The sequence below is a fragment of the Bradyrhizobium sp. WBOS07 genome, from assembly GCF_024585165.1.
Lineage (GTDB): Bacteria > Pseudomonadota > Alphaproteobacteria > Rhizobiales > Xanthobacteraceae > Bradyrhizobium > Bradyrhizobium japonicum_B.
The window spans coordinates 6,019,316-6,480,688 of record NZ_CP029008.1 but is presented as its reverse complement, the minus strand read 5'-3'; the positions used below and the strand labels follow the sequence as shown (position 1 = coordinate 6,480,688).

At 65.6% G+C, this 461,373-nt stretch carries 395 protein-coding genes, 2 pseudogenes and 3 riboswitches (1 of these 400 running past the window's edge); of the genes and pseudogenes, 152 read left to right on the top strand and 245 right to left on the bottom strand.

The window, feature by feature from the left end; all coding sequences use genetic code 11:
* Positions 1-9 precede the first annotated feature (9 nt).
* The 4 genes from DCM79_RS30595 (at position 10) to DCM79_RS30580 (ending at position 2,912) form a co-directional block, all read left to right on the top strand.
* Positions 10-357, top strand: coding sequence for a hypothetical protein (locus DCM79_RS30595; protein WP_257177753.1), 348 nt, complete (start codon positions 10-12; stop codon positions 355-357).
* A gap of 227 nt (positions 358-584) precedes the next feature.
* Positions 585-1,412 (top strand): class II glutamine amidotransferase, encoded by an 828-nt coding sequence (locus DCM79_RS30590; protein WP_257177752.1) that lies wholly within the window; start codon positions 585-587, stop codon positions 1,410-1,412.
* A 21-nt stretch (positions 1,413-1,433) separates the two neighbouring features.
* Positions 1,434-2,663 carry a carboxylate-amine ligase gene (locus DCM79_RS30585; protein ID WP_257177751.1) on the top strand — a complete coding sequence of 410 codons (1,230 nt, stop codon included), beginning with the start codon at positions 1,434-1,436 and terminating at the stop codon, positions 2,661-2,663.
* 63 nt (positions 2,664-2,726) lie between these two features.
* On the top strand, positions 2,727-2,912 hold the full coding sequence (locus tag DCM79_RS30580; RefSeq protein ID WP_257177750.1) for a hypothetical protein: 186 nt from the start codon (positions 2,727-2,729) through the stop codon (positions 2,910-2,912).
* Between the two features lie 13 nt (positions 2,913-2,925).
* Here the strand turns inward: DCM79_RS30580 and DCM79_RS30575 are convergent, their stop codons facing one another.
* A complete protein-coding gene (locus DCM79_RS30575) occupies positions 2,926-3,234 on the bottom strand; it encodes a hypothetical protein (protein ID WP_257177749.1) in 309 nt (102 codons plus the stop codon).
* 390 nt (positions 3,235-3,624) lie between these two features.
* Between DCM79_RS30575 and DCM79_RS30570 the strand changes: the two genes are divergently transcribed.
* Positions 3,625-4,764 (top strand): glucuronate isomerase, encoded by a 1,140-nt coding sequence (locus tag DCM79_RS30570; protein ID WP_257177748.1) that lies wholly within the window; start codon positions 3,625-3,627, stop codon positions 4,762-4,764.
* Between the two features lie 10 nt (positions 4,765-4,774).
* Here the strand turns inward: DCM79_RS30570 and gor are convergent, their stop codons facing one another.
* The 3 genes from gor to rpiA form a co-directional block, all read right to left on the bottom strand.
* A complete protein-coding gene (gor, locus tag DCM79_RS30565) occupies positions 4,775-6,163 on the bottom strand; it encodes a glutathione-disulfide reductase (RefSeq protein ID WP_257177747.1) in 1,389 nt (462 codons plus the stop codon).
* Positions 6,164-6,309: 146 nt separating this feature from the next.
* On the bottom strand, positions 6,310-6,849 hold the full coding sequence (locus DCM79_RS30560; RefSeq protein WP_257177746.1) for a DUF2059 domain-containing protein: 540 nt from the start codon (positions 6,847-6,849) through the stop codon (positions 6,310-6,312).
* A 2-nt stretch (positions 6,850-6,851) separates the two neighbouring features.
* A complete protein-coding gene (rpiA, locus tag DCM79_RS30555; RefSeq protein WP_257177745.1) occupies positions 6,852-7,565 on the bottom strand; it encodes a ribose-5-phosphate isomerase RpiA in 714 nt (237 codons plus the stop codon).
* A gap of 151 nt (positions 7,566-7,716) precedes the next feature.
* On the opposite strand from rpiA, the gene DCM79_RS30550 reads away from it, so the two are divergent.
* The 5 genes from DCM79_RS30550 to DCM79_RS30530 all read left to right on the top strand — a co-directional run bounded on the left by DCM79_RS30550 (position 7,717) and on the right by DCM79_RS30530 (position 12,629).
* A complete protein-coding gene (locus tag DCM79_RS30550; RefSeq protein WP_257177744.1) occupies positions 7,717-8,406 on the top strand; it encodes an HAD family hydrolase in 690 nt (229 codons plus the stop codon).
* Between the two features lie 155 nt (positions 8,407-8,561).
* Complete coding sequence (locus DCM79_RS30545) at positions 8,562-9,053, top strand: hypothetical protein (protein ID WP_257177743.1); 492 nt, start codon at positions 8,562-8,564, stop codon at positions 9,051-9,053.
* Between the two features lie 122 nt (positions 9,054-9,175).
* Entirely contained in the window at positions 9,176-10,195 is a 1,020-nt protein-coding gene (gene moaA, locus DCM79_RS30540; protein ID WP_257177742.1) for a GTP 3',8-cyclase MoaA, read from the top strand.
* Positions 10,196-10,364: 169 nt separating this feature from the next.
* The gene (locus DCM79_RS30535) at positions 10,365-10,946 is read left to right on the top strand and encodes a TRAP transporter small permease subunit (protein WP_257177741.1); all 582 of its coding nucleotides are present in this window, start codon (positions 10,365-10,367) and stop codon (positions 10,944-10,946) included.
* A 27-nt stretch (positions 10,947-10,973) separates the two neighbouring features.
* Positions 10,974-12,629, top strand: a complete 1,656-nt coding sequence (locus tag DCM79_RS30530) for a TRAP transporter large permease subunit (RefSeq protein ID WP_257177740.1) — start codon at positions 10,974-10,976, stop codon at positions 12,627-12,629.
* A 124-nt stretch (positions 12,630-12,753) separates the two neighbouring features.
* Here DCM79_RS30530 and DCM79_RS30525 read toward each other — a convergent pair whose 3' ends face one another.
* Entirely contained in the window at positions 12,754-14,220 is a 1,467-nt protein-coding gene (locus tag DCM79_RS30525; protein ID WP_373568068.1) for a sensor histidine kinase, read from the bottom strand.
* A 1-nt stretch (position 14,221) separates the two neighbouring features.
* Complete coding sequence (locus DCM79_RS30520; protein ID WP_257177739.1) at positions 14,222-14,896, bottom strand: response regulator transcription factor; 675 nt, start codon at positions 14,894-14,896, stop codon at positions 14,222-14,224.
* Positions 14,897-15,256: 360 nt separating this feature from the next.
* On the opposite strand from DCM79_RS30520, the gene DCM79_RS30515 reads away from it, so the two are divergent.
* Positions 15,257-16,786: an FAD-dependent monooxygenase gene (locus tag DCM79_RS30515; protein ID WP_257177738.1), complete on the top strand. Its 1,530-nt coding sequence runs from the start codon at positions 15,257-15,259 to the stop codon at positions 16,784-16,786.
* A gap of 36 nt (positions 16,787-16,822) precedes the next feature.
* On the opposite strand, the gene DCM79_RS30510 is transcribed toward DCM79_RS30515, so the two are convergent.
* From DCM79_RS30510 to DCM79_RS30490, 5 genes are all read right to left on the bottom strand, one after another.
* A complete protein-coding gene (locus DCM79_RS30510) occupies positions 16,823-17,173 on the bottom strand; it encodes a hypothetical protein (protein ID WP_257180899.1) in 351 nt (116 codons plus the stop codon).
* A 172-nt stretch (positions 17,174-17,345) separates the two neighbouring features.
* On the bottom strand, positions 17,346-18,434 hold the full coding sequence (locus tag DCM79_RS30505; protein WP_257177737.1) for a TRAP transporter substrate-binding protein: 1,089 nt from the start codon (positions 18,432-18,434) through the stop codon (positions 17,346-17,348).
* A 167-nt stretch (positions 18,435-18,601) separates the two neighbouring features.
* The gene (locus DCM79_RS30500; protein WP_028135634.1) at positions 18,602-19,690 is read right to left on the bottom strand and encodes a TRAP transporter substrate-binding protein; all 1,089 of its coding nucleotides are present in this window, start codon (positions 19,688-19,690) and stop codon (positions 18,602-18,604) included.
* 216 nt (positions 19,691-19,906) lie between these two features.
* Positions 19,907-21,043: an Mrp/NBP35 family ATP-binding protein gene (locus tag DCM79_RS30495; RefSeq protein ID WP_257177736.1), complete on the bottom strand. Its 1,137-nt coding sequence runs from the start codon at positions 21,041-21,043 to the stop codon at positions 19,907-19,909.
* A gap of 129 nt (positions 21,044-21,172) precedes the next feature.
* The gene (locus tag DCM79_RS30490; protein ID WP_257177735.1) at positions 21,173-21,622 is read right to left on the bottom strand and encodes a VOC family protein; all 450 of its coding nucleotides are present in this window, start codon (positions 21,620-21,622) and stop codon (positions 21,173-21,175) included.
* 197 nt (positions 21,623-21,819) lie between these two features.
* Between DCM79_RS30490 and DCM79_RS30485 the strand changes: the two genes are divergently transcribed.
* The 5 genes from DCM79_RS30485 to DCM79_RS30465 all read left to right on the top strand — a co-directional run bounded on the left by DCM79_RS30485 (position 21,820) and on the right by DCM79_RS30465 (position 26,825).
* On the top strand, positions 21,820-22,692 hold the full coding sequence (locus tag DCM79_RS30485) for an NAD(P)-dependent oxidoreductase (protein WP_257177734.1): 873 nt from the start codon (positions 21,820-21,822) through the stop codon (positions 22,690-22,692).
* 124 nt (positions 22,693-22,816) lie between these two features.
* A complete protein-coding gene (locus DCM79_RS30480) occupies positions 22,817-24,238 on the top strand; it encodes a sodium:proton antiporter (protein ID WP_373568067.1) in 1,422 nt (473 codons plus the stop codon).
* 160 nt (positions 24,239-24,398) lie between these two features.
* Complete coding sequence (locus DCM79_RS30475; RefSeq protein ID WP_257177733.1) at positions 24,399-25,994, top strand: HAMP domain-containing sensor histidine kinase; 1,596 nt, start codon at positions 24,399-24,401, stop codon at positions 25,992-25,994.
* A gap of 44 nt (positions 25,995-26,038) precedes the next feature.
* Positions 26,039-26,242, top strand: coding sequence for a DUF1289 domain-containing protein (locus tag DCM79_RS30470; RefSeq protein ID WP_257177732.1), 204 nt, complete (start codon positions 26,039-26,041; stop codon positions 26,240-26,242).
* A 28-nt stretch (positions 26,243-26,270) separates the two neighbouring features.
* Entirely contained in the window at positions 26,271-26,825 is a 555-nt protein-coding gene (locus tag DCM79_RS30465; protein ID WP_257177731.1) for a TIGR02281 family clan AA aspartic protease, read from the top strand.
* A gap of 32 nt (positions 26,826-26,857) precedes the next feature.
* Here the strand turns inward: DCM79_RS30465 and DCM79_RS30460 are convergent, their stop codons facing one another.
* Together DCM79_RS30460 and DCM79_RS30455 are read right to left on the bottom strand one after the other, a co-directional pair.
* Positions 26,858-27,697: a bifunctional allantoicase/(S)-ureidoglycine aminohydrolase gene (locus DCM79_RS30460; protein WP_257180897.1), complete on the bottom strand. Its 840-nt coding sequence runs from the start codon at positions 27,695-27,697 to the stop codon at positions 26,858-26,860.
* A gap of 35 nt (positions 27,698-27,732) precedes the next feature.
* Positions 27,733-28,233: an ureidoglycolate lyase gene (locus DCM79_RS30455; protein WP_257177730.1), complete on the bottom strand. Its 501-nt coding sequence runs from the start codon at positions 28,231-28,233 to the stop codon at positions 27,733-27,735.
* Between the two features lie 138 nt (positions 28,234-28,371).
* On the opposite strand from DCM79_RS30455, the gene DCM79_RS30450 reads away from it, so the two are divergent.
* Complete coding sequence (locus DCM79_RS30450; RefSeq protein ID WP_257177729.1) at positions 28,372-29,268, top strand: LysR substrate-binding domain-containing protein; 897 nt, start codon at positions 28,372-28,374, stop codon at positions 29,266-29,268.
* A gap of 1,054 nt (positions 29,269-30,322) precedes the next feature.
* Here DCM79_RS30450 and DCM79_RS30445 read toward each other — a convergent pair.
* The 25 genes from DCM79_RS30445 to DCM79_RS30325 all read right to left on the bottom strand — a co-directional run bounded on the left by DCM79_RS30445 (position 30,323) and on the right by DCM79_RS30325 (position 58,754).
* Positions 30,323-31,690 (bottom strand): sensor histidine kinase, encoded by a 1,368-nt coding sequence (locus tag DCM79_RS30445; protein WP_257177728.1) that lies wholly within the window; start codon positions 31,688-31,690, stop codon positions 30,323-30,325.
* The gene (locus tag DCM79_RS30440) at positions 31,683-33,119 is read right to left on the bottom strand and encodes a sigma-54 dependent transcriptional regulator (protein ID WP_257177727.1); all 1,437 of its coding nucleotides are present in this window, start codon (positions 33,117-33,119) and stop codon (positions 31,683-31,685) included. The genes DCM79_RS30445 and DCM79_RS30440 overlap by 8 nt, the downstream gene beginning before the upstream one ends.
* Positions 33,116-34,816: a hydrogenase maturation protein gene (locus tag DCM79_RS30435; protein ID WP_257177726.1), complete on the bottom strand. Its 1,701-nt coding sequence runs from the start codon at positions 34,814-34,816 to the stop codon at positions 33,116-33,118. Before DCM79_RS30435 ends, DCM79_RS30440 begins: the two co-directional genes overlap by 4 nt.
* A gap of 9 nt (positions 34,817-34,825) precedes the next feature.
* The gene (hypE, locus tag DCM79_RS30430; protein WP_257177725.1) at positions 34,826-35,866 is read right to left on the bottom strand and encodes a hydrogenase expression/formation protein HypE; all 1,041 of its coding nucleotides are present in this window, start codon (positions 35,864-35,866) and stop codon (positions 34,826-34,828) included.
* Positions 35,863-37,005 carry a hydrogenase formation protein HypD gene (gene hypD / locus DCM79_RS30425; protein WP_257177724.1) on the bottom strand — a complete coding sequence of 381 codons (1,143 nt, stop codon included), beginning with the start codon at positions 37,003-37,005 and terminating at the stop codon, positions 35,863-35,865. The genes hypE and hypD overlap by 4 nt, the downstream gene beginning before the upstream one ends.
* The gene (locus tag DCM79_RS30420) at positions 37,002-37,238 is read right to left on the bottom strand and encodes a HypC/HybG/HupF family hydrogenase formation chaperone (RefSeq protein ID WP_257177723.1); all 237 of its coding nucleotides are present in this window, start codon (positions 37,236-37,238) and stop codon (positions 37,002-37,004) included. Before DCM79_RS30420 ends, hypD begins: the two co-directional genes overlap by 4 nt.
* Positions 37,238-39,499 (bottom strand): carbamoyltransferase HypF, encoded by a 2,262-nt coding sequence (gene hypF / locus DCM79_RS30415; protein WP_257177722.1) that lies wholly within the window; start codon positions 39,497-39,499, stop codon positions 37,238-37,240. The genes DCM79_RS30420 and hypF overlap by 1 nt, the downstream gene beginning before the upstream one ends.
* Positions 39,496-40,416 carry a hydrogenase nickel incorporation protein HypB gene (gene hypB / locus DCM79_RS30410; protein ID WP_257177721.1) on the bottom strand — a complete coding sequence of 307 codons (921 nt, stop codon included), beginning with the start codon at positions 40,414-40,416 and terminating at the stop codon, positions 39,496-39,498. The genes hypF and hypB overlap by 4 nt, the downstream gene beginning before the upstream one ends.
* Entirely contained in the window at positions 40,416-40,757 is a 342-nt protein-coding gene (gene hypA, locus DCM79_RS30405) for a hydrogenase maturation nickel metallochaperone HypA (protein WP_257177720.1), read from the bottom strand. Before hypA ends, hypB begins: the two co-directional genes overlap by 1 nt.
* Positions 40,750-41,838 (bottom strand): hypothetical protein, encoded by a 1,089-nt coding sequence (locus tag DCM79_RS30400; protein ID WP_257177719.1) that lies wholly within the window; start codon positions 41,836-41,838, stop codon positions 40,750-40,752. Before DCM79_RS30400 ends, hypA begins: the two co-directional genes overlap by 8 nt.
* Positions 41,835-42,344, bottom strand: coding sequence for a [NiFe]-hydrogenase assembly chaperone HybE (gene hybE, locus DCM79_RS30395; protein WP_257177718.1), 510 nt, complete (start codon positions 42,342-42,344; stop codon positions 41,835-41,837). Before hybE ends, DCM79_RS30400 begins: the two co-directional genes overlap by 4 nt.
* Positions 42,341-42,550, bottom strand: a complete 210-nt coding sequence (locus DCM79_RS30390) for a rubredoxin (protein WP_257177717.1) — start codon at positions 42,548-42,550, stop codon at positions 42,341-42,343. Before DCM79_RS30390 ends, hybE begins: the two co-directional genes overlap by 4 nt.
* On the bottom strand, positions 42,547-43,410 hold the full coding sequence (locus DCM79_RS30385; protein WP_257177716.1) for a hydrogenase expression/formation protein: 864 nt from the start codon (positions 43,408-43,410) through the stop codon (positions 42,547-42,549). Before DCM79_RS30385 ends, DCM79_RS30390 begins: the two co-directional genes overlap by 4 nt.
* On the bottom strand, positions 43,407-43,853 hold the full coding sequence (locus DCM79_RS30380; RefSeq protein ID WP_257177715.1) for a hydrogenase accessory protein: 447 nt from the start codon (positions 43,851-43,853) through the stop codon (positions 43,407-43,409). The genes DCM79_RS30385 and DCM79_RS30380 overlap by 4 nt, the downstream gene beginning before the upstream one ends.
* A gap of 271 nt (positions 43,854-44,124) precedes the next feature.
* Positions 44,125-44,421 (bottom strand): HypC/HybG/HupF family hydrogenase formation chaperone, encoded by a 297-nt coding sequence (locus DCM79_RS30375; protein WP_126255921.1) that lies wholly within the window; start codon positions 44,419-44,421, stop codon positions 44,125-44,127.
* A gap of 26 nt (positions 44,422-44,447) precedes the next feature.
* Entirely contained in the window at positions 44,448-45,026 is a 579-nt protein-coding gene (locus tag DCM79_RS30370) for a HyaD/HybD family hydrogenase maturation endopeptidase (RefSeq protein ID WP_257177714.1), read from the bottom strand.
* A gap of 17 nt (positions 45,027-45,043) precedes the next feature.
* Entirely contained in the window at positions 45,044-45,787 is a 744-nt protein-coding gene (gene cybH / locus DCM79_RS30365; RefSeq protein ID WP_257177713.1) for a Ni/Fe-hydrogenase, b-type cytochrome subunit, read from the bottom strand.
* Between the two features lie 9 nt (positions 45,788-45,796).
* Positions 45,797-47,587, bottom strand: coding sequence for a nickel-dependent hydrogenase large subunit (locus tag DCM79_RS30360; RefSeq protein WP_257177712.1), 1,791 nt, complete (start codon positions 47,585-47,587; stop codon positions 45,797-45,799).
* 29 nt (positions 47,588-47,616) lie between these two features.
* The gene (locus tag DCM79_RS30355; RefSeq protein WP_257177711.1) at positions 47,617-48,708 is read right to left on the bottom strand and encodes a hydrogenase small subunit; all 1,092 of its coding nucleotides are present in this window, start codon (positions 48,706-48,708) and stop codon (positions 47,617-47,619) included.
* Positions 48,709-48,905: 197 nt separating this feature from the next.
* Entirely contained in the window at positions 48,906-50,345 is a 1,440-nt protein-coding gene (locus tag DCM79_RS30350; RefSeq protein ID WP_257177710.1) for a nickel-dependent hydrogenase large subunit, read from the bottom strand.
* Positions 50,342-51,358, bottom strand: coding sequence for a HupU protein (locus DCM79_RS30345; protein WP_257177709.1), 1,017 nt, complete (start codon positions 51,356-51,358; stop codon positions 50,342-50,344). Before DCM79_RS30345 ends, DCM79_RS30350 begins: the two co-directional genes overlap by 4 nt.
* 66 nt (positions 51,359-51,424) lie before the next feature.
* Complete coding sequence (locus DCM79_RS30340) at positions 51,425-52,744, bottom strand: DUF3422 domain-containing protein (RefSeq protein WP_257177708.1); 1,320 nt, start codon at positions 52,742-52,744, stop codon at positions 51,425-51,427.
* 107 nt (positions 52,745-52,851) lie between these two features.
* A complete protein-coding gene (locus DCM79_RS30335) occupies positions 52,852-55,161 on the bottom strand; it encodes a TonB-dependent receptor (protein WP_257177707.1) in 2,310 nt (769 codons plus the stop codon).
* On the bottom strand, positions 55,142-56,221 hold the full coding sequence (locus DCM79_RS30330) for a HoxN/HupN/NixA family nickel/cobalt transporter (protein WP_257177706.1): 1,080 nt from the start codon (positions 56,219-56,221) through the stop codon (positions 55,142-55,144). Before DCM79_RS30330 ends, DCM79_RS30335 begins: the two co-directional genes overlap by 20 nt.
* A 274-nt stretch (positions 56,222-56,495) precedes the next feature.
* Positions 56,496-58,754, bottom strand: coding sequence for a TonB-dependent receptor (locus tag DCM79_RS30325; RefSeq protein ID WP_373568130.1), 2,259 nt, complete (start codon positions 58,752-58,754; stop codon positions 56,496-56,498).
* Between the two features lie 484 nt (positions 58,755-59,238).
* Between DCM79_RS30325 and DCM79_RS30320 the strand changes: the two genes are divergently transcribed.
* Positions 59,239-59,442, top strand: a complete 204-nt coding sequence (locus DCM79_RS30320; RefSeq protein ID WP_257177705.1) for a hypothetical protein — start codon at positions 59,239-59,241, stop codon at positions 59,440-59,442.
* 28 nt (positions 59,443-59,470) lie between these two features.
* Here DCM79_RS30320 and DCM79_RS30315 read toward each other — a convergent pair whose 3' ends face one another.
* From DCM79_RS30315 to DCM79_RS30270, 10 genes are all read right to left on the bottom strand, one after another.
* Positions 59,471-60,472, bottom strand: coding sequence for a formate dehydrogenase subunit gamma (locus tag DCM79_RS30315; protein ID WP_257177704.1), 1,002 nt, complete (start codon positions 60,470-60,472; stop codon positions 59,471-59,473).
* Positions 60,473-60,527: 55 nt separating this feature from the next.
* Positions 60,528-61,124, bottom strand: coding sequence for a formate dehydrogenase FDH3 subunit beta (gene fdh3B / locus DCM79_RS30310; RefSeq protein WP_027571966.1), 597 nt, complete (start codon positions 61,122-61,124; stop codon positions 60,528-60,530).
* 13 nt (positions 61,125-61,137) lie between these two features.
* Positions 61,138-64,080 (bottom strand): formate dehydrogenase subunit alpha, encoded by a 2,943-nt coding sequence (locus DCM79_RS30305; protein ID WP_257177703.1) that lies wholly within the window; start codon positions 64,078-64,080, stop codon positions 61,138-61,140.
* Between the two features lie 14 nt (positions 64,081-64,094).
* On the bottom strand, positions 64,095-64,304 hold the full coding sequence (locus tag DCM79_RS30300) for a twin-arginine translocation signal domain-containing protein (protein WP_008553089.1): 210 nt from the start codon (positions 64,302-64,304) through the stop codon (positions 64,095-64,097).
* A gap of 29 nt (positions 64,305-64,333) precedes the next feature.
* The gene (locus tag DCM79_RS30295; RefSeq protein WP_257180895.1) at positions 64,334-65,113 is read right to left on the bottom strand and encodes a molecular chaperone TorD family protein; all 780 of its coding nucleotides are present in this window, start codon (positions 65,111-65,113) and stop codon (positions 64,334-64,336) included.
* Positions 65,114-65,245: 132 nt separating this feature from the next.
* On the bottom strand, positions 65,246-65,857 hold the full coding sequence (locus DCM79_RS30290) for a DUF3306 domain-containing protein (protein WP_257177702.1): 612 nt from the start codon (positions 65,855-65,857) through the stop codon (positions 65,246-65,248).
* Positions 65,854-66,369 (bottom strand): DUF3305 domain-containing protein, encoded by a 516-nt coding sequence (locus DCM79_RS30285; RefSeq protein ID WP_257177701.1) that lies wholly within the window; start codon positions 66,367-66,369, stop codon positions 65,854-65,856. The genes DCM79_RS30290 and DCM79_RS30285 overlap by 4 nt, the downstream gene beginning before the upstream one ends.
* Positions 66,366-67,373: a DUF6352 family protein gene (locus DCM79_RS30280; protein ID WP_257177700.1), complete on the bottom strand. Its 1,008-nt coding sequence runs from the start codon at positions 67,371-67,373 to the stop codon at positions 66,366-66,368. Before DCM79_RS30280 ends, DCM79_RS30285 begins: the two co-directional genes overlap by 4 nt.
* Positions 67,370-67,909: a DUF6505 family protein gene (locus DCM79_RS30275; RefSeq protein ID WP_257177699.1), complete on the bottom strand. Its 540-nt coding sequence runs from the start codon at positions 67,907-67,909 to the stop codon at positions 67,370-67,372. Before DCM79_RS30275 ends, DCM79_RS30280 begins: the two co-directional genes overlap by 4 nt.
* Positions 67,906-68,592, bottom strand: a complete 687-nt coding sequence (locus DCM79_RS30270) for a biotin/lipoate--protein ligase family protein (RefSeq protein ID WP_306556722.1) — start codon at positions 68,590-68,592, stop codon at positions 67,906-67,908. The genes DCM79_RS30275 and DCM79_RS30270 overlap by 4 nt, the downstream gene beginning before the upstream one ends.
* Positions 68,593-68,810: 218 nt before the next feature.
* On the opposite strand from DCM79_RS30270, the gene DCM79_RS30265 reads away from it, so the two are divergent.
* Both DCM79_RS30265 and DCM79_RS30260 read left to right on the top strand, forming a co-directional pair.
* Entirely contained in the window at positions 68,811-70,778 is a 1,968-nt protein-coding gene (locus DCM79_RS30265; RefSeq protein ID WP_257177697.1) for a 4Fe-4S binding protein, read from the top strand.
* A gap of 81 nt (positions 70,779-70,859) precedes the next feature.
* The gene (locus DCM79_RS30260; protein ID WP_257177696.1) at positions 70,860-71,126 is read left to right on the top strand and encodes a hypothetical protein; all 267 of its coding nucleotides are present in this window, start codon (positions 70,860-70,862) and stop codon (positions 71,124-71,126) included.
* Between the two features lie 58 nt (positions 71,127-71,184).
* On the opposite strand, the gene DCM79_RS30255 is transcribed toward DCM79_RS30260, so the two are convergent.
* Entirely contained in the window at positions 71,185-72,474 is a 1,290-nt protein-coding gene (locus DCM79_RS30255; protein ID WP_257177695.1) for a c-type cytochrome, read from the bottom strand.
* A gap of 502 nt (positions 72,475-72,976) precedes the next feature.
* Between DCM79_RS30255 and DCM79_RS30250 the strand changes: the two genes are divergently transcribed.
* Both DCM79_RS30250 and DCM79_RS30245 read left to right on the top strand, forming a co-directional pair.
* A complete protein-coding gene (locus DCM79_RS30250) occupies positions 72,977-73,099 on the top strand; it encodes a hypothetical protein (RefSeq protein WP_257177694.1) in 123 nt (40 codons plus the stop codon).
* A gap of 355 nt (positions 73,100-73,454) precedes the next feature.
* Positions 73,455-74,591 carry a GNAT family N-acetyltransferase gene (locus DCM79_RS30245; RefSeq protein WP_257177693.1) on the top strand — a complete coding sequence of 379 codons (1,137 nt, stop codon included), beginning with the start codon at positions 73,455-73,457 and terminating at the stop codon, positions 74,589-74,591.
* A gap of 28 nt (positions 74,592-74,619) precedes the next feature.
* Here the strand turns inward: DCM79_RS30245 and DCM79_RS30240 are convergent, their stop codons facing one another.
* Positions 74,620-75,843 (bottom strand): NAD(P)/FAD-dependent oxidoreductase, encoded by a 1,224-nt coding sequence (locus DCM79_RS30240; protein WP_257177692.1) that lies wholly within the window; start codon positions 75,841-75,843, stop codon positions 74,620-74,622.
* Between the two features lie 450 nt (positions 75,844-76,293).
* Here DCM79_RS30240 and DCM79_RS30235 point away from each other — a divergent pair, with 450 nt between their 5' ends.
* The 3 genes from DCM79_RS30235 (at position 76,294) to DCM79_RS30225 (ending at position 80,592) form a co-directional block, all read left to right on the top strand.
* Positions 76,294-77,640 (top strand): lipopolysaccharide biosynthesis protein, encoded by a 1,347-nt coding sequence (locus tag DCM79_RS30235; RefSeq protein WP_257177691.1) that lies wholly within the window; start codon positions 76,294-76,296, stop codon positions 77,638-77,640.
* Between the two features lie 212 nt (positions 77,641-77,852).
* Positions 77,853-79,028, top strand: a complete 1,176-nt coding sequence (locus DCM79_RS30230) for a glycosyltransferase family 4 protein (protein ID WP_257180894.1) — start codon at positions 77,853-77,855, stop codon at positions 79,026-79,028.
* A 28-nt stretch (positions 79,029-79,056) separates the two neighbouring features.
* Positions 79,057-80,592, top strand: coding sequence for a hypothetical protein (locus DCM79_RS30225; protein ID WP_257177690.1), 1,536 nt, complete (start codon positions 79,057-79,059; stop codon positions 80,590-80,592).
* A 95-nt stretch (positions 80,593-80,687) separates the two neighbouring features.
* On the opposite strand, the gene DCM79_RS30220 is transcribed toward DCM79_RS30225, so the two are convergent.
* From DCM79_RS30220 to DCM79_RS30170, 11 genes are all read right to left on the bottom strand, one after another.
* Positions 80,688-81,635, bottom strand: a complete 948-nt coding sequence (locus DCM79_RS30220) for an ABC transporter substrate-binding protein (RefSeq protein ID WP_028135580.1) — start codon at positions 81,633-81,635, stop codon at positions 80,688-80,690.
* A 103-nt stretch (positions 81,636-81,738) separates the two neighbouring features.
* Positions 81,739-82,779 (bottom strand): ribose ABC transporter permease, encoded by a 1,041-nt coding sequence (locus DCM79_RS30215; RefSeq protein ID WP_257177689.1) that lies wholly within the window; start codon positions 82,777-82,779, stop codon positions 81,739-81,741.
* Positions 82,772-84,295 carry a sugar ABC transporter ATP-binding protein gene (locus DCM79_RS30210; protein WP_257177688.1) on the bottom strand — a complete coding sequence of 508 codons (1,524 nt, stop codon included), beginning with the start codon at positions 84,293-84,295 and terminating at the stop codon, positions 82,772-82,774. The genes DCM79_RS30215 and DCM79_RS30210 overlap by 8 nt, the downstream gene beginning before the upstream one ends.
* A gap of 120 nt (positions 84,296-84,415) precedes the next feature.
* Complete coding sequence (gene xylB / locus DCM79_RS30205; RefSeq protein WP_257177687.1) at positions 84,416-85,861, bottom strand: xylulokinase; 1,446 nt, start codon at positions 85,859-85,861, stop codon at positions 84,416-84,418.
* A gap of 220 nt (positions 85,862-86,081) precedes the next feature.
* On the bottom strand, positions 86,082-87,080 hold the full coding sequence (locus DCM79_RS30200; protein WP_257177686.1) for an ABC transporter ATP-binding protein: 999 nt from the start codon (positions 87,078-87,080) through the stop codon (positions 86,082-86,084).
* The gene (locus tag DCM79_RS30195; RefSeq protein WP_257177685.1) at positions 87,077-88,066 is read right to left on the bottom strand and encodes an ABC transporter ATP-binding protein; all 990 of its coding nucleotides are present in this window, start codon (positions 88,064-88,066) and stop codon (positions 87,077-87,079) included. The genes DCM79_RS30200 and DCM79_RS30195 overlap by 4 nt, the downstream gene beginning before the upstream one ends.
* 19 nt (positions 88,067-88,085) lie before the next feature.
* The gene (locus DCM79_RS30190) at positions 88,086-89,009 is read right to left on the bottom strand and encodes an ABC transporter permease (protein WP_257177684.1); all 924 of its coding nucleotides are present in this window, start codon (positions 89,007-89,009) and stop codon (positions 88,086-88,088) included.
* Positions 89,006-89,947 carry an ABC transporter permease gene (locus DCM79_RS30185; RefSeq protein WP_257177683.1) on the bottom strand — a complete coding sequence of 314 codons (942 nt, stop codon included), beginning with the start codon at positions 89,945-89,947 and terminating at the stop codon, positions 89,006-89,008. Before DCM79_RS30185 ends, DCM79_RS30190 begins: the two co-directional genes overlap by 4 nt.
* A gap of 17 nt (positions 89,948-89,964) precedes the next feature.
* Complete coding sequence (locus tag DCM79_RS30180) at positions 89,965-91,566, bottom strand: ABC transporter substrate-binding protein (protein WP_257177682.1); 1,602 nt, start codon at positions 91,564-91,566, stop codon at positions 89,965-89,967.
* Between the two features lie 178 nt (positions 91,567-91,744).
* Positions 91,745-93,169: a PepSY domain-containing protein gene (locus DCM79_RS30175; RefSeq protein ID WP_257177681.1), complete on the bottom strand. Its 1,425-nt coding sequence runs from the start codon at positions 93,167-93,169 to the stop codon at positions 91,745-91,747.
* 12 nt (positions 93,170-93,181) lie between these two features.
* Positions 93,182-95,539, bottom strand: coding sequence for a TonB-dependent siderophore receptor (locus DCM79_RS30170; protein ID WP_257177680.1), 2,358 nt, complete (start codon positions 95,537-95,539; stop codon positions 93,182-93,184).
* A gap of 114 nt (positions 95,540-95,653) precedes the next feature.
* Positions 95,654-95,856, bottom strand: a riboswitch (cobalamin riboswitch).
* A gap of 74 nt (positions 95,857-95,930) precedes the next feature.
* Between DCM79_RS30170 and DCM79_RS30165 the strand changes: the two genes are divergently transcribed.
* Complete coding sequence (locus DCM79_RS30165; RefSeq protein WP_257177679.1) at positions 95,931-96,503, top strand: histidine phosphatase family protein; 573 nt, start codon at positions 95,931-95,933, stop codon at positions 96,501-96,503.
* Here DCM79_RS30165 and cobT read toward each other — a convergent pair.
* The 8 genes from cobT to cbiE form a co-directional block, all read right to left on the bottom strand.
* Positions 96,496-97,548, bottom strand: a complete 1,053-nt coding sequence (cobT, locus tag DCM79_RS30160; protein WP_257177678.1) for a nicotinate-nucleotide--dimethylbenzimidazole phosphoribosyltransferase — start codon at positions 97,546-97,548, stop codon at positions 96,496-96,498. The two genes, DCM79_RS30165 and cobT, sit on opposite strands and share 8 nt — an antisense overlap.
* A 10-nt stretch (positions 97,549-97,558) precedes the next feature.
* Positions 97,559-98,308, bottom strand: coding sequence for a precorrin-6A synthase (deacetylating) (gene cobF, locus DCM79_RS30155; RefSeq protein ID WP_257180893.1), 750 nt, complete (start codon positions 98,306-98,308; stop codon positions 97,559-97,561).
* A 45-nt stretch (positions 98,309-98,353) separates the two neighbouring features.
* Positions 98,354-99,031, bottom strand: coding sequence for an energy-coupling factor ABC transporter permease (locus DCM79_RS30150; protein WP_257177677.1), 678 nt, complete (start codon positions 99,029-99,031; stop codon positions 98,354-98,356).
* Between the two features lie 36 nt (positions 99,032-99,067).
* Positions 99,068-99,287: riboswitch (cobalamin riboswitch) on the bottom strand.
* 45 nt (positions 99,288-99,332) lie between these two features.
* Positions 99,333-100,064: a uroporphyrinogen-III C-methyltransferase gene (gene cobA, locus DCM79_RS30145; RefSeq protein WP_257177676.1), complete on the bottom strand. Its 732-nt coding sequence runs from the start codon at positions 100,062-100,064 to the stop codon at positions 99,333-99,335.
* The gene (locus tag DCM79_RS30140) at positions 100,061-101,371 is read right to left on the bottom strand and encodes a cobyrinate a,c-diamide synthase (RefSeq protein WP_257177675.1); all 1,311 of its coding nucleotides are present in this window, start codon (positions 101,369-101,371) and stop codon (positions 100,061-100,063) included. The genes cobA and DCM79_RS30140 overlap by 4 nt, the downstream gene beginning before the upstream one ends.
* A complete protein-coding gene (gene cobM, locus DCM79_RS30135) occupies positions 101,371-102,153 on the bottom strand; it encodes a precorrin-4 C(11)-methyltransferase (RefSeq protein WP_257177674.1) in 783 nt (260 codons plus the stop codon). The genes DCM79_RS30140 and cobM overlap by 1 nt, the downstream gene beginning before the upstream one ends.
* The gene (locus DCM79_RS30130; protein WP_257177673.1) at positions 102,150-102,518 is read right to left on the bottom strand and encodes a cobalamin biosynthesis protein; all 369 of its coding nucleotides are present in this window, start codon (positions 102,516-102,518) and stop codon (positions 102,150-102,152) included. The genes cobM and DCM79_RS30130 overlap by 4 nt, the downstream gene beginning before the upstream one ends.
* Positions 102,515-103,696, bottom strand: coding sequence for a precorrin-6y C5,15-methyltransferase (decarboxylating) subunit CbiE (gene cbiE / locus DCM79_RS30125; RefSeq protein WP_257180892.1), 1,182 nt, complete (start codon positions 103,694-103,696; stop codon positions 102,515-102,517). Before cbiE ends, DCM79_RS30130 begins: the two co-directional genes overlap by 4 nt.
* A gap of 1 nt (position 103,697) precedes the next feature.
* Here cbiE and DCM79_RS30120 point away from each other — a divergent pair, with 1 nt between their 5' ends.
* Positions 103,698-104,441, top strand: a complete 744-nt coding sequence (locus DCM79_RS30120; protein WP_257177672.1) for a cobalt-precorrin-6A reductase — start codon at positions 103,698-103,700, stop codon at positions 104,439-104,441.
* Here the strand turns inward: DCM79_RS30120 and cobJ are convergent.
* From cobJ to DCM79_RS30085, 7 genes are read right to left on the bottom strand one after another with little or no spacing between them, the layout of a single operon-like run.
* Positions 104,417-105,151, bottom strand: coding sequence for a precorrin-3B C(17)-methyltransferase (cobJ, locus tag DCM79_RS30115; protein WP_257177671.1), 735 nt, complete (start codon positions 105,149-105,151; stop codon positions 104,417-104,419). The two genes, DCM79_RS30120 and cobJ, sit on opposite strands and share 25 nt — an antisense overlap.
* Positions 105,148-105,879: a precorrin-2 C(20)-methyltransferase gene (locus DCM79_RS30110; protein WP_257177670.1), complete on the bottom strand. Its 732-nt coding sequence runs from the start codon at positions 105,877-105,879 to the stop codon at positions 105,148-105,150. Before DCM79_RS30110 ends, cobJ begins: the two co-directional genes overlap by 4 nt.
* 2 nt (positions 105,880-105,881) lie before the next feature.
* The gene (locus DCM79_RS30105) at positions 105,882-106,511 is read right to left on the bottom strand and encodes a precorrin-8X methylmutase (RefSeq protein WP_257177669.1); all 630 of its coding nucleotides are present in this window, start codon (positions 106,509-106,511) and stop codon (positions 105,882-105,884) included.
* Positions 106,511-107,674, bottom strand: coding sequence for a precorrin-3B synthase (cobG, locus tag DCM79_RS30100; RefSeq protein WP_257177668.1), 1,164 nt, complete (start codon positions 107,672-107,674; stop codon positions 106,511-106,513). Before cobG ends, DCM79_RS30105 begins: the two co-directional genes overlap by 1 nt.
* Positions 107,671-110,919 (bottom strand): cobaltochelatase subunit CobN, encoded by a 3,249-nt coding sequence (gene cobN, locus DCM79_RS30095; protein WP_257177667.1) that lies wholly within the window; start codon positions 110,917-110,919, stop codon positions 107,671-107,673. Before cobN ends, cobG begins: the two co-directional genes overlap by 4 nt.
* Positions 110,919-111,953 carry a cobalamin biosynthesis protein CobW gene (cobW, locus tag DCM79_RS30090; RefSeq protein ID WP_257177666.1) on the bottom strand — a complete coding sequence of 345 codons (1,035 nt, stop codon included), beginning with the start codon at positions 111,951-111,953 and terminating at the stop codon, positions 110,919-110,921. The genes cobN and cobW overlap by 1 nt, the downstream gene beginning before the upstream one ends.
* Positions 111,950-112,324, bottom strand: a complete 375-nt coding sequence (locus DCM79_RS30085; RefSeq protein ID WP_257177665.1) for a DUF1636 domain-containing protein — start codon at positions 112,322-112,324, stop codon at positions 111,950-111,952. Before DCM79_RS30085 ends, cobW begins: the two co-directional genes overlap by 4 nt.
* Before the next feature lie 93 nt (positions 112,325-112,417).
* Positions 112,418-112,638: riboswitch (cobalamin riboswitch) on the bottom strand.
* 40 nt (positions 112,639-112,678) lie between these two features.
* Between DCM79_RS30085 and cobO the strand changes: the two genes are divergently transcribed.
* Both cobO and DCM79_RS30075 read left to right on the top strand, forming a co-directional pair.
* On the top strand, positions 112,679-113,314 hold the full coding sequence (cobO, locus tag DCM79_RS30080; protein ID WP_257177664.1) for a cob(I)yrinic acid a,c-diamide adenosyltransferase: 636 nt from the start codon (positions 112,679-112,681) through the stop codon (positions 113,312-113,314).
* Positions 113,315-113,319: 5 nt separating this feature from the next.
* Positions 113,320-114,768 (top strand): cobyric acid synthase, encoded by a 1,449-nt coding sequence (locus DCM79_RS30075; protein WP_257180891.1) that lies wholly within the window; start codon positions 113,320-113,322, stop codon positions 114,766-114,768.
* Here the strand turns inward: DCM79_RS30075 and cobD are convergent.
* Positions 114,757-115,722 (bottom strand): threonine-phosphate decarboxylase CobD, encoded by a 966-nt coding sequence (gene cobD, locus DCM79_RS30070; RefSeq protein WP_257177663.1) that lies wholly within the window; start codon positions 115,720-115,722, stop codon positions 114,757-114,759. The two genes, DCM79_RS30075 and cobD, sit on opposite strands and share 12 nt — an antisense overlap.
* An 11-nt stretch (positions 115,723-115,733) precedes the next feature.
* On the bottom strand, positions 115,734-116,675 hold the full coding sequence (gene cbiB / locus DCM79_RS30065) for an adenosylcobinamide-phosphate synthase CbiB (RefSeq protein WP_257177662.1): 942 nt from the start codon (positions 116,673-116,675) through the stop codon (positions 115,734-115,736).
* A 120-nt stretch (positions 116,676-116,795) separates the two neighbouring features.
* On the opposite strand from cbiB, the gene cobU reads away from it, so the two are divergent.
* From cobU to bluB, 3 genes are read left to right on the top strand one after another with little or no spacing between them, the layout of a single operon-like run.
* Positions 116,796-117,299: a bifunctional adenosylcobinamide kinase/adenosylcobinamide-phosphate guanylyltransferase gene (gene cobU, locus DCM79_RS30060; protein ID WP_257177661.1), complete on the top strand. Its 504-nt coding sequence runs from the start codon at positions 116,796-116,798 to the stop codon at positions 117,297-117,299.
* Positions 117,296-118,078: an adenosylcobinamide-GDP ribazoletransferase gene (cobS, locus tag DCM79_RS30055; RefSeq protein ID WP_257177660.1), complete on the top strand. Its 783-nt coding sequence runs from the start codon at positions 117,296-117,298 to the stop codon at positions 118,076-118,078. The genes cobU and cobS overlap by 4 nt, the downstream gene beginning before the upstream one ends.
* A 3-nt stretch (positions 118,079-118,081) precedes the next feature.
* Positions 118,082-118,714, top strand: a complete 633-nt coding sequence (gene bluB / locus DCM79_RS30050; RefSeq protein ID WP_257177659.1) for a 5,6-dimethylbenzimidazole synthase — start codon at positions 118,082-118,084, stop codon at positions 118,712-118,714.
* A 330-nt stretch (positions 118,715-119,044) separates the two neighbouring features.
* Here the strand turns inward: bluB and DCM79_RS30045 are convergent, their stop codons facing one another.
* The 3 genes from DCM79_RS30045 to DCM79_RS30035 form a co-directional block, all read right to left on the bottom strand.
* The gene (locus tag DCM79_RS30045; protein WP_257177658.1) at positions 119,045-120,727 is read right to left on the bottom strand and encodes a ShlB/FhaC/HecB family hemolysin secretion/activation protein; all 1,683 of its coding nucleotides are present in this window, start codon (positions 120,725-120,727) and stop codon (positions 119,045-119,047) included.
* Positions 120,728-120,731: 4 nt separating this feature from the next.
* A complete protein-coding gene (locus tag DCM79_RS30040) occupies positions 120,732-137,378 on the bottom strand; it encodes a leukotoxin LktA family filamentous adhesin (protein WP_257177657.1) in 16,647 nt (5,548 codons plus the stop codon).
* Positions 137,379-137,448: 70 nt separating this feature from the next.
* Complete coding sequence (locus DCM79_RS30035) at positions 137,449-138,195, bottom strand: hypothetical protein (protein WP_257177656.1); 747 nt, start codon at positions 138,193-138,195, stop codon at positions 137,449-137,451.
* A gap of 297 nt (positions 138,196-138,492) precedes the next feature.
* On the opposite strand from DCM79_RS30035, the gene DCM79_RS30030 reads away from it, so the two are divergent.
* Positions 138,493-139,524: an ABC transporter substrate-binding protein gene (locus DCM79_RS30030; RefSeq protein WP_257177655.1), complete on the top strand. Its 1,032-nt coding sequence runs from the start codon at positions 138,493-138,495 to the stop codon at positions 139,522-139,524.
* Entirely contained in the window at positions 139,521-142,214 is a 2,694-nt protein-coding gene (locus tag DCM79_RS30025) for a hybrid sensor histidine kinase/response regulator (protein ID WP_257177654.1), read from the top strand. Before DCM79_RS30030 ends, DCM79_RS30025 begins: the two co-directional genes overlap by 4 nt.
* Here DCM79_RS30025 and DCM79_RS30020 read toward each other — a convergent pair.
* The 6 genes from DCM79_RS30020 to DCM79_RS29995 form a co-directional block, all read right to left on the bottom strand.
* Positions 142,207-143,196: a LysR family transcriptional regulator gene (locus DCM79_RS30020; RefSeq protein ID WP_257177653.1), complete on the bottom strand. Its 990-nt coding sequence runs from the start codon at positions 143,194-143,196 to the stop codon at positions 142,207-142,209. The two genes, DCM79_RS30025 and DCM79_RS30020, sit on opposite strands and share 8 nt — an antisense overlap.
* A 44-nt stretch (positions 143,197-143,240) precedes the next feature.
* Positions 143,241-144,914, bottom strand: a complete 1,674-nt coding sequence (locus tag DCM79_RS30015) for a carbon-nitrogen hydrolase family protein (RefSeq protein WP_257177652.1) — start codon at positions 144,912-144,914, stop codon at positions 143,241-143,243.
* Between the two features lie 35 nt (positions 144,915-144,949).
* The gene (locus tag DCM79_RS30010; protein ID WP_257177651.1) at positions 144,950-145,786 is read right to left on the bottom strand and encodes an ABC transporter ATP-binding protein; all 837 of its coding nucleotides are present in this window, start codon (positions 145,784-145,786) and stop codon (positions 144,950-144,952) included.
* 12 nt (positions 145,787-145,798) lie between these two features.
* Positions 145,799-146,794, bottom strand: coding sequence for an ABC transporter substrate-binding protein (locus DCM79_RS30005; RefSeq protein WP_257177650.1), 996 nt, complete (start codon positions 146,792-146,794; stop codon positions 145,799-145,801).
* Between the two features lie 29 nt (positions 146,795-146,823).
* Entirely contained in the window at positions 146,824-147,609 is a 786-nt protein-coding gene (locus tag DCM79_RS30000; protein ID WP_257177649.1) for an ABC transporter permease, read from the bottom strand.
* Between the two features lie 296 nt (positions 147,610-147,905).
* On the bottom strand, positions 147,906-148,814 hold the full coding sequence (locus DCM79_RS29995) for a LysR family transcriptional regulator (RefSeq protein WP_257177648.1): 909 nt from the start codon (positions 148,812-148,814) through the stop codon (positions 147,906-147,908).
* Between the two features lie 128 nt (positions 148,815-148,942).
* On the opposite strand from DCM79_RS29995, the gene DCM79_RS29990 reads away from it, so the two are divergent.
* Together DCM79_RS29990 and DCM79_RS29985 are read left to right on the top strand one after the other, a co-directional pair.
* Positions 148,943-149,881 carry a ring-cleaving dioxygenase gene (locus DCM79_RS29990; protein WP_257177647.1) on the top strand — a complete coding sequence of 313 codons (939 nt, stop codon included), beginning with the start codon at positions 148,943-148,945 and terminating at the stop codon, positions 149,879-149,881.
* Positions 149,878-150,504 carry an alpha/beta hydrolase gene (locus DCM79_RS29985; RefSeq protein WP_257177646.1) on the top strand — a complete coding sequence of 209 codons (627 nt, stop codon included), beginning with the start codon at positions 149,878-149,880 and terminating at the stop codon, positions 150,502-150,504. Before DCM79_RS29990 ends, DCM79_RS29985 begins: the two co-directional genes overlap by 4 nt.
* A 62-nt stretch (positions 150,505-150,566) precedes the next feature.
* Here the strand turns inward: DCM79_RS29985 and DCM79_RS29980 are convergent, their stop codons facing one another.
* From DCM79_RS29980 to DCM79_RS29950, 7 genes are all read right to left on the bottom strand, one after another.
* Complete coding sequence (locus DCM79_RS29980) at positions 150,567-151,439, bottom strand: L,D-transpeptidase (RefSeq protein WP_257180890.1); 873 nt, start codon at positions 151,437-151,439, stop codon at positions 150,567-150,569.
* Between the two features lie 358 nt (positions 151,440-151,797).
* Positions 151,798-153,291 carry an ABC transporter substrate-binding protein gene (locus DCM79_RS29975; protein ID WP_257177645.1) on the bottom strand — a complete coding sequence of 498 codons (1,494 nt, stop codon included), beginning with the start codon at positions 153,289-153,291 and terminating at the stop codon, positions 151,798-151,800.
* 55 nt (positions 153,292-153,346) lie between these two features.
* Positions 153,347-154,351, bottom strand: coding sequence for an ABC transporter ATP-binding protein (locus tag DCM79_RS29970; protein ID WP_257177644.1), 1,005 nt, complete (start codon positions 154,349-154,351; stop codon positions 153,347-153,349).
* On the bottom strand, positions 154,348-155,361 hold the full coding sequence (locus tag DCM79_RS29965) for an ABC transporter ATP-binding protein (RefSeq protein WP_257177643.1): 1,014 nt from the start codon (positions 155,359-155,361) through the stop codon (positions 154,348-154,350). Before DCM79_RS29965 ends, DCM79_RS29970 begins: the two co-directional genes overlap by 4 nt.
* Positions 155,362-155,363: 2 nt before the next feature.
* Positions 155,364-156,251, bottom strand: a complete 888-nt coding sequence (locus DCM79_RS29960; RefSeq protein WP_257177642.1) for an ABC transporter permease — start codon at positions 156,249-156,251, stop codon at positions 155,364-155,366.
* On the bottom strand, positions 156,248-157,198 hold the full coding sequence (locus DCM79_RS29955; RefSeq protein WP_257177641.1) for an ABC transporter permease: 951 nt from the start codon (positions 157,196-157,198) through the stop codon (positions 156,248-156,250). Before DCM79_RS29955 ends, DCM79_RS29960 begins: the two co-directional genes overlap by 4 nt.
* Before the next feature lie 84 nt (positions 157,199-157,282).
* Positions 157,283-158,704 carry an amidase gene (locus DCM79_RS29950; RefSeq protein WP_257180889.1) on the bottom strand — a complete coding sequence of 474 codons (1,422 nt, stop codon included), beginning with the start codon at positions 158,702-158,704 and terminating at the stop codon, positions 157,283-157,285.
* Between the two features lie 135 nt (positions 158,705-158,839).
* Between DCM79_RS29950 and DCM79_RS29945 the strand changes: the two genes are divergently transcribed.
* The gene (locus tag DCM79_RS29945; RefSeq protein WP_257177640.1) at positions 158,840-159,727 is read left to right on the top strand and encodes a LysR family transcriptional regulator; all 888 of its coding nucleotides are present in this window, start codon (positions 158,840-158,842) and stop codon (positions 159,725-159,727) included.
* A gap of 6 nt (positions 159,728-159,733) precedes the next feature.
* On the opposite strand, the gene DCM79_RS29940 is transcribed toward DCM79_RS29945, so the two are convergent.
* The 15 genes from DCM79_RS29940 to DCM79_RS29870 form a co-directional block, all read right to left on the bottom strand.
* Entirely contained in the window at positions 159,734-160,669 is a 936-nt protein-coding gene (locus DCM79_RS29940; protein WP_257177639.1) for a carbohydrate kinase, read from the bottom strand.
* A gap of 5 nt (positions 160,670-160,674) precedes the next feature.
* Positions 160,675-162,321: an FGGY-family carbohydrate kinase gene (locus DCM79_RS29935; protein WP_257177638.1), complete on the bottom strand. Its 1,647-nt coding sequence runs from the start codon at positions 162,319-162,321 to the stop codon at positions 160,675-160,677.
* Positions 162,322-162,361: 40 nt separating this feature from the next.
* On the bottom strand, positions 162,362-163,135 hold the full coding sequence (locus DCM79_RS29930) for an SDR family NAD(P)-dependent oxidoreductase (protein WP_257177637.1): 774 nt from the start codon (positions 163,133-163,135) through the stop codon (positions 162,362-162,364).
* Between the two features lie 31 nt (positions 163,136-163,166).
* Positions 163,167-164,174, bottom strand: a complete 1,008-nt coding sequence (locus DCM79_RS29925; protein WP_257177636.1) for an ABC transporter ATP-binding protein — start codon at positions 164,172-164,174, stop codon at positions 163,167-163,169.
* Positions 164,175-164,191: 17 nt separating this feature from the next.
* Entirely contained in the window at positions 164,192-165,022 is an 831-nt protein-coding gene (locus tag DCM79_RS29920) for a carbohydrate ABC transporter permease (RefSeq protein WP_257177635.1), read from the bottom strand.
* A gap of 3 nt (positions 165,023-165,025) precedes the next feature.
* A complete protein-coding gene (locus tag DCM79_RS29915) occupies positions 165,026-165,898 on the bottom strand; it encodes a carbohydrate ABC transporter permease (RefSeq protein WP_257177634.1) in 873 nt (290 codons plus the stop codon).
* 150 nt (positions 165,899-166,048) lie between these two features.
* A complete protein-coding gene (locus tag DCM79_RS29910) occupies positions 166,049-167,362 on the bottom strand; it encodes a sugar ABC transporter substrate-binding protein (protein ID WP_257177633.1) in 1,314 nt (437 codons plus the stop codon).
* A 280-nt stretch (positions 167,363-167,642) separates the two neighbouring features.
* Positions 167,643-168,593 (bottom strand): sugar-binding transcriptional regulator, encoded by a 951-nt coding sequence (locus DCM79_RS29905; protein ID WP_257177632.1) that lies wholly within the window; start codon positions 168,591-168,593, stop codon positions 167,643-167,645.
* 7 nt (positions 168,594-168,600) lie between these two features.
* Positions 168,601-169,263 (bottom strand): HAD family hydrolase, encoded by a 663-nt coding sequence (locus DCM79_RS29900; protein WP_257177631.1) that lies wholly within the window; start codon positions 169,261-169,263, stop codon positions 168,601-168,603.
* 70 nt (positions 169,264-169,333) lie between these two features.
* The gene (locus tag DCM79_RS29895; protein ID WP_257177630.1) at positions 169,334-171,253 is read right to left on the bottom strand and encodes a VWA domain-containing protein; all 1,920 of its coding nucleotides are present in this window, start codon (positions 171,251-171,253) and stop codon (positions 169,334-169,336) included.
* A gap of 10 nt (positions 171,254-171,263) precedes the next feature.
* Positions 171,264-172,076, bottom strand: a complete 813-nt coding sequence (locus DCM79_RS29890; protein ID WP_257177629.1) for a CbbQ/NirQ/NorQ/GpvN family protein — start codon at positions 172,074-172,076, stop codon at positions 171,264-171,266.
* Positions 172,077-172,138: 62 nt separating this feature from the next.
* A complete protein-coding gene (locus tag DCM79_RS29885) occupies positions 172,139-173,485 on the bottom strand; it encodes a cbb3-type cytochrome c oxidase subunit I (protein WP_257177628.1) in 1,347 nt (448 codons plus the stop codon).
* 34 nt (positions 173,486-173,519) lie between these two features.
* On the bottom strand, positions 173,520-173,972 hold the full coding sequence (locus tag DCM79_RS29880; protein ID WP_028135519.1) for a cytochrome c: 453 nt from the start codon (positions 173,970-173,972) through the stop codon (positions 173,520-173,522).
* Positions 173,973-174,084: 112 nt separating this feature from the next.
* Complete coding sequence (locus DCM79_RS29875; protein WP_028135518.1) at positions 174,085-174,345, bottom strand: cytochrome C oxidase subunit IV family protein; 261 nt, start codon at positions 174,343-174,345, stop codon at positions 174,085-174,087.
* The gene (locus tag DCM79_RS29870) at positions 174,345-174,923 is read right to left on the bottom strand and encodes a cytochrome c oxidase subunit 3 family protein (RefSeq protein WP_257177627.1); all 579 of its coding nucleotides are present in this window, start codon (positions 174,921-174,923) and stop codon (positions 174,345-174,347) included. The genes DCM79_RS29875 and DCM79_RS29870 overlap by 1 nt, the downstream gene beginning before the upstream one ends.
* Positions 174,924-175,096: 173 nt before the next feature.
* Between DCM79_RS29870 and DCM79_RS29865 the strand changes: the two genes are divergently transcribed.
* Entirely contained in the window at positions 175,097-175,264 is a 168-nt protein-coding gene (locus DCM79_RS29865; protein ID WP_257177626.1) for a hypothetical protein, read from the top strand.
* A 107-nt stretch (positions 175,265-175,371) separates the two neighbouring features.
* Here the strand turns inward: DCM79_RS29865 and mmsB are convergent, their stop codons facing one another.
* From mmsB to DCM79_RS29800, 13 genes and pseudogenes are all read right to left on the bottom strand, one after another.
* Positions 175,372-176,562 carry a multiple monosaccharide ABC transporter permease gene (gene mmsB, locus DCM79_RS29860; protein WP_257177625.1) on the bottom strand — a complete coding sequence of 397 codons (1,191 nt, stop codon included), beginning with the start codon at positions 176,560-176,562 and terminating at the stop codon, positions 175,372-175,374.
* Positions 176,559-178,136, bottom strand: a complete 1,578-nt coding sequence (mmsA, locus tag DCM79_RS29855; protein ID WP_257177624.1) for a multiple monosaccharide ABC transporter ATP-binding protein — start codon at positions 178,134-178,136, stop codon at positions 176,559-176,561. Before mmsA ends, mmsB begins: the two co-directional genes overlap by 4 nt.
* 186 nt (positions 178,137-178,322) lie before the next feature.
* Positions 178,323-179,396: a multiple monosaccharide ABC transporter substrate-binding protein gene (gene chvE / locus DCM79_RS29850; RefSeq protein ID WP_257177623.1), complete on the bottom strand. Its 1,074-nt coding sequence runs from the start codon at positions 179,394-179,396 to the stop codon at positions 178,323-178,325.
* A gap of 71 nt (positions 179,397-179,467) precedes the next feature.
* Entirely contained in the window at positions 179,468-180,346 is an 879-nt protein-coding gene (locus tag DCM79_RS29845; protein WP_257180888.1) for an SMP-30/gluconolactonase/LRE family protein, read from the bottom strand.
* Positions 180,346-181,422 (bottom strand): aldose epimerase family protein, encoded by a 1,077-nt coding sequence (locus DCM79_RS29840; protein WP_257177622.1) that lies wholly within the window; start codon positions 181,420-181,422, stop codon positions 180,346-180,348. Before DCM79_RS29840 ends, DCM79_RS29845 begins: the two co-directional genes overlap by 1 nt.
* A 2-nt stretch (positions 181,423-181,424) precedes the next feature.
* A complete protein-coding gene (locus DCM79_RS29835; RefSeq protein WP_257177621.1) occupies positions 181,425-182,351 on the bottom strand; it encodes a Gfo/Idh/MocA family protein in 927 nt (308 codons plus the stop codon).
* Positions 182,348-183,124 carry a FadR/GntR family transcriptional regulator gene (locus DCM79_RS29830; protein WP_257177620.1) on the bottom strand — a complete coding sequence of 259 codons (777 nt, stop codon included), beginning with the start codon at positions 183,122-183,124 and terminating at the stop codon, positions 182,348-182,350. The genes DCM79_RS29835 and DCM79_RS29830 overlap by 4 nt, the downstream gene beginning before the upstream one ends.
* Positions 183,125-183,174: 50 nt before the next feature.
* Positions 183,175-183,318, bottom strand: a pseudogene (locus DCM79_RS29825) (sugar ABC transporter permease YjfF); the annotation flags it as partial.
* Between the two features lie 486 nt (positions 183,319-183,804).
* Positions 183,805-184,977 carry a fumarylacetoacetate hydrolase family protein gene (locus tag DCM79_RS29820; protein ID WP_257177619.1) on the bottom strand — a complete coding sequence of 391 codons (1,173 nt, stop codon included), beginning with the start codon at positions 184,975-184,977 and terminating at the stop codon, positions 183,805-183,807.
* Positions 184,978-185,079: 102 nt separating this feature from the next.
* A complete protein-coding gene (locus DCM79_RS29815) occupies positions 185,080-186,057 on the bottom strand; it encodes a HEAT repeat domain-containing protein (RefSeq protein WP_257177618.1) in 978 nt (325 codons plus the stop codon).
* Positions 186,058-186,059: 2 nt separating this feature from the next.
* Positions 186,060-186,293, bottom strand: coding sequence for a ferredoxin family protein (locus DCM79_RS29810; protein WP_007593252.1), 234 nt, complete (start codon positions 186,291-186,293; stop codon positions 186,060-186,062).
* A gap of 31 nt (positions 186,294-186,324) precedes the next feature.
* Positions 186,325-188,067, bottom strand: a complete 1,743-nt coding sequence (locus tag DCM79_RS29805; RefSeq protein WP_257177617.1) for a fumarate reductase/succinate dehydrogenase flavoprotein subunit — start codon at positions 188,065-188,067, stop codon at positions 186,325-186,327.
* Positions 188,068-188,169: 102 nt separating this feature from the next.
* Entirely contained in the window at positions 188,170-188,943 is a 774-nt protein-coding gene (locus DCM79_RS29800; RefSeq protein WP_257177616.1) for a ferredoxin--NADP reductase, read from the bottom strand.
* Between the two features lie 194 nt (positions 188,944-189,137).
* Here DCM79_RS29800 and DCM79_RS29795 point away from each other — a divergent pair, with 194 nt between their 5' ends.
* The 5 genes from DCM79_RS29795 (at position 189,138) to DCM79_RS29775 (ending at position 193,779) form a co-directional block, all read left to right on the top strand.
* Positions 189,138-189,443 carry a DUF971 domain-containing protein gene (locus DCM79_RS29795; protein WP_257177615.1) on the top strand — a complete coding sequence of 102 codons (306 nt, stop codon included), beginning with the start codon at positions 189,138-189,140 and terminating at the stop codon, positions 189,441-189,443.
* A gap of 182 nt (positions 189,444-189,625) precedes the next feature.
* Positions 189,626-190,399 (top strand): Crp/Fnr family transcriptional regulator, encoded by a 774-nt coding sequence (locus DCM79_RS29790; RefSeq protein WP_257177614.1) that lies wholly within the window; start codon positions 189,626-189,628, stop codon positions 190,397-190,399.
* A gap of 181 nt (positions 190,400-190,580) precedes the next feature.
* Positions 190,581-192,002: an ABC transporter substrate-binding protein gene (locus DCM79_RS29785; protein WP_257177613.1), complete on the top strand. Its 1,422-nt coding sequence runs from the start codon at positions 190,581-190,583 to the stop codon at positions 192,000-192,002.
* Positions 191,999-192,910 carry an ABC transporter permease gene (locus DCM79_RS29780; protein ID WP_373568066.1) on the top strand — a complete coding sequence of 304 codons (912 nt, stop codon included), beginning with the start codon at positions 191,999-192,001 and terminating at the stop codon, positions 192,908-192,910. The genes DCM79_RS29785 and DCM79_RS29780 overlap by 4 nt, the downstream gene beginning before the upstream one ends.
* Positions 192,895-193,779 carry an ABC transporter ATP-binding protein gene (locus DCM79_RS29775; protein WP_373568065.1) on the top strand — a complete coding sequence of 295 codons (885 nt, stop codon included), beginning with the start codon at positions 192,895-192,897 and terminating at the stop codon, positions 193,777-193,779. Before DCM79_RS29780 ends, DCM79_RS29775 begins: the two co-directional genes overlap by 16 nt.
* Positions 193,780-193,950: 171 nt before the next feature.
* Here DCM79_RS29775 and DCM79_RS29770 read toward each other — a convergent pair whose 3' ends face one another.
* From DCM79_RS29770 to DCM79_RS29740, 7 genes are all read right to left on the bottom strand, one after another.
* Positions 193,951-195,009, bottom strand: coding sequence for a YeiH family protein (locus tag DCM79_RS29770; protein WP_257177610.1), 1,059 nt, complete (start codon positions 195,007-195,009; stop codon positions 193,951-193,953).
* Between the two features lie 111 nt (positions 195,010-195,120).
* Positions 195,121-195,339 carry a hypothetical protein gene (locus tag DCM79_RS29765; protein WP_028135498.1) on the bottom strand — a complete coding sequence of 73 codons (219 nt, stop codon included), beginning with the start codon at positions 195,337-195,339 and terminating at the stop codon, positions 195,121-195,123.
* Between the two features lie 161 nt (positions 195,340-195,500).
* The gene (locus DCM79_RS29760) at positions 195,501-196,214 is read right to left on the bottom strand and encodes an ABC transporter ATP-binding protein (protein ID WP_257177609.1); all 714 of its coding nucleotides are present in this window, start codon (positions 196,212-196,214) and stop codon (positions 195,501-195,503) included.
* Positions 196,211-196,966 (bottom strand): ABC transporter ATP-binding protein, encoded by a 756-nt coding sequence (locus tag DCM79_RS29755; RefSeq protein ID WP_257177608.1) that lies wholly within the window; start codon positions 196,964-196,966, stop codon positions 196,211-196,213. The genes DCM79_RS29760 and DCM79_RS29755 overlap by 4 nt, the downstream gene beginning before the upstream one ends.
* A 2-nt stretch (positions 196,967-196,968) precedes the next feature.
* Entirely contained in the window at positions 196,969-197,988 is a 1,020-nt protein-coding gene (locus DCM79_RS29750) for a branched-chain amino acid ABC transporter permease (protein ID WP_257177607.1), read from the bottom strand.
* Positions 197,985-198,887 (bottom strand): branched-chain amino acid ABC transporter permease, encoded by a 903-nt coding sequence (locus DCM79_RS29745; protein ID WP_257177606.1) that lies wholly within the window; start codon positions 198,885-198,887, stop codon positions 197,985-197,987. Before DCM79_RS29745 ends, DCM79_RS29750 begins: the two co-directional genes overlap by 4 nt.
* A gap of 90 nt (positions 198,888-198,977) precedes the next feature.
* Positions 198,978-200,237, bottom strand: a complete 1,260-nt coding sequence (locus DCM79_RS29740) for an ABC transporter substrate-binding protein (RefSeq protein ID WP_257177605.1) — start codon at positions 200,235-200,237, stop codon at positions 198,978-198,980.
* A 172-nt stretch (positions 200,238-200,409) separates the two neighbouring features.
* Here DCM79_RS29740 and DCM79_RS29735 point away from each other — a divergent pair, with 172 nt between their 5' ends.
* From DCM79_RS29735 to DCM79_RS29725, 3 genes are read left to right on the top strand one after another with little or no spacing between them, the layout of a single operon-like run.
* Positions 200,410-201,903 carry an AMP-binding protein gene (locus tag DCM79_RS29735; RefSeq protein WP_257177604.1) on the top strand — a complete coding sequence of 498 codons (1,494 nt, stop codon included), beginning with the start codon at positions 200,410-200,412 and terminating at the stop codon, positions 201,901-201,903.
* The gene (locus tag DCM79_RS29730; RefSeq protein ID WP_257177603.1) at positions 201,900-202,541 is read left to right on the top strand and encodes a TetR/AcrR family transcriptional regulator; all 642 of its coding nucleotides are present in this window, start codon (positions 201,900-201,902) and stop codon (positions 202,539-202,541) included. The genes DCM79_RS29735 and DCM79_RS29730 overlap by 4 nt, the downstream gene beginning before the upstream one ends.
* The gene (locus DCM79_RS29725; protein WP_257177602.1) at positions 202,538-204,445 is read left to right on the top strand and encodes an NAD(P)/FAD-dependent oxidoreductase; all 1,908 of its coding nucleotides are present in this window, start codon (positions 202,538-202,540) and stop codon (positions 204,443-204,445) included. Before DCM79_RS29730 ends, DCM79_RS29725 begins: the two co-directional genes overlap by 4 nt.
* 148 nt (positions 204,446-204,593) lie before the next feature.
* On the opposite strand, the gene ald is transcribed toward DCM79_RS29725, so the two are convergent.
* Positions 204,594-205,709 carry an alanine dehydrogenase gene (ald, locus tag DCM79_RS29720; protein ID WP_257177601.1) on the bottom strand — a complete coding sequence of 372 codons (1,116 nt, stop codon included), beginning with the start codon at positions 205,707-205,709 and terminating at the stop codon, positions 204,594-204,596.
* A 143-nt stretch (positions 205,710-205,852) separates the two neighbouring features.
* On the opposite strand from ald, the gene DCM79_RS29715 reads away from it, so the two are divergent.
* The 3 genes from DCM79_RS29715 to DCM79_RS29705 all read left to right on the top strand — a co-directional run bounded on the left by DCM79_RS29715 (position 205,853) and on the right by DCM79_RS29705 (position 209,360).
* Positions 205,853-206,332, top strand: a complete 480-nt coding sequence (locus tag DCM79_RS29715) for an Lrp/AsnC family transcriptional regulator (protein WP_257177600.1) — start codon at positions 205,853-205,855, stop codon at positions 206,330-206,332.
* An 82-nt stretch (positions 206,333-206,414) separates the two neighbouring features.
* Entirely contained in the window at positions 206,415-208,772 is a 2,358-nt protein-coding gene (locus DCM79_RS29710; RefSeq protein ID WP_257177599.1) for an Orn/Lys/Arg decarboxylase N-terminal domain-containing protein, read from the top strand.
* Positions 208,773-208,778: 6 nt separating this feature from the next.
* Entirely contained in the window at positions 208,779-209,360 is a 582-nt protein-coding gene (locus DCM79_RS29705; protein ID WP_257177598.1) for a GNAT family N-acetyltransferase, read from the top strand.
* Positions 209,361-209,455: 95 nt separating this feature from the next.
* Here the strand turns inward: DCM79_RS29705 and DCM79_RS29700 are convergent, their stop codons facing one another.
* Positions 209,456-209,668 (bottom strand): hypothetical protein, encoded by a 213-nt coding sequence (locus DCM79_RS29700; protein WP_257177597.1) that lies wholly within the window; start codon positions 209,666-209,668, stop codon positions 209,456-209,458.
* 135 nt (positions 209,669-209,803) lie between these two features.
* Positions 209,804-210,853 (bottom strand): hydroxyacid dehydrogenase, encoded by a 1,050-nt coding sequence (locus DCM79_RS29695; protein WP_257177596.1) that lies wholly within the window; start codon positions 210,851-210,853, stop codon positions 209,804-209,806.
* Positions 210,854-211,112: 259 nt separating this feature from the next.
* Here DCM79_RS29695 and DCM79_RS29690 point away from each other — a divergent pair, with 259 nt between their 5' ends.
* The 3 genes from DCM79_RS29690 (at position 211,113) to DCM79_RS29680 (ending at position 212,741) form a co-directional block, all read left to right on the top strand.
* Complete coding sequence (locus DCM79_RS29690; protein ID WP_257177595.1) at positions 211,113-211,682, top strand: thiamine pyrophosphate-binding protein; 570 nt, start codon at positions 211,113-211,115, stop codon at positions 211,680-211,682.
* An 8-nt stretch (positions 211,683-211,690) separates the two neighbouring features.
* Positions 211,691-212,287: a thiamine pyrophosphate-dependent enzyme gene (locus DCM79_RS29685; protein WP_257177594.1), complete on the top strand. Its 597-nt coding sequence runs from the start codon at positions 211,691-211,693 to the stop codon at positions 212,285-212,287.
* 76 nt (positions 212,288-212,363) lie between these two features.
* Positions 212,364-212,741, top strand: a complete 378-nt coding sequence (locus DCM79_RS29680) for a VanZ family protein (protein ID WP_257177593.1) — start codon at positions 212,364-212,366, stop codon at positions 212,739-212,741.
* Positions 212,742-212,785: 44 nt separating this feature from the next.
* Here the strand turns inward: DCM79_RS29680 and DCM79_RS29675 are convergent, their stop codons facing one another.
* From DCM79_RS29675 to DCM79_RS29655, 5 genes are all read right to left on the bottom strand, one after another.
* A complete protein-coding gene (locus tag DCM79_RS29675) occupies positions 212,786-213,169 on the bottom strand; it encodes a DUF1236 domain-containing protein (RefSeq protein WP_257177592.1) in 384 nt (127 codons plus the stop codon).
* Between the two features lie 113 nt (positions 213,170-213,282).
* Positions 213,283-214,170 carry a 2-hydroxy-3-oxopropionate reductase gene (locus tag DCM79_RS29670; RefSeq protein WP_257177591.1) on the bottom strand — a complete coding sequence of 296 codons (888 nt, stop codon included), beginning with the start codon at positions 214,168-214,170 and terminating at the stop codon, positions 213,283-213,285.
* Positions 214,171-214,380: 210 nt separating this feature from the next.
* On the bottom strand, positions 214,381-215,166 hold the full coding sequence (hyi, locus tag DCM79_RS29665; protein WP_257177590.1) for a hydroxypyruvate isomerase: 786 nt from the start codon (positions 215,164-215,166) through the stop codon (positions 214,381-214,383).
* 10 nt (positions 215,167-215,176) lie between these two features.
* Positions 215,177-216,967 carry a glyoxylate carboligase gene (gene gcl, locus DCM79_RS29660; RefSeq protein ID WP_257177589.1) on the bottom strand — a complete coding sequence of 597 codons (1,791 nt, stop codon included), beginning with the start codon at positions 216,965-216,967 and terminating at the stop codon, positions 215,177-215,179.
* Between the two features lie 151 nt (positions 216,968-217,118).
* On the bottom strand, positions 217,119-218,921 hold the full coding sequence (locus DCM79_RS29655) for an adenine deaminase C-terminal domain-containing protein (protein WP_257177588.1): 1,803 nt from the start codon (positions 218,919-218,921) through the stop codon (positions 217,119-217,121).
* 196 nt (positions 218,922-219,117) lie between these two features.
* Between DCM79_RS29655 and DCM79_RS29650 the strand changes: the two genes are divergently transcribed.
* Entirely contained in the window at positions 219,118-220,314 is a 1,197-nt protein-coding gene (locus DCM79_RS29650) for a tetratricopeptide repeat protein (protein ID WP_257177587.1), read from the top strand.
* A gap of 58 nt (positions 220,315-220,372) precedes the next feature.
* On the opposite strand, the gene DCM79_RS29645 is transcribed toward DCM79_RS29650, so the two are convergent.
* The 6 genes from DCM79_RS29645 to DCM79_RS29620 form a co-directional block, all read right to left on the bottom strand.
* The gene (locus DCM79_RS29645) at positions 220,373-221,143 is read right to left on the bottom strand and encodes an NYN domain-containing protein (RefSeq protein WP_257177586.1); all 771 of its coding nucleotides are present in this window, start codon (positions 221,141-221,143) and stop codon (positions 220,373-220,375) included.
* 53 nt (positions 221,144-221,196) lie between these two features.
* Positions 221,197-222,696: a tripartite tricarboxylate transporter permease gene (locus DCM79_RS29640; protein ID WP_257180887.1), complete on the bottom strand. Its 1,500-nt coding sequence runs from the start codon at positions 222,694-222,696 to the stop codon at positions 221,197-221,199.
* Positions 222,696-223,181: a tripartite tricarboxylate transporter TctB family protein gene (locus tag DCM79_RS29635; RefSeq protein WP_257177585.1), complete on the bottom strand. Its 486-nt coding sequence runs from the start codon at positions 223,179-223,181 to the stop codon at positions 222,696-222,698. Before DCM79_RS29635 ends, DCM79_RS29640 begins: the two co-directional genes overlap by 1 nt.
* Positions 223,178-224,146, bottom strand: a complete 969-nt coding sequence (locus DCM79_RS29630) for a tripartite tricarboxylate transporter substrate binding protein (protein WP_257177584.1) — start codon at positions 224,144-224,146, stop codon at positions 223,178-223,180. Before DCM79_RS29630 ends, DCM79_RS29635 begins: the two co-directional genes overlap by 4 nt.
* Before the next feature lie 108 nt (positions 224,147-224,254).
* A complete protein-coding gene (locus DCM79_RS29625) occupies positions 224,255-225,097 on the bottom strand; it encodes an IclR family transcriptional regulator (protein WP_257180886.1) in 843 nt (280 codons plus the stop codon).
* 191 nt (positions 225,098-225,288) lie between these two features.
* On the bottom strand, positions 225,289-227,418 hold the full coding sequence (locus DCM79_RS29620; RefSeq protein ID WP_257177583.1) for an acetate--CoA ligase family protein: 2,130 nt from the start codon (positions 227,416-227,418) through the stop codon (positions 225,289-225,291).
* A gap of 351 nt (positions 227,419-227,769) precedes the next feature.
* Here DCM79_RS29620 and DCM79_RS29615 point away from each other — a divergent pair, with 351 nt between their 5' ends.
* The 6 genes from DCM79_RS29615 to DCM79_RS29590 all read left to right on the top strand — a co-directional run bounded on the left by DCM79_RS29615 (position 227,770) and on the right by DCM79_RS29590 (position 233,940).
* Complete coding sequence (locus DCM79_RS29615) at positions 227,770-228,465, top strand: GntR family transcriptional regulator (protein WP_167380903.1); 696 nt, start codon at positions 227,770-227,772, stop codon at positions 228,463-228,465.
* A gap of 60 nt (positions 228,466-228,525) precedes the next feature.
* Positions 228,526-230,259, top strand: a complete 1,734-nt coding sequence (oxc, locus tag DCM79_RS29610) for an oxalyl-CoA decarboxylase (RefSeq protein ID WP_257177582.1) — start codon at positions 228,526-228,528, stop codon at positions 230,257-230,259.
* Between the two features lie 65 nt (positions 230,260-230,324).
* Positions 230,325-231,602: a formyl-CoA transferase gene (gene frc, locus DCM79_RS29605; protein ID WP_257177581.1), complete on the top strand. Its 1,278-nt coding sequence runs from the start codon at positions 230,325-230,327 to the stop codon at positions 231,600-231,602.
* A 355-nt stretch (positions 231,603-231,957) separates the two neighbouring features.
* Positions 231,958-232,647, top strand: coding sequence for a hypothetical protein (locus tag DCM79_RS29600; protein WP_257177580.1), 690 nt, complete (start codon positions 231,958-231,960; stop codon positions 232,645-232,647).
* Between the two features lie 130 nt (positions 232,648-232,777).
* A complete protein-coding gene (locus DCM79_RS29595; protein WP_257177579.1) occupies positions 232,778-233,221 on the top strand; it encodes an SRPBCC family protein in 444 nt (147 codons plus the stop codon).
* A gap of 293 nt (positions 233,222-233,514) precedes the next feature.
* Complete coding sequence (locus DCM79_RS29590) at positions 233,515-233,940, top strand: cytochrome c (RefSeq protein ID WP_257177578.1); 426 nt, start codon at positions 233,515-233,517, stop codon at positions 233,938-233,940.
* Between the two features lie 39 nt (positions 233,941-233,979).
* On the opposite strand, the gene DCM79_RS29585 is transcribed toward DCM79_RS29590, so the two are convergent.
* Positions 233,980-235,305 (bottom strand): Hsp70 family protein, encoded by a 1,326-nt coding sequence (locus DCM79_RS29585; RefSeq protein ID WP_257177577.1) that lies wholly within the window; start codon positions 235,303-235,305, stop codon positions 233,980-233,982.
* A gap of 306 nt (positions 235,306-235,611) precedes the next feature.
* On the opposite strand from DCM79_RS29585, the gene DCM79_RS29580 reads away from it, so the two are divergent.
* The 16 genes from DCM79_RS29580 (at position 235,612) to DCM79_RS29505 (ending at position 254,728) form a co-directional block, all read left to right on the top strand.
* Positions 235,612-235,749: a hypothetical protein gene (locus tag DCM79_RS29580; protein WP_194388353.1), complete on the top strand. Its 138-nt coding sequence runs from the start codon at positions 235,612-235,614 to the stop codon at positions 235,747-235,749.
* Positions 235,750-236,208: 459 nt separating this feature from the next.
* The gene (locus DCM79_RS29575; protein WP_373568064.1) at positions 236,209-237,216 is read left to right on the top strand and encodes a Bug family tripartite tricarboxylate transporter substrate binding protein; all 1,008 of its coding nucleotides are present in this window, start codon (positions 236,209-236,211) and stop codon (positions 237,214-237,216) included.
* 86 nt (positions 237,217-237,302) lie between these two features.
* Positions 237,303-237,800 (top strand): tripartite tricarboxylate transporter TctB family protein, encoded by a 498-nt coding sequence (locus DCM79_RS29570; RefSeq protein WP_257177576.1) that lies wholly within the window; start codon positions 237,303-237,305, stop codon positions 237,798-237,800.
* Between the two features lie 43 nt (positions 237,801-237,843).
* On the top strand, positions 237,844-239,343 hold the full coding sequence (locus DCM79_RS29565; protein WP_257177575.1) for a tripartite tricarboxylate transporter permease: 1,500 nt from the start codon (positions 237,844-237,846) through the stop codon (positions 239,341-239,343).
* A 410-nt stretch (positions 239,344-239,753) separates the two neighbouring features.
* Positions 239,754-241,046 carry an oxalate/formate MFS antiporter gene (gene oxlT, locus DCM79_RS29560; RefSeq protein ID WP_257177574.1) on the top strand — a complete coding sequence of 431 codons (1,293 nt, stop codon included), beginning with the start codon at positions 239,754-239,756 and terminating at the stop codon, positions 241,044-241,046.
* Between the two features lie 252 nt (positions 241,047-241,298).
* The gene (gene oxlT / locus DCM79_RS29555) at positions 241,299-242,621 is read left to right on the top strand and encodes an oxalate/formate MFS antiporter (RefSeq protein ID WP_257177573.1); all 1,323 of its coding nucleotides are present in this window, start codon (positions 241,299-241,301) and stop codon (positions 242,619-242,621) included.
* Between the two features lie 179 nt (positions 242,622-242,800).
* Positions 242,801-243,229: a CBS domain-containing protein gene (locus DCM79_RS29550; protein WP_257177572.1), complete on the top strand. Its 429-nt coding sequence runs from the start codon at positions 242,801-242,803 to the stop codon at positions 243,227-243,229.
* Positions 243,230-243,451: 222 nt separating this feature from the next.
* The gene (locus tag DCM79_RS29545) at positions 243,452-244,471 is read left to right on the top strand and encodes a 2-dehydropantoate 2-reductase (RefSeq protein WP_257177571.1); all 1,020 of its coding nucleotides are present in this window, start codon (positions 243,452-243,454) and stop codon (positions 244,469-244,471) included.
* Positions 244,471-245,256, top strand: coding sequence for a fumarylacetoacetate hydrolase family protein (locus tag DCM79_RS29540; RefSeq protein ID WP_257177570.1), 786 nt, complete (start codon positions 244,471-244,473; stop codon positions 245,254-245,256). The genes DCM79_RS29545 and DCM79_RS29540 overlap by 1 nt, the downstream gene beginning before the upstream one ends.
* A gap of 482 nt (positions 245,257-245,738) precedes the next feature.
* Entirely contained in the window at positions 245,739-247,145 is a 1,407-nt protein-coding gene (locus DCM79_RS29535) for a hypothetical protein (RefSeq protein ID WP_257177569.1), read from the top strand.
* A gap of 183 nt (positions 247,146-247,328) precedes the next feature.
* Entirely contained in the window at positions 247,329-247,529 is a 201-nt protein-coding gene (locus tag DCM79_RS29530; RefSeq protein ID WP_049820038.1) for a hypothetical protein, read from the top strand.
* Positions 247,530-247,587: 58 nt separating this feature from the next.
* Entirely contained in the window at positions 247,588-248,238 is a 651-nt protein-coding gene (locus DCM79_RS29525) for a hypothetical protein (protein WP_257177568.1), read from the top strand.
* A 328-nt stretch (positions 248,239-248,566) separates the two neighbouring features.
* On the top strand, positions 248,567-249,562 hold the full coding sequence (locus DCM79_RS29520; protein WP_257177567.1) for a nitronate monooxygenase family protein: 996 nt from the start codon (positions 248,567-248,569) through the stop codon (positions 249,560-249,562).
* Between the two features lie 25 nt (positions 249,563-249,587).
* Complete coding sequence (locus DCM79_RS29515) at positions 249,588-250,559, top strand: zinc-binding dehydrogenase (protein ID WP_257177566.1); 972 nt, start codon at positions 249,588-249,590, stop codon at positions 250,557-250,559.
* A gap of 210 nt (positions 250,560-250,769) precedes the next feature.
* Positions 250,770-252,158 (top strand): cation-efflux pump, encoded by a 1,389-nt coding sequence (locus tag DCM79_RS29510; RefSeq protein WP_257177565.1) that lies wholly within the window; start codon positions 250,770-250,772, stop codon positions 252,156-252,158.
* A 239-nt stretch (positions 252,159-252,397) separates the two neighbouring features.
* Positions 252,398-254,728 carry a PAS domain-containing sensor histidine kinase gene (locus DCM79_RS29505; protein WP_257177564.1) on the top strand — a complete coding sequence of 777 codons (2,331 nt, stop codon included), beginning with the start codon at positions 252,398-252,400 and terminating at the stop codon, positions 254,726-254,728.
* A 172-nt stretch (positions 254,729-254,900) separates the two neighbouring features.
* Here the strand turns inward: DCM79_RS29505 and DCM79_RS29500 are convergent, their stop codons facing one another.
* Positions 254,901-255,794, bottom strand: coding sequence for a LysR family transcriptional regulator (locus DCM79_RS29500; RefSeq protein WP_028135446.1), 894 nt, complete (start codon positions 255,792-255,794; stop codon positions 254,901-254,903).
* A 223-nt stretch (positions 255,795-256,017) separates the two neighbouring features.
* On the opposite strand from DCM79_RS29500, the gene DCM79_RS29495 reads away from it, so the two are divergent.
* Genes DCM79_RS29495 through DCM79_RS29475 form a run of 5 tightly spaced genes read left to right on the top strand, consistent with a single transcriptional unit; the run spans position 256,018 to position 261,984 of the window.
* Positions 256,018-256,494 (top strand): formate dehydrogenase subunit gamma, encoded by a 477-nt coding sequence (locus DCM79_RS29495; RefSeq protein WP_257177563.1) that lies wholly within the window; start codon positions 256,018-256,020, stop codon positions 256,492-256,494.
* Positions 256,491-258,047: an NADH-quinone oxidoreductase subunit NuoF gene (locus DCM79_RS29490; RefSeq protein ID WP_257177562.1), complete on the top strand. Its 1,557-nt coding sequence runs from the start codon at positions 256,491-256,493 to the stop codon at positions 258,045-258,047. Before DCM79_RS29495 ends, DCM79_RS29490 begins: the two co-directional genes overlap by 4 nt.
* 10 nt (positions 258,048-258,057) lie before the next feature.
* Positions 258,058-260,931 carry a formate dehydrogenase subunit alpha gene (gene fdhF, locus DCM79_RS29485; protein WP_257180882.1) on the top strand — a complete coding sequence of 958 codons (2,874 nt, stop codon included), beginning with the start codon at positions 258,058-258,060 and terminating at the stop codon, positions 260,929-260,931.
* A gap of 5 nt (positions 260,932-260,936) precedes the next feature.
* Entirely contained in the window at positions 260,937-261,764 is an 828-nt protein-coding gene (fdhD, locus tag DCM79_RS29480) for a formate dehydrogenase accessory sulfurtransferase FdhD (protein WP_257177561.1), read from the top strand.
* A complete protein-coding gene (locus tag DCM79_RS29475; protein WP_257177560.1) occupies positions 261,754-261,984 on the top strand; it encodes a formate dehydrogenase subunit delta in 231 nt (76 codons plus the stop codon). The genes fdhD and DCM79_RS29475 overlap by 11 nt, the downstream gene beginning before the upstream one ends.
* Here DCM79_RS29475 and DCM79_RS29470 read toward each other — a convergent pair.
* The 20 genes from DCM79_RS29470 to DCM79_RS29375 form a co-directional block, all read right to left on the bottom strand.
* Complete coding sequence (locus DCM79_RS29470; RefSeq protein ID WP_257177559.1) at positions 261,944-264,928, bottom strand: bifunctional [glutamine synthetase] adenylyltransferase/[glutamine synthetase]-adenylyl-L-tyrosine phosphorylase; 2,985 nt, start codon at positions 264,926-264,928, stop codon at positions 261,944-261,946. The genes DCM79_RS29475 and DCM79_RS29470 overlap by 41 nt on opposite strands.
* Positions 264,925-266,385 carry a HAMP domain-containing sensor histidine kinase gene (locus DCM79_RS29465; RefSeq protein ID WP_257177558.1) on the bottom strand — a complete coding sequence of 487 codons (1,461 nt, stop codon included), beginning with the start codon at positions 266,383-266,385 and terminating at the stop codon, positions 264,925-264,927. The genes DCM79_RS29470 and DCM79_RS29465 overlap by 4 nt, the downstream gene beginning before the upstream one ends.
* 406 nt (positions 266,386-266,791) lie before the next feature.
* Positions 266,792-267,487 (bottom strand): ABC transporter ATP-binding protein, encoded by a 696-nt coding sequence (locus DCM79_RS29460; protein ID WP_028135443.1) that lies wholly within the window; start codon positions 267,485-267,487, stop codon positions 266,792-266,794.
* The gene (locus DCM79_RS29455) at positions 267,487-268,236 is read right to left on the bottom strand and encodes an ABC transporter ATP-binding protein (RefSeq protein ID WP_028135442.1); all 750 of its coding nucleotides are present in this window, start codon (positions 268,234-268,236) and stop codon (positions 267,487-267,489) included. The genes DCM79_RS29460 and DCM79_RS29455 overlap by 1 nt, the downstream gene beginning before the upstream one ends.
* On the bottom strand, positions 268,233-269,531 hold the full coding sequence (locus tag DCM79_RS29450; RefSeq protein ID WP_257180880.1) for a branched-chain amino acid ABC transporter permease: 1,299 nt from the start codon (positions 269,529-269,531) through the stop codon (positions 268,233-268,235). Before DCM79_RS29450 ends, DCM79_RS29455 begins: the two co-directional genes overlap by 4 nt.
* 8 nt (positions 269,532-269,539) lie before the next feature.
* Positions 269,540-270,487 (bottom strand): branched-chain amino acid ABC transporter permease, encoded by a 948-nt coding sequence (locus tag DCM79_RS29445; protein WP_036005767.1) that lies wholly within the window; start codon positions 270,485-270,487, stop codon positions 269,540-269,542.
* Positions 270,488-270,601: 114 nt separating this feature from the next.
* Entirely contained in the window at positions 270,602-271,834 is a 1,233-nt protein-coding gene (locus DCM79_RS29440) for a branched-chain amino acid ABC transporter substrate-binding protein (protein WP_257177557.1), read from the bottom strand.
* Between the two features lie 204 nt (positions 271,835-272,038).
* On the bottom strand, positions 272,039-273,289 hold the full coding sequence (locus DCM79_RS29435; protein WP_257177556.1) for a TetR/AcrR family transcriptional regulator: 1,251 nt from the start codon (positions 273,287-273,289) through the stop codon (positions 272,039-272,041).
* A gap of 202 nt (positions 273,290-273,491) precedes the next feature.
* A complete protein-coding gene (locus DCM79_RS29430; protein WP_049820256.1) occupies positions 273,492-274,172 on the bottom strand; it encodes a response regulator transcription factor in 681 nt (226 codons plus the stop codon).
* Positions 274,173-274,447: 275 nt separating this feature from the next.
* Positions 274,448-276,028 (bottom strand): Do family serine endopeptidase, encoded by a 1,581-nt coding sequence (locus DCM79_RS29425; protein WP_257177555.1) that lies wholly within the window; start codon positions 276,026-276,028, stop codon positions 274,448-274,450.
* Positions 276,029-276,250: 222 nt separating this feature from the next.
* Positions 276,251-277,594, bottom strand: a complete 1,344-nt coding sequence (locus DCM79_RS29420; RefSeq protein WP_257177554.1) for a methyl-accepting chemotaxis protein — start codon at positions 277,592-277,594, stop codon at positions 276,251-276,253.
* Positions 277,595-277,723: 129 nt separating this feature from the next.
* Positions 277,724-278,206 (bottom strand): cytochrome c-type biogenesis protein, encoded by a 483-nt coding sequence (locus DCM79_RS29415; protein ID WP_257177553.1) that lies wholly within the window; start codon positions 278,204-278,206, stop codon positions 277,724-277,726.
* Positions 278,207-278,210: 4 nt separating this feature from the next.
* Positions 278,211-280,193, bottom strand: a complete 1,983-nt coding sequence (locus tag DCM79_RS29410) for a heme lyase CcmF/NrfE family subunit (RefSeq protein ID WP_257177552.1) — start codon at positions 280,191-280,193, stop codon at positions 278,211-278,213.
* Positions 280,190-280,714, bottom strand: coding sequence for a cytochrome c maturation protein CcmE (gene ccmE / locus DCM79_RS29405; RefSeq protein ID WP_257177551.1), 525 nt, complete (start codon positions 280,712-280,714; stop codon positions 280,190-280,192). Before ccmE ends, DCM79_RS29410 begins: the two co-directional genes overlap by 4 nt.
* A gap of 37 nt (positions 280,715-280,751) precedes the next feature.
* Positions 280,752-281,858 (bottom strand): c-type cytochrome biogenesis protein CcmI, encoded by a 1,107-nt coding sequence (gene ccmI / locus DCM79_RS29400; RefSeq protein WP_257177550.1) that lies wholly within the window; start codon positions 281,856-281,858, stop codon positions 280,752-280,754.
* 131 nt (positions 281,859-281,989) lie between these two features.
* Positions 281,990-282,259, bottom strand: a complete 270-nt coding sequence (locus DCM79_RS29395; protein WP_257177549.1) for a hypothetical protein — start codon at positions 282,257-282,259, stop codon at positions 281,990-281,992.
* A gap of 99 nt (positions 282,260-282,358) precedes the next feature.
* Positions 282,359-283,759, bottom strand: a complete 1,401-nt coding sequence (locus DCM79_RS29390; RefSeq protein ID WP_257177548.1) for a hypothetical protein — start codon at positions 283,757-283,759, stop codon at positions 282,359-282,361.
* 159 nt (positions 283,760-283,918) lie between these two features.
* Positions 283,919-285,295 carry a sensor histidine kinase gene (locus DCM79_RS29385; RefSeq protein ID WP_028135428.1) on the bottom strand — a complete coding sequence of 459 codons (1,377 nt, stop codon included), beginning with the start codon at positions 285,293-285,295 and terminating at the stop codon, positions 283,919-283,921.
* A 94-nt stretch (positions 285,296-285,389) separates the two neighbouring features.
* The gene (locus DCM79_RS29380) at positions 285,390-286,055 is read right to left on the bottom strand and encodes a response regulator transcription factor (protein ID WP_018315821.1); all 666 of its coding nucleotides are present in this window, start codon (positions 286,053-286,055) and stop codon (positions 285,390-285,392) included.
* 224 nt (positions 286,056-286,279) lie between these two features.
* Positions 286,280-286,435 carry a hypothetical protein gene (locus DCM79_RS29375; RefSeq protein WP_187435894.1) on the bottom strand — a complete coding sequence of 52 codons (156 nt, stop codon included), beginning with the start codon at positions 286,433-286,435 and terminating at the stop codon, positions 286,280-286,282.
* 233 nt (positions 286,436-286,668) lie between these two features.
* On the opposite strand from DCM79_RS29375, the gene DCM79_RS29370 reads away from it, so the two are divergent.
* The 8 genes and pseudogenes from DCM79_RS29370 to DCM79_RS29335 all read left to right on the top strand — a co-directional run bounded on the left by DCM79_RS29370 (position 286,669) and on the right by DCM79_RS29335 (position 297,237).
* Positions 286,669-287,646: a Ku protein gene (locus DCM79_RS29370; RefSeq protein ID WP_257177547.1), complete on the top strand. Its 978-nt coding sequence runs from the start codon at positions 286,669-286,671 to the stop codon at positions 287,644-287,646.
* A gap of 59 nt (positions 287,647-287,705) precedes the next feature.
* Entirely contained in the window at positions 287,706-287,942 is a 237-nt protein-coding gene (locus DCM79_RS29365; protein ID WP_257177546.1) for a hypothetical protein, read from the top strand.
* Between the two features lie 249 nt (positions 287,943-288,191).
* The gene (locus tag DCM79_RS29360; protein ID WP_126256157.1) at positions 288,192-288,356 is read left to right on the top strand and encodes a Flp family type IVb pilin; all 165 of its coding nucleotides are present in this window, start codon (positions 288,192-288,194) and stop codon (positions 288,354-288,356) included.
* Positions 288,357-288,447: 91 nt separating this feature from the next.
* Positions 288,448-289,989 (top strand): thymidine phosphorylase family protein, encoded by a 1,542-nt coding sequence (locus DCM79_RS29355; protein ID WP_257177545.1) that lies wholly within the window; start codon positions 288,448-288,450, stop codon positions 289,987-289,989.
* Complete coding sequence (locus DCM79_RS29350; RefSeq protein ID WP_257177544.1) at positions 289,986-290,906, top strand: ribose-phosphate diphosphokinase; 921 nt, start codon at positions 289,986-289,988, stop codon at positions 290,904-290,906. Before DCM79_RS29355 ends, DCM79_RS29350 begins: the two co-directional genes overlap by 4 nt.
* Complete coding sequence (locus DCM79_RS29345) at positions 290,903-292,498, top strand: MBL fold metallo-hydrolase (protein ID WP_257177543.1); 1,596 nt, start codon at positions 290,903-290,905, stop codon at positions 292,496-292,498. The genes DCM79_RS29350 and DCM79_RS29345 overlap by 4 nt, the downstream gene beginning before the upstream one ends.
* Positions 292,499-293,487: 989 nt before the next feature.
* Positions 293,488-295,131 (top strand): annotated as a pseudogene (locus DCM79_RS29340) (thiamine pyrophosphate-requiring protein); the annotation flags it as partial.
* A gap of 147 nt (positions 295,132-295,278) precedes the next feature.
* A complete protein-coding gene (locus DCM79_RS29335) occupies positions 295,279-297,237 on the top strand; it encodes a GAF domain-containing protein (protein ID WP_257177542.1) in 1,959 nt (652 codons plus the stop codon).
* Positions 297,238-297,240: 3 nt separating this feature from the next.
* Here DCM79_RS29335 and DCM79_RS29330 read toward each other — a convergent pair whose 3' ends face one another.
* Both DCM79_RS29330 and DCM79_RS29325 read right to left on the bottom strand, forming a co-directional pair.
* Complete coding sequence (locus DCM79_RS29330) at positions 297,241-298,824, bottom strand: MDR family MFS transporter (RefSeq protein WP_257177541.1); 1,584 nt, start codon at positions 298,822-298,824, stop codon at positions 297,241-297,243.
* Between the two features lie 156 nt (positions 298,825-298,980).
* Positions 298,981-299,496, bottom strand: coding sequence for a YcgN family cysteine cluster protein (locus DCM79_RS29325; RefSeq protein WP_257177540.1), 516 nt, complete (start codon positions 299,494-299,496; stop codon positions 298,981-298,983).
* Positions 299,497-299,787: 291 nt separating this feature from the next.
* Here DCM79_RS29325 and DCM79_RS29320 point away from each other — a divergent pair, with 291 nt between their 5' ends.
* Genes DCM79_RS29320 through DCM79_RS29310 form a run of 3 tightly spaced genes read left to right on the top strand, consistent with a single transcriptional unit; the run spans position 299,788 to position 303,236 of the window.
* Positions 299,788-302,067 (top strand): transglycosylase domain-containing protein, encoded by a 2,280-nt coding sequence (locus DCM79_RS29320; protein WP_257177539.1) that lies wholly within the window; start codon positions 299,788-299,790, stop codon positions 302,065-302,067.
* 9 nt (positions 302,068-302,076) lie between these two features.
* Positions 302,077-302,655, top strand: a complete 579-nt coding sequence (locus DCM79_RS29315) for a DUF1214 domain-containing protein (RefSeq protein ID WP_028135416.1) — start codon at positions 302,077-302,079, stop codon at positions 302,653-302,655.
* Positions 302,652-303,236 (top strand): DUF1254 domain-containing protein, encoded by a 585-nt coding sequence (locus DCM79_RS29310; RefSeq protein WP_257177538.1) that lies wholly within the window; start codon positions 302,652-302,654, stop codon positions 303,234-303,236. The genes DCM79_RS29315 and DCM79_RS29310 overlap by 4 nt, the downstream gene beginning before the upstream one ends.
* Positions 303,237-303,274: 38 nt before the next feature.
* Here the strand turns inward: DCM79_RS29310 and DCM79_RS29305 are convergent, their stop codons facing one another.
* From DCM79_RS29305 to DCM79_RS29295, 3 genes are read right to left on the bottom strand one after another with little or no spacing between them, the layout of a single operon-like run.
* Entirely contained in the window at positions 303,275-303,484 is a 210-nt protein-coding gene (locus DCM79_RS29305) for a ferredoxin (RefSeq protein WP_257177537.1), read from the bottom strand.
* Positions 303,485-303,503: 19 nt separating this feature from the next.
* On the bottom strand, positions 303,504-303,968 hold the full coding sequence (locus DCM79_RS29300) for an SRPBCC family protein (protein ID WP_257177536.1): 465 nt from the start codon (positions 303,966-303,968) through the stop codon (positions 303,504-303,506).
* Positions 303,969-304,002: 34 nt separating this feature from the next.
* Entirely contained in the window at positions 304,003-305,190 is a 1,188-nt protein-coding gene (locus DCM79_RS29295; RefSeq protein ID WP_257177535.1) for a cytochrome P450, read from the bottom strand.
* A gap of 73 nt (positions 305,191-305,263) precedes the next feature.
* Between DCM79_RS29295 and DCM79_RS29290 the strand changes: the two genes are divergently transcribed.
* Complete coding sequence (locus DCM79_RS29290) at positions 305,264-305,959, top strand: GntR family transcriptional regulator (protein ID WP_257177534.1); 696 nt, start codon at positions 305,264-305,266, stop codon at positions 305,957-305,959.
* 38 nt (positions 305,960-305,997) lie between these two features.
* Here DCM79_RS29290 and DCM79_RS29285 read toward each other — a convergent pair whose 3' ends face one another.
* From DCM79_RS29285 to DCM79_RS29275, 3 genes are all read right to left on the bottom strand, one after another.
* Entirely contained in the window at positions 305,998-307,161 is a 1,164-nt protein-coding gene (locus tag DCM79_RS29285; protein WP_257177533.1) for an MFS transporter, read from the bottom strand.
* Between the two features lie 64 nt (positions 307,162-307,225).
* The gene (locus DCM79_RS29280; RefSeq protein ID WP_257180878.1) at positions 307,226-308,587 is read right to left on the bottom strand and encodes an NAD(P)-binding domain-containing protein; all 1,362 of its coding nucleotides are present in this window, start codon (positions 308,585-308,587) and stop codon (positions 307,226-307,228) included.
* A 61-nt stretch (positions 308,588-308,648) separates the two neighbouring features.
* Positions 308,649-308,966: a helix-turn-helix transcriptional regulator gene (locus DCM79_RS29275; RefSeq protein ID WP_257180877.1), complete on the bottom strand. Its 318-nt coding sequence runs from the start codon at positions 308,964-308,966 to the stop codon at positions 308,649-308,651.
* A gap of 124 nt (positions 308,967-309,090) precedes the next feature.
* On the opposite strand from DCM79_RS29275, the gene DCM79_RS29270 reads away from it, so the two are divergent.
* The 4 genes from DCM79_RS29270 (at position 309,091) to DCM79_RS29255 (ending at position 311,602) form a co-directional block, all read left to right on the top strand.
* A complete protein-coding gene (locus DCM79_RS29270; RefSeq protein ID WP_257177532.1) occupies positions 309,091-309,453 on the top strand; it encodes a helix-turn-helix transcriptional regulator in 363 nt (120 codons plus the stop codon).
* On the top strand, positions 309,446-309,973 hold the full coding sequence (locus DCM79_RS29265) for an arsenate reductase ArsC (protein WP_257177531.1): 528 nt from the start codon (positions 309,446-309,448) through the stop codon (positions 309,971-309,973). The genes DCM79_RS29270 and DCM79_RS29265 overlap by 8 nt, the downstream gene beginning before the upstream one ends.
* A 2-nt stretch (positions 309,974-309,975) precedes the next feature.
* Positions 309,976-311,031: an ACR3 family arsenite efflux transporter gene (arsB, locus tag DCM79_RS29260; protein ID WP_257180876.1), complete on the top strand. Its 1,056-nt coding sequence runs from the start codon at positions 309,976-309,978 to the stop codon at positions 311,029-311,031.
* Positions 311,032-311,194: 163 nt separating this feature from the next.
* On the top strand, positions 311,195-311,602 hold the full coding sequence (locus DCM79_RS29255) for a GFA family protein (protein WP_257177530.1): 408 nt from the start codon (positions 311,195-311,197) through the stop codon (positions 311,600-311,602).
* Between the two features lie 170 nt (positions 311,603-311,772).
* Here DCM79_RS29255 and DCM79_RS29250 read toward each other — a convergent pair whose 3' ends face one another.
* The 12 genes from DCM79_RS29250 to DCM79_RS29195 all read right to left on the bottom strand — a co-directional run bounded on the left by DCM79_RS29250 (position 311,773) and on the right by DCM79_RS29195 (position 324,755).
* Positions 311,773-312,252 carry a DUF411 domain-containing protein gene (locus DCM79_RS29250; RefSeq protein WP_257177529.1) on the bottom strand — a complete coding sequence of 160 codons (480 nt, stop codon included), beginning with the start codon at positions 312,250-312,252 and terminating at the stop codon, positions 311,773-311,775.
* A 73-nt stretch (positions 312,253-312,325) separates the two neighbouring features.
* Positions 312,326-312,937, bottom strand: coding sequence for a class I SAM-dependent methyltransferase (locus DCM79_RS29245; RefSeq protein ID WP_257180874.1), 612 nt, complete (start codon positions 312,935-312,937; stop codon positions 312,326-312,328).
* A 108-nt stretch (positions 312,938-313,045) separates the two neighbouring features.
* Complete coding sequence (locus tag DCM79_RS29240; protein WP_257177528.1) at positions 313,046-316,231, bottom strand: efflux RND transporter permease subunit; 3,186 nt, start codon at positions 316,229-316,231, stop codon at positions 313,046-313,048.
* Positions 316,228-317,649 (bottom strand): efflux RND transporter periplasmic adaptor subunit, encoded by a 1,422-nt coding sequence (locus DCM79_RS29235; protein ID WP_257177527.1) that lies wholly within the window; start codon positions 317,647-317,649, stop codon positions 316,228-316,230. Before DCM79_RS29235 ends, DCM79_RS29240 begins: the two co-directional genes overlap by 4 nt.
* A 79-nt stretch (positions 317,650-317,728) precedes the next feature.
* A complete protein-coding gene (locus DCM79_RS29230) occupies positions 317,729-318,121 on the bottom strand; it encodes a FixH family protein (RefSeq protein WP_257177526.1) in 393 nt (130 codons plus the stop codon).
* Positions 318,122-318,223: 102 nt separating this feature from the next.
* Entirely contained in the window at positions 318,224-318,586 is a 363-nt protein-coding gene (locus DCM79_RS29225) for a hypothetical protein (protein WP_257177525.1), read from the bottom strand.
* A gap of 142 nt (positions 318,587-318,728) precedes the next feature.
* Positions 318,729-319,493: a hypothetical protein gene (locus DCM79_RS29220; RefSeq protein WP_257177524.1), complete on the bottom strand. Its 765-nt coding sequence runs from the start codon at positions 319,491-319,493 to the stop codon at positions 318,729-318,731.
* 2 nt (positions 319,494-319,495) lie between these two features.
* A complete protein-coding gene (locus DCM79_RS29215; protein WP_257177523.1) occupies positions 319,496-319,693 on the bottom strand; it encodes a hypothetical protein in 198 nt (65 codons plus the stop codon).
* Complete coding sequence (locus DCM79_RS29210) at positions 319,690-320,106, bottom strand: hypothetical protein (RefSeq protein WP_306556656.1); 417 nt, start codon at positions 320,104-320,106, stop codon at positions 319,690-319,692. Before DCM79_RS29210 ends, DCM79_RS29215 begins: the two co-directional genes overlap by 4 nt.
* A 57-nt stretch (positions 320,107-320,163) precedes the next feature.
* Positions 320,164-323,430, bottom strand: coding sequence for a CHAT domain-containing protein (locus DCM79_RS29205; protein WP_257177521.1), 3,267 nt, complete (start codon positions 323,428-323,430; stop codon positions 320,164-320,166).
* 358 nt (positions 323,431-323,788) lie between these two features.
* The gene (locus DCM79_RS29200) at positions 323,789-324,550 is read right to left on the bottom strand and encodes a hypothetical protein (protein ID WP_257177520.1); all 762 of its coding nucleotides are present in this window, start codon (positions 324,548-324,550) and stop codon (positions 323,789-323,791) included.
* A 16-nt stretch (positions 324,551-324,566) separates the two neighbouring features.
* Positions 324,567-324,755 (bottom strand): hypothetical protein, encoded by a 189-nt coding sequence (locus tag DCM79_RS29195; RefSeq protein ID WP_028135396.1) that lies wholly within the window; start codon positions 324,753-324,755, stop codon positions 324,567-324,569.
* A gap of 254 nt (positions 324,756-325,009) precedes the next feature.
* Here DCM79_RS29195 and DCM79_RS29190 point away from each other — a divergent pair, with 254 nt between their 5' ends.
* The gene (locus DCM79_RS29190; protein WP_257177519.1) at positions 325,010-325,987 is read left to right on the top strand and encodes a DUF2336 domain-containing protein; all 978 of its coding nucleotides are present in this window, start codon (positions 325,010-325,012) and stop codon (positions 325,985-325,987) included.
* A 152-nt stretch (positions 325,988-326,139) separates the two neighbouring features.
* On the opposite strand, the gene DCM79_RS29185 is transcribed toward DCM79_RS29190, so the two are convergent.
* The 4 genes from DCM79_RS29185 to DCM79_RS29170 form a co-directional block, all read right to left on the bottom strand.
* The gene (locus DCM79_RS29185; RefSeq protein WP_257177518.1) at positions 326,140-326,484 is read right to left on the bottom strand and encodes a DUF1491 family protein; all 345 of its coding nucleotides are present in this window, start codon (positions 326,482-326,484) and stop codon (positions 326,140-326,142) included.
* Positions 326,485-326,537: 53 nt separating this feature from the next.
* Positions 326,538-326,753 (bottom strand): hypothetical protein, encoded by a 216-nt coding sequence (locus DCM79_RS29180; protein WP_257177517.1) that lies wholly within the window; start codon positions 326,751-326,753, stop codon positions 326,538-326,540.
* Positions 326,754-326,899: 146 nt separating this feature from the next.
* The gene (locus DCM79_RS29175; protein WP_257177516.1) at positions 326,900-327,604 is read right to left on the bottom strand and encodes a peptidoglycan-binding domain-containing protein; all 705 of its coding nucleotides are present in this window, start codon (positions 327,602-327,604) and stop codon (positions 326,900-326,902) included.
* The gene (locus tag DCM79_RS29170; RefSeq protein WP_257177515.1) at positions 327,597-329,507 is read right to left on the bottom strand and encodes a PAS domain-containing sensor histidine kinase; all 1,911 of its coding nucleotides are present in this window, start codon (positions 329,505-329,507) and stop codon (positions 327,597-327,599) included. Before DCM79_RS29170 ends, DCM79_RS29175 begins: the two co-directional genes overlap by 8 nt.
* Before the next feature lie 410 nt (positions 329,508-329,917).
* Here DCM79_RS29170 and DCM79_RS29165 point away from each other — a divergent pair, with 410 nt between their 5' ends.
* Together DCM79_RS29165 and DCM79_RS29160 are read left to right on the top strand one after the other, a co-directional pair.
* Positions 329,918-330,361, top strand: coding sequence for a DUF5330 domain-containing protein (locus DCM79_RS29165; protein ID WP_257177514.1), 444 nt, complete (start codon positions 329,918-329,920; stop codon positions 330,359-330,361).
* A gap of 67 nt (positions 330,362-330,428) precedes the next feature.
* A complete protein-coding gene (locus DCM79_RS29160) occupies positions 330,429-330,857 on the top strand; it encodes a SufE family protein (RefSeq protein ID WP_028135389.1) in 429 nt (142 codons plus the stop codon).
* 111 nt (positions 330,858-330,968) lie between these two features.
* On the opposite strand, the gene DCM79_RS29155 is transcribed toward DCM79_RS29160, so the two are convergent.
* Both DCM79_RS29155 and DCM79_RS29150 read right to left on the bottom strand, forming a co-directional pair.
* On the bottom strand, positions 330,969-331,388 hold the full coding sequence (locus DCM79_RS29155; protein ID WP_257177513.1) for a MucR family transcriptional regulator: 420 nt from the start codon (positions 331,386-331,388) through the stop codon (positions 330,969-330,971).
* Positions 331,389-331,516: 128 nt separating this feature from the next.
* On the bottom strand, positions 331,517-332,380 hold the full coding sequence (locus DCM79_RS29150) for a DUF308 domain-containing protein (protein WP_257177512.1): 864 nt from the start codon (positions 332,378-332,380) through the stop codon (positions 331,517-331,519).
* 310 nt (positions 332,381-332,690) lie between these two features.
* Here DCM79_RS29150 and DCM79_RS29145 point away from each other — a divergent pair, with 310 nt between their 5' ends.
* Complete coding sequence (locus DCM79_RS29145) at positions 332,691-334,340, top strand: glycosyltransferase family 39 protein (protein ID WP_257177511.1); 1,650 nt, start codon at positions 332,691-332,693, stop codon at positions 334,338-334,340.
* 159 nt (positions 334,341-334,499) lie between these two features.
* Complete coding sequence (locus DCM79_RS29140; protein WP_257177510.1) at positions 334,500-335,279, top strand: class II aldolase/adducin family protein; 780 nt, start codon at positions 334,500-334,502, stop codon at positions 335,277-335,279.
* 344 nt (positions 335,280-335,623) lie between these two features.
* Here DCM79_RS29140 and DCM79_RS29135 read toward each other — a convergent pair whose 3' ends face one another.
* Both DCM79_RS29135 and DCM79_RS29130 read right to left on the bottom strand, forming a co-directional pair.
* Positions 335,624-337,018 (bottom strand): M20/M25/M40 family metallo-hydrolase, encoded by a 1,395-nt coding sequence (locus tag DCM79_RS29135; protein WP_028135384.1) that lies wholly within the window; start codon positions 337,016-337,018, stop codon positions 335,624-335,626.
* 117 nt (positions 337,019-337,135) lie between these two features.
* Positions 337,136-338,755 (bottom strand): DUF853 domain-containing protein, encoded by a 1,620-nt coding sequence (locus tag DCM79_RS29130; RefSeq protein ID WP_257177509.1) that lies wholly within the window; start codon positions 338,753-338,755, stop codon positions 337,136-337,138.
* A 350-nt stretch (positions 338,756-339,105) separates the two neighbouring features.
* On the opposite strand from DCM79_RS29130, the gene DCM79_RS29125 reads away from it, so the two are divergent.
* The 9 genes from DCM79_RS29125 (at position 339,106) to DCM79_RS29085 (ending at position 347,270) form a co-directional block, all read left to right on the top strand.
* Positions 339,106-339,471 carry a DUF2267 domain-containing protein gene (locus DCM79_RS29125; protein ID WP_257177508.1) on the top strand — a complete coding sequence of 122 codons (366 nt, stop codon included), beginning with the start codon at positions 339,106-339,108 and terminating at the stop codon, positions 339,469-339,471.
* 26 nt (positions 339,472-339,497) lie between these two features.
* The gene (locus DCM79_RS29120) at positions 339,498-339,905 is read left to right on the top strand and encodes a DUF4332 domain-containing protein (protein ID WP_028135381.1); all 408 of its coding nucleotides are present in this window, start codon (positions 339,498-339,500) and stop codon (positions 339,903-339,905) included.
* Positions 339,906-340,139: 234 nt separating this feature from the next.
* Complete coding sequence (gene folP, locus DCM79_RS29115) at positions 340,140-341,000, top strand: dihydropteroate synthase (RefSeq protein ID WP_257177507.1); 861 nt, start codon at positions 340,140-340,142, stop codon at positions 340,998-341,000.
* Positions 340,997-341,365: a dihydroneopterin aldolase gene (folB, locus tag DCM79_RS29110; protein ID WP_257177506.1), complete on the top strand. Its 369-nt coding sequence runs from the start codon at positions 340,997-340,999 to the stop codon at positions 341,363-341,365. The genes folP and folB overlap by 4 nt, the downstream gene beginning before the upstream one ends.
* Position 341,366: 1 nt before the next feature.
* Complete coding sequence (gene folK / locus DCM79_RS29105; RefSeq protein WP_257177505.1) at positions 341,367-341,858, top strand: 2-amino-4-hydroxy-6-hydroxymethyldihydropteridine diphosphokinase; 492 nt, start codon at positions 341,367-341,369, stop codon at positions 341,856-341,858.
* Between the two features lie 81 nt (positions 341,859-341,939).
* Positions 341,940-343,811, top strand: coding sequence for a methylmalonyl-CoA mutase subunit beta (locus DCM79_RS29100; RefSeq protein WP_257177504.1), 1,872 nt, complete (start codon positions 341,940-341,942; stop codon positions 343,809-343,811).
* A complete protein-coding gene (locus DCM79_RS29095; RefSeq protein WP_257177503.1) occupies positions 343,808-344,272 on the top strand; it encodes a GFA family protein in 465 nt (154 codons plus the stop codon). Before DCM79_RS29100 ends, DCM79_RS29095 begins: the two co-directional genes overlap by 4 nt.
* Positions 344,273-344,287: 15 nt before the next feature.
* The gene (gene scpA / locus DCM79_RS29090; protein WP_257177502.1) at positions 344,288-346,444 is read left to right on the top strand and encodes a methylmalonyl-CoA mutase; all 2,157 of its coding nucleotides are present in this window, start codon (positions 344,288-344,290) and stop codon (positions 346,442-346,444) included.
* 52 nt (positions 346,445-346,496) lie between these two features.
* Positions 346,497-347,270, top strand: coding sequence for a DUF3298 domain-containing protein (locus DCM79_RS29085; RefSeq protein WP_373568129.1), 774 nt, complete (start codon positions 346,497-346,499; stop codon positions 347,268-347,270).
* 7 nt (positions 347,271-347,277) lie between these two features.
* Here DCM79_RS29085 and DCM79_RS29080 read toward each other — a convergent pair whose 3' ends face one another.
* Positions 347,278-347,934 carry an SRPBCC family protein gene (locus tag DCM79_RS29080; protein ID WP_257177500.1) on the bottom strand — a complete coding sequence of 219 codons (657 nt, stop codon included), beginning with the start codon at positions 347,932-347,934 and terminating at the stop codon, positions 347,278-347,280.
* Positions 347,935-347,972: 38 nt separating this feature from the next.
* Here DCM79_RS29080 and DCM79_RS29075 point away from each other — a divergent pair, with 38 nt between their 5' ends.
* The 8 genes from DCM79_RS29075 (at position 347,973) to DCM79_RS29040 (ending at position 355,152) form a co-directional block, all read left to right on the top strand.
* On the top strand, positions 347,973-348,965 hold the full coding sequence (locus DCM79_RS29075; RefSeq protein ID WP_257177499.1) for a tripartite tricarboxylate transporter substrate binding protein: 993 nt from the start codon (positions 347,973-347,975) through the stop codon (positions 348,963-348,965).
* A 203-nt stretch (positions 348,966-349,168) separates the two neighbouring features.
* Positions 349,169-349,660 carry a tripartite tricarboxylate transporter TctB family protein gene (locus DCM79_RS29070; RefSeq protein WP_257177498.1) on the top strand — a complete coding sequence of 164 codons (492 nt, stop codon included), beginning with the start codon at positions 349,169-349,171 and terminating at the stop codon, positions 349,658-349,660.
* A 4-nt stretch (positions 349,661-349,664) separates the two neighbouring features.
* Positions 349,665-351,176, top strand: a complete 1,512-nt coding sequence (locus tag DCM79_RS29065; RefSeq protein ID WP_257177497.1) for a tripartite tricarboxylate transporter permease — start codon at positions 349,665-349,667, stop codon at positions 351,174-351,176.
* Positions 351,177-351,263: 87 nt separating this feature from the next.
* Positions 351,264-351,578 carry a nucleotidyltransferase family protein gene (locus tag DCM79_RS29060; protein ID WP_257177496.1) on the top strand — a complete coding sequence of 105 codons (315 nt, stop codon included), beginning with the start codon at positions 351,264-351,266 and terminating at the stop codon, positions 351,576-351,578.
* On the top strand, positions 351,579-351,923 hold the full coding sequence (locus tag DCM79_RS29055; RefSeq protein ID WP_257177495.1) for a DUF86 domain-containing protein: 345 nt from the start codon (positions 351,579-351,581) through the stop codon (positions 351,921-351,923).
* A gap of 21 nt (positions 351,924-351,944) precedes the next feature.
* Positions 351,945-352,931 carry a methylmalonyl Co-A mutase-associated GTPase MeaB gene (meaB, locus tag DCM79_RS29050; RefSeq protein WP_257177494.1) on the top strand — a complete coding sequence of 329 codons (987 nt, stop codon included), beginning with the start codon at positions 351,945-351,947 and terminating at the stop codon, positions 352,929-352,931.
* The gene (locus DCM79_RS29045) at positions 352,928-353,584 is read left to right on the top strand and encodes a pyroglutamyl-peptidase I (RefSeq protein ID WP_257177493.1); all 657 of its coding nucleotides are present in this window, start codon (positions 352,928-352,930) and stop codon (positions 353,582-353,584) included. The genes meaB and DCM79_RS29045 overlap by 4 nt, the downstream gene beginning before the upstream one ends.
* A 197-nt stretch (positions 353,585-353,781) precedes the next feature.
* The gene (locus DCM79_RS29040; RefSeq protein ID WP_257177492.1) at positions 353,782-355,152 is read left to right on the top strand and encodes a TIGR03808 family TAT-translocated repetitive protein; all 1,371 of its coding nucleotides are present in this window, start codon (positions 353,782-353,784) and stop codon (positions 355,150-355,152) included.
* A gap of 126 nt (positions 355,153-355,278) precedes the next feature.
* Here the strand turns inward: DCM79_RS29040 and DCM79_RS29035 are convergent, their stop codons facing one another.
* The 4 genes from DCM79_RS29035 to DCM79_RS29020 all read right to left on the bottom strand — a co-directional run bounded on the left by DCM79_RS29035 (position 355,279) and on the right by DCM79_RS29020 (position 359,587).
* Positions 355,279-355,992 carry a TIGR03809 family protein gene (locus tag DCM79_RS29035; protein WP_257180873.1) on the bottom strand — a complete coding sequence of 238 codons (714 nt, stop codon included), beginning with the start codon at positions 355,990-355,992 and terminating at the stop codon, positions 355,279-355,281.
* A gap of 605 nt (positions 355,993-356,597) precedes the next feature.
* Positions 356,598-358,283: a S8 family serine peptidase gene (locus tag DCM79_RS29030; protein ID WP_257177491.1), complete on the bottom strand. Its 1,686-nt coding sequence runs from the start codon at positions 358,281-358,283 to the stop codon at positions 356,598-356,600.
* Positions 358,284-358,325: 42 nt separating this feature from the next.
* Complete coding sequence (locus tag DCM79_RS29025) at positions 358,326-359,021, bottom strand: hypothetical protein (protein WP_257177490.1); 696 nt, start codon at positions 359,019-359,021, stop codon at positions 358,326-358,328.
* Positions 359,018-359,587, bottom strand: coding sequence for a sigma-70 family RNA polymerase sigma factor (locus DCM79_RS29020; protein ID WP_028135360.1), 570 nt, complete (start codon positions 359,585-359,587; stop codon positions 359,018-359,020). The genes DCM79_RS29025 and DCM79_RS29020 overlap by 4 nt, the downstream gene beginning before the upstream one ends.
* 440 nt (positions 359,588-360,027) lie before the next feature.
* Here DCM79_RS29020 and DCM79_RS29015 point away from each other — a divergent pair, with 440 nt between their 5' ends.
* Both DCM79_RS29015 and DCM79_RS29010 read left to right on the top strand, forming a co-directional pair.
* Complete coding sequence (locus tag DCM79_RS29015) at positions 360,028-361,185, top strand: GGDEF domain-containing protein (protein WP_257177489.1); 1,158 nt, start codon at positions 360,028-360,030, stop codon at positions 361,183-361,185.
* 60 nt (positions 361,186-361,245) lie between these two features.
* Entirely contained in the window at positions 361,246-362,349 is a 1,104-nt protein-coding gene (locus DCM79_RS29010) for a DUF2336 domain-containing protein (protein WP_257177488.1), read from the top strand.
* A gap of 10 nt (positions 362,350-362,359) precedes the next feature.
* Here the strand turns inward: DCM79_RS29010 and DCM79_RS29005 are convergent, their stop codons facing one another.
* Complete coding sequence (locus tag DCM79_RS29005) at positions 362,360-362,998, bottom strand: DUF1109 domain-containing protein (protein WP_257177487.1); 639 nt, start codon at positions 362,996-362,998, stop codon at positions 362,360-362,362.
* 2 nt (positions 362,999-363,000) lie between these two features.
* The gene (locus DCM79_RS29000; protein ID WP_257177486.1) at positions 363,001-363,546 is read right to left on the bottom strand and encodes a sigma-70 family RNA polymerase sigma factor; all 546 of its coding nucleotides are present in this window, start codon (positions 363,544-363,546) and stop codon (positions 363,001-363,003) included.
* Between the two features lie 290 nt (positions 363,547-363,836).
* On the opposite strand from DCM79_RS29000, the gene DCM79_RS28995 reads away from it, so the two are divergent.
* The 5 genes from DCM79_RS28995 (at position 363,837) to DCM79_RS28975 (ending at position 368,651) form a co-directional block, all read left to right on the top strand.
* Positions 363,837-364,544: a hypothetical protein gene (locus tag DCM79_RS28995; RefSeq protein WP_257177485.1), complete on the top strand. Its 708-nt coding sequence runs from the start codon at positions 363,837-363,839 to the stop codon at positions 364,542-364,544.
* A 111-nt stretch (positions 364,545-364,655) separates the two neighbouring features.
* Positions 364,656-365,435: an enoyl-CoA hydratase gene (locus DCM79_RS28990; protein WP_028135354.1), complete on the top strand. Its 780-nt coding sequence runs from the start codon at positions 364,656-364,658 to the stop codon at positions 365,433-365,435.
* Between the two features lie 186 nt (positions 365,436-365,621).
* The gene (locus DCM79_RS28985) at positions 365,622-367,052 is read left to right on the top strand and encodes a TolC family outer membrane protein (RefSeq protein WP_257177484.1); all 1,431 of its coding nucleotides are present in this window, start codon (positions 365,622-365,624) and stop codon (positions 367,050-367,052) included.
* Positions 367,053-367,076: 24 nt separating this feature from the next.
* The gene (locus tag DCM79_RS28980; RefSeq protein ID WP_257177483.1) at positions 367,077-367,637 is read left to right on the top strand and encodes a hypothetical protein; all 561 of its coding nucleotides are present in this window, start codon (positions 367,077-367,079) and stop codon (positions 367,635-367,637) included.
* A 51-nt stretch (positions 367,638-367,688) separates the two neighbouring features.
* Entirely contained in the window at positions 367,689-368,651 is a 963-nt protein-coding gene (locus DCM79_RS28975) for an amidohydrolase family protein (RefSeq protein ID WP_257177482.1), read from the top strand.
* A 3-nt stretch (positions 368,652-368,654) separates the two neighbouring features.
* Here the strand turns inward: DCM79_RS28975 and DCM79_RS28970 are convergent, their stop codons facing one another.
* The 3 genes from DCM79_RS28970 to DCM79_RS28960 all read right to left on the bottom strand — a co-directional run bounded on the left by DCM79_RS28970 (position 368,655) and on the right by DCM79_RS28960 (position 374,586).
* The gene (locus DCM79_RS28970; protein ID WP_257177481.1) at positions 368,655-371,771 is read right to left on the bottom strand and encodes an efflux RND transporter permease subunit; all 3,117 of its coding nucleotides are present in this window, start codon (positions 371,769-371,771) and stop codon (positions 368,655-368,657) included.
* Between the two features lie 27 nt (positions 371,772-371,798).
* A complete protein-coding gene (locus DCM79_RS28965; protein ID WP_257177480.1) occupies positions 371,799-373,040 on the bottom strand; it encodes an efflux RND transporter periplasmic adaptor subunit in 1,242 nt (413 codons plus the stop codon).
* A 145-nt stretch (positions 373,041-373,185) separates the two neighbouring features.
* Positions 373,186-374,586 carry a CoA transferase gene (locus DCM79_RS28960; RefSeq protein ID WP_257177479.1) on the bottom strand — a complete coding sequence of 467 codons (1,401 nt, stop codon included), beginning with the start codon at positions 374,584-374,586 and terminating at the stop codon, positions 373,186-373,188.
* A gap of 109 nt (positions 374,587-374,695) precedes the next feature.
* Between DCM79_RS28960 and DCM79_RS28955 the strand changes: the two genes are divergently transcribed.
* Positions 374,696-374,983, top strand: a complete 288-nt coding sequence (locus DCM79_RS28955) for a hypothetical protein (protein ID WP_257177478.1) — start codon at positions 374,696-374,698, stop codon at positions 374,981-374,983.
* 177 nt (positions 374,984-375,160) lie between these two features.
* Positions 375,161-375,931, top strand: coding sequence for an SDR family NAD(P)-dependent oxidoreductase (locus DCM79_RS28950; protein WP_257177477.1), 771 nt, complete (start codon positions 375,161-375,163; stop codon positions 375,929-375,931).
* A gap of 156 nt (positions 375,932-376,087) precedes the next feature.
* On the opposite strand, the gene DCM79_RS28945 is transcribed toward DCM79_RS28950, so the two are convergent.
* Genes DCM79_RS28945 through DCM79_RS28935 form a run of 3 tightly spaced genes read right to left on the bottom strand, consistent with a single transcriptional unit; the run spans position 376,088 to position 381,823 of the window.
* Positions 376,088-379,549, bottom strand: a complete 3,462-nt coding sequence (locus DCM79_RS28945; protein WP_257177476.1) for an error-prone DNA polymerase — start codon at positions 379,547-379,549, stop codon at positions 376,088-376,090.
* Positions 379,546-381,138 (bottom strand): DNA polymerase Y family protein, encoded by a 1,593-nt coding sequence (locus tag DCM79_RS28940; RefSeq protein WP_257177475.1) that lies wholly within the window; start codon positions 381,136-381,138, stop codon positions 379,546-379,548. Before DCM79_RS28940 ends, DCM79_RS28945 begins: the two co-directional genes overlap by 4 nt.
* Positions 381,035-381,823, bottom strand: a complete 789-nt coding sequence (locus DCM79_RS28935) for an ImuA family protein (protein WP_257177474.1) — start codon at positions 381,821-381,823, stop codon at positions 381,035-381,037. The genes DCM79_RS28940 and DCM79_RS28935 overlap by 104 nt, the downstream gene beginning before the upstream one ends.
* A 162-nt stretch (positions 381,824-381,985) precedes the next feature.
* Here DCM79_RS28935 and DCM79_RS28930 point away from each other — a divergent pair, with 162 nt between their 5' ends.
* A complete protein-coding gene (locus tag DCM79_RS28930; RefSeq protein ID WP_257177473.1) occupies positions 381,986-383,221 on the top strand; it encodes a putative DNA modification/repair radical SAM protein in 1,236 nt (411 codons plus the stop codon).
* Positions 383,221-384,663 carry a UdgX family uracil-DNA binding protein gene (locus tag DCM79_RS28925; protein WP_257177472.1) on the top strand — a complete coding sequence of 481 codons (1,443 nt, stop codon included), beginning with the start codon at positions 383,221-383,223 and terminating at the stop codon, positions 384,661-384,663. Before DCM79_RS28930 ends, DCM79_RS28925 begins: the two co-directional genes overlap by 1 nt.
* Before the next feature lies 1 nt (position 384,664).
* Here the strand turns inward: DCM79_RS28925 and DCM79_RS28920 are convergent, their stop codons facing one another.
* A complete protein-coding gene (locus tag DCM79_RS28920; protein ID WP_257177471.1) occupies positions 384,665-385,837 on the bottom strand; it encodes a M20 aminoacylase family protein in 1,173 nt (390 codons plus the stop codon).
* A gap of 242 nt (positions 385,838-386,079) precedes the next feature.
* Between DCM79_RS28920 and DCM79_RS28915 the strand changes: the two genes are divergently transcribed.
* The 3 genes from DCM79_RS28915 (at position 386,080) to DCM79_RS28905 (ending at position 389,281) form a co-directional block, all read left to right on the top strand.
* Positions 386,080-387,699, top strand: coding sequence for a GMC family oxidoreductase (locus DCM79_RS28915; RefSeq protein WP_257177470.1), 1,620 nt, complete (start codon positions 386,080-386,082; stop codon positions 387,697-387,699).
* Positions 387,700-387,711: 12 nt separating this feature from the next.
* Positions 387,712-388,593 (top strand): alpha/beta fold hydrolase, encoded by an 882-nt coding sequence (locus DCM79_RS28910; protein ID WP_257177469.1) that lies wholly within the window; start codon positions 387,712-387,714, stop codon positions 388,591-388,593.
* 88 nt (positions 388,594-388,681) lie between these two features.
* Positions 388,682-389,281, top strand: a complete 600-nt coding sequence (locus tag DCM79_RS28905) for a hypothetical protein (protein ID WP_257177468.1) — start codon at positions 388,682-388,684, stop codon at positions 389,279-389,281.
* A 27-nt stretch (positions 389,282-389,308) separates the two neighbouring features.
* Here the strand turns inward: DCM79_RS28905 and hpnO are convergent, their stop codons facing one another.
* On the bottom strand, positions 389,309-390,700 hold the full coding sequence (hpnO, locus tag DCM79_RS28900; protein WP_257177467.1) for an aminobacteriohopanetriol synthase HpnO: 1,392 nt from the start codon (positions 390,698-390,700) through the stop codon (positions 389,309-389,311).
* Positions 390,701-390,841: 141 nt separating this feature from the next.
* Between hpnO and DCM79_RS28895 the strand changes: the two genes are divergently transcribed.
* A complete protein-coding gene (locus DCM79_RS28895) occupies positions 390,842-391,468 on the top strand; it encodes a DUF2147 domain-containing protein (RefSeq protein ID WP_257177466.1) in 627 nt (208 codons plus the stop codon).
* Here DCM79_RS28895 and DCM79_RS28890 read toward each other — a convergent pair.
* A complete protein-coding gene (locus tag DCM79_RS28890) occupies positions 391,436-394,024 on the bottom strand; it encodes an MMPL family transporter (RefSeq protein ID WP_257177465.1) in 2,589 nt (862 codons plus the stop codon). The two genes, DCM79_RS28895 and DCM79_RS28890, sit on opposite strands and share 33 nt — an antisense overlap.
* A gap of 463 nt (positions 394,025-394,487) precedes the next feature.
* Between DCM79_RS28890 and ispH the strand changes: the two genes are divergently transcribed.
* Together ispH and hpnH are read left to right on the top strand one after the other, a co-directional pair.
* Positions 394,488-395,414, top strand: coding sequence for a 4-hydroxy-3-methylbut-2-enyl diphosphate reductase (gene ispH, locus DCM79_RS28885; RefSeq protein ID WP_257177464.1), 927 nt, complete (start codon positions 394,488-394,490; stop codon positions 395,412-395,414).
* A 36-nt stretch (positions 395,415-395,450) separates the two neighbouring features.
* Entirely contained in the window at positions 395,451-396,611 is a 1,161-nt protein-coding gene (hpnH, locus tag DCM79_RS28880; protein ID WP_028135332.1) for an adenosyl-hopene transferase HpnH, read from the top strand.
* Between the two features lie 1,273 nt (positions 396,612-397,884).
* Here the strand turns inward: hpnH and DCM79_RS28875 are convergent.
* The 7 genes from DCM79_RS28875 to DCM79_RS28845 all read right to left on the bottom strand — a co-directional run bounded on the left by DCM79_RS28875 (position 397,885) and on the right by DCM79_RS28845 (position 404,358).
* Positions 397,885-398,094, bottom strand: a complete 210-nt coding sequence (locus tag DCM79_RS28875; protein WP_257177463.1) for a hypothetical protein — start codon at positions 398,092-398,094, stop codon at positions 397,885-397,887.
* A gap of 77 nt (positions 398,095-398,171) precedes the next feature.
* On the bottom strand, positions 398,172-398,984 hold the full coding sequence (locus DCM79_RS28870) for a phosphorylase (RefSeq protein WP_257177462.1): 813 nt from the start codon (positions 398,982-398,984) through the stop codon (positions 398,172-398,174).
* Positions 398,918-400,900: a squalene--hopene cyclase gene (gene shc / locus DCM79_RS28865; RefSeq protein ID WP_257177461.1), complete on the bottom strand. Its 1,983-nt coding sequence runs from the start codon at positions 400,898-400,900 to the stop codon at positions 398,918-398,920. The genes DCM79_RS28870 and shc overlap by 67 nt, the downstream gene beginning before the upstream one ends.
* Before the next feature lie 64 nt (positions 400,901-400,964).
* On the bottom strand, positions 400,965-402,221 hold the full coding sequence (gene hpnE / locus DCM79_RS28860; RefSeq protein WP_257177460.1) for a hydroxysqualene dehydroxylase HpnE: 1,257 nt from the start codon (positions 402,219-402,221) through the stop codon (positions 400,965-400,967).
* Positions 402,221-403,060, bottom strand: a complete 840-nt coding sequence (hpnD, locus tag DCM79_RS28855; RefSeq protein ID WP_028135325.1) for a presqualene diphosphate synthase HpnD — start codon at positions 403,058-403,060, stop codon at positions 402,221-402,223. The genes hpnE and hpnD overlap by 1 nt, the downstream gene beginning before the upstream one ends.
* Complete coding sequence (gene hpnC / locus DCM79_RS28850; protein WP_257177459.1) at positions 403,050-403,934, bottom strand: squalene synthase HpnC; 885 nt, start codon at positions 403,932-403,934, stop codon at positions 403,050-403,052. Before hpnC ends, hpnD begins: the two co-directional genes overlap by 11 nt.
* A 190-nt stretch (positions 403,935-404,124) precedes the next feature.
* The gene (locus DCM79_RS28845) at positions 404,125-404,358 is read right to left on the bottom strand and encodes a hypothetical protein (RefSeq protein ID WP_028135323.1); all 234 of its coding nucleotides are present in this window, start codon (positions 404,356-404,358) and stop codon (positions 404,125-404,127) included.
* Between the two features lie 461 nt (positions 404,359-404,819).
* On the opposite strand from DCM79_RS28845, the gene DCM79_RS28840 reads away from it, so the two are divergent.
* Together DCM79_RS28840 and DCM79_RS28835 are read left to right on the top strand one after the other, a co-directional pair.
* Complete coding sequence (locus DCM79_RS28840; RefSeq protein ID WP_028135322.1) at positions 404,820-405,317, top strand: hypothetical protein; 498 nt, start codon at positions 404,820-404,822, stop codon at positions 405,315-405,317.
* A 74-nt stretch (positions 405,318-405,391) separates the two neighbouring features.
* Complete coding sequence (locus DCM79_RS28835; RefSeq protein ID WP_257177458.1) at positions 405,392-406,237, top strand: hypothetical protein; 846 nt, start codon at positions 405,392-405,394, stop codon at positions 406,235-406,237.
* A gap of 30 nt (positions 406,238-406,267) precedes the next feature.
* On the opposite strand, the gene DCM79_RS28830 is transcribed toward DCM79_RS28835, so the two are convergent.
* The 4 genes from DCM79_RS28830 to DCM79_RS28815 all read right to left on the bottom strand — a co-directional run bounded on the left by DCM79_RS28830 (position 406,268) and on the right by DCM79_RS28815 (position 412,761).
* Positions 406,268-408,634, bottom strand: a complete 2,367-nt coding sequence (locus DCM79_RS28830; protein ID WP_257177457.1) for an RND family transporter — start codon at positions 408,632-408,634, stop codon at positions 406,268-406,270.
* A gap of 208 nt (positions 408,635-408,842) precedes the next feature.
* Entirely contained in the window at positions 408,843-409,643 is an 801-nt protein-coding gene (gene eutC, locus DCM79_RS28825; protein ID WP_257177456.1) for an ethanolamine ammonia-lyase subunit EutC, read from the bottom strand.
* Positions 409,640-411,226 (bottom strand): B12-binding domain-containing radical SAM protein, encoded by a 1,587-nt coding sequence (locus DCM79_RS28820; protein ID WP_257177455.1) that lies wholly within the window; start codon positions 411,224-411,226, stop codon positions 409,640-409,642. The genes eutC and DCM79_RS28820 overlap by 4 nt, the downstream gene beginning before the upstream one ends.
* Positions 411,227-411,378: 152 nt before the next feature.
* On the bottom strand, positions 411,379-412,761 hold the full coding sequence (locus DCM79_RS28815) for an ethanolamine ammonia-lyase subunit EutB (protein ID WP_257177454.1): 1,383 nt from the start codon (positions 412,759-412,761) through the stop codon (positions 411,379-411,381).
* Positions 412,762-412,985: 224 nt separating this feature from the next.
* Here DCM79_RS28815 and DCM79_RS28810 point away from each other — a divergent pair, with 224 nt between their 5' ends.
* The 3 genes from DCM79_RS28810 to DCM79_RS28800 all read left to right on the top strand — a co-directional run bounded on the left by DCM79_RS28810 (position 412,986) and on the right by DCM79_RS28800 (position 416,565).
* On the top strand, positions 412,986-414,725 hold the full coding sequence (locus tag DCM79_RS28810; RefSeq protein WP_257177453.1) for a methyl-accepting chemotaxis protein: 1,740 nt from the start codon (positions 412,986-412,988) through the stop codon (positions 414,723-414,725).
* A 126-nt stretch (positions 414,726-414,851) separates the two neighbouring features.
* Entirely contained in the window at positions 414,852-416,297 is a 1,446-nt protein-coding gene (locus DCM79_RS28805) for a permease (RefSeq protein ID WP_257177452.1), read from the top strand.
* Between the two features lie 31 nt (positions 416,298-416,328).
* Positions 416,329-416,565 carry a thioredoxin family protein gene (locus DCM79_RS28800; RefSeq protein ID WP_257177451.1) on the top strand — a complete coding sequence of 79 codons (237 nt, stop codon included), beginning with the start codon at positions 416,329-416,331 and terminating at the stop codon, positions 416,563-416,565.
* A 176-nt stretch (positions 416,566-416,741) separates the two neighbouring features.
* On the opposite strand, the gene DCM79_RS28795 is transcribed toward DCM79_RS28800, so the two are convergent.
* The 8 genes from DCM79_RS28795 to DCM79_RS28760 form a co-directional block, all read right to left on the bottom strand.
* A complete protein-coding gene (locus DCM79_RS28795) occupies positions 416,742-417,956 on the bottom strand; it encodes an acyl-CoA dehydrogenase family protein (RefSeq protein WP_257177450.1) in 1,215 nt (404 codons plus the stop codon).
* 211 nt (positions 417,957-418,167) lie between these two features.
* Complete coding sequence (locus tag DCM79_RS28790; RefSeq protein WP_257177449.1) at positions 418,168-419,379, bottom strand: ABC transporter substrate-binding protein; 1,212 nt, start codon at positions 419,377-419,379, stop codon at positions 418,168-418,170.
* Positions 419,380-419,521: 142 nt separating this feature from the next.
* Positions 419,522-420,097, bottom strand: coding sequence for an HdeD family acid-resistance protein (locus DCM79_RS28785; protein WP_257177448.1), 576 nt, complete (start codon positions 420,095-420,097; stop codon positions 419,522-419,524).
* 126 nt (positions 420,098-420,223) lie between these two features.
* Entirely contained in the window at positions 420,224-421,747 is a 1,524-nt protein-coding gene (locus DCM79_RS28780) for an FAD-dependent oxidoreductase (protein ID WP_257177447.1), read from the bottom strand.
* Between the two features lie 28 nt (positions 421,748-421,775).
* Positions 421,776-422,402 carry a GTP cyclohydrolase I FolE gene (gene folE / locus DCM79_RS28775; protein ID WP_257177446.1) on the bottom strand — a complete coding sequence of 209 codons (627 nt, stop codon included), beginning with the start codon at positions 422,400-422,402 and terminating at the stop codon, positions 421,776-421,778.
* Positions 422,403-422,642: 240 nt separating this feature from the next.
* Entirely contained in the window at positions 422,643-423,548 is a 906-nt protein-coding gene (locus DCM79_RS28770; RefSeq protein ID WP_257177445.1) for an alpha/beta fold hydrolase, read from the bottom strand.
* A gap of 37 nt (positions 423,549-423,585) precedes the next feature.
* A complete protein-coding gene (locus DCM79_RS28765; RefSeq protein WP_028135309.1) occupies positions 423,586-424,413 on the bottom strand; it encodes a metal-dependent phosphohydrolase in 828 nt (275 codons plus the stop codon).
* A gap of 223 nt (positions 424,414-424,636) precedes the next feature.
* The gene (locus tag DCM79_RS28760; RefSeq protein WP_049820255.1) at positions 424,637-425,536 is read right to left on the bottom strand and encodes a LysR family transcriptional regulator; all 900 of its coding nucleotides are present in this window, start codon (positions 425,534-425,536) and stop codon (positions 424,637-424,639) included.
* 151 nt (positions 425,537-425,687) lie between these two features.
* Between DCM79_RS28760 and DCM79_RS28755 the strand changes: the two genes are divergently transcribed.
* From DCM79_RS28755 to DCM79_RS28735, 5 genes are all read left to right on the top strand, one after another.
* Complete coding sequence (locus tag DCM79_RS28755; RefSeq protein WP_257177444.1) at positions 425,688-426,839, top strand: ABC transporter ATP-binding protein; 1,152 nt, start codon at positions 425,688-425,690, stop codon at positions 426,837-426,839.
* Positions 426,832-427,779: a carbohydrate ABC transporter permease gene (locus tag DCM79_RS28750; protein ID WP_257177443.1), complete on the top strand. Its 948-nt coding sequence runs from the start codon at positions 426,832-426,834 to the stop codon at positions 427,777-427,779. Before DCM79_RS28755 ends, DCM79_RS28750 begins: the two co-directional genes overlap by 8 nt.
* A 317-nt stretch (positions 427,780-428,096) precedes the next feature.
* A complete protein-coding gene (locus tag DCM79_RS28745; RefSeq protein ID WP_257180872.1) occupies positions 428,097-428,861 on the top strand; it encodes a carbohydrate ABC transporter permease in 765 nt (254 codons plus the stop codon).
* Between the two features lie 28 nt (positions 428,862-428,889).
* Positions 428,890-430,170, top strand: coding sequence for an ABC transporter substrate-binding protein (locus DCM79_RS28740; RefSeq protein WP_257177442.1), 1,281 nt, complete (start codon positions 428,890-428,892; stop codon positions 430,168-430,170).
* 281 nt (positions 430,171-430,451) lie between these two features.
* Positions 430,452-431,276: a phosphodiesterase gene (locus DCM79_RS28735; protein ID WP_257177441.1), complete on the top strand. Its 825-nt coding sequence runs from the start codon at positions 430,452-430,454 to the stop codon at positions 431,274-431,276.
* A 27-nt stretch (positions 431,277-431,303) separates the two neighbouring features.
* On the opposite strand, the gene DCM79_RS28730 is transcribed toward DCM79_RS28735, so the two are convergent.
* The 8 genes from DCM79_RS28730 to hpaR all read right to left on the bottom strand — a co-directional run bounded on the left by DCM79_RS28730 (position 431,304) and on the right by hpaR (position 443,375).
* Complete coding sequence (locus tag DCM79_RS28730; protein WP_257177440.1) at positions 431,304-432,182, bottom strand: transglutaminase family protein; 879 nt, start codon at positions 432,180-432,182, stop codon at positions 431,304-431,306.
* Positions 432,179-434,716 carry a circularly permuted type 2 ATP-grasp protein gene (locus DCM79_RS28725; protein ID WP_257177439.1) on the bottom strand — a complete coding sequence of 846 codons (2,538 nt, stop codon included), beginning with the start codon at positions 434,714-434,716 and terminating at the stop codon, positions 432,179-432,181. Before DCM79_RS28725 ends, DCM79_RS28730 begins: the two co-directional genes overlap by 4 nt.
* 27 nt (positions 434,717-434,743) lie before the next feature.
* Complete coding sequence (locus DCM79_RS28720) at positions 434,744-438,013, bottom strand: DUF2126 domain-containing protein (protein ID WP_257177438.1); 3,270 nt, start codon at positions 438,011-438,013, stop codon at positions 434,744-434,746.
* 265 nt (positions 438,014-438,278) lie between these two features.
* Entirely contained in the window at positions 438,279-439,583 is a 1,305-nt protein-coding gene (locus DCM79_RS28715) for a methyl-accepting chemotaxis protein (protein WP_257177437.1), read from the bottom strand.
* A complete protein-coding gene (locus DCM79_RS28710; RefSeq protein WP_257177436.1) occupies positions 439,561-440,079 on the bottom strand; it encodes a PAS domain-containing protein in 519 nt (172 codons plus the stop codon). The genes DCM79_RS28715 and DCM79_RS28710 overlap by 23 nt, the downstream gene beginning before the upstream one ends.
* 218 nt (positions 440,080-440,297) lie before the next feature.
* Entirely contained in the window at positions 440,298-441,821 is a 1,524-nt protein-coding gene (locus DCM79_RS28705; RefSeq protein ID WP_257177435.1) for a UxaA family hydrolase, read from the bottom strand.
* Between the two features lie 153 nt (positions 441,822-441,974).
* Positions 441,975-442,751 (bottom strand): HpcH/HpaI aldolase/citrate lyase family protein, encoded by a 777-nt coding sequence (locus DCM79_RS28700; protein WP_257177434.1) that lies wholly within the window; start codon positions 442,749-442,751, stop codon positions 441,975-441,977.
* A gap of 105 nt (positions 442,752-442,856) precedes the next feature.
* Complete coding sequence (gene hpaR, locus DCM79_RS28695) at positions 442,857-443,375, bottom strand: homoprotocatechuate degradation operon regulator HpaR (RefSeq protein ID WP_257177433.1); 519 nt, start codon at positions 443,373-443,375, stop codon at positions 442,857-442,859.
* A gap of 111 nt (positions 443,376-443,486) precedes the next feature.
* On the opposite strand from hpaR, the gene hpaH reads away from it, so the two are divergent.
* The 3 genes from hpaH (at position 443,487) to DCM79_RS28680 (ending at position 446,424) form a co-directional block, all read left to right on the top strand.
* A complete protein-coding gene (gene hpaH / locus DCM79_RS28690; RefSeq protein WP_257177432.1) occupies positions 443,487-444,293 on the top strand; it encodes a 2-oxo-hept-4-ene-1,7-dioate hydratase in 807 nt (268 codons plus the stop codon).
* Positions 444,294-444,315: 22 nt separating this feature from the next.
* Positions 444,316-444,714 (top strand): 5-carboxymethyl-2-hydroxymuconate Delta-isomerase, encoded by a 399-nt coding sequence (locus DCM79_RS28685; protein WP_257177431.1) that lies wholly within the window; start codon positions 444,316-444,318, stop codon positions 444,712-444,714.
* 81 nt (positions 444,715-444,795) lie between these two features.
* Positions 444,796-446,424, top strand: a complete 1,629-nt coding sequence (locus DCM79_RS28680) for a thiamine pyrophosphate-dependent enzyme (RefSeq protein WP_257177430.1) — start codon at positions 444,796-444,798, stop codon at positions 446,422-446,424.
* Here DCM79_RS28680 and DCM79_RS28675 read toward each other — a convergent pair.
* The 5 genes from DCM79_RS28675 to DCM79_RS28655 all read right to left on the bottom strand — a co-directional run bounded on the left by DCM79_RS28675 (position 446,402) and on the right by DCM79_RS28655 (position 451,505).
* Positions 446,402-447,646, bottom strand: coding sequence for an MFS transporter (locus tag DCM79_RS28675; RefSeq protein WP_257177429.1), 1,245 nt, complete (start codon positions 447,644-447,646; stop codon positions 446,402-446,404). The two genes, DCM79_RS28680 and DCM79_RS28675, sit on opposite strands and share 23 nt — an antisense overlap.
* 54 nt (positions 447,647-447,700) lie before the next feature.
* Positions 447,701-448,354, bottom strand: a complete 654-nt coding sequence (alkB, locus tag DCM79_RS28670) for a DNA oxidative demethylase AlkB (RefSeq protein ID WP_257177428.1) — start codon at positions 448,352-448,354, stop codon at positions 447,701-447,703.
* A 9-nt stretch (positions 448,355-448,363) separates the two neighbouring features.
* Positions 448,364-449,107, bottom strand: coding sequence for a 2OG-Fe(II) oxygenase (locus DCM79_RS28665; protein ID WP_257177427.1), 744 nt, complete (start codon positions 449,105-449,107; stop codon positions 448,364-448,366).
* A 369-nt stretch (positions 449,108-449,476) separates the two neighbouring features.
* Positions 449,477-450,163 carry a DUF2848 domain-containing protein gene (locus tag DCM79_RS28660; RefSeq protein ID WP_257177426.1) on the bottom strand — a complete coding sequence of 229 codons (687 nt, stop codon included), beginning with the start codon at positions 450,161-450,163 and terminating at the stop codon, positions 449,477-449,479.
* Positions 450,156-451,505, bottom strand: coding sequence for an amidase (locus DCM79_RS28655; RefSeq protein ID WP_257177425.1), 1,350 nt, complete (start codon positions 451,503-451,505; stop codon positions 450,156-450,158). The genes DCM79_RS28660 and DCM79_RS28655 overlap by 8 nt, the downstream gene beginning before the upstream one ends.
* 174 nt (positions 451,506-451,679) lie before the next feature.
* On the opposite strand from DCM79_RS28655, the gene DCM79_RS28650 reads away from it, so the two are divergent.
* The 4 genes from DCM79_RS28650 (at position 451,680) to DCM79_RS28635 (ending at position 455,529) form a co-directional block, all read left to right on the top strand.
* Positions 451,680-452,093: a Zn-ribbon domain-containing OB-fold protein gene (locus DCM79_RS28650; protein ID WP_100178942.1), complete on the top strand. Its 414-nt coding sequence runs from the start codon at positions 451,680-451,682 to the stop codon at positions 452,091-452,093.
* 3 nt (positions 452,094-452,096) lie between these two features.
* Positions 452,097-453,236, top strand: a complete 1,140-nt coding sequence (locus DCM79_RS28645) for a thiolase (protein ID WP_257177424.1) — start codon at positions 452,097-452,099, stop codon at positions 453,234-453,236.
* Positions 453,237-453,372: 136 nt separating this feature from the next.
* Positions 453,373-454,287 carry an SDR family NAD(P)-dependent oxidoreductase gene (locus DCM79_RS28640; protein ID WP_257177423.1) on the top strand — a complete coding sequence of 305 codons (915 nt, stop codon included), beginning with the start codon at positions 453,373-453,375 and terminating at the stop codon, positions 454,285-454,287.
* 129 nt (positions 454,288-454,416) lie between these two features.
* On the top strand, positions 454,417-455,529 hold the full coding sequence (locus DCM79_RS28635) for an SMP-30/gluconolactonase/LRE family protein (protein ID WP_257177422.1): 1,113 nt from the start codon (positions 454,417-454,419) through the stop codon (positions 455,527-455,529).
* A gap of 130 nt (positions 455,530-455,659) precedes the next feature.
* Here DCM79_RS28635 and ppc read toward each other — a convergent pair whose 3' ends face one another.
* From ppc to DCM79_RS28615, 4 genes are all read right to left on the bottom strand, one after another.
* Positions 455,660-458,452, bottom strand: coding sequence for a phosphoenolpyruvate carboxylase (ppc, locus tag DCM79_RS28630; protein ID WP_257177421.1), 2,793 nt, complete (start codon positions 458,450-458,452; stop codon positions 455,660-455,662).
* Between the two features lie 1,207 nt (positions 458,453-459,659).
* Positions 459,660-460,064, bottom strand: a complete 405-nt coding sequence (locus DCM79_RS28625) for a YccF domain-containing protein (protein ID WP_028135280.1) — start codon at positions 460,062-460,064, stop codon at positions 459,660-459,662.
* 78 nt (positions 460,065-460,142) lie between these two features.
* Positions 460,143-460,937: an enoyl-CoA hydratase/isomerase family protein gene (locus tag DCM79_RS28620; protein ID WP_257177420.1), complete on the bottom strand. Its 795-nt coding sequence runs from the start codon at positions 460,935-460,937 to the stop codon at positions 460,143-460,145.
* A gap of 121 nt (positions 460,938-461,058) precedes the next feature.
* A protein-coding gene (locus DCM79_RS28615; protein ID WP_257177419.1) for an acyl-CoA synthetase crosses the window boundary here: on the bottom strand, positions 461,059-461,373 show its 3' portion. The gene runs 1,230 nt beyond the window's last position; the window shows 315 of its 1,545 coding nt (coding positions 1,231-1,545); its start codon lies off the right edge, out of view — the gene reads right to left on this strand; the stop codon is at positions 461,059-461,061.

Below are 461,373 nucleotides of genomic sequence, written 5' to 3'. Positions count from 1 at the left end.
CTGATTGTGATGTCGGTCACGCCATCCGCGCTGATCTCGAACCCATCCGATTTGCGTAGCCACCAACGGATGTCTGAACTCAAACTCCAAAAGGACAAAACCATGATTACCAAGACGCTGTTCGTCGGCCTTCTTGCTGCCGGTTTTCTCTCCGCATCTTTCGCGGTTGATGCACAAGCAGACCCACGTCATTCCCAGCAGGTGAAGAACGGGGGAATCAGCCAGCTCGGCACGCCCCAGAATGGTGCCCGGGCGGGCTCCATGGATAGCTGGCCGCAGACCATGGACGAACTGACCAACGCCTACAATTGTGGTCCGTATGCGGACAAAGAGGCGGCCAAGAAGTGCAAGAAGTGAGCGCTTTCTTGTGAACCGTTGCAGTGCTGCAGAAGGGTCAGCTACACGCTGGCCCTTTCTCTTTGGCAATAACTCCGTGGCTACCACACACTTGTCAGCGACCGCGACGCTCGTCCTGCGGCCGTATGCACTAGCAGAACTTGGCGGGCAGCTCGCCAGCGGTCAGGAACTATCATGCAGGCCAATGAGTTACCGCACATCACGGCATCTCCCGACAGGATACACCTATGTGCCGCTGGATCGCATACCGGGGCGAGACGACGTCGTTCGAGCCTTATGTCACCGAACCCGAACATTCCCTGGTCGCGCAGAGCATCCGCTCGCTGCAATCGACGGCGGGCTCGAACGGCGACGGCTTTGGTCTCGGCTGGTACGGCGAGCATCCTGAGCCGGGCCTTTATCGCGAGACGCGCCCGGCGTGGTCCGACGAGAATTTGCGCTACCTCTGCCGGCACCTGCGCTCGCATTTGTTCTTTGCTCATGTGCGCGCCGCCACCGGCACGGCGGTGACGCGGCAGAATTGCCATCCGTTTGCCTGCGGGCACTGGATGTTCATGCACAACGGATTCGTCGGAAGCTGGAATCGGCTGCGGCGCAAGGTCGAGGCGCTCATTCCTAACGACTATTACCCGTCGCGGCTGGGCACGACCGACTCCGAAGCCGTGTTCCTGGCGATGATGGGGGCCGGCCTCGACAGCGATCCGCTTGAGGCGACGCGGCGCGTGCTGCAAGCGCTCGTCGGTCTCGTCAATGAAGGCCAGCTTCGCGAACGGCTCCGCTTCACCAGTGCGATCGCCAACGGCAGGGATCTCTACGCCTTCCGCGTCGCGGTCAACGACGCCGCGAACACGCTCTATTTTCGCGAGGACGCCGGCGAGGTCATCGTCGTCTCCGAGCCGTTCGACAAGGAATCGGATTGGATCGAGGTGCCTCCCAATCACGCGTTGATCGCGCGTGCATCCGAGAGCGCAAAGATTGTTCCGTTCGAGCTTGCAATTTCCGGTGAGAGCGATGCGGAACCGGTTCCGGTCAAAAGGATTATCGCCCGCAGATAGTTCCTTTGCCGGGTGGGACCAATGTCAATCGCTTCCGACGTTTTGAAACTGCTGCGTCTCGATTCTTCCGACGACAAGCAGCACGTCGTCATCCGTTCCGCCGGCGGACGCGGCAAGGCCACCGACTATTCCTTCGGCATCGAGGAAGAGTATTTCCTGGCCGACCGCCGCAGCCTCGAGGTCGCGATCCAGACTCCCAACGAGCTGTTCGAATCGGCGAACTGGTCGACCGGGGGCCAGGCCATGCGCGAGATGCTGCAATCCCAGCTCGAGGTCGCCACCAACGTTCACGTCGACGTCAACGACGCCCGCGAAGAGCTGCGCTTCCTGCGGCGCGAAGTCGCGAATGTCGCCGCGCAATATGGCTTCGTGATCATGGCCTGCGGCACCCACCCGACGGCGGTCTGGCGCATGTCGCAGCCGAGCCCGAAACCGCGCTATGAGGAGATGATCGAGGATCTGCGCAGCATCGGCCATCGCAACATGATGTGCGGTATGCATGTGCATGTTCAGTTGCCGGATCCCGAGAAGCGCATGGCGGTGATGCGGGCAATGCTGCCGCACCTGCCGCTGTTCATCGCGCTGTCGGCATCCTCGCCGTTCTGGGCTTCGCACAAGACCGGGCTGAAGGGCTACCGCCTCGCGGCCTATTCCGAGCTGCCTCGCACCGGCCTGCCCGAACTGTTCGAGAGCCGTCGGGACTACGACGAATATGTCGGCGCCTTGCAGCGCTCCGGCGTCATCCCTGACGAGAGCCACATCTGGTGGGCGATGCGTCCTTCGATGCGGCACCCGACACTCGAGCTGCGAGCGCCCGACACCTGCACCTTCGTCGACGATGCCGTTGCCATCGCCTCGCTCTATCGCTGCCTGACGCGTCACCTCTATCTGCGGCCTCATTTGTCGAAGGAGGTCACGGCGGTCGACCGCGCCATCGCGGTGGAGAACAAATGGCGCGCCCAGCGCTACGGGACCGATTGCATCTTCGCCTCCCGGGAAGGAGCGGTCACGATTTCGGAGATGCTCTCCCGGATCATCGACGCCACCGCCGAGGACGCCGACCTGCTGGGGTGTACCGCCGAGATCGAGCATTGCCGCGTCATCGTCGACCGCGGCAGCTCGGCCGAATTCCAGCTTCGCGCCTATCGCGACAACGGCGACGACATCACAGCCGTGTCACGATGGATCGCTACATCTACCCTGTCCGGAACGAGCGCGCCTGTCCAACGCAGCGCTCCTGCGCCGTCGTAGCGGCCGCGCAAGCTTTGCGAACGAGAACGTCATTTCTGAATTTGGTAGGCCGTGGGGGAATGCATGACTGACATCGCCTGGTGCACCGGTTGCGGCCACAGCCTGGTTCCGATCCTGTCCGAGAAGGACCGCGCGCGGCCAGGCTGCTTGTGGTGCGAGGGCGTCGATGCGCGGACGATGGAGATGGCAAAGTGGGCGGACAGCCCGGCCGGCAAGCCGGATCGGGCCGCGCCCCGCGCCTTCGATTGAGGCGCCCTCCGCCTCAGGCCCGCGCCACCTGGCGCGGACGGAACACGGATTCGGCGGCGGGTGAAAGCGCCGCGACCGGCTTTCGCGCCGGCCGGCGCCGCGGGATGAAGAAATTGTTCACGAGGATCGGCTCGTGATCGCCGAGCGCGATCCGCTCCTTCGCGAGCAAGCTCATGACCGCGCGCATCTTGATGACTTCCTGCGCCACGAAGCTGCAATCCTCATCGCGGTTGATCTGCTCGTGCATGATCGCCTCGGCTTCGCGCATGCTGACGCGAAGCGCCCTGATTGTTCTCCGAATTTCGCTGATACGGTGGTCCATGGCTGCCTCCATCTCGGAGACAGCATAAGAACAAAACATGAACAATCTGTCAATCGCCGCGAGGCCTAGACCCGGCGTTTTCGCTCATCCCAAGACCCGCATCCCAAGACCCGCATCGCACTCGCTTTTCCCCGACGCGCTGCACGCATTGGCGAAGCTTGCTGACAAATTAGACAGCTGCCGTCGCGCCCCGGAAGCACGCCCCCCTCGCACCGGCGCCTGACGATCAGACCCAGCCATCGATCTAACGTCCCGTGCAACCATCGAATTTGCTTCTGCCCAGGCACGCCTGCATCGCCGCGCCGGGCTCGCTTGACGCTTCGTCAACCGACTGGCCCGAAATTCGCAATGAAGTTGCGAGCGAAGCAACGGCGCAGAGCGGAGAACGTCATGAACGTGCATGCTGCGGGCGATCTCAAGACGATCGGCCTGACTCATCCGAATGGCGTGCCGCTTCGCCTCAACATCCAGGACTTCGTCGCAATCGATCGCGACCGGAATGCGAAGTTCGAGGCGACGTATCGTCCGCAAGCGCTCTACAATCGCGCCAACGAAGGCTTTCACGCCAACAACGAAACCTTCCTGCTGCACGAAGTCGCGACCAATCTGCCGATCTACCGTCCCGACACCGGTCCCACCGATTTCCATCTGCATCTTCCGCCCGGCGGCTTTCAGCTCGTGCTGGTCACCTCAGGCGCGTTCACCTTCGACTATGACGGGCGCTTCTATAATGTCGGCCCTGGCGCGGTGATGCTGCAAAGCGCGATCGTGCATCGCCAGCTGTTCTATACCTGGTCGGGCCTGTCGACCGAAGAGAACCTGAAGACGCCCCAGACAGTGGTGCCCGACCCGATCTCGATGGGCTATTCGGGCAAATTCCTCGAAGCCTTCATCACCGATCCCACCACCTTTCCGAATCCGACCATCGTGGGTCCGGACCAGATCAACGAGGCCGAGACGCCGCGCGTGGCCTGGAGCCACAAGCTTCACAACCGGCCGGCCGATGCCGGCTTCTGGCTGCAGGATCCGCTGGCGCTGGATGCGCTGTTCAAGCCGCTCACCGATGGCTCCGTCAAATCGGCCATGCCGGTTTATCTGCGCGATATCGGCATCGAAGGCCCGAGCGGCCATCTCGTCACCGGCCACATCATCGCAACCGATCCGCGCGGCCAGTCGCTGCTGCCGAAGAGCACGTCGATCGCCGCCGATGCGACCTGCTTGGCGAAGGGCGAGGTCGTGATCTACCGGGTCATTCGCGGCTCAGCCGAATTCAGGAAGAGAGCTGGCGAGACCTTCGAGCTCGCCGCCGGCGACGTCGTGACGGCGGGTAAGGATTCGATCAGGCTCGTCGGCCTCGGCGAAAATACCCAGTTGCTCCGCCTCGGCCTGCTCAAGGGCATGAACGAGCTGCGCAGCTGGACGCCTGCGCAGCGTGACGAGATCGACGGCCTTGCCGGTCAGATCATCACCCACAGTGATGTCCGTCCGCTGCGGACCGAAGGCAAGCCGGTCGGGTATCTGTACGGCTGAGCGGCCGAGCCTACTCCGCCGCCTGGCGCACGTGCCGCGCGGTCGGCGTGCGCATGGTGACGAGCTCCTCGGCCGCGGTCGGATGCAGCGCGATCGTGGCGTCGAAATCGGCCTTGGTCGCCTTCATCTTCACGGCGATCGCGACGGCTTGCGTGATCTCGGCGGCGGCATCGCCGACGATATGGCAGCCGAGCACGCGACCGGTCGCGCCGTCGACCACGAGCTTCATCAGCACGCGGGTGTCGCGGCCCGACATCGTCGCCTTGATCGGGCGGAACGTGGTCTTGTAGATGTCGACATGGCTGAATTGCGCGCGCGCCTCGGTTTCGGTCAGTCCCACCGTGCCGACCTCCGGCTGCGAAAACACGGCGGTCGGGATATTGGCGTGATCGACCCTCACCTCGCGCTTGCCGAACACGGTGTCGGCGAAGGCATGGCCCTCGCGGATCGCGACCGGCGTCAGGTTGAAGCGATGGGTGACGTCGCCGATCGCATAGATGCTGTCGACCGAGCTCTTCGAGAATGGATCGACCGCGATGCCGCCATTGGCGGGATTGATGGCGACACCGGCCTTCTCCAGCCCGAGATTGGCCACCGCTGGATGGCGGCCGATCGCGAACATCACCTGGTCGGAGGCGAGGCTCGATCCGTTCGACAGATGCGTGGTGAACTCCTCGCCGTGGCGATCCACCTTCGCCACCGTGCAGCCGGTGAGGATGGTGATGCCCTGCTTCTCCATCTCGGCCCGGACATGGGCGCGGACGTCCTCGTCGAAGCCGCGAAGGATGTTGTCGCCGCGATAGACCACGGTGACGTCGGAGCCGAAGCCGGCGAAGATGCCGGCGAATTCCAGCGCGATATAGCCGCCGCCCTGGATCACGATCCGCTTCGGCAGCTTCTTCAGATGGAACGCCTCGTTGGAGGAGATCACGTGCTCGATGCCGGGGATCGCGGCCCCGTGGTTGGGCGCACCGCCGGTGGCGATCAGGATGTATCTTGCGGTGATCTTGCGGTCGTTCTCGAGCAGACGGACGGTGTGCTTGTCCTCGATCACCGCGCGGCTCTTGACGATCTGCGCGCCGGATTTCTCGACATTGGCCGTGTAGGCAGCCTCCAGCCGCGCGATCTCCTTGTCCTTGTTGGCGATCAGCGTCGCCCAGTCAAAGCTGGCGGGCGGAACGGTCCAGCCGAAACCGGCGGCATCTTCCAGATCCTGCCGGAAGTGCGAGCCGATCACGAACAGCTTCTTCGGCACGCAGCCGCGGATCACGCAGGTCCCGCCCATGCGGTACTCCTCCGCGATCGTCACGCGCGCGCCGTGACCGGCCGCGATGCGGGCGGCACGCACGCCGCCCGAGCCACCGCCGATGACGAAGAGGTCGACGTCGAATTCAGCCATTGTCCACTCCGACCTCTAATTCATGGTCCGATCCCGGAGGGCCGCGCCAGCGCAAAGCGTGCAGCGGTCTTCCGAGAGGACCATGCTCAAACAACAACCTGAAGCGCGATGACGCGCTTGAGGAATTCCCTGTCAGATAGGGTCTGTCAGATTTCCTTGCCACGCTTGCGCATCTCGGCGCGGAAGGCCCCCATCACGGTCTCGGAGAAGGTCTGGGCCCAGGAATTGATGAAGTTCATGCTGAGCCCGATGGCGCGCGGCTCGGCGTCGAGCAGCTTCTTGCCCAGCGGCGACTTGTAGAAGACGACGAGGTCCTTCAGCTCCTGCTCGGTGAACTCGCTGGCATAGATCTGCGCCATGCCGTCGCCGATCTCGTTCTGGCGCCCGTTGAGCTGCTGGGCCACGATCGGGGCGATCTCGTTGAGGTCCTTCTGGTAGTTGAGGTTCTGCTGGATCAGCGCATTCTTGGTCTTCTCGACGAGGCCGGGCACGGCGCCCGCATACATCCCGCTGGCGTTCTTGATCTGCAGGATCTCCTTGGCGGCCGCAATCGCCCCGGGCGAAGCCTTCGACTGGGCCGGCGCCGCGGGCGCCTTCTGGGCCTGCTGCGCCACGGCCGGGACGGCCGCGAGGGCCAAGCCCGCAGCGAGCGTCGCGGCCGGCAAAAATTTCAAAAAGCTCTTCATTCCTAGTCTCCTTTCGGCTTGCGCCGTTCAATCACGCGGATTCCCTCGCCACCCGCCAGAACGGCAGAGCTGGCCAAGCCGATGAACAATCCATGCTCGACGACGCCGGGGATCGCGCTCAGCGCCTTGGCGAGGCTGGCAGGATCCTCGATCCGTCCAAGCTGGGCATCGATGATCCAGTGGCCGCCGTCGGTGACGAAAACGTGGCCGTCCTTGCCGTTGCGGACCGCCATTTGCCCGGAAACGCCGCATTCGGCAAATGCCTTCTCGATCGCGCGGCGCGTCGCACCGAGGCCGAACGGGATGACCTCGACCGGCAGCGGAAACTTCCCGAGGGTCGGCACCCATTTGCTGTCGTCGGCGATCACGATCATGCGATCCGAGGCCGCCGCCACAATCTTCTCGCGCAACAGCGCGCCGCCGCCGCCCTTGATCAGGTTGAGCGCGGGATCGATCTCGTCGGCGCCGTCGACCGTGATGTCGAGATGGTCGATCTCGTCGAGCGTGGTCAGCGGCACGCCGCAGCGCGTCGCGTCGAGGCGCGTCGCCTCGGAGGTCGGCACGCCGATCACCTTCAGCCCGGCGGCGACGCGCTCGCCGAGCAGCTCGACGAAATGCTTGGCGGTCGAGCCGGTGCCGAGCCCGAGCTGCATGCCGTCCCGCACCTCCTCGAGCGCGCGGGCGGCAGCCTGTCGCTTCAACTGGTCCATGTTCACGTTTGCGCCCGCCTCTGAATTCGTGAGCCGCCGACAGCGACCGTTTTCGGCGGCCTATGTAGCCTCGTTTTCCGCGCGGGAACAGGCCTATAAGGTGATCTTATGGGCCCGCCCCTTGCGTGGACGCGACCGGGCCGGTAGCGCTTGGATCATGACCTCCTTCAAAGGGACCTCCCCTCACACCATCGTCTTCGATCTCGACGGCACGCTCGTGGATACGGCGCCCGACCTGATCACCGCGCTGAACTACGTGCTCGACCGCGAAGGGCTGCCGCCGGTGCCGATGGCCTCGGCCCGCAACATGATCGGCGCCGGCGCCCGCAAGCTGATCGAGCGCGGGCTGGAGGCGGAGGGCCGCACCGTCACCCCCGCTGACATGGACCGGATGACCGCGGATTTCATCGCCTATTACGCCGATCATATCGCGGTTGAATCCCGCCCCTTCGACGGGCTCGAAGCCGCGCTCGACCAGTTTGCGGCCCAAGGCCACCGCCTCGCGGTCTGCACCAACAAGCTGGAATGGCTCTCCAAGCGGCTGCTGGACCAGCTCGACCTCAGCCGCCGCTTCGCGGCGATCTGCGGCGCCGACACTTTTGGCGTCCAGAAGCCCGATCCGACCATCTTCCGGGAAACGGTGGCGCGGGCCGGCGGCGCGGTCAAAGCCAGCATCATGGTCGGCGATGCCGGAACCGATGTCGGGGTGGCCCGGCGGGCCGGGGTGCCGGTGATCGGGGTCAGCTTCGGCTACACGGACGTGCCGATTGCCGAGCTGAAGCCTGACCGGCTCATCCATCACATGCGCGACCTGCCGGCTGCCGCCAGCAGCCTGATGACCGCATAGCCCGTCAACCTATTGAAATAACTTGTTATTTTGATCGACCCCGCATTAACCATTCATTGACTATGCGCCGCCCGCCAGTTGCCTGCCTCAAACGACACTCCTAAGGTCGGTGCGGGGCTTGTGTGGCGGTTCGTCGCAGTTGAAGTGGATGGGTCATGCGTCGTGTCATCGCGGCTGCGTTAGCGGGAGCGGGCCTGTTGGGAGCGGCCAGCCTTGGCGGCTGCTCCTCGATGTCGGACGTGTTCAAATCGACCCCGCCGCCGGTCCAGGTCCGGCTCGAATCCAATCCTCCGGGTGCGGACGCCACGACGTCGCTCGGTCCGGGCTGCAAGACCCCCTGCTCCGTCTCGGTTCCAGCTCCCGACGTCCCCTTCACGGTCGCGTTCGCGCTGCCGAAGTACCTGCCAGCAAGCGTCCCGGTGAACCTGATCAAGAATCCTGGGGATTTCACCACCCCGGCCTCGGTGACCACGGACCCGAATCCAGTGTTTGCGGAACTGCAGCCCGCAACGCCGCCCAAACCGGTCCGCAAGCCGCACCGGCCGAGGAAACCGAAACCAGCCGCAGCGGCGCCTACTGCGGCACCGGCTCAGGCTGCTCCGGCTGCAGCCTCGCCGTTCCCCGATCCGAACGCCGGCCGGCGTTGAGCTAAGTATACCACCCGATTGTCCTCGCCGCGTCCGATGCTTAGATTGCGTCCCGAGCACCGCTTGAAGCCACCGCTTGAAGCCGAGGTGCGCCCGTCGCCATCAGTGACAAGGCCTCTCGCATGAACGGATCCGCCGCGCTGTCGACCCCGATGACCGATCCGTTCGGGCGGACCATCAGCTATTTGCGCGTGTCCGTGACCGACCGCTGCGACCTGCGCTGCTTCTACTGCATGTCGGAAGACATGACGTTCCTGCCCAAGGCGAACCTGTTGACGCTGGAAGAGCTCGACCGGCTCTGCTCGGCCTTCATCGCCAAGGGTGTCAAAAAGCTGCGCCTCACCGGAGGCGAGCCGCTGGTCCGGCGCAACGTGATGACGCTGGTGCGCTCGCTGTCGCGGCATCTGTCGAGCGGCGCCCTGAACGAGCTGACGCTGACCACCAACGGCACCCAGCTGGCGAAACACGCGCGCGAGCTCGCCGATTGCGGCGTCCGCCGCATCAACGTCTCGCTCGACACGCTCGACCCCAAGAAGTTTCGCGAGATCACGCGCTGGGGCGAGATCGACAAGGTGCTGGAAGGCATCGAGGCCGCGCGCGCCGCGGGACTTGCCGTGAAGATCAACGCGGTGGCGCTGAAGAACCTCAACGAGGACGAGCTTCCCGAGCTGATGCGCTGGGCTCACGGCAAGGGCATGGGCCTGACGCTGATCGAGGTCATGCCGATGGGCGAGATCGGCTCGGGCCGCATCGACCAATATCTGCCGCTGTCGCTGGTGCGTGCGCGCCTTGCCCAGCAATTCACGCTGACCGACCTCGCCGAGAGCACCGGAGGTCCGGCCCGCTATGTCAGCGTCGCCGAGACCGGCGGCAAGCTCGGCTTCATCACGCCGATGACGCATAATTTCTGCGAATCCTGCAACCGGGTTCGCATCACCTGCACCGGAACGCTGCACACCTGTCTCGGCCACGAGGATGCCTCGGATCTGCGCAAACCTCTGCGTGCATCCGATGACGACATGCTGCTTGCGGATGCGATCGACCGCGCCATCGGCCTGAAGCCCAAGGGCCACGATTTCATCATCGACCGCCGCCACGACCGTCCGAGCGTCAGCAGGCACATGAGTGTCACCGGCGGCTGACACCGGCGGACTACGGGCTTATTCCCCTTAACTATCAACAAACTTCCGATTGACTGGCGGCACGCCCGCTGGTTTGGTGCGGCTGCCTCATGCCTGCGCGGCGAGACAAGCCACGCGCCATCTCGGCGCAGTCAAGACGGCCGGGGCACAATCGGGGGAGGACCTATCGTTGCAAGCGCTCCTTAAGCTGAGCAGCAGGATCGACGCGTTCACGCGCTGGACGGGCAAGCGTGTAGCTTGGCTGATTTTGCTCGCCGTGATCATCTCGTCAGTCAACGCGATCATCCGCAAGACGTTCGACACCTCCTCGAATTCGTGGCTCGAGCTGCAATGGGTGCTGTTCAGCATCGTCTTCCTGCTCTGTGCGCCCTGGACCCTGCTCGACAATGAGCACATCCGCATCGACATCGTGAACAACACGCTGCCGAAGAAGGCCCGCAACATCATCGACGTCGTCGGCCACGTATTCTTCCTGTTTCCGATCTGCATCGTCATGATCGTCACCGGGGTGCCGTTCTTCTTGCGCTCCTTCCAGATCAACGAGCAATCCGGCAACGCCGGCGGACTGCCGCAATGGCCTGCCAAATCCCTGATCATGATCGCATTCGCGTTCCTGCTCGTTCAAGGCATCTCCGAGCTGATCAAGCGGATTGCGGTGATGCGCGGATTGATCCCGGACCCGCATGAATCCCAGGTGTCGGCGCTGGAGGCGGAAGTCGAGCATCTCGTCGAAGCGATCGAGAAGAAATAGCCGTTGGCGACGGTGTAGGGGGAATTCATGACCGCATTCATCATCGCCAATATGGCGCCCATCATGTTCGTGTCGCTGGTCGTCATGCTGCTGCTTGGCTATCCCGCGGCATTCTCGCTCGGCGCCGTCGGCCTGTTCTATGCCGTGATCGGCGTCGAACTCGGCCAATTCCACCCCGACTTCCTCCAGGCCCTGCCGGAGCGCGTCTACGGCGTGATGAACAACGACACGCTGCTCGCCATTCCGTTCTTCACCTTCATGGGACTGGTGCTGGAGCGGTCGGGCATGGCCGAGGACCTGCTCGACACCATCGGCCAATTGTTCGGCACCATCCGCGGCGGCCTCGCCTATGCGGTGATCTTCGTCGGCGCGCTGCTCGCCGCGACCACGGGCGTGGTGGCGGCTTCCGTGATCTCGATGGGTCTGATCTCGCTGCCGATCATGCTGCGCTATGGCTATGACCGCCGCGTGGCAGCCGGCGTCATCGCTGCCTCCGGCACGCTCGCCCAGATCATTCCGCCCTCGCTCGTTCTGATCGTGATGGCCGACCAGCTCGGCAAGTCCGTCGGCGACATGTACGAGGGCGCCTTCATCCCCGGCCTCGTGCTCGCGGCCCTCTATGCCGGCTACGCCTTCCTCGTCAGCATGATCTTCCCGGCGGCAGCACCCGGCCTGCCGAAGGACGCTATCGGTTTCCGCGAAGACAATGGCGACCGCGGCCTGGTCTCGCTCGGCATGCTGTTCCTGGCGAGCTGCGTGTTCGGATGGTTCATGATGCGCAATTCGAGCACGCATGGCGCCGATTACGTCGTGCTCAGCATGTTCTACGGCATCGTCTTCGCGTTCGCGGTCGCCGTGGTGAACTGGGTCGTCGACAGGCTGACCGGCTTCCGTTTCCTGTCCAAGATGGCGCAGCAGACCACCTTCGTCATGGTGCCGCCGCTGTTCCTGATCTTCCTCGTGCTGGGCACCATCTTCATCGGTATCGCAACCCCGACCGAAGGCGGCGCGATGGGCGCGGCCGGTGCCCTCATCCTGGGCGCCGTGAAGCGCCGGCTCAGCTGGGACCTCATCCGCCAAGCCACGGAATCCACCGCCAAGCTGTCGGCTTTCGTCGTGTTCATCCTGGTCGGTGCCCGCATCTTCTCGCTGACCTTCTATGGCGTCAACGGGCACGTCTGGGTCGAGCACCTGCTCACCTCGTTGCCCGGAGGGCAGGTCGGCTTCCTGATCTTCGTCAACGCCCTCGTGTTCGTGCTGGCCTTCTTCCTCGACTTCTTCGAGCTGGCCTTCATCGTGATCCCGCTGCTCGGGCCTGCCGCCGAGCATCTCGGCATCGACCTGATCTGGTTCGGCGTCATTCTCGGCGTCAACATGCAGACCTCGTTCATGCATCCGCCGTTTGGCTTCGCGCTGTTCTATCTCCGCTCGGTCGCACCGAAGGATCGCTACACCGATCGCATCACCGGCAAGCGGATGGAACCCGTCACCACGGGCCAGATCTATTGGGGCGCGGTGCCTTTCGTGATCATCCAGCTGATCATGGTCGGTCTGGTCATCGCCTTCCCGGCGATGGTGATGCACTACAAGGGTGTGCAGACGAACATCGATCCCAACACCATCAAGATCGAGGTGCCGCAGATCGAGCTGCCGCCGCTGGATCTCGGTCCGCCGCAGAAGTAGCGGGACGAGCCTTCTTCCTTCTCCCCTTGCGGGAGAAGGTGGCGCGAAGCGCCGGATGAGGGGGTCTCTCCACGCGTCAATTGAGAGTGGGACTCGCGGAGAGACCCCCTCACCCGTCTCGCCGCTAACGCGGCGCGCCACCCTCTCCCACAGGGGGAGAGGGTGCAACGTCACTGCCGCGCCAGTTGTTCTCAACAGCCCTTGCCGCATCCGCCAGCCGAAACCGTAGCGTGAACTCGGCTCCGCCGCCGGGAAGATTCTCCACCGCAACCGTAGCGGCGTGATCGTCCGCCACCGCGCGCACGATCGAGAGTCCGAGGCCCGCGCCGTCGCTGCGGCGGCGGTCGGCGCGCCAGAAGCGCTGGAAGATCAGCTCGCGCTCGGCCTCCGCGATCCCCGGACCGGAATCGCGCACGCGCACCGAACCGTCCTCGCCCACCTCGATTTCGACGGTGCTGTCCTTTGCCGTGAACTTGATGGCGTTTTCGGCGAGGTTGAAGATCGCGCGCTGCAGCATCTCCGCATTACCGTGGATCGGCACCGGCGCATCGGTGCCCTTCAGCGCGATGTCCTTGTGCTGCGCGATCGCGAACGGGGCGATCGCGGCGACCACCTCGGCGGCGACGGCGCGCAAATCCGCGGTCTCGCCGGGATCCAGCACCAGGGTGTCGAGCTCGGCGATCTCCAGCAGCTGGGCAACGAGGCGGCTCATGGTTTCGATGTCGGCATGCAGCGCCTGCCGCGCCGTGCGATCGTCGAGCGTCTCGATCCGCGTGCGCAGGATCGCGAGCGGCGTGCGCAATTGATGCGCGGCGTCCGCCGTGAACTGCCGCTGCACCCGAAAGCCGCCTTCGAGCCGGTCGAGCGCCTGGTTGACGGCGGTGACGAGCGGCAGGATCTCGCGCGGGATCTGCTCCGTCGGCAGGCGGATGTCGGTGCGCGCCGGTCCGATATTGGCGGCCTTCTCGGAGGCCCTCCACAGCGGCGCGATCGCACGGCGGAAGATGATGATGTCGGTGGCGAGCAGGACCAGGAGGATCGGAATCGTGATCCAACCGACGCGCCGGAAGAAATTCGAGACGATGTCGTCGATGATGACGTCGCGGTGCGCAAGATCCTCGGCGACCTGGACCCGCACTGTCTTGCCGTCGATCTCCCGGGTGACCGACGCGCCGGAAATGCTCTCCGACGCGCGCGGTGCGGCGGCGGCGGCGCGCCGGTGCGAGGAGAAAAGCAAATGGCCGTCGGCATCGCGAATGTCGTACTGATAGCGGCCATACGCTTCCGAATAGAGGCCCTTGAGACTGTCGGGCAGATTGAACGTCAACAGGCCGCCCGGCTGCGCGACGATGCGCTCCGCCAGCACTTCGGCCTGCGCGCGCATGGCATCGCGATGCAACTGGCCGATCTCGGAATTGAGCAGCCAGAACAGCACCAGCGGCAGGAAGATCGCGGCCACCGCGACCGCCAGGATGTGCAGGAACACGATGCGCCAGATCAGCGATTTGAACGTCGGCAAGCCGCCATAGGACGCATGGGACCTGGCGTGGGACCTGGCATGGGACTTGGCCTCGGACCCTGCCTGGGCCACGCTATTTCTCCGCGTCCATGAGATAGCCGACGCCGCGGATGGTGTGGATCACGACCTTGGCGCCGTGTTCAGCGAGCTGCTTGCGCAGCCGCGAGACATAAACCTCGACGGCGTTGGAGGCGACCTCGCCGTCCAGCCCGAAGATATGGTCCTCGACGTTCTTCTTCGGCACCACCCGCCCCTGCCGGCGCAGCAGGATCTCGAGCACCGAGGTCTCGCGCGCGGAGATGATCCGCGGCTGGTCGTCGACGAAGATCTGGCGGCTCTCGGTGTCGTAGACCAGGTTGGCGAGACTGAGCGAACGGCCAAGCAGCTGGCCGGGCCGGCGCAGGATCGCCTCCAGCCGCGCCACCAGCTCCTCCATCGCGAACGGTTTTGCGAGATAATCGTCGGCGCCGCTGCGCAGGCCGCCGACGCGGTCCTGCAAGCCGCCGCGTGCGGTCAGCACCAGCACGGGGAGCGGCTCCATCCTGGCGCGCAGCTCGCGCAACACCGACAGGCCGTCGCCGTCGGGCAGCCCGAGGTCGAGGATCATCGCGGCATAGCTGACGCTGCTCACCGCCTCGCGCGCCTCGGCCGCGCTGCCCACGATGTCGCTCTGGTAGCCGGCCGCCGCCAGCCCGCCCGCGACCAGCCGCGACAGCTCGGCATTGTCCTCGACGATCAGAAGGCGCATCGCATGTCCGCCGAAAACTCAAGTCACCGCACGGCTCGCGCGGCATCTTCGCTCTCTTCCACCATTCCGGCCGCCTCGGCCAGCGAAAAAGCACGGCGCCGGTCGCCCTTCCCTGTCAAGTTCATGCCGGCTGTTGCTCCATTGACGAGGCCGCGACCAAACGGCTAAATTCGTCATGTCGGAAAAGGCAGACTTGGCTTGGTAAGCCCAAGTCCTTTCGGTAACGAAAGCTCTGGTCTTTGGCCCCGTGCCTGAGATCCCCACGACGAACCCGATCGCTGTTCAGGCGGTCAGACGTTCGTCCGTGAGGTCCTCAGGTCTGGGAAACGCTCCGGTCGAACATCGACAACGGAGCAGTTTATGCAGATCCCCGACACTCCCCCCTACGACGTCATCATCGCGGGCGCTGGTCCCGTCGGCCTTTTTCTGGCTTGTGAATTGCGGATCGCCGGCTGTTCGGTGCTGGTCCTGGAAAAGGCGCGACACCCGCACTCGCCGCTCAAGAGCCAGCCGTTTGGCTTGCGTGGTCTCTCGGTGCCGACGATCGAGAGCTTCGACCGGCGCGGCTTGCTGGAGTGTCTGAAAGCTGGCGCGGCGAGCCGGGAGACGCCAGCGGGTGCGCACTGGATGCAGCAGCAGCGTCGCCCCGCCGGTCATTTCGCCGGCATCCAGTTCTTTCACGATCAGATCGATGCAACGCAATGGCCACACCGCCTGCCCGGCCCGATCGGGAGCATGGCGGTCGAAATGGCGAGCATCGAGCCCGTCCTTGCGGTCCGCGCCGAGGCGCTGGGTGCAGAGATCCGGCGCGGCTGCGGCGTCGAGGCTCTGAGACAATCCATGGACGGCGTGACCGTCGACACGGCCAGCGAAACCGTTCATGGCCGCTGGCTCGTTGGTTGCGACGGCGGCCGCAGCACCGTGCGAAAGGCGGCCGGTATCGGCTTCACCGGCACCGATCCGGAATTCACCGGCTATTCCGTGCAGGTCGAACTGGTCGATCCGGGCTCGCTCGAGCCCGGTCGCCATTACACACCTACTGGGATGTACACCTATGCGGCGCCAGGGACGATCGCGATGGTCGATTTCGACGGCGGCGCCGCACATCGAAGCGAGCTGGAGCGCGACCATGTCGAGGCGGTGTTGCGCAAGGTTTCGGGCGTCGACCTGACGATAACTGCCCTGCTGCTCGCCACCACCTGGACCGACCGCGCCTATCAGGCAACCGATTATCGCGCCGGCCGCGTATTGCTGGCCGGCGATGCCGCGCACATCCATTCGCCGCTGGGCGGCCAAGGCCTGAACCTCGGCCTCGGCGATGCCATGAACCTCGGGTGGAAGCTCGCCGCGACCATTCGCGGCGATGCGCCCGCCGGGCTGCTCGACAGCTATTCGACTGAACGATATCCGGTGGGAGCACAGATCCTCGACTGGTCGCGCGCCCAGGTCGGGCTGATGCGCCCCACCAGGAGTTCGCGCGCGCTCGAAGCCGTTGTCCGTGACCTCGTCAACACGCGCGACGGCGCGACCTACTTCGCCGAGCGCGTGTGGGGTGTTTCCCTCCGCTATGATCTCGGCGGGAGCCATCCGCTGGTGGGGCGGATTGCGCCCGACTTTGAACTGGGCGATGGGACAAGACTGAGCGAGCTCCTGAGAACAGGGAAAGGATTGCTGCTTGATTTCGGCGCGCGGCCATCGCTTCAAGCGCTTGCGCGCCGCTGGATTGGCCGGATCAGCTATGTTGCAAGCGAGGCAAAGGACGAATTGGGCTTGACCGCTTTGCTCGTGCGCCCCGACGGCGTCGTGGCCTGGGCCTGCGAACTGACTCCCGACAACGAGGAAGCGTCTCGGGCCGCGGCGCGATGGTTCGGTGATCCCAATGCCAGCTAAAGCCGTTCGTCTCGTCGGCCGTAGCGTTACTTCGCTTCAGCCTGACTTCGTGCTGTGCAGCCGGAAAGCGGTCCTGAGCTCAGCCACTTCGCGCGCCGTCGCCCCTCGCTCTGCGTCGGCGCGGCTTGCCGCCAAGTCCACATAAGCGATCGGCTGATCGAACTGGCTTGCCGTGAAGTCGTACCTCTCACCTTCGATCCGGTTGTAAAAATGGTCGCCGGCCGGCAGCGGCGTCTTCAGGAGGTCGCCGCCGAACAGCTCATGAACGAGCAGCGCCGTGACGTTGCATTGTCCCGCCGCCGGATTGCTCGCGGTCCATTGCCTCGCCGTCGCCAGCGACCATGCCCTGCACAGCGTTCTCTGAACGTCGTCTGGATCGAAGCTCAGCACCGTTCCGCCTCGGCGAAGACCGCTTGGATCGCCAATTTTTTCCGATGACTTATCAATCCCTTGGCTACTGTGCATGGGGTTGTTTTTCAGTTTTCAAGTCTGGGCCCTCCAAACATGGCAGCGCCCCGGAGCTTTCACACCGGGGCGCTGCCTGCGAGAGATGACGCAATCAGCTCTGCGAGCGGCGCGCCATGAAGATGTCGTAGCCGACCTCGGCGACCTGGAACCAGGAGTAGCTGTCGCTCGTGAACTTGGCGAGCGAGTCGTGCACCTTCTTGAAGTTCGGGTTGCTTGCGGCGACTTCGGCGTGCAGCTCCTTGGCAGCCTTGTGGCAGGCGTCCATGATCGACGGCGAGAACGGGTGCAGCTTGGTGCCGCCGGCGAGCAGCTTCTTCAGCGCCAGCGGATTGGCATTGTCGTAGCGCGCCATCATGTAGTTGTTGGCGTAGTGGCCGGCCTGCTCCAGCACGCTCTGGTAATATTTCGGCAGCGCGTTCCACTTGTCGAGGTTGACGAAGGCCAGCAGCATCGGCCCGCCTTCCCACCAGCCGGGATAGTAGTAGTGCGGTGCGATCTTGTAGAAGCCGAGCTTCTCGTCGTCATAGGGGCCGACCCATTCGGCGGCGTCGATCGTGCCCTTCTCCAGCGCCGGATAAATGTCGCCGCCGGCGAGCTGCTGCGGCACCACGCCGAGCTTCTGGAGCACGCGGCCGGCGAAGCCGCCGACGCGGAATTTCATGCCCTTGAGGTCGTCGGGCGTATTGACCTCTTTCCTGAACCAGCCGCCCATCTGGCAACCGGTGTTGCCCGCGAGCAGCGAGACGACGTTGTAGCTCTTGTAGAATTCGTTGAGCACGTCGCGGCCGCCGCCCAGCATATACCAGGCCTGGTTGATGCGCATGTTGGGGCCGAACGGCACGGCCGAACCGAAGGTGAAGGTCGGATCCTTGCCGAAATAATAGTAGGACGCGGTGTGACCGATTTCGCAGGTGCCGTTCTGCACGGCGTCGAGCACCTGGAGGCCCGGGACGATCTCGCCGGCCGCGAAGATCTGGATCTGGAATTTGTTGTCGGTCGCCTCAGCGACCATCTTGCACATCATCTCGGCTCCGCCAAACAGCGTGTCGAGCGACTTCGGCCAGCTCGTCGGCATGCGCCATTTGATTTCCGGCATCGATTGCGCGATCGCGGGAGCCGCGAGCGTGGCGGCGCCGGCCGCGCCAAGTCCGGTGACCTTGATGAAGTCTCTTCTCTTCATGATTTCCTGCCCTGATGGTTTGCGATTGTGGGCCTTCTTGCCGAGGCTTGGGGCCAGCATGACGCAAGCCGGGACGCAATGCCATCCCCCGATCGCACCGGGGGAAAGAAAAAGCCCGGCCTCCAGGAGGCCGGGCTCTGCGGTCTTGCGACTTTGGGTCTAGGCGATCAGCCGCGCGTGCGCGAGCGGATCATGAAGCTGTCGTAAGTATATTCGGCAACCTGCCACCACAGATATTCGTCGGAGCGGTAGGCCTGCATGGCATCAATCACCTTCTTGAAGTCGGCGTTCTTGGCCGAGACCTCGGCCCAGAGCTCGTTGGTCGCCTTGAGGCAGGCTTCCAGCACCTCGTTGGTGAAGGGACGAAGCTGGGTGCCGCCGGCAACCAGGCGCTTCAGCGCCGCCGGATTCTGCATGTCGTAGCGTGCCGCCATCCAGGTATTGGCATGGGTGGTCGCGTTGGCGAGGATGGCCTGGTAGTTCTTCGGCAGCGCGTTGAACTTCTCCAGGTTGGCGAAGGCGTGGACGGTGGGACCGCCCTCCCAGAAGCCCGGATAGTAGTAGTACTTGGCGACCTTGGCGAAGCCGAGCTTCTCGTCATCGTAGGGGCCGACCCACTCGGCGGCGTCGATGGTGCCTTTCTCCAGCGCCGGATAGATGTCGCCGCCGGCGAGCTGCTGCGGCACCACGCCGACCTTCTGGAGCACCTGGCCGGCGATGCCGCCGATGCGCATCTTGAGGCCGGAGAGGTCTGCGACGGTCTTGATCTCCTTGCGGAACCAGCCGCCCATCTGGGTGCCGGTGTTGCCGCAGGGGAATCCGATCACGTTCGACTTCTTGAAGAACTCGTTGGCGAGCTCGTTGCCGCCGCCCTGGAACAGCCAGGAATTCTGCTGGCGCGCATTGAGGCCGAACGGCACCGAGGCGAAGATCGCGAAGGTCGGGTCCTTGCCGACGTAGTAGTAGGACACCGTGTGGCACATATCGACCGTGCCGTTCGTGGTCGCATCGAGCGCCTGCAGGCCGGGAACGAGCTCACCGGCGGCGAACACCTGGATCTGGAATTTGTTGTCGGTCATCTCGGCAACGTACTTCGCCACCTGCTCGGCACCGCCATAGATGGTATCGAGTGACTTCGGGAAGCTCGAAGTCAGGCGCCACTTCACCTCGGGCGAGGACTGCGCGATCGCCGGCGAGGCCACTGCGGTCGCCGCCGCGCCTGCTGCCGACACTTTCAGAAAATCACGACGCTTCATCTTCAGGTCTCTCCTTGCTGGGGCGTTTCCCCTTGAACTTCTCTTGTGCCGCCGCTGATTCCGGCGACGCGACAGGGCCGCGTCGAACCGAAGGGGCTTGACTGCGGTGGGCCTTTAACACGGAAGGCGCGTTTGCGGAACGCGACAATGGCATGACGGGGCTCTACGAAAGTCGCATGTCTCCCAAGGGGACGAGGCGGCGCGCCGGCGGCCGCTTCAAGCCGCCGCGATGACGCCCTTGAGCTGGTCCCGGACCTGCCCTGCTATGGCGCGGTAGATCGCCGCATGGGGACCATCCGGCTCGCTGTCGACGACGGGGTTGCCGGCATCCGAGGTCGCGCGAATCGCCATGTGCAGCGGGATCTCGCCGAGGAACGGCACCTCGAGCTTCTCGGCCTCGTGGCGCGCGCCGCCATGGCCGAAAATGTCCGACCGCGTGCCGCAATGCGGGCACTGGAAATAGCTCATGTTCTCGACGATGCCGAGCACGGGCACGTTGACCTTCTTGAACATGGCAAGTCCCCGCCGCGCGTCGATCAGGGACAGGTCCTGCGGGGTCGAGACGATCACCGCACCCTTGAGCGGCACGTTCTGCGCCAGGGTGAGCTGGGCATCGCCGGTGCCCGGCGGCATGTCGACCACGAGAACGTCGAGCTTGCCCCATTCGACGTCGCGCAGCATCTGCGTCACCGCCGACATCACCATGGGACCGCGCCAGATCATCGCGGTCTCTTCCTCGACCAGGAAACCGATCGACATGATCGCGAGGCCGAAGCGCCGAAGCGGAATCATCTTGCGCTCGTCGTTCAGCTCCGGCTTGGCGCGCAGGCCCGTCAGGCGCGGCACCGAGGGGCCGTAGATGTCGGCATCGAGCAGCCCGACCTTGAGCCCGAGATCGCGCAGGCCGAGCGCCAGGTTCAGCGCGGTGGTCGACTTGCCGACGCCGCCCTTGCCGGAGGCGACCGCGATCACGGCGGCGACGCCGGGGATCTCCGACTGCCGCGCCATGGGCGAGCCGCCTCCCTGCGGCGGCTTGTGGGCATGGGCCGGCTGCACGCCCGGCGCGCCGCGACTGGGCTGCGGAGGCGGCGGCGGTGCGGAGCCCGGCTTGCGCTCGGCGGTCAGTGCCACCATGACGGTGGTGACGCCGGGGATGCTGCGCACGGCGGCCTCGGCCTCGGCCCGGATGGATTCCCAGGCCCTGGCCTCGGCGGCATCGACATTGATCGAGAAGAACACCTTGCCGTCGGACGCGCTGATCGCGCTCAGCACATTGGCATTGGTGAGCGCGACCCCGCGGGGGGACTTGATCCTGGCGAGGCTGTCGAGAACCTGTTGCTGCGTCACGCTCAAAGTGCATCTCCTGGACGGAGCCTGATCCGGACCCGGAGGGCCGCACCAGCGTGAAGCGGGAAGCGGCTTTCCGGCAGGGCCAGGCACGAGACTTTAGGATGCCCCATTAGAGCGGAAACGCCCAAAAGGCTACTGCCTGCCGATATCGTCAGCCATCTCGGCGGGCGCCGCCCCCTGCTCCTTGGCGGCCTCGTAATTCAGCTCGATCATGACCCCGTTGGGATCGTGAACGAAGATCTGCCAGAGGTCGCCGCCGGGCACCTGGCGGGCGTCGAACTTCATCCCCTTGGAGGCCAGCCGCTGCTTCATGCCGTCGAAACCGCGGCTGATGAAGGCGACATGATGGACGACGCCGGAATCCGGCTTCTGCGGCTCCGCCGTCGCGGAAATATCGACCAGGTGCACCACCGCCCGGCCCTCGCTGTACATCCAGGCGCCCGGGAAGGCGAAATTCGGACGGGCGCCTTTTTCCAGCCCCAGCACGTCCTCGTAGAAGCGGACGGTCTCGGCCAGATTCCGGGTCCGGATGTTGAAATGATCGAGGACGCCAACGCTCACACCGCCCAAGCCCGATGCCATGTCTCGCTCCCTTTTTCGAAGTCCTTAGGTCCTGCCATCCTAGCACAGGGGGCCGCCAAACGAAGCCGTTGCCCTCCCGGCTTAACGGTTTATGGTGCGCCTCCGATCCGCCCTCGCAGCGGAACTTCGAGGGTGCCGCCCGGCGCCCTCGCCCTGCTATAACCGTAAAGCTCAAATCTACGGACAAGGTACCACACATGGCTAAAGTCGCTTTCCTCGGTCTCGGCGTCATGGGCTTCCCGATGGCCGGACACCTCGTGAAAAAAGGGGGCCATGAGGTCACCGTCTACAACCGCACCGCGGCCAAGGCGAAGGAATGGGCGGACAGGTTCGGCGGCAAGACCGCGGCGACCCCGAAGGCGGCCGCCGAAGGTCAGGATTTCGTGATGTGCTGCGTCGGCAACGACAACGATCTGCGCGCGGTCACGATCGGGGCCGACGGCGCCTTCGCCGGGATGAAGAAGGGGGCGACCTTCGTCGATCACACCACCGCCTCCGCCGAGGTCGCGCGCGAGCTGGACGCAGCCGCCGGCAAGGCCGGCTTCAAATTCGTCGACGCGCCGGTCTCCGGCGGCCAGGCCGGCGCCGAGAACGGCGTGCTGACGGTGATGTGCGGCGGCGCGCAGGATGCCTATGCCGGCGCCGAGCCGATCATCACGGGCGCCTATGCGCGGATGTGCAAACTGCTCGGGCCCGCCGGCAGCGGCCAGCTGACCAAGATGGTCAACCAGATCTGCATCGCCGGTCTGGTGCAGGGTCTCTCCGAGGGCATCCATTTCGCCAAGAAAAGCGGCCTCGACGTAGCCGCGGTGATCGAGACCATCTCGAAAGGGGCTGCGCAGTCCTGGCAGATGGAAAATCGCTATAAGACCATGAACGAGGACAAGTACGATTTCGGCTTTGCGGTCGAATGGATGCGCAAGGACCTCTCGATCGCGATCGCCGAAGCCCGCCGCAACGGCGCCAACCTGCCTGTCACAGCGCTGGTCGATCAGTTCTATTCCGAGGTCGAGAAGATGGGCGGCAAGCGCTGGGATACGTCGAGCCTGCTCGCGCGCCTGCAGCGCTGAGGAGCTGTTGCGGCGCCGTTCGGGGGCGTGCAGCATCCGAGGGTCGCGACCTCGGCCGCGACGAAGCTTCGGCCAAGCGGTCGAACGGAAAGAAAAATAGCCTTCGGGGGGAGCCTTGCCTAGCGTGATCGCCGCCATCCTTGTTGTTGTGCGCCTGCTCCCGGTCGCGCTCCTGATCCTGGCTGCATCACCTTCGCAGGCGCTCGCCGCATCGCTCGATGGCGCCAGCATCGGCCCGCAATGGGCGCTTCCCTTCGCCGGCATGCTGCTGTCGATTGCGATCTTTCCGCTCGCAGCGCCTCACTTCTGGGAGCACCACCAGGGCAAGATTGCCGCGATGTGGGGTGCCCTGATCGTGCTGCCGCTTGTCATCTGGCACGGCCCGCTGCCGACCATCCAGGCTCTCGTTCATACCGCGCTGCTCGAATACATCCCCTTCATTCTGCTGCTCCTTGCGTTGTTCACGGTGGCCGGCGGAATCGTGGTGCGCGGCAATCTTCACGGCTCGCCGGTGCTGAACACCCTGCTGCTCGCGCTAGGCACCCTGATCGCGAGCGTCATCGGCACGACCGGCGCTTCGATGGTCATGATCCGGCCGGTGATCCGCGCCAATGACGACCGGCGGCACAACGCGCACGTCGTCATCTTCTTCATCTTCCTGGTGTCGAACATCGGCGGCTCGCTTTCGCCCCTGGGAGATCCGCCGCTGTTTCTGGGATTCCTGCGCGGCGTGGACTTCTTCTGGACGACGACGCACCTGTTCCCCCCGACGACGTTCGCCGCCTGGATTCTGCTCGTCCTGTTCTTTTGCATCGACGCTTATCTGTATCGCAAGGAAGGCCGCGTCAAACCGGACCCGACGCCGGACAATCCCTTGCGGGTCAGCGGAGGCCTCAACTTCGCTCTGATGGGCGTCATCATCGCTGCGATCCTCTTGAGTGCCAAGCTCGATCTCGGCGGATTCGAGGTTCTCGGCACGCACCTTCAGCTGCAGAATCTCTTGCGCGATGCCGTGATGATCGGCGTCGTGTTCGCATCGCTCGCCGTCACCTCGAAGGAGGACCACGACGCGAACGGCTTTTCGTGGGGGCCCATGATCGAAGTGGCAAAGCTGTTCGCCGCCATCTTCATCACCATCATTCCCGTGCTTGCGATCCTCAACGCCGGCAAGTCCGGCGCATTTGCCGCCGTCGTGAACATGGTCACCAATGCCGACGGCACGCCGAACAATGCCGCCTATTTCTGGCTGACCGGCTTGCTCTCGTCCTTTCTCGACAATGCGCCGACCTATCTCGTCTTCTTCGAGCTCGCTGGAGGCGACGCCAAGCATCTGATGACGAATGGCGCGGTGACCCTTGCCGCGGTCTCGGCAGGTGCGGTGTTCATGGGCGCGAACTCCTACATCGGCAACGCGCCCAACTTCATGGTGTACGCGATCGCGCGAGGAAGCGGCGTCGCCATGCCGGGCTTCTTCGGGTACATGGCTTGGACCTCCGTCCTGCTGCTGCCGGTGTTCGCGTTGGTCACGCTCGTTTTCTTCAGGTGAAGGCCTGTGGGTTCCGCGAGCGGAGGTCGAACCGGGCCTTGGATTAACGCAACGTTAACGTAATTCTTTAGCTCCTTAAGTCACCTCTTAAGGATTTCTTGCCAGAGATAGACAATGCAGAAGGCCCGCGTCCGGCGTGGGCAGGAATCGTTGTTGCTTGATGAGTAACCCCGCTGAAAAGCCCGAGGTTGTGCAGCTTCCGGCCGAGCCGGTGAGCGCTCCATCGGCGAGCAGCCGACGGGCTGCGGCGCAGCGGGTGCGCGAGGCGCGCGACAAGTTAACGTCGACCAGCGGAACCCGGCCGGCCTTCGACGCCGAGATGCTGCGGCAATACGCCCAGACCCGGCTGTCGGCCTCCTATGTCGTGATGCTGCTGGTGGTGGCGACCGGGTTGCTGTTCGGGCTGTGGATGCAGCCGATCCCCGCCGCCGCCTGGACCGTCGGCATGCTCTGCATTCACGCGGCGATGATCCGCAGCTGCCGGCGCTTCCTGACCGAGCCCGCCTCGCCCGCGGCGACGCGCGCATGGCGTACGCGCTTCGTCGTGCTCGACCTGCTCTATGGCCTGTGCTGGATGGCGATCCTGATCCATCCCGTGCTCGACATGGTCACGGAAACGCTGATGATGTTCCTGATGCTGCTGGTGATCGCGGTATCGAGCATGGTCGCCGCGAATCTGCCGATCGCAGCCCTTGCCGCCACCGCGCCGGTCGCGGTCGCCATGGCGCTGAGCTTTGCGTTCACCGGCTCGCTGGACAATTACATCCTGGCCGCGCTCTCGCTCGCGGCCGAGGGCTATTTCGTGCTGCTGGCGCATCGCCTGCACTCCTCGACCTTCGCGGCGCTGGAGGCGCGCGCCGAGAAAGACGCGCTGATCGGCGAGCTCGAACAGGCCAAGGCGATCTCGGACGAAGCGCGCCACCGCGCCGAATCCGCCAACGTCGCCAAGTCGCGCTTCCTGGCGCAGATGAGCCACGAGCTGCGCACGCCGCTGAACGCCATCCTCGGTTTCTCCGAGGTGATGAAGAGCGAGATCTTCGGCGCCCATGCGGTGCCGGTCTACAAGGAATATTCGGCCGACATCCATAATTCCGGCGTCCATCTGCTCAACCTCATCAACGAGATCCTCGATTTGTCGCGGATCGAGGCCGGCCGCTACGAGCTCAACGAGGAGGCGGTGTCGCTGGTCGGCATCGTCGCCGACTGCCACCATCTGATGAAGCTGCGCGCCTCGAGCCGGGGCATCACCATCCACGAGGTGTTCGAACAGTCCATGCCACGGCTCTGGGCCGACGAGCGCGCGATCCGCCAGGTCGTGCTCAACCTGATCTCCAACTCGATCAAGTTCACGCCGCAGGGCGGCGAGATCTGGCTCAAGGCCGGCTGGACCGCTTCGGGCGGACAGTATCTCTCGGTGAGGGATACCGGCTCCGGCATCCCCGAGGACGAGATCCCGGTCGTGCTCGCCTCGTTCGGCCAGGGCTCCAACTCGATCAAATCGGCCGAACAGGGCGCCGGCCTCGGCCTGCCGATCGCCAAGAATCTGATCGACCTGCACGGTGGCACGTTCACGCTGAAATCGAAGCTGCGCATCGGCACCGAGGTGATCGTCACCTTCCCGCCGGAGCGGGTGATGAGCGCGCTTGCGCCGCTGTCGGACGATTCTCCACCGCTCCAGCCGGAGGGTTCCGCACTGCCCGACGAGAAGCGCCGGCCGCGCCACAAGCCGATCATGAGCGCCGGCACAGGCTCCTAACCAGATGCTTGCAGACATGCCCGACAATCCCCCACTATGTCCGAATGAGCCAAGAAACGCCGTGCATCGCCGTCTGCATGATCGATCCCAGGACCAAGCTGTGCTTCGGCTGCGGCCGGACCTTGCCCGAGATCGCGCGCTGGCACGCCATGGACAGCGCGGAACGGCGCGCCGTCATGGCCCTGTTGCCGGAACGCATGACGGAAGCCGGGCTTGCGCCGATCGCGGCATCGCCGAAGCGGGCCTGACTGGCCTGCGCGCCCGCGGAGGCGCGCGATGATCCGCTTCCTGCTCGTCCTCGTCATGCTCGCCGGCACGGCCGGCGCGGTTGTCGCCTATGGCGATCCGAAGCAGATCGCGCGCGCCGGTCACAAGGTCTCGCACATCTTTCGCGCGCAGACGGTGGCGCCCGCCCCCGCCGTGCAGATCCCGCGCGGCCAGGGCGGCGAATTTGCGCTGCGTGCGAAGATCAACGGTGTCGCAGCGCCGATGGTGATCGATACCGGTGCGACCTCGGTGGTGCTGACCTGGGAAACCGCGAAAGCCATCGGGCTGCCGCTCGAGATGCTCGAATACGATGTCGAACTCGAGACCGCGAACGGTCACACCAAGGCGGCCCGGCTCACGCTCGACCGTCTCTCCGTCGGCCATCTCGTCGAGAAGTCGGTGCCGGCCCTCGTCGTCCAGCGCGGGCAGATGAAGACCAACCTGCTCGGCATGAGCTTCCTCGACCGCCTGGAGAGCTGGGGCGTCCGCGCCGACAAGCTGATGCTGACCGGCTATCCCGAGCTTCAGAGCAGCTCCCGCCGCTCGCGCACCGCGATCGACTAGATCGCAGCGGCGCGCGCGGACCACCGCCGGGGCTAGAGCAGCGGCGGGCCCTGCCGCAGATTCATGTGCCGGTTGACGTCCTTGTAGAGCAGATAGCGAAACCGGCCCGGGCCTCCGGCGTAGCACGCCTGCGGGCAGAAGGCGCGCAGCCACATGTAGTCGCCGGCCTCGACCTCCACCCAGTCCTGATTGAGACGGTAGACCGCCTTGCCCTCGAGCACGTACAGCCCGTGCTCCATGACATGCGTCTCGGCAAAGGGGATCGTCGCCCCCGGCTCGAACGTCACGATGTTGATGTGCATGTCATGGCGCATATCGGCCGGATCGATGAAGCGGGTGGTGGCCCACCTTCCCTCCGTGCCCGGCATCGCGACCGGTTCGATGGACTCTTCGTTGGTCACGATTGCCTCGGGCTCGGCCAAGCCCGGCACGCGCTGGTACAGCTTGCGGATCCAGTGCACCTGTGCAGGGCTGGGACCGCGGTTGCGAACGCTCCAGGCGCAGCCGGGCGGCAGATAGGCGAAGCTGCCAGGCCTCAGCTCACGTTCACCTTCTGCCAAGTTGAGCATCAACGTCCCGCCTGCGACGAACAGCGCCCCTTCGGCATCCTTGTCCGGCTCGGGCATGTCGCTTCCGCCGGCCGGCGCGATCTCCATGAGGTAATGGGAGAACGTCTCGGCGAAGCCGGACAGCGGTCGCGCCAACACCCAGAGCCGCGTGTTGTCCCAGTGCGGCAGATGGCTGACGACGATATCGCGTTGCACGCCGCTGGGGATGACGGCGTATGCGTTCGTGAAGACCGCGCGGCCGCTCAGCAGGTCCGTCTGGGACGGAAGGCCGCCCTGCGGTACGTGATAGGTGCGCGATGACATCATCAAGCCTCGTGAAGGTTACCGATTGGAATGTATCAGCTTGCAGCCGACTGGACGCCGAGCTGTAGCGGCTCGCTCAGCCAATGTTCTTCGAGATTGGCGCCATCTCCCTTGCGGTCGACAACGAGGAACGCGCTTGCGTCCTCGAGAACCAGGAGCGGGTGGTGCCAGCAGTTCCTAGCATAATTCACGCCCTGGTGGCCCCTTGCCGCGAACGCCCGGTAGCTGGACGAGACGCTGGGGTCCGTGCAAACGACGACAAGCCAATCCGCGCCGTTTAGGGGCATGAATAGCTGGCTCCCGAGCGGATGGCGCTCCATCAGGCGGATCGCGATCGGCGCGGGCCGCACCGAGGCGACGAACCAGCTGATGTTGACTTCTCCGCCTTCCGCGGCAACGTCGATATCGGCAAGCCCGTTGAAGCGCTGAGCGTAACCCTGGTTGATCGATAGCGGGGTCCTGCCTTCCGTTTCGACGACGTCTCCGAATGGAGCGAACGCCTGCTTCGTCAAAGGCTCGATCGAGAGCGTCACCATGGCCAACCTCAAGCACTCCGCAATTCAAAGGGTCTGCAGGCCCGCGACGGGACACTCAGAAGGCTCCACCGGTCATTCGTTGACCGGGTGCGACGTCAAGTCCAATATATAGAATGACACGATTGATAGGTTTTCGCTATGGATCTCCGCCAGCTCCGGTACTTCATCGCGGTTGCCGAGGAGCGCAGCTTCACCCGCGCCGCCCGGCGGCTGAACCTCTCGCAGCCGCCGCTCAGCCAGCACATCCAGGCCCTCGAGGCAGAGCTCGCGACCCCGCTGCTCTACAGGACCAGCCGCAGGGTCGAGTTGACGCAGGCGGGTGAGGCCATGCTGGTGCGGGGGCGCACCATCCTGCAACAGGTCAAAGCCGCGGAAGACGAGGCGCGGTCGATCGGAGCCGGTCTGATCGGAACGCTGGATGTCGGAGCGACCGGCTCGATCCTGCGCGGCCGTCTCGCGGAGCTGCTCGCGGCCTACCGCAAGGTCGCTCCGCAGGTCAGGATGACGCTGCATGAGCAGGCGCCGGCACTGCAGATCGCGGCGCTGCTCAGCCGCACCACCAACATCTGTCTCATTCGCGGCATTCCCGCTGAGCGCGACCTCTCCAGCAAGCTGGCGTGGCGGGAGGAGGTCGTCATCGCAATGCCCCGCACCCATCGGCTGGCGCGCCGCAAGCGCATCGCGCTCGGTGAGCTCGCGTCCGAGCATCATGTCGTCCTCGATCCCGATAGCTCCGATTTCGCACGGTACGTGCAGACCTGCTGTGTCGATGCCGGCTTCCTGCCAAAGGTGTCGCAGCAGGTCGTCGACGCCCAGTCGATCCCGAGCCTGATCGCCGCGGATTTCGGCGTCGCGCTCGTGCCGCAGTCGATTGCGCGCTTCACCACCGCCGACATCGTCTTCCGTCCGATCCGGCCCTCGCCGCCCACGGCCGATGTGTTTCTGGTCTTCAGAGCGGACGAAACATCGATGGTGGTGCACAACTTCATCAAGCTCGCGCTTCGATACCTGAATCATCGCAAGGGTGTGGGTTGATGCTCGCGGCGTCGACGCCGCCTCCTCTCCGCGTCATTGCAAAACCACCGTGTCCCGGACAAGCGCGCAACGCGCGAGCGTTGCGGCGCAGAGCCGGGACCCAGGGCGACACGGTCCAATGCCACGACATGGGCCCCGGCTCTGCAGCGCACCGCACCGGACGATGCTTCGCATCGCCGGGGAAGCGCTGCGCTGCGTCCGGGGCACGAGTGCCGAGTGGCGCACGGTTTCCTAACGACGTCATTGCGAGGCCGTAGGGTGGGCAAAGGCGCCCTTGCGCCGTGCCCACGATCTGTCCGATGCGGCGGTAGACGCGTGGGCACGCTGCGCTTTGCCCACCCAACGAAATCGAGTTTGTCGCAAGCACTTTTGACTCACAGACACGCCTTCTCACTCTCGCGGCGCAATTCGCCCGAGTTTTGCTTCGTCGCTCCGCCCTCAAATCCAGGAGGGCACAGGGAAGGCCGGGTGCTGACAACGCACCCGCGGTCCGCTGCGCAAAATGCACACGCAGAAGAACCGCACAGCAGCATACAGGTGGTGCCGATCACTCGGCCTTCCCTGCGCGATGGTCGGACGGCTTATGCCGTGCTCTCCCGGGAGCCGAACTTTCCTTCTGGCCTCCCTCGCCCCGCGGATTGGATAATGCAGTCTGCCCGGTTGGGCTCGCTCGCACCTCCGCGATAGGCTTGACCGTAGCAACGACGGCCAGGACCACACGGTTTTGCCGTACGCGCATTCGTGAGCGCCACAGGGTCGACAGCATCGTGCACTTAGCCATCGAATGTCGGCGCGACGAACTGAACAGCGCCGCTCGTCTGCACGTGGGTGTCGGGCTCACAGGGACTACCCGCCCTGCCCGTCCCCATCTCGTACCGACGCTGCCGCGTCCACCGCAAGCCCGGCTCGCGATCAAGACGACCTCGAGATCGCCCCTCCTGGTTGAGCCGGGATGGCAGACACATACGCCAAAACCGAATTTCGGTAAAGTGGGATATTTTTGGCGGCACAGGTTGACAGCGGGGCGACACAGGCGCGATCCCGTAGCTCGCGCCTAGGCCGCCGGCAGGGCGAACGAGAAGGTCGCGCCGCCTTCCGGCCCGTAGCCTGCGACCAGCTCGCCGCCGTGCTCGCGCACGATGCCGTAGCTAATCCAGAGGCCGAGTCCGGTGCCCTCGCCGACCCGCTTGGTCGTGAAGAACGGCTCGAAGATGTGGCTGATGTGATCCTTGTCGATTCCCGGTCCGTTGTCGGAGATCCGGATCAGGATCTCGTTGCCCTTGCGCACCGCCGAGACCACCAGCCGCGGCGCGTCCGTGCCGCGCATGGCGTCGATCGCATTCTCCACGAGATTGACGATCACCTGGTGCAATTGCCCCTCGTTGCCGCAGACCCAGAGCTCCGGCTCGATCTCCAACTGCAAGTCGATGCGCACCTGCTTGGTGCGCACGGCCCACAGCACCGCGGTGTTGATGAGCCGCTCGATGTTGACGCGCTCGACCTCGCCGAGCTTGCTGAAGGACAGCCGGCGCAGATTCTTCACGATTTCGCTGATGCGGACCGCGCCTTCGAGCGTGCCCTCGATCAGCGGACCGAAATCCTCCAGGATCTCGTCGATGCGCAGGCTGCGCCGCCTGGCCGCGAGGTCATCCTCACCGGCCTCGCCGTGGACCGCATCGAGATAGGCGGCGATGGCGGTGCGATAGCGCATCAGGGTATGGACGTTGCCATAGACGAAGCTGATGGGATTGTTCAGCTCGTGCGCGACGCCCGCAACGAGACGGCCGAGGCTGGCCATCTTCTCCTGCTCGACCAATTGCCGCTGGGCACGCTGCAACTCGTGATGGGCCTTGTGCAGCTCCTCATAGGCGCGGCGAAGCTCCCCGATCGGGCGGCCGGTCAGCACCACGCCGATGAAACGTCCGCGATGATCGTGGCGGGGCGAGGCGTTGATGGCGAACAGATCCGAGCTGCCGCCCTCGCCCGAAAACCGCAGCTCGCCGTCGACGACATCGGAGGCGCTGCGCGGCTTCAACAGCGGGATCAGCTTGTCTTTGTCCTGGATATCGATCACATCGGCGATGTTCCTGCCGACGATATCCGCGACGTTGCAGCCGAGCGTGTGCTGGAAGGCGGAATTGACCTGCTGCACCAGCCCTTTCGCATCGCAGACGATGAGGATGTCGGAGACGGATTCAATGACGTTGGTGACGAAGGCCTGCGCCTCCTCCAGCTCCGCATTCTTGTGCTCGAGGTCGACCTCGTAGCGGAGGAGGTCGGAATAGACCTCGTCCATCTTGCGGATGACCTCGATCCAGGCACCCTCACGCTCCTGATCGAGCTCCATCGCGCCACGCTTGGCGATCAGCTTGAGCAGCGTTTCGGGCTCGCCGGCTTCGGGAGGATGCGTCACCTCAGGCATTCTTCCTCAAATCATACCGGGACAGCTTGTTCCTGAGTCCGACGCGCGACAACCCGAGCTCGTTGGCGACCCGGCTGATATTGCCTTCGTACCGCTCCAGGGTGCTGATGATAACCGCCTTCTCCAGATCTTCCACCTTGTCCTTGAGGGTCGCCGAGCCGTTCAATTTGCCCTGGACCGCCGCCGCCGGCGGCTTGCCGTTGCGCCGGCCGAGCAGCGGCGGGGCCTGCAATTCATCCGCGTCCGCCAGCACTACCATGCGCTGGATCTCGTTCTGCAGCTCGCGGACATTGCCGGGCCAATGGTACCTGGCGAACGCCTCGAGCGCGGAGGCGGCAAAGCGCAGGCCCGGCCGGTTGAAGGAGGTCTTTACCGACGACAACACCCCTTCGGCGATCAACGAGACATCCATCGGGCGCTCGCGCAAGGCCGGCATGTGGACGGGAAACGCCGCCAGGCGATAATAGAGATCGCGCCGGAAGCGGCCTGCCTCGACCTCGGCCTCGAGATCCCGGTTGGTCGCCGCCACGACACGGACGTCGACCTTGCGCACCCGCTGCGCGCCGAGCGGCCTGATCTCGCTCTCCTGCAGGACGCGCAACAGCTTGACCTGGAATGCCGGCGAAGTCTCGCCGATCTCGTCGAGGAAGATGGTGCCGCCGTCGGCGACCTCGAACAGGCCGATCCGGTCCTGATAGGCGCCGGTGAAGGCGCCCTTCTTGCAGCCGAACAACTCGCTTTCGAGCAGCTCGTCCGGTAAGGCGCCGCAATTCTCGACCACGAACGCCTTGTTGGCGCGCGCCGAGCCATAGTGAATCGCGCGCGCAAGCAGCTCCTTGCCGGTCCCGGACTCGCCGGTGATCAGCACGGAGATGTCGTAATCTGCGGCGCGCCTGCCGAGCTCGATCACCTTGTGCATGGGACTTTCCGGCGAATGCACGATGCGGTCGAAATCATAGAGCTGCTTGGCAACCCCGCGCTTGACCGAGACGACCTTCTTGATATGCCCCGGCGTCGCCTTGACGTCGACACCGGCGGTTTCCGTCTCCTTCTGCAGGCGATAGAGCTGCACCGCCTCCTTGACGATGTCGACCAGCCGCTCCGGCTGCCAGGGCTTGGTGATGTATTGATAGATGCCGGCCTCGTTGAGGCCGGCAATGATATCTTCCGAATCGGAATAGCCGGAGATGATCATCCGCACCGGATCGGGCCACAGCTCGCGCACGCGCTTCAGGAAGCTCACGCCCGATTCATGCGGCATGCGCTGGTCGCAGAGGATGGCGTGGACGATCTCGCCTTCCAGCAGCTTCTCCGCATCGGCGGCATTGCCGGCGCACAGCACCTCGAAATCCTCCCTGAGAACGCGGCGCAGCGCTTCCTGCGAACGGACTTCGTCGTCGACGACGAGAATGGTTCCCAGAACGCTCATGAGGGCACCGCCACGGGTCTCTGCCGCTCGGTCGTACGCCGCGCCCGGTGATGGGCGATGGTCAGCGGCGTGCGCGACTTCGGCACCTTGTGGATGAAGTTGTAGCGCGCGACGTGGTAGCTCGGATCGAAGCCGTAGAAATTGAGCCTCATCCGCCGCAGCTCCTCGTCACGATAGGCCTGCAGCGGCTTTTCGGCCTCGTCCGTCGCGCGGCGCCTTTGCTTCTCGGCGAGGCGCGCAGCCAAGCCTGGATCCGCGCCTGTAGCAGCTGCCAGCTTGATGAGGCTTTCGCGTGCCAGCTCGTCGCGTGCTAGCACACGGTCGACGATCCCGAGGCGCTGCGCCTCGGCGACGCCCATCGGCAGCCGGCACTGCGTAATCCGGGTCGCATTCCCGGCGCCCGCGCGGCGCGGCAACAGATAGGTCCAGTATTCGGAGCCGAACAGATTGCCCATGTCCTTGTAATGCGGATTGAGCACGATCTGGTCGCTGGCCCAGACCTCGTCGGCCGCCAGGCTCAGGAACACGCCTCCCGCGCCCGCATTGCCGCGAATAACCGAAATCACCAGCCGGTCCGTGGTCTCGATGATCGCGCGCGCCAGATCGTCGATGGCGTTGATGTTGCGCCACGATTCATCTGCGGCGCTGTCGGCGGCCTCGATCTCGGCCAGATGAATGCCGTTCGACCAATAGTCGAAACCGCCGGTCAGGAGCAGCACCCTGGTCGGACGCGCCAGCGCGGCGCGATAGGCATCGCGCAGCGCGGCACAATCATCCGTCGACATCGCGCCGTTGTAGAAGGCGAACTGCAACTCGCCGACCTCACCGTGCTCGCGATACTGAATCGGAGCATAGCCGCAATCCGGCCGCCGCGGCAGGCAGGCTGCCTGCGCGGCAAAAACCTTTGCCGCGGACCGCTTCAGGCTCTTCGGCGCAAGCTGCCGCACATGGCCGATCCAGACTGCCCCGTCAACCGTCGCACGGGCCAAGGCGCCGTCGCATTGCGCCACGACCGTGCCGGGAATGCCGGAGATATCCCGCGCTTCATGGACGTCGAACAGCCGCACGTCCTGGAAGAATAGGCTGTCGACCAGGCCGGGCATGCCGTCGGCGCTGTTGATCTTGCGCAGCACGGTCTCGGTCGTGTCGTGCTGCCAGTCGATCGCCCGGTCCGAGTGACGGCAGGGACCGCGCACGCGAATGCGCGCGTCGTTGGCAGCCATCGGCTGCGGCGTCGGCCGGCCCGCTGCGATCGCGTCGAGCGCCTCCAGCACCGCTTCGACCGCGCATTGGGTCACCTCGTTGCGGTAGATGCTGGATTTCGCGGCGCGCCGCATTGGGAACGTGCGGAACGCCCAGACCGGACCGGCATCGAACTCGCCGTCCGCCTGCAGCACGGTGACGCCCCACGCGGTCGCGCCTTCGAGAATGGCCCAGTCGAGCGCGGCCGGACCGCGGTCGCCGGGCGGGCCGGGATGCACGATCAGGCAACGCACGCTGCGCCAGACATCTTCGGGAATCGCCCGCTTGAGGAACGGCGCGATCACCAGGTCCGGCTGGTACAGCGCCACGCTTTCCCGGGTGACGTCGGCGTGGATGTCGAGCTCGACCGAGACCTCATGGCCGCGCTCGCGCAGCTCGACATGCAGACGCTGCGTCAGGCTGTTGAAAGAATGCGACAGCAGCAGGATACGCATCGGGATCCCTCAACAAATCCGTGGCAATTGCTCGCCCGACAACCAGTCGACGATCCGCCCGCCGCCGAAGCTCGTCGCCATCTGCACGAAATGATGGTCGTCGGCGACGGCCTCGCCGATGTCGGCGGCGTCGCGGCCGAGCGGATGTTCCCGCATGGCGACGAGCACCGCACCGGCGGTTTCGGGCGCGACGATCGCGACCAGCTTGCCCTCGTTGGCGACATGGAGCGGATCGAGCCCGAGCAATTCGCAGGCCGCCGCCACGCCCGGCTTGACCGGGATCTCCTCCTCGACCAGGTGAAAGCCGAGCCGCGATTGCTGGGCGATCTCGTTCAGCGTCGCGGCCAGCCCGCCGCGGGTGGGATCCCGCATCAGGCGGATGCCGGCGCCGCCGGCTTCGACCATCCTGGCGACGAGATCGTTCAGCGCCGCCGAGTCCGACACGATCTCGGTCTCGAAGGCGAGGTTCTGCCGCTTCGACATGATCGCCACGCCGTGATCGCCCAGGGTGCCCGAGATCAGGACGCGGTCGCCGACGCGCGCGTTCTCGGCCGACAGATCGAGCCCGTCGGGGACGATCCCGACTGCCGATGTCGAAATGAACAGGCCGTCGGCCTTGCCGCGCTCGACCACCTTGGTATCGCCGGTAATGATGTGAACGCCGGCCGTGCGCGCCGCCTCACCCATCGAGTCCGCGATCGTCTTGAGGTCGGCGAAACGAAATCCCTCCTCAATGATGAAGCTCGCGGACAGATAAAGCGGCTTTGCGCCGGCCATGGCGATGTCGTTGACCGTGCCGTGAACCGCGAGCGAGCCGATATTGCCGCCGGGAAAGAACAATGGCGACACCACGTAGCCGTCGGTGGTCATCACCATGCGCCCGGCGCCGACGTCGAAAGCCGACTGGTCGTTGCCGCGCGCCAGCCATTCATTGCCGAAGGCCTCATGGAACAGCCCCGAGATCAGCTGCGCCATGGCCCGGCCGCCCGAGCCGTGGGACAGGTCGACGCAGCCGTTCCTGATATCGAGCTTGCGCTGATAGGCCTTCATGACGCCCGCCTCTGCTGATGGTCGCGGAAGCGTCCGTAGGTCCAATGCGCAGCACAGGCGCCTTCCGAGGAGACCATGCAGGATCCCATCGGGGTCTCCGGCGTGCAGACGGTGCCGAACAGCTTGCAGTCGACCGGCTTCTTCACGCCGCGCAGGATGGCACCGCATTCGCACGCCGGGTTGTCGTCGACGCAAAGCTCGTTCATGCCGAAACGGACCTCGGCGTCGTATCTGGCGTAGGCGCGCTTCAGCTTCAGCCCGCTATAGGGAACCGGCCCGAGCCCGCGCCATTCGAACTGGTCGCGCAGCTCGAAGATGTCGGAGACCTCCTCCTTGGCGCGCAGATTGCCGTCGCGCGTGACCGCGCGGCTGTACTGGTTCTCGACCTCGTGCCTGTTCTCGTTGACCTGGCGCACCAGCATCAGGATCGCCTGCATCATGTCGAGCGGCTCGAAGCCCGAGATCACCACGGGCTTGCCGAACTCTTCCGCGAAGAATTCGTAAGGCGCCGTGCCGATGATGGTCGAGACATGCGCCGGTCCGACGAAGCCGTCGATCTCGACGCGGCCGATGTTGCGGATGTCGGGGCTCTCCAGGATGTTCTGCATGGCGGGCGGGGTCAGCACGTGATTGCAGAACACGCTGAAGTTCGAAAGCTGCTTCTTCTCGGCCAGCCGGATCATCACCGCGGTCGGCGGCGTCGTCGTTTCGAAGCCGATCGCGAAGAACACGATCTCGCGCTCCGGATTGTCCTCAGCGATCCTGATCGCGTCGATCGTGGAATAGACCATGCGGATATCGGCGCCCCGCGCCTTGGCCTTCAGGAGCGAGGCTCCTTGCGAGCCGGGGACGCGCATCAGATCGCCGTAGACGCACAGGATGATCTCGCTGCGCTCGGCAAGCCGGATCGCCATGTCGATGCGCCCGGCCGGCAGCACGCAGACCGGGCAGCCGGGTCCGTGGATCATCCGCACATTGTCCGGCAGCATGTCTTCGAGGCCGTAGCGCGAGATCGCATGGGTGTGGCCGCCGCAGAACTCCATGAAACGATACGGCCGCCCCGGATCGGTCTCCGCGCGAATCGTCTTCGCGAGCCCCAGCGCGATCTCCTTGTCGCGAAACTCGTCGGCATATTTCATGGCGCCACTCCCTGTCCCTCGAGGCTGAGCTCGCGCAACAATTCGAGCGTCCGCCGCGCCTCTTCCGGATCGATCCTGGTCAGGGCATAGCCGACATGGATGATCACGTAGTCCCCCACCGCAAGGTTCTCGATCAGGGCGACCGAGATCTCCTTGCTGACGCCGTCGATCGAGACGATGGCCATCTCGTCGGGCAGGAGTTTCGTGACCTCCGCGGGTATCGCGAGACACATCAGGCGGTTCCTTCCAGATCTTGCTGTTCGAGCAGTGTTAGCGCGGCAATCCAGGCCTGGCCCAGGCTGAGGCCGCCGTCGTTGGGCGGCACCTGGCGCGGCAGCAGCGGCGCGAGGCCGGCCGCGATGCAGCCGCGCGCGATCTCGTGCGACAGGATCGCGTTAAGGAAGCATCCGCCGCCCAGGGCCACATGGGTGATGCCGGTTGCGCGCGCCGTCCGGCCGATCCAGTCGACGCAGGCCGCGGCGAGCGTGCCGTGGAACAGCTCGGCGGCTTCGACCGGATCGATGGTGCCGGTTGCCATGAGCTCGAACAGCGGCGCCAGGGACAGCACGCCGCGCTCGATCACCCAGCCCTCTTGCGCGATGCGGGGGTTGCGCACCAGCGCCTCCAGCTTCATCGGGGCTTCGCCCTCGTAGCTCTGCACCGGGCAGAGGCCGAGCAGCCCCGCGGCCGCATCGAACAACCGGCCGGCGCTGGTCGTCGTCGGCACGCCGGGCTGGTTCAGCATGGCGCCAAGGCGCAAGGCCTGCGGCTGCGTATGGAAGCGCGTTGCGATCGCATCGCCGCGCCCGAGGCCATGCAGCATGCTCGCGCCCATCCGCCACGGTTCGCGCGCGGCGCGGTCGCCGCCCGGCATCTTCATCGGCGCCAGATGCCCGAGCCGCCGGAAGGCAGCGCCGTCGCATGCGAGCAGCTCGCCGCCCCAATTGCCGCCATCGCTGCCGTGGCCGAAGCCGTCGAGCACCAGCGCCAGCGCCGGTCCTGCGATGCCATGTTCGGCCATCACCGAGGCCGCATGGGCGTGGTGATGCTGGACCGCGATCAGCCGCTTGCCGCTGGCTTCGGCGAAGACCGTCGAGGCCATGTTCGGATGCAGGTCATGCGCGACGACGACCGGCTCGACGTCGAGCGTCGCAAGCAAATGATCCACCGTCTCCTCGAAGAAGCGGACGCCTTCGGCAGTGTCGAGGTCGCCGATGTGCTGGGACACGAACGCCTCGTTGCCGCGCGTGACCGTCACCGTCGCTTTCAAGGCCCCGCCAACGCTAAGGATCGGCGGCACCGACCGCGCGAGGCGGACCGGCTCGGGCACGTAACCGCGGGCGCAGCGGATGAATTGCACCCGGCCCGCGACGATTGCCGCGACGGAATCGTCGGCACGTGTGACGATGTCGCGGTCGTGCGTGACGACGAGATCGGCAATGCCGGCAAGGCGTCGCTCGGCTTGCCGATTGTCGATCAGGAGCGGCTCGCCGCCGGGATTGGCACTGGTGACGACGATCGCCCAGCTGTCGCCGACCCGCGCGTGCGCCGCATTCAGTGCATCGAAGATCAGGTGATGCAGCGGGGCGACCGGTAGCATGACGCCGAGACGCGACAGCTGCGGCGCGATGGCCGGCGCGAGCCGATCGCGCGACCTCAGCAGCACGATCGGTCGTGGCGTGCTCTCCAGCAACGCAAGCTCGGCGGTCTCGGCCTCGGCGATATCGGCGACCGCGTCCACCGAAGCGACCATGACGGCAAACGGCTTCTGGTCGCGCTGCTTGCGCTGCCGCAGCCGCCGCACCACCTCATCGTCGCGCGCATCGCAGAGCAGCTGATAGCCGCCGAGCCCCTTGATCGCGACGATCCTGCCGCCGGCGATCGCGGCGGCGATGTCCGCGATCTCGTGGCTGAGCCTTGGGCCGCAATCCGGGCAGGCGATCGCCTCGGCATGGAAGCGGCGGCTGCCGGGGTCGGCATAGTCGGCCGCGCAGGCTTTGCACATCGCAAAGCCCTTCATGGCCGTGGCCGCGCGATCGTAGGGCAGCCGCTCGGCAATGGTGTAGCGCGGGCCGCAATGGGTGCAGTTGACGAAGGCGTAGCGATGAAAGCGGCTGCTCGGGTCGAACAGCTCGCGCAGGCATTCCTTGCAGGTCGCAGCGTCGGCGACGATGCGGGTCGACACCCTGCCCTGCTCGCTGGCGCGGATGCAGAACCCCTCGCCCGCCACCGTCCCGACCGGATGCACCGAGATGTCGTCGATGCGGGCAAGCGGCGGCTTTTCCAGCGGCAGCGCCGTGATGAAGTCGGCGGCGCGCTCGCCCTCGACCTCGATGACGACCCCGTCGGGATCGTTGGCGACGAAGCCGCCGAGACGGTAGCGCGTGGCGAGGCCGTAGACATAGGGGCGAAAGCCGACGCCCTGCACCGCGCCGCGTACGTGCAGGCGCAGTCTCCTCACCTCGGGCGCGCGCGTCCCACCGTCCATCGTCATCCCTGCATCGCCATCGCGGCCTGCTTCGCCTTCGCCCGGCGCTTGCGTATCCAGGCATAGAAGGCCGAAAAACCCTCGCCCGTCCGCGCCGACACGGTCATCACCTCGATGCCAGGGTTGACCCTGCGGGCATATTCGACGGTCCTGGCGAGGTCGAAATCAAGCACCGGCGCGAGATCGATCTTGTTGATCAGCATCAAGGACGACGCCGCGAACATGTCGGGGTATTTCAGCGGCTTGTCCTCGCCCTCGGTGGTCGAGAACACCACGATCTTGCAGGCCTCGCCGAGATCGAACGCGGCCGGGCAAACGAGGTTGCCGACGTTCTCGATGAAGAGGATGCCGCCGTTCAGCCAGGGCAGCCGGTCATAGGCCTGGCCGACCATGGCGGCATCGAGGTGGCAGCCTTTTCCGGTGTTGACCTGGATCGCCGCCACGCCAGTGGCGCGGATACGTTCGGCGTCGTTGGAGGTCTGCTGGTCGCCCTCGATCACGCCGATCGGGAAGCTGTCCTTCAATTCCGAGACCGCGCGAACCAGCAGCGAGGTCTTTCCGGCGCCCGGGCTCGACACCAGGTTGAAGGCAAGCACCTCATCGGCATGGAAGCGCGCACGATTGTCGGCGGCGAGCCGGTCGTTCTTGCCGAGAATGTCGCGCTCGACCTGGATGATGCGCTCGCTGCTCATGCCGGCGATCTCTTGACCGGCCGGATTGGCGCCGCAATCGAGCACCCCCGCCTCGTCATTGGCGTGGTCATGGTGGTGAGGGTGACCATGGCCGTGGCCGTGCCCATGACCGTGATGATGATCGTGCGCATGCCCGTGATGATGATGCCCGCCGTGATCATGGTCATGGTGATGATCATGCGCGTGTTCGATAGACGCCTTGCCGTCGCCGCAGCCGCAGACCGTACACATCAGTCGACCTCCAGTTCCCTTACGCGCATCTCTTCCCCGCCCGTCACCTGCAATTGATAGCCGCCGCAGGAAGGGCACGGCTCGTAACGCTGCTTGATCTCGACGCTCTCCGAGCAGGCCATGCACCAGGCCGTTCCCGGGGTCTCCACGATCTCGAGCCTTGCGCCGCGCGCGATGGTCTGTGCCGCGACGGCCTCGAAGCAGAATTTCATCGCCTCCGGCGCGACGTGACTGAGCGCGCCGATCTCGAGGCAAACGACATTCACCTTGGCAAAGGAACGCTTGCGCGCCTCCTCCTCGACGATGCCGATGATGCCTTCGCAGAGCGCCATCTCATGCATGGCCCACCTCGCGAAAGCTGAGATTGAAACCGACGCAGGGGTCGAACGCGCCGACCAGCGCGCGCACCGCGTCCTGGCCGCGCCGGCCGGCGGTCAGCACCGCTCCCTTGAGGCTCCGGACCAGCGGACCTCGGGCGTGAAAATTCCACTCGGTCGGCGCCAGGAACTCGAAACTGACGATGCGGTCCGCCTCGTCGAGCACGACGGCATGATAGAGCCGGCCCCGTGCACATTCGACCGCGGCGGCCCCCTTGCCCACACCGAGCCGATAGCTCGCGACGACGCCATCGTCGAAATCGCCGTCGCCGCGCTCGAGCCAGGCGCAGAGCCGCGCGACCTCGGCGATGCGCGCCTGGAGTCGCGCGGCCGAGCCCGCCGCAGGCAAGACCGGTTCGCGCCGCGCCCGCCGGGCCCAGACGCCGGTTTCCGGAATCTTGCCGCAAAGCTCCGGCGCGTCGGAATAGGCAGCCCCGCCCGCAAGCAGAGATGTAACGACGTCGAGATCGTCAGCCGCCGTCAGGAAGGATTGCTCGACCGGCGGGGCCGACAAGTCCTCATCCCCGCAGCGTTCGAGATGGACAGCGAGCGCGCTGCCCGGCGCAAGAGCCTGGCCTTCGCCGGCAATCCCCAAGCCGGCGAGCGCGGCCTTGATCCGGGCCACGGCCTCACGCAGCAGTGTCTCCGACACGCCTTCGCTGGCGCCGCCGAGGACCGTGCTCGCCTGCATCATGGCGCGCACGGCGGCAGCGCTGGCGCCGTCGAGCGCGAGCCGGCCAACGAACAGGCTGCGCAGCAATTCGGTCAGCCGCTCGGCGATAACAGCCGTGACGCGGCTGCGCGCCGCAGCTTGCGTCGCCTGCTGCCCTTGCGCGGCCTCGACCGCCGACAGGAACGCGACTTGATGCGCGACCGAGCAGAGCGAGAACAGCCGCGGCAGCACGGTAAGCAGGGACGCTGCTGGCTTTCGCGCGAACAGACGCGTCAGCGGCGGCCGGCTGCGCGGCTGGATCGCGACGTCGGCGATGGTGCCGCCGGCAAGCCACACCGTGATGTCGATCTCGTTGCGGAAAGCCAGGTTCATCCGCGCCGCTCCGCCAAGGTGCCGCGCAGGAAGCTACGCCGATCGATCGGGGTTGTCGCGGGCTCGCGGCGGCGAACCGCCTCCTCGCTGTCATCAGGCAGCATCAGCTCGGCAAGCGCGGCTTCGGCCGTCGCCCGCGCGGCAGCCATGTCGGCGAACTCGAACATCGGGGAGAACAGCGAGCAGCTCGCGATCTGCCCGATCTGCCCAACCTCGCTGAGGGCGAACTCGATGTCGCCTGCGGGAAGACGAACTCGCAAGGTCGTGCCCGACGTCTCCCGCATGGCGCCCGCCGGCATCACGACGTTCATGAACCAGGGCGTGACCATGATGCCGATGATCGTGCCGTTGAAGCGGCGAAAGCCGACCGCCTCGACCCCGAGCGCATCGTTGTAGATCGGCAGATCGCGCATCGCGCGATCGCCGATCTCCCGGTAGCTTGCGGCCAGACGCTCGCCCCACGCGACGGCGTCCGCGGCATCGGGACCTGGCGCGGCCCCCGTCATGCTTCGATCGCCATGAACTTGGATTTCGGAGCGTCGCAGTTCGGGCAGCGCCATTCGTCCGGCAGCGCCGCGAATGGCGTGCCAGGCTCGATCTGGGCCACCTCGTCGCCGTCGACGGGATCGTAGACGGTCCAGCAGATGCCGCATTCCAGCCGCGTGGCCTCGGTGACGTCCTGGCGCACGCCAAAATTCTCGAAGGCGCTCATTTGAAATAGGCCTCGATGATTTCCTGCAGCCGCTCGGCGGAATCCTCGAAATCCTCGTCCGCCGCCAGCGCGACGGTCGGCACGCCGCCGACCTCGAGCGTATCGAGAATGATGGTGTCCATGGCGTTGAAAAACTGCACCGACCAGACATTGCGGATGCCGGTCGACAGCACCCGGCAGGTGCCATAGCCGCGCGACACCAGCTGGATCGGCCCGTTGCGGATCGTGTCCTGCAGGAAGCTCATGTCCACCGGGCTCATCGGCAACAGGGTGAAGTTGATGATCTGCGAGCGCATGCCGGGCCGCCATGCCAGCGCGCGCTCGCGGATTTCGGCGAGCACCGGCAGCACGTTCATGGCGCCTTCCGGCACCTCGCCGATCTCGAAATCGGCGGACGTCAGGTCGGCGGCCGCCCGCTTGACGATCTCCGGGATGGCGCCGATCTCGAGATATTCGGAGGCAGCGTCGGTCTCCAGCCGCACGCGCCAGATGCCCGCCAGAACCGATTCCTGGATCTGGGCCAGCGATCCGTCCGGCAATGCGACGACCCCGGCGACCTCGCCTTCGCCGAGCACGTCGGCGATGAGCTTGCTCTCGAGCTCGTTGAGGTTGGCGAGCCGGAACAATTGGGTGGGAGCATCGGCCTTCTGGCCCGCGATGGCCTGCGCGATCTTCCCGAGCAGCGCGACCGCGTTCGGGCAGCGCTCGGCAAGCTCCACGCTGTCGAGCGTGGCAAGCTTTGCCAGCGCTCCGGCCGCCGTCAGGCTGCCTTTCGATGCATTGAGACTTTCCTCGCCGATCGGAAACACGCTGACGGGTTGCTCGGCGCCTTCGGGCGCGTCCCAGAATCCGACCTTCATAGCTCGACACCTTGCGCGCGATGCTGGGGAACGATGGTGACGGCGACCGCGGCGGCTTGGCCGCGCGGTCGGTCGATCAGCTTGGTGATGCGATCGATGTAGACCGACCAGTCCTGGATCTTGGCGATCAGGCCCAGGGTCTCGCCCTTGGCGACCAGGATCAGCGTCGGCTGCACCCGCACGCCGAAGCGCTGGCCGAGCGCGCTTTCGTCGCCGCGGGCAATGATCGCGCCGCGCAGCCGGCCATTGAACGCGGTGATCAGCTCCGGCAACACCACGGCGACGTCGATCGCCTCGGGGAAACGGTTGGGATCGCCCGCCGACAGCAGCACCGCGACCGCGCCGGCCTCATCGGCCGCGCCAAGAAAACGATCGACCGTCGCGGCACTGACCTCGGTCAGGCCGTGCCGCGTCAGATCCTGCTTCGCCACCTGGAATTCCATCAGACCTCCCTGACAAGCTTATGATTTTGCTCGGAGCAGGATTAGCAAGGCACATGCCAGGACATTCCAGCAGCTCTTCAGAGCTATCTCATTGATTTAGATCATTGATTTTTAATCGTTCGGAACAGCACATCCATCGATGATAAGATACTTTCCAATCCTGATGGAATCTATCTTTGCAGATGGAAAGGCGACTTCCAGCCAGCACCTCGACCCCGCGGGGCCGATGCGGCGGCGAGCGCGGCAGTCACAGCGGTTGCAGCAGGTTCGCCTATTCCGACCGGAGATGAGCGGGCAGTTGCGGCTCGCGGTCGATCAGATCGGCAAAGAAGCGGTCGCAATCCTCGCCATCGAGCGCGGCACCAAGCCCGTCGATCGCAGCGCCAATCAGGCGCGCCTCTTCCTCGTCCAGAAGCCGGATCGCGGTATCGATATAGACCAGCACATGTGCGCCGACCGGCGGATTGGAGAGCAGCAGCATGGAGACGCGCCGCTGCCCGCCACGAAATTCGCACAGCGCCGAGGTTCCGTCGGTCTCGACGATCGTCATCGGCAGGCCGAGGCACATCGCGTTTGCTCCCAAAGGCCAGCCGGTCAGGCCGGCCGCATCTCGTAATTGGCGTGGTCGATGTCATTGGCGAGCAACCGCTCGGTGTCCGCCAACGGCGCGCTGCGGCGGCTCGCCGTGACGCCCCACTCGGCCAATATCCGGCAGGCGAGATCAATCGCGGGCGCGATCTGGTCGCGCACCGGTGGCGTCAGCGGCCCGCCCCAGTCTTCGAGATCGAGCGGCTGGCAGCCGATCAGCACGAGATGCTTCGGGCATCTGCCGAGCAGGTCGGCCGCACTGATCACTTCCTGGAAACCGGTCTGATGCAGGCTCATTTTCTTGGCGCCGGTGAAACGCGGCACCTCGTCGTCGCGCACCAGCTTCAATTCGCCGGGCTCGAGGCCATAGTCGATGGCATCGAACACGATCAGGCGGTCGGCCTCTTCCAGATAGTTCACGAGGTAGAGGCCCTGGGTACCGCCGTCGAGGATGGTGACGTTGTCTGGCACGGCGTAGCGGCGGTGAAACTCCTCCACCGTGCGCACGCCGAAGCCTTCGTCGGCCCACAGGATGTTGCCGATGCCGAGCACCAGGATGCGGTCGCGTTGCGAAGATGTCGGCATCGATCGGGCTCCCATTCTCAATCGCGGAATTGCCGCTCGCCGGAGACCATCGAGGAGATGATGCTCTGGCGCGACATGATGTCTTCGCGGACCGCCGCGTAGATGTGCACCATCACGAACACGACCAGCGCCCACATGCCCAGATGGTGCCAGGTGTGAACATCCTGGCTGTTCGGCCAGATCGCAAACACCCAGCCGAACAGCTTGTGCTGCCAGCTGTCGATCCCCGCGCCTTCCGAATAGAGCGCAAAACCGGTGACGATCATGAAGGCCACGAACAGCGTGAAGCCCGTGAACATCGCGGTTTGCGCCAGCGGATTGTGGCCGACATACATCTTCGGCTCCCGCTCGAGAAACGCGTACCAGCGGATCTCATGCAGCACTTCCTTCCAGAACTGCTTGCGGTGAACCGGAATGTAGAAGATCTGCCGGGAATGGTGATTGCCGACGAAGGCCCACAGGATACGCGTGAGGAAGAAGACCGCGAGCACTTGTCCGGCGGCGAAATGTGCGAAGCGAATGTAGCCCATCACGAAGTTGTCGGAGGCTTCGCCCGCGACCGTCGGCAACGGTGATCCGATGAAATAGCCGGTCACCATCAGCACGAGAATCGAGAACGCGTTGACCCAGTGGCAGATCCGCACCGGCGCCTCGTAGACATAGACGGTGGGTCGACCCACCGCCCGTTCTCCGGAAGCATCGGCAGCGAGCGCCGCGAGATCCGGCCGCGAGTCCGAGCCGGGAGCAATGGCGTCCATCATGGCTTCCTCCTACCTGACCTTGACCTTGGCGAGCTCCTGGCCGTCCGGGCTCATGACGTGAGTCGAGCAGGCAAGGCACGGATCGAAGGAGTGGATCGTGCGCAGGATCTCCAGCGGCTGCTCAGGATTGACCATCGGCGTGTTCATCAGCGACGCTTCGAACGCGCCGATATTGCCCTTGGGATCCCTAGGCGAGCCGTTCCAGGTGGTCGGCACCACGCACTGGTAATTGTCGATCTTGGTGTCCTTGATCTTGATCCAGTGCGCGAGCGCGCCGCGCGGCGCCTCGGTGAACCCGACGCCCTTGGCCTCCTTGGGCCAGCTCTCCGGCTTCCATTTGTCGACATTGGCGGTCGAGGAGTCGCCGGCCTTGATGTTGGCGATGAGCTTGTCCTGGAAGTAGCGCATCTGGCGCCCGGCCCAGACCGATTCGAGCGCGCGCGCCGCGGTGCGGCCGAGCGTCGAGAACAGTGCCGAGGTCGGCAGGTTCAGATCCTTCAGGAACTTGTCGACGGGATCCTTGAACTCGGCCTTGTTCTGCGCGTAGCCGACGATCCAGCGCGCCAGAGGCCCGACCTCCATGGCGTGCCCCTTCCAGCGCGGCGCCTTGATCCAGGAATATTTACCGCCCTCGTCGAGCTCCTCGATCGCGGTCTTGGTGCCTTTGGCCTTCGGGCCCAGCACGTAGTTCGGCTCGGTGACGCCGTCCCAGGGATGCAGGCCCTTGGTCTCATCGGGGTATTTGTACCAGGAGTGCACCACGAACTCCTGGATCTCGTCGGGGTTGGCGAGATCGACCGGAAACACCTCCGACAGATTACCGTTGATGATGGCGCCGCGCGGCAGCTTCAGGCTCTTGTCCGAATAGTCGTTGGCATGCTCGGGCACGTCGCCATAGGCAAGCACGCTCTTGCCGGAGAGGCCGCCGCCATAGAGCCAGTCCTTGTAGAACGAGCCGATCGCCGCGACGTCCGGCAGATAGACCTGCTCGTTGAACTGGATCAGCTGGTCGATGATCGAGGAGATCAGGTTCAACCGCTCCATGTTGATGGCGCCGACGGCGCCGGTGCCGTCGACGTTGATCGGACAGGGCACGCCCCCGACGAGCCAGTTCGGGTGCGGATTCTTGCCGCCGAAAATGGTGTGGATCTTGACGATCTCCTTCTGGAAATCGAGCGCCTCCAGGTAATGCGCCACCGCCATCAGGTTGGCCTCGGGCGGCAGCCTGTAAGCCTTGCTACCCCAATAGCCGTTCTTGAACGGTCCCAATTGCCCGGACTCGACGAACTTCTTCAACCGGGTCTGCAGATCCTTGAAGTAGCCGGGCGAGGACAGCGGCCAGCTCGAGATGGACTGCGCCAACGTCGAGGTCGCGCGCGGGTCGGCCGAGAGCGCGGAGACGACATCGACCCAGTCCAGCGCGTGAAGGTGATAGAAATGAACGATGTGGTCGTGCACCTGCAGGGCGAGCTGCATCAGGTTGCGGATCGAATTGGCATTCTCCGGAATGGTGATTCCCAGCGCGTTCTCCACCGCGCGCACCGATGTCAGCGCGTGCGTGCCGGTGCAGACGCCGCAGATCCGCTCGGTGAACGCCCAGGCGTCGCGCGGGTCGCGGTTTTTCAGGATCACCTCGATGCCGCGCCACATCGTGCCGGTGGAGACCGCGTTGCGGATGACGTTGTCGGCGTCGACGTTGACCTCGACCCGCATGTGACCTTCGATACGGGTCACGGGATCGACGACGATGCGCTTGCCGGAATTGTCGAGATTGAAGCCGTTGGGAGTCTGGATGCCCATAATTGCCCTACCCTGATCTGTCGCTTTGCTCAGCTGTTGTGATCGACGTCTTCGCGCTTCGATGCGAGCCGCTTCACCGCCGTCACTGCCGCATGCGCGGCCACCGCGGCACCGACGGCGCCGGCTGCCACCATGCCGATCTGATCGGCGTTCTTCTCGATGCCGAACTGCTTGATGGTGGTGAGACGGTCGTAGAACGAGCCCTTGTCCCAGAAGCCGTCCTCCGAGCAGCCGATGCAGCCGTGACCGGACTGGATCGGGAACGAGACGCCGCCGTTCCAGCGCACGGTCGAGCAGGCGTTGTAGGTGGTCGGACCCTTGCAGCCCATCTTGTAGAGGCAGTAGCCCTTGCGCGCGGCTTCGTCGTCCCATTCCTCGACGAACTGGCCGGCATCGAAATGCGGGCGGCGGTAGCATTTGTCGTGGATGCGCTGCGAGTAGAACATCTTCGGCCGGCCCTGACGGTCGAGCTCGGGCAACTTGCCGAAGGTGGTGATGAAGGTGACGACGCCGGTCATCACCTCGGCGATCGGCGGGCATCCCGGCACCTTGATGATCGGCTTGTTGGTGATCACCTTGTCGATCGGCGTCGCTTGCGTGGGATTCGGCTTTGCCGCCTGCACGCAGCCCCAAGACGCGCAGGCGCCCCAGGCGATGATCGCCATCGCGTCCTCGGCCATCATCTTCAGCTTCTCGACGAACGGCTTGCCGCCGTCGATGCAGAACATGCCGCCTTCGTTCAGCGGCGGATTGCCTTCCACCGCGAGGATGTACTGGCCTTTGTGCTTGGCGCGCGTCTCGTCGAGAATGGCTTCCGCCTGGTGGCCCGCCGCCGCCATGATGGTATCGTCGTAGTCGAGCGAGATCATCGACAGCACCGCATCCTTCACCAGCGGGTGAGCGGACCGGATGAAGCTCTCCGAACAGCAGGTGCATTCGAGCCCGTGCATCCAGATGACGGGTACGCGCGGCTTGGTCTCGAGCGCGTTCGCGATACGGCTCGCCGCGAGCGGGCCGAGCCCGAGGCTCGTCGCCGTCAGGCTGCAGAACTTGTGAAAGCTCCGACGCGTGATGCCTTGCCGTCTGATCACGCTGTAAAACGTTTCCGTCGCCGTGCCCATGAATCCTCCCGCCTTCGGCTTTGACTTTTCGATGACGCCAAAGACAGCAAGAAGCAGGCCAACAGCCTGGAGCGATTCAAATGTAGAGAGATTCCAAAACGTTACCTATTTGAATTGCTCTCATGAAGGAAGGGAGAGCACGACAAAGGCCGAGAAGCGGAAACAACTCGATTTGCAGCCGGCAACGAAGTTTCCGGTCAGTGCGCAGTGCACACCATGCAGGGATCGAACGAACGCACGATGTGCTGGATCGCAACCGCGCGCGCGCCGGCATCGCCGACATCGGTGCCGACCAGCGCCTGTTCCAGCGGCCCGCCCACGTCGAAGGAATCGCGGGGCGAGAAATTCCAGGTCGTCGGTGCGATGATCTGGTAGCGTTCGATCCTGCCGTCCCGTACCGCCATCCAATGACCAAGACTGCCGCGCGCGGCCTCGACCAGTCCGACATAGCTTCCGTTGGGGATGTCGCGCGAATTGTGGCAGAACGGCTCCGACAGACGCAGCGCGCGCGTCCACTGCTCCATGGCAAGCGCGATGCGCGCGGTTTCGATCAGCCGCGCGATCACGCGGTTGCGCACGTTGGTCCCGCTGGCCGATACGAGATCCGCAATCAACGCCTGCCCTGCCACGGTCTGGCGCGCGATGGCGCCGACCTCGATCGGCTGACCGGACAGCCGCGGGGCCTTGCACCAGCTATAGGCGGCCGGCTTGTCGGGATCCGGGACCGTGCTGCTATGGGCGGGATCGACGGAGGAATCCCGCATCCAGGCATGCGAGACGTCCTCCGTGATCTGCGTCAACGGCAGCGGCTCGATCGCGGAGCGCGGGCCGAACAGGCCGCGCGGAAACAGCTCACCGTCGGTGCCATGATAGGCGCCGTAGCTCATCATCAGGCCCGTGCCCCTGCCGAGCGCGCTGAGCGCGAGACTGTCCGCAAGCCGAAGGAAATGGGCGAAGTCGCCGCCATGGCCGTCACGCCAGCGATCGAGCTCGTCGGCACTGGCAATCGCCAGCACGTTCTCCAGCGAATCCGCAAAGACGACACGCTCGAGAAAGCTCCGGAACGCCGTCGCGATCGACAGCAGCCGGACGCGCTCGCCGAGATCGATCGCGCGTGTGGTGCCGCCGGGCTGGAACGCGAGGCTGTGCGGCCATTTCCCGGCGATGATGCCCATGGTCTCGAGCAGCCGCGCCCGCGCCGGCAGGGCGTCGCGGGCCGCGCTGCCGCGGGTCGCGGCAAAGCGCTCGCGCGTGGCCTCGTGCCAGTCGTGCCCGGCATAGGCCTCGCGGGCAAAGTCCGGCATGAAGAAGATGTAGAAATGGGTGAGGTGGTCGGCCGCGTTCTCGGCGGCATGCGCGATGTTGGTTGCGAGCAGGCCATTGGGCGCAGCCTCGACGGCCATGGCCTCGCGCAGGGCCGCGGCGGCCGCAACCGACTGCGACACCGAGCAGATGCCGCAGATCCGCGGCGCCAGCGCCAGCGCGTCGAGCGGGGGACGGCCCTCCAGGATCTGCTCGAACCCGCGGTAGAGCGGCGCCGTCACTTCGGCACGCATGACGCGGCCGCTCTCGACGTCGAGACGCACTTCGAGATCGCCCTCAACGCGGTTGAACGGCCCAATCGTGATCCGGGTCATGGCTTGGTCTTGGTCGTCGCGCGGCCCGGCGGCACGACGACATGATCGGCAGTTGCGTTCAGCCGCACGCGGCGCGGCGTCGCAGATTTCGACAGCGCGGCGAGCGCAACGAACCAGGCCTTCGGCATGTCGGTCGGCAGGCCGACCGGAATGCCGGCAAGCTTCGCGGTCGCCAGGAAGTTCTGGGCACCCTCGAATCCCGGCGACGTGCAGGCGATGCAGGCATAGCCGCCCTTGGTGCAGGAGCCGCCGCCGTTCCAGGAGCGCTGGTTGCAGTCGCCCACCGCCTGCGTCGCCTTGCAACCGAGATGCTCCATCAGGCAGCCGCGCTCCGACATGGTCTCGGCACTTGCCTTGAACTCGTAAAACTCGTTGCGAGAGCAGCCATGATGGGCCAGATGATTGGCGACGAATTTCGGCCGTCCGTATCCGTCGAGATCACTCGCCGCAATATCCCTGGCGGTCAGCGCCAAGATGGTTTCCATCATCCAGCCCGGATGCGGCGCACAGCCCGCGACATTGATGACGGGAAGGCCGAGCCGCGAGCGGAACGCCGCCCCCAGCGCGCCGCCGCTATCGGTTCCCTCGAACTGCAGGCCGACGGCATCGGTCGGGTTCGATCCTGCGGCCGGCACGCCGCCATAGGCCGCGCAGCTTCCGACCGCGATCACATAGCCGGCGTGCGGCGCGAGATCCAACATCCAGCGGTAGATTGAACGGTTGGTTCCCGCGAGCATGTTGAAGCGGCCGGTGTCGTTCGGTCCACGGGCGACGGATCCTTCCAGCAAGAGAAGGTCGAGCCGCACCTTGCCCTCGAGCACGGATTGCAGGATGTCGACCGCCTCCTCGCCGGTCTCCTCGCTGACGGACGGATGCCACAGCAGATTGACGCCGAACTGCCGGAGCTCGTCGAACCAGCCCGAGGCGCCGCTTTCGAGGATCGACATGGTGCAGCCGCCGCAACTGGCGCCCTGCAGCCAGAGCACGTTGGTCATTGCATCGGATCGGCTCATCTGACGTCTCCTGCTCGCCCCAGCTTCAACCGCTCGCCTTCGAAGCGCAAGAGGCTCGTTTGCGCCTCAATCGTGAGCGCCGGATATTTCGTCATGCTTCAAGTGCCGCCTGCGGATATTGCGGGTGACGATCCAGATCACCGCCACGGCGATCGGCACGAAGATCGCGGTTGCCAGCGAAGGCTCGACATGAAGGCCGCCGTCATGGGCGCCCTTGGCGAGATAGCCGAACAGGCTGACGACGTAATAGCCGATGGCCGCCACCGACAAGCCTTCGACCGTGCTCTGCAGCCTCAATTGCAACCGGGTGCGGTCGTTCATCGAGCGCAGCAGATCGCGGTTCTGCTCCTCGAGCTCGACGTCGACGCGCGTCCGCAACAAATCGGCCGCGCGCGCGAGCTTGATCGACAGGTCGGCCTGCCGGTCCTCCATCGTCGCACAGGTGCGCATGGCCGGTGCCATGCGGCGGGCGAGGAAGGAGGACCAGGTCGGATAGCCCGCGATCTCGCCGCCTTCGATCACCGCGAGGCGAGCCTGCACGATCTCGTTGTAGGCCCGGCTGGCGCCGAACCGAAACAGGCTGCCGGCCGCGCCCCGTTCGAGCGAAGCCGCCAATGCGGTCAGTTCCGTCAAGAGATGATTGTTGAGCTTGAGGTCTTCGGCGCCTTGCATCTCCTCGAGCACTTCGACGAGACGCCGGCCGATATGATCGACGGAGGGCGCAAGCTCGAGCGCAGCGGGCAGACCGAGCAGCGCCAGCGTGCGATAGGTCTCGATCTCCAGCACGCGCTGCACCAGGGCGCCGAGCCGGCCCGGCGACAAGCCGTCGTTGCAGACGAGGATACGAACGAAGCCCTGATCGTCGGCGCGAAAGTCGGACGCGACGACCGCGGGCCCGCTGCGGACCGCCGCGATGGCGAGGCTGCCTCTTTCGAACAGCTGCTGCGCGCGCTCCAGGGCCGCCGAGGTCTGCTCGACCTCGAGCTTGACCGCGACCAGCAATTGCCCTGATTGCCGCAGCGACCGGATCAGCGCGGCGGACTCGGCGCCGATCTCGCCGAACCTGCGAGCCGACGTCCCGGAGCCGCCCAGGATCCAGGTGAAGGTGCTGAACTCCGAATGCTGCTCCCAGCGCAGCTGGGTGGTGCCGATCGTCACCTGGTGATGCTTGGTCCCGTCCTCCGGCGGCGCCTGCCCGTGCGAGGTGCAGAACGCCACGAACTCTCGCCGGTCTGCCGCCGCGACCTCGCCCTGACCCAGAAAAGCAAAGCGGAGCACCGTGACCGGCGCCGTCAGCCGGGTGAATGGGCGAGCATGCACCTCGGCCAGCACCGCGCTGCGCTGCGGATGCAGTTCAAACTCGGCGAGATCGAGGTCACGGTTCATCGGCGGTCCCCTGCTGCGCTTTCAGGCCGCGACGTGCCGCCATCTGGCCGTTCACTACCACAACCCACCCATGGTCCAGCAATCCCGGATCCGCGACCCGCGCAAACCTAGAACGCCCCGGCGATGGTAACCCGGAACGTCAACGGCTCCACGGGATGCAGCACGTAGTCCATCACGCCGTTCTGACAGACCGAAGCCGGCGCGGTGCCCGATGTGCAGAGGTTGTAGAGCGTATCGGTCTTGAGCAGCGAGCCATAGGCATAGGTGATCTGGTTCGCCCTGGTGTCGAAGAGGTTGAGCACGTCGAGCTGGAGGCGCCAGCCGTTGTCCATGCGATAGCCGAGACGGCCGTTGAAGATGCTGATCGCGGAGGAGCGGAACGCGTTGTCCTCCGTCAGCGGGCTCGACTCCAGGTAGCGCCAGCGCAAGGTTCCGAACCAGCCGGTCCTCTCGCCCAGCGTGACGCCGGCCGACGCCACCATCGCCGGCGCGTTCGGAATGTAGTTGCCGGGTGCGTTGCCGACCTGCGCCTCGGGATAACCGGCGAGCGAGGCATAGACCTCGGCCTGCTCGCTGTCATAGCCGCGGAAGCGGGCATGGGTCATGGCGAGATCGGCATCGATGTCGATCCACGATCTCGGCCGATAATGGTTGGTCCACTCAAAGCCGTAGCGGCGGCTGGCGCGGGTCGCCGACGTGTCGCCGGCATCGCCCGCGAAAAGGATCTCGGAATCCTGATCCAGGATGAAGACGCTGAGCGAGGTGTCGAGGCCCGGCACGATCCTGCTGCGCACGCCGACCTCCGCGCCTTTGGTCCGCACCAGGAGCGGCGACGGCGTGAGCCTCGTCGCGGGATCGCTGGGGTCCTCGGTCGTGGTCGCGCCGCGGGCATCGTTGGAGTGCATGCCGTAGCCGGCGCCGAGGAAGAACTCGGTCTGGCGGAACGGACCGAGCACCATCCTGAATTTCGGGCTGCCGAGCGCGGCGTCGGCGCGGCCGGAATTGCCGGCATTGAACCGTGAGGTGACGTCGGCGGCATAATAATCGCCGCGCCAGCCCACCGTCGTTCTGAGCCAGTCGGTCCAGCGCACCGTGTTCTCGGCGTAGAGACCGACGCTGCCCTCGCCGACCTTGTCGCTGCGGACGTTGGAGAGGAAGCCGCGCTGGAAGGTGTTGGTGAGCGCGAGGTCGATCGCATCATAGCGCGATTGCAGGCCGAGGGTGGTCTGCATCGGCAGGCCGGCAAATGAGCCGTCCAGCGTGCGCGAGACATTGGCGCCCGCCATCAGGCGATCGTCGCGCTGGCGAAACTGATCGCCGAGCACGGGATCGCTGAGGTAGTAGGTGAAGTTGTTGAAGAGATCGAGCTGGCTCTTCACCACATAGGCGTTCGCTCGCCAGGAGCCGAGTTCGTCGGTCTGCGCAATGCGGCCTGACAATGCAAACCGGTTGGCGTTGCCGCCGTCGGTCGGATCCTCCGAGCCGAACCGATCGAGCAAGCCGCCGGTGATCGCGCGCTGCGGCACCTGATCGGTCGAATTCCAGGCGTTGGTGTAGGCCATGCCGGTGACGGACACGCCATCGGTCGCGGTGCCCTGGCTGTAGCGCACGAGACCGTTGAGCTTTCGCACATTGTCCGGATTGTCCCACGGACCGTTGTAGGTGCCGATCTCGCCGGCCACGAGCAACGTGCCGTCGCCGAGCTTTGCGGAATCCATGCCGAGCATGCGGCGATAGCCGAAGCTGCCGACGGTGACCTGCGCCAGTGTCCTGGTGCGGTCGATCAGGCCGACATGGACGCTGCCGACCGAGGCGAAATCGCCTTCGTCGGCGAAGTAAGGACCCTTGCGCACGTCCACCGCCGCGATGGTTTCCGGGATCAGCCAGTTGAGATCGGCATAGCCCTGGCCGTGCCCATGGGTGCGCATGTTGACGGGGACGCCGTCGACGCTGATGGCAAGGTCGGTCCCGTGATCGAGATTGTAGCCGCGCAAAAAATACTGGTTGGCTTTGCCCTCGCCGGAATGCTGCGTCACGATGAGACCCGGCACCGCTTCGAGCGCTTCGCCCGGCCGCGTGAAAGGGCGGGCGTTGACCTCCTCGCCCGAGACGGTGATCTCGCTGGCCATGCCGGGCTGGCGCTTCGCACCCGAGGCAACGCTGCGGACATCCGCGCCCTGCGCCGCCGCTGGATACACAAGGATGCGTTGGCCGGCCGCGGGCGGCTTGCCGGTGCGGCGCGCTGCAGCCGGCTTCTTTCGCGCCGACGTTTCGCCGCCAGCGATCTCGATTGGCGGCAGCTCGCCCGAGGTCGGACTGCTCTGCGCCAGGGCGCGGCCGTCGTCGGCGAGCAACAGCAGGGCCGAGAGTGCCGTCAGCGCGCCGCCACGACCGGGCTCACGCCGCTTCGGTCGCATCGGCGCATTCCAGAGCTTCCGCGGTGGCCAGGGGCCGGCCGCTCCCGAAGATGCGACGATAGAGCACGACCGAGACCAGCCAGGCGATCGCAAACAGCGCGACCACGGCGAAGCCGACATTGGCGAGCGACTCGTTGAGGCCCTCGACCAGTGTCCACATCGTCCCCGACAGGCCGAGCCGGTCGGCGGCCAGGCCGAGCGCCTCGATGCCGCCGATCAGCAGCGCGACCGCCACGGAGGCGCCGGTGATCGTGAGGTTGTACCAGAGCTTGCGCAGGGGATCGACGAACGCCCAGCGATAGGCGCTCACCATCAGCGCGGAATCGGCAGTGTCGACCAGCGCCATGCCGGCCGCGAACAGCGCAGGGAAGACCAGGATGTTCGCGAGCGAAGCGCCGCGCGCGGCTTCGGTGGCGGAGATGCTGAGCAGGCCGATCTCGGTCGCCGTGTCGAAGCCCAGTCCGAACAGGAATCCGAGCGGATACATGTGCCAGGGTTTCGTGACCAGGCGGAACAGCGGCCCGAGCAGTCGGGCGAGAACGCCGCGACTGGCGAGCAGCCTCTCCAGCCCTTCAGCGTCGTGAACCCCCTGCTCCCGTGCGGCGCGAAACGTCCGCCACAGGCCGACGAAGATGACGAGATTGATGGCCGCGATCACGAGCAGGAACAGCGCCGACACCGACGTGCCGATCAGGCCGCCGATCTCCCGGAGCAGGCTGTCGCCGCCAAGGCTCACCACGCCGAACGCAAGCAACAAGGTCGCGACCACGACGACTGTGGAATGGCCGAGCGCAAAATAGAGGCCGACGCTCTGCGGCGCGCCACCTGTCTGCATCAGCTTGCGCACGACGTTGTCGATGGCGGCGATGTGATCGGCATCGACGGCGTGGCGCAGACCGAACACCCAGGCCAGCAGCGCCGTCGCCAGCAACGTCGGCCGGTCGCCGAACAGGGCGAAGGCCCAGGTCCATGCCGCGATGTTGGCGGCGACGAGCCCGCCGAACAGCACCAGCGTGCCGGTTTCGATCGCCCGCAAACTCCGCCTCACCGCTTGCTCCATTCGCCCCATCCCACAGTATGACGTTTATCAAGAACCCTCATACTGGCAAGAGCAAGAGCCGCGCCACTTTCGACCTGACGGCCGGAAGGCGCACGGATGGGACGGCTACCTCATTGATTCAACAGACGATTTAGATTCCGGCGCGACGCGGCGCCGGCGCGGGATGAGCTGCGCCGTTGGCAAGCAAGTATCCACTTGGCCGACCAAGTTGACCGCTCCGCGGGCGCGTCGCCGACGACTCCTGCGATCGCCGTCACGCGCGGCCGGAGCCGCTTCACATATCCACGGTCATCGACAGCAGATAGGTGCGTGGTGCTCCCAGGAAGAACGTTCCGAACGAGGCCACGCTGGACCAGTAACTCTCGCCGGTCACGTTCTGGATGTTGGCGCGGAAGACCGTCTTCCTGCCGTTGATCGCGGTGGTGTAGCGGGCGCCGAGATCGAGCCGCGTCCACTCCGGGATCGGCTGCTTGTTGGCGGTGTCGATGAACTGCCTGCCGGTGTAGATGACGGCTCCGTTCAACGTGAGCTCTCTCATCCACGGCAGATCCCATTCCATGCCGATATTGGCCTGAATGTTCGGAACGCCGATCGGCGTGTGACCCACATTGGCCGCGACGGCAGTCTTCGTCAGCGTGCCATCGAGCAGCGAAACGCCTCCGAGCACGCGCACATCCGGCATGAGCTCGCCGTAGACGTTGAGCTCGAGCCCGCGTACCTGCTGTTCGGCGGTCGCCGCGAAGCGCCCGGCGGACAGCTCGCCGCTCGCCTTCGAGATCTGGAAGGCGCTGAAGGTCGTTGCGATCCGGCCGAAGTCCACCTTGACACCAGCTTCGTACTGCTTGGCGACGTAGGGCTGCAGTACCTCGCCGAAATTGGATGCGTTCTGGGGAGCCACGTCGCCTCGCGCGAGGCCTTCGACATAGTTCGCGTACAGGGAGACATTCTCCACGGGACGGACGACGAGGCCGACCACCGGGGTGACCGCGCTCTTGTCGTAGGACGACGTCAGCGTCCCGACATTGGAGAGGTAGTTGTGGGCCTCGATGCCCTGGCGCCGGACACCCAGGGTCAGCAGCACACGCTCGTCGAGCACGGATAGGGTGTCGGCAATGGAGAGCCCGGTGAGCTCGCTGTCCGAGAGACGCGGGCGGTCGCTGATCTCGTTGGCGAACTGTGTCGGCGCGACGGTCGGATTGTAGATGTTCGACGTGACCGGGCTGCCATTGGTCAGTCGCCGGTGCAGCGCGTCGTGGTAAACCGAAGCCTGGAAGGCCACGGCGTGATGGACGAAGCCGGTATCGAAGCGGGCGCGAACACCGCCATCATAGGTGCTTCGATCGATGCTAAGTCCGAAGAATTGGGGGGTGGAGGTCGTGTTGCCGTTGGCGTTGACGATCGTCGGAAGGCCGAAGAACCGCTCGACATTGGTGCGGGATCCGCCGACATCCGCAAACAGCGTGACCTGGTCGCTGACATCGTACTCGGTCTTCAGCAAGGCGGATTGGTCGGTGATGTGCGACCATTCCCAGGGCTGGGTCACGTTCAGCCGGCCGTCCGGCGCCTTTGGCACCTGCAGGCCGGGAGCCATCAGGAAGGGACGTGACGGCGCATCGAACCGATCGGTCTGCGTGATCAGATAGAGCCAGGACCTGAACCGTTCGCCCCGATAGTCCAGAGCCAGCGATCCGACACCTGTCGCCTCGGATTGGCGATCGATCGGCGTGTCGCCGCCGCGGACGCTCCCGCTGGCGCGCACGCCCCATTCCTTGCTGTCGCCGTAGCGCCGCGCAACATCCCAGTGCCCGCCAAAACGTGCAGTCGAGCCGTAGCTGGCGGTCAGGCGCGTCAGGTCCTCTTCCGCGCGCTTGGGCACGATGTTGATGACCCCGCCCACGCCGCCATTGGGCGCCATGCCGGAGAGCGCGGCCGAGGGACCTTTGAGCACCTCGATGCGCTCGACGTAGTCAGTGAAGATGCGATATGACGGCGCGATTCCGTAAAGGCCCTCGAAGGCGAATTCACCGTTGTTGCCTTCGTTGATCGGAAATCCACGAATGTTGAAGGAATCCACCACGCCGCCCGTCGGATGCGAGCTTCGCACGGACGGATCCAGGATCAAGGCATCCGCACCCGTTGCCGCCTGCTGATCCCGGATGAACTTGTCCGTGTAGCTCGTCGCGTTGAATGGCGACTTCATCGTGCTGGTATTTCCGAGCAGTCCGAGCCGCGCGCCTTGCGCGACCTGGCCGCCGGCGAATTCAGGCACGACACTCGGTTGCGATTGCACCGCGACGGCTGGGGCCTGCGGCGCGCGCCGCGGCGTCGATCGGACGCGGGCGTCGCTTCGCCTTATTGGCGCACGGCGAGCCGCTTGCTGCGCCGGCGCATCGACGGTGACGGGTGGAAGCGTGCTGCCGCCTTGCGCTGTTTGGGACCGAGCGGGCGATTCGAACCACGCCAGCAACGCCACGCCACCCAGCAGCGCCGCAGCAAAGCGAGCTACCGTACCGACCCCACCCGTACGCCGCATCAAAAAGTCCTTCATCAATAGCACGCGGCCCACCGTGAGGCGGCCGCTCGGCGCGCGGGACGATGACGGATCATCGCTCTTCGCGTCGAACCGCAGCCGGCACGTGTGACCTTCAACCAAATCGTCCGCAGCCTCACGCTTCGCGTTGACGGCCTTCGCCTGCAACATCGATGGTCAGCAATCTGCATCGCCTCTTTAGAAACACGCTCTCGTGACGGCAACGCAAATGCGTGCACGGCGATTTAGAATGTCTCGATCATGCGATGTGGTCGCGTTGCGATCTGGAAAGATTCCAAAGTTCTTCTTTGAAAGATTCCAAATCAGCGCTGCTGAAATTCGGCAGAGAGAATCAAGAGCGCAATCGTGCGGAGCGCGTTGGCCGCCTCAACGAAAATGGAACCGATCGCCGTGAAGTGGCTCACATCCAACGGGACGATCCGGAGGTATTGATCATGTCGGGTGGAGATGGCCGACGGAGATGCGCATGAACCGCGTCATGCTCTCGCTCATTGCAGCCCTCGCTCTGGCCGGTGCGGCCAGCACCATGCTCAAATCGCAAGCCCTGTTCGGCTCCGGTCAAAACGGCATGGCGTCCATTCAGGACATGCAGACAGGCCAAACGGCCCGGCTCCACGAACAGGACATCCAGGACCGTTCCGTCTTGTTTGGGAAGGAGCCGGCCCCATAGCCGGCTGCCCGCGTTCGGGCTGCGCGCTCTACTCCGCCGGCGCGGTCGCGGGCTGCGGCTGTCCGTCGTTCGGTCCGGTTCGCGCGTTCTGCTGCTCGAGCCAGAGCCTGTGGTGCTCGCGCGCCCAGTTGACGTCGACCTCGCCCGAGCCCATGGCCTCGAACGCACCTTCCATCCCGATGGTGCCGATATAGATGTGCGCGATCATCGCCGCGACGAACAGGACCGCCACGATCGAGTGGACGATCTGGGCCATTTGCATGCCCTCGATACCCGTCCCGTAGAACGGGAACATCAGCGCATAGCCGCTCGTCGCGACGAGAGCGCCGCCGACCACGACGATCCAGTAGATCATCTTCTGGCCGCCGTTGAAGCGATAGGCCGGCGGATGGTCATGCCCGATCAAGCCGCCGCCGCGCTTGGCCCATTCGATATCCACCTTGTTGGGGATGTTGCCGCCGATCCACATCAGGAAGATCAGGATGACACCGAGAGTGAACGGGAAGCTCAGGTAATTGTGGGCGAACTTCGCCCATTGCGACCATTCCGAGAAAGCCTCGAAGCCGATCAGCGGCAGCAGCAGAGGCCGGCCGAACGTGATGTTCAGCCCCGAGATCGCCAGGACGATGAAGCAGGTTGCCGTCAGCCAGTGCACGAACCGCTCGAACGCGTTGAAGCGCACGATGGTACGGCCCGACCGTCCGGCCTCGAGGCGCACCATGCCGACGGTGAGATAGAAGATCACGATGACCGCGATCATGCCGAGGATGGCAATGCCGCCGATCCAGCGCAGTGTCACATTGCGGAACTCGCGCCACTCCCGTCCCTGCGGCTGCTCGAGAACGCCGGAATTCCGATCGGGGATGCTGACACGCCCCTGAATCCGGTTGAGCTCCTGCAGAAGCTGCTCCTCCTTGACCGCGCTAGCGGTCGGATTGACCTGTTGTGCGCCGGCGGGCACCGCCGTGACCAGGAGAAGCAGCGCGAAGGCGCCCAGCGCCAGACGAACGAACCTTCCAAACGACGCCATGACGTCCTCCCCGGTATTGCGCGCTCGTCGACCATCCGTGTTGCGACTGCCCATGTCAGGACTCGATCGTCTCGCGATAAGCGGTCTTCCAGCCCCAGGCGCCCGAGCCATAGCCGCGCTTCATGACGCGCTCCTTGTAGATCTGCGCAATGATCTCGCCGTCCCCTGCGAGCAACGACTTGGTCGAGCACATTTCGGCACAGAGCGGCAGCTTGCCTTCGGCCAGCCGGTTCGCGCCGTATTTCTCGTATTCCTCCTTGCTGCCGTCGGCCTCGGGGCCGCCGGCGCAATAGGTGCATTTATCCATCTTGCCGCGCGAGCCGAAGTTGCCGACCTTCGGGTATTGCGGCGCGCCGAACGGGCAGGCGTAGAAGCAATAGCCGCAGCCGATGCAGAGATCCTTGGAGTGCAGCACCACGGCATCGGCGGTGGTGTAGAAGCAGTTCACCGGGCACACGGCGGCGCAGGGCGCATCCGTGCAGTGCATGCAGGCCATCGAGATCGATCGCTCGCCCGGCTTGCCGTCGTTGATGGTGACGACGCGGCGCCGGTTGATGCCCCACGGCACCTCGTGCTCGTTCTTGCAGGCGGTGACGCAGGCGTTGCACTCGATGCAGCGATCAGCGTCGCAGAGAAATTTCATCCGAGCCATGTGCGTGCTCCTCTCAGGCTGCGACGATCTGACAAAGCGTAACCTTCGGCTCCTGCATGCCCGTTGCAGGATCGTAACCGTAGCTGGTGATCGTGTTGGCGCTCTCGCCCAGCACGATCGGATCGGTGCCGGCGGGATAGTTCTTGCGCAGGTCGACGCCGCCGAGCCAGCCGCCGAAATGGAACGGCATCCAGGCGACGCCCTTGCCGACGCGTTCGGTCACCAGCGCCTTCATCCTGGCGCGCGAATTGTTCTCGGCGCCGCTCACCCAGACCCAACCGCCGTCCTTGATGCCCCGATCGGCGGCATCGGCCGGGCTGATCTCGATGAACATGTCCTGCTGCAATTCGGCGAGCCATGGATTGGTGCGGGTCTCCTCGCCGCCGCCTTCGTATTCGACCAGACGTCCGGAGGAGAGGATCAGCGGGAATTGCTTTGCGATGCCCTTCTCCACCGCCGCCTTCTGCACCGAGAAGCCGATATTGGGCAGGCGGAACTGCCTGGCATCGGGCAATGTCGGATATTTCTCGACGAGATCGACGCGCGGCGTGTAGATCGGCTCGCGATGGACCGGGATCGGGTCCGGCAAGCCGAACGCATTCATGCGCGCCTTGCCGTTGCCGAACGGCACGCAGCCGTGCTTCAGCGCGACGCGCTGGATGCCGCCGGAAAGGTCGAGCGCCCAGGACACCGCATCCGGATTGGCCGGGTTGACCCGCTGGATCGTCGCCATTTCGGCTTCGGTCAGATCCGTGTCCCAACCGAGCTTCTTCAGGCTCGCCAGCGTGAACTCGGGATAGCCGTCCTGGATATCCGAGCCCTTGGAGAAGGATTTGTCGGCGAGCAGGCTCACCTTGCGTGTCGTGCCGTCCGGCAGCTTTTCCTCGCGCTCGATACCGAAGCGTGGGCGGAAGGCGCCGCCGCCATCCATGACATGAAGGTTGTTGTTGTAGAGCAGCGGCGAGCCGGGATGCCTCACCTCGGGTGAGCCCCAACACGGCCAAGGCAGGCCGTAATAGTCGCCGCCGACCTCCGGATCGTCCTTCGGCGCGCGCATCGTCACCAGGTCGAACTTGTGCTGGTTCTTCATGTGCGCCTTGATGCGCTCGGGCGACTGGCCGCAATAGCCGGTCGACCAGCTTCCGCGGTTGATCTCGCGCAGCACGTCCTCGGCTACGGGGAGGTTGCTCTCGACCTTGATGTTCTTGAACATCTTGTCGGCGAAGCCGAGCTTCTTCGCCATCAGGTAGATGATCTCGAGATCGTCCTTGGATTCGAAGATCGGCTTGACGATCTGCTCGCCCCACTGCATCGAGCGGTTGGAGGCGACGCGCGATCCCGCGCACTCGAACTGCGTTGCCACCGGCAGGATATAGACGCCGTCCTTGCGCCCGGCCTCGACCGCCAGAGAGGCCCACGTCGTCGGGTGCGGATCGGCGATCACCAGCAGCTCCAGCGCCTTCAGGCCCTTCATCGACTCCGGAATGCGGGTGATGCTGTTGCTGGCGTGGCCTTGCACGAAGACGGCCTTGACGTTGTCCTTCTGCGCGACGTCGGCCTTGGGCAACAGCGCGGCATCGAACCAACGCGTCAGCGGGATGCCTGGGGTCTCCATCTGCTTCTTCTCGTCGAAGCGGGAGACCAGGTACTCGTAATCGACCTCCCAGACCCGCGACCAGTGCTTCCAGGCACCTTCCGCCAGGCCGTAATAGAACGGCAGGGTCACGATATCGAGGCCGACGTCGGTCGCGCCTTGCACGTTGTCATGGCCGCGCAGGATGTTGGCGCCGGCCCCGGCCTTGCCGATGTTGCCGGTCATCAGCAACGCGATGCAGCTCGCGCGCACATTGGCCGTGCCGACGGTGTGCTGCGTCTGCCCCATGCACCAGATGATGGTCGCCGGCTTCACCGTCGCGAACATCTTGGCGACGCGCTCGAGCTGCGCGCCGGGCACGCCGGTGACGCGCTCGACCTCCTGCGGATTCCACTTCTCGACCTCCTTGCGCAGGTCGTCGAAACCGTAGACGCGCTGGGCGATGAACTCCTTGTCCTCCCAGCCGTTCTTCAGGATGTGCCACATCATGCCGTAGAGGACGGGAATGTCGGTGCCGGGACGGATCCGGACATACTCGGTGGCATGCGCCGCGGTGCGGGTCAGGCGCGGATCGAAGACGATGAAGTTCGCCTTGTTGAGCTCTTTGCCTTCGAGCAGGTGCTGCATGCTGACGGGATGCGCTTCCGCCGCGTTGCTGCCGATGAACAGCATCGTCTTGGAGTTGCGCATGTCGTTGATGCTGTTCGTCATCGCGCCGTAGCCCCAGGTATTGGCGACGCCGGTGACGGTGGTGGAGTGACAGATTCGCGCCTGATGGTCGGTGTTGTTGGTGCCCCAGAACGCGCCGAGCTTGCGGAACAGGTAGGAGCCCTCGTTGGTCATCTTGGCCGAGCCGAGCCAGTAGACCGAATCGCTGCCCGACTTCTCCCGGACCTGAAGCAGCTTGTCGCCGATCTCGTTCACCGCCGTGTCCCACGACACGCGCGTCCACTGCCCGTTCACGAGCTTCATCGGATAGCGCAGCCGGCGATCGCTGTGCACGAGCTCGCGCACCGAGGCGCCCTTGGCGCAATGCGAGCCGCGGTTGATCGGCGAATCCCAGCTCGGCTCCTGCCCGATCCAGACTCCATTGAGCACTTCCGCCGTCACGGTGCAGCCCACCGCGCAGTGCGTGCAGATGCTCTTCTTGACCACGGCGCCGGCCGCGAGCGGACCGGCAGCGGCCGCCTCCGCCTTGCGCACGCTGCCGACCGGCATGGTACCGAGCGCAGCAAGGGCGCCGCCGGCAAGGCCGGACCTGCGCAGGAACGTACGGCGGTCAAGTCCGCCGCCCTGGCTTGCGAGGGTTTCGGCGACGGAGCCGCGGCGATCGGACCGCTGGTGTGTTCGCTTGATAAGCACGGGCAGCCTCCCTGTCAGGCCGGATAACGGTTGACGCGGTAGAACGTCTTGACGTGATCGGATTCCTTGTAGCGCGCCTTGCGCTTTTCATCGTTGTTCTCGCTGTCCGCCTGCGCGGACCCGACCAACGGCGTCGCAAGCGTCGCGCCGGCGCCGACCGTGCCGATGCCGACCTTGCGAAGGAAGTCACGGCGTCCGACCTTTGCTTTCGTCTCGTCACTCATCGCATCTCTCCCGGACCGACCCGCGTCGATCAGTTGGCGAATGTGAATGCTTCCGTCTCGATCTCGATGAAGGTGCGCCCGAGCGCGCCGACCGCCCGATAGAAGCGGACGCTGCCGGCACTCTCCATGTCGGCGAACAGCCGCCCCATCCAAGGCGACACGTGCTTTTCGAAGAATGCGCGCTGCACCTCGGGCGAAGCCTCGAAGCTGCCGTCGGCAAGTCCCGACATGATCTCGCACAGGATGGCGGCGTGATCCTCGGGTTCGGAATTGTTGGCGATCCGCTCGATGCCGAGCGCCGTCAGATCGGCGCGCAGGCGCGACAACGGCCGTTCGTTCAGGAAACCCGTCAGGTAATAGGACGCGTAGGGCAACAATTCGCCACGGCCCAGGCCGACGAACAGATCGAAATACTCGCGCTCGACTTGCGCTGCGACCGCGCTCGCGGCCGCGTCGGCCAGCGCCGCATGTGCGCGCCCGAGCGGCGTTGCATCACCCGCCAGCGCAGCGAGTCGATCGAGCAGACGTTTCGACGGAGGCGAAGACAGCAGCGTCGCCAGCAGCGCGTATTCCTGCGCACGCGCGGCATCGACGGGATCGACCGGCTCAGTGGATTTTGCTTGCTCGCAGTAAAGATCGGGCCGCAGGTCGTTTCGGGAAACACCGGTCGCGGTTTCGACGGCGATCACCCGCTGTGCGGGCACGCGAGTCCAGGTCGAGACTGAGGGCTGGCTGATCCCGATTTTGCGCGCAAGCTGAGCGATGCCGCCTGCGGCATCAATCGCGCGATCAAGCCCGTCATCACGCACGTGGACCTCCCATCCAAGTCCCGTCTGCTTGATTATCGCTTTTGTTACAAAGCTGTAGGCAAGCGTAATCCGGGTTCCGCGGACGGTCAATCGTTCCCCATAGGCAAAGCCTATAGCCTTTGGTCGCGTTGCTCAGCGCGGCAGCGCGCCACCATGGGTGCGAGTCCTGATCGGCTCGGCATGGTCGATCGATCGGTCAACCGCCGCCGGTTGCATTGCAACAGGGATTGCCAATGGATCTGTCGCCTCCGGCGGCTCGGCGACATCGGCGGTCGCTACGGCATCGGCCTGAGGCAATTGCGGCGAAGAATCCGCTGCTTCGATCAGGGCATCCGGAGCAGATTGGAGTGCCTCGCGGACTCCGCCGACGACGCGATCGACAAGCGCGGCCAATTCCTCCGAGGAGCAATCCAGTGGCCCAAAGCCCGGCATCGCAGTCGGGTCGTTGAAGTCCCATGCGTTCTCCGCAAGCCCGACGAAGTCGCGAATGGCGGGATCGGTCGCCCAGGCGCGGCGAAGGGCCGCACGGCTCAACTCCTGTGGAACATGCTTGCTCAGGAAGGCGGTGATGTCGGTCGCCGCATTGATCTCGTCGATCGACGGCAGGGTGGAGAGATCAAACTCGCGCTCGGCGTTCTCCGTCTCGGCCGGCGGCGCGGGCTGCGCCTCGGCAGGCTTCGCCGGCTCCGCTCGCGATTTGCGCTTGCGGCGGGACCACCGCGAAAGGAACTCCTCCTCGCTCATTCCTGTCCGCCTTCCGGTTCGCGCCGCGCCAGCGCCTCCGGGTCGGCGCGCCGCCGCTTGCGCTTGACGAACTCTCGCTCGACATGATGCTCGGCGACGAACTTTTCAATTGCCTCAAGCAGCGCCTCCGGCATCGGCACCGCCTCGACGAGATTGTCGGCGGCTTCGGTGAAGCCCTCGCCCTCGGCGGGATCGGCGGTCACCGCCGCAACCGCATAGGGAAAGACGCCTTCCGATGGCGACAGCACGGTCCACAGGCTTGGATTGCCTGAAGCCAGATTGTCGCGATAGCGCGCCGTCTCGGACGGATAGAGCTCGATGGCGGCGCTGCCGGCATAGAACAAGGTCGTGTCGTCCTGCTCGCGAAGCACGGTCCAGGGCCTTGTGGTCGGCTCGTCCGGCAGCACGGCGATCCCGCGCCAGACGAAATCGACCCAGGGCGAGGCGGCCTTGCGCCGCTCGACCACGACGCCGACAGGAATCGAGAGAGTCGGCAGCGCCGCAGGGCTCATGTCGCCATCTCCAGGCGTTTCACCGGCAGCCCGGTCAGCAGATTCTGCGGCTTCAGCCGGAGCTTCTGATCGGGCGTCATCGACAGGAGCAGGTAGACCGGCTCAGCCCCGACATCGTCGAGTGCCTGGGTGGAATCCGCAAAGGTCAGCCGGAACAGCGCGAGCACGCGGTCGGCGCTGCGCTCGTCGAGCTCTTCGCCGCGCCAAAGACGATCGCCAAGCCTGGTGGCGTCGGCGTCGAGCCCGACATACCAAGTCAGCCTGGCGTCCTGCAGCGCCCGCAGCGGCTCGATCGTCACGTCGATGCCGAGCAGATGGGATACCCAGCGCGTCATCGTCAAGGCCAGCGCCGCAGGTCCCCGCCCATCGGGCGTGAGGTCGAGCGCCATGTCGAACTGGTCGCTGCGCTGCCAATAGGCCTGCGCATTGTCCTCGCTCAAGACCTCGACCGTCGCATCAATGGTTGCCCCCAGCATCGACATCAGGGAGAGCACCGGCGTCGGGCTCCGGCCGCCGACGATCTCCTCGTCGCCGAGCAGCAGGGCCTGCTCATGCGGCAGGATGCGCTGGATCCGGAAGAACAGCTCGGCCGCGCGCAGCACGAAGGGATCGTCGCAGCCGTCGAGCGCATTGCGCAGGATGACGTGCACGAGCTGGTTGACGAATAGCGGCGGCAGGTCGTTCGCGCCGGACCGGACGAATGCAAGATAGGCGGCTTCGAGCGTCGGATGCCGCACCAGCAGATCGCGAAACGCCAGCACGAAGCGCCAGTTCTCCCGGGCATCAGCATCGACGATCGCGGCGATCTCGTCAGCGCTGACGATGCGCCGCGGCTGGGCGAGCAATTCGCGGTGCAGCCGGCGTTCGACCTCGCACGCGTCCTCCGGCGGCATCAGCTCCGGACGGGCAAAATAGGCCTTGAGGAACTCATCGGTGACGCGAAGCCCACCGCCCTCGTCGCGATCGAGCAGGTGATGGCCGCATGCGATCCAGAAATCGTTCATCTGATGATCGGCTCCCGGCCCAGATCCGCAAGCTTGAGATCGCCATCGGGCTGGACGTCGTCCTGCATTTCCATGAACGAGAACGCCTTGCTGTGCCCCTGCCCTTCGCGGAGCTGCAGCCGGCGGAAGGATTCGCGCACCTCGCCAGCGCTCGAGCTGCGGTGCACTGCAATAAGCGAACTGATCGGATGGCTGCAGAGCGATTGCGCGAATGCGACCTCCTCTTCCGCGGCAGCCCTCGCAACAGCCATGTCCGGCGCGCCGAAACGATCGACGAGCTGCCTCGCCAGGAGATCGACCAGGCTGCGGTAGTCGTCTTCCGTCGCCGGAACGACCTGCGCCAGCGTCGACCAGCCCCAGGACTGCACCCCGAGGAAGCCGCCGCGAAACGCCGCACGCGGCTTGCCTTCCAGCTTCGATCCGTCGCAGTCCCAGAAGCGGAAAGCGCCGGAGACGGCCCATTCGCCCGGCTCCGCCGCCAAATCGAATATGAAGGTGTCGGAGGGATCGAGTGCGATGGTGCGCAGGAGCTTCATAGGCGTGGCCCTCCGAGAGCCGGATCGAGCCAGGATGGCGTCGCGAGCGCCTGCACGAGATCGTTCCTTTCGGTCTTGTCCATGCCGAGGCGGCGCGTGAGCAGATCGCCGCGATCATCAATGCGCTGAATGGTCTGCCTTTCACGCGGCATCCGCGTGAGATAGTCGCGCGCGAGGCTGTCAAAGCCATCGACGCGCCAGCCGTCAAGCGCCAGCATCAGGTGGCGGGCGAAGCTCTCCGTGATCTGCGCCGCGCCGGCCTCGCCAAAGCCTTCCTGATCCAGGGCCGAGGCCAGCGGGTGAGCGCCCGGTTCGTCATCATTCATGGCAACGGTCCGGATCATGGCTGCGAATACCAGCCAGGGCGGCGGCGTATCCTCGTCGGCATCGGACGGCCACCCCATCCGGCCGCCGCCGACCAGCCCGCCATCGATCCTGACGGCATCCGGCCAGCCGATCGTGATAGGCTTGCTCGGCGGCGCATAGGCGCGAAGTGCATCGGTGAGCGCGACCATGCCGGCGTAGAATGCGCGCCGCGCGCTGCGCAAGGGCTCGGCCGGCTCGAGCACGACGGCGAACTCTGCGAGGTCGAAGCGGCCGACATAGACGAGCGTGCCGGCGCCGCTTTCCGGTGCAATGCGGCATGCGTGGGCAAAGGCGTCGCCGCTCTCACGCAGCCGCACCAACGTGAACGGCGGCGGTAGGTGAATCGGTTCCGCTAGGGAAACATGGCTCACTGGGGTCGACGGCAGGCCGTCCTCCGCTTTCCTTTTCTTCCCGATGGATAATGTCTATACGAGACGAGAGGCCGGCGCGAGTCCGCCGCCGGCGTCCGAATGGCGGAGGGATTGACCTGGAGCAGCCAGCGAAGACCGTCCTGATCTGCTCGTGCGAAGGCACGATGCGCCTCGACGCGGCCGCGATACGGCGCGGATGTCCGGGCAGCGAGATCAAGAGCTTCAGCCATCTCTGCGGTGCGGAGCTCGATCATTTCCGCAAGATCGCGGCGGCAGAAGGCGCCTTGACCGTCGCCTGCACGCAGCAGGCGGCGCAATTCTCGGACGAGGCCGGCAACCGGGGGGATGCGATCAGTTTCGTCAATATCCGCGAAACCGCCGGCTGGTCGCGCGACGGTGCGCGCGCCGGCGCGAAAATGGCGGCCCAGCTCGCGTCTGCTTCCGTCCAGGCACCGGACTATCCGCTTCTCACCTTGTCGAGCGAGGGCGTGGTCCTGATCTACGGACGCGATGAGGCCGCGATCGAGGCCGGCCGCCTGCTTGCCGATCATCTCGACGTCACCGTGATGCTGAAGCAGCTCGACGATACGGTGCCGCCCGCGACGGTCTTCCCGATCGTGAAGGGGACGATCCGCTCCGCGAAGGGGCATTTCGGCGCCTTCGAGCTTGCGATCGACGATTATGCGCGTCCCCGCCCCTCCTCGCGCGATCGCCTCGTGCTGGATGCGGCGCGAAGCGGTGTCACCTCGCGCTGCGACATCGTGCTCGATCTTTCCGGCGATATGCCGCTGTTTCCCGCTCACGATTTGCGCGACGGCTATCTTCGCGCCGACACCAAGGATCCCGCTGCGGTGCTGCGCGCCGTGCTGACAGCCCGCGATCTCGTCGGCAGCTTCGACAAGCCGAAATATGTCGATGTCACGCCCGCTATTTGCGCCCATTCGCGCTCGAAGCGCACAGGCTGTCATCGCTGCCTCGATCTCTGCCCGACCGGGGCGATCACGCCCGTCGGCGATCATGTCGCGATCGACCCGAATATCTGCGCGGGCTGCGGCCAATGCGCCGCCGCCTGCCCGACCGGCGCTGCATCTTACACGCTGCCGCCCGCCGACACGCAGCTGCAGCGAATTCGCGCCATGTTGCTCGCCTACCGCGAGGCGGGCGGCGCGAACGCGGTGCTGCTGTTTCACGACGGCCCGCACGGCACGCCGCTGATCGATGCCCTGGCACGTCACGGCGACGGCTTGCCGGCGAACGTGCTTCCCTTTGCCGTCAACGAGCTCACGCAGCTCGGGCTCGAGGCGATCGTCGGCGCCTTCGCCTACGGCGTATCCGCCGTACGCTATCTGCTGCGCGCCAAGCCGCGCCACGATGTGAGCGGATTGGTGCAGACGATCGGCATGGCCGAGGCGATCCTCAGCGGTCTCGGATTTTCCGGCCGCCGTCTCGCCACCATCGAAACGGACGATCCCGACGCGCTTAGCGAGCATTTGACCGGCATCGGCCCCCTCGCCGCCGTCGCAACGCCCGCAACCTTCAAGACCGTAGGAAAGCGGCGCGACCTCTTGCGCTTCGGGCTGAGCGAGCTGCATCGTCTGGCGCCGCAGCCGGTCGACGTGATCGCGCTGCCGCAGGGCGCGCCGATCGGCGCGATCCGCGTCGACGCCAGCGGCTGCACGCTGTGCCTTTCCTGCGTCTCGGCCTGCCCGACCGGCGCGCTGCGGGACGATCCCGATCGGCCCATGCTGAAGTTCATCGAGGATGCCTGCGTGCAATGCGGGCTGTGCCAAAGCACCTGTCCCGAAAAGGTCATCAGCCTGGAGCCGCAGATCGATTTTCGCGCGGCCCGCGCGCCCGCCGCCGTTCTCAAGGAGGAGGAGCCCGCGCTCTGCATCCGTTGCAGCACGCCGTTCGGCGTGAAGAGCACGATCGACCGCATCGCAGCCAAGCTCGAGGGCCGCCATTGGATGTATCCGGCCGGCGACAAGCTGGTCGAGACGCTCAGGATGTGCGCGGACTGCCGCGTCATCGTCACGAGCGAGCAGCAATTCGATCCATTCAAGGGCGTTCCGCAACGAACACCGCCGCGGACGACGGACGACTATCTACGCCAGCGCGAGGGCAAGGACTAGACAAGACCGCCAGACATCAGGGGCAGGAAACCAGGGGGAAGCATCACCATGTCTCGTTTGATCACAGCTCTGTCGACGTGCATGATTTCCATCGCTCTCGCCGGCGGCGCGGCCGAAGCTGCCGCTCCGCCGCTGACCAAGGCACAGAAGGTCGCCCTGAAGCAGGCGATCGTCGGCTGCAAGGCCGAAGCCAAGGGCAAGAAGGTCGCGTGGCTGTCGCGCCGCAAATACGTCAACCATTGCGTCGCGGAAGCGCTCAAGGAGCATCCCGGCATCGACGTCATTCAGATCCTCAAGCAACATCCGGAGATGAAGGATCTTCCGATGGACAATTGGGATTCGATCTGAGGCCGCGGTTGCTCATGATCTCTCCGGAAAACCGCTGCGCACTTTTCCGGCGCATGCTCTAGCGCGACGTCACCCGGCCGAGGAAATCGGTGAGCGCGCGGCGATCCTCGGCCGAGCCGATGCGCTGCTCCGGCATCTTGGTGCCGGGGGTATAGGCGTTCGGCCCGATTTCGAACAGCTTCGCAACCGTCTCCGGCGTCCAGATGATGTCCATCGTTTTCAGGGCATCGGAGAAGCGGTAGCCCGGCAGCGACGCGATCTTGCGGCCATACAATCCGGCAAGCGTCGGACCTGCGCGCTGCACCTCCTTCTCCGACAGCGTATGACAGGCAACGCACGCCCGGAACACATCGGCACCATGATCGCCGGCATAGGCGGCGAGCGGATCGGGCGGCGATCCTGCCAGGATCGAGCCGATGGGCTCGCCGGTGCGCGCATTCCAGCGTCTGATCTTGCCGTCCGCGCCACCCGTCAGCAGCGTCTCGCCATCCGGCATGAAGGCCACCGACCATACCGGCAGTCCAGGTCCGATCAATGTTCGCAGCAGGCTGCGCGACCTGCGATCGATGATCGCCACTGTGCCGCCGATGCCGGCCGCGGCAATCAAGGCGCCGTCCGCCGATAGTGCCAAAGCCACCACGGGCGTGGGACCGGCCGCGACCTCGCCGCTGACTTTGCCCTCCCCGGTCAACATGCGCAGCTTGCCATCGACCGCAGCCGTGACGATCTCACCATCCGGCGCCACGGCCACGGCGTTCAGCGGCGCCGGCAAGGTCACGATCTCGGACTGACCTTCCGGCAAACGCCAGATGCGCAGCGCAAGATCGTAGCCGACGCTGACAAGCCTGCCGTCCGGCGTGAAGGCGACGGCGTTGACGTTCTGCGAATGCCCTTCGAGCACACGCGACGTGCCGTCCGATAGCGACCAGAGCCACACCGTCCGATCCCACGATGCCGAGGCGAGCAGCGATCCATCGGGCGAGACGGCAAGCGCCACGATCGGCGCGGCATGCCCCTCCAGCACGCGGTCCGGCTGCGGCCGGCCCGCCGTCCACAGCGCAATCCGTGCGTCCGCGCCGGCCGTGATCATGCGGCGGTCCTTCAGCAGGGCGACCGCATTGACGCCATCCGCATGATACCGAAGAACATGCACTGCGCTGTCCGTCCTGAGCGACCAATGGATCGCGGACGTGTCGAAGCTGCCGGACAGAAGCTCGTCGCCGTCGGCGGAAACGGCAAGCGCCCGTATCGGGCCACCGTGTCCCGCCATGTCGGCGTGCGCGGATGCGACGGCAAAGACGGCCCACAGTGCGGCGGCCAACTTCGCGCACAAAGGTGATCTGGTCATTCCTGGCCGGCCCTGGTCACATCCACGCTCCCAAGATTGCCAGAAGAGCCGGCCAAGATGAATATCGGAACCGGCCTACTTGGCCGGCGCCGTCGTGGTTTTCGACGACCCCTCCGGTGCAGCCTGCATTCCAGGCGGGCTCTGACCTTGCGGACTTTCGGCGGGCGCGCCACCCGATCCCGTATTGATCGGACCGGTCCAGCCTTGCGGCTGGAGCTGGCCCTTGTCCTCGGGCGGGGTTTGCGCAGCCGATGAGCCGGATTGGGCGGGCTGCGCCCAGACGCTTCCGGAAAGGCAAAGGGCTGCGAGGCACAAAGACGTTGTCAGCAATTTCACGCGGAATCCTCCCATGTCCGTACTGAAATGGGCCAAGCCGCCTTCCGTTCCGAAGCGTGCACCGCAATAACCGACTTTTGGCAGCGCCCGGACGCTGGTTTCCGGCTGGTCACACCAAGGATGTATCGTATAGATGGCTTGATGTTCCGATCGAGAGAGTCTGAAGATGAAGGCTTTTCTGCTTGGCTGTGTCGCGGCCGTCCTGATCGCGATTGCGGGGATGATGATCTTGAACAGAGTCCAGGAGCCCGCCGCCCAAGCGTTTGCGACGACCAGCGTGCGCCTCTGAGATCGCGCCAATAGCTGGATCGATTCCTCGCGACACGCTTTTCGGGCTCATGCCGACATTGTGACGCCGCGCAACCGCCGATCGCTCGTCACGGCGATCAGCCGCAACTTGCTCGCATGGCGCAATTGCAGGATCGTGCCGCTGCAATCCTCGCGGTCGAGGTCGATGAACCGGCGGGATCGGGACGCGATACCCAAACGGATCCGAGATTTAAGAGTTTGGTAACGATACCAACATGGTTGAACGCATTGATGCAAATCGCACAGGGCTGGTGTCTCGCCCGTAACGAGCCTGCTATATAGCGCAGCGACGGTTCGATCGATCTTCGCGAATTGCCCGGTGTCCTTGATTGCGCATGAACAAGCCTAGCAACACGTTCGACATCGTCATCGAGCAATCGTTCGACTTTCTGTCACCGGAATATGCCGAGCTGTTCGATCGCTCGGCCGCGACCGCGTTCCAGCATCCGGTCTGGCTGCACAGCCTCTACACCAAGCTCGCCTCGGATGCCGGCGCGACAGCGCTGGTCGTCGTGGTCCGCACGCGCGCGACGGGGGCGCTTGCGATGGTGCTGCCACTGCTGCGGATCCGGCGCGGGCCGATCCGAACGGTCGAGTTTGCCGATTTGCGCGTCTCCGATTATCTGGCACCGGTTTGCAGCCCGGAGGTGTTCTCGCAACTGCTCGACGACGCGGAGGCATGCGCGGAGATTCGGCGCCTGGTTCGCCCTTTCGATCTGCTGCGCATGACCAAGCTGCCCGACGCGCGGCTTCCGATCGAAAAACTCCTGGCTGCGTCGCGCCGCGTGTCGATGGACACCAATGCCTACGCGACGGTTCTCGTCGCACCGTTCGAGCAATGGCGGGCCAGCGCGATTGATCGCTCCTATCAGAAGGAGCTTGCAAAGAAATATCGCCAGCTTCAGAAGAAAGGCGCGCTGAGCTTCTCATGCTGCACCGACGGCGCCTCCGTGCTCGAGGCACTGGAGGTGATGAAGAAGTTTCGCGGTCCGCGCTTTCAGGCACAAGGCGACGGCGACCTGCTTCAGCGCCCCGAATATTTCGGCTTCTATTCCGACGTCGCTCTTCGTAGCCTCGGCAGCTTCGTGCGCCTCTACGCCATGAAGATGGACGGCGAAGTGATTGCTGCTGTGCTCGGACTGTGCCATCGGGGCAGCTTCCTCGTCATCATGAGCGCCTTCGACATTGCCGGGTACAAGAGCCAGTCGATCGGCGCACAGATGTTCGAGCAGGTGGCGCGGGATTGTATCGAGCGCGGCGACCAGATGCTCGATTTCACCATTGGTGACGAGCCATACAAGAAATTGTTCGGCGGACAGCCGTCGCCGATGTGGGCGGTCACGCAGGCCGGCAGCCCGGCAGGCGCCATCGCCCTGTTCGCGCTGAAGCAGGCGCCATGGCTCAAGCTGGCGGCGAAGCGGCTAGCGGACTTGCGGCTCCTGCCCGCCCGCACGCCGACGCCCACGCGCTGATCCGTCGGCAGACAAAGGGCCACAAGACTCAGGCGCGCAGCGCGCCGCGAACGCGCCCGAGCCAGCCCGGATGCATCTGATCGACACGATGTGCAAGGCTGCGGCGCAGGAAGTGCAACCGGCGCCGGACATCCCAGCCGATATCGTCGCGGGACGTCAGGGCCTGGCGGAAGCGCGCCATCTTCAGCGACTGCTGGTCCGCCGCGATCTTGTCGCGATCGGAATAGAACTGCGAAATCTTCTCCTGGCCCATGCCTGATGTCATGAGCCATCGCGGCGCATATTCGGTGCACAGACGATCGACGTCCACCAGCAGGCGCGCGACGCCGGTGCCGGCGGCAGGACAATTGGTCTGGAATGCATCGCCGATGAGCACGACGCCAGGCTGCAGGTGTCCCTCGACGACGGTCAGATCCATCACCCAGTTCTGGACCCGGCCGATGACGCGGAAATCGCCGAGATAGGGCCGCAATCCCGGCAGCAGGCGCAAGACCGTCGCCTCCGGCTCGCGACGCAGCTCGCGCATGATCGGATCGGTCGGGTCGCGGAACATGAAGAGATTGGCCCGCATGCCGGCGCGGACGGGAAACAGGCTGAGATAGTCGATGCCGTCCGCCGTGCGCTCGCCGTAGCAGGTCAGCGCCTCGAAATCGAACGGGCGACCGTCCTGGCGGACGATCGTGAAGCCGAACGACACCGAATGGCGCTCGGCCAGCACGCGCCGTCTGATCCCGAGCTTGTAAGCGACAGCTTCCGACATGCCTGTGGCGAGAACGACGAGGCGCGCGGTCACGCGCCGTCCGGAGGCCAGTTCGAGATGCTGGACGTCGTCGCTGCAACTGATCGCAGTAACCTCGTCGACGATCAGGCCGGACGGATCGGGCATCTGGCTGCGCGCCATGGCCACGAGATCAGCATAGGGAAAGCCGTAGGCCTGACCGACGCTGACATCGACCACCTTGCCTTCCCGGATATTGAGCACCTGATCATATCGACAGGCAACATTCTCAAGCGCGTCGAGGAAGCCCAGCTTGCGGAGCATCGCCAATTGATGCCCGCCGATCTTCTCGACCCGGAATTCGTCCGGATAGATCGCGCGCTTGTCGATCAGGGCAATGCGGTGCCCTGCCCGCGCCAGCACGGCCGCCGCAAGCGATCCCGCAAGGCCGCCGCCGACGATCGCGATGTCGGCATCGATCCTCGAAGTGCCGGCTTTGGCGATCGGCTCGGTCCCGGTTCTGTCCGCCGTCATGATCCAAGGCTCCCACGGTCAACTAAAGTCGCACGTGCAATTCTCCGGCCTGATGTCGCATCGCAGGACCAAACGCGATCATTTCTCGCTATCGAGGTTAACGGAGCTGCGAGCCGGCTGTCGCGACGATGGCCGGCACGCCTCTTGCTCGGGATTCCCGTAACTTCGGGCGTCGGGAAACGCGGGCGGGCCAACCCGCATTCGAACGACCGATCTCGCCGTTATCGGCCGTCGATAAGGCGCTACGCCTTCATTCGGTCCGGTCAGGCCTGCTCTATTTGAGACAACGAGGACGGCGATGTTTCACAGTGAAGCAATTGGAACCAAGAGGTTGATGTCGCCGGCAAGATCCCGCTTGCCACCCATTAACACTCGCGGTTTTTCCGCATGCTAGATTGCCGTCGGCGTCCGAACACGTCCTCTCAGGAGAGAGCAGCTCCTTAAACTTCCATGATCGAATCCATCCTTCAATTGTTGCGGCGTGACGTCACGCGCGGTGTGGTCGGAACCATCCTCCTGAAGGTTGGCAGCGGCGCACTTGCGTTTGCGCTGTTCTCGCTGGCGGCACGAACGATGTCGCCCGATGGCTTCGGCATTTTCGCGACCTGGCTTTCGGTGGCCCAGATCGCCGCGGTAGTGGGACTGGTCGGCCAGGAATCGCTGCTGGTGCGCTTTCTGAACGAGTACCAGGTCGGCGGCAGGCTGGATCTCACCAAAGGCGTCCTGCTGTCGAGCTTCAAGATCACCTCGATCGCCATGCTGATCGTGATCGCCGGCATTGCCATTGCAGCGCACATGAGGGGCGATTGGTGGGTGCTCATCCTGGCGGTGTCGGCCTATACGGCCGTGAATGCCGGCATAATGCTCGGCAGCCAGGTCGCACGCTCGCTGGTCAGCATTCTCATGGGCGAAGGAAATCGCGAGTTCTTCTGGCGGGCCATCGTCGTGGCCTTCCTGCTCGCCGTGCTGCTCGCACACCGGCAACTCGATCCCGCCGAGTTGTTCGCTGTGATGACCATTGCCATGTCGGTCAGCCTGGCGTCGCAGATCATTTCGGTCGTCCGTGTGCTGCCGGATCTGCGCGGCACGCCGGCACGCTCGGAAACGTCGCGCTGGAGGTCCAGCGCCCTGCACTTCTGGATCGCATCCATCCTCGAGGTCGCCAACCAGTATTTCGACGTCATCTTGGTTTACTGGATGCTGGATTCCACGACGGCCGGCATCTACTTTGCCGCCTCGCGCCTCGCCAACATCTTCGCCATGGTCTCCGCGGCGCTGTACACGTTCGGCGCGCGTCGGCTGCCCTCGCTGTACTTCAGCAAGAATCATCGGGAGTTCGAGCGGACCCTGCGGTTGATGGCGGAGGTGACCGCGCTGTGCGTGGCCGCCGGACTCGCCACGGTCTGGATCGGCGGCACCCATCTCCTCAATTTGTTCGGCCCCCATTTCACCGAACAGCATTCCGTCTTGATCGTGCTTGCGATCGGAACCGCCATCCAGGCCGCGGGCGGCCCCGCCGCTGCGATCCTGCAGCTGACAGGCCACGAACGAATCTATGTTCCCGTCGTGGCCGCGAACGTCGCACTGCGGCTCGTGGGATTTCTCGTCCTCATTCCCTGGCTCGGCCTGCTTGGCGCGGCGATTTCCGCCACGGTGTCGCTGACGCTCGCGACCATTGCCCTGAACGTGATCTGCCGTCGGCGCTCAGGGGTCGATCCCTCAATTCTGGTGCTGTTGCGATTCAGCGCCATCAAACGCGGCAACTATGCCGTTCGCGGCGCCGACTCCGGCGACTAGCTCGCGTTCACGCATCGGCGCCGCGCAAGATCGATTGGTTAACGCGCTTGCGGCGCAGCGTCCGGGAACCAGCGAAATAACTGCGTGATCGATGTCGGCGGTCGCGCCTCGCATTAACTCCGTTTGCGGCTAGCCGGTGTTCGCGCGATGCCCGCATGATAGGTACGGAGTTAAGAAGGTGAAGATTTCGTTTCTTGAGCGGATCGGGAGCCGTGCTGCACTATCAGCCGAACAAGGACTTGGGCGAGCCGACTGCGACCGCACCCGCGCGGTCGAACCATGTCGGACCAAAGCCGCACGTGCTGCTCGCGCAAACCCAGGCCGAGAACGCCGGCGCGCAGGAGATCTCCAGGCTGCTCGGCGCCGGACTGACCGCGCGCGGCTACCGCGTCACCAACCTGTTCTTCTTCCGTAAATCCGATTCGTTCGACGAGCCGCCCGACACGCTCTATTGCGCGCCGAGCCGGCCGGGCAATCCGGTCGCGCTGCTCCGGATGCTGTGGACGCTCGGCCGTCACATCAGGACCATCAGGCCCGACGCCGTCCTGACGTTCCAGCATTTCGGCAACGTCATCGGCGCCGGCATGACGCGCCTCGTCAGCCGCGCCCCTGTCGTCGCCAATCAGGTTTCATCCGCGCTGGCCATGAGCCGGCCGGTCCGCACCGCCGACATCGTCATGGGCAGCCTCGGCTTCTTCGACCGCATCACGCTCAATTCGAAGGACATGGAGCGCGAATATTCGCGTTACCCCGCAGCCTACCGATCGCGCATGGTGCACGTGCCGCACGGCTTCGACGACAAGGCCCTCACCCTGTCGAAGGACGCTGCACGGCAGACATTCAATCTGCCGGGTGATCGCGTCCTGCTCGGCTGCGCCGCGAGGCTGCATCCGCACAAGCGGCTCGACCTGGCGATACGTCTGTTGCCGGATCAGCCGTCCTGGCATCTCGCCCTCGCCGGCCAGGGCGCCGACGAGGCCCGGCTGAAGCTGCTGGCGGATGAACTGAAGGTCTCCGACAGGCTGCATCTGCTCGGCGAGATTCCCCCCAGCCGGATGGCGGACTTCCTCGCCTGTCTCGACGTGTTCGTGTTCCCGACACAGGCCGAAACCTTCGGCTTGGCCGCGGTCGAGGCTGCCAACGCCGGTGTTCCCTCCGTCGTGACCGATCTTCCCGTCCTGCGCGAAGTGCTGTCCTACGAAGGCAAGCCGACTGCGCTCTTCGTCGATGCCTCCGAGCACACAAAGCTCGCGGCGGCCGTCTCCAGTCTGCTGACGGACCAAGATTTGCGCGAGGCGCTGCGACAAAACGCCAAAGGCCTGAGGCTGCGCTATTCGGTAGATGCCATGGTGGAGGAATACGTTCGTATTCTCGACGAGGTCATTTGACCTGAAACCTTGGATAGATCGGCTCGACATGATCATCGAGTTTCGCTGTGAACGGGACTACGCGCGGCAGTGGATGAGCCGCGAGACGCTGTCGATCGACGGCCGCGATGTTCCGGTTCAAATCGCGTGGACGGCAAATGCCGAGCCGCGGCCCGCAGGCCTCGACACCCTTTTCGAGCTCGAACGCGTGGTGTTGCACAGAGGTAAGCCCAGCGGCGCCAACAGGCTCGACGTCATTCCGCAGCCGACGCAGGCTCATACCGAGACCGCCGACGTGATCGTCGATTTCACCGGCGGCGCGCGCGATCCCGGCAGCGCCGCCCGGCTGTATCTCCGTCCGCTGTTCAACGGAGTTGCAGGCGAGAATGCCGCGCTCGCCGCCATTCTGGCCGGCGACCTGCCGGTGATCGAGATCATCAACGAGGTCGACGGCTCGGTCGTCGATCGCGGCCATCCATCCGGCGAAATTGCCGCGGGCCTCAGCGGCGCGCTCGAAACCGTCATGGCGCGAACCCTGACCATGGTGGCGGCGATCCTGTCGGGACGGCCGCGCATCGTGCCGCAACTGGCGCGCCCCGCCGGAGCAGGCGTCGGCCGGCAGCCGACGGCCTATGTCGTGCGCGGCCTCGCCGTATCGATCGCCAAGGAGATCTATCGTCTCTGCTGCTATGCCCCGCATTGGCATGTCGGATGGCGCTTCAACGACGGCGCGGGGGTCTGGCAGACCGGAGATCTCTCAGGTCCGGGCTGGAACGTTCTCAAGGATCCCGGAAACCACTTCTACGCCGATCCCTTTCCGATCACATGGCAGGGACGAACATTCGTCTTCTTCGAGGACCTCGATCACCGCGTCGGAAAAGGCATCATTTCGGCGGTCGAGTTCGATGACAACGGACCGGTCGGCGAGGCCGTGCCGGTGCTGGAGGAGCCCTGGCATCTCTCCTATCCGTTTCTGATCGAACACGACGGCGCCTTGTGGATGATCCCGGAGAGCTCGACCCACGGCGACGTCGCCCTCTACAAATGCGTGCGCTTCCCAGACAAATGGGAGCGGCACGCGACGCTGCTGTCCGGTCTCGAGCTGGCCGACGCGACGATCACGCAGCACAACGGCCTGCATTATCTGTTCGGCGCCTGGCGCGACGGCACCGGCGGCTACTCGGATTCGCTGGCGATCTATTACGCGGAGCACCTCCTGGGCCCCTGGCTGCCGCATGCCAGCAATCCGGTCCTGATCGACCGCGCGAGCACGCGGCCGGCAGGGAATTTCGTCACCATCAACGACAAATTGTGGCGCCCGGTCCAGAACTGCGCCGACGGATACGGCGCGGCGCTCGCGCTGGCGGAAGTGGTCGAACTGTCGCCGACGGCCTTCAGGCAGACCGTGCGCCATTCCCTGAAGCCCGGACCGGCGTGGCCCGGCAGGAAGCTTCACACCCTGAACCGCTGCGGCCGGCTCGAGGTGATCGACGGCTCGCGCGTCCAACCCAAGACCCGCGCTCTTGCGAGCAAGTCTCCGTCGACCGCGTTGCCCGCGCGAGCCAATCCGTCCGCCGCGCGCTGACGCGGATCAGCGCGTGTCAGCTATCACGATACGGGCGGCGTGCATCAAGCACACCGCCCGCTGTCTCGTCGTCTGCACGTCAACAGGGGCGGCGCTTACTGCGAACGATCCGAGGTCCAGCCCTTGTACTGAGCGACGTTGTCCCTGGTCACGAGCTTGGACGGCAAGAGCTCGACGGTGGAGGCCGGCTTCTGGCCATTGAGGATACCGACGCCGACCTGCACGGCCCGCCGCGCCATGAAGAACGGGTCCTGCGAAGCCGAGGCCTGGATCTGCGGCGACTGCGGATCCTTCAGCGCGGCCTCGATATCGGGCGCGCCGTCGACCGCGGTGATGATGATGCCGCTGCGGTTTTGCTGGCGCGCCGCAAGGTCGGTGCCGATCGCCTGCGGGTCGTTGATGGCGAAGATGGCGTCGATCTTGGGGAAGCGGGTCAGATAGCCCTGCGCGACGGTGAGGCCGCCTTCGCGCGAGCCTTTGCCGTCCTGGTCGCTGGACAGCACCTTGATGCCCGGATTCTTCGACAAGACGTTCTTGCAGCCGACGACGCGGTCGATCACGGCGGAGACCTGCGGCCCGTTCTCGATGATGACGTCGCCCTTGCCGCCGAGCTTGTCGACGATGTACTGGCAGGAGATCTCGCCGGCCTGCACGTTGTTCGTGGTCACGGTGGCATCGGCGCCTTCGGCCGCGGTATCGACCGCAACGACGACGATGCCCGCGGCTTGCGCCTTCTTGATCGCCGGCCCGATCGCCTTGGGATCGCCGGGATTGAGCAGGATCAGATCGACGCCGGCGGCGATGAAATTGTCGATCTGGGTGACCTGCTTGCCGAGATCGTATTCGAAGCCGACCGTGGTGATCTTCACGTTGGGATTGGTCTTCTTTGCCTCGAACTCGGCGCCCTTCGACAACGCCACAAAGAACGGGTTACCCATCGACCCTAGCGAGACGCCGATCGACTTAAGCTCCTTGGCCGAGGACGGCGCGGTGCTGAGAACAAGCGCCGTCGCGGCGCCGGCGAGCATGATCGTCTTCAACATGGACTTCCTCCCTGGTCTGTCTTTTTTCCCGGCACGGCAGACCAGTTGCCGCGACGGGAGCTTTCAGGTTCTGGCGGAGCCTTTCAAGTTCTGGCGGAGCCATTTAAGTTCTGGCGGAGCCTTGCAGCCGATAACGATCGAGCGCCACGGCGCCGATGATCACGAGGCCCTTGATGACATATTGCCAGATGTCGGAGACACCGACGAGGATGAGGCCGTTGGACAGCACCGCGATGATCAGCGCGCCCACCAGCGTCCCCCAGATCGAGCCGATGCCGCCGACGAACGAGGTGCCGCCCAGGATCACGGCGGTGATCGCATCGAGCTCGTAGGACTGGCCGAGCTGCAGGCCGTTGGCGGCGTAGAGCCGCGCCGCCTGCATGGCGCCGCCGAGCCCGGCGAACAGTCCGGAGATGCCATAGACGAAGATCAGCACGGCCCAGACCTTGATGCCCGCGAGCCGCGCCGCGCTCTCGTTGCCGCCCACCGCGTAGATGTGCACGCCGAGCACGGTCCGGCGCAGCACCAGCCACGAGACCAGGATGACGAGCAAGGCGATCACCGAGAGCCACGGGATCGACGCGACGCCGGGAACGAGCGTCAGCGAGCCGTTGCCGATGAAGGCGTAGGGAATGGACGGATTGAACACGGTGGTATCGGCCCCGAGCAGTCGCGCGAGGCCGCGCACCGCCGTGAGGGAGCCGAGCGTGACGATGAAAGGCGGCAGGCGGAGCAGCGCGATCAGCGCGCCGTTGACGACACCGAAGATAAGGCCGGTGAGCAGCGCGGCCGGCAGCCACAGCACGCCAAGCTCCGGCAGCTTGGACAAGGTCAATCCGGCCATCGCGGAGGCCGCCAGGATCGAGCCGACCGAGAGATCGATGCCGCCGGTGAGGATGACGAAGGTCATGCCTGCGGCGAGCACGGTGTTCACTGCGGCCTGCTGCAGCACGATGCCGAGATTCTGTCCGGTGAAGAAGCGTCCCTCGGACAGGAAATGGAAGCCAATGCAGAGGATCAACAGCACCGGCAGCATGCCGAGCGCGCTGATCAGCACCCTCACCCGCTGGCGCTTTGTCTCGGCGGCACCACCGTTAATCGCCGTCGGGGCGGACTGGACCTCCGCAGCATCGTTGTCAGGCATCGAGATGCTCCATCCCCGTGGCAAGCGCCATGATGTCCTCTTGTGTCAGCGGCGAATTGGGTCCGCGCCTCACCTCGCCGGCGATGTGGCCGGCCCGCATGACGACGACGCGGTCGCAGATGCCGATGATCTCGGGCAGATCGGACGAGATGACGAGGATGGCGGTGCCGGCCTTGGCCAGATTGTCGATGATCGAATAGATCTCGGATTTGGCGCCGACGTCGACACCACGGGTCGGCTCGTCGAGGATCAGGACCTTCGGTGCGATGGCGAGAAGCCGCGACAACAGCAGCTTCTGCTGATTGCCGCCGGACAGGCCACCGGCGGGGACGCCGACATTGGCGGCGCGGATGCTGAGGCCTGCGAAGGCCCTGTCGGCGCGCTCGCGCGCCTTGTCGCGATCCAGGAACCAGCCGAGCTTGGCGTCGCGGCCGAGCACCGCGAGGTTGATGTTGTCCAGACACGACATATCCAGGAACAGGCCGAGCGCCTTGCGGTCCTCGGTCAGATAGGCGATGCCCGCCTCGAGGGCCGCGCCGGGGGTACGGATCTCGACCGGACGTCCCTCCAGCTCGAGCCGGCCGGAAGTCTTTGGCAGCGCGCCGATGATGAGATGGGCAAGCTCGGTGCGGCCGGCGCCGATCAGGCCGGCGAGCCCGACCACCTCGCCTGCATGCACGGTGAGCGAGCAGCCCTTGACGCGCCGGCCGTCGGCCATGTCGATCGCAGCAAGCACGGGATGTCCGCGCCCCGCGTCGGGATCATGATCCTTCTTGTAGAACGACGAGACGTCGCGCCCGACCATCAGCCGCACGATGGTGTCGGCACGGATCTCGGGCTTGTCGAGCGATCCGACCAGCCGGCCGTCGCGCAGCACGGTGACGCGGTCGCCGAGCGCGTAGACCTCGTCCATGCGATGCGAGATGTAGATGATGGCAAGCCCCTCCGCCCGAAGCTGACGGATCAGCGCGAACAGCCGCGCAGTCTCGCCGGCCGACAACGCGGTGGTCGGCTCGTCCATGATCAGAATTTTCGATCTGGCGTGCAGCGCACGCGCGATCTCGACCAGTTGCCGCTGGCCCATGGACAGATGCGCCACCAGCGTCGACGGCAGGAAGTCTGCGCCCAGCCGCTTCAAAATCGGACCGACGCCCTCGCGCATCTCCCCGCGCGCCAGCAGTCCTGAACGCGAGATTTCCCGTCCGAGATAGATATTCTCCGCGACGCTGAGATTGGGCGCCAGCGACAGCTCCTGATAGATGATGGAGATGCCCGCCGCGCGGCCGCCGAGCGGACCTTCGATCCGGACCGGTTGTCCTTCGATGCGTATCTCGCCGCCGGGATCAGGCTTGTAGGCGCCGGACAGGATCTTCATCAGCGTCGACTTGCCGGCGCCGTTCTCGCCCATCAAGGCGTGAATCTCGCCGGCGTAGACGGTGAGATCGACGCTACGCAGTGCTTTGATGCCAAAGAAAGATTTTGACACCCCGCGCATCTCGAGGATCGGATCGTTCATCGTGCCTCCCGCGCACAATGCGTTGTCTTAGTCGTTCTTGTCAGCGCGGTTCACGCATTAAACAAAAGGCCGCGACGCAGGGCAAGGCTGAACACGAGCGAACGCAACATCGCGGCGGCGTTAGTGGCGCGGCCGATACAGTTCGCGCCAGGCGGGAAGCCGCTCGGCGTAGGCATCCGTCAGCCCGGCGTCAGGTTCGAACGTCTCGATGCGTTGCGGCCGCGTGCACACGGCGGCGATTGCCTCACCCGTGACAGCAAGCCGCCCCAATCTCGCCGCACCGAACGCCGCGCCGGTCTCGCCGCCGGCAAAGCGATGGATCGGAACATTCAGCACGTTCGCGAGCACCGAGAGCCAGAATGGCGAGCGCGATCCGCCGCCGATGGCGTCGGCTTCCGCAATCACGATGCCGGCATCCGCGAGCGCGTCGCGGCAATCGGCCAGCGCGAAGGCAACGCCTTCGAGCACCGCCTGCACGATCGCGGTGCGATCGGTGCCATGGCTCAAGCCATCGAGCATGCCGCGCACGGCGGGATCGTCGTGCGGCGTCCGCTCGCCCGCAAGATACGGCAGGAAGCTCACCGGCGACGGCGCCTGCGGGCGCGATCCCAGCGGAGCCAGCAACTCGGCCTCGGTGACGCCGAACAGGCGCGCGGCCCAGGCGAGGCAAGAGGCAGCCGACAGGATCGCGCCGGCCTGAATCCACATGCCGGGAATGGCGTGGCAGAACGTATGCACCGCGCGGTCCGGATTGGCGGCGATCGTGGCGGTCGGCGCCAGCAACGCACCCGATGTTCCCAAAGTCACGAACGCGGTTCCCGGCTCGACCGCACCGATGCCGACGGCGCCCGCCGGATTGTCGCCGGCACCGCCCGCGATCACGGGCTGCCTCAACATGCCCCAGCGCCGCGCGAGCTCGGCGCGCAGCCTTGCGGCGGGCGTGCAGCCCTCGACCAGACGCGGCATGTGCTCGCGCGTCAGCCCGGTCGCAGCCAATGCGGCGTCCGACCAGTCCCGGCGCGCGGCATCGAGCCATAGCGATCCCGATGCATCCGAGACGTCCTCGACGGCCTCGCCCGACAGCACCAGGCGCAAATACGCCTTTGGCAGCAGCACGATCTTCGTCGCCGCAAAGATCTCGGGCTCATGGGTCGCGATCCAGAGCAGCTTTGGCGCGGTGAACCCGGGCATCGCCTTGTTGCCCGTCACCGCACGCAAGGCGGGCCAGCGTTGCTCCAGGATACGGCACTCCGCCGCGGCGCGTCCGTCGTTCCAGAGGATGCAAGGCCGCAAGGGACGTAAGCTCGCATCGAGCAGCACAGCGCCGTGCATCTGGCCGGACAGCCCGATGCCTTCGACCGCCGCCAGTGCGCCGGCATGGCTCGCCTTCAGCGCATCCAGCGTGGCGAAGGTCGCCTCGATCCATTGCGCGGGATCCTGCTCGGAATGACCCGGCCGTGGTGAGGCGATCGTCAGCGGCCGGCTCGCGCTTGCAATCACGCGCTGGGCGTCGTCGACGAGAACGGTCTTGACTGCGGAGGTGCCGAGATCGATGCCGAGATACATGGATGCTTCCGCTCACTTCGCCGCGTCGATCCAGATCCCCGGCTCCGCGGTGCAACTGGCCAATGCAGCCGACGATGATGGCAGCATCGGCGCGAGGTAGATCACAGCGGCTGCCGAGTTCAGCCTCCGGCGCCCGCTCACACCACATCAAAAGTGCGAAAACAACCCCATGCACAGTAGAACGGGGTTTGTTTTTACTGACGAATTTCCAGCGCCAAACTCACCCTTCCGGGCTTGCCGCCGGCGCGGCCTCTTCGAGATGGCAGGCCACCCATTGCTCGGCTCCGGCCGCGCGAAGCACCGGCTCCTCGGCCCGGCAACGATCGAACACGAGGGGGCAGCGGGTGTGGAAGCGGCACCCCTTCGGCGGATTGATCGGGCTCGGCACGTCGCCCTTGAGGATGATCGGGTTACGCTGGGCACCCGGCTCGGGCAGCGGTACCGCGGAGAGCAGCGCCTTGGTATAGGGATGTCTGGGCGCGGCGAAGATCTCGCGGCGCGGCGCCACCTCCACGATCTTGCCGAGATACATCACCGCGACGCGGTGGGTCATGTGCTCGACGATCGCGAGGTCGTGGCTGATGAACAAAAGCGCGAGGCCGAACTCGCTCTGGAGATCCTGCAGCAGATTGACGATCTGCGCCTTGACCGAGACGTCGAGCGCGGACACCGCCTCGTCGCACACGATCAGTTCGGGCTCGGCCGCCAGCGCTCGGGCGATGCCGATGCGCTGACGCTGGCCACCGGAGAATTCGTGCGGCCTGCGATTGAGCGCCTCGCGCGGCAATCGCACGGTGTCCATCAGCGCCGTGAGGCGAACTTCGAGATCCTCGGCGGATTTGGCGAGGCCGAAATTGCGGATCGGCTCGGCCAGGATATCACGCACCCGCATGCGCGGGTTGAGGCTCGAGAACGGATCCTGGAACACCACCTGCACGCGCCGGCGCATCTGGCGCATCGTGCTCGGCGCGGCATCGTCGATGCGCTGACCGTCGAGGATCACCTGCCCCGCGGTGATGTCGAACAGGCGCAGGATGGCGCGGCCGACCGTCGACTTGCCGCAGCCGGACTCGCCGACCAGCGACAGCGTCTCGCCGCGCGCGATCTCGAAGGACACGCCGTCGACCGCATAGACGAATTCGGACTTGCGGCTGAACAGCCCGGCCTTGACTGGAAAATGCTTCTTGAGGTCGTTGACCTGGAGCAGCGGAGGGCTCATGCCGCGACGGCTCCCTTGGCCGCGTAATGACAGGCGGCGATGTGGCGCGGGCCCTTCTCTTCGAGCCCGGGCGCATACTGCCGGCACAGATCGGTCGCGAGCGCGCAGCGGCCGGCGAAGACGCAGCCGGCGATCGGCTTGCGCAGATCGGGCACCTGCCCGGGAATCTCGGCCAGCCGCCTCGCGGTGTCCGTCAGCGAGGAGCCGAGCCGCGGCACCGCACCCAACAGGCCTTGGGTGTAGGGATGACGCGGGGAGCGGAACAGCTCGGCCACCGGCGCCTCCTCGACCTTGCGGCCGGCATACATCACCATGACGCGCTCGGCGATCTCGGCGACGACGCCGAGATCGTGGGTGATCAGGATGATGGCGGCGCCGACCCGGCGCTTGAGGTCCAGCATCAGCTTGAGGATCTGGGCCTGGATCGTCACGTCGAGCGCGGTGGTGGGCTCGTCCGCGATCAGAAGCTTCGGATTGCAGGCGAGCGCGATGGCGATCATCACACGCTGGCGCATGCCGCCGGAGAGCTGGTGCGGATATTCGCGCACCCGCCGCTTCGGCTCGGGGATGCCGACCAATGTCAGCATCTCGATCGCGTGCGCCTCGGCCGCCTGCTTGTCGAGGCCTTGATGGATCATCAAGGTCTCGCGGATCTGGCGGCCGACGGTGAGCACCGGGTTCAGGCTCGTCATCGGCTCCTGAAAGATCATCGAGATGTCGTTGCCGCGGATGGCGCGCATCTCGCGATCGGACAGCTCGAGGAGGTCCCTGCCCGCAAAGCGGATGCTGCCTGCGATCCGGCCCGGCGGCTCCGGGATCAGCCGCATCAGGGACATCGAGGTCACCGACTTGCCGCAGCCGGACTCACCGACGATGGCCAGCGTCTCGCCTTCATTGACATGGAAGGATACGCCGTCGACCGCGCGATTGATGCCGCCGGGGGTGCGGAAATGGGTCTGGAGGTTGTCGACTTCGAGCAGGGCCATTGCGATCAGCCTCGATCCATCACAGGCTTTTGGCCATGCGCGGGTCGAGCGCATCGCGAAGGCCGTCGCCGAGCAAATTCACGGCGAGCACGGTGACCGAGAGAAACGCTGCCGGGAAGAACACGATGTAGGGCTTGACCTGCCACAGCGCGCGGCCCTCGGCCATGATGTTGCCCCAGGACGGGATGGTTGGCGGCGTGCCGGCGCCGATGAAAGACAGGATCGCCTCGGTGATCATGGCACTGGCGCAGATATAGGTTGCCTGCACCAGCATGGGCGCCACCGTGTTGGGCAGGATGTGGCGCAGGATGATCATCGGCGTGCGCGTGCCGCAGGCGACCGCGGCATCCACATAGGGCTGCTCGCGCAGCGACAGCACGACGCTGCGGACGAGGCGCGAGACGCGTGGAATCTCGGCCACGGTGATGGCCAGGATGACGTTGCCGACGCTGCCTCGCGTCAGCGCCATCAGCGCGATCGCGAGCAGGATCGGCGGGATCGACATCAGCCCGTCCATGACGCGCATGAGAATGCCATCGGCCCAGCGGATGAAGCCGGAGACCATGCCGATGGCAAGGCCGGCAGCGGACGCAAAGATCGCCACCGACAGCCCGACCGTGAGCGAAACCCGCGCGCCGTAGAGCACGCGCGAATAGATATCGCGGCCGAGCACGTCGGTGCCGAACCAGAAATCGGCCGACGGTGCCCGCGTGCGTTTGGCCGGCGCGAGCGCGGTCGGATCGACCGAGCCGAGATAGGGCGCAAAGACCGCGATCAGCACCAGCGTCAGCAGCAATGCGCCGCCGATCGCAACGGTGGGATGGCCGCGCAGGAATCCCAGGAAGCCGCGCCGGATCGTGACCGGCCGCAGAATTTCGGGCAGCTGTGGTGCAAGCACGAATCCGGCTGGAAGCGATTGCGGATTGACGGTCGTGTCGGTCAATAGCGGATCCTCGGGTCAACGAGCGTGTAAATGACGTCGATCATCAGATTGACGAGGACGTAGACGAAGCTGAACAGCAGCACGATGCCCTGAATGACGGGATAGTCGCGCCGCAGGATCGCATCGATCGTGAGCCGGCCAAGGCCCGGAATCGCGAACACGCTCTCGGTCACGACCGCGCCGCCGATCAGCAACGCGATGCCGATCCCGATCACCGTCACGATCGGCACCGCCGCATTCTTCAGCGCGTGAATGAACAGGATGCCGCCTTGCCCGAGTCCCTTGGCCTTTGCGGTGCGGATGTAGTCCTGCTGCAGCACTTCGAGCATGGCCGCGCGGGTGATCCGCGCGACCAGGGCGATGTAGACGCAGCCGAGCGCGATCGCCGGCAGGATCAGGTTTTCCAGCCACGGCCAGAAGCCTGAGCTGAGCGGCGTGTAGCCTTGCACCGGCAGCCATTCGAGCTCGAGCGCGAAGATGTAGGCGAGCATGTAGCCGACCACGAAGACGGGCAGCGAGAAGCCGAACACGGCAAAGCCCATGATGACGCGGTCGATCAGGCTGCCCGCCTTCCACGCCGCCACCACGCCGAGCGGCACCGCCACCGCGATCGTGAGCAGCAGCGTGACGATCATCAGCGACAGCGTCGGCCCGAGGCGCTGCCCGATCATCGCCGACACCGGCAGATTGGTGAAGATCGAGGTGCCGAGGTCGCCGTGCAGGATGCGCCAGACCCAGCTTCCGAACTGGACCAGGAACGGCCGGTCCAGACCGAGGCTCTGGCGGATGCGCTCCACATCCTCCGGACTTGCCTGGTCGCCCGCGATCACCACGGCGGGGTCACCCGGCGCGATGTAGAGCAGGCTGAACACGAACAGCGCGACGATCGCCATGACCGGCAGGGTCGCGACGATGCGACGGAGGATGTAGGAGAGCATCTGGCTTCAGCGCGGCGTCATGCGGATTTCGACACGCCCCAGAAGAACGGCAGCGGTCCCTTGGTGATGCCGGAGACGTTCTTGCGCCATGCCGTATAGGTCAGGAAGAAGCCGGTCGGCGCGTAGACGACATCCTCGAGTGCCGCCTTGTTGACCTTGCCGATCGCGGCCTTTTCCTCCTCGACATTCTTGGCCTCGAACCAGCCCGTGATCTCCTTCTCGGTGTTCGGGCTGTTGGGCCAGCCGAACCAGGCCTTGTCGCCGTTGGCGCGGATGGCCGTGTAGGCGGCGGGCGTGATGCAGTCGGCGCCTGCGTGCCAGCTGTGGAACATGTTCCAGCCGCCCTGCCCCGGCGGCGTCTTCGCCGCACGGCGGGAGCCCACCGTGCCCCAATCGGTTGCGACGAAGTCGACATTCATGCCGAGCTTCTTGAGGAGGTCGGCCGTGACGTCGCCTTGCGCCTTCGTGATCGGCTGGTCCTGCGCGACCAGGCACGTCACCGGCTGGCCGGAATAGCCGCTCTCGGCGAGCAGCTTCTTGGCGGCGTCGAGATCCCGCTTGCCCTTGAGGATCTCGCCGCCCAGCTCGTTGTAAACAGGCGTGTCAGGCGTGAAGAAGCCGGGCAGCGGCTTCCACAGCGCGTTATCGTCGCCGACGATCGCGCGCATGTAGTCTTCCTGGTTCATCGCCATCAGCACAGCGCGCCGCGCGCGCACATCGTTGAACGGCGCGAACAGATGGTTCATGCGAAACGAACCGATATTGCCGAGGGGATCGCCGATATCGACGCTGATGTTCTTGTTCTTCTTCAGCACCGGCACGAGATCGGCGATCGGGTTCTCCCACCAGTCGACCTCGCCGTTCTGCAGGGCGGCCGCGGCGGTGGCCGGATCCGGCATCACGATCCATTCCACGCGATCGACCATCATCTGCTTGCCGCCGGCGAGCCAGGATGCCTTCTCCTGGCGCGGCACGTAATCGGCGAACTTCTCGAACACCGCCTTGGCACCCGGCACCCATTCGCCCTTGGCGAACTTCATCGGACCCGAGCCGACATATTCTGTGATCTGCTTGAAGGGGTCGGTCTTGGCAATGCGCTCGGGCATGATGAAGGAGCACGGCGCATTGTTCTTGGCTAGCGCATAGAGCATTTTCGGGAAGGGCTGCTTCAGGACCCATTTGAAGGTGCGGTCGTCGACGGCCGTCAGCTCCTGCTGGATTGCGATGATCATCAGGCCCATCGGATCGCGCGCCGCCCAGCGCGACAGGCTCGCGACCACGTCCTTGGCCAGCACCGGCTCGCCGTCATGGAACTTGAGACCGGGGCGCAAGCGGAACGTCCAGATCCTGCCGTCGTCGGAGGTCTCCTCGGACTCGACCATCTGGCGCTGCGGCTGGAGCGAGGAATCGATGCCGTAAAGCGTGTCCCAGACCAGCGCGGCGGCGTTACGCACGACATATTGCGTGCCCCAGATCGGATCGAAATTGGCGAGATTGGCCTGGGGCACGAAGCGCAGCGTACGGGCCGATGCGCCTTGCGCGATGGCCGGGGCCGAGAGGCCGGTCAATGCCAGACCGCCCGCGCCAGCCAGTCCCTTCAATACGGTCCTGCGATCCATGAAGTCCTCCCAATAGTGCCGTGATTGCCGGCCATCGTTGGCCAAAGGCAGGTGAAACCAGAGCTCATTGGCAAGCAAATGGTATGCCACTAACTGGCCCTTCGCCAGCAGGATCTCATTGCGATCTGGGCCACCCCGGCATGCGCAGCACGTCGAGATCGCGGCTGGTTCGCGTGGGTCAGGTCATCAGAGAGAGCCGCAATCGACGCCAGCCGATCACGACGCCGGTCAGGGAGAACACCAAACCCAGCGCACAGAGCCCGACGATGAGAACATCGCGCAGAAGCGGCCGCGCCATGAGTACGGGGAAGTCGAGCGTGTGCAGCGCGCTGTAGAACCAGCGATAGGCGCGCCGCGAGGCATCCAGCCGTTGCAGCACCTGGCCGCCGGCACCGTCGATGTCGAACCAGAGATCGCCGCAGCGCACGCGATAGACGGGAGCTCCGGCGACGACCGATCGTGCGGAATAATCGTCGTTTCCGGCAAGAACGGACGGGGTACCGCATCCGGCGGCGAGCCGCGCCGCGAGCCCTTCGATCTCGCGCGCAGTCAGGAAGTCCGCGCGGGAAGCATCCCCTGCCATGGCCAAGGTCTGGACGCCGAGAGCGGAGCGATCGCGGCGATAAAGTTGACCGCCAATGGCGAACCATTCAACCTCGCGGACCGGCGACGCTGTCGGCTCTCGATCGAATGACGGAGCCGCCGTCCAGTCCGGTACCGCGTTCATCACGCCGGCCTCGGTGGGGCTCAGCTCCCCACGCGAGAACAGCCGGCCGTGATCCATCGACAGCCAGCCGCTGAAAATCCAGGTCAACACGAAGACCGTTGCTGCAAGGCCGATGAGGTGATGCAGCGCGTGCCAGCCGCGATAGGGCGTCGAGATCATGCAACCTCGCATCCTGATCCGTACCATCCCGAGCACCGCGCCCAGCGCAGCCGCGAGCAAGGCCAGCAGCGACAGCGTCCAGACGACGCGGTCCCATAGCGACCAATTACTCCGCAGAACCGTGGGATAGATCCAGTGCAGCACAGCGCCGGCCCAATTCCAGCCGCGCTCGCCTCGCGTCGTATCGAGGACGACCTCGCCGGTGCGCGACGAGACATAGACCTCCGTTCTCGCGGCATCGCCGAGCGCGATGTGAAACAAGGGTCGATGGCGGTCGAGGCCGTTCGGCACGCTCCACTGATCGTAATCCGCCAGCGCCACGATCCCGGCCCGCGCGGCATCGAGCCCGCGGCGGCCGGCGTGATCCTGCGCGATGGCGAGCGCGAGATCGGCGGACATCAAAGCTGCATCCTGCCCGTCGGCGGCACGGACCGCGCGGACGCGCGATGGGCCCGACACGATATAGACCGATCCGCCGCGCCGCTCGACCAAACGCACGCGCTTGGCATCGCTGATCCCGCTCGCGGCGACGGCGCCGGCGACCGAGATCCTCGTCTCCGCATGCTGAACCGGCGCGAGGCCCGCAAAGCGCTCCGCTTCCGTCAGCGACGGAAAGGGAACGAAGTGCATCACGATGCCGGTCGAAAACCACATCGCGAACAGCAGGCAGAACGCGATTCCGAGCCAGCGATGCAACAGCACGACCGCGCCCATCATGCGGTCAGCGCCCTACCATTTGAACGCCGCCGAGAGCTCGTAGGTGCGCGGCGCGCCGAGCAGGATCTGGTCGGGATAGAACGGATCGCCCCAGATCGCATAGCGCTTGTCGGTGATGTTGCGGACGCGGAAGGTCAGGCGGGCATGGTCGACCGCGCCAAATACCGTCTTGGGGATGTCGACGAAGGCATAGACGTCGGCGACGGTGTAGGCCTTCATCGTCACGACATTGGCATCGGTGTTGTAGCGGTCGCCGACATGGCGGCCGGTGATGCCGAGCTCCACCGGCCAGGGCGTGAAGAAGCGCCAGGACGCGCCGGCATTGGCGACGATGCGCGGCACGTTCGGCGGCGTGTTGCCGGAGAACGAGCCGCCGGCGAAATTGTAGTCGGCATAGCGCGCATCGACATAGGCGATGTTGCCCCAGAGCCGTAGCGGCTCGATCGGACGCACCGAGGCGGCAAGCTCGACGCCCTTGGACTCCTGCCGCCCGGCGATGTTGAGCGCCTGCCCGCCGGCCGCGGCATAGACGTTCTTGCGCACGATGTCGTAGGCCGAGAACGACCACTCCGCCCTGTTGTCCCAGAACAGATGCTTGACGCCGGTCTCATAGGTGCGCGCGGTGGTGAGGTCCAATGGCTGGGTCGGCGAGAGCAGGAAGATGTTGTTGGCCGACACGTCGGCGCCGGTGGCGTACTGGCTGAAGAATGTCAGTCCGGGCACGGCCTCCCAGGTGTAGCCGACGCGTCCTGTCACAGGCGCCCAGTCCTTGGTGTACGGGAAGCCCGCTTTCACGACCCCGGCGGAGTCGGTCGAGTTGCGATCGAGCCCGATATGCTCGACGCGGATGCCGCCGATCAGCGCGAAGGTCCGCGTCAGCTTCAGCCGGTCCTCGAATGAGAGGGCTTCGTTGTCGATCCGCGCGGTCTGTTGCTGCGTCGTGAGCAGGCCGTAGAAGCCTCTGACGGGATCGACCAGCGAAACGGAATCGCCGGGGAAGTTTGCCGCGCCCGGCCTGACGAAATCGAGATAACTCGACGATACCGTCGTGACCAGCCGATTGTCGAACCCCGCGATGTCAGTGTCCCAGACCAGGTCGGTGATGTTGCCGACGAGAGGCTGGCTGTGTGCGACGTAGAAGCGCTCGCGATCGACCAGGTTCGTTGCGGAATTGAACGCTTCGACCTCGTTGTTGAACCAGCTGCGTTCCGCTCCATAGCCGTAGGCCTGGCTTTTCAGCGTGAGATCGGGCGCGAGCTTCAGCTCGAAGCCGCCGCGCAACCAGACTTCCTGCGCGACATTGCGATTGTCGAGAACGTTGTAGTTGGTGTTGAAGGTGCGATCGTCGATGGTGACCGCGCCGAGATTGGTCTTGTTGTAGTTCGAGACGTAATTGCCCGAAACGATCCCGCTCGTCGCATGCGAGCCGCTATAAGCGATCGGTACCAGCGGCGCGCCCCAATAGGCCTTGCCACGATCCTCGCGATACTCGATCGCCCCCCAGACCTTGAGGCTGTCGGAGATGCGGTAATTGAGCTGGCCGGACACATCCAGCATCTTGGTGTTGGTGTCGTCGGCAAAGCCGTTGAGCGCGGCGCGGCTGACGTCGAAGCGGTAGTCGAGGCCCTGCACGTTGGTGCTACCGCCCGAGCCATAATGCGCGCGGAACGAGTTCAGGGAATCCCAGGAGAAGTCGGCTTCGTTCCGGATCGGTCCGGTATGCGGCTGCCTGGTGACGAAATTGATCGCGCCGCCGGCTGCGCCCTCGCCCGAGATCAGCGAGGCCGGGCCCTTCAGGAATTCCACGGCCTCCAGATTGGCGGTGTCCATGATCCGCGAGGTCATGTTCTGCGGGCCGATCTTGATGCCGTTGTAGAGCGTGTTGATCTGGCTGTTGGTGAAGCCGCGCATCGAGAAGGCGGAAGGCTCGGCGGGATTGTCGCCGGAGGTGACGCCGACGGCGCCCTGGGCGACATCGGAGACGGTGCGGTAACCCTGCTCGCGCATGGTCTCGGCCGAGATCACCTCGACGGTCGCGGGCGTCTCGCGCACCGTCAATCCGAGCCGCGAGGCGCTTTCGGCCACCGCATTGGTGTTGAGCGGCGTCGGCGCCGTCGCAGCCGGGGCGACCGGCTTGGGCGCTGTGGATGCAGCGGCGGGCCTGCGCGCCGCCGCGCGGCGCGGGCTTTGCGCCTCCCGGCCGGTTGACCTAGCCGGTTTGCGGGATTGGGCCGGCGACACCTCGACCGGCGGCAGCGGTTCGCGAACCTGCTGCGCCAGCGCGGCGGGCAGATCGAGCGCTGCTAAGGATGTGAGGGCGGCGGAGGCAAGCAGGACGCGGCGTGGTCGTAAGATGCAAACAGGAGACACGGCACAAAACCTCGGTATGACGTCAGTGGCACGTCACAGCGAACGAGGTCTCACCTTTGGCCTTGCAGCCGTCCGATGAAGCCGAATGTCTGTACTCCCCGACCGACATCTTCGCGTGTGACCACGGCTGACGGCAGGTCTCCTGGCTCGCGGGTCATCACCACTTCGTCGCCTTCCCGGGACCGAGGACCCAGTGGCTTCTGACGAAGGATTATCCGCTCACAGTTGCGGGGGCAGCCACGGCATGGGGGACAACGTCCCCGCACCGCATTCCCTTTTCATCCCCTCTCGGGGAAACCGTCGCGAGCATCTAGGATTACCGTCACAACGGAGTCAATGTGCCAGTTGCGGCGTTATTGCCACAGCGAACAACTTCCTCGGAGATGAGAGCATGGAAGGCGAGACCTTCCTCTGGCTGGTACGGCATGCGCCGGTCGATGGCGTCAAAGGGACGATCCATGCCGCCGATGCGCCGGCCGATCTCCGCGATCGCGCGCAACTGGAGGCGCTGCGCCAGCGCCTGCCACCGGACGCTGCGAGCTACGCCAGCCCGTCGCGGCGCACGGTCGAGACCGCGCACGCGCTCGGGCTCGAGCCGGAGCAGGTCAGCGAATTCCGCGAGCAGGATTTCGGCGACTGGACGGGCCATCGGCACGACGAGCTCGCTGCCGCCGGCGGCGCGGCCTATGCGCAGTTCTGGGACGATCCGGCCGGTGGACGGCCGCCGGGCGGCGAAAGCTTTGCGGATCAGGTCGCGCGCGTGCGGCTCGGTCTGTCGCGGATCGCAGCGGGACCAGCCACGCTGGTCGTGCATTCCGGCACCATCCGCGCAGCGCTATGCATCGCGCTCGATCTCACGCCGCAGGCCGCCTTGCGCTTCGTGATCGAGCCGCTGTCGCTGACCCGGATCGATCGCCTCGCGGCCGGATGGCGCGTCGTCTCGGTCAATCAGCGGATCAGCTAGGCTTGTCAGGCACATTGGCCTGCGCAAAAGTCGCCATGCCGTTGTGGAGCGCGCAGGCTAAGCGCACCAGCGGCAGCGCGATGGCGGCACCCGATCCTTCCCCGAGCCTGAGATCGAGGCTGATCAGCGGCTGCACGTTCAGGGCGCGCAACACTAGGCGATGGCCCTGCTCGGCCGATTGATGCGACGGCAACAGATAGGGATGACAGGACGGGTTCAGCCGCACCGCTGCAAGCGCTGCAACCGACACGATGAAGCCATCGATCAGCACCGGGATGCGGCGCTGCGCGGCGGCGATGATCGCGCCCGAGATCGCGGCGATCTCAAGCCCGCCGACGGCACACAGGATCTTCTCTGGCGCCGCGCCCGCAACGCCGTGACGTGCAATCGCCGCATCGATCACGCGCGCCTTGTGCGCCCGGCCGGCCGCATCGACGCCGGTGCCGCTGCCCGCGATCTCCTCGGCGCTGACGCCGAGCAGGCTCGCTGCGATCGCCGCCGACGTCGTGGTGTTGCCGATGCCCATCTCTCCGAAGATCAACAGATCGGGCTGGTTGGCCTCCGCCCGCGCAACCGCGCGCCGGCCGGCCTCGAAGGCAAACGCCAGCTCGGCCGTTGTGAGCGCGGCCTCCACGCTGAAATCGCGGGTGCCGTGGCGCGGCTTGTCGGCGACGATGCCCGACATCGCCTCCTGCGCCAGCGTGCCGGCATCGACCACCTCCAGGCGCGAGCCAAGCTCGCGCGCCAGCACCGAGATCGCAGCACCGCCGGAGGCGAAATTCGCCATCATCGCGATGGTCACTTGTTGCGGATAGGCCGAGATGCCCTGCGCGACAATGCCGTGGTCGCCGGCGAAGACAATGATCGGCACGCGCGCCGCGCGCGGCTGCTCGGTCGCTTGCAGACCTGCGAGCTCGATCGCGAGCTGCTCGAGCCTGCCGAGCGCGCCGGTCGGCTTCGTCAGCTGCGCCTGCCGCGCGATCGCCGCCTCGCGATGAAGCGCGGAGATCGCGGGGCAGTTCCGGGTGACCCATTCGGGGAGCATGCTGCCTCGCTTAACGCCTACGCTTGAGAATGTAGCTGTCCATGATCCAGCCATGCCGCGCGCGCGCGTCCTGCCGTGCCGCGACGATGCGCGGGCCGGTTTCGGCGAGAGCGCCAGACATGATGATCTGATCGGGCATACCGAGATAGGCGCCCCAATAGATGTGAATCCCTGCCGGATCCAACGATTCGAATGCCGTGCCGCCGTCGAGCATCACCACCACGGTGTCGACGCCTTGCGGCCAGCCGCCTTCGCGCAGGCGTCGCCCGGTCGTGACCAGAAACGGCTCGCCGATATCGTTCAGCGGCAGCGCATGGGCCGCGCACAGCGCCTGGATCGATGTGATGCCGGGCACGACCTCGATCTTGGGCAAGGGAGCGAGCCGCCGCGCGATGCGCAGCGAGGAATCATACAGCGAAGGATCGCCCCAGATCAGGAGCGCGACCTTGCCCTCGCTTCCGAGCTGATTTGCGATCGCCTGCGACCAGGTCGCGGCGACCGCATCGTGCCAGTCGTCCACGCCCTTGCGGTAATCCGCCTCGGCAGCATCGCGCACGGGAAGATCGAACTCGGCGATGACGGTCTTGCCGTTGGTCAGCACATTCGCGCAGATCGTCCGCCTGAGATCGGCGAGATCGGACTTCGCCGCTCCCTTGCGCGGGATCAGGATGAGATCGGCGGCGTTGATGGCGTCAACGGCGGCGCGCGTCAGCTGCGCGGGATCGCCGCAACCGATGCCGATCAGGGAGAGCGTGAGCATCGCGAGCGCGATGGGCGGCCGCACCGGCCGCCCATCGCCGATCTCTTACGCGGCGTTGTGCAGGCGCGGGGTGACGAGGCCGGGCGCGGTGACGCCGCGCAGCGACTTCGCCAGCGCCAGCACGGCGAGATCGGCCAGCGGCTCGATCACGATCACCAGCGCGTAGGACGCCGCAAACGTCGCGATGCTGGCGAGGTTGCTCATCGCAAAGCCGGAGCCATAAAGCGCCCAGAATGCCACCCAGGCAATCACGCCGGCCTGATAGGTGGTCGACAGCGCCAGCGCCTGACCGTACTTCAGATCGACATAGGCCGTGTTGCGCGGAATGATCCGCGAGGCGATCGCCTGGATCGCGAACAGCGGCACCAGCAGCGTCGTGACGTTCATGCCGTATTGCGGCAAGTCGACCGGCTCGAGCAGCATGCCCTGAAGCAGCAGGCCGAACGCCAGACCGAAGGCTGCGGGCGCAGCACCGAACAGCAGGAACAAGGTCGAGCCGAGGATGAAGTGCACCTCCGATACCCCGACCGGGAAGTGCGGCAGGATCTCGAAGAAGATGAAGACGAGGATCGTGGTGGCGAGCGTCCGGCCTGCGAACGAGCCGATGCCCTGCTCGCGCACGGTTTCGGCTGCGAGCTTCAAGGCAACGCCGCCTGCGGCGATGCCGGTTGCGTAACTCAGCACGAGCTTGGCGCCCGTCACTAGACCGGGTTCGATATGCATGGCTCAGATCCTTCCTGCCGTCACACCCGACGGCCTTGGCCTCAAAACGTGCAGGGCCGGTCTCCTGGCTCGCGGTTCACTGGGTTCTCCGGCCTTCCCGAACCTTGCGGCCCAGTGGCTGATCGCAGTCCCTCACCGCTTACAGTCGCGGGGGCGGCTGGGGTTTTGGGCGCCGCAACTTGGTCCGCCCATCCCCATTCCCGATTATGCTCCGGCGCTTTGCGCCGCGTCGAGCACCTTGCTTCTCCTGTGTGCCCCTTTCGCCGAGCCGGCGTCAAGGGGCGAGGCGCAGCTGGGGCGATCACGACGGATAATCCCCGGCCAGCGCACCGAACAGGATCACGGCGGCGGTCGAAGGAGCACCGCCGCGGGCAAGCTGCTCGGCCAGCTCGGCAATCGTGGTGCGGACCAGCCGCTCGTCGGGGCGGCCGAGGGATTCGGCGACCAGCGCCGGGGTCTCCGCGGCGAGGCCGTGCGCGATCAATTTTGCGGCAAGCGCCGGAAAGGTGCGCCGGCCCATATAGACCACGGTCGTCGCCTCGGGATCGGCCAGCGCCGCCCAATTCAGATTCGGCGGCAGCTCGCCGGTGACATCGGCGCCGGTGATGAACTGCACCCGGCGCGAGGTGTGGCGCCGGGTCAGGGGAATGCCGGCTTGCGCGGCGGCGACGCAGGCCGAGGTGACGCCGGGAACGATCTCATAGCCGATGCCGGCCTCGCGCAGCGTCTCGATCTCCTCCTCGAGCCGGCCGAAAATGCCGGCATCGCCGGACTTCAGCCGCACCACGCGCGCCCCTGTTGCGGCATAGTCGACCAGCAGACGGTTGACGTGATGCTGCTTGGTCGAGGGCCGCCCTGCGCGCTTGCCGACCGCGACGAGATTGACGCCCGGCCGGGCGAGATCGAGGATCGCACCCGAGGCGAGATCGTCATAGAGCACGACGTCGGCCTCGCGCAGCCGCGCCGCGCCCTTGAGCGTGAGCAACTCGGGATCGCCGGGTCCGGCGGAGACGAAGGAAACGAACCCGCTCACCGGTCCTCCGCGATCAGATGAAAGAAGGTGCCGCTGACGTGGCCGCGCTGCGAGCCGGTCTCGGCGATGACGGCGCCGGTTGCATCATGCACGACCGCCAGCGGCGTGTCAGGCTGGACGAGAATGGTCGAATAGTGGAACTCGTGGCCGCGCAAACGCGCACTGGCGCGATATCCCGGCATCGGCGCGGCGAGCGCCGCGAGCCGATAGCCCAGATGCATGCGGCGTTTGGCAAAGCTGGTTTCGAGGCCAAGCAGGCCCGTCATCTCATGGCGGACACCTTCCGCGTCGGTCAACCCGGTCCCCAGCACCATGTAGCCCCCGCATTCGCCATGCACGGGCCGCGTCTCGGCGAAGGCACGAAGGCCGTCGCGAAAGCGTACATTGGACGCGATCCTGCCGGCATGAAGCTCGGGATAGCCGCCGGGCAGCCAGCACACATCGGCGCTCGCGTCCGGTGCCTCGTCGGCCAGCGGCGAGAACGGCACGATCTCGGCGCCCGCCGCGCGCCAGGCTTCCAGCATATGCGGATAAACGAAGGAGAACGCGGCATCGCGTGCCAGCGCAATGCGCTGACCGGGCGGCGTCACGTTCAGGCCGCCCGCCGCCGGTTGCGGCGACCAACCGGCCGCGGATCGCAGCACCGCATCGAGATCGACGTGCCCGGCGACGAAGCGCGCGGCCTCGTCGATCAGCTTGCCGATCTCGGCCTGCTCCTCCGCCTGCACCAGGCCGAGATGCCGCTTCGGCAGGCTGATCTCGGCATGGCGCGGCAGCGCGCCGAACACGGCAATGCCTGAATCGTTCAGCGCCCGCCGCACCAGATCCTCGTGGCGCGGGCTGGCGACGCGGTTGAGCACGACGCCCGCGAGCCTCACGCCGGGCCGATAATCGCGCAGGCCCGCGGCGATTGCGGCGGCGGTCTGCGCCTGGCCCGAGGGATCGATCACCAGCAGCACGGGCCAGCCCAGCATCTCCGCGACGTCGGCGGTGGCGCCGGTGCCGCAGGCGCCGCGCGCGGCGACGCCGTCGAACAGGCCCATCGAGCCCTCGGCGAGCACGATGTCGGCATCCGTACCGCGGCCAACCAGATGCAAGATCGTCCCGCGGTCCATCGCCCAGCTGTCGACGTTGACGGAGGCGCGTCCCGTGGCGGCGGCGTGAAAGGCGGGATCGATGTAATCCGGCCCGCTCTTGAAGCACTGCACGTTCAGGCCGCGATGGCGCCAGGCCCGCGCGAGCGCCAGCGTCAGCGTGGTCTTGCCGACGCCGGAGGCCGGTGCGGAGATGACGAGTCCGGCCGGCATCACGGCGTCTCCGGAAAGCGCGGCTCGGCGCCGACGGGCCGATAGCGGCGGTCGTAATCGGCCGCATAGAGACGGCTCTCGTCGAAATCCGCAGCGCCAAGCGTCCTGCCGACCAGGATCAGCGCAGTGCGCTCCATCTCCGTGCCGATTGCGGCATCGAGCGTCGCCAGCGTCGCGCGCACGATCCGCTGATCCGGCCAGCTCGCGCGCCAGACAATCGCGACCGGGCAATCCGCGCCATAATGCGGCGTGAGCTCGGCGACGACCTTGTCGACCATGTGGATCGACAGATGGATCGCGAGCACCGCGCCGGTCGCGGCGAACGCGGCCAGCTTCTCGCCGTCAGGCATCGCACTGGCGCGGCCCGGCGTGCGCGTCAGCACCACTGTCTGGGCAAGGCCCGGCAGCGTCAGCTCGGCCTCCAGCGCTGCCGCAGCGGCGGAAAAGGACGGCACACCGGGAGTGACCGTATAGGGAATGCCGAGCGCGCGCAGACGGCGGAGCTGCTCGCCCATCGCCGACCAGATCGAGAGATCGCCGGAATGCAGCCGCGCGACATCCTTGCCCTCCGCATGCGCCGCGGCGATCTCCGCGATGATGTCGTCGAGCGACAGCGGCGCGGTGTTGACGATGCGCGCGGCGGGCGGGCAATGCGCCAGCACGCCTTGAGGGATCAGTGAGCCGGCATAAAGGCAGACCGGGCAGGCCGCGATCAGGTCACGGCCGCGCAAGGTCAGCAAATCAGGTGCGCCCGGCCCGGCGCCGATGAAATGCACCGTCATGCGCCGTCTCCTTCCGCGATCGCGGCGGTTGCGGTGCGATCCTGCGAAATCACGCGCGTCGCAATCAAGCGAGCTCGAGGACCGGCCGCCGCGAGCGCCGCAGCTTCTGCGACCGACCCGGTACCGAATTTTTCCACGACGAGCTTTGATTGCGTCGGCGTGTCGACGATCGCAAGCAAATCCGCCGGTACACTCTTAATCGGCAGGCCACATTCTCTCGCGAGCTGCTGCAGCGCCTCCGCATCGGCCTTGTCGCTGACAGTTGCCAGCGCGTCGAGCCCTTCGAGGCCGCCCGCCGCCACAAGCGCCTCCCGCAGCGAGGCCAGCGTCACATTACTCTTAAATCCGAGTCCGGCGACTTTCATCGGGCCGTACTCCATTGCACCACGGGACGTGCCGTCTCCCAGGAGCGGTAGCGGCCAAGCGGCGCGGCATGCGCGACCTCGACTCGCATCAGCTCGCCGCCATGGCGCCGGTGCAGCTCGCCGAACAGCGCTTCGGTTTCCAGCGTGACGGAATGTGCGACCAGCCGCGCCCCCGCTGCAAGCCGCGACCAGATGGCGTCGAACATCGCCTCATTGAGCCCGCCACCGATAAACACGGAATCCGGCGCTTTCAGCCCAGCGAGAGCCTCGGGCGCCCTCCCCGTGATGACAGTGATCTTGTGAGCCAGCCCAAACGCTTCCGCATTGCTGCGGATGTTGGCCGCGCGGTCCTCACGCGCCTCGACGGCGATCGCCGTCCCGCCACAAAGCGCCCATTCAACTGAAATCGAGCCCGAGCCGGCGCCGATGTCCCACAACGTGCAGCCTGCGAAGGGCCACAGCGCCGAGAGCGCCAGCGCGCGCACAGGACGCTTGGTGATCTGGCCGTCGTGAGCGAAGAGAGCGTCCGGCAGGCCCGAGCTGCGAGACAGGCCGCCGGCCCCCCTCGCCTCCAGCGCGACAGCAACGAGCTTTCCCGGGACAACCGTTGGACAGCTCTCAGCGCGATGCTCGCGAATACTTTCATGCGGTCCGCCGAGCGCAGCAAGGGTCCAGAATGCGGAGGCGCCCCATCCGCGCTCCGTCAACCATCTCGCGAGATCACTTGCCGCGTTCTCATCGCGCACCAGGCAGATAATGCGTGCGCCTCGCGCCAGATGCGGCACAAGACGCTCGAACGGCGCCGCATGGAGACCGAGGCAAACAGTCGTTTCCAGGCGCCAGCCCAGCCGCGCCGCAGCAAGCGAGAACGTCGACGGCGCCGAATGCGCGATCCACTCACCCGCCTCAAGTCTCTCCGCAAGGCTTGCGCCGGCGCCATACCAGAAAGGATCGCCGGAGGCGAGCACCACAGTCGGCCGGCCGCGGCATCCCAGCACGATTTCTGCATCAAATGGCACCGGCCAAAGGCGGCCACGCGCCGTCACACCCGCAAGCGCAAGGTGCCGCTCACCGCCGAACACGGTCTCCGCGTTCGCAAGCGCCTTTCGGCTTGCCTCGGACAGCCCGGCAAGGCCATCTTCGCCGATACCGATGATGGTCAGCCAGGGATCAGACACGATGCGCGCCCTCATACTGGGCGGAACGGCCGATGCGAGCCTGCTCGCTGCGGAGCTCGCGCGCGCCGGGCTTGATGCCGTGTATTCCTATGGCGGCCGCACCCGCACGCCTGCCGATCAGCCGCTGCCGACCCGCATCGGCGGCTTCGGCGGCGTGAGCGGACTTGCCGACTACATCCGTCGTGAGGGAATCACCCACGTGATCGACGCGACGCATCCGTTCGCTGCCGAGATGAGCCGTCATGCGGTCGAAGCGTGCGCGCAAACCGCCACGCCGCTGATCGCGCTGGAGCGCGCGCCCTGGACCAGGGCCTCCGGCGACAATTGGACCGAGGTTGCAGATGTCACTGCCGCCGTTGCAGCGCTGCCCGAGGCGCCCGCAAACGTGTTCCTCGCCATCGGCCGCCAGCATATCGCGCCGTTTGCGACAAAACCGCAGCACAGCTACACGCTGCGCTTCGTCGATCCGCCCGAAGCGCCCCTGCCCTTCACGGCCGACGTGATCGTATCGCGCGGACCGTTCACGCTTGATAGCGAGCTCGAGACGATGCGCAAGTGCGGCATCGCCTGGATCGTCGCCCGCAATTCCGGCGGCGACGGCGCGTGCGCCAAGATCGACGCGGCCCGCAGGCTCGGCCTTCCCGTGGTCATGATCGCGCGACCAAAGCTGCCCGAGCGGCGGCGGGTCGCGAGCGTCACTGAGGTGATGCAATGGCTCGGTCATTCTGCCCGCCTCGGCGCATAGACCCAGCGGCCGACGCGGCGTGTCTGCGAATTGCCGACGATCACCAGCGTGCGCATGTCAGCCATTTCCGGCGTCGCTTCGTTCAGCGTCACGACCTCGATCTTCTCATCAGCCGCGCTGATCGCGCGCGCGAAAATCACGAGGCGCTCGCCGCAGCCCGCGCCCTTCAGCACCGCAAGCGTGCGGCCAAAGCCCTCCGGCCGGCTCGCCGATCGCGGATTGTACATCGCAATCGCAAAATCGGCCTCGGCCGCGAGACGCAGGCGCTTCTCGATCACGGCCCAGGGCTTGAGATTGTCGGAGAGGTTGATCGCGCAGAAATCATGGCCGAGCGGGGCCCCGGCGCGGGCGGCGGCCGCCAGCATCGCGGTGATGCCGGGCAGCACGCGGATCGGAAGCGCCTGATATTGCGGCGCCTGTTCGAGCGCCTCGAACACGGCGGAGGCCATCGCGAACACGCCGGGATCGCCGGAGGACACGATGACGACCTGCCCGCCTTCGGACGCAAGCCGCAAGGCCTCGCTCGCGCGCTGCAGCTCTTCGCGATTGTCGGACGGACGAAGGGTAAGCCCGGCTCGCCGCGGCACGCGCGCGACGTAGGGTGCGTAGCCCAGAATGTCGGTCGCTGATGCAAGCGCGGCGGTGACCTCGGGCGTCACAAGCGCATCGCTGCCCGGCCCGAGGCCCGCGATGGTTAGGGAGCCCGTCATTCGGCGGCGCCCAGATGCCGGCCCTTGCCGTGAACCAGCACGATCGCGAAATAGGGACAGTCGGCGGCGTCGATCTCGGCCAGCCGCACCACGCGCTCGCCCGGCATGGTGCCGCGCTCGACCAGCCAGGCATCACCCAGCCGGCCGGCCGAGCTGAGTGCACGGCGCACCTTTGCAAGATTGCGTCCGGTTTTCATGACGACGAGCGCATCGGAATCGCGCATGTGCCGCTCCAGCTCGTCTTCGGGAAGCGTGCCCATCAGCACGGTCGTCACGTCGTCGCCGAGCGCGATCGGCTGTCCGACGCCGTTCCAGCAGCCGACCATGCCGGGAATGCCCGCGATCACCTCGATCTCGACACGGCCCTGCAGGCGCGAATGCAGATGCATGAACGAGCCGTAGAAGTAAGGATCGCCCTCGCAGAGCACGACGACATCGACCGCGCGCGAAAGCCGCGCCAGGCGCTCGGCCCATTCATCGTAGAAACCGGCGAGCAAGTGGATGTATTCCGGACTGTCGAAGGCGATCTCCGTCGTGACCGGATATTCCATCGGATATTCGGTGACGCCGGCCGCCAGCATGCCCTCGACGATACGCCGGGCCTGGCCCGGCCGGCCCTTCTTGCGGAAGTAAGCGACGTGGCTGGCGCCGCGCACGGTGCGATCGGCGCGCACGCTCATCAAATCAGGGGCGCCGGGGCCGAGACCGCAGCAGATGATGCGTCCCATCGCTATTCGCTCCGGCTCGCCAGCGCGTTGACGGCGGCAACGGTGATCGCGGAGCCGCCGAGGCGCCCCGCGACCGTCAGCGCCGGCGCCGGCGGATCGGCCATCAGCGCCGCCTTGGATTCGGCCGCACCGACGAAGCCGACCGGGCACCCGATGATCGCCGCCGGACGCGGGCAGCTTTTGTCTTCCAGCATGTTGAGCAGATGAAACAGCGCCGTCGGCGCATTGCCGATTGCAACGATCGCACCGGCAAGATGCGGCCGCCACAGCTCGAGCGCCGCGGCCGAACGGGTGTTGCGCATCGATTGCGCAAGTGCGGGCACGGTCTCGTTCCCAAGCGTGCAGATGACGGCGTTGGCCGCAGGCAGCCTCGCGCGCGTGATCCCTTCCGAGACCATGCGCGCGTCGCACAGGATCGGTGCGCCTCTTTGCAAGGCGGCGCGCGCAGCTCCCGCCATGCCTGGCGTGAAACGGATATGCGACTCCAGCCCGACCATGCCGGCGGCGTGGATCATGCGCACCACCACGGGCTCCTCGTCCGGCGTGAAGCGGGCAAGATCGGCCTCGGCCCGGATGGTCGCGAAGGATTGCCGGTAGATCGCCGCACCATCGGTCTCGTAGCTATGCGGCATCAATTCCCTCCCACCAGGATGGAGGGATCGCTGACGATGTCGGCGCCGCTCAGGCCGCGCTGGACCGGCTCATCGCGCGTCGAGCCGCCGCGGACGAGATCGAAGCCGGCGCGCGTCGCGACCAGCGTGACCGCGGCCCTGCCGGAATGGGCGCAGCCCTTGCCGCAGCCGGAGACGTGCAGGCGCGCATCGGCGGCGATGCGCGGCGCGAGCGCCGCGGCCAGCGCGCGCGTATCGGCATGGGCTTCGCGGCAGCGCGGCGCGCCGCTGCAGGCGATGACGCGCAGCGCAGGATCGAACGGCTCGGTGACGAGGCCCGGCGCGCTCGGCATCTCGCGCCTGCCTTCGCTCAGCAGCATCCGCCAGGGCGTCATGCGCAGCGCATGTCCGCTACCGGCGAGGTGGTGCAGCGTCGTGTGCAGCATCTGTCCGAACGCGACGCCGACCATTGCGCCTTGCGGATAGTGCCCGGGCCGCGAGGCGGCCATCACCGGCGCAGGCTCGGTCTCGCCGCGCAGCGATTGGGGCAATATCGCCCCGGACGCGATATGCGCCGCCATCCGCCCTCGCCCACCCCTGGCGCCACCGGAAACCAGGAACCAGCTTGCGAGCGCCAGCGCCATGCTCACGGCCTCGCCGCGCGCGACGGAGCGGCCGAGCCTCGCACCGTCGGCCCGCACCAGCAGATGGCCCGAGCGATCGCGCTCGATGCGGATGTCCGCGGAATCGCCGGCAAGCACCCGCGACCTGCCGTCATCGATGGCGAACCCGAACTTGGTCGGAAGCGCGAGGCCGCACTCGGCGAGCGCCTCCTCCAGCTCGGCAGCGAGCGACTGCGTTTCGTCGCCGCCGCCCCAGAACGGCGTCACCAGAATGTTGCGCCGGGCTTCGATCTCGGTGTCGGGATCGAGCAGCCGCAGTTGCGCAAGGCCGTCGAGCAGCGGGCGATGGCTCTCTTCGCTCACGCCCCGGATCTGGAGATTGGCGCGGCTCGTGACGTCGATCAGGCCATTGCCGTGTTGCCCGGCGAGTTCGGCAAGCCCGGTGATCTGTGGGGCTTCGAGGCGCCCGCCGAACGGGCGCACCCGCACAACGAACCCATCGCCCGACAGCATCGGGCGCAACGCGCCGGGACACCAGCCTTTAATTGCGGAAGCGCTCATGAGGCCTCCCGCAGCGCCGCCGCGATCGAGTTGCGGCGCGTCTGCCACAGCGCCGCATCGTGCAGGCGTGCAAAACAGGTCTCCATCGCGGCAAGCGCCGACGGATTTTCACGGGTCATGAAGGCGCGGACGTCGTCATTCCCAAGCGTCGCATCATAGGAGAGATCGAACAAATGCGGAGGCACGGCGCCGGCAAGATGAGCGAACGCGGCCATGTGCTCCAGCGTCGCGGTGATCTCGGCGGCCCCGCGGAAACCATGGCGCATCATGCCGGCGATCCAGGCCGGATTGGCGGCGCGCGCCCGGACGACGCGGGAAATCTCCTCGGTCAGCGTGCGCGCATGCGGCTGCTCGGGGCGTGTCGTGTCGAGATGATAGAGCGCCGGTCCTGCCGCACCGAGATGCGCTGCGGCGGCCGCCACGCCGGCTTCATGCGCGGCATAGTCGGCGGCAAGCAGCAGGTCGGTTTCCGGCAAATCCTGGACGTGGACGAAGGCATCGGCAGAGGCGAGCCGCGCCTCGATCCCGGCGCGATCGTGCTGCATCTCGCCATCGGCCGAGAACGCCCAGGACGAGGCCGACAACCACGCTTCGCCGGCGGCATCCCGCGTCTCCGGCGTGAAGACATCGGGGATCGCCGACAGGCCGACGCCATGCTGGCCGGGACGCGGCGCGAACACACGGGAGGCGCGGTGGCGATACGGATTCTCCTCGCCCTCGTCCTCGCGCGCGGCGAGCGCCTCGGAGGCGGCCTCGAACAATTGCGCAAGGCCGGAGAAGACGTCGCGAAACAGGCCCGAGACCCGCAGCGTGACGTCGATGCGGGGGCGGCCGAGCTCGGCCGGGGCGATGATGTCGTAGCCGGTGACGCGGCCGGAGGCGTGATCCCAGCGCGGCGCGAGGCCGGCCAGATGCAGCGCCATCGCGAATTCCTCGCCCGCGGTGCGCATCGTCGCCGAGCCCCAGAGATCGACCACAAGGCCCTTCGGCCAGTCGCCATGATCCTGCAGGTGACGGCGCAGCAGCTCCTCGGCGAGCTTTATCCCCTGCGCATGTGCCGACGGCGTCGGCACCGCGCGCGGGTCGACGGCAAAGAGATTGCGCCCGGTCGGCAGCACGTCCTGGCGACCACGATAGGGCGAGCCCGACGGTCCCGGCGCGACGCGCTTGCCGCCAAGCGCAGCAAGCAGCGCACCGCGCTCGGCGTCACCGCAGGCGCCGCGGCCGAATACATGAAGGCCGTCGCCGAACTGGCTCTCCTTGAGATCGCAGACGAAGCGATCGATCCGCGGAATCGCCTCGGCCGGCGCGGCAGAAGCATCGAGGCCGAGATCGTCTTCGAGACCGGCCGCACGCGCTTCGTCGCGGATCGCCGCGATCAGGCGCTGGCGACGTGCGGGATCGAGACCATCGGCGGTCGAATATTCGTCGAGCAGACGTTCGAGCCGCCGCAAGCCGTCCGGCACCGCGGATGTTTCCAGCGGCGGCGGCAGATGGCCGAGGGTAACCGCACCAATGCGGCGCTTGGCCTGCGCAGCTTCACCGGGATCGTTGACGATGAAGGGATAGATGACGGGAAAATCACCAATCAAAGCTTCCGGCCAGCAGCTTGACGACAGCGCGACGGACTTTCCGGGCAGCCATTCCAGCGTGCCATGGGCGCCCATGTGCACGACGGCATCGATCCCCTGGGCGCGGAGCCAGAGATAGAACGCGACATAAGCATGGCGCGGCGTGCGGGCGAGATCGTGATAATCGGCATCGCGCGTAGTCGCATCGCCGCGCTCAGGCTGAACCGCGATGACGGATTTGCCGCACGCGATCGCGGCGAAGTGAAAAGCGCCTTCGCGGCAAGCCGGATCACTCTCCGGCACGCCCCAGGCTTGCGCGAGATCATCCTGTAGGGATTGCGGCAGGCGCGAAAGCGCCGCGCGATAATCGGCAACGCTCCAGCTCAGACTCTGCTTCAGCAGCGTCTCGCCGAGCGCATCAACCCGCGCGACATCGAAACTAGCCTCGGCGAGATCCGACGTCAGGACCTCGACCGAAGCCAGCGCGTCGAGCCCAACCGCATGGGCGATCTGGTGCGGCCGCCCCGGATAGTTCGAGAGCACGATCGCGACCAGTTTCTCGCCGGCGGGCTTCTGTGCAAGGCGATGCCAGGCCGCAACGCGCGCGGCGACGGCCTTGACGCGCTCCGCGTCGGGCCCGTGCGCCAGATGGGCGAATTGCAGATCGGGATCGCGCATGCCTGCCGACTTGAAGCTCACAACGCCCGCGAACAGGCGGCCGTCGACCTCGGGCAGCACCACATGCATGGCGAGATCGCCGGGCGAGAGACCGCGCAGCGACTCCGCCCAGTCCTCGCGACGCGCCGTTGAGAGCGCGACCTGGAACACCGGGCAAGGCGCGGCATCGAACGGCGTCGTGCCGTCGTCGCCGACGGCCGAGAATGCCGTCGCGTTGACGATCGCGGCCGGAGGATGTTGCGCGAGATGCGCGCGCAGCCAATCGGCGACGCCGGGCGCTTTCAACGAGGTGACGAACACGCCGTAGGAGTCAAAGCCCTCCTCGCGCAGCGCGGCAATCAGGGCATCGACCGGGCCCGTATCCGCGGCCGTGAGATACGAGCGATAGAAAGTCACCAGCGCGAGCGGCCTGCCCGCACTTGAGGCCGGCGCAGCAATGACGCCGCGCGAGGGATCGTAGAAGCCCATCTCCGGCACGGCCAGCTCGCCGGTGACCGGTCCGGCATAAAGTCCCGAGGCCAGCGCGAGCTGCGCGATCGCCGCCTGCGCGGCGACCGGGCCGCCGGTGTCGCAGAGCACCTTGAGCCGGCGCAGCGTCGACAGGGGCAAGGTCGAGTAGGCATCGAGCCGCGTGTCGTCGCGGCCGTCCGCCGGCAGCACGGCGAGCACGATGTTGCGATCTTTCGCGAGCTGTTGGAGCGCCGCGAGCCCGTACGGCCAATAGGATTCCCCGCCGATCAGCCGCACCAGAATGCCGCGCGCCTGCGACAGCGTCTTCTCGATATAGGTGTCGACCGAGAGCGGATGGCACAGCTCCGCGAGATTGGCGAGCCGCAGCGACGGCAGGCTATGGCGGCCACGCCGCCAGCCGGCTGCGAAGGCGGCAAGGTCGGAATCCGAATACGAGAGCACCACGAGATCGGCCGAGTCCTGGCCGATGTCCCTGGGCGTCGCGGTCTCCTCCAGACCGCGGCTCTCGCGGAAGACGACGTGCATCAGATACCAAGTCCTGACCTGATCGCGGCCTCATCGATATCGCCGTGCTCACCGATCACGACGAGCTTGGACTGCCTGAGACCTGCGCCCCAGGGCTTGTCGAACTGGTGACGCACGCGCTCGCCCACAGCCTGAAGCAAGAGACGCATCGGCTTGCCCGCGACGGCGATATAGCCTTTGGCGCGCAGCACGTTCTGCTCGCGCGCCAGGCGCTGCACGGAGGCAACGAGTGCATCGACGTCGGCAACTTCCGGAAGGTCGATCACGACGGAAGCGAAATCGTCGTGCTCGTGCTCCTCCTCGCCGTCATGATGCGAGGGACGCGCGGCGAGATCGTTCTCGGCGGCGGCGCCGAGGCCGAGGATGAGGCGGGCGTCGATCGCGCCGTCGGTCACCGGGAGCATCGGCACACGTCGCGGCATCTCGGCAATGATCGCAGCCTTGGCGGCTTCGATGCCGGCGGCGCCCGCGAGATCGGCCTTGGTCAGCAGCACGATGTCGGCGCAGGCGATCTGGTCCTCGAACACTTCCGACAGCGGTGTCTCGTGGTCGAGATTGATGTCCGCCGCGCGCTGCGCCTCGACGGCGTCAGGATCGGGCGCGAAGCGGCCGGCCGCCACGGCCTCTGCATCGGCGAGCGCGATCACGCCGTCGACCGTGATGCGCGAGCGGATCTCAGGCCAATCGAATGCCTTCAGCAGCGGCTTCGGCAGCGCCAGGCCCGAGGTCTCGATCAGGATGTGATCGGGCCGCACCGGGCGCGCCAGCAATTGCTCCATGGTCGGAATGAAATCGTCCGCGACGGTGCAGCAGATGCAGCCATTGGCGAGCTCGACGATGTTCTCTTCCGGGCAGTTCGCATCGGCGCAGGACTTCAATATCTCGCCATCGACGCCCTCGCTGCCGAACTCGTTGACGAGCACGGCGAGCTTCCTGCCGTCAGGGTTTGCGAGCAGATGCTGGATCAGCGTCGTCTTGCCGGAGCCGAGGAAACCGGTGACCACCGTGACCGGAACTTTTGCGAGCGAGCTCATTCGGCGGCCTCCGGGGCGATTGCAATGGGGGGAATGCGGGCAAGCGACTGCTTGCGGAAGATTTCGGGGCGGCTGCGCCAGGGCACCAGCCCGTCCGGCGCGGCCGCATAGGCCGCAGCGCCCGCGACCACGTCCTGCGCGTTCGCATCCGACAGGCGGCCATAGACATAGGACCAGCGGCCGGGCGCGCTCAGCGCGACGGAACAGCCTTGGCTGCACGCCGACAGGCATTCGACGGGAACCACGTTGACGCCCTCGGGCACGCCGGCCTTGAGGATCGCACCGTGCAGGCGCTTGCCGGGCGTCGTCTCGCCCTCGCCAAGCGTCTGGCCGGCACGGCAGGTGATGCAGACGTGAAGTGTGACGGTCATCGCCTCTTCCAGATAACAGCGGGAGGCGATGAGGCACACGGACCGTTCGCCAGAAGGTCCGTTTCCCCGTCGCGGAACACCCCGTCCGCCGGTCCAAAACTCGTCCGCGCTGGCAGGTCTCCCGGCTTGCGGAGCAGGGTTTTGCCCTTCGATCCCCGCCTTCCCGATTTCCGTGGAAATCAGTGGCTTTGGGCATCTCTCCGGTCACGGTCGCGGGGGCGGCTGCATTTTGGACCCCAATCTTGCCGATTCGGACCCTATCGCATTCCCTCTTCGCCTGTCATAGGACAGGAACCAACGCCGGGCCACCATTTGCCGGTGGCCGCCTCTTGTCAAGCCGAAGGACCGGATCCAATGACGCCTGAACCGGACACCCAAACAGCTGAGGAAACCGACGCCCGGCACGCCGCAAAAATGGCGAAGAAGAAAGCCGCCCGCGACAAGATCATGGCGAGCAAGAGCGGCGAGAAGGGCCTCATCATCGTCCATACCGGCGCCGGCAAGGGCAAGTCGTCCTCGGCCTTCGGCATGATCGTGCGCTGCGTCGCCCATGGCTTCCCCTGCGCGGTGGTGCAATTCATCAAGGGCGCCTGGGACACCGGCGAGCGCCGCCTGCTCACCGGCCATTTCGGCGAGCTCTGCCAGTTCCACGCCATGGGCGAAGGCTTCACCTGGGAGACGCAGGACCGCGCCCGCGACATTGCCGCCGCGCGCGCCGGCTGGGAGAAGGCCAAGAAGCTGATCCTCGACGAGAGCTTGCGCATGGTCGTGCTCGACGAGATCAACATCGCGCTGCGCTACGACTATCTGGACATCGCCGAGGTCGTCGACTTCCTGACCACCTCGAAGCCGCCGCTGACCCACGTCGTGCTCACCGGGCGCAACGCCAAGGACGAACTGATCGAGATCGCCGATCTCGTCACCGAGATGACGCTGGTCAAGCATCCCTTCCGCTCCGGCATCAAGGCGCAGGCCGGCGTCGAGTTCTGATGCCGATGGCACGCGCGCTGATGATCCAGGGGGCCGGCTCGGACGTGGGCAAATCGCTCATCGTCGCCGGCCTTGCGCGCGCGTTCACGCGGCGGGACCTGCGCGTGCTGCCGTTCAAGCCGCAGAACATGTCGAACAACGCCGCCGTCACCGTCGATGGCGGCGAGATCGGCCGTGCCCAGGCGCTCCAGGCTCTCGCCGCCGGCGTGGAGCCGCACACCGACATGAACCCGGTGCTGCTGAAGCCCGAGACCGATGTCGGCGCGCAGGTCATTGTTCACGGCAAGCGCATCGCCACCGCACGCGCGCGCGACTATGCAGCAATGAAGCCCTCGCTGATGAGCGCGGTGCTGGAGAGTTTCGAACGCTTAAAGGCGCGCGCCGACCTCGTGCTGGTCGAAGGCGCCGGCAGCCCGGCCGAAGTGAACCTGCGCAAGTCCGACATCGCCAACATGGGTTTTGCCCGCAAGGCCGACGTACCGGTCGTGCTGGTCGGCGACATCGACCGCGGCGGCGTCATCGCGCAGCTCGTCGGCATCAAGACGGTGATCGACCCCGAGGATGCCGCGATGATCCAGGGCTTCGTCATCAACAAGTTTCGCGGCGATCCCACGCTGTTCGACGACGGCTACCGGCTGATCGAACACAAGACCGCCTGGCGCGGCTTCGGCGTGCTGCCCTGGTTCACGCGCGCCGGCGAGTTGCCGGCCGAGGACGCGCTGGGCCTGAGCGACGCGCGCAAGCCCGGCCAATGCAAGATCGCTTGCCTGGCGCTGTCGCGCATCGCCAATTTCGACGACCTCGATCCGCTGAAGCTGGAGCCCGGCATCGATCTCGTGATGGTGCGACCGGGTGAAGCGATTCCAGGGGACGTCCGCCTCGTCATCATCCCCGGCTCGAAATCCACCCGCGGCGATCTCGCCTTCCTGCGCGCGCAGGGTTGGGACATCGACCTGCTCGCGCACCATCGCCGCGGCGGCCACGTGCTCGGCCTCTGCGGCGGCTATCAGATGCTGGGTCGCAGCGTTGCCGACCCAGATGGCATCGAGGGCCCCGCGGGCGATACGCCCGGACTTGGGCTGCTGGATGTCGAGACGGTGATGAGCCCGCAGAAGACGCTGACGCGTGTCGCGGCCGTGCATGCCGCCACGAAGCAGGCGATCCAGGCTTACGAAATCCACATCGGGCGCACCGACGGACCGGATCGCATCCGCCCCTTCGCGACGCTGAACGGTGAGTCCGAGGGCGCGATCTCGCGCGACGGCCGCGTGCAGGGCAGCTATCTGCACGGCCTGTTCACATCGGATGATTTCCGCAAGGCGTACCTGGCAAAGCTCGACATTCCCGCCGGCAACGAGCCCTATATGGGCCGGGTCGAAAGCGCGCTCGAGGCGCTGGCCGATCACATCGAGCAGCATCTCGACGTCGCAGGCCTGCTCGCGCTAGCGCGCTAGCACTTCGGCAAGGCGTGTCCATTCGGCTTCGCTGCCGGGAAGCCCGAGGCGCAGCCATGTCGGCTCTCGCGCAAACACGCGCGACCAGATATGGCCATGAGCCAGCTTCTCCTGCGCAGCCAGCGCGTCAGGCGTCTGGTAGAGACGAAACAGCGGCGTGCCGCCGACCAGCGTCCAGCCTTGCGCGCGCGCCATCTCGTCGAGGCGGACGCAGTCCCGCGCAAGCCGCGCGGATGTGGCCTCGGCCCAGGCATCGTCGCGCAAGGCGCGGCAGCCGATCGCGATTGCTGCGCCCGAGACCGGCCACGGACCCGAGAGTTCAGCGAGTCCGGCGATGTCGGCGGCATTGCCGACGGCGAAGCCCAGCCGCAAGCCGGCAAGCCCGTAGAATTTTCCGAACGAACGCAGGACCAGCAGCCCCGGCCGATCCGCTTCGGATGCAAGCGACAGCAGCGGAACGGCGTCGACAAAGCTCTCGTCGATCACGAGGCGGCCGACGCGCGGCGGCAGCGCCAGCAAATCCTTCGGCGCATGATTCCGGCCGTCGGGATTGTTGGGATTGACGACAATGGCGAGATCCGCGCCGGCCAGCGCGTCGAGTTCGCCAGCCTCCCGCACATCCCAGCCCGCGGCCGACAGCACGCCGGCATATTCATTATAGGTCGGCGCGAGGATGCGCGCGCGGCCTGGCGGCGCGAGCTGCGGCAGCAATTGAATGACGGCCTGCGCGCCGCCAAGCGCGACGATCGGCGCGCTGGTGCGATAGGCGTGCTGCGCGGCCCGATGCAGCGCCTCGATCTCGGCACGCGAGGGCAGCGCGCTCCACGCACGCGCGCTCAGTTCGCCCACGGGATAAGGCGACCGGTTGATGCCGGTCGACAGATCGATCCAGTCCTCGGCGCGTCCGCCAAAACGCTCCTGGGCTTGATCGAGATTTCCGCCGTGCTCGCGCATGCCCCGTTCTTTCACGCGAAGGCCAGGATCGCAAGCACGCCGGCGAGCAGCAGCATAGCGCGGCGATAGACCGCCAGTCCCTCGCCGATATCCGCGGCAAGCGGATCACGCGCGCCCCCGTTGAGCCAAGGTTCGTTCGTAATGCTGCCGTGATAGATGCGCGGACCGCTGAGGCGCACGCCGAGTGCGCCAGCCATCGCCGCTTCGGGCCAGCCGGCGTTCGGCGAGCGGTGACGGCGCGCATCGCGCGTCATGCATGACAGCGCCTCGGACCGCCTCGGCGCCAGCAGCACGAACAGGAATCCGGTCAGCCGCGCCGGGATGAAATTGGCGACATCGTCGATGCGCGCCGCGGCCCAGCCAAAGGCTTCGTGCCGTTCGCTGCGATGGCCGATCATGGAGTCCAGCGTATTGATGGCCTTGTAGCCCAGAATGCCGGGAAGACCGAACAGCGCGCCCCAGAACACCGGGGCGACGATACCGTCGGAGGTGTTCTCGGCAAGACTCTCGATCGCCGCACGCGCGATGCCGGCCTCGTCGAGCGCCGTGGGATCGCGACCGACGATGCGCGAGACCGCCGCGCGGGCGCTGGCGATATCGCCGGCCAGCAACGGGGTCGCGACTGCAGCGACGTGATCATGCAGCGAACGCAGCGCGACCAGCGGCCAGGCCAGGATGCCGATCAGTACACTCTCGATCCAACCTTTTGGAAGCAAGGACTGAATCATCCAGCCGAGCACAGTGGAGACTGCAATCACCAGGAGCGCTCCGGCGATGCCCGCCGCACGGCGCAGCGCCGGAGCATCGGAGGCGCGATTCCAGCCGCGATCGATGGCCGCAATCACCTGCCCCAGCCAGGTCACGGGATGGCCGATCCGCGCGAACAGCCATGTCGGCCAGCCCAGGAAGGCATCCACCGCCATCGCCACCACCATCGCGCCCGCAAAGCTCAATCCCGCCTCCTGTCCGCCCCTGTTGCGCAAAGCAGGGCGCGAGCGCAAGCCCCTTCGCGCTTGATTTCGGCTTTGTCTTTGACCGCGTTTGATGATTAGTCAGGCCCAAAGGAGACCTTGATGGCCGTCATCTTGATCACCGGCGGAGCGCGATCCGGCAAGAGCAAGCGCGCGGAAATGCGCACGCGCGCCTTTCCCGGGCAGCCCGTCTATGTCGCAACGGCCGAGGCGCTCGACACCGAGATGGAAGCGCGTATCGCAAAGCATCGCGCGAGGCGCGGAACCGACTGGATCGAGCGCGAGGTGCCGCTCGATCTCGTGTCCGCGCTGGTCGCGAGCGATGGCGGCGGCGCGCGGCTTGTCGACTGCCTGACGCTGTGGCTCTCCAATTTGATGCATGCGACACGCGACTGGGAACGCGACGTGACCGAGCTCGCCAGCGCCCTGCCCCGTCTGAAGAGCCCCGTCGTCCTCGTCACCAACGAGGTCGGCCTCGGCATCGTGCCCGACAACGCGCTGGCGCGCAGTTTTCGCGATGCCGCGGGGATCATGAACCAGATGATTGCGGCCGCCGCCGACGAAGTCGAATTCGTCGTCGCCGGCCTTCCCATGAAACTGAAATGATGCCGCGCGCCGAGCTTCTCAAAGACATCGTCGCCGATCTCAGGGTGGCGGCATCGTTCGTGACGATCCTTCCCGTGGCATCGTCGAAGCCGGCACCTGACGGCGCAATCGCGCGCGCGACCTGGGCGCTTCCCGTCGCGGGAGTGCTGGTCGGCCTCGCCGGCGCTTTCGCCTACAAGGTTGCCATGTGGTTCGGGCTGACGCCGAACCTTGCTGCCCTGCTCACCCTGGTTACGACCGCCCTCATCACCGGCGCGCTGCACGAAGACGGTCTTGCAGATACCGCCGACGGGCTCGGCGGCGGCCGCACACGCGAGCGCAAGCTGGAGATCATGCGCGACAGCCGGATCGGCACTTACGGCGTCTGCGCGCTGATCCTCTCATTCGGCCTGCGCTGGAGCGCGCTCGCGACCATCGCCGATCCGGTTGCCGTCGCACTCGCGCTTTGCGCCGCGCATGCTGCTGCCCGCGCCGGCGTCCCGGCCTTCATGGCCATGGTCCCGCACGCTCGGCCGGACGGGCTGTCGGCAAGCGCCGGCGCGCCGCCGGGCCGGAGCATCGCCCTCGCCTTTGCCGTCGGGATGCTCGCGCTCGTCCTGGCTTTGGGGCCGGGCAAGGCGCTGGTCGGCCTCATCCTGCTGTCGCTCGCCGGATTGATGCTGGCGCGGCTTGCGATCCGTCAGATCGGGGGGCAGACCGGCGACATCCTCGGCGCGTTCGAGCAGCTGGGCGAGAGCATCATCCTGCTGGTCGCCGCTTCCTTCCAGATCGGAGGCTGATTCATGGTCGAATTCGACGACAGCTTCCGCCGGCAATTGCGCGAGCTGTTCGTATGGCGCCGCGACGTGCGCCGCTTTCGCAGCGATCGTCTGCCGGACGGCGCCATGGACCGCCTGATCGAGACCGCCTGCCTCTCGCCCTCGGTCGGCCTCAGCCAGCCCTGGCGCTTCGTTATCGTCGACGATGCCGTGCGCCGCCGCGCCGTGATCGACGATTTCAGGGCGTGCAACGCCGATGCGCTGAGCCGCTATTCCGGCGAGCGCGCAGCGCGCTATGCCACGCTGAAACTGTCGGGCCTCGAGCAGGCGCCCGGCCATCTCGCCGTGTTCGCCGACAAGACCGTCGACATCGGCCACGGTCTCGGCCGCGCCACCATGCCGGAGACCACGGAATATTCCGTGGTCGCCGCCATCACCGCGATGTGGCTCGCCGCGCGCGCCGAAGGCATCGGACTCGGCTGGGTGTCGATCCTCAATCCGGATCGGATGCACGCCATCCTCGACGTGCCAGCCAGCTGGAAATTCATCGCCTATCTCTGCATCGGCTATCCCGAAGCCGAATGCGACCGGCCCGAGCTCGAGCAGGTAAAATGGGAGCATCGGCGCGGGGCGGACGAGTTTACGTTAAGGCGTTAGAGGCCGGCCCAACTCCATCCTCCGTCATTGCGAGCGCAGCGAAGCAATCCAGATATCTTTCCGCGGAGGGATTCTGGATTGCTTCGTCGCAAGGGCTCCTCGCAATGACGGGATGAGAGAGCGATGCGTCGACTCACTCTCGTGCCCCGGACGCAGCGCAGCGTCTCTTCGACGATGCGCTGCTGAGCCGGGGCCCATGCATCAGCGAGCCACAGGGGCTGCTGGGTCCCGGCTCTGCGCCGCAACGCTTGCGCGTTGCAGCGCGTCCGGGACACGCGATTCATGCATTGCCGCCCCCACGCACACCGTCATTGCGAGCGCAACCTCCCGCTACGACTTGCTCCCGCTAGCCGCCACCGGCGCAGCACTTTCCTGCTTCTGAAACATCAATAGCGGCCGGAAGATGACGCGGCCATAGGCCTCGTAGCGGTTCTGAGTGGACACCGACACCTTCAGCGGTGTCGCATAATTCGCTTCGAACGTCATGAACGGCGCATAGGTCCAGGAAAATCCCACGCCGACTGAAGACATTTCGGTGACGCCGGGGAAGGTCGAATACACCGCACCCCAATCGGTGAAGATATAGGTGTCGAAGCCCCTGAGCCATTGCGACCAATTGTAGTGCAGCTCCGCGTTGAAATAATAGCCGCTGTCGCCGGACGCCGCGTTGGAGGGATAGCCGCGCACCGTCGTGGGGCCGCCGATCGAGAAGATCTGGTCGCCCGGCAGCAGCGTCTCCGGCGTGTATTGCCAGCTCGCCAGCACATTGGCGCTGAAGTTCGCCGGCCCCGCGGCGCTGGTTGCGATCAGCGAGCCGGTATAGGTGTTGAACGCGCGGTTGTTGCCGAGCACGTAATCATGCCACGCGATGTAGTTCACCGCCGGCGAGACCGTGATGGAATAGGTATTGCCGGACCTGGTCACCGAGATGCCCGCCGTGGTCTTGTCGTAGTGATTGTCGGTGACGGCAACCGTACCGAAGCGGCTGACCGTCTTGCCCTCGGTCAAGGCGGCGTTGACCAGCACCAGCCAATCCTGCGTCACCCAGACCGGCTGACTGAAATTGACCGCGGCCTGGCTCGAGCGACCGGTGACGTCGAGCGCGACGAAGGGACCCTGGATGATCTTGATCTTGCCTTCGGTATAGCTGACGCCGGCGCGGCCGCCCCAGGGATTGACCGGGATGCTGTAGGCGACATTGCCGTTGAGATTGCCGTCGGAGCGGACGCCGTAGAAGGTCAGGCGGTCGTCGACGCCGAACAGGCCGTGGCGCTTGTAGAAGCCCCCGCCCTCCCAGCGCCCGGTATTCTCTGGACCCTGGTTGTCGACGAACAGCTGCAAGGTGTCGGTCGGCGGCTCGATCACCGCGAACTGGAGGTCGGTGAGGCCGAAGCTCGTGCCGGGCTGCAGCAGCGCCTTGATCTGCACGTCGTTGGTCCGGTTGAACCAGATCACGTCGCGGTTGAGCTTGGGGACGTCGAGCACCTCGCCTTCTGGCTCCTTCACGCGCTGAAGGATGTAGTCGGCGCGGGTCTGCTTGTTGCCCTCCACGGTCGTCTTCTGCAGCCGGCCTTCGGTCAGCTTGATGCGAACGACGCCGCCCTTGGCGTCCTGCTCCGGCAGCGTCGCAATGCCGGTGACGATGCCGCGCGCGGCATAGACGGCGTTGATGTCGGCGACGAGCTGCAGCAACGCGGCGATGTCGACGTCCTTGCCGACATATTTCTTCGCGATCTCGTCCAGCTCGGCCGGGGTGATGAACTTGGACTCGTCGAACGTGACTTTGCGCAGGCGGAACTTCGGCCCGCCCGGCTTGAGAAGCTGGGACTTCTCCCGCTCGCCGCCGATCACCGCCGGCCCGGTGAGCTTGGGCGGCGCGCTCTGCTGCTCGAGCTGCCGCCGTTGGCGGTCGACGTCGTTCTGGATTACGCCGGGATTGATCGACTGGGCGCGCGCGGATGCGAGGCAGGACGCTGCAAGCCCGATCGCCAAAGCTGCCCGCAGAACCCACATTCCCTTACCACGCCTCCGCGAGACGGCTCACGGCCGGTTTCACCGTCTGGACCGCAGCGTCCTTCCAGCCCGCGCGATCCACGCGCTGCCCCTTCTGGCGCAGCTTGCGCTCCTCGCTGAGCCCCTCGATGTTCACGGCGGGGCCGTTGCCCACGGCATCGACCGGCCGCGGCATCAGCAGCGCGTCGAGCCGCGCTTGGCCGGAGAGGCCGAGCAGGTAGAACGTCCCGACATCTTTCTTCGCAAGCCAGGTCTCGATGCTCTCGTTGCCCGCGCCGTCGACCGAGATGTTGCGCACCATGCTGGCGCCGGTGAAGTCGTAGCAGCAGGTGTGGCTCGGCCCGTAATTGGTCACCGTCGCCGAGATGTTGCCGGTGTAGAACACCACATAGGCATTGCTGACATTGGCGTTGCCAGCCTGGCTCATCGTGAACACGCCGCCCGGCTGGTAGAGCTGGAGCGCGGGCCAATTGGACGGTGCGGGCGTGCGGTTGTTGAGCAACACCTGCGCGTTCGCCGTGGTCAGCATCAGCTGACCCGGAACGTAGCCGTTGATGATCGAGACGGCGGGCGCGTCGGTCCAGAAGGTCGCATCCACCACCCTGAACTGGTTGATGATGATGAGTTCTGGGTCGATCGCGACGTCGGCGGACTTCGCGACGCCGCCATTGTAGCCGGTGATGTTCATGACCAACGGAATTGCCGGCGTCGAGCGGATCTGCTCGCCCTTGACGTTGATCGTGTCGGCCGCGAGGTCGAGCTGTTTCACGACGCTGACCCAGCCGATGGTCAGCTCACCCGGCGAGGTCATCTTGATGGTGTTGCCCCGGATGCGGTCGAGCGAGACCGGGCCGGCCGAGACGAAATGCGTGTCGCCGTTGGCGGAGATCGATCCGCCGCGGATCGCACCCGTATCGGAGCGCAGGTCGACGTCGCCAATATCGCCCGGGATGCCCGTCGTGGTGAGCTGGCTGAAAACGATGTCGTTCACGGCATGCAAGGTCTGCGTGCCGCCGCTGACGGCCGTTCCGAGATTGATCGCGCCCGTCGTCGCGGTGACGCCGAGCGAGCCGCCGGCATCGAGATTGTCCCACTGAACGACCGTGCCGCTAAGGACCGCGTTGCCGGTCGAGGCCGTGAGGTTATGACCGGTGTTGGTGCCCGCCGCGATCAGCCTGGCCGAGCCGTTGGCCGAGACCGACCCGAGCGTCGGCACGCCGCCTGAGGTCGCCATCTGCGCCAGGATGAAGCCATTGTCGGCCGTGACGTTGATGCTGCCGGCATCGCCGTTGATGCCCGTCGCCGTCAACGCATTGAAGATGACGTTGTCGCGGGCGTGGACGGTCTGCGTGCCGCCGCTCCGCGCGGTCTGGAACGTGATGCCGCCCTGCTCCGCGGTCGCGCCGAGCGTGGTTCCGACGTTAAGCGTGTTCCAGTTGATCGGGCCGCCGGCGGTCAGCAGACCTGAACCGGTGGCGGCGGCGAGGGTGTTGCCGGTGATGGTCGTGGCAGCCAGCAGGCTCGCCGAGCCGTGGGCCGAGACCGAGCCCAGCGTGGTCACCCCACCCGAGGTCGCTGTTTGCGCCAGGATGAAGCCGGTGTCGGCCGTGACGTTGATGTTGCCGACATCGCCGCTATGGCCGGTGGTCGCGAGCAACTTGAACGTCACGTTCTCGGTCGCATGGACCGTCTGCGAGCCGCTGCTGTCGGCTGTGCCGATGACGATGCTGCCATTGCTCGCCACGGCGCGGAAAGACCCGCTCGCGCCGGTCGCGGTGCCCGCCAGCACCTGGTCGAGCGTCAGCCCACCGCTGCCGATGATGTCGACGCTGCCCTTCGCCGCGGACAGCAGGCTGGCCTCGGTGTCGGTGAGAGCCTCGACATAGATGTCGCCGGCACTCGTGCTCGCCGACAGCCGCGCAGCGCTGAGGACGAACCGGCTCGTCGCATTGCCGATGCCGTTCGACGCGGTCAACGACAGTCCCGCGCCCGCGCCCGAAGCGGCGAACTTGGTCTGCCCATCGCCGTTGTCGACGATGGCTCCCAGCGAGGCGACGCCGCCGGCGGTGACGATGATCGAGGGTGAATTCGACGCCGCCGCATAGGACAGCGACGAGTTCAGCTGGCCGATCGTCGCATCGCCCGTGGTGGTCAACGAGATCAGTCCGGCCGCGTTGATGGCCGAATAGGCGCCCATCGACAGCGTCGCTGCGACCAGCGTGACACCATCGGAGCTGCTGGTCGCAACCACCGGCGCCACGCCGGTGCCGGCGGCAAAGATCATGCCGCGATTGGCGAGCAGCTGCATCAGGCCGCCGCTGGCGATGCCGGCATTGACGGTGAGCGCGCCGCGCGCAACGTTCAACGTCAGCGCACCACCGGCCGTCAGCATCCCGAAGGTGCCGCTGCTGCCGACCACGAGGTCGCCGGTGACGGCGAGGATGCTGAGGTCGCCGACTGCCGAGCCGGTCACCGTGCCGGAGATGTTCACCTGCAGCGGTTGGAAGGCCCCGCCGTTGAAGCCGATATGGCCGCCGGCGCGCAGATCGAGGTCGGTGCCGAGAATGTGGATCGCGTCGCGGTCCGTGAAGCCGGCCTCGGCGTAGATGCTGCCGGTCGCGGCGAGCTGGATCGCATTGCCGGCAGAAATGTTGCCGAGAATGAGATCGCCGGTGGTCTGCTTCACATAGATGCCCTGGGCCGACGAGACCTGGTCCAGCTGGTCGTTGCCGGGATCGGCGAAGGCGATCTGGAGAGCGTTCGCGCTCGCGCCGACATTGCCGCGTTCCGCGATCAGGGTCAGGTTGGCGATGTCGCCCGAAATCACGGCCCCACCCGCATTGGCGGAGATGCCAGTGACCGCGTCGAGCTTGACGTCGCCGCGGCCGGTCACCTCGATGCCGTTGGCCTGCGCGGCGGCGATCGGGCCGTAGCTCACGGTGACGCCGCCGAGCGCGAGGTTGTTCTTGCTGCCGAGATAGACATTCGTCAGCGCTTTCGCCGAGATCGCGATCGGATTGTCGACGACGACGAGGTTCTGCTGCGACAGGCTGACCGTATAGGTCGTGACATGGGTTGTCGGGTCGATGACCGCGCCGACGGTGAGCTGGCCGGGGCCGGCCGTGGCGAGCAGGCCCCTCTGCTCCGGCGTCAGCGACGACGAATCGACGCTGGTGAAGGTGAAGGTCTGGGGCGCGGCCGAATTGCCGACCGAGCCGCGCAGCGCGTAGAGCATGATCTGGTTGGCGCTGACATTCGCGATCACGTTGTCGTCGATCGGCGGCGGAGCCGCACCGACGGCCGACGACGACACCGTGTAGGCGAGCTGGCTCTGCGTCCACTGGGAGCCCGCGGTGATAATGCCGTAGACCCGCTCGGTCGATGCAAGGGTGTAGGAGTAGCTCGCATTGTAGGCGTTCAGCGCCGTTTGCAGCGCCGTATTGCTCGGCAGGCGCTGATTGGCCGTCGAAACGCCGTCGAACAGCTTCGTGAACAGGGTCGACGACAACGAGCTGCCGAACAGCGTCCCCAGCGGATCTGCAGGTGCGCTGCCGAGCAAGGTGGTCAGCGAGCTCTTGAGCTGGTCGGTACTGATCTGACCCAGCAGGAACTGATCCCTCAGGAACCGCGTCGTGGCCTCGGTCTTCATTTGCGTCGCCGTGACGTCGGCGGGATCGATGCCGAGCTTGGCAGCCACCTGCGCCCGCAGCACGGTCAGCCCTACCGAAGTCGGAGCGTAGGTGCTGCCGTTCGGGAAGGCGATGTTCCTGAGCTGGAAGTAGTCGTTATAGGCCGACGTCACCATCGACTGGTAGCTGTTGACGGCATTCGTCGCGGCGTTACCGCTGAGCAGGTCGAGGCTGGCCCAGACGTCCTGGAGATGCTGGCTCTGCGCCGGGGTCAGACCGACCGCCGGCCGGCCGTTCAGGATGCTGGCATGGTTGCCGTCGGAGCCGGCCGCTTCCAGGAACACAGGGCCGCCGGTGGACTGCACCGTGCCGAGGCGCAGATCGCCCTTGGACTGAACGATGTAGGTGCCGGTGGCAGAGGCGCTGTCGAGAATACCGCCGTCGACCGTGCCGTCCGGCTGCGTGGTCCCCGTCGCCTGGATCACCAGAGGATTGATGTTGGTCAGGGTGGACGCGCCGTTGACGACGGCGCTCGTCGCGCCGATCGCACCGGCGCTGGAGTTGATCTCGACGTTCTTGCCGATCACGACTGGGCTGGCGACGTTGTAAGCAGCCGCCGAGTTGATGTCGCCGGTCGCCGAGATGAAGACGCTGCCCTGCGGCGCACGGCCAGAGACACCCGAATTGACGGCGACCTGGTTGATCGAGAGCGCGCCGACCGCCGCGATCGCAATGTCGCGATCGATCGAGGTGGCGGTCAGATTGCCGCCGTAGACCTGCACCTCGACCGGCCTCCCATTGGCGCCGAGCGAACCGATACCACCATCGGCCAGCAGCGTCACGTTCTTGCCCGAGATCATCGGGTTGGTCGCATTCGGGGCGGAGGTGATCGCCGAATTGGCACCTGTCGCGATCATCGTCGTCGACCCCGAAAGGTTGTTGATCGGCCCGTTGATGACGATTCCGGAGTTGGAACTGACATTGACCGTGCTCGCACCGCCGCCGCTGAACTGGATGTTGATCGGGTTCGAGGCCTTCACCGTATTGGTCAGCGTCAAGGTCAGATGATCGTAGATCTGCTGGTACCAGTTGTACTGGCCGTCCGCGCCGCAGCACTTCTCGGGATGCGTGTTGCCGCCGGCATTGTGATACGAGCCGGTCGCGGTGATGACTTCCTGGAAGTTGGCGGTCTGCAATTGGCCGGTGTTGCCGCCCCCGCCCGTGGCCTGCATCACGTTCTCGACCAGGCTGACGGTGCGGGTCCAGTTCTCCCCGGTCGCCGCATTCGGCGTATAGTGCCAGCCATAATCGAACTGCGTGCTGGTCGTCGGGCGATCGAGCGTCGCCGTGTCGACCCATTGGTAGTACATGTTGGGCTTCACCGCGTACTGGATGCCCGCCGTTCCGCTCATCCCGGTCAGCATGGCGCCAGTGTATGCGCTCGCATTGACGCCGGCCGTCCTGTACGTCGACACCTGCTGGGCGCCCGCAGCGGAGGGATTGTAGACGTACCACGTGGTCTGCTGCTGAAGCTGATCGACGATCTGGATCACGCTGGGCGCGCTCACGCCGGTGTTGATGGTGTTGGTGACAAGCTGAAGCCCGGTCGTGTTGTTGACCGTGATCGATCCGGCACCACCCTTGACCGCGATGGTGCCTTGCGAGACGCCGTTCTCGGTCGAGGTCGAGATGATCTTGCCGTTCAGATAGACGTAGCCGCCCGAGCCCTGCACCACGCCGTTGACGAGGATCTGGTCGGTGAGCGCGTTGTATCTCACCCCGATCTTGAGATCGCTGGCGACCTGCGTCGTCGCGGCGGCCGTGATGTCGTAATAGCTGCCGTTGCGCGCGTTGGCCTGGGCCTGCGCGAAGGCCGCGCTGTCGTTCTTGAGGCTGTTGATCGCGGACAGCGCGCCGCCGCCGATGTCGACCGAGTAATTGCTGCTCGTGCCGCTCTGGATGAGGCCGTTGACGTTGATGACGCCCGCCGAAATGATGATCGCCTGTCCCAGGATGAAGGGCGCGTCCGCCGGGTTCTGGTATCCCGAGGGCGTGGTCGAGCTCCAGTTCGACTGCGCGTTCGTGTTGGCAGTCCTCGGCGTGATCACGTCGTTCTGGATATTGACGACCTGGAAGTAGGCCGCGCATCCCGAGCAATTGAACGGCGAATAGAAGGTCGACGTGTGGTTGGTGGTGACGGTGTTGCCTTGGGCATCCGTCGAGGTCGTGGTGTAGTCGTAGGTCGTGTTGCTGAAGACGCCCTGGCCCGTATAGGTATTCCGCTCCCACGGCGCCGTCGAGATGGTCTGAACCGTCGGTCCTTCCATCGCCGCCAGGGTGGCGACGCTGCCCACGCTGCCGGCGTTGGGATTGCCGTTCCCCGGTGCGCCGGATCCCATCGGCAGGAAGATCGCCGAATAGAGCGACAGTCCGTCGTAATAGGTCATCAGCATGCGCGCCGTGAAGATCGTGCTGTTGGCAGCCGTTTGCTGAACGCCGGAATTGCCGTCGACGCAGCAATAGTAGAAATAAGGGTGATTGCCGCCTGCGCCGATATGCGGGCTGTACTCGTAGGCGCCGTAGGCGCCGAGGAAGGTTGCCGCCGCCATCACCGCCGTCAGCGTGTCGTTGTTGGCCGGCTTGTACTGGACACCGGCCCATTGCGCGGTGACGTCGTGGTTGGAGTTATAGAAACTACCGACCCCGCCGAGGAACACGAACGAGCCGTTGGGCGCCACCATCTGGATGGTCGCGGCATTGAGTGACTGCGACGCGACGATGCTGCCCAGATTGTTGGTGATCTTGAGCAGACCACCCTCATTGGTGACGATGCCGTCGAAATAGATGTCCGGCTTGCGCGTCAGCTGGTTGCCGTTGCCGTCGACGCCGAGCCCGCTGTCGGGATCGACGCGGTTGTAGGTCGCCGAGATGTCGATGATCGGCGTTGCGCTGGGCGTGGCGGTGAAGGTCACGTTGGAATGCGAATCCGGGTCGACATGGTCGATCTGCCGGTAGGTGATGTTGCCGCCGGTCACGTTGGTGACCGTGAGGTTCGCGAAGTCCATGAAGTCGAGGCCGCGGTTCTCGACCTTGATCATCGGCGAGCCGCGGGCGATGACCGCTGGCGCCGAATGTCCGGCGAGGCTGTTTCCGGTCAGCTTCTGCGCCAGGATCGAGACGTTGCCTGCGGACACCAGCATGTCGCCGAACGCGAAGGCGCTGCCGGGGGCGTCGGACGTATATGGCGCCTGTTGGATCAACGCGTTGATCTGGCGCTGGATGTCGCCGGTCGGATCGGCGCCGGACGGCGCCATCGTCGGCGTCGGCGTCCGGATCGCGAGGGCGGACCGGACTTGCGTCTCGGTCAGGCCGGTCAAACCGACGAGCTGGTTGACGACGTTCTGGTAGGGATTGAAGCCGCCGACAACGGTGTATTGCACCGTCTGGTGATTCCAGCTCTTCACCGGGCTGAAATGATCGACGTCGGAGACGTATTCCAGGTTGGGTGACAACGAGGAATAGGGGCTCGTCGTGCTCAAGGTCGGCGCGCTTGCACCGAGATCGATCGTGATGAGCACGTCGTTGTTGATGCCCGCCACCACCAGGCCGTTCAGCGCGACGTCGCCGGTTCCGCTGGTGTGGCTGTGGTTGTCGCTGTTCTTGGCGCTGAAGATGTCCAGATACGGATTGTAGTTGCTGCCATTGCCGGACGCGGTCACCTGCCCCTGGGTTGCACCCAGGTAGATGTCGCGGACACCGAGCACCCGCGAGCCGTCGGCCAGCGTCACGGTGCTGTCGCCGCCGGCATTGGCCGTGCCGCGATAAAGCGTCGAGATCGGAATGGCCGTATTGTTGTAGACGACCGTCGTCGCAGTCGCCTGGATGCTGCTGAAGGTGATGGTGTCGCCCGACATGCCGGCGAAGATGTTGATGTCGCGCCAGGCCTGGATGATCGTGCCGCTGCCGACATTGACGGCCTGGTTGGCATGGACCCAGCTGTTGGTGCTGGCGCCGACGCCCGCGATGGCGCCGTAGAGGCTGGCGTTGGCATTGTTGGAGGCCGCCATCTTCGCAGCCGTGCCGACGAAGATCTTGCCGACGCTGAACAGCTCGCGGGCGTTGATGTTGACCGTGAGCGTGGCGTTCGCCGTCATGTTGGATTCGGCGCCGCCGCCGGCGAAGAAGCTGGCCGTGGCGAGGCTCGCCGTGTCCCGGGTGTTCAGCGTGTTGTAGGCCTCGATGTCGATCACGCCCGTCGAGGTGCGCGGATCACCGTTGAGACTGAGGATCGTCCCCGCGCCTATGTTGGTGGTGACGGTCTGGGTGACATGGGAATCGCTCAGCGCAGCCGCCCCCGAGAACGAACCGCCGGACCCGGACCGCGCACCGCCACCGGCCTGGTTGACGATGTCGTTGGAGGTGACGACCATGTCGCCGCCCGCCGAATTGATGATCAGATGAGTTCCGATCTCGGCCGTCGTGGTCGACACGACGTCGTTCTGCGCCTTGCCGGCGGAGACGCCGGCCGTCGATGCCTGGTAGGCATCACCGCTCGCGGCATAATTGGTGGTGTGCTCTGCCGCTATCTTGAGGCCGCCGAAATAGAGCGTGTCGTCGGTCGTGCCGCCGTCGAAGCGCGCGTTGGTGACCGCTGTGGTATTGGTCGTGGCGACGGCCGCCGCGCCGGCATAGGTGCCGCCTGCGCCGACGGTCGCATTGGAGACATTGGCATCCGTGCCGGTCGCCGTGATCTCGAGGATGCCCGTATAGCCGGCGTGATTGAGATCATCCATGTCCGCGGGCGCGCCCAGATAGGCGTAGGTGTGCGCATTCGACGAGGTCTCGGCGACGGTCGCCCCCAGTGCCAGGAAGCCGGTCGAGAGGCCGGTCGCCTCGGCATATTGAGCACTGTCGTTCTGGGCCGCGATGACCACGTCTGCGTTCGGAAGCTCGATCCCCGTTCCGCCATACGCGCTGACGGTCGCGTTCTGGGAGGCCTTGGCGTAGCTGCCCTGCGCGCCGATCAGCGAGCCGCCGCCGCCGGCGAGCGCCTTGGCCCAGGTCGTCGTGCCGCCGCTCGGAACCAGCGCCATGGCGGTCACCGCGAGCGCACCGCCCGAGAAGACGACGTCGTTGCCGACATCCGCCGTGACCGTGGCGCCGACCGTGGATTTCGCGATGGCGACACCGACCGCGCCGCCGCCGACCGAAACGCCGATCGCTTCGCTGGACAGGTTGGGCATGATCGAGGCCGTCACCAGCGTGCCGACACCGGCCGCGGACGTCGTGATCGAGGAGCCTGCGCCGATCTCGGCAGTCACGCTCGAATTCTCGTGAGCCTCCGCGTCCGCACCGACGCCGGCGAGGATGCCGCCGCCCAGCGCCGTCGCCGTCGTCGACAATCTGCCGGCACCGGATGCGCCGACCGCCAGCGTTGAGACATTGACCGTGGCATCGTCCAGGACCTTCGCCGCGACCGAGCTCGATCGACCGGCCGTCGCGACCGAAGCGCCGACCGCCGCGGCGCCGCCGGTGACGCCGCCCGTGAAGACGACCTGGGTCGAGGCATCCTGCGCCATGACGGCAACGCCGGTGCCGCCCGTGCCGGTGACCTGGCCGCCGAGCTGGGCCGTCACGGTGTTCGCGACATTGCCGAAGGCCACGGCCGCCTGGGCCCCGAAGTAAAGCGCCGCGCCGCCCGCGATCGCCTCGGTGTCGATGGTCTTGCCGGCATAAGGTCCGGTGCTGGCGTCCTTGACGACCGCTGCAACGGTGACGGAGGGCGCGGACACGATCGCGCTCAGATTGGCCAGCACGCTGCTGTTGACGCTGGTGTAGCCGATGCCGGCGCCGATGCCGGCGTTCTTCGCAAAGCCGGCGCCGAGCAGATACATCTTGGCCGCGTTGGCGCTGGTGGCGCCGACATTGACCTGCGTGCCGGTGACGGTGCCGCCCGCGATCTGCGCGGTGACGCTGTCATTGCCGCCGGTGAGCACGCTGCTGACGTTGTAGGTCGACGTCACATTTGCATTGCCGGGGTTGCCGGCCGTCCCGCTCGCGACCGCGTCGCTGCCCTGTGTGGTGTTGGTCCTCGCGTTTACCGCCGCGATCGTGCCGTTGCCGCCCTGATTGAGCTGGCCGGTCTGCTGTCCCTGCGTATCCGGATCGGCGGTGTTGGTGCCGATCATGATGACACCGACGGTCGCGCCGATGCCGACGCTGCCGCCGATGCCCGCCGTCACCGCGTAGGACAGCACTTCCTTGGTGCTGAGCGCATTGACGTTGATCGCGCCGGAGGAATTGAGATTGCTGTTGCGGCTTTCCGCGACGGTGCGGCTCTTGAACGCGACGATGTTGGCCGCGGCGCCGACGCCGACCCCTGCCCCGCTGGCGCCGACCGCGAGCGCACCGGCGATCTCCTTGATCGCAACGTCCTCGGTGGCGTTGATGGTGACCGCGCCGGCCGCGCCGCCGGTCACCGATTGCAGCGTGGTGTCGTAGACACCGGCGATGGTGGTGTTGTTGGCGATCTCGATATTGGCCATGCCGGCGATCGCCGCCGTGCCGGTCGAGAGCGCGCCGCCGACCGCATAGGCCTCGAAGCGGTTCTTGGTGTTGGCGCGAACGTCGAGCGCACCGCTCAAATTCAGTGCGGTGGTGTGCGGCGCACTGCCGCCCTCGTAGTGGTACTCGTCGCCGACATAGGCCAGGGTCCGGTTCGAGGAGACCTGGACCAGGAATGCCGCGCCGATCGCGGCCTGGCTGCCGTAAGCGCCGGAGCCGTTCGCGGAGAAGATGCCGGTGGTGTTGTTGGCGTTCACCGTCAGCGACGAGGCCGTCAGCGCGCCGCCGTCGACATAGGCTTCCGTCGTCGCCTGGAAGACGTTCAGCCCGACCGAGCCGGTGTTGAAGCCGACCGCGATCGAGGACGCATCCTGCTCCGCATTGGCCTTTACGGTAACGGCGCCGACCGTCGCGCTCGACGACTGGACGCCGCCGACCGTGGCGTTGGTGATATAGGCGAAGGTCTGGCGCGACATGGTGGTGCTGATGACGGTGGCGCCACCGCCGCCATTGCCGGTGGGCGGAACGATGCCTGCACCGAACGCGCCGGAATAGGAGAAGCTCGAGGCGGCGACCTCTATCTGCGGCGCCAGCGCCGACGAGGTCAGGCGCGTGTCGATGGCGGCGCTGTCGATATAGGCCCTGGTCGCCCCGCTCATCACGTTGGTGATCGGATTGATCATGATCGCGATGCCGCTGCTCGCGGCGAGCGAGGCAACGTTGGTCACGACCGCCTGGTGCGAGCTCGCGACCACGGCAAGACCGCGCACGTTGTCCTGGTTCTCCGAGAGATCCGGCGTATCGTCGGTCGGCGCGTGGGCGGCGCCGAGGTCGAAGGCATGGACGAGCGTGCCGTTGTTGACCGACAGCGTATCCGTGGTGCTGGTGCCGAGCGCGTCGACCTTGGTATTCGCGCCGCTGATGAAGGCCGCCGTGGTCCCGGTGATCTGGTTGGTCACCAGCGAGCCCGCACCGCCGGCCGCGCCCTTGCTGATCGACACGGCCCCGGCGAACACCGCCGCCTTGTCGTTGTTGCCGGCGATCACGCCGACATTGTTGGTGGCGGTGACGTCGGCGCCGTTGACGCCGTTGGTGCCGGCGGCGGTGATGCTGGCGGTGACGTTGGTCCCCATCAGATTCGTGGCGACCGACCCTGCAAGTCCCACCTGCGAGGACATGGCGACGCCGACGGCCACGGTCGAGATGCTCGCGTTCGAGCTTGCGCCGATTGCGACGTTGGCGGAGGCGATCAGCTTGGAGCCGGTGACGCCGGCGCTGACATTATTGGCGATGCTGCTGTTGACAAGCGCCAGGCCGGCGGCGCTGCCTTGCGTCGAAGCTCCGGCCACGGCGGCGGTGCCGGTGATGCTGGAACTGTCGGTCGCGGTGACGGAAATGTTGCGGGCCGTAACCGACGATTGCGTCGCGCTCGACAGATTATTGCCGATGGAAGCCGAGACGGTATTGGCGATGCTGCTGATCGTGGTGCCGCCGACCCCGGCAAACTGCCCGGTTGCAAGTCCGAAGCCGATCGTGACCGCCTGGATCTTCGACGAATCGACCGCGCTCACGCTGACATTGCCGTTACTGCCCGCCGACATCAGGACGTTGGCGATAGAGGCCGAATGGGTGGTCGCGATGGTGTTATAGACGATCGAGGCGCCGACATTGTTCTTGCCGGCCTGGATCAGGCCGGCGACGGAGATGATGCTGGCCCCAGGCCCGTTGCCCGTGCCGTCGTTGAGCGCAGCCGCGCCGAAGTCGATGCAGTTCTGCCCGCCCGTGCCGCCGGCAACCGTGCAGGTGTCCGAGGCGAGAAGATTGTTGTTCGACTTCTTGACGAGGTTTCCGAGCGCCGTATCCAGCGCCGACACTGCACCGCTGTCCGCCAGCACCGTCACGCGGCCGACGTTGATGCTCACCGTTGCGCCGCTGCTGATATAGGCCGTCGTGGTCGGCGAGATCTCGCTGACGACGATCGCGCCGGCGAGTCCGTTCGACCCCGCCCCGCCCGAGGCCGCGCCGGCCGCAATCACGCTGGCGCTGGCGGCCATCACCAGCAGTGTGTCGTAGTTCGAGATCGAGCTGCTGCGGATATGCGCGTCCGTCGCGTTTGCGCCCGTTGGATCGGCAATCGACGCATAGGTCAGCCCGATGCCGACGCCGGCCTGGCCGCCCGAGATGTACAGCGAGCCGCCGCCAATCGCGACGTTCGTGGTCTGGTAGGCGTCGACCTCGAGCGCGCGGTTGACGCCCGTGGACTGGCCCGTGATCGTCGAGCTCTCGATATAGGCATTGGCGCTGTCGGTGATGATGCCGACCGAGGCCGACAGCGACGCCGCGTTGGATTTCGATCCCGCGACGCCGATGGCAACGACCATTTCCGAGCCGCCATTGAGCGCCTGCACCGTCACCGAACTCTGATTGTTCATGGTGGTGCCGTAGATGTAAGCGAGCGTTGCATTGCTCGACATCGCCGCGGCGATCGCACCGCCGATCGCGGCTCCTTGCGCGGAGGCGCCGGCCAGATTGAGCGCCGCCGAGCCGGAACCATTGTTGAGCATGGTGTCGTTGAGCGCCTGGACGATCGTGTTGGTCACCACGGCGCCGGTCGCGGTGTACTTGTTGACCGTCGTGTTCCTGATATAGGCGCTGGTGCCGAGCGAGACGTCGCTGATCGACGAGCTGCCGGCGAGATCGATGCTGAAACCTTCGGTGCTCGATCCCGAGGTCGAGCCGATCTTGCTCGCGGCCGTCGTAACGCCTCCGGCCCCTCCGGTCGCACCAGCGCCGGCCGCACCCGCCTTGTCGGAGAAGCTGGATGCCTGCGGCTCGGAGATCGAGGCGGCGACGGCAGCTGCGGTGATGCGCCCCGAGGTGGTCGCACTGAGCGTCAGATTGTCGACGTTGACGGCTCCGCTGCCGCCGCCCGTGCCGGCAAACGGGTCGTCGGCGCTGAACGGACCTGGGCGAATGTCGGAATGATTGTCGCCGATATAGGCCGAAGTGTCGGCATTTGCGCCGAGATAGGCGACCGCCAAACCGACCGCCGAGCCTCCGCTGGTGTTCCTGCTCATGGCACCGGCCAGCGTCACCACCGACAGATCCTGCTGTGCCAGGATCCCGACCGTCGGCGCATAGACGGTGGCCTGGCTCGAGATCGACGCATGCGTCGTGTTGTTCAGGAAGCCGAGCGAGGTGATGCCGTTCAGCGCCAGCGCCCCGGCGGCCTTGCCGGACGTCGGGGCCACCGCGACGAACCGGTCGGAGGTGATCGCGTTGACGGCGATGTCGTCCGCCGCGCGCACCGTCGCCCGATCCGAAATGCCGGCGATGGTCTTGGTGTTGAACTGGACGAAGTTGAGCGCGCCGCCGACCGAGGAGCCGCCGGACGTGTTGCCCGTCAGAAAGCCGAGCGTGCCGACATTGCCGGCTGCGTCGATCGACGCCGTGGTCGTGGTCGCCGCGATCTGGATGCTGGCGTCGTAGCTGTGGAGATCGCCATTGTCCATGCCGGCCGACCAGCTGCTGCCGCAGGCCGCGGTCGTGCAGGTCGCGGTCAGGCTCGCGCTGCCCGCGACCCAGGCCGTCGTGTTGTTGTTCACGACGAAATGGTTCAGCGAACCGGCGATCCCGATCGTGTCGCCGGCATCCGCGGTGGCGTTGGCGTAACTGGTCAGGATGTTGCCGCCGACGCCGAGGTTGCCGTTGAGGTGGCTCAGCACCGCACCCAGCCCGTCCCACTTCAGCCATGTATTGGTGATGGGCAGTTCGGTGGTGGCGTCGACGGCGATGTTCGCCGCGTTGATCAAGACTCCGTTGCCGACATAGGCATTCGAATTGTGGGTGAAATTGCCCCAGGCGACGGCCGCGCTGATGGCCGTGCTCTCGCCGGACACCACGTCCTTGGTGATTGCGCTGGCCGTCGCATTGCTGCGAACGCCGCGGTCGATGACGTTGCTGGCGACGGCCACATTGCCGCTGGCATAGATGCTCGGCGCACCACCGCTGGGATTCTGCGCGATCGCAGCCGTCGCGCTCTGGGTGCTGTTGGCCAGGGAAAGTGCGGCCGCAGCCTTGAAATTGAAGTTCAGCGGCATCAGCGAGGACATGTGGTCCTGGATGATCGACGTCGGTGCGGTGACGGCGCGCAGCCCCCGTTCGATCGCCGCGATCAGCGCCGGCAGCCCGGCGATGGACGAAGCCATGGTGGAGTTGCTGGTGGTGTCGGACGTCGCCTCGACCAGAACGGAGGCGTTCATCCGGTTGGCCGCATCGGTTCCGAGCGATGCGCCGAGGGTCGCAGTCACGGACGTCGTGATGTCACTGATGGCGAACGCTCCGCCGACGCCGCCGCTCGCCCCCAGTCCGGGTGCGGCAACCGACGTTGCGCTGGTCGAGAACGAGTTGTTATTGATCGCGCGCACCTTCAAGGTGCTGCCGCTCGTGTTCACGGTCCCGGCAGCGATGTGCGCGCCGCTCTCGACATTTGCGATCGTCGTCACCGATCCCTTGGAATAGGCCACGGTCGGGACGATCTGCGCGCTGGTCGACGCCGCGAGCGCGGAGACGGCGATGGTGGCGTCGTTGAGCGCCTTGATCTCGAGGTTGCCGCCCGCATTGACCGTCGCGCCGGAGGCCACGTTGGTCGTGGCGACGCCGTCGATCTTGCCGACCACCACGCCGGCCGCGACCGGCGTGAGGCTGCCGAGCAGGGTGGACGCGATCGCCGGATCCGAGGCGGTCTCCGATGCATGCGCGGAAATGGTGACATCGCCGCGGCCGTTGATGTCGGCATGGCTGTTGATGTTGATGGTCGCCGTGGCGCTGGCCGCAACATAGCCGCCGTTGAGGCCCAGCAGCGAGCCGGCCAGCGCCGAGCCGACGAGCGCCAGCGCCCCGACCGGCGAACCGTCGAGGAAACTCGACACGGCGGTCGAGGTCGCGGTGATCGAGACGGTGCCGCCGGTGATCTTGCCGTCGACCGTGATCGCGGTGGACGCCGTGGCCTGACCGGACAGCTTGATGTCGCTCGCCGTCGCCCGCAGCGTCACATTGCCGTCGGCGTAGGGGGTCCCGCCGAAATTGACCGACTGGGCCAGGATCTGTGCGCCATTCATGATCTCGATGTTCGGCGCGTCGATGATGACATTGTTGGCGTTGCCGGTCGAATGGCCGGAGCCGTCGAGACGGCGGGCGTCGATCATCGCGTGCGCGGCGAGCGTGATGGAATGATCGGCCTGGATCAGGTAGTCGGCACCGGCGCTGAGCCCGGCGAGCGCATTCGCGATCGAGCTGTTGGAGAGCGTCACGCCGGTGTCGCCCTGGCTGGCATCGCCGACCACCAGGTCGATCGGATCGAACAGCAGCGTGCCGGCCTTGCCGTTCGGCGCGGCAACGTTGACCGCAACGCCGCGGCCGACATCGATGATTCCGTTGGCGCTGAAGTCGACCAGGCCGCCATTACCGGTCTTCGAACTGGCGTTGAACCTGGCTCCACCCGCCACGGTCAAGTTCTGCGCCGCCTTCAGGCGGATCTCGCCGGCATTGCCCGTCCTGCTCGCGATGTCGAGCCTGGCGTTGCCGCCGATACCGATATTGTTGCCGGCCTGGACGGTGATGTTGCTCGGCGTCGCGGTCTTGCTGTGCGCGGCGAGGCGTCCGTTGACGCGAGCGTTGTTGACGGCGCCGATATGGATCGATCCGTTGCTGACGGTGATCGCGCCGGCGCTGCGCAGGCCCTTCGAGTTGACCGAGGCTGCGAACTTCGTGGCATGGTCGAGATTGGCGATGTCGCGCTGGCTGGCGCCGGCGACATAGACGTTCTGCCCGGTCAGGCGCACGCCGTCCTGGGCGTTGACCCGGCCGTAGATGCGGATGTTGCCGTCGGGCGAGACCGGGAACGAGCCGGCCATGAGGTTGCCGACGGCCGAGTGGTTGATCTGCCCGTTCGTGCCGATCACGCTGTCGGTGAACTCGCGCGTCGGCGTCGAGACGTTGAGGCTGCCGACATTGACCACGCCGCTGCGGCCGACCACGAATCCCTTGGGATCGGCGAAGTAGACGTTGCCGCCGATCGCACCGTTCATATAGGAGTTCAGCGTGCCGTTGACGTAGACGGGGGCGTCGCGAACGATGTTGACGAGATTCTGCGTGCCCGTCGGCAGTTGCAGATTGACCGTGTTGCCCTGCCCGACGCTGAACTGCGAGAACGAGTTGAAGGCGTTGTTGCCGGAGACCGTCGAGGTCGTGACATTGGTGACGCTGCCGGAGGTCTGCAAGGACGTCCCGGTGCGCCCATCCGGCACGATGACGTTCGCCGTCTGCGCCTGACCGCGGACGCTGTACACCGGCAGGAAGATCATCTGCATCGCGCAGAGCAGAGACATCGAGCGGAACTGCGCAAGTCCGCGCAGGCCCCGTTCGTCAGCGTCTCGCGTCGCAGATGGTCCGCGCATTTCAGATCCTCTTCATCGGCATTGGCGCCGATCCACGATGGGGTGGGAGAATGTTGCGATCGCCAGACCTTTAGAACTGGCCGGGCGGAAGCTTGAAGATGTCGGGGCTCTTGGCGTCGGCGACGTAGAACAGCAGCAGGCTGGTCGGCGTCAGCACGCGGTTGTTGTCCTTGGTCTCGAACGTGCCCTGGAGCAGCAGGATGACCGAGCGATCCCTGGCGTCGCTGCCGCGGAACATGACGATGCCGCCGGCGACGGGCATGTTGACCGCGATGGAGTCGGGCTTGAAGCCTTCGCCCATGAAATGGGCGCGCAGGATGTTGGCGTTGGAGAACAGCTTCTCGGGCGTCATCGCCGCGTCGGTCCCCTTCGACCAGACCGCCCCGACCTGGATCAGCGACTTCGACTTGTAGCCGAACACGTAGGAGAGCTCGGCGGTGCCGCCGTTCGGCAGCAGCTCGGGAACGGGGAGCAGCAGGCTGCGCGTCAGCTCGGACGCGTTGTCCTGGACCTTGATCGCATCGGGCTTCGGGGCGAAGTCCTTTGCCATCGCCGCGCGCACATCGGCCTCGTTCATGCCGAACTTGGCCGAGCGGAAGCCGTCGATCGCCTTGACCTTGTCCTCCGCTCCCGGCGCCTCCGCCGAGTTCGTCCCGGCGGCGACCGGCGTGCCGGCTGCGGAGGGAGCGCCGGCCGCCGCAGCTCTCGGTGCAGGTGCGGCCTTCTGCTTCGGCACGGCGCCCTGGGCCGCGAGCGGTCCGGCGGCAACGGAGGTGAGCAGGCCGACGACGGCCGGAATGAGATAGAGTTTGCGCATCGGAAACCTTCGAAACAACTTGAAAGAACGCTTTCCAAAAATCGGCAGCTGCGAAATCGACTTCCCCAACCCGTCACCGCAACAGAGGCGGAGAATGTTGCAACGCCGAAAGACGTTACAAGACGCCGTCGAGGGGACTAAGATCGAAACAACGACTCTCGGCCCGCGTACGAATACGGTATCGGGCTGCCAAACGCTGCGAATGAACATTCACAAGGGCATTTTTTGATCAATTGTGAACGCCGGCCGTTCGCGCTAAGCATCCGGACTGGGGCGAGCCAGCATGCAAAGAACTCCATGACCGAACGGCCTTCCGCGCTCGCGGTCGATCGCCGCGGCTTCATTCGTCTTGCGGGAGCAACCGCCGCGGGATGGATCGCGCTCGGCGCAACGTCGGACCGCATGCGGATCGTCGCATCGTTGACCGCATTGCCGCTCGACGACGAGCTGACGAGGCGGAGCATGATCGACAGCGCGACCTCTCGCCTCGGCAATCTCGTCGTCGGCCTGAGACAGCGCGGCTGGGTCGAAGGCGTCAACTTCCGCCTCGAGCTGCGCTCGAGCTTCGGCGCACCGGACAGGCTGAAGGCGGCCGTTCAGGAACTGCTCGAGCTCAAGCCGGACGTGATCCTGACGGGATCGACCGTCGAAACCGCAGCGGTCCTTGCCGCCACCAAGACCGTTCCGGTCGTCTTTGCGACCGCCAACGATCCGGTCGGCAATGGCTTCGTCCAAAGCCTTGCCCATCCCGGCGGCAACGCGACCGGCTTCACCAACAGCACCGCCGAGATGGGCGGCAAATGGCTGCAACTGATCCGGGAGACGGTGCCCGACCTTGGGCGTGTCGGCGTTCTGTTCAATCCGGCGACCACGCCTCGGGCGGGACGCTTCTTCCTCGAGTCGATCGAGCAACAGGCGGCCGAGTCCGGCGTGTCGGTCCTCCCCGTCCCCGTCAATGTGCCGGCGGACATCGACGAATCCGTCAGCCGCTTCTCCGGACCGCCCAAGGCGGCGATGATCGCGCTGGTCGACAGCTTCCTCGTCGTCAACCGGCAGGCGGTCGTCGCGGCAGCGGCCAAGTATCGCGTGCCCACCATCTATCCGTTCCATTACTTCATGGATGCCGGCGGGCTGATGAGCTACGGGCCGACGCTGGAGGTGCGCTCGGCCGACTACGTCGATCTCATCCTGCGCGGCACCAAGGCAGGCGATCTTCCGGTACAGTCGCCGCGAAAGTACGAGCTCCTGATCAACCGCACGGTTGCCCGCTCGCTGGGATTGACGATTCCGTTCACGCTGCTCGCGCGCGCCGACGAGATCCGCGAGTGAACCGGACGGCCGACCAGGGAGACTTGCGGACACCTCCCGGACGGCTGTTCCGCAAATATCTCTACTCGATCCTCGCCCTCGCCTTTGCCGCGCTCGCCATCAACACCGGCTTCGACGTCTGGTTCTCCTATCGCGAGCAGAAGCAGCTGCTGGCGGCAACCCAGCGCGAGCAGGCAGCGTCCGCCGCGATCCAGATCGGCCAGTTCGTCGGCCAGATCGAGAGCCAGATCAGATGGCTCTCGCGGCTGCCGCCGGAGCTGTCGACCAACGAGGACGAGCGCCTCAACGCCATCCGTCTCCTGCGCCTCTCGCCGGCGATCGCCGAAATCGCCGAGCTCGACTCGCAAGGGCTGGAGCAGGTGCGCGTGTCCCGCCGTGTCGCCGACCGGATCGGCAGCAAGGCCGATCTGTCCGCCTCGCCCGCCTTCCGCGGCGCCAACGAAAGCCGCGCCTATTACGGGCCGGTCTATTTCTTCGCCGACACCGAGCCGTTCATGACGCTCGCCACGCGCGGCACCGGCCGCAATCCGAACGTGATCGTCGCCGAGGTCAATCTGCGTTTCATCTGGGACCTCGTCACCGGCATCAGGGTCGGCAACACCGGCAAGGCCTATGTGGTCGACCGCATGGGAGTCTTGATCGCGCATCCCGATCTGTGGCGGGCCCTGCAGCGCAGCGATCTGTCCGGCCATGCGGACGTACGCGCCGCGCTCGACGGCGTCGGGCCGCCCTCGGGCGGGTTGGTCAAGGAGGATCTGACCGGCCAGCGCGTGCTGTCGACCTATGCGACGGTGCCCTCGCTCGGCTGGCTGGTGTTCGTCGAGCTGCCGCTCAGCGAAGCCTATGCGCCGATCTATGCATCGATCGGCCGTTCGACCTTTCTCCTCGCCGTCCTGCTGGTCGGTGCGGTGCTGGTCTCGTTCTTCCTCAGCCGGCGCATGACGGGGCCGATCCAGCTGCTGACGCAGGGCGCGCGGCGGATCGGCAGCGGCGACCTCGGTCTGCGGCTCGCGATCAGAACCGGCGACGAGCTGGAGGCGCTCGGCGACCAGTTCAACCGGATGGCGGCGCACTTGCGCGAGTCCTACGCGACGCTCGAGCGCAAGGTGATCGAGCGCACCTCCGAGCTGGAGAAGGCTCGCGATCACGCCCTCGCCGAGCACGATTCCGCCGAGCGCGCGCGTAGCGCGGCGGTGACGGCCAACGAGACCAAGTCGCGCTTCCTCGCCGTCGTCAGCCACGAGCTGCGCACGCCGCTGAACGGCGTCATGGGCGTGCTGCAACTGCTCGACGACGGCAGCCTCGGTGAGGCGCAGCGGCGCCACCTTGCGACCGCGGCCGCGTCGGGCGAGACGCTGATCGCGCTGGTCGACACCATCCTCGAATATGCGCGCCTGGAGGCCAGTGCGGAGACGCTGGAGCCTCGCAATTTCCGCCTCGACCAGCTGATCGAGACCGCCGCCGAATTGATGCGTCCGCAGGCCCTCGGCAAGGGACTGACCTTCGATCTCGCCTGCGATGCGCAGGTCCACGTCTCAGTACATGGCGATCCCGTCAGGCTCAATCGCATCCTGCTCAACCTGATCGGCAACGCCGTCAAGTTCACGCCGTCGGGCGGGATCGCCGTGGTCGCAGCCGCCGAGCGGCACGACGATCATGTCCTGCTGCGAATTGCCGTTCGCGACACCGGCATCGGCATCGCACCCGACATGCACGAGCGGATCTTCGAGGATTTCGTCCAGGCCGACGACAGCATAGCGCGGCGGTTCGGCGGCACGGGCCTCGGCCTTGCGATCGCGCGGCGCCTCGCCCACCTGATGCGCGGCCAGTTGACGGTTGTGAGCACGCCGGGCGCGGGCAGCACGTTCAGCTTCGAGGTGCCGCTGGGCCTGGCCGCAAGCGGCATCGCGCCAGGCGTGCTGCCGCGGCCGTCGCGGTCGCGCCGCGTGCTGCTGGTCGACGACGATCCGGTCAATTGCGAGGTCGGGGAAGCGATCCTGAAGCGGCTCGGCCATCACCCCACGATCGCCAGGAACGGCGCATCGGCCGTCGCGCTCGCTCGCGATCGTCCGTTCGACGTCATCCTGATGGATCTGCACATGCCCGACATGGATGGCATCGAAGCTGCGACCCGGATCGGCGCGCTCGGTCTGCCAGACATCCCGCGCATCATCGCGGTGACGGCGGACGTATCGTCCGGCGCGCGCGAGCGGCTCGCGGACGCCGGCATCGTCCGGATCATCGGCAAGCCGATCCTGATCGGCGCGTTGCGCGAGGCGATCGAGGACGATCCGGAGGCCGAGCCGGCCGCCGCGCAGCTCGCCGCGGGCGCCTTGATCCACCGGCATTTTCTCGACGACCAGCGCGAGCTGCTGGGCCCGACCAAGATCGCAAAGCTGCACCATCTGCTGCAGGCAACCAGCGACAGGCTGATCGCCGACATCGTCAGCGCCGCGGCAGCCGGCGATCACAAGCAGCTGGCGCGTTCCGCGCACCAGCTCGGCAGCGCCGCCAGCGCGCTCGGCCTCGTCCGCCTGTCCGAACGCTGCCGCGAGGTCGAGCTGGCGGCGCCCTCGTTGTCTCCTGCCGAATGCGAAGATGCCGCGCACGAGCTCGCGGCGCTTCAGGTGGCCTCGATGAAGGCATTGGACGAATTGCTGCGGCCAGCCGAGCAGCTCTCGGTCAGGTAAGATGCGCCCTCATCGACGCGGGATGCGTCGCCGACATCAAATGATCGACATCGGCGGCGACGCGTTTCTCCAGGAAGCCCATCACCGCCTTGATGCGGGCGATGTGCAGCAGATCCTCGTGAACCGAGAGCCAGATGTCGCGGACGGAAAAATAATTGGGCAGGATCGGGCGCAGGTCCTTGTTGTGGGCCGCCACGTAGGACGGCAGCATGGCGATGCCGAGCCCGTTCGATGCCGCGACATACTGCGACACCAGGCTGGTGCTGCGAAATACGACATGGGCCGGCCGCAGAATGTCGGACAGCCAGCGGTTCTCCTTGATATGGATGTGCTCGTCGATGAAATCGATGAAGTCGTGGTTGTCGAGGTCCTTCAGATCGGCCGGGGCTCCCGCGCGCTGCAGATAGGCATTGGAGGCGTAGAGAAAGATCCTGAACTCGCCGATCTTCTTGACCGACAGCCGCCTTCCCTTCGGCCTGAAAAAGCTGATGAAGATGTCGGCCTCGCGGCGCGTCATGTCGAGCAGGCGCGTATCGGTGATCAGCTCGACCTGGATCGAGGGCCAGGCCTTGCTGAAGGCGGCCATGCAGCCCGTCAGGTACATGCTGCCGATGCCTTCCATGGCGGCAATTCGCACCGCTCCGGCCGCGTCCGCCTTCTCGGAGCCGACCACCGTCTCGATGATGGCGTTGGCGTTGTTCTCCATGCCTTCGGCGAACTGGAGCAGCCGCAGCCCCGCCTCGGTCAAGGCGAAACCTGATTTGCTGCGCTTGAACAGCGTGGTGTTGAGGCTGCGTTCGAGCTCCCTCACCCGCCGGCTGACGGTTGTGTGGTCCACCTTCAGCTTCTGGCCGGCGCGAACGAGGTTACGGGTGCGCGCGACCTCCAGGAAGAAGATCACGTCGTCCCAATTGTAGCGCAGCGTTCGCGCAGCCTTCGCCATCTCGGCCGTCCTGATATGCCCGTTCGCGAGCTTCGGCATCTAACCCTCGCTAGTTTCGGGCATATCGGCAGGCACGGCAATCGTCAGGCGGCAATGATCGGGGCGTAGGTCTCGACCAGCCGGTTGGCGAACATATCGACCTTCGGGATCATCAGCTTCTGCCGGCAGACCGCGAGATCGATGTGCTTGGGCATCACGGCGCCAAGCTTGAACACGCGCGGCGCGACGACGTTGATGTCCCAGAGCGGAAAGCCGGTCGGGGGGATCACAAGGCTGCCGCCCGGATAGGGCGAATCGACGCGGTTCGCCAGCACCACCGCGACCCGGTTGTCCTCGGCCCTCGGGATCGCCAGCAGCTCCCGTTCGAACGGCTCGCGCAGCGAGGCCGGCCACAAGATGATGTCCGCGGCCGCGATGCCGAGGCAGCGCGAGACCTCGGGAAATACGGCGTCATAGCCGGACATGACACCGATGCGGCCGAACGGGGTCTCGAACACCGGATAGTGATCGCCCGCCCTCGCCCATTTGCGCTCCTCGGCCGTCAGGTGGGCCTTGCGATATTTCCCGACCTCCTTGCCGTCGGGCCCGATCAGGAATGTCGTGACGTAAAGGCCCGCTGCGGCCCGCTCCACCGTGGGCAGCGCGATCAGGCACTGGTAGCGGGAGGCGATTGCAGCGGTCTTGGCCAGCAGCGACGTCGTCTGGTCGGCCAGGGCCACGGCCTCCGCCGCGTTCGGGATCGCGGACGGGCAGAAGGCATATTCCGGCAAGGTGAGAACCTTGATGCCGAGCTTGGCCGCGTGATCGACCATGTCGAACACGTCCTCGGCCGTGCCGTCCCTGGTCACGTGCATCTGCACGGCCGCGACCTTGGCGACGGACTTCGCGGGGATCAGCGGCTGCTCCGCGATCCGGTACACCGGCGTCTTCTCGTACGGCAGCGCCATCAGGCCGTAGGTTTCCGGACGGCGGTCGGCGATCTTGTCGTTCGCCGAATAGATCGACTTGTCGTGCGCGGCGTCGAGATCGACGTCGGCAATCGCCATGCCGTGGGTATCGTACGGCACCTTCGACAGCACGCGTCCCTTGGGATCGACGATCATGCTGCCGCCGGGATAGTAGATCGACCGCTCATAGCCGGCCTTGGTCGCCGCCACCAGCCACAAGCCGTTCTCGTAAGCGCGCGCCGGGCCCCACATGTCCGCCTGGTCCATCGCGAAGAAGTTCGCCATGTCGACGATCACCTCCGCGCCCTGCATCGCCATCGCGCGGAAGATCTCCGGGATTCGGCCGTCGAAGCAGATCAGCAGGCCGATCTTGCCGAGGTCGGTGTCCACCACCGGACAGCCGCGCTCGCCGAACGCAAACCAGTTCTGATCGTGGGTGGCGAGGAACTGCTTGTGATAATGGCAGACGGTCTCGCCGTTCCGGCCGAACATGATGCCGGTGTTGAAGATCTTCTCCTTGTCCGGATCCCACTCGGTGACGCCGCTGGCGATATAGATGCGGTGCTTCCTGGCGAGCGCCGACAACGCCGTCACGAACGGGCCGTCCGACATCGTCTCGGCGAGCTCGCGGCAGTGCTCGGCGGAATCGAACAGGTAGCCGGTGTCCATGCACTCGGGGAACACCACCAGCTCGGCCCCCTGCCTCACCGCATCCTCGACGTATTGCGTGGCCAGCGCGATGTTGTGGTCAAAGTCGCCCAAACGGGCAAGCGTCTGGACGGCGGCAGCGCGGAAACGGCGCTTCGTCATGTTGGTCTCCATCTATCTTTCGAAGGTTGATCGAATTAGTCTCGCTTGACCTCGCGCCAGAAGCGGTCGAGGCAGTGGCGTTTCAGGGTGATGAAGCCCTCGCCGGTGGTGACGTCGAGGTCGCGCGGCCAGGGCAGATCCACCGGAACGATCTCCGCCACCCGCGTCGGCCGGCGCGTCAGCAGCACGACCTGGTCGGCGAGCTGGATGGCCTCTTCGAGATCGTGCGACACCAGCAGCATCGTGGTCTTGAGCTTCATGAAGATGTGCTGAAGCCGCTCGCGCATGAACAGCGTCATCTCGTAGTCCAGCGCGGAGAAGGGCTCGTCCAGGAACAGCACCTCGGGCTCGGTCACGAGCGCGCGCAAGATCGAAACCGTCTGCTGCTGGCCTCCCGACAGGGTGTAGGGATAGGCGTTGAGGTCGAACGGAACGTCGAAATCCGCGAGCAGCTTTTCGACGCGCCGCCGCCGCTCCTTGCGGTCCACCCCGATCACCTTCAGCGGATAGTGGATGTTGTCGATCGCGCGCATCCAGGGAAACAGCGCTTCCCTGTAATTCTGGAAGACGTACGATATCCTGGTGTCCCGGATGGTCTGGCCGTCGTAGAGCACCTCACCCGCATCCATCGGCATCAGGCCGGAGATCATGTTGATGAAGGTGCTCTTGCCGCAACCGTTCGGCCCGAACACCGAAATGAACTTCCCCATCGGCAGGTCGATCGAGAAGTCGTCGTAGATCGTCGTGCCCTGGAACTTCTTACTCAGGCCACGCACGGTGACGTAGGCCTGCCGCGGCCTGGGCGGCGGAACAGGTGACGGGCTCTCGGCGGCTGGCCGGTCCACGCTACGGATCGCAGTCACGTTCCCCATCGGATGATCCAATCAGTTGCCGAGATCGGACTTGGCGAGGAGCTTGTCCTTGACGTTGATCGGACCTGCGACCACGCCCTCCTTGATGAAGACGTCGACCAGCGCCTGATACGACTTCAGGTCGGTGTCGTTGAGGTCCTTGAAGCCGCGCAGATAAGGCTGCGCCAGAAGCTCGAGCTGATCCTCCTTGATCGGCGTGTACTTGGTGAGGATCGGCTTGTACTTCTTGAAGTCGGCGTTCACGAGGTCGGTCGCCTCGTCGATCGCGGCAACCACCTTGCGCGCAACCTCGGGCCGCTCCTTCAGGAACTTCGTGGTCATCAGCGAGGCTCCGGAATAGAAGGGATCGGCAATCACGCGCGCGACCGGATTGGTCATGGCGCGGGCCGCCTTGCCCGAGGCGACGGCGATCGATCCGACCGGCTCGAGCGACAGCGTCGCGTCCACCGTGCCCCCGACCACGGCCGGGACCTGCATCGCGACCGCAAGGTCGACCAGCTTGACGTCGGTATCGGGATCGAGCCCCGCCGAGCGGACCATGTGGCGGGAGATGGTGCGCCACTGAATGCCCGGGACGTGGCCGAGCGACTTGCCCTTGAGGTCGGCAAAGCTCTTGATCGGGCTGTCCGGCTTGACGATCAGGCCGTCATTGATGCGGTCGACGGCAATGCCTCCGCCCTGAAGGCCGAACACCTTCAGCTTGCCCGGAAATTTGGCCTCCGCGATCATCGCGATGCCGGCCGCCGCGCCCGGAGGACCGAAGTCGGCACGCTCCGCGATCAAGGCATCGATGATCTGGTTGGGCGCTTCCATCTTGGTGGAAACGATCTCGATGCAGGCCTTTTCGAACAGCTTCTCTTCCAGAGCGACGTAATAGGCCGTGGTCTGCATGATCGGCAGCCAGACTGCCGTCACCTTCTCGGTCTTGTCGCAGGCCGCATCCGCGCCGGTCGCACCAAACAGGAACGTGGACGTCGCGAGCGCCGCAAGAAATCTCTTCGTCTGCATGTTGGCCTCTTCGTGTTTAGATTGGCTGACTATCTGCCGGACCAGTGAATGAACGAGCGTTCGATCATCAGGAGCATGAGGTTGAGCCCGTATCCCATCGCGCCCGCGATCAGGATGGAGCCGTACATGTCGGTGAGCGAGTACGAGATCTGCGCATCGATGATGCGGTGGCCGATGCCGTCGGTGGCGCCGATGAACATCTCGGCGACGATGATTACGACGAGGGCGAGCGACACCGCGGTGCGCAGGCCGACGAAGGTCTGCGGCAGGGTCTCGTAGAAGATGACGTCCTTGAAGATGCGGAGCGACGAGGCGCCCATCGAGCGGGCCGCGAGGATCCGGGTCTGGCGGGCATTCATCACGCCGTAGGCGACGTTGAAGACGATGACGAGCCAGGCGGCGAAGGCGGCGACGGCGATCTTGGCGAAATCGCCGAGGCCGAACAGCAGCAGGAAGAGCGGAAACAGTGCGGTTGCCGGCGTGGAGCGGAAGAAATCGACCAGGAATTCGACCGAGCGATAGATCGCGGCCTTGGCGCCGAGCACGATGCCGATGGGAACGCCCGCGACCACGGCGATCAGGGTCGAATAGCCGACGCGTGCGATGGTGTGGAGGAAATCGCCGGTCATCTTGCCGGCTGCGATGCTGGCCGCGGTATCGCGCAGCGTGTCGACCGGCGACGGCAGCAGATCCTTGTTGACCAGCTGTCCCTTGAACGCGATCCACCACAGCGCGAACAGCAGCAGCGGACCTATCGCGAGCTCGATGGCGCGCTTCACTCTTGGATTCGAGATCGCCTGACTGAGTTGTTGCATCGGCATCCTCGTGAACTCTGCGGCTTGCTTCGCACTCTCCGCCGCGAGCACGAGAAGTGTTGGCTGCAGCGACGCGAAAGAAAATGGCGAGATGTGCAATCGATCGTGCAGGAATGCATATTGAAATCAATCTTCCGGATGATTGATTTGCAGGCTTGCAGTGCCTGTTGCTTAGGCAAACCGCGCCTTTTCGCCCAGCAGAACAGCAGGGCGATGGCGGATGGCAATTGCCTACCGTCGGCCAATTTGCGGTCGGAGACCTTACCGGCGGCTCACGCGATGCCGTCGTGGGATCCTCAGCGCGTTCGCACGCCCTCGTCCTCGCGGCCGAAACGCTCGACGAGGAAGTCGATGAACAGCCGCACCTTCACCGACAGATGCCGCGTCGGCGGGTACACCGCATAGAGCGCGAGCGGCGGCGCGGCATAGTCGTCCAGCACGGTTCGCAGCTCGCCCCTCTTCAACGCATCGGCGGCGATGAACTCCGGCAGCAGCGCCAGCCCCCTGCCCTTGATCGCGACGTCGCGCAGCACCTCGGCATTGTTGACGCAGAGCGACCAGGCCGGCTGGATCCAGTGGTCGCCGTCGCTGCCTGTGAGCTTCCACTGATTGCCGGTCAGCAGGAAGCCATAGGTCAGCGAATTGTGCTCGCGCAGATCCTGCGGATGTTTTGGCGTGCCGTGCCGCGAGAGATAGTCCGGCGAAGCGCAGATCATGCGCGATACCGGCATGATCTTTCGCGCGATCAGGCTCGAGGATTCCAGTTCCGCGATCCGCAGCGTCACGTCAAAACCGTCCTGGACGGGATCGAGCAGGTCGTCGCTGAGCACGATCTGCAGCTGCAGCTCCGGGTATCGCGCCATGAAATCGGCGAGCACCGGACCGAGCCGCATGGTGCCGAACGACATCGGCGCGTTGACGCGCAGCAGCCCGCGCGGCGCCGATTGCGCCTGCGTCACCGCCTGGTCGGCCGCCTCGACCTCCGAAAGGATGACGAGCGCGCGCTCGAAATAGCGCTTGCCGTTCTCGGTCGGGCTGGCGTGCCGCGTGGTCCGGATCAGCAACTGGACGCCGAGGCTCTCCTCGAGGTCGGCGATGTACTTGCTGATCGCCGAGCGCGACAGCCGCAGCTGCCGGCCAGCTTCCGCGAAGCTGCCGCTTTCCACCACCTTCACGAAGGCGCGGAGGCTGCCGAGCTTATCCAAGGGCCGCCTTCGCCGATTGTTTCCAAATCGTAGACATAGCCGTCATATTTGCATGGATTGTCTCCAATCCAAAGCGGAACAATATTTCTGCCAGAGCAAGACGCTCCCCCGAACTCAGGAGGACGACCATGTCTGGACTGCACCATGTCACCGCGATCGCCGGCGACCCCATCCGCAATTTCGGCTTCTACACCCGGGATCTGGGCCTGCGCTTCGTCAAGAAAACGGTCAATTTCGACGATCCCGGCACCTATCACTTCTATTATGGCGATGAGACCGGCCGCCCCGGCACCATCCTGACCTTCTTCCCATGGGCCGGCGTGTCGCCCGGACGCCGCGGCGTCGGCGAGACTCATCAGACCGCCTTCCGCGTGCCGCAGCGCTCGCTCGGCTATTGGACTCAGCGCTTCACCGAGAAGGGCATTGCCTATGAGGCGCTGGAGAAGCGCTTCGGCGAGTCCGTGCTGCCGTTCACCGACCCTGACGGCATGGCGCTCGCGCTGGTCGGCATTCCCGGCGCCGAAGCCGAGCCCGGATGGAGCAATGGCGACGTGCCGGCCGAGCATGCGATCCGCGGCTTCCACGGCGTGACCCTGCTGCTCGACAGCGCGGCGAAGACCGCCGCCGTTCTCACCGACGTGTTCGGCTTCAAGGAGACCGGCCGCGAGGGCTCGGTGATCCGCTTCAAGGCCGCGGGCGATGCGCAAGGCAGCATCGTCGACATCTACGAGGCCAAGGGATTCTTGCGCGGGCATCAGGGCGGCGGATCGGTGCATCACATCGCGTTCCGCGCGGCTGACGATGCCGAGCAAGGCCGGATGGCGCAAAAGCTCGTGAGCAATCACGGCCTGCATCCGACCGAGCAGAGGGACCGCAACTACTTCCGTTCGATCTATTTCCGCGAGCCCGGTGGCGTGCTGTTCGAGATCGCAACCGACATCCCCGGCTTCGCCGTCGACGAGCCCGTCGCGACGCTGGGACGCGACCTCAAGCTGCCTGCATTCCTCGAGCAGCACCGCAAGCAGATCGAGGACGTGCTGCCGAGCCTGGAAGAGACCGTGTCATGACCGAGAGCACCTTCATCCATCGCTTCGAGCCCGCGACCCGCGCGGGCTCCCCTCCGCTGCTGCTGTTGCACGGCACCGGCGGCGACGAAAACGACCTGCTCGGGCTCGGCAAGATGATCTCGCCCGGCTCCGCCCTGCTCGCGCCGCGTGGACGCGTGCTCGAGCACGGCATGCCCCGCTTCTTCCGCCGTCTCGCGGAAGGCGTATTCGACGAGGAAGACGTGCGTCGCCGCGCGCAAGAGCTCGGCGACTTCGTGAGCGAGGCGCGGCAGCGTTACGGCATTGCCGCGCCCGTTGCGGTCGGCTTCTCCAACGGCGCCAACATCGCCGCCGCGCTGTTGTTGCTGGAGCCTGACGTGCTTGCCGGCGCGATCCTGCTGCGCGCGATGGTGCCGCTGTCTGATCCGCCAACGGCCGGTCTCGCCGGAAAGCCGATCTTGCTGCTGTCCGGTCAGGGCGACCCGATCGTGCCGGCCGACAATTCGGCCAGGCTTGCGGCCCTGCTCTCGCAAACTGGCGCGAGCGTGACCCACAGGATCCTGCCCGCGGGCCATCAATTGTCGCAAGCCGACGTGACGCTTGCGCGCGACTGGATCGGCAATGTCGAGGCGAAAGCCGCATGAGAGAGGCGGCGCATCGTTTTCCGAACGATGCGCCGCCGCCTTCACTCAGATGGAGAATCGAGTTACCGGGCTTCGGCGATGTCCGGTCCAGACGAGGGCATCTTCGCGTTGGCTGCCAGGGACCGGTTCGACGGCGATGCCGGGTCCGGCAACCGGAAAGCGGCGTCGGACGGCACGCCCTGGGATGGTCGACGCGCAGCACTCGTCGGAAGCACGATCACTTTCGCGCCGATCTTCACCCGCTCATAGAGATCGACGACATCCTCATTGGTGAGCCGGATACAGCCGGACGAAACCCGCTTGCCGATCGTATCGGGCTTGTTGGTGCCGTGAATTCTATATTCGGTGTCGCCCAGATACATCGCCCGGGCGCCGAGCGGGTTGCCGGGGCCACCTGCCATGAACCGCGGCAGATAAGGCTGACGGGTGACCATCTCCGCGGGCGGATGCCAATCCGGCCATTCTGCCTTGCGGGCCACGGTCTGCTCACCGGACCATGTGAAACCTTCGCGGCCGACACCGATGCCGTAGCGCATCGCTTGCGTGTCGTTCAGGACGAAATAGAGAAACGTGTTCTTGGTATCGATGATCACGGTGCCCGGCGCCTGGCGGCTCGCATAGTCAACCACCTGCCGGACAAAAGCGCCGGGACCGTCAGCAGCTTTTGGTGGCTCGACGAGAGGCGCGGGGGCCGGAGCTGGAGCTGAAGCTGAAGCTGGAGCCGGCGCTGATGCATGAACTGGAGGCGCCACGTAAATCGGAGTTGACGATGCCTGGGCCTGGGGCGCGGACGGCTTCCGCACCGGTTGCACGCCCGCCGGGCGAGACAGCAAGCCGTAGCCCAATGCGGCGACGGCCACGGCGCCAATCGCGACTCTGGCGGCCATCGGTATTGCGAGCGTCTCCGCCTTCCTGCGTTTGGCCCGCTTGCTCATATGCTTCCCCAGGTCACCATGCCCAACAGAGGTAACCCGGCAAAATTTAAGAAACTTCGAAACGATGGCGTTCGAATTGAAACCGTCGGCGATGGTTAACACGGACTCCTGTTCCGCAACGTAGGAACTGCGAATATCGCTGTTTTGCCCGACGGCACAACGGTCCCCGCGCGTCCCCTCGACTATTGAACGCGCAACGCGCAAGCCATTGAAATGACTACGCCCGGCTACTGTGCATGGGGTTGTTTTTCAAATTTTGATCTGGACCTGCCAAACGATCGGCCTCCCCCCGACGGAGAGAGGCCAAGATTGAAAGAGGCCAAGATTGAACCGACGCGCTCGCCTTGGTCGCGCGTTCCTACTCCCAGGCCCAGGCCGAGAAATCGTTCTCGAACTGCGGGACTTCCTTCCAGACGCCCTTCAGCTTCTTGTTGATGACGGTGGGCCATTGCGGCTGGAACAGGTAGGCGGAGACGGCGTCGGTGGCGAGCATGCGCTGGGCATCGCCAAGCAGCTTGGCGCGGGCGTCTTGCTCAGGCGTCGACACGATCTGCTTGTAGAGCGCGTTGAACTTCTCGTTGTTGTAGCCGAGATAGTAGTCGGGCTCGGTGATCTTGACGAGGTCGAACGGCTCGACGTGGCTGACGATGGTGAGGTCGAAATTGTGCGGGCCATTGCCGGCGAACACCTGCGACAGCCACTGCGCCCACTCGACGTTCTCGATCTTGGCGACGATGCCGACCTTGGCGAGCTGGGCCGCGACGATCTCGCCGCCCTGCCGCGCATAGGGCGGCGGCGGCAGCTTCAGCGACAGCTCGAGCGGCGTGGTGACGCCGGCCTCTGCAAGCAGCTTCTTGGCCTTCTCGGGGTCGTAGGGATTGACGCCGGTAGTGTCGACATAGCCGAGCGATCCCGGCGTGTAGAAGCTGCCGATCGGCGTGCCGAACCCCTCGACGGCGCCGTCGATCAACGCCTTGCGGTCGATCGCAGCGAGAATGGCGCGGCGAACGCGGACGTCGTCGAGCGGCTTCTTGCGGTGATTGATCGCGACGATGGTCTTGGCCCTGGATCCGCCGATCAACACCGTGAAGCGCGGGTCGCTCTTGAACTGGGCAACGACGCGGGTGGCAATGCGCGGAAACGCGTCGACGTCGTTCGAGAGCAGCGCCGCGGCCTGGGCGGCCGGATCGGAGATGAAGCGAATAGTCACCTTCGAGAGCTTGATTGCGGAGGCGTTGCGATAGGCCGCCCATTTGTTGAGCGTGATCGAGGAGCCCTTGGCCCAGGCGCCCAGCTGATAGGGGCCGGTCCCGACCGGCTGGGTGACGTTGGTCGCCGCGCTCTTGGGCTCGACGATCGAGCCGCTCGCCTGTCCCAGCAGGAACGGCAGGTTCGGCTCGGAATATTTCAGGGTGATCACGATCGTGTCGGCGTCGGGCGCGTCGACCTTCTCGAACGCCTGGAACAGGCTCTTGTCCTTGTTGGTGCTGGTCGGCGCGGCGTTGCGCTCGAACGAGAACTTCACCGTCGCGGAATCGAACGGCTCGCCATTGTGGAATTTGACGCCCTTGCGCAGCTTGAAGGTGTAGGTCTTCAGATCGGGCGAAGCGGTCCAGCTCTCGGCCAGCAGCGGCGAGACCGAGCCGTCCTCGTTGATCTTGGTCAGCGTCTCGTAGATGTTGTAGAGCGTGACCTCGGCGATCGCCGCGGCGGCGGCATTAGTGGGATCGAGCCCCGGCGGCTCCAGCGTCATCCCCATGACGACGCTGTCCTTCTTGCTCTGCGCCAGCACGGGCAAAGGCGCCGCGACGAGCGCGGCCGCTACGGCGACAATCGACAATTTCCTCAACATGCGTAACTCCCCGGCCTGTTCCGTTCTTCAGCCTACGCCAATCCGGCTCCGGACACTAACCTTCCATCGCGACCTGCGGCAACGCCATCACGGCCTCCGCCCTGTGGCAGGCGGCAAGGTGTCCCTCGCCGACCTTGCGTAACGCAGGCAGGGCCTCGCGGCAATGCTGCTCGGCAAGCGGGCAACGCGCGACATAGGGACATCCGGCCGTCGCCGCCGATTGCGAGGCGATGGCCTGGCCGCCGCGCCGCCGCCGACCTCCGCCGGCGCGCGCGCGCGGCACGGCCTCCAGCAGCGCCCGCGTATAGGGATGGGCACAATGCTCGAACAGGTCCTCGGGCCGTCCCTGCTCGACGATGCGGCCGAGATACATCACCGCGACCTCGTCGCAGAGATAGTCGACGACGGCGAGGTCGTGGCTGATCAGGATATAGCTGAGGCCGAACTGCTCCTGGAGATCCTGCATCAGGTTCAGCACCTGAGCCTGCACGGAGACGTCGAGCGCGGAGACCGGCTCGTCGGCGACGATCAGCTTGGGCTGGGTGATCAGCGCGCGCGCGATGGCGATGCGCTGGCGCTGGCCGCCCGAGAACTCGTGGGGATATTTCTCCATGTCGGCATCGCGCAAGCCGACCTGCCGCAGCGCGGCGGCGACGCGGTCGCGGAACGTGGAGCGGTCGGCTCCCTCCAGCACGGTCAGCGGCTCGGCCACGATGCGCGCGATGGTCTGGCGCGGATCGAGCGAGCCGTAGGGGTCCTGGAACACCATCTGGAAGTCGCGGCGGGCGCGGCGCAATTCGTCCGCGGGGATGCGGTTGAGATCGCGGCCGAGCAGCACGACCTGTCCCGACGTCGGCCGCTCCAGCGCCATCACCAGCCGCGCGAAGGTCGACTTGCCCGAGCCGGATTCGCCGACGACGCCGAGGCTCTTGCCCGCGGCCACCTGCACGCTGACACCATTGAGCGCACGCACCTGCCCCGGCGCACGAAACAGGCTTTCCCGCGGCAGCGCATAGCGCTGTTCGAGATCCTTCACGTCGAGAAGCGGCGCGGCGGTCATGCGGTCAGCGCTCCGACACGTTCTGCCATCGACACGTCGGTCCTGATGCAGCGCACGCCATGGCGCGGTCCGACCTCCACCATCGGCGGCAGGGCGGCGCGACACGCATCGATCACCAGCGGACACCGGTCGGAGAAGGTGCACCCCGCCGGGAGATCGGCCAGCTCCGGCACCGTGCCCGAGATCGTCTGCAGCCGCGTCCCCTTGCGCGCGCCGAGCTTCGGCCGGGCGCGGAACAGGCCCTGCGTATAGGGATGGCCCATGCGGCGGAAGACCTCGCCGGTCGGTCCGCTCTCGACGACGGCGCCGCCATACATCACCATCATGCGCTGCACGTTCTCGGCGATGACGCCAAGATCGTGCGAGATCAGGATCATCGACATGCCGCGCTCCTCGACGAGATCGGCAATGAGGTCGAGGATCTGGCCCTGGATGGTGACGTCGAGCGCGGTGGTCGGCTCGTCCGCGATCAAGAGGTCCGGCTCGCAGGCGAGCGCCATCGCGATGGTGATGCGCTGGCGCTGGCCGCCGGAAAACTGGTGCGGATAGGCATCGACGCGCCGCGCCGGGTCGGGCAGTCCGACGCGGTCGAGCAAGGCGATCGTCTCTCTGCGCGCCTGCGCCGCCGAGTATGTCTTGTGCCGTCGTAGCGGCTCGGCGACCTGATCGCCGATCGTGTGCATCGGGTTGAGCGCGGTCATCGGCTCCTGGAAGATCATGCTGATGCGGTTGCCGCGCAGGCGGCAATAATCCGCATCCGGCAATCCCACGAGCTCGTGGCCGTCGAGCTTGATGCTGCCCGAGACCACGGCGCTATCCGGCAGCAGTCCCATCAGCGACATCGCGGTGACCGACTTGCCGCAACCGGACTCGCCGACGAGCCCGAGCGTCTCGCCGCGCTTCAGGGAGAAGCTGAGGCCGCGTACGGCCTGCGCCGGCCCGCGGCTGGTGTTGAGGCGGACGCCGAGATTTTCGACTTCGATCAGAGGCATGTCGGAGCGCTCGGCCATGATCATCGCTCGCGCGCCAATCTGGGATCGAGCAGGTCGCGCAAGCCGTCGCCGAGCAGATTGAGGCCCAGCACCGCGATCGCGATCGCCGCGCCCGGATAGACCGCGAGCATCGGCGATTGGAACAGCAAGGTCTGCGCATCGTTCAACATCCGTCCCCAGGACGGCTGCGGCGGCTGCGTGCCGAGACCGAGATAGGACAGCGCCGCTTCGGCGAGAATGGCGAGCGCGAACTGGATGGTGACCTGCACGATCAGGATCGACAGGATGTTGGGCAGCACGTGCTCGATGGTGATGCGGAAGCGCCCCTTGCCCGCGGCGCGCGCGGCCAGCACGAATTCGCGGGCCCAAATCGCGTTGGCCGAGCCCCGCGTCAACCGCGTCAGCGTCGGGATCTGGAAGATGCCGATCGCGACGATCGAGGTGACCATGCCCGGCCCCGCCACCGCGGCGAGCATGATCGCGGACAGCACCGCCGGAAAGGCGAAGGTGAAGTCGGAGAAGCGCATGATGATCTCTTCGGTCCAGCCGCGCCGCGCCGAGGCGATCAGGCCGAGCGTAACGCCGAAGGTGAGACCGATGCTGACGGCGATGATTCCGACCATGATGGTGGAGCGGGCGCCGGCGAGCAGCAGCGAGACGATGTCGCGGCCGAAGGAATCGGTGCCGAGCCAATGCGTCGCCGACGGCGGCCGCAGCTTCGAGGCGATGTCGATCTCGTAAGGCGACCACGGCGTCCACACCAGCGACAGGAGTGCCGAGGCGAGCACCAGAAGGCTCAACGCGCCGCCGAGGACGAAGCTGCGGTGGCGCAGCGCGCGGCGCCAGAAGGTCCGGGCCGGCAACGGCCGCGTTGCGAGCGGCGCGTCGATGGTCATGGGCGCGCTCACAGGTCGTGGACCTTGATGCGGGGATCGATCAAGGCGTAGAGCACGTCGACCACGAAATTGACGATGACGACCATGGTCGCAAGCAGCATCACGCAATTGCGCACCACGATCAGGTCGCGGTTGGCGATCGACTGGAAGATCAGGCGGCCGAGCCCCGGCAGGTAGAACACGTTCTCGATCACGATGGTGCCGGCCAGCAGATTGGCGAATTGCAGCCCCATCACCGTCATCACGGGAATCATGGCATTGCGCAGCACATGGCTCCACAGCACCTCGCGCTTGCCGAGCCCTTTGGCGCGCGCGGTGCGGACGAAATCTTCGCGCAGCACTTCCAGCACGGCGGAGCGCGTGACGCGCGCCAGGATCGCGGCCTGCACCACCGCGAGCGAGATCGCCGGCAGCAGCAGCGACTTGAAGCCGAGCCAGATGCCGTCCTCCCAGCCGGCAAAGCCGCCCGCCGAGAGCCATTGCAGCCTCACGGAGAACAACAGCACCAGCAGGATCGCAAACCAGAAATTGGGCAGCGCGATGCCGATCTGCGTCAGCGACATCACGCCGACATCGCCGAGCTTGTTGTGGTTGGCAGCAGTATAGATGCCGGCCGAGAGCGCCAGCGTCACCGTGATCGCCATGGCCATGATTGCGAGCGGCACGGTGAGCAGCAGCCGCTCCCCGATCAGGCTGGCGACCGGCGTGCCGTAGACATAGGAATTGCCGAGATCGCCGGACAGAAGTCCCTTGATCCATTGCAGATAGCGAACCGCCAGGGGCTGGTCGAGCCCGAGCTTGATGGTGAGCGCGCGCACCGCGTCCGGCGAGGCATCGGCGCCCATCAACATCTGCGCGGCATTGCCGGGAAGCGCGTCGAGCACGAGGAAGATGATCATCGATGCGCCGACCAGCGTCGCCAGCAAGGTCACCAGACGTCGGAGGACAAATACGCTCATGCGCGCTCGGTTTCAGGGCTCAGCTGCGGCACGATCAACATGTCCGGACGACAGAGGCAAGCCTTTTGCTGCGGGGGCATGTCGTCATTCCGGCCAGCGGGACAGAAGGCCTGCGGAGGCCTCGAACAAGGCGCAGACGCGCAGCAGCTCCGCATCCGCGCGGAAGCGGCCGACCAGCTGCAAGCCGATCGGCAAGCCGTCACGGCCGAAGCCGGAGTGCAGGCTGATGGCGGGATGGCCGGTCATGTTGAACGGCATGGTCCAGGGGAACCAGTGCGGACGAACGCTGTCGAAATGTCGACCGTCGATCTCGATGGTGCCGAACAGGTCCTGGCCGATCGGCAGCGCGGTCCGCGTCAGGGTCGGCATCGCCAGCAGGTGCCCGCGCGCAAGCAGCGATTGCACCCGGCGGAACAGCGCGGTGCGCGCGAACATCGCCTCCTGGTAGTCGACGCCGCTGACCTCGGTGGCGAGCGCGAGCTGCTTGAGGAAAGCCTCGCTCAGCACGTCCTTGTGCTCGGCGGCGAGCTTGGCAAAGCGCGTGCGCCAGACCGTGTGATTGATGGCGCGCCAGATCGGCTCGATGTCGAAACCGTCGCCCGAGAATTCCTCCAGCTCGGCCCCCAACCCTGCCAGCCGGTCGAGGCTCGCCTTGAAATTGGCGGCGACCTCCGCGGACACCGGACGGCCCGGCGGCGTCAGGCAGTACAGGATCCGGAGCCCGCGTAGATCGCCGTGCGCGGCGGCGGTGCCGATGAAGTCTGGCACGGGCACGCCGATCGACCAGGGATCACAGGCGTCTGCGCCCGCCATCGCCTGCATCATCAACGCGGTGTCGGCGACGGTGCGCGTGGTCGGCGTGACATAGGTCTGGTTGCCGAACACATCCAGCGCCTGGCTGTGCGGGATGATGCCGTTGCTTTGCTTCAGGCCGACCACGCCGTTGCAGGCGGCGGGAATCCGCGTCGAGCCGCCGCCATCGGTCGCAATCGCAAGCGGCGCGATGCCGCTGGCGACCGCAACCGCCGCGCCGCCGCTGGAGCCGCCGGAGGAGCGGCACGCGTCCCATGCGTTGCGGGTCCGGCCGAACAGCGGAGAATCCGTCAGGCACTTGCTGCCGAATTCCGGCGTCGTGGTCTTGCCGATCAGGATCGCGCCTTCGCTGCGCAGCCGCGCCACCGCGACGGCGTCCTCATTCGGCACGTTGTCCTTGTAGGGAACGGCACCGAAGGTGGTCCTGACGCCCCTGGTGTTGACGATGTCCTTGACGGTGACCGGGATGCCGTGCAGCAGACCGAGCGGCTCACCGGCCATCAGCTTGCGCTCGGCCGCGCGCGCCTGCGCCATCGCCTCCTCGCCACAGAGCGTGATGAAGCAGTTCAATTCGGGTTGGAGCGCCTCGGCGCGCGCGAGCACGGCACGGACGATCTCGACCGGCGAAATCTTCTTTGCGGCAATGAGGCTGCGCAGCTCGGTTGCGGACAAGAGACAGGGGTCGCCGTTGATCGCCACATCACGCTCCGAAGCGGGCCGCAATTGGCCCCAGGACATCGACAAGACATTGACAGCGAGAATGACAGTTTTGTTAACTCGCCGTCCAATACGATTTTGATCGCCAACCCATACGTTTTCGGTATGCCAATGGATCTTCGCCGGCTGCGCTATTTCGTCGCCGTTGCCGAGGCGCGGAGCATCGGCAAGGCCGCCGAGCGGCTGCGGATGGCGCAGCCTCCGCTGTCGGTGCAGATCCGCAAGCTCGAGGCCGAGATCGGCGCGCCGCTGTTCCGCCGCGGCACCCGAGGCATGGACCTAACCGAGGCCGGCCAGGCGCTGCTGGCCCGCGCGAGCGAGGCGCTGGCGCTGGCCGTCGACGGCGCCGAAGCCGCGCGCGCGGTCGCCGCCGGCAAGCGCGGGCGGCTCTCGGTCGGCTACATGTTCGTGCTGGCGAATGCCGTGCTGCCGTCTCTGATCCCCGAGCTGCGGCGATCCATTCCCGGCGTCGACCTCGACTTCGCCGAGCTCAGCGCATCGACGCGCGAGGCCCGGCTGCTCGATCGCAGCGTCACGGTCGCGCTGTGCATGCCGGCCATCAACCATCCCGAGATCCAGGTGGCTCGGATCGGGGCGCAGCCATTCATGCTGGCAATGCCGATCCGCTCGCCGCTCGCACGGCTCGGTGCGGTGCCGATGGAGCGGTTGCACGGCCGCCCGCTGATCGCGTTGCCGCCGCCGGAGCAGGATCCGGCCTCCTCCGCAGTCGCGGCCCTGCTGCGCCGGCATCAGATCGTGATGCCGATTGCGAGCCGGGTCGAGACGGTGCATTCGGCGATGAGCCTGGTTCTCGCCGGCGAAGGTTTTGCAATCGTGCCGGCCTGCGCCAAGCTCGGCGCGCCGCGCGGCATCGTGTTTCGGCCACTGCGCGATGCCCCCGACTCCCTCGATATCGCCGTCTGCTGGCGGCGGGATTCCCAGAGCCCGCTGATCTCCAGATTTCTCAAATGCGCCGAGAAGGCCGTCGCGCGGATGTGAGGCGCGCTACCAGCTCCAAGTGATCTCCTTGCTCCAGGGCGGATCGGCGCCCGGACGCGTACAGGTGAGGCCGGCGCAATTGGCGGCAAAGGACAGCGCGCGGCGGAGCTCGTCGGCACCGATGTCCTGCAATGCTTCCCGAGCAATGCGTCCCTGCTTGTGCAGGGCAAACAGCAGCGCCGCCTGAAAGCTGTCGCCCGCGCCGATCGTGTCGACAACGTCGACCTTGGGTGCTTCGACCTCGATCTGGCCTGCCCCCGCGTGCCAGGCGATCGCGCCATGATTGCCGCGGGTGATGACGACGAGGCTGGTGCCTTGCCCGAGCAGCACGCGCGCGCGCTGCGGATAAGACTCCGCGCCGAAGAGATAGTCGAAGTCGACGTCCGACATCTTGATCAGATCGGCCTGGTTCGCGAACTCCGCCATGCGCGCGAGATAGGCCGACTTGTCCTTGACCAGATTGGGCCGGCAATTCGGATCGAAGGAAATCGTCGAGGTCGCCCGCGCGTCCGCGATCAAGGCCCTGGTCTCGGCCGCGCCGTGGTCGTTGACCAGGGTGGTCGAGCCGACATGGACGGCCTCGACCGTGTCGAAGCGAATGGACCCGCGCCGGTAGGTCCAGTTCCGCGTCGCGGTCTCGGCATCGTAGAAGGCGTAGTGCGACTCGCCGGCGACGATGCGGACGAAGGCCAGCGTGGTCTGGTGATCGCTGCGGGTCGCGAGATCGAGATCGACGTGAGAGGCCGCGGCATGATCTGCGATCATCCGCCCGAACAGATCGGTCGAGATGCCGCCGACGAAGCCGGTCGGCGCGCCCAGCCGCGCCATGCCGATCGCGACATTGAGGCAGGAGCCGCCGACGGCCGGCATCACCGCCTCGCGCCCCTCGGCGGTTCGCGTCGGCACGAAATCGATCAGCGCATCGCCGCAGGCAATCAGCATGTCCTTCAACCTCTCGCGATGCCGCTCATCGCGGCGCGGCTGCCGCGGTCGAGCTCGCGCAGCAGCTTGTAGACCTCGCGCTTGCGGGTGTGAAACGCCGCCATGTCAGGCGCTGTCGGCTCGCTCTTCCGTCCCAGCGCCGACATCCTGGCCATGGTCTCGCCGATCGACGCATAGGCGCCGCCGGCCACCGCCCCCAGCATCGCGGCACCGAGCAGCACCGGTTCCTTCGTCTGCGGCAGCGCGACGGTGAGCCCCGTCGTGTCGGCCATGATCTGCCGTACCAGCGGACTGCGGCTGGCGCCGCCGCCCATGATCATCATGCTGGAGCGCACGCCATGCGCGGCAAAGGCCTCGATCACCTCGGCGAGCCCATAGGCGAGCCCGCACAGGCCGGCGACGAACAACCGCTCCATCGAGGCGATGTCGGTGTCGAGATCGAGGCCCGCGATCACCGCGCGCGTATCCGGATCGGCGTGGGGCGAGCGGTTGCCGATGAACTCGGGAAGGACATGGATGTCGCGGGCGAGCAGCGCGGCGCGGCTGGCATCGCCGGCACGCGCGATGATCCGGCGCTCGAGGAAGTCGATGAGGTCGAGCCCCGCGCCGCGCGCCGCCCCGCTGGCCTCGGCATGGGCCGGATGCGACTTGAGGAGATGGTCGATCGCCGCGCCCGCGGCAGACTGACCGCCCTCGTTGAGCCAGAAGTCCGGGACCATGCCGGAGTAATAGGGTCCCCACACCCCCGGCACGAAACACGGCTCCTTGGTCGTCGCCATGATGCAGGCCGACGTCCCCATGATGTAGGCGAGCCGGTCGCAGACATCGCTGTCCCCGCCCGAGCCGTCGCGGCCGCCGATCGCGCCGATGCCGCCGGCATGGGCGTCGATCAACGAGGCACCGACCGGTATGCCCGGCGACAGGCCGAGCTCGGCCGCGGCCGTGCGGGTGAGACCGCTGCCGAGCCGCGTGCCGGGAGCGACGATCTCGGTGCCGATGCGGGCGTATGTCTCGTTCACGAAGTCCGACAGGCCGATGCGCTTGAAGAATTGCGCACTCCAGCCGCCACCGTCATGGGCCAGATAATTCCACTTGCAGGTGACGGTGCAGGTCGAGCGCTGCAGTGAGCCGGTCGCGCGCCAGGTCAGATAATCCGCCAGATCGAAGAAGTGGCCGGCGGCGTCGAAGCTGCTACGAAGGTGCCGCTTCAGCCACAGCAGCTTCGGCATCTCCATCTCCGGCGAGATCGAGCCGCCGACATAGCGCAGCACGGCATCCTCGGTCTCGTTGATCAGCCGTGCCTCGGCAATGGCACGATGATCCATCCAGACGATGACATTGCGCTGAGGCTCGCCGGAGGCGCTGACGGTGAGCGGCTCGCCTTGCCTGTCGAGGACAACCAGCGAACACGTGGCGTCAAAGCCGATGCCGCCGATGCTGTCGGGCGCAATACTCGCTTGCGCGATCGCCGCTCGCACCGACGTCGTGCAGGCCTCCCAGATGTCCTGAGACGACTGCTCGACGATGTCGCCGGCCTCGTGCCAGATGCGGATCGGATGCCGCGCGGTCGCAAGCAGGTTTCCGGCTTCGTCAAACACCCCCGCCCGCGTGCTGGTGGTTCCTACGTCGACGCCGATATACGCTCGCGGCATTGTCGCTCCCGGTCGCTTTCCGTCGGTTTTGACGGTGAGCCTACCAGCAAGTATAGCCGCCATCCACCAGCACGATGCTGCCAGTCATCAGGCTCGCGGCCTCCGAGGAGAGGAACAGCACGACGGAGGCGATCTCCTCGACCTGTCCCATCCGCGCCATCGGAGTTCCACCGATCCAGGCGTCGTACATCTTGGCATTGCTCTTCACGAAGGCATTGAGCGGCGTCTCGATATAGGTCGGCGCCACCGCGTTGACGCGGATGCCGCGCGCGCCCCATTCGGCGGCCAGCGATTTGGTCAGGTGATGCACGGCAGCCTTGGAGGCGTTGTAGAAGCACTGCTCCTGCGGCTTGTTGACGATGAATCCGGACATCGAGCCGACGTTGACGATGGCGCCGCTTTTCGCCTTCAGCATGTGCTTGCCGAACTCGCGGCAGCACCAGAACGTGCCGTTGAGATTGACGTCGATGACGTTGAGCCAGTGCTCGTCGGTGACGGTTTCGGCCGGGGTTTCGCTGCGGGCGATGCCGGCATTGTTGACGAGAATGTCGACCTTGCCGTGGCGGGTGACGAGGTCGTTCGCGACCTCCGCCACCCGCCTGGTATCGGTCACGTCCATGATTGCGGTCTCGATATCGAAGCCCTTTGCCTTCAGGCTGGCCTTGGCGCTGTCGGCGACCTTGCCGTCGCGGTCGCCGATGATCACCCTGGCGCCGGCTTCAGCCAGCGCTTCCGCGCAGCCAAGGCCGATGCCCTGCCCGCCGCCGGTGATGAACGCGGTCTTGCCGTTCAGCTTGAATTTTTCCAGGTACATGGCAGTGTTTCCGTTGTCTTGACATTTCTTTTCAGCCTCGAAGCGCGTTGCCGGCCTCGTCGAAGCGGTGGATGCGCGCAGGGTCCGGCAACAGCGAGACGCGGTCGCCGGCGTGCAGGCTCAATTCCCCGACATAGCGCGCCGTCAGCATGCCGAGCGCACCGGCATCGACATAAAGAAAGGTGTCGCTGCCGAGATGCTCGGCGATCGCGATCGTGCCCAGCCAGCCGCCGGCGCCGTCGCGATCGATCTTGAGGTGCTCCGGCCGTACGCCGATCGTGGTCGCGCCCTGCTGCGCAGCGTGCTCGCCGGTGACGAAATTCATCCTGGGCGAGCCGATGAAGCCGGCGACGAAGAGATTGGCCGGCCGCTCGTAGAGCTCCAGCGGCGAGCCATGTTGCTCGATCTTGCCGCCGCTGAGCACGACGATCTTGTCGGCCATGGTCATGGCCTCAACCTGGTCGTGGGTGACGTAGATCGCGGTGGTGCCAAGCTGCTTCTGCAGCCTGGTCACCTCGATGCGCATCTGCACGCGCAGCGCCGCATCGAGATTGGAGAGCGGTTCGTCGAACAGGAAGGCCTTGGGTTCGCGCACGATGGCGCGGCCGATGGCGACACGCTGGCGCTGGCCGCCGGACAGCTCGCGCGGCTTGCGGTCGAGATAGGGCGTGAGGTTCAGCGTGGCGGCGGCGGCCTCGACCTTGCGGTTGATCTCGTCCTTCGGCAGCCCCGCCATCTTCAGGCCGAAGCCGATATTGCCGCGCACGCTCATATGTGGATAGAGCGCGTAGGATTGAAACACCATCGACAGTCCGCGCTTGGCGGGCGGCGTGTCGACGACGTTCTTGCCGTCGATCAGGATCCTGCCGCCGGAGACGTCTTCGAGCCCGGCAATCAGCCGCAGCAAGGTCGTCTTGCCGCAGCCGGACGGACCGACGAAGACCACGAAGGAGCCGTCGGCGATGTCGAGGTCGGCGCCCTTGATGATGTGCACGGGGCCGAACGATTTCTGCACGCCTTGAAGTGTGATCTGACCCATGATCCGGCAGCCCCCCTCTACTTCACCGCGCCGAAGGTGAGCCCGCGCACGAGCTGCTTCTGGCTGAACCAACCGAGGACGAGAATGGGCGCGATCGCCATCGTCGAGGCCGCCGACAGCTTTGCCCAGAACAGCCCTTCCGGGCTCGAATAGGAGGCGATGAACGTGGTCAGGGGCGCCGCGTTCGAGGTCGACAAATTGAGCGTCCAGAACGCCTCATTCCAGGCGAGGATCAGGTTCAGCAGCATCGTGGATGCCAGCCCCGGGATCGCCATCGGCGTCAGCACGTAGACCAGCTCGCGGCCGATGGTGGCGCCGTCCATGCGTGCGGCTTCGAGAATGTCGCGCGGGATTTCCTTGAAGTAGGTGAAGAGCATCCAGATGACGATCGGCAGGTTGCCGAGGCACAGGATGAAGACGAGACCGATGCGGGAATCCAGCAGACCGAAGGACTTGTAGATCAGGTAGATCGGCACCAAGACCCCGACCGGCGGCATCATCTTGGTCGAGAGCATCCAGAGCAGGATGTCCTTGGTGCGCTTGGTCGGCGAGAACGCCATCGACCAGGCCGCGGGAATGGCGATCAAGAGAGCGATAAGCGTCGAGCCGCCGGCGATGACGACCGAGTTCATCGCGTGGTGGAAATAGTCGCTGCGCTCCTGGACGGTGGCATAGTTCTCCGTGGTCCAGTGGAAGAGCAGGAAGGACGGCGGTATGGCAAAGGCCTCGAGCTCGGTCTTGAAGCTCGTGAGCATCATCCACAGGATCGGGAAAAAGATCAGGAAGCCGAAGAACCACGCTCCGATCGTCGAGACCACCACCCGTCGCGTCGTCGCCATCCGCGCCATGCTTCAAGCCTCCAGATTTCGGCCGACGATGCGAACGAGGAAGAAGGCGACGACGTTGGCGATCACCACGGCGACGAGGCCGCCTGCCGAGGCGGTGCCGACGTCGAACTGGATCAGCGCCTGCGAATAGATCAGGAAGGCGATGTTGGTGGTTTGCAGGCCGGGCCCTCCCCCCGTGGTGACGAAGATCTCGGCAAACACCGTCAGAAGGAAGATGGTCTCGATCAGGATCACCACCGTGATGGGACGCGCCAGATGCGGCAGCGTGATGTAGATGAACGTCGATACCGCGCGGGCGCCGTCCATCTCGGCGGCCTCCTTCTGCTCTTCGTCGAGCGATTGCAGCGCGGTGAGCAGGATCAGCGTCGCGAACGGCAGCCATTGCCAGGTCACGATCAGGATCACGGCAAAGAGCGGCACGTCGTTGAACCAGTCGATCGGCGTCAGGCCGAACAACGAGGCGAGCCAGGCGAACAGGCCGGACACCGGATGCATTAACAGGTTCTTCCAGACCAGCGCGCTGACCGTCGGCATCACGAAGAATGGCGCGATCACCATCAGCCGCACGACATTGCGCCCGATCACCGGCTGGTCCATCAACAGCGCGAGCGGAATGCCGAGCAGGATCGTCAGCGCGAGCACGGAGCCGACCAGCACCAGCGTGTTCCGAAGCGAGGCCAGGAAGGCGGGATCGGTGAGGAAGTAGCGGAAGTTCTCCAGGCCCACGAACGACTCGGAGCCGGGATCGAGCAGGCTGTAATGCAGGGTCGAGAAGTAGATCGTCAGCGCGAGCGGAACGATCATCCAGATGAAGAGCAGCCCGACCGCAGGCGTCAGGAGCGAGCGCGCAAGGAACTGCGTCTGCCGGGTTGCCATGCCTGACTTCTCCTTCAGAGCGTTTTCGAGCGAAGCGGACCGGTTCGCGGGAAGAAAACGCGTCGGAATGAAACCTCGGAAAGAAGGCGGCCATCCATCGGGGGATCGGCGGATGGCCGCAAGTCTGAGCTCAGGAGGTCGAGCTCGGGTTCACTTGATGTAGCCGGCGCGCTTCATCTCGCGCTCGGTCGCCGATTGCGCCGCAGCCAGCGCGGCATCGACCGTCATCGAGCCCGCAAGCGCGGCCGAGAATTGCTGGCCGACCTGGGTGCCGATGCCCTGGAATTCGGGAATCGCGGCGTATTGCACCCCGACATAGGGCACCGGCTTCACCGTCGGCTTGTTCGGATCGGCCGCGTCGATCGAGGCCAGCGTCAGCTTGGCGAACGGGGCGACCTTCAGATAGTCGGGGTTCTGGTAGAGCGACGTGCGCGTGCCCGGCGGCACGTTGGCCCAGCCGTCCTTCGAGGCGACGAGCTTGGTGTAGTCCTTGCTGGTCGCCCAGGCGATGAACTTCTCGGCAGCATCCGTCTTCTTGGAGCCGGCGGGGATCGCGAGATTCCAGGCCCACAGCCAGTTGGCGTTCTTGCCGAGTCCGGTGTTGGGCGCCAGCGCGAAACCGACCTTGTCGGCGACCTTGGAGTCCTTCGGGTTGGTGACGAAGGATGCGGCGACCGTGGCGTCGATCCACATCGCGCACTTGCCGGCGTTGAACAGCGCCAGATTCTCGTTGAAGCCGTTGGAGCTCGCGCCGGGCGGGCCGGCGTCCTTCATGAGGTTGACGTAGGTCGTCAGCGTCGTCTTCCATTCCGGCGTGTTGAACTGCGGCTGCCAATTCTCGTCGAACCAGCGCGCACCGTAGGAATTGGCCATGGCCGAGAGGAACGCCATGTTCTCGCCCCAGCCGGCCTTGCCGCGGAGGCAGATGCCGTAGGTGCCTGCACCCTTGTCGGTGAGCTTCTTGGCGGCATCGACCACGAAATCCCAGGTCGGCTTTTCCGGCATCTTCAGGCCGGCCTTCTCGAACAGATCGGTGCGATACATCACCATCGAGCTCTCGCCATAGAACGGCGCGGCGTAGAGCTTGCCGTCGACGGAGACCGCGTCCTTGATCTTGGGCAGGAGGTCGGCGACGTCGTAATCGGCGCCGAGATTGGCGAGCGGCACCAGCCAGCCCTTCTTGGCCCAGATCGGCACCTCGTAGGTGCCGATGGTGAGCACGTCGAATTGACCGCCCTTGGTGGCGATGTCGGTGGTGACGCGCTGGCGCAGCACGTTCTCCTCCAGCGTCACCCATTTCACCGTGATGTCGGGGTTCTTCTTGGTGAACTCGCTCGTCAGCCCCTGCATGCGGATCATGTCACCGTTGTTGACAGTGGCGATCGTCAGGGTCGTTTCGGCCATCGCGGGAATGGCCAGCAAAAGTGCAGATGCGCCGCAGACGGCGCCCAGGATGAGCTTCAAGGTGACCTCCCCTCAATCGCGTTTGAGCATATGCCCACGCGTTGGGCGTATGTTCAACTCATAGGAGGAGCCTTGTCAAGCAGGCGCGCGGGCGTTCCCGCAACTTATGAGTGCTGCGATGCGGGAGCGGCCGGCCCAAACCTCGGTGTCATGCCCCGCGAAGGCGGGGCATCCAGTACTCCGTGTCGTAAGTTGGTTTGCCCTAAGAGAGAGGCCGCGCCGTACTGGATCGTCCGCCTCCGCGGACGATGACAGCGGCGCGAGAAGCTAGCCCGCCGGCCTATCGCTCCAGAATAGCACGTGCCGTCGTCTCGTCGGTGATCAGGCCGTTGATCAGCCCGCCGTTCAGGGCGGCCGCGATGGCTGCGACCTTGGCTGCGCCCACCGCGGCGCCGATCGTCGTGGCCTTCGCCGGCACTTCCGGCGGGATACTGGTGAGGCGCTTGTTGGTGCCGGCCTTGAGCAGACGCCCCCTGGAATCATAAGCCCAGCCGGTGATCTCGCCGATGGCGCCGAGCCGCATCATCTCGAACAGTTCGTCGCGGGTGACGAAGCCGTCGATGTGAACCTGCGCCTTCTGGTCCATCTGGCCGATGCCGACGAGGCGCAAATCCGCATTGGCCGCGACAGCCTTCACCTTGGCGATCGGCTCGATGCGGACCATCTTGTTGCGCTCGTCCTCCGACGACATCAGGAACGGCAGCGGCATCGGATAGTGCCGCGCCCCGGTGCGGTCGGCGAGCCGGCCGACAGTGTCGTAGAAGCTCGCCGAACCGTCGGCGGAGATGTTGCCGACCAACGAGACGATCTGGTGATTGGGCCGGTCGATCGGCGTGACGCGCTCGACCGCGGCGCGCACGGCACGGCCGGTGCCGAGCGCCACGATCACGGGCGTCTCCGACCGCAGCGTCGCATCGAGCAGATTGGCGCAGCGGTCGGCAATTCCAGCCACCGCCTGCGGCGCGGCGGGATCGGCCGGCACCACCTCGCAATGAACGAGGTCGAACCGCTGCTTCAGGCGCGCAGCAAGCTCCATACAGGCGGCGATGGGGTGTTCGAGCCGGAAGGTGATGAGGCGCTCGGCGAGGCACAGCGAGACCAGCCGCTGCGCCGAGGCGCGCGAGACCTGGAGCATCTTTGCGATCTCGTCCTGGGTGTGACCGGCGATGAAATAAAGCCAGCCGGCGCGCGCGGCATCGTCCAATCGCGACTTGTCGTTGTCGGCGGCCATGCGGGCCTCACGCCTCCCAGAAATCGCTCATGCGCGCGAAGACCCGGTCGGCCCCCGCGCCGGACAATATAGCCTGCCCGTCACGGCCGCGGTAATGGCTGCCGCCGACAAATCCCCAGACCGTCATGCCGGCCGCCTTGCCCGCCGCAACGCCGCTGACGCTGTCCTCGATCACCAGCGTGCGTGCAGGCCGCGCCCTCATCTTCTCCGCCGCGAGCAGGAACAGATCCGGCGCCGGCTTGCCATGCCTGACCATTTGCGCGGTGTAGATCCGCTCGCCGAAATGCGCCCGCAGGCCGGTGACATCGAGGGAGAGCGTCACGCGGTCGAGATCGCTGGACGAGGCGACGCAAAACGGCACGGACAAGTCGGACATCACGCCGGCAATGCCGGGGATCGGCTGAAGACAAGCTGCAAAAGTCGACAGCACTTGCGACTTCAGGCGCGGCAGAAAGCCCTCCGGCACGATTTGGCCGAGGCCACGATAATGCTGCTCGATCGCCTTCGTGCTGCGGCCGAGAAAGAGCTCGAGCGCCTGCTGCTGGCTGAGCGCGATATCGAACTCGGCCAGCACCTCGGACAGGCACCGGCAGCTCAATAGCTCGCTGTCGACGAGCACGCCGTCGCAATCGAAGATGATCAGTTCGGGTCTCGGCCGGTCCTGCTCCATCCGGCCATTCGATCATATACCCAGAACGTGAGCAATAGCTCACAGGAAAACGGGGCGCCGGGGGTTCTTGTCAATGCGCGACCTGCCGGTAGATCGCAGGCAGCGCCGCGGGCAGCCGCTTGATGTTGCCGACGATGGCGTAGCCGCCGCGGCCGAACAGGGTCGGGAAGTAGGACTGGGCGGTGGCGTCCACCGTGACGCCGAAGGCGGCGATGCCGAGCCGGCGCGCCTCCTGCACCGACTTGCGGGTGTCCTCGACCGCGAAGCGACCCTCGTAATGATCGACGTCGTTCGGCTTGCCGTCGGTGAGGACGATCAGCAGCTTCTTGCGTTGCGGCTGGCGGACCAACTCGGCCGCGGCGTGGCGCACCGCCGTGCCGATCCGCGTGTAATAGCCGGGCTTCAGCGCGCCGATCCGGCGCTCAACCGTCGCGCTCATCGGCTCGCCAAAGGCCTTGACCGTTTCGAGCCGCACCCAGGAGCGCCGGCGCGAAGTGAAGGTCAGGATGCTGTGGTGATCGCCGCAGGCCGAGAGCCCGTGGGCGAGCACCAGCAGCGCCTCTTTCTCGACGTCGAGCACGCGGTAGCCGTCGACCCAGGCGTCGGTGGACAGCGAGACGTCGACCAGCAGCGTGACGGCGAGATCGTGCCCTTGCGGACGCATGGCGACATGGATGCGATCGAGACCGCTGCCGCCGCTGCCGGCACGCAGGTCGCATTGCGCCCGCACCAGAGCATCGAGATCGAGGTCGTGTCCGTCGGCCTGTGCGCGCATCAATTCGTGGCGCGGCCGCAGCACCTCGAAGCGGCGGCGCACCTGACGGATGTGCCGGCGCATGGCATCGTCAGGCGTCCAGCTCTCACCCTGCTCGGAGGCCGCGCCTGCGAGCACGCGGCAATGGTCAGGCAGATAGGAGCCGCTGCGATAGTTCCATTCGGGATAGGTGAGGTTCGCATTCAGCTTCGAGGCATCGAGGGCTTCCGGCGGCAGGTCGAGATCGAATTTGAACCGGCTCGCCGGCTTGCCGGTGCGGCGGCTGAGCGTGATCTCCTCGAGATCGTCGGCCGCCTTCTGCGCATCCTCGTCCTCGCTGTCGTCGGCCGGACGGTCGACATTGACCATCTCGGCCATCGCCAGGATTTTCTCGAAGCGGTTGAGCACGAAAGGATCGCGGCGGTTGGCATTGTCCTCGCGCTCGCGGACGGCGAAGCGTTTGCGATCGTTCTCGGCCGCGGCTTCCGCGCCCGGTGCGCATTCGTCCTCGCCGGCATGTGCGGGCGAGAGCTCGCGCGTCCAGCAATCCCCCCAGAGCGGGCACGGCAGGATCGAATGATAGCCTGGCGGCGCCTTGTCCGGCAGCGGACCCGTGCCCATCATCGCCGGCCACAGCTTGCCCGCGGGCGCCTTGCCGGTTCCGAGCAGGGCCAGCACGATCTGCTCGACCTCCTGCTCGATCCGCGGGAGGGGGCGGCGAGGCCGGGCTTCTGCGGTTGCTATGGCGAGCTTCGCGTAATCGCCGACAAGGCCGGGAAATTGCGTGAGCACAAACACCGCCGTCTCGCTTGCCCGGCGCAACACCAGCAGATCCCGCCGCAGCGGATCGGCTTCCGGGATCGTGTCGATCGGCGCGGCGGCGAACCACGCCGCAAGCCAGCGATAGAGCGCCGCGTTCAACGCGCGGTCGGGAAAGATCGAGATGCGATCGGGAAGGAAGATGGTCGCAGCGTCACGGCCCGGCTGCTCGAGCCGCTCGTCTCCGAGGCCGATGCGTTGCCGCCAGCCGAGGCGGTGCCCCGATTTTCGCGCCCCTGCGCTTGCAATCTGCACCCCGGTCTCGCCGCCGAGCGCGCGGAACATCACCGCGAGCCGCCCCCTCACCTCGGTCAGCGCGACGGCGTGTTCGTCGTGAACCGGATAGCTTGCGGTGCCGCCGACCATCCTGTGCCAAGCGCGGCCGACCGTCTCCTCCAGTTCGAGGAAGTCGAGCATCGGTGCGGCCTCACCCAATGACGGCGCGCGCGACGTCCAGCAGCGCCGCCTTGACGTCGGGGTCGTCGGTGAGCGGCTCGATCATGCCGGCCAGCACGGCATCGGCGACCGCCGTGCCCGCGGCGATCAGGGTGGCGCAATAGACCACGAGCCGGGTCGAGACGCCCTCCTCCAGATCGTGCCCCTTGAGCGCACGCAGCCGGCCAGCCAGCCCCACCAGCGGCCGCACCTGCTCCGGCGACAGCCCGCTTTCGGCGGAGACAACGCCGATCTCCTGCTCCGGCGGCAGGAAATCAAATTCGATGGCGACGAAGCGCTGCCGCGTCGAGGGCTTCAGCGCCTTCAGCAGCGTCTGGTAGCCGGGATTGTACGAGACGACGAGCATGAAGCTGCGCGGCGCCACCAGCTCCTCGCCGGTGCGTTCCAGCGGCAAGATGCGGCGATCGTCGGTCAGAGGATGCAGCACGACGGTGACGTCCTTGCGGGCCTCCACGACCTCGTCGAGATAGCAGATGCCGCCATCGCGCACGGCGCGCGTCAGCGGACCGTCGGTCCACACGGTGTCGCCGCCCCTGAGCAGATGGCGGCCGGTGAGATCGGCGGCGGTCAGATCGTCATGACAGGCAACGGTGTGAAGCGGCAGCCCCAGCCGCGCCGCCATATGCGCGACGAAGCGGGTCTTGCCGCAGCCGGTCGGCCCCTTCAGCAGCACGGGGAGCTGATGGCGCCAGGCGTGTTCGAACAGCGCGCATTCGTTGCCGCTCGCGACATAGGCCGGCAGCTCGGGTCGAGGTGCTGCCACGGCGAGGAGTGCTGCGTTCATGATCTTCCTCCGGAATTCACAAAGAGAGGGCGGCCGCGACGAACCGCGGCCGCCTTTTGCGTTTACTCAGCTGGCTGCAGCGCGGCGGGAACGACCGCCTGCTTCTCGCGGCTCGGCACCAGCACGGCCCAGACGAACATCAGCGCGGAGATCGCCACGAACACACCGGAGCCGAGACGGACCCAGTAGAACATCGCGAGCTGATCCTGCACGTCCATGTAGCCTTGGCCGAGCACGCGCTGGAGATGGACCTGGACCACGCCGGCGAAGGTCAGCGCGAAGGTCATCACCATCATGGCCGTGCACATGATCCAGAAGCTCGTCATGGACAGCCACTGGTTATAGGGCGCACGTCCCTTCAGCTGCGGGATCGCATAGGCCATCACCGACAGGTTCAGCATCACATAGGCGCCGAAGAAGGCGAGATGGCCGTGTGCGGCAGTGACCTGCGTGCCGTGGGTGTAGTAGTTCACCGATGACAGCGTGTGCAGGAAGCCCCACACGCCGGCGCCGAGGAACGCCATCACCGAGCAGCCGACCGACCACAACAGCGCGGCGCGGTTCGGATGCTTGCGGCCGGCCTTCCAGGTCATCTGCACCGTGAAGATCACCATGGTGAAGAACGGCGCCACTTCGAGCGTGGAGAACAGCGAACCGATCCACTGCCAGTAGCCGGGCGCGCCGATCCAGTAGAAGTGGTGGCCGGTGCCGAGGATGCCCGAGAACAGGGCAAGACCGATGATGACGTAGAGCCACTTCTCGACCACCTCACGATCGATGCCGTTGAGCTTGATCATCAGATAGGCGAGGATGGAGGCCATGATCAGCTCCCAGACGCCTTCGACCCAGAGATGGACGACGTACCACCAGTACATCTTGTCGACGGCAAGGTTCACCGGATTGTAGAAGGCGAACAGGAAGAAGATCGCGACGCCCCACAGACCAAACAGCAGAATGTTGGTGATCGTGGTCTTGCGGCCCTTCAGCGCCGTCATCGTGACGTTGAACAGGAACATCAGGCAGACGACGACGATGCCGACCTTGAGGATGAAGGGCTGTTCGAGGAACTCACGGCCTTCGTGATAGTGGAAGAGATAGCCGACCACGGCGACGCCGGCCGCGCCGAAGAACATCCAGAACTGGATCTTCGCCAGCAGCGGGCTATAGAGCTCGGTCTCGGTCTCTTCCGGGAGCAGGAAGTAGGTCGCCCCCATGAAGCCGATCAGCGACCACACGATCAGCGCATTGGTGTGGATCATCCTGACGATGTTGAACGGCAGGAGGGCCGACAACGTGTTGGGCAGGACGTAGATGGTTCCGGCGAGAAGGCCGAACAGGACCTGGGCCAGGAACAGGGTCAGCGCGCCGTAGAAATACAGCATCGCGACTTTCTGGGTTTGATATTTCATCTCGGGTTCTCTCTGTCTTGAAAGAGGAAAGCGCTCAGCCGGCCTTGTTCGGCGGCCATTCCTGCCGCTTGATCTTGCTGGTCCATTCCAGGAAGTCGGCGAGATCGTCGAGCTCCTGGTTGGTGAGGTTGAACTGCGGCATCTGCCGCCGGCCCGGCGCACCGGAGGGCTGCGACTGCATCCACGCCTTCAGCGTCTCGCGTGCCGCGGCCGGGTCCTCGTTGCCGCCCCAGCGATCCCAGACATTGCCGACCTCAGGCGCGAAATAGGCGCCCTCGCCGAGCAGGGTATGGCAGTTGATGCAGGAGTTCTTCTCCCAGACATGCTTGCCGCGCGCGACCGACGACGTCAGCGTCGTTGCGTCCGTGGACGTCGTGGCGATGTAGTAGTGGCTGTGCGCCGTCAGCCCTATGAAAATGGCGAAGAAGAAGGCCGAGCCGCCGTAGAACACGTTTCGAGCGGCCGACTTGGTCAGGCGTTCAGCCATTGCCAATCCTTTCCGGTTTGAGTCGAAGAATTCGGTGATGTGATTTATTGCCGAAGGGCGCCGATCAATCTTTGTCGAAGCGCAACGAGCGCGAAGATGCGCGACATGGGGCTCAGATCAGAACGACGATGGCGGATGCGAGCCACGCGAACAGCACCACGATGAGGATCCAGGCACTGACGAGGCCGCGCCAGAGCGCCGGTGCCGCGCGAAGATCGAGGAAGTCGAGCACGACACGGCGGCCCTTGAGGGCGGCGAAGGTCAGCAGCAAGGCATTGGCGAACAAGGGTCGCGACACCAGCGCCGGAACCAGAAGGGTCGCGAGCGCGAGGCCGATCAACACGATCCAGGCCAGGTCGAGACGATCGGGAATCACGGGTGCACCAGATAGATGATGGGAAACATGACGATCCAGAGCAGGTCGACCATGTGCCAGAACGCGGTTCCGGTCTCGACGCTTGCCGCCCGTGCACCCCGGGAAACCACGGCCAGAATCACGATGCCGAGGCCGACATGCAGCAGATGGAATCCGGTGAGGAGGAAGTACAGCGTGAAGAACGGGCTGGTCTCCAGGCCGTTTCCGGAGGCGATCTCGCCGGCATATTCGAGCAGCTTGACTGCGATGAAGAGCGCGCCGAGCGCCATGGCGCCGAACAGCCAGCCGCGCGCACGTCCCCTGTTGCCCGCGCGTGCTGCAGCCGTCGCGCGTGCGGCAGCCCAGCCGCTGGTCACCAGCACGATGGTGTTGAGTCCCGCCAGATGCGCATCAAGCGTGGCCTGACCTGCCGCGAAGACCGCCGGGTGAAGCGCACGAGCGACGACGAAGGCACCGAGGAACAGACCGAACGCGGCGAGCTCGCTGAAGATGAGCACCCAGATCATGGGATCGCCGGGAAGATCTTCCAGGATTCCCCAGCCGCTGCCTTCTTGTTCGAGGTCCGTTGCCGACATCTGCCTTCCGCATCAAGCCGCCGGACAGATATCCCACCTGCGCCGTTCCGACTTTGTCGCCGGACAAATAGTGCAACCGGCAGAGGGCGCGTTTGCGCTGCCGCAACGTTCCGCCCGCCCCGCCGTCATAGGCTGGATATCATGGGCGGTTCCGCAAAACGACGAGCGAAGAGATGAGCGATGCACAGATCGGGCTGATGACGGCGACCCCCATCATCATCGTGTTCGCCCTCGCGCTCCGGCGAATGGGGGTGCTGTCGACCGTGGCAACGATATCGGCGGTGAGCCTGTCCATCGCGATCGCGGCGGTGCTGTTCACGACGCAATCACCGCTGCCGTAGGGCAGGTCGGAGTGTAGCCCGCATGGAGCGCAGCGGAATGCGGGACAGTCGCGCCGAGCGGACAGAACCCGGATTGCGCTTCGCTCCATCCGGGCTACGAGGACCTCTTACCGCCGCTGGTTATACACGTCGATACACACCGCCCCGAGCAGCACCAGGCCCTTGATGACCTGCTGATAGTCGATGCCGATGCCGAGGATGGACATGCCGTTGTTCATCACGCCCATGATCATGGCGCCCACCACGGCGCCGCCGACCCGACCCACGCCGCCATAGGCCGAGGCGCCGCCGATGAAGCAGGCGGCGATGACGTCGAGCTCGAAGCCTAGCCCGGCCTTCGGGGTCGCGGTGTTGAGGCGTGCGGCGAAGACGAGGCCGGCGAGCGCGGCGAGCACGCCCATGTTGACGAAGGTGAGAAAGGTCAGCCGCTCCGTCTTGATGCCCGACAGCTTCGCCGCCTTCGCATTGCCGCCGACTGCATAGACCTGCCGACCGATCACGGTGCGACGGGTGACGAAGCCGTAGAGCGCGATCAAGGCGGTCATGATCACCAGCACGTTCGGCAGGCCGCGATGGGAGGCGATCAGATAGGTGAAATAGAGCACGGCGCAGGCGAGCAGGACGCTCTTGCCCAGGAAGAACGCGTAAGGCTCGACCTCGATGCCATGCGCTTGCTCGCGCGACCGCCCCTTGGCGCTGGCATAGACGAGGCCGAGCGCGAGCACGGCGCCGATCAGCATGGAGGTCGGATGCAGCGTGCCGGCCTCGGGCAGCAGCTCCGGAATGAAGCCGGAGGACAGCTTCTGGAAGGTTGCCGGGAATGGGCCGAGTGACTGGCCCTGCAGCACCGCGAGCGCGAGCCCCTTGAACACCAGCATGCCCGCCAGCGTGACGATGAAGGACGGAATGCCGAAATAGGCCACCCAGTAGCCTTGCGCCGCACCGATCGCTGCCCCCAGCAGCAGGCAGGCGATGAAGGCGAGCGTGTAGTCGACCTTGTAGGTCACCATCAGCACGGCCGCGACCGCGCCGACGAAGCCGGCGACCGAGCCGACCGAGAGGTCGATATGGCCGGTGACGATCACCAGAAGCATGCCCAGCGCCATGATGACGATGTAGCTGTTCTGAAGTACGAGATTGGTCAGGTTGAGCGGCTGCAGCAGCGTACCGCCGGTCATCACCTGGAAAAACAGCATGATCGCGATCAACGACATCAGCATGCCGTAGTTGCGCAGATTGTTCTTGATGAAGCTGCCGTGCCGGCGCTCCTCGGGCAGCGACACCGTCTTGTCGGTCATGGCTGCATTCCTCCCATTTCCGCGGCCGCGGGCGCGGCGTTCCCAATGTTTCGTTCGTTGCGCATGATGGCGCGCATGATCTTCTCTTGCGTCGCGTCCGCGCCCTTGAACTCGCCAACGAAGGCGCCTTCGTTCATGACACAGATGCGGTCGCAGATGCCGAGCAGCTCGGGCATCTCAGAGGAGATCACCACGACACCGCGACCGGCCTCCGCCAGCTCGTTGATGATACAGTAAATCTCGTACTTGGCACCGACATCGATGCCCCGCGTCGGCTCGTCCAGGATCAGGACTTTCGGGTCGGTCATCAGCCATTTCGACAGCACCACCTTCTGCTGGTTGCCGCCGGAGAGCTGGCCGGTCTCCTGGTAGACGTCGGAGCAGCGGATGCGCATGCGGGTGCGGTAGTCGCTGGCGACCTTCAGCTCGGCGATGTCGTCGATCACCCGGCTCGGCGCGACCTGGTCGAGGCTGGCAAGCGTGATGTTCTTGCGGACGTCGTCGGCCAGGATCAGGCCGAGCTGCTTGCGGTCCTCGGTGACATAGGCAAGGCCAGCGTCGATCGCCGCCGCGACGCTCGGCAGCACGATCTCCCGCCCCTCCAGCCGGATCGTGCCGGTGATATTGGTTCCCCAGGAGCGGCCGAACAGGCTCATGGCAAACTCGGTCCGTCCGGCGCCCATCAATCCGGCAATGCCGACGACCTCGCCGCGCCTGACGCCGAAATTGACGTTCTTGATCACCTGCCGCTCGGGATGGATCGGGTGATAGACCGACCAGTTCGCGACGTCGAGCACGGGCTCGCCGATCTTGGCGTTACGCTCCGGGAAGCGGTGGGCCATATCGCGATTGACCATGCTGCGGATGATGCGATCTTCCTGGATCGGCTCGGCATGGCAATCGATGCTGTCGACGGTACGGCCGTCGCGCAGCACGGTGATGTGGTCGGCGACCTTGGCGACCTCGTTAAGCTTGTGCGAGATCAGGATCGAGCCGATGCCCTGCTGGCGGAAGGCCATCAGGCGCTCGAGCAGCGCGGCGCTGTCGGCTTCGTTCAGGCTGGCGGTCGGCTCGTCCAGGATCAGCATCCGCACCCGCTTGGACAGCGCTTTGGCGATTTCGACCAGTTGCTGCTTGCCGACGCCGAGATCGGTGATCAGCGTATCCGGGGATTCCTTCAGGCCGACCTGGGCCAGCAATTCCTGCGTGCGCCGGTACACCTCGTCGCGGTCGATCACGCCGAGCTTCGAGGGCGGATGCGACAGGAAGATGTTTTCCGCGATCGACATCAGCGGGATCAGCGCCAGCTCCTGGTGGATGATGATGATGCCGAGCGCCTCGGAATCGTTGATGTCGCGGAAGCGCCGCTCCTCGCCTTCGAAGACGATGGTGCCCTCGTAGCTGCCGTACGGGTAGACCCCGCTCAGCACCTTCATTAGCGTCGACTTGCCGGCGCCGTTCTCGCCGACGAGCGCGTGGATCTGCCCGGCGTGAACCGAGAAGTTGACGTCGCGCAACGCCTGCACACCAGCGAAGCTCTTGCTGACGTTGCGCATCTCCAGCATGGCGGTCATGGCATCATACTCCTGAACGTCTCCGCGTCGTCATGGCCGGGCTTGTCCCGGCCATCCACGTGCAGCCGCCTGCGACGAAGGGCGTGGATGCCCGGGGCAAGCCCGGGCATGACGAGTTTGTGGACGTGCTTTTCGTCCCTCATCGAGAGTCCCCCTCTCCCACACGCAGGGAGAGGGAAAGGGAAGTTACTGGAACTGCGACTTCTTGTAGTAGCCGCTGTCGACCAGGACCTTCTCCCAATTGTCCTTGTAGACCACGACCGGCTTGAGCAGGTAGGACGGCACGGTCTTGACGCCGTTCTCGTAGGTCTTGGTGTCGTTGACCGTGACCTGCTTGCCGGCGAGCGCGGCGTCGACCATGTCGGCGGTCACCTTGGCGAGGTCGCGGGTGTCCTTGAAGATGGTCGAATATTGGTCGCCGCGCAGCATCGCCTTGATCGAAGGCACCTCGGCGTCCTGCCCCGAAATGATCGGCATCGGCTGACCGGCGCTGCCGTAGCCGACGCCCTTCAGTGACGAAATGATGCCGATCGAGATGCCGTCATAGGGCGACAGCACGGCGTTGAGCTTCTTGTTGCCGTAATAGGCGCTGAGCAGATTGTCCATTCGGGCCTGGGCGGTGGCGCCGTCCCAACGCAAGGTCGCGACCTTGTCCATGCCCATCTGGCCCGAGGCGACGACGAGCTTGCCGCTGTCGATGTAGGGCTTCAGCACGCTCATCGCGCCGTTGTAGAAGAAGTAGGCATTGTTGTCGTCCGGCGAGCCGCCGAACAGCTCGATGTTGAACGGGCCCTTGCCTTCCTTCAGCCCGAGCCCCTGCTCGATCGATTGCGCCTGCAAGACGCCGACCTGGAAATTGTCGAAGGTCGCGTAATAGTCGACGTTCGGCGTGCCGCGGATCAGGCGGTCATAGGCGATCACGGTGATGCCTTTTGCTTTCGCCTGCTTGAGCACGTCGGACAGCGTGGTGCCGTCGATTGCGGCGATCACCAGCGCTTTCGCGCCCTTGGTCACCATGTTCTCGACCTGCGAGAGCTGGTTCGGAATGTCGTCCTCGGCATATTGCAGGTCGGTGTTGTAGCCGCGTTCCTTCAGCACCTTGACCATGTTGTTGCCGTCGTCGATCCAGCGCGCAGACGACTTCGTCGGCATGGCGATGCCGACGGTCGCCTTGTCCTGGGCGGCAGCGGGAAGGCTCGTGGCCATCGTCGCAGCGCCCGCCAGCGCCAGTGCGAGGAATGCGGTCTTCAGTTTCTGCATGTTTCACTCCCTTGGGTATCAGATTGTCTGTTCGTGTCGTCGAGAACGTGCCGTGGTTGCTTTCTTGTCTCCTATGCGAGCTTGACGTCGGGCTCCGCGCGACCGCGCGCGGAGGCCTCCAATAGAAAGGTGTAACCGGCTTGCGGATCGGCGGCGCGCGCGGCCGTGTCCATGTCCTGCCAGGCGGAGGTGACGAGGAGACGCGACAAGTCGGGGCCGACGAAGGCCGGGCAACTCGCCTGCCGTGCCGGCACGCCGAGCGAGCGCAGGCGTTCGCCTTGCGGAGAGTAGACGTCAATCCGGCTCGCGCCCCAGCAGGCGTTCCAGATCTGCCCGTCGGCGTCGCACACCGAGCCGTCGAGACCGCCAATGCCGGTATGGCGCAGCAGCACCTCCGGCTCGCCGCGCGGCAGGCCGGTCGCGGGATTGAGCGGCACGGCATAGAGCACGGCGCGCGGCGTGTCGGTGAAGTAGCCGGTGGCGCCATCGGGCGAGAAGCAGATCGAATTGGGGATGCTGATGCCGGGAAACAGTGTCGATATCTTGCCGCGATGAAGCGCGTAGATCGCCCCGGCTTTTGGCTCGGCCTTCTTGCCCATGGTGCCGATCCAGAACGTGCCGGACTGGTGCACGCGGCAATCGTTGGAACGCGTGACCGGATTGTCCGCCTCGAGCGCGAAGAACAGCGTCATGGCGCCATCGGCGAGCGTGCGGATGTAAAGCCCGTCCTCGGCGACGATCAGCTGCCGTTCGGCATCGATGCGACCGAGCGCGCTCGCCATCCGACCGAGCGCATGGACGCGGATGCTGCCACTGCCGAGTTGCGCCTCGAACAGCCGTCCCTCGCGGATGTCGAACCACCAGGCGGTGTCGGTGGTCACGTCATAGGTCGGGCCCTCGCCAAGATGGCAGGGATCGTCCGAGAGAACGGTGGTCGGCACCTGCTCCATCATGGCGACCTCACTGCAAAGCGATACACCGTGTGATGGCGATAGACCTGGCCGGGATCGAGGCGCGGGCTCGGAAAATCCGGCCGGTTCGGCGCATCGGGCCAGATGTGCGGCTCCAGGCAAATGGCGTCCGACTGCCGGATCAGCTTGCCGCCCTTCCCCGAAACCGTGCCGTCCAGATAATTGCCGGAATAGACCTGAAGGCCGGGCTGGTCGGTGAACAGCTCCATGATCCGGCCCGAGCGCGGCGCCTCCAGCCTTGCGGCCAGCGCGAGCTTGCCGTCGCCGCCGAAGCAATAGGTGTGGTCGTAGCCCCTGCCGTTCTGCAATTGCTGATCGCCCTGCCGGATGCGCTCGCCGACCGGCCGAGCTTCGCGGAAATCGAACGGCGTGCCGGCAACGCGACGCGGCGGCTCCGGCAATGGAATGGCGGTGGGATCGATCGCGAGGAAATGCTCGGCGGCGACCGTCAGGCGGTGGTCGAGGATGGACGCGCCTGACGTTGCGCCGTCGAGATTGAAGAAGCTGTGGTTGGTCAGGTTGACGATGGTCGGCCGGTCGCTGCGCGCTTCCATGGAAAGCGACAGTTCGGCCGGGCCGGTGACGCGATAGGTCAGGCGGACATCGAGCTTGCCGGGATAGTTCTCCTCCCCGTGCGGACTCGTATAGGCGAGCGTCACTGCGGGCTCTGCGCCCTCGTCGATCTCCACGATCTCCCAGAGCTTGCGGTCGAATCCATCGAGACCGCCGTGCAGGGCATTCGGCCCGTTGTTGACGGCAAGCTGCACCGTCTCGCCATCCAGCGAGAACCGCCCCCCAGCGACGCGGTTGGCGTAGCGGCCGACGGTGGCGCCGAAGAACTTTCGTTCCGCGAGATAGCCGGCGAACGTGTCGTGGCCGAGCACGACGTCGTCATGACCGCCCTTCGCATCCGGCGCGATCAGCGCCTGAAGCACAGCACCATGGGTGATGATCCGCGCTTCGAATCCGCCTGCCCCGCGCAGCACGATGCGCTCGACGTCGCGGCCATCAGGCAGTCTCCCGAAGACATCTTTTTTGATTGTTGAGCCAGCCATGTCTAATCCACGAACGGTTCGACAATTGTGCGCTTGCCGAGCAGGAAGGCGTCGGCGACGAGACGCAGCGGTGTCAGATCGACGTCGCTTGCGCCGGTCGCCGCGAGCTCGACGAAGCGCCGGTAGAGTCCGCGATATTCCTCATCGGGAGCTTCGGCAAGAACCTTGTCGTCGATGGCCATGCGCGCGCCCCCATTGGACAAGGTCATCCGGCCGCGATCGGTATCGACGACAATATCCCAGCTCTGCGGCCCGGTCTGGCGAAAGTCGAACTCGGCGGTCACAGGCAGGCCGCCTATGTCGGTCAGGGTCAGGCTCGCAGCGATCGGCGCTTGGCAGTTGGCGGGAAAGGCAAGTTCGGCCGCGGTGACGAACACCGGCCTGGGCAGGATTCTGGTCAGGATCGACAACGCATTGATGCCGGGATCGAACACGCCAAGACCGCCTGGTTCCCAGATCCAGCTCTGGCCGGGATGCCAGACGCGGACATCTTCCTTCCAGCTGATATGCACCGATTGGATGCGTCGCCCGGCGAGCCATTGTCGCGCGGGCTCGACCGCCGGCGCATGGCGTGAATGCCAGGTCGCAAACAGGGTTCGTCTTGCCTGCGCCGCCATCTCGATCAGCGGATCGAGCTCGGCCACTCCGGCGCCCGGCGGCTTTTCCAGCATGACGTGCTTGCCGGCAGCAAGCGCCGCGGCCGCCTGCGCGCGCCTCACCTGCGGCGGCGTACACAGCGACACGGCGTCGATCGGCGGACCTTTCTCCAGCAGCTCCTCGATGGTCGCGAAGTGCGGCAGGCCCGGCAGCGAGGCATTGCGGCTGGCAATCGCCGCCAGCATCGCGCCCGGCACCGTCGCAATTGCGCCGACGTGCTGGTCGCGCGCGATCTTGCCGAAACCGACGATGGCGATGCAAAGTTCCGTCACGATCTCTCTCCGGATTCGGCCGATGGCACCGTCTCGGCCGTTGCGGTCTCGATGACCGTGCCCTCATGGCGATGCATGCCGTTGTGAATGACGAAGACCATCGCCTCCGAGGCGGCGTCGGCATCGCCCGCCACGATCGCATCGACGATGTTCTGGTGCCATTGCAGCACCGTGTCGCGGTCCTCCGGCTCGACCGGGGCGCTGAGCAGGAACGAGGCGCGCAGCGCTGCCTCGATGACGTGGCCGATCGAGCGCATGAACAGATTGCCGGAGGCGCGCGCCACCGCGACGTGAAGCGCGAGGTCGGCATCGGCAAAGCCGACCGAGTCGGACGCTTCGAGCCGCATCCGCTCCATGCTGTGCCGGAGCTCGGCCAGGTCCTGCTCGGACCGCCGCGTGGCCGCCAGCATCGCCGCGCGCGGCTCGACCGCAAGACGGATCTCGGCGAGATCGTTCAGGAAGCGCTTGTCGATGCCGGCGTCCAGGTGCCAGGCCAGCACGTCGGCGTCGAACATGTTCCAGGCGCCGCGCTCGCGCACGACGGTGCCGACCCGCGCCTTGGTGGTGAGCAGCCCCTTGGCGACCAGCGTCTTCACGCTCTCCCGCAGCACCGGCCGCGACACGCCGAACATCGCGATCATCTCGGCGTCGCCCGGCAGGCGCGTCCCCTCCGCGTAACGTCCGGCGATGATGTCGATGCCGATCGAGCGGGCGACCTCCGCATGGTTGGAGTGGGCCCGCCGCGTCGGGATGACGACGATGCGCGAGGTCATCGGACGGCCCCTGCGCTCTTCGCCGCCGGCCGGCGCGCGAGCGCGACCAGGCTGCCGCCGAGCGCGTAGACGTTGGCGCCGAACCGGGTGAGATGCAGCAGCAGCGCGCCGCCGATGACGGGCACCAGCAGGATGATCGCGATCGCCGTCAACCGCCCACCTCCGGGCATCCGCAACGCGGCGTCGAATACCGACGGGCGGGCTGCGCGAGCAGCAACGCGGCGGTGGCGCTGGCCGCAAAGAGGGCTTTAAGGGTCGTCAGGCGCGTCTCCCAAGATTTGTCCTGGGCGCCGGATTGATCGCGTGGCGCCCGCAAAGACCGCCCTTTGCGGGCATGGCGGGTACTATTCCACGGAAGATGGGTTCCTACTAGTCATATTATTTGACTATTTTGGGGAAAATGCACGGAGGAGCAGCGCGGGGTTCTATGACACGCTAAGCGGGATTTTGTTCCAGTGATGCAACGGGCAGATGAAGGGAATTTGCGGATTTGGATGCAAGTGCTTGATCCGCAACGGCGGCGATAAACGGTCGCGCGCGCTCTTCGGTCATCGCGAGAGAAGGAAGGCAATGCAGAATTTCCAAGATTCTGAATTGCCTTCGCTGCGCTGGCGATGACGGAGTGGAGAGAGCTCCGCGTCTATCAACCCACGCTTCGCATCTTGCGCTGAGGCGAAGAGCTAGATCAGCTTCCGCTGCGCCAGGTTCTTCATCAGCGCGCCGATGCCGAAGGTCCAGGGCTCGCACTCGTCGCTGGTGCGCATGCGGTTGACGAGCTTGCCGAGCTGGGGCGCTGCGATCGTGACGATGTCGTCGCGCTTGTGGGTGAAGCCCTGCCCCGGCGCATCGCGGTCCTTCACGGGCGCGAACATGGTGCCGAGGAAAAGCACGAATCCGTCCGGGTATTGATGGATCTTGCCGATGGTCTGCGCGACGAGATCGGTCGGGTCGCGGCTGATCTTGCTGATGGAGGAATGACCGTCGAGAACGAACCCGTCCGTGCCCTTGACGTTCAGGCTGATGTCGAGCTTGCGCGCATCGTCGAGCGTGAAGCTGTCGTCGAACAGGCGCAGCAACGGGCCGATCGAGCAGGAGGCGTTGTTGTCCTTGGCCTTCGACAGCAGCAGCGCCGAGCGGCCCTCGAAGTCGCGCAAGTTCACGTCATTTCCGAGTGCACCGCCGACGATCTTGCCGCGGCTGGAGACGAACAGCACGAGCTCAGGCTCGGGATTGTTCCAGGTCGATTTCGGGTGCAGGCCCGCATCCATGCCGGTGCCGACGGAGGACATGGTCGGGGCCTTGGTGAAGACCTCGGCATCGGGGCCGATGCCGACTTCGAGATACTGGCTCCAGGCGTTCTGGTCGATCAGCACCTGCTTCAGGTGCATGGCCTGATCGGAGCCCGGCTTGAGCTTCGACAGATCGTCGCCGATCAGCCGGGTGACCTCCTTGCGGATCGCCTCGGCCGAGGCCGGATTGCCCTTGGCGCGTTCCTCGATCACGCGCTCCAGCATCGAGATGGCGAAGGTGACGCCCGCCGCCTTCAGGGTCTGGAGATCGACCGGCGCGAGCAGCCAGGGCTTTTTCGGATCACGCCCATCGGGTGCCGTGTTGGCCACGAGGGCCTCGAGATCGCCGATGCGCTCGCCCTTGGTCGCGCCGAGCGCCTTGGCCGGTTCGTCTTCCTCGCAGAGCGCGCTGACGGTCGGAAACTTTGCGGTGACGTCGAATACGCCATCGCCTCGCACTGCGACGACGGCTGGACCGTTCACCTGCGGCAGCCAGACGCGGCCGACCAGCGTCCCCTTCGTTCCATCCTCGGGGAGAAGGTCCTTCACGGTCAATGTCGTCATGGCGGCGTCCTCGCTCTATCCAGGGGATCGGCCGTTCGCAGCAGCCGATCTCGTTGGCGAAGACCAATAAACGTCTGGCTCCGGATGTCCAGAGCGGCGCCGCTAGGCCCCTGCCCGGGCCTTGCGGGCTGCGATCTGCTGCAGCGCCCAACGCGCATTCTTGCGGACATCGGGATCGGGATCGTCAGCGATCACGGCGAGGAACGCCTCGCCGTCGGGATGCGCGATCTCGCCGAGCGCGGCGGCGGCTTCCTTGCGCAGGTTGGCCTGGTCGTGGTTGACGCAGTTGCCGATCGGCCGCACCGCACGTTCGATCTTCATCCTCCCGAGGCTGCGGATCGCCTTCAGCCGCACCTGCCAGAACTCGTCCGCGAGGCTGGCGACGAGCTGATCAGCCGCGATCGCACCATTGGCGTTCAGGCCCAGGGTCTCCGCGGCCATCTCACGCACCATCCAGTCACCGTCCTTCAGCGCACGGGTGATGGTCTCGGCCGCCGGCTTCATCTGCGAGAACGCCAGCGCGCTCACGGCAGCACGGCGGACATGGGCGTCGGGATCGTTGATCAGCGCGGTCAGGGCGGGGATGGATTCCTCCAGCTTGAGGAAGCCGATCACGCCGATGGCCTGCACGCGCACGGCCGCATCGGAATCCTGCAGCGCTTCCAGTGCCGGCTTGAGCGTATCCTTGCAGCGCAATTCCTTGAGCGCACGCAGCGCGCCCATGCGGACGAAGGCGTGCGCGTGCTTCACCAGAGGCAGGATCACCTCCGCGCAGGCGGGATCCTTGAACTCGGCCATGCTGTCGGCCGCGGCGGCCGCAACGATCCTTTCGGGATCGACCAGCAACTTGACCAGCGCGCTCGCCGCCTCCGGCCCGTCGAACTCGCCGAGCGCCATCGCCACTTGCTGGCGCACGCCGGCGTCGGGATCGGCGACCATGTTGGCAAGATGCGCGACTGCTGCGGGATCGCCGGAATGGCTGAGCGCGATGATGGCGACGCGGCGCTCGGCGGGATCGGCCGCCTGCAGCCGCTCGTCGGCATCCTCCAAATCGTCGTAGGATTCGAACGGGCTCGACATGATCACCTCAACAAATACGGAATGTTGACGGTGACGGCGCCGGTCGGGCAATCGGCCTCGCAGGGCATGCAGTACCAGCACTCGTCATAGGCCATGTAGGCCTTGTTGGTCATGTCGCTGATGCGCAGGACGTCGAGCGGGCAGACGTCGACGCAGACGGTGCAGCCCTTGTCGGCGATGCACTTGGCGTCGTCGACGACCACCGGAACCGAGGTCTGATAGGACGCGAGAGGCATGTGATGTCTCCTGTTGCTGTGGCGCGGTGGATCAGGCGGAGGCGCGGATGCGCTGCTTGTCGTAGAGGTCCTTCTCGTCGTCCGCGATCGGGACGACATAGGGCTCGACGGCGCGCTTTTCGCTGGTCATCTTGCCGTCCTGCTTGGACAGCAGCGTGTGGCAGAACCAGTTCTCGTTGTCCTTCTCCGGAAAGTCCGTGCGCCAGTGATAGAGGCCCCAGCGGCTCTCCTCGCGGTAGAGCGAGGCGTGCGCGGCCATGTCGGCGCAGTCCATGATCGACTGCACTTCGAGCGCGCGGAGCAGCTCGTGCGCGTTGCGCGCGATCATGCGCTCCTGCATGTCCTCGCGCGCTTCGGCCAGGCGCCGCATGCCGAGCTCGTACTTGCGCGTCACCTTCGGCGGCTGCAGATAGTCGTTGACGAGGCGGCGGGTCTTGTACTCGATCTGGTTGGGCGGAATGCCGTCCTCGCGCCTGGTCGGCGCCATCACGCGGTCGCGCTCCACCGCGACGTCGGCCGCATCGAACTCCGCGAAATCGTGACTGTCGGCGAACTCCATGGCGTCGATGCCGGCGACCGAACCGTTGGTGAAGGCGCCCAGCATGTAATTGTGCGGCACGCTCGCCATGTCGCCGGCGGCGTAGAGGCCGGGCACGGTGGTGCGCGCATTGTCGTCGACGAACACGCCGGAGGCGCTGTGGCCGGAGCAGAAGCCGATCTCGGAGATATGCATCTCGATCGACTCGCTGCGGTAGTCGACGCCCCGTCCTTGCTGGAACAGACCGCGCGTCGGCCGCTCCACCTTGTGCAGCGTGGATTCGATCTCCGAGATGGTGTCCGGATGCAGATGCTTGAGCTGGAGGAACACCGGGCCCTTGCCGGACAACAGCTCGTTGTAGAACTCCAGCATCATCTGGCCCGACCAATAGTCGCATTCGATGAAGCGCGAGCCTTCGTTGTTCGCCGTGTACGCGCCGAAGGGGCCGGCGACATAGGCGCAGGCCGGGCCGTTATAGTCCTTGATCAGCGGGTTGATCTGGAAGCATTCGAGATTCGCGAGGGCGGCGCCGGCGTGATAGGCCATGGCGTAGCCGTCGCCGGAATTGGCGGCGTTCTCATAGGTGCCGAACATGTAACCGGAGGTTGGCAGGCCGAGGCGGCCGGCGGCGCCCATGCAGAGGATCACGGCCTTGGCCTTGATCACCAGCATCTCGGCGGTGCGGGTGTTGACGCTCACCGCGCCGGCGATGCGGCCGTCCGACGATTTCAGCAGCCGCGTCGCCATGTAGCGGTTGGAGATCAGGATGCGGGCGCGGCGGAGCTGGCGGTAGAGCGCCTTCTTCACGGTCTCGCCGTTCGGCATCGGCAGCACGTAGGTGCCGATGTGGTGCACCTTCTTGACGGCGTAATCGCCGTTCTCGTTCTTCAGGAAGCGGATGCCGAAGCTGTCGAGCTCCTCGATGATCGAGTAACAGTTCTGGGCATATTTATAGACCGCCTTCTGGTCGACGATGCCGTCGTTGGCGATGGTGATTTCCTTGGTGTACTGCTCCGGCGTCGCATAGCCGGGGATGACGGCGTTGTTCAGACCGTCCATGCCCATCGAGATCGCGCCGGAGCGCTTGACGTTGGCTTTTTCGAGCAGGACGACGTTGGCCTTCGGGTTCTTCAGCTTCGCCTTCAGCGCCGCCATCGGGCCGGCCGTGCCGCCGCCGATCACCAGCACATCGCAGGAAACCTCCGAAAGTCCGTCGACGATCTGATCTAGTGCCATCACTTGCTCCTGGTTCGCCGATCTCCGGCGCCTTTGCATCAGAGTTGTTCAGGGGACGTCGCGGCGATAGCAATTAGTTGTCGCCGGAGCGCGATTTGCGCCTCAGCGCTCGACAAAGGCCTTCTCGATCACGAAATGGCCGGGCCGGCTGTGGTTGCCCTCGACGAAGCCGCGCGCGGAGAACATCGCGTGAAGCTCTTCCAGCATCGCGGGACTGCCGCACAGCATGATGCGGTCGGTCTCGATATCGAGCCCTGATAGCCCGACATCCTCGAACAGCTGGTTCGAGGCGATCAGATCGGTGATGCGGCCGCGATTGCGGAAAGGCTCGCGGGTCACGGTCGGGTAGTAGACCAGCTTGTCGCGGATCAACGGTCCGAAGAATTCGTGATTGCGCAGGCTTTCGACGACATTTTCGCCATAGGCGAGCTCGGAGACCTGGCGGCAGCCATGGGCGAGCACGATGGTCTCGTAGTTCTCGTAGACATCCGGATCCTTGATCAGGCTGGCGAAGGGCGCAAGGCCCGTGCCGGTCGAGAGCAGCAGCAGCCGCTTTCCCGGAATGAGATTGCCGGTGATCAACGTGCCGGTCGCCTTGCGGCCGACCAGGATGATGTCGCCCTCCCTGATCTTCTGCAGGCGCGAGGTCAGCGGGCCGTCCTGCACCTTGATCGAGAAGAATTCGAGCGCCTCCTCGTGGTTGGCGCTGGCCATGCTGTAGGCGCGCATGAGGGGCCTGCCCTCGACCTCGAGCCCGATCATCGCGAACTGGCCGTTCTGGAAGCGGAAGCCGGGATCGCGGGTCGCGGTGAAGCTGAACAGAGAGTCGGTCCAGTGCTTGACTGACAGAACCGTCTCCTTCTGGAATGCAGTCATGATCTCTCCTTATCGATTGTCTCAAGGTCTCGGAGAGAGGAGAGTCCGGCAATTCGGAAGTGAGAGTTCCGGTCGATTAGTTTCCCATTTCGCGGAGCGGTGATCGACCTGAGCGCGGAGGTCATGCCCGCCCCGGCAATTAGTTGCTATTCGTGCACGCCCGCACCGACATAGATAGAGGCCGGAGGTTCGTCATGACCATGACTGCACTGGTTGCGCCGACCGTGGCCGATTATGAAGCCAGCGCTGATCTGGCCGCGCTTCTCGTCCGCACCACGCAGGACGATGCGCTGCGCGTGTCCGCCGAAACACTCCGCCTCTCCTGCAAATGCGCCCACTGCACGCGCGCCCGCTTCGACGGCCGCTTCCCGGAAACCTTTCCGGGAATTGCGATCACAGAGATCGGCGATCTCGGCTACGGACTGAACATCTCGTTCTCGGACGGGCATGACAGGGGGATTTACCCGAAGACGTACTTGCTGAGCCTGGCGGGGCGTTGACCAATATTGTCATTCCGGGGCGCCCGGAGGGCGAGCCCGGAATCCCTAACCCCCGCTCGTAATTGTGGATTCCGGGTCTGCGCGCCTTGCCGCATCTCGGAATGACGCCGGAGGTTGGCGCTTTCCATCTGGCACGGACATTGCTCCTCTTTAGAACGATTTGAACGTTCCGGAGGCAGACGATGTTGCAGGCAGCGAATGCGGTTCGCGGGGCCGTTCCCCCGGCAGTCCGGCCTGCGGGCAGCTCGTCGCTGCTGCTCACCGAGAACCAGCAATGGATCGGCGGGCCGCCGCCGCTGATGGACAAGCTCTCGCCGCGCGAGCGGGAAGCGGTGCTTAAACAGGGCCGGCGAAAGGTGTTGAACCGCGGCCAGACGCTGTTCAACCAGGGCGGCAAGCATGACGGCATCTGGCTGATCGAGAGCGGCCGTATCCGCGTGTTCTATACCTCGCCGCAGGGGCGCGAGATCACGCTGGCCTATTGGCATGTCGGCAATTTCGTCGGCGGCCCCGAAGTGTTCGAGGGCACCGTGCACCAATGGTCCGGCGTTGCGTCCAGCAATTGCAGCGTCGTGCACCTGCCCGGCAAGGAATTGCGGTCCCTGGCCGCCGAGATCCCGAACCTTGCCATCGGCCTGATCGAAGGCCTGACCTTCAAGGGCAAATGCTATTCGGCGCTGGCGCAGATGCTGGGAACGCGCTCGATCACACAGCGCCTTGCGCATCTCCTGCTGCATCTCGTCGAGCTCTATGGCGTCGACGACGCCGACGGCACCGTGATCGCGGCGGCTTTCACCCACGCCGACATCGCCCACATGGTCGGCGCCACCAGGCAGTGGGTCACCATCAGCCTCAAGCGCATGCAGGAAAAAGGAATCGTGCAGACCAAGCGGTCGCAGATCGTGGTCTGCCGGACCGACGTGCTGGAGGAGATGCGCGGTCACGCAGCTGACTAGGCGAATTTGCGACCAAGGCCGATGCACAGGCAAGCGGCTTTATAGTGCAGGACTGCCCAAGGAGTATGCAATCACCTTTTCCCGGCAACTAATCGACTGCGGTCACCATTCCGGATTTGCCCTGCCCCCGCCCTCACCCAATCATGGCAACCACAGCACATCCAACCGAATGAGGATGAGAATGGTCGGCCATCTTCCCACGCTCTCGATCGCGATGTCGGTGACGTCGCTGGCGCTACTCGTCACGCAACCGGCCGCGGCGGAAACCGTCACGCTCGGTATCGGAACGCAGGACACCACGACCAACACGGTGACCGCGGGCGTCGTCATCCGCCAGCTCCATCTGCTGGAGAAATATCTGCCGAAGGACGGCAAATACGCCAACATCAAGTTCGCGCTGGAATGGCAGAACTTCACCTCGGGTCCGCCCGTGACCAATGCGATGATGGCGAACAAGCTGCAGATCGGCATGATGGGCGACTATCCCCTAATCGTGAACGGCTTCACCTTCGAGAGCAATCCCGAGAGCAAGAGCCGGCTGATGGGCATCGCCGCCTACAGCCTGTCCGGCTCCGGCAACGGCATGGTGGTTCACAAGGATTCACCCTACTACGACCTCGCCGATCTCAAGGGCAAGCTGGTCAGCGTTCCCTTCGGCTCCGCCGCGCACGGCATGGTGCTGAAGGCGATGCAGGATCGCGGCTACGCATCGGACTTCTTCCAGCTCGTCAGCCAGAGCCCGGAGGTCGGCTCGACCAATCTCCAGGAGAAGAAGATCGACGCGCATGCCGACTTCGTCCCCTTCGCCGAGCTGCTGCCGTTCCGCGGCTTCGCGCGCAAGATCTTCGATGGCGTCGAGACGAACTTGCCGACCTTCCACGGCATCGTGGTCCGCACCGACTTCGCCGAAAAATATCCCGAGGTCGTCGTCGCCTATTTCAAGGCGCTGATCGCCGCCAATCAGTGGCTGCGCGACGATCCCAAGCTGGCCGCCGAAAAAATCCAGGAATGGACCGGCATCAACAAGGAAGTCGTCTACATCTTCCTGGGGCCGAGCGGCAACATGACCACCGATCCGACGGTGAAGCCCGCTCTGATCGATGCCGCCACGGCCGACGTCAAGGTTCTGCAGAACCTCGGCCGCATGAAGGAATTCGATCCGAAGAAATGGGTCGACGACAGCTACATCCGCAAGGCCTATGCCGAGATGAAGCTCGACTACGACGCACAGCTGGCCAGCACGAAGAATTACGAGATCTCCGGCGAAGATGCCTTCTGCAAGAAGCCGATCGCCGATCCGCGCAAGGCCGGCGAGGTCTGGGTGGATGATGCCGGCATCTTGCCCTTCTCGTCCGCCGCCTGCACCCTCGGGGCGTACGCCGACTACAAAGCCAAGGGCAAGAAGATCAACGTCGCCTATGTCTTCGACACGACGCGCGGCATCAAGCTGTTCGCCGACCAAGCCTTCTTTGCGGTCGGCAACGGCGAGGTCGCCCCGTTCCTGCTCAAGAAGGACGCCGAAGCCTATGCCGCCAAGGTCGGCGGCAAGGTGCTCGGCTTCGATGACGCGGTGAAGGCCGCCGTCGGCGGAGGCAAGACGTGAGCAGTCCCGCCCTCCTCAGACATCCCGAGGACAGCATGCCGGCAACAGCCATTGCAGAGGCGGGACCTGCGCCCGCCGTCAGCGCCCAGCCTGCGGCGCCGCCTTCCTTCGGCACACTCGCGCTGCGCTGGTACCGGCTCAATCGGGCTGGGCTGCGCGCGACCGCGATCGGCGTGATTTCGCTGCTCGCCTTCCTGCTGGTCTGGCACCTGCTGACCACCTATCGCGTCGTGTTCTTCGTGCGCTTCACCAACGTGCCCTCACCGCTCGCGGTCTATGCAAGCTTCAACACGGCGATCCACGATCCCAAATTCCTGATGCACATCGCGCTGAGCTGCCGGCGCATCTTCATCGGCTTCTCGCTCGCCGCCATCGTCGGCGTCCCGCTCGGCCTGATCATGGGCCGCTTCAAGCTGGTGCACGAGATCATCTTCCCGGTCGCGGAAGTGCTCCGGCCGATCCCGGCGATCGCCTGGGTGCCGATGGCGATCATGCTGTGGCCGACCAACGAGCAGAGCATCGTCTTCATCACCTTCCTCGGCTCGTTCTTCCCGATCCTGGTCAACACGCTGCACGGCATGTCGCTGGTCGATCCCGTGCTGGTGCGGGCCGCGCAATGTCTCGGCGCCCGCGAGCGCTCGATCTTCCGCGAGGTGTATTTCCCGGCCTCGCTGCCGCACATCTTCACGGGCCTCACGGTCGGCATGGGCGTCGCTTGGGTATCGCTGATCGCCGCCGAGATGATCTCCGGTCAATACGGCATCGGCTACTTCACCTGGGAGGCCTATTCGCTGGTCCAGTACGCCGACATCGCGCTCGGCATGATCGCAATCGGCGTGCTCGGGCTCGGATCGAGCGTCCTGATCAGAGGCGCCGGAAAATTGGTGATGCCATGGAGGTCGACATGAGCGAGATGATTGCGGGCACGCCGAAGGGCCATGTCGAGGTCAAGAACTTCTCCCTCGCCTACGAGACCATCGAGGGACCGGTGCAGGCCGTCACCGACACGCAGATCCACGTGAAGCCCGGCGAGTTCGTCTCGATCGTCGGCCCCTCCGGCTGCGGAAAGTCGACCCTGCTCAACGCGGTCGCCGGCTTCCTCAAGCCGACCACCGGGGTCGTCACCGTTGACGGCGAGAAGGTCAGCGGTCCCAGCGCCGAGCGCGGCATGGTGTTCCAGCAATACTCGCTGTTTCCCTGGAAGACGGTGCGTGAGAACGTCGAGTTCGGGCTGAAGATGCGCGGCATGCCGCGCTCGCAGCGCGAGCGCGCGGCACGTACGCTGCTCGGCCTTGCCGGGCTTGAAGCCTTCGAGAAGCACTATCCCGAAAAACTCTCAGGCGGCATGAAGCAGCGCGTCGGCATCGTCCGCGCGCTGGCGACGGGGCCGAAGGTGCTGCTGCTGGACGAGCCGTTCGGTGCACTCGACGCGCAGACCCGCGTCATCATGCAGCAGATCCTCACCAACATGTGGCAGCGGCTCAAGATCTCGGTGCTGTTCGTCACCCACGACATCGACGAGGCGATCTTCCTGTCCGACCGCGTCTACTGCATGACGGCGCGCCCCGGCTCGATCAAGGCGGAGATCCCGATTCCGCTGGAGCGGCCGCGGCAGCAGGGGATGATGATGTCGTCGGAGTTCCTGGCGCTACGTCGCGGGCTGATGTCGTTGATCCGCGAAGAGAGCCTGAAGGCCATGGGCGGCGAGATCAGCGACATGGGCATGCAGGGGCTGAGCATCGAGCTGCATGGGCACTCGCTGGCGGATGTGATCTGATTCAGCAGTCGTGCTTGCCGCGATGACGGCCCCGTAGGGTGGGCAAAGCGACTTGTCCGCCGTAGCTCGAAGAGCGAAGGCGGAAGCGTGCCCACCACCTGTCGCCATACTGGAGAGATCGTGGGCACGGCGCTCCGCGCCTTTGCCCACCCTACGGCAGTTCTGCCCTGATCATCTGAACCAGTGCACCAGCGCGATGCTGATGCCGAGCAGCAGCAGCAGCGACAGCGTCACGGCTGCGGTCACCCGTCCCCCGACATTGGCGAGCACGCGGACGTCGACGCCGAGGCCGAGCGCGGCCATCGACACCACGGTGAGAAAGCCCGTGATCTTCGTCACCGGGCCGACCACCGTGGGCGGAACGATCTCGAGGGAGCGCAGCGTGGCGAGCGCGAGGAAGCCGAGGATGAACCAGGGGACCAGGCGGAAGAAGCCGACATTGGTCTTCTTGGCGTCGCTCTGCCAGCGCGAGGCGACCAGCGACAGGCCGACGACCACCGGCCCGAGCATCAGGACGCGCATCAGCTTCACCAGCGTGCCGATCTGCGTCGAGACGAGGCCGGCCGGGACCGTCGCGGCCAGCACCTGCGGCACCGCATAGACGGTGAGGCCCGCGAGGATACCGTATTGCGTGGCCGACAATTGCAGCAGCGGGATCAGCAGCGGCAGGCCGAGCACCATCATCACGCCGAGGATGGCGGTGAAGGAGATCGAGGACGCGATCTCGTCGTTGTTGGCACCGATGATCGGCGCCACCGCCGCGATCGCCGAATTGCCGCAGATCGAGTTGCCGCAGGCGATCAGGATCGACAGCCGCGTCGACAGGCCGAGCAGCCGGCTGAGGCCGAAGGTGGCGCAGAGCGCGACCACGACGACCGCGGCGATCGAGGCCAGCAGCGCGATGCCGGAGGCGGCGATGGCGGCGAAGCTGATGGAGGCGCCCAGCAGCATCACCGCGACTTCGAGCAGCTGTTTGGCGCTGAAGGCAATGCCGGCCTGCCAGCGCGGCGCAGGCTTCCAGAAGCTGCGAAGGGCCATGCCGAGCAGAATCGCCATCACCAGCGCTTCGACATAGGGATGCTCGAAAAAGCCCAGTTCCGCCCGCTCCAGCAGGGCCGAGACACCGGCGACGGCGACGCAGAGGAGGATACCCGGGATCAGCGCCGCGATACGGCTTGCGGCGGTGGCCGGCTTGGCATCGGCCGGACTGGATGCTTGATTCTGCGACACAAATCTCTCCCAGAGGAGAAATATTTATACGCAGCGTCAGCTCGATGGGGAATAAGTTTTCGACATATCAGGGCCGAGGGAAGTTCTGTCCTCAGACCAGAATGTTCTGGGTCAGAAGATCAAGCTCTTGGCCAGCGAGGCGACCCGGCTGAAGCCGTCATAGATGCCCGGCTCGAAGAAGGCCGCACGCGCCAGCACGATGCCGGCGACCAGCGACCAGAACAGACCAGTGCCGACCCGCAACAGCATCTTTGACGCACGCGACCGCGGCTGGGTGTCCGTCGCGGACACCAGCTGCTCGCCGAAGGGCTCGAATCCAGTGCGTTCCATAGCTGCCGATCCATCAATTCCTGGTGGGAATGTCGTCGTTTCCCGTCCAAACGGCAATGGAAGCGATTGGCGTTTTTGTCGCGCAGGGGAAAAACTCCTTCCGTCAAGCCGGCTCCTGACAATGGTTTTCTTCTCCCGGCCTACTTAGGCACCGGCGGGCCCTATAGGGCCAGATAACGCCGCCGGATGGCATCGTTGGCCTTCAGCTCGTCGATTCCGGCGGCATAGACGATCTGCCCCTTGTCGATGACCGTGGCGTGGCTCGCAAGGCCGAGGCAAAAATGCATGTTCTGCTCGGCGATCAACACGGTCGATCCGATGCTTCGCAGCTGGCGCAACAGCTCGCCAATCCGCTGCACGATGATCGGCGCGAGCCCCTCGCTCGGCTCGTCCAGCAGCAACAGCGCCGGATTTCCCATCAGCGTGCGTGCGATCGCCAGCATCTGCTGCTCGCCGCCCGACAGGCGTCCGGCGATGCGATGGCGCAGCGGCTCCAGCAGCGGGAAGACGTTGTAGATGCGCTTGATCGGCCATTCGTCCTGGCCTTCCGGCCCCTTCTTGCGACCGATGACGAGATTGTCCTCGACACTGTGCTCCGGAAAGATCTGCCGATCCTCCGGCACGAAGCCGAGGCCGGCGCGCGCGATATAGTGCGGCTTCCGGCCGGAAATCACCGCGCCGCGCAGGCTCACTCGGCCCCGCCGCGGCGGTGCAAGACCCATGATCGCTTTCATGGTGGTGGATTTGCCGGCGCCGTTGCGGCCGAGCAGCGCCATGGTCTCCCCCTGCCGCACCGAGAGACCAACGCCGAACAGGATCTGGCTGGTGCCATAATAGACGTCGAGATCGGCGACTTCGATGACGACGGCACTCATGCAGCCGCTCCCGCGTGCTCGGTGCCGAGATAAGCGTCGATCACGGCGCTGTTGTTGCGGATCTCGTCAGGCGTGCCGGTCGCCAGGATGCGGCCGTAGCAGAGCACGACAATTTTCGGGGCGATCTTGAACACGATGTCCATGTCGTGCTCGATGAAGACGACCGTGATCTTCTGGCTCTCCCAGAGCTCGCGCACCTTGTCGATCATGCGCCAGCGCTCTTCCGGGCCCATGCCGGCAGTCGGCTCGTCGAGCAGAAGCACCTTCGGCTCGAGCACGAGCGCCAGCGCGATATCAAGCAGCTTCTGATCGCCATGCGACAGCGTCGCCGCCGTGCGATGACGCTTGCTCGCCAATCCCAGCAGCTCCATCACATGCTCGGCGCGGTCGCGCGTCTCAGGCAAGGGAAAGCGCTTGTGCAGCACCGCGGAAGTGCGCTGGTCGGCACTGACGGCGGCGAGCATGGTTTCCTCTACCGTCAGCGACTTGAAGATGCTCGCGACCTGGAAGGCGCGGCCGATGCCGTGCCGCACGATCTCGGGCGGCGAACGGCCGGCAAGTTCGACGCCGTCGAGCAAAACCTGGCCGGAATCCGGCTTCAAGGCACCGGTGATCAGGTTGAAGAAGGTACTCTTGCCGGCGCCGTTCGGGCCGATCACCGCCGTGAGCGAGCCGTCGGGGAAATCGAGCGAGACGTCGTTCGTCGCCTTCACGCCACCGAAGGATTTTGCGAGGTTGCGGATCTCGAGCATGGCTAGCGCCCCTCGCCTGCATCGCGCCGATCCCAAAGCCATTCGGCGACGAAATCGAGCAGGCCTTTGCGCAGGCCCAGCGCGAAGAACAGGATAACCACGCCGAGCACGATGCCGTGATACTCGGTGAACCGCGTTACGGTGTCGTTGAGCAGGAGCAGTAACACGGTGCCGACCATCGGACCGAGGAACGTCGAGACGCCGCCGAGCATATTGATGAAGATGCCCTCCCCCGAGATCGTCCAATAGGCGAATTCCGGATAGGCGCCGGAGACGAACAGCGCCATCACCATGCCGCCCATCGCGGCGAACAGTGCGGCCAGCACGAACACGGTGAGCTTGGCGCGCCAGACGTCGATGCCGAGGAAACTCGCGCGCGCGGCGTTGTCGCGGATCATGCGCAGCGTGTAGCCGAACGGCGATTGCGCGATCTGGCGCATCGCAAGCAGGCCGAGGATGAGCAGCGCGCAGCTCGTGACATACAGATGAACATGATTGGACAGATCCACGCCGAGGAAAACCGGCCGTGGAATGCCGCCGCGCAGGCCCTGATCGCCGCCAGTGAACGAAGCCCAGGACAATATGGTCGAGTGGATCAACATCTGGAAGGCGAGCGTGACGAAGGCGAAATAGATTTCCTTCAGCCGCACGCAAATCGCGCCGATGATCGCGGCAACCATTGCGGTGATCGCTAGCGTCGCGATGAAGGCGACCGGAATCGGCACGGCGATCTTCTGCATGATCAAGCCGAAGCCGTAGGCGCCAAGGCCGAAGAACATGCCATGACCGAACGAGGTTAAGCCGGTGTAGCCGACCAAGAGATTGAGCGAAGTCGCGAACAGGCCGTAAGCCGAGCAGCGGATGACGAAATCAAGCAGCGCCTTGCTGCCCGTGACCAGCGGAAGGCTCGCCAGCACCGCGAAGGCGATCAGCGCAATCAGGATGTCGCGATAGCGCCCAAGCGCGACGCCGCCGCGTACGGGCACCGACCTCTCGGCGCGTCCGGCCTCGAGCTCGGTCATGCCGCCTCCTTGCCGAACAGGCCGGTGGGCTTCGAGACCAGCACGATCACCATGAACAGATACATCAGGCCCTCGGTGAACAGGGGAAAGCCGAGCGAGCCGAACGACCTGATGAGGCCGAGCAACAGCGCGCCGATCAGCGCGCCCAGGATCGAGCCCATGCCGCCGATCACGGTGACGATGAAGGATTCGATCAGCACCGAGAATCCCATGCCGGGGGTCAGCGAGCGCACTGGCGCGGCCAGCGCGCCCGCAAGGCCCGCCAGCATGCCGCCGAGCGCGAATACGCCGCCATAGATCAGGCCGGTATTGATGCCGAGCGCGGAGACCATGCCCGGATTATGCGCGGCGGCGCGGATCACCTTGCCGATGCGGCTGCGCGCGAGCCCGAGGCCGAGCACGATCGCCGCGACGAGCGCGACGCCAATCAGCAGCAGATAATAGGGCGGCACCACGCCGCCGGCGATGAACAGCGGCATCACCTGGAATGCGGAGGGCATGCCCATCGACTTGAATTCGGGTCCCCAGATGATGCGCACCACATCGTCGAAGATCAGCACGAAGGCATAGCAGACCAGCAGCTGCATCAAGACGTCAGCGCCATAAACGCGGCTCATGAAGACGCGCTCGAAGATCAGGCCGAGAGCCGCGGTACCGGCCGCCCCCGCCAGCATCGCAAGTGCAAAACTGCCGGTGAGCTGATAGGCGGTCATCGCAAAATAGGCGCCGAACATATAGAAGGCGCCGTGGCTGAAATTGACCACCTTCAGCACGCCGAAGATCAGGGTCAGTCCGACCGCGACCAGGAACAGCAGCATGCCGATAATGAGGCCGCTGGTGGTCTGCGTCACCAGGCAGGCGGAGCTGGAAAGGCAGCCGGCAAGGGCATCGAGATCCACGGAAGCACTTTCATTGTCGCGCGCCTGAGACGGCGCGGAGGACCAAACGAAAGCGGCAGAGGCGGTCGCCCGCCTCCGCCGCGCATCACATCAGGTGTAGCCCTTGCTCTTCTTCCACTCGGCCTCGAGCTCGAAGATGGTCTTCCAGTCGCCGGCCTTGACCTCGGGCACATAAGGCTCCTGCGGGATCGTGGTACCCCAGCCGATGGCGTAGCCGACCAAGGTGTGGTCGTCGCCGCGCATCGTCACGGTCCCGTCGGCGCCGAACGGGCACTTGATGGTGAGGCCCTTCAGCACCTCCGCGATCTTCTTGCCGTCGGCCGAGTTCGCCTTCTTGGCGGCCTCGGCGAGGAACATCACCGCGGTCGCGTTCTGCCACGACCAGTTGGTCGGGTACTCGTTGTACTTGGCCCTGTAGGCATCGCCCCAGGCGGCGTTCTCCGGCGTGGTCGGGAAGGTCTTGATGTAGCGATTGCCGGAGTGAATGCCCTTCGGCAGGTTCTTCACCACCGTGAGTGCGGTGTAGTCGGCCATGTTGACCGCGAACACCTCCATCTGGCTGAACATCGCGTAGATGTTGGCCTGGTCGATGTAGGAGGTGAGATCGCCGCCCCACAGGCAGGAATACAGCGCCTGCGGCTTGGCTTGCAGGATCTTCGTCACCACCTCGGTGTAGTCGGGCTGGAACAGCTTTGGCCAGGACTCGCTGATGACCTCGACGTCGGGCGCGAAGCGCTTCAGGTACAGCGTGAACTCGCCGGTGGTGTCGCGGCCATAGGCATAGTCGGGCGAGCAGGTCGCCCATTTCTTCAAGCCCTTGGTCTTCGCGATTCCAGCGGCGTAGCTGCCGCCGACGATGGAATCGTGGATGCCCTGACGCACGCAGCGGAACGCGTTGGGGATGTGCTGCTTCGGATCGGCCGTGAGCGAGGATGCTTCCGAGCAAGTGTGGATGCAGAGCACGCCGAGATCGCGTGCGACCTCGTGCACCGCGAACGATCCGGACGACGCCTCACCGTCGAGCAGCAGTTCGCAGCCGTCGGTGTTGACGAGCTCGCGTGCGACGCGCGCGGCTTCCTGCGGCTGGCCCTTGGAGTCGCGGATCACCATCTCGATCTGACGGCCGGCGAGGCCGCCGGCAGCATTGACCTTCTCCACCTCGAGCATCACCGCATTGCGCGAGGACGTGCCGAGCTGCGCCACGCGGCCCGACAGGATGGTCGGCATTCCGATCTTGACGGTCTTGGCTTGGGCGCGCGCCACCCACGGCGCGGCGAAAGTCATCGCACCGGCGCCCATCAGCGCCAATGTTGAACGGCGGCTGATGCCCGGCGTGCGGGTTGTCTTCATTTTCCCCTCCCTCTTGCGGGTCGGCGTTTCAAATCCCTTGTCGGAGATCGTGTCGTCTCCGTATTTCCGAGGATTTCAGAGGGTGGGGGGTGACGTCAAGCCAAAGATGAATTACGAGTCAGAATTCATCGAGGGAGGAAATGAGGCCGCCAACCGGCTCAAAACAAGCGCAATGATCAACCTGTCAAGCTTCATCGCCTTTCATGCCCGCCGCACGCCGGACCGGCCTGCGCTGAAATATCGCGGCGAGGAGATCTCCTACGCGGCCTTCGACGCCCGGGTCCGCAAGGTCGCCGGCTGGTTGGCGACACAAGGCATTGGCGCGGGCGATGTCGTCGCAGTGCTGATGAAGAACAGCGCGGCATTCCTGGAGCTTGTGTTTGCGACCAGCCATCTCGGCGCGGTGTTCCTGCCGATCAATTTCCGTCTGTCCCGCGACGAGGTCGGCTACATCGCCGGCAATTCCGGCGCGCGGCTTCTGATCGTCGACGAGGAATTGGCCGCGAATGCAGCAGGCGCCAAGACGGTCGTACTGAACGAGATCGCGCAGCAGAGCATCACGCATCTGGCTGGCGACACCACGCCCGCAGCGATGCACGTCCGTCGGCCATCGGACCTGATGCGGCTGATGTACACCTCCGGCACGACCGATCACCCCAAGGGGGTGATGCTCACTTACGATAATTTCTACTGGAAGTCGGCCGACCAGACCATCGCGCTCGGTATCGGCGCAGACACGCGACTTCTCGTGGTCGGTCCGCTCTATCACGTCGGCGCGCTCGATTTGCCCGGCATTGCCGTGCTCTGGCATGGCGGATTCATGCATATCGAGCGCAGCTTCGAGCCGGAAACGGCGCTTGCGGCGATCGCAGAGGACAAGCTCAACGCCGCCTGGTTCGCCCCTGTGATGACCACGGCGATGCTCACCTGCCCGACGCGGGACCGTTATGACGTCTCCAGCCTGCAATGGGCCATCGGCGGCGGCGAGAAGACGCCGGAAGTGCGTATCCGCGCCTTCTCCGAATATTTCCGCAATGCGCGCTACATCGATGCCTACGGCCTGACCGAGACCGTCGGCGGCGACACCTTCATGGAAACGGGCCGTGAGATCGAGAAGATCGGCTCGACCGGGCGAGCCATCGCTCATGTCGAAATCGAGATTCGCGACGAGAACGGCAAGTCCTTGCCGCCGAACGTCAATGGCGAGATCTGCCTGCGGGGACCCAAGATCACGCGCGGCTACTGGAAGGATCCCGAGAAGACGGCGTCCGCCTTCTTCGGCGACTGGTTCCGCAGCGGCGATGTCGGCTATCTCGACGACGAGGGCTTCCTGTACCTGACCGACCGCAAGAAGGACATGATCATCTCGGGCGGCGAGAACATCGCCTCCTCCGAGGTCGAACGCGTCATCTACGATCTGCCTGAGGTGCGGGAAGTCGCGGTAATTGGCCTCTCCGACGCACGCTGGGGCGAGCGCCCCGTCGCTGTCGTCGTGCTCGCCGAAGGGGCGCGCCTCGAGCTCCCTGCCCTCACCGAGCACTGCCGTACTCGGCTGGCGAGCTTCAAAGTGCCGAAACAGCTGATTTTCCGCGACAGCTTGCCGCGCAACCCATCTGGAAAGGTTCTCAAGCGCGTGCTGCGCGCCGAGCTGGAGACGTCTGAATGATGCAAGCCAATGCCAAGGTGACAAAGCTCAACCGCGTCGAGCGCAACGCCTGGACCAAGCAGAAGATCTTTGACGCCGCCACCAAGGTCGTCGGCAAGCACGGTTATGCCGAGGCCTCCGTCGCCCGTATCACGGAACAAGCCGGCGTCGCGCAAGGCACCTTCTACAATCATTTCGAGAACCGACAGGAGCTGCTCGACCAGTTGCTGCCGAAGATCGGCCTCGACATGGTCCAGTTCATCCGCGCCCGCACCGGCAACGCGCACGCGGCGCGGCAGGAGATCGAGCGCTTTGCCGCCTTCTTCGATTTCATCCGCGAGGTGCCGGAATTCCTGCGCATCCTCAACGAGGCCGAGTTCTTCGCGCCAATCGGCTATCAGAAGCATCTCGACAACATCTCGGTCGCCTATGTCCGCATCCTGCGACGGGCTCGTCTTGCCGGCGCGATCGAACATTACAGCGACGAGGAATTCGAGGCGATCGTCCACATGCTGATGGGCGCACGCGGCTATCTCAGCCGCCGCTACTCCTATTCGGCCGGCGTCGTCACCGCCGTCCCCGACCACGTCATATCCGCCTATCGCAAGCTGATGACGCGCGGCCTCTTCAGTCCGTCCGAAGACCAGGACACGCCATGAACATCGACTCTCCGCACAGGCTCGACCTTGTTTCGACCATCGCAGAAGGCGACATCCGCTGCCTGCTGATGGTGCTGGTGCACATGACCGGCGACGAGAAATGGCTCGCACCGCCGTATCTGCCCAAGCGCGATATCCGCCTCATCCCCGATCCCGAGGCCGGCGTGCCGCCGGAGATCCAGGACGAGATCCGCGCCGCGGTGGTCGAGCTGTTCGCCAATGGCACGCCAAAGCCCGTCATCGCCGATCCCGGCGAGGAGCTGCTGCTGAAGATGATGCGCGCCTGTCTCGGCGAGAACGTCGCGCCGGAATACGCGCCCCTGATGCGCGAGGAGATGGGATTTGTCTCACGCGAGGCGCGCTGGAGCAAGCAGCCCTCGAGCGACAAGCTCGCCGGGCAGCATGTGCTGATTGTCGGCGCCGGCGTCTGCGCCATTGCGCTCGGCGTCGCACTCGGCCGTCTCGGCATCCCCTACACCATCGTCGAGAAGAACGCCGAGCTTGGCGGCACCTGGTGGATCAACCGCTACCCCGGCTGCGGCGTCGACACGCCGAACCATTCCTATTCCTACTCGTTCGGCTCCGGCAATGCATGGACCCGCTACTTCTGCCAGCGCGAGGAATTGCTTGGCTACCTCCAGAAGGTCGCGGACGAATACGGTATCCGCAAGCATCTGCGCGTCAACACCGAGCTGACCTCGTCGCGCTGGGACGAAGGCAAGCGGCGCTGGATCTCGACGCTGAGAACCAAGGACGGCGAAGAGACGTTCGAATCCACCGCGCTGGTCAGCGCGATCGGCCAGCTCAATGACCCCTCCCGCGCCCGCTTCAAAGGCGAAGAGGACTTCAAGGGGACGATTCTGCATTCGGCGCTGTGGTCAGACGAGATCAAGCTTGACGGCAAGCATGTCGCCGTGATCGGCACCGGGGCGACGTCGATGCAGCTGGTGCCGTCGATCGCAGGCCGCGTCGCCTCGGTCACGGTCTACCAGCGCAGCGCGCAATGGGCGCGGCCGGTGAAGGGCTATGCCGATCCGATCAGCCAGGGCGCGCGCTGGCTGCTGGCGCATCTGCCGTTCTATGTGCAGTGGTACCGCTTCAACATGTTCTGGCGCTACGGCGACGGCCTGTTGCCTTTCCTGCGCAAGGATCCGGGCTGGCCGCATCCCGAGCGCGCCGTCAACAAAGGCAACGACCGGCACCGCCAGGAGCTGACGGACTTCATCCTGTCGGAGCTACAGGGCCGGCCCGACCTGATCGAGAAATGCGTGCCGACCTATCCGCCCTACGGCAAGCGCATCCTGCTCGACAACAATTGGTTCAAGACCTTGCGGCGGGACAACGTCGAACTGGTCACCGATGCGATCGACCGTTTCGACGAAACGGGCATCGTCACCGCAGACGGCAAGCACCGGCCCGCCGACATCATCGTGGTGGCGACCGGCTTCAAGGTGACGGAAATGGCGGCCCGTCTCAACATCAGCGGCCGCGACGGCAAGGATTTGCGGCAGGCCTGGGCCAACGACAATCCGACCGCTTTCCTCGGCCTCACCGTGCCCGGCTTTCCGAACTTCTTCTGCATGCTTGGCCCGAACTCCGGCCCCGCCCATGGCGGCAGCGTCATCTTCCAGTCGGAGTGCCAGAGCCGCTACATCTCGGCATGCCTGGTCGACATGGTCGAGCAAGACGTCGCTGCGATCGACGTCCATCAGGACGTGCTCGACGATTACGTCCGCAAGGTCGATGCCGAGCACGAGGCGATGATCTGGACGCATCCGGGCATGAGCACCTACTACCGCAATGCGAGCGGCCGCGTGTTCTCGGCGATGCCGTGGCGGTTCGTCGATTATTGGCGCATGACGCATGACCCGGATCTGCGGCAGTACAACGTGACGAAGGGGTAACTCAATCTCGCGGTGCCGACTCTGATCGACGCTCGAGTTGCGCTCGTCCCACAGCGTCATTGCGAGCGCAGCGAAGCAATCCAGCGTCTTTCCGCAGAGGGATTCTGGATTGCTTCGCTACGCCCGCAACGACGGAGATTGCGCGCAGCTACGCCGCCAGTCCACTCCCGACCGGAGCGAAATCCAGGCCGAGGCTTTCCGCCACCGCCTTGTTGGTGATCCGCCCGCGATCCACGTTCAGGCCGTTGCGCAGATGCGGGTTCTCCAGCACCGCGGCAGACCCCTTACTGGCCAGCATCAGGCCGAACGGCAACGTCGCGTTATTCAGGGCCTGGCTCGACGTCACCGGCACCGCGCCCGGCATGTTGGCGACGCAATAGTGCACGACGCCGTCCACCTCATAGGTCGGATCGCTATGGGTGGTCGGATGCGACGTCTCGAAGCAGCCGCCCTGGTCGATCGCGACATCGACCAGCACGGCGCCGGGCCGCATCGATGTCAGCATCGCGCGTGTGACCAGCTTCGGCGCGCTGGCGCCCGGCACCAGCACCGCGCCGATCACGACGTCGGCGGCGAACACCTCCTCCTCGACCGACTCGATGGTCGAGAAGCGGGTGCGCACGCGTCCGGCAAAGAGATCGTCGAGTTCGCGCAAGCGCGGGATCGAGCGGTCGATCACGGTGACTTCGGCGCCGAGACCCGCGGCCATGCGCGCCGCCTGCGTGCCAACCACACCGCCACCGAGCACGACGACGCGCGCCGGCTGCACGCCGGGCACGCCGCCCAGCAACAGGCCGCGGCCGCCGGCCGATCGCTTGAGCGCGGCGCCGGCGGCCTCGATGGCGAGGCGGCCGGCGACTTCGCTCATCGGCGCAAGCAGCGGGAGGTGACCGCTCGCGTCCGTGACGGTTTCATAGGCGATCGCGGTACAGCCGGAGGCAAGCAGGCCCTTGGCCTGCTCCGGATCCGGCGCAAGATGAAGATAAGTAAACAGAATCTGGCCTTCCCGGAGCTGGGCCCACTCGCTTTTCTGCGGCTCCTTCACCTTCACGATCATCTCGGACTTGGCAAAGACGTCGCGGGCGCTGTCGGCGATATCGGCCCCTGCCCGCCGATACACCTCGTCGGATGCGCCGATGCCGGCGCCGGCCCCGGTCTCGACCGCGACCTGATGACCGGCCGCGACATACTCACGGACCGCGCCCGGAGTGAGCCCGACGCGATATTCCTGCAGCTTGATCTCCTTGGGAACACCGACGCGCATCTTGAGCTCCTTCGCCAACGGATCGATTCCGGTCTTCATCGTAGTGATGGGGCCGGTTTGGTTTCGTGCAAATATCCGCTAGTTTCGACACGTCCGCGCCGGTTTCCGGCGCCGAAATGCTCTTTCACGCTGGAAACGAAACCTTGGCCCTCGACCGGAAAGACCTCGCGATCCTCGCGGAACTCACGACCAATGCGCGCGCCAGCCATGCCGAGCTTGCCAGCAAGATCGGCCTGTCGAGCACGGCGCTGGCACGGCGACAGAAGACGCTCGAGGACGACGGCTACATCCAGGCCTACCAGGCCACGCTCGACCTCGGCCAGTTCGGCCTCACCACGACTGTGCTGGTTCGCATCGCGCTGGAGAGCCAGAGCGACGATGCGCTGAAGGCATTCGAGGCGGAGGTGGTGAAATGCCCCTCCGTCGTGCGCTGCTTCCTGATGTCGGGCACCGACGATTACATCCTCATCGTGCTGGCCCGCGACATCCAGGATTTCGAGCGCATTCACCGGACCGAGCTGTCCCGGCTGCCGCGCGTTGCGCGCGTGCAATCGAGCTTCGCGCTGCGCGAGATCGTCAACCGCGCGGTGCCGACGGTGGTGTTCGGCGAGGCGAAACGCTAGCGCTTCTCCGTCTGCCGCCGTCTGTCATCCAGCTGTCATCGAATGTGCAGAGAGCTGTCTCCTGGCACATTCGGGACAGACCATGGACTATTTCAAGCGCTTCAACTTCCTTTTCGCCGCACCGGCCTTCGACACCGACGACCTCGAGGGCATTCGCTTCAACCAGATCATCGAGGAAATCCAGCGCTCGGGATTCGAGGTGGTGCGGGCTCGCAAGCTGGAAGACGCCGAGATCGCGGTGCAAACCGATGCCGCGATCGGCTGCATGGTGGTGGACTGGGGCAAGAAGGGTCTCGAAGGCAAGACCTCGGCCCTGATCAATCTGATGCGGCGCCGTGGCCTCGACTTTCCGATCATCCTCCTGATCCGGCGCAAGCGCTTCGAAGATCTGCCGGTCGAGGTGCTCGACTTCATCGACGGTTACGTTTTTCTGTCCGAGGAAACCCCGCCCTTCATCGCCAAGAACCTGATCAGCCGGCTCAAGCAATACGCCGAGACGCTGAAGACGCCGTTCTTCGGCGCCCTCGTCGACTATGCCGAGGAAGGCAACCAGCTCTGGACCTGCCCGGGCCACAATGGCGGCGTGTTCTATAATCGCAGCCCGATCGGCCGCGTTTTCGTCGAGCATCTCGGCGAATCCGTGTTCCGAGACGACCTCGACAATTCCGTGCTCGATCTCGGCGACCTCCTCACCCATGAGGGGCCGGCGCTGAAGGCCCAGAAGGAGGCAGCCGCCATCTTCGGCGCGGAAAAGACCTATTTCGTTCTCAACGGCACCTCGACCTCGAACAAGATCGCGCTCGGCGCCCTCGTCACCGACGGCGACCTCGTGCTGTTCGACCGCAACAACCACAAGGCCGCCCATCACGGCGCGCTGATGATCAATGGCGGCATCCCGGTCTATGTCCCGACCGTCCGCAACGCCTGGGGCCTGATCGGTCCGATGCGCTGGGACGCGCTCGACGAGAAGACCTTGCGCGAGGCGATCCGCAACCATCCGCTGGTCCGGGATCGTGACGCCTGGCGCAGGGAGCGGCCATTTCGCGTCGCCGTCGTCGAGCAGTGCACCTATGACGGCTCGATCCACAGCGCAGAAATGATCTTGAAGCGCATCGGCCATCTCTGCGACTACATCCTGTTCGACGAGGCCTGGGCCGGCTTCATGAAATTTCACCCGCTCTATGCCGGCCGCTTCGCCATGGGCCTTTCGAACCTTCCCCCGGAAGCGCCAGGCATCATCGCGACGCAGTCGACACACAAGCAGCTTGCCAGTTTCTCGCAGGCTTCGCAGATCCACATCAAGGACCGCCACATTCACGGCCAGAAGCGGCGCGTCGAGCACCGCCGCTTCAACGAAAGCTTCATGCAGCACGCCTCGACATCTCCCTTCTACCCACTGTTCGCATCGCTGGATGTGGGCGCGCAGATGATGAAGGGCCGCTCCGGTGAAGTGCTGTGGGACGACACGATCCGGCTAGGCATCGAGCTGCGCAAGAAGATCCGCGCGATGCGCAGGGAGTTCGAGGAGAAAGAGCAAAATCCGGACCGCCGCTGGTTCTTCGAGCCCTTCGTGCCCGACCGTGTCGCCATTCCCGATGTCAGCCGTCCCGGCGCCACGCACAACGTCGCCTGGGAGACGCTCTCCACCGATGAACTCGCTACCAATCCTGCGCTGTGGCAGCTCTCGCTCGACAGCAATTGGCATGGCTTCCCCGGCGTCACCGAAGGCTTTGCCATGACCGACCCGAACAAGCTGACGCTGCTCACGCCCGGCTTCGACCGCGCCACCGGCGCCTATGCCGAGCACGGCATTCCCGCCCCCGTGGTCGCGCAATACTTGCGCGAAAACCGCATCGTGCCGGAGAAGAATGACCTCAACTCCCTGCTCTTCCTGCTCACGCCCGGCGTCGAGGCCAGCAAGGCCGGCACGCTGATCTCCGGCCTCGTTGCCTTCAAGAAACTGCACGACGACAATGCGCTGCTGGCGGACGTCATCCCGGAGTTCTATCAACGTCGGCAGGCGCGCTATGCCGGCGAGCGGCTGCGCGACCTCTGCGGGCAGATGCACGGCTTCTTCCGCGCCGCCGATGTCAGCGCGCTCCAGGCGCGGCAGTTCATGCCTGAGCACATGCCTGAGATCGCAATGTCGCCCCGCGATGCTGCGCGCTATCTGTTCAAGAACGACGTCGACTACCTCCCGATCGAGGCAATCGCGGGCCGCATCGCCACCACCCCCTTCGTGGTCTACCCGCCCGGCATCGCCACCATCGTGCCCGGCGAACGACTGACCGAACGCGCCAAGCCCATGGTGGATTATCTCAAGATGTTCGAGACGTGCTTCAACACGTTCCCGGGCTTCGACGTCGAGATCCAGGGCGTCTACAAGGAGATCGATGCTCAGGGGCGGATCGGGCTCTACACTTACGTCGTCGCCGAGTAGGTGCCCATGATCGAAACAGCCATGCGCGCGAGTGACGAACCCGTCCTGGTCCGCCCGTCACGCGAGAGCGACGTCGAGGCGATGCTGGCGATCTACCGCCATCATGTCCGCAGTGGCGTGCCGCGCGATGTCGAGGGAACCGGCGCACCGGAACCGGACGATTTGCGCGACCGGCGCAAGAACCTGAAGCAGACCCGCCTTCCCCATCTGGTCGCGACCTTTCGCGGCGAAGTGGTCGGCTATGCCTACGCCGTGCTGTTTCGCAAACGGCCGGCCTATCGCTACACGGCCAAGCATTCGATCTACGTCCACCACGCGCAGCTCGGCCGCGGTGTCGGACGGCTGTTGCTCCAGGAATTGATTGATGCCTGCGCGGCGGCCGGCTTCCGCCAGATGATCGGCTACATCGATGCCGACAACGAGCCCTCGCTGGCATTGCACGAGAAGTTTGGCTTCGCGCGCGCCGGCTTGCTCAGCGGCGTCGCCTATCGCCACGGCCGCTGGTCCGACACCGTCATGGTGCAACGCTCGCTCGGCGCCGGGACGACGACGCCACCGCCGGTCACGCGCCGGGCCGATAGAGTGTGATCCGGACCCGGAGGACCGCGTTAGCACAAAGTGTAGCGGCTCCTCGCGGCAAACGCGGAACGCGTTTGCGCGGAGATCAGCTCAAACAACAGGCCTTACGACGGAAAGTCGGCCGGCTTCACATGGATGCGGTCGGCATGCAGCGACCAATGATGCAGTGCCTGATCCTTGCAGAATTTTGCTTTCGCCTGCTCCCTGGCCTCGTTCTCGTCGGCGGCGTCGATCTCGAGCGTGCCCTGGCAAACCTCGCTCTGCCGGCCGTACTCACCGAGCACGTTCTTCATGAACTTCACGACGTAGGTTGACATGGGACCTCCCTGCTGCCCCGACAGCACACTCTAGTCCCATTTAGGCCGGGGCGGAAAAGGAGATTTTGACCCGGATCAAGGTCGGGCGGCGATTCCCCGCCGCGCCTTCTTCCCGGAACGGCAATCTGGCTGCCCCTATCCCGGCGTCACGCCGAAAGCCCGCTTGAAGCGCTCCGCATAGCGCGGCCAGACCTCGGGATTGATGATGCGCGGCGGGCGCTTGCCGTCGAGCGTGTCCAGCACCTGCTCGGCCGCGATCCGGCCCATGTTCCGGCGCGCCTCGACCGTCACCCCCGCGGTATGGGGGCTTGCCAGCACGTTGTCGAACTGGAGCAGCGGATGCTCCGGCGGCGGGGGCTCCTTGGACCAGACGTCGAGACCGGCACCGGCGATGCGCTTGTCGCGCAGCGCCTGGAGCAGCGCATCCTCGTCGTGGATGAAGCCGCGCGCCGTGGTGATGAAGTAGGCATGCGGCTGCATCAGCGCAAATTCGCGCGTGCTGATCATGTTGCGGCTGCCCTTGTCGAGCGGACAGGAAATCGAGACGAAATCGGCGCGGCGCAGTAGCTCGTCGAGCCCGACTTTTTCCCCACCCCGCTCGGCCATCACCTCGGCCGAGAGATAGGGGTCGTAGGCCAGCACCTTCATACCGAGCAGGCCCTTGCACAGCGCGGCGATGCGGCGGCCGACATTGCCGAGGCCGATGATGCCGACGGTCTTGTGCTCGACCTCGTTGCCGACGAGCTCGTTGCGGTTGACGTCGCGTTCGCGGCGCAGGCGGCGGTCCGACTGGATGATGCGTTTGGACAGCGTCAGCATCATCGCCAGCGCGTGCTCGGCGACCGAATGGGCATTGCCGCCGGACTGATTGACGACCAGCACCCCCGCATCGGTACAGGCCTCGACATCGACCGGATCGAAGCCCGCGCCGTTGCTGGAGACGAGCAGCAGGTTCGGGGTGCGCTTCAGGAAGGCGGCATCGACATGGAAATGCGGGGCGAGCTCGTCGCGGGCGGCGCCGATCTGGTAGACATGCGCCGCGCTCAGGATCGGCGCGTAGAAGTCTTCGGGACTCTCGTTCTCGATGCGGTCGAGCCGGACGTCGGACCGTGCCTCCAGGATATCGACATAGATCGGATTGGCCAGGTATTTGACGTAGAAGACGCGCTTGTTGTTGACGGACATCAGGACCCTTCCGGCTCTCTTGAAGGGCTGCGCAAGGTCAGCGCGATGCGCCCGTCCCTGCCTCCCTCCCATTTTCCAATCGTCGCCGCTTATGACACGGCGGTGCCGGCCACGGCAGGCGGTCTGGCGCAGATCACGGTGCCGGCCCGGACATGTTGACAATCCCGCCCGCTCCGTCAAGTTCGGCAGACTGCCGCGACGGCCAACGCAAAGGCGATGGCAAAGACCAAGAAGCAGGCGCGGCGCGAGGGAGATCGCCATGGCGATTGCGGAACAGCGGACTTCGCCTCCTCAGGCGGCACAGGGGGCCAGCGACGGGAGCTGGCACGGCATCGTCCTGCAAACCCTGAAACGAAACGAGATCAGCCTCGTCCCTTACGTGCCCGACCGCGTGCTGACTCCATTGATCAAGAACCTGCACGCCGATCCGTTCTTCACCACCTTTGCCACCGCGCGCGAAGAGGAGGCGGTCGGGATCGTTTCGGGCGCCTGGATGGGCGGCCGGCGCGGCGCGGTGCTGATGCAGACTTCCGGCTTCGCGACGCTCGCCAACGTGCTGGCCTCGCTCGCGGTGCCCTACCAGATCCCCCTGATCATGTTCGTGTCCGAACGCGGCACGCTCGGCGAGTTCAATTACGGGCAATCGCTGGTCTGCCGCACCATGCGGCCGGTGCTGGATTCATTGGCGCTCGAGCATCACACCATCACCCGGCTCGACGAGCTCGAATTCATCTCCGACCGCTCGATCAAGCAGGCTGTCACCACGCAGGCGCCGGTGGCGCTGATCCTCAACCCGCTGCTCACCGGCGGCAAGGTTTTCGACAAGTGAGCGCCACCATGAATACGCGCAACACCAAGGTCATGAGCCGCTTCGATGTGACCTCGCGGCTGATCGCAAAGCTCCAGCGCGAGGAAGCCGTGATCGGCGGCATCGGCAACACCAATTTCGACCTCTGGGCCGCCGGCCACCGTCCGCAGAATTTCTACATGCTGGGCAGCATGGGGCTCGCCTTTCCGATCGCGCTGGGCGTGGCGCTGGCGCAGCCGGATCGGCGCGTCTTCGCACTCGAAGGCGACGGCTCGCTCTTGATGCAGCTCGGCGCGCTCTCGACCATTGCGACATTGAAGCCGAAGAACCTCGTCATGATCGTGATGGACAACGGCATCTACCAAATCACCGGCGCCCAACCGACACCCGCGGCAGGCGTCGCCGACATCGTGGCCATCGCCATCGGCTCCGGCCTTGCCAACAGCGCCTGGGCGGCGGACGAGGAGGATTTCGAACGGCTGCTCGATGCGGCGATGTCCGCCGCCGAGCCACACCTGGTCGCCGTCCGGATCGACGACAAGCCCGGGGTCGGAACCACGAGGCGTGATCCCGTGCAGATCCGGGAACGCTTCATGCACGGGCTCGGCGTGCGCGAGCCACTTTAACGTTTGGTCATTAACTACACGCCGATCTGATGGATGGAAGGTACCGGCCCGCTGCCATGTGTGCTAAGCGGAGCGAATGTCTATTTTGGTACGTTCATTTGCCTGGCTGCTCGCAGCCGCCGTGACTTTCGCCACACTCGGTCCCCCCGGCCTGCGGCCTCATTCCGACCTCGGCCAAGACGGCGAACATGCACTCGCATTCATCCTGGTGGGGCTGGCCTTCGGACTTGCCTACCCGCGCCGGCGCCTGCTGATCGCGGCGGCCGCCGTGGTCCTGATCGCCGTGCTCGAGCTGATGCAATTTTGGGCACCCGGCCGCCACGCCCGGCTGGAGGATTTCCTGGTCGACGCGCTCACCGCCTGCATCGGCTTTGCGCTCGCGGCCGCGGTCGATTGGCTGCTCATGCGCTTTCGCGCAAGACCCGTCGCGACAAGCGAAGGCCCCGCGGAGTGACGCTCCGCAGGGCCCATTCTTTCAACTCATAGGATTGTTGCCGATCAGTCGATGATCTTGACCACGCGGCGCGTGCGCGGCTCGACGATCACCCGGCGGTCGTTCACGACAGCATAGCGATACTCGGTATAGTTCGGCACGGGACGGAGCACCACGGTCGGCGGCAAGGGCTCCCCGACCACGACGCGCTCCTGGATCACCACGGAATCGTTGCGCGGGATTCCGCCCAGCACCGCGTTCGGAATTTCGAGGCCGGCGCCAACGGCTGCACCGACGGTGCCGCCAACCATCGCGCCGATCGGTCCGCCGATTTCACCACCTGCACGCGCGCCGTCCCTGGCGCCTTGTTCGGTCGTCGACTGGGCAAAGGCCGCGCTCGACGCCAGCAACGAAGCGGCAGCCAACGTAATCGCAAGACGGGTCTTCATGATCTTTAGCCTCCAGTGATTGCTATGCGCCTTCAACCGCGGGGCCGGACCGTTGTTCCAGTTCCCTGCGGCGAAAGAGACGCCAGATCTGGAGACTGTTACCGCGTAACAGTTCAGGCAGCGGCGATCTCGTGGCCAGCCATCAGTTCCAGCGCCCGCACCATCGCCGAATGATCCCAGCCCTTGCCGCCATGGGCGGTGCAGGCCGAGAACAATTGCTGCGCCACCGCCGTGCTCGGCAGCGACAGGCCAAGCGAGCGCGCGCCCTCGAGCGCGAGATTGAGATCCTTCTGGTGCAACTCGATGCGGAAGCCGGGATCGAAATTGCGCTTCACCATCCGCTCGCCGTGCACTTCGAGAATCCGTGAGGAGGCAAAGCCGCCCATCAGCGCCTGCCGCACCAGCGCCGGATCGGCGCCGGCTTTCGACGCAAACAACAGCGCCTCGCTCACGGCCCCGATCGTCAGCGCGACGATGATCTGGTTGGCGACCTTGGTGGTCTGCCCGTCGCCGTTGCCGCCGACGCGGGTGACGTTTCTGCCCATCTTGTCGAAGACCGGCTTCATGGTGACGAAAGCCCGCTCCGGGCCGCCGATCATGATGGTGAGGCTCGCTGCCTTGGCCCCGACCTCCCCGCCCGACACCGGCGCGTCGATATAGTCGGCACCCAGCGCTTCGATCTTCTTCGCGAACTCCTTCGTCGCCAGCGGCGAGATCGAGCTCATGTCGACCACGATCTTGCCCTTGGAGATCCCGCTGGCGACCCCGTCCTGGCCGAACAGCACGGCCTCCACATGCGGGGTGTCAGGCACCATGATGATCACCGCATCCGCCTCCTCCGCGACCTCCTTGCCGGACATGCAGGGAATGCCGCCGGCCGCGATCAGCTCCGGCGCAACGGGCGCGACGTCATGCAGGAGAACGCGATGGCCCGCCGCCAGGAGGTGGCCGGCCATCGGCCGTCCCATGGTGCCAAGTCCGATGAAGCCGATGTCGATCATAACAAATCCTCTATCATTACAGCGAAATCGATCCGCGGGTTCGGTGCACCTCTCCCGCGTGCGGGAGAGGTCGGCGCGAAGCGCCGGGTGAGGGCTTTCTCCGCTGGGGGATTTTCTCGGCGCACCTAAGAAATTCCCGTCGCGGAGATACCCTCTCCCCCGCCCTCTCCCGCACGCGGGAGAGGGAGCGCACCGTCGTCATGGCTGCATTCAGGTCTCAAATGTCTGCGCGGCGTGCCAGGACAGGCCTTCCAGCGTCGTGGTGCGCGGCTTGTATTCGCAGCCGATCCAGCCGCGATAGCCGATCGCGTCGAGGTGACGGAACAGGAAGGGATAGTTGATCTCTCCGGTGCCCGGCTCGTGCCGGCCGGGATTGTCGGCGAGCTGGATATGGGCGATCTCGGGCAGATATTCCTGCATGGTGCGGGCGAGATCGCCCTCCATGATCTGCATGTGGTAGATGTCGTACTGGATGAAAAGGTTGTTCGACCGCACCTCCGAGATCAGCTGCATCGCCTGCTCGGTGCCGTTGAGGAAGAAGCCGGGAATATCGAGCGTGTTGATCGGCTCGACCAGCAGCTTGATGTTCTCGCGGGCCAGCGTCGAGGCGGCAAAGCGCAGATTTCCGACCAGCGTCTCGTTCAGCTCGCGCGGATCAGCATCGACAGGCGCGATGCCCACGAGGCAGTTGAGCTGCTCGCAGTCGATCGCCCTAGCATAGTCGATGGCGCGAAACACGCCGTCACGGAACTCGGCGGTGCGATCGGGCAGGATCGCGATGCCGCGCTCGCCGCCCGCCCAGTTTCCGGCCGGCAGATTATGCAGCACCTGCGTCAGGCCATGGGCTTCGAGCTGCTCGCGCAGCTGCGCCTTGTCGAAATCGTAGGGAAAGAGATATTCGACCCCGGAGAAGCCCGCCGCCTTCGCCGCTGCGAAGCGGTCGAGGAACGGCATCTCGTTGAACAGCATGGTGAGGTTCGCGGCGAATTTGGGCATGATGCTCTCCCTATTCCGCCGGCTGCAGCACGCCGGGCCTGACGGTCCCGACTTCGTCGAGCGGCAGGTCCAGCACCTCCTCGAACTCGACGATGTTGTCGATCTCGGTGCCCATGGCGATGTTGGTGACGCGTTCGAGGATGAACTCGACCACGACAGGTACGCGGTGCTTGGCCATCAATTCGCGCGCGGTCGCGAATGCGGCCTGTGCGTCCTTCGGATCGATGACGCGGATCGCCTTGCAGCCGAGGCCCTCGGCGACCGCGACGTGATCGACGCCGTAGACGCCGATCTCGGGCGCGTTGATGTTCTCGAAGGAGAGCTGGACGTGATAGTCCATCTCGAAGCCGCGCTGGGCCTGCCGGATCAGGCCGAGATAGGAATTGTTCACGACGACGTGGATGTAGGGCAAATTGAACTGCGCACCGACCGCGAGCTCCTCGATCAGGAACTGGAAGTCGTAGTCGCCCGACAGCGCGACGATGTCGCGATCCGGGCAGGCCGCGCGCACGCCGAGCGCGGCGGGCAAGGTCCAGCCGAGCGGCCCGGCCTGCCCCGCATTGATCCAGTTGCGTGGGCGATAGACGCCCAGAAATTGCGCGCCGGCGATCTGCGACAGACCGATCACGGTGACGTAGCAGGTGTCGCGACCAAAGGCCTTGGTCATCTCCTCGTAGACGCGCTGCGGCTTGATCGGCACGTTGTCGAAATGACTCTTACGCAGCATCGTCTTCTTGCGATCGCGGCAGGAAGCGGGCCAAGCCTGGCGCTCGCGGAGCCTGCCCGCCCGCCGCCACTCCCTGGCGACGGTGACGAACAGCTCGAGCGCGGCCTTCGCGTCCGAGACGATGCCGAGATCGGGATTGAACACGCGCCCGATCTGCGTCGGCTCGATGTCGACATGCACGAATTTGCGATCTTTGGTGTAGGTCTCGACCGATCCGGTGTGGCGATTGGCCCAGCGATTGCCGATACCGAGCACGAAGTCGGATTCCAGCATGGTGGCATTGCCGTAGCGGTGGCTGGTCTGAAGCCCGACCATGCCGGCCATCAGCACGTGATCGTCGGGGATCGCGCCCCACCCCATCAACGTCGGCACGACGGGCACGTTGGCGATCTCGGCGAATTCCACCAGCAGGTCCGATGCATCGGCGTTGATGATGCCGCCGCCCGCGACGATCAGCGGCCGTTCGGCCGCGTTGAGCATCTCCAGCGCCTTCTCGACCTGCTTGCGCGTGGCAGTGGGCTTGTAGACCGGCAGCGGCTCATAGGTCTCGTCGTCGAACTCGATCTCGGCGAGCTGCACGTCGAGCGGCATGTCGATCAGCACCGGCCCCGGCCGACCTGAGCGCATCACATGAAACGCCTGGCTGAACACCCGTGGCACCAGCGCCGGCTCCCGCACCGTCACCGCCCATTTGGTCACCGGCTTTGCGATCGACTCGATGTCGACCGCCTGAAAATCCTCCTTGTAGAGCCGCGCCCGCGGCGCTTGTCCCGTGATGCAGAGGATCGGGATGGAATCGGCGATCGCCGAATACAGCCCGGTGATCATGTCGGTGCCCGCCGGCCCCGAGGTTCCGATGCAGACGCCGATGTTGCCGGCCTTGGCGCGGGTATAGCCCTCCGCCATGTGCGAAGCGCCCTCGACGTGTCGTGCCAGAATATGGTGGATCGAGCCGCGCTTCTTCAGCGCCGAGTACAGCGGATTGATCGCAGCCCCGGGAACTCCGAAAGCGGTCGAGATGCCCTCTCTCTCCAGAATTCGAACGGCTGCATCGACGGCTCGCATTTTCGCCATATCGGACCTCGCTTGGTTCAGTCAGCGAGCGAGATCATCGGTTGCGCGGGAGCCGATCTCAACGAGATCGATTTTATTTTCCACGATGCGGCAGCCGCAGAGATTTTGCGGCAAGCTCAATCGGTTAGATACAGGAATGCGTGAAAGCGGCTCACTCGAACAGCGGCGCCAGCTCCATCTGCGGCACCAGCACGAGGCCCTTGTCGGTGATGCGAATTTCCGGAATGACCGATAGCGGAATCAAATTGAAGCCCATGTAGGGGATGATGCAGCCGGCCTCGGCCCATTCCGTCTTCAACGCCTTGACCTCGTCGGCCACCGCTGTGACGCGCTTGTCGGACAGCAGGCCCGCGATCGGCAGCGGAACCAGCGCCCTCACCTCGCCGTCCGCGACGACGCAAACCCCGCCCTGCTGCTCCTTGATGGCCGCAATGGCAACTTGCATGTCGCCCTCGTTGGTGCCGGCGACGATGATATTGTGGCTGTCGTGGCCGACGCTGGAGGCGACTGCGCCGCGCTTGAGGCCAAAATCCTTCAGCAGGCCATGGGCAACGTTGCCGGCCGATTTGCCGTGACGCTCGACAACAGTGACAAAGCACAGGCCGTACCGCGCGAACAGCGACGGCCAGTCCTTCGCGGGCTCGATCGCGACCTTCTCGTGGATCAGCGTAATGCCCGGCAGCGCCGTCTTGATCGCATTGACGGTGCAGGCCTTCGCCGGCAGCTCTGGCGTCAGCTTCATCGTCTCCGGCAGTTTGACGGTGGCGTAAGCAGCCTTCGGATATTGATAGCGCTGCGACAATGCCTGATCGAGACGCGACGTGATCTTGCCATGCTCGACTACGAGCTCACCGCCATACCAGGTGCATTGCGGCTTCAGCTGATCATCCATCAGCACGAGATCGGCGCGGCGGCCGCCGCCGAGCCCGCCGATGTCGTCATCCATGCCGAAGCGCGTCGCCCCATGCAGCGAGCCCATTGACCAGGCCTGCTCCGGCGACATCCCCGCCTTCACGGCTTCGCGCACCACCCAGTCGAGGCCGAACAGCAGCAAATCGTCGGCGTCGCGGTCGTCGGTGCAGACCGCCGTGCGCTTGTGCGAGGCCCCGAGCTCGGTGATGGTCCGGATCGCCTGCGGCAGCGAATGCCAGGGCGTCGTCGGCGGCCCGCCGCGCAGGAACACCCAGACGCCGGCATCGAGCAGATCGTCGGCGATGTCGCGGTCGATCGCTTCATGCGTGTCGGTGACGCCACTCGCAGCATAAGCCGCCACGAATTCGCGCCCGTAGACATGGCCGGACACCGGACGTCCACGCTTCAGGGCGGCCGCGAGGATCGCATGGCTGCGCTCGTCGCCCATCGTCACCGGCACGAAGTCCATCTTCTCGCCGAGCGCCACGGCTTCGGGCCAGCGATCGAACAGACCTGCGATCTTGTCCGGCGTGAGATCACCGCCGGCCGTCTCGAGTTCAGCCGATGTCGCAGGAACGGTCGAAGGCACCGTCAAGAAAATCGAGAGCGGCGCCTCGCGCGCGTCCTCCAGCATCGCCTCGACGCCGGCGACATCCATGACGTTGCCGATCTCGTGGCTATCGCAGAAGATCGTGGTGGTGCCGTTGAGCAGCGCGGCCTCGGCATAGGCGCAGGCCGTCACCATCGAGGATTCGATGTGGATGTGCGGATCGACCAGACCCGGCGCTATGATACCGCCGGCGGCATCATAGGTCGCGACGCCGCTCCACGCCTTCTTCGCTGCTCCGCTCGGCTTCACGGCGGCGATGCGGCCGCCGGCGATCCAGATCTCGCGGTTCGCGTGGATGCGCTCCGAATAGGTCGAAAGCACCCGGGCGCCAGTGACGACGAGATCGGGCGCAAGGCGCGCGGAAGCGACGTCGGCGAGGCGGCGCGTCATGCTGTGCAGCGGCGCGACGGAAAAACGGGTGAGCTTGGTCATCAGGACCCTCGCTAGCTGTGGGCTTGGCAATGCTCGCGCCGCTCTCCAAGCGGGGCAAGAGCATTAAACAGTACGCCTGCTTGCGCATTGGGCAAGAGGCCTCCCTGCTCCCAAAGTTGATGGATAGAAGCCCTGCATGCAATCATTGTATTGTGGAATCGAGAAACGAAGTTCTGCCAAATACTGAAGCTATTACATGAAGCTGCAGCAAGAACACTCCGGTGATGATGTTTCTTCTATTTTCAGAACAAGTTCTCTGACCAGTTTGGCGTTAGCAGCGGCATTCAGCTTGACGACACAGCTCATCACCTTCAGCGTTGATGGAGATCTCGCGCGAGCGGAAGATTCACCCTCAGCCAGGATCCTTTCGGCCTGTCGTGTTCCGCCGAGCGAGGCGCTCGGAGAAATTCGAAAGACGTCGCCCGAGAGCAAGAAGGGCTACACCTTCATCTTGGCTGCCACGCGGTTCAAGTTCACAGGTGACTACGACCGAGCCATCGAACAGATTGAGCAAGCCATCAAGCTCAATCCGGAAAACCCGCGGTTCTATGCCGAGCGGGGTGCTGCCCGTGCAGCGAACCACCAGTTAAGCGAGGCCAGGGACGACCTCGATCACGCCATCAGACTGGACCCCAGTTCATCCGTTGCCTTTCTCGAGCGGGGGGCGCTCTACACGAACATGAGCGAATTTGACCGTGCCATCGTGGACTTCGGCGAAGCTATCAAGCTCTATCCCGGCAATGCTCGCGGCTACCTACTTCGGGGTTCTGCCTTCTTGGATATGCGAGAGTATGACCGGGCGATCGAAGATATCGACCAGTCGATCAAATTGGATCCCTTGTGTCCGGCCGGCTTCAATGCAAGGGCTCTTGCCTACGAGCTGAAGGGTTGGCGCGATCTTGCTCTGGCCGATTACGATAGGGCGATTGAACTCGATCCGTCCCCCGGAAATGCGGTCGTCTTCATACGTCGGGCTTACTCTTATCGAGGAAAACGAGACTACGATCGCGCCATTCAGGACCTCAGCCAGGCGCTGAAACTCGAGCCCCGAAATGCCCGGGCGCTGAATGGCCGCTGCATCGTCCGTTCGATCGCGGGCGCCTTTGACGAGGCCCTCGCCGATTGCAATGACGCCTTGCAGATACGACCTCGCGATGCCTTAATTCTCGATAGCCGCGCCCTTTCTTCGCTTTTGAAGGGAGCGCTCGACGATTCCCTGGCCGACTATGACGCTGCACTCCGCATTGACCCGCGACTTGCCGTCTCGCTGTACGGGCGTGCGATCGCCAGGCGCCGCAAGGGCGACATCGCTGGCAGTGAAGCCGATCTTGCAGCGGCACAAGCCATTAGACCGAATGTGTCAGATTACATGGCGCGATACGGACTCAACTGACACAGACCTCATGGATGCCAGGTCGGCCGGGGACGTGTCATTGCAGTTTCGTCATTCCCTAAACCCGTCCTTGGCGCGAGTTCCGCCGTCTCCGCGGCGGTTCGGCGGTAGCCTTGACCCGAATTCGCACCGATCCGCCTTTCGGTTGCTCCTCAAGTTCGAAGGCATTCGTCTTCCGCACGAGGTCGCTCAGCTTGCGCGAACCAAAGGTCCTGGAATCGAAATCGGGCGCCAGCGCGATAAGTCGTTTTCCCATTTCGCCGAGATCGACCCAGCCGTCCTCGCTCTCCATCTGGGCAATGGCCTTCTTGATCGTGGGAGTGGCTACATCCGGCGGCTGGAGCGGCTGCGGCTTGGAAGCGGAATCTTGGTTGTTCGCGGTACCGCCGCGCAGATTCTCTGTATAGACGAATCTGCGACAGGCCTGCCGAAAGCTCTCCGGCGTCTTCTGCTCGCCGAAGCCAAAGACATCGATGCCCTGCTCCCGGATGCGGGCGGCCAGACGGGTGAAGTCGCTGTCGGATGACACCAGGCAGAAGCCATCGAACCGGCCACTGTGAAGCAGGTCCATCGCGTCGATAACCAGCGTGATGTCTGATGCATTCTTTCCGGTCGTATAGGCGAACTGCTGTTGCGGGATGATGGCATGCTTCGAAAGGATATCCGCCCAGGCCTTGGATCGGGCATTGGAGAAATCGCCGTAGATGCGACGAACACTGGCCTCACCGATCTTGGCAATTTCCTCGAACAGTCCATCCGCGATTTTCGCGGAGGCATTGTCGGCGTCGATCAGGACAGCAAGACGAGGCGAACGAACTTCCGACGGCATGAGGTGTCCCCACGAGATGGACGCAGCATCAAGCGATGCGTGCGTCGAAACGACTAATCCTCGTTCGCCTTGAACCGCCCCAGCCCCTTCAGGACGAAGGGCGCCAGCAGCGCGATCAGCGCGACGGCAAGCAGCGTCGCCGAGATCGGGCTCTGAACCAGCGTCATGGGATCGCCGAGGCTGATCGCGAGCGCGCGGCGCAGCTGGCTTTCGGCGATCGGGCCGAGGATCAGGCCGACGACCACGGGCGCGATTGGAAAATCGAACCGGCGCATCAAAAAGCCGAGCACGCCGAAGCCTGATAGCATCGACAATTCCACCACCGACGGCTTGGCGGCGATGGTGCCCATGGTCGCGAAGACGAGGATGCCGGCATAGAGCCAGGGCTGCGGAATCGCGAGCAGGCGCACCCACAGTCCGACCAGCGGCAAATTGAGCACCAGCAGCATGCAGTTGGCGATGAAGAGGCTCGCGATCAGACCCCACACCAGATCGGGTCGCTCGGCGAACAGCAGCGGCCCCGGGTTGAGGCCGTATTGCTGGAAGCCCGCCAGCATCATCGCGGCCGTCGCCGAGGTCGGCAGGCCCAGCGTCAACAACGGCACCAGCGTGCCGGCAGCAGAGGCGTTGTTGGCGGCTTCCGGCCCCGCGACGCCTTCGATCGCGCCCTTGCCGAATTCTTCGGGATGTTTGGTGAGACGCTTCTCGGTCGAATAGGACAGGAAGGTCGGGATCTCCGCGCCGCCCGCGGGCAGCGCGCCGATCGGAAAACCGAACATGGTGCCGCGCAGCCAAGGCTTCCACGAGCGCTTCCAGTCTTCTTTCGTCATCCACAGCGAGCCGCGCACCGGCTCCAGCTTCTCCTCGCTGTGGTGGCGGCGGGATGCGACGTAGAGCGCCTCGCCGACCGCGAACAGGCCGACCGCAAGCGTCGTCACCTCGACGCCGTCGAGCAGCTCAGGCACGCCGAACGCGAGCCGCGCCTGCCCGGTCAGCTTGTCGATGCCGACGAGACCCAGCGTCAGGCCGATGAACAGGCTGGTCAGGCCGCGGATCGGGGAATCGCCGAAGGTCGCCGACACCGTGACGAAGGCGACGCACATCAGCGCGAAATAGTCCTCGGGGCCGAAGCGCACGGCGAAATCGACCAGCCACGGCGCCAGAAACGCAAGCCCGATGGTGGCGATGGTGCCGGCCACGAACGAGCCGATCGCGGAGGTCGCGAGCGCCGGCCCGCCGCGGCCGGCCTTGGCCATCTTGTTGCCTTCGAGCGCGGTCGCCATCGAAGCGCTTTCGCCGGGCGTGTTGATCAGGATCGCGGTGGTCGAGCCGCCATACATGCCGCCGTAATAGATGCCGGCGAACATGATCAGCGAGCCGCCGGGATCGAGCTTGTAGGTGACCGGCAGCAGCAGCGCCACCGTCAGCGCCGGACCGATGCCGGGCAGCACGCCGACGGCGGTGCCGAGGAACACGCCGATCAGCGCATAGAGCAGGTTCATCGGCTGGACGGCAACCGCCATGCCGTGAGCCAGCGCCGCAAAAGTGTCCATCACAGCAAACGCTCCAGCGGGCCGGCCGGCAGGCTCAGCGTCAATAGCCGGTCGAACGCGAGATAGATGAGCGTCGACATCACCAGCGCGATGATGCTGTCGACGAGGATGGCGCGGCGCCCGAACGCCGCCGATGTCGTCACGAACAGCGCCGAGGTCGCCAGGATGAAGCCGCCGCCAAAGCCGATGATGGCGATCAGCAGCGCCAGACCGACCAGGATCAGAAGCACCGGAACCGGATCGGCGCTCTCGCGCGCGGGCAGATGGCCGCGCAACGCGTCGATCAAATTGCCGATCGCGAGCAGCCCAAGGCCGCTGGCGACCACGACCGGCATCGCCTCCGGCCCCATGCCGTACATCGCGGTTGATGACAGGCCCCGCGCGTCAAAGACCAGCACGGCGGCGAGACCTGCGAGCAGCGCAGCGATGACGACGCCGGCGCGATCGACGCGCCGCGGCGGCCGGGCAGGATCGCCCGAGGTCATGATTTGACCAGGCCGACCGACTTCAGCACGTCGGTGACCCGCACGGTTTCCTTCTTCAGGAAGTCGGCGAAGGCATCGCCGCCGAGATATGCATCATCCCAGCCCTTCTGCTTGAGGATTTCCTTCCAGGCATCCGACTTCACCATCTTCTCGACCGCATCGCTCAAGGTCTTGCGCTGCTCCGGCGTGATGCCGGGAGGCGCGACGACCGAACGCCAATTGGCGATCACGAGGTCGATGCCTTGCTCCCTAAAGGTCGGGATATCGCTGCCCGGGATGCGCTTCTCCGAGGTCACGCCGATCGCGCGCAGCTTGCCGGACTTGATCTGGCCTTCATATTCGCTGAGGCCCGAGATGCCCGCGGTGACCTTGCCGCCGAGGATCGCGGCGAGCGACTCGCCGCCGCCGGAGAACGGGATGTAGTTGATCTTCTTCGCGTCCGCGCCGACCGCGCCGGCGAACAGCGCCGCCATCACATGGTCGACGCCGCCGGCCGAGCCGCCGGCAAAAGTCACTTTGGCGATGTCGGCCTTCACCGCGGCGGCGAGATCCTGCGCCGTCTTGATCGGCGAATTTGCGGGCACCACGATCACCTGGATCTCCTCGGTGAGGCGCGCGATCGGCGTCACCTGTTCCAGCGTCACCGGCGACTTGTTCATGGCGAGCGCACCCACCATGACGAAGCCGTTGACCATCATCTGGTTGCCGTCGCCCTTGGCACCATTGACGAACTGGGCAATGCCGACGCTGCCGCCGGCTCCGGGAACGTTGGTGACCTGCACGCTGCGCGCCACACCGGAGGCCACCAGGGCCTGCTGCATCGAGCGCGCGGTCTGGTCCCAACCGCCCCCCGGGGCCGCCGGCGCCATCAGCTTGAGCTCGAGCGGCTGGGCAAGGGATGGCGTCGCTGCTGCGAGGGTCAGCGCGACAGCTGCACCGGCAAGGCGCGCGGAAAATTGGAACATGAGGACGCTCTCCAGGCTCATGCGGACGTTTGCCGCATTGTGTCGTTTGGTCGCATATCAGCTAAAACGGCCGATGCTGTCCAGCGACAGCGCCCAGATTCCTGCGCTTTAGCGGGGCGTCGGCATCACCCCACCCAGCGCGAGGGTCAGCTCGCCGGCGACCTCGCGCACGATCTGGCCCACATCCGGCAATCTGTCGTCGGTCAGGCGGCTGGTCATGCCGGAGACGGAAATCGCCGCGAGCGGCTCGGCACAGTCGTTGTATACCACCGCAGCAATGCAGCGCAGGCCCATGCAGGCTTCTTCATCGTCGAGCGCAAAACCCTGCCTGCGGATCCTTTCGAGCTCCTTGAACAGATCGCTCGGCCGCACGATCGACTTCTCGGTCAGGCGCGGCATGCCGTGATGGCGGATGACGGCGCCGACATCCTCGTCCGAATACGTCGCGAGCACCGCCTTGCCGACGCCCGATGTCACCATGGGGACACGGCCGCCGACCTGGGTCAGCGAGCGCATGATCTCGCGGCTCTCCATGCGGGTCAGAACGATGATGAATTCGTCGTCGACGACGGCGAGATTGGCGGTCTCGCGGGTGAGATCGCGCAGCTTGCGCAAGTATGGAATCGCCTGCGTCGAGAAGTTGCGCCGCCGCGCAAAGCTTGCGCCGACAGTGAAGGCGCGCGAGCCGACGTGCCATTTGGATTCGGCGCGGTCGAACTGCACGAAGCGACGGCTTTCCAGCGTCGCGAGCAGGCGATGCACCGTCGAGGCCGACAGGCCGGTGCGGATCGCGAGATCGCTGAGGCGGTAGCCTTCGTCGTCCTCGGCCAGCGTTTCCAGGATGGAGAGCGCGCGGTCGACGGACTGCACACCGCCGTCGCGGACCTCATGATCGGCCTCCGCAGCCGATTTGGGCTCGAGCGATTTGCGCCGGATCACGTTCTTGTTCATCGCGACCTGCATTCGTTCTTTCCCTCGCCCCGCTTGCGGGGCCGCGACGAGCTTCGCTCGCGCTGAGAGGGTCAGGGTGAGGGGGAGTCTCCGCGGGGACGGTTACAGTTGCACTCGCGAGAGTCCCCCTCACCCGGAATTTGCTGCGCAAATTCCGGCCTCTCCCCGCAAGCGGGGAGAGGCGAAGATCGTCAGAGCAGCCCTGCCCCGCGCGCCCATTTGTACTTGGCACCCAACACCTCGACCGGAAGTTCGGTCGAATACGCGTAGGCCGGGATGCCGTTCTGGTAGAGATATTCGGCGGCTTCCTCGACCTCGACGTCGCCGGCGAGCGAGGCGACCATCGGCTTCACGAAGCCCTTGGCCTCCATCTCTTTCTTCACCTCGACCATGTTACGGGCGAACACCATCGGCGGGGTGACGATGGTGTGCCAATAGCCGAGGATCAGCGAATGGATGCGCTCGTCCGACAGGCCGAGCTTCACGGTATTGACGTAGGTGATCGGCGGCTCGCCGCCGGTGATATCCACAGGATTTCCGGCAGCACCAAACGGCGGGATGAACTTGCGGAAGGCCGCATCCAGATCCGGCGGCATCGACATCAGCGACAGGCCGTTGTCGACGCAGGAATCCGACAGCAGCACGCCCGAGCCGCCGGCACCGGTGATGATCAGGACGTTCTCGCCCTTCGGCGTCGGCAGCACCGGCACGCCCCGGGCGAATTCGAGCAATTGCCGCAAGCTGCGGGCCCGGATCACGCCCGATTGTGCCAGAACGTCCTCGTAGATCTTGTCGTTGCCGGCGAGCGCGCCGGTGTGCGAGGACGCCGCCTTCGCGCCCGCCGAGGTGCGGCCGGCCTTGAGCACGACGACCGGCTTCTTCTTGGAGACGCGCTTTGCAGCCTCCGCAAAGGCGCGGCCGTCCTTGAGGTCTTCGCAGTGCTGCGCGATCAGGTTCGTGTTCGGATCCTGCTCGAAGAAGGCGAGCAGATCGTCCTCGTCGATATCGGACTTGTTGCCAAGGCCGACGATGGCCGACACGCCCATTTTCGCCGAACGCGAGAAGCCGATGATGGCCATGCCGATGCCGCCCGATTGCGACGACAGCGCGGCGTGACCCTTGACGTCGTAAGCCGTGCAGAAGGTCGCGCAGAGATTGGCAGGCGTATAATAGAAGCCGTAGATGTTCGGCCCCATCAGGCGGATGTCGTACTTCTTGCCGACCTCGACGATCTCGGCCTGCAGCTCCGGCGCGCCGGCTTCGGCAAAGCCCGACGGAATCAAAACCGCGCCGGGGATTTTCTTCTCGCCGCATTCGGTCAGCGCCGCCGCCACGAACTTGGCGGGGATCGCGAACACCGCGACGTCGATCACGCCGGGCACGTCCTTGACGCTCTTATAGGCCTTGTAGCCGAGGATCTCGGCGGCCTTGGGATGGATCGGATAGATGTCGCCCTTGTAGCCGCCGTTGATGAGGTTCTTCATCACGGAATTGCCGATCTTGCCGTCCTCGGCGGAGGCGCCGACCACGGCGACCGCCTTGGGCTGCATGATGCGGTTCATCGCCGCGACGATCTCCTCGGTCGGGCGGGGCTTCGGTTTCGGCACATAGGCGAAGTCGACGACGATGCGGACGTCGGCGGCGGTGGCGCCCTTCGGCGTCGCGAATACCGGATTGAGGTCGAGCTCGACGATCTCAGGGAAATCGGTGACGAGCTGCGAGACCTTGACGATGACGTCGGCGAGCGCCGAGCGGTTCACCGGCTCCCCGCCGCGCACGCCCTTCAGGATCTCATGCGCCTGGATGCCGTCGAGCATCGACAGCGCGTCTTCCTTGGTCGCCGGCGCGAGGCGGAAGGTGATGTCCTTGAGCACCTCGACCAGCACGCCGCCGAGGCCGAAGGCCACCAGCTTGCCGAACGAGCCGTCGGTGATCGAGCCGACGATCACCTCGGTACCGCCGGCCAGCATCTGCTGCACCTGGACGCCTTCGATCTTGGCATCGGCCTTGTACTTCTTGGCGTTGGACAGAATGGTCTCGTAGGCCTTCTCGGCCTCGTCCGCCGTCTTGAGGCCGACGATGACGCCGCCGGCCTCGGTCTTGTGGAGAATGTCCGGCGAGACGATCTTCATCACGACCGGGAAGCCCATCGAAGAGGCCATCTTGCCGGCTTCACCCGCCGACTTGGCCACGCCCTCCTTCGGCACCGGAATGCCGTAGGCGTCGCAGACCAGCTTGCCTTCCGGGGCCGTCAGGCTGGTGCGGTTGTCCGCCTTGACCTGGTCAAGCACCTTGCGGACGGCATCTTTGGAATTGGACATCTGGCTTCTCCCTTGACCTCAGTTCGTTCTTTTCAAAGCGCGCGCGTGGTTGCGGCTGCCCGTGATGCTTGCCATTCGCCGCGCTCTGTTCCATGTCGCGGGCCGGAGCGGCATCAAGCCTGAGATTACTCCACCGCCCTGGATCAAAAATGGCTGGCGATGGCATTTGGTATGCCAGAAGCCAACTTGTCAAGCTGCTGCATCACTTAGAACGCCGCAAAAAATCGCCGCCTTGACATTCTGGCATGTGGTATGCCAAAAACTTTCCTGTCAATATTCCTGTAAAAGACGACTCCCCACTGGAGGAGATTCGTCGTGTCACTACGGAAACCAACCAAGGCGTTGCCGAACATGGCCGAGGCAGACATCGCAATCGTTCGTATTGCCCCGGAGAGCAGCTTCAAGAACAAGGCGTATGACGCCTTGAAGGAAGCCATCCTCAAGATGGACATCTACTCGACGCCCGAGCCGGTGATGCTCGACGAGCGCGCGCTGTCCGAACGCCTGGGCGTCAGCCGCACGCCGATCCGCGAAGCGATCGCGATGCTCGAGCAGGACGGTTTTGTGAAGACGGTGCCACGGCGCGGCATCATGGTGGTGCGCAGGACCAAGAGCGAGATCGTCGACATGATCCGCGCCTGGGCGGCGCTCGAGAGCATGGCCGCCCGCCTCATCACCACCACCGCGCGCAAGAAGGACATCACCGCACTGCGCGACTTCTTCAAGGATTTCGGCAAGGACCGCCTGCCCGAGGACCATGTCGAGGAATATTCGCGCGCCAACATCGCCTTCCACCAGGCGCTGATCTCGCTGTCGGAATCGCCGGTGCTGGTCGATCTCACCAACGACCTGCTGCTGCACGTGCGCGGCTATCGCCAATTGACGATCGGACGCAAGGACCGCACCGCGACCTCGCTGCCCGAACATCTTGCGATGATCGAAGCGCTGGAAGCCCGCGACACCGAGCTCGCCGAGAAGCGCGCCCGGGACCACACCCTCGGCCTTGCCGCTTATGTCGAAGCGCACGGCCAGGAACTTTTCACTTAGACCATTCACCAGAAGGGCGAACAACTCGCCCCACCACTTGAGACCAGGGAGACAAGGCCCATGCTGAATACCGCGACCAAGTCCGAGGCACCGGGCACCGAGCAGGAGCTGACGGATGGCTTCCATCTCGTCATCGACGCGCTCAAGCTGAACGGCATCAACACCATCTATAATGTGCCGGGCATCCCGATCACGGACTTGGGCCGCATGGCGCAAGCCGCCGGTATTCGCGTGATCTCCTTCCGCCACGAGCAGAACGCGGGCTATGCCGCGGGCATCGCCGGCTATCTCACCAAGAAACCCGGCGTCTGCCTCACCGTCTCGGCGCCCGGCTTCCTCAACGGTCTCACCGCGCTCGCGCACGCCACCACCAATTGCTACCCGATGATCCTGGTCTCGGGCTCCTCCGAGCGCGAGATCGTCGACCTTCAGCAGGGCGATTACGAGGAGATGGACCAGCTCGCGATCGCAAAGCCGCTGTGCAAGGCGGCCTATCGCGTGCTGCACGCCCAGGACATCGGCATCGGCTTCGCCCGCGCCATCCGCGCCGCGGTCTCGGGCCGTCCGGGCGGCGTCTATCTCGACCTGCCGGCAAAACTGTTCGGCCAGGTGATGAACGCCGAGGCCGGCCGGAAATCGCTGGTCAAGGTGATCGATGCTGCGCCCGCGCAGATCCCCTCGCCCGCTTCGGTGAAGCGCGCGCTCGACGTGCTCAAGAGCGCCAAGCGTCCGCTCATCATCCTGGGCAAGGGCGCGGCCTACGCCCAGGCGGATGAGGAGATCAAGAGCTTCGTCGAGAAGAGCGGCGTGCCGTTCCTGCCGATGAGCATGGCCAAGGGCCTGCTCCCCGACACCCATCCGCAATGCGCCGGCGCAGCCCGCTCGACCGTGCTGAAGGACTCCGACGTCGTCATGCTGATCGGCGCGCGGCTGAACTGGCTGCTGTCGCACGGCAAGGGCAAGAGCTGGGGCGAAGCGCCGAAGAAGTTCATCCAGGTCGACATCGAGCCGAAGGAGATGGACTCCAACGTCGAGATCGTCGCGCCCGTGGTCGGCGACATCGGCTCGGTCGTCTCCGCCTTCAACCAGGCGATGGCAACGGGCTGGACCGCCCCGCCCGCCGAGTGGACCAAGGCGATCTCGTCCAAGCGCGAAGAGAACGTCGCCAAGATGGCGCCGAAGCTGATGAACAACAAGTCGCCGATGGACTATCACGGCGCGCTCGGCGTCTTGAAGAATGTCATCAAGGACTATCCCGAGGCGATCCTCGTCAACGAAGGCGCCAACACGCTCGACCTCGCCCGCGGCGTCATCGACATGTACCGCCCGCGCAAGCGTCTCGACGTCGGCACCTGGGGCGTGATGGGCATCGGCATGGGCCAGGCGATCGCGGCCGCGCTCGAGACCGGCCACCCCGTGCTGGCGGTGGAAGGCGACTCGGCGTTCGGCTTCTCCGGCATGGAGGTCGAGACCATCTGCCGCTACAATCTGCCGATCTGCGTCGTCATCTTCAACAATGACGGCATCTATCGCGGCACCGACGTCAACGGCGCGAATTCCGATCCGGCGACCACCGTCTTCGTCAAGGGCGCGCGCTACGACAAGATGATGGAGGCCTTCGGCGGCGTCGGCGTGAATGCGACCTCGCCCGACGAGCTGAAGCGCGCCGTGAACGACGCGATGAAGTCCGGCAAGCCGACGCTCATCAACGCCGTGATCGATCCGGCCGCAGGCTCGGAGAGCGGCCGCATCGGCAACCTCAACCCGCAGAGCGTTCTGCAGAAGAAGAAGTAAGTCCACCCCTCAACCCTTATTCCCTGCCGGGTGCAGGGGCAGACACAAGAGTACGGAGCAACACGATGACCAAAGCGCTTGAGGGCGTTCGCATTCTCGACTTCACCCACGTCCAGTCCGGACCGACCTGCACGCAGCTGCTGGCATGGTTCGGCGCCGACGTGATCAAGGTGGAACGTCCGGGCGTGGGTGACATCACCCGCGGCCAGCTGCAGGACATCCCGAACGTGGACAGCCTGTATTTCACCATGCTCAACCACAACAAGCGTTCGATCACGCTCGACACCAAGAACCCCAAGGGCAAGGAAGTCCTCACCGAGCTGATCAAGAAGTGCGACGTGCTGGTGGAGAATTTCGGCCCCGGCGTGCTCGACCGCATGGGCTTCCCCTGGGAGAAGATTCAGGCGATCAACCCGAAGATGATCGTCGCCTCGATCAAGGGTTTTGGCCCCGGTCCGTACGAAGACTGCAAGGTCTACGAGAACGTCGCGCAGTGCACCGGCGGCGCCGCCTCGACCACCGGCTTCCGCGACGGCCTGCCGCTCGTGACCGGCGCGCAGATCGGCGATAGCGGCACCGGCCTCCACCTGGCGCTCGGCATCGTCACCGCGCTCTATCAGCGCACCAACACCGGCAAGGGCCAGCGCGTCACCGCCGCGATGCAGGACGGCGTGCTCAACCTCTGCCGCGTCAAGCTGCGCGACCAGCAGCGCCTCGCCCACGGCCCGCTCAAGGAATACAGCCAGTTCGGCGAAGGCGTGCCGTTCGGCGACGCCGTGCCGCGCGCCGGCAACGATTCCGGCGGCGGCCAGCCCGGCCGCATCCTGAAGTGCAAGGGCTGGGAGACCGATCCCAACGCCTACATCTACTTCATCACCCAGGCCCCGGTCTGGGAGAAGATCTGCGACGTGATCGGCGAGCCCACCTGGAAAACCGATCCGAACTACGCCAAGCCGGCCGCCCGTCTGCCGCGCCTCAACGAGATCTTCGCCCGCATCGAGCAGTGGACGATGACCAAGACCAAGTTCGAGGCGATGGAGATCCTCAACAAGGACGACATCCCCTGCGGCCCGATCCTGTCGATGAGGGAGATCGCGGAAGACCAGTCGCTGCGCGCGACCGGCACCGTGGTCGAGGTCGACCACCCCACCCGCGGCAAGTACATCTCGGTCGGCAACCCGATCAAGCTGTCGGACAGCCCGAGCAACGTGCAGCGCTCCCCGCTGCTCGGCGAGCACACCGACGAGGTCCTGCGCTCGGTGCTCGGCTTCTCCGATCACCAGGTCGCCGAGATCCACAAGTCCGGCGCGCTCGACCCGCCGCAGAAGCAGGCCGCGGAGTAAGCGACACCGTCTCGACCAAGACGGAAGGGCCGCCCGCAGGGGCGGCCTTTTTGCTTGGGAAGGCGCAACGTCGCAGGCTCAAACTAAAAAAGTGAGAAAAACAACCCCATGCATAGTAGCCAAGTCCTTGGCTTCAAACGCGATTTCTGATACGCCGAAAACTATCCGAGGCGTCGGGCAAAACAGGGGCGCGCTCTCCGAGCGGCCTCCGAAATACAGCACCACCGCCGCGTTGAGCTCGCTATGAAGCCCTGGCGGTCGAATCCCGCCGGCACGTCGGCTCCGGCCCGTCGGGCGTAGACATCTTGCCGTCATCGTTGGCGTCGAGGCAAAGTGCGGGAAAAGGGAGCTCTCCATGTCACTGCTGGGCAAGGCCGCCGTCGCGATGTGGTGGAGCGTTCGCGCCGAACAGCGGGCCGAGTTCGGCGACTGGCATTCGCATGAGCACTTTCCGGAGCGGATGAGCATTCCCGGCTTCCGGCGCGGATCGCGCTGGACCAGCACGACGGATGCGGAAGGTTTCTTCGTGCTCTACGAGCTCGCAGAGTATGAGGTGCTCACCTCGAAGGGATATCTCGACCGGCTCAACGCGCCGACGCCGTGGTCGGCGAAAATGATGCCGCATCATCTCGGCATGATCCGCAGCCAGTGCCGCCTCGTCGAAAGCTTCGGTGGTGGCGTTGCGACTTCGCTCGCGACGATCAGGTTGTCACCGCAGGCCGGACGCGAGGCGGACTTGCAGGCGCAGCTTGCGAACACGCTCGGCACATTGGCACAGCAACCGGGGCTGACCGGCGCTCACCTGCTGCGCACCGATACCCCGCGGACGAGCGCGCCCACCACCGAACAGCAGATCCGCGGCAAGGACGGCGCCGCCGACTGGATCGTGCTGCTGTCAGGCTACGATGCCGATGTCGTTGAGGCCGTGATCGCGGGCCCGCTTTCGCCCGGGTCGCTTGGCGCCCTGGGCGCGCAGAACAATCCGACCATCGGCCGCTACGGGCTGGCGTTCACGATGACGCCGCAGGATGTCGCAGCCGTCTAGGCGACCCGCGGAACACCCGCGAAAATATCCGCCGCGCCTTGTCGGATCGGCGGCTTCCCGGTCGTCCTCGTGACATGAATGGGCCATAGACGCCAATCTCGGGCCCATCAAGACAAAGAGGATAACAACCATGCCCAGCACTGTCCGCCTGCACCGCGTTCTCGCCGCCAGCCCCCAGAAGGTCTATCGCGCCTTCCTGGAGGCGGATGCGATGGCGAAATGGCTTCCGCCGAACGGCTTCACGTGCACCGTGCATCATTTCGAGCCGCAGGTCGGCGGCACGTTCAAGATGTCGTTCCGGAATTTCACCACGGGCAACAGCCATTCGTTCGGCGGCGAATATGTCGAGCTCGTCCCCGGCGAACGCCTGCGCTACACCGACAGGTTCGACGACCCCAACCTGCCCGGCGAAATTCAGGTGACCGTGAACCTGAAGAAGGTCTCGGTCGGCACCGAGATCGAGATCACGCAGGCCGGCATTCCCGACGTCATTCCGCCGGAGGCTTGCTATCTCGGCTGGCAGGAATCGCTGCGCAATCTGGCGAAGCTGGTCGAGCCGGAGATCAATCAATAGCGACGACGGCGGCATCGTAGGGTGGGCAAAGGCGCAAAGCGCCGTTCCCACGCTCTTTCCGATACGGCGATAGACGCGTGGGCACAGCGCGCGAAGAGCGCGCCTTGGCCCACCCTACGGCACTCTCTCAACCCGCAAAAGATGCCGGGCACGCCTGCTGCGGGCCTTTGCCCAGGCGACGGCACTGGTGTGCAGTCTTGATATGCGTCAAACTATCAAGATGGCGAAGCGGCTAGGAGCACGAGTCTTCCCTGCCGATCGGAGGCGAGATGATGAGATCTGCTGTCGAATGCTTGATCATTGCCGGTCTTGCCGCCGGTTTCGCCGCCTCCGCTCACGCCGAAGACGTCGACATTGGCAAGGCCGAATTCCAGTCTTCGTGCGCGAGTTGTCACGGCCCTCAGGCAAAGGGCAACGGACCGGTCAGCGGCCAGCTCAAGACCCCGCCGTCCGACCTCACCATGCTGGCCAAGAACAACAACGGGGTGTTTCCCACCAACGCCGTCTACGAAACCATCTATGGGTCGAAATCGGTCCCCGCGCACGGCACGCGTGAAATGCCGATCTGGGGCGAGCGGTTCAACCCGATCGTTAACCTGCCTCACGCCGTCGATCCCTATTATTGGCAAAAGGCCGGGCCGCAGCAAAACCCGGAGGTCGTGGTGCGGACTCGCATTCTCGCGGTGATCGACTACCTGAACCGAATTCAGCAGAAATAGCGCCGAACAGCCTCCCGCAAGGACGCTGCGCGCCGCCTGCTATGCCTTCGCGGCCAACCCGCCGCCTGCGGTCCAGCGATCCGGATCCGGACTGTGCCCGATCAGCGCAAGCCCGTAGGCGATCGACTCGAACTGGTCGCCCGACATCAGCCGCTCGTTGCCGAAGCGTTCGGCGAACAGCTTTCGCACGGCCGGCACGAACGAGCTGCCGCCGGTCAGGAAGACCCTCTCGATCTCGCGCGCGGCGATGCCGGCTTCGGCCAGCACCTTGTCGACGGTGGCACCTAACCGGGCGATGTCGTCGGCAATCCAGGATTCGAAATTCTTCCGCGTGATGGCCGCGCCGATGTCGACGCCGCCGCCTTTGAAACGGAAGTCGACCTCGTCCTGCGCCGACAGCGCGACCTTGGCGTCGGACACCGCGCGGTACAGCGCAAAGCCGAGGTCGAGATCGACGATGGTGATGAAGTCCTCGAGTAGCTCAGGCTTGAGCGCGGTGCGCTGGAGCTCCCGGAGCTCGCGCAGATCGCCGTTGCTCTTCATCATCGCCAACTGATGCCAGCGCGCCAGATTGGTGTAGTGGCCGCTCGGGATCGGCAGCACCTTGTCGAAGGAGCGGAAGCTGGAGCCTTTGCCGAGCCGCGGCGAGACCACGTGGTCGACGATCCTATAATCGAACGTGTCGCCGGCGATCCCGATGCCGGCATGGCCGAGCGGCTCGGCACGAAGGACACCGCCTTTGCGCGAGAAGCGCATTACGGAGAAATCGCTGGTGCCGCCGCCGAAATCCGCAACCAGCACGGTGGCATCGCGCTCCAGCCTGCGGGCAAACGAGAACGCCGCGCCCACGGGCTCGTAGACATAGCGGGCATGGCCGGCGCCCAGGCGCTCGAACGCGGCGCGGTAGCGCTCCATCGCCAGCGCCTCGTCGGGATTGCCGCCGGCAAAGCGCACCGGGCGGCCGACCGTGATGGTCGAGGTCTCGAAGCCGAACTTCTCGCCGCCGTGGCGCGCCAATGTCCGCAGGAACGCCGCCAGGATGTCCTCGAACTTGAAGCGCTGCCGAAACACCTGCGTGGTGGTGAAGCTGCTGCTCGCCGCAAAGGTCTTGAACGACTGCAGGAAGCGGTAGACGTGACGGCCTTCGAGGAATGTCTTGATCGCCCACGGGCCGCCCTCGGCCTGTGCGCCGGCGCCGGGCCGGTCCTCCCAGAAGCACAGCGCCGACACGTAGACGCTGTGGCGCTGTCCGCCGTGGTCGAACCGGATGGCCTCGACCCGGCGATCGTCCGCCGCAAGCGCGACGACCGTATTGCTGGTTCCAAAATCGATGCCGATCGAGACGGCGGGTGAGGCGCTCGACATGAACCACTCTGACAGATGATTGGAAGGGGGCAGACCACTAGCGGCTTTGACTTGCCCTGCCAAGGCCCGTCCGCTGCAGTGCGGTCAGAACCTGGCGCCCGTCTCCATCGGAATCCCGCCTCGGAGCGAACGATTTGGCCACCCTCCAGCTCCACAATCTCGCATTATGCTGCAATGCGGTGCATCGAATGCTGCTATGCAAACAAGAGCGTAGACACTGGCATCTGGTATACATAAATTCCCGTTCGCCATGAGACGCCAAGACTGACTGGCTTAAGACTGGCCGTCTCGAGAAAGGGAATTCCGATGTCCAAGACCGCTTCCGTCGCTCTCGCCCCCTCCGCCTCGCTGTTCGCCCGCCTGATGGCCGCGATCGACAGCTTTCTGATGGCAAGCGCCGAGATCTCGAACCATAACGGCGATCTGCCGCGTTTCGGCCTGTAACGGCCGGCGCCCGCCCGTCAAATGACGGGATGGCAGCCTCCGCAGACATGAGGTTTGATCAAATGGCCCCGCATGCCGGGGCCATTTTCTATTCGCGCCACCTTCCGCGGCCGGGCCCCAACTGCGACAATTAGTCCACTGCGCGCCGCCCCGAGCCGATTGTTTGTCTACTGGCATCTCGCATACCATGCATTCAATCAATCTAAAACAATTACACAATCAAAGGTAGCAGGCGGAGGACTCAACGCAGCGGAGGCACGGCCCAGGGACAGATGTGCCGCGCCCCTGGCCTAGCCTTAGCCGAAATGACTGGATGCCGCGCGTTGTCCCCGCTCATAGAATTTCGATTGGGACTTGGGAGATCAACCGCTAGGTTGCCCCCGGGCACATGACTTGAGATGGGCTGACGCAAGCCGACAAAGAGCGGCTGCGGTGAGGGTTCGACAGGGAGAGAAACAGATGAAGCCACTCGTTCTGAATGTCGCTGTGGCGGCAATCGCGATGTCATGCGCCAGCAGCACGGCAAGCCGTGCAGCCTGGGAGCCGGTCCGCCCGGTCGAGTTCATCGTGCCCGCGGGCACCGGCGGCGGCGCCGATCAGATGGCGCGCACCATCCAGGGCATCGTCACCAAGCACAATCTGATGAAGCAGCCGCTGGTCGTCATCAACAAGGCTGGCGGCGCGGGCGGCGAAGGCTTCCTCGACGTGAAGACGTCGGCGAACAATCCGCACAAGATCATCATCACGCTGTCGAACCTGTTCACCACGCCGCTGGCGACGGGAATTCCTTTCAACTGGAAAGACTTGACGCCGGTGGCGATGCTGGCGCTCGACGAGTTCGTGCTCTGGGTGAATGCCGAGAAGCCGTACAACAGCGTCAAGGACTACGTCGATGCCGTGAAGAAGGCCTCGCCTGGCTCGATCAAGATGGGCGGCACCGGCTCGAAGCAAGAAGACCAGATCATCACGGTCGGCATCGAGAAGGCGATCGGCTCGAAGTTCACCTACATCCCTTACAAGGGCGGCGGCGAGGTCGCGGTGCAGCTCGTCGGCAATCACCTCGACTCGACCGTGAACAATCCGATCGAGGCGGTCGCGCAATGGCGCGGCGGCAAGCTGCGTCCGCTCTGCGTCTTCGACGCCCAGCCGATGACCTATGACGAGCCGATCGCCGACGGCAAGGCCTGGAAGGATATTCCGACCTGCAAGTCGCAGGGTCTCGCGATGGAATATCTCATGCTGCGCGGCGTGTTCATGGCGCCCAAGGCCACGAAGGACCAGGTCGAATATTACGTCGAGCTGTTCAAGAAGGTCCGCGCCACGCCGGAATGGCAGGAGTTCATGAAGAGCGGCGCCTTCAACACGACCTTCCTGGCGGGCGCCGACTACGCCAAGTGGGTCGAGGCGGAGGAGAAGCGCCACGAAACCCTGATGAAGGAAGCCGGCTTCCTCGCAAACGCGAATTGACCCGCGACATCGACGGCGGCTGAGGGCGCCGATCGCCCTCCCGCCGGCCGCGGCCGCGAAAGACTGCAATTCTGCCTGGAGGTCCCATGACTGAACGATCCAGATCCGCATCTGGCCCGGCACACAAGACGCTGGAAATCGGCATGGCGCTGCTGATCGGCGCGTTCGGCCTGATCGTGATCTTCGGCAGCCTGAAGGCCGGCATCAACTGGGGCGCGGAGGGCCCGCGTGCCGGCTTCTTCCCCTTCTACATCGGCGCCGCGATCGTCGGCGCGAGCGCCATCAACCTCTGGCACGCGCAACGCGACGACGACGGCCGGCTGTTCGCCGAATGGGGACAGCTGCGCCAGGTCATGAGCGTCGTCGTGCCGACCGCGATCTATGTCGGCTCGATGCCATTCATCGGCCTCTACGTCGCCTCCATGGTCTTCATCGCCTGGTTCATGCGCTGGCTCGGCAATTATCGCTGGGTGACCACCATCGCAATCGCGGTCGGCATGCCGGTCCTGACCTATCTCGTTTTCGAGCGCTGGTTCCTGGTCCCGCTTCCCAAGGGTCCGTTCGAGGAATGGCTCAGCCTGTAAGAGCCGAGCCGTCATTTCCGTCACTGCTGCAGGACGTATCGATATGGAAGAGTTGGCCAATCTGTTTCACGGCTTCGCGGTCGCCCTGCAGCCCTACAACATCATGCTGATGATCATCGGCATCACGCTCGGGGTCATCATCGGCGTGCTGCCGGGGCTCGGGGGCGCCAACGGCGTCGCGATCCTCTTGCCCCTCACTTTCAGCATGCCGCCGACATCGGCGATCATCATGCTGTCCTGCATCTATTGGGGCGCATTGTTCGGCGGCGCCATCACCTCGATCCTGTTCAACATACCCGGCGAGCCCTGGTCGGTGGCGACCACCTTCGACGGCTATCCGATGGCGCAGCAGGGCAAACCCGGCGAAGCCCTGACCGCCGCCTTCACCTCCTCCTTCGTGGGCGCGCTGTTTGCCGTCATCATGATCACGCTGGTTGCGCCGCTCGTTGCGGGCTTCGCGCTCAGATTCGGGCCAGCGGAGAAGTTCGCGGTGTATTTCCTCGCCTTCTGCAGCTTCGTCGGCCTCAGCAAGGAGCCGCCGTTCAAGACCATCGCGGCGATGATGATGGGCTTTGCGCTCGCGGCGGTCGGCCTCGATTCCATCACGGGACAATTGCGGCTGACCTTCGGCGTCACCGAGCTGCTCAACGGCTTCGACTTCCTGATCGCCGTGATCGGCCTGTTCGGCATCGGCGAGATCCTGCTGACCATGGAGGAAGGGCTGGCTTTCCGCGGCGGCAAAGCCAGCATCAATCTCAGGGTCGTGCTGCACACCTGGCGGGAATTGCCGGCCTATTGGATGACCTCGCTGCGCTCCTGCCTGATCGGCTGCTGGATGGGCGTCACGCCCGCCGGCGCGACGCCGGCCTCCTTCATGAGCTACGGCATCGCCAAGCGCCTGGCGCGGCGCGGCAACAATTTCGGCAAGGGCGAGATCGAGGGCGTGATCGCGCCCGAGACGGCCGCGCATGCCGCGGGCACCGCAGCGCTGCTGCCGATGCTGTCGCTCGGCGTTCCCGGCTCCCCGACCGCCGCCGTCCTGCTCGGCGGATTGCTGATCTGGGGCCTGCAGCCCGGCCCCATGCTGTTCGTCGAGCAGAAAGAGTTCGTCTGGGGCCTGATCGCCTCGATGTATCTCGGCAATCTCGCCGGCCTCATCGTCGTGCTCACCTGCGTGCCGGTCTTCGCCGCGATCCTCCGCGTGCCCTTCGGCATCATCGCGCCGCTCATCCTGGTGCTCTGTGCGATCGGCGCCTATTCGGTGCACAACAGCACCTTCGACGTGATGTTGATGCTGGTGTTCGGCGTGCTCGGCTATCTCCTGAAGAAGTGCAACTACCCGCTCGCACCGCTCGTGCTCGCCATCGTGCTCGGCGACAAGGCGGAGGAAGCCTTCCGGCAATCGCTGCTGGGATCGCAGGGATCGCTCGGCATCTTCTTCTCCAACGGCCTCGTCAGCACGATCATGGCGCTCGGCCTGGTCGCCCTGTTCTGGTCCGCGATCCAGGAAGGCTACAGCCGGCTGCGCACCTCGATGGCCTGAGGCGCCGCGAACCGGCGCCAGCGCACTGCTTCCCTCGCCAAATTGCCGCAGGCCTGACTTCTGGAATATAGAATTCCACGGTATTGGGCGGTCTCTCCGCCCATCGTGCGCCGGCGGCCCGGGTGCGGCGGCGTGGAAAATCCCCAACGGACAGGCGTTCGACGGCGCGTCCGCGGCTTCGCCGCAATGCCAAAAATATCATACATATCAATAATTTAAATTCAAGCACCCGCGCCGCCGCCGCACGTCGCCAACAATTCGGGCTTTACAATCCGGCGCTCTTGACGCATGTGAACAGGGCCGCGTTATTTTGCCGCACCTCCCCGTCCTCAGCTTGAATCTTGGCATAATGCATACCAGGATGCCCGCCAGCGCATGCATAAAAATGAGCGCGTTCGGGAGGGTTATTAATGACGGATATGGTGCAGTCGGCAGCAGCGGCCCCTGGTGCCGCCCGTGTGAGCGATGCTTATCGCTGGGCACAATTGGCCATCGGCGTCGGCGCGATGGTGATGATCGCCAACTATCAATACGGCTGGACGTTCTTCGTCCCTGACATCCAGAAGACGTTCGGTTGGGATCGCGCCTCGATCCAATGGGCCTTCACCCTGTTCGTGCTGTTCGAGACCTGGCTGGTGCCGATCGAAGGATGGTTCGTCGACAAATACGGTCCGCGAATCGTCGTGCTGGTCGGCGGCGTGCTCTGCGCCATCGGCTGGGCGATCAACGCGCAAGCGACCTCGCTCAACGGCTATTATCTCGGCATGATCATCGCGGGCATCGGCGCCGGCGGCGTCTACGGCACCTGCGTCGGCAATGCGCTGAAGTGGTTTCCGGACAAGCGCGGTCTTGCCGCGGGCATCACCGCCGCGGGCTTCGGTGCAGGCTCCGCCCTCACCGTCGCGCCGATCCAGGCCATGATCAAGGACAGCGGCTTCCAGGCCACCTTCCTCTATTTCGGTCTCGGCCAGGGCATCATCATCTGCATCCTCGCTTTCTTCCTGCTGTCGCCGAAGGCGGGCCAGGTGCCGAACGTGGTGCCGAACGCCAATCTGCTGCAGACTCGGCGCAACTACCAGCCGACCGAGGTTTTGCGTCAGCCGATCTTCTGGCTGATGTACTTCATGTTCGTGATCGTCGGTGCCGGCGGCCTGATGGTGACGGCCAATCTGAAACCGATCGCGGCCGACTGGAAGGTCGACAACGTGCCGGTCACGCTGATGGCGGTGACGATGACCGCGGTGACGTTCGCGGCCACGATCGACCGCGTGCTCAACGGCCTGACGCGTCCGTTCTTCGGCTGGATCTCCGACATGATCGGCCGCGAGAACACAATGTTCATCGCCTTCGGCATGGAAGGCTTCGGCATCTGGATGCTCTACCTCTGGGGCCACGATCCGATCTGGTTCGTGCTGCTCTCCGGCTTCGTGTTCTTTGCCTGGGGTGAGATCTACTCGCTGTTCCCCTCGACTTGCACCGACACGTTCGGCGCCAAGTTCGCGACCACCAATGCCGGCCTGCTCTACACCGCCAAGGGCACGGCCGCGCTGCTGGTGCCGATCGCCAACTACATGCAACAATCGTCGGGCACCTGGGACAGCGTGTTCATCATCGCAGCCGGCGCCAACATCCTGGCCTCGCTGCTGGCGATCGCGGTGCTCAAGCCCTGGCGCAAGATCGTGGTCGCAAACTCGACCGTCTGACCCGCTCCCCACAGCTCTTCATCGAGCAGACCGCCCGGCCTCGCGGCCGGGCGTTTTCGTTTGTTGGGAAGCTCGGAGGGATCGCGGCTGGAACTCGGCCCTATGCCGAAGACGGACAAGTTAGGGCTTGCAATCTGGAATATTGCATACCAATCTCCGGATCAGCGCCTGCGACGATAAGCCACAACATTTGCGACATCAGGTCATCTTGCCGCCCTGCATCGCAATCAATCAGGCGCATGGGAGGTTCTAATGATTTCCAGCTCGGACGGTGCCGTCACGGCTGCGCCTCTTCGCACCGGCTTCCGCTGGCTCCAGCTCGGCATGGGCATCGTCTGCATGGCGATGATCGCCAATCTGCAATATGGCTGGACGCTGTTCGTCGATCCGATCGATGCGGCCCATCATTGGGGACGCGCCGCGATCCAGCTCGCTTTCACCATCTTCGTCGTCACCGAGACCTGGCTGGTGCCGGTCGAAGCCTGGTTCGTGGACAAATACGGCCCGCGCATCGTCGTCATGTTCGGCGGCGTGATGATCGCACTGTCCTGGATCCTCAACTCCTGGGCCGATTCCCTCACCCTGCTCTACGCAGCCGCGATCATCGGCGGCATGGGCGCAGGCGCGGTGTACGGCACCTGCGTCGGCAACGCGCTGAAATGGTTTCCAGACCGCCGCGGCCTCGCCGCCGGCGCCACCGCTGCTGGCTTCGGCGCCGGCGCCGCGCTCACCGTGGTGCCGATCGCAAGCATGATCGCATCGAACGGCTACCAGCACGCGTTCCTCACCTTCGGCATCGGCCAGGGCGTGATCGTGTTCGTGCTCGCCTTCTTCATCCAGCCGCCGCGGCTGTCGATCCCGCCGAAGAAGAAGCAGCTCAATCTGCCGCAGACCAGGATCGACTTCACGCCGCCGCAGGTGCTGCGCACCCCTGTTTTCTGGGTGATGTACCTCGTCTTCGTCATGGTCGCCTCGGGCGGCCTGATGACGGCGGCACAGATCGCCCCGATCGCGCACGACTTCAAGATCGCCGACACGCCGGTCACGCTCGCCGGCTTCCAGATGGCGGCCCTGACCTTCGCGATCTCGCTCGACCGCATCCTGGACGGTTTCGGCCGCCCGTTCTTCGGCTTCGTCTCCGACACGATCGGCCGCGAGCACACCATGTTCATCGCCTTCGGCACCGCCGCGTTGATGCTCCTGACGCTGTCGGCCTACGGTCACATCCCGTCGGTTTTCGTGCTGGCGACCGCGATCTATTTCGGCGTATTTGGCGAGATCTATTCGCTGTTCCCGGCCACTTGCGGCGACACCTTCGGCTCGACATTCGCGACCACCAACAACGGCATGCTCTACACCGCGAAGGGCACCGCCTCCCTGCTCGTTCCGCTCGCCAGCGTGATCTCGGCGGCCTATGGCTGGAAGGCCGTGTTTGTGGTCGCGGTGGCCCTGAACGCGACCGCGGCGCTAACGGCGCTGTTCGTGATCAAGCCGCTGCGCCGCGCCTTCATCCTCGGCAACGAAGCCGAGAGCACCGAAGCTGCGACCGGCACCGCCAAGACCGAGACGGTGTAACCGCCACACGTGTTTGCTCGACAAGACAGGGGGCGCAGCGCTGCGCCCCTTTTTCTTTTGTCGCGGCGACAAACGTCAGGATCGCTGTCGCAAGATTTTTCGGATCGGCCAAATCCCGCGCTTGACGATTGGCATTATGTATACCACACTTCGCCCAACATTCACCTAGGGAGGTTGCAATGCTGGTCGGAGACATTCTGCGCAAGAAGACGCCGCGCGTTGTTACGGTGCGAATGAACGAGACGGTGGGTATCGCCGCCAAGCTGATGCGCGCCAACAACATCAGCGCGCTGGTGGTCAAGGACGTGGTCCGCTCGGAAGGAAACACCGCGGTCGGCATGTTCACCGAGCGCGACGTGGTGCGCGCCGTCGCCGAGCACGGCGCGAACGCCGTCAACGTCAAGGTCTCGCAGCTCGTCTCGGTGCAGCAGCTCGTGTCCTGCAGCTCGAGCGACACGATCGAGCACGTCCGGCATCTGATGAACCGGCACCACATCCGCCATCTGCCGGTGATCGACGATTACAGCCTCGTCTCCGTCATCAGCATGCGCGACATCGCCGCTGCCGTTGACGAGGCCCTCAACGGCACGCCGCAAGCGGCCGCCTAGAGAGGCGCACACTTTCAACCACGGAAAGGAAGCGCCCCCTCTCCCGCTTGCGGGAGAGGGTTGGGGAGAGGGTGTCTCCGCTGGGAGACTCCCCAAGAGGATAGAGCCCTCACCCGCCGCGCTCTTCGAGCACGTCGACCTCTCCCGCAAGCGGGAGAGGTGCAGAGAGCGCTTGGCACGAACCATCGCAACACTTCCAACTTTGGGTCCCGCGAGGAATTCATGAAGATCTGCATCTACGGCGCCGGCGCGATCGGCGGATATCTCGGGGTTCAGCTCGCGCGCGCAGGGGCCGACGTCAGCCTCATCGCACGCGGCGCGCACCTTGCCGCAATGCGCGAACGCGGACTGACGCTGCTCGCGGGCGAGGAGAAGCACGTCGTGCATCCGCGCTGCACCGATGATCCAACCGAGCTCGGCGTGCAGGACTACATCATCATCACGCTGAAGGCGCATTCGATCACCGGCGTGATCGAGACGATGCAGCCGCTGCTCGGCCCCCACACCCGCATCGTCACCGCCGTCAACGGCATCCCCTATTGGTACTTCTACAAGCACGGCGGCCAATACGAGAACGCGACGCTGGAGAGCATCGACGCCGGCGGACGGCAGTGGCGCGAGCTGGGCGCCGAGCGCGCCATCGGCTGCATCGTCTATCCCGCCACCGAGATCGAGGCGCCCGGCGTGATCCGCCACGTCTACGGCAACAATTTCCCGCTCGGCGAGCCCTCCGGCGAGATCACCGATGACGTGCAGCGCCTCGCCGATCTGTTCGTCGCCGCCGGGCTGAAGGCCCCGGTGCTCGACCGCATCCGCGACGAGATCTGGCTGAAGCTCTGGGGCAATGTCTGCTTCAACCCGATCAGCGCGCTCACGCACGCGACGCTCGACGTGATCTGCACCGACCCGTCCACGCGTGCGCTGTCGCGCGCGATCATGATGGAGACCCAAGCGATCGCCGAGACCTTCGGGGTCAAATTCCGCGTCGACGTCGAGCGCCGGATCGAGGGCGCCCGCAAGGTCGGTGCGCACAAGACCTCGATGCTCCAGGACCTCGAGCGCGGCCGCCCGATGGAGATCGATCCGCTCGTCACCGTCGTGCAGGAGATGGGCCGCCTCACCGGCATCCCGACGCCCGCGCTCGACTCGGTGCTGGCGATGGTGACCCAGCGCGCCCGCATCGCCGGCCTCTATGACGGCGTCTCGGCGCCGGCGGATCCGCGCGCATTGGCGGTGGCGTGATGGCCGGCGGGAGCAAGAAGTGGCTGCGCTACCGCCACGCCGGCACGACCGGCTTCGGCACGCTGACCGCATCAGGCATCAGCGTGCATGAGGGCGAGATGTTCGGCCGCAACGCCGCCACGGCTAAGACGCTGGCGCTGTCGGAGGTCGAGCTGCTCGCGCCATGCGCCCCCAGCAAGATCGTCGCGCTCTGGAATAATTTTCACGCGCTCGCCGCCAAGCTGAACCAGCCCGAGCCGCCGGATCCGCTCTATCTGCTCAAGGCCACCACCAGCATCACGGCGCCGGGCGCCGTGATCCGCCGGCCCTCTTACTACGACGGCAAGACCACCTATGAGGGCGAGCTCGGCATCGTGATCGGCAGGACCTGCGCCCGCGTCTCGCCTGACGAAGCCGACAGCTTCATCTTCGGCTACACCTGCGTCAACGACATCACCGCCAACGACATCCTGACCAGCGATCCCACCTTCCCGCAATGGGCCCGCGCCAAGGGCATCGACGATTACGGCCCGTTCGGTCCCGTCATCGCCACCGGCCTCGATCCGGCCAAGCTCTCGGTCCGCACCATCCTCAACGGCGCGGAGCGGCAGAATTACCCGATCTCCGACATGATCTTCTCGGCGCAGGAGCTGGTCAGCAGGATCTCACACGACATGACCCTGCTTCCCGGCGATCTCATCGCCGTCGGCACCTCGGTCGGCGTCGGCGTGATGAAGGAGCAGTTGAACACGGTGACCATCGCAATCGACGGCATCGGCGAGCTCACCAACGAGTTTCGACTGTAGCCTGTTTTTGGCAGGCCCGCTCCCGAACGACGCGCTATCCCTGCTGCAGCGCGGCAAAATTGATCCTGCGCAAATCACGCCGTCGCAGCCACCACTATCCTCACCGGCAAAAGACCGAGTTCTGATGCAAGGGAGGATGCCATGACGACTGCCGGTAATGCCCTTCTGTGGACGGCTCTGTACTTTGCCCTCGCGTTCGCTGCGATCTTCGTCGTCTGGTTCGCCGACAAGATACGCTCGAGCTTCCTAGGGAAATAAGGCGCGCCGATTCGGCTCGGCGACTGCCGCGACATCCAGGTCCAATCCAGGGATTTCCCACTTCCGGAAGTCCCTACAGCCTTTCATCGTCCCCGGCCCATCGGCTGATGCGGCCAGTTGGGGATTTGCGCCCCGACGCGCGGCCGGTGCCCCGCCGGCCCCTTGCGCCCGGTTCCGCTGTTGGCAATCATGGCGGAAATGTGTGCCGGCGTGAGGAATTCACGATGTGGCTGTTTTTCCTGGTTGCCTGGTTCGGCCTGCTGGCCGTCGCCGCGATCTTCGCCCAGCAGGCGTTCGGATACGATGTCAGTCACCTGCCCGCCTGGTTCGCCAGCCTGCCCACGCCGCAGCGCGTCGCAGCCGGCGCGATCGCCGCGCTGGCGCTGACGCTGATCGGCGCTTCCGTCTGGCGGCTATCGCGCCAGGACCGGCGCCTCGACACCCTGCGCGAGCGCCTCAAGAAGACCCGCGAGGACGTCGTCGTCGCCCACGCCCTGCAAAGCCACCTCGACGCCACGGTCCAGCACTTGATCGACAGCGATCCCCGGGAGGCGGTCTCCGCCCTCCACGACAAGCTCGGCGAGACCGAGCAGCGCGCGCTGCTGCAGCAGGGCCGCAACGAATCCGCCGACATGCACGACCAGCTTGCCGAGATCCGCCGTCGCCAGCAGCATCTGCGCGAGATGGTCGGCAAGGTCGCCGAGCAACGCCGCGCGGTCGAGCCCGTCTTCACCGAGATCCGCGACCGCCAGAACCAGCTCGAACGCTCGCTGCACGACCTCGAAACCGACGACCGCAGGAACAACCTCGCCGACCGGCAGAGAGACATCGCGCGCGACGTCTCGGCGCTGCTGGGGCGGGTGAACGCGGTCCAGGACACCTTTGCGACCCTGAATCAATTCCGGGAGGATCTGGCGAAATCCCACGCCGAGCTGGCGCCGCTGCGGTCCCCGGACACCGGCATCAACGCCCTGATCGGCAAGCTCGGTCTCAGCCATGATCGTCTCGCCAAGACCATCGACGAACTCGAAACCGGCGGCGAGACGCCGCTTGCCACGCGTGCCGAGACGCTGTCGACGAGCAAGATCGAGATCGAGCAGCGCCTCGCCCGCATCGACGACAGCTTCAACATTCTCAAGAGCATTAGGCTCGACCTCGAGGAGCTCGGCCAACGCCGGGCCCAGATCGAGCGCGCGCTCGCCGAGGCCGAGACGGACGCCGACGGCACGTCCCTCGCAGACCGTCAGAACGCGCTGAACGAATTCGTCCTCCAGTCCCGCCAGCGCCTCGGTGCCTTGCAGGAGACGCTGGCGACGCTGAACGCCTTCAAGACGGAGCTGTCGAAGGCGCAGGCCGACCTCGTCCCGCTCAAGGCGCCGGTATTCGGCATCGAGGCCATGATCGCGGAGGTCGGGGCCACCCGCGATCTCCTCGCCAGGACCGTCGGCGAGATCGAGGCGAACGGCAACGTCACCCTCGCTTCGCGCGTCGACGCGCTCACCAAGAGCAAGCGCGAGGTCGAAGATCGTCTCGCGCGCGTCTTCGACAATTTCAACGCGCTCGATGCGCTGCGCAAGGACATCGGCGGCATCTTCGCGACGATCAGGAATAATCTGAACCGGATCGGGTGAGGCGTTGCCTGGAAACCTGCATCGCGCCGTTCGAAACATCCGGACAAATCACATCTGCGCGCGTCAGACATAAGCCGCCAACATGTCCCGCGTGCGCCGCAACTTGGACGCATTCGGCCGCCCTTCTGTAAGGCGTGTCTGGGGGCACGGCATGGCCGTGTTTGGGCCAAACCTTCTAGGGGTATCACTGTGAAGAAGATTGTAATTGCTCTGGGTGCCACGCTTGCTCTGGTGACGGCTGCGAACGCTGCGGACCTGCCGCGCCGCCAGCCCGTGCCGGTCTATTCTGAGCAGGCGCCGATCGGCAAGATGCCGATTGGCAAGAGCCCGGTTGGAAAGGCCCCGATCGGCAAGGCGCCCGGCCCGGTCGCGGCGCGCTACTGACGCGCCGGCGCGATGCGCGCAAGACCAGCGTAAGCGGCCGGCAGTCGAGGGGCACAGCGTGACGAACAAACCTGATCGATCGGGATCCTGCATTCTTGCCGGGCTCGCGCTCGCGGCGATGATCGCGTGCCTGATGCCCGCGGCTTCGGCGCACGAAGCGAACAAGCGCGTTGGCGATGCCAATGCGCTTGCCACGACCGACTCCACGTCGCGGCCGGCGCCGCAATCGACGCGGCGCCCCGTCGCGCGCGTGGAGAAAGGTCCCTATTACGTCGACTTCCGCGCCCGCACGGCCGCGAGCTGGGGTCATGCCTTCGTCTGGTACGGCAAGACCAGCGAGAAGGCGGTCGAGGTCGCAGGCCTCACGCCCGCCGGCGACACGCTGGCCTACGTGCTCGGTCACATCACCTTCGTGCCGTCCGAGACCGGCGCGAGCTACGGCGATCTCGATCCGGAATATCTGACCGCGAGCTATCGCGTCTATCTGAACGAGGCCGACGCCAAGCGCGTGTTCGCCTATATCAAGAAATTGCAGGCGAACTCGCCGGTGTGGAACGCCGAGACCGTCAACTGCACCGGCTTCATCGGCGACATCGCCGAGTTCATGGGGCTCGAGGTCCCCAACCGCTGGCAACGCCCGGAAAACTTCGTCAACCGCCTCAAGGAAATGAACGGCGGCCGCCAGATGGTGCGGCTGTCGGCGCAGTAGCTTCGCATTCAATACAAGCAATTGGCATGAAAGCCGAACTCTCGTGCCCCGGACGCTGCGCAGCACGAAGTGATGCGCTGCAGAGCCGGGGCCCATGGATCAGCACGCCGCGCGGCCTGCTGGGTCCCGGCTCTACGCAGCAACGCCAAGAGGCGTTGCAACGCGTCCGGGACACGGGATCGTTCGAATTGTCCGCCCGCGGAATCTCCTCGCCTTCCTCATGATGCCTCGCCCGGCGACGCAATAGACTTTTGCCACCCCCCGCTGCATCCTTCCCGCAGTCAATCGATCAGAGAGCGTCACGCGAGGCGCAGGGGGAAACACATCCATGCTGCAGACACGGTTCACCAAACTCGTCGGGGTCGAGCACCCGATCGTCCAGGGCGGCATGCAATGGGTCGGCCGCGCCGAGCTGGTCGCCGCCGTCGCCAATGCCGGCGCGCTCGGCTTCATCACGGCGCTGACCCAGCCGACGCCGGAGGATCTCGCCAAGGAGATCGCGCGCTGCCGCGACCTCACCGACAAGCCGTTCGGCGTCAACCTCACCATCCTGCCCGCGATCAAGCCGCCGCCCTATGCCGAATACCGCGCCGCCATCATCGAAGCCGGCATCAAGGTGGTCGAGACCGCCGGCAACAAGCCGCAGGAGCATGTCGACGAGTTCAAGAAGCATGGCGTCAAGGTCGTGCACAAATGCACGAGCGTGCGCCACGCGCTCTCGGCCGAGCGCATGGGCGTCGACGCCATCTCGATCGACGGCTTCGAATGCGCCGGCCATCCCGGCGAGGACGACACGCCCGGCCTGATCCTGATCCCGGCCGCCGCCAACAAGGTCAAGATCCCGATGATCGCTTCGGGCGGCTTTGCCGATGCCCGCGGCCTCGTCGCGGCGCTGGCGCTGGGCGCCGACGGCATCAACATGGGCACCCGCTTCATGGCGACCAAGGAGAGCCCGATCCACCAGCTCATCAAGGAGAGGATCGTCGCCAATGACGAACGCGAGACCGAGCTGATCTTCCGCACCATGCGCAACACCTCGCGCGTCGCCAAGAACGCGATCTCGACCAAGGTCGTCGCGATGGAGAAGGAAGGCGCCAGGTTCGAGGACATCCGCGAGCTCGTCGCGGGCGCCCGCGGCAAGATGGTCTACGCCACAGGCAATTCCGACGAAGGCATCTGGTCGGCTGGCCAGGTCCAGGGCCTGATCCAGGACATCCCGAGCTGCGCCGAGCTCGTCTCCCGCATCGTGCGCGAGGCGGAAGCGATCATTCGCGGCCGGCTGGAGGGAATGATCGTTGAGCCGCAACGCGAGGCGGCGGAATAGTCACCGCAAGAGGCGAGAGCAATTCATGAAGGCTTATGTCTACGGCCCTGACGGCGCTCGGATCTCCGACGTCGCTCAACCCAAGCCCAAGGGCACGCAGGTGCTCGTCAAGGTCCGCGCTTGCGGGCTCAACCGCGCCGACACCGGCATGCGCAGGGGTCACGCCCATGGCGCGGCTGGCGGTGTCGGCACCGTACTCGGCATGGAATGGGCCGGCGAGGTCGCCGAGCTCGGACCCAATGCGAAGGGCGTCAAGATCGGCGACCGCGTCATGGGCTCGGGCAGCGCCGCCTTCGCCGAATACACGCTGGCCGATCACGGCCGGCTGTTCCACGCGCCCTCGAACATGAATTTCGAGGAGGCCGCCACGCTCCCGGTGGCCCTCGCGACCATGCACAACGCCGTCGTCACTGTCGGCGGCGTGCAGCCAGGCCAGAGCGTACTGATCCAGGGTGCGAGCTCCGGCGTCGGCCTGATGGCAATGCAGATCGCCAGGCTCAAGGACGCCAAGCTCGTGATCGGCTCCTCCACCGATGCCACCCGCCGTGGCCGGCTGAAGGAGTACGGCGCCGATCTCGCGGTCGACAGCTCCGATCCGAAGTGGGTCGACGATGTCCTGAAGGCGACGGGCGGCGAAGGCGTCGATCTCATCGTCGACCAGGTCTCGGGCAAGGTCGCCAATCAGAACCTCGCCGCGACCAAGGTCAAGGGCCGCATCGTCAATGTCGGCCGACTCGGCGGCACCCATGCCGATTTCAACTTCGACCTGCATGCGGCGCGCCGGATCGACTATGTCGGCGTCACCTTCCGGACCCGCACCATCGAGGAGGTCCGCGAGATTTTCGAGGAGGTCCGCAACGACATCTGGGGCGCGGTGGAGTCGCGAAAGCTGCAGCTGCCGATCGACAGGGTGTTTTCGTTCGACGACATCGACCAGGCGTTCGGGCACATGGAGGCGAACAAGCATCTCGGGAAGATCGTGGTGACGGTGCCGTAGCCGTCGATCCAGCCTCGGTCTCGTAGGGTGGGCAAAGGCGCATTTGCGCCGTGCCCACCACCTCTCTCGGTCGCGAAGGATACGTGGGCACGCTTCGCTTTGCCCACCCTACAGGGCGGTGCACGAGTTGGATCGCTCCTGCAACTCACTTGCGACTACTTCTGTGGATCGCCGCTTGATGTTCACCCCCGCCCTGCTAAATCCCCCGCCATGACCTCCCAGCACGACAAGACCTCGGTCGCCGCGATCTCGATCTTCGCCAGCGGCGGCATGGCGGCGGCCAAGTTCGCGGTCGGGATCGCGATCGGCTCGCTCGCCCTGATCTCCGAGGCCCTGCACTCCTCGATCGACCTGGTCGCGACCATCATCACCTGGGCGGTGGTGCGGGTGTCCGACAAGCCCGCGGACGAGGAGCACCATTACGGCCACGGCAAGCTGGAGAGCATCTCGGCGCTGGGCGTCACCGCCCTGCTCTACGTGCTCGCCGGCGGCATCCTGGTCGAGGCATATAGCCGGCTGAGCGAGGGGACCCCGCCGCCGACCATTTCGGCCGTGCCCTTCGTCGTGCTGGTGATCGACATCATCGTCAATCTCTGGCGCGCCCGCGCCCTGCACCGCGCCGCGCGCGAGACGCGGAGCCAGGCGCTGGCCGCCGACGCACTGCATTTCGCCTCCGACGTGATGGGCTCGTTCGCCGTGATCGTAGGCCTGATCCTCGCCGGCCTCGGCTTCTGGTGGGGCGACGCTGCGGCGGCTGCGGCGGTCGCCGTGATGATCGCAGCGCTCGGCCTGCGCATGGCCGGCTCGACGGTGCAGACGCTGGTCGACCGGGCCCCCGAGGGCGCGCAGGAGAAGGCCACGGCCGCGATCCGCAGCGTGCCGGGAGTGATCGACGTCGAGCGCTTGCGCGTGCGCATGGTCGGGGCGACCACCTTCATCGACACCATTGCAAAGGTCCCGAGAACCTATCCGATCGACCGGGTCGAGGAGATCAAGCGCAAGGCGCATGCCGCCGTCGACCAGGCATTCGGGGATGCCGACCTTTCCTTCACCCCCGTCCCGGTCGCGCGCGACAACGAGACCGTGCGTGACCGCATCATGGTGATCGCGCGCAATTCGGGCCTCGCGGTCCACCATGTCACGGTGCACGATCTGGGTACGATCAAAGATTCGGCCAAGCTGATCGTCAGCATCGACCTCGAGGTCGATGGCGGGATGCACTTGGAGGCCGCCCACGAGATCGCCAACACGCTGGAGCGCAATATCCAGGAGGAGTTCGGCGAGGACGTCGAGGTCGACGTCCATATCGAGCCATTGGAACCGGAACTTCCGTTCGGGGTCGACGCCACACCGGAGAGGGTGCGGACGATCGCCGCCGCGCTGGCGGAATTTGCCGGCGGCGGCGAGATCCACGACATCCACAATGTCCGGGTCCGCAACACCGATGCGGGCGAGATCGTCAACTTCCACTGCCGCGCGACACCGTCGATGAGCGTGACCAAGGTGCACGAGCATGTCGACGCGATCGAGCGCGCGCTGCGGCGCGCGTTCCCGAGCGTGAAGCGCGTGATCAGTCACGCCGAACCGCCGCGCGCGTGACGAGGCAAACGAGACGAACAGGGCGCGAAGAGTCACACGTTCTCGTTTCGGACTCCTTCCGCCCGTGACTTTGCGGAACGCGGCGCACAAACTGCGCATTGGATAAGAATAATTTCGCGTTAACGATTCGTTGACTCTCGACAGCCCGCGAAAACTGGATTCAAATCGCTGTGATTCGGAAGCGATGTGGGGCTGCTTCCGGACTTCAGTTGCAAGCTGGTTTTCAGGGGGCCGAAGGCATGTCGCGTGCAGACGCCGCGAACGCGTGCGTCCAATCCGATTCGATCAAGGGATTGGCGCAATCGATCGCGAAACCTGCCTATCATCGGCTCTTGATCGCTGAGCCGGCGCTTCGTCGCGCCGTGCCGACGCTCATCATCGCCTTCCTGATCACGATCTGCCTCGGCGCATTCGTCCAGGTGGTCGACCAGACCCGTCAGAAGCGGCTGGTGATCCGCCACGACATCTCGGCGCTCGCCGATCTCTTGGCCGACCGGATCGACCGCCTCACCTCGGTGCGGCAGGAGCGTCTCAAGAACATCGAAAGCCTGCCGACGCTGCTGCCGGACCTGATCCCGTCCTGGGGCATGGCCTCGGGCCGCCACGTCATCGTCACCTCGGCCGGGATCGACCGCCGCGTCCTCGCCCGCGTCCCGGTCGACAGCGATCCTTCCGGCAACGACCGCCTGCTCGACGCCATCACGACGGCACAATTGCTCGCGGCGCCGACCCGCGACGGCAACATCTCCGACATGACGCTGCCGAGCGGCAATGCCGCGATGGCGACCTCGCGGCAGATCAAGTCGCTGCCCGGCTTCGTCACCGTGATCCAGGAGCGCAACGAGCCGATCTGGGGCTCGGACGCCGCGCTCTCGGTGACGCTGTCGGCGACCACGGGATTCGTCGTCCTGATCCTCGGCTTCGCCTTCCACTGGCAGTCCACCCGCGCCCGCGAGGGCGACCTCATCAACGACGCCGTGCGCGGCCGCATCGACACCGCGCTCAACCGCGGCCGCTGCGGCCTCTGGGACTGGGACCTGTCGCGCGGCCGGATCTTCTGGTCGCAGTCGATGTTCTCGATGCTCGGCCTCGACGGCCGCCACGAGCTGCTCACTTTCGGCGAAGTCAACGCGCTGGTGAAGTCCGACGACATCGACCTGTTCGCGATCGCCGATCAGCTCATCTCGGAGAAGATCGACCACATCGACCAGACCTTCCGCATGCAGCACGTCGACGGCCACTGGATCTGGCTCCGCGTCCGCTGCGAGAAGACCCGTGGCGCCACCGATTCCAGCGTGCACCTGATCGGCATCGCCGTCGACATCACCGAGCAGAAGAGCCTCGCCGAGAGGACGGTAGAAGCCGACCTTCGCCTGCGCGACGCCATCGAGACGATTCCGGAAGCCTTCGTGCTGTGGGATGCGAGCGACCGCCTCGTGCTCTGCAACTCGCACTTCCAGCGCCTGCACAAGCTGCCCGAGACCGCCGTCATCCCCGGCACCTCCTACGAGACCGTACTCGAGGTCGGCCGCATGCGGGAGGTGCGGACCCGCCACAACGAGACCGTCGCCCAAGGCCCGGGCGCGCGCACCTTCGAGGCGCAGCTCGACGACGGCAGCTGGCTCCACATCAGCGAGCGCCGCACCAAGGACGGCGGCTACGTCTCGGTCGGCACCGACATCACCCGCATCAAGGAACACGAGCAGAAGCTGGTCGACAACGATCTGCGCCTGCGCGCCACCGTCATCGACCTGAAGCGCTCGCAGGCGGCGCTGGAGCGCCAGGCCGTCGAGCTCGCCGATCTCGCCGAGAAGTACCAGCGCGAGAAGACCCGCGCCGAGGAGGCCAACCAGACCAAGTCGAAATTCCTCGCCAATATGAGCCACGAGCTGCGCACGCCGCTCAACGCCATCATCGGCTTCTCCGAGATCATGGGCTCGGGCATGTTCGGCGACCTCGGCAGCGAAAAGTACCAGGAATATTGCCAGGACATCCTGACCAGCGGCCATTACCTGCTCGAGGTCATCAACGACATCCTCGACATGTCCAAGATCGAGGCCGGCCGCATGAAGCTCGACCTGGAACAGCTCGACCTGTCGCGGACGCTGGCGGAATCTCTGCGGGTCGTCACCGGCCGGGCCCAGGACAAGCACATTACGCTCGACGCCGACATCGGAAAATCGATCTCCGTCGTCGCCGACCGCCGCGCCACCAAGCAGATCATCGTCAACCTGCTCTCCAATGCGGTGAAGTTCACGCCCGACGGCGGCCGCGTCGTGGTGCGCAGCCGTCAGCTCGAGGACCGGATCGTGCTGATGATCGCCGACACCGGCATCGGCATCGCGCCGCACTCGCTGGCGCGGCTTGGCCGCCCCTTCGAGCAGGTGGAAAGCCAGCTCACCAAGACTTATCACGGCTCGGGCCTCGGCCTCGCCATCGCCCGCTCGCTGGCGCAGCTCCACGGCGGCTCGATGCGGCTGCGCTCCAAGATCGAGGTCGGCACCGTCGTCCGCGTCACCCTGCCGCGCGACGCGATCAAGGCGGCGTCGGGGATTTCGGCCGCGGCTTAACGCACGGCGGGACGCTCGCCTGCGGCCATTCTTCGAGACGCCCGCCTCCGGCGGGCCCTCAGGATGAGGTCTGCGTACGCGGCAGCAGCTTCAGCAAACACCGATGCAAGGGAGCCTCATCCTGAGGAGCCCGCGAAGCGGGCGTCTCGAAGGACGAGGCGCTTGCTCGAATCTACAATTGCAGCGTCGGCGCGACTTCGCGCGCGACGTTGACCAGCGCCGCGATCAGCGGCGTCATCGGGTCGCGCTGCGGGATCACCATGCCGATGCTGTAATTGACATCGGGCTCGACGATCGGGATCGAGCGCACCGTGTCGGAAAGACCGAGCGTCTCGGCAAGCTTGGCCGGCATCACGCTCGCCCAGCGTCCCGTCTTGACATGCGTGAACAGGACCAGCAGCGAGTTCGAGGTCAGTGTCGGCGTCGCCTCCGCGCCGACCGAGCGCAGCGCGCGGTCGATGATGCGGCGGTTCTGCATGTCGGGCGTCAGCAGGCATAGCGGCACCTGCCCGACCTCGGTCCAGGTCACCGTTTCGCGATCACCGAACATCGCGTCCGGCGCGGTGAGCAGGCGATAGCTCTCGTTGTAGAGCGGAATGGTCCGCACCTTGCCGATCGGCTCGTTCTCGATATAGGTCAGCCCGGCATCGACCTCGAGATTTTCGAGCAGCCCCAGCACCTCCGACGAGGTCGTCGAGCGGATGCTGAAGCGCACCTCGGGGTGCCGGGCGCGAAACGGCGTCGTCAGCGACGCCACCATGCCGAGCACGGTCGGGATCGCCGCGATGCGGATCTCGCCGGAGAGCTGATGCTTCAGTCCGTTGATCTCGTCGCGCATCGCGCGGGCATCGCCCACGATCCGCCGCGCCCAGTCGAGCGCCCGCTCGCCTTCGGGCGTAAAGCCCTGAAAGCGCGACCCGCGCTGGACCAGCATCACGCCGAGGATCTCCTCGAGCTGCTTGAGCCCGGTCGACATCGTCGGTTGCGTGACGCCGCAGACCTCCGCCGCACGTCCGAAATGCCGCTCCTTCGCCAGCGCCAGCAATAGTTCAAGCTTGTCGATCAACCGGTCGTCCTCGAGTTCTGTCGTGGCATGCAAGCTAGCACGCCTGCCTCCTCACAACACACAAAAACCGGCCGGCGGAACGACCTTAATTGCCGTTTCGGATCGACCGATAGCATTTGCAAATCGATCCGAATCCGCAATCGCAGCATGGGACAGCTTTATTGATCTTCGAATGATTCCAACTAGTTTGCGCGGAAGGAAACGCTCAGGTTGAGAATGAAGAATGACAGCGGTTTTTGAGCCTTGGAACGAGACGCGAGGCGGCGAAATCATCGCCGAGCATGCCAACCAGGAAGGCGCGACGCTGGTCATCCTGCATGCGCTGCAGGAGGCGTTCGGCCATGTGCCGCAGGCCGCCATCCCCATGGTGGCGCAGGCGCTCAACCTGTCGCGCGCCGAGGTGCATGGCGTGTTCACGTTCTATCATGATTTCCGCCACAAGCCGGCCGGCCGCCATGTGCTGAAGCTGTGCCGTGCGGAGGCCTGCCAGGCCGCCGGCGGCGATGCGCTGGCGGCACGCGCCGAGGCGAAGCTCGGCGTGTCGCTCGGCAGCACCACGCCCGACGATCGCGTCACGCTGGAGCCGATCTACTGCCTCGGCCTGTGCGCGACCGCACCGTCCGCGATGCTCGACGGCCGCCTGATCGGCCGGCTCGATCAGAACCGTCTCGATGCGCTGGTTGCGGAGGCGCAGCGATGAGCGTGCGTTTGTTCGTCTCACGCGACGCCGGCGCTATCGCCGTCGGCGCCGACGAGGTTGCCCTGGCGCTGGAGCAGGCGGCAGCCGAGCGCGGCGTGGCGATCGAGATCGTCAGGACCGGCTCGCGCGGGATGTACTGGCTGGAGCCGCTGGTCGAGGTGGCGACGCCGCAAGGCCGCATCGCCTTCGGTCCGGTGACGGAAGCCGATGTGCCCTCGCTGTTCGACGCGCTCGCCGGCAACACGCCGCATCTGTTGCGGCTGGGGGCAACCGACGAGATCCCCTGGCTGAAGCGCCAGACCCGCCTCACCTTCGCCCGCTGCGGCGTGATCGATCCGCGCTCGCTCGATGACTACCGCGCCCATGGCGGCTACAAGGGGTTTGAGCGCGCGCTCTCGCTCGGACCCGATGCCATCCTCAACGAAGTCACCGCGTCGGGCCTGCGCGGCCGCGGCGGCGCGGGCTTCCCGACCGGCATCAAGTGGAAGACCGTCGCCCAGGCCAGGGCCGACCGCAAGTTCATCGTCTGCAACGCCGACGAGGGCGACAGCGGCACCTTCGCCGACCGCATGATCATGGAAGGCGATCCGTTCCTGGTGATCGAGGGCATGACCATCGCCGGTCTCACCGTCGGCGCGACCAAGGGCTACATCTATATCCGCAGCGAATATCCGCACGCGGTCGAGGCGATGAACGCGGCCATCGTCGCGGCCAGGCGCGGCGGCTATCTTGGCGGCGGGATCGGCGGCTCCACCCACAGCTTCGATCTCGAAGTCCGCGTCGGGGCCGGCGCCTATGTCTGCGGCGAGGAGACCTCGCTGCTGGAGAGCCTCGAAGGCCGCCGCGGCATCGTGCGTGCCAAGCCGCCGCTGCCGGCGCATCACGGCCTGTTCGGCAAGCCGACCGTCATCAACAACGTGCTGTCGTTCGCGGCTGTTCCCTTCGTGCTCGCCGAAGGCGCCAAGGCCTATGCGGATTTCGGCATGGGCCGTTCGCGCGGCACGATGCCGATCCAGCTCGCCGGCAACATCCGCCACGGCGGGTTGTTCGAGACGGCGTTCGGCGTGACGCTCGGCGAGCTCGTCGACGATATCGGCGGCGGCACATTCACGGGCCGCCCGGTTCGCGCCGTGCAGGTCGGCGGGCCGCTCGGCGCCTATTTCCCCCGTGCGCTGTTCGACACGCCGTTCGACTACGAGGCCTTTGCCGCTCGCGACGGCCTGATCGGCCATGGCGGCATCGTCGTGTTCGACGACAGCGTCGACATGCGCCGGCAGGCGCGCTTCGCCATGGAGTTCTGCGCGATCGAATCCTGCGGCAAGTGCACGCCGTGCCGGATCGGATCGACCCGCGGCGTCGAGACCATCGAGAAGATCATCAACGGCGAACGCGTCAGCGAAAACATCGCGCTCGTGGAAGACCTCTGCAACACCATGAAATTCGGCTCGCTCTGCGCACTCGGCGGCTTCACGCCCTACCCCGTGCTCAGTGCCTTGAAGCATTTCCGGGAGGATTTCGTCCCCTCCCCGGCCACGCTTCAGGCCGCGGAATAGGAGAACGATGATGTCTCTGATCGAAGAAATCGACTACGGCACGCCGGCTTCCAAATCGGAAACGATGGTGACGCTGACCATCGACGGCAACGAGGTCACGGTGCCCGAGGGCACATCGATCATGCGCGCCGCGATGGATGCCGGCCACCAGATCCCGAAGCTCTGCGCCACCGACATGGTCGACGCATTCGGCTCCTGCCGGCTCTGCCTGGTCGAGATCGAGGGCCGCGCCGGCACGCCGGCCTCCTGCACCACGCCTGTCATGAACGGCCTCGTCGTGCACACCCAGACCGAGCGGCTGAAGAAGCTGCGCAAGGGCGTGATGGAGCTCTACATCTCAGACCATCCGCTCGACTGCCTGACCTGCGGCGCCAACGGCGATTGTGAATTGCAGGACATGGCCGGCGCCGTCGGCCTGCGCGACGTGCGCTACGGCTATGAGGGCGAGAACCACGTCTTCGCCAAATCCCATGGCTGCGACAACGACCATTGGATGCCGAAGGACGAGTCCAACCCGTACTTCACCTACGATCCCTCCAAGTGCATCGTCTGCTCGCGCTGCGTCCGCGCCTGCGAGGAGGTGCAAGGCACGTTCGCGCTGACCATCTCCGGCCGCGGCTTCGACAGCCGCGTCTCCCCCGGCATGAGCGAAAGCTTCCTCGGTTCGGAATGCGTCTCCTGCGGCGCCTGTGTGCAGGCCTGCCCGACCGCGACGCTGACCGAGAAGTCCGTGATCGAGATCGGCCAACCCGAGCACTCCGTCGTCACCACCTGCGCCTATTGCGGCGTCGGCTGTGCCTTCAAGGCCGAGATGCGCGGCGAGGAAGTCGTGCGCATGGTGCCGTACAAGGATGGCAAGGCCAATCGCGGCCATTCCTGCGTCAAGGGCCGCTTCGCCTGGGGCTACACTAACCACAAGGAACGCATCCTGAAACCGATGATCCGCGAGCGGATCGAGGAGCCCTGGCGCGAAGTGTCCTGGGACGAGGCGTTCTCGTTCGCCGCCGCCAGGATGCGCGGCATCCAGAAGAAATACGGCCGCGACGCCATCGGCGGCATCACCTCGTCCCGCTGCACCAACGAAGAGACCTATCTGGTGCAGAAGTTGATCCGCGCCGGCTTCGGCAACAACAATGTCGACACCTGCGCCCGCGTCTGCCACTCCCCGACCGGATACGGCCTTGCCACCACCTTCGGCACCTCCGCTGGCACCCAGGACTTCGACTCCGTCGAGCACACCGACGTCGTCGTCGTCATCGGCGCCAACCCCGCCTCCGCCCATCCTGTGTTCGCCTCGCGCCTGAAGAAGCGGCTGCGCCAGGGCGCCAAGCTGATCGTGATCGATCCGCGCCGCACCGAGATGGTGGAATCACCGCACGTGAAGGCGCTGCACCTGCCCCTGATGCCCGGCACCAACGTCGCGGTCATGACGGCGATCGCGCACGTCATCGTCACCGAGGGCCTTGTCAACGAAGCCTTCGTGCGCGAGCGCTGCGACTGGAGCGAGTTCGAGGAATGGGCGGCCTTCGTCGCCCAGCCCAAGAACAGCCCGGAAGCCACCGCCATCCTCACCGGCGTCGATCCGAAGGACCTGCGCGAGGCCGCCCGCACCTACGCCACCGGCGGCAACGGCGCGATCTATTACGGGCTCGGCGTCACCGAGCACAGCCAGGGCTCGACCACCGTGATCGCGATCGCCAACCTCGCGATGGCCACAGGCAATATCGGCCGACCGGGCGTCGGCGTGAACCCGTTGCGCGGCCAGAACAACGTGCAGGGCTCCTGCGACATGGGCTCGTTCCCGCACGAGCTGCCCGGCTACCGCCACATCTCCGGCGATGCCGTGCGCGACCAGTTCGAGGCGCTGTGGAACGTCAAGCTCAACCCCGAGCCGGGCCTGCGCATTCCCAACATGTTCGACGCCGCGGTCGAAGGCACCTTCATGGGGATCTACGTGCAGGGCGAGGACATCCTGCAGTCCGATCCCAACACCAGCCACGTGGTGGCGGCACTGTCGGCGATGGAATGCGTCATCGTTCACGACCTCTTCCTCAACGAGACCGCGAACTACGCCCACGTCTTCCTGCCCGGCTCGAGCTTCCTGGAGAAGGACGGCACCTTCACCAACGCCGAGCGCCGCATCCAGCGCGTGCGCAAGGTGATGACGCCGAAGAACGGCATGGCCGACTGGGAGGTCACGATCGGCCTTGCCAAGGCGATGGGCTTCGAGATGAAGTACAGCCACCCGTCCGAGATCATGGACGAGATCGCGGCGCTGACGCCGACCTTTGCCGGGGTCTCCTACGCCAAGTTAGATGAGCTCGGCTCGGTGCAATGGCCCTGCAACGAGAAGGCCCCCGAAGGCACGCCCGTGATGCATATCGACGGCTTCGTCCGCGGCAAAGGCAAGTTCGTCGTGACCGAATATGTCGCGACCGACGAGCGCACCGGCCCGCGCTATCCCCTGCTGCTCACCACGGGGCGCATCCTTAGCCAGTACAATGTCGGCGCGCAGACGCGGCGCACCGACAACGTGGTCTGGCATGCCGAGGATCGCCTCGAGATCCACCCGCACGATGCCGAGCAGCGCGGCGTGCGTGACGGCGACTGGGTCCGGCTGAAGAGCCGCGCCGGCGAGACCACGCTGCGCGCGGAGATCACCGATCGCGTGGCGCCCGGCGTCGTCTACACCACCTTCCACCATCCGGACACGCAGGCCAACGTCATCACGACGGATTATTCGGACTGGGCGACCAATTGTCCCGAATACAAAGTCACGGCGGTGCAGGTCTCACCCTCGAACGGCCCGTCCGACTGGCAGAAGGCCTATGACGCGCAGGCGCGGCAATCCCGCCGCATCGTGCCGGCCGAAGCGGCGGAGTGATTCGTATGCACGTCGCGGTTCAGGCGATCGATCGCGGAATCTGGCGCAACGGCGTGGCGTCCGAAGGAACGCGTTTCATTCCGGAGGAGACGCCGTTGGCGCTGACCTATAATGGCGGCACCTACGCCGTCATGATGGGGACGCCGCAGAACCTGGAAGATTTCGCGGTCGGCTTCAGTGTGAGCGAGGGCATCATCAAGTCGGTCGACGACATCAAGTCGCTCGACATCGTTCGCCTTGACGACGGCATCGAGCTCAGGATGTGGCTGGCACCGGATGAAGCTGCCCGCATCAGCGAGCGCCGTCGCCATGTCGCCGGGCCCACCGGCTGCGGCATCTGCGGCATCGAGTCCATCGCCGAAGCCGTGCGGCCCGCGGCGGTGGTGCCGCAAGGGCAGAGCTTCACGCCGGAACAGATCATGGCGGCGATGCAGGCCATCGCGCCCTTGCAATCGATCAACCTGCAGACCCGCGCCGTTCACGCCGCCGCGTTCTGGTCCCCTGCCGGCAGCATCGTCGCGCTGCGCGAGGACGTCGGCCGTCACAACGCGCTGGACAAGCTCGCCGGCGCACTGGCGCGTAGCCGCACCGATCCTCGCGGCGGCCTGGTACTGCTGACGAGCCGCGTCTCGGTCGAGATGGTGCAGAAGGCCGCCGCGATCGGCGCGCCGGTGATGGTCGCGGTCTCGGCACCGACTGCGCTCGCGGTGCGCTCGGCGGAAGCCGCCGGCATCACGCTGGTCGCGATCGCCCGGCAGGACGGGTTCGAGATATTCACGCACGGCAGCCGGATCGCCGCTCGCCATGCCACGGAGGTTGCCGATGTCGCTTGACCGCCTGATCTACATGGCCAACCAGATCGGCACGTTCTTCCGCAGCCAGGGCCACGGCAAGGCCGTGCCGGGGATTGCCGAGCACATCAAGAAGTTCTGGGACCCCCGGATGAAGCGCGCGATCTTCGCTCATCTCGACGCCGGCGGCGCGGGCTTGGAGCCCGACGTCCGCGAGGCGCTCATCTCGTTGCAGGCTGCGTCGCTTCCAGCAGCGCCCTGAACACGCGCCGCACCTCGCCCTGAGTCTCCTTCACGCGCGCCTCCAGCGACGAGAAATCCGGCGCATCGCCGGCGCGCGCCATCACGCGCTGCAGATCCGTGCCCGCGGTTTCGGGCTTGAAGCGGTCGCTGACGCACAGCCGCAGGATCTGAGTCAGGTCGTGATAGAGCCGCGCGGCGGCACGCAGGATCTCGGTCTCCGATTGCGGAAGGACGCCGAGCCGGCATGCGTTCTCCAGCACCTGCAGGGTGCTGACGTCCAGGATCTCCGGCTTGTCGTGCGCATGCACGAGCTGGAGATATTGCGCGATGAAGTCGATGTCGACCATGCCGCCGGCGGCATGCTTGAGATCCCAGCAATCGGCCTCGCCCTTCTCCTGGGCGATGGCGCGCCGCATGTCGGCGACGTCGTTGGCGGTGATGGCGGGATCGCGATGGCGGGTCAGGACGTCGCGGATGACGCGCTCGATGCGTTGGCGGAATTCGGGCGAAGCCGACACGACGCGGGCGCGCGTCAGGGCCATGTGCTCCCAGGTCCAGGCCTCGTTGGCCTGGTAATCCGCGAACGAGACCAGGCTCGAGGCCACAGGGCCGGCGCGCCCCGAGGGACGCAGCCGCATGTCGATCTCGTACAGCACGCCGTAATTGGTGCGCGTCGTGAGCGCGCTGATCAGGCGCTGGGTCAGCCGTGCAAAATAATGCGCACCCTGAAGCGATTTCGGCCCGTCGGAGTCGGGATGCTCGCTGTCGAAATCGTAGAGCAGGATCAGGTCGAGATCGGACGAGGCCGTCATCTCGCGGCTGCCGAGCCGCCCCATCGCGATGATCGCGGTCTCCTGGCCCTTGATGCGGCCGTGCTGGGCGGCGAAGCGGTCGGCAACGAGGCCGTGCACGGTATGGACGATGCCTTCGGCGACGTCGGCAAAGGCCGTGCTGGCCTGCTGCGCCGAGACGGTGCCGGAGAGAATTCGCGTGCCGATCAGGAACAGGCTCTCCTGTCCGAACAGGCGCAGGCGATCGAGAAACTCTTCATATGAGCCGGCATCCTGCACGGTCGCGGCCAACCGTCCCGACAATTCCTGGCGGTCCGGCATGGCGCCGAAGAAGCGCGGATCGATCAGGCCGTCCATCAGCTGCGGCTGCCGTGCCAGCATCTCCCCGAGCCGGGGTGCCGCGCCCAGCACCAGCGCCACCAGCGCGACGAGGTCGCGATTCTGGCCGAGCAGCGTGAACAGCCGGCCACCGCGCTGCAAGGCCCCCAGGAATTGATCGAAGGCGACGACGGCGCGGTCCGGCTCCTCGGCATGGGCAAGTCCGTCGATCAGGGCCGGCACGAATTCGACGAAGGCATTCCGCGTCGCCTCGTTGCGGAACACGCGATAGTCGCCGGTGACCCAGTCGCGCACGGTCTGCGCCAACGCGGCAGGCTTCTTGAAGCCGAGCGTCGCCAAGTGCTGGAGCAGGCGCGGATCGTCGGGACCGGCGCTGTAGTCGAGCGCCGGCAGACTGGCCGTGCCGGTCGGATCGTCGCCCTCGAACAGCTTCTCGTAGTGCCCCTGCACGATCTTGAGCTGCCGCAGCAGGTCGCCCGCAAAGGATTCGCGATCCGGATAGCCGAAGAAGCGCGCAAAGCGCTCGACCGCCTCCTTGTCTTCGGGCAGCGCATGGGTCTGCTCGTCGGCGATCATCTGGAGGCGATGCTCGACCCGGCGCAGGAATTCGTAGGCAATGGTCAGCTCGTCGCGCGCGGCCGGGGTGATCCAGTTGCTGGAAGCGAGAATGTCGAGCGCCCTCAGCGTCGGCCGAACCCGCAATTCCGGATGGCGGCCGCCGGCGATCAATTGCTGGGTCTGGGCGAAAAACTCGATCTCGCGGATGCCGCCGCGGCCGACCTTGACGTTGTGCCCCTCCACCGCGACCTCGCTCTGGCCGCGATAGGTCTGCATCTGCCGCTTCATGTCGTGGACGTCGGCGAGCGCGGCGAAGTCGAGATGCTTGCGCCAGACGAACGGCGCGATCTCGGCCAATAGCGCCTCGCCCGCCCGGGCATCGCCGGCGCAGGCACGCGCCTTGATCATCGCAGCGCGCTCCCAGGTGCGCCCTTCGCGCTCGTAATAGTTCAGCGCGGCGTCGCGCGAGATCGCCACCTGTGTCGAGGACGGATCAGGCCGCAGACGCAGGTCGACGCGAAACACATAGCCGTCATAGGTGCGCTGCTGCAGGATGCGCGCCATCCCCTGCGTGACCCGGACGAAGAACGGGTGCGGCTCGATGTCTGCCGCCAGCGTCGTCGCATCGGGATCGAAGAACACGATGAGATCGATGTCGCTGGAATAGTTCAGCTCGGCCGCGCCCATCTTGCCCATGGCGAGCACGATCAGCCCGCAGCCCTCTTCGGGCGCCTCGGGATTGGGCGGCGAGAGCTTGCCGCGTGCGGCTTCCTGCCGCAGCAGGTATTGCAGCGCCGCCTGCACCGAGGACACCGCGACATCGGTCAGCGCCGCCGTCACCCGCATCACCGGCCAGACCCCGCCGATGTCGCACAAGGCGGTCAGCAGCGCGGTCTCCGCTTTCATGCGGCGAAGCAGCCGCATCACCTCGGCCTCGTCCGCTGCCGCGAGCACCGCAGCCCTGGCGTCCGCGATGAGTTCCGCCAGATGCGCATCCGGATCGCATTCGAGCAGCCGGATCAGGCGCACCGCGTCGGCGCGCACCAGATCGAACAGATAGGGCGAGAATTCCGCAATACCGGCCAGGATGTCCTTCGCAAAGGGATGCGCCAGCAGCGCTTCGAGACGAGCCGATTGGGCCGGCTCGAGCTCGCTCAGCCAGCTTTCAAGACGTCGTTTGTCGGTTGTGGAAGCGGCAATATGGGGAGCTTCCGCGAAGCGCGCGGCCAGCCTCTCGCCATGCTTGTCCGCGTTTCCCGGCGCGGAGTGGTTCATGCCACCTTCTGTGGCACATCCGGCATTGGCGGAGCAACCCTGTCGCCGGCATCGGCCCGCGCGGGCAGTACCAGCGTGGCGACGAGGCCCGGCTGGGCGTCGCCCAGCCTCAACTCACCGCCATGCAATGTCGCAACCGCAGAAGCGAGGCTGAGGCCGAGCCCCGAGCCCGGCAGCGTGCGGCTCGCTTCCAGCCGCACGAATCGCTCGACGGCATGCTTGCGGTCGGCCTCGGGAATGCCGGGACCGCGATCGGTGACGCTGAGCAGCACCTGGTCGCCCTCGCGCCGAGCCTCGATCAGAATCGGCCGGGCGTCCATGCTGACCACGGTACCGCCGGTCTGCGCCACCGGCTTGCCGTATTTGATCGCGTTCTCGACCAGATTGGCGAGCGCCTGGCTGACCAATTCGCGGTTGGCGTGAACAGGCGTCGGCTCGGCCCTGACCTTCAAGGTCATGCCGTCGTCCTCGGCGAGCGGCTCGTAGAGCTCGTGGATGCCATTGGCAACCTCGGCCGCGTCGAAATCATCCATGTTGCCGCGCGCCTGCCCGGACTCGGCGCGCGCGATCATCAGCAGCGCGTTGAAGGTGCGGATCAGGCCGTCGGATTCCTCGATGGTGCGCTCCAGCGCCGCCCGGTAGTCGGCCTCGCCCTCCGAACGCGCCAGCGCCTCCTCGGCGCGGTTGCGCAGGCGCGTCAGCGGCGTCTTGAGATCATGGGCGATGTTGTCGGAGACCTCCTTCAGCCCCGCCATCAGCGCCTCGATCCGTTCCAGCATGGCGTTGAGGTTCTCGGCGAGGCGATCGAGCTCATCGCCGCTGCGCCCGACCGGCAGGCGCTCGCTGAGATCGCCGGTCATGATGCGCTGCGCGGTCCCGGTCATGGCGTCGATGCGCCGGAGCACGCGGCGCGCGACGAAGACGCCGCCGCCGAGACCGAGCACGACGACGATCAGGATCGACCATTGCGCGGCCTTGGCGACGATGCCGAACAGCCGTCGCCGCTCGGCGAGGTCGCGGCCGATCAGGAGGCGAAAGCCGTTCTCCAGTTCGGTGACGCGCACCAGCGCCCGATGGTCGCGGTCGTCGGCGTCCTCGAGGCGCCGGTAGCCGGTCTCCGACCAGCCACGCGTCGCCATCACGCCGGGCGCCAACGAGCCGACATTGCCGGCGATCGCCTGCCCGGTCGGCGTGGTCACGAGATAGAGGTTGGCGCCCGGCCGCAGCGCCCGGTACTCGATCGCGAGCACGAGGCCGCGCAGGCCGCGGCGGCCATAGATCTCGCTGATCTCCGAGGTCTCGGCATTGACGGTCTGCGTGATCTCCTCGGTGATCAGCCGCCGCGTATTCCAGGCGAAATAGGCCAGCAGCGAGGCCGCGAACATCGCGAATAGCAGCAGATAGACCAGCGTGAGCCGGAACGCCGTGGTGCGGACGAGTTTACCGAATGCCGTCACGGATCATGTGTCCAGTTTCAAGACCGGGCTTGCCATCACGAGCATCGTCACTTCTCGCATTTCCGCTTTGTTTGCAATAACATAGCTTCATACATTGTGGTCCCTGCCCACAGGTCCCTTGGGACGACTGATGCGCAAAGCCATCCGTGACGGCAGGTGATAAGCGGACGGGGAACGTTAAAGGGGCACTCGACCGGAACCAAGTTAATTCCCGGCAAGCTCGCGTCCATGGGATACTGGGGTAAGGCCTGGCTGGCCGGACGCCGGGGTAGTGATCGGCTGTGGGCCTTCCCTCCCGGCCACGCTGAGGAACATCAGTCGTTCCGGGCCAACGCCCTGTTGGCGCCATCAGCGCACTGCCGTCAAATCCGCCAACAAAGGGACGCGCGCCACCGGGGACGCCCCCTCACACTTCCAGCCATTGCGCGCGAACGTCGCTGTTTGATCTCAGCTGCTCGGGCGTACCTTCGAAGACCACACGACCGTGCCCCATGACGTAGACGCGGTTGGAGATCTTCATCGCAATCGACAGCTTCTGCTCGACGAGCAGAATCGCAACGCCCGCCTGCGCAATGCGGGCGATGAGATCGCCGACCTGCTGTACGATCAACGGGGCGAGACCTTCGGTAGGCTCGTCGATCATGATGAGATCCGGATCGCCCATCAGGGTCCGGCAAGTCGTGAGCATCTGCTTCTCGCCGCCTGACAGCACCCCTGCAGGCGTATCCGCACGCGCGGCAAGGTTCGGAAACATGTCGAGCATGTCCTGAAGCTGCCATTTGCCGGGACGTCGCGTATCCTTGATGCCGAGGAGCAGATTCTGGCGGACCGTCAGTCCCGGAAAGATGTCCCGATGCTCCGGCACATAGCCGAGACCGAGGCGCGCGATCCTGTAGCTCGGCAGCCCGGCGATGTCCTTGCCTTTGAAGCGGATCGTGCCTTGCGGAGCAACCTCGCCCATGATCGCCTTGACCGTGGTCGAACGTCCAACGCCGTTACGGCCGAGCAGGCTAACGACCTCGCCCGCGGCAACGTCGAGATCGACGCCCTGGAGAATGTGGCTCTTGCCGTAATAGGCGTGCAGGTCCCTGACCTCGAGCATCAGTGCGCCTCCTCGCCGAGATAGGCTTCCTTGACTTTCGGGTCGCGCCGGATCTCCTCCGGCGTGCCGGAAGCGATGATGTGGCCGTAGACCAGCACGGAAATGCGGTCGGCCAGGCCGAACACGACGCTCATGTCGTGCTCGACGATGACGAGGGTCTTGCCCTCGGTCAGGCGCCGGATCAACGCCACCGCGCGCTCGGTCTCGGCGTGGCTCATGCCCGCCGTAGGTTCGTCCAGCATCACGACCGTTGCGCCGCCGGCGATGGTGATTCCGATCTCCAGCTCGCGCTGCTCGGCGTAGGTCAACAAGCCGGCCGGAACATCGCGCCGATGCGTCAGATGGATGTCGTCGAGGATCTGCGCCGTGCGCTCGCGCACCTCCGGCAGGCTGTCGACGTTCTTCCAGAAGGCGTAACGGTGCCCCGTCGCCCACAGCACGGCACAGCGGACGTTCTCCCACACCGACATGCGCGCGAATACGTTGGTGACCTGGAACGAGCGCGACAGACCGCGCCGATTGATTTCGAACGGCCTGAGGCCGGAGATCACATCGCCGTTCAGCCTCACCTCGCCCGAGGTCGGCTTGATATGGCCGCTGATGAGATTGAACGTCGTCGACTTGCCGGCACCGTTCGGACCGATGATGGCGTGACGCTCACCTTGCGCGATGCTGAGATTGAGATCGCGGATGATGCCGACATTGCCAAAGCGCTTTTCGACAGCGCGGACTTCGATCGCTGCCGTCATGCCAGATACCCCCGGTCGCGCGCGACCGTCGCCGCGCGGTCCCATGCCTCGCCGACCCGCCGCCAGCTCAGGCGCGCGACGAAGAAGCCACCGGCGACGAGGATCGCCGCACTCGCCCAAGTCACCGGCGACGCCGGGTTGAAGGCAATGCCGAACAGGTTGATCGGACTGCCCTGACCGCTATGCGTGCGTGCAATCGATTCGATCGTCAGGATCACGCCGCAAGCCAGTGCCAAGGTCGGCACCGCCGCGAGCAGATAGGAAGGAATCACCGTCGGCAGAGTTCCGGCGCGAACAAGCGGCCGGTGCATCATGATGAGCCCGGCGATGCCGCCGGGGGACAGCATCACGATGCCGATGAAGATGATGCCGAAATAGAGCTGCCAGACGCCAGTGACGCTGGTCAGCCCAAGCTGAAGATAGGTCACGAGGATTGCACCCAGGATGGGCCCGAAGAAGAAGGCGACGCCCCCGATGAAGGTCGAGAACAGCACGAGGCCGGATTGGATCGCGCCGAGATAGGCGGCGTTGGCGATCTCGAAGTTGATCGCGGCCAGTCCCCCCGCCACGCCGGCGAAGAAGCCGGCAAAACAGAAGGCGATGTAGCGGACCACGTGCGGATCATAGCCGATGAACTGGACGCGTTCGGGGTTGTCCCGCACCGCATTGCTGATCCGCCCCAGCGGAGTCCGCGTCAGCGCATACATCGCGATGGCCGCGATGACCAGCCAGAACGCGATCAGATAATAGACCTGAAGCTGCGGGCCGAAACTCAAGCCGAGGATCTTCGGCAAAGCGGTTCGGTCGGTCGATATCCCGGACTCGCCGCCGAACACCGAACGCAGGATCAGCGAGGACGATGCCACCAGCTCGGCAATGCCGAGCGAGATCATCGAGAACACGGTGCCGGCCCGCTTGGTCATCAGCCAGCCGATGACGATCGCGAAAGCGAGGCCGCCGAGCCCACCGAACAGCGGAATGAAAGGTAGCGGGATGGGCCAGCCGTGCGAGACCACCGCATTCATCATATGGCACGCAGCGAAGCCGCCGAGGCCGTAATGCACCGCATGGCCGAACGACAAGAGGCCGGTCTGGCCGAGCAGGATGTTGTAGGACAGCGCGAACACGATCGCGATGCCGATCAGGCTGAAGGACGTCAACGAGCCGCCGGAGGAGAAGATCAGCGGCAGCACGATCAGCGCGGCGATGCCGGCAAGCCATATGCCGTAGAAGCGCAAGCCGTCGCCGGCCGACTTCTCGGCGACTGTCGATGTCGATGCCGATGTCGATGTCATCTTCGAGTTCATGTCTCGCGCGTCCCCATCAGGCCCATGGGGCGTACGATCAGAATGATCACCAGCAGCAGGTAGGGCACGATCGGCGCCACCTGGGCGATGGTGACGTTCCAAATGTCGGTGAGCACGGACGGCCCCGCCGACGGATCGAGCGGACCGAACGCGCTCGCCAGCGAACCGTTCAGCGCCACCGCAAAGGTCTGGATCAGGCCGATCACCAGCGAGGCGATGAAGGCGCCCGGCAAGGAGCCGAGGCCGCCGAACACGATGACCACGAACAGGATCGGTCCCAGAGCCGCGGCCATATCGGACTGCGTCACCAGCGCGGGACCTGCGATCACGCCGGCAATTCCCGCCAGCGCGCTGCCGACGCCGAACACCAGCATGAATATGCGTCCGACATTGTGACCGAGATGCCCCACCATGTGGGGATGCGTCAGCGCGGCCTGAACGATCAGACCGACCCGCGTGCGCTTGAGCACCATCAGCAGCACGATGAAGATCAGGATCGATACCGCCAGCATGAAAATCTTGTAGGCGGGATAATTCGTCGAGAAGATCGTGAAGGCCGGGAAGTCGAGCAGCGCCGGCACGCGGTAGTCGACGGGGCTCCTGCCCCACATCATCGCCACGATTTCTTCGATCGCGAACGCAAGACCGAAGGTCAGGAGCAACTCCGCCACATGGCCGTGCTTGTGCGTATTGCGCAGGCCGTAGCGCTCGACCGCCATGCCGATCGCGCCGACCAGCAGCGGCGCCAGCAACAGCGCCGGCCAGAAGCCGATCCATTTGGTGAGCTGGAAGCCGAAGAAGGCGCCGAGCATGTAGAAGCTGGCATGGGCGAAGTTGAGCACCCCCATCATGCTGAAGATGACGGTCAAGCCGCTCGACAGCAGGAACAGCAGCATGCCGAACAGAAGACCGTTCAGCGTCGATATAACGATCAGTTCAAGCACAATATTCACACCTCTGGCCGGGACAGAACAGCCTCGGCAAATCGTCGGCAGGCATGCGAACAGCGACCTTCCCGCGAGCCGCTGCCGGCTGCGGGAAGGCGAAGCCGGTCCAGCTTACGGCCGGGTCATCTTGCAGGTCGTGGGAACCATCGTCTTGGAAGTGTCGATCTTGGAAACCAGGTGCCATCCCCAGCCGGTGCCTTCCTCGTCGAACGGCTCGTTTGCGGCGAGCTTGCCGAAGGAGGAGATGTAGATCGGCTGGAAGAACTGGTGATCGTCCTTACGCATCACGCCCTCTCCACCATCCAGCACCTCAAACTTGAGGTCCTCGAGGGCTGCTGCGACCTTCACTGGGTCGAGCGAGTTGGCCTTCTCGGCCGCGGCCTTGAACATGCGCATCTCGTTGACCGCACGCGGATACCACAGCGACATATTGACCTTGGCACGGAAAGCCTTTTCGAAATCCATCGCCGGCTGATGGCCGGAATTGGCAAAGCCCTCGGTGATCTGGAACACCTGATGGTCGAGACCGGTCTGCTTGATCGCGGTCGGACCACCGGCGCCGCCGGCATAGTAGGTGTACCAATTGACCTTCAGGCCGGCGTCGGCAGCAGCCTTGAGCAGCAGGGCGATGTCCTGGCCCCAATTGCCGGTGACGACGCTATCGGCGCCGGAAGCCTTGATCTTGGCGATATAAGGCGAGAAGTCGGTGATCTTCAGCAGCGGATGCAATTCGTCACCGACGATTTGGATGTCGGGCCGCTTGGCGCCCAACATCTTGCGCGCGTCAGCGCGCACCGACTGGCCAAAGGAGTAGTCCTGGTTGATCAGGTACACCTTCTTGATCGCGGGGACATCCTTCATATAGCTGGTGAGCGCTTCCATCTTGATGTCGGAGCTGGCATCCCAGCGAAAATGCCAGTAGCTGCATTTTTCGTTGGTCAGGCTCGGATCGACGGCGGCATAGTTGAAGTAGAGCACTTCCTTGCCGGGATTGCGCGTGTTGTTCTTGGTGACGAAGTCGGACAGCGCTGCGGCGACCGACGAGCCATTGCCTTGAGTGATGAAGCGGGCGCCGGCGTCGATGGCCTTCTGCGCCTGCACCAGGCTTTCCTGCGGGTTGGTCTTGTTGTCGAGGGGCAGAATCTCGATCTTGCGGCCCAATATGCCGCCCTTCGCGTTGATCTCATCGGCCAGATACTGGAACGTCTTCAAGCCGCCTTCACCGATGCTGGCGCCGCCGCCGGACAGCGGATCGATGTAGCCGAGCTTGATGGTTTCCTGCGCGTATGCTGCTCCTCCCAGCATCGTCAGCGCTGCCGCCGCAGCAATTACGAGCTTGTGCATCCTGGCCTTCTCCCTTTTGCGTGTTCTTGTTCCTTGGCGATCGAAGCTGATTCACAACGTCGGTCGCGCCAGCTTTCGGTACCCGAACATTGAATACTGTGTAAAGTTTTGGCGCAAGAAATAATTGTGGCTTAAACTTGGGAAGCCACCGCGCGCTTCCGAAACATTGAATTCACAGGCAAGTTTTTGACCTCAATCCTGCGCTCAATCTGCGGCTGATTGGTTGCTTATTACCACCCCGCGACGCGGCTTGAGTCCCGCGAGGAACAGCCGCGAAAAATGATCGGCAATCTGCATCGGAGACCAGCTCCGCTCGCCCCTGAACCAGATCGGGTACCAGTGGCCCATTCCAGTCAGAACGCGTTCGGCGAAGTGGGTGTCGACGCTCCGGAAATATCCTTCCTCGATCCAACGCTGATGATTTCTCTGGTCCTGCCCGATCGTCGCGAGCACCTGCCCGACATAGTGCTTCCGGTCGACGTCGTTGAGATAGTTGATGTTGTGGTAGGTCGCCTTGGGCCCGCAAGGAGTGTCGTGCAGCATCAACAACAGACGCACTCTCTGAACGACATAATCGAACGGCCCGAGCCCGAGGTCCTGCAGATACTCTCGAATGCCGATCTCGCCGGCCAGGCCTCTTCGCAAGCAAGCCAGCAAGAGGCGCTCTTTTTCGCTGAAATGATAGTAGATGCCGGCACGGGTCATGCCGGCGTCCGCCGCGATGCTCTCGAGTGATGTGCCGGACGCTCCCCTTCGGTTGAAACTGTCAGAGGCAATTGAGAGCATCCTGTCCAGCTTTGCGGCGCGCTTGTTCAATTTGGAGCGGGACTGGAGAAACGGTGCCAGGCTCGGCGCTTCAGGCATATCCGGCAAGGCAATCTCACGCCGATAAACTCCATGCGTGATGATGTCATCAATCGCATCAATCGCCTGCTGGCGCGAATAGTAGTCGCGCTCGGAGAACCAGAACGGCACCCAATCCAGGATGGAGATGAGGGCGACGGCCGTCAGGAGCGGCTCCTCGCAGGCTATCGAGCCGTCGGCAACGCCACGCTTCAGAATACCGGCCAGCAGCGCGGCATTCTGCCAACGCCTGGCGTGCACATCGTTGCTGTAGGACGCGGCCAGTGCATCGATGTCGGTGAACAGGATCATGCGCTGGCCTTCAGGCCGCAGCCGGGCACGTATAAATCGCCTGACGACCTCGAGCCCGTCGATCCCGGGCTCGGCCGCGGTCTCGATTTCGTGCCTGTAGAGCGCAAGGCCGCGCAGGTAGCAGTGAAAGATCAGGTCTTCCTTGTCGCGGAAATAGTGGTACAGCGCTCCCGGCACCGATCGCACCGAGGCTGCGACCTGCTCCATCGTCACGTTGGCATAGCTATGGCGGGCAAAGAGCCTGGAAGCCGACACGAGGATCTCTTCAGCTCGGTCGGACGGGAAGGCGGCGACTTGCAAGCTTGAATATCCTTCCTGATCGGGGACGGATTCATCCAGGTGGGATGTCCCCTACCACACGTCGGGTATTCTTGCCATCCGATGAGGGGGTCGGCCAATATCGTCCGACAACGTCCGGGCAGGAGCAGCAGGCCGGTGACGCAGCCGATGATTGCAGGCGCTAGGGCGCCGCAAGTCGATCGGCGCAACGGGCGAGTTCGCCTTATCGCATCCCGTCGCGGATCATGTACCCGGCGCCGCGGATCGTGTGAAGCAGCGGCCGCTCGAATCCCTTGTCGATCTTGGAGCGCAGCCGCGAGATGTGCACGTCGATCACGTTGGTCTGCGGATCGAAATGATAGTCCCAGACATTTTCGAGCAGCATGGTGCGCGTCACCACCTGGCCGGCATGCTTCATCAGATATTCGAGCAGGCGGAATTCGCGCGGCTGCAGGGTCAGCTCGTCCTTGCCGCGGGCGACGCGGTGCGAGAGCCGGTCGAGCTCGAGATCGCCGACGCGGTAGAGCGTGTCCTCGGCGGGCCCGCCGCGGCGGCGCGACAGCACCTCGACCCGGGCCAGCAGCTCGGCGAACGAATAAGGCTTCGGCAGATAATCGTCGCCGCCAGCGCGCAGGCCCTTGATGCGGTCGTCGACCTGCCCGAGCGCGGAGAGAATCAGCACCGGCGTCGTGTTGCCCTTGTCGCGCAGCGCGCCGATCAGCGACAGGCCGTCGCGCTTGGGCAGCATGCGGTCGACCACCAGCACGTCGTAATCGCCGCTCTCGGCCATGGCGAGGCCCTCCTCGCCGTCGGCGGCGTGGTCTGCAATGTGTCCGACCTCGCGAAACGCCTTCACGAGATAGTCGGCGGATTCGCGGTCGTCTTCGATGATGAGGAGGCGCATCGTGCGTTCGGCGGCGGTCAAGGAGGTCAACCTTCTCTAAACATGGCGCGAGCGGCGATCCCATGCAAGCTGAGGGAGAGACGCTGGCATGGAGAAAAAGGCGGGCGGTGAAGCTGGGGGGACTTCACCGCCCTAGGCCTTCCGACGGAGGGGGGCGTTTTTCCACCGGAAGGTAGCAGGGGGAAGCTGACGTTACGCTGCTTCCCCGAAGGGCGCCGGCGGCGGGGGCGACTGATGCCGGCGACACCCTTCATCTCGATGAGCCTCCTGAAGGCTTACCCCTTGGCGAGAGGCACCGCGACGAAGCGCGACTGGCCGCCGCTCTTCACGCGCATCAGGACGCTGTTCTTGTTGTCGGTCCGCGCCGTGTTGATGGCATCGCGGACTTCGCCGGCGGTGGCGACGCTCTTGCCGCCGACTTCGAGAATCACGTCGCCTTCCTTGAAGCCGCGTTCGGCCGCGGCGCTCTTCGGATCGACCTGGGTGACGACGACGCCTTCCTTGCCAGCGCCGGCCACGGAATTGGCGGGCGCGACAGTCATGCCGAGCTTGGGCACATCGGTGCCCTTGCTCGCACCCTTGCCGCTGTCATTGTCGTTGTCGGCCTTGGCCTCGACCGTGTTCGGCAGCTGGCCGAGGGTGAGGTTGACGACCTTGTCCTGACCCTTGTGCAGCACGTTGAGCTTCACGGTCGCGCCGGGCGCCATGCCGCCGATGGTGCGGGCAAGCTCGCGCGCGTCCTTGACGGATTCGCCGTTGACCGCCGTGATCACGTCGCCGGATTCGATGCCGGCCTTCGCGGCCGGACCGTTGGCCTGCGGCTCCGCCACCAGCGCGCCTTCGGCCTTCTTCATGCCGAGGCTGTCGGCAATGTCGGAGGTGACGGGCTGAATCTGCACGCCGATCCAGCCGCGGCTGACCGAACCCTTATCCTTGAGCTGGGCGACCACGCTCTTCACCGTGCTCGCCGGGATCGAGAACGCGATGCCGACGCTGCCGCCGGAGGGCGAGTAGATCGCGGTGTTGACGCCCATCACCTCGCCGTTGGTGTCGAAGGCCGGACCGCCGGAATTGCCCTTGTTCACGGGCGCGTCGATCTGGATGAAATCGTCATAGGGACCGTTGCCGATGTCGCGGCCGCTCGCCGAAACGATGCCCGCGGTCACGGTACCGCCGAGACCGAAGGGATTGCCGACGGCGAGCACCCAGTCGCCGATGCGCGGCTTGCTGTCGGCGAGCTTGGCGAACGGGAAGCTCGAGCTGCCCTCGACCTTGATCAAGGCGAGGTCGGTGCGCTGGTCGGTGCCGATCACCTTGGCGGTGTAGGTCTTGCCCTCGTCGGTGGTGACCTCGACCTTGTCGGCGCCGTCGACCACGTGATTGTTGGTCACGGCAAAGCCGTCAGCCGAGATGAAGAAGCCGGAACCCTGGCCCTGCACCACGCGGCCGCGGCCGCCCTTCATGCCCGGGGGGAAACCCTCCGGACCACCGAAGCGGCGGAAGAAACGCTCCATCGGCGAGCCCGGCTGGAACGGCGAGGAGGAATCGTCGCCGTCATCGTTGCTCGCAGTCTTTTCCTTCATATTGACCTTCACCGAGATCACCGACGGCTTCACGCGCTCGACAACATCGGCGAAGCCGATGGGTCGCTCGACCTTGCGGACCTCGGTGTTGACCTGCGCATGCGCCGGGCTCGAGAACAGGTCGGCCGGCGAGGTCGACGTGCCAAAGCCATAGACGGCGGCGCCAAGGCCGGCGACGACCGTGGCCATCAGCGCGAGCCTGCGCGCGGAGAACACCGACCGGCGCGGCTGCCGGTAGGACGGAAGGTTCGAGAGGTCGATACGGTCGGACATGCAGAGATCTCCAGGGCCTTGAAATCCATGTGATGCCTGAGGGCGGCACCTTACGGACCTGAAGATGGGGGCTCCCGCCTTACCGTGCGCTGGCGGCGGGGTTAAACTTTCGTAATGAAGCCGCAACGCGGATGCGGCAGTTCATCGCAGCCCGAAAATTGTGATTCCACAGGAACTTAACGCGAGTTCCCGAAACGCTGCGGAACGGGCTTTTTGTGAGCTTTAGCTCGCTCTGACGCTGACGATGAACTCGTCGACTTCACGCTTCAAGGTTTCCGCCTGCTGCGACAGATCGACAGCGGAATCGCGCGCCTCGGCGGCCATGCGGCCGGTCTCGGCGGAGGTTGAAGTGATCTGCACGATATGGTTGGAGACGTCGAGAGTGCCGCGCGCGGCGTCCTGGGCGCTGCGCGTGATCTCCTGCGTCGCGTTGCGCTGCTGGGAGGTGTCGACCTCGATGCCGGACATGATGGACGAGATCTCCGACAGCGTCTTGGAGATGCCGTCGATCGCATCGCGCGTCTGTGCGGTGATGCCTTGAATGCTGGCGACGTGGGAGGTGATCTCCTCCGTCGCCTTGCTGGTCTGATGCGCCAGATTCTTCACCTCGGAGGCGACCACCGCAAACCCCTTGCCGGCCTCCCCTGCCCGTGCCGCCTCGATGGTGGCGTTCAGCGCCAAGAGATTGGTCTGCGATGCGATCGCCTGCACCAGCTGGACGACCTCGCCGATCTTGTCGGCAGCATCCGACAGCGTGTGGATGGTGTCGCGGCTCCTCTCCGCATCGGACGCCGCGCCTTCGGCGCGCTGGGTCGCGTCGGTGACGCGGCGGCTGATCGTGCCGATCGAATTCGTCATCTCGCCGGCAGAACCTGCCACCGTCTGCACGCTGGCGCTGGCGAGGCTTGCCGCGCTCGCCACCGCATTGGCCTTGGTGCTGGTATCGTTGGCCGTCCGCGACAGTGTCTCGGCGTTGCTCTTCAGATGCACCGCCGATGACGCCACGCTATCGACGACGCTGGCGACGAGATCGTTGAAGCGCTTGATCCGGTCGTCCAGGAATTTCGATCGCTCGGCCTGATGCTGCGCTTCGTGCAGCTGCCGTTCGGTGAGGTGGCGCCGCTCGATGCCGTTGGTCTTGAACACCTCCAGCGCACCGGCGAGCAGGCCGATCTCGTTGGTGCGGCCGAGCCCCGGAACCGGTGTCTCGAACTTCTGGTCGGCGACCTCGCGCATCGCATGGACGATCGCCGCCAGCGGATTGAGGATGCCGTTGCGGACGGCAAACCAGGTCGTGAGGCAGATCGCGACGGCGACGACGGCGATCACGCCGCAGGCGACCAGGAAGTAGGAAAACGCGGCCTGCGCCTGCTGATAGATCTGCATGGCATGGTCGCGCGCGGGGCCGCTCAGCGCAGCGAAATTCGAGGACAGGCTGGTGATCTCGTTGTTGAGATAGAGCACCGCAACGAAGCCGGTGCCGCCGCCGATGCCCAGCAAGAACAACAGTGCAGCGACGACGGCGCCGACCAGGAAGCGGATCGTCAGATTACTGTTCGCGAACATCGGAGAAACTCGGAGTCTGGAATCGAAGCTCGCGACAAGCTTCCAGACAAAGGTCAAAATACCATGAACCGCGCGGCGGTGAGCCAACGATCTACGTAGGACTACGTGGCCACAACGATGATCGCGTGGCTACGGAGATTTGGTCTCCTCGGACATCAAGGCCGCGAGCTTCGCTTTCTCGTCGGCCGTCAGCGGCGGCGCAGGTACGTCTGCACCGCCATGGGCGCGACGCCGGATTTGCAGCCACAACGCCACGCCGCCACCGATCAGCAGCAGCGGTCCGAGCAGCCACAGCAGCGCGTTTTGACGCTCGAAGCGCGGCTTCAGCAGCACGAACTCGCCGTAGCGCGCGACCAGGAAATCGAGCACCTGCGAATTGCTGTCCCCGGCGCCGATGCGCTCGCGCACCAGGAGCCGCAGGTCGCGCGCCAGGGGCGCATCGGAATCGTCGATCGACTGGTTCTGACAGACCATGCAGCGCAGCTCGCGCGACAGCTCGCGCGCACGGGCTTCCTTGGCGGGATCCGACATGATCTCGTCGGGCTGCACCGCGTGGGCCGCAGGCAAAGCCATCAGCATCAGCAGGGCGAACGCGGCCATGATCCGGCGCATCGGATCACTCCGCCGGCTGGAGGCGCTGCTTGGCCCGCGCCGGCTTCGGCGCGCCGACCCGCAGGCGCCGGTCGGACAGCGACAGCACGCCGCCGAGCGCCATCAGCACCGGGCCCCACCAGATCATGAGCACCATCGGCTTGTAATAGATGCGCACGGCGATGGCGCCCTCGGCGTTGGCGTCGCCGAGCGAGATATAGAGCTGGCTCGCGCCGCGGGTCAGCAATGCGGCCTCGGTGGTCGAGGAGCCGCGGGTGGTGAAGTTGCGCTTGGACGGCGTCATGACGCTGAGCGGGGCGCCGTCGCGGCTGACGTTGAACTCGGCGATCATCTCGCGGTAGTTCGGGCCCTGACGCTGCAGCACGCCGTCGAGCTTCACGTCGAAGCCGGCGATGTGGGCGACCTCGTTCTGCTTCATCGTCGCGATATATTCGCTGTTCCAGGTGGTCTCGCAGACGATCCCGATCAGCGCCACGCCGAGGCCGGCATGCGCAAACGCGGTGCCCCAGGCCGAGCGCGGCAGGCCGCGCGCCCGGTGCAGCACGGTCGCGAACGGCAGCCGCACGAGGCCGGTCCGCTCGACGATGTCGGTGACCGCGCCGGCGATGACGAAGACGCCAAGCCCGATCGCAAGCGGCGCCAACGTGCTGCCGCCGGTCGCCCAGCCCCAGGCGATGGCGACGGCGGCAAGGCCGGCGACGCCCGCAGCGAGCAGGCGCTGCGTCACGCCGAGCAGGTCGCCGCGCTTCCACGCCATCATCGGCCCGAACGGCACGGCCAGCAGCAACAGGGCAAACAGCGGCGCGAAGGTCAGGTTGTAGAACGGTGCACCGACCGACATCTTGAAGTCGGCGAGCATCTCCATCGCCAGCGGATAGAGCGTGCCGAACAGCACGACGGCGCAGGCGACCGTGAGCAGCAGATTGTTCAGGACCAGCGCCCCCTCGCGCGAGATCGGCGCGAACAGGCCGCCCTGCTTCAACGAAGTGGCGCGGCCCGCGAACAGCGACAGGCTGCCGCCGATGAACAGGCAGAGGATCAGCAGAATGAACACGCCGCGGGTGGGATCGGTGGCGAAAGCGTGCACCGAGGTGATGACGCCCGAGCGCACCAGGAAGGTGCCGAGCAGCGACAACGAGAAGGTCAGGATCGAGAGCAGGATGGTCCAGACCTTCAGCGCGTTGCGCTTCTCCATCACCAGCGCCGAATGGAGCAGCGCGGTGCCGGAGAGCCACGGCATCAGCGAGGCGTTCTCGACCGGATCCCAGAACCACCAGCCGCCCCAGCCGAGCTCGTAATAGGCCCAGTACGAGCCCATGGCGATGCCGAGCGTCAGGAAGATCCAGGCGACCAGCGTCCACGGCCGCACCCAGCGCGCCCAGGCCGCGTCGATCCGTCCCTCCATCAGCGCCGCGATGGCGAAGGAGAACGAGATCGAGAAACCGACATAGCCGAGATAGAGCATCGGCGGATGCACGGCGAGCCCGATGTCCTGAAGCACCGGATTGAGATCGCGTCCCTCGATCGGTGGGCTCGCGATACGCAGGAACGGGTTCGACGTCACGAGGATGAAGAGATAGAAGGCGCCGGCGACCCAGGCCTGGACGGCGAGCACGTGCGCGCGCAGCGACAGCGGCAAGTTATTGCCGAAGGCGGCGACCAGCCCGCCGAACAACGCGAGGATCGACACCCACAACAGCATCGAGCCTTCATGATTTCCCCACACGCCGGTGATCTTGTAGAGCAGCGGCTTCATCGAGTGGGAATTCTCGTAGACGTTGGCGACCGAGAAATCCGAGTTCACGTGCAGCATCACGAGCGCCGTGAACGAAGCGCCGACGAACAGAAGCTGCGCCAGCGCCGCGGAGCGCGCCACGTTCATGAGCGCCGCGTCGCGCAGGCGCGCACCGATCAGGGGCACGACCGACTGAATCAGTGCGAGCCCAAGCGCCAGCACCAGCGCGTAATGTCCGGTTTCTGCGATCACCGCACCGCTCCTTGCGGATTGCCCTGCGCCGTCGTCGCCGGCTTGCCCGCATCAGATGTCTTGGCAGCGTCAGCGGGCTTGCCGCCGTAATCGTCCTTCCAGTGCCCCTGCTTCTTCAGGGCATCGGCGACTTCCCTGGGCATGTAGGTCTCGTCGTGCTTGGCAAGCACGGTATCGGCCTTGAATACGCCGTTGGCGTCGAGCGCACCTTCGGCCACGACGCCCTGCCCCTCGCGGAACAGGTCGGGCAGGATGCCCTTGTAGGCCACCGGCAGCTTGGCGTTGCCGTCGGCGACCTCGAACGTCACCGCGAGATTGTCCCCACGCTGCAGCGAGCCGGGCTGCACCAGCCCACCGAGACGAAACCGCTTACCCGGCTCGACGTGCTTCTCGGCGACCATGGTCGGCGTCGAGAAGAATACGATGGAGTCGCGAAGGGCGTTGAGCACCAGCGCGGCCGCGAGCGCGAGCACGGCGAGCGAGCCGCCGATGATGGTCATACGTCGCTGCTTGCGCGTCATGGCGTATCCGTTCTCCGCTTCTGTCGTCCCGACATCGTCATCCGCCGAGCCCGAGCGTCCTGAGGCCTTCGTTGAGCTGGCGAAGCCGCTCGCCATCGCTGGCCACCGCCTGCCGGGCGTCGGCCGACGCCCCCATCGCCTTTTCCCGCTCGCCCATCACGAGATAGGCGCGCACCAGGCGCAGCCAGCTCTCGACGTCGTCGCCGTTCTGCTTCAACCGGGTGGCCAGACGTTCGACCATGCCCCGCACCATCGCGTTGCGATCGCCTTCGGCCATGTCCTTAGACGCGGCAATCGTCTCATCGGACAGCACCGGCATCGTGCCGCCGCCGCCGACCCGCGCCAGCGAGGTCTGCACCAGGGCGCGCCAGGGCGCATCGGCGGGCGCTTTCGCAAGCAGCCCGCGCCAGATATTGGCTGCATCGTCCTTGCGGCCGTCCTGCTCGGCGGCAAGGCCGAGGAAGTAATTGGCCTTGGGATCGTCCGCGTCCAGCGCGTGGGCCCGCTCGAATTCGGTCTTGGCCTCGGCGGTCACCACGCCGCCGGCGGCGGCCGCGATCGCTTCGCCCAGATCGGCGCGGCGCTCCGCGCTTTCGCCATTGTAGGTGAGCGAGTTGCGATAGGCGCGCACCGCATCGTCGAAACGGCCGAGCCGCTGCAGCACCGGCGCGAGCACGTTCCAGCCGCGGCCGTCGGTCGGATTCGTCTCCAGATGTTGCTGGACCTGTGCGACGAGATTCTCGAGCGACTGCGCCTTGCCCGGCACGCGCTCCCGTTGCGCCAGCGGAAAGTCCTGAAGCTTCGGCGAGCCGAGCGGCATGTAGACGCCGACCGCAACGAGCGGCAGTCCGGCGAGCGCCAGCACGGCCGCCGCGCGGCGCCATGTCACGTTCGAGGTCGCTGCCATCGCGGGCTCGCTGGCGGCCGCGGCAAGCAGCCTGCGGCTGATCTCGATGCGCGCGGCCTCGGCGTCGGGCGCCGGAATCGAGCCAGCGGCGAGATCACGCTCGATCTCGGCCAACTGGTCCTTGTAAACCGCGACCTCGCTACCTTGATCTTCCGCGCGGCCCGTGCGGCCAAGCGGCCACAGCACGGCGAAAATCGCCGCGACCGTCATCAGCGCGAACACGAACCATAGCGTCATCTGGCAGGCTTCCGGCAGCGCACGAACTGCGCCTATAGGTGCCTTTACACCACGGCCGGATGATGCGGCAATTGACAATTGTCAATTCGGCGCGACCGCACGCAGTCTCGAAACGATGCGAATCCAACGGCTTAGCCGATCTCGAAATCTGCGCTTTGCGCGGCCTGCTCGCCGTGGCCGTTGTAGGCCTTCAGGAAATACGTTCCCGGCGTGACGGCCTCCGGCAATCTGATGCGCAGCGCGCCAACGGGAACCGGCGACGCAACCCGCGTGATGGTCTCGGACCATTGCCGGCCGCTTGCCTTCTCGACCAGCACCACTTTGGCGCCGACCATCAGCCTTTGATACTTGGCAACGACGACACGGTTCTCAATTTCGATCGAGCTGATGACGGGTTTCATGCGCCACAAATAGATGTCCCCCGGAATTCTACGGGGAACCGTACGGCGCGCTACCGCCACCGTCAACCAGAAATTGTGATCACGAAAATATGCGCTTAATCAGCTCGCGAGCGACGATTTGCGCTCGCCGGTAGCGGCGTTTTGCGCGGCCCGGCTCATCAGCGAGGCGTAATCGTCGCCAAACAGCACCTGGCAGAAGCGAATTGCGGCGTCCACCTGCTGTTGCCGATAGGTGCGGACCTTGTGATCGGCGGCGCGCAACGACTGCACCAGCTGCTCGGTCGAGCGTTCGACATATTGCTGGAGATCGGAATAGGTGCGCAGCGTCACCTCGTTGATCGCAAGCTCGCTCGCATAATTGCGGCACGTCGCGACGAAATCGATCAGCGCCAAGGTCTCCTCCACCTCGGTACCGTCGATCCGCGCGCCCGGCGGAATGTCCTTCTCGGGCCGCTGGCGGAGGATGCGGCGGACCCGGCCGGGAACGCTGTCGATCTCGGATTGCAGCGCGTTGGAGATGTCGGCCCGGATCGAGATCAGCTGCTTGCCCCAGGCGGAATCGTTGCGCAGGTCGAGCTCGGTGCGCAGGCCGCGCACGCCGTCATGCAACGCTTTGAGATTACCGGCCACGTTGTCGAAATGGCCGCGCTTGATGTCCATGCGCAAGGTGGCCGCGACACAGGACAGGTCGTGCAGCGCGATCGTGATGGCAGCGCCGTAAGGCGTCGCCGCGACGCGGATCTCGTCGTCGGAGGCGGCGATCTTGATGGCGAGGCGAATGATCTGCCACGGCGCGGTCATCCGCTGCACCACGACCGACAGCGCGAAGGGCAGCATTTGTGGCGTCTGCAGCACCGGAATGTTGAGCGCCGACGTCACCGAGGCGATCTGGGAATCGCCGAATGCGCGCAAGGTCCGCGGCAGCTTCTCGTTCAGGCTGGCAATGGCCTCGCGGACCTGGAGCACCGCTCCGATCGAATAGAGGTCTTCGATCACATTGGGCGGACCGACCCGGGCCAGCGCCCGCGATTTGTCGCCGCCGCCGGGACCCGTCAACGCGAAAATGGCGTCCGCAGCCGCGGCCTGGAGCTTCAGTGCCAAGGCCTCGACCTGCCCCGCACTGTCGGCGGGCATGCGGGCCAGCGCGGCCTCGAATTCGTTGATCTTGGCCGGCGCGCCGTCGCGGCCGAGCCATTGCCAGATCGGCTGGAGCGAGGAGCGGCGAATCTGGCCGACCCGGATCGGGACGCCCGCTTCGACCAGGAACGGTTCCAGCACCTGGAACAGCAGCCGCGACAGATCGTCCGTGCGTGGCGGCGGGGCCTCATCGGCCTCGGTCTTGCGGACAATCTTGCGCAACTGCTCGAGCACGAGGGTCGCCACCGCCGTGTCCTGGCCGCGCTCGAGCGCGCGCTCGAACTCCCGCATCAGCAGCGCCTGCGCCTGCGGCGGGAGCTGCGCGAGATATTCCCTCAGCCGCTCGATCGATGTCTGGCTCATGCGCCCGGATAATGCACGGTAAAATCGCGGACATGGATGCGTCCGGGCGCGATCATAGGAGGGCCCACTTAAGAAGCCGTTTAGGAAGTCGGGCTGAATCCCCCTGGCGGGCGTCGGCCGGCCCTTGGCGAGGGCGAAAATCCACGCCGGAACAACGGATTATATTCCCGGAAGGATCAGCTCGGCGCGCAGGCCGCCGGTCGGCGCGCCGCCGAGCGAGAGGCTGCCGCCGTAAAGCGCGGCGAGGTCGGTCACGATCGACAGCCCCAATCCCGAGCCGGGCTTGGACTCGTCGAGCCGCTGGCCGCGCCGGGAGACCTGGGCGCGCTCGGCCTCCGACAGGCCGCGGCCGTCGTCATCGACGACGATCCGCAGCCGCGGGCCCGCTCCCGCCTGGGGCGGCGGATCCACCAGGACCTCGATGAAAACGCGCGAGACCGCCCATTTGCAGGCATTGTCGACGAGATTGCCGACCATCTCCTCCAGATCCTGGCGCTCGCCGCGAAATTTCGCCGACGGATCGGCCTTGGCCTCGACCAGTATGCCGCGATCGCGATGGATCTTCTCCATGGTCCGCCGCAGCGCCTCGATGGCGGGCGCGACCTCCGTCACGGTCGCGACCACGGAGACCCGCGCGGCGATGCGGGCGCGCTCCAGATGATGGGCGACCTGGTCGCGCATCACGTCCGCCTGCTCCATCACCTTGGCCGCGAAGGGATCGGCAATGTGGGCGCCGGCCTCGTTGACGATGACCGAGAGCGGCGTCTTGATCGCGTGGGCGAGATTGCCGACATGGGTGCGCGCGCGCTCGACGATCTCGCGATTGGCATCGATCAGCGCGTTGGTCTCGCGCGCCAATGGCGCGATCTCGACCGGAAATTCGCCCTCGAGCCGCTCCGCCCGCCCGGAGCGGATGTCGGCGATCGATTCCGAGATGCGCTTGAGCGGCGCCAGGCCGAAACGGACCTGGAACACGGTCGTCAGCAACAGCACGATGCCGAGCGCGGTGAAGGTGCCGCCGAGATAATAGTCGAAGCTGCGCGTCTCGTCGAAAATCTCGGTGTCGTCGCCGGCGACGCTGACCAGAAACTTGCCGTCGGCGCCGAGATCGACCGGGCGCTCGACCATGCGCAGGTTCTGTCCTTCGGGTCCGTCGACATAGGCCAGGCGAATGCCGGCCGCGGTGAGCTCGGCGCCCTGCTCCTCCAGCTTCGGGAGCTTCTTGTCCCAGAGCGAGCGCGAGGAGCGCACTTCCGGCTTTTCGGTGTCGGTCCGCGTGATCTGCCAGTACCAGCCCGACAGCGGCAGCTCGAACAGGGGCTCGCCCAGCGACTGGAACTGGCGGTCCGGCGGCTCGTCGGGGGTGGCGACCTCGGCGATCAGGGTGCGCAGATAGAGGTTGAGCCGGCGGTCGAAGGCGCGCTCGGTGGCGTCCTTGTAGACTGACGACAGCACCACCCCGGTGATGGCCAGGATCACCACGAGCCAGGCGGTCGCCGACAAGAACAGCCGGTTGGCAAGTGAGCTAGCGGCCATCGGAAATATCCCGGGAGGCGCAGGATGGCAGGGCGTCGGCGGTCATGACCGGACCAAGGCCCCTGTCGGGCGGCCCGTCAAGCCCCGGACCGCGTCAGGCGGCCGGCGGGGTCAGGAGATAGCCGAGGCCGCGGACGGTCTGGATGATGTCGACATCGAGCTTCTTGCGGATGCGGCCGACGAAGACCTCGATCGTGTTGGAGTCGCGGTCAAAGTCCTGGTCGTAGAGATGCTCGACCAGCTCGGTGCGCGAGACCACCCGCCCGGAATGGTGCATCAGGTAGGCCAGAAGCCGATATTCGTGCGAGGTCATCTTGACGGGATTGCCCGACACGCTGACCCGGCCGGTCCTGGTATCGAGCGTGACGGGACCGCAGCTGAGCTCGCTCTGGGCATGGCCGGTGGAGCGGCGCAGCAGCGCGCGGATGCGTGCCAGCACTTCCTCCAGGTGAAACGGTTTGGCGACGTAGTCGTCGGCGCCGGCGTCGAACCCCTGCACCTTGTCGCTCCAGCGGTCGCGTGCGGTGAGGATCAGGACCGGCATGGTGCGGCCGTTGCGGCGCCAGGCCTCCAGCACCGAGATGCCGTCCTTCTTCGGCAGGCCGATGTCGAGCACGACGGCATCATACGGCTCGTTGTCGCCGAGATAGTGCCCCTCTTCCCCGTCGAAGGCCCGATCGACGACATAGCCGGCGTCGGTCAGCGCCTTGGTGAGCTGGCGATTGAGATCAGGGTCGTCCTCAACAACGAGCAGGCGCACGCTTCTCTCCAGCAATAGACCGCGACAACACGGCGACAGATGAGCAATTCCGGCGTGAACTGAATATGAACGCGGGGAACCTGCCGCCTTACTTTTTGGTCATATAGGATGTCGATAGCCGACGCGACTGCGCCCGCCCTGCGGCCGGACGGACCGGCAGCAGGGCGGGCGCAATGTGCCGCGTACCCGCGGCAGGTCTGAAGAGTCCGCCTTCCTCTCGGCCGTCAGGTCCGGAAGAACACGAACCAGACGACGGCCAGGATCAGGATCGCAAGGCCGGTCGAAATGGCGAGCAGCGCCGCCACCGAAGGTCCGGGCTCGCCCTGGCGCGCCTCGGTCGGAGTTTCCACGATCTGACGCTGCTCTCGCGTGGTTGCCATGATGCCCTCAATCTGGATGTCGCTTCGATTAGCCGCGACCTCCTCGCAGCTGATGTCAGGGCCAACGCGTGATGGGATACGATGTTCCGGCTGTTACGCCCGGATCGGGCAGCGACAGCAGGGCGCAGCGGCCGGTTAACGCAGTTGGAAGATTCAGCAACCGACCTTGCTTTGATTCGTTGTTCCCCGATGGTATCCTCATAAGTCTGTCCCTGTTGCGTTTGGAGTAGCCCATGGCCCCCCGCGCCAATTGGAAGGGTTTTCTGCGTCTGTCGCTCGTGACCTGCCCGGTTGCGCTCTACCCGGCCACTTCGGATACCGAGAAGGTGTCCTTCAACCAGATCAACCGCAAGACCGGCCACCGGATCAAGTACCTCAAGGTCGACGCCGAGACCGGCGACGAGGTGACTTCCGAGGACATCGTCAAGGGCTACAAGGTCGACACCGACACTTACATCGAGGTCACCAAGGACGAGCTCGACGAGATCGCGCTCGATTCCACGCACACGATCGAGATCGACGAGTTCGTGCCGAAGACCGACATCGACAACCGCTATCTGATCCGCCCCTATTATCTGGTGCCGGACGGCAAGGTCGGCCACGACGCCTATGCCGTGATCCGCGAGACCATCCGCAGCATGGGCAAGGTCGCCATCGGACGCGTGGTGCTGACCAACCGCGAGCACATCATCGCGCTCGAGCCGCTCGAGAGCGGGCTGATGGGCACCCTGCTGCGCTACCCCTACGAGGTGCGCAGCGAGACGGAATATTTCGACGACATCCAGGACGTGAAGCTCACCAAGGACATGCTCGACCTCGCCCGGCACATCGTCGAGAAGAAGTCCGGCGCGTTCGAGCCGGAGCTGTTCGAGGATCATTACGAAACCGCGCTGATCGATCTCATCAACAAGAAGCGCAGCGGCATGCCGATCGCAGCCAAGGCGGCGCCGAAGACCGGCGGCAACGTCATCAACCTGATGGACGCGCTGAAGAAGAGCATCGCGAACGAGAAGGACACAGCGCCCGCAGCCAAGGTTGCCAAGGAAGCCAAGGCCAAGAAGCCGAAGAAGCGCGTCGAGGGCCAGCGCGAGATGCTGCTGCCGATCTCCGGCAAGGGCGGCAAGGACGCTGCGGCAAAGGCGAAGGAGGCCCCGAAGAAGGCCGCCGACAAGCCGGTCCGCGCGCCGGCGCGGGCGAAGAAGGCGGGCTGACAGCGCCGCATCCTGCAATCACGCCGTGATGTCACCCCCCGCGGATCGGGCCGCCTGACATGCCCTGGTCGACGGCGTTCGACGATCCCGTGCGCGTGAGCAGCAAGCGCGCACTGCGCACCCTCCAGGACGCGGCGGACTACATCATGCAGTTGCCCGAGGACGCCCAGCGCGAGGCGGACTGGCAGACCGCCGTCGAGACCCTGATCAACGCGGCCGAGACGGGCGGCGGCTGGGTGATGTTCGCCCGTATCGCCATGTTGCGGGCCCTGAACGCGCCCGGCCGGCGCCGATGAGCACGCTGGCCCGGCAAACAGCCTCAACAATCCGTTAAGCGGCACCCTCCTCCCCGATGCGACCGCGAGGGCCTCGCGATTTGAATCCATTTGGACGCACCGGCGGAACCTTAATTTAATGACTGCCGTCGTATCAGCGGAGGCGCGATCGCGCGGGCTAATTTTTTGGCGCACCAAGCTTATTCGATCTATTGACGCATTCGATGACGACGCGACCATACGTTGGATCGGATGAACAGGAGTTGGGCAATGCGTTTGCTTAGGTCTTTCCTTGCCGATGAGAATGGTGCGACCGCCATCGAGTACGGCCTCATCGCCGCGGGGATCGCGCTGGCGATCGTGACCGCCGTGAACAACACGGGCGGCGCCCTCCTCAACAGCAAGTTCAACGCGGTCAGCACGGCGATCAAGTAACGCCCGCCGCGCCGGCCATGATCTGCGTCAACAGCATCAGGGCCGCCACGTCTAAGCATGAGGGCCGAGTTTCCTCGCTGCCGGCCTGTCCATGCATCCAGAGCTTTCGCACGCCCAACTGAAGATCCGCCGGGTCCGGCTCGATACCGGCCGCGAGAACGTCGTCGTCGTCTCCAGGCAGTCGAAGGCGCTGCGCGCCGAGATCTTCCGCGGCTTCAGCCGCGTCGAGCTGCGCCAGGGCGACAAGGTCATGCTGGCGACCCTGCTGATCACGGACGACGATACGCTGGCGGCACCGGACGAGATCGGACTGTCCGAGCCGGCGTTCCGGCGCTTCGCGCAAGGCGTGGGCACGCAGGTCACGGTCAGGCCCGCTGCGCCTCCGGAGAGCCTGGAGGCGGTGCGCGCCAAGATCCGCGGCCGAACCTTGAGCCAGGCCGAGATCGGCGCGATCATCAACGACCTCGCCCATTATCGCTACTCGGACATGGAGATCGCCGCCTTCCTGATCGGCTCGGCGAGCTTCATCACCAGCGACGAGCTGCTCGCCCTCACCGGTGCGATGGCCCAGGCCGGCACGCAATTGGTGTGGCCGACCCCTGTCGTCGTCGACAAGCATTGCATCGGCGGCATCCCCGGCAACCGCACCTCGATGGTCGTGGTGCCCATCGTCGCCGCCCACGGCCTGCCGATCCCCAAGACGTCCTCGCGCGCCATCACCTCGCCTGCCGGCACCGCCGACACGATGGAGGTGCTGGCGCGGGTGAATGTCGGCGTCGAGGAGATGAAGGCGATCGTCTCGGCCTGCAACGGCTGCCTGATCTGGGGCGGGCACGTGAACCTGTCGCCGGCCGATGACGTCCTGATCTCGGTCGAGCGTCCGCTCAGCCTCGATACCCGCGAGCAGATGGTCGCCTCGATCATCTCCAAGAAGATCGCGGCCGGCTCGACCCATCTGTTGATCGACATTCCGGTCGGTCCGACCGCGAAGGTCACCAGCGGCGTCGAGGCGATGCGGCTGCGCAAGCTGTTCGAATTCGTCGGCGACCGCTTCGGCCGCTCCGTCGAGGTGATCGTGACCGACGGAAGCCAGCCGATCGGCAACGGCATCGGGCCGGTGCTCGAGGCCAATGACGTCATGGCGGTGCTCGGCAACGAGCCCGATGCGCCGCGCGATCTGCGCGAGAAATCGCTGCGGCTCGCCGCGCATCTGCTGGAATACGATCCGAAGCTGCGCGGCGGCGCCGGCTATGCGCGGGCGCGCGAATTGCTCGACAGCGGCGCGGCGCTGAAGCAGATGCAGAAGATCATCGACGCCCAGGGCCCGTCGACCTGCAGCAACGAGCTGGGATCGCTCAGCTTCGACGTCGAGGCGTCCCATGACGGCACCGTGTCCGCGATCGACTGCCTGCGTCTGAACCGCCTCGCCCGCACCGCCGGCGCGCCGCTCGACAAGGGCGCCGGCATCCGCCTGTTCAAGAAGATCGGCGATCGTGTCGAGCAGGGCGAGCCGCTCTATCGCGTCTACACGTTCGACCGCCCCGAGCATGATCTGGCTGCCGACGCCGCCGCCGAGGAGACCGGCTACGTCGTCAACGGTCACGAGGCCCCGCAGCGCAAGTCAGCCTCGTGAGCACGATCGCGCTCCAGACATTGCCCGGCGGCCGCGATGCGGCGAAGCGCCTTTCGGCCCGGCTCCGGCTGTCCTGCGCCGAGATCGCCGTGCATCGGTTTCCCGACGGCGAGCTGCGCGTCACCGTCGCGCCCGCCGCCGACACCACCTTGCTCTATGCCCCGCTCGATCAACCCAATGACAAGCTGATCGCCCTGCTATTCGCCGCGGAAGCGTTGCGGCGCGACGGCGCGAAGCGGCTGGTGCTGGTCGCGCCCTATCTCTGCTATATGCGGCAGGACGCTGCCTTTCATGCCGGCGAAGCCATCAGCCAGCATGCGATGGGCGGCCTGCTCGCAAGGACCGTCGACCGCATCGTCACCGTCGATGCGCATTTGCATCGCACCGCCGACATCAGATCGGTGTTTCCAGGTATCGACGCGGAGAACCTGTCCGCCATGCCGGCGATCGCGAACGCGCTGGCGACGGGCGGCATCGACCCCACGACCGTCGTAATCGGGCCCGACATGGAGTCCGAGCCCTGGGTCAGCGACATCGCGCGCCGGCTGCGATTGCAGCACACGGTGGCGCGAAAGACGCGGCACGGCGATCGATCCGTTTCCATTGGCTTTGCCGATCCCGGCCTGCTGTCGGGACGGCCCGCGCTGCTGGTGGACGACATCGTCTCTTCCGGCACGACGCTGATCGCCGCGGCCAGGGCCTTGGCGGCGATGGGCGCGACCGCGGTCGATGCGGTCGTGACGCACGCGCTGTTTCCGCCGGCGATCATCCCTGCATTCACTGAAGCCGGCATCCGGTCGATCCGCTCGACCGACAGCGTGCCGCATCCGACCAATGCGATTGCGCTCGACGAGAGTCTTGCGGCCGCCTTGCGGTCCGAACTACCGACGACACAGCTTCCGGAGACGATTCCATGAGCATTACCGTTCGATTCTGCGGTGCCGCCCGCACCGTGACCGGGTCGAGCTATCTGTTCCAGACCGCAAGCGGCCGCTTCCTGGTCGATTGCGGCCTGTTCCAGGGCCAGAAGACGCTGAAGGAGCTCAATTACGGCGCCTTTCCGTTTCGTCCCGCCGACATCGATGCCGTGCTGCTTACGCATGCCCATATCGACCACAGCGGCCTGTTGCCGAAGCTGGTGCGTGGGGGATTCGAGGGACCGATCCTGGCAACGCGCGGCACGATCGACCTCTGCTCCTACATGCTGCCCGACGCCGGCAGCATCCAGGAATCGGAAGTCACGCAGCTCAACCGGCGCAACGCCTCGCGCGGTCGCAAGGAGGTTCACCCGATCTATACGCAGGCCGATGCGATCGCATCGCTGCAATCGTTTCGCGCGGTCGACTATGAACGCTGGACCGACGTGATCCCGGGCGTCCGCGCGCGCTACTGGAACGCCGGCCATCTGCTCGGCTCGGCCTCGATCGAGCTGGAGATCGCCGAGCACGGCGCGCCGCGTCCGATGCGCGTGCTGCTCTCCGGCGACGTCGGGCCGGAGGCAAAGCTGCTGCAGCCCGATCCCGAAGCGCCAACCGATTTCGACTACGTCATCTCGGAAGCGACTTATGGCGACCGGATACGCGAGGCCACCACGCCTGCGCTGCGCCGCAAGCATCTCGCCGCCGAAGTGCGCGATGCGGCGGCCGCCGGCGGCGCGCTGCTGCTGCCCGCCTTCGCGGTCGAGCGCACCCAGGAGCTGATCGTCGATCTCGTCGACCTGATGGAGCACGGCGAGATTCCGACCGCACCGATCTTCCTCGATTCTCCGCTCGCGATCCGCGCCACCGAAGTGTTTCGCCGCCATGCCGAGAGCCTCGACCCGTCGGTCGACGCCACGCGCCTGCTCAACTCGCCGCATCTCAAGTTCACCGAGACCCCGGACGAGAGCAAGGCGATCATGCGCCTGTCCGGTTTCCACATCATCATCGCCGCCAGCGGCATGTGCGATGCCGGCCGCATCCGCCATCATCTGAAGCGCTGGCTGTGGAACGAGCGCTCCACCGTGCTGCTCGCCGGCTTCCAGGCCAACGGCACGCTCGGCCGCTTCCTTCAGAACGGCGCCAAGGCGGTCCGCATCCAGGGCGACGAGATCAAGGTCGCGGCCCGCATCCGCATGATCGACGAATATTCGGGCCATGCCGACGGCGCCGGCATGGCCAGCTGGATCGCGGCGCGCCGCCCCATCGCCCGCGGGCTGTTCCTGGTCCACGGCGAGGAAAGTGCGGTCGCGGGTCTCGCCGAGCGCGTCGCCGGGCGCATCATTCCCGCGGCGAAGGTCTACCAGCCGATGCTGGACGACATCTACGAGCTCGCCGCGCCGGAGCCGCGCGTGCTCGACGTCGGCCGCCGCCGGCGGCTCGCGCCGGAGGCCGTGACCCGTCTCGACTGGCACAACGAGATGTCCGAGCTCGTGCTCGACATCAGCGACAGGATCGGAGCCGCTGCCGACGACCGCGCCCGCGGCGTCATCATCCGAAGGCTGCGCCGCGCGCTGGAGGAGAAGGCGTAGCGGACGCCGGTCGCGACCGCGTCTCTCGTGTCCCGGACGCGCTGCAACGTCCTTCACGTTGCGGCGCAGAGCCGGGACCCATCTTTCCGATGATCGCGCTCTGCGACATGGGCCCCGGCTCTGCAGCGCACCGCACCGGACGATGCTTCGCATCGCCGGGGACGCTGCGCTGCGTCCGGGGCACGCGACCGATTTATGGCGATGGACATGACTGCTCATCCTCGCGGCGCGTTTCGCCCGAGCTTTGCTGTCCGCTTCCGCCCTTATCGAAAGCGAGGGCGCAGGGAAGGCCGGGCGCCGGCTGGCACCCGAAGTCCCGCGTGTGCTTCAAAAAAGCGCACGGGGTGGACGACAGGTGATGCCGGAACATCCGGCCTTCCCTGCGCGATGGTTTTCACGGTGTCCTTCGTGCTCTCCCCGGGGAGCGTTGCACTATTGCCCCCGTCGCCTTGCGGATGATCGATGCACGTGCCGGTTGGCCGCCACATCTCCGCCAAGACTTGACGCCAGAACCCCGGGCGTCAGGACCACACGACTTCTCCGTCCGCGCACATCCCCGTCCGCGTTCCCGACAGCTGGCGTGCGCTCACTGCCGAGACCGAACAAGGACGCTGTCAGTGCCGTGTCGTATCGCCCCTGTCGTTGCTCACGGTTTCCCGCCCTGCAAGCCCATCGCGCGCCGACGCCGTCGCGGCCACCGCATCCCGGCCCGCGTCTCGTGACGATCGCGAAACGCCCCTTGTGGCGGGCGGGATGTCCAGGCTTGTACGGCAAAAGCGAATTTCTGTAAATACGAATATTTTTGCTGACGGCTCTCGACCCAGCCCTGGGGTGTTTTGCCCGTCGGGCAGCACAATGGATTGTTGGTGGAGTCGTCGGCTGGCCGCATGGCTGACATCCGATCGCTGCGACCGCAGGAGCTTGTTCAGTTCGCCATTTCCTGATCCTCTCTCCCCCAACCAGCCGGGTCAACCGGCCTTGCCAGGGAGAGAGACGCCATGAAGCTCGGCACCGCCATTGCGGAAATCATGCGGCGCGAGGGGATCGAGATCCTCTGCGGCTATCCGGTCAACCATCTGATCGAGCATGCGGCGAAGGCCGAGATCCGCCCCGTGATGGTGCGGCAGGAACGCGTCGGCATCCACATGGCCGATGCGATCTCGCGCGTCACCTCGGGGCGCTCGATCGGCGCGTTCTGCATGCAGCATGGGCCCGGCGCGGAGAATGCGATGGGCGGCGTCGCGCAATGCTTCGGCGAATCCGTGCCCGTGCTGGTGCTGCCGATGGGCTATCAGCGCCGGCTGGCGCATATCGAGCCGAACTTCAATTCCAGCGAGGCCATGAAGCCGTTCGCGAAGTCGTCCGAGCCGATCATCCTGGCGGCTGAGGTCGCCAACATCTTCCGCCGCGCCTTCACCAAGTTGAAGAACGGCCGCGGCGGGCCCGTCATCGTCGAGATCCCCGCGGACATGTGGAACGAGGAGGTGCCGGAGCCGCTCGACTACACGCCGGTGCTGCGCACGCGCTACGGCGCCGATCCCGTGCACGTCAAGGAGGCCGCCAGCCTGCTCGTCAATGCCAAGCGGCCGGTGATCTATGCCGGCCAGGGCGTGCATTACGCGCAGGCCTGGCCGCAGCTGAAGCGGCTCGCCGAGCGGCTGGCGATTCCCGTCACCACCAGCTTGGGAGGCAAATCCTCGTTCCCGGAAACGCATCCGCTCTCGCTCGGCTCCGGCGGCCTCGCAGTGCCGCGCGCGGTGCCGAAATTCCTCGGCGAAGCCGACGTCATCTTCGGCATCGGCTGCTCGTTCACCGAAACGAATTTCGGCATCGCGATGCCGAAGGGCAAGACCATCATCCATTCCACGCTCGATCCTAACCACCTCAACAAGGATGTGGAAGCGAAGATCGGCCTGGTCGGTGATGCCGGTCTGGTGCTCGACGCGCTGCTGGAGGAGATCGGCAGGACAGTCACCACGGATCGCGACGCGTCGGCGGTCGCGGCCGAGATCACGGCCTCGCATCAGGAATGGCTGGCGAAATGGATGCCGAAGCTCACCAGCAACGACTCCCCGCTCAGCCCCTATCGCGTGCTGTGGGATTTGCAGCACACCGTCGATATCGACAACACCATCATCACGCACGATGCCGGCAGCCCGCGCGACCAGCTCTCGCCGTTCTGGAAGTCGACGAAGCCCCTCACCTATCTCGGCTGGGGCAAGACGACGCAGCTCGGCTACGGCCTGGGGCTCGCGATGGGCGCCAAGCTCGCAAAGCCCGACAAGCTCTGCATCAATGTCTGGGGCGATGCGGCCATCGGCTTCACCGGCATGGATTTCGAGTCCGCGGTGCGCGAGCGCATCCCGATCATGTCGATCCTGCTCAACAATTTCTCGATGGCGATCGAGCTGAAAGTGATGCCGATCTCGACCGAGAAATATCGCTCGACCGACATTTCCGGCGACTACGCCGCGATGGCGCGCGCCTTCGGCGGCTATGGCGAGCGGGTGACAAGGCCGGAGGACATCATCCCCGCGATCAAGCGCGGCATCCAGAAGACGCAGGAAGGCGTGCCGGTGCTGCTGGAGTTCATCACAACGAAGGAGACCGAGGTGTCGCGGCCGGGCACGTGAGCCGGGCGTCCACGATGGCGTCCAACTGCTTGCGCCGCCCACCTCTCCCCAGCGGGGAGAGGTGAACCCCGACGCTGGCTCCCGCCGCGAAAGATGTGATAATCCGGCCTTGTGCCGCGCCTGTCGCGGCATCAAGCCGGATCAGGAATGGCCAACTCTCCGAACGATATCGCCGCTGGGCTCGCCGCCGAGAACGCGCGGCTGCGCAGCGAGCTGGCGATTGCGCGCGATCGCCAGAGCGCCAGCGCCGAGATCCTGCGCAATATCGCGGCCTCGCCCTCCGACGCCCGTCCGGTCTTCGCCGCGATTGCGTCGAGCTCCAGGCGCCTGCTGGGCGGCTTCTCCGCCACCGTGCTCCAGTTCGTCGGCGACGAGCTGCACCTGGTGGCCTACACGCCGACCAGCCCGGAGGCGGACGAAGGGCTGAAGGCCTCGTTCCCGCGCAAGATCGCGGAGTTTCCGACCTTCGCGCTGGTGCGCGACGGCAAGACGATCCAGTTTCCCGACAGCGAGGCCGACGACGTTCCGGAGCTGAACCGCGAGCTGGCGCGGCTGCGCGGCTTCCGCAGCGTGCTGTTCATGCCGCTGATGAACCGGGGCACGCCGGTCGGCATGATCAGCGTCACGCGCGCTGAGCCGGGCGCGTTCGCACCCGACCTCGTGCAACTACTCCAGACCTTCGCCGACCAGGCCGTGATCGCGATCGAGAATGCGCGCCTGTTCAACGAGACCAAGGCCGCGCTGGAGCGCCAGACCGCGACAGCCGACATCCTGAAGGTGATGGCCGCCTCGCCGTCCGACGTGCAGCCGGTGTTCGACGCCATCGCCGCCAACGCCAACCGTCTGATCGGCGGCTTCTCGACGGCGGTGCTGCGCTGTGTCGATGGCGCCGCGCATCTTGCCGCGTTCACCCCGACCGATCCGGCCGGCGATCGCGTCCTCCAGGCCTCGTTCCCGGTGCCGTTCGCGCGGTTTCCGCCTTACGGGCTCATCGCCAATGGCACGGCGGCGCAACTGACCGACACCGAGCTCGAGCCGGCCGCGCGCGACATCGCGCGTGCCCGCGGCTATCGCAGCATGCTGTTCGCGCCCTTGATGAGCGAGGGCGAGGCGATCGGCATCATCATCGCGACGCGCCGTGCGACGGGTACCTTCGCCGAGCATCACGTGCGCCTGCTGCAGACCTTCGCCGATCAGGCCGTGATCGCGATCAAGAATGTCAGCCTGTTCAACGAAGTCGCGCGCCGCACCGAAGAGCTCGCCAGGTCGCTCGAGGATCTGCGCGCCGCGCAGGACCGGCTGGTGCAGACCGAGAAGCTGGCATCGCTCGGCCAGCTCACCGCCGGCATCGCGCACGAGATCAAGAACCCGCTCAACTTCGTCAACAATTTTGCCTCGCTCTCGGCCGAATTGACCGACGAGCTGAACGAGGTGCTGGCGCCGGTCGCCCTCGCAACCGACGTTCGCGCCGATGTCGACGAGCTCACGGGACTTCTGAAGGACAATCTCGGCCGGATCGTGCAGCACGGACGGCGCGCCGATTCCATCGTCAAGAACATGCTGCTGCATTCGCGCGAGGGCGGCGGCGAGCAGCGCCTGAGCGACATCAACGCGGTGGTCGAGGAAAGCCTCAACCTCGCCTATCACGGCGCGCGGGCCGAGCAGCCGCAATTCGACGTGACGCTCGAACGCGACCTCGATCCGGCGGCCGGCTCGGCCGAATTGTTCCCGCAGGAGATCACGCGGGTGCTGCTGAACCTGATCGGAAACGGATTCCATGCGGTCGCCAGGCGCAAGGCGGAGAGCGACGCGGCCGGTTACGAGCCGGTCGTGACCGCCGCGACCCGCGACCGCGGCGATCAGGTCGAGATCCGCATTCGCGACAACGGCACCGGCATCCCGGACGAGGTGAAGGAGAAGATGTTCGACCCGTTCTTCACCACCAAGCCGGCCGGCGAAGGCACAGGCCTCGGGCTGTCGATGAGCCACGACATCGTGGTGAAGCAGCATGGCGGCACGATCGAGGTCGCGACCAAGCCCGGCGCGTTCACCGAATTCACGATTCTGTTGCCGCGGAAGAGCAGCTTCCCGGATGCTGCGGGCTGAGCCCTATTCCGCCATCTCGACGGGTTGCTTCGCCGAAGGCCCGGCCAGCGGCCGCTCCTCCATCGCAATCAGGCAGAGTGCAGCAGCAGTCATCAGCGCGGTGGCGGCGCCGAACACGTAGCGGAAGGCGTGCCGCATGTCGTCGGCGGGAATGGCGACGCTGCCTGCGGCATGATGCTCGCCGGCGAGCGGAACGTCGATGCCGAGCGCGATCAGCAGGATCGCCGCGAAGGCGGCGACCGTGAAGGACGACATCAGCGAGCGGAAGAAGTTCAAGGCGCCGGTGATGGTGCCGACCTGCGCCCGCGCGACCGAATTCTGCACCGAGACCACGCAAACCGGAAAGGTGGTGCCGAGACCGAGCGCAAACGCCGCCATCAGCGTCAGCAGGCCCCATAGCGGCAGCGTCGTCAGCGTGAGGCCGAGGCCACACAGCGCGGCCCAGGAGGTGCCGACGATGGCGACGCGCTTGTAGTGCTTGGCCCGCGCCATGGTGCGGCCGGCAACGGCCGCGCCAACGGTCGAGACGGCCGCGAGCGGAATGAGCGCAAGGCCCGCCTCGCTGGCGCTGAGGTGGTAGACGGATTCGTAGTAGAGCGGGAGCTGAACCGTGAGGCCCGTGATGGCGCCGAGCGCGCAACCGCCGGCCATCAGCCCGAACGGCACGACGCTTCCGCCGAGCAACGGCAGCGGCAGGAACGGCTCATCGGCGCGGCGCGCGTGCCACACGAAGCTGACCGCGAGCGCGACGGCGCCGCCCACCATCGCCAGCACGGTCGGCGACAGCCAGGCATAGCGCGTGCCGCCCCAGGTCAGCACCAGCATGAAGACGACGGCCGAGGCCATCAGCAGCACGCCGCCGAGCCAGTCGACCTTGCGCTTGCGGTGGAACACCGGGATCTTCTTCATGTTCGGCAGCAACAGCGCGAGCGCCGCAACCGTGAGCGGCAGGTTGATCCAGAAAATCATCGACCAATGCAGGTGCTCGGCGAACACGCCGCCGATGACCGGGCCCAAAATGCCGCCGACCATCCAGACGCTGGAGAAATAGGCCTGGTACTGGCCGCGCTCGCGCGGGGACACGACGTCCGAGATCACGGTCTGAACGACGGGCATGATGCCGCCGCCGCCCAGGCCCTGCAGACCGCGCGCCAGGATCAGCATCGGCATGTTCGGCGCGATCGCGCACAGCACCGAGCCCGCCACGAACAGGCTGAGCGAGATGATGATCATGGCGCGGCGGCCGTAGATGTCGCTGAGCGTGCCGAACACCGGCGCGACCGCGGTCGAGGCGAGCAGATAGGCAGTGATGACCCAGGAGAGATTGGAGACGTCGTTGAACTGGCGCCCGATGGTCGGCAGCGCGGTCGCCACGATGGTCTGATCGAGCGCCGCCAGGAACATCGTCAGCATCAGGCTGATGACGATGGTGCGGACCTCGTCCTGCGACAGCGGCGCCGGCGGCGTGATGGACGGGGCGTCGTCGACGCTGATGACCTCGCTCGGCAGCCGGGACAGCTCCTCGGCGATGTCGTCGGGCAAAGTCTGGGTGTCGGCAGAATTGCCCTGCCGGTCGAACTTGTTCATTTCGCTCGGACGTCGTGTGGCGGCGCAACGCCGCGAAGGATTCGTTCTATGAAGCCCAATCTAGACAGCAAAGTTCTTCCCGGGCAGGCACCGCCGCGCATGGGTGCATCCCATCGCAGGGCCATCCCGAAGACGTGATCTGCGGCGCGAGGCGGCTCAGTCCTTTGGACGTCGCTTCAAGCGGGCCCGCCTCGGCAGCAGCGCCGGCCATTGCACGATGTGGTCCTCGAGCTCCTGGTCCGGGATCTCCTCCTCGCTGCCTTCGACCCGGCCACGAACGGAGACGCCGGCTTCATGCACGGTGTTGGGATCGCCTGATACCAGCGGATGCCACCAATAGAGGTCGCGCCCCTCGGCGACGAGCTTGTAGCCGCAGCTCGGCGGCAGCCAGTTCAGGGTGCGGACATTGGCTGGCGTCAGGCGGACACAATCCGGAACCTTGTCGGACCGATTCGGATAGTCTTTGCAGGCGCAGCTCGCACCATCGAGCAGCTTGCAGCCGACATGGGTGAAGTAGATCTGCCCGGTATCCTCGTCCTCGAGCTTGTTCAGGCAGCAGCGACCGCAGCCGTCGCACAGGCTTTCCCATTCGCCCGCCGACATCTCTTCCAACGTCTTGGTTTTCCAGAAGAATCCTTCTTGGCCTGAAGGTCGTTTGGGAGCTGCGGTCATGCGCCTCAACAAAGGTTCGAAAGAGTGACGGCCACGCCATCTAGGGCGTGCGGCCGCGATGGTGCAAGCAAGGCGCCTTCGAAGCCCGTAATGAACCGGGGTCAATTAGGCCTGTTGTTCAAAATCGCGAGCGTGACCATTGGTTTATGGGTCCCGCTCGGCTAGAAGGAACAGCAAGTCCCTCGGATGCTGGCCGGGCGCCTTGGGTTTGCCGCAACATTCCCCCAAGACGTCTCGACGCCGCCCCGGCGGGTGCTTGAACGCTTTTGAAGCGAGCCTCAAGGGTTCCAGGTGCGCCAGATCATACCATCGCATTGGAAGCAGAGGATCCGGAATTTCTTCCTGGATCTCGATGCGCGCATCGACTCCTCGCTGTTCTCCTCGGCCAAGGGCATCCGCGAGCTCTACGAGCGCTACTCGACCTTCATGGACCGGTTCTATGTCGGGCGCTGGAAGCGCTGGGTGTTCATCGAGCCGCTGTCGGAGGCGGCGACGCTGGGCCTCGGCGGCCTGGTCGTGATGCTCACCCTCGCCATCCCCGCCTTCCGCGAGACCGCCGACGAGGACTGGCTGAAGAAGTCCGATCTCGCGGTGAGCTTCCTCGACCGCTACGGCAATCCGATCGGCAGCCGCGGCATCAAGCACAACGATTCGATCCCGCTGGAAGATTTTCCGGACGTGTTGATCAAGGCGACGCTGGCGACCGAAGACCGCCGCTTCTACGAGCATTTCGGCATCGACATCGCCGGCACCGCGCGCGCGCTCGTCACCAACGCGCAGGCCGGCGGCGTCCGCCAGGGCGGCTCCTCGATCACCCAGCAACTTGCCAAGAACCTGTTCCTGAGCAACGAGCGTACCATCGAGCGCAAGGTCAACGAGGCGTTCCTCGCCATCTGGCTGGAATGGCGCCTGACCAAGAACGAGATCCTCAAGCTGTATCTGGACCGCGCCTATATGGGCGGCGGCACCTTCGGCGTCGACGGCGCGGCGCATTTCTACTTCAACAAGTCGGCACGCGACGTGACCTTGGCGGAAGCCGCGATGCTCGCCGGCCTGTTCAAGGCCCCGACCAAATACGCCCCCCACATCAACCTGCCCGCCGCCCGCGCCCGCGCCAACGTCGTGCTCGACAACCTCGTCGACGCCGGCTTCATGACCGAGGGCCAGGTGTTCGGCGCCCGCCGCAATCCGGCCTTCGCCGTCGACCGCCGCGACGAGGCATCGCCGAACTATTATCTCGACTACGCTTTCGAGGAGATGCGCAAGCTGGTCGACACCTTCCCGAAGTCCTACACCGAGCGCGTCTTCGTGGTCCGCACCGCGATCGACACCAACGTGCAGAAGGCGGCGGAAGACGCGGTCGAGAACCAGCTGCGCCAGTTCGGCCGCGACTATCACGCGACGCAGGCCGCGACCGTCGTCGCCGATCTCGACGGCGGCATCCGCGCCATGGTGGGCGGCCGCGACTACGGCGCCAGCCAGTTCAACCGCGCCACCGACGCCTATCGCCAGCCCGGCTCCTCGTTCAAGCCCTACGTCTACACCACCGCGCTGCTGAACGGTTACACGCCGAACTCGATCGTGGTCGACGGTCCCGTCTGCATCGGCAATTGGTGCCCGCAGAATTATGGCCATTCCTATTCCGGCTCGGTGACGCTGACGCAGGCGATCACGCGCTCGATCAACGTCGTGCCGGTGAAGCTGTCGATCGAGATCGGCCGGAAGAACGAGCCCAAGACCCAGAACCCCGCCAAGGTCGGCCGCGCCAAGATCGTCGAGGTCGCGCGCCGCTTCGGCCTCAAGGCGCCGCTGCCCGACACGCCGTCGCTGCCGATCGGCTCGGACGAAGTCACCGTGCTCGAGCACGCCGTGGCCTACGCCACGTTCCCGAACCGCGGCAAGGCGGTGACGCCGCATGCGGTGCTGGAGGTGCGCACCGGCGCCGGCGACCTCGTCTGGCGCTGGGACCGCGACGGGCCGAAGCCGCGGCAGGCAATCCCGGCTTCCGTCGCCGCCGACATGGCCGGCATGATGAGCCACGTCGTCAGCGAGGGCACCGCGCGCCGCGCCGCGCTCGACGGCATCCCGACCGCGGGCAAGACCGGCACGACCAACGCCTATCGCGACGCCTGGTTCGTCGGCTACACCGGCAACTTCACCTGCGCGGTCTGGTACGGCAACGACGATTACTCGCCGACCAACCGCATGACCGGCGGCTCGCTGCCGGCGCAGACCTGGCACGACATCATGCTGGCAGCGCATCAGGGCGTCGAGGTCCGGGAGATCCCCGGCATCGGCATGGGCCAGAAGCTGCCGCCGCAGCATGTCAGCAACGCGCAGGCCAACGCGGCGCCGAAGATCCTGGAGACCAAGCCGGGTCCGCCGCCGGTGCTGACCAAGCGCGGCGCCGACATCCTGGTGCGGGTCGAGAAGCTGCTGGACGACGCGGCCAGGACGGCCAGGAAATCGGCGGATGCCGACAGCAAACCATCCCCGGCGACGAGCGCGCTCGCGTTCCCGCAGAACTATGCGGAAGAGAAGGCCAACGCCTCGGCCCCGCGCAAGAACTGATCGAAACAAGTGCGGCTGATCCTGATCACATTGACGGCCCTTCTGCTCGCGACGGTGGTCGGCGTCGGCGCGACCTGGATGACGACGACGCGCGGCACCGACATCGGCGCGCTGACCATCGGCGCCTGGACCGCGCGGCCGCGCACCGGCACCGCCGACGTCGATCCCTATTCGCGCGCCACCATCGTCCGCAGCGGCGAGCTGCCGATCGGCACCGGCGACGGCGTCGCCTTCACCGCCACCACCGACGACAAGAAGAAGCCGCTCGACGGCCGCTGCGACGTGATCGTCTCCGGCGTGACGCCGCCGGCGCGGTTCTGGACGCTGACGCTGTACGACCGCAAGGGCCATCTCGTCGCCAACTCGCTGCAGCGCTACGGCTTCACCAGCCAGGAGATCGTGCGGTCCTCCGACGGCTCGTTCGAGATCCGCATCGCCTCGCGCTCGCGCGCCGGCAACTGGCTGCCGACCGGCGGCATCGAGCGCTACGCCCTGATGCTGCGCCTCTACGACACCCCGGTCGGCGTCGCCACGCGCACCCAGCGCGATGCGCCGATGCCCAGCATCAGCACGGCGGGCTGCTCATGATCCGCCTGCTGTTCACCATCGTTGCCGGCATCGTGCTGGGCCTCGTGGTCCACCTCGTCAGCGTGCTGGCGCTGCCGCGGATCGCGACGCAGGACGCCTATTCGCGGCTGACGCCGATGACGAAGGTGAACGGCGTCACCCAGCTTCCCCTCGCCGATCCCTCGACGTCGCCGATGCCGTTCATGGACCCGGCGTTCGCGCTGGCGATCTGCCGCTACGACCTCTCGGGCGGACCGATCAAGCTCACGGTGCCGGTGAGCCAGGCCTACACCTCGGTGTCGTTCTACACCCGCAACGAGATCGCCTATTACGCCATCAACGACCGCTCGGCGGGCCGCAAGGTGATCGAGCTCGACTTGATGACCGAGGCGCAGCACAGCGAGCTGCCCGAGGACGAGGAGGTCACCGCGGCCGACCGCCTCATCATCGATTCCCCGACCACCACCGGCCTGATCCTGATGAAGGCGCTCGCCGCCGAGCCCGGCCTGATGCCGCAGGCGCAGGCAACGCTGCAGGCCGCGACCTGCGCGCCGCAGACCGAGCCGCCGGCCAAGGCCGACACCAAGCGCGGCCGGCGCTGAGGGCGGCCGGTCCGGCACCCTCAAGAGGCCTCCATACTTCAGCGCTCCGTGATGATGATGGCTTCCTCCGGACAATTCGCCCGGGCGACATAGGCCTTGTCGATCAGTTCGGAAGCGGTGCAGACCGCCACGCTTTCCCGCGCATGCCCGAACTCGTCGAGCTGGAACAGCTCCGGCGCCAGGGCGCTGCAGCGGGCGTGACCCTGGCATTTCCCTGAATCGACCCGGACCGTGATCTCGATGGTCATGGCTTGATCTCCGTGGATGTCAGCAGGGATAGGGGCTGACATAGGCCGCAGCGAAACGGCGCTCGACTTGGTTCTTGATGTTGCCGAGTCCAATCCGCGCTTCTTCATCCATGCGATCGAGCTGGTCCTGGCTCGGCGCGGATGGCCGGTCGGGATTGGTGAGCTCCCGCGTATAGCGGGTCCATCCCTTTTCCTGGGCAAACGTGTAGCGGATCAGGATCGGACCGATGAAATCGGTATCGGCCCTGCACGTCCAGGCGCGCGGCCTCTCGCTCTCGATGACACTCCAATGCAGCTCGATCGTCCCCCGCCGGATCTGCCATTCCTCCCGGAAGGACTGGCCGAGCGCCAAAGGCTGATCGGGTCCTTCGATCTTGTGCGAGGCCGCCAGCCATTCGGGCCAGGAATGCGGATTGCAGACATAGTCGAAGACCGCTTCCGGCGGCGCGCCGATGAGAATGTCGTGCTTTCGAACGAAGAACATCCGGCCTCCAATCAATCAGTGCAATGAACGTCGATCAACGCGACCCAAGAACGAGCGGGAGCAACCGGGGGCCGCGCACAGCCCCTTCCGACCAGGTCATGGGTCGCGTCCGGTCCAGCGCGAACTCGGGAATTCGCTTCAGCCATTCCTCGAGCGCGATCCGCATTTCCATTCGCGCCAGGTTCGATCCGATGCAGCGGTGAATGCCGAGGCCGAAGGCCACGTGCGGGTTTTGCGTCCGGTCGATCCTGACCGAATCGGCATCCGCGAACTTCTCGGGGTCGCGATTGGCCGCGGGAAAGGACAGCATGACCATCTCGCCCTTCCGCATCGGACAGCCTCCGAGCTCGGTGTTGTCGACGACCTCGCGCGCCATCGTCACCGGTGCATAGGCCCGCAGGAATTCCTCGATGGCCGTGCCGATCAATTCGGGCCGTCGCACCAGCCGTTCGCGATCCTCCGCGTGGGTCGCGAGATGCCACAGAGATGACCCGATGGCACTCCAAGTCGTATCGATGCCGGCGATCAGGAGCAGGCGCAACGCGCCGAGGATCTGACGATCCGAGAACGGTCCATTGTCCGGATTGCGCGCATTGATCAGAAAACTGACGAGATCGTCGCCCGCCCGCTCGCGCCGTCGTGCAATCTGCCCGGCGAAATAATCCGAGATCTCCTGCTCGGCCCGTTTCAGCGCGGACTGGTTGGTCACTCCTTCCTGCAAGGCCATCGCAATCCAGGAACGGAATTGATCACCGTCTTCCGCCGGTATCCCCAGCATATGAGCGATGATCCGAACCGGGATGTGCTGCGCATAATCGACAGCGCCATCGCAGGAAGATTGCGAGATGATACGGTCGATCAGTTCGTTGCAGACACGTCGCGTCTGGGGTTCGAGCTTGGCCACGGCCTGCGGCGTGAACGGCGGGATCAGCACCATGCGCATCGGGCGGTGCTCGGGAGGGTCCGACGTGATCGGCGGCGAGTTGACGCGGTATTCACCCTCCCGAACCACGACACGGCGGGAAGAGAAGCGGTCGGGATCATAGGCGACGTCGCGGATGTCGGCGTATCGCGTCGGGAAGTAGACCCCGTTGTAGCGGTCGGTATGCGCAATTGGACACCGATCGCGCAAATTCTGCCAGATCGGATATGGATTGCCGATCCAGGCTGGATCGAGATGGTCCCAGTCAGACGCCCAGTCGGTCACGGGAGATCGCGCCATGCCTTGTCCGCCTCTGCCTTCCCTACATTTGGCCATAGCGTCGGCCTGTTGTTACTGATATATGAGCTGATATATGAGACCTCGTCAACCGAAATCGCGCCGCCCGTCAGCCAAGGCCTCCACCACGAGCGAAATCGCCAGCCTGACGGAGCGGGCCTACGCGCAGCTCGAACAGATGATCGCCACTCTCGAGCTGCGGCCCGGCGCTTATGTCTCGGAGGCTGAATTATGCGAACGGCTCGGGATCGGCCGCACGCCGGTTCGCGAGGCGATGCAACGTCTGGCACGCGATCATTTGCTGCAGATCATGCCGCGCAAGGGATGCGTCGTCTCGGACTGCCGCTTCGGAGACGAGCTCAACGTCATCGAGGCGCGCAGGCCGCTCGAACTGGTGGTCGCACGCGGGGCTGCGATGCGCGCGACGCCGGAGCAGCGCCAACAATTCACTGAACTCGCCGCGGGCATGGTGGCGGCGCTGGAGCAAGACGATTTCGACGCGTTCGCGCGACTCGACGCAGACTTCAATCAGCTCTGCCTCGTGGCGTGCCGCAACGCGACGGTGGCATCCATGATGCGCCTGATCGGGACCCAGAACCGGCGGTTCTGGTTCATGCATCACGGCCGGACACTGCCACGCGAAGGCGTCGAGTGTCATATCGAGATCGCTCGCGCCATCGCAAGCGGCGATGCCGACTTGGCGGCGGACGCGGCTGAACGATTGCTTGCCTATGTGGAGGGCCTGGCGCGACGATCCCCGATTCCAGGCTAGGCGGCCTTCCCTTGCTTCTCAATGGCTGACGTCGCTGCTCAGCCCGGCTTGCGCCGCGCCCACAGCAGCGCCACTGGCCCCAGCGCGATGCCGGCCGCGAGCACGATGAACATTAGCAGCCAGCCGCTCGCACTCTGCGGGCCGCCGGCCACGTCGAGTGCGACGCCGGTTCCCCAGGCGCCGAGCGCCGACAGACCGAAGCCGACCGTCGAATGCAGGGCCAGGGTCGCGCCGCGATGCTCGGAGACGGCCGCCGCGGACATGCCGGCGGTGAGCGCGCCTGAATCAGCAGGCACCGTCACGCCGTAGATCATCAGCAGCAGCGCGAGCACCCAGGCCGGGGCGCTCGCGTTGAAGCCGATCACCAGCGCGACGCAGGCCGAGGCGATCATCACGACCGTGATGGCGCGATGCCGTCCGAATTTCAGGGCGGCCTCGTTGCCGAGGATGCTGGCGGGCATCGAGATCACGGCGAAGCAGAAGCTCATCAGCACCGGCGTCATCCAGGACGGCTCGCCCTGATGCGCAACGACGAAGGTCCAGAACCCGACCAGCCAGGTGCGAATGCCGTAGAGCTCGAAGCAGTGGGCGCCGTAGCCGAGGATGTAGCCGAGCGCCTCGCGATTGGCGAGGACGGGTGCAAAGTTGAGAAGACGCCCAGACTTCGGCGCTGGCCGCCGTCCCTCGATCAGCAGGCACGCGATCACCATCGCGATGGGGCCGACGCCGGTGACATAGAACGCGCTCCGCCAGCCCCAGCGGTCGGCGAGGAGCTGCGCAACCAGGAACGACAGGCCGACGCCGACCGAGAAGCTCGACGTGTACAGCGTCACCGCCCGCGAGGTGTCGCCGGCGGGCAACCGGTCGGTCAGCGCCTTCAGGCCCGGCATATAGGCGCCGGCAAAGCCCAATCCTGCGAGCGACCAGATGATGGTGCCCGACCAGAATCCCTCGGCAAAGATGCCGAAGGCGATGGTCGCAAGCCCGCTGACGATGGAGCCGCACAGCAGCACGATCCGCGCGTCGATGCGATCGGTCAGCGTCGTCAGCACCGGGACGGCCAGCATGTAGCCGAACGCATAGCCGCTCGCCATCAACCCGCCGTCGGCGGCGGACAGCCCCCATGCCGGCATCAGATGCTGCGCCAGATTCGCCGACAGCGTCACGTGCGGCAGCAGATTGCCGAGCTGCCCGACGCACATCGCCGCAATCAACGGTCCCCCGCTCAGGCTCCGAATGCTCTCCTCCCGTCTGGTGGGATCCGCATCATGAACAGCCACAGCCGGTGCGGCCTGCCTTCTTGGCGTTTTCGTCGGCGGCGCAGCAGGCTGAGCTCTCCTCCTTTGCCGGACCGCCACAGCATCCCGCATCCGCCGCCTCGACACCACCGCGCGTGCAGACGCCGGTCTCCGGCAGCACGAGCTCGACCCGAGCGGCAGCCTTCTTGTCGCCGGCAATGTCGGCCGCGATGGAGCGCACCTGCTCGTATCCGGTCATCATCAGGAAGGTCGGTGCACGGCCGTAGGACTTCATGCCGGCGAGATAGAAGCCCGGCTCGTCATGCGCGAGCTCGCGCGCGCCGTGCGGACGGACCGTGCCGCAGCTGTGCTCGTTGGGATCGATCAGCGGCGCGAGCGCGACAGGCGCCTCGATGGCCGGATCGAGCCGCAGCCGCAGCTCGGACAGGAACGACAGATCGGGGCGAAAGCCGGTGGAGACGACGAGCTCGTCCGCCACCACACTGCGCGCACCGCAGCCGCTGCCGGCCGAGATCCTGAGGCGGCCTTCGGACTCCGAAAGGTGCGTGACGCCGAATTCGCTCTCCACCCTGATCTTGCCGGCGGTCACGAGCGCGGCAAAGGCGGAGCCCAGTTCGCCGCGCGCGGCAAGCTTGTCGTTGCCGCCGCCGCCGAAGGACTTGGCGGGATCGGCGCCGCGCAACAGCCAGATCGCCTGCGTGCCCGGTACCTCGCCCGCGAGCTGCGCGAGATCGATCAGCGTACCGACCGCGGAATGGCCGGCACCGAGCACGGCGACAATCTTGCCGGCATATCTGGCGCGCTCCGTGCCCCGCACATCCGGCATGCCATAGGCGATGCGGTCGGCGCGCTCGCGCTCGCCGATCGCGGGCAAACCGTTGCTGCCGGCGGGATTGGGAGAGAACCACGTGCCCGAGACGTCGATGACGGCATCGGCATGCAGCATCTCGGGACCCCTGCCGTTCTGATAACGGATCTCGAACGGCGCCCGCTCCCTGCCCTTCGTCTTCGCCTTGTCGAAGCCGGCGCGGCTGATCGCCGTGACCCGGCTCGAGGTCCGGATCGTCTCGCGCAGCTTCGTGCGCGTCGCGAGCGGCGTCAGATAGCGGTCGATCAGCTCGCCACCGGTCGGATAGGATTGCGGGTCCGGCGAATTCCATCCCGTCGGCGCGAGCAGGCGCGCCGCCGCCTTGTCGACATTGTATTCCCATGGCGAGAACAGCTGGACATGCTGCCACTGGCGGATCGCGTGCGCGGCTTCAGGCCCGGCCTCGAGCACGATCGGCGACATGCCGCGCTCGAGCACATGAGCGGCGGCTGCGAGGCCGACCGGCCCTGCCCCGATGATGGCGACGGTCTTGACGTTCATTTTGGCGTTCATTCCCGCTTCTCCCATATTTCTAGAATCATCGAACAAGATCGCAAAAGGATCACGCCGCCGTTTGCGCTGCCTTGCAGCCGGCTTCGTCGGCGCAGCATTCCGCCGCCAGGAAGGCGAGGAGGCCGCGCATCGCGTCAAAGTTCGCGTGGCAGATCAGCGTGGTCGATTCCCTGACCTGGCTGACGAGCCCGACCGCTACGAGGGCCTTGATGTGATGCGACAGCGTCGATGCCGGAATCTTCAGCTTCTCCTGCAGGCGGCCGACGGGCATGCCGGCGTGCCCGGCCCGGACCAGGGCCCGGTAGATCTGGAGCCGGGTTTGATTGCCCAGGGCCTCCAGACGTGCTGCTGCGTCGGCGATCTTCATGACGTTCATGCTGCACTCGTTCGCACGCGCTGTCAAACCATATTTCTAGAATATTCGAATTATGATTGCGGCGACGGACGAGATTCAGATTGACTCGGCCTCATAATTCCATAAATCTGGATATATGGAAAACGAAGAAGCCGTCCTCGCCCTCGCCGCACTGGCTCAGCCGACCCGCCTGGAGGCATTCCGGACGCTGGTGAGACATGAGCCCGACGGCCTTGCCGCCGGCGATCTCGCCCGCCTGCTCGAGGTTCCGCAGAATACGCTGTCCGCGCATCTGGCGATCCTGAGCCGGGCGCGCCTCGTCTCCTCCGAGCGGCACAGCCGCTCGATCGTCTACCGCGCCAATCTCGGCGAATTCCGCGACATCGCGGTGTTCCTGTTGCGCGATTGCTGCGGCGGACGTCCCGAGGTCTGCAATCCCGTCGTCGAAACTCTGCAATCCTGCTGCTCGCCGAAACGGAAGGAGCGAAGCCGTGCCTGACCCGATCTACAACGTCCTGTTTCTATGCACCGGCAATTCGGCGCGATCCATCCTGGCCGAGTCGATCCTCCGCAAGGACGGCGCCGGCCGCTTTCGGGCCTTCTCCGCCGGAAGCACGCCAAAGGGCGCGGTGCATCCGCTGGCGCTGCGCACGCTCGAGACCCTGGAGTACCCGACCGACGGCATGCGCTCGAAAAGCTGGCTCGAGTTCGCCGCGCCCGATGCGCCGGTGATGGATTTCGTCTTCACCGTTTGCGACAACGCCGCCGGCGAGTCCTGTCCGATCTGGCCAGGCCAGCCGATGACAGCGCACTGGGGCATCGAGGACCCTGCCGCCGCCGAAGGCACGGATCTGGAGAAGCAGGCTGCGTTCGTCACCGCGTTCCGCTATCTGAAGAACCGGATTGATACGTTCGTGAGCCTTCCGCTGCGGAGCATTGACAAGCTCTCGCTCGGCACCAGGCTGCGCGAGATCGGCCGCTCCGACGGCGCGACGTCCAACAGAGGCGACGTGGCGTGACGATGGGCATCTTCGAACGCTACCTCACGCTGTGGGTCGCGCTTTGCATCGTCGTCGGCGTCGCGCTGGGGCACGTCATGCCCGGTTTCTTCGGCACGGTCGCGGCCGCCGAGGTCGCCAAGGTCAACCTGCCGGTCGCGGTCCTGATCTGGCTCATGATCGTGCCGATGCTGCTGAAGATCGACTTCGGCTCGCTGGGCGAGGTGCGGAAACATTGGCGCGGCGTCGGCGTCACCCTCTTCATCAATTGGGCGGTGAAGCCGTTCTCGATGGCGCTGCTCGGCTCCTTCTTCATCGGCCATCTCTTCGCGCCGCTGCTGCCGGCCGGCCAGATTTCGTCCTACATCGCCGGCCTGATTCTGCTGGCGGCCGCGCCCTGCACCGCGATGGTGTTCGTGTGGTCGAACCTGTGCGAGGGCGAGCCTCACTACACGCTGAGCCAGGTCGCCCTGAACGACGTGATCATGGTGTTCCTGTTCGCGCCGCTGGTGGGACTGCTGCTGGGTGTCGCCTCGATCAGCGTGCCCTGGGGCACGCTGCTGCTCTCCGTCCTGCTCTACATCGTGGTTCCCGTGATCGTCGCACAGCTGTGGCGCAAGGTGCTGCTGCGAAGCGGCACTGCCGGCTTCGACCGCGTCATGCGCACGCTGCAGCCTCTGTCGCTGGTCGCGCTGCTCGCCACATTGGTGCTGCTGTTCGGCTTCCAGGGCGAGCAGATCGTCAGCCAGCCGCTCGTCATTGCCATCCTCGCCGTGCCGATCCTGGTCCAGGTCTATCTCAATGCGGGCCTGGCGTATTGGCTGAGCCGGCGGTTTGGCGTGGCCTGGTGTGTCGCAGCTCCAGCCGCCCTCATCGGCGCGAGCAATTTCTTCGAGCTGGCGGTCGCCGCCGCGATCAGCCTGTTCGGCCTGGATTCCGGCGCTGCGCTGGCGACCGTGGTCGGCGTGCTGGTCGAGGTGCCCGTGATGCTGTCCGTCGTCCGCATCGTCAAGGCGACGCGGGGCTGGTATGAAGCGGGCGCCGCCAGCGCTGCCACGGCTTTGGAAGCCCGCCAGTAAGGCGTCAGCCCGACGCATTCTCCAGAACGAATCCCAGGTCAGCGCGTGATGGCAGCAGCTGTCACGCGACAGTAGGACGCAAGCGCAAATCGATTGCGCCGTTGATGCCGCAAATCGCGAGAGCTATCGATCGGCAAAGCCAATATTCGATCGGGAGAAACGCATGAGCACCATCACCGGCGGCTGTCACTGTGGCGCAATCCGTTATGAGGTCGAGGGCGACGCGATCGTGCACGCGCTGTGCCACTGCCGCGATTGCCGGCTCCACGCCGGCGCTCCGGTGGTCGGCTGGACGATGTATCCGGAGAACGCCGTCAAGGTGACCAAGGGCGAGCCCAGGATCTACAGCTCGTCGGAACACGGTCGGCGGCATTTTTGCGGCAATTGCGGCACCGGCCTGTTCTACTTCAATGCCAGCCTGTTGCCCGGAATGATCGACATCCAGAGCGCGACCTACGACGATCCCGAGGCTGTGCCGCCGTCCATGCAGATCCAGGTCGCCGAACGCCTGCGCTGGATGGAGCACGCGCACGAACTGCCGACGTTCGAGCGCTATCCGCCGCAGCCATAGCGGAGGATGACACCGGCTCCTTCGGCGTCATCCAGGGGCAGGTATGACTCGTGGCGGCGCCTGCGCGCACGCCTCGTCGTTCGAGACGGCGCTGACGCGCCTCCTCAGCATGAGGCTCAACGGCGTCAGTGCCCGTTGAAGCTGCCGCCGCACAGCTCGCCATATCCAGCTCAACCGATCACCTGCGAGCCGACAAAGCGCATGAATGGCCTTTGACCATCGGCACCGAACAGCACGACCGTGTAGGGCTCCGGCTTGCCGCCTTCCATCCCGGGCGATCCGACCGGCATGCCCGGCACAGCGAGCCCTTTCGCAATGGGGCGCTCCGAGAGGAGGCGCCGCACGGCTGCGGCCGGCACATGGCCCTCGATGAGATAACCTGCGACCTCCGCCGTGTGACACGCGGCCAGGTCCGAGGGGATGCCGAGACGATTCCGAACTACGTCGAGATCGGCGGTCTCCTCCACTTGGACGACAAATCCTGCGTCCCGGAGGTGCTGCACCCAGCCCGCGCAACAGCCGCAGCTCGGATCCCTATGCACCGTGATGGTGGCGTCTTGGGCCTGCGCCGCAACGGCAGGCCTGACCAGCACTGCCGCCACTGCCGCCACTGCCGCCGCCATCAGCCCTGCAAGTGACCGACGGGTCATCACATGTCCGCGTTCCCTCATCTTCGGATTCCTTTCTTCATCGCTGGATCTCGAGGCCGGAGCGTCTCAGGCATCAACGGGGGCTCGCCTCGCCCTCGTACATAAACGTCATGGGCTTCAGCCCGTTCATATAGCCGGTGCGCATCTCGTCGATGCGAAAGCCGTTGCGAGTCAAGATGTCAGCGATGTCCCGGTTGAGATGACAACCGCCCGAGATGCGCGTCCATGCGGGGGTCAGGCGATCTTGCCACCAGCGCACGTTCGGTTCGGGCGCGCGGCCATGCTCGACGAAGATCAGCTTCCCGCCCGGTTTCAGCACACGGCGGGCCTCCGTCATCGCGCGATCGACGTCCGGAATGCTGCACATGGTCCAGGTCGTCAGGACCGTGTCGATGCTGCGGTTCTCGGTCGGCATAGCCTCGGCCGAAGCTTCGACGAGATCGACCGGAGTCTCCAGATGCGGCGCGTGTCGCGCCATCTCGAGAAGCCTTGGAGCGGGCTCGAGACCCACAAGCTGCGTCACCGTAGCTCCGTAGAACGGCAGGTTGCGGCCGGACCCGACGCCGATCTCGAGGACCCGGCCCTGGGCCGCGCGGGCCGCGCGTTGCCGGTAGGGCGCAAGTTTCTTGTTCCGCATCGCAAGGTCGCAAAGCCGCGGCAGAATGACGTCGTTGTAGAAGCCCATGCGCGCATCTCCTGGCATCGCCGTTTCCAATATTAGCGCGGTGACGGCCAATGCGGCGATCAATTCCATCGCCCCGCCATTCCTGACAGCGGTTCGACATGACTGACCTCATTCGGCAGACTGCAGCACCCGCAATCCCGGACTGATCGGCTTTGTCATTTCGGTCGGTTGTCCCTGGGCCTCGGGCGGCAGGTGGAAGCCCTTGACCAGGCCGAAGATCGCGGGGATCACGATCAGCGTCAGCAGGGTCGATGAGATCATCCCGCCGATCATCGGCAGCGCGATGCGCTGCATGATCTCCGATCCGGCTCCAGTGCTCCACATGATCGGCAGCAGGCCCGCCATGATGGCGACCACGGTCATCATCTTGGGCCGGACGCGCTCGACCGCGCCCACCATGATGGCGTCGTGGAGATCGGCCCGGGTGAAGACCCTGCCCTCGGCGTCGCGCCTCCCCTTCGTCTCGGCCAGGGCGTGATCGAGGTAGATCAGCATCACGACGCCGGTCTCGGCGGCAACGCCCGCGAGCGCGATGAAGCCCACGGCGACCGCGACCGACAGGTTGAAGCCGAACCACCACATCATCCAGATGCCGCCAACCAGCGCGAACGGCAACGACAGCATCACGATCAGGGTCTCGGTCAACGCCTTGAAGTTCAGGTACAGCAACAGGAAGATGATCGTCAGCGTCACCGGCACGACGATCTTGAGGCGCGCCGCCGCGCGCTGGAGATATTCGTACTGGCCGCTCCAGACCACATAAGTGCCGGCGGGAAACTGGATGCTCTCCGTCACCGCGCGTTGCGCGTCCGCGACGTAGCTGCCGATGTCGCGATCGCGGATGTCGACGTAGATGTAGGTCGCGAGCTGGCCGTTCTCGGTCCGGATCGAGGTCGGCCCGCGCGCCGGCTCGACCTTGGCGACCTCGCCGAGCGGCACGGCGCCGCCTGCCGGCATCGGCACCAGGATGTCGCTGGCGATGGCCTTGGGATTGTCGCGCAGGTCGCGCGGATAGCGCATGTTCACGGTGAAGCGCTGGCGGCCCTCCACGGTGGTCGTCACTGTCTGGCCGCCGAGCGCGGCGGCGATGGTGTCCTGCACGTCCTGGATCAGGATGCCGTAGCGGGCGAGCGCCTCGCGGTCGGGGACGATCTCGAGATAATAGCCGCCGATGCCGCGCTCGGCATAGGCCGAGGACGTGCCCGGCACGGTCTTGATCACCCGCTCGACCTGCCGCGCCAGCCGGTCGATCTCGACGAGATCGGTGCCCATGACCTTGACGCCGACGGGCGTGCGGATGCCGGTCGACAGCATGTCGATGCGGGCCTTGATCGGCATGGTCCAGGCGTTGGAGACGCCCGGGAATTGCAGCGCCTTGTCCATCTCCGCGATCAGGCTGTCGATGGTGACGCCAGGGCGCCATTGCTCCCTAGGCTTTAGGTTGACGATGGTCTCGAACATCTCGGTCGGCGCCGGATCGGTCGCGGTCGCCGCCCGCCCCGCCTTGCCGTAGACGGAGGCGACCTCGGGGAACGACTTGATGATGCGATCCTGGATCTGCATCAGCTCGGCCGCCTTGGTGACGGAGATGCCGGGCAGCGTCGTCGGCATGTAGAGCAGCGTGCCCTCGTTCAGCGTCGGCATGAACTCGGTGCCGAGCCGGCCTGCCGGCCAGATCGTGACGGCCAGCACGACGAGCGAGGCCAGGATCACCAGCGTCCTGGCGCGGAGCACGCCCTTGATCACGGGCCGATAGATCCAGATCAGGAAGCGGTTGATGAAATTCCGGCTCTCCGGCACGATCCGGCCGCGGACGAAGATCACCATCAGCGCCGGCACCAGGGTGACGGACAGGAGGGCCGCAGCCGCCATCGCGAACGTCTTGGTGAAGGCGAGCGGGCTGAACAGCCGCCCCTCCTGCGATTCCAGCGTGAAGATCGGCATGAACGACACGGTGATGATCAGCAGGCTGAAGAACAGCGCGGGCCCGACCTCGGACGCGGCCTCGATCAGGATCTGCACGCGAGACTGATCGGGCCTGGCGCGTTCGAGATGCTTGTGGGCGTTCTCGATCATGACGATCGCGGCATCCACCATGGCACCGATCGCGATCGCGATGCCGCCGAGGCTCATGATGTTCGAGCCGAGGCCGAGCAGCTTCATGGCGCCGAACGCCATCAGCACGCCGACCGGCAGCATCACGATCGCGACCAGCGCGCTGCGGACGTGCAGCAGGAACACGATGCAGACCAGCGCGACGACGATGCTCTCCTCGAACAGGGTGTCCTTGAGCGTGTCGATGGCCGCGTAGATCAGGCCGGAGCGATCGTAGACCGGGACGATCTCGACCGATTTCGGCAGGCTGCTCGCGATCTCCTTGAAGCGCCTCTTGACGTTCTCGATGACGTCGAGGGCGTTGACGCCGAAGCGCTGCAGCACGATGCCGCTTGCGACCTCGCCCTCGCCGTTCAGCTCGGTGATGCCCCTGCGCTCGTCCGGTCCGAGCTCGACATTGGCGACGTCGCGGAGCAGCACCGGCGTGCCGTTGCTCGTCTTCAGCACGATGTTGCCGAGATCGTTGATGCTCTTGATGTAGCCCTTGCCGCGGATGACGTATTCGAACTCGGCGAGCTCGACGGTGCGGCCGCCGACATCGGCGTTGCTGGCGCGGATGGCTTCACGGACCTTCTGCATGCTGATGCCGCGATCGCGCATCCGCTGCGGATCGAGCACCACGTTGTACTGCTTGACGAAGCCGCCGATGCTGGCAACCTCGGCGACGCCTTCGGCCTTGGCCAGCGCGAACTTCAGATTCCAATCCTGGATCGTGCGGGTGTCCGCCAGGTTCAATTCCTTCGACAGCACCGCATATTGGTAGACCCAGCCGACGCCAGTCGCATCGGGACCGATGGTCGGGCTGACGCCGGCGGGCAGCCGCGACGCAGCGCCGTTCAGGAGTTCGAGGACGCGCGAGCGCGCCCAGTAGATGTCGGTGCCGTCCTCGAAGATCACGTAGACGAACGAGGCGCCGAAGAACGAGAAGCCGCGCACGACCTTCGATTTCGGCACGGTCAGCATCGCCGTGGTCAAGGGATAGGTGACCTGGTCCTCGATCACCTGCGGCGCCTGGCCGGGATATTCGGTGTAGACGATGACCTGGGTGTCCGAGAGGTCCGGGATCGCATCCAGCGGCAGATGGATCAGCGCATAGAGACCGGCGGCAGCGGCAAAGCCGGTGCCGAACAGCACCAGCAGCAGATTGCGCGCCGACCAGGCGATGATGCGAGCGATCATTTGTGCTCTCCCGTCGCATGGCCGGGCTCGGGAGCCTGAGGCGCTGCTTCCGCAAAGCCCTTGAGCGCGGCCTTCAGGTTGCTTTCCGCATCGATCAGGAAGTTGGCGGATGTGACCACCGCCTCGCCCTCGCCGAGTCCATCCCGCACCTCGATGTAGCCGCCGCCGCGCCGGCCGAGCTTCACCTCGCGCGGCTCGAAGCGCCCCTCGCCCTTGTCGACGAGGACGGCCTGGCGCGTGCCGGTGTCGAGCACCGAGCTGTCCTGGATCGCCAGCACGGGTGCGCCATTGGCCGTGTCGATGTCGGCATCGACGTACATGTCGGGCAGCAGCGCCGCATCCGGATTGGCGAGCTCGATCCGGACGCGAACCGTCCTGGTGTCGCGGTTCACCTGCGGATAGACGACTGCGATCCTGCCGCTGAAGACGCGGCCGGGAAAGCTGCGCGCGCGCACCGTCACGCCCTGCCCAACCGCCACATTGCCCAGATCGCGCTCGGCGACGTCGACCAGGGCCCAGACCTGCGAGATGTCCGCGATCCGGAACAGCACGTCGCCAGGATTGGCGCGCATGCCTTCGATCGCGCTGCGCTCGAGCACGATGCCGTCGCGCGGCGCCGACCAATGGACGGTGACGGGCGCGACGCGCGTCTTTTCCATCTCGGCGATGACAGGCTCGGGCACGTCGAGATTGACCAGCCGCTGCCGCGAGCCGCGCCCGTACATCTCGACGCCGCCCACCGTCTTCGAGGTGATGGTGGAGAGATATTCCGCCGCGGCGGAGGCAACCGCCGAACTGTAGATTTCCATCAGAGGCTGGCCCGCCTTCACGCGCGTGCCGGTGGTGACGTCGGCGACCTTCTGCACGAAGCTCTCGGCGCGCATCGCGATCACCGAGACGCGGCGCTCGTCGAGCTGGATCGTGCCGGGCGCCTTGACCGCGACGCGGATGGCGCGCCGTTCGACGGGCTCGGATTTCACGCCGGTGCGCTGGATCTTGCCCGGCGAGAGCTTCACCGTGCCGTCGTCGATCTCGTCGCCTTCGTAGACGGGGATGTAGTTCATCCCCATCGGATCCTTCTTCGGCACCGGCGAGGTGTCTGGCAGGCCCATGGGATTGCGGTAGTAGAGGATTTTTCGCGTTGATTCCGCCTGCGCCGGCTTCGGGGCCGCCGCGGCAGCCTGATCGTCGTCGTAGACCGGCAGATAGTCGCGGCCGCGGTCGTCCTTCCTCGGAGCGGCGGACCAGAGCGGCGCGCCACTCGGGTCGCGGTAATAGAGCGGAGACCGGTTCGCCTCGGCCGCAGCCGGGGTCGCCTCGGCATGAACGGACCAGTTCCCCTCGTGCAAGAACCAGGTCGCGCCGAGGGCGAGGCCGCCGCTGAGCGCGAGAACCGTCAGGAGACGCAGCGTCTTCATGGTGTGTCATCGCGCGCCGGGCGCGCGTCCATCTGAATGGGACAGGGAAGTCCGGACGCCGCGGACGGCGTCCGCGCGCTCACTTGGTCGCCGTGACGATCACCTTGCCGGTGACGGTCTCGGGCTCGCCCTGCACCTTGGCGGACAGCGTGACCTGGTAACGGCCCGCCATCGGCAGGTCGGTCTTGAAGGCGTAGACGCCCGGCTCCTTCGAGGGCAGCGGCGCGACATCGGAGACCATCTCCGCCATCCCGTCCGGGGCCATGTCGACACGGGTCTTGAAGATGACGGCATCCGCCACGGGCTTGCCGGTCTGCTTGTTGGTCAGGCGAACCGAGAGCGTGACGTCGTCGCCCTTCTTCATCTGCGCGTTGACGGGCTCGAAGGCATAGTCGCCGGCGCCCGCCATGGCGGCGGAAGCGGCGAGCGAAAGGGTGGCGGCGAGAGCCGCTGTGCTGAACTTCGAAAGCATTGTCCTGTCCTCATGATCTGATCATTCGCCGTGGCGCATAGCGCGCACGTCAGTCGTCGACGCGCGCAGGCAATGCCGCTCGCGTCTCTGGGCTTGGCGAGATCAGATTCGAGGAGGCCGGAAGGGAGGACTGCCGCCGCGGACGGAGACGACCTGATCCTCAGGGATGGCGATCGTGCTCGCCGCCACGGCGAAATGCGCGAAGGCAACCGGCCTGACGTCATCGAGCGCAACAAGCCCGCCGACGCAGCAGAAGCCCATCCCGCATTTGTAGTCGACGGTCTGGGCCGGCGTTCCCTTCATGTCGGGGCAGCAATCGTCCATCGCCATCTCGGCGTCGCCGCCCATCGGCATGGCCATCTGCATGTCCGACGACGTGGCATGGCCGGATGCGGACACGCCAGCCGGCAGCATCGCCAGGGATATGGCGATCGCGAATGCCAGGATGGTACGAACGAACCGCATCGATGATCGACTTGCCTTTCGGGGGCTGCAACGCCTCTTTTCTAACATAACCCGGAGCCGGCGGCGCTCGTTGATCCGGATCAAGCATTCGTGAGCAGGGTCTTTACGGCGGTCGACAAATTGGCCCGGTTTAAAGGCCGGGCTATCCCAGCAGGCCCTTCAAGCCGGCATAGATGGAGCCGACACCGGTCGCGGCGACGCCCGCCAGCGGGCCGACGGTCTGCATCAGGTCCTGGATCAGGCGGGCGCGGCGGCGCAGTTGCTCTTCGCCGACGTGCTGCCCGAGCAGGCGCGCCACGCGGAAGGCGAACGCGTTCGGCTTGCCGCCCTGGGTCAGCACGCGCGGCAGCACCTGGAAGATCACGACGCTGAGGATGTTTCCGGAGACGAAGGCCAGCAGGATGCTCGCGCCATACTCGAACACTTCGCGCCATTCGATCCAGGCTTCCGGCAGGATCGGAACGTGGTCGTGAATTCCCGTGACCGTCAGCATCGACAGGACGCTGACGGCTGCCGCCAGGAACGCCAGTACCAGGGCCGTCAAGGTCGAAACCCGGTGCAGCGGGTAGGCCACGAATCCGAACAGCAACGGTATGACGATCGAGGCGATCCGAAGCGGGATCGGCGACACGTTGAAGGTGATGGTCACGAGCACGTGCGCGATCACCAGAAGAAGGGACGGTATCGCGACGTAGAGAACCGCATGCGTCGTGAAATAGCGCAGCGGGTTCTTGTACCGTTCGAGCCGGACATTGACCCGGTCGAGATCGCGCCTGAGCTTATCGAGCTCGGCGACGATGTCGTCGATCTCGAGTAGCATCGGCCGCACGATGCGCAGGTCCCGCGAGCAATGCTTGCAGGCGATGGCCTCGTCCTTGATCGTCTCGGCGCAAAACGGACACTCCATCGCTAGCGCGAATGCCTCCGCCTCACGAAGGCCTCGGCCTCGTCTCTGGCCCGTTTCAGCTCGTCGCGCAGCTCCTGGCGCTTGCGCAGGAGATCGTCACGCTCCGCCATCAGCGTCGCGGGAACGGCGATGTCGCGCCCGCAGTCGCCGCAGACCAGAGCACCCTCCGCAGTTTCGGCGCAGCAATAAGGGCAGCTCACTTGGGTGCGACCTTCAGCGTGAAGACGGTCGTGCCCGACCGGCCGTCGCTGTCCTTGATGTCGACACGCACGGCGTATTCGCCGGGGGGCAGCTCCGCGTCCTGGATGTTGATGCCGTCCGCCTTCACGAACGGCTTGACCCGCGGGGTGAGGTCCACGTTCGGCGTCCGGAGGAAGATCATCTTGACCGACTCCGGATCGATCTTTGCCCCGCCGAACGACTCGAACTTCAACACCAGCGGCATCGGTGAGCTGACGGCAGCGCCGGGCGAGATGAATTCGACCTTCGGACCGCGCAGGATGCCACGACGGTCGGCTGCGACCGCTCCCTTCGGCGGCGGCAGCTTGGCTTCCTCCTCCGTGATCAATTGCGTGGCGCGCGCAGGTGCCGAAAGCAACAAAGCTGCTGCCATTACCCCCAACAAGACATTCCGCTTCATGGTCCGTTCACCCCTTCCCTCACCTTGTCATCACCGCACGCCGCCATCGCCGATGATCGTGTACGGCGCCCAGAACAGCGGATGCGCATAGGCAAACTCGGTCTTGCCCTCGCTGTCGAGATAGCCGGGGCCATCGACGAGGGCCATCGCCGCCTGGCGCAGCGCCTCGCTGCGCGACAGTTTCGGATCGTCGGCCTGCCGCTTGAACAGATCCGTCACCAATTGCCGCGCCGATTGCGAATGCACCGACCAGTTCGTCACCAGCAGCGCACGCGTTCCGGCGTAGAAGAACGCGCGCCCGAGTCCGGATGCCGCCTCGGCCCCTGCGCCGGCGCCCGCGCCGGTGTTGCAGGCCGACAGGATCACCCAATCCGCATCGAGCTTGAGGCCGAGAATCTCCTCCATGGTCAGAAGACCGTCGCCGCTCTCCCCCGTCACAGCCGGCGACGAGAGAGCGAGCGCCGGCTGCGTCAGACCGTTCAGCTCGCCGGGGACGAGGCCGTGGGTGGCGAAGGCCAGGATCCTGAAGCCGGACAGATTCATGGTCTTCACCGTGCTCTCGGTAGCGTCCTTGCCGAGGAACAGCACCTTCGACGGATCGGCCTGCAGCGCCAGCGCAATCGATTTCAGCTCGTCCGCGGTATCTGGAAGCCGGGGCAGCAGACCGAGCTCGGCGCTGTCGACGCCGTCCAGCTTCGGACTGTTACGCCGCTTCAGCGGGCCCCCGCGCGTGACATTGCTTCCGGCGTCGGCGACCTGAATCTTCTCCCCGCCGCCGTCCGCCTCGGCCTGCTGTTCACCGTTGAAATAGGGATCGCCGAAGGCGACGAGGTCGCCGCGGCCGGGCTTGCCCGGCGGCAATTGCCTTAGCGTGCGCAACGCCGCCGCGGACGGCACCGTCGACACGGCATGAGTTCGCGCCAGCCACGGCACGTTGCGATAGCCGACGAAGAGCGGGTCCTCCTCGGCAGCCACCTGCGCCGGTGCCGTGGGCAACAAGGACAGTGGCAGCAGTCCGAGCGCGCCATTGGTGACGACGATCAGGTTCTTGGCCGGCTTCCAGCCGCTCTCAACCGGCTTGAGCAGCAACTCGTAGAGCTCGTGGCCGAGCGCGAGGTCGAAAGGCGGAATGTCCGAGATCATCGCCGCCGGCGGCTCGAGGGCTTCGCGTAGCTTGCGGATCTTGCTCTCGATGCCGCCGATCTTGGCAGGGACGGCGGCGAACGCAACCGGTCCCGACTTCGGCACCGCCCAGACGAAGCTGCCATTCTGGCCGAAATAGAACGACAGCATCGCCTCGTCATCGGCCAGCGTCGCGCGGATCTCGGCGACGCTCGGCGGCTTGGGCGAGACGAGGTCGGCATAAATCGGGAACTTCTGCTTGATCTCCAGGCGCGCCTTGTCCCGCTGGCTGCGCAAGGCCGCGATCGAGGCCTGGATCTGCCCGACGCCCTTCTCGTCCCGTTCTGCCGAGGGAAGGGCTAGCACATTGTTGAGCGTGCCGAGCTGGGCGTTGACCTGCTTGGTCAGATCCTGCTCCTTGCGCACGAGTTCGGCGAGCGCGGGATCCTTGGCCGCCGCACGCGCACTCGACGCCGCCAGCGCCTGCTGGACCGAACGGCCGCGGATGGCGTCGGCGAGGCTGAACGTCTCCTCGCCGACATCCTTGCCGGTCCCTTCGGCCCTTGCAAGCAGCACCAAGTAGCTCTCGACGATGGTCTGCAGCCGCTGGCTGCGCGCCGCGACCACCGTCGTGTTCTCATCATCGGCGTTCTCGTTGGCCCCCGCCATCATCACCGGAATGGCGGCCTTGTACTCGCGGATCGCCTCGGCATCGCGCTTGGCACGCATCAGGCCGACGGCCAGCGTGCCGCGAGCCGACGCGGCATCGAAGTGATTTTCCCCGACCCGGGCGATCTGCTTCTTCAGGAGCTGCTCGGCGGCCGCGATGCCCGCGTCCAACTGTCCGGAACCGTAGAGCGACAGGATGCGGGAGGGATTGAGCTCGAACACCTGGCGACGCTGGGGCTCCCAGCCGGCGACCGCCTTGTCGATCCGCGCAAACATCTCGCCCGCTTCGGCATTCTGGCGGCGGAGCGTCAGAATGCCGGCGAGCTGCGACAGCAATTGCACCGTCGCTTGCGATTGCTCGGGCACGCCGACCTTGTTGTTGATCTCGAGCGCGACGCGGCCCAGCTTCTCAGCCTCTTCGTAGCGACCCTGGTCGACCAGTATGCCCGCCAGGCCCATGACGAAGCGTGGCGTAACCGAGTTGTACTTGCCGGTGTCCTTCAGGCGCGAGAGCAGCGCGCGACGCGCATCCACCTCGGCCTCGGCGAGGCGGCCTTGCTTGGCCTTCATGCGGGCCTGGCTCAGCACGGTGCCGTCGATCGCCTGGAGCAAAACGGTTTCCGCAGGCGCATTGTCCGCTGCCAGGATCGCCTTCGTGCTCGCGCGCTTGCGCAGCTCGGCATTGCGATAGGCCGCCTCGGCGTCGGCAAACTGCCCGCGCGCCTCGAAGATCAAGGCGCGCGTGAGCTCCGTCTCGCCTTCCCAGCTCTGGCCGAACTTGGCATAAGCCGATCGCCAGTTGGGATGGCCGCTGGTGCGAGCCTCCTGGATCACGGTCTGGCTGCGGCGGAGATAGGCTTCAGCCTGCGCGATGTCGCCCATCTGGATGAGGACGGCCGCAATCCCGCGGTTCGTCACGAACTGCAATCCCTTGGCGCCCGGCATGCTGGCCGATTCACGCAACAGCCTTTGCATGATCTCGAGCGCACGTTTCGGATCGCCTGCAAGCGAGTGCTGCAAGGACTGCAGCTGCAGCATCCGCCCCAGCGCGTTCGGGCCGACGGCGCCGCGCCCGACTTCCACGGCCTTGTCGGCGTCGGTCATCGCTTCGGCGAGCCGGCCGAGCTGGGCACGTGCATTGGCGCGGTCGAAATAGAGCTGGGCCAGATCAGCCCGCGACTCTTTCCCAGTCGGTACGGCGTCGGCGTCCGACTGCAACTCCGCGATCGTCTTCTCGTCGGGCCTGTCGCCGTCGAGGACGGCAGTGATGTCGGCGATGCTGCGGGGCGGCGCGACGAAATCCTTCGGCAGCGCCGCACCGAGTTCGAGCTTGGGTGCTGCTTCCTTGGGAAGCTCGACCGCGACGTTGGCGCGGCCATTGGCGGTATTCAGCGCCGCCATCGCACAGGCTCTGACCTGAGGCGATGCCTTGGCGCGGCAGGCTTCGAGATTGGCGCCTCCGCCTGCGCGCATGCAGGCCTGCACGATCGGCTTGCCGACGCTCATGCGGCAATTCTCCAGCGCTGCCTCCCTGCTCAACGCGGCGGCGGAGCCGGCCGATCCGAGCAGAATGGCAAGTGCCAGCAGGTGGCGCGGGGAAACATCCAGACGGCTCTTGAAAGGACGCGCGGCGTCTAAGCTCATCTCGAAGGACCTTCGGGTAAAATGACTTTGAAGAAACGGGACAATCCTATCCGGCCGGCCGGGAAGGACAAGCATTATCAATGCGGTTCCCGAACGCGCTCAACAGGGCTTCAACGGCCCGTCCGGGGGCCAGGAATGGAGGATCGCCAGGTCCGGCCCGGTTCGCGCCGACAAGCCGCGTCGCACGATCGCCGCGTCGACGGGCGGCCGGCCCGCGCGCTCAGCCCTTCGAGATGACTGCGCGGCCGTAGGGCGGCTGCGCCTGGACCGGCGGGTTGGCGGTCTGGGCGGCGAGCTCGCCGATCAGGCGGTCGGCGTCGGCAGCCATGCCGTCGGGGGCCTGGATCACCAGGCGCTCCAACGCCCAGCGGTAGGACGAGACGCGCTGCTCCAGGCATTGCTGCACCCACTGCACGATCAGCGAGTTCTCCTGCATGCGCGCGACCGCATCGTCCCTCTCCCGCGGCGAAAGCGCGGAGACGCGGGCCATGCTGGCATCGCGCTTCCTGTCGAGGTCGATGACGCGGATCGCGGAGGCGAAGAACGGCTCGAAGCGGGTGATGTCGTTGCGCACGTCCTCGATCAGCAGCGCGTAGCGCGAGGAATGCGAGCGGTGCGGCTCGTCGATCAGCGTGCGTCCGTACATGGTGCGGTCGAACACGACCTTCTGCCGCCAGGGCGAGGGCAACGCCTTGTAGTCGCCGAACACGCTCTTCCATGCCGGGCGCGACAGCGGCGGCTCGATCATGGGATAGGCGAGGTCGCGCAGCTGGCGCTCCTCGTCGGTGAGCTGGAATTGCGAAGGCTTCAGGCCGACGCTGGACGTGACCTCCGCGCCCAGCCAGCGATGCATGTCGTCGCTGCGCATGCTCTCGCGGGTGCGGCCGAAATCGCCGCCGCTGCACGCGCCGAGCGTGGCGGCGAGCAACAGGAGCAGGACGGCCGATCTGACGGGCCGGATCTGGCGGATGGTGTCCGGCATTGCCTGAAGCCGGATGTCAGCGACGGCGACGACGACGCCCCGGCGCTGTGCCCTGCTCTGGGCCGCGGTCGCCGCTGGTTTCATCCGCCTCGCGCTCGATCCGGATGGCGGGAAGGATCAGGATCGTTCCCATGTCCGCGCGCGGAGCGACATCGCCCGACGAGCCCACCCGGCGACCGGCCGGAAATTCAATGATGGTCCCCATGTCAGCTCTCTTCAATTGCCGCGCGACCGAACGCGCCCCTGCAACATGCGATTCATTAAGATCAGCTCATGGTTAACGGGGTGTAAACGCGGCCCGGCGACCGTAACCGCACGGGCCGGCCGCGGCGTCCCGTTCAGGCACGGGATCGCTCCAAAGCCAGCGGCGGCCTTCACGCCTCGTTTTCCTTAACGAGCCTTTAAAGGAGCCTGCGCTAGGCTGGCGACCAGTATATTTTCCAGGTCGCGTATCTCTCCATGACCAAGTCGCTGTTTCCCGGATTCGACGGGCTGATGTCCCTCTCCCGCCGCGAAGGCGTCGATGTTCGGCCGACGCTGCTGCGCGTGCTGACCGACCTCTATGTCCAGACCCGCATCCACAGCGAGGACGAGCAGCGTCAATTTACCGAGCTTGCGACGCGGCTGATCGACCAGGTCGACGATGCGACGCGCGCGGCCGTCAAGGCCAAGCTCGCGATCTATCCGCTGACTCCCGTGCCGGTGCTGCAGAAGCTCGGGCTGGTCGCGGCCCAGGAAGGCCGCAGGGTTCCGCTCGCCCGCGAGATCCCGGCGCCCGCGCCGCCTCCCACCCCAGCCCGCACGCCGAGCGACGCCGAACGGCGCATGGCCGCCAGCATGGCAATGCAGCCGAAGGACGCTGCCGAGATCCACGACATGTTCTTCGGCGCCGGCCCATCCGAGCGCGCGCTGATCCTGCACAATCTGGCGCAGACCCCGCTGAAGGCCGCACCGCGAATTCCGACCGTGCGTGCCAAGCGCGCCATCCAGATCCTGGAGATGGCGGCCATCGCGGGCGACGTCGAGAGCTTCGCCCTGGAGCTCGGCGACAGCCTAATCCTGCCCTCACGTGTCGCAGCCCAGATCGTCGACGATGCCGGCGGCGAAGCCCTCGCGGTCGCGGCGCGCGCGCTCGACATGCCGAGCCCGAGCTTCCAGCGCATCCTGCTGTTCTTCAAGCCGGCGATCGGCAATTCCGTGAACGAGGTGTACCGGCTGGCGCGGCTCTACGACCGCCTCAGCGACCGCTCGGCGCTGGTGATGCTGGCGGCCTGGCGCGGCTCCACGCTCGCCGTCACCCGCGCCAAGTACCAGCCGTCACTGCACGACGGCGAACGCCAGCGCGCCCGCGCCGGCGCGAGCCAGGCGCGGCCCGGCGTGCAGCCGGGTGCGGTGCCGGCGCGCCGCACCGGCACCGATGGATCGTCGGAGCGGTAGCGCGGACGGTTGAGCCCGCAGCCCGGATGGAGCGTTGGGCGCGACACCTCTGCAAGCTCCGTCATTGCGAGCGCAGCGAAGCAATCCAGAATCCCTTCGCAGAGAAATTCTGGATTGCTTCGTCGCTTCGCTCCTCGCAATGACGGCGGTGGTTACGTCTTCGCCAGCTCCAGAAAATGCCGTCCGGCGCGATCCTCGGTCTCGACGATCCAGGCGTCCGGATCGAAGCGGATTTCCCTGGTCAGCCGCTCCTCGATGGTGTGCTCCGGCAGAGGTTGCGGCGCCACCGGCACGAAGAAGCGATCGACGGGGCGGCCGTCGTTGTAGGAGGTCTGCGGGGCCGGCGCGTACAGCATCGCATGGCCGTTGAGCAGCGACACCTTGACGAACACCGCGCCCGCCTCCTCGGCACCGCGACGGCGCACCGCGCCGAACACGCCTTCGGTCTGGCACCGGCGCAGATAGGCGGCGACCCATATGTTGGATTTCAAACGCATGAGTCGAACGATAGGCCGGCGTGGCGCGCGCCGCCAGTGTCAGCGTCCGATTGTCACGCCTTGCCGATGCCTTGCCCTTGCCCGCCATTGATCTGGCGCGCGACGAGATATGACAGCGGCATGGCAAGCGCAAAGCCGACGGCGACCGCATAGGGGATGTTTCTGATGGAATCGGCGGCGAAGCTCGGCACCATCAGCACGACGATCAGGCTGACGCCCGCCAGCACCGTACCTAGCATGATCCAGACCAGAACGGAGACCTTGAACATGGCACCCTCTCTTCCTCGTTGAAGATGGGCGATCATGATCGCAAAGGCTGGCGGCTGTCATTGATCCCAAGCAAATCGCCCCAAGCGGAACGCAGCCTCGCGGCGATGCCGCAAGTTGATCGGCGTCAATGACAGCGGGGATGCGCTTATTCGACGGGATGGCCGATCGCGGCACCGAGCTCGCGCAGCAGCCGATCGGAGAGCTGGCCGGTGACCTGCATCTTGTGCTCGCGCTCGAACTTCTGGATCGCGGACTGGGTCTCGCCGTTCATCGTGCCCGTGATCTTCAGATTGCCGTAGCCGTATTCGGACAGCGCGCGCTGCACCCCGGCGATACGCCGTGTCGCCGGGCTCTGCGGCACGGGAATGGGGGCCGGCGGGCGCATGGCGGACGGCGGGGTCGAGGTCGTCTGCTTGACCAGATTGGTCATGGGATCGTTCGCGCGCGTCGATGCGGTCGCCTCGACGGGCTTCTCCGGCGCCTTCTCGGCGGCGCGCTCGGCGGGTTTGGGCTCGGCGCGGAACTCGGTCGCGCGCGGCTCGAGCGGCGAGCTATCGGCGCCGACGGGACGCGGACGCGGCAAGGGATTCGACAGCTGCATCGATGACGGCGCGGGCAGATTGATCACGGTGCCGAACATCGGCGCCGGGTGCCGGCCGGTCTGCAGGAACAGCGCATTGGCAACGATCGCGCCGACCGCCGCGACCGCGACGAGACCGGCCAGCGTGTCCTTGGGGCTGTGCAGCAGCACGCGCATCACGAGGTTGCGCTCGGTCTCGACATCGACCGTCGCGACCTTGGCACCGCGGCGGCGCGGAGCGGCTTCGTCCTTGGCAGACTTCTTAGGCACTTTTCTTCACCAGAGCGGGTTGGTCCTGAGACTGGTCGCGAGCTTGGTCTTGAAGCTCCTGACCTTGAAGTTCCTGTCCTTGGAATTCTTGTCCTTGAAATTCTTGGCGCAGCGCCGGCGTCAGCGTCGCGATCTTGCTCTCGGCCGGCCTGGCTTGCGGCGGCGTGTAGACGAGCGGCAGCTTGACGGTGACGGCGGTGCCCTCTCCCAACCTGCTTTGTACCGTCAATTCGCCGAGATGCAACGCCACGAGGCTCTTGACGATCGAAAGTCCAAGGCCGGTGCCTTCGTGACGGCGCTGATAGGTCTTGCCCGCCTGGAAGAACGGCGCGCCGATGCGCTGGAGATCGTCCGGCGCGATGCCGACGCCGGTGTCGTTGATGCGCAGCATCAGCTGCGAGCCGGTCACCGCGGCGGAGACGGAAACCTGACCGCCGCGCTCGGTGAACTTGATGGCGTTGGCGACGAGATTGAGCACGATCTGCTTGAAGGCCCTGGGATCGCCGGTCATGACAGGCAGGTCGTGCGGCGCGTCGGTGATGAGGTCGATGCCGTTCTCCCGCGCCTTCAGCGCCAACAGATTGCAGCAATGCAAGAGCGAGGCGCGCGGCGCGAACGGCTCGGACGCGATCTCGAAATTGCCCGATTCCATCTTCGACATGTCCAGGATGCCGTTGACGACCGACAAGAGATGCTGGCCGGAATCGTTGATGAGCTGGGCATATTCCCGGCGCTGGGCCGCGCCCAGCATCAGGGCCTGCTCCTGCGCGATCATCTCCGAGAATCCGATGATGGCGTTCAGCGGCGTCCGCAGCTCGTGACTCATGGTGGCGAGGAAGCGCGTCTTGGCGGCGTCGGCCGCCTCGGCGGCGCTGCGCGCCTGCTCGAGCGCCTGCTCGGACAGCTTGTGGTCGGTGATGTCGCGCATCACGGCGACGACCTCGGCCTCACGCGCGACGTCTCGATCCGAATTGTGGCCCATGTCCTGGTCGAGCGGGCGGCAGCGCATCTGGACCCAGAGAAAATCGACCTGACCGCGCTCCGCACCATCAGCCTCGCGCCGCAGCCGGAACTCGACGCTGCGCACCTCACCGCGCGCCGCATCCGACAGCGCGGTGAGATAGGCCGGGCGGTCGGCGACGTGGACGCGATCGAACAGGCCGTGACCGAGCAATTGCGCCACCGGCAGGCCGAGCATGGCCTCCGCCGCGGGCGAGATGAACTGCACCGCGCCGTTGCGCTGATGCCGCGAGATCACATCGCTCATGTTGCGGGCGAGCAGGCGATAGCGCTCCTCTTCGCGCGAGAGCAGCGCCACGCTGGTGCGTGCCAGCGATTGCGCGCCGAAGGCAAGGCCCGCGGCATAGAGCGTCGCCGAGACGACGCCGCAGGCCATCAGCGCGCCGCGTTCCGCGGCGCTGATGTCCGCGGAGGGCAGCCAGCCGAGCTGACCGAGCAGGATCAGGAGGCCCGCGCAGGACAGCGCGAGCAATGAGGCGAAGGCGGCGACACGGCGCGAGGCCGATAGCGCGGCTTCGAGCGGAACCACGACCAGCCAGACCGCGGCGAACGATTCGATGCCGCCGGTGCTGCCCGCGACCGCCATGATCAGGCCGGCGAGCGCCAGCGACGACAGCACATGCGCGCCTTCATAGCGTCCGGTGCGCGACAGGAACCAGGACAACAGGATCGGCGCGATCAGCCATGCGAAAGCGGCGACCTCGACCGCGCTCGGCGCGCCCCGCATGGCGAGATAGATCGGGAATGCGGCGAAGGCGCCCAGGCTGCCGAGCAGCCGCGGCGCCATGAAGGCACGATGGCGCGCTCGCATCAGCGCATCGGAACGCGCGGAGGGATGCAGCAATGCATCGAGACAATCGCGGATGATACTCAAAACTGTCACGGGTCTCGCGCTTCGGCTCAATCGTCGTAGAAGACGCGCCGGAACGCCTCCTTGTCGTTGAGCCACCGTGTCAGAGCGACCTTAAACGAGTGCTAAGGCGGCAGGACGCCCGACCGGACGCCGGGACATCGCGCGGCTTTTTAGACGATTTGACGACGTCTTCGCTGCGGATGGTGAACACAGGGTTTCATCTTCCCGCTGATGGTTTCGAATTGGTGGATATGCCTGCCGGCAGGATCACGGGCGGCGGCGTCAATCGAAAATTTACGACGCCGTCGATCCCGAAGAATTTTGCGCCAATTCTCCGCGAATTAAGCTCAAGGCAATGACTTGCGATTTATCGAGAGTTGCTAGGTCGGAACGCGCGCGGACCATCGCCGCGGACGGGATCTGCCATACAGGTCGACAAGATGCGTTTTCTGCTCCGCATCACATTCTGGCTCGGGCTGGTGCTGGTGCTCCTGCCGCGGGACAAGACGCCCGAATCGGACAAGCTGCCGCAGATCGGCGCTGCCGACGCGGTTCAGGCTGCGACCGCGGCCGTCTCCGACATGACCCAGTTCTGCAAGCGCCAGCCGGCGGCCTGCGAGGTCGGCGGACAGGCCGCGACCATCATCGGCCAGCGCGCCCAGGACGGCGCCCGCAAGATCTACCAGATCATCAACGACAAGAAAGAGCAGATCGGCCACGACAAGAACGAGAAGATCGACAAGACCGACAAGAAGGCGCCCGACCATACCGGCTCGATCGCGATGGCCGGCGAAGGCGATGCCGTCTCGAGCGAAGCGCCGCGCGACACCCTGAGCCAGGACGACCTCGCGCTGGAATGGCGCGGCCCTCAAGCGGCGAATTAGCGCCAAACCCTATCGATTTCGGCGCCTCGCATCCCTATATTGGCGGGACGCGGGAACATGGGCCAGCATGACGACGATCGACGAAATCAGGGACAATTTCGAGCTTCTGGACGAGTGGGACGACCGCTACCGGTACGTCATCGAGCTCGGCCGGACCCTGGAACCGATGCCGGAGGCCGAGCACTCCGCCGAGAACAAGGTGAACGGCTGCGTCAGCCAGGTCTGGCTGCAGAAGCTGGTCGACCGCAGCCATGGCGCGCCGATCCTGAGGTATCGCGGCGACAGCGACGCGCATATCGTGCGCGGGCTGGTCGCGATCGTGCTCTCGCTCTATTCGGGCCGCACGCCGCAGCAGATTCTGGACACCGACGCCATCGCCGTGTTCGACGAGTTCGGCTTTCGCGATCATCTGACGCCGCAGCGCTCCAACGGCCTGCGCTCGATGGTCGAGCGCATCAAGACCGACGCGAGAGAGGCACTCGCCGAAGCGACGTAGCATTCTTCGTAGGGTGGGCAAAGCGTAGCGTGCCCACGTTCTGAATGCGATTGGAGACGACTCGTGGGCACGGCGCTTTGCGCCTTTGCCCACCCTACGAGAGCTGCGCCGCTACTTCCCCTTCTTCCGCTGCTGCTGTCCCAGGCCCATCTGCTTGGCGAGTTGCGAGCGCGCCACCGCGTAGTTCGGCGCGACCATGGGGTAGTCGGCCGGCAGGCCCCATTTCTCGCGGTATTGCTCCGGCGTCATGTTGTACTGGGTGCGCAGATGGCGCTTCAGCGATTTGAAGCGCTTGCCGTCTTCCAGGCAGACCAGATAATCGGGCGCGACCGACTTCTTCAGCGAGACCGCCGGCTTGGCCGGCTCGAGCGGCGCAGTCTCGGTGCGGCCGGACGACACCCGCACCAGGGCGCCGTGCACCTGGCTGATCAAATTCGGAATATCTGCTGCCGGCGTCGGATTGTTGCTGAGATAGGCCGACACGATGCTCGCCGTCAGCTCGATGAAATTCTTCGTCCCAGCGTCCGACATCGGCCCGCCTCTCTCCACCTTGCGCCTTACGGGATAGACGACGCCGGACCATTGCCTGTCAACAAGCCGTTCGGCCGAAACAAGTCGACGACCGACGAGGCCACAACAACGGCGGCGCTCACTTCTGCTCAGCCGCGCTGGTCGAGATGGGAACGGAGTTCGTCGATGGAGGCAAAGCGCATCATGCCCTCGGGCATCTGCGCTTCGATCGAGCCGTCGGAATAGAGCGAATAGGCCATGCCGTCGACGATTCCGGACTTGAGCACGGTTACGGGCGGCTGCTCGGGCGCGGCCGCCGGCTCAGGTGCGGGCGGCGGCGGCGGAGCGGCTTCCGCGGAGGGCGGGCGCGGCGGCGGCCGGCGCGAACCTGCAGGCGGCTCCGGTGGGCGCATGCGCTCCGGCTTCGGCCAAGCGTCGTCGAAGCTGGCAGGCGGAGCGTCCTGCGCCGCGGGCGCTGCGGGCGCGTCGAGAGGCGGCGGCGCGCCCTCGGTCGTCTTCGCCTCCGCACGCTCGCGCTCCTTGCGCGAGGTCGAGGCGAACAACAGGTTGCGTCGGCGTGGCGCTTCGGGAGTCGCGGGCGGCGTCGGAGCTTCCGGCTCCGGCGCTGTCTCGGGGCGCGGACGCTCGCGCGCGGAAGCTTCGCTCTGCCACGGCGGCGGGCCTGCGGGCGGCGGCGGCGGTGGCGCCGGCTCGGTCCTGGCCGCCGAGGCAGGCATCGGCTCGGGCGCAACGGCGCCTGATGCGGCGAGGCCCGGCAGCACGGGCCTGACCCGCACTTCGGACGGCGCACCGGCCAGCCGGCGAGCGATGCCCCGCAGCTCCGCGACCACGAGATAGAGGCCCGCCAGTAACAGTCCGGAGCAGACGGCGATCGTTCCCGCGATTATGAGGGGACTGCCGAGGCTGAACTCCCTCACGGAGAAGCCGAACAGGATCGAAAGGAGGCCCGCCACGACGGCGAAAATCCCCGCGATCAACAATGCCAAGGTCATCGAACTCACCCCCGGCCGCACACATCCACACGCGACCCGTCACGCCACGATATCGTCATACGCCGTTCCGCGCCAACGGCCAATTGCAGCCCGCGTTCCTAATGGGAAGGAAATCAGGGGCTTATTCACATTCCCTTCAGACAGGGCTCGCTACTGCTAGGCTGCTCTGAAATCGGGAATTGCTGCGGCGCATCAGGAATTTAGCCATAATGCCCAATTACTTGGTAATGGAACTGCGCTATAGGGAAACCGGGGTTGAGGCCCGCGCGCACCAGCAGGGCCAAGAGGGGATTCCGGGGCGCCAATAGCCATGACATCCATCACGACGTCGGCGATCGACACGCCTCAACGGCGCTCGGTCGAACGGACTTGCGACGATCTCGCCATGCTGGTGCTGGCCGTGGTCGCCGTCGTTGCAGGCCTGACCTTCCGCGACTATGGCCTCGGCTGGGACGATTACACCCACGCTGAATATGCCGACCTGTTGCTGCGCATGTTCGGTTCCGGCTTCAAGGACAATGCGGCGCTCTCCTTCGCCAATCTCTACATGTATGGCGGCGGCTTCGACATGGTCGCGGCCCTCCTGCACAAGATCATTCCGCTCGAATTGTTCGAGACGCGGCGCCTGGTCGGCGCCATCGTCGGCGTGATCGGGCTCGCCGTGACCTGGCGGCTCGGCCGCCGCATCGGCGGCCCGCTCGCCGGTCTTGCCGCGCTCCTGCTGCTCGCGCTGTGCCCGATCTTCTACGGCCACATGTTCATGAACCCGAAGGATGCGCCCTTCGCGGTGGCCATGATCATCCTGATGCTGGGCCTCGTCCGGCTCGCCGAGGAATATCCGCAGCCCTCGCCGCGCACGATCCTGATCGTCGGGCTCGGCGCCGGTCTTGCGCTCGGCTGCCGCGTTCTCGGCGGGCTCGCCCTGGTCTACGCCATGCTCGGCTTCATCCCGCTGTTCCTGGAGGAACTGCGCAGCCAAGGCCTGCGCGAGTCGGCGCGCCGCTTCGCCCATGTCGTTTATGTGCTGCTGCCCGGCCTCGCGTTCGGCTATCTCCTGATGGGCTTGCTCTGGCCGTGGTCGATCATGGAACCCGGCAATCCCTTCCAGGCGCTGACCTACTTCTCGCACTTCTTCGAGAAGCCGTGGAAGGAGATGTTCGACGGCGCGATCGTGTCTGTGCCCGACATGCCGTGGTCCTATCTGCCGACGCTGTTCGCGCTGCAGCTGCCCGAAGTGATGCTGGTGCTGATGGCCGGCGCGGTGTTCGGCACCTTCGCCATGCTGGCGCGAGACAAAGTGCCGGCGCGGCGCAAGACCATCATGCTGATGCTGACGCTGGCTGCGACCTTGCCGCTTGCGATCGCGATGGTGAAGCGGCCGGCGCTGTACAACGGCATCCGCCATTTCGTGTTCGTGATTCCGCCGATGGCGGTGCTCGGCGGCGTCGCTTTCGCCCGGGCGATGGAGCGCCTGCGTGCCAATCACCGCACCTGGCAGCCCGTCGTGCTCGCCACCTTCTGCTTCGGCCTCGCGTTGCCGCTCGCCGAGATGATCCGGCTGCATCCCTATCAATACACGCACTTCAACCACATCGCCGGCACCGTGCGCGGCGCCGACAATCGCTTCATGCTGGACTATTGGGGCCTCGCGCTGAAGCAGGCCTCCGACGGATTGCGCGAGCAGATCGTCGAGCGCCAGGAGGTGCCGCCGGCGAACCGCAAATGGAAGGTCGCGGTGTGCGGTCCGCAGCGCCCGGCGCAGGTCGCCCTCGGCCCCGACTTCACCATCGGCTGGGATTCCAACGCGGCCGATTTCGCCATGACGCTCAGCGAGTTCTACTGCAAGGGCCTGACCGCGCCGGTGATGGTCGAGATCAAGCGCGACGACGTGGTGTTCGCCCGTGTCTACGACATCCGCGGCCGCAGCATCTCCAGCCTGCTGTCGATCCCGGCGCCGTAAATGATGTTCTCCCGTAGCGCTTCCGCCTTCGCTCTTCGAGCTACCCGCGGACAAGCATGCGGGTGACGCTTGACTGCCGCGCTTCCGACGCGCCTTGCTGCCAGCTATTTGCAAGTCTACGCTCCCTCCCCGCAACAACGATGTTCGGAGAGATAAGCCATGTCGCCAGCTGAAGCGCGCCTGAAGGAAGTGCCGTCTGATATGACGGAGGCCGAGTGGCAGCAACGGGTCAATCTCGCCGCCTGCTATCGCCTGGTCGCGCTGTACGGCTGGGACGATCTGGTCGACACCCACATCTCTGCGCGCGTGCCCGGCCCCGAGCATCACTTCCTCATCAACCCCTACGGACTGATGTTCGAGGAGATCACGGCGTCGAGCCTCGTCAAGGTCGATTTGCACGGCAACCAGCTCTCCGAGAGCGAATACAGCATCAACCCGGCGGGCTTCACCATTCATTCGGCGATCCACGAGGTGCGTGAGGACGCGATCTGCGTGCTGCACCTCCACACGCTCGACGGCACCGCGGTGTCGAGCAGCGCAGAAGGCCTGCTGCCGCTGAACCAGACCGCTCAGCTCGTCACCCACGACCTCGCCTATCACGACTACGAAGGCATCGCACTGGACCACGACGAGCGGCCGCGGCTGCAGAAGGATCTCGGCGACCACAACCACATGCTGCTGCGCAATCACGGCACGCTGACGGTCGGCCGCTCGGTCGCCTCCGCCTTCGAGCGCATGTACCACCTCGAGCGCGCCTGCTCGATGCAGGTGCGCACCCGCGCGCTCGGCACCCCGGTCTATCCGATCGAGCAGATCGCGATCGAGAAGAACGCCGAGCTGCTCGCCAACCGCGATCGCGCCGAGCTGCGCGCCACCAACCTGGTGTGGCCGCCGCTGCTGCGCAAGCTCGACCGCGAGCTTCCGGGCTACCGGTCTTGAGATTTTCAAGAGTTTGAGGTAGTCTTTTTACCGAACTACCTCTGCACGTTCTGGAATGAAACGCCGCCCAATCCCGGGCGGCGTTTTTGTTTGGGGACACACGCCGCCTTCATTGCGAGGAGCTCGCGACAAAATTGCATAGCGATTTTGCGCTGATGCGATGAAGCAATCCAGACTGTTTCCGCGGAAGGATTCTGGATTGCTTTGCTTCGCTACGCTCGCAATGACGGGGTCTCGTATGGTGGGCAAAGCGAAGCGTGCCCACGTTCTTTCGCAATCATTGAGAGATGGTGGGCACGGCGCTTTGCGCCTTTGCCCACCCTACGGCACCACGGCAGCCGCGCCTATTTCACCTCCGCCAGCGCCGCCAGGATGCGGGCCCAGGAGCGGATGCCTTTCTGGAAGCTCCGCAGGTCGTACTTCTCGTTCGGGGAGTGGATGTTGTCGTCGTCGAGGCCGAAGCCGACCAGCAGCGAGTCGAGGCCGAGCGTGCGCTTGAAGTCGGCGACGATCGGAATCGAGGCGCCGGAGCCCATCAGCACGGTCTCCTTGCCCCATTCTTCCGTGAGCGCCTTGCTGGCGGCGGCGAGCGGCTTCATGTTCCAGTCGAGGGCGACGGCGGGCGCGGCGGAATGGTCGCCGAACTCGACCTTGCAGTCGCCCGGGAGCCGTGCGGTGACGTAATCGCGGAAGGCTTTGCGGATCTTCTGGGGGTCCTGTCCTTCGACCAGGCGGAACGAGACCTTGGCGGAGGCATGCGAGGGGATCACCGTCTTGGAGCCCTCGCCGATATAGCCGCCCCAGATGCCGTTGACGTCGCAGGTCGGGCGCGACGAGGCCTGCTCGATCAGCAGGCGCCCCTTCTCGCCGGCAGGGATCGACAGGCCGATCGGCTTCAGAAACATCTCGGGCGTCAGGTTGAGCTTCTTCCATTGCGCGAGGATGTCGGGCGGCAGATCCTTCACCCCGTCATAGAAGCCGGGAATGGTGATGCGGTTGTCGTCGTCGAACAGGCCGCCCAGGATTTTCGTGAGCACCCGGATCGGGTTCATCGCGCTGCCGCCGAACACGCCGGAATGCAGGTCGCGATTGGCGGCGGTGATCTTCAGCTCTTCATAGAGCAGGCCGCGCAGCGAGGTCGTGATCGCCGGGGTGTTGCGGTCCCACATGCCGGTGTCGCAGACCAGCACGTAATCGGCCTTGAACTCATCCTTGTTGGCCTCGATGAAGGGCACGAAATTCTTCGAGCCGACCTCCTCCTCGCCCTCGATCAGGAAGGTGACGTCGATCGGCAGCGAGCCCGTCACCTTTTTCCAGGCGCGGCAGGCTTCCACGAAGGTCATCACCTGCCCCTTGTCGTCCTCGGCGCCGCGCGCGACGATGATCTTGCGGCCGTCGGCGTGGTCGGTCACCACGGGCTCGAACGGCGGGCGGTGCCAGAGATCGAGCGGATCGACCGGCTGCACGTCGTAATGACCGTAGAAGATCACATGCGGCCGCCCGCCGGCCCCGGTCTTGCCGACGATGGCGGGATGGCCCGCGGTCGGCCTCACCTCGGTGGCAACACCGAGGCTCGCAATGTCCTTGGCGAGATGGTCCGCCGCCGCCTTGCAATCCCCGGCAAAGGCCGGATCCGCGGAGATCGACTTGATCCGGAGCAGCGCGAACAGACGCTCCAGGCTATTGTCGAAATCCTTGTCGATGTGGTCGAGCACGGATTGAAGCTGCGCATTGGCCATGATCGTGTTCCTGATTGCCGGGTGTCGAGATGCGCTTTTAGCGCTGCCGCCGCGGCGGTGCCAGCCACGTCACGACATCGCAACCCCGCCGAAGGCGCGCCTCTGGAAGGATGCGCTTTAGCGCCGCAGCAATCCGCCGAGCGCGCCGCGGACCAGCGTGCGGCCGATCGAGCCGCCGAGCTGGCCGCCGAGCGATTTGCCGATATTGGCCGCCATGCCCCCGATCACCTGGTTGGTGACCGATCGCGTCACATCGCGCGCGATGACCTGGCCGGTCGACAGCCGGCCGCGCTTGACGTTGGTGCCGAACACGGTGCCGACGATCGAGCCGATCTGGCCGAGAATGCCGCCGCTTCCGTCAGCCGGACCGTCGGCCGTCGCCGCCGTGCCGGCAATGCGCTTCTGGATCATCTCGTAGGCGGATTCTTCGTCGACGGCGGTGTCGTATTTGCCCTTCACCGGGCTCGCAGCCATGATCGCCTTGCGCTCGTCGGGCGTGATCGATCCGATGCGGGCCGACGGCGGACGGATCATCACCCGCTCGACCATGGCCGGCGTGCCATTGCCCTCGAGGAAGGACACCAGCGCCTCGCCCTTGCCGAGCTCCGTGATCACCTTGGCCGTGTCGAGCTTCGGGTTGGGCCGGAAGGTCTGGGCCGCAGCCGCGACCGCCTTCTGGTCGCGCGGGGTGAAGGCGCGCAGCGCGTGCTGCACCCGGTTGCCCAGCTGTCCGAGCACGCGGTCCGGAACGTCGATCGGGTTCTGCGTCACGAAGTAGACGCCGACGCCCTTGGAGCGGATCAGGCGGACCACCTGCTCGATCTTGTCGAGCAGCGCCTTGGGCGCGTCATTGAACAACAGATGCGCCTCGTCGAAGAAGAACACCAGCTTCGGCTTGGGCAGATCGCCGGCCTCGGGCAGCTCTTCGAACAGCTCCGACAACATCCAGAGCAGGAAGGTCGCATAGAGCCTGGGGTTCTGCAGCAGCTTGTCGGCAACCAGGATATTGACCATGCCGCGGCCGTCGCGGTCGGTCTTCATGAAATCTTCCAATGCCAGCGCCGGCTCGCCGAAGAATTTGGTGCCGCCCTGGTTCTCCAGCACCAGGAGCTGGCGCTGGATGGTGCCGACGGTGGCCTTGGTGACGTTGCCGAACCCCTGCGCGGCCTTGCGGATGACGGCGAGCGGATCCTCCTCCGCGTCCGCCGCTTTCTTCCCGCCATTGGGCACGATGGCGTCGAGCAGCGCGCGCAGATCCTTCATGTCGACGAGGGTGAGCCCGGCGTCGTCGGCGACACGGAAGGCGACGTTGAGCACGCCTTCCTGCACGTCGTTCAGATCGAGCATGCGCGCCAGCAGAAGCGGCCCCATCTCGGTGACGGTCGCGCGCACCGGATGACCCTGCTCGCCGAACACGTCCCAGAACACCGTCGAGAACTGGTCGGGCTGGAAATTCAGCCCCATTGCGGAGGCGCGCTTGAGGATGAAGTCCGCGGGCACGCCGACCTCCGAGATGCCGGAGAGGTCGCCCTTGATGTCGGCGGCGAAGACCGGAACACCGGCGCGCGCAAATCCTTCCGCCATCACCTGGAGCGTCACGGTCTTGCCAGTTCCGGTTGCACCGGTGACGAGGCCGTGGCGATTGGCGAGCGCCAGCGTCAGCCAGGCCTGCTCGTCTCCCTTGCCGACGAAGATCTTGTCGTCGGTATCGCCGAGCTTGCTGTCCTGTGCGGTCATTCTTCTCTCTGATCTCTTCTTGGCAGGTTTCACGTGTCGAAACTCGAATGCACCAGTTCCGTAGTTTAACGCATGTCGCGCGCCGATTAAAACCATTCAACGCGCTCGAAGCACGCGACAGCGCCGGAAACAGACGGACGACATCAGCCGAAAGTAGGAGCAGGCCGTTCGCAACGCGGCAATTTTTCGCCGATTCCATCTCCGCTCTTGCACCGCTGCAACACTTTTCGCTCCTTGGAAGATGAATCGCTCCGACGCCCGCGTTCATCGCTTGAATTTCACATCACACCGGCTCAAGATCATTCTCGAAAGAAATACTCCGGCATGAAACCGGCTGAGGGGCGGACCTTATGGACGAACTGATCGGGCGGCTGGCGACAAGCGCCAGCATAGATAGTGCTGTGGCTGAAAAGACCGTCGGCATCATCCTGGGCTTCCTCCGCAGCGAGGGTCCTCCCGATAGCGTACAGGCCCTGATCGATCAGATTCCCGGAGCGGAAGCCGCGATCGAGGCATCCAGGAGCGGCGGCGGGCTGTCGCGGCTGATGGGCGGCGGCTTGATGGCGGTCGGCACGCGCCTGATGGGCCTGGGGCTCGGCATGTCCGAGATTCAAAACGTCGCCCGTGAACTTTTCCGCTACGGTCGAGACAAAATCGGAGCGGATCAGATGGGCAGGATCGTTGCGGGGACGCCGGGCCTCAGCCAGTTCGCCTGAAGCTTCGGCATTTCATATCGAGTATCATGACATATCCGATCTCCGAGATTGAGGGCCTGTCGGCCTTTGCCGCCAACAAGCTGAAGGCGCAGGGCATCCGCACCACCGATGCGCTGCTCGAGGCGGCCGGCACGGTGAAGGGCCGCAAGGCGCTTTCCGCCAAGACCGGCATCAGCGAGCAGCTGCTGCTGGAATGGGCCAACGTGTCCGACTACATGCGCATCCCCGGTATGGGCCGGGCCAAGGTCGGCCTGGTCCGCGCCGCCGGCGTCACCACCGTGCGCGAGCTCGCCTACAGGAATCCGGCAAGGCTCGCCCAGAGCATGCGCGATGCCAACGAGAAGAAGAAGCTGCTGCGAATCCTGCCCTCAGAGAAGTCGGTCGGCGACATCATCGCCAAGGCAAAGAAGCTGCAGCCGAAGATCACGTATTAGCGCGGACGTCTCAGGATAAGGCGAGCCGAGCGGCTCTCGGCATCCATTTGCCCAAGGGGCAATAATGCCTGCTCAGACTCCGCGGTCATACTCCGCAAAAGCGGAGTATCCAGTACGCCGCAGCCTCTCCGTATCACGGCACGGCCTCTGGAATACTGGATTGCCCGCTTTCGCGGGCAATGACAGCGAGGGGTTGGTCTTGACTCCCCCTCCCCGCCCGCTAAAGCGGGCGCCATGAATGCCTCGCCCTCCCCATCCGTCCCGCCGGCCGGCTCGGCCGGGCCAGATGTGCTGCGGACGCTGCTGGAACGGCCGATCCCGGCGGTGATGGGCGTGCTCAACGTCACCCCGGACTCCTTCTCCGACGGCGGCGAGTTCATCGCGCCGGAATTGGCGCTGGCACGGGCGCGGGCGATGATCGAGGCCGGCGTCGACATCATCGATATCGGGGCCGAGTCCACCCGGCCCTACAAGGGCGCCAAGCCCGTCAGCGCGGACGACGAGCTTGCGCGGCTGAAACCGGTGCTGGCTGGCGTCGTAGCCCTCGGCGTGCCGGTCTCGATCGACAGCATGAAGGCGGAGGTGGTGGCTTTCGCGCTCGACCAGGGCGCGGCGATCGCCAACGACGTCTGGGGCCTGCAGCGCGACCCCGCCATGGCCCCGCTGGTGGCGGCAAGAGGCGTCCCCGTCATCGTCATGCACAACCGCGACGATGCCGATCCCGCCATCGACATCATCACGGACATGAAGACGTTTTTCCTGCGCTCGCTCGACATCGCCGCAAAGGCCGGCATCGCGCGCGACAGGATCGTGCTCGATCCCGGCATCGGCTTCGGCAAGACCGCCGAGCAGAGCATGACTGCGCTGGGGCGCCTACGCGAGTTCGAGATGTTCGGCCTGCCGATCCTGGTCGGCGCCTCGCGCAAGCGCTTCATCTCTTCCGTATCGCCGTCCGAGCCATCGGGGCGGCTCGCCGGCTCGATCGCCGCGCATCTGATCGCCGCGCAGCGCGGCGCCAGGATCATCCGCACCCATGACGTCGCCGAGACCTTGCAGGCGCTGCTTGTGGCGAACGCAATCGAGGGCAAGCAATGACCGACACGATCTTCGTCACCGGCCTGTCGATCCACGCCCGCCACGGCGTGATGGATCACGAGACCGAGGTCGGCCAGCGCTTCGTCATCGACCTCGAACTCCATACCGACCTGTCGGAGCCTTCGCGCACCGACCGGCTCGCCGATACGGTGTCCTACGCCGAGGTCGTGGCGACGACGACGGCGGCGTTCAAGAACACCAATTACAAGCTGCTCGAGCGCGCCGCGGGCGCGGTGGCCGACGCCATCCTGTCGCACTTCCCGCGCATCCGCGCCGTGAAGGTCACCGTGCACAAGCCGCATGCGCCGATCGCCGCGATCTTCGACGACGTCGGCATTGTGCTGACGCGCTCGCGGCATCCCTGAGATGGCGAGCGTGCTGATCGCGCTCGGCGGCAATGTCGGCGATGTCCGCGCGACGTTCCGCAAGGCGATCACCCATATCTGCGGCATGGTGCAAGGCGCATTGATCGCGCGCTCCTCGGACTATGCCACGCCGCCCTGGGGCGACGAGGACCAGGCCCCCTTCATCAATGCCTGCATTGAGATCGAGACCGGCCTCGATCCGCACGCCCTTCTGTTCGTGCTGCAGAAAGTCGAGCAGAAGTTCGGCCGCACGCGGCAGAAGGATCGGCGCTGGGGCCCGCGCACGCTCGATCTCGACATGATCGCCTATGACGAATTGTCCTTGCAGAAGCCTGACCTGACCTTGCCGCATCCGCGTCTGTTCGAGCGCGCTTTCGTGCTGGTGCCGCTGGCCGAAATCGCACCCGAGCGCGTGATCTCGGGCATTCGTGTGCGCGACGGGCTCGCCAGCGTCTCGACGCAAGGCATTGAGCGGCTTCCGGATACCGGTTAACCAAAAACAACCGTTTGCAGGGACGGTCCGCCGTGGCAATTTCGCCTGCGAATAACGATACGTTCGGGAGCCCCTCGCCGCATGACCTCCGTGACTGACGACCTGCCGCTGGCGGCGGATTTTCCCAAGGCGACCGTCGAAGACTGGCGGAAGCTGGTCGATGGCGTGCTGAAGGGCGCGCCGTTCGAGAAGCTGGTCGGCAAGACCTATGACGGGATCAAGATCGATCCGCTCTATCCGCGCGCCAAGGGCGTCGCGCCCGTGGTGGGGCGGCCGGCCGCCGCGCCCTGGCAAATCATGCAGCGGATCGACCATCCCGATGCGGCGCTCGCAAATGCGCAGGCATTGCAGGATCTGGAGAACGGCGCGACCGGGCTCGCGCTGGTGTTCGCCGGCGCCAATGGCGCGCGCGGTTTCGGGCTGGAACCTTCAGCCGACGCGGTGGCCAAGGTCCTGAAGGATATTCATCTCGACGCCGGGATTGGCCTCGAGCTCGAGGTCGGTCCGCAGTCTCGGATGGCGGCGATCCATGTCGCGGAATATGTGAAGAGCCAAGGCCTCGGTCCCGCCGCCTGCAACATCCGCTTCGGGCTCGATCCGCTCGCGGCCGGCGCGGTGTGGGGACACAGCCCCTATACCTGGGACGAAATCGCGCCGGCGATAACCGGCGCCATCAAGGGGCTCGCCGGGCTCGGCTTCAAGGGGCCGTTCGCTTCCGCCGACGGACGCGTGATCCACGATGCGGGCGGCTCCGAGGTGCAGGAGCTCGGCTTCGTGCTCGCCTGCGGCGTCGCTTATCTACGCGCGCTCGAAGGCGACGGCATTCCGCTGGAAGCCGCGCAGGGCATGGTCTATGCCCGGCTTGCCGCGGACGCCGACCAGTTCCTCACCATGGCCAAGATCCGCGCACTGCGCCTGCTCTGGGCGCGGATCGAGACGGCTTGCGGACTGACGCCCAAGCCGCTTTTCATCGCCGCCGATACGGCCTGGCGCATGCTGACGCAGCGCGATCCCTACGTGAACATGCTGCGCGCGACCATCGCGACCTTTGCCGCTGGCCTCGCCGGCGCCAACGCGATCACCGTGCTGCCGCACACGCTGGCGCTCGGCCTCCCCGATCCGTTCGCGCGGCGCGTGGCGCGCAACACGCAGCTCCTGCTCCTGGAAGAAAGCAACCTTGCCAAGGTCAGCGATCCCGCGGCCGGCAGCGGCGGCATCGAGACGCTGACGGCGCAGCTCTGCGAGGCCGCCTGGGCCTTGTTCCAGGAGAGCGAAAAGGCCGGCGGCGCCTTTGCCGCGCTTCAGCAAGGCCTGTTTCAGAGCAAAGTCACGGCCGCGCGCAAGGCGCGCGACGCCAACATCGCAAAGCGCCGCGACGTGCTGACCGGCGCCAGCGAGTTCCCAAACCTGCACGAGAGCGAAGCAGCCGTGCTGACGGCGACGCCGATCGCGCTGGCACCGTACGGCGAGCAGAAATACAGGTTCGATCCACTGCCGCCGATCCGGCTCGCGGAACCGTTCGAGGCACTGCGCGACAAGTCGGATGCCGTGCTGAAGGCACGCGGCGCGCGGCCCAAAGTGTTCCTGGCCAATCTCGGCACGGCCGCCGATTTCACCGCCCGCGCGACCTTCGCCAAGAGCTTCTTCGAGGCCGGCGGCATCGAGGCCATCGATAGCGAAGGCTTTGCCGATCCGGCCAGGCTGGCCGCCGCCTTCAAGACCTCCGGCGCCGAGCTCGCCTGCATCTGTTCCAGCGACAAGGTCTATGCCGATCGCGCGGAACCTGGCGCGAAGGCCCTGCAAAGCGTAGGCGCCCGACATATCTATCTGGCGGGCCGCCCGACTGATGCCGAGGCGGCGTTGCGGACCGCCGGCGTCACGGGTTTTGTCTTCGCCGGAGGCGATGCGCTTGCCACATTGCAAGACGCCTACCGACGGATGGAGCAGCCATGACCGACGCCAGCAAACCCGTTCTCACCGGCGGCTGCCAATGCGGCGCGGTGCGCTTCGCCGTGACGACGGCGCCGAACCGGGTCTCGATCTGCCATTGCCGCATGTGCCAGAAGGCGGCCGGCGCGCCGTTCGCATCCTTTGCCGACATCAACAAGACCGACTTTGCCTGGACCAGGGGACAGCCGTCGTTCTTCCGCTCCTCGACCATCGCCGAGCGCGGCTTTTGCGCCGCCTGCGGCACGCCACTGAGCTTCGGCCGCATCGACGGCGACCGGATCGAGATCATGACCGGCGCCTTCGATCGCCCTGACCGGGTGATCCCGACGCGGCAGTTCGGCACCGAATCCCGCCTCGGCTGGGTGGTCGGCATCGCGAACCTGCCGAGCCAGACCACGCAGCAGAATTACGGACCGGAGAAGATGGCGACCATCGTCAGCCATCAGCATCCGGATCATGATTGATGATATGGTTGAAGCATGAGCCGCATTCCGAACTTTGCCGATGTCGCCTTCGAGAGGGCAACCACTGCAGCACCCGCCGGCAGCGCCGAGCCGTGGCTGACGCCCGAGGGCATTCTGGTGCAGCCCGCTTATGGCGAAGCCGATCTTGCCGGGCTCGATTTCCTCGAGACCTATCCGGGCATCGCGCCCTATCTGCGCGGTCCCTACCCGACCATGTATGTCAACCAGCCCTGGACGGTCAGGCAATATGCCGGCTTCTCCACGGCGGAGGATTCCAACGCCTTCTATCGCCGCAATCTCGCCGCCGGGCAGAAGGGCCTCTCGGTCGCCTTCGACCTTGCCACCCATCGCGGCTATGACTCGGATCATCCGCGCGTCGGCGGCGACGTCGGCATGGCCGGCGTCGCCATCGACTCCATCTACGACATGCGCACGCTGTTCGCAGGGATTCCGCTCGACCAGATGAGTGTGTCCATGACCATGAACGGCGCGGTGCTGCCGATTCTCGCGCTCTACGTCGCCGCCGCCGAGGAACAGGGCGTGCCGCCGGAGAAGCTGTCGGGCACCATTCAGAACGACATTCTGAAAGAGTTCATGGTGCGCAACACCTACATCTATCCGCCCGCGCCCTCGATGCGGATCATCTCGGACATCTTCGCCTACACCTCGCAAAAGATGCCGAAATACAATTCGATCTCGATCTCCGGCTATCACATGCAGGAAGCCGGCGCGACGCAGGATCTCGAGCTCGCCTATACGCTCGCCGACGGCGTCGAATATCTTCGCGCGGGCCTTGCCGCCGGTCTCGACGTCGACCGCTTCGCGCCGCGCCTGTCGTTCTTCTGGGCGATCGGCATGAATTTCTTCATGGAGGTCGCCAAGCTGCGTGCCGCGCGCCTGCTCTGGGCGAAGCTCCTGAAGCCGTTCAACCCCAGGGATCCGCGCTCGCTGTCGCTGCGCACCCATAGCCAGACCTCGGGCTGGTCGCTGACCGCGCAGGACGTCTTCAACAACGTGATGCGGACCACTGTGGAGGCGATGGCGGCCACCCAAGGCCACACCCAGTCGCTGCACACCAACGCGCTCGACGAAGCGCTGGCGCTGCCGACCGACTTCTCGGCCCGCATCGCCCGCAATACCCAGCTATTCCTGCAGCAGGAGAGTGGCACCACCCGCATCATCGATCCCTGGGGCGGCTCGTATTACGTCGAGCGGCTGACGCGCGACCTCGCGGCCAAGGCGTGGGGCCACATCCAGGAGGTCGAGGAGCTCGGCGGCATGGCGAAGGCGATCGAGGCCGGCCTGCCGAAGCTGCGGATCGAGGAGGCTTCGGCCAAGACGCAGGCGCGGATCGATGCCGGCAAGCAGGCGGTGATCGGCGTCAACAAGTACAAGCCGACCGACGAGGACAGGATCGAGATCCTCAAGGTCGACAATTCCAACGTCCGCCGCCTGCAGATCGACAAGCTGACGCGTCTGAAAGCCGAGCGCAACCAGAAGGACGTCGATGCCGCGCTCGCGGCGATCACGCGCTCGGCCGGCGAAGGCAACGGCAATCTGCTCGCGCTCGCCATCGACGCGGCGCGGGCCAAGGCGACCGTCGGCGAGATTTCGGACGCGATGGAGAAGGTGTTCGGCCGGCACCGCGCCGAGATCAAATCCATCACCGGCGTCTACAAGCGGGAGGCGTCCAGCATGGGCAACCAGGTCGAGAAGGTTCAGGCGCTGATCGACGCCTTCGAGGAGGCGGAAGGCCGCCGCCCGCGCATCCTGGTCGCCAAGATCGGCCAGGACGGCCACGACCGCGGCCAGAAGGTGATCGCCTCGGCCTTCGCCGACATCGGCTTCGACGTCGACATCGGGCCGCTGTTTGCGACCGCCGACGAAGCCGCCCGGCAGGCGGTCGAGAACGACGTGCACATCCTCGGCGTCTCCTCGCTCGCCGCCGCCCACCTCACCGCCGTGCCGGAATTGAAGGCCGCGCTGAAGAAGCAAGGCCGCGACGACATCATGATCATCGTCGGCGGCGTGGTACCGCCGCAGGATTATGATGCGCTCTATGCCGCCGGTGCGGAGGCGATCTTCCCGCCCGGCACGGTGATCGCGGAAGCCGCCGAGGAGCTGATCCGCAAGCTGAACGCCCGGCTGGGGCATAGCGAGGCGGCGGAGTAGCCGTCGCTCGAACTTCCGGCAAGAAGGATTTTGCGTGATGTTTCTCGCGCCAATGCTCACGCGTGCGCTCGCTGTCGCCATGGTTTGCAGCGCGCTGTTCAGTCCCGCCCACGCCGCCGCCCCCAAGCCCGACGCCGTCGTCAGGACCAAGAGCATCGAGGCGCGCGTTTTCCTCGACGACAGGATCAAGGCGGATGCGGCCCTGGCGGCGGATTGCCTGGCGGAAGGCAAGAAGTGGCTCGACAAGAATGCCGCGGAAGCTGCCGCCGCGCGCAAGGCCGATCCGCAGTTCTCTAGGGACGGTGGCTGGGAGTTCGAGCGCAAATATGAGATCCGCTCCGTCGTTGCGGACCGCTATGTCAGCATCCTGCGCAACGACTACATGAATACGAGGGGTGCGCATCCGAACTCGGACGTGAACACGATTTTGTGGGACAAGGCCGACACCAAGCGCATCTCGATCCGTCCGTTCTTCACCGAGACCGCCGACAACGGCGCGACCATGAAGGCGATGGCGAAGGCCATCATCGTCTCGCTCAAGGCGGAGAAGAAGAAGCGCGATGCCGGCGAGACCGCAACCGACGAATGGTTCAAGGAGCTGAAACCGAGCCTGCTGAAGATCGGCGCCGTGACGCTGGCGCCCTCGACCGAAGCGGGCAAGAGCTCCGGCCTCACCTTCCACTATCCGCCCTACGCCGTCGGTCCCTATGCCGAGGGCGAGTATGTCGCCTTCGTGCCGTGGGAGACGCTGAAGCCTTACCTGAGCGCGGAAGGCACCCGCACCTTCGGCGGCGCACGGCCGAAGGGCGACGCCGAGGAGCCGTGAACGGTCGCTAGGATCGCGGATGGATTCGCGCCAACGTCCGCGCAAGCGAATCCGTCCAATCGGGAATCCAGGACGCAAACAGGGCTTGCCAGCGATCGGCGTCCGCAGGCTCGGTCTCGAGGGCGACCGACCATTCGATCAAGGTGCGGTCGCCTTCCACGATCGGGCGCAGATGCATGCTGCCTTGATAGCGCGTCGGCGCCGGCGGCCGGTCTCCGTCATCTTGCGGATACGGCAGCGCTTCGAGACCGGCATAGGTCAGGGTGTGCTGCCGGTCCGAATGATCGACCAGGCGCTGGCGGATCCAGTTCCCGAGATAGCAGAAGCGTCTGATGGCGCCGACTTCATCGCCGCGCTTGTCGTCCTCGATCACGCTCTCGCTGACGCCGTCGATGTAGGCGGGATAGTTGTTGAAATCGCGGATCAGCGACCAGGCGTCGTCCAGCGGGCAGTCCAGCACGGCGCTGTAATAGGCTTGGGTCATCGATAGCTTGCCTTTGGCTTTGGTTACGCGCTCAGGTTGGCGAAGCATGCCGGCAAAACCCACCCGATTTCCGACCGCCCATGCAAAGGGCGTGCTGTTTTCACACAACATGTCGATCTCGTTGGTAGCGCTACCTTGCGGCGGCGCTGCAAAGCCGACTAGAATGTCGCCATTGATCAAGAGCGCCCGGCGTCACGGGCGCCGCTGGGAGGCATTCAATGTCCAAGATTTCGCGCCGTACCTTTGCGGCTTCGACCGCTGCCGTCGCGGCATCCGCCGCTTTCGGGTTCAAGCCCGCACTCGCCCAGGCCTATCCGGCCCGGCCGGTCACGGTGATCGTGCCCTGGGGCGCCGGCGGCGGCACCGATGCGACCGCGCGCATCGTCGCCGCACTGCTGGAGAAGGATCTCGGCCAGCCCTTCAACGTGGTCAACCGCACCGGCGGCTCCGGCGTGGTCGGACACAGCGCGATCGCGACCGCGCAGCCCGACGGCTACACGATCGGCATGCTCACCGTCGAAATCTCGATGATGCACTGGCAGGGCCTCACCGAGCTGACGCCGAAAAGCTACACGCCGCTGGCCCTGATGAACGAGGATCCCCCCGGCATCCAGGTCTCCTCGTCCTCGCCCTACAAGACCGTCAAGGAACTCGCGGACGCGATCAAGGCCGCGCCTCCCGGCAAGTTCAAGGCTTCGGGCACCGGCCAGGGCGGCATCTGGCATCTGGCGCTGGTCGGCTGGATGCAGGCGATGGGCCTGCCCGCCAACCAGGTCGCCTGGGTGCCGTCGAACGGCGCGGCGCCTGCGATGCAGGATCTCGCCGCCGGCGGGCTCGACCTCACCACCTGCTCGGTGCCGGAGGCGCGCGCCATCATCGAGGCCGGCAAGGCCAGGAGCCTCGCCATCATGGCGCCGGCACGCAATCCGGTCTTCAAGGACGTGCCGACGCTGAAGGAGGCGATGGGCATCGACTACGCGACCGGCGCCTGGCGCGGCATCGGCGCACCGAAGGGCCTGCCGCCTGAGATCGCAACCAAGCTCACAGCGGCGCTGAAGAAGGTCTACGACTCCGCCGAGTTCAAGGACTTCATGAGCAATCGCGGCTTCGGCACGGTGTGGGGCGATGCCGCCCACTTCGCCAGCTTCATGGACAAGGGCGACGCCCAGATGGGCGGAGCGATGAAGGCGGCCGGCCTCAGCAAGGCGTGATCTGGCTCGGCGACGCTCCACGCTGAGTGCTCCTTCACCTCTCCCCGCGTGCGGGGAGAGGTCGAATTCGAGCAAAACTCGAATTCGGGTGAGGGGACCTCTCCGCGCATCCAACTCTCTCCGTCCCCGCGGAGACTCCCCCTCACCCGCCCCTCTCCCCGCACGCGGGGAGAGGGAGAACTTCTTTCACAGGACCACACTCCATGCGTCTTCCCGACTCCGTCACGGGATCGTTTCTCATCGCCCTCGGCGCGGCGGCCGCCTATGGCGGCTGGATCCTACCGCCGGTGCCCGGACAGCCGGTCGGCCCCAACGTGTTCCCGCTGGTGATCGGCTGCGGCCTTGCACTATGCGGGCTCGCGATCGTGTTCGGCATCGGCCACTCCTTCGAGGAGGAGGAAGAGCTGATCCCGCTGGAGGACGGCCAAGCGGCAGCCCCGCCGCCGCAAGGCAGGCTCTATGGCCTGCGCGCTTTGCTGCCGCCGCTGCTGCTGCTGTTCTACGTGGTTGCAGCCGACAGGCTCGGCTTCATCATCACCGCAGCGATCATGGTCTACGTCACCTCGACGGCGCTCGGCGCCAAGTGGAAGCTGGCTCTGCCGCTCGCCGCGCTCTCGCCCTTCGCCGTCCACCTCATCTTCGGCAAGCTGCTCCGCGTGCCGCTGCCCGCCGGCCTGCTGCCGACGCCCTGGTAATCCCATGCTGAAAACCCTGCTCGACGCGTTCGCGCTGATCTCCACGTGGGAGGTCATCATCTCGATGTTCGCAGCCTCCGTGTACGGCCTCGTGATCGGCTCGCTGCCGGGCCTGTCGGCAACCATGGCGACCGCCCTGCTCGTCCCGGTCACGTTCTACCTGTCGCCGATCGCGGCGATCGCGACCATCGTCGCGGCATCGTCGATGGCGATCTTCTCGGGCGACATCCCCGGCGCGCTCTTGCGCATTCCCGGCACGCCCGCCTCCGCCGCTTATGCCGACGAAGCCTATGCCATGACGCGCAAGGGCCAAGCCGAGCTCGCGCTCGGGGCCGGCGTGTGGTTTTCCGCCGTCGGCGGCATCGCCGGCGTGCTGTCGCTGATGATCCTGGCGCCGCCACTCGCCGAGATCGCGCTGTCGTTCTCGACCTTCGAATATTTCTGGCTGGCGCTGCTCGGCCTGATGTGCGCGACTCTGGTCGCGCGCTCCTCGCCGGTGAAGGCGATCGCCGGCATGTTCATCGGCCTGCTCGTTGCCTGCATCGGAATCGAGAATCCCGGCGGTGTGCCGCGCTTCACCTTCGGCCTCACCGACCTGTTCGGGGGCATCGAGCCGATCCCGGCGCTGGTCGGCGTGTTCGCGGTGGCGCAGGTGATGCGCGCGATGCTGACGCCCGAGCCGCCGCCGCTGCCGCGCCGAAAATTCGGCAGCATCCTGGCCGGACAATGGAAGCTGACCAAGCTGTATCGCTGGCAGATGACGCGCGGAAACATCGTCGGCATCATCATCGGCGTGCTGCCCGGCGCCGGTGCCGACATGGCCGCCTGGGTCTCCTATGCGATGTCGAAACGCTTCTCCAAGGAGCCGGAAAAGTTCGGCACCGGCCATGTCGAGGGCCTGGTCGAGGCCGGCGCCAGCAACAATGCCAGCATCGCCTCGGGCTGGGTGCCCTCGCTGCTGTTCGGCATTCCCGGCGACACCATCGCTGCGATCGCGATCGGCGTGCTCTACATGAAGGGTCTCAACCCGGGCCCGACGCTGTTCACCGAGAAGGCGTCGAGCATGTACGCGATCTACCTGATGTTCATCATCGCCAACATCATGATGATCCCGCTCGGCATCGCCATGATCCGGGTCGCCGCCTACATCCTGCTGGCGCCGCGCTCGGCCATCATGCCGATCATCATGCTGTGCTGCGCGGTCGGCTCGTTCGCGATCGGCAACAACATGTTCGGCGTCGTCACCGTCGCCACCTTCGGCGTGATCGGCTATGTCATGGAGACGAACGGCTATCCCGTCGCCGCCATGGTGCTCGGCATCGTCATGGGCACCATGGTCGAGCAGGCCTTCGTGACCTCGCTGATCAAGTCCGACGGCAGCATATTGCCGTTCTTCGAACGTCCCATCGCAGCCATTCTCGCCGCCATGGCGATCGGTGCCCTGCTCTGGCCGGTGATGGTGTGGATCTGGCGCAAGGTGAAGCAGCCGCAAGCCACGGCAGCGGCGAGCCGGTGATATCGGCGAGGGCTCTCGCCCTGCCCCACCCCGGGTGGTCGAGGTCGGCGGCTGGGCCAGGCTGCAACCCTGTGCTAGTATCGGGCCATGACAGAGGTCGCAGACATTCCGCTCGAGACGATTGTCGGAAAGCTCAGAGAGCTTGCTCCCGCCTTGAGAGCCGCGGGGGTCACCCGCCTGTACCTGTTCGGATCCCGCGCCCGCGGCGACGCACGGCTCGACAGCGATCTTGATGTTCTGATCGAGACCACTTCGCGCGAGGAAACGCCGCGGTTCGACTATTTCAGGGTCCTGCACCTGATCGAAGATGAGGTCGGCCTTCGAGCGCAGATCTCGATGCGAGACTTGCTGAAGCCGCGCATAGCCGAGCGGATCGCGGATGATTTGGTTGAGGTCTTCTGAATGCCGCCGACCGCGGAAGACCGGCTGCGAGATATTCTGGAAGCCATTACCGACATCGAAAGCGTCGTGAAGGGCCTCAGCTTCGATCAGTTCGTCTCAGAAAGGACCGCCCGTCTGGCAATCGAGCGCCTTCTCGAGATCATCTGCGAGGCTTCAAGATTCATCCCGGATGAGATCAAGCGAACTGAGCCTGAAATCGACTGGCGCAGGATGATCGACTTCGGAAATCTTCTACGTCATGCCTACCATATGACGAAAGCCGAGATCGTCTGGGAAATCATTCAAGCTCACCTTCCACCGTTGAAATCCTGCGCTGAAAGACACATTCGCATGTCGGGCCGCTAGCGGCTGGACGCGAAAACAATCATGACTATTGGCAAATCCATCGACATCAAGACCCTCGCCAAGGAGCTCCGCGCCGGCAGCCGCGCGGCGCTGGCGCGTGCCATCACGCTGGTGGAGAGCCGGCGCGGCGACCATCAGGCGCTGGCGCGCGAGCTGGTGCAGATGCTGCTGCCGGACACCGGCAAGGCGTTCCGCGTCGGCATCACCGGCTCGCCGGGCGTCGGCAAATCCACCACCATCGACGCACTGGGGACGTATCTCATCGAACATGGCCATGAGGTCGCGGTGCTCGCGGTCGACCCGTCCTCGGCGCGCAGCGGCGGCTCGATCCTCGGCGACAAGACGCGGATGGCGCGGCTGTCGGCCTCCGACCATGCCTTCATCCGGCCGTCGCCGTCCTCGGGCACGCTCGGCGGCGTGGCGGCGAAGACGCGCGAAGCGATGCTGCTGTGCGAGGCGGCCGGCTTTGACGTCGTGCTGGTCGAGACCGTCGGCATCGGCCAGTCCGAGACCGCGGTCTGCGACATGACCGATTTCTTCCTCGCCCTCATGCTGCCGGGTGGCGGCGACGAGCTGCAGGGCATCAAGAAGGGCCTCGTCGAGCTCGCCGACATGATCGCGATCAACAAGGCCGACGGCGACAATCTCAAGCGCGCCAACATTACCGCTGCGGACTATCGCGGCGCGCTGCATATCCTGGCTCCGCGATCCGAGCACTGGCATCCCCCCGTCGTCACCTATTCGGCACTGGCCGGCACCGGCATCGCCGAGCTCTGGCAGAAGGTGCTCGACCACCGCAAGGCGATGAATGCCTCCGGCGATTTCGCCGCGCGGCGGCGCGAACAGCAGGTGAAATGGATGTGGTCGATGCTGGAGCAGCGCATGCTGGCGCGGCTGCGCAGCGAGGCATCGGTTCGCACCAAGGTCCGTAAGATCGAAGCCGAGGTCGCCGAGGGCCACCTCACCCCGGCACTCGCCGCCGAGCAGATCCTGGGATTGCTGCAATGAGCGAAAAACTCCGCATCCTCCTCACCGGCTTCGGGCCGTTTCCCGGCGCGCCCCATAACCCGACCCAGCCGCTGGTGGCGCGGCTGGCGCAATTGCGCCGTCCGGCACTCGATGATGTCGCGATCGCCAGCCACATCTTCCCGGTCACCTATGCCGCGGTCGACCGGCAATTGCCCGAGGTGCTCGCGAAAGTGAGGCCGGATGCGCTTCTGATGTTCGGCCTTGCTGCGCGCACGCCTTACCTGCGGATCGAGACCCGAGCGCGCAATGCCGTCACCATGCTCTGGCCCGATGCCGCCAACACCCGATCGAGCAAGCGCGGCATCGCCGGCCACGCGGACGCCATGACGTTCGGCCCGCATACCGCAAGGCTGTTGCGCGCCGCGCGCCTCACCGGCATCGATGCACGGTCCTCGCGCGATGCCGGCGCCTATCTCTGCAATTATTTGAGCTGGCGCGCGATCGAGAACGTCAGGGCGGGCGGTCCGCAGCTCGCGGCGTTCGTCCATATCCCCCTGCTCGCGCGCAGCAGCGCCGCGCGCCGCAAGGGGGCGCCGCGGATCACGCTGGAGGAACTCGTCGATGCCGGCGAGGCCATGCTGATGGAAATGGTGCAGTTGGCACGGAAGCAGCGGACCACGCCGACCTCGTAGGGTAGGAAAAGGCGCTCTTGCGCCGTGCCCACCATCTCGTTCCGTCAGCCACCAGATCGTGGGCACGCTTCGCTTTGCCCACCCTGCGGCAGCGTCTTGGCGGTAAACATTTAACCCTACCGCAAACAATCCCCGCGCCCTCGGCCGCCCTGCGCTACCTAGGCCTCGCGGACGCCCGCGTCGCCGGAGGACGCCTCATGGACCTCAATCGTCGTCACCTCATCGGAGCTTCCACCGCCGGCCTCGCCGGTGCGCTGGCCATGCCGGCCGACGCCGCGCGCGCGGCGCCGCTGACGTCCCTGCTCGGCCGCGACGCCACGCAATACGGCGTGCGCCCCGGCAGCAGCGAGGATCAGACCCGCGTGCTCCAACGTGCGATCGATGAAGCCGCGCGGGCGCAGATGCCGCTGGCATTGCCGCCCGGCGTTTACCGCAGCGGGCTGCTGCGGCTGCCGCACGGCGCACAATTGATCGGCGTGCGCGGAGCAACGAAGATTCTCTTCACCGGCGGGACCTCGGCGATCCAGAGCGAGGGTTCGAACTCCGTCGGTCTTTCCGGCATCACCGTCGACGGCGGCGGCATTGCGCTGCCGGCCCGGCGCGGCCTGGTCCACCTGCTCGGCGGACGCGACGTCCGCATCGCCGATTGCGAGATCACGAATCCGGGCGGCAGCGGCATCTGGCTCGAGCAGGTGTCCGGCGAGATCTCCGGCAATATCTTCACCGACATCGCCGTGACGGCTTTGGTGTCGTTCGATGCCAAAGGCCTCAACGTCTCCCGCAACACGATTCTCGGCACCAATGACAACGGGATCGAGATCCTGCGCACGTCGATCGGCGACGACGGCACGCTGGTCGCCGACAACCGCATCGAGAACATCAAGGCGGGCCCCGGCGGCTCCGGGCAGTACGGCAACGCCATCAACGCTTTCCGTGCCGGCAACGTGATCGTGCGCGGCAACCGCATCAGGAACTGCGACTATTCCGCGGTGCGCGGCAATTCGGCCTCCAATATCCACATCACCGGCAACAGCGTCAGCGACGTGCGCGAGGTCGCGCTCTATTCGGAGTTCGCGTTCGAAGCCGCGGTGATCGCCAACAACACGGTCGATGGCGCCGCCGTCGGCGTCTCCGTGTGCAATTTCAACGAGGGCGGCCGCATCGCCGTGGTCCAGGGCAACATCATCCGCAACCTGATCCCGAAGCGGCCGATCGGCACCGCACCGGACGACGATGCCGGCGTCGGCATCTACATCGAGGCGGATACGTCGGTGACCGGCAACGTGATCGAGAACGCACCATCCTACGGCATCGTCGCCGGCTGGGGCAAATATCTGCGCGACGTCGCGATCACGGGCAACGTGATCCGCAGGGCACTGGCGGGTGTGGGCGTCTCCGTCGTGCCGGGCGCCGGCATTGCGCTCGTCAACAACAACATGATCTCGGAGACCCCGCGCGGCGCCGTCGTCGGCCTCGATCACGCCCGTGCCGTGACCTCGGATCTGTTGGCAGAGGGCGCGCAACGATTTGCGCAGGTGGTGCTCGGCGGCAATGCGGTCCGAAGGTAGGCGCGGCTGGCGGCCGGGCCGTTCATCCTTCGAGGCTCGCCACGGGACGCCTCGCGTCCCATGGCTCGCGCCTCAGGATGACGGGGCGAGAGCCGCGGTTGCTTCCCCTCTCCCACCTTGGGAGGGTTAGAACGCATTCCTGAGCAGCGGGTACTTGGCTTCCAGGCCGTCGAGGCTAAAGGTGAATTCGACGACGCGCTCGGGGGCTGCGACGACTTCCTCGGCCGGCGGGACGAATTGCGACAGGAGCGCCGCCATCGCGGCAGGCACAGCCTTCGGCAGCTTCGCGGCAGGCACCGCGAGCGGCGGCTTCACTTCCGGCGCGGTGACCTGAGCCATTGCGGCTGGCGCGGCGAGCGGCGATCTCACGGCGGGTGCGGTGAGCGGCGCCCTCGCAGCCGGAGCCTTAAGCGATGGCATCTCGGCAGGCGCGGTAAATGACGCCGGGGCCGCGGGCGCGGCGAGCAGTGCTTCGGTGACCTCGGCAAGGACGTCCGGCGTCGGATCAAGCTTGACCGGCACGACGGTCTCGGGGGCGATATGGACGGACTTCGGCTGCACGGTCTGCGCCTGCTGCTCGCGCGGAAATACGCGGGGCATGGTCGCCGGCGACCAGCCGAATGCCGGGGTCACGCTCGCCGCGGCCTCGGCGACGTCTCCACCGGTTGCGAGCGCGCGCCAGGTCTGGACCGCGAGCTTGGCTTCCTGGATGTTTTCGAGGAATGCGATCTCGGAGTGATACCGGCGCCAGCGGCCGGTCTCGAACATTTCGGAGAGATGCTGCAGCCGCTGCTCGGCGAGAGCGCACCAGCGCGCCGCGACGTCGCGGCCCGCAGCCACGACACGAGCAGACGCGCAGTCGGATTCTTGGCGATGTGTCATGAACCAGCCCGTCGGGAGAGAACACGGACGCGGGGACGCAACGCACACGAATCAATTTCAACGCGACATGAATATTTTGTGGAAAAGATTTGACTTGTCCAGCAACGACGCCGCCCACGTCGTCAAATACCGTAGTCGTGCGGAGATTTACTGCGTTTTCGAGTCAAGCTTCGCCCAAGCATAGCGGACCTGCCGCTTGCTTGCCCGGGCGGGACGTGGATGCCGGCCTGGCCGTTCAACCGAAAGCTGAGCGTCCGCGGCGTTTCCAAAGAGTGCGACGCCCGAAGCATCGATGCTCCGGATTCTGGTCTTGAGGCATCTTCGTCACGCGAACCGGAATCCGCTGCGTTCAAAAAGTATCCTGAAAAGAAAAGACCCGTCCGGGGGGACAACCGGACGGGTCGAGCCATATGGGCGCTTGGGGTGGATGGGCGCTCGCGCCTGATATGACCTATGGGGAGGGATGACCGCTCCCACATAATTTGGTCGTGGCAGGGAGCTGAACGTTCAACGCGACGTTTGCTTTTTTGGTCTTCGGCGCGCGTGCATCTTTGTCGCAGCCGCTATCTTGCTGTCGGCCTATCCGCCTGAGAATCCGTGGATTTCTCTTCCGCACTCGACAACGAAGGTTGTTCGATCGCGCGGCTATTGGGCTCATCGCGACGCTTGCCGGCATCTTCACGTTTTGTTGTACCGGACGCAGCCGCGACCGGCGTTGCGCTGTCGGCGGGAACGGCCATCACCGCGGCAAACGCATCGGTCTGGCCGTCGCCGAACAGTTCGTCACGCCCGGGCGAGCCAAGGTCGCGCGCGGTCTTGGCCAGCGTCATGCGCAGCGCCTCCGGCTTCAAGGCGTAATTGCGCTCGAGCAGCAACGCCGCGACGCCGGAGACATAGGCCGCCGAGAACGAGGTCCCCGACGTCATCTGGTATTTGCCGTCCGGCGCCGGCAGGAAGATGTCGACCCCGGGCGCCGCGAGGGCGATGTAATTGCCACGGTTGGAGGCGGTGAACAGCCTGTCCTGCTGGTCGGTGGCGCTGACCGCGATGACGTTGGGATTGGCGGCCGGATAGAGCGGCGGCGACTTCGCGCCAGCGTTGCCGGCGGCCGCGATCAGCACGAGGCCGCGCGCGGCGGTGGCCGCGATGGCGCGCTCGATCACCGCGTCCTTGGGACCGGCAAAGCTCATATTGACGATCTGCGCGCCGTGCTCGGCGGCGTAATTCAGCGAGCGCAGGATGATGTAGGACGAGCTTTCGGTGCCGCCGTTGGCGCCGCCAAAGGCACGGATCGCGATGATGCGCGCTTCGGGCGCGCTGCCCATCAGCCGGGAATGCGCCACGATCGCGCCGGCGATGCCAGTGCCGTGGACGTGCGGCCCCTCGGTGCTGCCGAGCGCATCGAAATTGTCGGCGACGGAATTGGCGAGCTCGGGATGCCGGGCGTCGATGCCGGAATCGATCACGGCGATGGTGACGTTGGCGCCCTGCGCCAGCTTATGCGCCTGCGGCAGGCGGAGCTTGGCCAGGGCATATTGGGCGGGATCGCCGTCGCTCGGGGTCCTCGATTTCTGGTCCTGGAGCGCATAACGGAAGTTCGGCTGGACCGAGCGCACGCTGCCGTCGGCCGCGAATTCGCGCCGCACCGTCTCGTACGGACGGCCGTCGGTGATGCGGAACAGACCGATGGTGGCCCCGATCAGCGGGAAATTCTCCGACGAGATGCGCGTCAAGCCGTGCCGGCGGGCAAGCGCGTCGGCATCGCCGGGCGACAGCGTGCCGTCGATCTCCGCCACGAATTCGTTGGCGAAGCTGCGCAGGTTGGCGGCGGGGGCCGGCGTAGCGTCGCCTCGGCCCTTGCCGGCGCTCTTCTTGCCGGATTTGGCTGAGCCACCCCCGCCCGCGCTCGGCTGGGCCAGGCATTCGCCATCGGCATCGCGATAGGGCGCGGTGCAGGCCTGATACAGGTTCGGCGAGTAGCGCGTATGGGGCAGCACCGTCGTCGGCGGCCGGATCCGCGACGTCGTGGTGTGGGGAATGGTCGCGATCGTCCGCGGGCCGGGGCCGACGTTGACGGCCCGCGCGGCGATATTGGGGCTGACCCGAGGGGTGATGTTCGGCGAGACAGTCGGCGTTCGCGAGGGCACGCTGATGGTGGGGGTGCGCATGATCGCCTGCGCCTGCGCCACCTCGACGCCGAGACAGCCGGCAATCAGAATCGCCGCGCCGACCGCTTGCCGTTTAAGCATGATCTCTACGGAAAACCGCTGCGCACTTTTCCGGATCATGCTTCAGGGCGCCGCGACGGCGAGGTTGACGAACTTCTCGCGCTGCATCTTGCCGAGCAGTGAAGCCAGCTCGTCCTGGCTCATGGCCTTGTCGAACTGGAGGCGGAACATGCCGCCCCTGGCGCCGTCGATGATCGAGGCGTGGTAGCTGTCGAGCAGCGCGGTGATGTCGGCAATGCGCGCCTCGGGCGTGAAGCGCACCAGGGCGCGTGCCGGCGCGGCGGCGCTGCCAAGCTCGCGCGTGATCGGCGCGCTGGTCGAGAGCGAAGCGGTCTGGAAGGTCGCGGGCTGGTTCTTCATCAGCACGGCGCCGATCACGCCGGCTTGCAGCACGAGCGCGACGGCGCCAAGGCCCGCCGACCACGCCAGCGTGCGCGGCGACAGGCTCGCGAAGAAGGTCGAGATGCGCGCCGACAGCGGCAGCGAGCCGGTCGCCCGCGCCGGCTCGGCGTCGATCGCGGCGAACAGCTTCTGCATCGCGCGTGCCGAGGGAGCCCCCAAGCTCTCGTTCAGATGAATGGTCTCTTCGTATTCGCCGCGGATCGCGGCGTATTGCCTGGCCAGCTCGGGATCGCGCGCCAGCGCTTCCTCGACCCGGCGCGCATCGCGCGCATTCAGCGTGCCGGCAGCGTGCCACGGCAGCAGCAGTTCAATTTCACCGGGCTCTTGCTCCAGCATCTTCTTGCTCAAAGCCATCATGGCCAGCCTCGCTCAACGCCGGCTGCCTTCAGCAGTTCGGCCAGTTTCTTGCGCGCATAGAACAAGCGCGTCTTCACAGTGTTCTCCGGTATCCCGACGATTTCGGCCACCTCTTCCACGGACTTCTCGTGGTAGTAGACGAGATCGACGATTTCCCGGTGTTCCGGCGAGAGGCCCGTCAGACACCCCCGCAACGCTGCACTGGTATCCTTCTTCTGCACCACCGTTTCCGGATCGTCGGACGTGTCCTCGATCGCGTTCGCGGCGTCTTCGTCCAGCTCGAAATCCTTCCTGCGCCGGAGCGCAGACAGGGCCTTGAATCGGGTGATCGCCAGAAGCCAGGTCGAAACGGCGGATCGGCCCTCGAACTTGCCGGCCTGACGCCAGACGTCGAGAAACACCTCGCTGATGAGGTCTTCCGCCGCCTGCTCGTCCCGCACGAGCCTGAGCCCGAACCTGTAGACCCTGACATGGTGCCGCCCGTACAGCACCTGCATGGCGAGCCGGTCACCCTGGGCGATCCTGGCGATCAGGACCTCGTCCGAAGCCGCCTGTGTCACGCTCAAAGGCCGTCTCGCAAGGTTGGTCGGGTCGGCGCAGCAGACGGTTCGACTGGGGGTGCAAAATTGTTCAATTTACCGCACTCGTACGGGCGCCGGTGTGATCCACCCCACATACGCGCTTTTTTGCTGTCCCGCCCGCAGCCGTCGGCCGCCACAATCCAGATCGGTAACATAATACTGAGATACTTCCTTACGGAAATGCCTGTCCGGCACAGGCGGCCCGGCCCCGTCCGGTTCCATAGCAGCGCCGCACGACATCTGTCTCGCCAAGACCAACTTAGGCTCGATGGCACCGCAAACCGATGCCTGACCGCCGGCAAAATTTCTTTCGCCGGCCCATCACCTTGTTCCGTGCTGCACGGTTCGGATTCGGTTTCAAAGGATACCAAACCTAAAGGCTTGCCACGTAGATTTTTACGCTGACATCCACCTTTGGCGGGATCATGGGCACGGCCGCGACGTCATTTCCCGAGAGAAATGCTGCTGAGGTCGCGGATATCGTCCTCGCCCCCGAGGCTGCGGCCCCCGAAGTCCGGGCGCGGCGGGCCCGGCAGCGCCGCCAGATGTATATCGGCCAAGTCGCGAGCTATTCGCTGGGCGCCTCCGTCCTGCTGCTCTACGCCTATGGCGGCACGGTCGACATGGCCGTTCCGTCGCTGTTCTGGCTCGGCGGCCTCCTGATCATCGGGACCTTCACCGTGCTGTCGGAAGCCGGCTTCGGCGACCGGTTTGAGGATCACTACCTCACCGTGTTCCAGATCTCGGCGCATATGGCGCTGCAGCTGCTGTTCCTGCTCGCCGTGCCGACGATCGGGGTCGCGTTCGTCGCCGTGCTGTTTCTGATCTTCGCGTTCGGCACGCTGCGCATGACCTCGCGCCAGGCGATGGTCACCTGGGGCCTTGCCACCTGCGGGCTTGGCTTCGTCTTCCTGGGCACGGACCTGCCGATCGGACTGCCGGTTGCGACCCGCCTGGAGCGAACCGCCTCGATGCTGTGCTTCGTGCTGGTGATCGGCCAGTGCGCCTTCCTCGGCTTGTTCGGCGCAACCCTGCGCAAGATCCTGTACCGGCGCAGCATCGAGCTGAAGGCCGCCTATCGCCGCATCGAGGAACTGGCCGAGCTCGACGAACTCACCGGCTCCTACAACCGCCGCTGCATCATGCGCCTTCTCGACGCCGAGATCGAAAAGTCGCGACAGACCTCGGCTCCCTGCGCGATCGCGCTGATCGATCTCGACTGGTTCAAGCGTATCAACGACGCCCACGGCCATCCCGTCGGCGACGAGGTGCTGCGCACCTTCGCGATCACCATTTTCGCCAATATCCGCCCATCCGACAGCTTTGGCCGCTACGGCGGCGAGGAATTTTTGCTGCTGCTGCCGGACACGTCGGGCGATGCCGCGCGGCGCATGCTCGATCGCCTGCGCAGCATCGTCGCCGATCTCGACTGGGGTGCATTCTCCCCGGGCATGCGCGTGACCCTTTCTGCGGGCGTCGTGACGCTGCGCGACCTTGATACTGCCGACACGTTTCTCGCCCGCGCCGACCGCGCGCTCTATTCCGCCAAGGCGCAAGGGCGCAACCGCATTGCAACCAGCTGACCAATCCATTTGATTCCGGCGCGACAGAAGCCGCCGGACCGAACGCTCCAGGACAGGGCAATGAGATCCAAATCCATCAAATCATCCGAGAACCTGCTCGAGGAATTGCAGACTGCGCTCTCGCACGGCACCGTGGCGCGCCGCGTCGAGACGCTGCGCCGCGTCACCGATCTCTTCGTGGGCAACGCGGTCGACTATTCCGACGACCACATCCGCCTGTTCGACGACGTGTTCCAGTGCCTGGTCGAACAGATCGAGACGTCGGCCAAGGCGCTGCTTGCCGACCGCCTCGCACCGATCGCGGCCGCGCCGCCGCAAATCATCCGCACGCTCGCGCTCGACGAGGTCATCGAGGTCTCCGGGCCCGTGTTGTCGAAATCGGAACGGCTGGACGAGACGACCTTGATCGAGATCGCGCGCACGCGAGGCCAGGCGCATCTCAAGGCGATCTCGCTCCGGCGCGTGCTGTCGGAGGCGCTGACCGACGTGCTAGTGACGCGCGGCGACGCCGACGTGGTGCAGTCGACCGTCAATAATCCGGGCGCGCGGCTCTCCGAGGGAAGCTTCACCGACCTCGTCACCCGCGCCGAACGCGACGACGACCTCGCGACCTGCATCGGCCTGCGGCCCGACCTGCCGCGCCATTACTATCTGAAGCTGGTCGGCAAGGCGTCCTTGAGCGTGCGCAGGAAGCTCGAGGCGGCGCATCCGGAGTTCACGGACGAGGTGTCGAGCGTGGTCCAGGAAGTCGCCCAGAGGATGCGCGCCGCCGCCATGAACAAGCAGACCGAGATGGCGCGCGCGCTGGTGAAATCGCTGCACGAGGACGGCCGCCTCGACGAATTCCAGCTCACCACTTTCGCCGAGCAGGGCAAGTTCGACGAGACCAATGCGGGGCTCGCCGCGCTCGCGGGCGTCGCGGTCGAGACCGCCGAGACCATGATGATCGAAAGCCGCACCGAGGGCGTGATGATCCTCGCCAAGGTCGCGGGCATGTCCTGGCCGAGCGTGCGCGCCATCATCGCCATGCGCGAGAAGCTCTCGGGCGGCCCGCAGACCGACGTGCTGACGCTGCGCGACACCTACCAGGCGCTGCGCTCGTCGACCGCGCAGCAGGTGTTGCGCTTCCACCGCATGCAGCAGAGCACGATTCCGGCGGCGTGAAGCTGGCTCGTTAATATCTTAGGACTTTGGATCCCACCGCCGCGCCGATCGCCGTCACCAGCGCGGTCGCGAGCGTGTACCAGGTCGCGACGAACAGCGGGGAATCGTCGGTGCAATGCGAGGCGTAGAGCGTCGCGGCAAGGCCGGCCGAGACCAGGCCGGCGAGCGCGCCTGCAAGCGCCGGATGCGAGGGCGCACCATGCCGCAGGCCGAACAGCGCACCTGCGAGCAGCGGCAGCGACATCGCGGGGATGGCGACCAGGCACACCCTGGAGTTCTTGCCCATCAGCCGCATCGTCATCGGCATCGCCGGCGCCATCATCGCCTCGCTGCCGATCGCGACCGCCAGCAACCCGACAGGGAGCAGCAGCAGCCAGCCCCAGCCGCGCATCAAGGCTTCGGGACGCGACAGGTGCAGGCTGACGATGATCGCGGGGATCGCGAGCGACAATGTGACCGCGAACTTCATGTCGAAGAACGGATTGCGGATGGCCGTCATCACGTCCGACCGCATGCCGAGGAAGGTCGCAAAAATCAGGATCGACAGAGGCGCAGCCACCAGCAGCGCCATGGTCAACACGGTCCCGACGCGCGGCACGCGGTGGGCGTTGTCGGCTGCGAGCGAGCGGATCAGTTGGTCGGTATCCATGACTAGTGGTCCCGCAATTTGGCAGTCAGTGCCGCAAGTCCGCGATGCAGGGCGACCCGCACCGCGCCTTCGCTCATCGAATACTTCGACGCCGTGTCCTTGATCGAGGCGCTCTCGACCGCGATCGACTGCAGCACGTCGCGCTGGCGCTGCGGCAGCGTGCCCAGTTGCGCCGCGACTTCGCCAGCCGAGGCCGTCTCCTGCGGCGCCTCGCCCGGCAGCGTCTCGGCGAAATCGTCGATGTTGACGAAGACGCGCCTTCCGCGCCGCCTGAGCGCATCGATCAGCTTGTTGCGGGCGATCGCGAACAGCCAGGGCGCGAAGGGGGCTTCGCTGTCCCAGGTGTGCCGCTTCAGGTGCACCGCCAACAAAATCTCCTGCACGATATCCTCGGCCTGATCGGGAGGCTGCCCGGCCCGCGCCAGGCCACGCCTCGCCGCAGCGCGCAGCACCGGCGTGACCGCCTTCAACAGGCGATGATACGCCGCATCATCGCCTGCCATGGCCGACCGCATCAGGCCGGTCCATTCGTCCTCACGTCCGCGCACGCGCGCCCCTCACCATGCAATTCGGCCGCTCGATCAATTTGTTACGCGAGGCGGCAAAGATCACGAATTCGTGATCATTGAAAGGGCCTCGCGACCGATACGGCCGTCAATCTCCGCGACGGCTCATAACACCGATCGCCCCGGCCCGCATCCGGCGGCCGGCAGCACGGAGCCGGTTTGCCCCGTTTTTGCCCGGTGGTGCCCGAAGATTCCCATTTTCCGCCCCGCTGTCGTCACGCCCCAGGGTCTCTGTTCGCTTCCGGGACGGGCGGAATTGGGGAGATCATCACATGATGAAAGCCAGCGGGCGCGCGGCCCTGATTGTTGTGGCCGGGCTTTTGTTGCTGTTCGGTGGCTCTGCACGGGCGGAGCCAAGCTCAGCCGCGAGCAAATCGGACAGCGCGGGCAAGCAGGCCGACGCGGCCAAGCCGGGCAAGCATCGGCGCCACCAGGAGTCTCGCCGCACCAACAGCGGCAAGACGGCACAGAAACCGGACGACAAGGCTGATCCTCAGGCAAAGGCCGACGAGGCCAAGTCTGACAGCCGGCCTGAGAGCAAGCCTGACAGCAAGGCATCTGAGAGCAAGGCGGCCGACAACAACCTGCCGGCCTCGAGCCAGATGCCGCCGGCAGTTGCCAACGCCAACGCGCAGCTCGCCGCCACCGACACGCCGACCTCGGCTGCGGCCTCCGCGATGACGGACCGGGCCAACGACAATGTCCAGGCCGCGGCCGACAATACCAGCGCCCCGAACGCCGAGAGCCAGGTCGTCGCACCCGATCAGCTCAACGACATCGACCGGGCCGCGCAACAGGACGATCCGCCGGCACAGAAGGCGGTCATTGCCGCAACCGAGGCCCAGCCCCGGCCGGCGCCGGTGATGGCAAGCAGCCAGCAGAGCTCGGCCTGGGACCAGAGCTCCCTGATCGGTAAGATCTTCATCGGCGTCGGCACGCTGCTGACACTTGCGTCCGCCGCGCGCATGTTCATGGCCTGATCGCGGTTCCGCCGGGACGCGCGGCCCCGCGCGTCCTGGCATCTGCGGCCCTCTTGAAGCCATCCGCGCCAGCGGGCACATTGCCCGCTCAATCAAACGCGTGGGTGGAGCATGAGCACGTTCGAACACATCATCGTCGAGAGCAAAGGCGCGGTCGGCATCATCAAGCTGAACCGGCCAAAAATGCTCAACGCGCTCTCCTTCGGCGTCTTCCGCGAGATCGCCGCCGCGGTCGACGATCTCGAGGCGGACGATGCCATCGGCTGCATCGTCGTGACCGGCAGCGAGAAGGCCTTTGCAGCCGGCGCCGACATCAAGGAGATGCAGCCGAAGGCCTTCATCGACATGTTCTCGGAGGATTTTGCCGCGATCGGCGGCGACCGCGTCGCCCGTTGCCGCAAGCCGACGATTGCGGCGGTTGCCGGGTACGCGCTCGGCGGCGGCTGCGAGCTCGCCATGATGTGCGACATCATCATCGCCGCCGACACCGCAAAGTTCGGCCAGCCCGAGATCACGCTCGGCACCATTCCCGGCATCGGCGGGACCCAGCGCCTGACGCGCGCGATCGGCAAGTCCAAGGCCATGGACCTGTGCCTCACCGGCCGCATGATGGATGCGGCGGAAGCCGAGCGAAGCGGCCTCGTCAGCCGCATCGTGCCCGCCGACAAGCTGATGGACGAGGTGATGGCCGCGGCCGAGAAGATCGCCGCGATGTCGCGCCCTGCCGCCGCGATGGCCAAGGAAGCGGTGAACCGCGCCTTCGAGACCACGCTTGCCGAAGGCATGAGCGTCGAGCGCAACCTGTTCCACGCGACCTTCGCGCTGGAGGACCGCTCCGAGGGCATGGCGGCGTTCATCGAGAAGCGCAAGCCGGTGAACAAGAACCGGTAACGGCGCCGAACGGTCAGGCTGTTGAAAGGCTCGCCACGTTACACGGGATCCCTGTGACGCAGCTGCAACAAGCACGGATTTCATGGGGGTTTTCCCCGCGGCAGTTTGCCTGCGGGACCTCGGCTGGTTAAACAGCTAAGAGGCCACCGTCGGCGGGGGCGGACAGCCGGGATTAAGCGGGATTACATGATTGGGCGTGCCGCCAGAGCTGGTCGCGTGATGATGCGGCGCCGACCGGGCGCAGGTGCCGTGCTTGCCACATGGGCCGCGCTGGCGCTCTGTGGCGCCCTGCCCTCCGCCGCCTGGGCCGAAGCCCTGCCGGACGCGCTCGCCAGGGCCTACCAGACCAATCCGCAGCTCAATGCCGAACGGGCGCGACAACGCGCCACCGACGAGAATGTGCCGCAGGCCCTCGCCGGTTACCGACCGCAGATCGTGGCGAGCCTCAGCGCCGGCCTGCAATCAGTGCGCAATCTATTGCCCGACAACACCATCCAGACCGGCAACCTGAAGCCATGGATTATCGGCGTCACCGTGACGCAGACCCTGTTCAACGGCTTCCGGACCGCCAACAACGTGCGGGCCGCCGAGCTCCAGGTGCAGTCGGGCCGCGAGGCGCTGCGCAATGTCGGCCAGGGCGTGCTGCTCGACGCCGTCACCGCCTACACCAACGTGCTCGCCAACCAGTCGCTGGTCGAGGCGCAGCGTTCCAACGTGGCCTTCCTGCGCGAGACGCTCGCGGTCACCCAGCGCCGCCTCAACGCCGGCGATGTCACGCCGACCGACAGCGCGCAGGCCGAGGCGCGCCTCAATCGCGGCCTTGCCGATCTCAACGCCGCCGAGGTCGCACTTGCCGTCAGCCAGGCGACTTATGCGCAGGTCATCGGCAATTCACCGTCGCAGCTTCGGGCCGCCGAGGCCGTCGACCGCTATCTGCCGAAGAGCCGCGAAGACGCCATGACGATGGCGATCCGCCAGCATCCGGCGGTGATGGCCGCAAGCTTCGACGTCGACGTTGCCTCCACCAACATCCGCATCGCCGAAGGCGTATTGCTGCCGAGCGCCACCATCCAGGGCAGCGCCAGCAAGAGCCGCAACAACGATCCGACGCTCGGCACCTTCGCCGAGGACCAGGCTTCGATCATCGCCAACGTCACGGCCCCGATCTATGACGGCGGCCAAGCCGCCGCGCAGACCCGGCAGGCCAAGGAGATCACGGCGCAGAGCCGGCTCGTGCTCGACCAGATTCGCAACCAGGCGCGCACGGCCGCGGTCAGCGCTTGGGTTGCCAACGAAGGCGCCAAGGTCGCGGTCTCGGCCTCGGAGTCCGAGGTGAAAGCTGCGACCGTCGCGCTGCAGGGCGTGCAGCGCGAGGCCGCCGGCGGACAGCGCACCACGGTGGACGTGCTGAACTCGCAGGCCGACCTGATCCAGGCCAAGGCCCGTTTGATCGGCGCGCAGCGCGACCGCGTCATCGCCTCCTACACGCTGCTCAGCGCCATCGGCCATCTCGACGTCAAGACGCTGAACCTGAACACGCCGGACTACCTGCCCGAGGTGCACTACCACCAGGTCCGCGACGCCTGGCACGGCCTGCGCACGCCGTCGGGACAATAGGCTCAACTCATCCGGGCGGAGCCGATGCAAAGCCGCCGCATCCATCTGATGGGAGCTTCGGGCTCCGGGGTGACGACGCTCGGCCGCGCCCTTGCGGGCCGGCTTGCGCTGCCGCATCACGACACCGACGACTATTTCTGGCTGCCGACCGCGCCGCCCTACCGGACCACGCGTCCGGCATCCGAGCGGCTGCGATTGATGCACGAGATGTTTCTGCCGCGCCTGGATTGGGTGCTGAGCGGATCCATCACCGGCTGGGGCGAGGAGCTTGTTCCATTGTTCGATCTCGTGGTCTTCGTGACGACGCCGCGCGAGATCCGGTTGCAGCGCTTGCGCGCCCGCGAGGCGGCCCATTTCGGCGCCGACGCCATCGCGCCGGGTGGCTGGCGCCACGACGAGACCGAGTCCTTTATCGAGTGGGCCTCCCATTACGAGGCCGGAGATCGCGAGGGCCGCAATCTCGCCAACCACGAAGCCTGGCTCGCAGGCCTGCCCTGCCCGGTCGTGCGCATCGACGGCGCGCGCCCGCCTGCGGACCTCATCGAGCAGCTATGCAGCGAAGCGCAGCGGCGGCTGCCAGGCTGATGTGATACTGTCCCTTACAACTATCAAGAAAATAGAACAGGGAGAGAACCCGTGCTCAACCGACGCAGCGTCCTGCTTGCCTCCCTTGCCGCCGGAGCAGCCATGACCAGCAGAGCCCACGCACGTGCGGCGCAGCCCGCGACGCCGGTCAATTTCGACGTTCCCGCGCATGCCTGCGACTGCCACACCCACATCCATGGCGATGTCGAAAAATTCCCGTTCTTCGCAGGTCGCGTCTATACGCCGGAGCCGGCAAGCCCTGAAGAAATGGCCGCGCTGCACAAGGCGCTGCATATCGAGCGCGTGGTGATCGTCACCCCGAGCGTCTACGGCACCGACAATTCCTCCTCCCTGTTTGGCATGAAGGCACGCGGCGCGACCGCGCGCGGGGTCGCCGTGATCGACGACAAGACCACCGAGGCACAGCTGGATGCGATGCATCAAGACGGCTTCCGTGGCATCCGCCTCAATCTGGCGACGGGCGGGGTCAACGATTCCAATGTCGGCCGGCCGCGCTTCACCGCCGCCGTCGAGCGCATGAAGGCACGCGGCTGGCACGTGCAGCTCTACACCACGCTGGCGATGATCTCGGCGATCAAGGACCTCGTCGCGGCGGCGCCGGTGCCGGTCGTGTTCGACCATTTCGGCGGGCTCGAGGCTTCGCTCGGCCTGGAGCAGCCCGGATTTTCCGACCTGATCGCGCTGGTCAAGTCCGGCAAGGCCTATGTGAAAATCTCCGGCGCCTATCGTTCCTCGAAGCTCGCACCCGACTACCAGGACATGGTGCCCTATGCCCAGGCGCTGATCGCGGCCAATGCGGACCGCATCGTCTGGGGCACCGACTGGCCGCATCCGGATTCCAGCCGGGTCGACGGGCGCAAGGCAACCGACATCGCGCCGCTCTACCAGATCGATGACGGCCGCCTGCTCAACCAGCTTCCGGTGTGGGCGCCGGATGCGGAGGTACGCAAGAAGATCCTGGTCGACAACCCGGCGCGGCTCTACGGGTTCTGACGCTTAGCGCCCGCGTCGCGAGAAGAACGAGATCAGGACCGGCAAGGTCACGAGGATCACGACCGGCGCCAGCATCATGCCGGTGACGACGACGACCGCGAGCGGCTTCTGCACCTGCGAGCCGATCCCCTCCGACAGCGCCGCCGGCAGCAGGCCGACGCCGGCGACGATGCAGGTCATCAGCACCGGCCGGAGCTGCAACTCTCCCGTGCGCACCACCGCGGTCATGCGGTCCATGCCTTCTTCGATCAGCTGGTTGAACTGCGACAGGATGATGATGCCGTCCATCACGGCGATGCCGAACAACGCGATGAAGCCGATCGCCGCGGAGACGCTGAAGGCCGTGCCTGAAATCAACAGGCCGAGCACGCCGCCGAAAATCGCCATCGGGATCACGCTCATCGCGAGCAGCGTGTCGGTCATCGAGCCGAAATTGAACCAGAGCAGCACGCCGATCAGCGCCAGCGAGATCGGCACCACGATCGACAGCCGCCGGATCGCGTCCTGGAGATTGCCGAACTCGCCGACCCATTCCATGTGCGAGCCGGGCGGCAGCTGCACCTGCTCCGCGATCTTCTGCTGGGCCTCGCTGATCGCGCTGCCGAGGTCGCGCTCGCGCACCGAGAATTTGATCGGCAGATAGCGTTCCTGCTGCTCGCGATAGATGTAGGCCGCGCCCGAGACGAGGCTGATGTCGGCGACCTCGCTGAGGGGAATCTGGGTGACGCTGCCGTTCGGCCCGGGCGAGCCGATCCGCAAATTCTGGATCGCCTCCGCGCTCCTGCGATATTCCGGCGCGAGGCGGACAATGATCGGGAAGTGACGATCGCTGCCGGGCTCGTAGAGGTCTCCCGCGGTGTCGCCGCCGATCGCGACCTTGATCGTGGCATTGATGTCGCCCGGCGCAAGGCCGTAGCGCGCGGCCTTGGCGCGGTTGATGTCGATCTGGATGGTCGGTTGCCCGAGCGAGGTGAATACCGCAAGGTCGGTGACGCCCTGCACGGTGGCCAGCACTTGCTTGATCTTGTTCGCGGTGTCAGTGAGCGCCTGGAGGTCGCTGCCGAACAGCTTGATCGAGTTCTCGCCCTTCACGCCGGAGACGGCTTCGGAGACGTTGTCCTGGAGATATTGCGAGAAGTTGAACTCGACGCCGGGGAAGCGGTCGTCGAGCTGCTTGAGCAATTGCGCGGTCAGCTCTTCCTTGTCGCGCGTGCCGGGCCACTGGCTCACAGGCTTGAGCGGCGCGAAGAACTCGGCGTTAAAGAAGCCAGCGGCGTCGGTGCCGTCGTCGGGACGGCCGTGCTGCGATACGACGGATTCGACCTCGGGCCGGGCGCGGATCACCTTGCGCATCTCGTTGACGTAGGAATTGCCTTCCTGAAGCGAGATGGTCGGCGGCAGGGTGGCACGAATCCAGAGATTGCCCTCCTCCAGTTTCGGCAGGAATTCGAGGCCGAGCAGCCTGCTGAGCGCCACCGTCATCAGCACCAGGCCGGCCGCGCCGCCGAGCACGATGTTGCGATTGGCGACCGCCGATTGCAGCAGCGGCGAGTACAAGCGGTGCAGGATCAGCATGACCCTGGTCTCGGTTTCCTCGACATGCGCGGGCAGGATGATCGCGGACAAGGCCGGCGTGACGGTGAACGTCGCAAGCAGCCCGCCGGCCAGCGCATAGGCATAGGTGCGCGCCATCGGCCCGAAAATGTTGCCCTCGACGCCAGACAGCGTGAACAGCGGCAGGAACGCCGCGATGATGATCGCCGCGGCGAAGAAGATCGAGCGCGAGACGTCGGCGGCCGCGCTGAGGATGGCGTGGCTCTTCATGCCGAACGTCGTCTCGGGCGACATAAGCCCGGCTTCCGAGATCGGCGTCGTGTGCGTCAGGCGGCGAAAGATCGCCTCGACCATGATCACGGTGGCATCGACGATCAGGCCGAAATCGATCGCGCCGACCGACAGCAAATTGGCCGATTCCCCCCGAAGCACCAGGATGATGACGGCGAAGAACAGCGCGAACGGAATTGTGGCCCCGACGATCAGCGCGCTGCGGAGATCACCGAGGAAGATCCACTGCAGCAGCACGATCAGGACAATGCCGACCACCATGTTGTGCAGCACCGTGTGGGTGGTGAGCTCGATCAGGTCGCCGCGGTCGTAGATGCGTTCGATGCGCACGCCGGGCGGCAGGATGCTGGAACTGTTGATTTGCTGGACGAGCTGATGGACACGCTTGATGGTCGGTGAGCTCTGCTCGCCGCGCCGCATCAACACGATGCCCTGCACGATGTCGTCGGCGTCGTCGAGGCCGGCAATGCCGAGGCGCGGCTTCTGGCCGACGGTGACGGTGGCGACGTCCTTGACCAGCACCGGATTGCCGCCGGTCTGCGCCACCATGGTATTGGCGAGATCGTCGATCGAGCGGATCAGGCCGACGCCGCGCACGACGGCTGATTGCTGGCCGATATTGACGGTGTTGCCGCCGACATTGACGTTGGAATTGCCGACCGCCTGCAGCAATTGCGGCAGCGTCAACCCATTGGCGACCAGCTTGTTGAAGTCGACCTGGAGCTCGTAGGTCTTGCTCTTGCCGCCCCAGCCGGTGACGTCGATGACTCCCGGCACGGCGCGGAAGCGGCGCTGCAGGATCCAGTCCTGAATGGTCTTGAGGTCGAGCACGCTGTAGTTCGGCGGTCCCACGAGACGGTAGCGGAAGATCTCGCCGATCGGGCTCAGCGGCGAGATCTGCGGCTGCACGTTGCCGGGAAGCGGCGCAAGCTGCGCCAGGCGGTTCAACACCTGCTGCAACGCCTCGTCATAGGTGTAGGCGAAAGAGAACTGAATCTTGACGTCGGAGAGACCGTAGAGCGAGATGGTGCGGATGGTCGTGATGTTCTTCAGGCCGGCGACCTGGGTCTCGATCGGGATCGTGATGTAGCGCTCGATCTCCTCCGCCGACAGTCCCGGGCTCTGCGTCACGATATCGACCATCGGCGGGGTCGGATCGGGATAGGCCTCGATGTTGAGCTGGTTGAACGCGATCAAGCCGCCAATCAGCACGGCGACGAACATGCCGACCATCAGGAAGCGCCGGTTGACGGCAAGAGCGACGAGACGATCCATTCAGGTCTTCAATTTCTTGGGTCGTCGTCAGCTGCCGGACGCCGCGCGGTCGATGAACAGGCTGCCTTTGGTGACGATCTGCTCGCCGGGCTTCAGGTTGCCGGTGACCTCGACGAGGTTGCCATTGACGAGGCCGATCTTGATCTGGCGCAGCTCGACCGATTTGTCCTCGCGCGCGACCCAGACACGAACCTTGTCGGCTTCGTAGATCAGAGCCTGTTTCGGCACTGCCGGCGCGGCGCGATCGCCCGCCGAGTAGATCGTGACGTTGGCGAACATCTCCGGCTTGAGCAGGCCGTCCTTGTTGTCGATGATGGCGCGGACCAGCAGGCGGCGGGTGTTGGGGTCGATTGCGGCGGCGACATAGTTGATCTTCGCGGTGAGCGGACGGCCCGGCAGCGCCATCACGTTGACGGTGACGTCCTGTCCGATGCAGACCGCAGCCGCATCGCTCTCGCGCACGAAGGCGGTGAGCCAGACGGTGGAGAGATCGCCGATCACGAAGACCGGATCGCTGGCGCCAGAGTTGACGTATTGGCCGGGGCCGATCTTGCGCTGCACGACGGTGCCGGAGATCGGCGAATAGATCGTGATCTCCCGATCGATGACGCCTTTTTCCCGGAACGCCTTGATGGCCTCGTCGGTGAAGCCGAGGATGCGCAGCTTGTTGCGCGCCGCTTCCAGCGCCGTCGCCGAGGAGCGCATGTCATTCTGCGCCTGAACCTGCGTCGCTTCCGCCTGCTGATAGTCCTTCAGCGGAATGGCATGGCCCTCATAGAGATCCTTGGCGCGCTTGAACTGGATGTCGGAGAGCTCGAGCGCCGACTTCGCCTTGTTCTGCGCGGTCATCGCCGCGATGAAGTCGTTCTGGGCCTGCACCGTGTCGGCGGCCTCGATCGTAAACAGCGGTTGCCCTTGCTTCAGCGTCTCGCCGGGCTTGGCGAGCAGCTTGGTGACACGGCCGGCATAGGGCGAGAACACCGGCGTCGAACGGTCCTCATCGACGGCGACCTTGCCCTCGGTGGCGTATTCGGCACGGAAGGCGCGGGCCTTGACCGGCTCGATCGTCAGCGTCGCCCATTCGGACGGCGTCGGCGTGAAGGTCTGCGCATTCCTGCGCGACTGGCTGGAGATTTCGGAGTGCTTCTTTTGCTTCGGCCCCATAGCGAGGAAGCCGTAGGCACCGGCGGCGGCGAAAGCTAGTAAAACTACGTACGTGATCAGCCGCTGTCTGAACACCAGCAGTCGCTTGGTATTTTCAACCACCATGGAGCCCGGCCGTGTCTGCGACGATCTCGGCAGATGTCTGCCTTGTCGGTTGCGCTAATAGTGCCGAACTGGAATTTCAAACAACCTAAAAAACGCTGGCGCCCTTCGGTTTGCGTAAAAAATATCGCGACCTGTCAGCTTCATGTCAGCTTCGCGCCGGCCAACGTGCCGGATGAGAGCCGAGCGGCATCGCCGGACGAGACCAATGCGCCGGCGTCGTCGACAGCAGCGCCGAATGGCGCACCGCCTTCAGCATGCCGAATCCGGATGGCATGCTCTCGATGAACGCGGCATATACGGCCTCGCCCGAAAGATCCGGGGCATTCAGCCCGCCATCGAGCCGGCCGAGATTCCATAGCCAGCGTCCGGTCTGCGCCAGCGACACACGTACGTGCCAACTGCCGCCGTCGCGGGCTTGGCGCATCTTGGCCATCATCGCACCGAGCGCCATCAGATAGCCGGTGGCGTGGTCGAGCATCTGCGCCGGCAATTCCTTGGGAGCATCGAGGCCGGCGGCTCGGCCCTCGGCGTGATTGAATCCCGTCGTGGTCTGCACCAGGGAATCGAAGCCGCGGCGCTCCGCCCAGGGGCCGGTGTGGCCATAGGCCGACAGCGTCACATAGACGATGCCGGGATTGATCCTCGCTGCATCCTCCGGCGAAAAGCCGAGCGCGGCAAGCGCACCCGGGCGATAGCCTTGCGAGAAAATGTCGGCGTCCTCCAGCAGTTCGCGCAATTGCGCCCTGCCCGTGTCGGTCTTCAGCTCGATGAAGGTGGTGAGCTTGCCGCGGCCGGTATCGATAGTGAGCCAGTCGATGGCGGGCAGCGCCGGCCCCGACACCAGCAGCACATCTGCGCCGTACGCGGCGAGCGTCCGGCCGGCGACGGGGCCTGCGATGACGCGGGAGAGATCGAGCACGCGAAGACCTTCGAGCGGACGATCGCCTTTTGGCCACGGCTTTGGCGGGGCTTCGCCGATCTTCTCGATCGAGATCAGCGGCAATCGCGCGAGCGCGCGCGCCTGCGGCAATGCCGACCATTCGTCGTAGCTCCGCATCAGCGCAACCACGCCGCCCGCCGCGTAAGCTGCCGTCTCGAAATCCTCGCCCCTCCATTGCATCAGCGCAGCCTGCACCTTGTCGCGCGCCGGCTCGCAACCGAGCACGTCGCAGACGGCGGCGCGATGATGCGGGAAATTAGTGTGGCAGCGAACGAAGCGGCCATCGCCGGTCCTGTAGACGCCGGCGATCACGTCCCAGGCCGGCGGCGGCGGCTTGTCGTCGACACGCAGATAGCGCTCGGAGCGGCATTCGGCGACGGCGTGGCGCATGTCGACGGAAACGTCTTGCATCTGCCCGCTGCGCAGCCGCCAGATCTCGGCCGCGGCGAGGCCGGCGGCAGCGATGGTGGTCTGGCCGGCGACCGCCACGCGAAATGAAGAGGGAATCTGCGGCTCCTCGCCGCTCAGCCGCACGCGTTCGAGCGCGGCCGGATCGCCGCCGGCCGAGGTCCAGATATCCTTCAGGATATCGGCGGGGCTTTGCATGGCTGCTTCTCTCCCTTGCAGTTGAGCATGATCTTTCGGAAAACCGCTGCACACTTTTCCGGATCATGCTGTATTTTTGCGACCATCCATCAGCACATAAGGGAATGCAATGGCCGCCATCGATCCCCTCATCGCAGGTGCCGTATTCATCGCGACGGCGGCCACCGACGCCGTCTACGTCATGTTCACCTCGGCCGTGATCGCGCGCAAGCGCATTCCGGCGGCGAACTGGAGCGCGGTCTGGTACCTGCTCTCCTCTTATGCCGTGATCAGCTACACCGAAAACGCATTCTACGTCGCCTTCGCGGCAATCGGCTCCTGGACCGGCGCCTATGCGTCGCTGACCTTCCTGCACCGCCCGCCCGGCGGCCCGCCGGTGGGAGCGGCGCCGGAGTGAGGTGGGCGAGGTCTCTCTCCACGTCATTGCGAGGAGCTCTTGCGACGAAGCAATCCAGACTGTCGCCGCAGATGCATTTATGGATTGCTTCGCTGCGCTCGCAATGACGAATTGATAGTTCAGCATTCCTGCCAAAACAGCTACTCTCTCTGCACCAACAAGAAGGACAACCAAACAATGGATCTCGGTCTCAAGGGAAAGAACGCCATCGTCCTCGGCGGCACGCGCGGCATCGGGCGGGCGATTGCGGCGACGCTCGTCGGTGAAGGCGCCAATGTCGCTGTGTGCGCACGCAATGCGGAGCAGGTTGCGGCCACCGTCGCTGAACTGAAGGCGAGCGGCATCAAGGCTGCCGGCGGCGCCGTCGACGTTACCGACGGCGCCGCGTTGAAATCGTGGATCGAAGGCGCGGCAAAGGAGCTCGGCGGCATCGACCTGCTGTTCTCCAATGCCGGCGCAATGGCGCAAGGCGGCGATCCCGCGTCGTGGGAGCAGAATTTCCGGCTCGACGTTCTCGGCGCCGTGCACGCATTCGACGCCGCGCGGCCGTTTCTCGAGGCGAGCGGTGCCAGCAGCGGCGATGCCGCCGTCGTCATCATCTCCTCGATCTCGGCGGCGCAGGCCGACACGGCCAGTTCCTACGGCCCGATCAAGGCGGCGCTGATCCACATGGCCAAGGGCCTGGCGCGGCAATACGCCAAGAAGAAGATCCGGGTGAATGTGGTGTCGCCGGGCACCGTCTATTTCAAGGGCGGCGTCTGGGAGATGATCGAGAAGAACATGCCGGAGCGTTACAACGACGCGATGAAGCGCAATCCGACCGGCCGCATGGCAACGCCGCAGGAGATCGCGAACGCGGCGGTGTTTCTGGCGAGCCCGGTATCGGGATTCACGACGGGATCGAATCTGGTCTTGGACGGCGCGATCTCGAACCGGGTGAATTTCTGAGGGCGCGCTGCATCGTCAGCGCAGAACGCGTAGGGTGGGCAAAGCGAAGCGTACCCACGCCTCCGTTTCCGTATCGGACAGGTGGTGGGCACGGCGCTGACGCGCCTTTGCTCACCCTGCGACAGTAGATGTGTGGCGGCATCCCACGCCACACCCTCAATGAAAATCCCGCGACGGCGGCAGGATGCGGACGTTGCGGGGGTGGCGGATCTTCTGCGCCGGCATGTCCGCGAGCGCGCGAGGGTCTTCGTTGAGCGGCTCGACCAATGTGGCGCCTGCCGGCACCGGGTGCTGGCGGCTCAGCGCGTCGTTGGCGAGGCCGACCAGATCGTGCGAGCGGTCGATCATGCGCTGGGCGATGAGGTGCGTCACCTTTTCGGGGCTGCTCTGGATATAGCCCTGGACCTCGATGAGCCGCGCGCCCATGACTTCCTTCCGGTACTGCTCCATGATCTTGGGCCAGACCACGACATTGGCGATGCCGGTTTCGTCCTCCAGCGTCATGAACACGACGCCGCTGGCGCTGCCCGGCCGCTGCCGGACCAGCACCACGCCGACACAGCGGACGCGGCGCCGCTCGTTCTCATGGCTGATCTCCTTGCAGGCGACGATGCGCTCGCGCGAAAACATCTCGCGCAAGAACTCCATCGGATGGCCCTTCAGCGACAGGCGGATGGTCTGGTAGTCCGCGACCACCTGCTCGGCGCGCGGCATCAGCGGCAGCGGTCTTGCGCCTTCGTCCGGCTGCTCGCGCGCGGTGGCCGCCTCGAACAGCGGCAGCGGCACGTCGTCCGGCAGCCGCCGCACCTGCCACAGCGCCTCGCGGCGGTCGAGCCCGAGCGAGCGGAACGCGTCGGCATCCGCCAGCAGGATCAGCGCGCGCTTGGGCAGACCGGTGTCGCGGGCAAAATCCTCGAGCGAGGTGAAGGGACGGCGGTTGCGGGCGGCAATAATGCGGTCGGCCCAGTCCAACACTCTCTCCGCATTGTCATTCCGGGGCGATGCGTCAGCATCGAGCCCGGAATCCATTCCTCCAGGAAAATGCGGCCCAATGGATTCCGGGCTCGCGCTTCGCGCGCCCCGGAATGACAGCTGGGAGCGTTTCAGCCGCTCCTCGTCCTCGTCGAGCCAGTGGAATCCATCGATCTGGCGGAAGCCAAGACGGACGGCACAATATTTCCTGTTCCCCTCCTCCAGCGTGTTTTGCGCAAAGCTGTAGGACACGTCGATGTCGCGGACCTCGACGCCGTTCTTGCGGGCATCGCCGACGATTTGCGCCGGGGCATAAAACCCCATCGGCTGCGAGTTCAACAGGCCGCAGCAGAACGCATCGGGGTGATAATGCTTCAGCCATGAGGAGATGTAGACGAGCTGCGCGAAGCTCGCGGCATGGCTCTCCGGGAAACCGTAGGAGCCGAACCCCTTGATCTGGTCGAAGCAGCTTCTGGCGAAGTTGGGATCGTAGCCGCGCGCTACCATGTTGCCGATCAGCTTTTCCTCGTATTGGCCGATGGTGCCGACATTGCGGAAGGTCGCCATCGAGCGGCGCAGGCCATTGGCTTCCTCGGAGCTGAAATGTGCCGCTTCAATCGCGATCCGCATCGCCTGCTCCTGGAACAGAGGCACGCCAAGCGTCTTGTGCAGCACCTTGTAGAGCTCGTCCTTGTCGCCGTGCTCCGGCGACGGCGAGGGATAGCTCACCTTCTCCAGCCCGTTCCGCCGCCGCAAGTAAGGATGCACCATGTCGCCCTGGATCGGACCCGGCCGCACGATCGCGACCTCGATGACGAGATCATAGAAGGTCCGCGGCCTCAGGCGGGGCAGCATGTTCATCTGCGCGCGGCTCTCGACCTGGAATACGCCGAGCGACTCCCCGGCACACAGCATGTCGTAAACCCTGGGGTCGTCCTGAGGAACGCTCGCCAGCACAAAACGCTCACCCTTGTGCTGGTCGATCAGATCGAAGCATTTCCTGATGCAGGTCAGCATGCCCAGCGCGAGCACGTCGACCTTCATCATGCTCAACGCATCGACGTCGTCCTTGTCCCATTCGATGAAGGTGCGGTCGTCCATCGCGGCGTTGCCGATCGGCACATAGGTGTCGAGCCGGTCCTGGGTCAGCACATAGCCGCCGACATGCTGGGAGAGATGGCGCGGGAATTCGATCAGCTCGGTTGCAAGCTCGACCGCGAGGTTGATCATGGGATTTTGCGGATCTAACCCGGCCTGCCGGACCTGCATCTCGTTGAGGCCCTTGCCCCAGCTGCCCCAGACGGTATCGGCGAGCGCGGCGGTGACGTCCTCGGTCAGGCCCAGCGCCTTGCCGACGTCGCGAATGGCGCTGCGCGGGCGGTAATGGATGACGGTCGCGATGATCGCGGCGCGGTGGCGACCGTAGCGGCGATAGACATATTGCATCACCTCCTCGCGCCGCGAATGCTCGAAATCGACGTCGATGTCGGGCGGCTCCAGCCGCTCCTTGGAGATGAAGCGCTCGAACAACAGATCGACCTTGGTCGGATCGACCGAGGTGATGCCGAGCACGTAGCACACGGCCGAATTCGCCGCCGAGCCGCGGCCCTGGCACAGAATGTTCTGGCTGCGCGCATAGTTCACGATGTCATGCACGGTGAGGAAATAATGCGCGTATTTCAGCTCGGCGATCAGCGCGAGCTCCTTGTTGAGCGTCGCCCGCAGCTTGTCGTCGATCTTGCCGTCGAAATATTTCTCGACGCCCGCCCAGGTCAGATCCTCCAGATGCCCCTGTGCGGTCTTGCCCGGCGGCACCGGCTCGTCAGGATATTGGTATTTGAGCTGATCGAGTGAAAACTCGATGGCGTCCGCAAACCGCATGGTCTGTGCGATCGCATCGGGGAAATCTCGGAACAGACGCGCCATCTCGCGCGGTGTCTTCAAAAACCGCTCGGCATTGGCTTCCAGCTTCCGCCCCACAGCCTCGATCGTGGTCTTTTCCCGGATACAGGTCAGCACATCCTGCAGCGGACGGCGGCCGGGATCGTGATACAGCACCTCGTTGGTCGCGAGCAGCGGCACCTTCGCCTTCATCGCGAGATCATCGAGCCGCGCCAGCCGGCGCCGGTCGTCGCCGCGATAGACCAGGCTCGCCGCCAGCCACACCCCTTCGGCGCGGCCCGCCTTCAGCTGCGCCAGAACGTCCAGCGCCTGGGCCGGGTCGAAGCGATGCGGCAGCGTCAGGACCAGGAGCTGACCTTCGGAAAATTCCAGCAGATCGGCGAGGCTGAGACGGCACTCGCCCTTCTCGATCCGCGTGATGTCGTCGCCGCGCTTGCCCCGGGTCAGGAGCTGGCACAGCCGGCCATAGGCGGCGCGGTCGCGCGGATAGACCAAGATGTCGGGCGTGCCGTCGATGAAGACGATACGCGCGCCGATCAGCAGCTTCGGCTTGTGCAGCACCTTGTCATTGTCGAGCTCCTTGTAGGCCCGCACCACGCCGGCTAGCGTGTTGTGATCGGCGATCCCGATCGCGGGAATGCCGAGTGCGCTGGCCTGATGCACATAGGCGCGCGGATCCGAGCCGCCGCGCAGGAAGGAGAAGTTGGTGGTGATGCCGATCTCGGCATAAGCGGGCATATTCATGCGAAGAGACCGTGCACATACCAGCCGGGCGAGGCGGGCTTGCCCTCGCCATCGAACACCTCCCCCTCGTAAAGACCGTCGCGAAAGATCCAGAAGCGCAGGCCCTCGGCATCCTCGATGCGGAAATAATCCCGGGTCAGCTGCTTGCCGTCCTGCCGCCACCATTCCATCGCGATGCGCTCGGGCCCCTCCACCCGCACCACGGCATGCAGCGCGCGGCGCCAGGTGAATTGATGCGGCGGACCATCCGGCACGGCGGCGAACGGCACCTTGATCGGCTCCGGCTTGTCGAACAGCCTTAAGGGACGCAGCGGCGGCTCGCTCTCGACCCGCGCGGGCCATTCGGCCTGCATGGCGGCAGCAAGATGATGCTGCGCCGGAGCGGCCATCACTGCACATTCGGGAATATGGGTATCCTCAGGCAGGTGCACGACAACGCGTTTTCCCCCGATGCGCGCGGCGATGCGGTCGATCAGCGCGGCGAGCTCGTCATTGTCGTGGAGATGGGCGTCGAGATCGCGCTGCTCCTGCACCACGATCTCGGTGCGGCTCGCCGACAGGCGCACCATGTCGAAGCCGAAGCCGGGATCGAGCGGATCGGCGAGCGCATCGAGACGCTCGCGGAACAGGCGGTCGATCACCGCGCTTTTCGTCACGGGACGTCCGGTCTCGACCATGATCGCGCGCACCACGCCGTCGGTGCGGAAGAAGGCGGCCTCCAGCCGGCGCGCCCCTTTGCCCTGCTTCTCCATCGAGGCGATCAGCGTGTCGGCCAGCCGCGACAGCGTCATCGCGATCATGGTGTCGGTTGCGATCGGCTCGGCGAAGCGCTTCTCGACGATGTAGTCGGGCAGCGGCTTGCGCGGGCTGATCGGCGCATCGCCCTGCCCCAGCGCATGCGCGAGCAGCGTGGAGAACCGGGCGCCGAACCGCGCCGTGATCTCGCTTCGTGTGCGTGCGGCGACGTCGCCGATGGTCTTCAGGCCGGCGCGGCGCAGGCCGGTGGTGATGGCCTCGCTTGCACCGAGCGCGGACACCGGAAACCGCTCGATCGCCGCCGCCTCGCCGCCATCGGCGACGATGCTGCCGGAAGCCTGCCGCGTCAGCGTACGCGCGCAGACCGACGTGCCGGCGATCGCCGCACCGACGGCAAAGCCCTGCCGCCCGAGCGCACGAACCAGCGTCGTGAGCAGCGCAGCCTCGCCGCCGAACAGATGCGCGCAGCCGGTGATGTCGAGGAACAGCCCGTGCGGCGGATCGAGCGCCACCAGCGGCGTAAAGCGGTCGCACCAATCGGCGATATCGCTGAGCGTCTTCGCATCGGCCGCGACATCGGCGTCGAACACTTTCAAGTCCGGACACATCGCCCGTGCATTGGCCAAGGGTTGGCCGATGTACAGGCCGAGGCGCTCGGCGGTCTCGTCCAGCGCATGGATCACCAGCGCATTGTTGTCCTTGATGACGACGATGCTCGGATGCGTGGATTCACCCAGTCCGGCGCTGCCAAGGAACCGCTGAATCCGGTCGATGGGCAGGCGCGGCAACCACAGGCTGAGAATACGTCGACGGCTCACTGAACTGGCACTCATCACAATTCCATTCCATGATCCACCGGCCGCAGGGGCCATGACGATTGCGCAAGAGCTCGGCATCGAAGCGCGGCGCGCCCCAAACGCTCCACACAGGTCCCGGCGGCGAATGCGCCGCGCGCAGCATCCATCGCGTCTCCGCGGTGGAGGGCAGCGGCTGCGCGGCCATCCGCAGCATCAGGCCGGTGACGCCGGAGCCTTGCGCGGCCAAGGTCAGCTTGCGGCTCGCCACCAGATCGAACTGCCTGGTCTCGCCCCAGAGCTCGAGCACGACGGCGCCCAGCGCGTCGCAGGCAAGCGCATCGGCCGAGGTGCGAAGCGCGCTCTCGACATCGGCGGCGCGGACCATCACCACGCGGCGCGGATCGAGGCCGAGCTCTTTGAGCCCGCTCATCGACAGCGCGCCGGTTTCCATTTCCGAAAAGTCCTGCCGCACCCACAGCAGCGGCTTGCGTGCCGTCACGCGCCCCGCAAGTCCCATGACAAAACCCGTTGCGGCCACGCCCTGGCGCCCCTCGCAAAACACCTCGTGGATCGCCGCACGCGCGAGCCCGCCCTTCAGCGCGGCGTCGATCCCGCTGTGGCCGAGCGCCACCCGATCGTGCTGATGCACGATCTCCGCCGTCTCGATGCGCTCGATCTGGCCGCGCAAGATCGCAAGCGCGCTCATACGTGCGCCGCTCATGCTCGCCGCTCCTTCAGAAATTTGTGCCGTGGCCTTCAAAAGAAGAACCAGCGGCTGGCTCATTTGTTCATGATATGTTCTAATATAAAGCTAACGGCGCGCGGAGAGTCAATCGAATTGGTGCGCTTGCGGATTCATCAGCGGAATCAACGGGATTTAGACATGGACGTACAACGTAAGCTGGAGATCCTGGCCGATGCCGCCAAGTACGACGCGTCCTGCGCCTCCAGCGGCACCGAGAAGCGGGATTCCAGCGACGGCAAGGGCATGGGCTCGACCGCGCCCGGCATGGGCATCTGCCATTCCTATGCGCCGGATGGACGCTGCATCTCCCTGCTCAAAGTGCTGCTGACCAACGCCTGCAATTACGATTGTCTCTATTGCGTCAACCGCGCCTCCTCCAACGTGCCGCGCGCCCGCTTCACCATCGAGGAGGTGGTCAAACTGACGCTCGACTTCTACCGGCGCAACTACATCGAGGGCCTGTTTCTCTCCTCCGGCATCATCCGCAGCCCCGACTACACGATGGAGCAAGTGGTGAGTGTCGCGCGAAAGCTGCGCGAGGAGCATCACTTCCGCGGCTACATCCATCTGAAGACCATTCCCGAGGCCGACGATACGCTGATCGCGGAAGCCGGCAAATATGCCGACCGCCTCTCCATCAACATAGAGATGCCGCAGGAAACCAGCCTGCAGCAATTCGCGCCCGAGAAAGACGTGCGCGCGATCCGCCGCACCATGGGCCGGCTGCGGCTGAAGCTTGACGAGGCCGAGGAGAACCGCGCAACGAGAACGAAGGCTAAGCCGCAACGCTTCGCGCCGGCCGGCCAGAGCACCCAGATGATCGTCGGCGCCGACAGCGCCTCCGACCACACCATTCTCCACACCAGCTCCAATCTCTACGGCTCATACAAGTTGAGGCGGGTCTACTATTCCGCCTTCAGCCCGATCCCGGACGCCAGCCGCGCCTTGCCGCTGGTGCAGCCGCCCTTGCTGCGCGAGCACCGGCTCTACCAGGCCGACTGGCTGATGCGGTTCTACGGCTTCGATGTCGGCGAGATCGTCGACGACAGCGCGATGCTGCCGCTCGAGATCGATCCAAAGCTCGCCTGGGCGCTGCGTCACCGCGACCGCTTTCCGCTCGACGTCAACCGCGCCAGCCGCGAGGAGCTGCTGCGCGTGCCGGGCTTCGGCACCAAGGCGGTCGAACGCATCATCGCGGCACGGCGCACCACCACGATTCGCCTCGCCGATCTCGCGCGGCTGCATGTGCCCCGCAACAAGGCGATGCCGTTCATCGTCCTCAGCGATCACCGGCCGTCGCCACATCGTCTCGACGATGCGCGGCTGATCGAACGGTTCAAATCGAAGGCAACGCAACTGGGGTTTGGCTTCTGATGCAATACATCGTCCTCGACACCGAAACCGATCTCGACGGCTGGCGCAAAGCCGCACGCAGCCTCGTGCTTCACCACGTGCCGCCCAGCGATGTCACCTGGACCGTGCAAGGCGGCGAAGCGGACTTGTTCGCACCGCCCTCGCCATCCCCGATCCTCGAGGTCAACGACGGCACCTTCAACGTGTCAGGCAAATTCATCGAGCTCGCCAAGGCAGCGATCCTGCACCGCGATCCCCAGCGCTTCGCCATCCTCTATCGGCTGCTGTTTCGGCTGAAGGACAATCACGATCTCATCGATGTCGCGACCGATCCTGACGTTTCGCACGTCACCGCCATGGCGAGAGCGGTCCATCGCGACGAGCACAAGATGCATGCCTTCGTGCGCTTCCGCGAGATCGGCAGGGAACGCGAGGCGCATTACGTCGCCTGGTTCGAGCCGGAGCATCACATCGTCGAGTTCGCCGCGCCGTTCTTCGCAAAACGCTTTGCCGACATGCCCTGGTCGATCCTGACCCCCGATCTCTGCGCGCATTGGAATGGCCATTCGCTTTCGTTCACGCCGGGCGTCAGCAAGAGCGAGGCACCAAGCGAGGACCGGCTCGAGGAAACCTGGCGGCGTTACTACGCCAGCATCTTCAATCCGGCCCGGCTCAAGGTGAAGGCAATGCAGGCCGAGATGCCGAAGAAATACTGGAGGAACCTGCCCGAGGCTTCGATCATTAAGCCCCTGATCGAGGACGCCGAGCGCATGACCGGTGCTATGATCGCCAATGCCGCAACCGATCCGCACAAGCCCCAGAAGCGGCCGGAGGCTCCGATGAAACGCAAACCCGCTGCCGACGATCTCGAAGCGCTCCGCGAGGAAGCCGCGCATTGCCGCGCCTGCCATCTCTACAAGGACGCAACCCAGACCGTGTTCGGCGAAGGCCCGAAGTCAGCCAACATCATGCTGGTCGGCGAGCAGCCCGGCGACAAGGAAGACCTCGCCGGCCATCCCTTCGTCGGCCCGGCCGGTCAGATGCTGGACCGTGCGCTGGAGGAGGCCGGCGTCGACCGCAAGAAGGTCTATGTCACCAACGCGGTCAAGCACTTCAAATTCGTGCCGCGCGGAAAGATTCGCCTGCACCAGAAGCCGAATACGCCGGAGATCCGCGCCTGCCGGCAATGGTACGAACGCGAAGTTGCGGCGATCCAGCCCGATCTGATCGTGGCGATGGGGGCAACCGCCGCGCAGAGCGTGTTCGGCAAGATCACCCCGATCGGCAAGACCCGCGGCCGCCTCATCGAGCTTCCCGAGGGACGAAAAGCGCTGGTGACGGTGCATCCGTCCTATCTGCTGCGGCTGCCCGATCCGGAAGCCAAGGCGCTGGAATATCGGCGCTTCGTCGAAGACCTGAAAATCGCCGCGAGCCTGCAGCGGAAGGCGGCGCGCGCCGCGTGAACTACGACGCCGCCAGCTGTTCCTCGACCAGCTTCACCCAATAGGACGTGCCGTAGACGATCGCCTCGTCGTTGAAATTGTAGGCGGGATGATGCAGCCCGGCGCTGTCGCCGTTGCCGCAGAAGATGAAGGCGCCGGGCCGCGCTTCCAGCATGTAGGCGAAATCCTCGCCGCCCATCAGCGGCGGCATCTCGTGCACATTGGCATCGCCTGAGACCTGCTTGGCGATGCGGCGCGCCACCTCGGTCTCGGCGGCGTGGTTGTTCACGACCGGGTAGTTGCGCTTGTAATGCAGGTCGATCTTGGCGCCGGTGATCTGCGCCACGCCAGCCACCACCTCGTGCACGCGCTTCTCGACCAGCTTGCGCACCTCGGGCGAGAGGGTGCGGATGGTGCCCCGCAGAGTCGCGGTCTGCGGAATGACGTTGCGGGCGTTGCCGGCGTGGAATTCGCAGATCGAGATCACGGCCGATTCCAGAGGATCGACGCTGCGCGCGACGATCGATTGCAGCGCCGTGATCAACTGGGCACCAACCAGCACGGAATCGACGCATTTGTGCGGACGCGCGGCGTGGCCGCCGACGCCCTCGATCATGATGTCGACCTCGTCGGTCGCCGCCATGATCGGGCCAGGCCGGATCGCGAACGAGCCGACCGGGATGCCCGGGCCGTTGTGCATGCCGTAGACCTGCTCGATGCCGAAGCGCTCCATCAGGCCGTCCTTGACCATGGCAGCGCCGCCGGCGCCGCCCTCTTCGGCCGGCTGGAAGATCACCACGGCATCGCCGGCGAAGTTGCGGGTCTCGGCGAGATAGCGGGCTGCTCCGAGCAGCATCGCGGTGTGACCGTCATGGCCGCAGGCGTGCATCTTGCCCGGGATCTTGGAGGCGTAAGGCAGGTTGGTCTGCTCGTCGACGGGCAGCGCGTCCATGTCGGCACGCATGCCGATCACCTTGAGACCTTCGCCGGCCGGCTTGCTGCCCTTGATGACGCCGACCACGCCGGTCTGGCCGAGGCCGGTCACGACCTCGTCGCAGCCGAACTCGCGCAGCCGGTCCGCCACGAATGCTGCGGTGCGGTGGACGTCGTACAGCAGCTCGGGATGCTGGTGGATGTCCCGGCGCCAGGCCTGAATGTCGGATTGGAGGTCGGCGACGCGGTTGACGATGGGCATGGAGGTCTCGAGCTTTGTTGAAATGCAGGACTGTCTACCATGCAAGCGTCGGTCCAGCTAACTCCCGCAGATCGAGGGTAGCCCTGTCCTCTCGTCATGGCCGGCCTTGCCGCCGGCTCGTCTCCAACTCGGCTTGAGCTTGTCTTGAGCTTGTCTTGGCCATCCACGTCCGACTATTAGGACGGAAAGCGCGTGGATGTCCGGGACCAGCCCGGCGTGACGCCTGTTTGGGTGGAAGCAGAATGCCAAGGCGGCTCGAAGGTGAGTTTGACTACATTGTCGTCGGGGCCGGCACCGCCGGCTGCATCGTCGCCAACCGGCTCTCGGCCGAGCCCAAGAACCGCGTCCTCATCCTCGAAGCCGGCGGCGACGACAACTGGATCTGGTTCCATATCCCGGTCGGCTATCTCTTCGCGATCGGCAATCCGCGCTCGGACTGGATGTTCAAGACCGAGGCCGAGCCCGGGCTGAACGGCCGCTCGCTCGCCTATCCCCGCGGCAAGGTGATCGGCGGCTGCTCGGCGATCAACGCCATGATCTCGATGCGCGGACAGGCTGCCGATTACGATCACTGGCGCCAGCTCGGCATGACCGGCTGGGGCTACGACGACGTGCTGCCGCTGTTCAGGAAGCTCGAAGATCATTTCCTGGGCGCGAGCGAGCATCACGGCGCCGGCGGTGGCTGGCGCATCGAAGCGCCGCGGCTGTCATGGGACATTCTCGATGCGGTCGGCGACGCTGCCGAGGAGATGGGCATCAAGCGCATCCCCGATTTCAACACTGGCGACAACGAAGGCACCAGCTATTTCCACGTCAACCAGAAGCGCGGCCGGCGCTGGTCCTCGGCGCGCGGCTTTCTCAAGCCGGCCTTGAGGCGGGCGAACCTGCGGCTCGAGAAGCATGTGCTGGTCGACCGCCTGATCATCGAGCAAGGCCACGCCGTCGGCGTGCGCTTCATCCAGAACGGCGAGATGATCGAGGCGCGCGCGAAACGCGAGGTGATCCTCTCGGCCGGCTCGATCGGCTCGGTGCAGGTGCTGCATCGCTCCGGAATCGGGCCCGCCGACTGGCTGTCGCCGCTCGGCATCGACATCGTCATGGACAGGCCGGGTGTGGGTCGCAATCTTCAAGATCACCTGCAGCAGCGCGCGATCTACAAGGTCGAGGGCGTGCGCACGCTGAACGAGACCTATTACAATCTGTTCCGCCGCGGGTTGATGGGCCTCGACTACGCCTTCCGCCGCCGGGGTCCCCTGACCATGGCGCCTTCGCAGCTCGGTATCTTCACCCGCTCCGATGCGACGCGCGCCCGCGCCAACATCCAGTTCCACGTGCAGCCACTGTCGCTCGACAAGTTCGGCGATCCCCTGCACCGCTTCCCCGCCATCACGGTGAGCGCCTGCAATCTCCAGCCGACCTCGCGCGGCACCGTGCGGCTGCGCTCGGCGAGCCCGGACGAGAAGCCTGTCATCGCGCCGAATTATCTGTCGACGGAGGACGACCGCCAGGTCGCCGCCGACGCCATCCGCACCACGCGCCGCCTGATGCAGCAGAAGGCGCTCGCCAAATATCGCCCGAGCGAATATTTGCCCGGCCCCACCGTCGGCGACGACGATGCCTCGCTGGCCAAAGCCGCCGGCGATATCGGCACCACCATTTTCCATCCCGTCGGCACGGCGAAGATGGGCGCGGTCAGCGATCCCATGGCGGTGGTCGACGAGCGCCTGCGCTTCTACGGACTCGCAGGCCTGCGCATCGTCGATGCCTCGATCATGCCGACGATCACTTCCGGCAACACCAACACGCCGACGGCGATGATCGCGGAGAAGGGTTCCGCGATGATTTTGGAGGATGCGAAGTAGCGTCCCGCCATCATGATCAATCCACAGCGCTTTTCCATCGGCCCGGCCGGCGCAGAGATCGCCATGTTGCAGTGGGGCGAGCGCGGCAAGCCGCCCGCTCTCCTCGTGCACGGCACCGGCTTCGTTGCCGCCGTCTGGGACGAGGTCGCGTGCGAGCTCGCATTGGCCTACACCGTCTACGCGCTGGACCGCCGCGGCCATGGCGCCAGCCACAAGCCCGGGGCCTATCATTTCCTCGATTATGCCGATGACGTCCGCCAAGTAATGGATGCACTCGAGCTGCGCAACGTCTACGGCATCGGCCACAGCGCGGGCGCGACCGATCTTCTGCTCGCGGCGAGACTGCTGCCGGGACGTTTCGCGCGCCTGTTCGTTATGGAGCCGACCGTCATGGACCCCCGTGCGGCTCGTTCGGGAGGATTGAACGACGAATCCGTCGCCCGCCTGCAAGGCACGCTGCGCCGGCGCGCCGAATTCGACAGCGCCGACGCCGTGTTCGAGCGCTACCGCGCGGCGCCGGCGTTTGCGGACTGGACCGAGACCTCGCTCCGCGCCTATGTGCGCGACGGCTTCGTGCCGCTCGATCATGGCCGGGTGCGGCTCTGCTGCACGCCCGAGATCGAGTCCGCAATTCTGCATCCGATCTACGAAGCGATGGAGCAGGTTTACGTTGGCGATGCCCGCGGCAATCCGTTTGGCTTACTCGCCGAGATCGACTGCCCGGTGCGCGTCACGACCGCTGCGAATTCGTGGCCTATCTACTGGGAGATGGCGCGACGTGCCGTGTCGCTGATGCCGCGCGCGAGCGAGTTGGTTTTCGACAACGCCGGACACTGCGTCGCGCAGGAAAGGCCGGGTGCCGTCGTGCAGGCAGTGCGGGAATTCCCGAAATAGGTCTCGACGCGCTGCGGCGTGCAATGCGGCCCCGCGGCGACACAGCTCCCGGTTGCATCCACCGGCGCACGTTGCTAATTACAAGGTCATGAAACGAATTCTGGTTTTTGCTGTCGCACTGACCTCGGCTGCTACGGCGCTGGCGCAAGCAGCTACACGGGACGTCGCACGGCAAGCTGTTCTCTACGAAGAAGGCGCAGGACAGGGCGACAAGGCCGAAGGCCAGGTGACTTGGCGGACAGAGCGGACGGCCGATCCTTCGGCGCCGCCCGGCGACATCATCATACGGGGCAACGTCGTCATCCCTTCCCGAGGTGCGCGGATGACAGTCTCTTTTCGCCGCAACTTCGATTCGTCACTCTCCGCCAGCCACACAGTCCAGGTCGACTTCACCCCGCCTCTCGACTTCGCGGGCGGCAGCATCAAGCAGGTGATGGGCCTGATGCTGAAAACAAGTGAGCAGGCCAAAGGCGTTCCGATCGACGCGCTGTCCGTAAAAATCGACGACACGCACTTTCTGATTGGCTTGTCCGGCGTCGCGCAGAACGCATCGGCAAACCGGCGCCTAATCAGGAGCAGGGACTGGATCGACATTCCGCTCTTCTACGGCACGGAACGCCGCGCAATCCTCGCCATCGCAAAGGACGGCGATGCCGCAGCGATGTTCAATACGGTGTTTGCCGACTGACGCGCATATTCACAGGCGCGTCCTGCGCTAGGCCGACCGTCTCACCGCGTTGTCCACCAGCGTCTTGCCAAGCGACCAGATCGCGCCGGGGACCTTGTGGCTGCCGGCGATGACGTCGTCGAACGACTTCTCGATCCAGCTGCAGTCTTCCTCGGTAATGGTAAGCGGCGGCAGCAGCTTGATGGTGTGGCTGCCGTGGCCGGCGACCTGCGTGAGGATCTTGTGGTCCTTGAACAGCGGCACGGTGATGAGCTGGCAGAACAGGCCCTTGTTGGCGGTCTCCAGCACGTTCCAGGAGGCGCGCAAGCGCAGCGATTTCGGCGGGCCGAACTCGACGCCGATCATCAGGCCCTTGCCGCGGACTTCCTTCATCAGCTCGTAGCCCGGCACCATGCGCGTCAGCGCGAGGCGCAGCTCGGCGCCGCGCTTGGCGGCGGATTCGATCAGCTTCTCGGATTCCATGACATCGAGCGTGGCGATACCGGCGGCCATCGCGAGGTCGTTCTTGGAGAAGGTGGAGCCGTGCACCACGGCGCGGTCCATCTGGTTGAAGATCTTGTCGAAGATGGCCTTGCGCGTCAGCACCGCGCCGACCGGCACATGGCCGCCCGACAGCGACTTCGACAGCAGCACCATGTCGGGCTCGACGTTCCAGTGCTCGACCGCGAGGAAGCGGCCAGTGCGGCCCATGCCGGTCTGGATCTCGTCGGCGACGAACAGCGTGCCGTATTTCTTGCAGAGCGCCGCCGCGCCGGGCAGGAACTCGTCGGTGGGCATGTTGACGCCCTTGCCCTGGATCGGCTCGACGACGAAGGCGGCGACCTCGCGCGAGGCCAGCGCCTTTTCCAGCGCCGCCAGATCGTTGAACGGGATCGGGGTGCAACCGGGCAGCAGCGGCTCGAAGCCGGTGCGGAAATTCGAATCGCCGGTGAGCGACAGCGCGCCATAGGTCAGGCCGTGATAGCCGTGCGCGCAATAGACGATGCCGGGACGCCCCGTCGCGCCACGCGCGAACTTGATCGCGGCTTCGACGCATTCGGCGCCGGAATTGGCGAAGAACACCTTGTCCAGATAAGGCACGTATTTCAGCAGCCGCTCGGCCAGCACGCCGGCCAGCGTCGAGACGTCGAACTGGACGAGGTTGGGCAGGTCGGCATCGAGCACGCTCTTGAGCGCCTCGCGCATGACCGGATGATTGCGCCCGATCGCAAACACGCCAAAGCCGGACAACAGGTCGAGATAGCGGGCGCCGTCGCGATCGTAGAGATACTGCCCCTGCCCCTTCTGGAAGCCGACGTCGTAGCCGATGGTCTTGAGGACCCGAACGAACTGCTCGTTCAGATACCGATTATGCAGGGTGCTGCGCTGGGCCTGACGGTCCGCGAATAGCTGAGACATGTCTGGATTTGGGCTGTGCATCCGTTACATACTTCGGTTGAGGGCCGGCTCGTCAACTGAAAAGGGACCGTTACTGAAAACGGTCTGTGCGGCCTTTTGCCCTTTTTCGGACCATCTTCGCAAGCACAGCTTTAAACCATGTTGCACTGCCGAGGAACTACCATGCGTTTAGCCCTTTACACCGGTCTCATACTGGCTGGCGGTTACACCTGTCTGACCCCGGCGCTCGCCGCCGACCCCACCGGCGATTGGCGGGTCGCCGACGGCGTCGCCAACATCCGCGTCGCCCAATGCAATGGCAGCATGTGGGGGGCCGTGGCCTGGGAAAAGAAGCCCGGCGGGCGCGACGAGAACAATCCTGATGTCTCGAAAAAGAACAGGCCGACGCTGGGCATGGTGACGCTGATCGACATGAAGAAGAAGGCGGGCGCCGATCAGTGGGAGGGACAGGTCTATAACGCCCAGGACGGCCAGATCTACAGCGCGACCATCACGCCTGTCGGCACCGACCAGCTCGAAATCAAGGGCTGCGTGATGGGCTTCCTGTGCGGAGGCGAGACCTGGACCCGGGTTGGCCCGCCGATCCCCTCGAGCACCGCCAATGCCATGGCCAAGGGCGCGCCGAAGCCCACCGGCGCGGCGCCGAAAGCCGCAGGTACGACGGTTGCCGCCGCGCCTGCGCCCGCGGCCCCGAAGCCCGCCGGCGCAGCCAAACCCGGTCAGAAGAGCGCCACCGATCCGGTCGGCGACATCTGCTTACTCCCTGAGATTGCGGGGTTTGCCCATTAGGGCCGGCTGGAACAGCAGCACGGCCGCGAGCGTCGTCACCAGCGAAAGGGCCAGCAGCTTGCCCATGCTGGACGTGCCGGGATGGCTCGACAGCCACAGGCTGCCGAACGCGGTCGCCGTCGTCAGCGCGCTGAAGAAGATCGCGCGTGTCAGGCTGGTCTGGAGCAGGTTGGTCCTGCCCGAGCGCCAGGCCACGACATAATAGATCTTGAAGGCGACGCCGACGCCGAGCAGCAGCGGGAATGCGACGATGTTGGCGAAGTTGAGCGGCAGGCCGATCAAGACGCAGATCTCGAGCGTGACCGCGCCGGCAACCAGGAGCGGCACCAAGGTCATCAGCACGTCGACGAAGCGGCGCAGCGTGATCCACAGCAACAGGCCGATCACCAGCAGCGCATAGATGCCGGCGTGGATGAACGCCCGCACCACGGTGTCGCCGGATTTCAGGATCGAGACCGGCCCGCCGATCGCGGTCGGCTCGGCAACGAGCACCGCCGCCGCAAACTTGCGCAGCGTGTCGTTGTCGTTGGGATCGCCCTTGGGCAGCGCCTCGACGCGGATGACGCCGTCCTTGCTCTTCCAGGCACTGACGAGGTCGGGCGGTAGCGATTTCAGGGTGACGGGCTCGGCCTGCATCGCGTTCTTGAGCTGGTCGAACACGATCTTCATCGGCGTGACGAACACGTCCTGCGCCTTGTTGCGCGTGGCCTCGTCGCCATTGGCGAGCTTTTCGAGGGCGTCCGCCAGACGGCGCGAGGCGACCGCACCCGGTCCCTTGGCATCGCCCGCGGTCCGGCGCAGATTGTCGACGGAGGATTTCAGCGCCTCGACGTTCTCCTGGTCCGACGGCGCCGCATCGATCTGATCGGGGTTGAGCGCGGGGTTCAGCACCTTGGCGCCCTGCGCGAGCAGCTTCAGCTTCGGCGGCTGGTCCTGCGGCACGAAACTGTCGAGCGACATCACCCTGAGCACCTCGGGCACCTTCTCCAGCTTCGCCTCGATCTGTCGTGCCTGCTCTTCGGACGTGGCCATCACGTTGATGGCATTGGCGCCGGTGTTGGGGTCCTTGCGCAGATCGAGGAAGGTCGCGATCGATTCGGCCTTCGGATTGCGCAGGTTCATCGGGTTGAAGTCGAACTTCATGAAATAGAGCAGCGGCAGGCCGCCGAGCGCCAGCAGCAGCGTGCCGCCGACGATCAGCACGCGGTGCTTCTCCAGGAAGTGGTCGAGCGGCGCCAGGAAGGCGTAGCCGACCGGCTCCTTCTCGCCCGGCGGGTTCAGCAGCTTCAGCATGGCCGGCAGAACGGTGATCGACGAGATGAACGCCACCAGCATGCCGACGCCGGCGATCTGGCCGAGCTCCGCGATGCCCTGGTAGTCGGTCGGCATGAAGCAGAGGAAGCCGGCGGCGGTCGCCATCGCCGCGAGCGACAGCGGCACCGCCGAGCGCTTGGCGGCCAGCACCAGCGCGCCCGCAAGATCGTTGTGCTTGTAGCGCTCCGAGCGGTAGCGGACGCTGTACTGGATGCCGAAATCGACGCCGAGGCCGACGAACAGCACTGCGAACGCGATCGACAGCAGATTGAACGATCCGACCATCATCAGGCCGGCCGCCGTCGTGAGCGCAAGGCCGACGAACAGATTGACGAAGACGGCGAAGATGATCTTCGACGAATGCAGCGCGAGCCAGAGGATGACCAGCACGACGAGAACCGTGCCGACGCCGTTGATGACGGCGCCCTCCTGGACGGTGGCGTATTCCTCGTTGGCGATCGGGACCGGGCCGGTCAGCCGCACCCGCGCCTGGTACTTGGCCGGGAAATCCAGGTCCGCAGCGGCCTTGCGGATCGCATCGGTGGCATCCTTGCCGGGCTCCAATGCGTTGTAGTCGAGGATCGGCTTGAACTCGATGAAGGCGCGCTTGTCGCTATCCTTCAGCGGCTCGTCGCTGACGAGCTCGCGCCAGGAGAAGCTCGCATCGCCCTTGTTGAGCACGGTCTCGACCGTCTGCGCGATCAGGTTGAATGGCCGCTCGGTGTTGTCGAGCTTGACCTGGCCGCGCTTGACGCCTGCAAGTCCGGTCTCCAGCGCACCGGTCAGGCCACGGATCGAGGGATCGCCGGCCATGATCTCGATCAGGGGCGCGGCGGCTTCGAACTGGCCGGTGATCTTGCCGACCTCTTCGGTCGGCAGGAACAACAGGCCGTTCTTCTCGAAGAACTCGCCGCCGCCGAGCTGCTGCATCGAGTGGAAGTTGGTCTTGTCGCCCTTCAGCCTGGCATAGAGCGCATCCGACGCTGCGCGCGCCATCTCGGGCGTTCGGGCTTCGACCACGGCCAGGATCAGCTCATTCTGGTCGAACGCCTTGTCGAATTGCTGGTCACGCTTGCGCCAGTCGAGGTTTTGAGAAATCAGCGAATTGATGTCGGTGTTGATGGCGAAGTGCCGGGACGCGTAATAGCCCGCGCCCACCGAGAGCAGGAGCCCGATAACGACGACGAGGGAGGCAAACCGGGTGCAGGCCCTGACGATGGCAACGACGACGCTTTGCAGCACTTCTTTTCTTTCTGCGGTTAACAGCTTGCCGGAAACGCCCGCTGTTTATCGGAGTTCCCAGGCGAAACCTATTGCTGTTTTGGGTGGTTCTCGCCGCAACGAGGTTCGAAGTAAACGGCGGGAGACCGGGCAAAATCATGCGGGGGCAGCCGGTATAGCCGGGGAGTTGAGGCGGGAAAGTGACGAAAGACTGGGCACTTTCGACGCGGCTGGCACTTGGGGGAGTTTACGTATTATAATACCTCCGTCGTGACTCGAACGGGGCCGGAGGTTTCATTTGACCTTTCCTTGCTGCCGATTTTTTGACACAAAGTCTTGCGCCTCCATGCGCCGGAGCCCCGATGGGGGTGGGCGGCTACCGCGTGCGCGAACCATTGGTGCGGATATTGCAACTCATGGTGAGTATCGGCATGCCGCCGGGGACTTTGAAGCGGATTGGTGCAACTTGCGTGATGGGCAACCCATGGAAGTTTATCTGGCGCAGCCGCGCGGCTTCTGCGCGGGCGTGGTGCGTGCGATCGAGATCGTGGAACGGGCGCTGGAGAAGTACGGCCCGCCCGTCTACGTGCGCCACGAGATCGTGCACAACAAGCATGTCGTCGAAAGCCTAAAGAACAAAGGGGCAATCTTCGTCGAGGAGCTGTCCGAGGTCCCGCCGAAGTCGGTCACGGTCTTCAGCGCCCACGGCGTCGCACGCAGCGTCGAGGAAGAGGCCGCCGCGCGCGACCTCCCGGTGCTCAACGCCACCTGCCCCCTGGTCACGAAAGTTCACAATCAGGGGAAGCGCTACATCACCAAGGGCCGCACGCTGATCCTGATCGGCCATGCCGGACACCCCGAGGTCGAGGGCACGATGGGCCAGGTTCCCGCCCCCGTGCTGCTTGTCCAAAGCGTTCAAGAGGTTAAGGCCCTGACGCTGCCGGCGGATAAGCCAGTGGCCTACATCACCCAGACCACCCTGTCGGTCGACGACACCAAGGACATCATTGCGGCCCTTCAGGCCCGCTTTACAGATATTCAAGGTCCGGATATCCGGGATATCTGCTATGCGACACAGAACCGCCAATCTGCGGTAAGGGACTTGAGCAAGCTGGTCGACGTGATCCTGGTGGTGGGCGCCGCCAACAGCTCGAACTCGAACCGGCTTCGCGAAATCGGCACCGAGGCCGGCGTCGCGAGTTATCTGATTGCCGACGGCAGCGAGCTCGATCCGGAGTGGCTGAAGAATGCGAGGACCGTGGGCATCACGGCCGGCGCTTCGGCGCCCGAGGTACTCGTGGATGACGTCATCGAAGCGATGCGGCGGATCGGACCGGTGAAGGTCCAGGTGTTGCCGGGCCGCGAGGAAAACATCGAATTCCGGCTTCCGGCCCAACTGGCCGCGAGCTGACCCACCCGAATTCAAAAGCCCAGAAAGAAACTTGTAATGGCTATCCCGTTCTTCAAGGAAATGCGTATCGGCGGCTATTTGCTCAAGCAGAAACTGCTTGGCCGCAAGCGCTACCCGCTCGTGCTGATGCTGGAGCCGCTGTTTCGCTGCAATCTCGCCTGCGTCGGCTGCGGCAAGATCGATTATCCGGATGCGATCCTCAATCGCCGCATGACCGCACAGGAGTGCTGGGACGCCGCCGACGAATGCGGCGCGCCGATGGTTGCGATTCCCGGCGGCGAGCCGCTGATCCACAAGGAGATCGGCGAGATCGTGCGCGGCCTCGTCGCCCGCAAGAAGTTCGTCTCGCTCTGCACCAACGCGCTGCTGCTCGAGAAGAAGCTCGATCTGTTCGAGCCCTCCCCTTACCTGTTCTTCTCCGTGCATCTCGACGGCCTGCGCGACCACCACGACAAGGCGGTGTCGCAGAAGGGCGTGTTCGACCGCGCGGTCTCCGCGATCAAGGCGGCCAAGGCGCGCGGCTTCACCGTCAACGTCAACGCCACCATCTTCGACGGCCATCCGGCCGAGGAGATCGCCAAGTTCCTGGACCTCACCGTCGAGCTCGGCGTCGGCGTCTCGATGTCGCCGGGCTATGCCTATGAGCGCGCGCCGGACCAGGAGCACTTCCTCAACCGCACCAAGACCAAGAAGCTGTTCCGCGACGTCTTCGCCATGGGCAAGGGCAAGAAGTGGAACTTCATGCATTCCGGCCTGTTCCTCGACTTCCTCGCCGGCAACCAGGAGTACGAGTGCACGCCCTGGGGCATGCCCGCGCGCAACATCTTCGGCTGGCAGAAGCCCTGCTATCTGCTCGGTGAAGGCTACGCCAAGACCTTCAAGGAGCTGATGGAGACCACCGACTGGGACAGCTACGGCACCGGCCGTTACGAGAAGTGCGCCGACTGTATGGCCCATTGCGGCTACGAGCCGACGGCGGCGACCGCAGCGCTGAACAACCCGCTGAAGGCGATGTGGGTGTCGCTGCGCGGCATCAAGACCTCGGGCCCGATGGCGCCGGAGATCGACATGAGCAAGCAGCGCCCGGCGCAGTACATCTTCTCGGAGCAGGTCCAGAAGAAGCTGTCCGAGATCCGCAAGGACGAGGCCGAGGCCGCGCAGGCAAAGGCCGCGCAGAAGGCTTCGACGGCGGCGTAAGCGCGGACGCACTCAATCTCACGACAAAGGCCCGGCCGCGATCGCGACCGGGCCTTTTCTTTTGTGCCGTTGTGCTGCGAGAGGAACGGCCCGTGTCCCGGACGCGCTGCAGCGCTCTCTTGCGCTGCTGCGCAGAGCCGGGACCCAGCAAGCCGCGTGCCGGGCCGATAGATGGGCCCCGGCTCTGCAGCGCACCGCTCCCGACGATGCTTCGCATCGCGGGGGGCGCTGCGCTGCGTCCGGGGCACGAGAGGAGATCGGATCATTCTCTCTCCGCCGTCATTGCGGGGAGCACTTGCGACGAAGCAATCCAGACTGTCACCGCGGAAATATTCTGGATTGCTTCCGCCTTCGCCAAAGGCTTCGGCGGGCAAGTCGCTGCACTCGCAATGACGGAGCATGTGGCGTCGGCTTGCTTCCTCAGCGCTCTCATCGCAGATGCGCCTTCCCGTTCTCGCGACGCATTCGCCCGAGGCTTGCTGTCGTTTCGCGCCCCTCGAAAGACCAGAGGGCGCAGGGAAGGCCGGGCGCCGGCGGCACCCGCAGATCCGTGCACAACGAAAAATGCACACGGAGTGGATCACAGGTGTGCCGGTCGCCCGGCCTTCCCTGCGCGGATGGTTTTAACGGTGTCCTTCGTGCTCTCCTCGGGGAGCGTTGCACTATTGCCCCCGTCGCCTCGCCGCTGATCGATGCACATGCCGGTCGGCCGCCACATCACCGCGAGGTTTGACGCCAGAACCCCGGGCGTCGGGACCACACGACTTCTCCGTCCGCGGACGTCCCTGCCTCAGCATCCGGGGCCCGATGTGCGCGCCCCCGACCATCAACAAGACCGCTGTGACCGCGCCGTGTCGTAGCGCATCGCGCATGACTCAACGGTCACCCGTCCCTGTCACCGCCTGTCGCGCCGGCGCTACCGCGTCCACCGCACCCCGACCCACATCTCGTGACGATCGCGAAGCGCCCCTCTGGCAGGGCCGGGATGCGGAGTGTATGCCACAAATCCGAAATTCTGAAAAGTGGAATATTTTCGAAACGAAGGGTTGACGGATTTCCTGGTGTTTTGCCCGACGCTTCGCAGGAGCGTCCAATGGGCTCAGCTGTTCGCGAAGCCCATCGTATTTGACGGAGCGGCAGCTGTCGTTGCTGACGGATCACACCGGACTTACGGAGAGCGATGATAGAGAAGCGATGGGTTTCGCAGGGGCGAAACCCATCCTACCGCAGAACTCTCACCGCGATCATCGTGTCGTAATCACGAATTGCAGATCTATGGAAACGTCAGGCGTCCAGCACTTTCGCCGCTGAGGGCTCGCGCTACGGCAGACTTCCAGTCCTCAACCACTGCCGGATCGGCTGGAGTGCCATCTTCGAGAAGCGACATACCTCCAAGAATCATGGCTAGACCATCGGAACGAGTTCTCTTCCAAGCTTCTTCAAGGAAGATAAACATCGCTGAGAAAGCTTGGGCTTCTGTCATTATGATCTCAATCTGGAAAAGGCCCGATCGCCAATGGCGACCGGGCCTTTTCCTCTGTCAGTTCGAACGAACCCGCTTCACGCCGCCTTCGACACCAACACTTCGCTCTCAATCAGCTCCGTGCCGATCAGATAATCGCGGCAGCCGCGCAGGCTCCGCAGGGCGCGGTTGAAGTCGATGCCGGTCGAGACCAGGGCGTGCAGCGTTGCCGGATTGCGCGCGATGCCGCGCAGCACGGCGGCGAGGTCGATCTGGCCGTTCGGCTTGATCGCGGCGCGGGCGATCGCTGGCAGCGCGCGATGGGCGGGGTCGCTGATGACGCGAACCGCGGCAAAGGGCAGCCCGGCCTCAGTGGCGTAGGCGGCGGCGATGTGGCTTTCCATGTCGACCGCGGCGGCGCCCGTCTCCGAATGCAGCGCCGCCTTGCAGGCGCGCTTGGTGACCACCTCCTCGGCGCCGGCGAGGCTGCCGCGCACCACGCGGCGACGCCCCGACGTCAGGCGGTCGATCAAATCGTCGCCGAGCGAGAGCCCCGCGGCCCAGCGGGTGTCGCCGGAGAGCACCTCGGTCGCCAGCACGACGTCACCGGAACGCAGGCTCGGGTCGAGCCCGCCGGCGACGCCGAACGAGATCACGCCGCGAATCGTCTCGGGGTCCACTACGGTCAGAAGCGCCCGCAATTGCGTCGGGCTGCTGGATGAACAGATGACCGCCATTCCCGGCCCGGCCGCGATGCGGGCCTCCTGCACCAATCCGGTCACGATCAGTATCGGCCGCGGGTCGATGGCCTGACCCACGGTAAAATAGTCCCCCGTCCCCAAAGTCACATTCCGACCCCTACCACCCTGCTGTTGGTGTTCCGCAAGTTCCGATACCGCGCCAACGCCCACAGCGGAAAGAACTTTGGGTAACCATGATACCGCAGATAGAACACGCGGGGGAAGCCTGTGGCGGTGTACCGCTGCTCGTCCCACAGTCCTTTTTTGTTTTGTGTTGCAATCAGGTACTCCACCCCGCGGGCGACGGCCGGGTGATCAACCTCGCCTGCCGCCATCAGGGCAAGCAAGGCCCATGCCGTTTGCGAGGCGGTCGAGGGGGCGGCCTCCCAGCCCTTGTAGTCCAGCCGGTAGCTGACGGCGTCCTCGCCCCAGCCGCCGTCCTCGTTCTGGATCGAGGCCAGCCAGGCGGCGGCTTTGCGAATCATGGGATCCCCGTGGTCGACGCCGGCCATGTTGAGGGCGCAGAGCACCGACCAGGTTCCATAAATGAAATTCATGCCCCAGCGGCCGTACCAGGACCCCTCGGGATGCTGGGTCTTGCGCAGATAGGCGACCCCGTCGGCCACGTGCTTGCTGGTCGCCGCGGTCTCGCCGAGCTGGGCCAGCATCGAGATGCAGCGCGCCGTGACGTCCTCGGTCGGCGGATCGAGCAGCGCGCCATGGTCGGAGAACGGGATGTTGTTGAGGTAATATTCGAGATTGTTGACGTCGAAGGCGGCCCAGCCGCCGTCGTCGCTCTGCATGCCCTCGATCCACTCCCTGCCCCGGGCAATCGCGGCGTCGTAGCCGGTGGTGCCGTGCTCCCTGCGCATGCGGTCCATTGACATAACCACCACGGCGGTGTCGTCGAGGTCGGGGTAATGCGCGTTGTTGTACTGGAAGGCCCAACCGCCCGGACGCACGTCGGGCCGCTTTACCGCCCAGTCGCCCTTCAGCTCGAGCTCCTGCCTCGGGATCAACCAGTCGAGGCCCTGCTTGGCGGCCGGCACCGCCTTGTCGCCGCCGGCCTCCAGCAGCGCATGCGCCGTCAGTGTCGTATCCCAAACCGGGGAGACGCAGGGCTGGCAATAGGCCTCGTCGTCGTGGATCACGAGCAGCTTGTCGATGCCCCGGCGCGTGACCGCGCGCGGCGGATAATTCTCATCCTTGCCGAGCGCGTCGTACATCATGACGATGTTGGCCATGGGCGGATAGATCGCGCCCATGCCGTCCTCGCCGTTGAGGCGCTCCTCGGTGAAGGCGAGCGCGGCGTCGATGGCCCGCTTGCGCAGGCTCTTGGGAAACAGCGGCTCGATCACGCGCAGGATGGCGTCGAGCGAACGAAAGAGCAGGAACCAGGCCAGGCTCTGGTGCGGCGCCTTGGCGGTCATGCCGATCGAGCGCGGATCCTGCAAGAAGAGCTCGTCGATGCCGACGCCTTTCGGATTCTTCGCGCGCGGCTTCAGCGCTGCGAGCACCATCAAGGGCACCATGGTGGTGCGCGCCCAATAGGAGATCTTGTTGAGATGGAACGGCGACCAGAATGGCAGCAGCACGATCTCGATCGGCAGCACCGGCACCGCGCGCCAGGTCACCACGCCGTACATCGCAAGCAGGAAGCGGGTGAAGACGTTGCTGTGAATCGCGCCGCCGCGCGCGTGGATCGCCTCGCGCGCACGCACCATGTGCGGGGCGTCGACGGAATCGCCGATCATCTTCAGCGCGAAGTAGGCCTTCACGCTGGCGCTCATGTCGAACTCGCCGTCATGCACCAGCGGCCAGCCGCCATGGGCGCCCTGGATGCGGCGAAGATAATTGGCGATCTTGGCTTCGAGCACGGCATCGACCGGCTCGGCGAGATAGTGGCGGAGCAGGACGTATTCGGCCGGAATCGTGCAGTCGGCCTCGAGCTCGAACACCCAATGCCCGTCCGCCTGCTGGAAATCGAGGACGCCCTGCGTCGCAGATGCAATGCTCGATTCCAGGATGCCCGGTTGCAAGGTCCCCGGCTGCAGGGCTTCGCGGCTGGTCGCGTTCACGGAATCCATCTCGCTCGATTGCTCCGATAGTGGATCGAAATTGGCCGGGACGTTTGCCCGTCAGGGCCGCCTTTCAGGATGCTTTGGCGGCCAGAACCAGATCGGCGGCGCGATCTCCGGACCGGACCGATCCCTCGATGGTTGCAGGCAATCCCGTAGCAGTCCAATCCCCGGCAAGGAACAGGTTTTTCAGCGCGGTGACCGGCCCCGGGCGCAGGGCGTTCTGCGCCGGCGTCGCCGCAAATGTGGCGCGGCGCTCGCGCACGATCTGCCACGGTGGCAGCTCGCCGGACACGCCGCCGGCCTTGCAGACGTCGTTCCAGACCGCCTGCGCGAGTTCCTCGCGCGGCATGTCGACCAGACGGTCGCCATTGCTGATGGTGACGGAAAGCCGGTTCGGGAACGCGAACAGCCATTCCACGATTCCGCCGATCACGCCGAGGATCGGCGCCGAACCCGGCGGCGGCGTGATGCGGAAATGCGCATTGACGATGGCGCGGAACTCGGTCGGCGTCTTCAGGCCCGGCAGCAGGTTGGCGGCGGCGCGCGGCGGCACCGCCATCACCACGACATCGCCCTCGCCGATCTGAATCACATCCTCGCCGCCGAAATTCAGCGCGCTGGCCTTGCCGTTGTTGCTCGCAAACGAACGCAGCTCATGGCCGAGCTGAACAATGTGGCCACGTTCCTGCAAAAACTTCACCGCGGGCTCGATCAGCACGGCGCTGAGACCGTCGCGGGCGATCAGCGGCCGGCAGGCCTGCCCGCCGGCCAGCAGCGTCTCGCGCACGATGGCGCCGGCAAGCCCGGCCGAGCCCTCGGGCGGATCGACGTTGAGGGCCGCGAGCAGCAGCGGCTGCACCAGGCGCTGGTAAAGGACGCCTTCGCAAGGAATGGATTTGCCGACCAACGTCTGTTCCGAGGCCCAGATCAGCGGCGCCAGCTTCAGGTAATCGGCAAGGCCCGTGTCGGGCACGCGGCGGCTCTCGTCGAGCACCCAGGTCGGCAGCCGGCCGCTGCCGAGATCGATCTGCCAGCGCTGCCCGGTCTTGATGTCGACGAACGGAAACTGCGCGCTCTCCGGCCCGACCAGGCCCGCCTCGGTGCCGATCGCGCGCGCATAGGCCCGCGCATGGCTGTTGCCCGACAGCAGCAGATGATTGCCGTTGTCGATGGTGAGGTTGGTGGCGCCGTCGAAATAGGAGCGGCACCGGCCGCCGGCCTGGTGCGTGGCCTCGTGCACGGCGACCTTGAAGCCGGCATTGGCGAGCCGCACGGCGGCGGAAAGGCCGGAAATCCCGGCACCGATGATGTGAGCTGTCTTTTGCATCAGATGAAAGCGTAACGGAGCAGGATTGCGATGCGTGTGACCTTCGACACGCGCACCGGCTGGCGCGGCGCGTTGAAACCGCGCGCAATCAGCAGATCCAGAATGGAATGATAATATTTCGACATGATCCGCGGCGCGCGCACGACGCGGCGCTTGTTGCGGTTCATGATCTCGTCCGACTTCTCGAAATGTGCCTTCGCACGCTGCGTCAGCGGCAGGCAGGCCTTCGGCAGCGCGCGCTCGGCGATCACGCGGTTCGGATCATCAGAGGTGATGCCGGCATGCAGCAGCGCCTCGCGCGGCAGATAGAGCCGGCCGAGGCCGGCGTCCTCGTCGATGTCACGCAGGATGTTGGTGAGCTGAAGCGCGCGGCCCAGATGATAGGCGAGCTGGATGCCGTCGTCCTCGGGCAGGCCAAAGACCCGCACCGACAGCCGTCCCACCGCGCTGGCGACGCGATCGCAATACAGATCCAGCGTCGCCATGTCGGGCGCGCGGATGTCCTGCGGCACGTCCATCTCCATGCCGTCGACGATCGCCAGGAAGTCCTCGCGCTTGAGGCCGAAGGTCTTCACCGAGGCGACGTAATCCTTCAGCCGCGGCGGCGGATTGCCCTGATAGAGCGCGTCGATGTCGTTGCGCCACTCTTGCAGCGCGGCGAGCCGCTCCTCGCGCGGGCCGTCGGAATCGGCGATGTCGTCGACCTGGCGGCAGAAGCTGTAGATCTGGAACATCGCTTCGCGCTGGTCATGCGGCAGGATGCGCATCGCGGCGTAGAACGAGCTGCCGGATGCGGTCGAGCCATAATCGGCGCCGGGCGAGGTCGCCTCAAGCGTCATGTGCAGTCCCCGGTCTGGAGATGGGCTTGCGTCCCATCGCGCGGCGGCCGGCCTCGCCGAGCATCCCGGCAAGGCTGAAGACGAGCAGCTCGAACTTGTTCAGATGCACCCGCTCGCGCAGGGGATCGCGCACCTTCAAGAGGCGCACGATGCGGTCGGCGTAGGCCTGGATCACCGCGACGTCGACGCCGAGACGAAAATCCCGGATCTCGGCGGCCAGCGACCTGCCCTCGTCGAGCAGCGCTTCGTTGCGCGCGGCAAGCCCGTGCAGGCAGGCCAGCATCGCCGGCGGCGACTGTGAAAGCCCGAGCTGCTCGGCCGAGGCGCCGTGTGCCGCCAGCGCATCGCGCGGCAGATAGACGCGGTTGAGCTCGCGGAAATCCTTGCCGCAATCCTGCAGGTGGTTGTTGATCTGCAGGCCTGCGCAGAGCGCATCCGATGCGGCCCAGGTCGAGGTGCTCTCGCCGTGGACGTCGAGCATGAAGCGGCCGACCGGCATCGCCGAATAGCGGCAATAGTGGATGACCTCGTCCCAGGTCTCGTAACGCAGCTTGGTCACGTCCATGCGGAACGCGGTCAGCACGTCGAGCGCATGGCGCGGCGCCATGCCGCGCTCGGCAAGCGCCCGCCGCAAGCTGACGGCCTCGGCCTGGCTATCGCCTTTGCCGAGCAGTTCCGCCTCGAGCAGGTCGAGATAGGCGAGCTTCTGGTCGGGCGGGAGCGTCGCGTGGTCGGCGATGTCGTCGGCGGTGCGGACGAAATTGTAATAGGCCAGGATCAGGGCGCGATGACGCGGATGAATGATCCAGGACGCGACGGGAAAATTCTCGTCGCGGTCTCCCTTGCCGGATCGCAATTCGCTCGCAGAGGTCATCGAGGGCTGGCTTACAATCGTCTGGATGGAAAGGGCTTGTTCGCTCGCGGGCTCGTGCCGGCGATCCGCCGCGGCCCCCATATAGGGGAATACGGCCGCAAAACCAATCCTGTCTCGCGATGGCTGCCCTTGGCGAAAAGGGCCCGAAAAGGCGGCCCCGGGGCCGCCTTTTGTGGGCCAGTGGCCGAGCTTACTGGTTGTGGTTCTTCAGGACCTGGTCGCAGGCCTGCGAGATCTTGGAGCGGTTCTCCTTGAGGCAGGCCAGGATGGTGAAATCGCCCTGGTCGATGACCGGACGGCAGAACTTCTGCACGTCGCGGGTGCAGGCCTTCTGCTCGGCGTCCGTGCCGCGTCCTGCCTGGGCGAATGCCGCGGTCGAAAGGGAAGCCGACAGCAGGGTGAGAGCGACGAGAAGCTTACGCATTGTATTCCTTCATTCTGGCGGCAGAATCGCACCGGACCCGGACTGCACTGGGCTGACGACCGGAACGGCTTGTTCTGATGGCAAATCGCCGCGGACATAGCGGCTTTCAGAGAAGGCACAAGCACTGGCAAATGCGGCCAAATTGGCGCCGCGCCCACCAAATCAGGTCTTCCCTTAGCCTTGATTGACAGATGTAAGGGATTGATACTACGTCATAATTCAAGGGAGCGGTGTTTTAGTGCAGACCTGTTGCAGGGCTGCATCTCTCCATCCCGCCTTTGCCGCCGGAAACATGCCGAAACAGCGCAAATCGGCGGCTCCCGGGCTGGCGCGAGGCTGCGTGAATGGCCATCTCTGGCGGCCAGGCTTTGAACCTGACACTGGCTCGGAGCACTAAACTTTCGATGTGGCGAGACGTTATCACGCGCAAGCGGGCGTCATTCTAAAACGGGATATTCGAGATGACATTCTTTGGGCGATCTGGACTGGCAATCAAGGCGGCCGGCATCGGGGCGGCGCTGCTCTTCTCGGTTTCGGCAGGCCACGCTCAGTCGTCCGGCCCGTTTGCCGGTTTCGACGGCGCATGGAGCGGCACCGGCACGGTGTCGCTGTCCGACGGCTCCACCGAGCGCATTCGCTGCAAGGCCGACTACAAGGTCGCCGGCAGCGGCCTCAACCTGAAGCAGGCCCTGCACTGCGCTTCCGACAGCTACAAGTTCGACCTCACCAGCGACGTGACCAGCCAGGGCGAGCGCATCTCGGGCAATTGGAGCGAGTCCAGCCGCAACATCTTCGGCAATCTCCAGGGCACCGCCGGCGGCGGCCAGATCGAGGTGTTCGTCGAGGCCAACGGCTTTGCCGCCAACCTCTCCCTGCGCACCAACGGCACCAAGCAAACCGTGCAGATCTCTTCCAAGGGCGAGATCCGCGGCGTCAACATCACCATGACGAAGAGCTGATCCCGTCCCGCTGCGAAAGAATACAGCCCCCGGCTCTCGCGACCCGGGGGCTTTTTGCTGACATCGTCGCAACCATGAACCCGACTCGCAGACACGTCCTGATGGCGGCCGGCCTCTTCGCCGCCAGTTCCGCCTTCGCCAACGAGCAACCGCGGGTCCTGCGGGAAACGAGCATGCGATCCTCATCCGTGAAGCCGCGTCACGTGCTCTGCTTCCTCGGCAAGGACGAGGGCCTGCTGCATCCTCCCGAAGCAGTGGCCAAGACGATCGCGGATTTCAACTTCGAGATCGACCGCACTTATTCGCAGGCCAAACCCGATCCGCACATGGAGCGCTCGTTCGGTGTGTGCTGGGACCGCGTCTTTCCCAAGGCGTGGTCCGAGGCCGACGAAATGGCCGTGCTCAACCACAAGGCCGTGCTCTACGTGCTGAGCCCGCCGATGGAGCAGCAGAAGACGGTGGCCTATTCAGCCGCCGCCTTGCGCATCGTCGAGGAGATGATCGAGGCCGGCGCCACCGCCGTAAAGGGCGAAAGTGCGGGCGTTGCCCACGGCCTCGCCCGATGGCGGCACCTGGCCCGGGAGTGCAAGGCGGCCGCGAACACGAACCAAGGCCTTGCCGTCACGGCAGCGATGAGCCGGACCTGCCGCCTCGCTTTCGCCAAGCGGCCGCTCGCCGGCGACACCTACAACGAAAGTGTCGGCTTCGGCCTCGTCGGGCTGCCCGATATCTATGTCGCGCGATCGCGCGGCAGCGACCGGAACGCGGCGAAGCTGATGGACGAGATTGCGGACGCCATGGCCGAGCGCGGCATCGAGGCGACGCTGCGCGACCGCAAGCTCGCGCTGTCGCGGGAGCAGGACTACGCCGAGGGCGACTTCAAGTTCAATCCGTATGGGATCGTCCGCATCGGAGCGTGAGGGCGCCGGGCAGCGTCCGGCGCCAACCGATCAGATCGCGGGTTTGTCGGCCCCCTGCAGCCGGGCGTGCAGATTGATCAGCCACATCGCCGTCGGCCTGAGGATGAAGAGGTCGGCGACGAGGGCCATCACCATCGAGAAGGCGCTGAGCCAGCCGAACAGCCGCAGCGACGGCAGGTCGGAGAACACGGTGACGACGAGGCCGCAGGCCAGCACCACCGTGGTCAGGATCAGCGCCGGTCCGACCAGCACGGTCGCCCGCTCCACCGCGAGCGCGGAGCCGACCCCCGGCCTGTTCTCCAGGCGCAGGCGGTTGAGGAAGTGGATGGTGGCGCTGAGGCCGAGGCCGAACGAGACCGTGAGCGCGACGACGCTGGCGAATTGCAGCCCCTCGCCCATCGCCCACAGCACCGTGCCCGACATCACCACCGGGAAGATGCCGGGCAGGATGCAGGCGAGCGTCACCACCCAGGAGCGGAACGCGAGACCGATGAAGATCGCGACCAGCGCAAACTCGATCGTGAGGCCGTGATTCAGCTTCTCGATCATGCTCGCCGAGTTGCGGGCCGCAATCGCAGCCAGGCCCGTCACCGCGATTTCGTAACCGGGATGCTTGTTGCGGACGGTGTTGAGCTCGCTGTCGAGCTTGTCGACGATCGGCAGCAGCTGGCTGGAATCCTTGTCCGGCACGCGGCCGGCCACCACGACGGCGTCCTGCTCGGCGTCGATGAAGCGCCGCACCAGATGCTCGGGGATGACGCTGACATATTCCTTCAGCGTGGCGACGTCGGCGTTGCCGGCCTTCTCCGTCAGCCAGCGGCGCAGCGTTTCCAGCGACCAGACGTTGCCGACCCCGGCGGATTTCTCGACCGTCGCGTGCACCTCGGCAATGGTCTGGAGCGTTTCCGGCGAATAGAGCGACTGCCCCTTCGGAAACACGATCAGCACGTTGACCGGATTGGCGCCGGTGAGCTTGGCGTCCAACCGATCGCTGGCGGCGACCGCCTGGCGCTTGTCCGGCACCTGGTCGGCGAGCCGGTAGCGCGGCTCCAGATTGGCGTAGATGACGCCGAGGCCGCCGACGAACAGCACGGCGATCAGGCTGAACAGGCCGGGCCGGCCGACCATGCGCACGGCGATCCAGTAGCAGAAATTGCGCAGCGCCTGGACGCCGGCATCCGCGCCCTGGAACTTGACCGCAAACACCTTCTCGTTGCGCACGAACAGCACGCCGAACACCGGCACCAGCGACAGCACCGCGACCAGCGCGATGATGGTGGCGGCGAGGCCCGCCTCGCCGAACTTGCGGATCAGATCGGAGTCGGAGAATTGCAGCGCAATGAAGGAGATGCCGGCTGTGCCGTGCGTCAGCACGCAGGCCGGGCCGACCACCAGCACGGCGTTCTTGAACGCGGTGAACTTGTCCTGGCCTGCGATCAGCCGGTCACGCGCGGCAAAGGTGAGCTGCATCGAGTCCGAGAAGCTGATGACCATGATGAGCGGCGTCATCACGTTCAGGAACATGTTGAGATTGAAATTGGCCCAGCCGAGCGCGCCGAGCGCCAGCAGGATCGCGATCATCGGCGGGAACGCGGCCGCGATCATGAACGAGACCTTGCGGAAGAAGATGATGGCGATGATGCAGCCGGCGAGAATGCCGAGGATGTTGTAGGTCAGCCCGTCGCGCTCGACCGCATTGCGAATCTCGAGCTGCATCACCGGCACGCCGGAGAGCTGCACGTTGAGCCCGGTGTCGCCGAGACTCTCCTTCATCAGCGCGCGGATATCGGCCACGGTCTTGGTCAGCTTGTTGGAGGCGACGACCTCCGGATCGAGCGACAGCACGACGAGCGCCAGCGTCCCGTCTTCCGACAACAGCTTGCCGCGGATGATCTCGTTGTTCTTGACCGTCTCGATGAACTTGTCGTAGTCGGCGCCTTCGGGCAGCTCGGCCGGGAACAGAGCCGCCGGCAGCTTGCCCGGTGCCGGCGCCTGCCGCGCCGAGAACAGAGAGACCAGCCCGCGCGTGCCGTCGACCAGCTGCAAGTCGGTGACGAAGTCGCGCAGCTTCTCCAAATTGTCGCGCGCCAGCAGGTTCTTGCCCTCGACCACGACAAGGACGTCGAATTCCTCGGCCGGGAACTTCTTCGTCACCTCTTCATACTGCTTGAATTCGCGGGTATCCGAGCGAAACAGCTGCGACAGCGAATCGTCGATCTTGATCCGGTGGATGCCGAACACGGCGCCGATGATCAGCGCGACCAGGACGATGCAGGAGACGATCGGCGCCCGGACGGCGATCAGTCCGAGCCGTTCCAGCCCGAAGGCGATCGAGGACGTAGGTCCCTGCTCGACCTTGTCGACATGAACCTCATTCTCGCTGTGCTTTTCGAGCATGCCTTGTCCAGTTCCTAAATCATCGGTCTTGAGAGCTTATTGCGCTCCGCGAGCGGCTTGAAAACGCCATACCAATGGGAGGCTTGCCCTTTGAAAATGCGCGGAAAATCGCCGCGAGGGGGTTTAGCAGGTCAATTGCCCCTCTCGCAAGCCAGCGAAGCGTGGGCGAATCGATCAAGATGCGGCGATTTCGGGCCCTTGCCGCGGGTCACCCGGGCGAGAATGTGCCAATTCGACGCGGCGCACGGTCCGCGCTCTCGTCCTTCAGCGCCACGCCGCTGACCTGCCGGGCCAGCCCCTCGCGGACCAGCCAGGCGATCTTGAAGGCGGCCTCGTCATAGCTGAGCCCGGCGTGGTGGATGTTGGACACGCAATTGCGCTCGGCATCGGTGCGGCCGGGCTTCGGCGCGAAGGTCAGATAGGCGCCGAGACTGTCCGGCGCCGACAGGCCGGGCCGTTCGCCGATCAACATCACGACCATGCGCGCGCCGAGAATGGCGCCGATCTCATCGCCGAGCGCAACGCGCGCGCCTGAGGCGACGACGACCTGGCTGACGACGACTTGGCCGACGGCGACGGCATCGCCTTCCGCGAGCAACGGCAGCAGACGGCTCACCAGGGTCGCCGCATGGGCATGGACCGCCGCCGCGGACAGTCCGTCGCCGATCACCAGCGCAAGCTGGCATGGCGCGGAAGCTGCTCGCTTCAAGTCCTCGACCGAGCCGGGCTCGAGCCGTCGCCCCAGATCCGGCCGCCGCAGATAATCCCCGCGGTCGGCCACCTGGCTCCTCGCCTCGGTGACGTCGAGGCCGAGGCCACGGAGATCGGCGCGCAGGCGCGGCGCATCGAAGGCGGCATGCACGGCATCGCGGGCGCGGGCATGGTCGAGCGTGAAATCGAGCAGCGCCCTGGTCGGCACGCTTGCACCGGTGCGGCCCAGCGCGACGCGCGCGGGCGTGAATGACCTGAGGTCAATGGCGGGGCGGGCCGGAACCGACGGGTCGCTCATTCGGCCGGAACGGCGGCCTCGCGCAGCCGGATCGAATAGTTCGAGGCGTTCTGTCTGCCGCTGGAGGCCGCGCGCGCAAAGGTGATGAGATGATGCGCGACCAGCGTGCATCCGATCAGGCCTTCGAGATCGCCGCGCATGATGCGTCCCAGCGCGAACTTCCAGAACACGCGCCTGTAGTCGCCGAGCACGCCGACCTTCCAGAAGATGTTACGCAGCATGACGAGGCCGCGACGGATGTTGGGCCAGGTCTTCATCTCGTCCGAGACCGGCACCTTGAGGCGCTGCGTGTAAACATGATCGCACTGATGCTGGTAGCGGGCGTAGACCTTGTCCGGCGCGTAAGCGACCGCCATGGCCTGCTTCCAGGACGCGACGACCTCGTCATAGGGTAGCAGGAAGTCGACGTTGGAATCGCGGCCGTCGTCGTGGATCAGGCGGCCCTCGCGCTCGAGCCGGTCCCACAGCGGCGTCTTCGGCAGCGCCTGCAGCAGGTTGATGGTGAGCAGCGGAATGCGCGATTCCTCGACGAAGGCGAGCAGCGCCTCCGACGTGTTCGGCTTGTCGGTGTCGAGCCCCATGATGATGCCGGACACGACCTCCATGCCGTAGGAGTTGATGGTGCGCACGCCCTCCAGGATCGGGACCATCATGTTATGGTCCTTCTGCATTGCCTTCAGCGCATCGGGATCCGGCGTCTCGATGCCGCAGAAGATGGTGACGAAATAGGCGTCGCGCATCTTCTCGAGGATCTCGGGCCGCTTGGCGATGTTGAGCGTCGCCTCGCAGGCGAGCCGGACCACGTAGCCGGTCCGCTTCTGCCATTCGACCAGATGCGGCAACAGGTCGAGCGCCGCCTTGCGGTTGCCGATGAAATTGTCGTCGACGAAATAGACCGTGTCGGTCATGCCGCATTCGCGCAGGCGGTCGAGCTCGGCGATGATCTGCTGCGGCGTCTTGATGCGCGGGTTGCGGCCGTAGAGGCCGGGGATGTCGCAGAACTCGCACTGATAGGGACAGCCGCTGGAATATTGGATGCTGCCGAGAAAATACTTCTTCACGTCGGCAAGCTCGTAGGCCGGGATCGGAAACTCCGTCATCGGCACGCGATCCTTGGTGGTCAGCACGACCTGGCTCTCGGGGCGAGAGGTGTCGCGCGACAGGATCTCGATCAGCTGGTTGGTGGCATCGCCGAGCTCGCCGACATGGAGATAATCGAACGAGGGATAATAATCCGGGCAGGCGCTGACGGAGGGGCCGCCAAGTGCGACCGGCAGGTCGAATTCATGCGCGCGGCGGCAGATGTCGTTCATCTGCTGGCGCTGGATGTGCATGCCGCTGACGAAGACCGCCTCGGCCCATTCGAACTCCTCCCTGGTCGTGCGGCGGAGATTCTCGTCAACGAATCTGACCTGCCACTCTTTCGGAAGGTAGGCGGAGATCAGCAGCAGTCCCTGCGGCGGCATGAAGGCGCGGACGCCGTCGGTCAGGGGATAGGAATGCTCGAACGTACCGAAGGACGAGGTGTAGCGCGGAAATACACAGAGGATCCGCCGGGACGTTCCGTTACTTTCAGCTCGCATCTAAGCTCCCCCGCCACGACCTGGTTGCGGAAATTGCCAGCCAGACACATAGCGTAATGCTGCAGCCGGAATTTCTCAATATTGTGGCATAAGCATAATTCCTGGGAGCGCCGATGGTTTCCTGACGCGGCAAGTTTGGCGTTTGCGCCGCCTTACGCGATCAGGCGCGAGGCAAAATCGGGCAGCAGGCCCGCATCGCCGGCAATCCGGAAATCGGCGCCCGTGATGCCCGACCGCGCCAGCCAATCGTCGAATTCCGGCGCGCGGCGCAGACCGAAGACGTCACGGACATAGAGCGCGTCGTGAAAAGACGTCGACTGGTAGTTCAGCATGACGTCGTCGGCGCCGGGAACGCCCATGATGAAGGTGACGCCGGCAGCCGCGAGCAGCGTCAGCAAATTGTCCATGTCGTCCTGGTCCGCCTCGGCGTGGTTGGTGTAGCAGATGTCGACCCCGAGCGGCAGACCGAGCAGCTTGCCGCAGAAATGATCCTCCAGCCCAGCGCGGATGATCTCTTTGCCGTCATAGAGATATTCCGGGCCGATGAAGCCGACCACGCTGTTGACCAGGAGCGGGGCAAAGGCGCGGGCGACCGCATAGGCGCGTGCCTCACAGGTCTGCTGGTCGACGCCATGATGGGCGCCCGCCGACAGCGCCGAGCCCTGGCCGGTCTCGAAGTACATCACGTTCTGACCGACGGTGCCGCGCCGCAGCGACAGGCCGGCCTGCTGCGCCTCCTTCAGCAGCGCGAGGTCGACGCCGAAGCTGCGGTTGGCGGCCTCGGTGCCGGCGACCGACTGGAAGATGAGATCGACCGGCACGCCCTGCCCGATCAGCGACAGCGTCGTCGTGACGTGGGTCAGCACGCAGCCCTGCGTCGGAATCGCCAGCCGCGTGATGATCTCGTCGAGCAGGCGCAGCAATCGCGCGATCATTGCCGGATCGTCGCTGGCGGGATTGATGCCGATGCAGGCATCGCCCGCGCCGAGCAGGATGCCGTCGAGGATAGAGGCGGTGATGCCCCGGGCATCGTCGAACGGGTGGTTGGGCTGCAGCCGCGTGCTCATCCGGCCCTTCAGGCCGATGGTGTTGCGGAAGGCGGTAGTGACCTCGCATTTCCGCGCCGCCAGGATCAGATCCTGGTTACGCATCAGCTTCGACACCGCGGCCGCCATCTCCGGCGTGATGCCGCCCGCCAGCCTGCGCAGGGCCTCGGGCGTTGTGGCATCCGACAGCAGCCAGTCGCGGAAGGCCCCAACCGTCAGGGATGCCACCGGCGCAAACGCCGTCGCGTCGTGGCTGTCGATGACGAGGCGGGTGACCTCGTCGGCCTCATAGGGGATGACCGCCTCCTGCAGGAATCGGGCGAGCGGGACGTCGGCTAGCGCCATCCGGGCCGCGATCATCTGCTCGGCGCTGTCGGCGGCGATCCCGGCCAGCCGGTCGCCGGAGCGCGGCGGGGTCGCCTTGGCCAGGAGATCGCGCAGGTCCGGGAACGTGTGGGTCGTGGCGTCGATGGTGTGGCGGTAGACCAAGGCCCTCTCCGGGGTTCGTCGGCCACTGGCCGAGTCCAGCACGATCCGGAGACTATATCTTCGGATCAAGACACTGAAATATCTTAGCTTTCCTTCGACCAATGGCCAACAGCGCCGACCGACGTGTTAACGCGGCATCCATCTTCATCCTGCATAGTTTTGCATCAATTCTGCACGCCCTCGTTCACCGGCCGTTTCAGGCCATTCCGGGCCCCCTGAGTACCATGACATCAGACCGATCTGGGAATGCCGCCAAGCTGGCGGGCCGTTTCACGCTTGCCACCAAGCTCTACGCGATCTTCGCGCTGTTCGCGCTGCTCACGGCGGCGATCGCCGTGCTGTCCGACTACAACAGCCGCCGCAGCGCCGAGCTGACCAACGCGATCGAGACGGCGAACGCCGCCGCGCTGAACGTCGAGCGGGTCAACTCGCTGGTCTATGCGGTCGTGATGGAATCGCGCGGCGTCTACATGTCGACCGAGCCCGCCGTGGTGAAGAAATACGGCGACGGCCTGCTCAAGTTCAACGCGCAGATCCTGGACGTCGTGAAGCGCTGGGAGACCATCGTTAGGGACGACGATGCCGAGCAGTTCGCCACCTTCAAGAAGCGCATCGAGCAATTCGTCGAGTTCCGCAAGGAGCTGGTGCGGCGCGGCGTCGAGATCAATGCGGCCGCGGGGCGCGAATGGGGCGACAACGACGCCAACCGCGCCGTGCGCTCGGCGCTGAACAAGGATCTCGAGGCGCTGTCCAAGGTCTATGCCGAGCGCGCCAGGCAGATCGCGCAGCAGACCGAGGCAAACCACGGATTGTCCTTGGTGCTGACCTGCCTCGGCGGCGTGGCGCTGGCCCTGGTCGTGATCGGCATCGTCATCATCGCCCGCTCGATCGCCCGGCCGCTCGCCGCGATCACCGCGACGATCAAGCAGGTCGCCGATGGCACCGAGGACGTCGTGGTGCCGCACTCCGACCGTGCCGACGAGATCGGCGCGCTCGCCCGCGCGATCCAGGTCTTTCAGGAAGCCATGCGCCGCAACCGCAACCTCGCCTCGCAGGTCTCGCAGGACTCCGCCGCCCGCGAGGAGCGCGCCCGCCACATCGAACGCTCCTTCGAGCAGTTTCGCGAGGCGATCGGCGCGATCATGCGCGGCCTCAGCGACAACGCCTCCGTCATGCGCCAGACCGCGCAGACCATCACCCGCGTCACCGCGGATGCGAACAGCCGCGCCGGCACGGCGGCCAACGCCACCGCGCAGGCCGCCCACAACGTCACGGCAGTGGCGGGCGCGGCCGAGGAGCTGTCCGCCTCGGTGGTGGAGATCGGCCGCCAGGTGCGGCAGAGCGCCGGCGCGGTCGAGCAGACCGGCCAGCGCACCGAGAAGTCGATCTCCGAGATCGAGAGCCTTGCCGCGGCCACGCAGCGCATCGACGGCGTGCTCAATCTGATCCAGGCCATCGCCGAGCAGACCAACCTGCTGGCGCTCAACGCCACCATCGAGGCCGCGCGCGCCGGCGATGCCGGCCGCGGCTTTGCCGTGGTCGCCCATGAAGTGAAGGCGCTCGCGGGCCAGACCGCCAAGGCCACCGCCGAGATCAGCGAGAACGTCGCGATGATCCAGTCCTCGACCCGCAACGCGGTCGACGCCGTCCGCGAGATCGGCGGCGCGGTGCGCGAGATCAACGAGGTCACCTCGGCGATCGCCGGCGCCGTCGGTCAGCAGGACGCCGCCACGCGCGAGATCTCGTCCAACGCGCAGAGCGCCGCGCAAGGCAACGCGACGCTGGTCGCCAACATCACCTCGCTGCGCGACGCCATCGGCGAGACCGATACGGCCGCCGCCTCGGTGCTGAGTGCGGCGGGCAGCGTGGCCGAAACCGCGGACACGCTGTCGCGCGAGGTGGAGAAATTCTTCCAGAACCTGCGCGCGGGGTCGGAAGACGGGCGGATCGCCAAGGCGGGGTGACCGCGCAATCGGACCACAGCGCTGGCTTGAGCAATTCGCCGGCATGAAATCGGCATTCACCCTGGGACGGTTTGTGTTGACCCAGGTCAATGCCGCGCTTGCGCGTTCCGGTCTGATGGCACCATCATGGAACTCGCGATCAAATTGCTCATCGGCGGCACGGGCAGCCTCGCTTCCTATTTGGCGGCGCATGTCCTGCTGTGCTTGTTGCCGGCCTTCTTCATCGCCGGGGCAATGGTGGCGCTGATCCCCAAGGCCAGCATTACGCGCTGGCTGGGACGCAACACGCCGGCCTATGTATCCTACCCGGCGGCTGCCGCAGCCGGCTCCGTGCTGGCCGTGTGCTCCTGCACCATCGTGCCGTTGTTTGCAGGCATCTATCGGAAAGGCGCGGGCATCGGACCGGCAATCGCTTTCCTGTTCTTTGCGCCTGCAGGCAACATCATGGCGTTGACCTACACTGGTAGCATACTGGGACTGGAGTTTGCCGTCGCCCGGGTGGTGATGTGCCTGTTGTTCGGCATTGGAATCGGCCTGCTGATGGCACTGCTGTTCTGGCGCGACGATGTCGGCCATGACGCCCAGACCGACGCCCTGTTCGCCGAGCAGGCTGCCGTTTCCCCGGCGGCACTGGGCGTGCTGTTGTCGCTTGTCGCGGTGTTGATTGCCGGCACCATCAAATTGTGGCCGTTCACGGCCACGATGGCGACCGTTCATCTGCCCCTGCCATGGGCCGAGGCCTGGCAGACCTTGCTGTTTCAATGGATGCCATTCGACGTTGGCAAAGGCGAGGAAGGTGTCGGCTTTCACGGGTCCGTTCTGATTGTCTTGCTGTTGCTCATTGCCGCGACCGTGTGGAAAGGGATGGAGAACATCATCGAAGGCGCCAATCTCTGGACCTGGCTGGCACTTGGCCTCTCCGCCACCACCTTGCTGGTGGCCGCCGCGCGCCTGACGCCCGAGCCGGGCGGACTGGAGGTGGGACTGACGGGACGCGTGCTGGCGGTTGCCCTCAGCATGTGGGCGGTGTGGCACTTCGCGCGCAAGCTGGCTGCCGATGATTGGCGGTCGTGGCTGTGGGAGTCCTGGCGCTTCGTGAAGCAGATCTTTGCGCTGCTCCTGGTGGGCGTGTTCCTGGTCGGCATGGTGCGTCAGGTCATTCAGCCGGAATGGATCGAGAGCCTTGCCGGCAGCAACACCCTGCTCGCCAATGCGCTGGGGGTGGGCTTTGGCGTCTTCATGTACTTTCCAACTCTGGTGGAAGTGCCGGTGGCACGCATGTTCCTCGATCTCGGTATGCACCGCGGTCCGCTGCTGGCTTACCTGATGGCCGACCCCGAATTGAGTCTTCAAAGCATGTTGATGGTGGCGGTCGTGATCGGCCGCGCCAAGACCGCCGCCTATGTGGGAGCCGTGGCGTTGTTCAGCATCACCGCAGGCCTGATCTACGGCGCGTGGGTCGACGGCATGGGTTGGGCACCACTGGCTCTCACGCTGACGTTCATCGTGGCTGCAATAGGCGGCTCGCTGGTCTGGCTACGGCAGCGCCAGCGCGCGGCCGCTCCCGCGTAGCACGTTCACACGATGGAAGGAGAAGACGAGCATGATAATTGTCAAGATCCTCGGCCCTGGCTGCGCCAACTGCAAGAAACTCGAAGCTGTCGCGCGCGAAGCCGCCAGCCGCGCCAACATTCCAGCCGAATTCGTCAAGGTCACCGAAATGAAGGACATCATGGCCTATGACGTGTTGTCCACGCCGGGTCTTGTGGTCAATGAAAAGCTGGTCAGCAGCGGACGCATTCCGACCGTCGCCGAAGTCCAGAAGTTATTGGCGGTTTAAGAGAAGGCCCTAACGTTATCGCGGCTCGTGCCCGCGGTCGGGATGGCGGTCGTCGCACTCCACCTGAGATCGGTGTGAGCCAAAATCAATTTCGCCCGAATTGAACTGTCGGGACGGCAACGGGTACGAGAGATCGTCACGACTGCATCGAAGGCGCCGGCCATGGAGCCAACGCCCTACCCCATCACCCCGCCGCGCCGGATCAGCTCCTTCCCCAGCGCAGCCAGATGCACCTGGTCCGGCCCGTCGCCGATGCGGATGAAGCGGGCGTAGACGTAGGCGCGGGCGAGGAAGGTGTCCTGCGAGACGCCGGCGGCGCCGTGGATTTGGATGGCGCGGTCGATGACGCGGGCGGCCATGCCGGGCACCACGATCTTCGCCGCGGCGATCAGGTCGCGCGCGGCCTTCTTGCCCTCCCGGTCCATCTTGTCGGCGGCCTGCAGCGTCAACAGCCGGGCCTGCGCGATCTCGCAGAAGGAATGCGCGATGTCCTCGCGCACCGATCCCTGCTCGGCCAGCGGCTTGCTGAAGGCGACCCGCGACACCGCGCGCCGGCACATCAGTTCGAGCGCGCGCTGGGCGCAGCCGATCAGCCGCATGCAATGATGGATCCGGCCGGGACCGAGCCGCCCCTGCGCGATCTCGAAGCCTCGGCCTTCACCGAGCAGGATGTTCTCGGCCGGCACGCGGACGTTCTCGTAGACGATCTCGGGGTGGCCGGCCGGGGCGTCGTCATAGCCGTAGGTCAGCATGTCGCGGACGATGCGCACGCCGGGCGTGTTCCTGGGCACCAGGATCATGGATTGCTGGCGGTGGCGGTCGGGATCATCGGGCGCGGTCTTGCCCATCACGATCAGGATCTCGCAATCCTCGTTCATCGCGCCCGAGGTGAACCACTTCCGCCCGTTGATGACGTAATCGTTGCCGTCGCGCGTGATGGCGCACTGGATGTTGGTGGCGTCGCTGGAGGCGACCTGCGGCTCGGTCATCGAGAAGCCGGAACGGATGCGCCCTTCCAGCAGCGGCTTCAGCCAGCGCTCCTGCTGCGCCCTGGTGCCGTAATTGGCCAGCACCTCCATGTTGCCGACGTCCGGCGCCGAGCAGTTGAAGACCTCCGGCGCCCAGAGGATGCGGCCCATGATCTCCTTCACCGGCGCGTAGTCGAGATTGGAAAGACCCGGTCCGTGCTCGCCGGAGAGAAACAGGTTCCAGAGCCCCTGCTCGCGCGCCAACTTCTTCAGGTCCTGCAGCACAGGCGGCGTCTTGTAGCGCGCCGCTTCCGGCTTCACCTGCTCGTAATAGAGCTCCTCCACCGGCTCGACATGCGTCCGCATGAATTGGCGGACGCGCTCCTGAAGCTCCAGCGAACGGGCGGTGTGTTGAAAGTCCATGGTGGTCTCCTGTTCGCAAAGATGGAGCGCGCGCCTCGCCCTTCGAGACGACCGCTCCGCGGTCTCCTCAGGGTCGGGCTAAGCAGTCAGTATCATAGGGTGGGCAAAGCGAAGCGTGCCCACGCATTGTTTGCGACCGAGAGAGGTGGTGGGCACGGCGCAAGGGCGCCTTTGCCCACCCTACGATTCCTGCCTCGCGGAGAGATACCCCTCACGTCCCCTTCAGCAATTCGCTTGCGACCACCCAGTCGTTGCCGTCGAATTGCAGCATGTAGCCGTCCTTGATCGGGCGGAAATCCTGCGGCGTGGTGTTCAGGGTGATGCCGGGCAGCAGCAGCGACAGCGGCACGTTCTTCAGGTTCGCGGCCTGCGCCATGATGTTCTCGCGCGTCAGATTGTCCTTGCACTGCTTCAGCAGCACCACCAGGGCCTCGGCAACGGTGTAGCCATAGAGGCCGGCGACGTTGTTGACATCGGCATTGGGCAGGCGCTTCTTCATGAAGTCGATATAGGCCGTCATCGCCGGGTCGTTCTTCGGCGTCTCGACGAACGGCTTCAGCGCGCCGAGCGAGAGCACGCCCTTGCCGGCTTCGAGGCCGGCCGGCACCATGACGGTGGCCTTGTTGGCGCAGCCGCTCGCGATGAAGCGCGTCGGCTGCCAGCCGACCTCATGCGCCTTGCGGATCGCCTGCGCGCAGGCGCGCGGCGTCACCGAATAGATCAGGAAGACGTCGGCTTTCGTGTTCGCCAGCGTCAGCACCTGGGAATCGACCGTGGGGTCGGCGACCTCGAAGCTCGAGGCCATCGCGATCGCCTTGTCGGCCTCGGTGCCGAGCGCCTCCTTGACGCCGCGCAAATATTCCTTGCCGGCGTCGTCGTTCTGATAGAGCACCGCAAATCGCGCATTCGGGTTCTTGGCGCGGGCATAGGCGACGTCGATCGCGGCCTCGCTGGTGTAGTTCGGCGCCCAGGGCAGCGCCATCGACCACGGCATGTTGGCGGGATCGTTCCACTTCGAGGCCGAGCTGATCAGGAACAGCTGCGGCACCTTGTTGCTGTTGAGGTACTTCGCGATCGCCGAGCTCGGCGCCGTGCCCATGGTGGCGAAGATGAAGGCAACGCCGTCGCCTTCGACGAGGCGCCGCGCCGCCTCCATGGTCTTGGGCGGCGAGAACGCGTCGTCCAGCGAGATCAGGTTGAGCTTGCGGCCGTTGACGCCGCCTTTCTCGTTGACCTCGTCGAAATAGGCCGCGATCACCTTGCCCGTGATGCTGAGCGGCGAAGCCGGCCCGCTATAGGGCATGGTGTTGCCGATCTTGATCTCGGTGTCGCTGACGCCGGGACCGTAGGATTTCTGCGCGGAGACAGGCGTCGACAGGCAGGCGGCAGCCAGAGCTGCGGCCAGGACCAAAGCGGCTTTCATGGCTTCTCCCCGATGATTATCGCCGCGGCGTCATGCGTGAAGGCGCGGCGCGCTGCTTTTTTGTCAGCGCGTCAGCTCAGCGGAGTTCCGCGAAGTGGTCTTGCGTCGAGTTGCTGATGGGCTGGCACCCAGCGCGCAGGAGCTAGCGGCGCTGCTTCAAGCTGAGACCAAGGCTGACCCAGCCCGCACCCGCCATGATCAGGTCGATGCCGAGAAACAGGCCGAGGATGTAGACGCTGTTCACCGGCCAGCGCGCCAGGATCAAAAGCCCGAGCAGCAGCGTGACGACGGCCGACAGCGCCACCCAGACCCACGGGCTCTCGCGCTTCATGCTGAAAGCGAGAAACAGTCTGACTGCGCCGGAGGCCAGCAGCGAAGCGCCGAGAAAGAGAGTGAGCAGCACGGCGGCAAAGAGCGGGTTCTCGAAGGTGAGGAATCCGGCAACGATGTAGAGCGCGCCGAGCAAGGCCCAGATCAGGAACTTGCCCCAGCTTTTCATCTGGAATGCGCCGATCACCTCGGTCACGCCGGCAACGACCATCATCGCGCCGACCACGATCACGCTCGCCACCGTTGCCATCATCATGCTGCCGAGCGCGACGAAGCCGGCGATGAGGTAAACGACGCCGAGGGCAACGATCCAGCCCCATTTGGCACGTAGCGCCGAGATACCCGAGCCCAGACCGGAAGGGTGAGGCGCATCTGAAACACTTGTCATGGGCGACTCCTGCATGCGAAGCCCGCGGGCACACGCCAAGATAGCACGCACCGCACCGGGACGCAGCCAGCAGATCAGCCATTAACCGCCGCAACGTTGACGCAAATCAAGATCGGGCGCGCCGCTTCAGCCGTGCGAGCGCTCCATCTCCAATTCGGCCTTGAGATTGTCGAGATCGCGATAAATTGAAGCGACCGCCAGCACGCGGCCGCCCTTACGGTACTTCAACAGGCAGTCCTTTTCGGAGATGCTGCCGTCGATCGCGATGTCGTCGAAGTTCTCGGCGTGACCGACATAGTTGATCGGGACATCGTAGTGCTGGCTCCAGAAGAACGGCACGGCGTCGAAGCGCTCGCGCCTGCCGAGCATGTTGCGCGCCGCCGTCTGCCCCTGCCGCTCCGCCACCACCCAGTGCTCGACGCGGATAGTCTGCCGCGAATGCGGATCGGGCCAGCGGGCGATGTCGCCGGCCGCGAAAATGCCGAATGCGCTGGTCTCCAGATATTCGCTCACGCTGACGCCACGATCGGCCGCCAGCCCCGCCTGCTCGGCGAGCGCCAGGCGCGGCTTGACGCCGATGCCGACCACGACGAGGTCAGCCTCGATGACGGCGCCGCTCTTCAACGTGGCGCGCATGCCGTCGAGCCTCTCCACCCTATCCTTCAAGTGGAAGATGACGCCGTTCTCCTCATGCAGGGACCGGACGAAGTCGCCCATCTCGGCGCCGAGCACTTTCTGCATCGGCCGCTCGTCCGGCGCGACGACGTGCACCTCGATCTTGCGGGCTCGCAAGGAAGCCGCGACTTCCAGCCCGATGAAGCTCGCGCCGATCACCAGCGCGCGCTTGGCACTCCCAGCAGCCTTGATGATGGCGCGGCTGTCGGCGACCGAACGCAAGGTGTGAACGTGCGGCTGGTCCGCGCCCGGAATCTGCAGCTTGACCGGCTCGGCGCCGGTCGCGAGCAGCAGTCGGTCGAATGGCAGCTTGTCGCCATTTCCGAGCGTGACGCTGCGCGTCTTCGCATCGATGGTGGCGACATCGGTGTTGAGCCTGAGATCGATGCCGGCGTCCTGGTAATAGTCCTTACCGCGCAACGGCAACCAATCCTCCGGCGCGTTGCCCGCGAGGTAATCCTTGGAGAGGTTGGGCCGGTCGACCGGCATCGCTTCGTCATTGCTCAGCATGGTGATGGCGCCGGCAAAGCCCTCGCGCCGGAGCGTCTCGGCAGCGGAAAAGCCGGCGGCGCCGCCGCCGACGATGACGAACTTCTCCGGCGGCGGGACGTTGCGATGTGCGGCCGGCGGCGTCAGTGCCTCGCGCTTGCGCCGAACGAGGATGCTGTCCCGATCGCGCGCGACCTCCCAGATCGCCAATGCATTCAACGCCGGTGGGCGGGTGGCTTCGCCCGTGCGCAGGGAGAAGCAGGCATGATGCCAGGGACAACGGATGGTATCGCCCACCACCAGGCCCTCGGCGAGCGGACCGTGATAGTGGCTGCAGGCCGGCTCGATCGCGAAGATCTCGCTGCCCGCCTGCACCAGCAGGACGTCCTCCTCCCCGACGTGACCGAGCAATTTGCCGTCCTTGAACGCGCTCAGCGATACGCCCTTGCTCAGATCGGGTCCGCTCGGCTTGTTGTCCTCGGTCATGGCGAGGCCTCCTTCTTGCGCGCGCGGATCAATCGTCCGAATTGGCGAGGCCCAGCAGCTCCTGGCGCGTCAGCGCATTGTCGCGGAACACGCCCAGCATGCGGCTGGTGACGAGATCAGTCCCGGGCTTGTGCGCACCGCGCGTGGTCATGCAATGATGCGTCGCCTTGATGATGACGCCGACGCCTTCGGGCTTGAGCACGTCGTTGATGGTGTTGGCGATCTGCGCCGTCATCTTCTCCTGGATCTGCAGCCGTTTGGCGTAGACATCGACCACGCGCGCGAGCTTGGAGATGCCGACGACGCGCCCTTGCGGAATATAGGCCACCCAGGCGCGGCCGACGATCGGCGCCATGTGGTGCTCGCAATGGCTCTCGAAGCGAACGCCGCGCAGCACGATCATCTCGTCATAGCCCTCGATCTCCTCGAAGGTCTTTTGCAGGATCTCGGTCGGGTCCTGCGCGTATCCGGAAAAATACTCCTCGAAGGCGCGGGCGACCCGGTCCGGCGTGTCGCGCAGGCCGTCGCGCCCGGGATCATCGCCGGCCCAGCGGATCATGGTCCGGACCGCCTGCTCGACCTCCGCCCGGTCGGGCCGTTCGACCGGCGCCTGCGCAACCGCGACACGTTCCAACTTACGCACGTGCGACTTCATCGAGATCCTCCCCTGCAAAGAGCCCGCATCCAGAAGCGGCCCCAAAGCTTGGACGGTTGCGATCGGAAAAGGTTCCCGCAGACCAGGGAAATTTGGGGGAGTGGAAGTCGGTAGGTCCAGCGCCTGAACTCCTAAACCCTCATGGTGAGGAGCGCCGAAGACGCGTCTCGAACCATGCAGGCCCGGCTGCGGGGCCTTTCATCCTTCGATACCCGCTGCGCGGGCCCTCAGGATGAGGAGCTAGACTGCCGATGCCGCAGCCGCCGCCTTCCGCACGTCGATCACGGCCTGCGCCCATTCGGCCGGCCGCTCCTGCGGCAGATTATGACCGGCATCGGTGAAGACACGCCGCTCGAAGAAGCCCTCGAACTTGCGCGCGTGATGGGCGGTGCCGGGATTGACGCCGTCGCTGTCGCCGTCGATCGCAATGGTCGGGACGCGGATCTGCGGCTGGCTGGCGAGCCGCGCCTCGATCTCCGCATAAGCGGGGTCGCCCGCGACCAGCGCGTAGCGGTGGCGGTAGGAGTGGATCACGACATCGACGAAATCGGGGTTGTCGAAAGCCACCGCGCTTCGCTCGAACGTTGCGTCGTCGAACGCCCATTTCGGCGACCACATCGCCCAGAGCTGGCGCGCGAAGCCGCGCCGGTTGCGCTCCAGCGCGCGGCGGCCGCGCTCGTTGTGGAACAGATATTGATACCAGAGCGCCGCCTCCTCCGGCGGCGAGGCCGGCTCCATGGCGCGGGCGATGTTCTGGACGTTGTAGGAATTGCCGGAGACGAGGCCGATCACGCGCTCCGGATGGAGCGCTGCGACCACGCAGGCCGCGCGCCCGCCCCAATCATAGCCGCCGACCACCGCGCGCTGGATCTTGAGCGCGTCCATGAAGGCCAGGAGATCGGCGCCGAGTGCCGCCTGTTCGCCGGAGCGCAAGGTCGAGGCGCTGCGAAAGCGCGTCGGCCCGTAGCCGCGCACCCAGGGCACCAGCACGCGCGCACCGGCCTCGGCGATAGCAGGCGCGGTCTCGGCATAGGCGTTCACGTCGTAGGGAAAGCCGTGGCCCATGATGCAGGGCCAGCCGTCCGGCGCGCCGTATTCGCGATAGGCGATGTCGAGGACATCAGTGGTGATAGTCTTTTGTTGCATGGTTCTTGCTCACGGAGCTGGGACCCTTAGAACCAGCCTATTTCTGCGGCCCGGACAGCGAGATGTCGCGCTCGGCGCGGAACACATTGCTGTAGAGATTGGCGATCCATTGCCGGCCGATCTCGGTCTTGTTGAGGTAGCCGATCTCGGTTTGGATGTGCGGTGCGACGCTGTTCCAATAAAACTGCGGATAGCGGTTCACGATATCGGCCGGCGAATCGTAGCCGAGCTGGCGATTCATGCCGACCTCTTCGAATTCGTAGTAGAGCGCATTGGCCTTGCGCAGATAATTGGGATCGCCGAGCTGGCCGATGAAGTCGGCGGCGCGCAGGATCGAGGCCTCGTCGTCATAGTCCTGGCCCTGGCGGGCCGGGAAGCGCGTGCCCTCGATGGCGCGGGCGATGCGCTCCGGATCCAGGCCGGGAATATGACGCAACCGCCGCGTCACATACAGTTTCGACCGGTCGACATGATACATCATCAGGCTCGCGTCCGATGCACCGCGCGGCAACGAGATCTTGGTATCGGCGGCGTCGATGACGAAGCCGTCGGCGTCGTCCTCCTCGAACAGCCCGCGGACATAACCGATGTCGTGGGCGAGGCAGGCGATCAGGACATGGACGTAGTCCGCGGCCGACAGATGCGTATGGAGACTCCGGCCACTGAGGATGGAATGGCCGGCCAGCGTCACCAGCATGGTATGCTCGATATTATGATAGAGCGCATCGCTGTTGCCGATGCATTCCATCGCGGTGCGGGTCGCGCTCTCGACGATGCTTGCAGAGGTCTCGTCGTACCGGCGACGCATGAACGTACCGAGCAACTTCTCGAGAGATTCGGCCGCCAGTCTCGGTAAGGTTATCATGGATGCAGCCCCGTCCGCCGCTGGTGTCCCACGCTCTCTCCCGACGTCTCTGTGTTGTTCTCGACGCAGCACCAGCATAGCCCATCTTGGGCCGGCTGACCAAACTCCGCATCAAAAATTCGTAATTATGTTATATTCCCGCTGCGCAACATCACGGTTGCGGTCACGCCCGGCTACAGCCTGAAGGCGACGATCCCGGAAAGACCCGGGCACGACCACCGCTTTACGGGGCGGACAAGATGTCGGCGCCATCCGCCGAGCGCGAAAGGCTTCTGGCCAGATAGAACAGCTCGACCAGCTTGCCGCGTTTGCCGGCCAGCGAGAAGATGTATTCGGGCGATTCCGCCTCCATTTCCGCGATCGCCACCTTGGCGATGCGGTCGATACGGCTCGAGCCGTGCTCCCAGACGAAGCCGACACCGAGCCGGTTGGCGACGGCCTCCAGCATTCCCTCGCGCGTGTTGACGACGATCGCCGGACTCGCACGCAGATTGACGGCGCGAAAGGCCCGATCCACGACGCGCTGGGTCGCGGAATCCCGGGTCCTAAACACCAGCGGATATTGCATCAAGCTGACGGCGGACACGCGCGATTCCCGGCTGAGGTCGTGAACGGGATGGCAGATCGCGACGACGCGCTGCTGCACGCAGGGTTCGCGACGGAAGCGATTGTCCTGCGGCACCTCAGGCAGCACGGCAACGTCGACACGCTGATCGACCACCGCCGCCATGATCGCCGACCAGCTCCCGATCTCGATGTTGATCTGGATCTTCGGATACATGTTGCGAAAGGCCGCGATCAGCGCCATGCCCGGCATGGCGTTGCCGAGCCCGATGCGAAGCTCGCCCCCCGTCAGCTCATCGCGCTGCTGGAGGATCGCCAGCGCATCCGCCTCGAGTGCCTGCATCCGGTTCGTTGCGGCATAGAGGCGCCGGCACAACGGCGTCGCGATCAGCGTCTGGGCGTGCCGGTCGAACAGCGCAACCGCAAACTCGGCTTCGAGGTCGCGCACGAGCTGCGCCACCGCCGGCTGCGACACGCCGAGCCGCCTCGCCGCAGCGGCAAAGCTGCCGGTCTCGAACACCGCATTGACCGCCCGGACGCGCGAGGAGGTCAACGCCACGACAAGCAACCCAAGATCGATATTCCCCGTCTTCCTGCCCCGAAAGCAAAACCTGGGGCGACCATAAGCCGGGCCATTGACCGTTATGTGAATGTCAGATGCGCTTCCTACTCCTCGTGCGCCGCAACGGGCCAGCAGGGGATCAGCGCGCATGGCGCAAATCGAACTTTCCGCAATCCGCAAATCCTTTGACGGCACCGACGTCCTGAAAGGCATCGATTTCCGGATCGAGGATGGCGAGTTCATCTCGCTGGTCGGCCCTTCCGGCTGCGGCAAGTCGACCCTGCTCCGGATCATCGCCGGGCTGGAGCCGCAGAATTCCGGGCAGGTCCACATCGACGGCGGCGGCGTAGATCACATTCGACCCAGCGCGCGCAACCTCGCGATGGTGTTTCAGTCCTACGCGCTCTATCCGCATTTGAGTACCTTCGACAACATTGCAGTGCCGCTGCGGATGCGGCGCCTCTCGGCGATCGAACGGCTGCCGCTGCTGGGGGCGCTGCTGCCGGGCCGGCGCGCCAAGGAACGCGTCATCCGCGCCGACATCGCGGCCATCGCCGAGCAGCTCGATATCGCGCCGCTGCTGCGGCGCAAGCCCGGGCAATTGTCCGGCGGACAGCGGCAACGCGTTGCCGTCGGCCGCGCCATGGTGCGCGAGCCCCGCGCCTTCCTGTTCGACGAGCCGCTCTCCAATCTCGACGCCAAGCTGCGCGTCCATATGCGCGCCGAGCTCGCCGAGCTGCATCGCCGTCTCAAGGCAACCTTCATCTATGTCACGCACGACCAGGCCGAGGCGATGACCATGTCGAGCCGGATCGCGGTCATGATGGGCGGCGAACTGATTCAGGCCGGCACGCCCGCGGAGATCTACAACGACCCCGGCGACATCCGCGTTGCCGAATTCATCGGCAGCCCCAAGATCAATATCCTTCCCGGCCGGATCCGGAAGGACGGCGGCATCGACGTGCTGGGGATCGCTCTGCGGCTTGCCTGCGGCGCCGCCGCGGGCGACTGCCGTGTCGGCGTGCGCCCGGAGCGGATCGAACTGGGCGCGGGGCCATTTTCCGGAAGCGTCGTTCATCTGGAAAACCTCGGCGCGGAGGCCTTCGTCCACCTTGCGATCGAAGGCGCCGGCTTGCGTCTGATCGCGCGGCTCGCCGACGTCAGGCACTTGCCTGCGATGGGCAGTCCCATCGCGTTCGGTTTCGCTCCCGATGCGGTGCGGCTGTTCGATTCGGCCGGGAAGCGGATCGCGCCGAGAGCGGAGCAGGCCGAGCGCATCCGCGAGGTCGCCCATGTCTGACGGCTCCATGACCCTTGACGCGGCGATCGTCCCGGCCGCCGCCGCGAGGCGGGTGTTACCGGCGCATGGCAGCCGGCGCACATATTCCGCTTACGCCCTGGTGACGCCGGCCGCAGCGCTCATGCTGGTGATGCTGCTTGGTCCGCTCGCCGGCGTGATCGCGCTCTCCTTCACCGATTATCAGCTCGGCGCGCCACAATTCGCCTGGATTGGGCTCGGCAACTACCAGGACCTGTTCGCCGACAAGGTGTTCTGGACCGCGCTGCGCAACACGCTGACCTATGTGGTGATCGTGGTGCCCGGCGCCGTGATCGCAGGCCTTGCGATCGCGCTGCTGATCCAGAGCGGCACCAGCCTGCGCAGCCTCTACCGGACGATCTATTTCCTGCCTGTCATGGCGACCCTGATCGCGATGGCGGTGGTGTGGGAGTTCATGCTGCATCCGCAATTCGGCCTGGTGAACGGGCTGCTCCGCGGCGCGGGCCTGCCGGCCTTCGCCTGGCTGCAGGACCGCAGCACCGCGCTCTATGCGCTGTGCGCAATCGGCATCTGGCAGGCCGTCGGCTTCAACATGGTGCTGTTCCTCGCCGGCCTCGTCTCCATCCCCAAGCAGCTCTACGAGGCGGCCGAGATCGACGGCGCCTCGAGCGGCTGGGCGCGCTTTCGCCTCGTGACCTGGCCGATGCTGGGGCCGGTGACGACCTTCGTCGTCGTGATCTCCGGCATCCGCTCGTTCCAGGTGTTCGACACCGTGCACGTCTTGACCAAGGGTGGCCCGTCCAAATCCACCGAGGTCCTGATCCACACCATGTACACGGAAGGCTTCGAATTCTTCCGCTCAGGTTACGCCGCGGCGATCACCGTCGTGTTCCTGGTGTTCGTTCTTCTGCTCACCCTGATCAAATCGCGGCTCGCCGATCGCGGGGTGCACTACACATGAGCCGCACGAATTCATCCCCTTTGCAGGCAGGGCAATCGCATATGGATGTCACGAGGACGGGCTTGCTCCGCCTCTCCCGCTTGCGGGAGAGGCCGACGCGCTCGCAGAGCGCGGCGGGTGAGGGTTCTCTCCACGCGGGGACATCCACCGCAATTTCTGGCGATCCCGATGCGGAGACAGCCCCCACCCCAGCCCTCCCCCGCAAGCGGGAGAGGGAGCCGACCGCCAATGCAGCCGCATCCGGCACACCATATGCGATTGCCTTCCCGTTGCAGGCGATCCTCCGCCACGTGCTGCTGATCGCGGGCGCCGCGGTCATGCTGGCGCCCTTCATCTGGATGATCTCGACCGCGTCCAAGCCGCAGACCGAGATCTTCTCCAGCGAGCTGCACCTGATCCCGCATCAATTCGCACTGGTGGAGAACCTGCGCGAGGCCTTCGCCAAGGCCAATCTGCTGCGCTTCCTGGTCAACGGCGTCATCGTCACGGTCTCGATCTTCGTGTTGCAGGTCATGGTGGCGCTGCCGGCGGCCTACGCGCTGGCGAAGCTCCGCTTCCTCGGTCGCGAGACGCTGTTCGCGCTCGTGCTGTTCGGGATTCTGATCCCGCCGCAGGCGACCGCAGTCCCCGTCTTCCTGCTGCTGCACAAGGCCGGGCTGCTGGACAGCTATGCCGCACTGGTCCTGCCCTTCACGATCTCGGTGTTCGGCATCTTCCTGATGCGCCAGTTCTTCAAGACGGTGCCGGACGATCTCGTTGACGCCGCTCGCATGGACGGCATCTCCGAATTCGGCATCGTCTGGCGGGTGATGCTGCCGGCCGCGATCCCGGCCGTCACCGCCTTCGGCATCTTCTCCGTGGTCGCGCATTGGAACGATTATTTCTGGCCGCTGATCGTGCTCAACAGCGAGCACTTGCGCACGCCGCCGCTCGCGGTCGCCCATTTCCGCAACAACGAGGCCGGCACCAGCTACGGCCCGCTGATGGCCGCGGCGATGGTGATCATCGCGCCGCTCGTTATCGCCTTCCTCTTCGCCCAACGCCGCTTCATCGAGGGCATCACCCTCACCGGCATCAAGTAACCGAACCACCCCAAACAGGAGTCTATCCATGCTGAAGTCCATCATCGCCGCGGCGGCTTTGTCGCTCGTGGCCGGATCTGCGCTCGCGCAGACAAAGACCGAGATCGTGATGCAGTATCCCTATCCGGAGCTGTTCACCGAGACGCACAAGCGCATCGCCGAGGAATTCGCCAAGGTGCACCCGGAGATCAAGGTCACGATGCGGGCGCCTTACGAATCCTACGAGGACGCCACCCAGAAGGTGCTGCGCGAGGCCGTGACCAACCAGATGCCTGATGTGTCCTTCCAGGGCCTGAACCGCATCCGCGTCCTGGTCGACAAGAACATCCCGGCCCCTCTTGATGGTTACATCGGGGCCGAAAAGGATTTCGACAAGCAGGGCTTCCACCAGGCGATGTACGACATCGGCACCGCCGGCGGCAAGGTCTACGCCCTGCCCTTCGCGATCTCCCTGCCGATCGTCTACGTCAATCTCGACCTGGTGAAGCAGGCCGGCGGCGATGTCAACAATCTGCCGAAGACCTGGGACGAACTGCTCACGCTCGCCAAGAAGATCAAGGCGCTTGGCAACGACACCAACGGCGTCACCTATGCCTGGGACATCACCGGCAACTGGCTGTGGCAGGCGCCGGTGTTCGCGCGCGGCGGCACCATGCTCAATGCCGACGAGACCAAGGTCGCGTTCGACGGCGTGGAGGGCAAGTTCGCCATCAACACGATCGCGCGGCTCGTCAACGAGGGCGGTATGCCCAATCTCGACCAGCCGTCGATGCGCGCCGCGTTCGCTTCCGGCAAGACCGGCTTCCACATCACCTCGACCTCGGACCTCAACAAGGTCACGCAAATGACCGGCGGCAAGTTCGCGCTGAAGACGATCCCGTTCCCGGACGTCGTCTCTCCGAACGGCAGGCTGCCGGCCGGCGGCAATGTCGTGCTGATCCTCGCCAAGGACAAGGCCAAGCGCGACGCCGCCTGGGAAGCGGTGAAGTTCTGGACCGGCCCGAAGGGCGCGGCGATCATGGCGGAAACCACCGGTTACATGCCGCCGAACAAGGTCGCCAACGACGTCTACCTGAAGGACTTCTACGTCAAGAACCCCAATAACTACACCGCGGTCAGCCAGCTCGCGCTGCTCACCAAGTGGTATGCCTTCCCCGGCGACAACGGCCTCAAGATCACCGACGTGATCAAGGATCACCTCAACTCGATCATCTCGGGCGCCCGCGCCAAGGAGCCGGAGGCCGTGCTCGCCGACATGACCGCGGACGTGCAGAAGCTGCTGCCGAAGACCACCGGCGCGGCGCGCTGAGGGTCCTGACATCCGCCGGCACGCAGGGCTATCGCATTTGAGAGCGTTTCCCTGCGGCCATCCTTCGAGACGCCCGCTTGCGGCGGGCTCCTCAGGATGAGGGCGGAGTGTGCGGCAGCAGTCTCAACGGACGCTGACGCTAGTTAGCCTCATCCTGAGGAGGCGCGTAAGCGCCGTCTCGAAGGACGAGGCGTGCGCGCAGGCCGCCGCCGCGAGTCATCTGCGATAGCCCCGGCACGGGACGCTCCGGCGTCCCGTGCCCCCAATCACTGGAGATAGCCATGAAACTGCTGCATCTGAGCGACATTCACCTGACGGCGCCCGGCTCGACCATCGGCGGCCGCGATCCGCGCGCCAATTTCGAGCGGGCGCTGGCGCATGCCCTGAAGGATCATCATGACGCCGAGCTGATGGTCATCACCGGCGATCTCTCGGATTGGGGCGACCTCGCCGACTATCAATGGCTCAAGCAGCGCCTCGACGAATATCCGCTGCCGGTCCGGCTGTGCATCGGCAACCACGACCGGCGCGCCGCCTTCCTGAGCGTGTTTCCCGACCTCGCCGACGACAACGGCTTCGTCCAGGGCGTTCATGATACCGCCGCCGGACGCTGCCTGTTTCTCGACACCGCCCACCCGGAAACGCATGCCGGTCGCTATTGCGACGATCGCCTGGGCTGGCTCGAGGCCCGGCTTGCCAAGCATGACGGTCCGTTCCTGCTCTTTATGCATCATAATCCCATGCCGGTGCATCTCGTCCCGTTCGACCAGATCGGCCTGCTCGACGAGGCTCCGTTCCGACATCTCGTCAATCGCCATCGGGCCAAGATCCGCCACGTCTTCTTCGGGCATTGCCACTTGCCGCTCGCCGGCTCGATTGCCGGCGTGCCCGTCTCGTCGCTGCGGGGCACCAACCATGCGAGCTATCCGCTCTTTTCGGAGACCAAGCTGCTGAGCGCCTGCGACCTGCCGCAATCCTACGGCGTCGCATTCTTCGGGGACGACTATGTCACCGTCCACATGGTGGAATACGGCTACGACGGCCCGATCCGCACCCAGGGTTCGCCCGACTACAAGGCCTGGGATCGCGAGACCATGGTTCGGTGACCGGAGCCAATCAGCCACGCAAGCCGCCTACTCCACCAGCACCACGTCGACGGCGACGCCGAGCTTCTGCTTGGGCGAGCCGACGATGATGCCGTCGATCGGCGAGACATCGGAAAAGTCGCGCCCGACCGCGAGCACGATATGGTCGTTGCCGATCAGGAGATCGTTGGTCGGATCGAAATCCACCCAGCCGAGCTCGGCCCCGCACCACAGCGAGACCCAGGCATGGGTGGCATCGGCGCCCTGCAGGCGCGGCTGGCCCGGCGCTGGAATGGTGCGCAAATAGCCGCTGACATAGGCCGCCGGCAGACCGAGCCCGCGCAGCCCCGCGATCATCACATGGGCAAAATCCTGACAGACGCCATGGCGCTTGTCGAAGACCTCGCCGAGCGGGGTCGAGATCACCGTCGCCTTGGCGTCGTAGCGGAAGTCGGCGCGGATACGGTGCATGAGGTCGACCGCGCCTTGGAGGATGCCCGCGCCGGGCGCAAAGCTCGAACTCGCATAGGCGCTGACCGGGCGCAGCACCGGCACCAGCGGGCTGGCAAAGACATAACCGATCGGCGAGGACGGCCCGAGGCTGGTCGCTTCGAAGGCGAGGTCACGGATGCTTTCCCAGGGCGGACTGACGGCGTCGCGCGGCGGCGGCTGACGTGATACGGCGACGCGCGAACGCGAGTCGATCCGCAGGTTGCGATGCGCGGCCTGGATCACGATGCTCTCGGTCAGCGTGCCGAAGAAATCGTGCCGCGCATTGCGCTCGGCAGGGCGCGGACGGATCTCGACATTGTGCGAGATTAGCTCCTGGCCGCCGCCGCCTCTCGGCTCCAGCCGCAGCGTGCAGCGGGCGAAGCTGACGGGACTCTCGTATTCGTACGTGGTGACGTGACGTATGTCGTAGATCACGCCAGCCCCGTCAACTTTTCCGGCCGGGCAGCATTGGGGCCATGCGGGAAGTAGTGCTGCCCGATCGCATCGGCGAGGCCGAGCAGGTCCTGCTCCAGCGCAAACAGCATCTTGACCTCGAGCTTCTCGGCCACTGCCGTTGCCAGCATCGCCTGCATCGCTATCGCGAGCCGTTGCGGCTTCTCGATCAGGCCGTGCTCCTTTAGGCTCGGCAGCGCTTCAATATGCTCGTTCAGCGTCGTCACCTGAAACGCCACCGAGCGCGGATTGTAGGGATCGAGCACGGCGAGGTCGCGCACCGGCGCCAGCAGCGGCGCCAGCAGATAGCGCGAGCGATAGGTGATCTGGCAATCCACCAGCGTCAGCAGGATGTCGAGATCCTCGTCGCCGGCCTCGTCATAGGCGAATTGCCGCGTGAAGCGCGTGGTGTTGATGGCGCGCTCGATGCGGCGGCCGATGTCGAGGAAACGCCAGCCGGCGGCACGGTTCATGTTCTCTTGCGCCAGGCCAGCGAAGCTCGCCAGCTCCTGCAAGGTCAGCTCGGCCGCGCTCAGCACGCTGTCGTCGTCCTCGACCTCATAGGCAAGGCGCTCGGCCATCTCGGTGATGACCTGCCAGGCATCGGGCGACAGCCGCTCGCGCAAGGAGGTCGCCGTGCGCTGTGCCGCGCGCACCAGCGACAGCGCCGAGCCGAAACGCGCCTCGCTCTGCAGCGCTTCGGCGACGATGCGCCCCGCGGCCGCGCGCGAGGTCTGCGAGACCGCGCCCCAGGCCACCAGCAGGCGCTGGATCCGTTCGGCCGATTGCAGCGAGGCCGCCGTGCCCTTGTTGGGCCCGCTCGGCGAGCCCAAGGCGCGCACGAGGCGCAGCGTTGCCTCGGCGCGTTCGAGATAGCGGCCGAGCCAGAACAGGTTGTCGGCGGCACGGCTCGGCAGCACGCCGGCGATGCGGCGGATGCGGACCTTGTCGGTCGCCGGCAGCAAGGTCGCGGTCGGGACCTGCTTGTCGGAGACGACCCAGACGTCGGCGGCACGAGCACCGTCGCCCATCGACACCGCACGCGCGTCCGGCTGCTCGGCGATGCGGCAGAAGCCGCCGGGCATGATGGCCCAGCCGTCCGGCGTCGCCGCCGCGAACACGCGCAGCACGAAGGGACGCGGCGTGATCTGGCCCTGCTCCCACACCGGCATGGTCGAGAGCCGCACCACCTCCTGGCCGACATAATCCATGCCGCGCGCCGTGATGGCATCGACCAGGCGCTGGCGGTCGCCCGCATCGAGCTCGCTCGCGAGCACCGGACCACTCTGGTCGAAGCCGGGCACGCCGCGCCCGTAGGCGCCTTCGATCGCGACCTCGTCGAGCCGCGCCAGCACCTCCTCGCGCGCGACGCGCTGGCCGCACCACCAGGTCGCGATATGCGGCATCTTCAGCTCTTCGCCGAGCAGGCGGCGGCTGAGCGCCGGCAGGAAGCCGAGCAGCGCCCGCGCCTCCAGGACGCCGGAGCCCGGCATGTTAGCGACGACGACGCCGTCCTTGCGCAGCACGTCGATCAGGCCGGGCACGCCGAGATGCGAGGACGCATCGAGCTCTAGCGGATCGAGCGAATTGGAATCCACGCGCCGCAATAGCACATCGAGCCGCTTGAGGCCGGCGACGGTGCGGATGTGGATGCGGTTGTCGCTGACGGCGAGATCGTCGCCCTCGACCAGCAGGAAGCCGAGATAGCGCGCCAGCGTCGCATGCTCGAAATAGGTCTCGCTGAAGCTGCCCGGCGTCAGCACGCCGATGCGCGGCTCGTCACGGTCGGCGCGCGCGCGAAGACTGTCGCGAAAGGCTTCGAAGAACGGTGCGACGCGCGGCACGTTCATCGACTTGTAGAGGTCGGAGAAGGCGCGCGAGAGCACCAGGCGGTTCTCCAGCGCGTAGCCCGCGCCCGATGGCGCCTGGGTGCGGTCGCCGAGCACCCACCAGCGGCCGTCGGGCCCGCGGCCGACATCGGCGGCATAGAGCGACAGATAGCGCCCGCCCGGCGGCGGTACGCCGCAGACGGGACGGAGGTATTCGGGGCTGCCGGCGATCGCGGCCGCGGGCAGCGCGCCCTCGGCGACCAGGCGTCCCTCGCCATAGAGGTCGCGCAGCACGCGCTCCAGCAGTTCGGCGCGCTGGGTGATGCCGGCGCAGAGCTGCTGCCAGTCGGCCTCGTCGATCAAAAGCGGCAGGTGGCTGATCGACCAGGGCCGGTCGGCGCTGTCACCGGGGGCCCGGTAGGTGACCCCGGCCTCGCGGAGGTGGCGGTCGGCCATGCCGAATCGCCGCTCGATCTCGTCGGGCGCGAGCGCGCCGAAGGCCTCGAAGAAGCGGCTCCAGACCGCGCGCGGGGCGCCGTCGGGCCCTAAGAACTCGTCCGGAATGCCGGGCAGGCGGCGATAGTCGCGGACCCATTGCGCGAAGCGGCGCTGGCCGTCACGCGGGCTCTCACGTTGTGCTGGCGCCCTACCCGCCTTGTCGTCCTGTTCGGCTGCGCCCTCGGCCATGCGCCTCTCCCTGCCCCACCATCATACTCATTGCAGGAGCGGGGTCCGCAAGTCGAGGGTCAGGGGGAACTCATTTGTGCGTTCCTCCGGCGGTGGCTGGATGGGCCCCGGCGTATGGCCGTGGTCCTGAAAACGCGCCAGCCGCCGCGCCTCGGCTTCATAGGTGTTGACCGGCTTGGTGTCGTAGCTGCGCCCGCCCGGGTGGGCGACATGATAGACGCAGCCGCCGAGCGAGCGGCCGTTCCAGCTGTCGATCAGGTCGAAGGTCAGCGGCGCGTGGACCGGGATGGTCGGATGCAGGCCGGAAGCCGGCTGCCAGGCCTTGAAGCGGACGCCGGCCACGGCCTCGGCCGAGCGGCCGGTCGAGGTCATCGGCAGGCGGCGGCCGTTGCAGGTGACGATGTGGCGGCCCTCGACGAACCCTTCCGCCTTGACCTGGAGCCGCTCGACCGATGAATCGACATAGCGCACGGTGCCGCCGGCCGATCCCTCCTCGCCCAGCACGTGCCAAGGCTCCAGCGCCTGGCGCAGCTCCAGCGTCACGCCGCCATGATGGACGCGTCCGAAGGCGGGAAAGCGGAATTCGAGCTGCGCCAGATACCATTCCGGCTCGAAGGGGTAACCGAACTGCTTGAGCTCGGAGAGCACGTCCAGAAAATCGTCCCAGATGAAATGCGGCAGCATGAAGCGGTCATGCAGCGCGGTGCCCCAGCGCACGAACTTGCCGTGTTGCGGCTCGCGCCAGAATTTTGCGATCAGCGCGCGGATCAACAGCTGCTGCGCCAGCGACATGCGCGGATCCGGCGGCATTTCGAGCGCGCGGAACTCGACGAGGCCGAGCCGGCCGGTCGGTCCCTCCGGCGAATAGAGCTTGTCGATGCAGATCTCGGCGCGGTGGGTATTGCCGGTGATGTCGACGAGCAGATGTCGAAACAGGCGGTCGACCAGCCACAGCGGCGCCTGAGTGCCCGGCGGCGGCACGTGCGAGAGCGCGACCTCGAGCTCGTAGATGCTGTCATGCCGAGCTTCGTCGATGCGCGGCGCCTGGCTGGTCGGGCCGATGAACAGGCCGGAGAAGAAGTAGGACAGCGACGGATGCCGCTGCCAATACAGGACGAGGCTCTTGAGCAGATCCGGCCGGCGCAGGAATGGCGAGTCCTGCGGGCTGGAGCCGCCGACCACAACGTGATTGCCGCCGCCGGTGCCCGTGTGGCGGCCGTCGACCAGGAAGCGGTTGGCGCCGAGACGGACCTTGCCGGCATCCTCGTAGAGGCCGGTGGTGATCTCAACCGCCTCGCGCCAGTTCTTCGCCGGCTGGATGTTGATTTCGATGACACCGGGATCGGGCGTCACCTTGATCACCTCGATGCGCGGATCGAACGGCGGTGGATAGCCTTCGACATGGACGGGGAGCTGCAGCTCCTCGGCGGTGCCTTCGAGCACGGCGACCAGCTCGAGATAATCCTCGATGCGCTCGACCGGCGGCATGAAGGCGCAGATGACGCCGTCGCGGACTTCCACCGACAGCGCGGTGCGCACGGGGACGGAGGTGTTGAGATCTTCAGGCGCGGCCCGCGGCGGGGTTTCCGGGCGCGCGGGATGCGTGAACACCGGCAGCTTTTCCCGCGCCTCCATCGGATCCTGTTCGACGATGTAGGGATATTGGTTGGGCGGCACGTATCCGAGCGAGCCGAGCGGCAGGCGCAGGCCGAGCGGTGAATCGCCGGGCATCAGGAACAGATGGTTGCGCCGGAGAGCCCAGCGCTCGCTGCGCCAGCGCGGCGGCGCGTTCCAGCGCTGCACCGGCAGCACGAAGCCGCGCGGCGTATTCAGCCCCTCGTCGAACACGCGCGCCATGCGCGCGCGCGCCTCCGGGTCGGACAGTCTGGAGTCGGTGGGATCGACGTTGACGGGAAGCTCGGCTTCCTTCTGGAGCCAGTAGGCCGTGTCCTCGTAAGCCGGGATGATGTAGCCGGAGTCGAGCCCGAGCCGTGCTGCGGTGGCCTCCATGAAGGTCTCGGCTTGCCTCACCTCGGCGCGCCGCGGATGCTCGATGCTGGCGATCAGGTCGGCGTTCTTCCAGATCGGCACGCCGTCCTTGCGCCAGTACAGGCCGAAGGCCCAGCGCGGCAGGCTCTCGCCCGGATACCATTTGCCCTGGCCGTAATGCAGAAGACCGCCCGAGCCGAAGCGCGTGCGCAGGCGGCGGATCAGGTCGTCGCCAAGCGCGCGCTTGGTCGGGCCGACGGCTTCCGTGTTCCACTCCGCCGCTTCGAGATCGTCGACCGAGACGAAGGTCGGCTCGCCGCCCATGGTGAGCCGCACGTCCGCGCTCGCGAGATCGCCGTCCACCTGCTCGCCGAGATCGTCGAGCCGCGCCCAGGATTCGTCGGAGAAAGGCTTCGTGATGCGCGGCGCCTCGCGGATGCGCTTCACGCTCATGTCGAAGGCGAACTCGACCTCGGCAAAGCCCGCGCCGCCCGAAATCGGCGCGGCCGAGCGATAATGCGGCGTGGCGGCGACCGGGATGTGGCCCTCGCCCGCGAGCATGCCGGAGGTCGCGTCGAAGCCGATCCAGCCGGCGCCGGGCAGATAGACCTCGGCCCAGGCGTGCAGGTCGGTGAAGTCGTTCTCCACTTCCGGCGGCCCTTCGATCGGATCGATGTCGGGGCGGATCTGGACGAGATAGCCGGAGACGAAGCGCGCGGCGAGCCCGAGATGGCGGAAGGTCTGGATCAGCAGCCACGCGGAATCCCGGCATGACCCGGCGGACGAGGCGAGCGTCTCCTCCGGCGTCTGCACGCCCGGCTCCATCCGGATGATGTAGCGGATCTTCTTCTGCAGCTCGCGATTGAGCTCGACCAGGAAGTTGACGGTGTTCGGAGCCTCCTGCGGGATCGAGTCCAGATATTTCGCAAACAGGCGGTCGGGCTTGACCGTCTCGAGATACGGCGCGAGCTCGGTCTTGAGATCTTTCGGGTACTCGAACGGAAAGCTGTCAGCGTACGGCTCGACGAAGAAGTCAAACGGATTGACCACCGTCATCTGCGCGGTGAAGTCGACCTCGATCTTCAATTCGGTGGTCTTCTCGGGGAAGACGTAGCGGGCGAGCCAGTTGCCTTGCGGATCCTGCTGCCAGTTCACGAAATGATTGGAGGGCGTGACCTTGAGCGAATAGCTCAGGACCGGCGTGCGCGTATGCGGCGCCGGGCGCAGGCGGATGGTCTGCGGACCGAGGTCGATCGGACGGTCGTATTTGTAGTGCGTGACGTGATGCAATGCGACGTAGATCGACACGGGATGCGGTGCTCCAGCAGCTTTTTTGAGCAGAACACCTGATGTGGGTGCGATCAAGCACTAACAACGGGCAGCGCGTGCCTAGGAAGTATCCCGACTACGCGGTAGCCCGGATGGAGCGCCACAAGGGCAGTCTTGTAGGATGGGCAAAGGTGCGCTCTTGCGCACCGTGCCCACGACTTCCGTTGCGTGGGCACGGCGCAAATACGCCTTTGCCCACCCTACGATTCCGAGCCAGCGGATAGAGTCCGCCCGATCGCGCGACCTACGCCGCCGAGGTCAACCGTTGCAGGAACTGCGTCACCTCGCGGCGGAGCGTCTCGACTTCGCCGTGGACGCGATCGGAGGCGCTGTTGACGCGGGCAGCGACGCGGCCCGTATCGGCGGCGGCTTCGCTGATGCCCGACACGTTGGAGGAGACCTGCGAGGTGCCGGCGGAGGCCTCGTGGACGCTGCGGGCGATCTCGCGGGTCGCGGAGCCCTGCTGCTGGATGGAGGCCGCAATGCTCGCGGTGATGCCGTCGATCTCGGCGATGGTCTGGGCGATCGCCTCGACGGCCGCGACCGAATTGGTCGTCGATTGCTGCATCTCGCCGACCTTGGCGCTGATCTCCTCGGTCGCCTTCGCGGTCTGGTTGGCGAGACTCTTGACCTCGGAGGCGACGACCGCGAAGCCGCGGCCGGCCTCGCCTGCCCGCGCCGCCTCGATCGTGGCGTTGAGCGCCAGAAGGTTGGTCTGCGAGGCGATCTCGCTGATCAGCTTGACGACGTCGCCGATCCGCAGCGCGGCCTCCGCGAGGGAGCGAATTTCGTTGCCGGCACGATTGGCTTCCTCGACGGCGCGACCGGTGCTCGCAGTCGAGCCGGCCACCTGGCCGCTGATCTCCGCGATCGAAGACGCGAGCTGTTCGGCGGCACTCGCCACCGTCGCAACGTTGCTCGAGGCCTGCTCGGACGCGCTGCGCATGCCGGAGGTCTGGCGGTTGGTCACCTCCGCCGCGGCCGCCATCTGGCCAGCGTCGGATTCCAGATCGGTCGCGGCGCTCATGAGGCTGCCGGCAACCTCGTCGAGATGCGTGCCGAACTGATTGGCGAGGCCGGCGATCTCGACGACCCGGCGGCCCAGGCTGTCGGTGCCGGCATTGATCACGGTGGCCGAGCGGCGGAACGAGCCGGGCAATCCGCGCGCGAGGATCTTGCGGAAATACTTGCCGCGGCTGGCATAGTCCATCGATGCCGAAGCCTCGCGGACGAAGGCGTCGGTGATGTCGAGCATGTCGTTGACCGACTTCTGGATGGCGCCGATCCGCCCGGCCTGCCGCTCGCTCAGGATCCGCGCTTCGAGATCGCCGCGCGCCGCCTTGCGGCAAACGTCTGCGACCTCATCGACTGCCACCGCGGCGCGATGCTGGCACCAGGCGGAATAGCCAAGCAGCAGGATCGCCGCGCCGAGCGGCGCCGCACAGATGGCTTCGCTCCAGCCGAGCAGCAAGCCGACGAACGCGACGCCGGCGAGAAAGCACGCGACCGCAGTCGCGCCCTGCGCCTTAGAGAGAGAGCACAAATTCATCGTAGGCGACACCGTTTTGCTTGAGCAGACCGACCATCATGTCGAAGCTCGCACGCATGCCGTCCTTGGCATTGGCGTGGCGAGCCTCTTCCGCGCAGAGCGCCTTGTAGATCGGTTTGATTTTCTCGACCGGCGCCGGATCGGGCCTGCGTCGATTGGAATGGTATCCGATGATGTTACCGCGATCATCGAACGTCGGGGTGACATGGGCGAACACCCAATAATGGCTGCCGTCCCCGGCGAGATTGACGACGTAGGCGAAGATTTCCTGCTTGGCCTGGAGCGTGTCCCACAGCAGCTTGAAGACGCAGCGCGGCATGTCCGGATGGCGGATCAGGCTGTGGGGCGCGCCCATCAGCTCCTTCCAAGGGTATTTCGCCATGCGGAGAAAGACGTCATTGGCGTAGGTGATGCGGCCTTTGAGATCGGTCTTCGATACGATCAGCTCCTCCTCACCGAGGAGATGTTCCACCCCAGTGGGGCGTATCGCTTGCATCGTTTCCATCCTTGGACAAAGGCCGGCCCACCACATCGTGGAGCCGCACCGCTTCTGTCTAAGGGAACAGTGTTAATCAGATGTAAGTTCGGGAACCGCACGGGAGGCGTCTGTCTCCGTATCATTACTTAGCGAGCGATGATTGCGTTGCGGGCAACCATCCCCGTCGCTTATCACTTCAACCAATTGCGACTGCGTCGCGATTGCGCCCGGCGCGACTACATCGTCGCGCCAAGCACCCAGGGCGCGAACTCGGCGCCGCCGAAATCGAAGCTCTCGCTCTTGGTCCGCCGTCCCGAAGCCGTCTCGAGGATGAGATCGAAAATGCGCCGACCGCATTCTTCGACGCTCTCCTCGCCTTCGAGGATGGTGCCGCAATTGACGTCCATGTCCTCTTCCATGCGCTTGTACATCGGCGTGTTGGTGGCGAGCTTGATCGAGGGCGCCGGCTTGCAGCCGAATACGCTGCCGCGGCCCGTGGTGAAGCAGACCAGATTTGCGCCGCCTGCGACCTGGCCGGTGGCGGCGACCGGATCGTAGCCGGGCGTGTCCATGAACACGAAGCCCTTCTTGGTGATGGGCTCGGCGTAGCGCAGCACCTCGACGAGATTGGTGGTGCCGGCCTTGGCCATCGCGCCGAGCGACTTCTCCAGAATGGTGGTGAGGCCGCCGGCCTTGTTGCCGGGGCTCGGATTGGCGTTCATCTCGGCGCCTTCGCGCGTGGTGTATTCGTCCCACCAGCGCATGAGGTCGACCAGCTTCTCGCCGACCTCGCGGCTGACGGCGCGGCGCGTCAAGAGATGCTCGGCGCCGTAGGTCTCCGGCGTCTCCGACAGGATCACGGTGCCGCCATGGCGGACGATGAGATCGCTGGCGGCGCCGAGCGCCGGATTGGCCGACACGCCGGAATAGCCGTCCGAGCCGCCGCATTGCAGGGCCACGGTGAGCTCGCTCGCCGGCACGGTTTCGCGCTTGACCTTGTTGGCGTCGGCCAGCGCCTCGCGCACGAAGGCGATGCCGGCTTCGACGGTCTTGCGGGTGCCGCCGACCTCCTGGATGTCCATCGCGCGCAGGCGGCCGGCGAGCTTCTGCTCCTCCATCAGGCCGCCGATCTGGTTCACCTCGCAGCCGAGGCCGAGCACGATGACGTGAGAGAAATTGACGTGTCGCGCATAGCCGCCGAGCGTGCGGCGGAGCAGCGCCAGCGGCTCGTTCTGCGTCATGCCGCAGCCGGTCTTGTGCGTCAGCGCGACCACGCCGTCGACATTGGGGAAATCGGCGAGCGGGTTGTCGCCGGTGAAGGGATTCTTCTTGAAGACGTCGGCGACGAGGCTTGCGACATGCGCGCTGCAATTCACCGAGGTGAGGATACCAATGTAATTGCGCGTGGCGACGCGGCCGTCCGGGCGGCGGATGCCTTCGAACGTCGCCGGCAAGTCGAAGTTCGGCGTCGGCTTGACGTCGACGCAATAGGCGTAGTCCTTGGAGAAATCGCCCATGCCGCAATTCTGCACGTGCACGTGCTGGCCCGGCGCGATGGCCTGCGTGGCAAAGCCGATGATCTGGCCGTAGCGCTTGATCGGCTCGCCCGTTGCGATCGGCTTGATTGCGACCTTGTGGCCTGAGGGAATGCGCTCGACCGTAGTCACGCCGTCGGCCACCATCGTTCCCGGCGGCAGGCTGGCGCGCGCGATCACCACGCCATCATCGGGATGCAGGCGGATGACGGGGCTGATGGTCATGGCGGTCTCCTGTATCGAAATGATCGTGCCCCGGACGCCGCGCAGCGCGAAAGCGGTGCGCTGCAGATCCGGGGCCCACGTGTTAGGCAAGCAGCTGGGTCCCGGCTCTGCGAAGCAGCGCTACGCGCTGCATCGCGTCCGGGACACGAGAGATCAGGCCTTGCCGCCCGCATCCTTGCGGGTCGCATTGACCTGCATCTTGGCGTAGGTCGTCATCAGGCCGACCTCGTTCGAGAGCGTCACCAGCTTGAAGCCCATGTTGATGGCCCGCGCTGCGCCTTCGGCGCCGCTGCAATGGATGCCCGGGTTGAGGCCGCGCTTGCCGCATTCCTTGATGATCTTCTCGTAGATCGCGAGGATCTCGGGCTCGCTGCGGTCGAGCTTGGGCTCGAGGCCATAGGAGAAGCCGAGATCGGACGGGCCGATATAGACGCCGTCAATGCCCTCGACATCGAGGATCGCTTCCATGTTCTCGACCGCGGTCCGCGTCTCCATCATCGGCAGCAGCACGATCTCATCGTTGGCCGTCTTCTGGTAGGAGCCCGCGGTGCCGTACATGCCGGCGCGGATCGGACCGTTGGAGCGCACGCCCTTCGGCGGATATTTGGCATAGGAAACGAGGTTTCTGGCTTCCTGCGGCGTATTGACCATCGGGCAGATCACGCCATAGGCGCCGCCGTCGAGCACCTTGCCGATGATGCCGGGCTCGTTCCAGGGCACGCGGACCATCGGCGTGATCGGATGCTTGTCCATCGCCTGGAAGCACTGCACCATGGACAGATAATCCTGCACGCCATGCTGCATGTCGACGGTGACGCTGTCGAAGCCGCATTGCGCGATCATCTCGGCCGAGAAGCCGGAGGGAATCGCAAGCCATGCGTTGACCACGGCCTTGCCCGACTTCCAGATCTCTTTGACTTTGTTCGCCACGTTGCCTTTCCTTCCCTGTTGCGCCCGATCGGGTTGGGCCGCACTTTGAGCGAAAAAAAGCGTGAATGTCCATGGCTCTCGCCGCGCACGCACGCATATCTGGGGTCATCCCTCCGCGAGGGTATCGTCCGCGCTTCCGAGCCCGGCAAGACTATGTTCGAGCTCGCCCAGCATGTCCTGCAATTCGACGAGCTTGTGCGCGCCAAAGCGTCGCGTGATCTCGGCGTAGATCGCCTCCGAATTCGGCGCCACGGCGGCCATCAGCTTCACCCCCTCTTTCGAGATCGAGACCATGCTGCGGCGCTGGTCCGCTTTCGCCGTCTTGCGCTCGATCAGATTACGCGCTTCGAGATCGCGCAGGATGCGCGACAGGCTGGGTCCGAGCAGGAACGCCGTACGCGCGAGTTCCGTGACCTCCACCGCTTCGATCGCCGCCAGCGCGCGCAGGATACGCCATTGCTGCTCGGTCAAGCCGTGCTGGCGCAGCGAGGGGCGAAACTGCCGCATCACCGCCTCGCGGGCTCGCAGCAGCGACATCGGCAGCGAGCGCGAGAAATCGCGCATCGGCACCTGGCGCGCGGCGGGCGCGCTTCCGCTCGCTGGATCAACCGGCTTCTTCACCATGGTGCCCTTTCAAACCGCGGCAAGTTTGCGGTGCAGCAAACCGGAACGGGGTTTGACGCATTCATTTAACATGTTAAGCATCTCCCCGCACCTCAATTCGTAAGATGGCAAATGGCGCTTTCCCACGACGATATCCAAGCTTGCGCGAGGCGTCTGCACCAGGCGGAGAGCACCCGCACGCAGATCCGGCAGCTCTCACAGGATTTCCCTGATATCACCATCACTGACGCTTACGCGATTCAGAAGGCCTGGGTCGATGTCAAGATCGCGGAGGGGCGGATCGTCAGGGGCCACAAGATCGGCCTGACCTCGAAGGCGATGCAGAGCGCGCTCAACATCGACGAACCGGATTCCGGCGTGCTGCTCGACGACATGTTCTTTGCCGACGGCGGGATCATTCCGACCGAGCGCTTCATCGCGACGCGGGTCGAAGCCGAGCTGGCCTTCGTCATGAGCAAGCGCCTTTCGGGCCCGGACTGCACGCTGTTCGACGTGCTCAACGCCACCGACTTCGTCGTGCCGGCACTGGAAATCCTGGACACGCGGATCGAGCGCGTCGATCCCAAGACCAAAGCGACGCGGAAGATTTTCGACACCATTGCCGACAACGCGGCGAATGCCGGCATCGTGCTCGGGGGCCGACCGATCCGCCCGCTCGACGCAGACCTGCGCTGGATCGGGGCGCTGTGTTTCAAGAACGGTCAGCTCGAGGAGACCGGCCTCGCCGCCGGCGTGCTCAATCATCCCGCGACCGCGGTCGCCTGGCTCGCCAACAAGATCGCGCCGCTCGGGCTGGCGCTCGAACCGGGTCAGGTCGTGCTTGCGGGCTCCTTCATCCGTCCGATCGAGACCCGCAAGGGCGACACAATTCAGGCCGATTATGGCGCCTACGGCTCGGTCAGCTGCTACTTCGCTTAAGAGGCACAACGAGGAAACCGCGATGCCGCATTTCACGATCGAATATTCGGCCAATCTCGACGGCCGTCTCGATATGAAGCTGGTGTGTGAGGTGGTGCGCAAGGCAGCCAGCGAGACCGGCATCTTCCCGCTCGGCGGCATCCGCGTGCGCGCCATCCGCTGCGAGCATTATGCGGTTGCCGACGGCAGGCAGGACTACGCCTTTCTCGACATGGTGCTGCGCATCGGCGAGGGCCGCGACCTCAAGACGCGGCAGCAGGCCGGCGAGCACGTTTTCCAGGCGCTCTCCCGCCATCTCGATCCGGTCTTTGCCGCCGGCAAGTTCGCCCTGTCGTTCGACATGCAGATCAACGACAAGGACACCAGCTGGAAGCGGAACAACATCCACGACGCCCTGAAGGCGGAAGCCCAGGCGGGCTGATGTTGCTCGAAGCCGCGGGCGGGTTCTGCCAAAATGGCGGCGGCGAGGATTCCTGAACCTCAATTGAAGTGGATGAGCGCAATGACCACCCTCACCGGCGGCGAAGCAATCGTAAGCGGCCTGGTCGCCCACGGCGTCGATACCGTGTTCGGCCTGCCCGGCGCGCAGGTCTACGGCCTGTTCGACGCCTTTCACCAGGCCCAGCTCAAGGTGATCGGTGCACGGCACGAGCAGGCCTGCGGCTACATGGCCTTCGGCTATGCGCGCTCCAGCGGCCGGCCCGGCGTGTTCAGCGTGGTGCCTGGCCCCGGCGTGCTCAACGCCAGCGCGGCGCTGCTGACCGCGTTCGGCTGCAACGAACCGGTGCTGTGCGTCACCGGCCAGGTGCCGACGCAGTTTCTGGGCAAGGGCCGCGGCCATCTGCACGAGATGCCGGATCAGCTCGCGACCTTGCGCACCTATGTGAAATGGGCCGACCGGATCGAATATCCCGACAACGCGCCGACAATCGTGGCGCGCGCGTTCCAGGAGATGATGTCCGGGCGGCGCGGCCCCGCCTCGGTCGAGATGCCTTGGGACGTCTTCACCCAGCGCGCGGACACCGGCGCTGCGCAGGTGCTCGAGCCGCTGCCCGCCCCGCAACCCGACCCCGATCTGGTGAAGCAGGCGGCCGCGCTGATCAAGGCCAGCAAGGCGCCGATGATCTTCGTCGGCAGCGGCGCGATCGAGGCCGGCAAGGAGATCCTCGAGCTCGCCGAGATGATCGATGCGCCCGTCGTCGCCTTCCGCAGCGGGCGGGGCATCGTCTCCAACGCGCACGAGCTCGGCCTGACCATGGCCGCGGCCTACAAGCTCTGGCCGGCAACCGACTTGATGATCGCAATCGGCACCCGCGCCGAGCTGCCGGCATCCGGCTTCCGCTGGCCCTATCAGCCGAGCGGGCTCAAATCCATCCGCATCGATATCGACCCGGTCGAGATGCGCCGGGTCACGTCCGATGCGTCGATCGTTGCCGACGCCAGGGCCGGTACGGCAGATCTCGTCACGGCGGTGAAAAAGGCCGGCTATGCGCGCACCCGCGGCCGGCGGGAGGCGATCCGCGAGGCCACCGCGGCCGCGCAAGCGGAGATTCAGCGCATCCAGCCGCAGATGGCATATCTCGACATCCTGCGCGAGGTGCTGCCGGCGAATGCGATCGTGACCGACGAATTGTCTCAGGTCGGTTTCGCCTCCTGGTACGGTTTTCCGGTCTACCAGCCGCGCACCTTCATCACCTCGGGCTACCAGGGCACGCTCGGCTCGGGCTTTCCGACCGCGCTTGGTGCCAAGGTCGCCAATCCCGACAAGCCCGTGGTCGCCATCACCGGCGACGGCGGCTTCATGTTCGGCGTGCAGGAGCTTGCCACGGCCGTGCAGTTCAACATCGGCGTCGTGACGCTGGTGTTCAACAACAACGCCTACGGCAATGTCCGCCGCGACCAGCGCGAACGCTTCGACGGCCGCGTGGTGGCTTCCGATCTCGTCAATCCGGATTTCGTCAAGCTCGCGGAGTCGTTCGGCGTCGCGGCTGCGCGCGTCACCGCGCCGGATCAGTTCAAGTCCGTGCTGGAGAAGGCGCTCAGCCACAGCGGACCGTATCTGATCTCGGTGGAAGTGCCGCGGGATTCGGAAGTCAGTCCCTGGGCGTTCATCCACCCGCCGAAGCCTTGAGACCGGACCGGCCCTGTAGTCGCGCCGCTGCGATCACCAGCAGGCCGGCGCCTGCAACCGACCAGCAGGCGACCGGCGTCCAGTGCAGCAGCGGGGCATATTCGGGCATCTTCTGCAAACCGCCGGCGACGGCCGCCATGCGCGCAAACGTGCCGAGCGCGAGCGCGGAGAAGACCAGCCCCGTGACCTTGCCTTCCGCGCCGGTCGAGCCGATCGCGAGCGCCGCCGAGACCGCGCTCATGAGCATGCAGCCCCAGGCGGCACCGGCGAGAAACTGCGCCGCGATCAGCGTGTTGAGACTGCCGGCAAGCTCCGCCGCCACGACCGCGGCCGCGCCGAGCAATCCGGCGGCGCCCATCACGATCAGGCCGCCGCGATGCCTGACGACGATGCTCGCCGGAAACATCGCAATGTTGAAGCCGATCCAGAACACCGGCATCAGCCATTGCAATTCACCGGGGGCGGCGAACCGCAAGTAGGACGGCGCGCTGTTCACGGCGAAGTGCAGCTGGTAGCCGAGGGCGAGCGCGACCATGGCGACGATGAAGGCGACCGGGACGAGGCCGAGCGGTTTTGCCGCCTCGTCCGGCTTCGGCGGCGCGGTATCGCCCGCCACGTCATGCTCGATGCGGGACAGGCCGAGCGCCGTCAACAGCAGCACCACGCTCGAGATCACGAACGGCAGCCGCGCATCGTGCTCGCGCAGCACGACGCCGAGATAGGGCGAGACCGCGCCCGCGATGCCATAGCCCAGCATGGCCAATGCCGCGAGGAACGGCACCTGCGGGTTGGCGCGGTATTTGCCGAGCAAGGTCAGCGGCGGAGCGCGCAGCGCGGACGATGCGATTGACCAGATGACGATCAGCACGATGAACCAGACCTGTGCGCCGGCACCGATGCCGGCGACGAAGGGCAGCGCGACGAAGGCGGCACAAGAGATCGCCGCCAGCACACCGACGAACAGGCCGAGCCTGCCGACGACGGGGGCGAGCCTGTCGGCTGCGATCCCCATCGCGGTATCGGCGATGGTGAAGATCGCCTGGTCCAGCATCAGGATGAGGATCACGGCTGATGGCGCGATGCCGACCTCGGCGGCGAGCTTCGGCAGATAGACGACATAGGTCGTCCAGCCCAGCGTGAACACGAGTTGCAGCACGGCCAGATAGACCCCGGTGCGCGATGCGCTCGTGCTCGCCCCGCTCGAGACCTGTGCAGTCGTCATGTCGCCGCCCCCCTGGCGGAAGCTTAGACGACAGCGACGCCTCTTGGGAATGGCTCAGAGCACCTTGCGGAAGGTCAGATTGATCCGCCGCCGTCCGAGCAGCGCGTGCTCGCCCTCGGCGAGCGGCGCCACGCCGTGATAGGCGAGCCTGCTCGGCCCGCCCCAGACCACGACGTCGCCGTGGACAAGCCGGAAACGCCGCGGCTTGTCGCTGCGCGCCATTCCACCGAACAGGAAAGTCGCGGGCAGGCCGAGCGAGACCGAGACGATCGGCGCCGAATAGTCCAGCTCGTCCTTGTCCTGATGCAGCGATAATCGGGTGCCGGGCTCATAGCGGTTGACGAGGCAGGCATCGGGCGCGAAGCCGGCAAAACCGCCCTGCTCCGCCGCGCGGCGGGCGAGATCCCGGAAGACAGGCGGCATCGCCGGCCAGGGCGCGCCGGTGCGTGGATCGACGGGATCATAGCGGTAGCCGGTGTGATCGGTGATCCAGCCACGCTCGCCGCAATTGGTCATCGCCACCGACATCAGGTGGCCACCGGGCGTGGTCATCCGGCGGAACGGGGATTGCGCCACGATGGCGCGCACGGCGTCGATCAGCTCGCTCTCGATCGGCGTGACGAAGCCGCGCAACAACACGGCGCCGTCGGCGATCTCCTCGCGCGACGGCTGCGCCTCGGCGACGCTGTCGAACAGATCAGACGTCAATGCCTGCGCTCATTTCGCATCATGAAAGATCACACCCAACGTGTGGCGTTGGCCGGACCTGATCCGGCTGACACCATGGCGCAGATTAACGCGATAGATGCCGCGCGTCCCCTGCACCGGGCGATGGTGCACGGCGAAGGCGACCGCATCGCCCTGCGCCAGCGGCACGACCTCGGCGCGCGACTGCATGCGCGGGCGCTGCTCGGTCAGCACGAACTCGCCGCCGGTGAAATCGCGGTTCGGCTCGGAGAGCAGGATCGCGACCTGGAGCGGGAACACGCGCTCGCCATAGAGGTCCTGGTGCAGGCAATTGTAGTCGCCGGCTTCGTATTGCAGCAGCAGCGGTGTCGGCCGCGCCTGTCCGGCCTCATGGCAACGCTTCAGAAAGGCCGCATGGTCACCGGGATAGCGGATGTCGATCCCCATCGCCTCGTTCCAGCGATTGGCGACGGCTTGAAGATGTGCGTACAGCGCCGGCCGCAATTGCGCGATCAGATCGGGCAGCGGATACGAAAAGTATTTATACTCGCCGCGGCCGAAGCCGTGACGGCCCATGACGATGCGGCTGCGAAAGTGCGCGTCATCGGGATAGAGCGCGGCGATGCCGCGGCATTGATCGGGCGTGAGCAGGCCCTTCAGGACGGCGCAGCCCTGGGAATCGAGCTCGGCGGTGATCTGCGGCCAGTCGAGGGTGCCGACGTGGGCGGCGAGGTCGACCGCGTCATAGACGGGAGCACGTTTCGCGATTGCCATGGCGATATCCTATCCATCCGTCATTCCGGGGCGCGCCTCTTGGCGCGAGCCCGGAATCCATACTCCCGATTGTGGCTATGGATTCCGGGCTCGCGACTTCGTCGCGCCCCGGAATGACGGGAGTGGGGTATGGCAGATCGCACTCGCGACAACCACCCGATTTCCGGGCGCGACCTAGCCCCTCACCGGCAGCGTCACCACCTCATAGCCGTGCCCGATCGTGTGCTTCAGTTTCGTAGGGTGGGCAAAGGCGCCCTTGCGCCGTGCCCACGTTTTCGCAAGACGTGGGCACGCTTCCGCCGTCGCTCTTCGAGCTATGGCGGACAAGTCGCTTTGCCCACCCTACGAGACCGCCGTTTATGGCGCGACCTAGCCCCTCACAGGCAGCGTCGCCACCTCATAGCCGTGCCTGATCGTGCGCTTCAGCACGGGATCTTCAAGCTCAAAGTCGAACCGCTCCGCCGGGCGGATGCCGCCCTTGGCGGCGAAGGTGCCGCCGAACATGGCGCAGCCGTCGGGGAACTTGCCGCCATCAAAGCCGCGCGCGATGAGGTCCTTGACCGGCAGCATCGCGTCCAGCGTGCCCTCCTGGTAGAGCACGCGCTCGCCCTTGATGGTGGCGTAGGACCGCAGGATCATCTTGTCCCAGTGGCCGATGACGTCCTCCAGCTCCCACAGCGTGGAGGCGATCGGCTTGTCGCACATCTGCTTGGACACCGTGACGTTATAGGCCTCGACCTTGCGGTCGGTGTGGTCGGAACCGCAACCGACGAAGATGCGGCCCTGCCAGCCGATCAGCACGAACTCGACCTCGCCGCTGGAATCGCCGCCGGTGCATTCGATGCTGTCGTCCTGGGTCAGCCGCCGCGCCGAGGCGCGGTAGTAGATCGGGGTCGAGGCCGGCGGAGCGATGCCCATCTCCTGCAGCTCTTTGATGTGCTTGTCGCGCGCGACCGGATCGCGGCCGGTCCAGCCGGCGATGACCATCTGGTCGATCGGCAGCGTCAACGGCGTGGTGGTGCCCCGGGCGTCGACGGTGAAAGTGAGATCAAACACGAATGACGGCCTCCATGCCGGCGGCAAGTTCGAAGATACGGCGGTCCGACCCGCCCACGCCCGCCAGCATCAGGCCGACCGGAACGTCGCCCTGGCGATGCGCAGGGATCGAGATGGCGCAGCCGTCGATCATGTTGATCAGGGTGCAGTTGCGCAGCGCGCGCAGGTTCTGGGTGGTGAACGCCTTGTCGTCGGCGAGATCGGCGATCTTCGGCGGCGTGTTCGCGGTGGTCGGCAGCACCAGCGCGTCATAGGGCGCGATGCGCGCGTTGACGCGGGCAATCAGCGAGCGACGCTCGTTGACGAGATCGATGTAGTCGGCCGCGCTCTGCGCCTCGCCGCGCATGATGCGGACGGAGACGCGGGGGTCGTAGACGTCGCCCTTGGCCGTGATGAGATAGCGATGCCAGGCGTAGCTCTCGGACGCGGCAAAGCCGCCCTTGGCGTTCATCGGGCCTATCTCTTGGAATTCGGCCATCTCGATGCGCTCGATGATGGCGCCGTGATCGGCCAGCGATGTCAGCGCGCGCTCGAAGGTCTCGGCGACCGCCGCGTCGAGATCATCGAGCGCGATCGTGGTCGGCACCGCCAGCCGCATGCCCTTCACGGGACGCGGCTTCAGCGCGGCGATTGGCTCGTTTGCGAGCACGGCATCGAGAATGGCACAGCAGCTGACCGATCGCGCCAGCGGCCCGATGCTGTCGAGCGAGAACGACAGCGGCACCGAGCCGTCGAGCGGCACGCGGCGCTGCGTCGGCTTGTAGCCGACGATGCCGTTATAGGCCGCCGGAATCCGGCAGGAGCCGCCGGTGTCGGTGCCGAGCGCGCCATGCGCCATGCCGTCGAGCACGGACACTGCCGCGCCCGAGGAGGAGCCGCCGGGCACGTGCCCGTCGGTCCGGTTCCAGGCCCCCTTCGGCGTACCATAATGCGGATTGATGCCGATGCCGGAATAGGCGAACTCGGTCATGTTGGTGCGGCCGATCACGACGAAGCCGGCCCTGCGCAGCCGCGCCACCGTCGCCGCGTCCTGCTCGGCCGGCGGGGAATCGTCGAGGGCGCGGGAGCCGGCGCGCGTCACCTGGCCCTTGATGTCGAAGAGATCCTTGATCGAGACCGGGATGCCGGCATAGCGCGACGGCGCGGCCTTCACCTTGCGCAGGCCGTCCATCGCGTCCGCAGCCGCGAGCGCGGCGTCCTTGTCGACATGGAGAAAGGTGCGCTGGCCTTCGCCTGCGGGATCGGCGATCCTGGCGATACACGCCTCGACCAGCTTGCGAGCGGTGGTGCGGCCGCTTTCGAGGTCCTCGGCGAGCTTCGCCAGTGTCGGAAAATCGGGCATGTCTGTCTCACGGAATATTGGCGCGCGCAATCTATAGCGCTGGCTCAGTTCGACACAAGCATTGTGCGCATGATGGCATGCATGCGTATTGCTGGACCGTTGACGCACCATGGTCGATTGTCGCATCAAGATCGAAACAGGCGGGCGCCAAGCCCGTCTTGGAGGAGCCGCCAAATGGCCGAACCGCAGCGCGCGCGACCGAAACCGACGCCGGAGACCCAGCATTTCTGGGACGGCACCAAAGCCGGCGAATTACGCCTGCAGCGCTGCGACGCCTGCGCGCATGTCTACTTCCCGCCGCGCCCGTTCTGCCCGTCCTGCGCCTCACGCAAGGTCAGCATCTTCAAGGCGAGCGGCAAGGGCTTCCTCTACAGCTACGTGATCAACCACCGTCCCGCTGCGCCCGGCTTCACGCCGCCTTACGCGATCGCCGTGGTCGAGCTCGACGAGGGCCCGCGGATGATGAGCAACATCATCGACTGCCCGCAGACTCCCGAAGCGCTCGAGCTCGACATGAAGCTCGAGGTCGCCTTCCAGGCGCTCGACGACAAGATCACCCTTCCCGTCTTCCGTCCGGCGAAGGGGTAGGCCATGCGCAGGAACCAGGTTGCCGTCGTCGGCGCGGCCGAGACCACCGAGCTCGGGGTAATCCCGAACGCCTCGCAGCTGCAGCTGCACGCGGATGCCGCGCTCAACGCCATCGCGGATGCCGGGCTGAAGCTCTCCGACATCGACGGCTTCGCCACCGCGGTCGAGACGCCGCAGCAGGTCTGCCACTATCTCGGCATCAAGCCGACCTGGGTCGACGGCACCTCCGTCGGCGGCTGCTCCTTCATGCTGCACGTCCGCCATGCCGCTGCCGCGATCGAGGCCGGCCTATGCAAGACCGTGCTGATCACCCATGCCGAGAGCGGCAAGTCGATGATCGGCAAACTGCCGCGCTCGACACCAGCGGACAGCCTCAACGGCCAGTTCGAGGCGCCCTACGGCGTCTATGGGCCGCCCAGCATGTTCCCGATTCCCGTGCTGCGCTTCATGAAGACCTATGGCATCACGCACGAGCAGCTTGCCTCGGTGGCGGTGGTGCAGCGGGAATGGGCGGCGAAGAATCCGCGTGCGATGATGAAGGACCCGATCACGGTCGCCGACGTCCTGAATTCGCGCATGATCGCCTACCCGTTCCGTCTGCTGCAATGCTGCCTCGTCACCGACGGCGGCGGCGCGCTGATCCTGACCTCGGCCGACCGCGCCAAGGATTTTCCGCGGAAGCCCGTCTATATCATGGGTACCGGCGAGAGCGTGGAGACGCCGATGGTCAGCCAGATGGAGACCTTCAACTCCTCGCGCGCGTTCAAGACCGCGGGGCCGCTGGCCTTCAAGGAGGCCGGCATCGCGCATGAGGACGTCGACCATCTCATGATCTATGATGCGTTCGCGCATTTGCCGCTGTTCGGCCTCGGCGACCTCGGCTTCATGCCGTACGAAGAGACCGGCCAGTTCATCGCCGACGGCAACACGCGGCCCGGCGGCAAGCTGCCGCTCAACACCAATGGCGGCGGATTGAGCTACATGCATTCGGGCATGTACGGCATGTACGCGCTGCAAGAGAGCGTGCGGCAGATGCGCGGTATTGCGCCGGCGCAGGTAGCCAACGCGAAGATATCGGTGTGCCACGGCGTCGGCGGCATGTTCGCGGCAAGTGGCACGATCGTGTTTACGAACGAGCGGTAACTGGCTGTCATTCCGGGGCGTCGCAAAGCGACGAGCCCGGAATCCATACTCCCGATCGTGGTTATGGATTCCGGGCTTGCGCCTTCGGCGCATCCGGAATGACGGCGGAATTTGGAACGCATAGCGGAGAGCCCACATGAGCAAATCACTGCAGGACAAGGTCATCATCGTCACCGGCGCAGGCCGCGGCATCGGGCGCGAGATCGCGCTGCTGTGCGCCGGCGAAGGCGCCAAGGTCGTGGTTAACGACCCCGGCGGAGCGTCCGACGGCGCCGGCTCGAACGCGGCGCCCGCCGAGGAGGTGGTCGAGGAGATCAAGAAGCGCGGCGGCACGGCCGTTGCGAACTTCGAGAGCGTCGCGGAAGCGATTCCGGCGAGCAAGATCGTGAAGACGGCGACGGATGCTTTCGGCCGGCTCGACGGCGTCGTCAACAATGCCGGCATCCTGCGCGACATGATCTTCCACAAGATGAGCGTGGAGGCGTTCGAGGCCGTCATCAAGGTGCATCTGATGGGCTCGTTCTATGTCAGCCACGCCGCGGCGCGGATCTTCCGCGAGCAGGAGAGCGGCTCCTTCGTGCACTTCACCTCGACCTCGGGCCTGATTGGCAATTTTGGACAAGCGAACTACGCCGCGGCCAAGCTCGGCATCGTCGGGCTCTCCAAGTCGATCGCGCTCGACATGGGCCGCTTCAACGTCCGCTCCAACTGCGTCTCGCCGTTCGCCTGGACGCGCATGATCGGCACCATCCCGACCGAGACCGAGGCCGAGAAGGCGCGCGTCGAGAAGATCAAGCAGATGGGCCCGGAGAAGATCGCCCCGCTCTGCGGCTATCTGCTCGGCGATTCCGCCAAGGACGTCACCGGGCAGATCTTCGGCGTGCGCATGAACGAAATCTTCCTGTTCAGCCAAAACCGGCCGATCCGCTCGGTGCAGCGGAGCGAGGGCTGGACGCCGCAATCGATCGCCGAACACGGCATGCCGGCGCTGAAGGGCTCGTTCTACAAGCTCGACCGCTCCGCCGACATCTTCACCTGGGATCCGGTGTAAGGAGTTTCGTCGAGCCGCATTTCCGGCATCCCTGCCCTGCGATCTCTGGTTGTCTTAGCCAGAGATCGCCCCGGTTTACGCCCGAATACGGGCGGATGGTGGCCTTCCAACGAACTTTGGGAGGAAACCATGACAAGAATACTGACCAACTCCGACGACACGATTGTCGGCGGCGGCCTTGGCCGCCGCACGCTCCTCAAGGGCGCGGCGGCACTCGCCACCTCGACCGTCCTGGCATCACAGGCCGATGCCCGCGACTTCGGCGCCAATGCCGAGCCGCAGCGCTATCCCGACCCCGACATCGTCGTGATCGACCCCAAGCGCTTCAAGGCCAAGGTCGGCAACACCGCGATCAAGCGGCTCTACACCGGCTGCCTTTGGGCGGAAGGGCCGGCGTGGAATGCGCAGGGTCAATATCTGGTCTGGAGCGACATCCCCGCCAACCGGCAACTCCGTTATCTCGATGACGACGGCCACATCTCCGAGCAGTTCCGCAAGCCCTCGAACGAGTCGAACGGCAACTCGTTCGATACCGAGGGGCGTCAGCTCACCGCCGAGCGCACCCGCCTCGTCCGCTTTGAGCATGACGGCTCGTTGACGACGCTGGCGGAGCAGGCCAATGGCAAGCCGCTCAATGGGCCGAACGACATGGTCGTGCATCCCAACGACAAGGCGATCTGGTTCACCGATCCCGGCTATGGCGCGATCAGCATCTATGAAGGCAAGCTTGCCAAGACCGGCTCGCCGCAGCCGCATCAGAAGGAAGCCGTCTATCGCCTCGACACCCAGACCGGGCAGGTCGCGAAGGTCGCGGACGAGCCGTTCAAACCGAACGGCATCGCATTCAGCCACGATTACAAGAAGCTCTATGTCTGTGACACCGGGGTTACGCATTATCCGCAAGCGGAGAATGTGGTGTGGTCTTACGACATCGACGGAGCGAAGCTGTCGAACCCGAAGAAGCTGATCGACATGAAGCTCGACGGCAAATCGGGCTTCCCCGACGGCCTGCGCGTCGACACCGAGGGCAACATCTGGGTCGGCGCCGGCTGGGTCGGTCCCGGCTACGACGGCGTGCAGGTGTTCGCACCGAGCGACGGGGCGCGGATCGGGCAGATCCTGTTGCCGGAGACCTGTGCCAACGTCTGCTTCGGTGGCAAGAAGCGCAACCGCCTGTTCATGACCGCGAGCCAATCGCTCTATGCGGTCTATGTGGAGACGCAGGGCGCGCACTTCTGTTGAGGCGTACGCTCTCTCCTCGTCATGCCCGGGCTTGTCCCGGGCATCCACGTTCTTGGTGCTGCGGGGTAGGACGTGGATGGCCGGGACAAGCCCGGGCATGACGGCTGAGGATTTGGCGACGGCAATCACCCTACCCCGTATTTCGCAACCCCGCCGAAATCCCGTTGATCGTCAGCTGAATGCCCCGCAGCACCTGCTCGTCCGGGTTCTGCGCGCGGTGCTCCTTCAGGAGCTCAACCTGCACGTGGTTGAGCGGGTCAAGATAGGGGAAGCGGTGGCGGACCGATCGCTCCAGCAGCGGGTTGCTTTGAAGCAAGCGATCCTGACCCATGATATCGAGCAGGCTCTCGATCGAGGCGTGCCATTCGCGGCGGATGCGGCCGAAGATCTTCTCCCGCAAGGACTCGTCGGGCACGAGCTCGGCATAGCGCGAGGCGATCGCGATCGAGCTCTTCGCCAGCACCATGTCCATGTTCGACAGCAGCATGCGAAAGAACGGCCATTCCCGGTAGAGCTCTTTCAGGAACGGCATGCCCTTGTCGGGATGCGCGGCGATCCACTGCTCGACCGCGCTGCCAAAACCGTACCAGCCCGGCAGCATCAGCCGGCACTGCGCCCAGGAGAACACCCAGGGAATAGCGCGTAGATCCTCGATCGCCCGGGTCTTCTTGCGCGAGGCCGGGCGGCTGCCGATGTTCAGCGTCGCGATCTCGTTGATGACGGTCGATGACCAGAAGTAATCGACGAAGCCCTCGGTTTCGTAGACGAGACCGCGATAGGCCTTGAAGGCGAGGTTCGACAACTCGTCCATCGCGGTCAGATATTCGCGGCGCGGCGCGCTCCGGCGCGGATGCAGCAGGCTGGCCTCCAGCGTTGCGGCGGCGAGGATCTCCAGATTGTTACGGCCGACTTCGGCGTTGGAATATTTCGACGAGATGATCTCGCCCTGCTCGGTGATGCGGATCTGGCCGTTCACCGCGCCGCCGGGCTGCGCGATGATGGCGTCGTAACTCGGCCCGCCGCCGCGGCCAACCGAGCCGCCGCGGCCGTGAAACAGGCGCAAGCGCACGTGATGGCGCTCGAACACTTCGACGAGATTGATCTCGGCCTTGTAGAGCTCCCAGCCCGAGGTGACGAAGCCGCCGTCCTTGTTCGAGTCCGAATAGCCGAGCATGACCTCCTGTACGCTGCCGCGGCTGTCGACGAGACGCCGGTAATCGTGCAGCGACAGCATGCGGTCCATGATGCCGGACGAGGCCTGCAGATCCTCGATGGTCTCGAACAGCGGCACGATGTTGATGGCGCTGCGGCCGGAGGGGTGAACGAGGCCGACCTCCTTCAAGAGCACGGCCACCTCGAGCATGTCGGACATGCCCTTGCACATCGAGATGATGCATTGGGGAATGGCGTCCGAGCCGAACTTCGCGTGCGCTTCCGCGGCGGCATGGAACACGTTGAGCTCGCCCATGGTCTCGTCGCTGTACTTGACGAAGGGCGACACCAGCGCGCGCGTCGAGCGCAACTCGTTCGTCAGCAGCGAGATGCGCGCCTCCTCGCCGAGCGCGAGATAGGACATGCCGGGATTGGCGGCATCCATCAGCTCGGCGATGGTGCGCTCGTGCACCGCCGAGTTCTGGCGGATATCGAGCCGGGCGAGGTGGAACCCGAAACAGTCCACCGCGCGGCGGAGCAGCCGCAGCCGGCCGCGGGCGATGACGCGGGCGTTGTTGGAGATCAGCGAGCGGTGCAGCACGTCGAGATCGGCCTGCAGCTCCTTGACGCTGGTGTAAGGCGCACCCTTGCCGACCGGCCGGCGCGTGATCTCGACCTCGAGCTTCTCGGCCGTCGCGGTCAGGCGCGCATAGATGCCTGAGACCGCGAGGCGATAAGGCTCGCCGCTCCGATGCGGCGAGGTGTCCGGCGAACGTTCCGCCAGGTTGCGCAGCTCCTCCGAGACGTCGGCAAGATGCGCCGCGATCGACAATTCCGAGCCGAGCACGTGCAGCTCTTCCAGATAGAACTGCATCACCCGGCTCGACTGCAGCCGCAGCGTGCCGCGCATCACGTCGGCGGTGACGAAGGGATTGCCGTCGCGGTCGCCGCCGATCCAGCTGCCCATGCGCAGGAACGAGGCGAGTTCGCCGGCGGCCTGCTCGCCGCCCTGCTCCAGCCGGTCCTCCAGCGCGTTGATCAGCCGCGGCACCTCGCGCAGGAAGGTGTAGTCGTAGAACGATAGGCCGTTGGCGACCTCGTCGAGCACGGTGAGCTTGGTCCGTCGCAAGAGATTGGTCTGCCACAGCGTCAGCACCTCGCGGCGGAGCTGCTCGTCGCTGGCTTCCGCCTCCTCTGCGGTCAGCGCCACGCGCTCGCGGCGGTCGAGCAGGTGCGCGACCTCCATCTCGCGGTCCATGGTGCTCTTGCGGCGGACCTCGGTCGGATGCGCAGTCAGGACGGGGCTGACCAGGGCGGTCTTGAAAAAGTCGCGCAAGCCGTCGGCGCTGATACCCGCCGCCTTGGCGTGGGCGAGCGTTTCCGCCAGCACGCCGGAGCCGCCGCCATTGGCGCTGCGGGCACGCATCTGGCGGATGTTATTCTGGTCCTCGGCGATATTGGCGAGGTGGGAGAAATAGCTGAAGGCGCGGACGATTCGCACCGTTTCCGACGTCGACATGCTGTCGAGGATCTGCTCGAGCTCGCGGCGGGCGAGCCGGTCCTCGTCGCGGTGAAACCGGATCGAGGTCTGGCGGATGCGCTCGACCAGATCGAACAAGTCGGCGCCCTCCTGGTCGCGCACGGTGTCGCCGAGGATGCGCCCGAGCAGGCGGATGTCGTCCCGCAGCCGCGCCTCGGCTTCCGTGACCTGGACGTCGTCAGGCCGGTTGGCGCGATCGGTGCCGTCGGATGGTGCGGTCTGGAGGGACATGGCTCGCTCCTTGGTTCGAGCTCGCTTGGCTGCCCGGCCTGGCAAGTGTGCGATATTTTTCTACCGCAGTGCAAGGTGAAGTTGGTGGCGGCGCACACGGTGGACATTCATCGCCAAACACGCCTTCACGATCTCGCGGCATGTTTTGCCCGAGCTTTGCTGTCCGTTTCGCCCTCGTCGAGAACAAAGGGCGCAGGGAAGGCCGGGCGCCGGCTGGCACCCAGGGTCCGCACGCGAAGAACGCACGCGGGGTTGACCACAGGTGTTGCCGGTCGCCCGGCCTTCCCTGCGCAATGGTGTTACGGCTTATGGCGCGCTCTCCCCGGGGAGCGATGCACTATTGCCCCCGTCGCCTTGCAGTTAACTGGTGTGCGCACCCGGTCGGGCCGCCTCACCGCCGCAAGCCTTGACGCACAGACCCCGGGCGCCAGGACCACACGCTTTTGCCGTACGCGGACGTCCCGTCCCGGACAGCCGGAGGCTCGCGCGTGCTCGCCCCCAACGCCAAGACGAAACGCTTTGACCGCGCCGTGTCGTGCCGCGGATCGCGATGGCTCACGGGGGTCGCCCGCCCTGCCACCACCTCACGCGCCGGCGCTACCGCGTCCATCGCATCCCGGCCTGCGGTTCGTGACGATCGCGAAACGCCCCTTTGGCGGGCTGGGATGGATGCGGTTTAACCGAAGTAGAGATTTCGGTCAATCGGAATATTTTGCGAGACGTGCCTTGACCTGCATGTCGCGTGTTTTGCCGTCGGGCAACGCGAGGGATTGGGGGCGGACGGCGGCCCGGCATCAGGTCCGTGCTAGGCTTTGGAAGACGATCGGCGCTGGCGGAGGAGAGGCCAGACCGCGCACGACATGACAATCCACCAGAAGCCAAGGAGGCAGAGCCCGAACCAAAGGTGATGAGCGCCTTGGCTGACCGACCCCAGAAAACATCTCACGCCCATCGGCGGACAGAGCACGTTCGACAGACGAACCAGCCATGTTGCCGGCGTCCAAACAACCAGGAAAACCGGGTTGATCGCTCCGTGAGCGACAACACCGATTGCAATCATGCCCAGCGCGCAAATCAAGCCAGCGAGCAGGTGCAAAATCAGTCGCATTGTGGCCGGTGAACCTTCCAAGCGAAACCCATCATTTTTCGCCATCGCCGGACGGCTTGATGGGTTTCGCTCGCGCTCTACCCATCCTACGCGTTGGCCTCAAGCCGGCACGATCACCTTGCCGATCGGCCACAGCGCGATGCCGGCGAGCTTGAGATGGGCCCATGCGAAAGGGATGCCGATGATGGTGATCGCGAGCGCCAGTGCGGTCAACAAGTGGCCGAGCGCCAGCCACCAGCCGGCGAGCACGAACCAGATGATGTTGCCGATCACCCCGAGCGGGCCGGTGCCGATATCCTCGACGCCGGTGACGTCGTAGCGGTTGACGGCCCGCGAGCCGAACGGCAGCAGCGTGTAGACGGCGATGTTGAACGCCGCCCGCGCCCAGGGCAGCCCGATGATGGTGATGGCCATGATGACCGCGGCGATCACCCAGCCGAACGCCATCCAGGCGCCGCCGAAGAGGATCCAGAGGATGTTGAGGAGCATGGAGACGGGGGTCATGGCAAGATCCAGGGTCAGTGGTCCCGCTTATATAGGATCGGAATTTGTCTCCGCTATGATGCCCCCTGGCACAACCGGCTACCGCCCTTCGAATCTCGGCTCGCGCTTCTCCATGAACGCTTTCATGCCTTCGGCCATGTCCTGCGTTTTGAACAGCGGCAGGAGCTGGAGATAGACGTGGTGGACGTGGTCGGAGAAGTTCTCGTTCAGGCCCATCCGCATCATGCGCTTCGAGGCTTGCACCGCGAGCGGCGCATTGGCGGCGATCTCGCGCGCGACGGCCATGGCGCGATTCATCAGCTCGGCATCCGGCACGACTTCGTTGGCGAGGCCCCATTCCAGGCACTCGCGGGCGCTTAGCGTGCGGCCGGTGAAGATCAGCTCGGAGGCCCTGGCCCAGCCGAGCATGCGTGGCAGCAGCCAGGTGCCGCCGGATTCCGGCACCACGCCGCGCTTGACGAAGGCGGCGGCGAGCTTCGACGATTCCGCCATGATGCGGATGTCGCAGCCGAGCGCGGTGTCCATGCCGTAGCCGGCGGCGCCGCCGTTGACGGCGCAGATGGTCGGCTTGTCCATCGCTTGTAGCACCGTCGGCGGCGTGTTGCGGAGGTTGATCGTGGTCGGCGAGGACGCGGCGCTGAGGCCGTTGCCGTCACGCTCCTTGCGGAGATCAAGCCCGGCGCAGAACGCCCTGCCCTTGCCGGTGAGGATCACGACCCGGACGTTCTTGTCCTCGTTGGCTTCGGTCAGCAGCCGCGCCAGATCGTTCAGCATCGGGCCGGAGATGGTGTTCATGCGCTCCGGCGCGTTGAGCGTGATGGTCGCGATGTGATCGGCGATTGTGTAGAGGACTTCGTTGGCGGCGTCGGTCATTTCTTTCCTTATCGCTTGTCTCGTAGGGTGGGCAAAGGCGCTCTTGCGCCGTGCCCACGATCTGTCTCCATAAGCAAGAATTCGTGGGCACGCTTCGCTTTGCCCATCCTACCGCACCGCCTTAAATTTTCCGGCCTGCCTGCTCCCAATAGGGATCGCGCAGGCGGCGCTTGAAGATTTTTCCCGAGTCTTCGCGCGGCAGGCCGGAGCGGATCTCGATGTGCTTCGGCACCTTGTAGTCGGCCAGATGCGACCTCAGCGCGGCGCGGACATCGGACGCGTCGAGCGTGACGCCGGCTTGCGGCTCGACCACGGCCATCAGCGCCTCGCCGAACTCGGCATCGGGGATGCCGAACACGGCGCAATCGTGCACGCCTGATACGGCGTGTAGTACGGATTCGATCTCCGCCGGATAGATGTTGACGCCGCCCGAGAT

Coding starts and splice junctions, on each gene's coding strand:
- DCM79_RS30240 (WP_257177692.1), bottom strand. CDS start 75,843: ATGACGGCGGACAGAACCGGGACCGAGCCGATCGCCAAAGCCGGCACT.
- DCM79_RS30285 (WP_257177701.1), bottom strand. CDS start 66,369: ATGAGCCCTGCGGCGCTGCCGACTCTCTCGATTCCTGTCGGCGTCGTG.
- bluB (WP_257177659.1), top strand. CDS start 118,082: ATGGTCGAATTCGACGACAGCTTCCGCCGGCAATTGCGCGAGCTGTTC.
- cobD (WP_257177663.1), bottom strand. CDS start 115,722: ATGCGCGAGCACGGCGGAAATCTCGATCAAGCCCAGGAGCGTTTTGGC.
- DCM79_RS29755 (WP_257177608.1), bottom strand. CDS start 196,966: ATGCTCGAGATCCGCAACCTCGCAAAATCCTTCGGTGGCGTGAAGGCG.
- DCM79_RS28640 (WP_257177423.1), top strand. CDS start 453,373: ATGAGCAAATCACTGCAGGACAAGGTCATCATCGTCACCGGCGCAGGC.
- DCM79_RS29790 (WP_257177614.1), top strand. CDS start 189,626: ATGTTGCAGGCAGCGAATGCGGTTCGCGGGGCCGTTCCCCCGGCAGTC.
- DCM79_RS30355 (WP_257177711.1), bottom strand. CDS start 48,708: ATGGGCACGGCGACGGAAACGTTTTACAGCGTGATCAGACGGCAAGGC.
- DCM79_RS29060 (WP_257177496.1), top strand. CDS start 351,264: ATGACAGAGGTCGCAGACATTCCGCTCGAGACGATTGTCGGAAAGCTC.
- oxlT (WP_257177573.1), top strand. CDS start 241,299: ATGATTTCCAGCTCGGACGGTGCCGTCACGGCTGCGCCTCTTCGCACC.
- hypE (WP_257177725.1), bottom strand. CDS start 35,866: ATGAAGGCCTATCAGCGCAAGCTCGATATCAGGAACGGCTGCGTCGAC.
- DCM79_RS30245 (WP_257177693.1), top strand. CDS start 73,455: ATGAACAAGCCTAGCAACACGTTCGACATCGTCATCGAGCAATCGTTC.
- DCM79_RS30465 (WP_257177731.1), top strand. CDS start 26,271: ATGATCCGCTTCCTGCTCGTCCTCGTCATGCTCGCCGGCACGGCCGGC.
- DCM79_RS30345 (WP_257177709.1), bottom strand. CDS start 51,358: ATGAGCCGATCCGATGCAATGACCAACGTGCTCTGGCTGCAGGGCGCC.
- DCM79_RS28750 (WP_257177443.1), top strand. CDS start 426,832: ATGTCTGACGGCTCCATGACCCTTGACGCGGCGATCGTCCCGGCCGCC.
- DCM79_RS29935 (WP_257177638.1), bottom strand. CDS start 162,321: ATGCCGCGAGCGTATATCGGCGTCGACGTAGGAACCACCAGCACGCGG.
- DCM79_RS29150 (WP_257177512.1), bottom strand. CDS start 332,380: ATGACCTTGGCATTGTTGATCGCGGGGATTTTCGCCGTCGTGGCGGGC.
- DCM79_RS29135 (WP_028135384.1), bottom strand. CDS start 337,018: ATGGCCAATGCGCAGCTTCAATCCGTGCTCGACCACATCGACAAGGAT.
- DCM79_RS30370 (WP_257177714.1), bottom strand. CDS start 45,026: ATGCCGACATCTTCGCAACGCGACCGCATCCTGGTGCTCGGCATCGGC.
- cobF (WP_257180893.1), bottom strand. CDS start 98,308: ATGCTCACGCTCTCCCTGATCGGCATCGGTTGCGGCGATCCCGCGCAG.
- DCM79_RS29635 (WP_257177585.1), bottom strand. CDS start 223,181: ATGACCTCGGGCGATCCTGCCCGGCCGCCGCGGCGCGTCGATCGCGCC.
- DCM79_RS29630 (WP_257177584.1), bottom strand. CDS start 224,146: ATGTTCCAATTTTCCGCGCGCCTTGCCGGTGCAGCTGTCGCGCTGACC.
- DCM79_RS29290 (WP_257177534.1), top strand. CDS start 305,264: ATGAGACCTCGTCAACCGAAATCGCGCCGCCCGTCAGCCAAGGCCTCC.
- DCM79_RS29980 (WP_257180890.1), bottom strand. CDS start 151,439: ATGAGCAAGCGGGCCAAACGCAGGAAGGCGGAGACGCTCGCAATACCG.
- ppc (WP_257177421.1), bottom strand. CDS start 458,452: ATGTCCCTCCAGACCGCACCATCCGACGGCACCGATCGCGCCAACCGG.
- DCM79_RS29650 (WP_257177587.1), top strand. CDS start 219,118: ATGAAGCTGCAGCAAGAACACTCCGGTGATGATGTTTCTTCTATTTTC.
- DCM79_RS29125 (WP_257177508.1), top strand. CDS start 339,106: ATGGACGAACTGATCGGGCGGCTGGCGACAAGCGCCAGCATAGATAGT.
- DCM79_RS30150 (WP_257177677.1), bottom strand. CDS start 99,031: ATGCATATCGAACCCGGTCTAGTGACGGGCGCCAAGCTCGTGCTGAGT.
- DCM79_RS29120 (WP_028135381.1), top strand. CDS start 339,498: ATGACATATCCGATCTCCGAGATTGAGGGCCTGTCGGCCTTTGCCGCC.
- DCM79_RS29300 (WP_257177536.1), bottom strand. CDS start 303,968: ATGTTCTTCGTTCGAAAGCACGACATTCTCATCGGCGCGCCGCCGGAA.
- DCM79_RS29030 (WP_257177491.1), bottom strand. CDS start 358,283: ATGCTTAAACGGCAAGCGGTCGGCGCGGCGATTCTGATTGCCGGCTGT.
- DCM79_RS29840 (WP_257177622.1), bottom strand. CDS start 181,422: ATGGCTGGCTCAACAATCAAAAAAGATGTCTTCGGGAGACTGCCTGAT.
- DCM79_RS28905 (WP_257177468.1), top strand. CDS start 388,682: ATGAAACGAATTCTGGTTTTTGCTGTCGCACTGACCTCGGCTGCTACG.
- DCM79_RS30450 (WP_257177729.1), top strand. CDS start 28,372: ATGGATCTCCGCCAGCTCCGGTACTTCATCGCGGTTGCCGAGGAGCGC.
- DCM79_RS29195 (WP_028135396.1), bottom strand. CDS start 324,755: ATGGGGACCATCATTGAATTTCCGGCCGGTCGCCGGGTGGGCTCGTCG.
- DCM79_RS28710 (WP_257177436.1), bottom strand. CDS start 440,079: ATGCAAGCGATACGCCCCACTGGGGTGGAACATCTCCTCGGTGAGGAG.
- DCM79_RS29985 (WP_257177646.1), top strand. CDS start 149,878: ATGACCGAGAGCACCTTCATCCATCGCTTCGAGCCCGCGACCCGCGCG.
- DCM79_RS30570 (WP_257177748.1), top strand. CDS start 3,625: ATGAACGTGCATGCTGCGGGCGATCTCAAGACGATCGGCCTGACTCAT.
- DCM79_RS29070 (WP_257177498.1), top strand. CDS start 349,169: ATGCGTCTTCCCGACTCCGTCACGGGATCGTTTCTCATCGCCCTCGGC.
- DCM79_RS28805 (WP_257177452.1), top strand. CDS start 414,852: ATGGAACTCGCGATCAAATTGCTCATCGGCGGCACGGGCAGCCTCGCT.
- DCM79_RS29725 (WP_257177602.1), top strand. CDS start 202,538: ATGAACATCGACTCTCCGCACAGGCTCGACCTTGTTTCGACCATCGCA.
- DCM79_RS30180 (WP_257177682.1), bottom strand. CDS start 91,566: ATGGATCGCAGGACCGTATTGAAGGGACTGGCTGGCGCGGGCGGTCTG.
- DCM79_RS29395 (WP_257177549.1), bottom strand. CDS start 282,259: ATGAAACCCGTCATCAGCTCGATCGAAATTGAGAACCGTGTCGTCGTT.
- DCM79_RS29475 (WP_257177560.1), top strand. CDS start 261,754: ATGTCGCTTGACCGCCTGATCTACATGGCCAACCAGATCGGCACGTTC.
- DCM79_RS28675 (WP_257177429.1), bottom strand. CDS start 447,646: ATGACGACTGCACAGGTCTCGAGCGGGGCGAGCACGAGCGCATCGCGC.
- DCM79_RS30545 (WP_257177743.1), top strand. CDS start 8,562: ATGCGTCGTGTCATCGCGGCTGCGTTAGCGGGAGCGGGCCTGTTGGGA.
- DCM79_RS28995 (WP_257177485.1), top strand. CDS start 363,837: ATGATGAAAGCCAGCGGGCGCGCGGCCCTGATTGTTGTGGCCGGGCTT.
- DCM79_RS29915 (WP_257177634.1), bottom strand. CDS start 165,898: ATGGCAACCCGGCAGACGCAGTTCCTTGCGCGCTCGCTCCTGACGCCT.
- DCM79_RS30505 (WP_257177737.1), bottom strand. CDS start 18,434: ATGAAGAGAAGAGACTTCATCAAGGTCACCGGACTTGGCGCGGCCGGC.
- DCM79_RS30265 (WP_257177697.1), top strand. CDS start 68,811: ATGCGCCTCGACGCGGCCGCGATACGGCGCGGATGTCCGGGCAGCGAG.
- DCM79_RS30165 (WP_257177679.1), top strand. CDS start 95,931: ATGGAAGGCGAGACCTTCCTCTGGCTGGTACGGCATGCGCCGGTCGAT.
- DCM79_RS28650 (WP_100178942.1), top strand. CDS start 451,680: ATGGCCGAACCGCAGCGCGCGCGACCGAAACCGACGCCGGAGACCCAG.
- DCM79_RS29740 (WP_257177605.1), bottom strand. CDS start 200,237: ATGAAGACAACCCGCACGCCGGGCATCAGCCGCCGTTCAACATTGGCG.
- DCM79_RS28935 (WP_257177474.1), bottom strand. CDS start 381,823: ATGAGCGGCGCACGTATGAGCGCGCTTGCGATCTTGCGCGGCCAGATC.
- DCM79_RS29470 (WP_257177559.1), bottom strand. CDS start 264,928: ATGAACCACTCCGCGCCGGGAAACGCGGACAAGCATGGCGAGAGGCTG.
- DCM79_RS30250 (WP_257177694.1), top strand. CDS start 72,977: ATGAAGGCTTTTCTGCTTGGCTGTGTCGCGGCCGTCCTGATCGCGATT.
- hyi (WP_257177590.1), bottom strand. CDS start 215,166: ATGCCCAAATTCGCCGCGAACCTCACCATGCTGTTCAACGAGATGCCG.
- DCM79_RS28725 (WP_257177439.1), bottom strand. CDS start 434,716: ATGGCCGAGGGCGCAGCCGAACAGGACGACAAGGCGGGTAGGGCGCCA.
- cobT (WP_257177678.1), bottom strand. CDS start 97,548: ATGCTCCCCGAATGGGTCACCCGGAACTGCCCCGCGATCTCCGCGCTT.
- DCM79_RS29810 (WP_007593252.1), bottom strand. CDS start 186,293: ATGCCTCTCGCGTCCTATCAGACCTCGGTTCCGGTGGTCGTCGACGAC.
- fdhF (WP_257180882.1), top strand. CDS start 258,058: ATGTCTCTGATCGAAGAAATCGACTACGGCACGCCGGCTTCCAAATCG.
- DCM79_RS29075 (WP_257177499.1), top strand. CDS start 347,973: ATGTCCAAGATTTCGCGCCGTACCTTTGCGGCTTCGACCGCTGCCGTC.
- DCM79_RS28705 (WP_257177435.1), bottom strand. CDS start 441,821: ATGACCATCAGCCCCGTCATCCGCCTGCATCCCGATGATGGCGTGGTG.
- DCM79_RS29540 (WP_257177570.1), top strand. CDS start 244,471: ATGGCCGGCGGGAGCAAGAAGTGGCTGCGCTACCGCCACGCCGGCACG.
- DCM79_RS29945 (WP_257177640.1), top strand. CDS start 158,840: ATGGATCTTCGCCGGCTGCGCTATTTCGTCGCCGTTGCCGAGGCGCGG.
- ispH (WP_257177464.1), top strand. CDS start 394,488: ATGGAAGTTTATCTGGCGCAGCCGCGCGGCTTCTGCGCGGGCGTGGTG.
- DCM79_RS28940 (WP_257177475.1), bottom strand. CDS start 381,138: ATGAGTGCCAGTTCAGTGAGCCGTCGACGTATTCTCAGCCTGTGGTTG.
- ccmE (WP_257177551.1), bottom strand. CDS start 280,714: ATGACGCGCAAGCAGCGACGTATGACCATCATCGGCGGCTCGCTCGCC.
- DCM79_RS30255 (WP_257177695.1), bottom strand. CDS start 72,474: ATGACCAGATCACCTTTGTGCGCGAAGTTGGCCGCCGCACTGTGGGCC.
- DCM79_RS30195 (WP_257177685.1), bottom strand. CDS start 88,066: ATGGCCCTGCTCGAAGTCGACAACCTCCAGACCCATTTCCGCACCCCC.
- DCM79_RS30185 (WP_257177683.1), bottom strand. CDS start 89,947: ATGCTCTCCTACATCCTCCGTCGCATCGTCGCGACCCTGCCGGTCATG.
- DCM79_RS29305 (WP_257177537.1), bottom strand. CDS start 303,484: ATGACCATCGAGATCACGGTCCGGGTCGATTCAGGGAAATGCCAGGGT.
- DCM79_RS30280 (WP_257177700.1), bottom strand. CDS start 67,373: ATGAACGATTTCTGGATCGCATGCGGCCATCACCTGCTCGATCGCGAC.
- DCM79_RS29005 (WP_257177487.1), bottom strand. CDS start 362,998: ATGGATACCGACCAACTGATCCGCTCGCTCGCAGCCGACAACGCCCAC.
- DCM79_RS30590 (WP_257177752.1), top strand. CDS start 585: ATGTGCCGCTGGATCGCATACCGGGGCGAGACGACGTCGTTCGAGCCT.
- DCM79_RS29375 (WP_187435894.1), bottom strand. CDS start 286,435: ATGGCAACCACGCGAGAGCAGCGTCAGATCGTGGAAACTCCGACCGAG.
- DCM79_RS29585 (WP_257177577.1), bottom strand. CDS start 235,305: ATGTCGAGCGCCTCACCCGCCGTCTCGATCGGCATCGATTTTGGAACC.
- DCM79_RS29295 (WP_257177535.1), bottom strand. CDS start 305,190: ATGGCGCGATCTCCCGTGACCGACTGGGCGTCTGACTGGGACCATCTC.
- DCM79_RS28655 (WP_257177425.1), bottom strand. CDS start 451,505: ATGCCCGATTTTCCGACACTGGCGAAGCTCGCCGAGGACCTCGAAAGC.
- DCM79_RS29600 (WP_257177580.1), top strand. CDS start 231,958: ATGTCACTGCTGGGCAAGGCCGCCGTCGCGATGTGGTGGAGCGTTCGC.
- DCM79_RS29730 (WP_257177603.1), top strand. CDS start 201,900: ATGATGCAAGCCAATGCCAAGGTGACAAAGCTCAACCGCGTCGAGCGC.
- DCM79_RS30045 (WP_257177658.1), bottom strand. CDS start 120,727: ATGTGGGTTCTGCGGGCAGCTTTGGCGATCGGGCTTGCAGCGTCCTGC.
- DCM79_RS29345 (WP_257177543.1), top strand. CDS start 290,903: ATGAGCATTACCGTTCGATTCTGCGGTGCCGCCCGCACCGTGACCGGG.
- DCM79_RS30335 (WP_257177707.1), bottom strand. CDS start 55,161: ATGCGACCGAAGCGGCGTGAGCCCGGTCGTGGCGGCGCGCTGACGGCA.
- DCM79_RS29805 (WP_257177617.1), bottom strand. CDS start 188,067: ATGGCACTAGATCAGATCGTCGACGGACTTTCGGAGGTTTCCTGCGAT.
- DCM79_RS30320 (WP_257177705.1), top strand. CDS start 59,239: ATGAACCGCGTCATGCTCTCGCTCATTGCAGCCCTCGCTCTGGCCGGT.
- DCM79_RS30200 (WP_257177686.1), bottom strand. CDS start 87,080: ATGAGCCCTCCGCTGCTCCAGGTCAACGACCTCAAGAAGCATTTTCCA.
- DCM79_RS29800 (WP_257177616.1), bottom strand. CDS start 188,943: ATGACTGCATTCCAGAAGGAGACGGTTCTGTCAGTCAAGCACTGGACC.
- DCM79_RS29830 (WP_257177620.1), bottom strand. CDS start 183,124: ATGACCTCGCGCATCGTCGTCATCCCGACGCGGCGGGCCCACTCCAAC.
- DCM79_RS29145 (WP_257177511.1), top strand. CDS start 332,691: ATGACATCCATCACGACGTCGGCGATCGACACGCCTCAACGGCGCTCG.
- DCM79_RS29040 (WP_257177492.1), top strand. CDS start 353,782: ATGGACCTCAATCGTCGTCACCTCATCGGAGCTTCCACCGCCGGCCTC.
- cobS (WP_257177660.1), top strand. CDS start 117,296: ATGATGCCGCGCGCCGAGCTTCTCAAAGACATCGTCGCCGATCTCAGG.
- DCM79_RS29515 (WP_257177566.1), top strand. CDS start 249,588: ATGAAGGCTTATGTCTACGGCCCTGACGGCGCTCGGATCTCCGACGTC.
- DCM79_RS29010 (WP_257177488.1), top strand. CDS start 361,246: ATGAGATCCAAATCCATCAAATCATCCGAGAACCTGCTCGAGGAATTG.
- DCM79_RS29930 (WP_257177637.1), bottom strand. CDS start 163,135: ATGTACCTGGAAAAATTCAAGCTGAACGGCAAGACCGCGTTCATCACC.
- DCM79_RS28755 (WP_257177444.1), top strand. CDS start 425,688: ATGGCGCAAATCGAACTTTCCGCAATCCGCAAATCCTTTGACGGCACC.
- DCM79_RS29965 (WP_257177643.1), bottom strand. CDS start 155,361: ATGGCCGAGCGCTCCGACATGCCTCTGATCGAAGTCGAAAATCTCGGC.
- DCM79_RS29940 (WP_257177639.1), bottom strand. CDS start 160,669: ATGCTGATTGCCTGCGGCGATGCGCTGATCGATTTCGTGCCGACGCGA.
- DCM79_RS30210 (WP_257177688.1), bottom strand. CDS start 84,295: ATGAACGATCCGATCCTCGAGATGCGCGGGGTGTCAAAATCTTTCTTT.
- DCM79_RS30030 (WP_257177655.1), top strand. CDS start 138,493: ATGACCGAACGGCCTTCCGCGCTCGCGGTCGATCGCCGCGGCTTCATT.
- DCM79_RS30140 (WP_257177675.1), bottom strand. CDS start 101,371: ATGCCGGCCGGACTCGTCATCTCCGCACCGGCCTCCGGCGTCGGCAAG.
- DCM79_RS29365 (WP_257177546.1), top strand. CDS start 287,706: ATGCCCTGGTCGACGGCGTTCGACGATCCCGTGCGCGTGAGCAGCAAG.
- DCM79_RS30520 (WP_257177739.1), bottom strand. CDS start 14,896: ATGCGCCTTCTGATCGTCGAGGACAATGCCGAGCTGTCGCGGCTGGTC.
- DCM79_RS29990 (WP_257177647.1), top strand. CDS start 148,943: ATGTCTGGACTGCACCATGTCACCGCGATCGCCGGCGACCCCATCCGC.
- folB (WP_257177506.1), top strand. CDS start 340,997: ATGACCGACACGATCTTCGTCACCGGCCTGTCGATCCACGCCCGCCAC.
- DCM79_RS29625 (WP_257180886.1), bottom strand. CDS start 225,097: ATGAACAAGAACGTGATCCGGCGCAAATCGCTCGAGCCCAAATCGGCT.
- DCM79_RS29565 (WP_257177575.1), top strand. CDS start 237,844: ATGGAAGAGTTGGCCAATCTGTTTCACGGCTTCGCGGTCGCCCTGCAG.
- hpnO (WP_257177467.1), bottom strand. CDS start 390,700: ATGCACAGCCCAAATCCAGACATGTCTCAGCTATTCGCGGACCGTCAG.
- DCM79_RS29205 (WP_257177521.1), bottom strand. CDS start 323,430: ATGAGCGTCGGCAAGCCGATCGTGCAGGCCTGCATGCGCGCAGGCGGA.
- DCM79_RS29285 (WP_257177533.1), bottom strand. CDS start 307,161: ATGTGCGTCGGGCAGCTCGGCAATCTGCTGCCGCACGTGACGCTGTCG.
- DCM79_RS29885 (WP_257177628.1), bottom strand. CDS start 173,485: ATGAAATATCAAACCCAGAAAGTCGCGATGCTGTATTTCTACGGCGCG.
- DCM79_RS29185 (WP_257177518.1), bottom strand. CDS start 326,484: ATGCGTTTGAAATCCAACATATGGGTCGCCGCCTATCTGCGCCGGTGC.
- DCM79_RS30485 (WP_257177734.1), top strand. CDS start 21,820: ATGGCTAAAGTCGCTTTCCTCGGTCTCGGCGTCATGGGCTTCCCGATG.
- DCM79_RS29440 (WP_257177557.1), bottom strand. CDS start 271,834: ATGCACAAGCTCGTAATTGCTGCGGCGGCAGCGCTGACGATGCTGGGA.
- mmsA (WP_257177624.1), bottom strand. CDS start 178,136: ATGACCGCCATGCTGGAGATGCGCAACGTCAGCAAGAGCTTCGCTGGT.
- hpnH (WP_028135332.1), top strand. CDS start 395,451: ATGGCTATCCCGTTCTTCAAGGAAATGCGTATCGGCGGCTATTTGCTC.
- folE (WP_257177446.1), bottom strand. CDS start 422,402: ATGAAGTCGCACGTGCGTAAGTTGGAACGTGTCGCGGTTGCGCAGGCG.
- DCM79_RS29735 (WP_257177604.1), top strand. CDS start 200,410: ATGATCAACCTGTCAAGCTTCATCGCCTTTCATGCCCGCCGCACGCCG.
- DCM79_RS29490 (WP_257177562.1), top strand. CDS start 256,491: ATGAGCGTGCGTTTGTTCGTCTCACGCGACGCCGGCGCTATCGCCGTC.
- DCM79_RS29820 (WP_257177619.1), bottom strand. CDS start 184,977: ATGACGACATTGACCGTGAAGGACCTTCTCCCCGAGGATGGAACGAAG.
- DCM79_RS28950 (WP_257177477.1), top strand. CDS start 375,161: ATGGATCTCGGTCTCAAGGGAAAGAACGCCATCGTCCTCGGCGGCACG.
- DCM79_RS28685 (WP_257177431.1), top strand. CDS start 444,316: ATGCCGCATTTCACGATCGAATATTCGGCCAATCTCGACGGCCGTCTC.
- hpaH (WP_257177432.1), top strand. CDS start 443,487: ATGGCGCTTTCCCACGACGATATCCAAGCTTGCGCGAGGCGTCTGCAC.
- DCM79_RS29190 (WP_257177519.1), top strand. CDS start 325,010: ATGACCAAGTCGCTGTTTCCCGGATTCGACGGGCTGATGTCCCTCTCC.
- hybE (WP_257177718.1), bottom strand. CDS start 42,344: ATGACGGGGGCCGCGCCAGGTCCCGATGCCGCGGACGCCGTCGCGTGG.
- DCM79_RS28625 (WP_028135280.1), bottom strand. CDS start 460,064: ATGACCCCCGTCTCCATGCTCCTCAACATCCTCTGGATCCTCTTCGGC.
- DCM79_RS30105 (WP_257177669.1), bottom strand. CDS start 106,511: ATGCCGCATAGCTACGAGACCGATGGTGCGGCGATCTACCGGCAATCC.
- DCM79_RS30500 (WP_028135634.1), bottom strand. CDS start 19,690: ATGAAGCGTCGTGATTTTCTGAAAGTGTCGGCAGCAGGCGCGGCGGCG.
- DCM79_RS29680 (WP_257177593.1), top strand. CDS start 212,364: ATGTCTATTTTGGTACGTTCATTTGCCTGGCTGCTCGCAGCCGCCGTG.
- DCM79_RS29065 (WP_257177497.1), top strand. CDS start 349,665: ATGCTGAAAACCCTGCTCGACGCGTTCGCGCTGATCTCCACGTGGGAG.
- DCM79_RS29705 (WP_257177598.1), top strand. CDS start 208,779: ATGATCGAAACAGCCATGCGCGCGAGTGACGAACCCGTCCTGGTCCGC.
- DCM79_RS29655 (WP_257177588.1), bottom strand. CDS start 218,921: ATGACCAAGCTCACCCGTTTTTCCGTCGCGCCGCTGCACAGCATGACG.
- DCM79_RS30455 (WP_257177730.1), bottom strand. CDS start 28,233: ATGGTGACGCTCTCGATCGAGCCTTTGACGAAGCAGGCGTTCGCTCCA.
- DCM79_RS28840 (WP_028135322.1), top strand. CDS start 404,820: ATGACATTCTTTGGGCGATCTGGACTGGCAATCAAGGCGGCCGGCATC.
- DCM79_RS28895 (WP_257177466.1), top strand. CDS start 390,842: ATGCGTTTAGCCCTTTACACCGGTCTCATACTGGCTGGCGGTTACACC.
- DCM79_RS28915 (WP_257177470.1), top strand. CDS start 386,080: ATGCCAAGGCGGCTCGAAGGTGAGTTTGACTACATTGTCGTCGGGGCC.
- DCM79_RS29385 (WP_028135428.1), bottom strand. CDS start 285,295: ATGGCCGCTAGCTCACTTGCCAACCGGCTGTTCTTGTCGGCGACCGCC.
- DCM79_RS30585 (WP_257177751.1), top strand. CDS start 1,434: ATGTCAATCGCTTCCGACGTTTTGAAACTGCTGCGTCTCGATTCTTCC.
- DCM79_RS30035 (WP_257177656.1), bottom strand. CDS start 138,195: ATGCGCAAACTCTATCTCATTCCGGCCGTCGTCGGCCTGCTCACCTCC.
- DCM79_RS29055 (WP_257177495.1), top strand. CDS start 351,579: ATGCCGCCGACCGCGGAAGACCGGCTGCGAGATATTCTGGAAGCCATT.
- DCM79_RS29130 (WP_257177509.1), bottom strand. CDS start 338,755: ATGACCGCACAGGACAGCAAGCTCGGCGATACCGACGACAAGATCTTC.
- DCM79_RS30595 (WP_257177753.1), top strand. CDS start 10: ATGTCGGTCACGCCATCCGCGCTGATCTCGAACCCATCCGATTTGCGT.
- DCM79_RS29890 (WP_257177629.1), bottom strand. CDS start 172,076: ATGAACGCAGCACTCCTCGCCGTGGCAGCACCTCGACCCGAGCTGCCG.
- DCM79_RS30340 (WP_257177708.1), bottom strand. CDS start 52,744: ATGAACCGTGACCTCGATCTCGCCGAGTTTGAACTGCATCCGCAGCGC.
- DCM79_RS29570 (WP_257177576.1), top strand. CDS start 237,303: ATGACTGAACGATCCAGATCCGCATCTGGCCCGGCACACAAGACGCTG.
- DCM79_RS28780 (WP_257177447.1), bottom strand. CDS start 421,747: ATGACCGAGGACAACAAGCCGAGCGGACCCGATCTGAGCAAGGGCGTA.
- DCM79_RS30015 (WP_257177652.1), bottom strand. CDS start 144,914: ATGACGAAGCGCCGTTTCCGCGCTGCCGCCGTCCAGACGCTTGCCCGT.
- DCM79_RS30385 (WP_257177716.1), bottom strand. CDS start 43,410: ATGAAGGTCGGATTCTGGGACGCGCCCGAAGGCGCCGAGCAACCCGTC.
- ccmI (WP_257177550.1), bottom strand. CDS start 281,858: ATGACGCTATGGTTCGTGTTCGCGCTGATGACGGTCGCGGCGATTTTC.
- eutC (WP_257177456.1), bottom strand. CDS start 409,643: ATGAGCGACCCGTCGGTTCCGGCCCGCCCCGCCATTGACCTCAGGTCA.
- DCM79_RS29270 (WP_257177532.1), top strand. CDS start 309,091: ATGGAAAACGAAGAAGCCGTCCTCGCCCTCGCCGCACTGGCTCAGCCG.
- DCM79_RS30440 (WP_257177727.1), bottom strand. CDS start 33,119: ATGAGCGTTCTGGGAACCATTCTCGTCGTCGACGACGAAGTCCGTTCG.
- DCM79_RS30360 (WP_257177712.1), bottom strand. CDS start 47,587: ATGGGCATCCAGACTCCCAACGGCTTCAATCTCGACAATTCCGGCAAG.
- DCM79_RS28620 (WP_257177420.1), bottom strand. CDS start 460,937: ATGACCGACGCCGCCAACGAAGTCCTCTACACAATCGCCGATCACATC.
- DCM79_RS30300 (WP_008553089.1), bottom strand. CDS start 64,304: ATGAGTGACGAGACGAAAGCAAAGGTCGGACGCCGTGACTTCCTTCGC.
- cybH (WP_257177713.1), bottom strand. CDS start 45,787: ATGATGGACGCCATTGCTCCCGGCTCGGACTCGCGGCCGGATCTCGCG.
- DCM79_RS28945 (WP_257177476.1), bottom strand. CDS start 379,549: ATGAATATGCCCGCTTATGCCGAGATCGGCATCACCACCAACTTCTCC.
- DCM79_RS30215 (WP_257177689.1), bottom strand. CDS start 82,779: ATGCCTGACAACGATGCTGCGGAGGTCCAGTCCGCCCCGACGGCGATT.
- DCM79_RS29520 (WP_257177567.1), top strand. CDS start 248,567: ATGCTGCAGACACGGTTCACCAAACTCGTCGGGGTCGAGCACCCGATC.
- DCM79_RS29550 (WP_257177572.1), top strand. CDS start 242,801: ATGCTGGTCGGAGACATTCTGCGCAAGAAGACGCCGCGCGTTGTTACG.
- DCM79_RS28790 (WP_257177449.1), bottom strand. CDS start 419,379: ATGAAAGCCGCTTTGGTCCTGGCCGCAGCTCTGGCTGCCGCCTGCCTG.
- DCM79_RS29455 (WP_028135442.1), bottom strand. CDS start 268,236: ATGACGGCAGCGATCGAAGTCCGCGCTGTCGAAAAGCGCTTTGGCAAT.
- hpnE (WP_257177460.1), bottom strand. CDS start 402,221: ATGCAAAAGACAGCTCACATCATCGGTGCCGGGATTTCCGGCCTTTCC.
- chvE (WP_257177623.1), bottom strand. CDS start 179,396: ATGCAGAAACTGAAGACCGCATTCCTCGCACTGGCGCTGGCGGGCGCT.
- DCM79_RS29330 (WP_257177541.1), bottom strand. CDS start 298,824: ATGAACAAGTTCGACCGGCAGGGCAATTCTGCCGACACCCAGACTTTG.
- DCM79_RS29920 (WP_257177635.1), bottom strand. CDS start 165,022: ATGGCGCGGATGGCGACGACGCGACGGGTGGTGGTCTCGACGATCGGA.
- cobG (WP_257177668.1), bottom strand. CDS start 107,674: ATGAGCGCTTCCGCAATTAAAGGCTGGTGTCCCGGCGCGTTGCGCCCG.
- folP (WP_257177507.1), top strand. CDS start 340,140: ATGAATGCCTCGCCCTCCCCATCCGTCCCGCCGGCCGGCTCGGCCGGG.
- DCM79_RS29895 (WP_257177630.1), bottom strand. CDS start 171,253: ATGCTCGACTTCCTCGAACTGGAGGAGACGGTCGGCCGCGCTTGGCAC.
- DCM79_RS29905 (WP_257177632.1), bottom strand. CDS start 168,593: ATGGCCGCCGACAACGACAAGTCGCGATTGGACGATGCCGCGCGCGCC.
- DCM79_RS29695 (WP_257177596.1), bottom strand. CDS start 210,853: ATGTCCGTCAACAACAAGCGCGTCTTCTACGTCAAATACCTGGCCAAT.
- DCM79_RS30130 (WP_257177673.1), bottom strand. CDS start 102,518: ATGAAAGTCGCCGGACTCGGATTTAAGAGTAATGTGACGCTGGCCTCG.
- DCM79_RS29535 (WP_257177569.1), top strand. CDS start 245,739: ATGTGGCTGTTTTTCCTGGTTGCCTGGTTCGGCCTGCTGGCCGTCGCC.
- scpA (WP_257177502.1), top strand. CDS start 344,288: ATGAGCCGCATTCCGAACTTTGCCGATGTCGCCTTCGAGAGGGCAACC.
- DCM79_RS28875 (WP_257177463.1), bottom strand. CDS start 398,094: ATGACAGAAGCCCAAGCTTTCTCAGCGATGTTTATCTTCCTTGAAGAA.
- DCM79_RS29880 (WP_028135519.1), bottom strand. CDS start 173,972: ATGGCTGAACGCCTGACCAAGTCGGCCGCTCGAAACGTGTTCTACGGC.
- DCM79_RS28820 (WP_257177455.1), bottom strand. CDS start 411,226: ATGCGAGCTGAAAGTAACGGAACGTCCCGGCGGATCCTCTGTGTATTT.
- DCM79_RS28990 (WP_028135354.1), top strand. CDS start 364,656: ATGAGCACGTTCGAACACATCATCGTCGAGAGCAAAGGCGCGGTCGGC.
- DCM79_RS29280 (WP_257180878.1), bottom strand. CDS start 308,587: ATGAACGTCAAGACCGTCGCCATCATCGGGGCAGGGCCGGTCGGCCTC.
- DCM79_RS28800 (WP_257177451.1), top strand. CDS start 416,329: ATGATAATTGTCAAGATCCTCGGCCCTGGCTGCGCCAACTGCAAGAAA.
- DCM79_RS30325 (WP_373568130.1), bottom strand. CDS start 58,754: ATGCGGCGTACGGGTGGGGTCGGTACGGTAGCTCGCTTTGCTGCGGCG.
- DCM79_RS28810 (WP_257177453.1), top strand. CDS start 412,986: ATGACATCAGACCGATCTGGGAATGCCGCCAAGCTGGCGGGCCGTTTC.
- DCM79_RS30550 (WP_257177744.1), top strand. CDS start 7,717: ATGACCTCCTTCAAAGGGACCTCCCCTCACACCATCGTCTTCGATCTC.
- DCM79_RS30225 (WP_257177690.1), top strand. CDS start 79,057: ATGATCATCGAGTTTCGCTGTGAACGGGACTACGCGCGGCAGTGGATG.
- DCM79_RS29310 (WP_257177538.1), top strand. CDS start 302,652: ATGATCCGCCTGCTGTTCACCATCGTTGCCGGCATCGTGCTGGGCCTC.
- DCM79_RS29325 (WP_257177540.1), bottom strand. CDS start 299,496: ATGACCGCAGCTCCCAAACGACCTTCAGGCCAAGAAGGATTCTTCTGG.
- DCM79_RS30580 (WP_257177750.1), top strand. CDS start 2,727: ATGACTGACATCGCCTGGTGCACCGGTTGCGGCCACAGCCTGGTTCCG.
- fdhD (WP_257177561.1), top strand. CDS start 260,937: ATGCACGTCGCGGTTCAGGCGATCGATCGCGGAATCTGGCGCAACGGC.
- DCM79_RS29225 (WP_257177525.1), bottom strand. CDS start 318,586: ATGCGGTTCGTTCGTACCATCCTGGCATTCGCGATCGCCATATCCCTG.
- DCM79_RS29900 (WP_257177631.1), bottom strand. CDS start 169,263: ATGGAGCAGGACCGGCCGAGACCCGAACTGATCATCTTCGATTGCGAC.
- DCM79_RS28740 (WP_257177442.1), top strand. CDS start 428,890: ATGCTGAAGTCCATCATCGCCGCGGCGGCTTTGTCGCTCGTGGCCGGA.
- DCM79_RS30400 (WP_257177719.1), bottom strand. CDS start 41,838: ATGAACCTGGCTTTCCGCAACGAGATCGACATCACGGTGTGGCTTGCC.
- DCM79_RS28965 (WP_257177480.1), bottom strand. CDS start 373,040: ATGGTGGTTGAAAATACCAAGCGACTGCTGGTGTTCAGACAGCGGCTG.
- arsB (WP_257180876.1), top strand. CDS start 309,976: ATGGGCATCTTCGAACGCTACCTCACGCTGTGGGTCGCGCTTTGCATC.
- DCM79_RS29430 (WP_049820256.1), bottom strand. CDS start 274,172: ATGCGCCTCCTCATCATCGAAGACGACCGCGAATCCGCCGACTATCTC.
- DCM79_RS28970 (WP_257177481.1), bottom strand. CDS start 371,771: ATGGATCGTCTCGTCGCTCTTGCCGTCAACCGGCGCTTCCTGATGGTC.
- DCM79_RS30490 (WP_257177735.1), bottom strand. CDS start 21,622: ATGGCATCGGGCTTGGGCGGTGTGAGCGTTGGCGTCCTCGATCATTTC.
- DCM79_RS28835 (WP_257177458.1), top strand. CDS start 405,392: ATGAACCCGACTCGCAGACACGTCCTGATGGCGGCCGGCCTCTTCGCC.
- DCM79_RS28925 (WP_257177472.1), top strand. CDS start 383,221: ATGCAATACATCGTCCTCGACACCGAAACCGATCTCGACGGCTGGCGC.
- DCM79_RS30175 (WP_257177681.1), bottom strand. CDS start 93,169: ATGATGGGCGCGGTCGTGCTGTTGCATCGCTGGCTCGGAATCGCGTTC.
- DCM79_RS29180 (WP_257177517.1), bottom strand. CDS start 326,753: ATGTTCAAGGTCTCCGTTCTGGTCTGGATCATGCTAGGTACGGTGCTG.
- DCM79_RS29155 (WP_257177513.1), bottom strand. CDS start 331,388: ATGTCGGACGCTGGGACGAAGAATTTCATCGAGCTGACGGCGAGCATC.
- DCM79_RS29140 (WP_257177510.1), top strand. CDS start 334,500: ATGTCGCCAGCTGAAGCGCGCCTGAAGGAAGTGCCGTCTGATATGACG.
- DCM79_RS30020 (WP_257177653.1), bottom strand. CDS start 143,196: ATGCCGAAGCTCGCGAACGGGCATATCAGGACGGCCGAGATGGCGAAG.
- fdh3B (WP_027571966.1), bottom strand. CDS start 61,124: ATGGCTCGGATGAAATTTCTCTGCGACGCTGATCGCTGCATCGAGTGC.
- DCM79_RS30110 (WP_257177670.1), bottom strand. CDS start 105,879: ATGGGACGCATCATCTGCTGCGGTCTCGGCCCCGGCGCCCCTGATTTG.
- DCM79_RS29355 (WP_257177545.1), top strand. CDS start 288,448: ATGCATCCAGAGCTTTCGCACGCCCAACTGAAGATCCGCCGGGTCCGG.
- DCM79_RS29450 (WP_257180880.1), bottom strand. CDS start 269,531: ATGACATCGACATCGGCATCGACATCGACAGTCGCCGAGAAGTCGGCC.
- DCM79_RS28960 (WP_257177479.1), bottom strand. CDS start 374,586: ATGCAAAGCCCCGCCGATATCCTGAAGGATATCTGGACCTCGGCCGGC.
- DCM79_RS30000 (WP_257177649.1), bottom strand. CDS start 147,609: ATGCAACAACTCAGTCAGGCGATCTCGAATCCAAGAGTGAAGCGCGCC.
- cobW (WP_257177666.1), bottom strand. CDS start 111,953: ATGAGCTCGCTCGCAAAAGTTCCGGTCACGGTGGTCACCGGTTTCCTC.
- hypF (WP_257177722.1), bottom strand. CDS start 39,499: ATGACGATGGACGGTGGGACGCGCGCGCCCGAGGTGAGGAGACTGCGC.
- gcl (WP_257177589.1), bottom strand. CDS start 216,967: ATGGCGAAAATGCGAGCCGTCGATGCAGCCGTTCGAATTCTGGAGAGA.
- cobO (WP_257177664.1), top strand. CDS start 112,679: ATGACGCCTGAACCGGACACCCAAACAGCTGAGGAAACCGACGCCCGG.
- DCM79_RS29425 (WP_257177555.1), bottom strand. CDS start 276,028: ATGTCCGACCGTATCGACCTCTCGAACCTTCCGTCCTACCGGCAGCCG.
- DCM79_RS30085 (WP_257177665.1), bottom strand. CDS start 112,324: ATGACCGTCACACTTCACGTCTGCATCACCTGCCGTGCCGGCCAGACG.
- DCM79_RS30290 (WP_257177702.1), bottom strand. CDS start 65,857: ATGAGCGAGGAGGAGTTCCTTTCGCGGTGGTCCCGCCGCAAGCGCAAA.
- DCM79_RS29245 (WP_257180874.1), bottom strand. CDS start 312,937: ATGGGCTTCTACAACGACGTCATTCTGCCGCGGCTTTGCGACCTTGCG.
- oxlT (WP_257177574.1), top strand. CDS start 239,754: ATGACGGATATGGTGCAGTCGGCAGCAGCGGCCCCTGGTGCCGCCCGT.
- DCM79_RS29025 (WP_257177490.1), bottom strand. CDS start 359,021: ATGATGGCTTTGAGCAAGAAGATGCTGGAGCAAGAGCCCGGTGAAATT.
- hpnD (WP_028135325.1), bottom strand. CDS start 403,060: ATGACGCTTGAGGCGACCTCGCCCGGCGCCGATTATGGCTCGACCGCA.
- DCM79_RS29160 (WP_028135389.1), top strand. CDS start 330,429: ATGACGACGATCGACGAAATCAGGGACAATTTCGAGCTTCTGGACGAG.
- DCM79_RS29700 (WP_257177597.1), bottom strand. CDS start 209,668: ATGTCAACCTACGTCGTGAAGTTCATGAAGAACGTGCTCGGTGAGTAC.
- DCM79_RS29645 (WP_257177586.1), bottom strand. CDS start 221,143: ATGCCGTCGGAAGTTCGTTCGCCTCGTCTTGCTGTCCTGATCGACGCC.
- hpaR (WP_257177433.1), bottom strand. CDS start 443,375: ATGGTGAAGAAGCCGGTTGATCCAGCGAGCGGAAGCGCGCCCGCCGCG.
- DCM79_RS29870 (WP_257177627.1), bottom strand. CDS start 174,923: ATGTCGGCAACGGACCTCGAACAAGAAGGCAGCGGCTGGGGAATCCTG.
- DCM79_RS29230 (WP_257177526.1), bottom strand. CDS start 318,121: ATGCTTTCGAAGTTCAGCACAGCGGCTCTCGCCGCCACCCTTTCGCTC.
- hpnC (WP_257177459.1), bottom strand. CDS start 403,934: ATGACCTCTGCGAGCGAATTGCGATCCGGCAAGGGAGACCGCGACGAG.
- DCM79_RS30470 (WP_257177732.1), top strand. CDS start 26,039: ATGAGCCAAGAAACGCCGTGCATCGCCGTCTGCATGATCGATCCCAGG.
- DCM79_RS29220 (WP_257177524.1), bottom strand. CDS start 319,493: ATGGAGTGTCCGTTTTGCGCCGAGACGATCAAGGACGAGGCCATCGCC.
- DCM79_RS30275 (WP_257177699.1), bottom strand. CDS start 67,909: ATGAAGCTCCTGCGCACCATCGCACTCGATCCCTCCGACACCTTCATA.
- DCM79_RS30390 (WP_257177717.1), bottom strand. CDS start 42,550: ATGAGCGCCTTCGAGAATTTTGGCGTGCGCCAGGACGTCACCGAGGCC.
- DCM79_RS29390 (WP_257177548.1), bottom strand. CDS start 283,759: ATGAGCCAGACATCGATCGAGCGGCTGAGGGAATATCTCGCGCAGCTC.
- shc (WP_257177461.1), bottom strand. CDS start 400,900: ATGGATTCCGTGAACGCGACCAGCCGCGAAGCCCTGCAGCCGGGGACC.
- cobJ (WP_257177671.1), bottom strand. CDS start 105,151: ATGACGGGCTCCCTAACCATCGCGGGCCTCGGGCCGGGCAGCGATGCG.
- DCM79_RS29675 (WP_257177592.1), bottom strand. CDS start 213,169: ATGAAGACCCGTCTTGCGATTACGTTGGCTGCCGCTTCGTTGCTGGCG.
- DCM79_RS30075 (WP_257180891.1), top strand. CDS start 113,320: ATGGCACGCGCGCTGATGATCCAGGGGGCCGGCTCGGACGTGGGCAAA.
- DCM79_RS30315 (WP_257177704.1), bottom strand. CDS start 60,472: ATGGCGTCGTTTGGAAGGTTCGTTCGTCTGGCGCTGGGCGCCTTCGCG.
- DCM79_RS28665 (WP_257177427.1), bottom strand. CDS start 449,107: ATGGCAATCGCGAAACGTGCTCCCGTCTATGACGCGGTCGACCTCGCC.
- gor (WP_257177747.1), bottom strand. CDS start 6,163: ATGGCTGAATTCGACGTCGACCTCTTCGTCATCGGCGGTGGCTCGGGC.
- DCM79_RS29710 (WP_257177599.1), top strand. CDS start 206,415: ATGGACTATTTCAAGCGCTTCAACTTCCTTTTCGCCGCACCGGCCTTC.
- DCM79_RS30420 (WP_257177723.1), bottom strand. CDS start 37,238: ATGTGTCTCGCGATACCCGCGGAGGTCACGAAACTCCTGCCCGACGAG.
- DCM79_RS29580 (WP_194388353.1), top strand. CDS start 235,612: ATGTCCAAGACCGCTTCCGTCGCTCTCGCCCCCTCCGCCTCGCTGTTC.
- DCM79_RS29495 (WP_257177563.1), top strand. CDS start 256,018: ATGACAGCGGTTTTTGAGCCTTGGAACGAGACGCGAGGCGGCGAAATC.
- DCM79_RS28795 (WP_257177450.1), bottom strand. CDS start 417,956: ATGGACTTTCAACACACCGCCCGTTCGCTGGAGCTTCAGGAGCGCGTC.
- DCM79_RS28745 (WP_257180872.1), top strand. CDS start 428,097: ATGCTGGCGCCCTTCATCTGGATGATCTCGACCGCGTCCAAGCCGCAG.
- DCM79_RS29505 (WP_257177564.1), top strand. CDS start 252,398: ATGTCGCGTGCAGACGCCGCGAACGCGTGCGTCCAATCCGATTCGATC.
- DCM79_RS29925 (WP_257177636.1), bottom strand. CDS start 164,174: ATGGGTCAGATCACACTTCAAGGCGTGCAGAAATCGTTCGGCCCCGTG.
- DCM79_RS28955 (WP_257177478.1), top strand. CDS start 374,696: ATGGCCGCCATCGATCCCCTCATCGCAGGTGCCGTATTCATCGCGACG.
- DCM79_RS29240 (WP_257177528.1), bottom strand. CDS start 316,231: ATGATCGCTCGCATCATCGCCTGGTCGGCGCGCAATCTGCTGCTGGTG.
- meaB (WP_257177494.1), top strand. CDS start 351,945: ATGACTATTGGCAAATCCATCGACATCAAGACCCTCGCCAAGGAGCTC.
- DCM79_RS29460 (WP_028135443.1), bottom strand. CDS start 267,487: ATGCTCGAGGTCAGGGACCTGCACGCCTATTACGGCAAGAGCCACATT.
- DCM79_RS30010 (WP_257177651.1), bottom strand. CDS start 145,786: ATGGGGAACGTGACTGCGATCCGTAGCGTGGACCGGCCAGCCGCCGAG.
- DCM79_RS30235 (WP_257177691.1), top strand. CDS start 76,294: ATGATCGAATCCATCCTTCAATTGTTGCGGCGTGACGTCACGCGCGGT.
- DCM79_RS30475 (WP_257177733.1), top strand. CDS start 24,399: ATGAGTAACCCCGCTGAAAAGCCCGAGGTTGTGCAGCTTCCGGCCGAG.
- DCM79_RS29575 (WP_373568064.1), top strand. CDS start 236,209: ATGAAGCCACTCGTTCTGAATGTCGCTGTGGCGGCAATCGCGATGTCA.
- DCM79_RS28715 (WP_257177437.1), bottom strand. CDS start 439,583: ATGAATTTGTGCTCTCTCTCTAAGGCGCAGGGCGCGACTGCGGTCGCG.
- DCM79_RS29765 (WP_028135498.1), bottom strand. CDS start 195,339: ATGGAACGCACTGGATTCGAGCCCTTCGGCGAGCAGCTGGTGTCCGCG.
- DCM79_RS29750 (WP_257177607.1), bottom strand. CDS start 197,988: ATGACCGAGCTCGAGGCCGGACGCGCCGAGAGGTCGGTGCCCGTACGC.
- DCM79_RS29370 (WP_257177547.1), top strand. CDS start 286,669: ATGGCCCCCCGCGCCAATTGGAAGGGTTTTCTGCGTCTGTCGCTCGTG.
- DCM79_RS30575 (WP_257177749.1), bottom strand. CDS start 3,234: ATGGACCACCGTATCAGCGAAATTCGGAGAACAATCAGGGCGCTTCGC.
- DCM79_RS29100 (WP_257177504.1), top strand. CDS start 341,940: ATGACCTCCGTGACTGACGACCTGCCGCTGGCGGCGGATTTTCCCAAG.
- DCM79_RS28910 (WP_257177469.1), top strand. CDS start 387,712: ATGATCAATCCACAGCGCTTTTCCATCGGCCCGGCCGGCGCAGAGATC.
- frc (WP_257177581.1), top strand. CDS start 230,325: ATGACCAAAGCGCTTGAGGGCGTTCGCATTCTCGACTTCACCCACGTC.
- DCM79_RS30330 (WP_257177706.1), bottom strand. CDS start 56,221: ATGGAGCAAGCGGTGAGGCGGAGTTTGCGGGCGATCGAAACCGGCACG.
- DCM79_RS29510 (WP_257177565.1), top strand. CDS start 250,770: ATGACCTCCCAGCACGACAAGACCTCGGTCGCCGCGATCTCGATCTTC.
- DCM79_RS29865 (WP_257177626.1), top strand. CDS start 175,097: ATGAGCGATGCACAGATCGGGCTGATGACGGCGACCCCCATCATCATC.
- DCM79_RS30380 (WP_257177715.1), bottom strand. CDS start 43,853: ATGGAATTCCAGGTGGCGAAGCAGGATCTGACGCGGCACGGCCTGACC.
- DCM79_RS29815 (WP_257177618.1), bottom strand. CDS start 186,057: ATGTCGAGCCCGTTCGAATCCTACGACGATTTGGAGGATGCCGACGAG.
- DCM79_RS29795 (WP_257177615.1), top strand. CDS start 189,138: ATGACCATGACTGCACTGGTTGCGCCGACCGTGGCCGATTATGAAGCC.
- DCM79_RS28985 (WP_257177484.1), top strand. CDS start 365,622: ATGATTGGGCGTGCCGCCAGAGCTGGTCGCGTGATGATGCGGCGCCGA.
- DCM79_RS28645 (WP_257177424.1), top strand. CDS start 452,097: ATGCGCAGGAACCAGGTTGCCGTCGTCGGCGCGGCCGAGACCACCGAG.
- DCM79_RS29275 (WP_257180877.1), bottom strand. CDS start 308,966: ATGAAGATCGCCGACGCAGCAGCACGTCTGGAGGCCCTGGGCAATCAA.
- DCM79_RS29545 (WP_257177571.1), top strand. CDS start 243,452: ATGAAGATCTGCATCTACGGCGCCGGCGCGATCGGCGGATATCTCGGG.
- DCM79_RS29200 (WP_257177520.1), bottom strand. CDS start 324,550: ATGCCGGACACCATCCGCCAGATCCGGCCCGTCAGATCGGCCGTCCTG.
- oxc (WP_257177582.1), top strand. CDS start 228,526: ATGCTGAATACCGCGACCAAGTCCGAGGCACCGGGCACCGAGCAGGAG.
- hypD (WP_257177724.1), bottom strand. CDS start 37,005: ATGAAATATGCCGACGAGTTTCGCGACAAGGAGATCGCGCTGGGGCTC.
- moaA (WP_257177742.1), top strand. CDS start 9,176: ATGAACGGATCCGCCGCGCTGTCGACCCCGATGACCGATCCGTTCGGG.
- DCM79_RS30445 (WP_257177728.1), bottom strand. CDS start 31,690: ATGCCTGAGGTGACGCATCCTCCCGAAGCCGGCGAGCCCGAAACGCTG.
- hypA (WP_257177720.1), bottom strand. CDS start 40,757: ATGCATGAGATGGCGCTCTGCGAAGGCATCATCGGCATCGTCGAGGAG.
- DCM79_RS29095 (WP_257177503.1), top strand. CDS start 343,808: ATGACCGACGCCAGCAAACCCGTTCTCACCGGCGGCTGCCAATGCGGC.
- DCM79_RS29335 (WP_257177542.1), top strand. CDS start 295,279: ATGGCCAACTCTCCGAACGATATCGCCGCTGGGCTCGCCGCCGAGAAC.
- DCM79_RS29415 (WP_257177553.1), bottom strand. CDS start 278,206: ATGCGCCGGATCATGGCCGCGTTCGCCCTGCTGATGCTGATGGCTTTG.
- DCM79_RS28770 (WP_257177445.1), bottom strand. CDS start 423,548: ATGCAACAAAAGACTATCACCACTGATGTCCTCGACATCGCCTATCGC.
- cobN (WP_257177667.1), bottom strand. CDS start 110,919: ATGCACGTCGTCTTCCGCGAGAGCCGCGGTCTGGAGGAGACCGCGACG.
- folK (WP_257177505.1), top strand. CDS start 341,367: ATGGCGAGCGTGCTGATCGCGCTCGGCGGCAATGTCGGCGATGTCCGC.
- DCM79_RS29165 (WP_257177514.1), top strand. CDS start 329,918: ATGCGTTTTCTGCTCCGCATCACATTCTGGCTCGGGCTGGTGCTGGTG.
- DCM79_RS28930 (WP_257177473.1), top strand. CDS start 381,986: ATGGACGTACAACGTAAGCTGGAGATCCTGGCCGATGCCGCCAAGTAC.
- DCM79_RS28920 (WP_257177471.1), bottom strand. CDS start 385,837: ATGCCCATCGTCAACCGCGTCGCCGACCTCCAATCCGACATTCAGGCC.
- mmsB (WP_257177625.1), bottom strand. CDS start 176,562: ATGACCGACAAGACGGTGTCGCTGCCCGAGGAGCGCCGGCACGGCAGC.
- DCM79_RS29015 (WP_257177489.1), top strand. CDS start 360,028: ATGGGCACGGCCGCGACGTCATTTCCCGAGAGAAATGCTGCTGAGGTC.
- DCM79_RS30220 (WP_028135580.1), bottom strand. CDS start 81,635: ATGTTGAAGACGATCATGCTCGCCGGCGCCGCGACGGCGCTTGTTCTC.
- DCM79_RS29235 (WP_257177527.1), bottom strand. CDS start 317,649: ATGAAGACGCTGCGTCTCCTGACGGTTCTCGCGCTCAGCGGCGGCCTC.
- DCM79_RS29690 (WP_257177595.1), top strand. CDS start 211,113: ATGGCGATTGCGGAACAGCGGACTTCGCCTCCTCAGGCGGCACAGGGG.
- DCM79_RS28980 (WP_257177483.1), top strand. CDS start 367,077: ATGCAAAGCCGCCGCATCCATCTGATGGGAGCTTCGGGCTCCGGGGTG.
- xylB (WP_257177687.1), bottom strand. CDS start 85,861: ATGTATCTCGGCATCGATCTCGGCACCTCCGCAGTCAAGACCGTTCTC.
- DCM79_RS28735 (WP_257177441.1), top strand. CDS start 430,452: ATGAAACTGCTGCATCTGAGCGACATTCACCTGACGGCGCCCGGCTCG.
- DCM79_RS30260 (WP_257177696.1), top strand. CDS start 70,860: ATGATTTCCATCGCTCTCGCCGGCGGCGCGGCCGAAGCTGCCGCTCCG.
- DCM79_RS30375 (WP_126255921.1), bottom strand. CDS start 44,421: ATGTGCCTCGGCCTGCCGATGACGATCGTCGAGACCGACGGAACCTCG.
- DCM79_RS30515 (WP_257177738.1), top strand. CDS start 15,257: ATGCAGATCCCCGACACTCCCCCCTACGACGTCATCATCGCGGGCGCT.
- DCM79_RS28680 (WP_257177430.1), top strand. CDS start 444,796: ATGACCACCCTCACCGGCGGCGAAGCAATCGTAAGCGGCCTGGTCGCC.
- DCM79_RS28785 (WP_257177448.1), bottom strand. CDS start 420,097: ATGACAAGTGTTTCAGATGCGCCTCACCCTTCCGGTCTGGGCTCGGGT.
- DCM79_RS28830 (WP_257177457.1), bottom strand. CDS start 408,634: ATGCTCGAAAAGCACAGCGAGAATGAGGTTCATGTCGACAAGGTCGAG.
- DCM79_RS29775 (WP_373568065.1), top strand. CDS start 192,895: ATGGAGGTCGACATGAGCGAGATGATTGCGGGCACGCCGAAGGGCCAT.
- DCM79_RS29955 (WP_257177641.1), bottom strand. CDS start 157,198: ATGAGCGTATTTGTCCTCCGACGTCTGGTGACCTTGCTGGCGACGCTG.
- DCM79_RS29360 (WP_126256157.1), top strand. CDS start 288,192: ATGCGTTTGCTTAGGTCTTTCCTTGCCGATGAGAATGGTGCGACCGCC.
- DCM79_RS30040 (WP_257177657.1), bottom strand. CDS start 137,378: ATGCGCGGACCATCTGCGACGCGAGACGCTGACGAACGGGGCCTGCGC.
- DCM79_RS28845 (WP_028135323.1), bottom strand. CDS start 404,358: ATGCGTAAGCTTCTCGTCGCTCTCACCCTGCTGTCGGCTTCCCTTTCG.
- DCM79_RS28635 (WP_257177422.1), top strand. CDS start 454,417: ATGACAAGAATACTGACCAACTCCGACGACACGATTGTCGGCGGCGGC.
- DCM79_RS29085 (WP_373568129.1), top strand. CDS start 346,497: ATGCTCACGCGTGCGCTCGCTGTCGCCATGGTTTGCAGCGCGCTGTTC.
- DCM79_RS29595 (WP_257177579.1), top strand. CDS start 232,778: ATGCCCAGCACTGTCCGCCTGCACCGCGTTCTCGCCGCCAGCCCCCAG.
- DCM79_RS30435 (WP_257177726.1), bottom strand. CDS start 34,816: ATGCGTATCCTGCTGCTGTCGCATTCTTTCAACAGCCTGACGCAGCGT.
- DCM79_RS29975 (WP_257177645.1), bottom strand. CDS start 153,291: ATGTTGAGGAAATTGTCGATTGTCGCCGTAGCGGCCGCGCTCGTCGCG.
- DCM79_RS29845 (WP_257180888.1), bottom strand. CDS start 180,346: ATGGAGCAGGTGCCGACCACCGTTCTCTCGGACGATCCCTGCCATCTT.
- DCM79_RS29615 (WP_167380903.1), top strand. CDS start 227,770: ATGGCCGAGGCAGACATCGCAATCGTTCGTATTGCCCCGGAGAGCAGC.
- DCM79_RS30350 (WP_257177710.1), bottom strand. CDS start 50,345: ATGACCCGGATCACGATTGGGCCGTTCAACCGCGTTGAGGGCGATCTC.
- DCM79_RS29670 (WP_257177591.1), bottom strand. CDS start 214,170: ATGATCGACATCGGCTTCATCGGACTTGGCACCATGGGACGGCCGATG.
- DCM79_RS28765 (WP_028135309.1), bottom strand. CDS start 424,413: ATGATAACCTTACCGAGACTGGCGGCCGAATCTCTCGAGAAGTTGCTC.
- DCM79_RS29685 (WP_257177594.1), top strand. CDS start 211,691: ATGAATACGCGCAACACCAAGGTCATGAGCCGCTTCGATGTGACCTCG.
- cobM (WP_257177674.1), bottom strand. CDS start 102,153: ATGACGGTGCATTTCATCGGCGCCGGGCCGGGCGCACCTGATTTGCTG.
- DCM79_RS29760 (WP_257177609.1), bottom strand. CDS start 196,214: ATGAGTGCCGTCGTCATCGAAGTCGCCGATCTCGACGTCTATTATGGC.
- DCM79_RS29640 (WP_257180887.1), bottom strand. CDS start 222,696: ATGGACACTTTTGCGGCGCTGGCTCACGGCATGGCGGTTGCCGTCCAG.
- DCM79_RS29785 (WP_257177613.1), top strand. CDS start 190,581: ATGGTCGGCCATCTTCCCACGCTCTCGATCGCGATGTCGGTGACGTCG.
- DCM79_RS30560 (WP_257177746.1), bottom strand. CDS start 6,849: ATGAAGAGCTTTTTGAAATTTTTGCCGGCCGCGACGCTCGCTGCGGGC.
- hypB (WP_257177721.1), bottom strand. CDS start 40,416: ATGTGTACGGTCTGCGGCTGCGGCGACGGCAAGGCGTCTATCGAACAC.
- DCM79_RS30120 (WP_257177672.1), top strand. CDS start 103,698: ATGCGCGCCCTCATACTGGGCGGAACGGCCGATGCGAGCCTGCTCGCT.
- DCM79_RS29255 (WP_257177530.1), top strand. CDS start 311,195: ATGAGCACCATCACCGGCGGCTGTCACTGTGGCGCAATCCGTTATGAG.
- DCM79_RS30005 (WP_257177650.1), bottom strand. CDS start 146,794: ATGCAGACGAAGAGATTTCTTGCGGCGCTCGCGACGTCCACGTTCCTG.
- DCM79_RS30530 (WP_257177740.1), top strand. CDS start 10,974: ATGACCGCATTCATCATCGCCAATATGGCGCCCATCATGTTCGTGTCG.
- DCM79_RS29620 (WP_257177583.1), bottom strand. CDS start 227,418: ATGTCCAATTCCAAAGATGCCGTCCGCAAGGTGCTTGACCAGGTCAAG.
- DCM79_RS29970 (WP_257177644.1), bottom strand. CDS start 154,351: ATGACCGCCGCGCCGCTTCTCGACGTGAAGGATCTCGAACAGCGCTAT.
- DCM79_RS29420 (WP_257177554.1), bottom strand. CDS start 277,594: ATGTTCGCGAACAGTAATCTGACGATCCGCTTCCTGGTCGGCGCCGTC.
- DCM79_RS29210 (WP_306556656.1), bottom strand. CDS start 320,106: ATGGCAGCAGCTTTGTTGCTTTCGGCACCTGCGCGCGCCACGCAATTG.
- DCM79_RS30460 (WP_257180897.1), bottom strand. CDS start 27,697: ATGTCATCGCGCACCTATCACGTACCGCAGGGCGGCCTTCCGTCCCAG.
- DCM79_RS29250 (WP_257177529.1), bottom strand. CDS start 312,252: ATGACCCGTCGGTCACTTGCAGGGCTGATGGCGGCGGCAGTGGCGGCA.
- DCM79_RS29045 (WP_257177493.1), top strand. CDS start 352,928: ATGAGCGAAAAACTCCGCATCCTCCTCACCGGCTTCGGGCCGTTTCCC.
- cobU (WP_257177661.1), top strand. CDS start 116,796: ATGGCCGTCATCTTGATCACCGGCGGAGCGCGATCCGGCAAGAGCAAG.
- ald (WP_257177601.1), bottom strand. CDS start 205,709: ATGCGCGTCGGTGTTCCCAAGGAGATCAAGCTGCAGGAATATCGCGTC.